At 63.0% G+C, this 461,373-nt stretch carries 444 protein-coding genes, 2 tRNA genes, 1 other RNA gene, 6 pseudogenes and 2 riboswitches (2 of these 455 only partly in view); of the genes and pseudogenes, 178 read left to right on the forward strand and 275 right to left on the reverse strand.

What is annotated here, in order from left to right; genetic code table 11:
- From mnmA to G4D79_RS22825, 6 genes are all read right to left on the reverse strand, one after another.
- On the reverse strand, positions 1 to 1,091 hold the 5' portion of the coding sequence (gene mnmA, locus G4D79_RS22800; protein ID WP_065455554.1) for a tRNA 2-thiouridine(34) synthase MnmA. The gene continues 22 nt to the left of window position 1, outside the view; 1,091 of the gene's 1,113 nt are visible here — the first part of the coding sequence; its start codon is at positions 1,089 to 1,091; its stop codon lies beyond the left edge, outside the window.
- Entirely contained in the window at positions 1,091 to 2,320 is a 1,230-nt protein-coding gene (locus tag G4D79_RS22805) for a cysteine desulfurase family protein (RefSeq protein ID WP_019747909.1), read from the reverse strand. The genes mnmA and G4D79_RS22805 overlap by 1 nt, the downstream gene beginning before the upstream one ends.
- A 52-nt stretch (positions 2,321 to 2,372) precedes the next feature.
- A complete protein-coding gene (locus G4D79_RS22810) occupies positions 2,373 to 3,272 on the reverse strand; it encodes a 1-acyl-sn-glycerol-3-phosphate acyltransferase (protein ID WP_007729400.1) in 900 nt (299 codons plus the stop codon).
- Positions 3,272 to 4,108 (reverse strand): GNAT family N-acetyltransferase, encoded by an 837-nt coding sequence (locus G4D79_RS22815; RefSeq protein WP_214514412.1) that lies wholly within the window; start codon positions 4,106 to 4,108, stop codon positions 3,272 to 3,274. Before G4D79_RS22815 ends, G4D79_RS22810 begins: the two co-directional genes overlap by 1 nt.
- A gap of 135 nt (positions 4,109 to 4,243) precedes the next feature.
- A complete protein-coding gene (locus G4D79_RS22820) occupies positions 4,244 to 5,200 on the reverse strand; it encodes an electron transfer flavoprotein subunit alpha/FixB family protein (protein ID WP_214514413.1) in 957 nt (318 codons plus the stop codon).
- Between the two features lie 48 nt (positions 5,201 to 5,248).
- On the reverse strand, positions 5,249 to 6,049 hold the full coding sequence (locus tag G4D79_RS22825; RefSeq protein WP_003944754.1) for an electron transfer flavoprotein subunit beta/FixA family protein: 801 nt from the start codon (positions 6,047 to 6,049) through the stop codon (positions 5,249 to 5,251).
- A gap of 271 nt (positions 6,050 to 6,320) precedes the next feature.
- Between G4D79_RS22825 and G4D79_RS22830 the strand changes: the two genes are divergently transcribed.
- From G4D79_RS22830 to G4D79_RS22840, 3 genes are read left to right on the forward strand one after another with little or no spacing between them, the layout of a single operon-like run.
- Positions 6,321 to 7,100, forward strand: a complete 780-nt coding sequence (locus tag G4D79_RS22830) for a bifunctional 2-polyprenyl-6-hydroxyphenol methylase/3-demethylubiquinol 3-O-methyltransferase UbiG (RefSeq protein WP_042451468.1) — start codon at positions 6,321 to 6,323, stop codon at positions 7,098 to 7,100.
- A 29-nt stretch (positions 7,101 to 7,129) separates the two neighbouring features.
- Entirely contained in the window at positions 7,130 to 8,656 is a 1,527-nt protein-coding gene (locus tag G4D79_RS22835) for a glycoside hydrolase family 57 protein (protein ID WP_058038836.1), read from the forward strand.
- Positions 8,653 to 9,897, forward strand: coding sequence for a glycosyltransferase family 4 protein (locus tag G4D79_RS22840; RefSeq protein WP_003944732.1), 1,245 nt, complete (start codon positions 8,653 to 8,655; stop codon positions 9,895 to 9,897). Before G4D79_RS22835 ends, G4D79_RS22840 begins: the two co-directional genes overlap by 4 nt.
- An 18-nt stretch (positions 9,898 to 9,915) precedes the next feature.
- Here the strand turns inward: G4D79_RS22840 and G4D79_RS22845 are convergent, their stop codons facing one another.
- Positions 9,916 to 10,551 carry a maleylpyruvate isomerase family mycothiol-dependent enzyme gene (locus G4D79_RS22845; protein ID WP_064112652.1) on the reverse strand — a complete coding sequence of 212 codons (636 nt, stop codon included), beginning with the start codon at positions 10,549 to 10,551 and terminating at the stop codon, positions 9,916 to 9,918.
- A gap of 97 nt (positions 10,552 to 10,648) precedes the next feature.
- A complete protein-coding gene (locus G4D79_RS22850; RefSeq protein ID WP_003944741.1) occupies positions 10,649 to 11,413 on the reverse strand; it encodes an acyltransferase in 765 nt (254 codons plus the stop codon).
- 137 nt (positions 11,414 to 11,550) lie between these two features.
- Here G4D79_RS22850 and G4D79_RS22855 point away from each other — a divergent pair, with 137 nt between their 5' ends.
- Positions 11,551 to 12,858 (forward strand): PQQ-binding-like beta-propeller repeat protein, encoded by a 1,308-nt coding sequence (locus G4D79_RS22855; RefSeq protein WP_214514414.1) that lies wholly within the window; start codon positions 11,551 to 11,553, stop codon positions 12,856 to 12,858.
- Position 12,859: 1 nt separating this feature from the next.
- Here G4D79_RS22855 and G4D79_RS22860 read toward each other — a convergent pair whose 3' ends face one another.
- The 5 genes from G4D79_RS22860 to G4D79_RS22880 are packed head-to-tail and all read right to left on the reverse strand — an operon-like array spanning position 12,860 to position 17,575.
- Positions 12,860 to 14,017, reverse strand: coding sequence for a hypothetical protein (locus tag G4D79_RS22860; protein ID WP_060938654.1), 1,158 nt, complete (start codon positions 14,015 to 14,017; stop codon positions 12,860 to 12,862).
- Between the two features lies 1 nt (position 14,018).
- Entirely contained in the window at positions 14,019 to 15,035 is a 1,017-nt protein-coding gene (locus G4D79_RS22865) for a class I SAM-dependent methyltransferase (protein ID WP_003944733.1), read from the reverse strand.
- A gap of 53 nt (positions 15,036 to 15,088) precedes the next feature.
- Positions 15,089 to 15,868, reverse strand: a complete 780-nt coding sequence (locus tag G4D79_RS22870; RefSeq protein WP_214514415.1) for an enoyl-CoA hydratase/isomerase family protein — start codon at positions 15,866 to 15,868, stop codon at positions 15,089 to 15,091.
- Between the two features lie 10 nt (positions 15,869 to 15,878).
- On the reverse strand, positions 15,879 to 16,697 hold the full coding sequence (locus G4D79_RS22875) for an NUDIX domain-containing protein (protein WP_214514416.1): 819 nt from the start codon (positions 16,695 to 16,697) through the stop codon (positions 15,879 to 15,881).
- A 56-nt stretch (positions 16,698 to 16,753) separates the two neighbouring features.
- On the reverse strand, positions 16,754 to 17,575 hold the full coding sequence (locus G4D79_RS22880; protein ID WP_003944728.1) for an ABC transporter ATP-binding protein: 822 nt from the start codon (positions 17,573 to 17,575) through the stop codon (positions 16,754 to 16,756).
- Between the two features lie 51 nt (positions 17,576 to 17,626).
- Between G4D79_RS22880 and glgX the strand changes: the two are divergent.
- Positions 17,627 to 19,669 (forward strand): annotated as a pseudogene (gene glgX / locus G4D79_RS22885) (glycogen debranching protein GlgX); the annotation flags it as partial.
- Here the strand turns inward: glgX and G4D79_RS34640 are convergent.
- From G4D79_RS34640 to ctaD, 4 genes are all read right to left on the reverse strand, one after another.
- A complete protein-coding gene (locus tag G4D79_RS34640; protein WP_250887960.1) occupies positions 19,582 to 20,283 on the reverse strand; it encodes a YitT family protein in 702 nt (233 codons plus the stop codon). The pseudogene glgX and the gene G4D79_RS34640 overlap by 88 nt on opposite strands.
- 130 nt (positions 20,284 to 20,413) lie before the next feature.
- On the reverse strand, positions 20,414 to 21,199 hold the full coding sequence (locus G4D79_RS22890) for a peptidyl-tRNA hydrolase (protein WP_063836273.1): 786 nt from the start codon (positions 21,197 to 21,199) through the stop codon (positions 20,414 to 20,416).
- Positions 21,196 to 22,416 carry a phosphoserine phosphatase SerB gene (serB, locus tag G4D79_RS22895; RefSeq protein ID WP_003944761.1) on the reverse strand — a complete coding sequence of 407 codons (1,221 nt, stop codon included), beginning with the start codon at positions 22,414 to 22,416 and terminating at the stop codon, positions 21,196 to 21,198. Before serB ends, G4D79_RS22890 begins: the two co-directional genes overlap by 4 nt.
- 116 nt (positions 22,417 to 22,532) lie before the next feature.
- A complete protein-coding gene (ctaD, locus tag G4D79_RS22900) occupies positions 22,533 to 24,323 on the reverse strand; it encodes a cytochrome c oxidase subunit I (protein ID WP_020907234.1) in 1,791 nt (596 codons plus the stop codon).
- 349 nt (positions 24,324 to 24,672) lie between these two features.
- Here ctaD and G4D79_RS22905 point away from each other — a divergent pair, with 349 nt between their 5' ends.
- From G4D79_RS22905 to G4D79_RS22915, 3 genes are all read left to right on the forward strand, one after another.
- Positions 24,673 to 25,668: an ABC transporter substrate-binding protein gene (locus tag G4D79_RS22905; RefSeq protein ID WP_214514418.1), complete on the forward strand. Its 996-nt coding sequence runs from the start codon at positions 24,673 to 24,675 to the stop codon at positions 25,666 to 25,668.
- 157 nt (positions 25,669 to 25,825) lie between these two features.
- Positions 25,826 to 26,830: an iron-siderophore ABC transporter substrate-binding protein gene (locus G4D79_RS22910; protein ID WP_231783550.1), complete on the forward strand. Its 1,005-nt coding sequence runs from the start codon at positions 25,826 to 25,828 to the stop codon at positions 26,828 to 26,830.
- Positions 26,831 to 26,896: 66 nt separating this feature from the next.
- Positions 26,897 to 27,370, forward strand: a complete 474-nt coding sequence (locus G4D79_RS22915; RefSeq protein WP_007736052.1) for an NUDIX domain-containing protein — start codon at positions 26,897 to 26,899, stop codon at positions 27,368 to 27,370.
- Between the two features lie 73 nt (positions 27,371 to 27,443).
- On the opposite strand, the gene nrdF is transcribed toward G4D79_RS22915, so the two are convergent.
- On the reverse strand, positions 27,444 to 28,409 hold the full coding sequence (gene nrdF, locus G4D79_RS22920; protein WP_214514420.1) for a class 1b ribonucleoside-diphosphate reductase subunit beta: 966 nt from the start codon (positions 28,407 to 28,409) through the stop codon (positions 27,444 to 27,446).
- Between the two features lie 170 nt (positions 28,410 to 28,579).
- On the opposite strand from nrdF, the gene G4D79_RS22925 reads away from it, so the two are divergent.
- Positions 28,580 to 29,497, forward strand: a complete 918-nt coding sequence (locus G4D79_RS22925) for an SPFH domain-containing protein (RefSeq protein ID WP_003944699.1) — start codon at positions 28,580 to 28,582, stop codon at positions 29,495 to 29,497.
- A 12-nt stretch (positions 29,498 to 29,509) separates the two neighbouring features.
- The gene (locus G4D79_RS22930) at positions 29,510 to 29,722 is read left to right on the forward strand and encodes a hypothetical protein (protein WP_003944723.1); all 213 of its coding nucleotides are present in this window, start codon (positions 29,510 to 29,512) and stop codon (positions 29,720 to 29,722) included.
- Positions 29,723 to 29,783: 61 nt separating this feature from the next.
- Here the strand turns inward: G4D79_RS22930 and nrdE are convergent, their stop codons facing one another.
- From nrdE to nrdH, 3 genes are all read right to left on the reverse strand, one after another.
- Entirely contained in the window at positions 29,784 to 31,967 is a 2,184-nt protein-coding gene (gene nrdE / locus G4D79_RS22935; RefSeq protein WP_003944756.1) for a class 1b ribonucleoside-diphosphate reductase subunit alpha, read from the reverse strand.
- The gene (gene nrdI, locus G4D79_RS22940; RefSeq protein WP_003944767.1) at positions 31,925 to 32,404 is read right to left on the reverse strand and encodes a class Ib ribonucleoside-diphosphate reductase assembly flavoprotein NrdI; all 480 of its coding nucleotides are present in this window, start codon (positions 32,402 to 32,404) and stop codon (positions 31,925 to 31,927) included. The genes nrdE and nrdI overlap by 43 nt, the downstream gene beginning before the upstream one ends.
- 82 nt (positions 32,405 to 32,486) lie before the next feature.
- Positions 32,487 to 32,717, reverse strand: coding sequence for a glutaredoxin-like protein NrdH (gene nrdH / locus G4D79_RS22945; RefSeq protein WP_003944717.1), 231 nt, complete (start codon positions 32,715 to 32,717; stop codon positions 32,487 to 32,489).
- 291 nt (positions 32,718 to 33,008) lie between these two features.
- Between nrdH and G4D79_RS22950 the strand changes: the two genes are divergently transcribed.
- Complete coding sequence (locus G4D79_RS22950; RefSeq protein ID WP_058226351.1) at positions 33,009 to 33,836, forward strand: siderophore-interacting protein; 828 nt, start codon at positions 33,009 to 33,011, stop codon at positions 33,834 to 33,836.
- A gap of 55 nt (positions 33,837 to 33,891) precedes the next feature.
- On the opposite strand, the gene G4D79_RS22955 is transcribed toward G4D79_RS22950, so the two are convergent.
- Positions 33,892 to 34,458 carry an NAD(P)H-dependent oxidoreductase gene (locus G4D79_RS22955; protein WP_030534957.1) on the reverse strand — a complete coding sequence of 189 codons (567 nt, stop codon included), beginning with the start codon at positions 34,456 to 34,458 and terminating at the stop codon, positions 33,892 to 33,894.
- Between the two features lie 106 nt (positions 34,459 to 34,564).
- On the opposite strand from G4D79_RS22955, the gene G4D79_RS22960 reads away from it, so the two are divergent.
- The gene (locus G4D79_RS22960; protein WP_003944690.1) at positions 34,565 to 35,164 is read left to right on the forward strand and encodes a TetR/AcrR family transcriptional regulator; all 600 of its coding nucleotides are present in this window, start codon (positions 34,565 to 34,567) and stop codon (positions 35,162 to 35,164) included.
- A 35-nt stretch (positions 35,165 to 35,199) separates the two neighbouring features.
- Positions 35,200 to 35,979 carry an META domain-containing protein gene (locus tag G4D79_RS22965; protein ID WP_054187783.1) on the forward strand — a complete coding sequence of 260 codons (780 nt, stop codon included), beginning with the start codon at positions 35,200 to 35,202 and terminating at the stop codon, positions 35,977 to 35,979.
- Between the two features lie 19 nt (positions 35,980 to 35,998).
- Here the strand turns inward: G4D79_RS22965 and G4D79_RS22970 are convergent, their stop codons facing one another.
- The gene (locus tag G4D79_RS22970) at positions 35,999 to 36,553 is read right to left on the reverse strand and encodes a nucleosidase (RefSeq protein WP_214514421.1); all 555 of its coding nucleotides are present in this window, start codon (positions 36,551 to 36,553) and stop codon (positions 35,999 to 36,001) included.
- A 68-nt stretch (positions 36,554 to 36,621) separates the two neighbouring features.
- Here G4D79_RS22970 and nadE point away from each other — a divergent pair, with 68 nt between their 5' ends.
- Positions 36,622 to 37,446, forward strand: a complete 825-nt coding sequence (gene nadE / locus G4D79_RS22975) for an ammonia-dependent NAD(+) synthetase (protein WP_003944695.1) — start codon at positions 36,622 to 36,624, stop codon at positions 37,444 to 37,446.
- A 25-nt stretch (positions 37,447 to 37,471) separates the two neighbouring features.
- Here the strand turns inward: nadE and G4D79_RS22980 are convergent, their stop codons facing one another.
- The 3 genes from G4D79_RS22980 to moaA form a co-directional block, all read right to left on the reverse strand.
- On the reverse strand, positions 37,472 to 38,227 hold the full coding sequence (locus tag G4D79_RS22980; RefSeq protein ID WP_003944763.1) for a hypothetical protein: 756 nt from the start codon (positions 38,225 to 38,227) through the stop codon (positions 37,472 to 37,474).
- Positions 38,228 to 38,541: 314 nt separating this feature from the next.
- Positions 38,542 to 38,799 carry a MoaD/ThiS family protein gene (locus G4D79_RS22985; protein ID WP_064444375.1) on the reverse strand — a complete coding sequence of 86 codons (258 nt, stop codon included), beginning with the start codon at positions 38,797 to 38,799 and terminating at the stop codon, positions 38,542 to 38,544.
- Entirely contained in the window at positions 38,792 to 39,850 is a 1,059-nt protein-coding gene (gene moaA, locus G4D79_RS22990; RefSeq protein ID WP_047271625.1) for a GTP 3',8-cyclase MoaA, read from the reverse strand. The genes G4D79_RS22985 and moaA overlap by 8 nt, the downstream gene beginning before the upstream one ends.
- A 111-nt stretch (positions 39,851 to 39,961) precedes the next feature.
- Between moaA and glp the strand changes: the two genes are divergently transcribed.
- The 4 genes from glp to G4D79_RS23010 all read left to right on the forward strand — a co-directional run bounded on the left by glp (position 39,962) and on the right by G4D79_RS23010 (position 44,253).
- Positions 39,962 to 41,164, forward strand: a complete 1,203-nt coding sequence (glp, locus tag G4D79_RS22995; RefSeq protein WP_003944714.1) for a gephyrin-like molybdotransferase Glp — start codon at positions 39,962 to 39,964, stop codon at positions 41,162 to 41,164.
- A gap of 28 nt (positions 41,165 to 41,192) precedes the next feature.
- Positions 41,193 to 42,179: a bifunctional molybdenum cofactor biosynthesis protein MoaC/MoaB gene (gene moaCB, locus G4D79_RS23000; RefSeq protein WP_165638280.1), complete on the forward strand. Its 987-nt coding sequence runs from the start codon at positions 41,193 to 41,195 to the stop codon at positions 42,177 to 42,179.
- Positions 42,172 to 42,585: a molybdenum cofactor biosynthesis protein MoaE gene (locus tag G4D79_RS23005; RefSeq protein ID WP_007731311.1), complete on the forward strand. Its 414-nt coding sequence runs from the start codon at positions 42,172 to 42,174 to the stop codon at positions 42,583 to 42,585. The genes moaCB and G4D79_RS23005 overlap by 8 nt, the downstream gene beginning before the upstream one ends.
- A gap of 228 nt (positions 42,586 to 42,813) precedes the next feature.
- Positions 42,814 to 44,253 carry a DEAD/DEAH box helicase gene (locus tag G4D79_RS23010; protein WP_042450056.1) on the forward strand — a complete coding sequence of 480 codons (1,440 nt, stop codon included), beginning with the start codon at positions 42,814 to 42,816 and terminating at the stop codon, positions 44,251 to 44,253.
- A 40-nt stretch (positions 44,254 to 44,293) separates the two neighbouring features.
- Here the strand turns inward: G4D79_RS23010 and bluB are convergent, their stop codons facing one another.
- From bluB to G4D79_RS23025, 3 genes are all read right to left on the reverse strand, one after another.
- Positions 44,294 to 44,923, reverse strand: a complete 630-nt coding sequence (gene bluB, locus G4D79_RS23015; protein ID WP_214514422.1) for a 5,6-dimethylbenzimidazole synthase — start codon at positions 44,921 to 44,923, stop codon at positions 44,294 to 44,296.
- Entirely contained in the window at positions 44,920 to 45,972 is a 1,053-nt protein-coding gene (locus G4D79_RS23020; RefSeq protein ID WP_214514423.1) for a GTP-binding protein, read from the reverse strand. The genes bluB and G4D79_RS23020 overlap by 4 nt, the downstream gene beginning before the upstream one ends.
- An 81-nt stretch (positions 45,973 to 46,053) precedes the next feature.
- Positions 46,054 to 46,656, reverse strand: a complete 603-nt coding sequence (locus G4D79_RS23025) for a lipocalin family protein (RefSeq protein ID WP_054187605.1) — start codon at positions 46,654 to 46,656, stop codon at positions 46,054 to 46,056.
- 178 nt (positions 46,657 to 46,834) lie between these two features.
- Here G4D79_RS23025 and G4D79_RS23030 point away from each other — a divergent pair, with 178 nt between their 5' ends.
- Positions 46,835 to 49,369, forward strand: a complete 2,535-nt coding sequence (locus G4D79_RS23030; RefSeq protein WP_058038589.1) for an alpha/beta fold hydrolase — start codon at positions 46,835 to 46,837, stop codon at positions 49,367 to 49,369.
- A 10-nt stretch (positions 49,370 to 49,379) separates the two neighbouring features.
- Here the strand turns inward: G4D79_RS23030 and G4D79_RS23035 are convergent, their stop codons facing one another.
- The 14 genes from G4D79_RS23035 to G4D79_RS23100 all read right to left on the reverse strand — a co-directional run bounded on the left by G4D79_RS23035 (position 49,380) and on the right by G4D79_RS23100 (position 62,055).
- Positions 49,380 to 50,495, reverse strand: coding sequence for an NAD(P)/FAD-dependent oxidoreductase (locus G4D79_RS23035; RefSeq protein WP_075832908.1), 1,116 nt, complete (start codon positions 50,493 to 50,495; stop codon positions 49,380 to 49,382).
- Between the two features lie 226 nt (positions 50,496 to 50,721).
- Positions 50,722 to 50,794, reverse strand: a tRNA-Ala gene (locus tag G4D79_RS23040).
- A 145-nt stretch (positions 50,795 to 50,939) separates the two neighbouring features.
- A complete protein-coding gene (locus tag G4D79_RS23045) occupies positions 50,940 to 51,683 on the reverse strand; it encodes a DsbA family protein (protein ID WP_214514424.1) in 744 nt (247 codons plus the stop codon).
- Positions 51,684 to 51,725: 42 nt separating this feature from the next.
- Positions 51,726 to 52,214 carry a MauE/DoxX family redox-associated membrane protein gene (locus G4D79_RS23050; protein ID WP_003942318.1) on the reverse strand — a complete coding sequence of 163 codons (489 nt, stop codon included), beginning with the start codon at positions 52,212 to 52,214 and terminating at the stop codon, positions 51,726 to 51,728.
- Positions 52,215 to 52,239: 25 nt separating this feature from the next.
- Positions 52,240 to 53,493 carry an MFS transporter gene (locus G4D79_RS23055; protein ID WP_003942326.1) on the reverse strand — a complete coding sequence of 418 codons (1,254 nt, stop codon included), beginning with the start codon at positions 53,491 to 53,493 and terminating at the stop codon, positions 52,240 to 52,242.
- Between the two features lie 42 nt (positions 53,494 to 53,535).
- Positions 53,536 to 55,173 (reverse strand): phosphoglucomutase (alpha-D-glucose-1,6-bisphosphate-dependent), encoded by a 1,638-nt coding sequence (pgm, locus tag G4D79_RS23060; protein WP_214514425.1) that lies wholly within the window; start codon positions 55,171 to 55,173, stop codon positions 53,536 to 53,538.
- A gap of 97 nt (positions 55,174 to 55,270) precedes the next feature.
- Positions 55,271 to 55,615 carry a fluoride efflux transporter CrcB gene (gene crcB / locus G4D79_RS23065; RefSeq protein ID WP_003942344.1) on the reverse strand — a complete coding sequence of 115 codons (345 nt, stop codon included), beginning with the start codon at positions 55,613 to 55,615 and terminating at the stop codon, positions 55,271 to 55,273.
- Complete coding sequence (locus G4D79_RS23070; RefSeq protein WP_007731302.1) at positions 55,612 to 55,989, reverse strand: CrcB family protein; 378 nt, start codon at positions 55,987 to 55,989, stop codon at positions 55,612 to 55,614. The genes crcB and G4D79_RS23070 overlap by 4 nt, the downstream gene beginning before the upstream one ends.
- A gap of 23 nt (positions 55,990 to 56,012) precedes the next feature.
- Positions 56,013 to 56,816, reverse strand: a complete 804-nt coding sequence (locus G4D79_RS23075; protein WP_037130102.1) for a DUF1295 domain-containing protein — start codon at positions 56,814 to 56,816, stop codon at positions 56,013 to 56,015.
- Positions 56,813 to 58,129: a cyclopropane-fatty-acyl-phospholipid synthase family protein gene (locus G4D79_RS23080; protein ID WP_051649691.1), complete on the reverse strand. Its 1,317-nt coding sequence runs from the start codon at positions 58,127 to 58,129 to the stop codon at positions 56,813 to 56,815. Before G4D79_RS23080 ends, G4D79_RS23075 begins: the two co-directional genes overlap by 4 nt.
- Complete coding sequence (locus G4D79_RS23085) at positions 58,126 to 59,415, reverse strand: cyclopropane-fatty-acyl-phospholipid synthase family protein (protein ID WP_003942339.1); 1,290 nt, start codon at positions 59,413 to 59,415, stop codon at positions 58,126 to 58,128. Before G4D79_RS23085 ends, G4D79_RS23080 begins: the two co-directional genes overlap by 4 nt.
- The gene (locus G4D79_RS23090; RefSeq protein ID WP_042450068.1) at positions 59,412 to 60,155 is read right to left on the reverse strand and encodes a DUF1365 domain-containing protein; all 744 of its coding nucleotides are present in this window, start codon (positions 60,153 to 60,155) and stop codon (positions 59,412 to 59,414) included. The genes G4D79_RS23085 and G4D79_RS23090 overlap by 4 nt, the downstream gene beginning before the upstream one ends.
- Entirely contained in the window at positions 60,146 to 61,426 is a 1,281-nt protein-coding gene (locus G4D79_RS23095) for an NAD(P)/FAD-dependent oxidoreductase (RefSeq protein WP_075832899.1), read from the reverse strand. Before G4D79_RS23095 ends, G4D79_RS23090 begins: the two co-directional genes overlap by 10 nt.
- A complete protein-coding gene (locus tag G4D79_RS23100; RefSeq protein ID WP_063316608.1) occupies positions 61,423 to 62,055 on the reverse strand; it encodes a dienelactone hydrolase family protein in 633 nt (210 codons plus the stop codon). Before G4D79_RS23100 ends, G4D79_RS23095 begins: the two co-directional genes overlap by 4 nt.
- A gap of 53 nt (positions 62,056 to 62,108) precedes the next feature.
- Between G4D79_RS23100 and G4D79_RS23105 the strand changes: the two genes are divergently transcribed.
- The 3 genes from G4D79_RS23105 to G4D79_RS23115 all read left to right on the forward strand — a co-directional run bounded on the left by G4D79_RS23105 (position 62,109) and on the right by G4D79_RS23115 (position 65,406).
- Positions 62,109 to 62,930 carry a GNAT family N-acetyltransferase gene (locus tag G4D79_RS23105; protein ID WP_214514426.1) on the forward strand — a complete coding sequence of 274 codons (822 nt, stop codon included), beginning with the start codon at positions 62,109 to 62,111 and terminating at the stop codon, positions 62,928 to 62,930.
- Between the two features lie 110 nt (positions 62,931 to 63,040).
- Positions 63,041 to 64,324 carry an HNH endonuclease signature motif containing protein gene (locus G4D79_RS23110; RefSeq protein ID WP_214514427.1) on the forward strand — a complete coding sequence of 428 codons (1,284 nt, stop codon included), beginning with the start codon at positions 63,041 to 63,043 and terminating at the stop codon, positions 64,322 to 64,324.
- Between the two features lie 92 nt (positions 64,325 to 64,416).
- Complete coding sequence (locus tag G4D79_RS23115) at positions 64,417 to 65,406, forward strand: alkaline phosphatase family protein (RefSeq protein WP_250887565.1); 990 nt, start codon at positions 64,417 to 64,419, stop codon at positions 65,404 to 65,406.
- Between the two features lie 115 nt (positions 65,407 to 65,521).
- Here the strand turns inward: G4D79_RS23115 and ssrA are convergent.
- From ssrA to G4D79_RS23130, 3 genes are all read right to left on the reverse strand, one after another.
- Positions 65,522 to 65,892: a transfer-messenger RNA gene (ssrA, locus tag G4D79_RS23120) on the reverse strand.
- A 66-nt stretch (positions 65,893 to 65,958) separates the two neighbouring features.
- Entirely contained in the window at positions 65,959 to 67,515 is a 1,557-nt protein-coding gene (locus tag G4D79_RS23125; RefSeq protein WP_214514429.1) for an SDR family oxidoreductase, read from the reverse strand.
- A gap of 20 nt (positions 67,516 to 67,535) precedes the next feature.
- Entirely contained in the window at positions 67,536 to 68,483 is a 948-nt protein-coding gene (locus G4D79_RS23130; protein WP_050655138.1) for an NAD(P)/FAD-dependent oxidoreductase, read from the reverse strand.
- Positions 68,484 to 68,548: 65 nt separating this feature from the next.
- On the opposite strand from G4D79_RS23130, the gene G4D79_RS23135 reads away from it, so the two are divergent.
- Complete coding sequence (locus tag G4D79_RS23135; protein ID WP_075832891.1) at positions 68,549 to 69,133, forward strand: helix-turn-helix domain-containing protein; 585 nt, start codon at positions 68,549 to 68,551, stop codon at positions 69,131 to 69,133.
- A 36-nt stretch (positions 69,134 to 69,169) separates the two neighbouring features.
- On the opposite strand, the gene G4D79_RS23140 is transcribed toward G4D79_RS23135, so the two are convergent.
- The 7 genes from G4D79_RS23140 to prfB form a co-directional block, all read right to left on the reverse strand.
- Positions 69,170 to 70,027 carry a DMT family transporter gene (locus G4D79_RS23140; RefSeq protein ID WP_075832889.1) on the reverse strand — a complete coding sequence of 286 codons (858 nt, stop codon included), beginning with the start codon at positions 70,025 to 70,027 and terminating at the stop codon, positions 69,170 to 69,172.
- 8 nt (positions 70,028 to 70,035) lie between these two features.
- A complete protein-coding gene (smpB, locus tag G4D79_RS23145; RefSeq protein WP_003942330.1) occupies positions 70,036 to 70,509 on the reverse strand; it encodes an SsrA-binding protein SmpB in 474 nt (157 codons plus the stop codon).
- Between the two features lie 76 nt (positions 70,510 to 70,585).
- Positions 70,586 to 71,491: a permease-like cell division protein FtsX gene (gene ftsX, locus G4D79_RS23150; RefSeq protein ID WP_003942367.1), complete on the reverse strand. Its 906-nt coding sequence runs from the start codon at positions 71,489 to 71,491 to the stop codon at positions 70,586 to 70,588.
- Between the two features lie 81 nt (positions 71,492 to 71,572).
- Complete coding sequence (gene ftsE / locus G4D79_RS23155) at positions 71,573 to 72,253, reverse strand: cell division ATP-binding protein FtsE (RefSeq protein ID WP_020969258.1); 681 nt, start codon at positions 72,251 to 72,253, stop codon at positions 71,573 to 71,575.
- A 71-nt stretch (positions 72,254 to 72,324) separates the two neighbouring features.
- The gene (locus G4D79_RS23160; RefSeq protein WP_007731286.1) at positions 72,325 to 72,810 is read right to left on the reverse strand and encodes a hypothetical protein; all 486 of its coding nucleotides are present in this window, start codon (positions 72,808 to 72,810) and stop codon (positions 72,325 to 72,327) included.
- On the reverse strand, positions 72,807 to 73,691 hold the full coding sequence (locus G4D79_RS23165; protein WP_003942304.1) for a mechanosensitive ion channel family protein: 885 nt from the start codon (positions 73,689 to 73,691) through the stop codon (positions 72,807 to 72,809). Before G4D79_RS23165 ends, G4D79_RS23160 begins: the two co-directional genes overlap by 4 nt.
- A 22-nt stretch (positions 73,692 to 73,713) precedes the next feature.
- On the reverse strand, positions 73,714 to 74,820 hold the full coding sequence (gene prfB, locus G4D79_RS23170) for a peptide chain release factor 2 (protein WP_003942364.1): 1,107 nt from the start codon (positions 74,818 to 74,820) through the stop codon (positions 73,714 to 73,716).
- Between the two features lie 109 nt (positions 74,821 to 74,929).
- Here prfB and G4D79_RS23175 point away from each other — a divergent pair, with 109 nt between their 5' ends.
- From G4D79_RS23175 to G4D79_RS23185, 3 genes are all read left to right on the forward strand, one after another.
- Positions 74,930 to 75,424 carry a carbonic anhydrase gene (locus G4D79_RS23175; RefSeq protein WP_007731285.1) on the forward strand — a complete coding sequence of 165 codons (495 nt, stop codon included), beginning with the start codon at positions 74,930 to 74,932 and terminating at the stop codon, positions 75,422 to 75,424.
- 19 nt (positions 75,425 to 75,443) lie between these two features.
- Positions 75,444 to 76,226 carry a histidinol-phosphatase gene (gene hisN / locus G4D79_RS23180; protein WP_007731284.1) on the forward strand — a complete coding sequence of 261 codons (783 nt, stop codon included), beginning with the start codon at positions 75,444 to 75,446 and terminating at the stop codon, positions 76,224 to 76,226.
- Between the two features lie 136 nt (positions 76,227 to 76,362).
- On the forward strand, positions 76,363 to 77,901 hold the full coding sequence (locus G4D79_RS23185; protein ID WP_214514430.1) for a multicopper oxidase family protein: 1,539 nt from the start codon (positions 76,363 to 76,365) through the stop codon (positions 77,899 to 77,901).
- On the opposite strand, the gene G4D79_RS23190 is transcribed toward G4D79_RS23185, so the two are convergent.
- Entirely contained in the window at positions 77,895 to 78,533 is a 639-nt protein-coding gene (locus G4D79_RS23190) for a response regulator transcription factor (RefSeq protein ID WP_047271656.1), read from the reverse strand. The genes G4D79_RS23185 and G4D79_RS23190 overlap by 7 nt on opposite strands.
- Positions 78,530 to 79,675: a sensor histidine kinase gene (locus G4D79_RS23195; RefSeq protein WP_270007978.1), complete on the reverse strand. Its 1,146-nt coding sequence runs from the start codon at positions 79,673 to 79,675 to the stop codon at positions 78,530 to 78,532. The genes G4D79_RS23190 and G4D79_RS23195 overlap by 4 nt, the downstream gene beginning before the upstream one ends.
- Before the next feature lie 103 nt (positions 79,676 to 79,778).
- Between G4D79_RS23195 and G4D79_RS23200 the strand changes: the two genes are divergently transcribed.
- The 3 genes from G4D79_RS23200 to G4D79_RS23210 all read left to right on the forward strand — a co-directional run bounded on the left by G4D79_RS23200 (position 79,779) and on the right by G4D79_RS23210 (position 84,251).
- Positions 79,779 to 81,227 (forward strand): acyl-CoA dehydrogenase family protein, encoded by a 1,449-nt coding sequence (locus tag G4D79_RS23200; protein ID WP_003942317.1) that lies wholly within the window; start codon positions 79,779 to 79,781, stop codon positions 81,225 to 81,227.
- Between the two features lie 27 nt (positions 81,228 to 81,254).
- On the forward strand, positions 81,255 to 82,460 hold the full coding sequence (locus tag G4D79_RS23205; RefSeq protein ID WP_003942363.1) for an acyl-CoA dehydrogenase family protein: 1,206 nt from the start codon (positions 81,255 to 81,257) through the stop codon (positions 82,458 to 82,460).
- A 156-nt stretch (positions 82,461 to 82,616) separates the two neighbouring features.
- Positions 82,617 to 84,251: an acyl-CoA synthetase gene (locus tag G4D79_RS23210; RefSeq protein ID WP_042450089.1), complete on the forward strand. Its 1,635-nt coding sequence runs from the start codon at positions 82,617 to 82,619 to the stop codon at positions 84,249 to 84,251.
- Positions 84,252 to 84,257: 6 nt separating this feature from the next.
- On the opposite strand, the gene G4D79_RS23215 is transcribed toward G4D79_RS23210, so the two are convergent.
- The 3 genes from G4D79_RS23215 to G4D79_RS23225 are packed head-to-tail and all read right to left on the reverse strand — an operon-like array spanning position 84,258 to position 87,810.
- A complete protein-coding gene (locus tag G4D79_RS23215; protein ID WP_073512803.1) occupies positions 84,258 to 85,586 on the reverse strand; it encodes an amidohydrolase family protein in 1,329 nt (442 codons plus the stop codon).
- A gap of 40 nt (positions 85,587 to 85,626) precedes the next feature.
- Positions 85,627 to 86,604, reverse strand: coding sequence for an isopenicillin N synthase family oxygenase (locus tag G4D79_RS23220; RefSeq protein WP_003942293.1), 978 nt, complete (start codon positions 86,602 to 86,604; stop codon positions 85,627 to 85,629).
- 15 nt (positions 86,605 to 86,619) lie between these two features.
- Positions 86,620 to 87,810 (reverse strand): hypothetical protein, encoded by a 1,191-nt coding sequence (locus G4D79_RS23225; RefSeq protein WP_007731279.1) that lies wholly within the window; start codon positions 87,808 to 87,810, stop codon positions 86,620 to 86,622.
- Between the two features lie 251 nt (positions 87,811 to 88,061).
- Between G4D79_RS23225 and G4D79_RS23230 the strand changes: the two genes are divergently transcribed.
- The 4 genes from G4D79_RS23230 to G4D79_RS23245 are packed head-to-tail and all read left to right on the forward strand — an operon-like array spanning position 88,062 to position 91,505.
- Positions 88,062 to 88,844: an ABC transporter ATP-binding protein gene (locus G4D79_RS23230; RefSeq protein ID WP_003942349.1), complete on the forward strand. Its 783-nt coding sequence runs from the start codon at positions 88,062 to 88,064 to the stop codon at positions 88,842 to 88,844.
- A complete protein-coding gene (locus G4D79_RS23235; protein ID WP_007731277.1) occupies positions 88,841 to 89,746 on the forward strand; it encodes an ABC transporter permease in 906 nt (301 codons plus the stop codon). The genes G4D79_RS23230 and G4D79_RS23235 overlap by 4 nt, the downstream gene beginning before the upstream one ends.
- Positions 89,743 to 90,813 carry an isopenicillin N synthase family oxygenase gene (locus tag G4D79_RS23240; protein ID WP_166502054.1) on the forward strand — a complete coding sequence of 357 codons (1,071 nt, stop codon included), beginning with the start codon at positions 89,743 to 89,745 and terminating at the stop codon, positions 90,811 to 90,813. Before G4D79_RS23235 ends, G4D79_RS23240 begins: the two co-directional genes overlap by 4 nt.
- Before the next feature lie 47 nt (positions 90,814 to 90,860).
- Positions 90,861 to 91,505, forward strand: a complete 645-nt coding sequence (locus tag G4D79_RS23245) for a GntR family transcriptional regulator (RefSeq protein WP_007731273.1) — start codon at positions 90,861 to 90,863, stop codon at positions 91,503 to 91,505.
- 4 nt (positions 91,506 to 91,509) lie between these two features.
- Here G4D79_RS23245 and G4D79_RS23250 read toward each other — a convergent pair whose 3' ends face one another.
- Entirely contained in the window at positions 91,510 to 92,286 is a 777-nt protein-coding gene (locus tag G4D79_RS23250) for a triacylglycerol lipase (RefSeq protein ID WP_214514431.1), read from the reverse strand.
- A 73-nt stretch (positions 92,287 to 92,359) separates the two neighbouring features.
- Positions 92,360 to 92,433, reverse strand: a tRNA-Met gene (locus G4D79_RS23255).
- 450 nt (positions 92,434 to 92,883) lie between these two features.
- Between G4D79_RS23255 and G4D79_RS23260 the strand changes: the two genes are divergently transcribed.
- Positions 92,884 to 93,438, forward strand: a complete 555-nt coding sequence (locus tag G4D79_RS23260; RefSeq protein WP_003942299.1) for a transglycosylase family protein — start codon at positions 92,884 to 92,886, stop codon at positions 93,436 to 93,438.
- A gap of 89 nt (positions 93,439 to 93,527) precedes the next feature.
- Here G4D79_RS23260 and G4D79_RS23265 read toward each other — a convergent pair whose 3' ends face one another.
- Positions 93,528 to 96,443, reverse strand: coding sequence for a UPF0182 family protein (locus G4D79_RS23265; protein ID WP_207623849.1), 2,916 nt, complete (start codon positions 96,441 to 96,443; stop codon positions 93,528 to 93,530).
- A 174-nt stretch (positions 96,444 to 96,617) separates the two neighbouring features.
- Between G4D79_RS23265 and G4D79_RS23270 the strand changes: the two genes are divergently transcribed.
- Positions 96,618 to 97,220, forward strand: a complete 603-nt coding sequence (locus G4D79_RS23270; protein ID WP_019747831.1) for a PPA1309 family protein — start codon at positions 96,618 to 96,620, stop codon at positions 97,218 to 97,220.
- 26 nt (positions 97,221 to 97,246) lie between these two features.
- Here the strand turns inward: G4D79_RS23270 and G4D79_RS23275 are convergent, their stop codons facing one another.
- A complete protein-coding gene (locus G4D79_RS23275; protein ID WP_058226487.1) occupies positions 97,247 to 98,269 on the reverse strand; it encodes a PDZ domain-containing protein in 1,023 nt (340 codons plus the stop codon).
- A 123-nt stretch (positions 98,270 to 98,392) separates the two neighbouring features.
- On the opposite strand from G4D79_RS23275, the gene G4D79_RS23280 reads away from it, so the two are divergent.
- From G4D79_RS23280 to G4D79_RS23290, 3 genes are all read left to right on the forward strand, one after another.
- Positions 98,393 to 99,793 (forward strand): zinc-dependent metalloprotease, encoded by a 1,401-nt coding sequence (locus G4D79_RS23280; protein WP_003942352.1) that lies wholly within the window; start codon positions 98,393 to 98,395, stop codon positions 99,791 to 99,793.
- Positions 99,794 to 99,891: 98 nt separating this feature from the next.
- Positions 99,892 to 100,806 (forward strand): hypothetical protein, encoded by a 915-nt coding sequence (locus G4D79_RS23285; protein WP_214514432.1) that lies wholly within the window; start codon positions 99,892 to 99,894, stop codon positions 100,804 to 100,806.
- Between the two features lie 4 nt (positions 100,807 to 100,810).
- Entirely contained in the window at positions 100,811 to 102,154 is a 1,344-nt protein-coding gene (locus tag G4D79_RS23290) for an AarF/ABC1/UbiB kinase family protein (RefSeq protein ID WP_007731259.1), read from the forward strand.
- Between the two features lie 47 nt (positions 102,155 to 102,201).
- Here G4D79_RS23290 and G4D79_RS23295 read toward each other — a convergent pair whose 3' ends face one another.
- Positions 102,202 to 102,525: a WhiB family transcriptional regulator gene (locus G4D79_RS23295; protein WP_003942321.1), complete on the reverse strand. Its 324-nt coding sequence runs from the start codon at positions 102,523 to 102,525 to the stop codon at positions 102,202 to 102,204.
- 513 nt (positions 102,526 to 103,038) lie between these two features.
- On the reverse strand, positions 103,039 to 105,177 hold the full coding sequence (locus tag G4D79_RS23300) for an ATP-dependent DNA helicase UvrD2 (RefSeq protein ID WP_214514433.1): 2,139 nt from the start codon (positions 105,175 to 105,177) through the stop codon (positions 103,039 to 103,041).
- A 103-nt stretch (positions 105,178 to 105,280) separates the two neighbouring features.
- Here G4D79_RS23300 and G4D79_RS23305 point away from each other — a divergent pair, with 103 nt between their 5' ends.
- Positions 105,281 to 105,538 carry a mycoredoxin gene (locus G4D79_RS23305; RefSeq protein WP_003942350.1) on the forward strand — a complete coding sequence of 86 codons (258 nt, stop codon included), beginning with the start codon at positions 105,281 to 105,283 and terminating at the stop codon, positions 105,536 to 105,538.
- Positions 105,539 to 105,552: 14 nt separating this feature from the next.
- On the opposite strand, the gene nudC is transcribed toward G4D79_RS23305, so the two are convergent.
- Both nudC and G4D79_RS23315 read right to left on the reverse strand, forming a co-directional pair.
- Positions 105,553 to 106,452 carry an NAD(+) diphosphatase gene (nudC, locus tag G4D79_RS23310; RefSeq protein ID WP_214514434.1) on the reverse strand — a complete coding sequence of 300 codons (900 nt, stop codon included), beginning with the start codon at positions 106,450 to 106,452 and terminating at the stop codon, positions 105,553 to 105,555.
- 38 nt (positions 106,453 to 106,490) lie between these two features.
- Positions 106,491 to 107,558 (reverse strand): TrkA family potassium uptake protein, encoded by a 1,068-nt coding sequence (locus G4D79_RS23315; RefSeq protein ID WP_003942296.1) that lies wholly within the window; start codon positions 107,556 to 107,558, stop codon positions 106,491 to 106,493.
- Between the two features lie 156 nt (positions 107,559 to 107,714).
- Between G4D79_RS23315 and G4D79_RS23320 the strand changes: the two genes are divergently transcribed.
- Positions 107,715 to 108,116, forward strand: a complete 402-nt coding sequence (locus G4D79_RS23320; RefSeq protein WP_003942341.1) for a hypothetical protein — start codon at positions 107,715 to 107,717, stop codon at positions 108,114 to 108,116.
- Here the strand turns inward: G4D79_RS23320 and G4D79_RS23325 are convergent.
- Both G4D79_RS23325 and G4D79_RS23330 read right to left on the reverse strand, forming a co-directional pair.
- The gene (locus tag G4D79_RS23325) at positions 108,113 to 111,505 is read right to left on the reverse strand and encodes an ATP-dependent DNA helicase (RefSeq protein ID WP_073512807.1); all 3,393 of its coding nucleotides are present in this window, start codon (positions 111,503 to 111,505) and stop codon (positions 108,113 to 108,115) included. The genes G4D79_RS23320 and G4D79_RS23325 overlap by 4 nt on opposite strands.
- Positions 111,506 to 114,868, reverse strand: a complete 3,363-nt coding sequence (locus tag G4D79_RS23330; RefSeq protein ID WP_214514435.1) for an ATP-dependent DNA helicase — start codon at positions 114,866 to 114,868, stop codon at positions 111,506 to 111,508. It lies immediately after the preceding gene.
- Between the two features lie 52 nt (positions 114,869 to 114,920).
- Between G4D79_RS23330 and G4D79_RS23335 the strand changes: the two genes are divergently transcribed.
- Genes G4D79_RS23335 through G4D79_RS23345 form a run of 3 tightly spaced genes read left to right on the forward strand, consistent with a single transcriptional unit; the run spans position 114,921 to position 117,812 of the window.
- Entirely contained in the window at positions 114,921 to 115,709 is a 789-nt protein-coding gene (locus G4D79_RS23335) for an alpha/beta hydrolase (protein WP_214514436.1), read from the forward strand.
- Positions 115,710 to 115,719: 10 nt separating this feature from the next.
- Entirely contained in the window at positions 115,720 to 116,016 is a 297-nt protein-coding gene (locus G4D79_RS23340; RefSeq protein ID WP_003942322.1) for an MGMT family protein, read from the forward strand.
- Between the two features lie 50 nt (positions 116,017 to 116,066).
- Positions 116,067 to 117,812, forward strand: a complete 1,746-nt coding sequence (locus tag G4D79_RS23345) for an NTP transferase domain-containing protein (protein WP_214514437.1) — start codon at positions 116,067 to 116,069, stop codon at positions 117,810 to 117,812.
- 5 nt (positions 117,813 to 117,817) lie between these two features.
- Here G4D79_RS23345 and G4D79_RS23350 read toward each other — a convergent pair whose 3' ends face one another.
- A complete protein-coding gene (locus G4D79_RS23350; protein WP_003942308.1) occupies positions 117,818 to 118,162 on the reverse strand; it encodes a hypothetical protein in 345 nt (114 codons plus the stop codon).
- Positions 118,159 to 118,737 carry a hypothetical protein gene (locus G4D79_RS23355; protein WP_042922177.1) on the reverse strand — a complete coding sequence of 193 codons (579 nt, stop codon included), beginning with the start codon at positions 118,735 to 118,737 and terminating at the stop codon, positions 118,159 to 118,161. Before G4D79_RS23355 ends, G4D79_RS23350 begins: the two co-directional genes overlap by 4 nt.
- A gap of 89 nt (positions 118,738 to 118,826) precedes the next feature.
- On the opposite strand from G4D79_RS23355, the gene G4D79_RS23360 reads away from it, so the two are divergent.
- Positions 118,827 to 119,594, forward strand: a complete 768-nt coding sequence (locus tag G4D79_RS23360) for a hypothetical protein (protein WP_003942311.1) — start codon at positions 118,827 to 118,829, stop codon at positions 119,592 to 119,594.
- A gap of 67 nt (positions 119,595 to 119,661) precedes the next feature.
- On the opposite strand, the gene G4D79_RS23365 is transcribed toward G4D79_RS23360, so the two are convergent.
- The 7 genes from G4D79_RS23365 to G4D79_RS23395 form a co-directional block, all read right to left on the reverse strand.
- Positions 119,662 to 120,309, reverse strand: coding sequence for a maleylpyruvate isomerase family mycothiol-dependent enzyme (locus G4D79_RS23365; protein WP_007731241.1), 648 nt, complete (start codon positions 120,307 to 120,309; stop codon positions 119,662 to 119,664).
- A complete protein-coding gene (locus G4D79_RS23370) occupies positions 120,254 to 121,003 on the reverse strand; it encodes a sirohydrochlorin chelatase (protein ID WP_166502929.1) in 750 nt (249 codons plus the stop codon). The genes G4D79_RS23365 and G4D79_RS23370 overlap by 56 nt, the downstream gene beginning before the upstream one ends.
- The gene (locus G4D79_RS23375; protein WP_003942336.1) at positions 120,990 to 122,150 is read right to left on the reverse strand and encodes a uroporphyrinogen-III synthase; all 1,161 of its coding nucleotides are present in this window, start codon (positions 122,148 to 122,150) and stop codon (positions 120,990 to 120,992) included. The genes G4D79_RS23370 and G4D79_RS23375 overlap by 14 nt, the downstream gene beginning before the upstream one ends.
- Positions 122,147 to 122,560 carry a nitrite reductase small subunit NirD gene (gene nirD, locus G4D79_RS23380; protein ID WP_214514438.1) on the reverse strand — a complete coding sequence of 138 codons (414 nt, stop codon included), beginning with the start codon at positions 122,558 to 122,560 and terminating at the stop codon, positions 122,147 to 122,149. Before nirD ends, G4D79_RS23375 begins: the two co-directional genes overlap by 4 nt.
- Before the next feature lie 90 nt (positions 122,561 to 122,650).
- Complete coding sequence (gene nirB, locus G4D79_RS23385) at positions 122,651 to 125,152, reverse strand: nitrite reductase large subunit NirB (protein WP_214514439.1); 2,502 nt, start codon at positions 125,150 to 125,152, stop codon at positions 122,651 to 122,653.
- Between the two features lie 49 nt (positions 125,153 to 125,201).
- Positions 125,202 to 126,602: a nitrate/nitrite transporter gene (locus G4D79_RS23390; protein ID WP_085998905.1), complete on the reverse strand. Its 1,401-nt coding sequence runs from the start codon at positions 126,600 to 126,602 to the stop codon at positions 125,202 to 125,204.
- Between the two features lie 113 nt (positions 126,603 to 126,715).
- Entirely contained in the window at positions 126,716 to 127,978 is a 1,263-nt protein-coding gene (locus tag G4D79_RS23395; protein ID WP_047271682.1) for an MFS transporter, read from the reverse strand.
- A gap of 94 nt (positions 127,979 to 128,072) precedes the next feature.
- On the opposite strand from G4D79_RS23395, the gene G4D79_RS23400 reads away from it, so the two are divergent.
- A complete protein-coding gene (locus G4D79_RS23400) occupies positions 128,073 to 128,753 on the forward strand; it encodes a FadR/GntR family transcriptional regulator (RefSeq protein WP_020907120.1) in 681 nt (226 codons plus the stop codon).
- Here G4D79_RS23400 and G4D79_RS23405 read toward each other — a convergent pair.
- From G4D79_RS23405 to G4D79_RS23415, 3 genes are read right to left on the reverse strand one after another with little or no spacing between them, the layout of a single operon-like run.
- Positions 128,750 to 129,604: a TIGR02569 family protein gene (locus G4D79_RS23405; protein ID WP_007731227.1), complete on the reverse strand. Its 855-nt coding sequence runs from the start codon at positions 129,602 to 129,604 to the stop codon at positions 128,750 to 128,752. The two genes, G4D79_RS23400 and G4D79_RS23405, sit on opposite strands and share 4 nt — an antisense overlap.
- Before the next feature lie 45 nt (positions 129,605 to 129,649).
- The gene (gene moeZ, locus G4D79_RS23410) at positions 129,650 to 130,837 is read right to left on the reverse strand and encodes an adenylyltransferase/sulfurtransferase MoeZ (protein WP_003942292.1); all 1,188 of its coding nucleotides are present in this window, start codon (positions 130,835 to 130,837) and stop codon (positions 129,650 to 129,652) included.
- Between the two features lie 47 nt (positions 130,838 to 130,884).
- On the reverse strand, positions 130,885 to 131,931 hold the full coding sequence (locus G4D79_RS23415) for a DUF3152 domain-containing protein (RefSeq protein WP_007731223.1): 1,047 nt from the start codon (positions 131,929 to 131,931) through the stop codon (positions 130,885 to 130,887).
- A 328-nt stretch (positions 131,932 to 132,259) separates the two neighbouring features.
- On the opposite strand from G4D79_RS23415, the gene G4D79_RS23420 reads away from it, so the two are divergent.
- Positions 132,260 to 132,931, forward strand: coding sequence for a TetR/AcrR family transcriptional regulator (locus tag G4D79_RS23420; protein ID WP_003942309.1), 672 nt, complete (start codon positions 132,260 to 132,262; stop codon positions 132,929 to 132,931).
- A gap of 69 nt (positions 132,932 to 133,000) precedes the next feature.
- Here the strand turns inward: G4D79_RS23420 and G4D79_RS23425 are convergent, their stop codons facing one another.
- Both G4D79_RS23425 and G4D79_RS23430 read right to left on the reverse strand, forming a co-directional pair.
- Positions 133,001 to 133,231 (reverse strand): DUF3107 domain-containing protein, encoded by a 231-nt coding sequence (locus G4D79_RS23425; protein WP_003942312.1) that lies wholly within the window; start codon positions 133,229 to 133,231, stop codon positions 133,001 to 133,003.
- Positions 133,232 to 133,338: 107 nt separating this feature from the next.
- Complete coding sequence (locus tag G4D79_RS23430) at positions 133,339 to 134,034, reverse strand: ferritin-like fold-containing protein (RefSeq protein ID WP_029255047.1); 696 nt, start codon at positions 134,032 to 134,034, stop codon at positions 133,339 to 133,341.
- Positions 134,035 to 134,411: 377 nt separating this feature from the next.
- Between G4D79_RS23430 and G4D79_RS23435 the strand changes: the two genes are divergently transcribed.
- The gene (locus tag G4D79_RS23435; RefSeq protein WP_030534998.1) at positions 134,412 to 136,016 is read left to right on the forward strand and encodes a DEAD/DEAH box helicase; all 1,605 of its coding nucleotides are present in this window, start codon (positions 134,412 to 134,414) and stop codon (positions 136,014 to 136,016) included.
- A gap of 9 nt (positions 136,017 to 136,025) precedes the next feature.
- The gene (locus G4D79_RS23440) at positions 136,026 to 137,228 is read left to right on the forward strand and encodes a PQQ-binding-like beta-propeller repeat protein (protein ID WP_047271684.1); all 1,203 of its coding nucleotides are present in this window, start codon (positions 136,026 to 136,028) and stop codon (positions 137,226 to 137,228) included.
- 15 nt (positions 137,229 to 137,243) lie between these two features.
- Here the strand turns inward: G4D79_RS23440 and G4D79_RS23445 are convergent, their stop codons facing one another.
- The gene (locus tag G4D79_RS23445) at positions 137,244 to 138,041 is read right to left on the reverse strand and encodes a ParA family protein (protein WP_003940948.1); all 798 of its coding nucleotides are present in this window, start codon (positions 138,039 to 138,041) and stop codon (positions 137,244 to 137,246) included.
- Positions 138,042 to 138,112: 71 nt separating this feature from the next.
- Here G4D79_RS23445 and G4D79_RS23450 point away from each other — a divergent pair, with 71 nt between their 5' ends.
- A complete protein-coding gene (locus G4D79_RS23450; RefSeq protein WP_080552758.1) occupies positions 138,113 to 138,736 on the forward strand; it encodes an acid phosphatase in 624 nt (207 codons plus the stop codon).
- 17 nt (positions 138,737 to 138,753) lie between these two features.
- Positions 138,754 to 139,233, forward strand: a complete 480-nt coding sequence (locus G4D79_RS23455; RefSeq protein WP_003940724.1) for a GNAT family N-acetyltransferase — start codon at positions 138,754 to 138,756, stop codon at positions 139,231 to 139,233.
- A 26-nt stretch (positions 139,234 to 139,259) separates the two neighbouring features.
- Here G4D79_RS23455 and G4D79_RS23460 read toward each other — a convergent pair whose 3' ends face one another.
- Complete coding sequence (locus G4D79_RS23460) at positions 139,260 to 139,730, reverse strand: hypothetical protein (protein ID WP_007731217.1); 471 nt, start codon at positions 139,728 to 139,730, stop codon at positions 139,260 to 139,262.
- Between the two features lie 41 nt (positions 139,731 to 139,771).
- Here G4D79_RS23460 and G4D79_RS23465 point away from each other — a divergent pair, with 41 nt between their 5' ends.
- Positions 139,772 to 140,728 carry a diacylglycerol kinase family protein gene (locus G4D79_RS23465; RefSeq protein WP_007731209.1) on the forward strand — a complete coding sequence of 319 codons (957 nt, stop codon included), beginning with the start codon at positions 139,772 to 139,774 and terminating at the stop codon, positions 140,726 to 140,728.
- 255 nt (positions 140,729 to 140,983) lie between these two features.
- Positions 140,984 to 141,238, forward strand: a complete 255-nt coding sequence (locus G4D79_RS23470) for a WhiB family transcriptional regulator (RefSeq protein ID WP_003940950.1) — start codon at positions 140,984 to 140,986, stop codon at positions 141,236 to 141,238.
- A gap of 119 nt (positions 141,239 to 141,357) precedes the next feature.
- Here the strand turns inward: G4D79_RS23470 and G4D79_RS23475 are convergent, their stop codons facing one another.
- Positions 141,358 to 142,860: a sensor histidine kinase gene (locus tag G4D79_RS23475; RefSeq protein ID WP_003940890.1), complete on the reverse strand. Its 1,503-nt coding sequence runs from the start codon at positions 142,858 to 142,860 to the stop codon at positions 141,358 to 141,360.
- A gap of 8 nt (positions 142,861 to 142,868) precedes the next feature.
- Positions 142,869 to 143,084 carry a biotin/lipoyl-binding carrier protein gene (locus G4D79_RS23480; RefSeq protein ID WP_007731208.1) on the reverse strand — a complete coding sequence of 72 codons (216 nt, stop codon included), beginning with the start codon at positions 143,082 to 143,084 and terminating at the stop codon, positions 142,869 to 142,871.
- Positions 143,085 to 143,220: 136 nt separating this feature from the next.
- Between G4D79_RS23480 and G4D79_RS35415 the strand changes: the two genes are divergently transcribed.
- Positions 143,221 to 143,295 (forward strand): 50S ribosomal protein bL37, encoded by a 75-nt coding sequence (locus G4D79_RS35415; protein ID WP_022597109.1) that lies wholly within the window; start codon positions 143,221 to 143,223, stop codon positions 143,293 to 143,295.
- Between the two features lie 102 nt (positions 143,296 to 143,397).
- Here G4D79_RS35415 and rsrA read toward each other — a convergent pair whose 3' ends face one another.
- Both rsrA and G4D79_RS23490 read right to left on the reverse strand, forming a co-directional pair.
- Positions 143,398 to 143,679 (reverse strand): mycothiol system anti-sigma-R factor, encoded by a 282-nt coding sequence (rsrA, locus tag G4D79_RS23485; RefSeq protein WP_003940722.1) that lies wholly within the window; start codon positions 143,677 to 143,679, stop codon positions 143,398 to 143,400.
- The gene (locus G4D79_RS23490) at positions 143,676 to 144,374 is read right to left on the reverse strand and encodes a sigma-70 family RNA polymerase sigma factor (protein WP_042922166.1); all 699 of its coding nucleotides are present in this window, start codon (positions 144,372 to 144,374) and stop codon (positions 143,676 to 143,678) included. The genes rsrA and G4D79_RS23490 overlap by 4 nt, the downstream gene beginning before the upstream one ends.
- 207 nt (positions 144,375 to 144,581) lie before the next feature.
- On the opposite strand from G4D79_RS23490, the gene ybaK reads away from it, so the two are divergent.
- Positions 144,582 to 145,076 carry a Cys-tRNA(Pro) deacylase gene (gene ybaK / locus G4D79_RS23495; protein WP_007731205.1) on the forward strand — a complete coding sequence of 165 codons (495 nt, stop codon included), beginning with the start codon at positions 144,582 to 144,584 and terminating at the stop codon, positions 145,074 to 145,076.
- 24 nt (positions 145,077 to 145,100) lie between these two features.
- Entirely contained in the window at positions 145,101 to 145,814 is a 714-nt protein-coding gene (locus G4D79_RS23500; protein WP_214514440.1) for an SIMPL domain-containing protein, read from the forward strand.
- Positions 145,815 to 145,817: 3 nt separating this feature from the next.
- Here the strand turns inward: G4D79_RS23500 and G4D79_RS23505 are convergent, their stop codons facing one another.
- Positions 145,818 to 146,570, reverse strand: a complete 753-nt coding sequence (locus tag G4D79_RS23505) for an SOS response-associated peptidase (protein WP_214514441.1) — start codon at positions 146,568 to 146,570, stop codon at positions 145,818 to 145,820.
- A 49-nt stretch (positions 146,571 to 146,619) separates the two neighbouring features.
- On the opposite strand from G4D79_RS23505, the gene aroA reads away from it, so the two are divergent.
- Both aroA and rsgA read left to right on the forward strand, forming a co-directional pair.
- On the forward strand, positions 146,620 to 147,933 hold the full coding sequence (gene aroA / locus G4D79_RS23510; RefSeq protein WP_214514442.1) for a 3-phosphoshikimate 1-carboxyvinyltransferase: 1,314 nt from the start codon (positions 146,620 to 146,622) through the stop codon (positions 147,931 to 147,933).
- Positions 147,882 to 148,919: a ribosome small subunit-dependent GTPase A gene (rsgA, locus tag G4D79_RS23515; protein WP_007731200.1), complete on the forward strand. Its 1,038-nt coding sequence runs from the start codon at positions 147,882 to 147,884 to the stop codon at positions 148,917 to 148,919. Before aroA ends, rsgA begins: the two co-directional genes overlap by 52 nt.
- A 98-nt stretch (positions 148,920 to 149,017) precedes the next feature.
- On the opposite strand, the gene G4D79_RS23520 is transcribed toward rsgA, so the two are convergent.
- The 6 genes from G4D79_RS23520 to G4D79_RS23545 form a co-directional block, all read right to left on the reverse strand.
- Entirely contained in the window at positions 149,018 to 150,259 is a 1,242-nt protein-coding gene (locus tag G4D79_RS23520; RefSeq protein ID WP_003940700.1) for a fatty acid desaturase, read from the reverse strand.
- Positions 150,260 to 150,397: 138 nt separating this feature from the next.
- Complete coding sequence (locus G4D79_RS23525; protein ID WP_214514443.1) at positions 150,398 to 151,660, reverse strand: acyl-CoA desaturase; 1,263 nt, start codon at positions 151,658 to 151,660, stop codon at positions 150,398 to 150,400.
- Positions 151,661 to 151,684: 24 nt separating this feature from the next.
- Complete coding sequence (locus G4D79_RS23530) at positions 151,685 to 152,803, reverse strand: ferredoxin reductase (protein ID WP_003940928.1); 1,119 nt, start codon at positions 152,801 to 152,803, stop codon at positions 151,685 to 151,687.
- A gap of 92 nt (positions 152,804 to 152,895) precedes the next feature.
- On the reverse strand, positions 152,896 to 153,396 hold the full coding sequence (locus G4D79_RS23535; protein ID WP_030535010.1) for a hypothetical protein: 501 nt from the start codon (positions 153,394 to 153,396) through the stop codon (positions 152,896 to 152,898).
- Between the two features lie 23 nt (positions 153,397 to 153,419).
- Entirely contained in the window at positions 153,420 to 154,829 is a 1,410-nt protein-coding gene (locus G4D79_RS23540; protein ID WP_007731194.1) for a wax ester/triacylglycerol synthase family O-acyltransferase, read from the reverse strand.
- The gene (locus G4D79_RS23545) at positions 154,823 to 155,248 is read right to left on the reverse strand and encodes an HAD-IA family hydrolase (protein ID WP_003940859.1); all 426 of its coding nucleotides are present in this window, start codon (positions 155,246 to 155,248) and stop codon (positions 154,823 to 154,825) included. The genes G4D79_RS23540 and G4D79_RS23545 overlap by 7 nt, the downstream gene beginning before the upstream one ends.
- 19 nt (positions 155,249 to 155,267) lie before the next feature.
- Between G4D79_RS23545 and G4D79_RS23550 the strand changes: the two genes are divergently transcribed.
- Positions 155,268 to 155,897, forward strand: coding sequence for an Rv3235 family protein (locus tag G4D79_RS23550; protein ID WP_007731192.1), 630 nt, complete (start codon positions 155,268 to 155,270; stop codon positions 155,895 to 155,897).
- 36 nt (positions 155,898 to 155,933) lie between these two features.
- Here the strand turns inward: G4D79_RS23550 and secA are convergent, their stop codons facing one another.
- The 18 genes from secA to G4D79_RS23640 all read right to left on the reverse strand — a co-directional run bounded on the left by secA (position 155,934) and on the right by G4D79_RS23640 (position 176,417).
- Entirely contained in the window at positions 155,934 to 158,777 is a 2,844-nt protein-coding gene (gene secA / locus G4D79_RS23555; protein WP_007731191.1) for a preprotein translocase subunit SecA, read from the reverse strand.
- Positions 158,778 to 158,908: 131 nt separating this feature from the next.
- Positions 158,909 to 159,589 (reverse strand): ribosome hibernation-promoting factor, HPF/YfiA family, encoded by a 681-nt coding sequence (gene hpf, locus G4D79_RS23560; protein WP_003940893.1) that lies wholly within the window; start codon positions 159,587 to 159,589, stop codon positions 158,909 to 158,911.
- A 175-nt stretch (positions 159,590 to 159,764) separates the two neighbouring features.
- The gene (locus G4D79_RS23565) at positions 159,765 to 160,496 is read right to left on the reverse strand and encodes a ComF family protein (protein WP_003940811.1); all 732 of its coding nucleotides are present in this window, start codon (positions 160,494 to 160,496) and stop codon (positions 159,765 to 159,767) included.
- 33 nt (positions 160,497 to 160,529) lie between these two features.
- Complete coding sequence (gene lpqB / locus G4D79_RS23570) at positions 160,530 to 162,308, reverse strand: MtrAB system accessory lipoprotein LpqB (protein ID WP_214514444.1); 1,779 nt, start codon at positions 162,306 to 162,308, stop codon at positions 160,530 to 160,532.
- Positions 162,305 to 164,044 carry an MtrAB system histidine kinase MtrB gene (gene mtrB, locus G4D79_RS23575; protein WP_019747781.1) on the reverse strand — a complete coding sequence of 580 codons (1,740 nt, stop codon included), beginning with the start codon at positions 164,042 to 164,044 and terminating at the stop codon, positions 162,305 to 162,307. The genes lpqB and mtrB overlap by 4 nt, the downstream gene beginning before the upstream one ends.
- Positions 164,041 to 164,718: an MtrAB system response regulator MtrA gene (gene mtrA / locus G4D79_RS23580; RefSeq protein WP_003941013.1), complete on the reverse strand. Its 678-nt coding sequence runs from the start codon at positions 164,716 to 164,718 to the stop codon at positions 164,041 to 164,043. Before mtrA ends, mtrB begins: the two co-directional genes overlap by 4 nt.
- Positions 164,719 to 164,834: 116 nt before the next feature.
- The gene (locus tag G4D79_RS23585; protein WP_007731190.1) at positions 164,835 to 165,476 is read right to left on the reverse strand and encodes a dTMP kinase; all 642 of its coding nucleotides are present in this window, start codon (positions 165,474 to 165,476) and stop codon (positions 164,835 to 164,837) included.
- A gap of 80 nt (positions 165,477 to 165,556) precedes the next feature.
- Positions 165,557 to 167,035: an adenosylhomocysteinase gene (gene ahcY, locus G4D79_RS23590; protein WP_003940766.1), complete on the reverse strand. Its 1,479-nt coding sequence runs from the start codon at positions 167,033 to 167,035 to the stop codon at positions 165,557 to 165,559.
- Positions 167,036 to 167,095: 60 nt separating this feature from the next.
- Complete coding sequence (locus G4D79_RS23595; RefSeq protein WP_003941024.1) at positions 167,096 to 167,737, reverse strand: TetR family transcriptional regulator; 642 nt, start codon at positions 167,735 to 167,737, stop codon at positions 167,096 to 167,098.
- A gap of 48 nt (positions 167,738 to 167,785) precedes the next feature.
- The gene (locus tag G4D79_RS23600) at positions 167,786 to 167,968 is read right to left on the reverse strand and encodes a rubredoxin (protein WP_003940894.1); all 183 of its coding nucleotides are present in this window, start codon (positions 167,966 to 167,968) and stop codon (positions 167,786 to 167,788) included.
- Positions 167,965 to 168,150 (reverse strand): rubredoxin, encoded by a 186-nt coding sequence (locus tag G4D79_RS23605; protein WP_003940827.1) that lies wholly within the window; start codon positions 168,148 to 168,150, stop codon positions 167,965 to 167,967. Before G4D79_RS23605 ends, G4D79_RS23600 begins: the two co-directional genes overlap by 4 nt.
- Positions 168,150 to 169,376, reverse strand: a complete 1,227-nt coding sequence (locus G4D79_RS23610) for an alkane 1-monooxygenase (protein ID WP_214514445.1) — start codon at positions 169,374 to 169,376, stop codon at positions 168,150 to 168,152. The genes G4D79_RS23605 and G4D79_RS23610 overlap by 1 nt, the downstream gene beginning before the upstream one ends.
- Before the next feature lie 111 nt (positions 169,377 to 169,487).
- Entirely contained in the window at positions 169,488 to 170,984 is a 1,497-nt protein-coding gene (locus G4D79_RS23615; protein ID WP_030535015.1) for an amino acid permease, read from the reverse strand.
- An 86-nt stretch (positions 170,985 to 171,070) separates the two neighbouring features.
- Entirely contained in the window at positions 171,071 to 172,030 is a 960-nt protein-coding gene (locus G4D79_RS23620; protein WP_214514446.1) for a cation diffusion facilitator family transporter, read from the reverse strand.
- Positions 172,031 to 172,038: 8 nt separating this feature from the next.
- Positions 172,039 to 173,271 (reverse strand): mannose-6-phosphate isomerase, class I, encoded by a 1,233-nt coding sequence (manA, locus tag G4D79_RS23625; RefSeq protein ID WP_042922158.1) that lies wholly within the window; start codon positions 173,269 to 173,271, stop codon positions 172,039 to 172,041.
- Positions 173,272 to 174,366 carry a tobH protein gene (locus G4D79_RS23630; RefSeq protein ID WP_214514447.1) on the reverse strand — a complete coding sequence of 365 codons (1,095 nt, stop codon included), beginning with the start codon at positions 174,364 to 174,366 and terminating at the stop codon, positions 173,272 to 173,274.
- Between the two features lie 163 nt (positions 174,367 to 174,529).
- A complete protein-coding gene (locus G4D79_RS23635) occupies positions 174,530 to 175,903 on the reverse strand; it encodes a phosphomannomutase/phosphoglucomutase (RefSeq protein ID WP_214514448.1) in 1,374 nt (457 codons plus the stop codon).
- A gap of 127 nt (positions 175,904 to 176,030) precedes the next feature.
- Entirely contained in the window at positions 176,031 to 176,417 is a 387-nt protein-coding gene (locus tag G4D79_RS23640; RefSeq protein WP_007731177.1) for a DUF3499 domain-containing protein, read from the reverse strand.
- 79 nt (positions 176,418 to 176,496) lie between these two features.
- Here G4D79_RS23640 and G4D79_RS23645 point away from each other — a divergent pair, with 79 nt between their 5' ends.
- Positions 176,497 to 176,985, forward strand: a complete 489-nt coding sequence (locus G4D79_RS23645; RefSeq protein WP_003940797.1) for a metallopeptidase family protein — start codon at positions 176,497 to 176,499, stop codon at positions 176,983 to 176,985.
- Positions 176,986 to 177,160: 175 nt separating this feature from the next.
- Here the strand turns inward: G4D79_RS23645 and G4D79_RS23650 are convergent, their stop codons facing one another.
- Complete coding sequence (locus tag G4D79_RS23650; RefSeq protein WP_020907098.1) at positions 177,161 to 177,439, reverse strand: WhiB family transcriptional regulator; 279 nt, start codon at positions 177,437 to 177,439, stop codon at positions 177,161 to 177,163.
- A 380-nt stretch (positions 177,440 to 177,819) separates the two neighbouring features.
- Here G4D79_RS23650 and cofD point away from each other — a divergent pair, with 380 nt between their 5' ends.
- The 3 genes from cofD to G4D79_RS23665 are packed head-to-tail and all read left to right on the forward strand — an operon-like array spanning position 177,820 to position 180,759.
- The gene (gene cofD, locus G4D79_RS23655) at positions 177,820 to 178,812 is read left to right on the forward strand and encodes a 2-phospho-L-lactate transferase (RefSeq protein ID WP_003940958.1); all 993 of its coding nucleotides are present in this window, start codon (positions 177,820 to 177,822) and stop codon (positions 178,810 to 178,812) included.
- Positions 178,809 to 180,194, forward strand: a complete 1,386-nt coding sequence (locus tag G4D79_RS23660; RefSeq protein WP_042450117.1) for a coenzyme F420-0:L-glutamate ligase — start codon at positions 178,809 to 178,811, stop codon at positions 180,192 to 180,194. The genes cofD and G4D79_RS23660 overlap by 4 nt, the downstream gene beginning before the upstream one ends.
- Before the next feature lie 4 nt (positions 180,195 to 180,198).
- A complete protein-coding gene (locus G4D79_RS23665; RefSeq protein WP_003940680.1) occupies positions 180,199 to 180,759 on the forward strand; it encodes an NUDIX hydrolase in 561 nt (186 codons plus the stop codon).
- On the opposite strand, the gene G4D79_RS23670 is transcribed toward G4D79_RS23665, so the two are convergent.
- From G4D79_RS23670 to rfbD, 4 genes are read right to left on the reverse strand one after another with little or no spacing between them, the layout of a single operon-like run.
- Positions 180,750 to 181,520: an SGNH/GDSL hydrolase family protein gene (locus G4D79_RS23670; protein ID WP_003940765.1), complete on the reverse strand. Its 771-nt coding sequence runs from the start codon at positions 181,518 to 181,520 to the stop codon at positions 180,750 to 180,752. The genes G4D79_RS23665 and G4D79_RS23670 overlap by 10 nt on opposite strands.
- A 32-nt stretch (positions 181,521 to 181,552) precedes the next feature.
- Positions 181,553 to 182,635, reverse strand: a complete 1,083-nt coding sequence (locus tag G4D79_RS23675; protein ID WP_037125580.1) for a sugar phosphate nucleotidyltransferase — start codon at positions 182,633 to 182,635, stop codon at positions 181,553 to 181,555.
- A complete protein-coding gene (locus G4D79_RS23680) occupies positions 182,632 to 183,546 on the reverse strand; it encodes a glycosyltransferase family 2 protein (protein ID WP_003940999.1) in 915 nt (304 codons plus the stop codon). The genes G4D79_RS23675 and G4D79_RS23680 overlap by 4 nt, the downstream gene beginning before the upstream one ends.
- A 43-nt stretch (positions 183,547 to 183,589) precedes the next feature.
- Entirely contained in the window at positions 183,590 to 184,429 is an 840-nt protein-coding gene (rfbD, locus tag G4D79_RS23685) for a dTDP-4-dehydrorhamnose reductase (protein WP_054802243.1), read from the reverse strand.
- A 114-nt stretch (positions 184,430 to 184,543) separates the two neighbouring features.
- Between rfbD and G4D79_RS23690 the strand changes: the two genes are divergently transcribed.
- The gene (locus G4D79_RS23690) at positions 184,544 to 186,028 is read left to right on the forward strand and encodes an LCP family protein (protein WP_214514637.1); all 1,485 of its coding nucleotides are present in this window, start codon (positions 184,544 to 184,546) and stop codon (positions 186,026 to 186,028) included.
- A 21-nt stretch (positions 186,029 to 186,049) separates the two neighbouring features.
- Positions 186,050 to 186,763, forward strand: coding sequence for a TIGR03089 family protein (locus G4D79_RS23695; RefSeq protein ID WP_054827248.1), 714 nt, complete (start codon positions 186,050 to 186,052; stop codon positions 186,761 to 186,763).
- 3 nt (positions 186,764 to 186,766) lie between these two features.
- On the opposite strand, the gene G4D79_RS23700 is transcribed toward G4D79_RS23695, so the two are convergent.
- The 7 genes from G4D79_RS23700 to G4D79_RS23730 all read right to left on the reverse strand — a co-directional run bounded on the left by G4D79_RS23700 (position 186,767) and on the right by G4D79_RS23730 (position 194,178).
- Positions 186,767 to 189,217 (reverse strand): ABC transporter permease, encoded by a 2,451-nt coding sequence (locus G4D79_RS23700; RefSeq protein ID WP_214514449.1) that lies wholly within the window; start codon positions 189,215 to 189,217, stop codon positions 186,767 to 186,769.
- A complete protein-coding gene (locus G4D79_RS23705) occupies positions 189,214 to 190,011 on the reverse strand; it encodes an ABC transporter ATP-binding protein (protein WP_042450120.1) in 798 nt (265 codons plus the stop codon). The genes G4D79_RS23700 and G4D79_RS23705 overlap by 4 nt, the downstream gene beginning before the upstream one ends.
- Positions 190,012 to 190,146: 135 nt before the next feature.
- Entirely contained in the window at positions 190,147 to 190,839 is a 693-nt protein-coding gene (locus G4D79_RS23710; protein ID WP_003940960.1) for a response regulator transcription factor, read from the reverse strand.
- Positions 190,840 to 190,874: 35 nt separating this feature from the next.
- Positions 190,875 to 192,062: a sensor histidine kinase gene (locus G4D79_RS23715; protein ID WP_030535022.1), complete on the reverse strand. Its 1,188-nt coding sequence runs from the start codon at positions 192,060 to 192,062 to the stop codon at positions 190,875 to 190,877.
- Between the two features lie 35 nt (positions 192,063 to 192,097).
- Positions 192,098 to 192,475 carry a hypothetical protein gene (locus G4D79_RS23720; protein ID WP_214514450.1) on the reverse strand — a complete coding sequence of 126 codons (378 nt, stop codon included), beginning with the start codon at positions 192,473 to 192,475 and terminating at the stop codon, positions 192,098 to 192,100.
- 7 nt (positions 192,476 to 192,482) lie between these two features.
- Positions 192,483 to 192,995 carry a 5-(carboxyamino)imidazole ribonucleotide mutase gene (purE, locus tag G4D79_RS23725; protein WP_030535024.1) on the reverse strand — a complete coding sequence of 171 codons (513 nt, stop codon included), beginning with the start codon at positions 192,993 to 192,995 and terminating at the stop codon, positions 192,483 to 192,485.
- A complete protein-coding gene (locus tag G4D79_RS23730) occupies positions 192,979 to 194,178 on the reverse strand; it encodes a 5-(carboxyamino)imidazole ribonucleotide synthase (RefSeq protein ID WP_250887978.1) in 1,200 nt (399 codons plus the stop codon). Before G4D79_RS23730 ends, purE begins: the two co-directional genes overlap by 17 nt.
- Before the next feature lie 191 nt (positions 194,179 to 194,369).
- Here G4D79_RS23730 and G4D79_RS23735 point away from each other — a divergent pair, with 191 nt between their 5' ends.
- On the forward strand, positions 194,370 to 194,969 hold the full coding sequence (locus G4D79_RS23735) for a GtrA family protein (protein ID WP_064688941.1): 600 nt from the start codon (positions 194,370 to 194,372) through the stop codon (positions 194,967 to 194,969).
- A gap of 26 nt (positions 194,970 to 194,995) precedes the next feature.
- Here the strand turns inward: G4D79_RS23735 and G4D79_RS23740 are convergent, their stop codons facing one another.
- The 5 genes from G4D79_RS23740 to G4D79_RS23760 form a co-directional block, all read right to left on the reverse strand.
- A complete protein-coding gene (locus G4D79_RS23740; protein WP_007731154.1) occupies positions 194,996 to 196,318 on the reverse strand; it encodes a HAMP domain-containing sensor histidine kinase in 1,323 nt (440 codons plus the stop codon).
- A gap of 26 nt (positions 196,319 to 196,344) precedes the next feature.
- On the reverse strand, positions 196,345 to 197,025 hold the full coding sequence (locus G4D79_RS23745; RefSeq protein ID WP_003940916.1) for a response regulator transcription factor: 681 nt from the start codon (positions 197,023 to 197,025) through the stop codon (positions 196,345 to 196,347).
- A 37-nt stretch (positions 197,026 to 197,062) separates the two neighbouring features.
- The gene (locus tag G4D79_RS23750) at positions 197,063 to 197,629 is read right to left on the reverse strand and encodes a PH domain-containing protein (RefSeq protein ID WP_003941034.1); all 567 of its coding nucleotides are present in this window, start codon (positions 197,627 to 197,629) and stop codon (positions 197,063 to 197,065) included.
- A 74-nt stretch (positions 197,630 to 197,703) separates the two neighbouring features.
- Positions 197,704 to 198,279, reverse strand: a complete 576-nt coding sequence (locus G4D79_RS23755; RefSeq protein WP_003941007.1) for an HdeD family acid-resistance protein — start codon at positions 198,277 to 198,279, stop codon at positions 197,704 to 197,706.
- Between the two features lie 118 nt (positions 198,280 to 198,397).
- Complete coding sequence (locus G4D79_RS23760) at positions 198,398 to 199,252, reverse strand: biotin--[acetyl-CoA-carboxylase] ligase (RefSeq protein WP_003940755.1); 855 nt, start codon at positions 199,250 to 199,252, stop codon at positions 198,398 to 198,400.
- A gap of 115 nt (positions 199,253 to 199,367) precedes the next feature.
- Between G4D79_RS23760 and G4D79_RS23765 the strand changes: the two genes are divergently transcribed.
- From G4D79_RS23765 to G4D79_RS23775, 3 genes are read left to right on the forward strand one after another with little or no spacing between them, the layout of a single operon-like run.
- Positions 199,368 to 201,008: an acyl-CoA carboxylase subunit beta gene (locus G4D79_RS23765; RefSeq protein ID WP_003940853.1), complete on the forward strand. Its 1,641-nt coding sequence runs from the start codon at positions 199,368 to 199,370 to the stop codon at positions 201,006 to 201,008.
- Entirely contained in the window at positions 201,005 to 201,346 is a 342-nt protein-coding gene (locus G4D79_RS23770) for an acyl-CoA carboxylase subunit epsilon (protein WP_007731147.1), read from the forward strand. The genes G4D79_RS23765 and G4D79_RS23770 overlap by 4 nt, the downstream gene beginning before the upstream one ends.
- A 16-nt stretch (positions 201,347 to 201,362) precedes the next feature.
- Positions 201,363 to 202,004 (forward strand): nucleoside triphosphate pyrophosphatase, encoded by a 642-nt coding sequence (locus tag G4D79_RS23775; protein ID WP_007731146.1) that lies wholly within the window; start codon positions 201,363 to 201,365, stop codon positions 202,002 to 202,004.
- A 109-nt stretch (positions 202,005 to 202,113) separates the two neighbouring features.
- Here G4D79_RS23775 and G4D79_RS23780 read toward each other — a convergent pair whose 3' ends face one another.
- Both G4D79_RS23780 and G4D79_RS23785 read right to left on the reverse strand, forming a co-directional pair.
- On the reverse strand, positions 202,114 to 203,412 hold the full coding sequence (locus tag G4D79_RS23780; RefSeq protein ID WP_214514452.1) for an HNH endonuclease signature motif containing protein: 1,299 nt from the start codon (positions 203,410 to 203,412) through the stop codon (positions 202,114 to 202,116).
- Positions 203,413 to 203,473: 61 nt separating this feature from the next.
- A complete protein-coding gene (locus G4D79_RS23785) occupies positions 203,474 to 205,171 on the reverse strand; it encodes an MFS transporter (protein WP_003940674.1) in 1,698 nt (565 codons plus the stop codon).
- Between the two features lie 150 nt (positions 205,172 to 205,321).
- Here G4D79_RS23785 and G4D79_RS23790 point away from each other — a divergent pair, with 150 nt between their 5' ends.
- The 9 genes from G4D79_RS23790 (at position 205,322) to G4D79_RS23830 (ending at position 214,266) form a co-directional block, all read left to right on the forward strand.
- Complete coding sequence (locus G4D79_RS23790) at positions 205,322 to 206,815, forward strand: condensation domain-containing protein (protein WP_064112572.1); 1,494 nt, start codon at positions 205,322 to 205,324, stop codon at positions 206,813 to 206,815.
- The gene (locus G4D79_RS23795) at positions 206,815 to 208,278 is read left to right on the forward strand and encodes a condensation domain-containing protein (RefSeq protein ID WP_042449587.1); all 1,464 of its coding nucleotides are present in this window, start codon (positions 206,815 to 206,817) and stop codon (positions 208,276 to 208,278) included. The genes G4D79_RS23790 and G4D79_RS23795 overlap by 1 nt, the downstream gene beginning before the upstream one ends.
- A gap of 118 nt (positions 208,279 to 208,396) precedes the next feature.
- The gene (locus G4D79_RS23800) at positions 208,397 to 209,302 is read left to right on the forward strand and encodes a sulfurtransferase (RefSeq protein ID WP_003940962.1); all 906 of its coding nucleotides are present in this window, start codon (positions 208,397 to 208,399) and stop codon (positions 209,300 to 209,302) included.
- A complete protein-coding gene (locus G4D79_RS23805; RefSeq protein WP_003940804.1) occupies positions 209,299 to 209,715 on the forward strand; it encodes a SufE family protein in 417 nt (138 codons plus the stop codon). The genes G4D79_RS23800 and G4D79_RS23805 overlap by 4 nt, the downstream gene beginning before the upstream one ends.
- A gap of 4 nt (positions 209,716 to 209,719) precedes the next feature.
- Positions 209,720 to 211,120, forward strand: coding sequence for a condensation domain-containing protein (locus G4D79_RS23810; protein WP_003940858.1), 1,401 nt, complete (start codon positions 209,720 to 209,722; stop codon positions 211,118 to 211,120).
- A gap of 138 nt (positions 211,121 to 211,258) precedes the next feature.
- Positions 211,259 to 213,055, forward strand: a complete 1,797-nt coding sequence (locus tag G4D79_RS23815; RefSeq protein WP_030535031.1) for an acetyl/propionyl/methylcrotonyl-CoA carboxylase subunit alpha — start codon at positions 211,259 to 211,261, stop codon at positions 213,053 to 213,055.
- 76 nt (positions 213,056 to 213,131) lie between these two features.
- Positions 213,132 to 213,557 (forward strand): DUF1707 domain-containing protein, encoded by a 426-nt coding sequence (locus tag G4D79_RS23820; RefSeq protein WP_003940708.1) that lies wholly within the window; start codon positions 213,132 to 213,134, stop codon positions 213,555 to 213,557.
- Positions 213,557 to 213,907, forward strand: coding sequence for a hypothetical protein (locus tag G4D79_RS23825; RefSeq protein ID WP_214514453.1), 351 nt, complete (start codon positions 213,557 to 213,559; stop codon positions 213,905 to 213,907). Before G4D79_RS23820 ends, G4D79_RS23825 begins: the two co-directional genes overlap by 1 nt.
- Positions 213,904 to 214,266 carry a VanZ family protein gene (locus G4D79_RS23830; RefSeq protein WP_042922147.1) on the forward strand — a complete coding sequence of 121 codons (363 nt, stop codon included), beginning with the start codon at positions 213,904 to 213,906 and terminating at the stop codon, positions 214,264 to 214,266. The genes G4D79_RS23825 and G4D79_RS23830 overlap by 4 nt, the downstream gene beginning before the upstream one ends.
- On the opposite strand, the gene G4D79_RS23835 is transcribed toward G4D79_RS23830, so the two are convergent.
- Positions 214,267 to 215,067 (reverse strand): tyrosine-protein phosphatase, encoded by an 801-nt coding sequence (locus G4D79_RS23835; RefSeq protein WP_007727222.1) that lies wholly within the window; start codon positions 215,065 to 215,067, stop codon positions 214,267 to 214,269.
- Between the two features lie 130 nt (positions 215,068 to 215,197).
- Between G4D79_RS23835 and uraD the strand changes: the two genes are divergently transcribed.
- The 6 genes from uraD to G4D79_RS23865 all read left to right on the forward strand — a co-directional run bounded on the left by uraD (position 215,198) and on the right by G4D79_RS23865 (position 221,898).
- Positions 215,198 to 215,716, forward strand: coding sequence for a 2-oxo-4-hydroxy-4-carboxy-5-ureidoimidazoline decarboxylase (gene uraD / locus G4D79_RS23840; protein ID WP_030535033.1), 519 nt, complete (start codon positions 215,198 to 215,200; stop codon positions 215,714 to 215,716).
- Complete coding sequence (uraH, locus tag G4D79_RS23845; protein WP_007727227.1) at positions 215,713 to 216,042, forward strand: hydroxyisourate hydrolase; 330 nt, start codon at positions 215,713 to 215,715, stop codon at positions 216,040 to 216,042. Before uraD ends, uraH begins: the two co-directional genes overlap by 4 nt.
- A gap of 64 nt (positions 216,043 to 216,106) precedes the next feature.
- Positions 216,107 to 217,009 carry a factor-independent urate hydroxylase gene (pucL, locus tag G4D79_RS23850; RefSeq protein ID WP_037129153.1) on the forward strand — a complete coding sequence of 301 codons (903 nt, stop codon included), beginning with the start codon at positions 216,107 to 216,109 and terminating at the stop codon, positions 217,007 to 217,009.
- Positions 217,010 to 217,062: 53 nt separating this feature from the next.
- On the forward strand, positions 217,063 to 218,376 hold the full coding sequence (locus G4D79_RS23855; protein ID WP_230359898.1) for an 8-oxoguanine deaminase: 1,314 nt from the start codon (positions 217,063 to 217,065) through the stop codon (positions 218,374 to 218,376).
- Between the two features lie 7 nt (positions 218,377 to 218,383).
- Positions 218,384 to 219,193, forward strand: coding sequence for an FAD binding domain-containing protein (locus tag G4D79_RS23860; RefSeq protein ID WP_030535037.1), 810 nt, complete (start codon positions 218,384 to 218,386; stop codon positions 219,191 to 219,193).
- A complete protein-coding gene (locus G4D79_RS23865; protein ID WP_214514454.1) occupies positions 219,190 to 221,898 on the forward strand; it encodes a molybdopterin cofactor-binding domain-containing protein in 2,709 nt (902 codons plus the stop codon). Before G4D79_RS23860 ends, G4D79_RS23865 begins: the two co-directional genes overlap by 4 nt.
- On the opposite strand, the gene lat is transcribed toward G4D79_RS23865, so the two are convergent.
- Together lat and G4D79_RS23875 are read right to left on the reverse strand one after the other, a co-directional pair.
- Positions 221,895 to 223,223, reverse strand: a complete 1,329-nt coding sequence (lat, locus tag G4D79_RS23870) for an L-lysine 6-transaminase (protein WP_214514455.1) — start codon at positions 223,221 to 223,223, stop codon at positions 221,895 to 221,897. The two genes, G4D79_RS23865 and lat, sit on opposite strands and share 4 nt — an antisense overlap.
- Positions 223,224 to 223,288: 65 nt before the next feature.
- Positions 223,289 to 223,753, reverse strand: coding sequence for an Lrp/AsnC family transcriptional regulator (locus tag G4D79_RS23875; protein WP_003940830.1), 465 nt, complete (start codon positions 223,751 to 223,753; stop codon positions 223,289 to 223,291).
- Between the two features lie 30 nt (positions 223,754 to 223,783).
- On the opposite strand from G4D79_RS23875, the gene G4D79_RS23880 reads away from it, so the two are divergent.
- Both G4D79_RS23880 and G4D79_RS23885 read left to right on the forward strand, forming a co-directional pair.
- Complete coding sequence (locus G4D79_RS23880) at positions 223,784 to 225,079, forward strand: VOC family protein (protein WP_214514456.1); 1,296 nt, start codon at positions 223,784 to 223,786, stop codon at positions 225,077 to 225,079.
- The gene (locus G4D79_RS23885) at positions 225,066 to 226,571 is read left to right on the forward strand and encodes an aldehyde dehydrogenase family protein (protein WP_003940993.1); all 1,506 of its coding nucleotides are present in this window, start codon (positions 225,066 to 225,068) and stop codon (positions 226,569 to 226,571) included. The genes G4D79_RS23880 and G4D79_RS23885 overlap by 14 nt, the downstream gene beginning before the upstream one ends.
- Here G4D79_RS23885 and G4D79_RS23890 read toward each other — a convergent pair.
- Genes G4D79_RS23890 through G4D79_RS23900 form a run of 3 tightly spaced genes read right to left on the reverse strand, consistent with a single transcriptional unit; the run spans position 226,522 to position 229,740 of the window.
- Positions 226,522 to 227,307: an alpha/beta fold hydrolase gene (locus G4D79_RS23890; RefSeq protein ID WP_058039073.1), complete on the reverse strand. Its 786-nt coding sequence runs from the start codon at positions 227,305 to 227,307 to the stop codon at positions 226,522 to 226,524. The genes G4D79_RS23885 and G4D79_RS23890 overlap by 50 nt on opposite strands.
- Positions 227,304 to 228,368 (reverse strand): isopenicillin N synthase family oxygenase, encoded by a 1,065-nt coding sequence (locus G4D79_RS23895; RefSeq protein ID WP_214514457.1) that lies wholly within the window; start codon positions 228,366 to 228,368, stop codon positions 227,304 to 227,306. The genes G4D79_RS23890 and G4D79_RS23895 overlap by 4 nt, the downstream gene beginning before the upstream one ends.
- The gene (locus tag G4D79_RS23900) at positions 228,349 to 229,740 is read right to left on the reverse strand and encodes a uracil-xanthine permease family protein (RefSeq protein WP_007727244.1); all 1,392 of its coding nucleotides are present in this window, start codon (positions 229,738 to 229,740) and stop codon (positions 228,349 to 228,351) included. Before G4D79_RS23900 ends, G4D79_RS23895 begins: the two co-directional genes overlap by 20 nt.
- A 134-nt stretch (positions 229,741 to 229,874) precedes the next feature.
- Between G4D79_RS23900 and G4D79_RS23905 the strand changes: the two genes are divergently transcribed.
- The 3 genes from G4D79_RS23905 to G4D79_RS23915 are packed head-to-tail and all read left to right on the forward strand — an operon-like array spanning position 229,875 to position 232,623.
- A complete protein-coding gene (locus G4D79_RS23905) occupies positions 229,875 to 230,438 on the forward strand; it encodes a helix-turn-helix domain-containing protein (RefSeq protein ID WP_007727247.1) in 564 nt (187 codons plus the stop codon).
- 54 nt (positions 230,439 to 230,492) lie between these two features.
- The gene (locus G4D79_RS23910) at positions 230,493 to 231,497 is read left to right on the forward strand and encodes an acyl-CoA dehydrogenase family protein (protein WP_214514458.1); all 1,005 of its coding nucleotides are present in this window, start codon (positions 230,493 to 230,495) and stop codon (positions 231,495 to 231,497) included.
- A gap of 34 nt (positions 231,498 to 231,531) precedes the next feature.
- Positions 231,532 to 232,623 carry an N-formylglutamate amidohydrolase gene (locus tag G4D79_RS23915; RefSeq protein WP_214514459.1) on the forward strand — a complete coding sequence of 364 codons (1,092 nt, stop codon included), beginning with the start codon at positions 231,532 to 231,534 and terminating at the stop codon, positions 232,621 to 232,623.
- Positions 232,624 to 232,661: 38 nt separating this feature from the next.
- Here the strand turns inward: G4D79_RS23915 and G4D79_RS23920 are convergent, their stop codons facing one another.
- Positions 232,662 to 233,993, reverse strand: a complete 1,332-nt coding sequence (locus tag G4D79_RS23920; protein ID WP_003940851.1) for an anaerobic C4-dicarboxylate transporter family protein — start codon at positions 233,991 to 233,993, stop codon at positions 232,662 to 232,664.
- A 106-nt stretch (positions 233,994 to 234,099) separates the two neighbouring features.
- Between G4D79_RS23920 and G4D79_RS23925 the strand changes: the two genes are divergently transcribed.
- Positions 234,100 to 238,647 (forward strand): ATP-dependent helicase, encoded by a 4,548-nt coding sequence (locus G4D79_RS23925; RefSeq protein WP_042449813.1) that lies wholly within the window; start codon positions 234,100 to 234,102, stop codon positions 238,645 to 238,647.
- A 63-nt stretch (positions 238,648 to 238,710) separates the two neighbouring features.
- The gene (locus tag G4D79_RS23930) at positions 238,711 to 239,502 is read left to right on the forward strand and encodes a DNA-formamidopyrimidine glycosylase family protein (RefSeq protein ID WP_030535047.1); all 792 of its coding nucleotides are present in this window, start codon (positions 238,711 to 238,713) and stop codon (positions 239,500 to 239,502) included.
- Here G4D79_RS23930 and G4D79_RS23935 read toward each other — a convergent pair.
- Positions 239,489 to 240,058, reverse strand: coding sequence for a TetR/AcrR family transcriptional regulator (locus G4D79_RS23935; protein WP_007727263.1), 570 nt, complete (start codon positions 240,056 to 240,058; stop codon positions 239,489 to 239,491). The two genes, G4D79_RS23930 and G4D79_RS23935, sit on opposite strands and share 14 nt — an antisense overlap.
- Before the next feature lie 87 nt (positions 240,059 to 240,145).
- Here G4D79_RS23935 and G4D79_RS23940 point away from each other — a divergent pair.
- The 3 genes and pseudogenes from G4D79_RS23940 to G4D79_RS23950 all read left to right on the forward strand — a co-directional run bounded on the left by G4D79_RS23940 (position 240,146) and on the right by G4D79_RS23950 (position 242,627).
- Positions 240,146 to 241,086: pseudogene (locus G4D79_RS23940) on the forward strand (oxygenase MpaB family protein).
- 17 nt (positions 241,087 to 241,103) lie between these two features.
- Positions 241,104 to 241,640 carry a hypothetical protein gene (locus G4D79_RS23945; RefSeq protein ID WP_003940745.1) on the forward strand — a complete coding sequence of 179 codons (537 nt, stop codon included), beginning with the start codon at positions 241,104 to 241,106 and terminating at the stop codon, positions 241,638 to 241,640.
- A gap of 102 nt (positions 241,641 to 241,742) precedes the next feature.
- Positions 241,743 to 242,627 (forward strand): aldo/keto reductase, encoded by an 885-nt coding sequence (locus G4D79_RS23950; RefSeq protein WP_214514460.1) that lies wholly within the window; start codon positions 241,743 to 241,745, stop codon positions 242,625 to 242,627.
- 36 nt (positions 242,628 to 242,663) lie between these two features.
- Here the strand turns inward: G4D79_RS23950 and G4D79_RS23955 are convergent, their stop codons facing one another.
- Positions 242,664 to 243,407 (reverse strand): 3-hydroxybutyrate dehydrogenase, encoded by a 744-nt coding sequence (locus tag G4D79_RS23955; protein ID WP_214514461.1) that lies wholly within the window; start codon positions 243,405 to 243,407, stop codon positions 242,664 to 242,666.
- A complete protein-coding gene (locus G4D79_RS23960) occupies positions 243,404 to 244,780 on the reverse strand; it encodes an MFS transporter (RefSeq protein WP_003940819.1) in 1,377 nt (458 codons plus the stop codon). Before G4D79_RS23960 ends, G4D79_RS23955 begins: the two co-directional genes overlap by 4 nt.
- A 153-nt stretch (positions 244,781 to 244,933) precedes the next feature.
- Here G4D79_RS23960 and G4D79_RS23965 point away from each other — a divergent pair, with 153 nt between their 5' ends.
- Entirely contained in the window at positions 244,934 to 245,881 is a 948-nt protein-coding gene (locus G4D79_RS23965) for a LysR family transcriptional regulator (protein WP_214514462.1), read from the forward strand.
- On the opposite strand, the gene G4D79_RS23970 is transcribed toward G4D79_RS23965, so the two are convergent.
- From G4D79_RS23970 to G4D79_RS23980, 3 genes are all read right to left on the reverse strand, one after another.
- Complete coding sequence (locus G4D79_RS23970; RefSeq protein WP_214514463.1) at positions 245,850 to 246,566, reverse strand: GAF and ANTAR domain-containing protein; 717 nt, start codon at positions 246,564 to 246,566, stop codon at positions 245,850 to 245,852. The genes G4D79_RS23965 and G4D79_RS23970 overlap by 32 nt on opposite strands.
- A 50-nt stretch (positions 246,567 to 246,616) precedes the next feature.
- A complete protein-coding gene (locus tag G4D79_RS23975; protein WP_228232568.1) occupies positions 246,617 to 247,084 on the reverse strand; it encodes a hypothetical protein in 468 nt (155 codons plus the stop codon).
- Positions 247,085 to 247,258: 174 nt separating this feature from the next.
- Positions 247,259 to 249,001 (reverse strand): glycerol-3-phosphate dehydrogenase/oxidase, encoded by a 1,743-nt coding sequence (locus tag G4D79_RS23980; RefSeq protein ID WP_064688926.1) that lies wholly within the window; start codon positions 248,999 to 249,001, stop codon positions 247,259 to 247,261.
- Positions 249,002 to 249,109: 108 nt separating this feature from the next.
- Here G4D79_RS23980 and glpK point away from each other — a divergent pair, with 108 nt between their 5' ends.
- Together glpK and G4D79_RS23990 are read left to right on the forward strand one after the other, a co-directional pair.
- Positions 249,110 to 250,600: a glycerol kinase GlpK gene (gene glpK, locus G4D79_RS23985; protein WP_214514464.1), complete on the forward strand. Its 1,491-nt coding sequence runs from the start codon at positions 249,110 to 249,112 to the stop codon at positions 250,598 to 250,600.
- 171 nt (positions 250,601 to 250,771) lie between these two features.
- A complete protein-coding gene (locus tag G4D79_RS23990) occupies positions 250,772 to 252,187 on the forward strand; it encodes an MFS transporter (protein ID WP_042449618.1) in 1,416 nt (471 codons plus the stop codon).
- Here the strand turns inward: G4D79_RS23990 and G4D79_RS23995 are convergent.
- A complete protein-coding gene (locus G4D79_RS23995; RefSeq protein ID WP_030535055.1) occupies positions 252,184 to 253,080 on the reverse strand; it encodes a LysR substrate-binding domain-containing protein in 897 nt (298 codons plus the stop codon). The genes G4D79_RS23990 and G4D79_RS23995 overlap by 4 nt on opposite strands.
- An 83-nt stretch (positions 253,081 to 253,163) precedes the next feature.
- On the opposite strand from G4D79_RS23995, the gene G4D79_RS24000 reads away from it, so the two are divergent.
- Positions 253,164 to 254,078 carry a CoA transferase subunit A gene (locus tag G4D79_RS24000; RefSeq protein ID WP_231915041.1) on the forward strand — a complete coding sequence of 305 codons (915 nt, stop codon included), beginning with the start codon at positions 253,164 to 253,166 and terminating at the stop codon, positions 254,076 to 254,078.
- The gene (locus G4D79_RS24005) at positions 254,075 to 254,860 is read left to right on the forward strand and encodes a 3-oxoadipate--succinyl-CoA transferase subunit B (RefSeq protein WP_003940707.1); all 786 of its coding nucleotides are present in this window, start codon (positions 254,075 to 254,077) and stop codon (positions 254,858 to 254,860) included. Before G4D79_RS24000 ends, G4D79_RS24005 begins: the two co-directional genes overlap by 4 nt.
- On the opposite strand, the gene G4D79_RS24010 is transcribed toward G4D79_RS24005, so the two are convergent.
- Together G4D79_RS24010 and G4D79_RS24015 are read right to left on the reverse strand one after the other, a co-directional pair.
- The gene (locus G4D79_RS24010; RefSeq protein ID WP_007727308.1) at positions 254,841 to 256,022 is read right to left on the reverse strand and encodes a PLP-dependent aminotransferase family protein; all 1,182 of its coding nucleotides are present in this window, start codon (positions 256,020 to 256,022) and stop codon (positions 254,841 to 254,843) included. The two genes, G4D79_RS24005 and G4D79_RS24010, sit on opposite strands and share 20 nt — an antisense overlap.
- Before the next feature lie 181 nt (positions 256,023 to 256,203).
- Positions 256,204 to 257,607, reverse strand: a complete 1,404-nt coding sequence (locus G4D79_RS24015; RefSeq protein ID WP_003940987.1) for an NAD(P)H-quinone dehydrogenase — start codon at positions 257,605 to 257,607, stop codon at positions 256,204 to 256,206.
- 154 nt (positions 257,608 to 257,761) lie between these two features.
- Between G4D79_RS24015 and G4D79_RS24020 the strand changes: the two genes are divergently transcribed.
- Positions 257,762 to 258,232 (forward strand): gamma-glutamylcyclotransferase, encoded by a 471-nt coding sequence (locus G4D79_RS24020; RefSeq protein ID WP_003940753.1) that lies wholly within the window; start codon positions 257,762 to 257,764, stop codon positions 258,230 to 258,232.
- A 13-nt stretch (positions 258,233 to 258,245) separates the two neighbouring features.
- Here the strand turns inward: G4D79_RS24020 and G4D79_RS24025 are convergent, their stop codons facing one another.
- Genes G4D79_RS24025 through G4D79_RS24040 form a run of 4 tightly spaced genes read right to left on the reverse strand, consistent with a single transcriptional unit; the run spans position 258,246 to position 262,393 of the window.
- Entirely contained in the window at positions 258,246 to 259,322 is a 1,077-nt protein-coding gene (locus G4D79_RS24025) for a hypothetical protein (protein ID WP_214514465.1), read from the reverse strand.
- Between the two features lie 54 nt (positions 259,323 to 259,376).
- The gene (locus tag G4D79_RS24030) at positions 259,377 to 260,525 is read right to left on the reverse strand and encodes a M20 family metallopeptidase (RefSeq protein ID WP_003940741.1); all 1,149 of its coding nucleotides are present in this window, start codon (positions 260,523 to 260,525) and stop codon (positions 259,377 to 259,379) included.
- Entirely contained in the window at positions 260,522 to 261,682 is a 1,161-nt protein-coding gene (locus G4D79_RS24035; protein ID WP_050654878.1) for a M20 family metallopeptidase, read from the reverse strand. The genes G4D79_RS24030 and G4D79_RS24035 overlap by 4 nt, the downstream gene beginning before the upstream one ends.
- A 12-nt stretch (positions 261,683 to 261,694) precedes the next feature.
- The gene (locus G4D79_RS24040; RefSeq protein WP_003940710.1) at positions 261,695 to 262,393 is read right to left on the reverse strand and encodes an enoyl-CoA hydratase-related protein; all 699 of its coding nucleotides are present in this window, start codon (positions 262,391 to 262,393) and stop codon (positions 261,695 to 261,697) included.
- A 67-nt stretch (positions 262,394 to 262,460) separates the two neighbouring features.
- Here G4D79_RS24040 and G4D79_RS24045 point away from each other — a divergent pair, with 67 nt between their 5' ends.
- Entirely contained in the window at positions 262,461 to 263,258 is a 798-nt protein-coding gene (locus G4D79_RS24045; RefSeq protein WP_007727315.1) for a purine-nucleoside phosphorylase, read from the forward strand.
- Positions 263,255 to 264,847, forward strand: a complete 1,593-nt coding sequence (locus G4D79_RS24050; protein WP_214514466.1) for a phospho-sugar mutase — start codon at positions 263,255 to 263,257, stop codon at positions 264,845 to 264,847. The genes G4D79_RS24045 and G4D79_RS24050 overlap by 4 nt, the downstream gene beginning before the upstream one ends.
- Here the strand turns inward: G4D79_RS24050 and upp are convergent.
- Complete coding sequence (gene upp, locus G4D79_RS24055) at positions 264,844 to 265,467, reverse strand: uracil phosphoribosyltransferase (RefSeq protein WP_007727319.1); 624 nt, start codon at positions 265,465 to 265,467, stop codon at positions 264,844 to 264,846. The two genes, G4D79_RS24050 and upp, sit on opposite strands and share 4 nt — an antisense overlap.
- Positions 265,468 to 265,548: 81 nt before the next feature.
- Here upp and G4D79_RS24060 point away from each other — a divergent pair, with 81 nt between their 5' ends.
- From G4D79_RS24060 to G4D79_RS24080, 5 genes are read left to right on the forward strand one after another with little or no spacing between them, the layout of a single operon-like run.
- Positions 265,549 to 265,863 carry a type VII secretion target gene (locus tag G4D79_RS24060; RefSeq protein ID WP_042449627.1) on the forward strand — a complete coding sequence of 105 codons (315 nt, stop codon included), beginning with the start codon at positions 265,549 to 265,551 and terminating at the stop codon, positions 265,861 to 265,863.
- Positions 265,860 to 266,870 (forward strand): C40 family peptidase, encoded by a 1,011-nt coding sequence (locus G4D79_RS24065; protein ID WP_065352209.1) that lies wholly within the window; start codon positions 265,860 to 265,862, stop codon positions 266,868 to 266,870. The genes G4D79_RS24060 and G4D79_RS24065 overlap by 4 nt, the downstream gene beginning before the upstream one ends.
- A gap of 9 nt (positions 266,871 to 266,879) precedes the next feature.
- Positions 266,880 to 267,221: a hypothetical protein gene (locus G4D79_RS24070; RefSeq protein ID WP_065352208.1), complete on the forward strand. Its 342-nt coding sequence runs from the start codon at positions 266,880 to 266,882 to the stop codon at positions 267,219 to 267,221.
- Positions 267,218 to 267,517, forward strand: a complete 300-nt coding sequence (locus tag G4D79_RS24075) for a YbaB/EbfC family nucleoid-associated protein (RefSeq protein WP_007727324.1) — start codon at positions 267,218 to 267,220, stop codon at positions 267,515 to 267,517. The genes G4D79_RS24070 and G4D79_RS24075 overlap by 4 nt, the downstream gene beginning before the upstream one ends.
- Before the next feature lie 47 nt (positions 267,518 to 267,564).
- Positions 267,565 to 268,803: a hypothetical protein gene (locus G4D79_RS24080; RefSeq protein WP_003940713.1), complete on the forward strand. Its 1,239-nt coding sequence runs from the start codon at positions 267,565 to 267,567 to the stop codon at positions 268,801 to 268,803.
- 15 nt (positions 268,804 to 268,818) lie between these two features.
- Here G4D79_RS24080 and G4D79_RS24085 read toward each other — a convergent pair whose 3' ends face one another.
- From G4D79_RS24085 to G4D79_RS24095, 3 genes are read right to left on the reverse strand one after another with little or no spacing between them, the layout of a single operon-like run.
- Positions 268,819 to 269,904, reverse strand: coding sequence for an adenosine deaminase (locus G4D79_RS24085; RefSeq protein ID WP_050654872.1), 1,086 nt, complete (start codon positions 269,902 to 269,904; stop codon positions 268,819 to 268,821).
- A gap of 9 nt (positions 269,905 to 269,913) precedes the next feature.
- Positions 269,914 to 271,209, reverse strand: a complete 1,296-nt coding sequence (locus G4D79_RS24090; RefSeq protein WP_214514467.1) for a thymidine phosphorylase — start codon at positions 271,207 to 271,209, stop codon at positions 269,914 to 269,916.
- On the reverse strand, positions 271,202 to 271,606 hold the full coding sequence (locus G4D79_RS24095; protein ID WP_019747693.1) for a cytidine deaminase: 405 nt from the start codon (positions 271,604 to 271,606) through the stop codon (positions 271,202 to 271,204). Before G4D79_RS24095 ends, G4D79_RS24090 begins: the two co-directional genes overlap by 8 nt.
- A gap of 253 nt (positions 271,607 to 271,859) precedes the next feature.
- Here G4D79_RS24095 and sdhC point away from each other — a divergent pair, with 253 nt between their 5' ends.
- The 4 genes from sdhC to G4D79_RS24115 are packed head-to-tail and all read left to right on the forward strand — an operon-like array spanning position 271,860 to position 275,255.
- Positions 271,860 to 272,264 (forward strand): succinate dehydrogenase, cytochrome b556 subunit, encoded by a 405-nt coding sequence (sdhC, locus tag G4D79_RS24100; RefSeq protein WP_020969155.1) that lies wholly within the window; start codon positions 271,860 to 271,862, stop codon positions 272,262 to 272,264.
- Between the two features lies 1 nt (position 272,265).
- A complete protein-coding gene (locus tag G4D79_RS24105) occupies positions 272,266 to 272,721 on the forward strand; it encodes a succinate dehydrogenase hydrophobic membrane anchor subunit (protein ID WP_003940699.1) in 456 nt (151 codons plus the stop codon).
- A gap of 15 nt (positions 272,722 to 272,736) precedes the next feature.
- On the forward strand, positions 272,737 to 274,488 hold the full coding sequence (gene sdhA / locus G4D79_RS24110; protein ID WP_003941011.1) for a succinate dehydrogenase flavoprotein subunit: 1,752 nt from the start codon (positions 272,737 to 272,739) through the stop codon (positions 274,486 to 274,488).
- A complete protein-coding gene (locus G4D79_RS24115; RefSeq protein WP_003940925.1) occupies positions 274,488 to 275,255 on the forward strand; it encodes a succinate dehydrogenase iron-sulfur subunit in 768 nt (255 codons plus the stop codon). Before sdhA ends, G4D79_RS24115 begins: the two co-directional genes overlap by 1 nt.
- Positions 275,256 to 275,313: 58 nt before the next feature.
- On the opposite strand, the gene G4D79_RS24120 is transcribed toward G4D79_RS24115, so the two are convergent.
- On the reverse strand, positions 275,314 to 276,336 hold the full coding sequence (locus G4D79_RS24120) for a LacI family DNA-binding transcriptional regulator (protein WP_064688920.1): 1,023 nt from the start codon (positions 276,334 to 276,336) through the stop codon (positions 275,314 to 275,316).
- Positions 276,337 to 276,411: 75 nt separating this feature from the next.
- Between G4D79_RS24120 and G4D79_RS24125 the strand changes: the two are divergent.
- The 4 genes and pseudogenes from G4D79_RS24125 to G4D79_RS24140 all read left to right on the forward strand — a co-directional run bounded on the left by G4D79_RS24125 (position 276,412) and on the right by G4D79_RS24140 (position 280,107).
- Positions 276,412 to 277,203, forward strand: a pseudogene (locus G4D79_RS24125) (SDR family oxidoreductase).
- Positions 277,203 to 278,243 carry a Gfo/Idh/MocA family oxidoreductase gene (locus tag G4D79_RS24130; protein ID WP_161120834.1) on the forward strand — a complete coding sequence of 347 codons (1,041 nt, stop codon included), beginning with the start codon at positions 277,203 to 277,205 and terminating at the stop codon, positions 278,241 to 278,243. The pseudogene G4D79_RS24125 and the gene G4D79_RS24130 overlap by 1 nt, the downstream one beginning before the upstream one ends.
- Positions 278,240 to 279,106 carry a TIM barrel protein gene (locus G4D79_RS24135; RefSeq protein WP_209920902.1) on the forward strand — a complete coding sequence of 289 codons (867 nt, stop codon included), beginning with the start codon at positions 278,240 to 278,242 and terminating at the stop codon, positions 279,104 to 279,106. The genes G4D79_RS24130 and G4D79_RS24135 overlap by 4 nt, the downstream gene beginning before the upstream one ends.
- A complete protein-coding gene (locus G4D79_RS24140; protein ID WP_214514468.1) occupies positions 279,103 to 280,107 on the forward strand; it encodes a Gfo/Idh/MocA family protein in 1,005 nt (334 codons plus the stop codon). Before G4D79_RS24135 ends, G4D79_RS24140 begins: the two co-directional genes overlap by 4 nt.
- A 58-nt stretch (positions 280,108 to 280,165) precedes the next feature.
- Here the strand turns inward: G4D79_RS24140 and G4D79_RS24145 are convergent, their stop codons facing one another.
- From G4D79_RS24145 to G4D79_RS24160, 4 genes are all read right to left on the reverse strand, one after another.
- Positions 280,166 to 280,978, reverse strand: coding sequence for an ATP-binding cassette domain-containing protein (locus G4D79_RS24145; protein WP_007727336.1), 813 nt, complete (start codon positions 280,976 to 280,978; stop codon positions 280,166 to 280,168).
- A gap of 3 nt (positions 280,979 to 280,981) precedes the next feature.
- A complete protein-coding gene (locus G4D79_RS24150) occupies positions 280,982 to 282,040 on the reverse strand; it encodes an ABC transporter permease (protein WP_003940759.1) in 1,059 nt (352 codons plus the stop codon).
- Between the two features lie 63 nt (positions 282,041 to 282,103).
- The gene (locus G4D79_RS24155; protein WP_003941029.1) at positions 282,104 to 283,105 is read right to left on the reverse strand and encodes a substrate-binding domain-containing protein; all 1,002 of its coding nucleotides are present in this window, start codon (positions 283,103 to 283,105) and stop codon (positions 282,104 to 282,106) included.
- A 160-nt stretch (positions 283,106 to 283,265) separates the two neighbouring features.
- Positions 283,266 to 284,267, reverse strand: coding sequence for a LacI family DNA-binding transcriptional regulator (locus tag G4D79_RS24160; RefSeq protein ID WP_065455153.1), 1,002 nt, complete (start codon positions 284,265 to 284,267; stop codon positions 283,266 to 283,268).
- Positions 284,268 to 284,419: 152 nt separating this feature from the next.
- Here G4D79_RS24160 and G4D79_RS24165 point away from each other — a divergent pair, with 152 nt between their 5' ends.
- The 4 genes from G4D79_RS24165 to G4D79_RS24180 all read left to right on the forward strand — a co-directional run bounded on the left by G4D79_RS24165 (position 284,420) and on the right by G4D79_RS24180 (position 287,955).
- Positions 284,420 to 285,445 (forward strand): Gfo/Idh/MocA family oxidoreductase, encoded by a 1,026-nt coding sequence (locus G4D79_RS24165; protein ID WP_214514469.1) that lies wholly within the window; start codon positions 284,420 to 284,422, stop codon positions 285,443 to 285,445.
- The gene (locus G4D79_RS24170; protein ID WP_214514470.1) at positions 285,442 to 286,218 is read left to right on the forward strand and encodes a TIM barrel protein; all 777 of its coding nucleotides are present in this window, start codon (positions 285,442 to 285,444) and stop codon (positions 286,216 to 286,218) included. Before G4D79_RS24165 ends, G4D79_RS24170 begins: the two co-directional genes overlap by 4 nt.
- Positions 286,219 to 286,391: 173 nt before the next feature.
- Positions 286,392 to 287,576 (forward strand): phytanoyl-CoA dioxygenase family protein, encoded by a 1,185-nt coding sequence (locus tag G4D79_RS24175; protein ID WP_214514471.1) that lies wholly within the window; start codon positions 286,392 to 286,394, stop codon positions 287,574 to 287,576.
- A gap of 61 nt (positions 287,577 to 287,637) precedes the next feature.
- The gene (locus G4D79_RS24180; RefSeq protein WP_250887568.1) at positions 287,638 to 287,955 is read left to right on the forward strand and encodes a hypothetical protein; all 318 of its coding nucleotides are present in this window, start codon (positions 287,638 to 287,640) and stop codon (positions 287,953 to 287,955) included.
- Positions 287,956 to 287,994: 39 nt separating this feature from the next.
- On the opposite strand, the gene G4D79_RS24185 is transcribed toward G4D79_RS24180, so the two are convergent.
- From G4D79_RS24185 to G4D79_RS24205, 5 genes and pseudogenes are all read right to left on the reverse strand, one after another.
- Positions 287,995 to 288,420, reverse strand: coding sequence for a hypothetical protein (locus G4D79_RS24185; protein WP_250887569.1), 426 nt, complete (start codon positions 288,418 to 288,420; stop codon positions 287,995 to 287,997).
- Between the two features lie 58 nt (positions 288,421 to 288,478).
- Complete coding sequence (gene iri, locus G4D79_RS24190) at positions 288,479 to 289,915, reverse strand: rifampin monooxygenase Iri (protein WP_214514473.1); 1,437 nt, start codon at positions 289,913 to 289,915, stop codon at positions 288,479 to 288,481.
- 121 nt (positions 289,916 to 290,036) lie between these two features.
- A pseudogene (locus G4D79_RS24195) lies at positions 290,037 to 291,422 on the reverse strand (MFS transporter).
- Positions 291,423 to 291,452: 30 nt separating this feature from the next.
- A complete protein-coding gene (locus G4D79_RS24200; RefSeq protein ID WP_021332507.1) occupies positions 291,453 to 292,601 on the reverse strand; it encodes a Gfo/Idh/MocA family protein in 1,149 nt (382 codons plus the stop codon).
- Between the two features lie 106 nt (positions 292,602 to 292,707).
- Positions 292,708 to 293,445, reverse strand: coding sequence for a GntR family transcriptional regulator (locus tag G4D79_RS24205; RefSeq protein ID WP_003941006.1), 738 nt, complete (start codon positions 293,443 to 293,445; stop codon positions 292,708 to 292,710).
- Between the two features lie 199 nt (positions 293,446 to 293,644).
- Here G4D79_RS24205 and iolC point away from each other — a divergent pair, with 199 nt between their 5' ends.
- The 8 genes from iolC to G4D79_RS24245 are packed head-to-tail and all read left to right on the forward strand — an operon-like array spanning position 293,645 to position 302,847.
- Positions 293,645 to 294,649, forward strand: coding sequence for a 5-dehydro-2-deoxygluconokinase (gene iolC / locus G4D79_RS24210; RefSeq protein ID WP_030535074.1), 1,005 nt, complete (start codon positions 293,645 to 293,647; stop codon positions 294,647 to 294,649).
- Positions 294,642 to 295,541 carry a hypothetical protein gene (locus tag G4D79_RS24215; protein WP_021332504.1) on the forward strand — a complete coding sequence of 300 codons (900 nt, stop codon included), beginning with the start codon at positions 294,642 to 294,644 and terminating at the stop codon, positions 295,539 to 295,541. The genes iolC and G4D79_RS24215 overlap by 8 nt, the downstream gene beginning before the upstream one ends.
- 21 nt (positions 295,542 to 295,562) lie before the next feature.
- A complete protein-coding gene (iolB, locus tag G4D79_RS24220; RefSeq protein ID WP_192712569.1) occupies positions 295,563 to 296,435 on the forward strand; it encodes a 5-deoxy-glucuronate isomerase in 873 nt (290 codons plus the stop codon).
- A gap of 14 nt (positions 296,436 to 296,449) precedes the next feature.
- A complete protein-coding gene (gene iolD / locus G4D79_RS24225) occupies positions 296,450 to 298,405 on the forward strand; it encodes a 3D-(3,5/4)-trihydroxycyclohexane-1,2-dione acylhydrolase (decyclizing) (RefSeq protein WP_030535076.1) in 1,956 nt (651 codons plus the stop codon).
- A gap of 52 nt (positions 298,406 to 298,457) precedes the next feature.
- Positions 298,458 to 299,363: a sugar phosphate isomerase/epimerase gene (locus G4D79_RS24230; protein WP_007727370.1), complete on the forward strand. Its 906-nt coding sequence runs from the start codon at positions 298,458 to 298,460 to the stop codon at positions 299,361 to 299,363.
- A 26-nt stretch (positions 299,364 to 299,389) separates the two neighbouring features.
- Entirely contained in the window at positions 299,390 to 300,430 is a 1,041-nt protein-coding gene (locus G4D79_RS24235) for a Gfo/Idh/MocA family protein (protein WP_007727372.1), read from the forward strand.
- A gap of 2 nt (positions 300,431 to 300,432) precedes the next feature.
- A complete protein-coding gene (locus tag G4D79_RS24240) occupies positions 300,433 to 301,317 on the forward strand; it encodes a sugar phosphate isomerase/epimerase family protein (protein WP_007727374.1) in 885 nt (294 codons plus the stop codon).
- A gap of 24 nt (positions 301,318 to 301,341) precedes the next feature.
- Positions 301,342 to 302,847 carry a CoA-acylating methylmalonate-semialdehyde dehydrogenase gene (locus G4D79_RS24245; RefSeq protein ID WP_214514474.1) on the forward strand — a complete coding sequence of 502 codons (1,506 nt, stop codon included), beginning with the start codon at positions 301,342 to 301,344 and terminating at the stop codon, positions 302,845 to 302,847.
- A 62-nt stretch (positions 302,848 to 302,909) separates the two neighbouring features.
- Here the strand turns inward: G4D79_RS24245 and G4D79_RS34645 are convergent, their stop codons facing one another.
- The gene (locus G4D79_RS34645; protein WP_250887570.1) at positions 302,910 to 303,218 is read right to left on the reverse strand and encodes a dihydrofolate reductase family protein; all 309 of its coding nucleotides are present in this window, start codon (positions 303,216 to 303,218) and stop codon (positions 302,910 to 302,912) included.
- Here G4D79_RS34645 and G4D79_RS34650 point away from each other — a divergent pair.
- Together G4D79_RS34650 and G4D79_RS24255 are read left to right on the forward strand one after the other, a co-directional pair.
- On the forward strand, positions 303,217 to 303,591 hold the full coding sequence (locus G4D79_RS34650) for a hypothetical protein (protein ID WP_250887571.1): 375 nt from the start codon (positions 303,217 to 303,219) through the stop codon (positions 303,589 to 303,591). The genes G4D79_RS34645 and G4D79_RS34650 overlap by 2 nt on opposite strands.
- 90 nt (positions 303,592 to 303,681) lie before the next feature.
- Positions 303,682 to 304,995, forward strand: a complete 1,314-nt coding sequence (locus G4D79_RS24255) for a D-alanyl-D-alanine carboxypeptidase family protein (protein WP_082920581.1) — start codon at positions 303,682 to 303,684, stop codon at positions 304,993 to 304,995.
- On the opposite strand, the gene yhjD is transcribed toward G4D79_RS24255, so the two are convergent.
- The 7 genes from yhjD to G4D79_RS24290 all read right to left on the reverse strand — a co-directional run bounded on the left by yhjD (position 304,992) and on the right by G4D79_RS24290 (position 311,622).
- On the reverse strand, positions 304,992 to 306,026 hold the full coding sequence (gene yhjD / locus G4D79_RS24260) for an inner membrane protein YhjD (protein ID WP_042449663.1): 1,035 nt from the start codon (positions 306,024 to 306,026) through the stop codon (positions 304,992 to 304,994). The two genes, G4D79_RS24255 and yhjD, sit on opposite strands and share 4 nt — an antisense overlap.
- Positions 306,027 to 306,077: 51 nt before the next feature.
- Complete coding sequence (trpS, locus tag G4D79_RS24265; RefSeq protein WP_003941025.1) at positions 306,078 to 307,112, reverse strand: tryptophan--tRNA ligase; 1,035 nt, start codon at positions 307,110 to 307,112, stop codon at positions 306,078 to 306,080.
- Between the two features lie 26 nt (positions 307,113 to 307,138).
- Positions 307,139 to 307,633, reverse strand: a complete 495-nt coding sequence (locus tag G4D79_RS24270; RefSeq protein ID WP_214514475.1) for a barstar family protein — start codon at positions 307,631 to 307,633, stop codon at positions 307,139 to 307,141.
- Positions 307,633 to 308,151 (reverse strand): ribonuclease domain-containing protein, encoded by a 519-nt coding sequence (locus tag G4D79_RS24275; RefSeq protein ID WP_058226543.1) that lies wholly within the window; start codon positions 308,149 to 308,151, stop codon positions 307,633 to 307,635. Before G4D79_RS24275 ends, G4D79_RS24270 begins: the two co-directional genes overlap by 1 nt.
- Positions 308,152 to 308,177: 26 nt before the next feature.
- A complete protein-coding gene (locus G4D79_RS24280) occupies positions 308,178 to 309,023 on the reverse strand; it encodes an exodeoxyribonuclease III (protein ID WP_020969128.1) in 846 nt (281 codons plus the stop codon).
- A gap of 36 nt (positions 309,024 to 309,059) precedes the next feature.
- The gene (locus G4D79_RS24285) at positions 309,060 to 310,268 is read right to left on the reverse strand and encodes an MFS transporter (RefSeq protein ID WP_373938154.1); all 1,209 of its coding nucleotides are present in this window, start codon (positions 310,266 to 310,268) and stop codon (positions 309,060 to 309,062) included.
- 130 nt (positions 310,269 to 310,398) lie between these two features.
- Positions 310,399 to 311,622: an NADP-dependent isocitrate dehydrogenase gene (locus G4D79_RS24290; RefSeq protein ID WP_003940772.1), complete on the reverse strand. Its 1,224-nt coding sequence runs from the start codon at positions 311,620 to 311,622 to the stop codon at positions 310,399 to 310,401.
- A gap of 305 nt (positions 311,623 to 311,927) precedes the next feature.
- A riboswitch (SAM riboswitch) is annotated at positions 311,928 to 312,068 on the forward strand.
- Between the two features lie 143 nt (positions 312,069 to 312,211).
- Between G4D79_RS24290 and G4D79_RS24295 the strand changes: the two genes are divergently transcribed.
- From G4D79_RS24295 to G4D79_RS24310, 4 genes are all read left to right on the forward strand, one after another.
- Positions 312,212 to 313,537 (forward strand): bifunctional o-acetylhomoserine/o-acetylserine sulfhydrylase, encoded by a 1,326-nt coding sequence (locus G4D79_RS24295; protein WP_064443387.1) that lies wholly within the window; start codon positions 312,212 to 312,214, stop codon positions 313,535 to 313,537.
- Positions 313,534 to 314,670 (forward strand): homoserine O-acetyltransferase, encoded by a 1,137-nt coding sequence (locus G4D79_RS24300; protein WP_042449669.1) that lies wholly within the window; start codon positions 313,534 to 313,536, stop codon positions 314,668 to 314,670. Before G4D79_RS24295 ends, G4D79_RS24300 begins: the two co-directional genes overlap by 4 nt.
- A 118-nt stretch (positions 314,671 to 314,788) precedes the next feature.
- Entirely contained in the window at positions 314,789 to 316,618 is a 1,830-nt protein-coding gene (locus tag G4D79_RS24305) for a DEAD/DEAH box helicase (RefSeq protein WP_308252606.1), read from the forward strand.
- Positions 316,618 to 317,193 carry a hypothetical protein gene (locus G4D79_RS24310; RefSeq protein ID WP_214514476.1) on the forward strand — a complete coding sequence of 192 codons (576 nt, stop codon included), beginning with the start codon at positions 316,618 to 316,620 and terminating at the stop codon, positions 317,191 to 317,193. Before G4D79_RS24305 ends, G4D79_RS24310 begins: the two co-directional genes overlap by 1 nt.
- Positions 317,194 to 317,198: 5 nt before the next feature.
- Here the strand turns inward: G4D79_RS24310 and G4D79_RS24315 are convergent, their stop codons facing one another.
- The gene (locus G4D79_RS24315) at positions 317,199 to 317,483 is read right to left on the reverse strand and encodes a DUF3017 domain-containing protein (RefSeq protein WP_003940740.1); all 285 of its coding nucleotides are present in this window, start codon (positions 317,481 to 317,483) and stop codon (positions 317,199 to 317,201) included.
- Between the two features lie 5 nt (positions 317,484 to 317,488).
- The gene (locus G4D79_RS24320; protein ID WP_007727401.1) at positions 317,489 to 318,346 is read right to left on the reverse strand and encodes a bifunctional methylenetetrahydrofolate dehydrogenase/methenyltetrahydrofolate cyclohydrolase; all 858 of its coding nucleotides are present in this window, start codon (positions 318,344 to 318,346) and stop codon (positions 317,489 to 317,491) included.
- 31 nt (positions 318,347 to 318,377) lie between these two features.
- Between G4D79_RS24320 and G4D79_RS24325 the strand changes: the two genes are divergently transcribed.
- Both G4D79_RS24325 and G4D79_RS24330 read left to right on the forward strand, forming a co-directional pair.
- Positions 318,378 to 318,890 carry a GNAT family N-acetyltransferase gene (locus G4D79_RS24325; protein WP_063892105.1) on the forward strand — a complete coding sequence of 171 codons (513 nt, stop codon included), beginning with the start codon at positions 318,378 to 318,380 and terminating at the stop codon, positions 318,888 to 318,890.
- A 32-nt stretch (positions 318,891 to 318,922) separates the two neighbouring features.
- Positions 318,923 to 319,198: a DUF1905 domain-containing protein gene (locus G4D79_RS24330; protein ID WP_007727403.1), complete on the forward strand. Its 276-nt coding sequence runs from the start codon at positions 318,923 to 318,925 to the stop codon at positions 319,196 to 319,198.
- Between the two features lie 6 nt (positions 319,199 to 319,204).
- Here the strand turns inward: G4D79_RS24330 and G4D79_RS24335 are convergent, their stop codons facing one another.
- Both G4D79_RS24335 and G4D79_RS24340 read right to left on the reverse strand, forming a co-directional pair.
- Positions 319,205 to 319,825: a pentapeptide repeat-containing protein gene (locus tag G4D79_RS24335; protein WP_003940770.1), complete on the reverse strand. Its 621-nt coding sequence runs from the start codon at positions 319,823 to 319,825 to the stop codon at positions 319,205 to 319,207.
- A gap of 33 nt (positions 319,826 to 319,858) precedes the next feature.
- Entirely contained in the window at positions 319,859 to 320,539 is a 681-nt protein-coding gene (locus G4D79_RS24340) for an excalibur calcium-binding domain-containing protein (RefSeq protein ID WP_064688905.1), read from the reverse strand.
- 137 nt (positions 320,540 to 320,676) lie between these two features.
- Between G4D79_RS24340 and G4D79_RS24345 the strand changes: the two genes are divergently transcribed.
- Positions 320,677 to 321,141, forward strand: a complete 465-nt coding sequence (locus tag G4D79_RS24345) for a tRNA (cytidine(34)-2'-O)-methyltransferase (RefSeq protein ID WP_007727408.1) — start codon at positions 320,677 to 320,679, stop codon at positions 321,139 to 321,141.
- Between the two features lie 6 nt (positions 321,142 to 321,147).
- Here G4D79_RS24345 and G4D79_RS24350 read toward each other — a convergent pair whose 3' ends face one another.
- The 3 genes from G4D79_RS24350 to G4D79_RS24360 all read right to left on the reverse strand — a co-directional run bounded on the left by G4D79_RS24350 (position 321,148) and on the right by G4D79_RS24360 (position 327,490).
- On the reverse strand, positions 321,148 to 325,332 hold the full coding sequence (locus tag G4D79_RS24350; RefSeq protein ID WP_166502025.1) for a bifunctional nitrate reductase/sulfite reductase flavoprotein subunit alpha: 4,185 nt from the start codon (positions 325,330 to 325,332) through the stop codon (positions 321,148 to 321,150).
- 180 nt (positions 325,333 to 325,512) lie between these two features.
- Positions 325,513 to 326,346 (reverse strand): DUF3626 domain-containing protein, encoded by an 834-nt coding sequence (locus G4D79_RS24355; RefSeq protein ID WP_214514477.1) that lies wholly within the window; start codon positions 326,344 to 326,346, stop codon positions 325,513 to 325,515.
- A gap of 7 nt (positions 326,347 to 326,353) precedes the next feature.
- Positions 326,354 to 327,490 (reverse strand): NAD(P)/FAD-dependent oxidoreductase, encoded by a 1,137-nt coding sequence (locus tag G4D79_RS24360; protein ID WP_214514478.1) that lies wholly within the window; start codon positions 327,488 to 327,490, stop codon positions 326,354 to 326,356.
- 73 nt (positions 327,491 to 327,563) lie between these two features.
- Here G4D79_RS24360 and G4D79_RS24365 point away from each other — a divergent pair, with 73 nt between their 5' ends.
- Positions 327,564 to 328,244 carry a TetR/AcrR family transcriptional regulator gene (locus tag G4D79_RS24365; protein WP_214514479.1) on the forward strand — a complete coding sequence of 227 codons (681 nt, stop codon included), beginning with the start codon at positions 327,564 to 327,566 and terminating at the stop codon, positions 328,242 to 328,244.
- A 12-nt stretch (positions 328,245 to 328,256) separates the two neighbouring features.
- On the opposite strand, the gene G4D79_RS24370 is transcribed toward G4D79_RS24365, so the two are convergent.
- Positions 328,257 to 329,168: a LysR family transcriptional regulator gene (locus G4D79_RS24370; protein WP_030535095.1), complete on the reverse strand. Its 912-nt coding sequence runs from the start codon at positions 329,166 to 329,168 to the stop codon at positions 328,257 to 328,259.
- A gap of 91 nt (positions 329,169 to 329,259) precedes the next feature.
- On the opposite strand from G4D79_RS24370, the gene G4D79_RS24375 reads away from it, so the two are divergent.
- Both G4D79_RS24375 and G4D79_RS24380 read left to right on the forward strand, forming a co-directional pair.
- Complete coding sequence (locus G4D79_RS24375) at positions 329,260 to 330,345, forward strand: TDT family transporter (protein ID WP_042449826.1); 1,086 nt, start codon at positions 329,260 to 329,262, stop codon at positions 330,343 to 330,345.
- A 74-nt stretch (positions 330,346 to 330,419) separates the two neighbouring features.
- Complete coding sequence (locus G4D79_RS24380; protein ID WP_003940771.1) at positions 330,420 to 331,061, forward strand: dihydrofolate reductase family protein; 642 nt, start codon at positions 330,420 to 330,422, stop codon at positions 331,059 to 331,061.
- A gap of 47 nt (positions 331,062 to 331,108) precedes the next feature.
- Here G4D79_RS24380 and G4D79_RS24385 read toward each other — a convergent pair whose 3' ends face one another.
- A complete protein-coding gene (locus G4D79_RS24385; protein ID WP_003940684.1) occupies positions 331,109 to 331,417 on the reverse strand; it encodes a rhodanese-like domain-containing protein in 309 nt (102 codons plus the stop codon).
- Positions 331,418 to 331,502: 85 nt separating this feature from the next.
- Between G4D79_RS24385 and G4D79_RS24390 the strand changes: the two genes are divergently transcribed.
- Positions 331,503 to 332,342 (forward strand): CPBP family intramembrane glutamic endopeptidase, encoded by an 840-nt coding sequence (locus tag G4D79_RS24390; protein WP_058226425.1) that lies wholly within the window; start codon positions 331,503 to 331,505, stop codon positions 332,340 to 332,342.
- Between the two features lie 33 nt (positions 332,343 to 332,375).
- Positions 332,376 to 333,263, forward strand: coding sequence for a dienelactone hydrolase family protein (locus G4D79_RS24395; RefSeq protein ID WP_214514480.1), 888 nt, complete (start codon positions 332,376 to 332,378; stop codon positions 333,261 to 333,263).
- Here G4D79_RS24395 and G4D79_RS24400 read toward each other — a convergent pair.
- The 4 genes from G4D79_RS24400 to G4D79_RS24415 form a co-directional block, all read right to left on the reverse strand.
- On the reverse strand, positions 333,253 to 334,260 hold the full coding sequence (locus G4D79_RS24400) for an NAD(P)-dependent alcohol dehydrogenase (protein ID WP_003940989.1): 1,008 nt from the start codon (positions 334,258 to 334,260) through the stop codon (positions 333,253 to 333,255). The genes G4D79_RS24395 and G4D79_RS24400 overlap by 11 nt on opposite strands.
- A 56-nt stretch (positions 334,261 to 334,316) precedes the next feature.
- Positions 334,317 to 335,087, reverse strand: a complete 771-nt coding sequence (locus G4D79_RS24405; RefSeq protein ID WP_214514481.1) for a glucose 1-dehydrogenase — start codon at positions 335,085 to 335,087, stop codon at positions 334,317 to 334,319.
- Positions 335,088 to 335,101: 14 nt separating this feature from the next.
- Positions 335,102 to 335,449: a hypothetical protein gene (locus G4D79_RS24410; protein ID WP_007727425.1), complete on the reverse strand. Its 348-nt coding sequence runs from the start codon at positions 335,447 to 335,449 to the stop codon at positions 335,102 to 335,104.
- Between the two features lie 234 nt (positions 335,450 to 335,683).
- Positions 335,684 to 338,971 (reverse strand): error-prone DNA polymerase, encoded by a 3,288-nt coding sequence (locus tag G4D79_RS24415; protein ID WP_214514482.1) that lies wholly within the window; start codon positions 338,969 to 338,971, stop codon positions 335,684 to 335,686.
- Positions 338,972 to 339,239: 268 nt separating this feature from the next.
- Here G4D79_RS24415 and phoA point away from each other — a divergent pair, with 268 nt between their 5' ends.
- Positions 339,240 to 340,772: an alkaline phosphatase gene (gene phoA, locus G4D79_RS24420; protein ID WP_003940796.1), complete on the forward strand. Its 1,533-nt coding sequence runs from the start codon at positions 339,240 to 339,242 to the stop codon at positions 340,770 to 340,772.
- A gap of 37 nt (positions 340,773 to 340,809) precedes the next feature.
- On the opposite strand, the gene G4D79_RS24425 is transcribed toward phoA, so the two are convergent.
- Genes G4D79_RS24425 through G4D79_RS24440 form a run of 4 tightly spaced genes read right to left on the reverse strand, consistent with a single transcriptional unit; the run spans position 340,810 to position 344,421 of the window.
- Positions 340,810 to 341,580 (reverse strand): (2Fe-2S)-binding protein, encoded by a 771-nt coding sequence (locus tag G4D79_RS24425; protein ID WP_214514483.1) that lies wholly within the window; start codon positions 341,578 to 341,580, stop codon positions 340,810 to 340,812.
- On the reverse strand, positions 341,577 to 342,392 hold the full coding sequence (locus G4D79_RS24430; RefSeq protein WP_372452363.1) for an ABC transporter ATP-binding protein: 816 nt from the start codon (positions 342,390 to 342,392) through the stop codon (positions 341,577 to 341,579). Before G4D79_RS24430 ends, G4D79_RS24425 begins: the two co-directional genes overlap by 4 nt.
- Positions 342,389 to 343,429 (reverse strand): iron ABC transporter permease, encoded by a 1,041-nt coding sequence (locus tag G4D79_RS24435; protein WP_116056951.1) that lies wholly within the window; start codon positions 343,427 to 343,429, stop codon positions 342,389 to 342,391. The genes G4D79_RS24430 and G4D79_RS24435 overlap by 4 nt, the downstream gene beginning before the upstream one ends.
- Positions 343,426 to 344,421 (reverse strand): ABC transporter substrate-binding protein, encoded by a 996-nt coding sequence (locus G4D79_RS24440; RefSeq protein ID WP_054188177.1) that lies wholly within the window; start codon positions 344,419 to 344,421, stop codon positions 343,426 to 343,428. The genes G4D79_RS24435 and G4D79_RS24440 overlap by 4 nt, the downstream gene beginning before the upstream one ends.
- Positions 344,422 to 344,536: 115 nt before the next feature.
- Positions 344,537 to 344,683, reverse strand: a riboswitch (cobalamin riboswitch).
- 71 nt (positions 344,684 to 344,754) lie between these two features.
- Here G4D79_RS24440 and G4D79_RS24445 point away from each other — a divergent pair.
- The 4 genes from G4D79_RS24445 (at position 344,755) to G4D79_RS24455 (ending at position 349,862) form a co-directional block, all read left to right on the forward strand.
- On the forward strand, positions 344,755 to 346,875 hold the full coding sequence (locus tag G4D79_RS24445) for an MMPL family transporter (RefSeq protein WP_007727439.1): 2,121 nt from the start codon (positions 344,755 to 344,757) through the stop codon (positions 346,873 to 346,875).
- A 67-nt stretch (positions 346,876 to 346,942) separates the two neighbouring features.
- Positions 346,943 to 347,410, forward strand: coding sequence for a hypothetical protein (locus tag G4D79_RS24450; protein WP_277376827.1), 468 nt, complete (start codon positions 346,943 to 346,945; stop codon positions 347,408 to 347,410).
- Between the two features lie 284 nt (positions 347,411 to 347,694).
- Positions 347,695 to 347,817 carry a hypothetical protein gene (locus G4D79_RS35040; protein ID WP_003940840.1) on the forward strand — a complete coding sequence of 41 codons (123 nt, stop codon included), beginning with the start codon at positions 347,695 to 347,697 and terminating at the stop codon, positions 347,815 to 347,817.
- Positions 347,818 to 347,867: 50 nt separating this feature from the next.
- Positions 347,868 to 349,862 (forward strand): SDR family oxidoreductase, encoded by a 1,995-nt coding sequence (locus G4D79_RS24455; protein ID WP_166502019.1) that lies wholly within the window; start codon positions 347,868 to 347,870, stop codon positions 349,860 to 349,862.
- A 96-nt stretch (positions 349,863 to 349,958) separates the two neighbouring features.
- On the opposite strand, the gene G4D79_RS24460 is transcribed toward G4D79_RS24455, so the two are convergent.
- Positions 349,959 to 350,687: a response regulator transcription factor gene (locus G4D79_RS24460; RefSeq protein ID WP_007727444.1), complete on the reverse strand. Its 729-nt coding sequence runs from the start codon at positions 350,685 to 350,687 to the stop codon at positions 349,959 to 349,961.
- The gene (locus G4D79_RS24465) at positions 350,684 to 351,925 is read right to left on the reverse strand and encodes a sensor histidine kinase (RefSeq protein ID WP_047271820.1); all 1,242 of its coding nucleotides are present in this window, start codon (positions 351,923 to 351,925) and stop codon (positions 350,684 to 350,686) included. The genes G4D79_RS24460 and G4D79_RS24465 overlap by 4 nt, the downstream gene beginning before the upstream one ends.
- A 229-nt stretch (positions 351,926 to 352,154) precedes the next feature.
- Here G4D79_RS24465 and G4D79_RS24470 point away from each other — a divergent pair, with 229 nt between their 5' ends.
- From G4D79_RS24470 to G4D79_RS24485, 4 genes are all read left to right on the forward strand, one after another.
- Entirely contained in the window at positions 352,155 to 353,240 is a 1,086-nt protein-coding gene (locus G4D79_RS24470; RefSeq protein WP_250887572.1) for a serine hydrolase, read from the forward strand.
- Between the two features lie 228 nt (positions 353,241 to 353,468).
- A complete protein-coding gene (locus G4D79_RS24475) occupies positions 353,469 to 354,653 on the forward strand; it encodes a serine hydrolase (protein WP_075832771.1) in 1,185 nt (394 codons plus the stop codon).
- 100 nt (positions 354,654 to 354,753) lie between these two features.
- A complete protein-coding gene (locus G4D79_RS24480) occupies positions 354,754 to 355,950 on the forward strand; it encodes a serine hydrolase (protein WP_250887573.1) in 1,197 nt (398 codons plus the stop codon).
- A 286-nt stretch (positions 355,951 to 356,236) separates the two neighbouring features.
- A complete protein-coding gene (locus G4D79_RS24485; protein WP_250887574.1) occupies positions 356,237 to 357,388 on the forward strand; it encodes an MFS transporter in 1,152 nt (383 codons plus the stop codon).
- Between the two features lie 93 nt (positions 357,389 to 357,481).
- Here G4D79_RS24485 and G4D79_RS35285 read toward each other — a convergent pair whose 3' ends face one another.
- Both G4D79_RS35285 and G4D79_RS24495 read right to left on the reverse strand, forming a co-directional pair.
- Complete coding sequence (locus G4D79_RS35285) at positions 357,482 to 358,834, reverse strand: amidohydrolase family protein (RefSeq protein ID WP_214514485.1); 1,353 nt, start codon at positions 358,832 to 358,834, stop codon at positions 357,482 to 357,484.
- 425 nt (positions 358,835 to 359,259) lie between these two features.
- Positions 359,260 to 360,249, reverse strand: coding sequence for a threonine/serine dehydratase (locus G4D79_RS24495; protein ID WP_075835211.1), 990 nt, complete (start codon positions 360,247 to 360,249; stop codon positions 359,260 to 359,262).
- An 81-nt stretch (positions 360,250 to 360,330) separates the two neighbouring features.
- On the opposite strand from G4D79_RS24495, the gene G4D79_RS24500 reads away from it, so the two are divergent.
- Positions 360,331 to 361,254: a LysR family transcriptional regulator gene (locus G4D79_RS24500; RefSeq protein WP_214514486.1), complete on the forward strand. Its 924-nt coding sequence runs from the start codon at positions 360,331 to 360,333 to the stop codon at positions 361,252 to 361,254.
- 2 nt (positions 361,255 to 361,256) lie between these two features.
- Here the strand turns inward: G4D79_RS24500 and G4D79_RS24505 are convergent, their stop codons facing one another.
- Positions 361,257 to 361,832: a TetR/AcrR family transcriptional regulator gene (locus G4D79_RS24505; RefSeq protein ID WP_007727466.1), complete on the reverse strand. Its 576-nt coding sequence runs from the start codon at positions 361,830 to 361,832 to the stop codon at positions 361,257 to 361,259.
- Positions 361,833 to 361,908: 76 nt separating this feature from the next.
- On the opposite strand from G4D79_RS24505, the gene G4D79_RS24510 reads away from it, so the two are divergent.
- Positions 361,909 to 362,523 (forward strand): NAD(P)H-dependent oxidoreductase, encoded by a 615-nt coding sequence (locus tag G4D79_RS24510; protein ID WP_050656865.1) that lies wholly within the window; start codon positions 361,909 to 361,911, stop codon positions 362,521 to 362,523.
- A 13-nt stretch (positions 362,524 to 362,536) separates the two neighbouring features.
- Here G4D79_RS24510 and G4D79_RS24515 read toward each other — a convergent pair whose 3' ends face one another.
- Positions 362,537 to 363,118 carry a GNAT family N-acetyltransferase gene (locus G4D79_RS24515; protein WP_050656866.1) on the reverse strand — a complete coding sequence of 194 codons (582 nt, stop codon included), beginning with the start codon at positions 363,116 to 363,118 and terminating at the stop codon, positions 362,537 to 362,539.
- A 76-nt stretch (positions 363,119 to 363,194) separates the two neighbouring features.
- On the opposite strand from G4D79_RS24515, the gene G4D79_RS24520 reads away from it, so the two are divergent.
- Positions 363,195 to 364,178 (forward strand): hypothetical protein, encoded by a 984-nt coding sequence (locus G4D79_RS24520; RefSeq protein ID WP_214514487.1) that lies wholly within the window; start codon positions 363,195 to 363,197, stop codon positions 364,176 to 364,178.
- A 54-nt stretch (positions 364,179 to 364,232) separates the two neighbouring features.
- Here the strand turns inward: G4D79_RS24520 and G4D79_RS24525 are convergent, their stop codons facing one another.
- The 3 genes from G4D79_RS24525 to G4D79_RS24535 are packed head-to-tail and all read right to left on the reverse strand — an operon-like array spanning position 364,233 to position 366,267.
- Positions 364,233 to 365,123, reverse strand: a complete 891-nt coding sequence (locus G4D79_RS24525; RefSeq protein WP_214514488.1) for a sucrase ferredoxin — start codon at positions 365,121 to 365,123, stop codon at positions 364,233 to 364,235.
- Positions 365,124 to 365,181: 58 nt separating this feature from the next.
- Positions 365,182 to 365,754: a YdeI family protein gene (locus G4D79_RS24530; RefSeq protein WP_042923448.1), complete on the reverse strand. Its 573-nt coding sequence runs from the start codon at positions 365,752 to 365,754 to the stop codon at positions 365,182 to 365,184.
- 9 nt (positions 365,755 to 365,763) lie between these two features.
- Positions 365,764 to 366,267: a hypothetical protein gene (locus G4D79_RS24535; protein WP_042449832.1), complete on the reverse strand. Its 504-nt coding sequence runs from the start codon at positions 366,265 to 366,267 to the stop codon at positions 365,764 to 365,766.
- A 128-nt stretch (positions 366,268 to 366,395) separates the two neighbouring features.
- Here G4D79_RS24535 and G4D79_RS24540 point away from each other — a divergent pair, with 128 nt between their 5' ends.
- Positions 366,396 to 367,241, forward strand: a complete 846-nt coding sequence (locus tag G4D79_RS24540; protein ID WP_003940761.1) for an alpha/beta hydrolase — start codon at positions 366,396 to 366,398, stop codon at positions 367,239 to 367,241.
- Here G4D79_RS24540 and G4D79_RS24545 read toward each other — a convergent pair.
- Positions 367,226 to 368,181 (reverse strand): annotated as a pseudogene (locus G4D79_RS24545) (GlxA family transcriptional regulator). The gene G4D79_RS24540 and the pseudogene G4D79_RS24545 overlap by 16 nt on opposite strands.
- 125 nt (positions 368,182 to 368,306) lie before the next feature.
- Between G4D79_RS24545 and G4D79_RS24550 the strand changes: the two are divergent.
- Positions 368,307 to 368,945: pseudogene (locus G4D79_RS24550) on the forward strand (HD domain-containing protein).
- Positions 368,946 to 368,954: 9 nt separating this feature from the next.
- On the opposite strand, the gene G4D79_RS24555 reads toward G4D79_RS24550, so the two are convergent.
- The 7 genes from G4D79_RS24555 to G4D79_RS24585 form a co-directional block, all read right to left on the reverse strand.
- A complete protein-coding gene (locus tag G4D79_RS24555) occupies positions 368,955 to 369,911 on the reverse strand; it encodes a R2-like ligand-binding oxidase (protein WP_003940790.1) in 957 nt (318 codons plus the stop codon).
- A gap of 87 nt (positions 369,912 to 369,998) precedes the next feature.
- Positions 369,999 to 371,636, reverse strand: a complete 1,638-nt coding sequence (locus G4D79_RS24560) for a sulfatase-like hydrolase/transferase (protein WP_214514489.1) — start codon at positions 371,634 to 371,636, stop codon at positions 369,999 to 370,001.
- A 45-nt stretch (positions 371,637 to 371,681) separates the two neighbouring features.
- Positions 371,682 to 372,023: a DUF6292 family protein gene (locus tag G4D79_RS24565; RefSeq protein WP_003940902.1), complete on the reverse strand. Its 342-nt coding sequence runs from the start codon at positions 372,021 to 372,023 to the stop codon at positions 371,682 to 371,684.
- A 67-nt stretch (positions 372,024 to 372,090) separates the two neighbouring features.
- The gene (locus tag G4D79_RS24570; RefSeq protein WP_054828056.1) at positions 372,091 to 372,846 is read right to left on the reverse strand and encodes an alpha/beta fold hydrolase; all 756 of its coding nucleotides are present in this window, start codon (positions 372,844 to 372,846) and stop codon (positions 372,091 to 372,093) included.
- Positions 372,833 to 373,678 carry an alpha/beta hydrolase gene (locus tag G4D79_RS24575; protein WP_054828055.1) on the reverse strand — a complete coding sequence of 282 codons (846 nt, stop codon included), beginning with the start codon at positions 373,676 to 373,678 and terminating at the stop codon, positions 372,833 to 372,835. Before G4D79_RS24575 ends, G4D79_RS24570 begins: the two co-directional genes overlap by 14 nt.
- Positions 373,679 to 373,843: 165 nt before the next feature.
- A complete protein-coding gene (locus G4D79_RS24580; RefSeq protein WP_003940966.1) occupies positions 373,844 to 375,397 on the reverse strand; it encodes a DNA polymerase Y family protein in 1,554 nt (517 codons plus the stop codon).
- Positions 375,394 to 376,284, reverse strand: a complete 891-nt coding sequence (locus G4D79_RS24585; RefSeq protein WP_081557619.1) for a hypothetical protein — start codon at positions 376,282 to 376,284, stop codon at positions 375,394 to 375,396. The genes G4D79_RS24580 and G4D79_RS24585 overlap by 4 nt, the downstream gene beginning before the upstream one ends.
- Before the next feature lie 227 nt (positions 376,285 to 376,511).
- Between G4D79_RS24585 and G4D79_RS24590 the strand changes: the two genes are divergently transcribed.
- Entirely contained in the window at positions 376,512 to 377,711 is a 1,200-nt protein-coding gene (locus G4D79_RS24590) for a serine/threonine-protein kinase (RefSeq protein ID WP_003940952.1), read from the forward strand.
- Between the two features lie 9 nt (positions 377,712 to 377,720).
- Here G4D79_RS24590 and G4D79_RS24595 read toward each other — a convergent pair whose 3' ends face one another.
- Together G4D79_RS24595 and G4D79_RS24600 are read right to left on the reverse strand one after the other, a co-directional pair.
- Complete coding sequence (locus G4D79_RS24595) at positions 377,721 to 379,112, reverse strand: FAD-binding oxidoreductase (protein WP_003940869.1); 1,392 nt, start codon at positions 379,110 to 379,112, stop codon at positions 377,721 to 377,723.
- Positions 379,109 to 379,945, reverse strand: a complete 837-nt coding sequence (locus G4D79_RS24600; protein WP_054827674.1) for a class I SAM-dependent methyltransferase — start codon at positions 379,943 to 379,945, stop codon at positions 379,109 to 379,111. Before G4D79_RS24600 ends, G4D79_RS24595 begins: the two co-directional genes overlap by 4 nt.
- A gap of 135 nt (positions 379,946 to 380,080) precedes the next feature.
- On the opposite strand from G4D79_RS24600, the gene G4D79_RS24605 reads away from it, so the two are divergent.
- The 6 genes from G4D79_RS24605 (at position 380,081) to G4D79_RS24630 (ending at position 385,659) form a co-directional block, all read left to right on the forward strand.
- Entirely contained in the window at positions 380,081 to 380,758 is a 678-nt protein-coding gene (locus G4D79_RS24605; protein ID WP_214514490.1) for a helix-turn-helix domain-containing protein, read from the forward strand.
- A gap of 110 nt (positions 380,759 to 380,868) precedes the next feature.
- A complete protein-coding gene (locus G4D79_RS24610; RefSeq protein ID WP_054827675.1) occupies positions 380,869 to 381,453 on the forward strand; it encodes a M15 family metallopeptidase in 585 nt (194 codons plus the stop codon).
- 2 nt (positions 381,454 to 381,455) lie between these two features.
- Complete coding sequence (locus G4D79_RS24615) at positions 381,456 to 382,097, forward strand: phosphatase PAP2 family protein (RefSeq protein ID WP_214514491.1); 642 nt, start codon at positions 381,456 to 381,458, stop codon at positions 382,095 to 382,097.
- 75 nt (positions 382,098 to 382,172) lie between these two features.
- Positions 382,173 to 382,871, forward strand: a complete 699-nt coding sequence (locus G4D79_RS24620) for a response regulator transcription factor (protein WP_063316689.1) — start codon at positions 382,173 to 382,175, stop codon at positions 382,869 to 382,871.
- A complete protein-coding gene (locus G4D79_RS24625; RefSeq protein WP_003940854.1) occupies positions 382,868 to 384,262 on the forward strand; it encodes a cell wall metabolism sensor histidine kinase WalK in 1,395 nt (464 codons plus the stop codon). The genes G4D79_RS24620 and G4D79_RS24625 overlap by 4 nt, the downstream gene beginning before the upstream one ends.
- A 188-nt stretch (positions 384,263 to 384,450) precedes the next feature.
- The gene (locus tag G4D79_RS24630; protein WP_030535124.1) at positions 384,451 to 385,659 is read left to right on the forward strand and encodes an MFS transporter; all 1,209 of its coding nucleotides are present in this window, start codon (positions 384,451 to 384,453) and stop codon (positions 385,657 to 385,659) included.
- Here the strand turns inward: G4D79_RS24630 and G4D79_RS24635 are convergent.
- The 3 genes from G4D79_RS24635 to G4D79_RS24645 are packed head-to-tail and all read right to left on the reverse strand — an operon-like array spanning position 385,656 to position 389,096.
- Positions 385,656 to 387,110 (reverse strand): MFS transporter, encoded by a 1,455-nt coding sequence (locus G4D79_RS24635; protein WP_047270229.1) that lies wholly within the window; start codon positions 387,108 to 387,110, stop codon positions 385,656 to 385,658. The two genes, G4D79_RS24630 and G4D79_RS24635, sit on opposite strands and share 4 nt — an antisense overlap.
- 49 nt (positions 387,111 to 387,159) lie before the next feature.
- The gene (locus G4D79_RS24640) at positions 387,160 to 387,819 is read right to left on the reverse strand and encodes a response regulator transcription factor (RefSeq protein WP_003940972.1); all 660 of its coding nucleotides are present in this window, start codon (positions 387,817 to 387,819) and stop codon (positions 387,160 to 387,162) included.
- Positions 387,816 to 389,096, reverse strand: a complete 1,281-nt coding sequence (locus G4D79_RS24645; RefSeq protein WP_037125680.1) for an ATP-binding protein — start codon at positions 389,094 to 389,096, stop codon at positions 387,816 to 387,818. Before G4D79_RS24645 ends, G4D79_RS24640 begins: the two co-directional genes overlap by 4 nt.
- A 236-nt stretch (positions 389,097 to 389,332) precedes the next feature.
- Here G4D79_RS24645 and G4D79_RS24650 point away from each other — a divergent pair, with 236 nt between their 5' ends.
- Entirely contained in the window at positions 389,333 to 390,685 is a 1,353-nt protein-coding gene (locus G4D79_RS24650; RefSeq protein WP_214514492.1) for a PspC domain-containing protein, read from the forward strand.
- A complete protein-coding gene (locus G4D79_RS24655) occupies positions 390,682 to 390,915 on the forward strand; it encodes a hypothetical protein (RefSeq protein WP_003940832.1) in 234 nt (77 codons plus the stop codon). The genes G4D79_RS24650 and G4D79_RS24655 overlap by 4 nt, the downstream gene beginning before the upstream one ends.
- A gap of 55 nt (positions 390,916 to 390,970) precedes the next feature.
- Here G4D79_RS24655 and guaA read toward each other — a convergent pair whose 3' ends face one another.
- Positions 390,971 to 392,542, reverse strand: a complete 1,572-nt coding sequence (gene guaA, locus G4D79_RS24660; RefSeq protein WP_007727510.1) for a glutamine-hydrolyzing GMP synthase — start codon at positions 392,540 to 392,542, stop codon at positions 390,971 to 390,973.
- A gap of 367 nt (positions 392,543 to 392,909) precedes the next feature.
- Here guaA and G4D79_RS24665 point away from each other — a divergent pair, with 367 nt between their 5' ends.
- Positions 392,910 to 394,679 (forward strand): Ig-like domain-containing protein, encoded by a 1,770-nt coding sequence (locus G4D79_RS24665; RefSeq protein WP_003940887.1) that lies wholly within the window; start codon positions 392,910 to 392,912, stop codon positions 394,677 to 394,679.
- A 51-nt stretch (positions 394,680 to 394,730) separates the two neighbouring features.
- On the forward strand, positions 394,731 to 396,488 hold the full coding sequence (locus G4D79_RS24670) for an Ig-like domain-containing protein (RefSeq protein ID WP_058039025.1): 1,758 nt from the start codon (positions 394,731 to 394,733) through the stop codon (positions 396,486 to 396,488).
- A 69-nt stretch (positions 396,489 to 396,557) separates the two neighbouring features.
- Here G4D79_RS24670 and G4D79_RS24675 read toward each other — a convergent pair whose 3' ends face one another.
- The 3 genes from G4D79_RS24675 to guaB form a co-directional block, all read right to left on the reverse strand.
- Positions 396,558 to 398,312, reverse strand: a complete 1,755-nt coding sequence (locus tag G4D79_RS24675; protein ID WP_003940689.1) for a GMC oxidoreductase — start codon at positions 398,310 to 398,312, stop codon at positions 396,558 to 396,560.
- Between the two features lie 173 nt (positions 398,313 to 398,485).
- Entirely contained in the window at positions 398,486 to 399,625 is a 1,140-nt protein-coding gene (locus G4D79_RS24680; protein WP_003940976.1) for a GuaB3 family IMP dehydrogenase-related protein, read from the reverse strand.
- 27 nt (positions 399,626 to 399,652) lie between these two features.
- Positions 399,653 to 401,176, reverse strand: coding sequence for an IMP dehydrogenase (gene guaB, locus G4D79_RS24685; protein WP_003940903.1), 1,524 nt, complete (start codon positions 401,174 to 401,176; stop codon positions 399,653 to 399,655).
- A 243-nt stretch (positions 401,177 to 401,419) separates the two neighbouring features.
- Here guaB and G4D79_RS24690 point away from each other — a divergent pair, with 243 nt between their 5' ends.
- Positions 401,420 to 401,824 carry a DUF5319 domain-containing protein gene (locus G4D79_RS24690; RefSeq protein WP_003940777.1) on the forward strand — a complete coding sequence of 135 codons (405 nt, stop codon included), beginning with the start codon at positions 401,420 to 401,422 and terminating at the stop codon, positions 401,822 to 401,824.
- An 89-nt stretch (positions 401,825 to 401,913) separates the two neighbouring features.
- Here the strand turns inward: G4D79_RS24690 and G4D79_RS24695 are convergent, their stop codons facing one another.
- From G4D79_RS24695 to G4D79_RS24705, 3 genes are all read right to left on the reverse strand, one after another.
- Positions 401,914 to 402,843, reverse strand: coding sequence for an anti-sigma-D factor RsdA (locus G4D79_RS24695; protein ID WP_063836274.1), 930 nt, complete (start codon positions 402,841 to 402,843; stop codon positions 401,914 to 401,916).
- Positions 402,836 to 403,414 (reverse strand): sigma-70 family RNA polymerase sigma factor, encoded by a 579-nt coding sequence (locus G4D79_RS24700; protein WP_003940953.1) that lies wholly within the window; start codon positions 403,412 to 403,414, stop codon positions 402,836 to 402,838. The genes G4D79_RS24695 and G4D79_RS24700 overlap by 8 nt, the downstream gene beginning before the upstream one ends.
- 175 nt (positions 403,415 to 403,589) lie before the next feature.
- A complete protein-coding gene (locus tag G4D79_RS24705) occupies positions 403,590 to 404,288 on the reverse strand; it encodes a hypothetical protein (protein WP_003940892.1) in 699 nt (232 codons plus the stop codon).
- Positions 404,289 to 405,056: 768 nt separating this feature from the next.
- Between G4D79_RS24705 and G4D79_RS24710 the strand changes: the two genes are divergently transcribed.
- The 4 genes from G4D79_RS24710 (at position 405,057) to G4D79_RS24725 (ending at position 407,707) form a co-directional block, all read left to right on the forward strand.
- Entirely contained in the window at positions 405,057 to 405,353 is a 297-nt protein-coding gene (locus G4D79_RS24710) for a WhiB family transcriptional regulator (RefSeq protein ID WP_003940939.1), read from the forward strand.
- Positions 405,354 to 405,545: 192 nt separating this feature from the next.
- Positions 405,546 to 406,211 (forward strand): fasciclin domain-containing protein, encoded by a 666-nt coding sequence (locus tag G4D79_RS24715; protein WP_007728616.1) that lies wholly within the window; start codon positions 405,546 to 405,548, stop codon positions 406,209 to 406,211.
- 88 nt (positions 406,212 to 406,299) lie between these two features.
- Positions 406,300 to 406,968, forward strand: coding sequence for a sigma-70 family RNA polymerase sigma factor (locus G4D79_RS24720; protein WP_007728615.1), 669 nt, complete (start codon positions 406,300 to 406,302; stop codon positions 406,966 to 406,968).
- 1 nt (position 406,969) lies between these two features.
- Positions 406,970 to 407,707, forward strand: a complete 738-nt coding sequence (locus G4D79_RS24725; RefSeq protein WP_058039023.1) for an anti-sigma factor domain-containing protein — start codon at positions 406,970 to 406,972, stop codon at positions 407,705 to 407,707.
- Positions 407,708 to 407,781: 74 nt separating this feature from the next.
- Here the strand turns inward: G4D79_RS24725 and groL are convergent, their stop codons facing one another.
- Complete coding sequence (groL, locus tag G4D79_RS24730) at positions 407,782 to 409,392, reverse strand: chaperonin GroEL (protein ID WP_003940715.1); 1,611 nt, start codon at positions 409,390 to 409,392, stop codon at positions 407,782 to 407,784.
- An 86-nt stretch (positions 409,393 to 409,478) separates the two neighbouring features.
- Positions 409,479 to 409,778 (reverse strand): co-chaperone GroES, encoded by a 300-nt coding sequence (gene groES / locus G4D79_RS24735; protein WP_003940763.1) that lies wholly within the window; start codon positions 409,776 to 409,778, stop codon positions 409,479 to 409,481.
- 233 nt (positions 409,779 to 410,011) lie between these two features.
- Between groES and G4D79_RS24740 the strand changes: the two genes are divergently transcribed.
- Complete coding sequence (locus G4D79_RS24740; RefSeq protein WP_050656359.1) at positions 410,012 to 411,727, forward strand: TIGR03767 family metallophosphoesterase; 1,716 nt, start codon at positions 410,012 to 410,014, stop codon at positions 411,725 to 411,727.
- Between the two features lie 19 nt (positions 411,728 to 411,746).
- Here the strand turns inward: G4D79_RS24740 and G4D79_RS24745 are convergent, their stop codons facing one another.
- Positions 411,747 to 412,307, reverse strand: coding sequence for a potassium channel family protein (locus G4D79_RS24745; RefSeq protein ID WP_054782245.1), 561 nt, complete (start codon positions 412,305 to 412,307; stop codon positions 411,747 to 411,749).
- 161 nt (positions 412,308 to 412,468) lie between these two features.
- On the opposite strand from G4D79_RS24745, the gene G4D79_RS24750 reads away from it, so the two are divergent.
- Positions 412,469 to 414,058, forward strand: coding sequence for an Hsp70 family protein (locus tag G4D79_RS24750; RefSeq protein ID WP_042449735.1), 1,590 nt, complete (start codon positions 412,469 to 412,471; stop codon positions 414,056 to 414,058).
- Between the two features lie 18 nt (positions 414,059 to 414,076).
- On the opposite strand, the gene tsaD is transcribed toward G4D79_RS24750, so the two are convergent.
- The 7 genes from tsaD to G4D79_RS24785 form a co-directional block, all read right to left on the reverse strand.
- Positions 414,077 to 415,114 (reverse strand): tRNA (adenosine(37)-N6)-threonylcarbamoyltransferase complex transferase subunit TsaD, encoded by a 1,038-nt coding sequence (tsaD, locus tag G4D79_RS24755; RefSeq protein WP_054827677.1) that lies wholly within the window; start codon positions 415,112 to 415,114, stop codon positions 414,077 to 414,079.
- Positions 415,111 to 415,605, reverse strand: coding sequence for a ribosomal protein S18-alanine N-acetyltransferase (gene rimI / locus G4D79_RS24760; RefSeq protein WP_003940971.1), 495 nt, complete (start codon positions 415,603 to 415,605; stop codon positions 415,111 to 415,113). Before rimI ends, tsaD begins: the two co-directional genes overlap by 4 nt.
- Before the next feature lie 10 nt (positions 415,606 to 415,615).
- Positions 415,616 to 416,299, reverse strand: coding sequence for a tRNA (adenosine(37)-N6)-threonylcarbamoyltransferase complex dimerization subunit type 1 TsaB (gene tsaB / locus G4D79_RS24765; RefSeq protein ID WP_214514493.1), 684 nt, complete (start codon positions 416,297 to 416,299; stop codon positions 415,616 to 415,618).
- A gap of 107 nt (positions 416,300 to 416,406) precedes the next feature.
- The gene (gene tsaE / locus G4D79_RS24770) at positions 416,407 to 416,898 is read right to left on the reverse strand and encodes a tRNA (adenosine(37)-N6)-threonylcarbamoyltransferase complex ATPase subunit type 1 TsaE (protein ID WP_003940673.1); all 492 of its coding nucleotides are present in this window, start codon (positions 416,896 to 416,898) and stop codon (positions 416,407 to 416,409) included.
- Positions 416,888 to 417,940, reverse strand: a complete 1,053-nt coding sequence (locus G4D79_RS24775; RefSeq protein WP_214514494.1) for an alpha/beta fold hydrolase — start codon at positions 417,938 to 417,940, stop codon at positions 416,888 to 416,890. The genes tsaE and G4D79_RS24775 overlap by 11 nt, the downstream gene beginning before the upstream one ends.
- On the reverse strand, positions 417,937 to 419,139 hold the full coding sequence (alr, locus tag G4D79_RS24780) for an alanine racemase (protein ID WP_007728606.1): 1,203 nt from the start codon (positions 419,137 to 419,139) through the stop codon (positions 417,937 to 417,939). Before alr ends, G4D79_RS24775 begins: the two co-directional genes overlap by 4 nt.
- A gap of 55 nt (positions 419,140 to 419,194) precedes the next feature.
- Entirely contained in the window at positions 419,195 to 420,628 is a 1,434-nt protein-coding gene (locus G4D79_RS24785) for an NAD(P)H-hydrate dehydratase (RefSeq protein WP_214514495.1), read from the reverse strand.
- Between the two features lie 38 nt (positions 420,629 to 420,666).
- Here G4D79_RS24785 and G4D79_RS24790 point away from each other — a divergent pair, with 38 nt between their 5' ends.
- Positions 420,667 to 421,038: a plastocyanin/azurin family copper-binding protein gene (locus tag G4D79_RS24790; protein WP_003940908.1), complete on the forward strand. Its 372-nt coding sequence runs from the start codon at positions 420,667 to 420,669 to the stop codon at positions 421,036 to 421,038.
- A 53-nt stretch (positions 421,039 to 421,091) separates the two neighbouring features.
- Here G4D79_RS24790 and glmS read toward each other — a convergent pair whose 3' ends face one another.
- Positions 421,092 to 422,954 carry a glutamine--fructose-6-phosphate transaminase (isomerizing) gene (gene glmS, locus G4D79_RS24795; RefSeq protein WP_003940837.1) on the reverse strand — a complete coding sequence of 621 codons (1,863 nt, stop codon included), beginning with the start codon at positions 422,952 to 422,954 and terminating at the stop codon, positions 421,092 to 421,094.
- 112 nt (positions 422,955 to 423,066) lie between these two features.
- Between glmS and G4D79_RS24800 the strand changes: the two genes are divergently transcribed.
- Positions 423,067 to 423,906: a dienelactone hydrolase family protein gene (locus G4D79_RS24800; RefSeq protein WP_003941000.1), complete on the forward strand. Its 840-nt coding sequence runs from the start codon at positions 423,067 to 423,069 to the stop codon at positions 423,904 to 423,906.
- Here G4D79_RS24800 and G4D79_RS24805 read toward each other — a convergent pair.
- The 10 genes from G4D79_RS24805 to eccCa all read right to left on the reverse strand — a co-directional run bounded on the left by G4D79_RS24805 (position 423,867) and on the right by eccCa (position 434,826).
- On the reverse strand, positions 423,867 to 424,151 hold the full coding sequence (locus tag G4D79_RS24805; protein ID WP_214514496.1) for a hypothetical protein: 285 nt from the start codon (positions 424,149 to 424,151) through the stop codon (positions 423,867 to 423,869). The genes G4D79_RS24800 and G4D79_RS24805 overlap by 40 nt on opposite strands.
- On the reverse strand, positions 424,148 to 425,293 hold the full coding sequence (locus tag G4D79_RS24810) for a hypothetical protein (RefSeq protein ID WP_214514497.1): 1,146 nt from the start codon (positions 425,291 to 425,293) through the stop codon (positions 424,148 to 424,150). The genes G4D79_RS24805 and G4D79_RS24810 overlap by 4 nt, the downstream gene beginning before the upstream one ends.
- On the reverse strand, positions 425,290 to 425,595 hold the full coding sequence (locus tag G4D79_RS24815; protein ID WP_214514498.1) for a hypothetical protein: 306 nt from the start codon (positions 425,593 to 425,595) through the stop codon (positions 425,290 to 425,292). The genes G4D79_RS24810 and G4D79_RS24815 overlap by 4 nt, the downstream gene beginning before the upstream one ends.
- A gap of 111 nt (positions 425,596 to 425,706) precedes the next feature.
- On the reverse strand, positions 425,707 to 427,044 hold the full coding sequence (gene glmM, locus G4D79_RS24820) for a phosphoglucosamine mutase (protein WP_214514499.1): 1,338 nt from the start codon (positions 427,042 to 427,044) through the stop codon (positions 425,707 to 425,709).
- A gap of 154 nt (positions 427,045 to 427,198) precedes the next feature.
- Positions 427,199 to 427,708: a 30S ribosomal protein S9 gene (gene rpsI, locus G4D79_RS24825; protein WP_007728596.1), complete on the reverse strand. Its 510-nt coding sequence runs from the start codon at positions 427,706 to 427,708 to the stop codon at positions 427,199 to 427,201.
- Positions 427,705 to 428,148, reverse strand: coding sequence for a 50S ribosomal protein L13 (gene rplM / locus G4D79_RS24830; RefSeq protein ID WP_003940842.1), 444 nt, complete (start codon positions 428,146 to 428,148; stop codon positions 427,705 to 427,707). Before rplM ends, rpsI begins: the two co-directional genes overlap by 4 nt.
- A gap of 290 nt (positions 428,149 to 428,438) precedes the next feature.
- Entirely contained in the window at positions 428,439 to 428,732 is a 294-nt protein-coding gene (locus G4D79_RS24835; RefSeq protein ID WP_003940975.1) for a WXG100 family type VII secretion target, read from the reverse strand.
- A 100-nt stretch (positions 428,733 to 428,832) separates the two neighbouring features.
- Positions 428,833 to 429,138, reverse strand: coding sequence for a WXG100 family type VII secretion target (locus G4D79_RS24840; protein WP_003940986.1), 306 nt, complete (start codon positions 429,136 to 429,138; stop codon positions 428,833 to 428,835).
- 184 nt (positions 429,139 to 429,322) lie between these two features.
- Complete coding sequence (locus tag G4D79_RS24845) at positions 429,323 to 430,825, reverse strand: type VII secretion-associated protein (RefSeq protein ID WP_214514500.1); 1,503 nt, start codon at positions 430,823 to 430,825, stop codon at positions 429,323 to 429,325.
- Complete coding sequence (gene eccCa, locus G4D79_RS24850) at positions 430,822 to 434,826, reverse strand: type VII secretion protein EccCa (protein WP_214514501.1); 4,005 nt, start codon at positions 434,824 to 434,826, stop codon at positions 430,822 to 430,824. Before eccCa ends, G4D79_RS24845 begins: the two co-directional genes overlap by 4 nt.
- A 236-nt stretch (positions 434,827 to 435,062) precedes the next feature.
- Between eccCa and eccD the strand changes: the two genes are divergently transcribed.
- Both eccD and mycP read left to right on the forward strand, forming a co-directional pair.
- The gene (gene eccD / locus G4D79_RS24855; protein ID WP_214514502.1) at positions 435,063 to 436,529 is read left to right on the forward strand and encodes a type VII secretion integral membrane protein EccD; all 1,467 of its coding nucleotides are present in this window, start codon (positions 435,063 to 435,065) and stop codon (positions 436,527 to 436,529) included.
- Positions 436,530 to 436,543: 14 nt separating this feature from the next.
- A complete protein-coding gene (gene mycP, locus G4D79_RS24860; protein ID WP_214514503.1) occupies positions 436,544 to 437,956 on the forward strand; it encodes a type VII secretion-associated serine protease mycosin in 1,413 nt (470 codons plus the stop codon).
- 14 nt (positions 437,957 to 437,970) lie between these two features.
- On the opposite strand, the gene eccB is transcribed toward mycP, so the two are convergent.
- Positions 437,971 to 439,434, reverse strand: a complete 1,464-nt coding sequence (eccB, locus tag G4D79_RS24865) for a type VII secretion protein EccB (RefSeq protein ID WP_054188170.1) — start codon at positions 439,432 to 439,434, stop codon at positions 437,971 to 437,973.
- Between the two features lie 100 nt (positions 439,435 to 439,534).
- Here eccB and eccE point away from each other — a divergent pair, with 100 nt between their 5' ends.
- On the forward strand, positions 439,535 to 441,175 hold the full coding sequence (gene eccE / locus G4D79_RS24870; protein WP_054188119.1) for a type VII secretion protein EccE: 1,641 nt from the start codon (positions 439,535 to 439,537) through the stop codon (positions 441,173 to 441,175).
- 16 nt (positions 441,176 to 441,191) lie between these two features.
- Here the strand turns inward: eccE and G4D79_RS24875 are convergent, their stop codons facing one another.
- On the reverse strand, positions 441,192 to 441,749 hold the full coding sequence (locus G4D79_RS24875; RefSeq protein WP_003940967.1) for an NADPH-dependent FMN reductase: 558 nt from the start codon (positions 441,747 to 441,749) through the stop codon (positions 441,192 to 441,194).
- A 22-nt stretch (positions 441,750 to 441,771) separates the two neighbouring features.
- Complete coding sequence (locus tag G4D79_RS24880; protein WP_003940885.1) at positions 441,772 to 442,350, reverse strand: TetR/AcrR family transcriptional regulator; 579 nt, start codon at positions 442,348 to 442,350, stop codon at positions 441,772 to 441,774.
- Positions 442,351 to 442,407: 57 nt separating this feature from the next.
- On the opposite strand from G4D79_RS24880, the gene G4D79_RS24885 reads away from it, so the two are divergent.
- Positions 442,408 to 443,550 (forward strand): acyl-CoA dehydrogenase family protein, encoded by a 1,143-nt coding sequence (locus G4D79_RS24885; RefSeq protein WP_050655857.1) that lies wholly within the window; start codon positions 442,408 to 442,410, stop codon positions 443,548 to 443,550.
- A gap of 58 nt (positions 443,551 to 443,608) precedes the next feature.
- Here the strand turns inward: G4D79_RS24885 and truA are convergent, their stop codons facing one another.
- The 31 genes from truA to rplC form a co-directional block, all read right to left on the reverse strand.
- Positions 443,609 to 444,493, reverse strand: coding sequence for a tRNA pseudouridine(38-40) synthase TruA (gene truA, locus G4D79_RS24890; RefSeq protein ID WP_050655858.1), 885 nt, complete (start codon positions 444,491 to 444,493; stop codon positions 443,609 to 443,611).
- Between the two features lie 6 nt (positions 444,494 to 444,499).
- On the reverse strand, positions 444,500 to 445,057 hold the full coding sequence (gene rplQ / locus G4D79_RS24895) for a 50S ribosomal protein L17 (RefSeq protein WP_007728580.1): 558 nt from the start codon (positions 445,055 to 445,057) through the stop codon (positions 444,500 to 444,502).
- A gap of 29 nt (positions 445,058 to 445,086) precedes the next feature.
- Positions 445,087 to 446,148: a DNA-directed RNA polymerase subunit alpha gene (locus G4D79_RS24900; protein WP_003941016.1), complete on the reverse strand. Its 1,062-nt coding sequence runs from the start codon at positions 446,146 to 446,148 to the stop codon at positions 445,087 to 445,089.
- A 120-nt stretch (positions 446,149 to 446,268) separates the two neighbouring features.
- Positions 446,269 to 446,874 (reverse strand): 30S ribosomal protein S4, encoded by a 606-nt coding sequence (gene rpsD / locus G4D79_RS24905; RefSeq protein ID WP_003940769.1) that lies wholly within the window; start codon positions 446,872 to 446,874, stop codon positions 446,269 to 446,271.
- A gap of 22 nt (positions 446,875 to 446,896) precedes the next feature.
- Positions 446,897 to 447,310 carry a 30S ribosomal protein S11 gene (gene rpsK, locus G4D79_RS24910; RefSeq protein ID WP_003940683.1) on the reverse strand — a complete coding sequence of 138 codons (414 nt, stop codon included), beginning with the start codon at positions 447,308 to 447,310 and terminating at the stop codon, positions 446,897 to 446,899.
- On the reverse strand, positions 447,310 to 447,684 hold the full coding sequence (gene rpsM, locus G4D79_RS24915; RefSeq protein ID WP_003940834.1) for a 30S ribosomal protein S13: 375 nt from the start codon (positions 447,682 to 447,684) through the stop codon (positions 447,310 to 447,312). The genes rpsK and rpsM overlap by 1 nt, the downstream gene beginning before the upstream one ends.
- A 250-nt stretch (positions 447,685 to 447,934) precedes the next feature.
- Complete coding sequence (gene rpmJ / locus G4D79_RS24920; RefSeq protein WP_003938068.1) at positions 447,935 to 448,048, reverse strand: 50S ribosomal protein L36; 114 nt, start codon at positions 448,046 to 448,048, stop codon at positions 447,935 to 447,937.
- Positions 448,049 to 448,138: 90 nt separating this feature from the next.
- Entirely contained in the window at positions 448,139 to 448,360 is a 222-nt protein-coding gene (infA, locus tag G4D79_RS24925) for a translation initiation factor IF-1 (protein ID WP_003418601.1), read from the reverse strand.
- A gap of 313 nt (positions 448,361 to 448,673) precedes the next feature.
- Complete coding sequence (gene map / locus G4D79_RS24930; protein ID WP_003940806.1) at positions 448,674 to 449,471, reverse strand: type I methionyl aminopeptidase; 798 nt, start codon at positions 449,469 to 449,471, stop codon at positions 448,674 to 448,676.
- Positions 449,471 to 450,016: an adenylate kinase gene (locus G4D79_RS24935; RefSeq protein WP_003940868.1), complete on the reverse strand. Its 546-nt coding sequence runs from the start codon at positions 450,014 to 450,016 to the stop codon at positions 449,471 to 449,473. The genes map and G4D79_RS24935 overlap by 1 nt, the downstream gene beginning before the upstream one ends.
- Complete coding sequence (secY, locus tag G4D79_RS24940) at positions 450,013 to 451,332, reverse strand: preprotein translocase subunit SecY (protein WP_003940773.1); 1,320 nt, start codon at positions 451,330 to 451,332, stop codon at positions 450,013 to 450,015. Before secY ends, G4D79_RS24935 begins: the two co-directional genes overlap by 4 nt.
- A 276-nt stretch (positions 451,333 to 451,608) precedes the next feature.
- Positions 451,609 to 452,052, reverse strand: coding sequence for a 50S ribosomal protein L15 (rplO, locus tag G4D79_RS24945; protein ID WP_003940829.1), 444 nt, complete (start codon positions 452,050 to 452,052; stop codon positions 451,609 to 451,611).
- A 2-nt stretch (positions 452,053 to 452,054) separates the two neighbouring features.
- Positions 452,055 to 452,234: a 50S ribosomal protein L30 gene (gene rpmD / locus G4D79_RS24950; protein WP_003940751.1), complete on the reverse strand. Its 180-nt coding sequence runs from the start codon at positions 452,232 to 452,234 to the stop codon at positions 452,055 to 452,057.
- Complete coding sequence (gene rpsE, locus G4D79_RS24955) at positions 452,234 to 452,905, reverse strand: 30S ribosomal protein S5 (protein ID WP_003940718.1); 672 nt, start codon at positions 452,903 to 452,905, stop codon at positions 452,234 to 452,236. Before rpsE ends, rpmD begins: the two co-directional genes overlap by 1 nt.
- 31 nt (positions 452,906 to 452,936) lie before the next feature.
- Positions 452,937 to 453,344, reverse strand: coding sequence for a 50S ribosomal protein L18 (rplR, locus tag G4D79_RS24960; protein ID WP_003940996.1), 408 nt, complete (start codon positions 453,342 to 453,344; stop codon positions 452,937 to 452,939).
- Position 453,345: 1 nt separating this feature from the next.
- A complete protein-coding gene (rplF, locus tag G4D79_RS24965) occupies positions 453,346 to 453,885 on the reverse strand; it encodes a 50S ribosomal protein L6 (protein WP_003940970.1) in 540 nt (179 codons plus the stop codon).
- 14 nt (positions 453,886 to 453,899) lie between these two features.
- Positions 453,900 to 454,298: a 30S ribosomal protein S8 gene (rpsH, locus tag G4D79_RS24970; protein ID WP_003940873.1), complete on the reverse strand. Its 399-nt coding sequence runs from the start codon at positions 454,296 to 454,298 to the stop codon at positions 453,900 to 453,902.
- Positions 454,299 to 454,749: 451 nt separating this feature from the next.
- Positions 454,750 to 454,935, reverse strand: coding sequence for a type Z 30S ribosomal protein S14 (locus G4D79_RS24975; RefSeq protein ID WP_003940698.1), 186 nt, complete (start codon positions 454,933 to 454,935; stop codon positions 454,750 to 454,752).
- A gap of 4 nt (positions 454,936 to 454,939) precedes the next feature.
- A complete protein-coding gene (gene rplE, locus G4D79_RS24980) occupies positions 454,940 to 455,506 on the reverse strand; it encodes a 50S ribosomal protein L5 (RefSeq protein ID WP_003940924.1) in 567 nt (188 codons plus the stop codon).
- A 1-nt stretch (position 455,507) separates the two neighbouring features.
- Positions 455,508 to 455,825 carry a 50S ribosomal protein L24 gene (rplX, locus tag G4D79_RS24985; protein ID WP_003941019.1) on the reverse strand — a complete coding sequence of 106 codons (318 nt, stop codon included), beginning with the start codon at positions 455,823 to 455,825 and terminating at the stop codon, positions 455,508 to 455,510.
- The gene (gene rplN, locus G4D79_RS24990) at positions 455,825 to 456,193 is read right to left on the reverse strand and encodes a 50S ribosomal protein L14 (protein ID WP_003940951.1); all 369 of its coding nucleotides are present in this window, start codon (positions 456,191 to 456,193) and stop codon (positions 455,825 to 455,827) included. Before rplN ends, rplX begins: the two co-directional genes overlap by 1 nt.
- 346 nt (positions 456,194 to 456,539) lie before the next feature.
- Positions 456,540 to 456,821, reverse strand: coding sequence for a 30S ribosomal protein S17 (rpsQ, locus tag G4D79_RS24995; RefSeq protein ID WP_003941020.1), 282 nt, complete (start codon positions 456,819 to 456,821; stop codon positions 456,540 to 456,542).
- Positions 456,818 to 457,054 (reverse strand): 50S ribosomal protein L29, encoded by a 237-nt coding sequence (gene rpmC / locus G4D79_RS25000; protein WP_003940734.1) that lies wholly within the window; start codon positions 457,052 to 457,054, stop codon positions 456,818 to 456,820. Before rpmC ends, rpsQ begins: the two co-directional genes overlap by 4 nt.
- On the reverse strand, positions 457,054 to 457,470 hold the full coding sequence (gene rplP, locus G4D79_RS25005; RefSeq protein WP_003940899.1) for a 50S ribosomal protein L16: 417 nt from the start codon (positions 457,468 to 457,470) through the stop codon (positions 457,054 to 457,056). Before rplP ends, rpmC begins: the two co-directional genes overlap by 1 nt.
- A gap of 3 nt (positions 457,471 to 457,473) precedes the next feature.
- Positions 457,474 to 458,280: a 30S ribosomal protein S3 gene (gene rpsC, locus G4D79_RS25010; RefSeq protein ID WP_003941003.1), complete on the reverse strand. Its 807-nt coding sequence runs from the start codon at positions 458,278 to 458,280 to the stop codon at positions 457,474 to 457,476.
- Complete coding sequence (rplV, locus tag G4D79_RS25015) at positions 458,280 to 458,684, reverse strand: 50S ribosomal protein L22 (protein ID WP_003940717.1); 405 nt, start codon at positions 458,682 to 458,684, stop codon at positions 458,280 to 458,282. The genes rpsC and rplV overlap by 1 nt, the downstream gene beginning before the upstream one ends.
- Positions 458,681 to 458,962 carry a 30S ribosomal protein S19 gene (rpsS, locus tag G4D79_RS25020; RefSeq protein WP_003940820.1) on the reverse strand — a complete coding sequence of 94 codons (282 nt, stop codon included), beginning with the start codon at positions 458,960 to 458,962 and terminating at the stop codon, positions 458,681 to 458,683. The genes rplV and rpsS overlap by 4 nt, the downstream gene beginning before the upstream one ends.
- Before the next feature lie 13 nt (positions 458,963 to 458,975).
- On the reverse strand, positions 458,976 to 459,812 hold the full coding sequence (gene rplB / locus G4D79_RS25025; RefSeq protein WP_003940895.1) for a 50S ribosomal protein L2: 837 nt from the start codon (positions 459,810 to 459,812) through the stop codon (positions 458,976 to 458,978).
- A 39-nt stretch (positions 459,813 to 459,851) separates the two neighbouring features.
- A complete protein-coding gene (gene rplW, locus G4D79_RS25030) occupies positions 459,852 to 460,157 on the reverse strand; it encodes a 50S ribosomal protein L23 (protein WP_003940990.1) in 306 nt (101 codons plus the stop codon).
- Positions 460,154 to 460,828 (reverse strand): 50S ribosomal protein L4, encoded by a 675-nt coding sequence (rplD, locus tag G4D79_RS25035; RefSeq protein ID WP_003940723.1) that lies wholly within the window; start codon positions 460,826 to 460,828, stop codon positions 460,154 to 460,156. The genes rplW and rplD overlap by 4 nt, the downstream gene beginning before the upstream one ends.
- A protein-coding gene (rplC, locus tag G4D79_RS25040; RefSeq protein WP_003940826.1) for a 50S ribosomal protein L3 crosses the window boundary here: on the reverse strand, positions 460,825 to 461,373 show its 3' portion. The gene runs 108 nt beyond the window's last position; the window shows 549 of its 657 coding nt (coding positions 109–657); its start codon lies off the right edge, out of view; its stop codon occupies positions 460,825 to 460,827. The genes rplD and rplC overlap by 4 nt, the downstream gene beginning before the upstream one ends.

Consider the following 461,373-nt stretch of genomic DNA (forward strand, 5'->3'; position numbering starts at 1 on the left):
TCGGTACCCGAGATGGTGCCACTGCCGAGGACCTGGTCACCCAGTTCGCGGTCGGGGCGATACAACACGACGGCCTGTCCCTTTGCGACGCCGGTCAGTGGTTCGCGCAACGAGATCGAGATACCGCCGCTTGAAGTACCGTCGTCGACGGCCTCCGCAACGGCCTGCGCCAGTCCACCGTGCGCACGAACCTGCACCATGCATTCGACGGGGCCCTCCGGCGCCTGGCCCGAGGTCCAGATCGCACGCTGCGCCGAGATGGCCCAGACCTCGAGATTCTTGGCCGAACCCACTCGGACCGTTCCGGTTTCGGGCTCGATCGCGGTCACGTACCGCGGACGGCCGTCACCCGCCGGACCTTCGACGCCGAGACCCTTGCGCTGTCCGATCGTGAAGCCGTGTACGCCGTCGTGTGCAGCGAGGACTTCACCCGAATCGGCGTCGACGACGCTTCCCGGACGAACGCCGATGCGCGCACCCAGGAATGCTCGTGTGTCGCCGGTCGGGATGAAGCAGATGTCGTGACTGTCAGGCTTGTTCGCCACAGCCAGACCGCGCTCGGCGGCTTCCTCGCGGATCTGTTCTTTCGGTGTGTCACCGATCGGGAACATCGCTCGCGAAAGCTGCTCAGCCGTCAGCACACCGAGGACATACGACTGGTCCTTGTCAGCGTCGACCGCCCGGCGCAGGACGCCGTCTTCGAGGCGCGCGTAGTGACCGGTCGCCACGGCGTCGAAGCCGAGAGCGACTGCACGGTCGGCGAGTGCGGTGAACTTGATCTTCTCGTTGCAGCGCAGGCACGGATTGGGGGTCTCACCCGCTGCGTACGACGCCACGAAGTCGTCGATCACGTCTTCCTTGAAGCGATCGGCGAAATCCCAGACGTAGAAGGGTATTCCGAGAACGTCGGCGGCGCGCCTGGCGTCGCCGGCATCTTCCTTCGAGCAGCATCCACGCGAACCCGTCCGCAATGCGCCCGGCGCCGTGGACAAAGCAAGATGAACGCCGACGACGTCGTGTCCGGCGGCGACAGCGCGGGCGGCGGCGACAGCGGAGTCGACACCTCCGCTCATGGCTGCGAGTACTCGCATCAGCGATCCCCTCCACGCGAACCGGCACCGGCAAGACCGGCGGCCCGAGCGCGCTCTACTACTTGTGGAAGCGCAGCGATGAGCGCGTCCACATCGGTGACACTCGACGTATGTCCGAGCGAAAATCTCAGTGAGCCACGCGCGACGGGCGATTCGACGCCCATCGCGATCAAGACATGGCTGGCTCTGGCCACACCGGCGGTGCAGGCCGAACCGGTGGAACATTCGATACCGGCGGCGTCGAGCAGCATCAGCAACGAATCGCCCTCGCAGCCGGGGAAGGTGAAGTGCGCGTTACCGGGAAGCCGATCGGATCCGGTCGGGCCGTTGAGCACCGACTCGGGAAGAATCTCCAGGACTCCGTCGATCAAACGGTCACGCAACTGCGCCAATTCCCTTGTGCTGGAATCGAAGTTCTCGACGTTTGCGCGCAGCGCCGCAGCCATCCCGACAACGCCCGCAGTATCCGGAGTGCCCGAACGCAGATCACGTTCGTGTCCGCCGCCGTGAAGGAGCGGCACACACGGAACCTGGCGTCCGAGCAGCAGTGCGCCGACGCCGTGCGGACCACCGAACTTGTGCGCCGCGATGCTCAGCGCGGACAATTTGCTCGCCGCGAAATCGACCGGCAATTGTGCAACTGCCTGAACCGCGTCGCTGTGCATCGGAATCTCGAACTCAGCCGAAATCTCCGCCAACTCCACGATCGGCATGATCGAGCCGACCTCGTTGTTGGCCCACATCACCGTCACGAGTGCTACCTCGTCGGCGTGGACGGAAAGCTCGTCACGCAAGGTCTGCGGATCGACGACACCGTTCTCGTCGACCGGCAACCACGTCACGCGCGCGCCCTCGTGCTGCTCGAGCCACTCGACGGCGTCGAGCACAGCATGATGCTCGACGGAGCTGGCCAGGATGCGAGTGCGTCGCGGGTCTGCGTCACGGCGAGCCCAGTAGATGCCCTTGACCGCGAGATTGTCGCTCTCGGTGCCTCCGGAGGTGAAGATGACCTCCGACGGCCGCGCACCCAAGCTGGCGGCGATCGATTCGCGCGATTCCTCGACGCGGCGCCGGGCCGCACGGCCGGAGCCGTGCAGCGAGGACGCGTTGCCCACGGTTTTGAAGGTATCGGTCATCGCCTCGATAGCGGCTGCCGACATCGGAGTCGTGGCGGCATGATCGAGGTACACCGGAAATCCGGCGTGGGCACTGTGTGCAGGCAGAGTCATGGCTTGACAAGGATAGCCCAGCACGAGAGTTCGACCAGCCTCGCTCAGCAGGCTAAGCGCTCATCGCCGGGGAAGGATCGATTTGTCCCACGGCTTGTGTCACGAGTTCCGGTGCGGGGTCGAAGATGTCGTGAGCTGCCAGATCGATGATGTCGACGCCGCGTACGGCTCTCTCGCATCGCTGCGCGAGATCGGCTCGACACTCCCCTGCCTCCTCGAGCGGAGCCAGCCTGACCTTCACCTCGACGTTCTTCTGACGCAGGATCCGACGGATGGACTGACCGATCGTTTCGGTGCCGACAAAGCAGGGTCCGGTGCACAGGGAACCGTCGGCGTTCTCGTAGCGGATCGCCATCGGCTGAACCGGGCATTCGGCGTCGACGGCTGCTTGGAACATCGCCGGACGAAAACCGCCGTACGCCCGCCCACACCAGGTCGTTCCCTCGGGGAACACCATCACCCGGACACCTCGCTGCAGGCGTTCGCGAACGACGTCGACGGTTCCGGGGAGTTCACGCAGGCGAGCGCGGTCGATGGGGACGACGCGCATCCGGCGCGCGAGACCGCCGAGCACTGCCCAGTCGAGCAGGTCGGCGCGGGCGACGAAGTTGGCCGGAGCAACGGCGCTCGCGACGAGGACGTCGGTCCAGGACACGTGACCGGCGACAACCATGACCCCGTCAGGTTCCGCGCGCCCCAACCGCTGGTCGTCGACCGTCAGCTTCATCCCCAGACAACGAAGCAACGCGCGCGAGTATCCGCGTTGCATCTCAGTACGCCAGGTGCGCGGGAGGAGCCAGCCGGCCGAAAGCACAGGCGCAGTCAACAGTGCGGCACCGACCATGACCCCGCGGGCCATCACGGTGATACTCGACACACCGGGTGCGTCCGCGGGTAGGCACCCGTCGCCGCAGGGGCTCGTCGGCACCCAGTACGGCACCGCCGCGGTCATCAGCCGATCCCCGACTCGTGTGCGGCGGCCGCCGATCGCAGCCGTTCGAGGTACCGCTTGTTGGCGGAGTGAAGGCCTTGCAGCGCAACAAAATCGGCCACACCGAACTCGGGATCGTGAGCAGGTTCCCCGCAGATCATCGCGCCCATCCGCAAGTAACCACGGAGCAACGGTGGCATCGTCACGCGTTCCGGTGCGGCGATCTCGTCGAGCGTCAGACCCCCGAGGACCACCGGGTTTCGTGGGATCACCCGCCGCGACCCCGGACTGGCGTGCTTGTTCATCACGAAGTCACGGACGCCGCGGACATCGGCGCCGGCAATTGAATCGGGGCTCGGCAAGACGGGCACGGAGACGCAGCCCATCACCCACTCGTATCCGGTCAATTCGAGATAGTGCAGGATGCCCGACCACATCAGGCTCAGGACGGATCCGGTGCGGTGAGCGGGATCGACGCACGCGCGACCCATTTCGACGATCCGGTTCACCACCGGATCGAGCGCGGAGATGTCGAATTCCGTTGCGGTGTAATACCCACCGGCCGCCGCAGCGGAATCCGGCGGCAGCATTCGGTAGCAGCCGACGTACTCCTCGGTGATGTTGTCACGAACGAGTAGATGATCACAGAATTCGTCGAAGGCGTCGGCGTCGAGTTCGAAGACCCCGGCCGAGGCCGGGAGGGAGAAGCCTGGCTCGGAGGCGAACACTCGGAATCGAAGGCGCTGCGCAGCGACACGATGCTCGCGGTCGGAGGAGACGATCAGGGAATATCTCGGCTGGGCGACCTCACGGCCGAGATTGTCACTCGCGGAGCGAAGGACTGACGTAATTGTCATGCGCAAGGTTTATCGAGCGCGAACGGCGTCTCGGTATCGACGAAGTGACATGCCGATGCAGGCCGGGTGAATAAAGCACTGTGCGCCTTTATCAACCGCGGGGGGTTGATAAAGGCGCACAGCAGTTTGTGCTTTTCAGCCCTTGTGGGACTTCACAGCTTCGGTGAGCTGCGGTGCGACGTTGAACAGGTCGCCCACGATGCCGAAGTCGGCGATCTCGAAGATGGGTGCCTCTTCGTCCTTGTTGACCGCGACGATGGTCTTGGACGTCTGCATGCCGGCACGGTGCTGGATGGCACCGGAAATGCCGAGCGCGATGTACAGCTGCGGGGAGACCGTCTTACCGGTCTGACCGACCTGGAACTGTCCGGGGTAGTAACCCGAGTCCACAGCGGCACGCGAAGCACCGACTGCAGCGCCGAGGGAGTCGGCCAGCTCTTCGACGACGGAGAACTTGTCCGCGCTGCCGACACCACGTCCACCGGAGACGACAACCGACGCCTCGGTGAGCTCCGGGCGGTCGCCGCCGACGATGGGCTCACGCGAGGTGACCTTGACGGCACTCTCGTCCTGGGCCGGAACCTTGACGGTGATCTGCTCGCCTGCGCCGGCCTGCAGAGCAGCCTCGACTGCGCCCGGACGAACCGAGTAGACCGGAACGTCGCCGTTGGCCTTGGCCTCGACGGTGAACGCGCCACCGAAGATGGAGTGGACGCCGGTGCCGTCAGCCTTGATCTCGATGACGTCGGTCAGCAATCCGGAGCCCAGACGTGCGGCCAGACGACCGGCAACCTCTTTGCCCTCGGTGCCGGCTGCGGTGATGACTGCTGCCGGGCTGGTGGACTCGACCAGAGCGGCGAGAACGTCGACCTTGGGGGTGACGAGGTAGCCGTCGATGTCGTCGGACTCGGCGACGTAGATCTTCTCGGCGCCGGCTGCTGCCAGAGCGTCGGCGAGCTTTGCTGCGGTGCCCGCGGGGCCGGCGACAACTGCCGACGGCTCACCGAGTGCGCGTGCAGCGGTGATGAGTTCGGTGCTGACCTTCTTCAGCGCACCCTCTGCGTGCTCTACGAGCACAAGTACTTCTGCCATGACTTAACTCTCCCTGAGTTCTTCTGCTGGATGTCTAGAAGGGCGCGATCAGATGACCTTGTTGCTGACGAGGTACGCGGCAATCTTGGTGCCACCGTCTCCCTCGTCGACGATGCGCTCACCAGCGGTACGGGGGGGCTTGGGGGTGGAGGACGTCACGGTGGTGCCAGCGTTGGCAACTCCGACGGTCTCCGGGTCGACTCCGAGGTCGGCCAGCGTGTAGACGAGAACTTCCTTCTTCTTCGCGGCCATGATGCCCTTGAAGGACGGGAAGCGCGGCTCGTTGATCTTCTCGGTGACCGAGACGATCGCGGGCAGCGAAGCCTCGAGGCCGAAGACGCCCTCGTCGGTCTCGCGCTCACCGGTGATCTTGCCGTCGGCGACGACGACCTTGCGCAGCTGCGTGAGCTGCGGGATGCCCAGGTACTCGGCGATGATGGCCGGAACAGCGCCGACGCGGCCGTCGGTGGCCTCGTTGCCGGCGATGATCAGGTCGGCAGGCTCGTCGTTCTCGAAGGTGATCTGGCCGAGAGCAGCAGCGAGCGTCCATGCGGTCTGGATCGCGTCGGAGCCGTGCAGTGCCGGGTCGTTGATGTGGACGGCCTTGTCGGCGCCCATCGAGAGAGCCTTGCGGATAGCGTCGGTGGCGCGGTCGGGACCTGCGGACAGCACCGTTACCTCACCGCCCTGAGCTTCCTTGATGAGGAGTGCTTCTTCGACGGAGCGCTCGTTGATCTCGTCGAGGACTGCGTCGGCGGCTTCACGGTCAAGCGTGTAGTCGCCGTCGGTCAGCTTGCGCTCGGACCATGTGTCGGGGACCTGCTTGATCAAAACAACGATATTCGTCATGGGTCTTCGTCGACCTCCTGTGTGTAATTCACCTGATAAATCGTCTGTGGTGCTCGCGCAGTCCGAGCGTCCGAAAAGAGAGTCCGACAGGTCTCCCTACGGGCGAATTTCTCGGTTCACGTCGGCTGTGCGTTAGATTACCCCACGTTAAGTTACCGGTGGGTAACTTAACGTGGAACCTCGTCCACCATAACGGCACGAACAGGAATTGACAGCAGTGATCTGGACCACGGCGAACACGTTCTACTCGGATGGCACTAATCTCGCACGGGTGAGTGAAACGAGTGTCAGCAACCACGAGGACGCACCCCTGCCCTTGACGGGCGAACGAACCGTGCCAGGAATCCCCGAGGAGAACTACTGGTTCCGACGCCACGAAGTGGTGTACCGCGCACTTCTGGAGCGCTGCACGGACCGCCGAGTCCTCGAGGCCGGTTCTGGAGAAGGCTACGGCGCCAACATGATTGCGGACGTCGCAACAAAGGTTACCGGCCTCGACTACGACATCTCCGCGGTCGAGCACGTCCGTGCCCGCTACCCCCGCGTCGAGATGCTCCACGGCAACCTCGCCGAGCTTCCACTGGCGGACAACTCGGTTGACGTCGTCGTCAATTTCCAGGTGATCGAGCACCTGTGGGATCAGGGTCAGTTCCTACGCGAATGCTTCCGAGTTCTCGCTCCCGGCGGTGAACTTCTCATCAGCACCCCCAACCGGATCACCTTCTCCCCCGGCCGCGACACGCCGCTCAACCCTTTCCACACTCGTGAGCTCAACGCCTCCGAAATGACCGAATTGCTCGAAGACGCCGGATTCCGCGTTCAGTTGATGACCGGCGTCCACCACGGTTCGCGCCTGAAGGAACTCGACGCCAAGCACGGCGGATCGTTCATCAACGCGCAGATCGACCGCGCGTTGGCCGGTGAGCCCTGGCCGGAAGATCTCACCCGCGACGTCGAAGGCATCACCGTCGACGACTTCAGCATCAGCGAACCCGACATCGACGACAGCCTCGACCTCGTCGCTATTGCCGTGAAGGAAACCGGCGAGTGAGTAACGCAACACCCGTCACCGAACCGGGGATGTTCGCCCTGGTTCTGCACTCCCATCTGCCGTGGCTCGCCAACCACGGCAGATGGCCAGTCGGCGAGGAATGGATCTACCAGTCCTGGGCTGCGTCGTACATTCCGCTCGCCGCCGCGCTACGACGCCTGGCCGACGAGGGCCGATCGCACCTGCTGACGCTGGGAATCACGCCCGTACTCGCGGCCCAGTTGGACGATCCCCACTGCCTCGCCGGGATGCATCACTGGCTCGGCAACTGGCAGATCCGCGCCCACGAGGCTGCCGGCATGCCGGACGCGGCGCACCGCGAACTCGGCGCGCGCGAGCACCGGGCGTCAGCTGCCGCTCTCGCAGATTTCGAGACTCACTGGCAGCACGGCGCCTCACCGGTGTTCCGCGACCTCATCGATCGCGAGGCCTTCGAGCTTCTCGGCGGGCCGCTGGCCCACCCGTTCCAACCGCTGCTCGATCCTCGCTTGCGGGCGTTCTCCCTCCGCGAAGGTCTCGCCGACGCGCATGCCCGGTGGAATCACACTCCGACCGGGATCTGGGGACCCGAGTGCGGGTACACCCCGGGCATGGAGCGCGGGTACGCCGAAGCGGGCGTCACCCACTTCATGGTCGACGGCCCCGCCTTGCGCGGCGACACATCCCTCGGCCGCCCGGTTCGAGAATCCGACGTGGTCGCATTCGGCCGCGACCTGCAGGTCAGCTACCGCGTCTGGTCCCCCAAGTCCGGATATCCGGGTCACGCCGCCTACCGCGACTTCCACACCTACGACCACGAGACGGGTCTCAAGCCGTCGCGGGTCACCGGACGGACCGTCGACTCCGCCGACAAGTTGCCGTACGACCCCGAACTCGCTGCGGCCGCCGTCGACAAGCATGTTGCCGACTTCGTCGAAACCGTTCGGGCGCGTCTGCGCAGTGAATCCACCCGCATCGGCCGCGACGCCCTCGTGGTCGCAGCTTTCGACACCGAACTGTTCGGGCACTGGTGGCACGAAGGTCCGCAGTGGCTCGAAAATCTCCTGCGCGCGCTTCCCGAGGCCGGAATTCGCGTCGGCACCCTCGCCGACGCCAAGGCATCGGGATACGTCGGCGAACCCGTTCAACTCGAGGATTCGTCCTGGGGATCGGGTAAGGACTGGCGTGTCTGGGCTGGCGATCAGGTGTCCGACCTGGTGCAACTGAACTCCGAAGTGGTGGAGACCGCGCTCGGCACCGTGGACAAGTCTCGCGGACGCGACAACGCACCCGGACGACCGGAACTGCGAAACCGGGTCAACGATCAGGTACTTCGCGAGACACTGATGACAGTTTCGAGCGATTGGGCATTCATGGTGAGCAAGGATTCGGCCGCGGGGTACGCCCGCGAACGCGCACACAAGCACGCCCACGCGACCAGGGAAATCTCCGAAGCGCTCGTTTCCGGCCGCGATGCCGTCGCCGAGCGACTCGCCGAAGGCTGGAATCGCGCCGACGGGTTGTTCCCGGGACTGGATGCTCGCCGTCTACCTGACACAGAACTGAGTCCGTCGTGAAAATTCTCATCGTCTCGTGGGAGTACCCACCGGTCGTCGTCGGCGGCCTCGGCCGACACGTCCACCATCTCGCCACCGAGTTGGCGGCTGCAGGCCACGAGGTCGTTGTTCTCTCGCGTCGCCCCTCCGGAACGGATGCGTCGACGCACCCGACGATCACGCACATTTCCGAGGGCGTCCTTGTCGTCGCAGTGGCCGAGGACCCCGCGCACTTCGTCTTCGGCGAGGACATGCTCGCGTGGACCCTCGCGATGGGTCACGCGATGGTCCGTGCCGGGATGGCGCTGCACAAGCCAGGAGTGGGCGAGGGCTGGCAGCCCGACGTCGTGCACGCGCACGACTGGCTGGTCGCACATCCGGCGATCGCCCTGGCCGAATTCTATGACGTCCCACTGGTTTCCACACTTCACGCCACCGAGGCGGGTCGCCACAGCGGCTGGATCTCCGGACGCATCAACCGCCAGGTCCACTCCGTCGAGTGGTGGCTGGCAAACGAATCCGACTCTCTCATAACTTGTTCGGCGTCCATGCAGGAAGAAGTGACCGAGCTCTACGGCCCGACGCTGCCGCCGATCACCGTCATCCGCAACGGAATCGACGTGACCACGTGGAACTTTCGCGAACGTGGACCGCGATCCGGACCACCGAAACTCCTCTTCGTCGGCCGCCTGGAATACGAGAAGGGCGTGCAGGACGCCATCGCAGCACTCCCCCGAATCCGTCGTAGCCACCCCGGCACGACCCTCGCGATCGCGGGCGAAGGCACCCAGTTCACCTGGCTCTACCAACAGGCACGCACGCATCGCGTCGCGCGGGCGGTGGACTTTCTCGGCAACCTCGATCACACGGAACTGCTCAGCTGGCTGCACGGAGCGGACGCCATCGTCCTGCCGTCGCGCTACGAGCCGTTCGGGATCATCGCCCTCGAAGCGGCGGCGGCCGGCACTCCGCTGATCACGTCCACCGCAGGCGGACTGGGCGAAGCCGTCGTCGACGGGGTGACGGGGATGTCCTTCCAACCGGGCGACATCGCCGGGCTCACCTCGGCTGTCCGCGAGGTACTCGACGATCCCGCCGGGGCACAGGAACGGGCAGTGGCCGCCCGCGCACGCCTGACATCGGACTTCGACTGGCATCAGGTCGCCGAGGAGACCGCTCACGTCTACGCGGGCGCGAAGCGTCGGGTGCGACAGCCGTTGGCCCGTCCGCAGATCCCCGAGCGTCCGCTGCCCGGTCGCTGAGCTCGCTTTGTGCTGATCTCAGGGGGTCGGGAGTGGCGCGGTGAAACGAGAACTCGCATCCCCGAGCAGATGGCCTGGTGGCAGCATCCGGCCGCACAGCACGAGCAGGAGATCCTGCGCCGCCCCGTGAACCTCGGCGCCGGCACCGTACGTCCAGTCTCGGTCGTCGGCGCGCAGCCGAGCGCCGTCGAGGTCAGTTCCGAAATACTTCAGGGTTTTGGGCGAGAGTCCGCTGAGCACACGAGTGAGCCGGTCTTCGGGCACCACGTAATCGTCGCCGAGTGCCACGCGAATGTCCTGACCGTGGATCACGTCGTGCGAGAGCGCACCCTCGAAGCCGCCGCCTGGTGGCTTCCACGGGTGTGCAACGTTGTCGCGAAGCGAGGCAAGCAGTTGTCGCTCACCGACTTCCGACGCATCGGCGAGCGCTCGCCGGTTCGACATCCTGTTGAAGTTTCCGCGTGACTTGACCATTTCCACGACGAATCGCGGCGCCGAGTATCGGTAGGGCATGGTGATGTGCGCGATCACTTCGCGGACCCGCCACCCCTCGCACAGGGTCGGCGCGTTCCACTGCTCCGTGCTCAGGCCTTCGAGAAATCCCACCAGTTCGCGGCGCTGCGCCACGACCCATTCGGGTGTCTGTTCGCTCATGTCGGCACTCCTTTCACCGGCGCAGACTTTCGGCGCCGATACCGATACAGACCGGTTGCGGCGCCGAAAGTAATCGCTGGTTCTGCCAAAAAGTGAGCTACGACGTCGACGACGCGTCGGCAGCGTCCGCAGCAGCCTTCTTGCGTGCGATGTCCTCGAGCGCCGCGATGTACTTTGCACGATCGGCAGCGCCGGCTTCCCAATCGGACTTGCGGTTCTTGACCGCCTTCGCGGGCGAGCCGACCGCGATGCTGTAGTCCGGGATGTCTCCCTTGACGACGGCGTGCGCACCGAGGACACAACCGCGTCCGACGCGGGTATTTCGCAGCACGGTGACCTTCGCTGCCACCCACGTGTCCGGGCCGATACGGACGGGGCCCTTGACGATGCCCTGGTCCTTGATCGGTGTGTTGATGTCGTCCATGCGGTGGTCGAAGTCGCAGATGTAGCACCAGTCGGCTACGAGCGTCGACGCACCGATTTCGATGTCGAGGTACGTGTTGACGACGTTGTCCTTGCCGAAGACGACCTTGTCGCCGATGCGCAGCGAGCCTTCGTGGCAGCGGATCGCGTTGCCGTCACCGATGTGCACCCAGCGCCCGATCTCGAGGCGGGACAGGTCGGGGGTGGAATGGATTTCGACGTTCTTGCCGAGGAACACCATGCCGCGCAGGATCACGTGCGGGTTGGCCATCTTGAACTTGGCGAGACGGTAGTACCGCACCAGATACCAGGGTGTGTACGCCTTGTTCGCCAGAACCCATTTGAGGGAATCGACCGTCAAGAACTTGGCCTGATCGCTGTCGCCTCGGCGTGATCCCCGCCATCGAGTGCGCAACGGTGCGCCCCACATGCTCGTCATGAGTGTTCAGCCTACGTGGGGCCGACTCACCGACCCTCGGGGTGTGCCCCGTCACGTTGCCCCGGTCGGGATAGTCTCTGGTCCGGGCTTGTGCAGTTACCGAGGGCTCTTGATCAAGTGAAGGCAGGGAGATTGTGATGCGGCGGGTCCTACGGTCGTCCGTGATGGTGTCGACGGCGATCGCTGCGGCCCTGATCGCCGGTTGCGGCAGCGACGACGGACGGGTGGACCGGTACGCGTCGGCGGGTTGGCCGGCCATGCATGCCGACGCCCGCAACAGCGACACGAGCCCGGTCACCGGATCACGCGATGTCGAGTTCGCATGGTCACGCCCTCTCGGCGGTCCGGTTGCCGCGTACGCCTCGGTGGCCGCGAACGGCCAGAGCTTCGTCACCGCCCGCACCGAGAACGGCTGCAATCTCTTCTCGTTCCAGATGGATTCGGGTCGCAAGAAGTGGTGCGCTCGACTCAACGACGGAGTAGTCGCCTCGACGCCCATCGTCGACACTGCCACCAATGTCTACGTCGGCGAGAGCGGCGCGATGATGTCCTTCACCGAGACTGGTCAATTGCGTTGGCGCACGCTCGTTGTGGGCACTCCTCTCTCGTCACAGTTCACCGGCGACGGAAACCTGTTGTTCATCACCCAATTGGGTCAGATCAACGTGCTCAACCCGCAGACCGGCGCAAAAGTGGTTCCGTCGTTCGACCTGATCCCGCCGCCGTCGATCGACCAGGGCGCGAATGCAGAACTCATTCCCGACAACAAGGGTTTGAGCGAGTGCTTCCTCGGCACGTCCGGCTGCCCGGTGGCCAATACCCCGGCAGTGGACCTGGGCACCGGCAAGTTCTACTTCACCTTCTACGGACCCAGTTCTCGGGCAGCCGATCTGGTCGCCATGAAGTACACGGGCGGCGACAATCCGTCCATCACCCGCGAGTGGTCCACCGACGCGCTTCCCGGTGGAACGGCGTCGAGCCCGGACCTGTCGAAGGACGGCAAGACCGTCTACGCCACCGACAACAACGGATCTCTCTGGGCAGTGAACGCCGAAACCGGTGACACCAGGTGGAGTTACGACATCGGCTTCAACTCGGCCGGTAGTGCCTCGACGTCCGACGACGGTTTGATCATTCCCGCCGGCGGCGACAAGGGGCATCTCCTTGCCGTGCGCGACGAGGGAGATCATGCCGAACTGGTCTGGGAGCGTAAGGACCTTCTGCAGCTGGGTGTTCCGGCGCAGACCGCCGGCAACACCGGATACACCGTCGTACGCGAGGGTGAGAACGGACTGAGCCTGATCACCTTCGACACCGAAACCGGTGAGACGGTGGATCAGGACACGTTGCCTGGCGCGGTCGGCTTCACCGTCGGCACCTCGATCGGCCCCAAGGGCGAAGTGTTGACGCCCAGCGCAATCGGTGAGCTGTTCGTCTTCAAGTGAGCTAGCGGGATGCCTCACAGATGAAGGCCGACGCCGATCGCCCGATCCGTACGATCACGACGCTCAGCGCAAGCGAGCCCTTGAGCTTGAGCCGTGGACGCAGCACTGCCGGGTCCACGTCGACTCCTCGCACCAGGATTTCGGCCACACCGCAGTCCCGCTTGGACAGTGTCTGTTTGAGCAGTTTCTCGGAGTACTTGATCTGCTCGAGGATCCGGAATCCGCGAACTCCCTCAGGGACGCTGTCACCGGTCAGATAAGCGATGCGTGGATCGAGCTGCCAGAGGCCGTGTCTGGCCGCGTAGTGGCGCACGAGGCCCGCGCGCACTACCGCTCCGTCCGGGTCGATGATCCACTCCCCCGGCGCTTGCTCCGGAATCACGTCGTCCTCGGCGTCGGTGATCGCCCACCCGCTCCCGTCGGAGCGAAGCACCGAAGCTCGGCGCGTGACGCCGGACTCGGCCAGCCCCGTCGACCACAGGCAGGCTTCCTTGACGCCGCCGTCGAGCGAGACGACCTCGACTTCCCCGTCCCAGCCCAGATTGTCGAAATCGAGTCCGGGAGCACACTTCACCGCGAGATCACGGCCGGAGTACGCCTCTATGAGGTCCGGTAGAGGTGGCATCAACGCTGCCGGATCGTGAGTGCGGCGACCGCCCGATCGCCGTGCGGGGTCTGCCAGTACGACGGTGTCGCGTGTCGTCGGGCGGAGCGCGTCGGCCCGCAGCAACGCTGCGCTCGGCACATTGCGCTGTGCCATCGCCAGGCGAACGGAATCGATGTCGCTGCCGATCACGCGATGCGCAACTCCGGTCAAGGCATGCAGTTCGGCGCCGATGGAGCACGTCACGTCGTGGACGTCGCGCCCGATCAGACGCTGCGCGCGGTGGGCCGCGACAACGCCGGGAGTGGCTTGTTGCATCGCGTCGTCCGTGAACAACCACTGATCACTGCCGGGCAGTTTCGTAGCGGCCTTTCGTCGAAGCAGGACGGTGTCCACGAGCGCAGGCATATGATCACCGAAACGCGTACGCGCCCGGCCGATGTCGGCCAGACGCGTACGCGTGGACAGTTCGAGCTGATCCACCTCGGCCAAGGCAGCTACGCCGGAATCACTTCCGAGATAGTCGACGTCGCCGAGGGTGAAGTCATAACCCAATTCAGTTGCCGGGCTTCACGCCGGTGATCATGACGTTGTAGAAGAATCCGCGAGGAACGACGTGGCGGAGCACCTTCTCGTCGACCCAGCTGAGCGTCTTCCAACCACCGAAAGCGAAACGCCCCCAGCCCCAACCGAGCTTCTCCGGCGGAACAGCCGCCTCGAAGGTACGGACCGGCCAGCCGAGCAGCGCCGCGGCGAATTCCTCGGTGGCAGCGTGGACCTGATCGGCGCCGGCGGACTTCGCCATGTTCTCGAGGTCCGTGGGGTCGAACGTGTGGATGTCGACGACAGCCTCGAGAGCTGCTGCACGAGAAGACTCGTCGAGTTCCTCTTGCGGGCGACGCCAGTCTGCGAGGAACGGCAGCTTGGTCACGCGCGTGGTTGCTTCCCACGTCGCGCGGCCGAGCCAGCGAGCGTAGAAGTTGCCGACAGTGGTGGGCTCACCGGCGAAGACGAAACGTCCGCCGGGCTTGAGGACACGAAGGACCTCACGCAGCGACTTCTCGACGTCCGGAATGTGGTGCAGCACGGCGTGGCCGACCACCAGGTCGAAGGTGTTGTCCTCGTACGGAATGGTCTCGGCATCGGCGACACGGCCGTCGACCGGAAGGCCGAGGCTTTCGGCATTGCGCAGTGCGACCTTGACCATGCCGGGCGAGAGGTCGGTGACCGAACCGGTCTTGGCGACTCCACCCTGCATCAGGTTCAGGAGGAAGAATCCGGTGCCGCAACCGAGTTCGAGCGCGCGCTCGTACGGGAGCGGCTGATCGCCCGCGACGGCGTCGAAACGACCACGTGCGTAGTCGATGCAGCGCTCGTCGTACGAGATGGACCACTTGTCGTCGTAGGTTTCGGCTTCCCAGTCGTGGTAGAGCACCTGGGCGAGCTTGGTGTCCTTACGAGCGGCCTCGACCTCTTCGGCCGTGGCGTGCGGCCGCGGCGCGGGGTCGACTACCGAGGTGTCGGTAGCGGCGGGCGGCGTGACGGTTGCGTCGTCATTCGGGCTGGCTGTCATGGCGGCTATCCTACTCGCTGGTAAGAGATGAACAAGTTCTAGTTTAGGGGAGCCTACTCGCCCGTGAACTCGGCCTTGCCCGGACCGTTGGCGATGAACGACTCCATGCCGATCGCCTGATCCTTGGTCGCGAACAATCCGGCGAACAGATGCTGCTCGATCTTGAGCCCGGATTCCAGGTCGGTGTTCAGACCCTCGTCGATGGCCGCCTTGGCAGCAGCCAACGCACGTGACGCTCCCCCGACGAACTGCGAGGCCCATGTCCGGGCCGCGGCGTACACGTCGTCGGGAGCGACGACCTCGTCGACCAAACCGATGGCCAACGCCTCGTCAGCCCCGACGAAACGGCCGGTGAAGACCAAATCCTTGGCCTTGGCCGGACCGATCAGGCGAGCCAGGCGCTGCGTTCCGCCGCCACCGGGAATGATTCCGAGCAGAATCTCCGGAACTCCGAGCTTGGCGTTATCTCCGACGATCCGGCGATCGGCCGAGAGTGCAACTTCGAGTCCACCACCGAGTGCGTATCCGGTGATCGCGGCAACGGTCGGCTTCGGGATGGACGCCACGGCGCCGAGTCCTGCCTGCATGCCGCCGATCGCGTCACGGATCTGGCCGTAGTCCATCTCGGCCATTTCCTTGACGTCGGCACCTGCTGCGAAGACTTTCTCGCCGCCGTAGACGATGACGGCCTTGACTGCCTTGTCGACGGTCGCAGCGTGTGCGGCAGCAGCCAACTCGTCCTGAACCTGACGGTTCAGAGCGTTCATGGGCGGACGCGCCAGACGGATGGTGCCGATGCCTTCGGAAACCTCGAGAGTCACAAATTCAGCCATGGTCGAGAGGTTACTTTGCCGCCTTGACCGACCACGGATGCGGCCCGGCGACGTAGTAACCATCCTGGTTCGGGAACTCGACGCGCAGCGTTTCCTCGTCGGTGATCAACGTAGGCAGGATGACGGGAATCTCCGGCTCGGCTGCGAGTATCTCCGCCACCGAACTGAACTTGGCCAATTCGGTCAGCTGACTCCACGTCGGCGGCAACAGGATGCTGCCACCCTCCCGCCAGTGCGCCAGCGCGTCTTGCGGGCTCTGCCAACGAACCTCGGCGGCCTCGGAGGTGACGCCGTCCGCGATCTGTCCGGTCGGTGACGCTGCGACGAAGAAGCGCGTGTCGTAGCGGCGGGTCTCGCCCACCGGCGTGATCCAGTTCGCCCACGGCCGCAGCAGATCCGTTCGCAGGACCAGGTTCTCCTTCTTCAGGAAATCGCTGAACGACAGCTCGTGCTTTTCGAGAGCTACTCGCTCCTGTGCGTAGCCGGCCGTGTCCGCGACGACGGTGTCCGCGGTCGGTCCGGCGAGTAGGACGCCGCACTCCTCGAAAGTTTCCCGCACCGCAGCCAAGACGAGAGCCTTCGCTCGAGCCACATCCGTGCTGAACCGCTCGGCCCACCATTCGACCGACGGTCCGGCCCACTCGACCTCGGCCGTCGCATCGGACTTGTCGACGCCGCCGCCGGGGAATACCGTCATGCCCCCGGCAAACGCCATCCCCTGTACTCGTTGAAGAAGGAAGATCTCGATCCCGGATTCGGCATCGCGCACCAAGATGACGGTCGACGCATCCTTGGGCTCGGGGACAGCGTTTGCATTCTCGTTAGCCATGCTTCGCGAACCTACGCGATCTGTGATCTGGGCCGCATTTCAGGTCCCACTGAAGCTCACGCGCGATGAGCTCCGGACGGCCTCGCACGGCGCGCGAAGTATCGGCCGTCCGCCTTGTCGAGGCTGATGGACTGGCTGAATGCCGCGCTCAGATTTTCGGCGGTGATGACGTCGTCCAGAAGGCCCTGAGAGACGACCTCCCCTTCCTTGAGAAGGAGTGCGTGGGTGAATCCCGGCGGGATTTCCTCGACGTGATGGGTGATCAGAACGGTAGCCGGGGCGTCCGGATCGGCAGCCAGTTCGGCGAGTCTAGCCACAAGTTCCTCACGTCCACCGAGATCGAGCCCGGCGGCGGGCTCGTCCAGGAGAAGAAGTTCGGGATCGGTCATCAAGGCTCGCGCGATGAGGACGCGCTTGCGCTCGCCTTCGGAAAGCGTCCCGTACGTCCGATCCGCCAGGTGCTCGGCGCCGAGGCTTTCGAGCATCTCCACAGCGCGCGAGGTGTCCATGGATTCGTACTCCTCGCGCCACCGACCGAGAACGGCATAGCCCGCCGACACGACGAGGTCGCTGACCTTCTCGTCGCCGGGCACGCGGTTCGCCAACGACGACGAGGACAAACCGATTCGCGGGCGCAACTCGTTGACGTCGACCTTGCCGAGAACTTCGCCAAGGAGGTGGGCAGAACCACTGGTCGGGAAAGTCTCACCGGCCGCGATACGCAGCAGCGAGGTCTTGCCGGCACCGTTGGGTCCGAGCACCACCCATCGCTCGTCCAGCTCCACTTTCCAGGTGACGGGCCCCACGAGAGTGGACCCTCCCCGACGGATGAGTACGTTGTCGAAATCGATGAGCAGATCTGGATCAGGTAGCGGCACCCGAACATCTTCCCGCACATTCTCCGGCCGTTCACGGCAGGATCATCTTGCGTGTCGCCTCTCATCGAAACTCACACCCCGACGCCCGGGTCTCCGTTCCCACTCGGCGCCAACATCGTGGACTCCGGAACCCAGTTCGCGGTCCACGCCCCGGCCGCGTCGAGCGTCCACATCTGCCTGATCGACCAGGACGGAAACGAAGATCGCGTCGAACTTCGGCAACACACGTACGGAATCTGGCATGGAATCATCTCCGGGATCGGTGCGGGGCAGCGTTACGGAATTCGGGCGTCCGGCCCGTGGAATCCGCGCGCCGGGCTGAGACTTAATCCACACAAGCTGCTCGTCGATCCGTGGGCGCGCCGCATCGAGGGGGATCTCGGTGATCACCGTGCCCTCCTGTCGTACGCCGACGATCCCTTCGGCGACCCGTCGACGGTCGACTCGCTCGGCCACGTGCCGCTGTCCGTGGTGACTCCCGGCCTCGCGCCCGCCGGAGCCCGCCTCGAGACGCCGTGGGAGGAAAGCGTCATCTACGAACTGCATGTGGGCGCGTACACCGCCAGTCATCCAGGAGTACCCGCCGCCCACCGCGGAACGTACCTCGGCCTGACGGCACCGGCCGTGATCGATCACCTCGTCTCACTCGGCGTCACTGCCGTGGAACTGCTTCCCGTACAGGCATTTCTGACCGAACACAGCGTCCGCGAGCGAGGGATGCGCAACCACTGGGGATACTCGACGGCGTCGTACTTCGCCCCGCATCCCGGATACGCGGCAACTCCGGGCGGCGAAGTCACCGAGTTCCGGATCATGGTCGACGCACTACACGCGGCAGGCATCGAGGTCGTCCTCGACGTCGTCTACAACCACACCTGCGAGCAGAGTGTCGACGGAATCAGTGTCAGCTGGCGAGGTTTGGACGGCCCCGGCTATTACCTTCTCGACGGCGACGGCCGCGACATCGACCTGACCGGGTGCGGCAACACGGTCGACGCCTGCTCCCCCATCGCCGTCCGCATGATCACCGACAGCCTCCGTTACTGGGCCACCGAAATGGGTGTCGACGGCTTCCGATTCGATCTTGCGAGCGCGTTGGGTAGGCCGCGCGGCGGAGGCTTCGACCAGCGGGCGTCCATCCTGTCCGCCATCTCCTCCGATCCGGTACTGACTCGGTGCAAGCTCATCGCCGAACCGTGGGATGCGACGGCCGACGGTTACCAGGTCGGAAACTTCGGACTCCAGTGGTCCGAATGGAACGACAAGTACCGCAGCACCATTCGCCAGTTCTGGAACGGCGGATCCAGCGTCCGGAAGGTCGCGTCGCGCGTCGCCGGTTCCGAGGACATCTTTGCCGGCAGCGGCCGTCGCCCCTGGGCGTCGATCAACTTCGTCACAGCGCACGACGGGTTCACCGCCGCCGATCTGGTCGCGTACAACCACAAGCACAACGAAGCCAACGGTGAAGGCAATCGTGACGGCGCCGATCACAACGATTCGTTCAACCACGGAATCGAAGGCCCGAGCACCGATCCCGAGATTCAGGACGCCAGGGCACGTCATGTACGGGCGCTACTGGCCACGCTCGTGCTGTCGACAGGCACACCGATGCTCACCGCCGGAGACGAGTTCGGCCACAGTCTCGGCGGAAACAACAACGCGTATTGTGTTCCCACACTCTCCTCCCCAGCCGATTCGTGGGCCCTGGACTGGACGGCGGCCGATCAGTCGTTGGTGCAGTTCGTCTCCCGAGCGTTCGGATTACGCCGAGCGGCACCGGCGTTGCGTCAGCCCGAATTCTTCGAAGGCAGAAGAAGACTGGAGCACCCGGACCTCGTCTGGTTCGACGCTGCCGGCGTCGAGTTCGACGACACCGCATGGTACGACGAGAGTCACCGAACGCTGCAGGCCTGGATCGACGGAGCCGACGTTCGGTCTCACACTCGAACCGGGCGCGCACTCGGTGACGACAGTTGGCTCCTGATCCTGCATTCCGGTGGACCGGTTCAGGTCACCGTCGGCACTCCGGAATGGTTCGACGGCACCTTGACTGCATCGTTCGATTCGGCTTCACCCACCGGAGAACCTGCCTCCACGGCCGAAGTTCCCGTCGGCACCGAGATTTCGCTGACCGGCCCCACGGTCTTGGCCTTACGTTCCGTGACACGTCCTCCGGTCACCGCTGCTGTCATGGAATCCGGCAGCACCTTGATGAGGAATTGAATGGTCGGTCCGATCCCGAAGGCGTACAACACTGTTCCGACGCCGACGGTTCCACCGAGGAGCCATCCGGTCGTGAGGACCGCGATCTCGATGCTGGTACGCACGAGCCTGACCGACAGACCTGTGCGAGCGACCAGTCCGGTCATCAATCCGTCGCGGGGGCCCGGCCCCATGCCCGCGCCGATGTAGAGAACGCTGGCCAGTCCGTTGAGGAGGATTCCCGCGACCATGATCACGGCTCGAACTGGCATGGAATCAAAGACGGGCAAGAAGGCCAGTGAGGTATCCACCGAGATGGCAATTACAACGACATTGGCGACCGTTCCGAATCCTGGCCGCTGGCGGATCGGAATCCAGAGCAGCAGTACCACCGCACCGGTAATCGCAGTGATCACGCCGAAACTGAGCGAAACGTGCTCGGCCACACCCTGATGAAACACGTCCCAGGGATCCAAACCAAGACCGGCCGTGATCATCATGGCCATCGAGAAGCCGTACAACCACAGACCGACGAACAGCGAGGCGAATCTCCGTATCAACACTCGACCATCTTGAAGGCCACTGGACTGTTCATCTATAGCCAAGTTACCGATACTGGACTGGTCGGTTACGTCTCTACGGAACCGCGATGACTGTCATGGAGCCTGGTGCCACTTCCGTGAAACCAGCGTCACGAACCGCGACGGCCTCCGACTTCTTCAGCCGAACTACTGCTTCGGCCCACTGTTCCGGGCTCGCGTCGCGCACTGAGCAGCGAAAGTCGTTCTGCGCCCAGGCCCAGCACTGTTTCTCGGACATGGCCGCCGCCAACAACATCGAGGCATGCCCGACCTGTGCCGACGCCTTGCCTACCGTCATCTCGAGCGCCGAGTCGATCCACAGCACCGGAAGACCAGGCTCCGGCGGGCCAGGCTCGTCGTGCTCGAGATCGGTCCCACCGATCTGCAACTTCTTGATTCGCGGGTCCAGTTCTCCGACCGGCCCGGGAACCAGAGCCCGCGCCTGCGCGCCATCCACATCGACGGTGATTCCCGGTACCTCCTGCGCGGCGAGCCACTGCGCTCCGCGCGCTCGACGAGACACCTTCCGAATCCGGGCACCCACCCACGCCGAATAGTCCTCGTGCCAGGGGCCGGGTTCCCCGTCTTCGGTGAACCCGACGCGTTCGTCCAGACAGAGCGCCACAGCCGCCGTTGCCGCAGCCTCGAGCAGTGCGGTGCGCTTGGGCGGGTCTGCCTTCGGAATGTGCAGAACGATCGGCATCGCCAACACCAGCGCCGGATCCGCGGGATCGTCTCGCCCTCCGTACCCAGCAGCCAGCACCGCGTGGCGCTCGCGCCAGCGCGAATCGGGGCCGGACATCACAGCTGGATCGGAACTGAATGCTGGATCGGAACTCATGGAATCGGTACGCGTCGCACGCCACCGTCGACGGCGTCCGCAGCCTCGACCTCGTCGCGGGTCACACCGAGAATGAACAGCACAGCATCGAGGAAGGGATGCGACAAAGCAGCGTCCGCGACCTCCCGCAACGCAGGCTTGGCGTTGAACGCCACGCCCAGGCCCGCGGCGTTGAGCATGTCGATGTCGTTGGCACCGTCACCGACGGCGACGGTCTGTTCCATCGGCACACCGACCTGATCGGCGAACTTGCGCAGCGCAACGGCCTTCGCGGCGCGGTCGACGATTTCACCGATCACACGTCCGGTCAGCTTGCCGTCGACGATTTCGAGGGTGTTGGCGTGCACGAAGTCCAGTTCGAGTTCGTGTGCGAGGCCTTCGATGACCTGCCGGAAGCCACCCGACACCACGCCGCAGTGGAATCCGAGACGGCGCAGGGTGCGAATCGTGGTTCGCGCACCCGGCGTCAGTTCGATGCTCTCTGCCACCTCGTCGATGACGGAGGCGTCGAGACCGGCGAGTGTCGCCACACGCTGGTGCAGTGATTCGGTGAAGTCGATCTCGCCGCGCATCGCAGCTTCGGTGACGGCGCGGACCTCGTCCTCGACGCCGGCCTTCGCGGCGAGCATCTCGATGACCTCGCCCTGGACGAGCGTCGAGTCCACGTCGAACACGATCAGACGCTTGGCCCGGCGAGCGAGACCTGCGCGCTCGACCGCGATGTCGACGTTTTCGAGAGCGGCGACCTCGGCGAGTCCGGTGCGCAGCTTCGCGTCGCCGTCCGCCGTATCGGCCGCGCTGACGCTGAGTTCGAGGCCGGTGACCGGATAGTCGGCGACACCACGGATGGAATCGATGTTTGCGCCCTGCTTCGCGAGTTCGCGTGCAACCGATCGCATTGCGCGAGCATTGACCGGGCTACCGAGAACAACGACCGCGTGGGTGGACACCGCGGGCCGTCCGGGATCGGCACCGATTTCGATGTCGACGTTCATTCCGACCGTCGCCATCGCCTGTTCGAGTTCTTCCTGAAGCGCTTCGGGATCGTTCGGGCAGGCAACCATGACACCGAGTGTCAGTCGACCTCGAATCACCACCTGCTCCACGTCGAGTAGACGCACATCGTGCCGCGACAGCGCCGCGAACAGTACCGAGGTGACGCCAGGGCGGTCCGGCCCGGTCACAGTCACCAGAACAGTGGTGTCAGAGGCACCCACCGAAAACTCCGATCGTTTCTTCGTTCGCGTCTTGATCGTCACTATTGTGCCAAGCGAAAGGCCCCACCCGTTACTCGGGCGGGGCCTTCGCTGATTACTTCAGTGTGTTACTTCGCTCAGGAGCGGCTGTCGGTTCCGGGGTCGCCTTCGTCCCCGACCGTGAGCGGCTCGTGACGAGCATCTTCGAGCACGGTGCTGGCGTTCTTCCCGCCGTGGCCGGGGCCGACGTGCGCTTCCGCGCGCATCCGCTCCACCATGTGCGGGTAGTGCAGCTCGAACGCCGGACGCTCGCTACGGATGCGCGGCAACTCGGTGAAGTTGTGACGCGGCGGCGGGCAGGTGGTTGCCCACTCCAGCGAGTTTCCGTAACCCCACGGATCGTCGACGGTGACCACCTCGCCATAGCGGTAGCTCTTGAAGACGTTCCAGATGAACGGAAGCGTCGAGGCACCGAGTACGAAGGCAAAGATCGTGGACACCGAGTTCAGAACCGTGAACCCGTCCGAGGGCAGGTAGTCGGCGTAACGACGCGGCATACCTTCGGCACCGAGCCAGTGCTGAACGAGGAACGTGCCGTGGAAACCGACGAACGTGGTCCAGAAGTGCCACTTGCCGAGGCGCTCGTCCATCATGCGACCGGTCATCTTCGGGAACCAGAAGTAGATACCGGCGTACGTGGCGAACACGACCGTACCGAAGACCACGTAGTGGAAGTGGGCGACGACGAAGTAGCTGTCCGTGACGTGGAAGTCGAGCGGCGGGCTCGCGAGGATGACACCCGACAGACCACCGAAGAGGAAGGTGATCAGGAAGCCGATCGAGAACAGCATCGGCGATTCGAAGGTCAACTGCCCCTTCCACATCGTGCCGATCCAGTTGAAGATCTTCACACCTGTCGGCACGGCGATCAGGAACGTCATGAACGAGAAGTACGGCAGGAGAACAGCGCCGGTTGCGTACATGTGGTGGGCCCACACTGCGATCGACAGAGCGGCGATGGCCAATGTTGCGTACACCAGGCCGCTGTAGCCGAAGATCGGCTTACGGCTGAAGACCGGGAAGATCTCCGAGACGATGCCGAAGAACGGCAGCGCGATGATGTACACCTCGGGGTGACCGAAGAACCAGAACAGGTGCTGCCACAGGAGCACACCGCCCGTTGCCGGGTCGAAGATGTGCCCACCGAGATGGCGGTCGACGAACAGGCCCATGAATGCAGCGGTCAGCAGCGGGAACGCCAGCAGGATCAGGATGCTGGTGATGAAGATGTTCCAGGTGAAGATCGGCATGCGGAACATGGTCATACCGGGTGCGCGCAGGCAAATCACGGTGGTGACCATGTTGACGCCACCGAGGATGGTGCCGAGGCCGGCGACAGCCAGACCCAAGACCCACAGGTCGGCGCCGACGCCGGGGCTGTGCAGCGCGCTGGTCAGCGGCGTGTATGCCGTCCAACCGAAGTCTGCTGCGCCACCGGGCGTGACGAATCCGGCCGTCGTGATGATCGCTCCGAACAGGTACAGCCAGTAGCTGAACGCGTTCAGACGCGGGAACGCGACGTCAGGTGCACCGATCTGGAGCGGAAGAATGTAGTTCGCGAAGCCGAAGACGATCGGGGTCGCGTACAGCAGCAGCATGATCGTGCCGTGCATGGTGAACAGCTGGTTGAACTGTTCGTTGGAAAGGAACTGCATGCCGGGTACAGCAAGTTCGGCACGCATCATCAGTGCCATGAGGCCACCGATGAGGAAGAAGGCGATGGAAGTCGCCAAGTACATGATTCCGAGCACCTTGGGATCGGTGGTCGTGATCATCTTGAAAATGAATGAGCCCTTGGGTCCCTGCCGCGGCGGGTAAGGCCTGGCCGGCGCTATCGTGGGGACTGGCTGGGGCGCTACGGCAGTCACTGATCCTCCTGAATGTGCCTTTGGTCGCTCCGCAGACTCCGTCAAAGAGCCCTTGGTTGCGCCCGCAGGGTCCGTCGCCCGGGCTGCGGACAACGGCTTCTGGCTTGCGCTCATCGAATCGTAGACCGTGACTCCGAGGCACCGCGACCCGGTCCTACTCTGCGTCGTACTCGAGCATCCGTTTTTGGGGGCACCAAACGAACGACCTGCGGTTTATGTTCCCTCGGGAGTCCGAACCCACATCCGAATCGGCGTGTCGTACCCGTCGAAGAATTCGGCCGGTGTCCGTTTTCGGCCATCTCCTCCACTGATAAGGTCACCCTCGCCTAACTCACCTCAGGAGTATTCAGTGAAATTCTTTCCCCGCCGCGCCGCGCTGGTAGCCGTCGCAGCCTCGATCGCCTTGGTCGTTCCAGCCTGCTCGAGTAACGACGAGCCCGCTGCAACCACCACCTCGACCGAGTCGGGCGCATTCCCCCGCACGATCGAACACTTCCGTGGAAGCACCGAAATCCCGGCAGCACCCCAGCGGATCGTCGCGCTCGACAACAGCTTCACCGACGCCGTCCTTCTCCTCGAATCCCCGCTCGTCGGCTACGTCGACTACCGCGAGCCCGGTCTGCCCGACTACCTCGGATCCTCGCGGGAGGAATTCGCCGCGGACGCCGTCTCGGTCGGCACGGTCAGCAGTGCAAGCCTCGAGAAGATCGCCGCACTGCAGCCGGACCTCATCATCTCCGCCGAGGTCCGCGACGGGAAGAACTACGAGCAGCTCTCCGCAATCGCGCCCACCGTCTTCACCCAGACGACCGGTCCGACGTGGAAGGACAACATCCGCGTAGACGGTGAAGCGCTGGGCAAGGAATCGCTGGCCGAGGCGAAAATCACCGAATACGAAACACGCGCGGCTGCCGTCGGCAAGGAAATCAACGAGAAGGCGAACAACCCGGTCATCTCGGTAGTCCGGTTCGCCGGTGAACCGACCGCGCGTCTCTACCGCACCACCTCGTTCAGCGGCATCGTTCTTCAGGACGCCGGATTGAAGCGCCCGGACAACCAGGGACCTGACCCCGCCGATGCCGGCAACATCATGATGAAGATAAGCCCCGAGCTGATCAACGAAGCCGACGCGGACGTCATCTTCATCAGCACCTGGCAGGACGCCGAGGGCAAGAGCGCCGAAGCTGCGAAGCCGTTCCTCGAGAGCCCGCTGTGGCAGACGCTTCGAGGACGCAAGGTCGACGTGGACGATTCACGGTGGATGTCGCCGGTCAGCATCCAGGGCGCCCACATGATCCTCGACGACCTCTCGGACACGTTCGAGGTGGACAAGCAGAACAGCTGAGTCGAACAGCTAACCTGAACGGCGCCCGCTCACACAGGAAGCCGTCGACTTGTCTGTTCTCTCACGCACGTCTGTTCTCTCACGCACGTCTGTTCTCTCACGCACGACCGCCCGCACGTCCGTTCGTCGTGTCTCGATCCTGGGGATCACCGCCACGATGCTCGTCCTCGGTGGTTGCTCGTCCGACTCGTCGGACGATCCGGCGAGCACCATCGTCCGGACCACTACGTCGATCGCCGGTGCCGGCGTGATGGGCATCGAACGCGACACCGCCACCGCGTGCCCGACGCCGACGCAAGCCGACCCGGGAGCGGGCCCCGGGGTGAAGCGTCGAGTCGTACACACTGCGGGTGAAACCGAGGTTCCTTCCGATCCCCAACGGATCGTGGTCCTCGACAGTGTCTCGATGGACGCCGTGTGCGCCCTCGGTCTGTGGGAGCGGGTAGTGGGCGCCGCAACCGGTGTCGACTCGCCTCAACCGTCGTACCTGGGTTTCGGCATCTCGGAGATTCCGAGTGTCGGCCCCGTGAGCGCACCTGACGTCAACGCCGTGAAGGCCGCCGCGCCGGACTTGATCCTCGGGTCCAGTCCGGCGTCCGACGGCTTGTACGGGCAACTCGACGCCATCGCCCCCACCGTGTTCGCCGGCTCGGATCCCGTGTACTGGAAAGCGCAGTTCGCCCTCGCCGGCCAGGCACTGGGCCGTTCGTCCGCGGCCGCGACGGAGCTCGACCGCTACCAGCAGGACGTCGTGCAGCTCGGCGACGCATTGAATGCATCGCAGACGCAGGCATCAGTGGTTCGGTTCGGTTCGAAGGACCTGCAGATCGAGGGCCCCGCATCCTTCGCCGGACAGATCCTCAGCGACGTCGGCGTCCGGCGCCCACCGGCGCAGCGATTGACCGATGCGACCACAGCACCGATTCCGGCCGACGATCTCAGCGCCGCCGAAGGGGACTTGATCTACGTCCTCTTCGACGGGCCGAACGGCCGTACCTACGGCACCGAGATCATGAAGAGCGACCAGTGGCAGGACCTCGCCGCCGCCACCGACCGGCGTGTGTTCGTAGCGGAAGACGACATCTGGAACGGAAACGGGATGACTGCCGCCCGTGCCGTATTGGCGGACTTGAAGGGAACCTTGAACGGATATGCGAGCTGACCGGAACGAACCACAACTCCCACATTCGAGGCGGCTCGCCCCAGCTGTGAAGTTCGGGTTCTGATCATGCCGATCCCCGAATTCATTGTCGCTTTGCGCGAGAAGGTCGGTCATGCGCCGCTCTGGCTGTCCGGAGTGAGCGTCGTGATCCGCGACGACGACGGCCGGGTCCTGCTCACCCGCCGCGCCGACAACGGTCAGTGGGCCGTCGTGTCCGGCGTTCTCGAGCCTGGGGAGGAACCGTCGGCGGCGGCGGTGCGCGAGGCGAAGGAAGAAACCGGCGTCGACGCCGAATTGGTTCGGATCACGAGTGTCGATGTCACAGAGCCCATTACGTACCCCAACGGCGACGTGACTCAGTACCTCGACGTGTGTTTCCTGGCCAGGTGGACCGGCGGAGATGCACACGTGGCGGACGACGAAAACCTCGAGGTCGCGTGGTTCGCGCCGAGCGCACTGCCTTCGGACATGACGGAAACCTCGCGTCTGCGCCTCGCAAAAGCGTTGCTGGACAAGCCGGAAGCGTGGTTTCAGCGCTAGCCCGCTCTCAATACACGGCCGAAGCCCGATTCCCGCGTGTGCAGGAGTCGGGCTTCGGCGTGTAGGTCGCTCTCTAGAAATCCCAGTCGTCGTCTTCGGTGTTGACGGCCTTGCCGATGACGTAGGAGCTACCCGAGCCGGAGAAAAAGTCGTGATTCTCGTCCGCATTCGGTGAAAGTGCCGACAGGATAGCCGGATTGACGTCCGTCTCATCCTTCGGGAAGAGGCCTTCGTAGCCGAGATTGTTGAGCGCCTTGTTGGCGTTGTAGCGCAGGAACTTCTTGACATCCTCGGTCAGACCGACGCCGTCGTAGAGGTCCTGGGTGTAGTCGACCTCGTTCTCGTAGAGCTCGAAGAGCAGCTCGAACGTGTAGTTCTTGAGCTCTTCACGCTCGGCCTCGGTGAGCTGTTCGAGACCCTTCTGGTACTTGTAGCCGATGTAGTACCCGTGCACGGCCTCGTCGCGGATGATGAGGCGGATGAGGTCTGCGGTGTTGGTGAGCTTGGCTCGCGAGGACCAGTACATCGGCAGGTAGAAGCCGGAGTAGAAGAGGAAGCTCTCGAGGAGCGTCGATGCGACCTTACGCTTGAGCGGCGACTCACCTTTGTAGTAGTCGAGAACGATCTGCGCCTTGCGCTGCAGGTTCGGGTTCTCCTCCGACCAGCGGAACGCGTCGTCGATGTCCGGGGTGGAGCACAGCGTCGAGAAGATAGAGCTGTAGCTCTTCGCGTGCACCGATTCCATGAAGGCGATGTTGGTGTACACCGCTTCTTCGTGGGGAGTGATCGCGTCCGGGATGAGGCTGACGGCGCCGACGGTTCCCTGGATGGTGTCGAGCAGCGTCAGGCCCGTGAAGACGCGCATGGTGAGCTGCTGCTCCTGCGCGGTCAGCGTTCCCCAGGACGGGATGTCGTTGGAGACCGGCACCTTTTCGGGCAGCCAGAAGTTGCTGACGAGGCGATCCCATACCTCGGCGTCCTTCTCGTCCTGGACGCGATTCCAGTTGATGGCGGAAACGCGACTGACCAGCTTGACCATAATTCCTACCTAGCGAGAGAGATACTGCCGAATGTTGGCTTGCCTGAACACTACCCGTTGTGTCGGGTCCGCGATGCCAACACAACAACATGTGTCGCACGCGCCCCTCCACGAGTACAAAAAATGTGATATCAATTAAATATCACTTACCGATGGAAAGCGAGTGTCGCATGACCAGCACACCCACCGTGGCCGAGAAACCGACCGGTGTCGCCACCACAACGATCGCCGAACGCCCAGGCTGGGACCTGTCCGGCAGCTGGATGCTCCTCGGCGGCGTCCTTCTCTTCCTGGCCGGAATCGCGCTGTCCGTCGTTGGCGGAGTTCTGGGACTCTTCGCCCTGATTCCGGTCGGAGTGGTGCTGTTCATCGCGTCACTCCCCCTCCTGATGGGCCTGACCTTGGTGCAACCGAATCAAGCCCGAGTTCTGCAACTTCTCGGAAGCTCGTACAGCGGCACCTTGCGCACGCCGGGACTGCGATGGACAAATCCGCTGACGGTCCGTCGATCGATCTCGACGCGCATCCGAAACCATGAGACCGGTCAGGCGAAAGTGAACGACGCCGACGGCAATCCCATCGAGATCTCGGCGGTGGTCGTCTGGCAGGTGGCCGACACAGCGCTCGCCTCGTTCCAGGTGGACGATTACGAGGAGTTCGTCTCCGTACAGACCGAGGCGGCCGTCCGCCATATCGCCGGTAGCTACCCGTACGACGCCGAAGGCCGAGTCTCGTTGCGCGAGAACGCCGATATCATCACCACCACCTTGTCGGAGGAGGTTCACGCCCGCGTGCGTGCGGCGGGTGTCGAAGTTATCGAGACACGCATCAACAGGCTCTCGTATGCACCGGAGATCGCCAGCGCGATGCTTCGGCGCCAGCAAGCGGGTGCTGTGATAGCCGCCCGCAAGCAAATCGTCGAAGGCGCGGTGTCCATGGTCGACATGGCACTCAAGCAGCTCGAGGAAAAGCACGTCGTCGAACTCGACGAGGAACGCAAGGCCACGATGATCAGTAACCTTCTGGTCGTGCTGTGCGGCGACCGCGACGCACAACCGGTGCTCAACACCGGTTCGCTCTACCAGTAAAGGAAAGGCCACATGGCCACGGATCCAGCTCCGCGATCCGAGCGTAAGAAGATCCTTCTTCGGTTGGACCCAGCGGTACACGACGCCCTCGCCCGCTGGGCCGCCGACGATCTCCGAAGTACCAACGCCCAGATCGAGTTTCTCCTTCGGCGCGCACTCACCGAGCACGGCCGAATGCCGAAGAATGCCGGCAAGATGCACGGTCCCGGCCGCCCGCCGGCCTGATACCCCTGTGCGCCTTTTTGGTAGTAACCACTACCGAAAAGGCGCACGGGGGCGGAGCCCTTTACAGCATGCAGGAAACGCAGCCCTCTACCTCGGTGCCTTCGAGTGCCATCTGACGCAGACGGATGTAGTACAGCGTCTTGATGCCCTTACGCCACGCGTAGATCTGCGCCTTGTTGATGTCGCGGGTGGTTGCGGTGTCCTTGAAGAACAGCGTCAGCGACAGGCCCTGGTCGACGTGTTGCGTTGCGGCAGCATAGGTGTCGACGATCTTCTCGTACCCGATTTCGTAGGCATCCTGGTAGTACTCCAGGTTGTCGTTGGTCAGGTAGGGCGCCGGGTAGTAGACGCGGCCGATCTTGCCTTCCTTGCGGATCTCGATCTTCGACGCCACCGGGTGGATGGAGCTGGTGGAGTAGTTGATGTACGAGATCGAGCCGGTCGGCGGGACGGCCTGAAGGTTCTGGTTGTAGATACCGTGCTTCTGAACCGAAGCCTTCAGCTCACGCCAGTCGTCCTGAGTGGGGATGTGCAGCTTCGCATCGGCGAAGAGTCCGCGAACCTTGTCGGTTGCCGGCTCCCAAGCCTGATCGGTGTACTTGTCGAAGAATTCACCCGAGGCGTACTTCGACTCCGGGAAACCCTTGAAGTACGAGCCGCGCTCGATGGCGATCTTGTTCGACGCACGCAGTGCGTGGAACAGCACGGTGTAGAAGTAGATGTTCGTGAAGTCGATGCCTTCTTCGCTGCCGTAGAAGATCCGCTCACGAGCGAGGTATCCGTGCAGGTTCATCTGACCGAGGCCGATGGCGTGAGAGTCGTTGTTGCCCTGCTCGATCGACGGCACCGAGTAGATGTGCGTCTGGTCGGACACTGCCGTCAATCCGCGGATCGACACTTCGATGGTCTTGGCGAAGTCGGGCGAGTCCATGGTCTTCGCGATGTTCAGCGAACCCAGGTTGCAGGAGATGTCCTTGCCGACCTTCGAGTAGGACAGGTCGTCGTTGAAGAGTGAAGGCGTCGAAACCTGCAGGATCTCCGAGCACAGGTTCGAGTGCGTGATCTTGCCTTCGATCGGGTTCGCCCGGTTCACCGTGTCCTCGAACATGATGTAGGGGTAGCCCGATTCGAACTGCAATTCGGCGACGGTCTGGAAGAACTCGCGAGCCTTGATCTTGGACTTGCGAATTCGCTTGTCGTCGACCATCTCGTAGTACTTCTCGGAGACGTTGATGTCGGAGAACGGAACTCCGTAGATGCGCTCGACGTCGTACGGCGAGAACAAGTACATGTCCTCGTTCTTCTTCGCCAGTTCGAACGTGATGTCCGGGATCACGACGCCGAGTGAGAGCGTCTTGATACGGATTTTCTCGTCGGCGTTCTCACGCTTGGTGTCGAGGAACCGGTAGATGTCGGGGTGGTGCGCATGCAGGTACACAGCACCGGCACCCTGACGCGCACCCAACTGGTTGGCGTAGGAGAACGAGTCCTCGAGAAGCTTCATGATCGGGATGACACCCGAACTCTGGTTCTCGATCTTCTTGATCGGGGCGCCGTGCTCACGAACGTTGGTGAGCAGCAAGGCAACTCCGCCACCGCGCTTGGACAGCTGCAGTGCCGAGTTGATGGAGCGACCGATGGACTCCATGTTGTCTTCGATACGAAGCAGGAAGCAGGACACGGGCTCACCGCGCTGCTTCTTGCCCGAGTTCAGGAACGTCGGGGTGGCGGGCTGGAAGCGTCCGGCGATGATCTCGTCGACGAGTTCGACGGCCAGGTCTTCGTTGCCTGCGGCCAGGGTGAGCGCAACCATGCAGACACGATCTTCGAAACGCTCGAGGTAGCGCTTACCGTCGAAGGTCTTGAGCGTGTAGGAGGTGTAGTACTTGAATGCACCCAGGAACGTCGGGAAGCGGAACTTCTTGGCGTACGCGTGATCGATCAGGAACTTCACGAAAGTACGTGAGTACTGATCGAGAACCTCGGGCTCGTAATAGTTTTCCTCAACGAGGTAGTCCAGCTTCTCGTCGAGGTTGTGGAAGAACACGGTGTTCTGGTTGACGTGCTGCAAGAAGTACTGACGGGCTGCAGCGACATCCATCTCGAACTGGATCTCACCGTTGGCGCCGTACAGGTTGAGCATGGCGTTGAGTGCGTGGTAGTCGAGACCGTTGGTGGAATCGCCGCCGCGCGCATCACGCTCTACGCTTCCTGCCGCGATCGTGTCAGTGATGGTTGGCGCCACTGCCCGTGCTCCTTCTCTGTTTCGAGATGATTCCAGAACTCCCCCAAGCCTTCTCGTACCCGGTCGACGTCCTCGGCAGTGCCCATGAGTTCGAACCGGTACAGAAAAGGAACGTGGCATTTCTGGGAAATGATGTTTCCTGCATAGCAAAAGGACTCACCGAAATTGGTGTTTCCCGCCGCGATCACTGCTCTGATCAACGACCTGTTGTGTGGATTGTTCAAAAAACGAATGACCGGCTTCGGTACATAACTGGTGTCGCGCCCTGTCACGGTGACCCCGCCACCATAGGTGGGCAGAATCAGCACATAGGGCTCGTCTACACGAAATGAGCCGTCACGGTCATGGATAGGTATACGTGTCGCAGGCAGGCCGAGACGTTGAACGAATCGGTGGGTGTTCTCCGACACGCTGGAAAAATAGACCAGCGAAGTCATCGGTTGTCACCATTTTCTTGTACGGTGCCCGGAACTACTCAGATGTGTCGGCGGAGGTGTCCACCGCCGACACTGCGGCGCTTCAAGCAGCGACGGTCAGGGTCTTGATGCGATCGGGACGGAAGCCCGACCAGTGATCTTCACCGGCAACCACGATGGGTGCCTGGAGGTACCCGAGAGCCATGACGTAGTCGCGGGCTTCGGCATCCTCGGTGATGTCGATGACGTTGTATTCGAGACCGGCCTTGTCCAGGGCGCGGTAGGTGGCATTGCACTGAACGCAAGCGGGCTTGGTGTAGACGGTGATGCTCATGAGAGTCCCTCTTTCGCTTAGCCAACAAAGGCCGATGTAGTGATGTTCAGCACCGATACGACCGATTGCCGGAGTCTCGCTCGAGGCGTTCCGCGTTGTGGTCTCTCAGTGCTCAAGACACTACACCTAGTGGCCGACAGAAACACATAACGCGAGATGTTGTGAGTCACATCGTTGGAATTCCCAGGTCGCCCCAGTTCAGCGCCTTCATTTCCCGGCGCGTCGGCGTGTCGCGCGTCACAGTTTCTTTTTGTGCTCGCCAGCCTCTCGGAGCCGCGCCACGGACCTACCATGAGCGTCGTGGAAACACCCCCGAAGGACGAGGCTCCACGCCACGAGGCAACCGTGACGAGAACACAGCAGGTGACACCGTTGATGCGCAGAATCACCTTCGGTGGGGAGGGCCTGAGCGACTTCGAGACGAGCGGGAGCCCCGACGAACGGGTGCTCGTCAGATTCCCCCTCGATCCCCCTCACGCCCGTAGTTACACGGTCCGGCGCTGGCAGCCGTCGAAGAACGAACTGGAGATCGACTTCGTTCTCCACGGCCACGGCGGCGCGGCACTCTGGGCCGCGACTGCGCAACCGGGCGAGACCGTTCACCTCTCGACGGCGAGCGGGTGGTTCACGCCGCCGGCAGGTTGCGACTGGCTGCTGATGGTCGCCGATCACGCCGCCCTGCCCGCGATCGGGCGAATTCTCGAAGAAGCACCCGACGGTCTACCGATCCACGTCATCGCGCAGGTACCCGCGCCGAGTGAACAGCAGACGTTCACGACGCGCGCCGACGCTCACTACCGATGGATCGAGGAATCGGACTCGCTGCTCGCCGAATTGGCCGGCGCTGCCCTGCCCCCCGGCGAGGGCTACATCTGGTGTGCAGTCGAGGCCGCGGCCGCCAGACGCATCCGCACCCACCTGCGTCGAACATGGGAAATCCCGGCAAACCGCATGCACGTGATGGGTTACTGGCGGGAGGACAAGGAGAACTGGGAGCGTCGGTACGCCGCCGTCGCCGACCGTATCGATGCTGCGATGGGCGAAGCGATGATGGCCGGCAAGGATTTCGAGTCGGTTCGCGACGCGGTCGACGACGCGATGGAACGCGAAGGGCTCTAGCGCGCATACGAGTGAGGACCACACCTTCCGGCATGGCCCTCATTCGTGAAACGGATTACGCGTTGACGAGCTGCTTGCCGGCGTCGACGAGGTCGGAGACGACCTTGGAGACCTGAGCGAGCACCTCTGCGTTCTCACGCGGGTGCAGCTCACCGAACAGTGCGCCGGTTCCACCGATGCTCAGTGCAGTGTCCTCGACGACCTTGCCGCCGGCGATACGGACTGCCTTGGTGGTGTCTTCGTGTGCCCACTTGGCGCCGTTGCCGCTGGGCGAAGCGCTGATGACTGCGACAGCCTTGTCCTTGACTGCACCGACACCGTACGGACGCGAGATCCAGTCGATGGCGTTCTTCAGAACTGCGGGAATGGTGCCGTTGTACTCGGGGGTGACGAGCAGGAACGCGTCCGCGTCGCTCGCAGCAGAGCGCAGTGCGTCGACAGCGGGGATGGAAGCACCCTCGACGTCGATGTCTTCGTTGTAGAAGGGGACGTCGGCGAGGCCTTCGAAGACCGTCAGCGTGGCACCCTCGGGTGCGGCGGACACAGCTGTCTCGGCAAGCTGGCGGTTGACGGATCCGGCGCGCAGGCTGCCGACGAGAACGAGAACATTGGTCTGTGACATAGCGAGTTTCCTTCGAGAGTGGTGCGGTTGGTGGCTCCGGTTGAAAGTTATATCAACTAAACGGACCGCGGTCCACTTACATTCCCCGGCCCTGTAACCTGATCCCGTGAGCGCAATCCCCCTCCCCCAGATCGGCGCCGCGCCGGTCGAGCGCGGTGACGCAGCACGTAACCGCGTACTTCTGCTCGACGCCGCAGCCCTCCTCGTTGCCGAGCGAGGTGTCGACGCGGTGACGATGGATGCTGTCGCGTGCCGGGCCGGTGTGGGCAAGGGCACAGTTTTTCGGCGCTTCGGCAATCGATCGGGACTGATGCAGGCATTGCTCGATCACACCGAGCGAGAACTGCAGCAGGCATTCATGTTCGGCCCCCCACCGTTGGGTCCGGGCGCGCCGCCGATCGAGCGCCTCATCGCGTTCGGACGAGCCCGGATTGCCATGGTGGAAGTACAGGGCGAAGTCCTCCGAGCAGCGGAAAACGCTCCTGAATACCGCTTCGGCGGTCCGGCCCGGGCGCTCGGCATCGCTCACGTCATCGGGCTTCTTCGAGGAGCCGGCGTCGAGGGCGACCTCGATCTGCTCGCTTCAGCACTGTTGGCACCACTCGAAGCGTCGCTCGTCCTTCATCAGGTGCGCGATCTCGGGATGACCACCGAGCGTCTGGCCGCCGGCTGGGAAGACCTTGCCCGGCGCGTTACTCGATGTTGACTCCCCCGATCCGTCCCACCACTTAATGTGAGCCCATGCGCATCGCAGCTGCCGTCATCGGCCTCCTGACCATCGCCGCGGTAAGCGGTTGCTCCGCTTCGTCCGACTCCCCCGAGGACAAGACGGATCCCTCCGGTCGTGTGTTCATCTCGACCTCCGTGGATGGAACACAAATTCCCGGCGGCGGCCCGCTGACTCTCGACTTCAGCCAGGCCGGTCGAGTGTCCGCGAGCGCCGGATGCAACACGGCAAACGGTTCGGTCGAGTTCACCGACGGCAAGCTGACCACCGGCACCATGGCGTCGACCATGATGGGCTGCCCTCCCGGCATCGCCGAATCCGACTCCTGGACAACAACATTGCTGACCGCCGCGCCGGCGTGGAGCCTCGACGGCGACACCCTCGTCCTGACATCGAAGGACGCCACAGTCACCCTGCAGGACAAGAAAATCGTCACGCCGGATCGACCGCTGCAGGGCACGACGTGGACTGTCACGTCCCTCATCAGTCCCGATGCGATCAGTACGAGCCTGGCTCTGGAGACGTCAGCTCCCGAACTGACGATTGCCGCAGACGGTTCGGTCAGCGGGAGCACCGGATGCAATCGCATGACCGGAAGCGCCCAGACGTCCGACACCACAGTCACGTTCACGCCGATGGCAACCACGCGTATGGCTTGCCCCGAGGAGAACATGGACATCGAGCGCCAGATCCTGGCGGTGCTCGACGGCGAAGTAAGCTACACCGTCGACGCCGACACGCTGACCCTGCGCAAGCCCGACGACACCGGATTGATACTGACTGCGCAGGCTTGACCAGACGCTGCAGGCTCGATCAGACGTTGTCAAGCAGCCAGCGCCCCAACTCGCGGGCGCTGGCATCGATCATCGCGGGCCAGTCCAAGGCCGAGTCGTCCGCGTGATCGCTGACGTGTTTGACGAGTCGGCAGGTAGCACCCGCAGCCTGCGCGGCGAATGCGATGGCAAACCCCTCCATGTCGACCAGATCGGCTCGCTGTGCAAGGGCGTCCCGGGTTGCAGCGTCGGCGATGAATGCGTCGCCGGTCGCCAACACCGTGTCGTCACCGCCGGCGAGCACCAAACGGTCCGCGACGTCGTGCCCCAGCGCTCGGATCGCGGTGCTGCTGATGTCGTGATTGATGACGACGCCGGGAACATAGAGGCCGCCGTGGTGCGCGTGCAGCGCACCGGCTGTCCCGATGTTGACGACCAGCGGCAGATCATCCCGCTCGTACCGCGCGAGAGCAGAGGCGACTGCTGTTGCAGCACTGACCTTTCCAATCCCCGTGATCAGCAGTTCGCATCCTTGCGGCACGTATGCCGCTTCCGACTTCGTCGCACTGACCACCAGAACGTTGTTCGCACTCATGTGCGCGACCGTACCGCCCCGGATACGGTGGCACTGCACGCGCCTGCTCACATCGCTAGAGTCCATTCATGGCCACACTGCGTGAAAGCATCATCGAAGAACTCGGCACAAAGCCGACAATCGACGCCGCAGCGGAGGTTCGCGCGCGAGTCCAGTTCCTGAAGGACTACGTGCGCTCGACCCCCGCCAAAGGGTTCGTTCTGGGAATCAGCGGCGGTCAGGACAGCACGCTCGCCGGAGCCCTCGCCCAACGCGCGGTCACGGAACTTCGCGAAGAAGGCCACGAGGCCGAGTTCGTCGCCGTTCGACTCCCCTATGGCGCTCAGGCCGACGAATCCGACGCTCAGATCGCGCTCGGCTTCATCAAGCCGGACCGCTCTCTCACGGTCAACGTCAAGCCTGGCGCCGACGCGACGGCCCGTGAGGCCTCCGAGGCGCTGGGAAACGGCGAACTACGCGACTTCGTCCGCGGCAACATCAAGGCGCGCGAACGAATGGTCATCCAGTATGCGATTGCCGGTCAGCTCGGCTACCTCGTGATCGGTACCGACCACGCCGCAGAAGCGATTACCGGCTTCTTCACGAAATTCGGTGACGGCGGTGTCGACATCACGCCGCTCACCGGCTTGAGCAAACGCCAGGGCGCTGCATTGCTGCAGGAATTGGGCGCACCCGAGAGCACGTGGCGCAAGGTGCCGACCGCCGACCTCGAGGACGACCGACCCGCGCTACCCGACGAAGTTGCCCTCGGCGTCACGTACTCACAGATAGACGACTACCTCGAAGGAAAGGACGTTTCCTCCGAGGTAGCCGAGAAGCTCGAGAAGATGTTCACCAACACTCGTCACAAGCGCACGGTGCCGGTCACACCCCTCGATGACTGGTGGAAGTAACTCCTACCAGAGCTCTTACCAGCGACTAGCTACCGAACAGGCTGCCGAAGACGTCGCCCAGCGAACCCGTTCCCGAAGCCGGATCCTTCTTCGCGAAGTTGGTGGTGCATCCGTTGAACTGCACTGCATCGACCAGCGTCGACGTGGCGGCGGAACCGGTGCCCACACTGACGCCGTAGTGGTCGACTACCGCGTTCGGGTTCGCGGCGACGATGTCAGCCAAAGGCACTGACACGCGGTCCTTGGCGCCGTCGATGTTCTGAGTGCTCCACCACACGCCCTTCTGGAGATCCGCGTGAACGCCGCCGTCAGCCGTCGGCGTGGCGTCGGGTCCCGGGACCCACACCAGGGTGGTGAATCCGTTCTCGAACTTTCCGCCGGTGGTTCCGGTGAGGCGGAGCTGGAATGCCGCAGTCGGCGTGGCGGCGCGCTCGGCAAAGCCGATCGCCTTGCCGACTGCGTCGGACAGCTTGATACCGCCGGCCGAATGGTAGGAAACCGAACGATCGCCGGTACCGTCGACGGCCAGCTTCAGTGAGCCGTCCTTGTCGAGAACGTTGTCGGCCGAGTACGACGCGGTCTGATCCTTCTCGTCGGTGAACGGGATGCCCCACCCGTTCGGCGTCGCTTCGGTGGACAGGGTCGAGCACGAGGCTTCCGGCGCAGAAGAGCCGAGAGAACCGGTGGACGGAAGCGCAGTAGCAATTGCCGGAGCGGTGAGTGCAGCTGCTCCGAGGAGCGCTACGACGACTCCGACACGGCGCGTGGAATTAATCGACATTGAAATACCTTTCACATATCCCGAGTGGAATTGCGCCAAAATTAACACATGTCGACAATTACCAACAGCGAAGGTATTTCTTTTGTCATCCAAACAGATGACAATTCACCTTGGCAATTCGAAGTGCATTCGCTCCCCCAAAAATAGGAGAAACTAAACAAAACGACCAATGCTGGACAATTGACCAACAATGGAGAAAACGGAGATAGATGCCACTTGAGCTGGAGTGATCAAGATATAAATATTTGGACCGGCAAACCGAAAAAGGACAATACGTCGGCAGCCCACAAATAGCTACGCCGGCAATTCTCGGACTAGCCTCCAGCGAAAGGCGGAAGAATATCGACAGCGCTACCGGAGGCTCGAGAGACGTCGCGGGTCAACTCGTCACCGACGAGGAAAGCCGAGACCGACAGCACTCGCTCCATCTCCGATCCGTATCGTCCGACCAAGACCGCCACCAACTCGGCAAGTGTGTTGTCGGGCGAAATGGCGACTACCTCGCTACGGCAACCGGATACATCCGCTGCAGCAGCAAAGTAACGAACCGAGATCGAATGCGGATCAGCCACCGATCGCTCCCATACTTCTTTCGGGCGGAACGAAGTCCGCGGCGTCGATGCCGTGCCCTGCCCATTTGTTCCACATCGCACCGCGCCACAAATCCGCTAGTTCGTCGTCACTTGCTCCGGCCCTGAGCGCGGCACGCAGATCAACTTCACGGTCACTGAACAGACATGACCGAATTGTTCCCTCTGCGGTCATTCGCGTCCGATCGCATTCACTGCAGAACGAGCGGGTCACGGAAGCGATGATCCCTACCGTCATCGTGGTCCCGTCGACACGCCATTCTTCGGCAGGAGCCGACGGATCTTCACGGCCGATTGCTTCCAATTCGAAACGGCTTCCCAAAACGGACAACAATTCAGCCGCGGTCACCATGTTCTCGCGTGCCCATGCATGGTCTGCGTCCAGAGGCATTTGCTCGATAAAGCGCAATTCGACGCCGGCTTCGAGGCACCACTGCAAAAGATCCGCCGCGCCGTGGAGCGTTTCACGCATCAGCACCGCATTGATCTTCAGTGGCGCGAGCCCGGCCGCAGCTGCCGCTCGAATTCCCGCGAGAACGGACGGCAACCTGTCTCGACGCGTCAATTCAGCGAAATGGGCGCGATCAACCGAATCCAGGGAAACATTCACGCGGGTCAAACCAGCTGCAGCCAGCTTTGCGGCACGATGTTCGAGCCCAACGGCGTTGGTAGTCATGGAAAGTGGAATTCCTGGCACGCGCGCGGCGCACCCCCCGATGATCTTTTCGAGGTCACTACGCATCAGCGGTTCGCCGCCGGTGAATCTCACCTCGCGAATACCGACTCGTTCGACGCCGATTCCGACTACTCGAATGATCTCGTCGGCACTCAGAAGATCTTCCGCAGCGATGGCCGGCAAGCCTTCCTCCGGCATGCAATACGTGCAACGAAGTGAACACTTCTCGGTGATCGAGACTCGCAGATCTCTGGCAACACGCCCGAACCTGTCGACCAGGAGATCCGTCTCGGGACGACCGGCGAGGGAGGCAGCGTCGAACCGCACGGTGGGAATTCCCATCGAGACCACTGTCATCACTTCACCAACTTCCGTATTGCTCCAGTATGACCGAAAGCCGTACTCCGTGTGTCGGACGGACCACACCGCCTAGGATCAAAACATGTCGAGGTTGTCGAGGTTACTGTCATGAGCGCGCGTTCGGTCGAGGAACACGCGTCGCACATCTCCGGATTGCTCACCGGCCTGCACACCCTCTCTCCGACGGCAGTTCCGACGGCAGAAGCGTTGGGGCGCATAACTTGCTCGGATATCGCATCGCCGGTAGACCTGCCACTCTTCCGCAACTCGCAGATGGACGGGTATGCCGTCGATGCTGCTTCTGTGGCCTCGGTTCCGACCACACTGACGGTTCGAGGCGTGATCGCCGCTGGAAGCGGAAAACCACCGAAACACCTTCCAGGATCGGCATTTCGCATCATGACCGGTGCTCCGCTCCCCGAGGGTGCCGACGCCGTTGTTCCGGTCGAGGACACAACGGGTGTCACCGAGCACGTCGTCACGATCGAACGGGGCAGGTCGGTAGGCGAATTCGTACGCGAACGTGGCAGCGACATCACCGCCGGAATGCTACTGGTCACGGCCGGAACGCACTTGGAACCTCGCCATATCGCCGCGCTGAGTGCTGTGGGCCTGGCCTCGCTCGACACCTACACGAAGCCACGGGTCGCGATAATTACGACGGGCGCCGAACTGAAAAGTGCCGGAACAACTCTCGAACCCGGTGAGATCTACGATTCCAACGGTCCAGCTTTGGCAACATTGGCCGAAGCCAACGGCGCCGATGTCGTATCCGTCGCCCGAAGCAGCGACGACCCCGCCGAGTTCCGCGAATTGCTCTCGTACGCAACCTCGGTCGCTGATCTGGTGTTCACCTCCGGCGGAGTGTCCATGGGCGACTTCGAGGTGGTGAAGGAAACTCTCACGCCTCTGGGAGCACACTTCGGCCACGTCGCAATGCAGCCGGGCGGTCCGCAAGGCACTGCAGTGGTGAACGAAGTGCCGGTACTGAGCTTCCCGGGCAACCCGGTGAGCACGATGGTCTCCTTCGAGGTCTTCGCACGGGGCGAACTGCGCCGGGCCGCGGGCCTGCCCGAGATCCCACGCGAGCGACTCCCGTTGACTGCACCGCTGCGTTCGGTGGACGGCAAGCGGCAGTTCCTGCGGGCACGCAGAACTGCGGACGGAATCGAACTCGTTGCCGGACCCGGATCGCACCTTGTTGCAGCCATGGCGTGGGCCGACGTCCTGATCGACATCCCCGCCGCCGTGACCGAGCTCGGCGCGGGCGATCTCGTCGACGTCGTCCCGCTCTCGACTTCCTCGATCTGATTCACTCGATCTGATTCAAAGGACACTGATGACCGAATTGACACACGTCGACAGCGAGGGCCGAGCGCGCATGGTCGACGTCAGCGCCAAGGCCGAGACGACGCGTATCGCCGTCGCTGCCGGCGAACTCGTCACGACCGCCGAGGTAGTTCGCCTCGTCCGCGCCGACGGCATGCCCAAGGCTGATGTCCTCACCACCGCGCGCATCGCCGGAATCGCCGGTGCGAAGAAGACCTCCGAACTGATCCCGCTGTGTCATCAACTCGCGCTCTCGTCGGTCAAGGTGGAATTCGGGTTCACCGAAACATCGATCACCGTCGAGGCGACGGCGAAGACTCGCGGACAGACCGGCGTCGAGATGGAAGCACTCACCGCCGTCGCGGTAGCCGGCCTGACCTTGCACGACATGGTCAAAGCGGTGGACCCCGGAGCTACCATGAACGGTGTTCGTCTGCTCACCAAAGACGGTGGTAAGCGCGGACATTGGACCCGCGACACTCAGAACGCACAGACAGCTCCGGCGCACACCTTCACCTCGGCACGGTCCGCGACCGTCCTCGTGGCTTCCACCGGCGGTGCGAACGGCACCAGACCCGACACCACCGGACCCACGATCGCGACCTGGCTACGCGAGCGGGACTTCGAGGTACGTGGACCGCTTGTGTACGCCGACGCAGACATCGCGGCGGGCATCGCTGACGCCAAGGAGGGCTCCCCGTCACTCGTCATCAGTACCGGCGGCACCGGGGCTTCCCCCACGGATGCCACCCCGGAAGCTACCCGGGCAGTCTTGACCCGTGAGTTGCCCGGCGTCGCAGAAGCGATCCGGACCAAGGGCCTCGAGAAGACACCACACGCGTCGCTGAGCCGTGGTGTGGCAGGTCTCACAGGTACGACGGTCGTCGTCAATCTTCCGGGTTCTCCCGGTGGAGTGAAGGACGGTCTCGCCGTCCTCGGACCCATCATCGATCACCTGCTCGCGCAGGTCGCAGGCGGAGGAGCGCACGATGAGTGAGCTATTGGCTCGGATCTCCGAGCAACCGATTCACGCAGACACCGTCGACGCCGCCGTTGCCGGTCCGAAGAACGGCGCTGTTGTGGTGTTCACGGGAACGGTGCGCAATCACGATGGAGGTCAAGCGGTTTCGGCGTTGGAGTACCAAGCGCATCCGGATGCCGAACGCTTCCTCCAGACGTGCTGCCAAGAGGTTGCGGCCTCGACCGGCCTGCCGGTTGCCGCGATCCATCGCGTCGGTCACCTCGAGATCGGCGACCTCGCACTGGTCGCCGCCGTCGCCGCGCCGCATCGAGCGGAGGCGTTTGCCGCGTGCGCCGAACTGGTGGAGCGCATCAAGCACGAGGTACCGATCTGGAAGCGGCAACACTTCGCGAACGGCGTCTCCGAATGGGTCGGGTTGTAGGTCGAACGCTCCGGGAAGGTAGAGTTGCGATCACTAGGTGCCTGAAATCGGGCATCCAGCGTCGTAGAACGCAAATTTTCTTGCTGAGTGCTCAATGCACCCGCTCTTCTTACGGCGAAGAAGCCTGCCGACCGGCAGCGCCGCCACCACTGTGCTTGATTGTTCGACCGGTTAATTCCCGTGTCGGCATCCGGGCACGAACACGTGCCCGAAAGGCTCTGAACACACTTGTCTGACATCTCTACGCCCGCTACCACCTTCGCAGCCCTCGGTGTGCGCGCACCGCTGGTGAAAGCTCTCGAAGACGGCGGAATCACTTCTCCGTTCCCGATCCAGATCGACACCCTCCCCGACACTCTCTCGGGGCGCGACGTACTGGGCCGCGGAAAGACCGGAAGCGGCAAGACCCTCGCGTTCTCCATCCCCATGGTCTCCCGCCTCGCCGGCGAACTGTCCGGAGGAAAGCGTCGTCCGGGTCGACCGCTCGGCCTGGTGCTCGCACCGACGCGTGAGCTCGCCACCCAGATCACCGCAACCCTCGAACCGTTGGCCGCCGCATACGACTTGCGCGTGACCACGATCTTCGGTGGTGTCTCGCAGCACCGCCAGGTTCAGGCTCTCAAGGCCGGAGTCGACATCGTCGTCGCCTGCCCCGGTCGCCTCGAAGACCTCATGAAGCAGAAGTTCGTCAGTCTCGACGCCGTCGAGATCACCGTGCTCGACGAGGCCGACCACATGGCCGACCTCGGCTTCCTGCCCGTCGTCACCCGCATCCTCTCGTCCACCCCGCAGGACGGGCAGCGTCTACTGTTCTCGGCAACGCTGGACAACGGCGTCGACAAGCTCGTCAAGCGTTTCCTCAAGAACGAGGTCATGCATTCGGTCGACGAGGCCAACTCCCCCGTCGCCGCAATGACGCACCACGTGTTCGACGTCGACGGCGTCGAAGCCAAGAAGGCTCTGGTCGAGAAGCTCGCTTCCGGTACCGGTCGTCGCATCCTGTTCATGCGCACCAAGCACCAGGCTCGCAAGTTGGCTCGCCAGCTCACCGAGTCGGGCATCCCGTCCGTTGACCTTCACGGCAACCTCTCGCAGGCTGCTCGCGACCGTAACCTGGCGGCATTCTCCGCCGGTGAAGCGCGCGTCCTCGTCGCCACCGACGTCGCAGCGCGTGGCGTCCACGTCGACGACGTCGAGTTGGTCGTCCACGTCGATCCGCCGGCCGAGCACAAGGCTTACCTGCACCGCAGTGGTCGCACCGCTCGCGCAGGCAGCGCCGGCGACGTGGTCACCGTGGTTCTGCCCGAGCAGCGTAAGGATCTTGCGATCCTCATGCGCAAGGCAGCCATCAAGGTGACCCCGGTCCGTTCGACTGCCAACTCCGAGCACGTCGTCAAGTTGGTCGGCGACATCGCACCGCACGTCACGCCGGCTCCGAAGGCTCCTGCCCAGCCCAACGGTGGACGCGGACAGCGTCCCGCCGGCCAGGGTGGACGCGGCGGCGCAGCACGTTCGGGTCAGGCTCGCTCCGGACAGGGCGGTCAGTCACGCGGTGCTCGCACCGGCGGAGCTGCCCGTCAGGAACATGCCGGTGGTGGCGCTCGCCGTCCCCGCACCGGCGGCGGCGCTCGCACCGCAGGCTCCACCGGTGGCCGTCCCGCACGCTAGGCCACACCGCCGCCCCGCGCGCAACGCCGCCCGGTACAACTCAATAGTTTTCGTAGTGGACAGCGTCGGCCAGTGGCCGGCGCTGTCGCCATCCGAAGCGTTCGAGATCCGGAACCTGTTGAAACTCGGTCACCTTCCCGACGCACAGCCACGCAATGGGGCGAACGGGTGACGGAATGCCCATGAGTTCGGTGAGGTACTTCTCGTCGTAGAACGAAACCCAGCCGATGCCGATCTCCTCGGCTACCGCGGCGAGCCACAAATTCTGAATTGCCAGTACCGCCGAGAACAGCCCGGTGTCGTCGACGGTATGACGGCCGAGGATGTTCGGGCCACCGCGCGACGGGTCGTAAGTGACGACGATGCCGGTACCACTCTCGGCGATTCCCTCGATCTTGATGGGGTCGAACGTCGAGCGGCGATCCTCGGGCAAGGACTGCGCGAATTTCACCCGGGCATCGGCGACGTGTGCCGCGAAGGTGTCGAGCGTCTCCGGATTACGAACGACGACAAAATCCCACGGTTGCGTGTTTCCCACGCTCGGCGCGCGATGGGCGGCGTCGAGAATGCGCATCAGAGTTTCGTCGGGGACGATCTCTCCCGAGAACTCGGCGCGAACGTCTCGCCGTCGCCGAATCGCTTCGTACACGGATACAGCTGATTCACTCACGCCCCGACGGTATAGCGGTGCAATCCCAGCATGGCGTCGGGGTGCGGTTCGACCGTTTCTTCGCGCACGCAGGCGCGGAGCGCGCTGCCGACCGCCCCCGAATCCATCCCGGTGCCGATCACGACCAGTTGCGTGGTTCGAGGTTCGCCCGACTTCCATCGCAGCGGCGTGATCCGGACATGATCACCCACCGATTGGATCTCGAATTTTCCTGTGTAGCCCGGAATCTCGAAGTTCACGAAGCCCTTGATGCGGTAAACACCCGACGGCTGATTCTCGAGAAAGTGCGTCAGAGCCCTGGCATCGAGAGGCGTCTCCGATGCGAAATCAACCGATTCGTAGCGGTGGTGCAGGTGATCGTGGTGACACGAGCCGTCCTCGTGATCGTCGTCGTGCCCGTCGCGCAGGAGCTCGTCGAGGCTCAGTTGATCGCCCGGAGCCGGAGGGGTCACCTCGCCGGTATCGAACAACAGAGCGGGGTCTATCCGCGAGTGCGAGGTTTCCACCATCGGCGCTCGCGGATTCAACTTACGAATTTCGGTCGTGAATCGCTCGCGTTCGGCGACCGGAACGCTGTCGATCTTGTTGACTACCACCAGGTCTGCCAGGCGGACATGTTGATCGAGCTCGGGATGTTCGCGGCGAACGGTGGAGAAATTGGCTCCGTCGACCAGGACTACCAGGCCGCCGTAGACGACCGACGGGTTCTCACTTCCGAGGACGAGTCGAATCATGTTCCGCGGCTCGGCAAGCCCGCTGGCCTCGATGACGATCACGTCGATCCCGGACTGCCGGTGCGCCAACTTGTTCAGCATCTCGTCCATGTCCGAGACGTCGACAGCGCAGCACAAACAGCCGTTGCTGAGAGAGACCATCGAATCGACCTGACCGGCGACCATCATCGAGTCGATGTTGACGGAGCCGAAGTCGTTGACGATCACGCCGATGCGTAGACCGTCGTTGTTACGCAGAAGATGGTTGAGCAGCGTCGTCTTGCCCGAACCGAGAAAGCCTGCGACGACTATTACGGGAATCTGCTTCTTCGCCACCACACAACCTTCCGAAACCACACGTACCGATAAGTGATCGTAGTGGAGTGTGGCTCCGGAAGGTTCACGCTGACAGCAGACTCACACCGTGCAGAGCGGACGGATGTCCGACGTGCCCTCGGTGGTCGGTGACGTCAGGATCGTGCATGCGTTGTATCCACGGGATTCGGCGACCCGGCGGATCTCACTCCATCCTGCCGCGTCGACGACCGCCGACCGTGAGAGCACGAACCCGGAAAGCCTGAGCGGATCGCCCACCAGTGCCCACGAATAGTCGTCGGCAATGTAGGTGACGATGTAGTTGGGTGGGCCGTCCAAGCTTTCCTGTGAGGGCACCCCGGGGAAGCTCACGTGCAACTGGGCACCCGTTGCTGGATCGGTAACTCGGGCATTCCCGACGATCTCGTTGGCTTGACCGGTCCACGTCGTACACGTGTTCTTCACGCTCACGTTCGACGAATCGACGATCCCGTAACTCGCCCGGGTGTCCTTCGCGCACGCGAGGTTGAAGGGCTGAGGAATCGCCGCCACCTGGTTCCATTCCCCTACGTAGCGCGCGACGTCCAGGTTCGCCACCGGCTGCAAGGGTTCCCAGAGTGGGCTCGCCTGCGCGGTTCCCGAAAACATCGTCACTGCGGCGCACACTCCCGCAATCGCAATCGCACTTCGCCCCGACCACTTCATGTCACTGCTCCTCGTCTGTACACCGCTCGATCGGCATTGGTTCCTCAAGGCATTCGGAGCTGACGGACTGGAGGATGGGGCGGTATGTAAAACTACTTTTGGTTTGTTATCGACCTACTTCACAAACCTTATGTAGTCTTTGCTAAAAGATAGCTGAAAGTCGGACGGAGCTACTGTGATGAAGGTTGTCGACTTAGGTCTAGAACGCACTCGCTATGCAGTCATCGACGAGACGATCGAGTCGAGGTGGCGCCGAGTCACCTCTATGCAGCACGACGCCGTTGCCGTCGTGACTCCGCGCGACCGGATCACTTTCGCCGAACTCGAACTCCGGACCGACGCATTGGTCCGCGAACTTCGCCTACGTGGGTCACACGGGGCACGCCCGGTTGCGGTCGATCTCGAACCAACGGCCGAGTCGGTGCCCGCCATCCTCGCCACTCTGATTTCCGGTCGGCCCTTGGTCATGATCGACCCACAACTCCCCGAGGCCCGCCGAGCGCACATCATGAGCACCTCGGGCGCCGTCGCGCTGCAGTCGATACTCGACGAGTCTGCTGCGACGGGCTTCAGATTCGACAGCGCGCTGGAACCATCGAGTTCCGACCCTGCCATGATCGCGTTCACGTCAGGCACCAGCGGGGCACCCAAGGGAGTCGTGTTGAGCCACTCCATGTGCCTGAACAAGGCCGACGAACTTGCCGCAGCAATCGACCTGCGACCCGATGATCACATCGGGAACCTGTTGCCCGTCAGTTTCGGAGCCGGAATCACGGCCCTGATCATGGGCCTGATGAACGGAGTCACGGTCTTCTGCTGGGATCCACGTATCGACGGCGTCTCGGGAATCGACGACTGGCTGATCGAGAATTCGATCACGACCACGCACTGTGCGCCGTCCTTTCTGCGGGCGTGGTCGGATCTCGATTGCGATGCAGCAAATGATGATTCGATCGGTTCCCTACGCGTCGTCGTAACGTACGGAGAAGCAGTTCACGGCGAGGACTACGCGCGCCATCGCAGTCACGGCTTCGCTCGCGTCACGTACGTCAACTGGCTGGCCACCACCGAGACCGGTGTCGTCGCGTACAACGCGTTCCCACCACATTCCGAACTACCCGTCGGAGTGGTACCGGCCGGACGTGCTCGCGACGGCAAGGACGTACAGATCGTCGATGTGAACGGCGTGCCTCTCCCCGACGGAGAGATCGGAGAGATTCAGGTTGTCTCCAGTGATCTTGCCGACGGATACCACGGCGACCCGGATCGAACTGCAACACGATTCACGCGACTGGGCGACGGAGTGAGCATCTACCGGACCGGTGACCGGGGCCGCATCGACGAACGCGGAGAACTGCAACTGCGGGGACGCGTCGACGACGCCGTCAAGATTCGGGGCTACCTGGTGGAGCCGATGGAAGTCGAGGCGCATATTCGTCGAATTCCAGGCGTCGCCGATGTTTTCGTGGCCGTCGTCCTCGAGAACGATCGACCGGAGATCGTCGCCTACGTGGTCCTGACCAAAGCCGTGATGGCACGGTCGGGCGCCGAGATGCGGCGCGAATTGGCAACATATCTGCCGGCCTGGATGCTCCCCCGACATTTTGTTCTGATGCCGGCGTTGCCCCGCAACGAAAGAGGAAAGGTCGATCGAACAGCGCTGCCCTCCGTCGAGGTGCGGTCCACTCCACCGACTCTCGCCGGGCCCGCCGAATTGTGGTTGTCCTCGATCTGGGAGTCGATTCTCGGTATCGACTCCATCGACCGTGAGGACGACTTCTTCGAACTCGGCGGCGATTCGCTTGCTTCAACCGAAGTGGTGGCAAAGATTCACGACATGTTCCGGATCCGGATCACGGCGGCGGAGTTCGCGGCCGCCAGTACCGTCAAAGACCTTGCAGCGCTGGTGGATCGGCGCAGAATCGATCCCGATGATCGCGTCTGTCACAACACGATGGTGCCACTGAAGCTCGAAGGCTCCGGGCGACCGCTGTTCATCATGAACGGAGCGGGGTGCCCATCGACGACGCTGTCCGCCTTGTCGAAAGCGCTTCACACCGATCGGCCGGTTTACGCACTTCAGCCACATGGCTTCGAATCTCGCGGACTACCCGACCGGTCGGTGAAAGCAAGCGCCCGCCGTTTCATTTTCGAAATCAAGAAGATTCAGCCCACCGGGCCATACCTCCTCGCCGGATACTCGTACGGCGGCTACGTGGCGCTGGAAATGGCGACACAGCTGTCCGAGTCAGGTGACACTGTCGAACACGTCACCGTTCTCGACACCAGAATCTCCACCGAGGCTGCCGCACGACTGGCTGGTCGAGCGGGCATCACTTTGGATCCGTCGATCGTCGACCTTGCACCACAACCATCCACCAATGCCCGCTGGAAGCCGACCAGACGCACCGTCGCGGCCATGTGGATCCGCACGCTGTTCGCCGGCCTTCTGCAGTACCCGCCGGCCACCCAGTGGACCGTGTTCCTCTACATAGGAGGCCAGGCGCTCCGGAAGCATCGGATACGAGCATGCGCCGCGCCCGTCACCGTGATCCGTGGGGCCACCAACAACCGTGGACGCGAGATCTGGTCACTCATTGCCACGGGCTCACTGGATTTCGACGACGTCGACGCGTGCCACGAAGACGTCGTCCGCCAACCGTACGTCCGCAAGACTGCGGCGATCATCGATCGAGTCTGTGATCGAGCGTGACCAGCGCTCCTCATGTCCAGCTGTAGAAGAAAGAGCGGCGCGGAGTGAGGGCCCAGTCGGTCGTCGACGAACACACTCGTTCCTTGACGAACGCACCCGCCCTGCCTGCGACGAACATGCCCGTTGCGTTGTCGACACGAGTGGTCCGCTGGAACACACCTCGCCGCCTTCCGAGACTGATGCACCGGCCTGCGAACTTCGGAGCCACCGGGCGCGGCGCGGAACCTTCGAGTCGATGCAGGATCGTCTCGGCCGCATGGACTCCCAAGGGAATCGCAGCCTGACAACTCATCCTCAGTAAAAGATCACCGACTGCGACCGCATCACCCGCACCGACGATGTTGGGGTGGGACGAGCATTCGAGTCGGTCGTCGACCTTCAGACGACCGAGACCGTCGACGGGAAGGCCACTTCGGCGCGCCAGATCGGGGACCCCGAATTCTGTCGCGAGAATCGTGCAATCTGCCTCCACCCGTGCGCCTCCCGCAAGCTCGCAGGACGAACCGTCGATCCGCGTCACCCGGGATTCGGTGACGATGTCGACCCCAAGATCGGTCAATGTTCTGAGAATTGCAGATCGCGCACGCTCTGACAGATCCGGGGCCACGATTCCTCCGGTCACCAAAGTGATTCGGCTGCTTCGCTGCTCAGCCAATTCTGCGGCAGTCTCGATTCCGGTGAGACCGCCGCCGACAACGCAGACCGTAGCCTTCCCGTCGAGTGTCGCCAGTCTGGATTCGAGGCGAACCGCGTCCTCGAATTCGGAGACGCTGAACCCGTGCTCCGCCGCCGCGGCAATAGTGCTGGGTAACTGCCTACTTCCGACTGCGTAGACCAAGTAGTCGTAGTCGAGCACGCTGCCGTCGTCGAGGGTGAGCCTGCCGAGCGCCGCCTCGATCGTCGTCACCTCTCCGAAGACTCGGTGTGCCGCACGCGGTAGCGCCCTGTCGAACGAGACCGTCGCGTCGTAGCCAGCCGCGATCATCTGATGGAGCCTGATTCTTTGCACGAAGTGTGGGCGCGGATTCACGACGGTCACCGTGATGTCCGACCGAGTTCTCAGCAGTCGCTTCGCTGCCATGACGCCCGCATATCCTGCCCCGATTATCACCACGTGTGCACTCATGGTTCTCCGTTCCGCCAACGGTCCCCATGCTGAGAATGCACGGGATGATCAGGCCTCATCGCGGACGTTATTGAACATTGACGCCCTGGCGTTATGGCGGTCGACACATCTAGGCAGAACTGTGCTGCATGCAATAGAGACTCGAAAAACACAGGGTCGACAACACAACACTGGCTCGAAAACAACAAATGCTCTGCACCGATTGGTGCAGAGCATTTGTATTGGGTGGAGCTAAGGGGACTCGAACCCCTGACCCCCACACTGCCAGTGTGGTGCGCTACCAGCTGCGCCATAGCCCCGTATTCAGTTCACTCTAACAGTCGAACTCGCAGCGGCTGTTCTGCTTTCCGCTTGCTGGAAGAAAGTTACACCACTTGACTCCTGGGCAACAAATCGCCTGGTCAGAGCGAAGCGGCCGCTCCTTGTCGAAGCGGCCGCTCCAGCTCAAGAGGAGAGCTTGGAAACCCAGTCGCTGCTGCCTGTGTCAACGATCTTGCCGTTCGCCACAACCGTGGGCGTCCCGTTCGACCCGACATCCTTGAGCGCCTGGCTGGCGGCCGTGGCATTGGCCGCGGCGGCTTCGACGTTGGTACCGGAAGAGATGCAGGTTGCCACGTCGTCGGATGCGCCCGCATCACGAGCGATCTGGGCGAGGTCGTCGTTGGTGTGGTCGCTGCTGCCGCCCTCGGCAGGCTGCGTGTCGGTCGCGAAAAGCTTGTTGTGGAATGCGGAGTACGCAATCGCGTCACCACCCTGAGCGACGCAGAGCAGAGCGGCGCCGGCCCGTGTGGAGTAGTCACCGCTGCCCGACGCCCGGTTGAGGAAGTTCAGCATGTGGTATCGCACGGCGACGTCACCGTTGTCGACAGCGGCCGCGAGAGCCTGGCCACTGAGGTGTTCGAGAGCAGCACAGGCCGGGCACAGCGGATCCTCGAAGAGATCAATGGTTGTCGCGGCGGAGGGCTTGCCGAGCAGCACCACTCCGTTGTCCTGCACCGTGACGGCAACTTCGGAACTCTGCACGGAGCCGTAACCGTCGTTCTGGGGCTTGTTCTTGCTGTTCGTCCACAAGACACCGCCGATGACGAGGGCCGCGATCACGAGCACCGCGAGGCCACCGATGATGTAGGTGGAGCGGCTCGAGACCGGTTCCGGAGAGTATTTGTTCTTGCTGCTCTTGGTGCTCACGCTGATGCAGTCCTTCGTGCGTCGAAACGATTTACCGATTGCTTACCTTGCCACTGAAGACTGAGTATCCACTGAGAACGCCGCGCGTGATCCGGGCCCCAACGCGAGTGGCGAACGCGGGAACACGAGCAGCCAGACGGCAAGTGCCAAGAAGCCCAGGTCGCGGAGAATCTCCTTCGAATAGTCCCAAGCGCCGACGTCGGCTGCACCTCCGCCGCCGAAACATCCGCAGTCGATGGACAATCCCCTGGCCCACACCGAAATGATCACCGCAATGAGAACCGTGAGGATGACCACCGAGACTGCAGCGGATGCTCGCACCGCCAACCCGACGAGGATCAGCAGGCCCAGGACTATTTCGACCAGGGGAAGAGCCGTCGCCACCGGACCCACCAGTGACTCGGGCAATAGTTGATAGGCGCGCACCGCGATCTTCGTCTGAACGGGATCAAAGAACTTGAGTCCCCCGGAAATCAGCCAGACGGCCGCCAAACCCAATCGGGCCACAAGACTCACGATGCGAATTGCCACCCGATCGAGAGTACAGAATGCCCGGTCAGTCCAGGTTTGTCCGCGCAGGAGTATCCGTTAGCACCGTCACATCAGTCAGATCTTCTACAACGGATTCGACAGGCTTCGTTCGCGACGGGACGAACAACCACCCCGTCGCCGACACGACTACTACGGCTCCCATCACCGCGAAGGCCGCCGAGTACGACACATGCTGGGCGATCAGTCCGGCACAAATCGGCGCCACTACCCCACCGATGTCGGACATCATCTGGAATACCGCCAGAACGGGTCCGCCTCGGGCCGTCGATCCGACAACATCGGCAACCGCGGCCTGCTGGGCCGGACTCATGAGGCCGGAGCCGACACCAGTCACTGCGGCAATGGCGAAGAACACCACGAGGTTGTCGGTGAATCCCATTGCGATGGTTCCCAGACCGCAGATGAGTAGGCCGCTCACGACAAAGGGCTTGCGTCCGAAGCGGTCCGAGAGTCGTCCGGAGACGATCAACACCAACGCATTGCCGACGGCGAAGATCGTCAGGGCGTAGGCCGCAATCGAGGGGTCTCGGCCGAGGAACTCGACGACGAACAGGGGAACCATGGCAACGCGAACTCCGAAGATCACGCCACCGAAGGCGAGGTTCGATCCGAGCGCTGCCCGGTACACCGGAGACTGGAGGCCTTCTGTGAGAGTCATCGACTTCACATCGACAGCCTTGTCCGGTGACGCCAAATGAGATCCACGCAGGCTCACGAAGACAACGAGCGCGGCGATCACCAACGCAATTGCGTAGATGATGAACGGCATCCGCAGACCGAACTGCAACAGCGCTCCGCCGACCAGCGGGCCGCCGATCGATCCCATGAGAAAGCTTGTCGCGTACAGACCCGACACGCGGCCGCGACTGTCCGACGGTGACATGCGAATGATCAGCCCGAGGGCCGACACCGTGAACATGGTCGACCCGATGCCGCCCAACGACCGGAACAGCAGAAGTTGCCAGTACTCCCCCGCGAAAGCGCACGCACCGGTCGAGACCGCGACGATGAGAAGGCCGACGATGTAGACCGGCCGCTCACCGAGTTTCTGTACCAAAGTGCCGCTCATCGGCGCGAACACCAACCGCATGAAAGCGAAAGACGAGATCACGATCGTGGCGGCGGTGACCGATACGTCGAAGCTGCGCGCGAACTGAGGTAGTGCCGGGGCGACCAACCCGAATCCGAGGGCGATGACGAAGCTGGCGGCGACCAGTACCCAAATTTCCTGTGGCAGCTTGGCTGCACGAGTTTTCATGTCGCCCGGAATTCTAGCCGGGCGACATGAGCGGTCCGCGGGCTAGTTCGCCTTCAAGACGCTGGACACCAAGTCCTTGGCCGCTGCCTGAACCTGAGCCAGATGATCGGCGCCCTTCATCGACTCGGCATAGATCTTGTACACGTCCTCCGTGCCGGACGGCCTCGCTGCAAACCACGCGTTCTCCGTCGTCACCTTGAGACCACCGATCGCCGCGCCGTTTCCGGGCGCGGCAGTCAGTGTCGCGGTGATCGGTTCACCCGCCAACTCGGTCGCACTCACCTGGTCGGGAGACAGTTTTGCCAAGACTGCCTTCTGTGCGCGCGTCGCGGGCGCATCGATACGTGCGTACGCCGGGCTCCCGAACTTCTCGGCCAACGCGGCGTAGTGCGCTGACGGAGACTTTCCCGTCACCGCGGTGATTTCCGACGCGAGCAACGCAAGGATGATGCCGTCCTTGTCCGTCGTCCAGACGGAACCGTCGTGTCGGAGGAAGGACGCGCCGGCGCTTTCCTCGCCGCCGAATCCCACAGACCCGTCGAGCAATCCGGGAACGAACCACTTGAACCCGACCGGAACCTCGAGCAAATCGCGGCCCAGGCTGCTCACGACACGGTCGATCATCGAGGAACTCACGAGGGTCTTGCCGACCCTGGTATCTGCGCCCCAACCTGGCCGGTTCGCGAACAGGTACTCGATGGCAACGGCCAGATAGTGATTCGGGTTCATCAAACCGCCGTCGGGAGTGACGATGCCGTGGCGGTCGGAGTCCGCATCGTTTCCGGTCGCGATGTCGTAGCGATCCCGAATCCCGATCAGCGACGCCATCGCGTCGGGCGACGAGCAGTCCATGCGGATCTTGCCGTCCGTATCGAGCGTCATGAACCGCCAGGTCGGATCGACGAGAGGATTCACCACTTCGAGGTCGAGTCGATGAGTTTCGGCAATCGCGCCCCAGTAGTCGACGCTTGCCCCGCCGAGGGGGTCTGCACCGATCGTGATTCCGGCATCGCGGATCGCGTCGAGGTTGAGGACACTGGGGAGGTCTTCGACGTAGTAGCGGAGGAAGTCGTAGCGTTCGACGCGGTCCAGCGCTTGTGCCGCCGTCACACGCCGTACCCCGGAAAGCCCCTTGCGCAGTAGCTCGTTCGCTCGATCGGCGATAACCGACGTCGCATCCGTGTCCGCGGGCCCGCCGTGCGGCGGGTTGTATTTGAAGCCACCGTCACGAGGCGGATTGTGTGACGGTGTCACGACGATGCCGTCGGCTTTGGCCTCCGGACCCGTCGAGTTGTATCGCAAGATCGCGTGACTGACAGCCGGGGTGGGAGTGTAGGCGTCGCGTGAATCGACGAGGACGACGACGTCGTTGGCGACGAGGACCTCCAAGGCCGACAGCCAGGCAGGCTCCGAGAGCGCATGTGTGTCCCGGCCGATGAACAGCGGGCCGTCGATTCCCTGCGAAGCGCGGTACTCGACGATCGCCTGGGTTGTCGCCAGGATATGAGCTTCGTTGAACGCCGAGTCGAGACTGGAACCGCGATGTCCTGAAGTGCCGAAAAGTACCTGCTGCATCGGGTTCTCGGGATCCGGAGTGCGCGTGTAATAGGCGGTGACCAGATGAGGAACATTGATCAGATCCTCTGGCAGAGCCACTTGTCCTGCTCGTTCGTGCGCCACGAATCCCCCTCGGCCCGGTGGTCGACCACTGTGTCGACGCGACTGTGGACAATTGTCTACCCTGGCCGCGTGGCGTGCACGCTCGGCGCCGGATCCGTCAATCCGTGATCTGGATTCCCAACCACGCAGCGGACAGTCCCACGATCAGACTGAGGACGATGTAGATCAGAGAAAGCGCCGTCTGGCGCCTCTCGATCATCCCGACGTTCTCGGTCGCGAAGGTCGAATAGGTGGACAAGCCGCCGCAGAAGCCGGTCGCCAGAAGTGCGGCCATCTCGGTGGAAAGAGCTGCCCCGGTGAACAATCCAAGGAGGAAGCAGCCGATCACGTTCGCGGCGAACGTCGCAGCCGGAAATCCCTTGTACGCGGGCACATACCGCGCCAACAGGTACCGGCCACTCGCACCAGCGCCGCCGCCGAGCGCCACCAGGAGAACTGTCATGCCGACGCTCCGTCCCGCGCGCGGATCCAGCGTTCACCGAGCCCTTTGCCCAGTGCTGCAGCGAGGATCGCGGGAATCAACGTCCCGAGAACATAGAGAATCGATCGCCACGGACTCTCCGTCACGGCGTGAACCGCGAAGGACGAGAAGGTGGTGAAGCCGCCGCAGAAGCCCGTGCCGAGAAAGAGGTACCCAACCTTGTTGTGCACGAGCAGGGCCGCGAGAACACCGAGAACGAACGAGCCGACGACGTTGATGACCAGAGTCGTCCAGATGTGGGGAAAGAGCTCCCCCAGACCGTAGCGGCTGAGCGCGCCCAACCCTCCGCCGACGGCAACCGCGCATACCGCAGCCGGCAGTTTCAGATCACCCATGCTCTGGCCTCACCCGAAAGAGCCTACGTCCCGGAGCGGGCTTTCGGCGGGCGAGGAATGAAGTAACTTGTCCGCTGCTGATACTCGCGATAGCCCGGACGCTGTTCCATGTGTCGCTCGAGCAACCGCGCTCCGGTGGCGAAGACCAGGAAGTAGGTCATGGCGATCGGTGAGAGGACGGTCAACACCCCCGGCCACACGGACGCCGAGACGAGGAAGATCCCCCACCAGACGCACGCGTCGCCGAAATAGTTGGGATGCCGCGTCCATGCCCACAAACCTTGATCCATGATGTGGCCACGGCTGCCCGGATCGGATTTGAACTCCTCCATCTGTCGGTCGCCGACCGTCTCGAACGTGACGCCGACAATCCACAGCGCGATTCCGAGTACGACAAGAAGTCCGAAGCTGCCGTTCGACACTGCTGCGACCTGGATCGGCAGGGAGACGAACCACAACGAAATCCCCTGCGTGAGATAGATCTTGCGGATCGCATACAGCGTTCGATTACCCGTCGCTCGTCCGAGCATTTCTTCGTACCGCGGGTCTTCACCTTTGCCACGCGATCGAATCGCCATGTGCGTCGCCAACCGCAGACCCCAGATCGCCACGAGCGCAAGCATCAGCAACCGGCGCCAGAGGTCGCCGGTTCCCACTATCGCGGACACGAGCGCGATCAGAACGAAGCCGGCGCCCCATGACACGTCGACAACGTTGTGGCGCCCGATCCGTACACCGATCGTGGCTGTCACCGCCATTCCGACGGCGATCGCCAGCAGACTCGTGAGTGTGACCACTCCGAACGCGCCCCAGTCGAATCCGTTCATCGCCGCGACACCCACTGCGGCCGTACCGGTTCCATACCCGATCGACCATCACCGTGCGGCCGGACCGACAGAATCTGATCGACGCCCATCCTACCGTCCCGAAATGCCATTCCTCCGCCGACGAGGTAGAGACGCCACACCCGAGCGACTTCGACACCTACGAGTTCCACGACGCGATCCCAGTTCGATTCGAAGGTCTCGATCCACGCGTCGACGGTCCGCACGTAGTGCTCACGCAGGGCGTGGACGTCCCGCACTTCGAGTCCACCTTCCTCGATCATCGCAACAGTGCGACCGACGGGCCGCATGTACATGTCCGGCGCGATGAACGACTCGATGAACGGACCTCCCCCGGGGTGCGGGCCAGTGCGGGACATCTGCTGAATCAGCACACGGCCACCGGCAATAACATTGTCGTGGAGCGCTTTCACGTAGGTCGGATAGTTGTCCTCACCGACATGCTCACCCATCTCGATGGAAGCGACCGCATCGAAGGGACCGTCTGGAATCTCTCGATAATCTTGGAGGCGAATCTCGACCCAGTCTTCCAAACCGAGCGCGCGGACCTTCGCGTCGACAAAAGCCTTCTGCTCTGCCGAGATCGTGATTCCGACAACCCTGGCGCCGTACTCCCGCGCTGCATGCAGGCTGAGCGAGCCCCAACCACAGCCGACATCGAGAAACCGCAAGCCTCGCGCTCGATCGAGACCGACCTTGCGGCACACCAGGTCCAGCTTGTCTGTCTGTGAGTCTTCGAGCGTGTAGTCCGGTGCATCGGAAGTCCAATAGCCCGAGGAGTACGCCATGTTCTCATCGAGGATCAATTGGTAGAAATCGTTCGACAAATCGTAGTGGTGCCCGATCGCCTCGCGGTCGCGGGCGAGGCTGTGCAGGCGCCCCTTCACCTGAGCCTGCGACGCCGGCGGAGCCAAAGGTCTCCCGAAAGCACCGAAGGATCGCGCAGCCTTGACCGCGGCCAAGACGAGCGACGGTGTCGGGGTAATCGACCCGAGCCCCCGCTCGGCAGACACCTTCCACACGTGTGTGAGTGCGTCGCCTAGATCGCCCTCGACGTCGAGTTCACCGAGAACATACGCCTGCGCAGCCCCCAACTCGCCGGGATTCCAGAGCAAGCGTCGCAAAACGTTCGGGCTGTAAAGCGTCACCTTCGGAGCATCTTCCGGACCTGCTGTGCTGCCGTCCCATGCAGTCAACCGCACCGGAAGTTCGCCGCCGACAAGTGGACTGAGGATGTCCGAGAGACGACCCGCAACGCCGGTACCTTGTGTCGTTCGATCCATTGTGGCAGTCATCGCTGGTTCCTCCGATCGAGAACAATTTGCTGGACGTCGAGATACCCCGACCGAAACCCCGCCTCGGAGTAGCAGAGATAGAAATGCCACATGCGCGCGAACACTGCGTCGAACCCGAGCGCGGACGCCTCGTCGGTGCGAGCGCTGAATCGCTCGTCCCACAGTCGCAACGTCTGCGCGTAGTGATCGCCCATCGACATCCGCTCACGCACCCGCAGGGTTGTCATGCGCTCGGTGACGTCCTCGATCGCCCGCACCGACGGGAGAAATCCGCCGGGGAAGATGTACTTGTGCACCCAGGTGTAGGTGTTGCGGGTCGCGAGCATTCGATCGTGCGGCATCGTGATGGCTTGGATCGCCGCGCGCCCACCCGGCGCCAGCAGGGCGTCGATCGTCTGGAAGTAGCTTCCCCAGTACTGGTGGCCGACGGCCTCGATCATCTCGACCGACACAACGGCGTCGTACTCCCCCTGTACTTGCCGATAGTCGAGAAGGTCGACCTGAACGCGATCTGCCAATCCCGCAGCGCTTATCCGCTTCGCTGCCAATTCCTGCTGTTCGACCGAAAGTGTCACCGAGCGCACCGTCGCTCCCCGTTGGGCAGCTCGGATCGCCAATTCTCCCCAGCCTGTGCCGATTTCGAGCACTCGCGAACCGGGTCCGACACCTGCGCCATCCAGCAGTCGATCGATCTTCCGATGCTGCGCCGCTGCGAGCACGTCCCACGACGGGGTCGCCCCTACCGACAGATCCTCGAAGAGAGCACTGGAATACGTCATGGTGTCGTCGAGGAACAGTTCGAACATCTCGTTCGAGAGGTCGTAGTGCCGGGAGATGTTCGAGCGCGTGTTCTGCGTCGAATTCCGTTCACTGCGAGGCTGCTTCGGAATGTAGAGGCCTCGTAGCCGCTGCAGGAAATCGGGAATGAGCGTCGCCACGCGGGAGGCGAAGACTTCCAGGACCGCAGTGAGGTCGGACGCTTCCCAATCGCCCGCCATGTACGACTCGCCGAATCCGATCAAACCACTGTCCCCCACACGAGCAGCGAAGTCGTCTGGGCGGTGAATGACCATCAACGGCGAATCGGGGCTACCGCCACCGGAGAACTCACCGTTGGGCATCTGGACACGCAGCGGCAAACGTGCGACCGCCTTGTGGAACAGGGCGCGGGCAACCGGTGATGCAACCCGCACTTTGAGCCCGCTCGGCACGGTGGCGACGCCCGGCCACCGCTCGGTTTCGATCGTGTGAGCGGAAGGTTCGGTGCCGAGAGTGGTTGTGGTCATTGCACTGCCTCCTGCGGGTGATGTTGCGGTCGGGGAACGATGGGTAAGCGCCTGGCCCACAGCCGGATTCCTTGAAATCTGATCTGCGCGGCGACTCGGAGCGGAGCCAGCGGGATGGCGAGCGCACTGCGCACGATCTCGCGCGTCGTCGCCGGCACACAACGACCGGACACCGTGGCCACGAAGGGCGCCTTGCCGTCACGGGCCAGAACTATCGAGAGCGCGAGCGCGGTGTCGGGTAGCGGAAGTCGCATCCGGTACTCGCCGTCCAGATCGTTGAACGGAGATACGTAGAACTCTTTGGACGTGCGAACCGCGCCACGTTCGTCGGTTTCGAGCAGGTAGCAGTGCCGCTCGCCGTAGGTGTTGTGAACCTCGGCAACGACGCACCGCTGACTGCCGTCGTCGTTCAGACACCAGAACACACTCAGCGGGTTGAACACATGGCCGAACACACGCGCGTTCGCAAGCATGAGGATGCGACCGCCGGCGAACTCCAATCCGTTGGTTGCCAGAAAAGTCTCGACGTTGGCACGAATCGATCGAGTGGGGTCGCCGAGGTGATCCCCGGCGTCGAACTTCGCCAAGGGCCGCAAAGCCTTCGGAAGCTCGGGCAAATCGTCGACGTCGACGAGCCAACTGTAGCTTCGGTACTCGAACTCGTTGTGCAACGGCTCCGTTCGAACGTGCCGAATGCTCGTATGAACGATGGACGGCGTGATGGGTGCGGTCACGGCCACCGACCTCCGACGCGTTCGGCGGCGCGCAGGCCAGAGAGTGCACCGTCCTCGTGGAAGCCCCATCCGTGGTACGCACCGGCAAACGCGAGCACGTCCGAGTCCAACTCGGGAAGCCGCGCTTGAGCGGCGACCGAGGTGGGTGTGTACTGCGGATGCTCGTAGGTCATCTGATCGATCACCGAGTCCGGGGACACCATTTCGCCTCCCCCCAAGGTCACCAGGTAGCGCCGGCCGGTCTCCGGGAGCCGCTGCAACCTCGTCATGTCGTAGCTGACCAGAACGTGATCCGGCTTCGCGTTGCATTCAGGGATGTAGTAGTTCCACGACGCGCGCGCATTGGTGTTGCCGGGCAGCACATTCTCGTCGGTGTGAAGCTGGGTGTGGTTGACGGAGTACGGCATTGCACCGAGGACCTGGGATTCGACAGGCGTCGGATCCGCCAAAATCTTCAGCGCTTGCTGCGGATGCGTTGCGACCACGGCTGCGTCGAAGGTCTGGATCTGGTCGTCGCCGTCACGAATGTCGACGCGATCGTCGAACCGGTGGACGGCGCGAACCGGCGTGTTCAGGCGGATATCCCCGATACTTTTGGCGACGAGACGAACGTATTCGCCCGATCCACCGGTGACTGTTCGCCAGGTGGGCGATCCAGTGACGCTCAGCATTCCGTGGTGATCGAGGAACGAGAACAGGTACCGCGCGGGATATTTCAGGGCCGAGCCGGGATCACACGACCAGACTGCCGACACGAGCGGAGTCATGAAGTGAGCGGTGAAGTAGTCGGAGAACCGGCCGCTGCGCAGAAACACTCCCAGCGTCTGGTCAGGTGCCGACGGATCCGTGTTGTCGAGCAATGCGCGGGCACGGCGATGGAAGCGCTTGACCTCCATCAGCATCGACAGAAAACTGCCGTTCACCAGCAGCCCCGGCGTCGGGAGAACGCCGCGCAAACCTTGGCCTCCCGAGTACTCGAGCCCGCACCCCCCACACCTGACCGACATGCTCATGTCGGATTCCTGCGTAGGCACATCGAGTTCTGCGAACAATCGCAACAATGTCGGATAGGTGCGATCGTTGTGGACGATGAACCCCGTGTCGATGGCGAGGCTTCGCCCTTCCGGGTCGGTGACCGAATGGGTGTCCGCGTGCCCGCCGAGCCGTGAATCCGCTTCGTAGAGGGTGACGTCACTGTCCTTACTGAGCACCCACGCCGCTGTCAGACCTGCGACACCACTACCGACGACGGCCACCTTGCGCTTGTCGGAACTCATCGTCGTTCTCCCATCTTTGTTGCGGCTACCCCGCGACTCATTCCTGCGATTGCATCCGCGACGAGGCGATGCCAAGTCGCCGCCCGACGGAGCATGAAGTGGCCTGCGCCGTCGATGCCGATCCATTCAGCGCTCTTACCCGACGCCTGCAGTTCGTCGACCTTTCGCCGCGACACCTCCGGATCGGTCCAGGAGTCAGCCGTGCCGTGAAGGACTGACAGTGGTGTGTCCGAACGCAGATTCACCGACGTTCCATCGGGCCACCACGGCGCCAGCGCGACCACACCGACCACCGCCGGATCGCCACACAGTTCGGCGGCGACCCGTCCGCCCATCGAGTGCCCCAGCAGGATCACCTGAGCTTGTGAATTACGTTTCGTTATCGCGTCGAGTGCGGCGCGGGCGTCGGCGACCGGACTGCGCTCGGCACCGTTCCAACCTCGAACTCGATAGCGAGCCTGCACCGCTTTCACACCGGAGAGGCGAAGCTGAGCGGTGAACGGGCACATCCGAAGGTTGGACAGATGCCAGGCGCGAGCCGGGCGATGGCTCGATACCTTTCCTCCAGGCAGCACTAGCACCACCAGGTGCTGGTCACCGTCCTGCTGTTGCCGTCGGTTGGGCGTCATACACGGCATTCGGAGCCGAAAACCATTTGGATGGGGTTCGTAGAATTTCTTTTGTGAATCGTGAAGCACTCGTCGGCGATGTCCTCGACGCCATGGACGCCAACTTGGCATCCCATGCCTGCCACCTGCATGAACACTTGCCGACGGGATCGGTCACGGTCTCTGCAGATGTTGTCGTCGCAGACAGCGGCCTCACCGACGACACTTTCAACATCATCGCTGGTGCGCGCTTCGCTGTACCTGCTGCTGAAGGCCCGGAAGAAGACCGACGACTACTCGACGTACTCGCGTGGCTTCGAGCAACCGGTCGTCCGTTCTCCTGGTGGACGGGTCCGCGCGACAAGCCCTCTGACCTCGGCGCTCGCTTGTCAGCCCTCGGCTGCGTGCGCTCCGAGGAAGAAAGAGCAATGACGGCAGACTTGGACGTCGTCCCACGCCCAACGCCTGTCGCAGAACTGTGCGTTCAGCGAGTGACGACTCGTTCGCAGCTCGCCGACTATGCCGCCGTGATGGCCGCCAATTGGTCGCCGCCCTCAACCGCAGTAGTAGGTTTCTTCGAAGACACCGCCGATGACATCCTCGATGAGCGCTCGCGGAGTTCGTTTGTCGTGGGATACGCGAACTCCCAGCCTGTCGCCGGAGCCGAGGTCCATTTTGCCGCCGACGTCGCCGGACTGTATGGGGTCGTCACACTCGAAACGGCGCGCCGACGCGGATTCGGCTCGGCGGTCACCCTTGCCGCACTCGACATCGCCCGCGAGCGAGGTGCCCGAACCGCTGTACTTCAGGCGTCCAGCGACGGCGCACAGCTCTATCGAAACGTCGGCTTCGAGGATGTCGGTACCTACGCCGAGTACTCGATCGGCAGCGGTTAGACGTCCCCGCGGGGACGCTTTCCGTCCTCATCCACGGATGCGTGTCGGTACTGGCATCTATTATCGAACGTACATTCGAAACATTGTCGGACACGCGCCGGGGGGCAACGATGAACGCAGAACTGACCGATACCGCGGCACTGATCAATGAAGAAACGCCGGATTCCACCCGAAGCGACGTAGAGCAACTCGGCTCCGAAATCTGCGCTCTCGCCGGCCAGATCGCCGCGGCCACGGCTCGATTCCTCACCCTCCTGTCGAAGTTCGACGAAGACCGTGGCTGGTCCGGCCCTGGACTGCATTCATGCGCCCACTGGCTGTCGTGGAAATGTGGAATGAGCCTGCACACCGGCAGGGAATATGTTCGCGTCGCCAAAGCGCTCCGACCTTTGCCCGAGATGCGGAAGGCCTTCGAGCAAGGCCGGCTGTCCTACTCGAAGGTTCGCGCACTCACCCGGGTCACCACGCCGTCAAACGAAAAGCAGATGGTTCGGTTCGGATGCGAGGCGCCCGCAGGCCAGATCGATCGTCTCGCCGCAGGTCTGCGTAAAGCAACCGACAATGAATCCGGCAAAAGCAAAGCGCCCGAACATCTTCAGGTCCGCTGGCATTGGGACTCGGATACGGGCGAGTTTGTCATCAAAGGACGCCTGCCCGCACAGGACGGCGCCCGAATCCTCGCAGCATTGGCGGCGGCGGAACGTGAACGCACCCGAACCGCTGCCATCCGCCCTGTCGACGAGAAGGCTACAAAGAACCCGGCCGGAAATATCGGACCAGGACTCGTCGCGATGGCAGAGCTCGCCACCGCCGCAGTCACAGACCGCACGTCCAAGGCCGCCGCGAACGAAGTTGTGTTCTTCCACGAAGCGAACACCGTCCGTGTACCGAGTGGACCCGCGCTCCCCCAAAGTGCCGCCGAGGAAGTGCTCTGCAACGCGAAACTTCGCCTGGGAACGACAAAGGAGGGATGCGTTTTGAATCTGGGCCGAAGGACCCGCGTCGTCAGCGCCAAACAAATGCTGGCATTGAATTACCGCGACGGATCTTGCCGCACACCGGGTTGCGGGCGGACTCGCTTCTTACACGCACATCACGTGAAATTCTGGGGACGCGGCGGAAATACGGACTTGGACAATCTGATCATGCTGTGCGGCACCTGCCACCGCGCGCTGCATGACGGCCAGTTCACGATCACTGCTCTCGGCGAGCAGAAGTTCGAGTTCCTTTACGCCAATGGTGACGTCATCGCCCCAGCACCACCGACCGAGGGATTCGCTGATGGCCTACTGCGCGGAGACATACCCGACGACGCGATCATCCCAAGATGGGACGGCGAGCCCCTTCACCTCGATCACGCGGTCAGCGTCATCCTCGACGGTTGGGCCGCCTGAGGAAACATTGGTCTAGTCCAATCTGAATCTGCCGTGAACAACAGGACAACCCTCACATCCAGGTAGTGCAATTGGTCTAGTCCTATCGCAAGATGCTTAGCGTGACCAAGAAAATCGCACGCACCTCAGCCGCCATCACACTCCTCCTCGCCGGCGCGGTAGCAGCCGGAACTGCAACCGCTGCAGCAATTCCCGGATCATCCGACCTCAATCCGTCGGCCGCCGAGAAGACAGTTGTCATCGGCCTCGACGGCACTATGCTCAGCCACATCAAGACCGCCGACGCTCCCCGTCTCCAGAAGCTGATCGCCGAAGGAACCAGCGGAGAATCTTCCATCCTCGGCCACACCACCATCTCCGGACCGTCGTGGTCGACCATCCTGACCGGAGTCTGGGATACCAAGCACGGAGTCAAGGACAACACCTACGCGGGCGCCCGCTTCGACCTCTACCCGAGCGTCTTCACCCGGCTGGAAACAGCAAAGCCCTCCCTCCTCACCGAATCGATCTCCACCTGGGGCGGCATCGACAACATCGCCTCCAGTGGGACACCGAAAGCCGACGTTGTCGTCACCACGGCCGATGCAGGTTCCGGAGCGGCCACCGACGCTGCGACGGCAGACGCCGTCGCCCGCGAGATCACAGACAAGGGACCTGACCTGATCTTCACCCAACTCGATCAGGTGGACGGCGCGGGACATAGCGGCGGCACCAACGGCGCTGCGTACGAAGAGTCCATCGCCTCGGTCGATGCTCAGGTGGGCAAGATTGTCGATGCCGTCGATCAGCGCGCAGCAAAGACCGGCGAGAAGTGGACTGTACTGGTCACTGCGGATCACGGGCACAAGCCCGCCGGTGGGCACGGCGGTCAGACACCCGCGGAAGCAACGACATTCGTCATAGCACGCGGCTCGGGATACGCGGCCGGTAAGAACACAGACTCGTACACGATCGCCGACATCACCCCGACAATCCTCCAGAGCCTGGGCGTTGCATTGCCTGCCGATCTGGACGGCAAGCCGCTGGCCAAGGAAGCTCCCGGCTTCGTCGGCTCGGTCGACCTGGGATTCTTCGGCTCCTGATCGCAAGAAGGCCCGGGCCACACGGCAGCGTGCCGCAGCAAGACAGCAGCAAAAAGGCAGCAAAAAGGCAGCAAAAAGGTCGGGCCGGAGAGCGTGTGCTCTCCGGCCCGACCTGTTGTGGAGCTGCCGGGAATTGAACCCGGGTCCTACGTTGAATCGCTAGGGCTTCTCCGTGTGCAGTTCGCTAAGTCTCTACTTGGATCTCCCGGTCTCGCGAACAAGCCAGGATGACGATCCCAGTCACTGTTTGATGTCCCATTCGACTCCGTGACCGAGCCGAACAGTAAAGCCCTCTAGCTGATGCCAGGAACCGGGTCGAGGGCAACCCCGGGCTGACAGACACGCTTCGCTACTTAGGCAGCGAGAGCGTAGTCGCGCTGATTGGAATCGGCGCTTATAGGTTTGCAGCGACGCTTACGGTGGTCTCTTGCCTGCACCGACACGCTTCCCCTAACTCAACACACGCAGTCGAAACCGTTCAGCCCCGTGTGTGCCCCGCGTCTTTCGTGGGGCTATTCACTATAACGCGCCGAAGTTCGGAAGTCATACCAATTAATCGGCGGCACTTTCCGTGTCCTTCGCCCCAGCTGATTCCTGCACCCCAGCCGTTTCCTGCACTGCAGCCATCTCACGCTCGGCGGCACCGGTGATGTTGGTGATCATCCCCTGGAAGACGACTCCGTGGAAAGGCAGGATCGCATACCAGTACGCCCGACCCGCGAGCCCGCGAGGGAAGAAGACCGCGCGTTGATCGAGGTGGGAACCCACCGGCCGTCCGTCGGCACCGGCTGGGCCTTCTGATACTCGCAACTCCAACCATGCTCCGCCCGGGACCTTCATCTCGGCGCGCAATCGGAGCAACTTGCCTCGATCGATTTCTTCGACCCTCCAAAAGTCCAGGGCTTCGCCCGTGTTGAGCCGGCGTGGATCCCGCCTGCCCCGGCGCAGTCCGACACCACCGACCGCGCGGTCCATCCACCCCCGAATGGCCCACGCCAAAGGGAATGAATACCAACCGTTCTCGCCGCCGATCGACTCGACCACCGACCAGAGGGTTTTCGGATCCGCCGCGCAGTCACGTTCGCGATGATCGACGTAGACCGCTTCGCCGGCCCAATCCGGGTCGGATGGAAGAGGATCGGATGGAGCGCCCGCAATCGTTGCACCGGACCACGCCGTCTCCACCTCACCGGTGTCGATCTTTCGAAGTGCCAGTCGCACCGCTTCTCGATACGGCGTGAGGCCCTCGGCGGGAGGCGGGATGAAGCTGTCGATGTCGTGATTGTGCATCACCGCGTCGTTCTGCAGGGATTCGATCAGGGGCATCGCCAAACCTCGTGGGATCGGCGTGACCAATCCCACCCAGTGACCTGCCAGACGCGGGGTGAGGACGGGCAGGACGAGGATGCGTCGGCGTACCAATCCAGCGACGTCGGCGTAGGTGTTCATCATTTCGCCGTACTGCATGACATCCGGCCCACCGATGTCGAAGGCGCGGTTGACCTCCGGCGTCGTCGCCGCGGCTGCAATCAAATAGTGGAGTACGTCACGCACCGCGATCGGCTGAATGTTGTTGTGCACCCACTTGGGTGTGGTCATCACCGGAAGCCGATTGGTCAAGTGGCGCACCATTTCGAAGGACGCCGAACCCGATCCGATCACCACTCCAGCTTGGAACACAACCGCCGGAACCTCGGAGTCGAGCAGGATCCGACCGACTTCGAGCCGGGACTGCAAGTGAGTCGACAACTCTCGGTCGGAGGGATGAAGCCCGCCCAGGTAGACGATCCGTCGCACCCCCGCATCGCGGGCAGCGGCGGCGACGTTCTCCGCGCTTCGCTTGTCGATATCCGAGAACGACCCTCCCCCACCCATGGCGTGAACGAGGTAGTAGACCACGTCGATATCGTCGAAAACACCTGAGAGGGTGGCACTGTCGGTCAGATCCCCGCGCTTGATCTCCACCGAATCGTGCCAGGGAACATCGCGTAGTTTCTCCGGGCTGCGCACCACCACTCGAACTCGATGACCCTCTTCGACCAGGCGAGGGGCAAGACGTCCGCCGATGTATCCGGTCGCACCCGTGATCAACACTCTCACTGCGTCCATCACCCCACGCTACGCACAATTCAACTGCGAAGCGCGAGTGCAACCTCGAGGTCGTCGTTGGTCAACATCATGTTGATCCCCGCTCCGGCCTTCGCCCCGGCGGCTGCGGCCATGATGACCTGGGCACCCGGGTCCACGACATTGCCCGCAGCGAACACGCCGGGCACGCTTGTGGCCCCCATCATGTCGACTGTGACGAAATCGCCCATCATCGTCTCGGCGCGCTGCGCACCGAATGCGCGCAAGATCGCATCGTTGGGGTCCATCGTGAGGGCGCCACCGACAAAGACCGCCGAACGCGCGACCACACTGCCGTCGGCCAACCGCACGCCCACCAACCGATCATCCTCGACGACGGGACCGGCAACCTCACCCTCGACGATCGAAATACCGCGAGCCGCAAGCTTTTCCCGATCTTCGGAACTCAGTTCGGTGATGCGATGAAGGAAGAGAACCACGTCATCGGACCACTGGCGAACCATGAGCGCCTGGTGCATCGCAAATTCCGCGCTCCTGGCGATCACGCCGAGCGGCTGATCACGCACGCCATACCCGTGGCAGTACGGGCAGTGCAACACATCGCGTCCCCAACGCTCGCCGAAGACTTCGAGTTCTACCGGTAGGCGGTCCGTCAGACCCGTCGAAACAAGCACCTTGCGCACCTGAATCTTGCTGCCGTCAGCCAGTTCTACCGAGAATTTCTCGCCGTCCCGTGTCACGGAGACAACGGTGCCGTCGTGGAACTCGCCGCCGAATTTGCGGACCTCACCTCGGCCGATGGTCAACAATTCTGCGGGGTTCATGCCGTCACGGGAGAGGAACCCGTTCATGTGGTCGGCGGCCGCGTTCCGTGGCGATCCGTTGTCGAAGACGATCACGGACCTGCGTGCCTGACCAAGGATGAGTGCGGCGTTCAGTCCTGCCGCACCGGCACCGATTACTGCTACGTCGAATGAGTTCTGCGTCATGAATCCAGAATGACAAGAGATCGCGTTCTTGACAAACACTGTTGCCACTTTGGCAAAATAGATCCATGACCGAATCATCGTTCGAAGCCGTTCTAGCCGGCATCGGCCCTCGCCTACGTGCGCTGCGCCAGCAGTCCGAGATGACCCTGGCCGACCTGTCGGAGACCACCGACATCAGCGTCAGCACACTGTCGAGACTCGAATCCGGTACTCGCCGAGCCAACTTGGAGTTGCTGCTGCCGATCGCCAAGGCACATGGCGTCCCGTTGGACGACCTGGTGAACAGCAAGATCAAAGACCCCCGCGTTCGAGAAGAACCTCGAACGGTCGGATGCATGACGGTCATTCCGTTGACCAGTCAACCCGGCAATCTGCAGGCCTACAAGATGATCATCTCCCCCACCGACGACGATCGCGAGCCGGGATCCCACGAGGGCTACGAGTGGGTCTACGTTCTGTCCGGGCGCATCCGACTCCAACTCGGCGACCGGGATTTCATCATGGGGGCAGGCGAGGCCGCCGAGTTCGACACGCACATCCCGCACCGCATCAGTGCTGCCGACGGACGGCCGGCCGAGGCGATCAGCCTCTTCGGAAAACAAGGCGAGCGGGTTCACCTACGCGCAGCGCCGGCCGACAGACGCGGCTGAAACGCTAGGACTGAAAACGCTGGAACTCGAAAAAATCTAGGCGCCCGCGACGGCAATCATGCCGACTGCCGCCAGCGCCAACAGCATTCCCGCTTGTTGCACGCGGCTGACCCGCTCGCCCAGCATCACCATGGCGAGCAGAACCGTCGCAGCCGGATACAGCGAACCGATCACGCTGACCAGTGAGAGCATTCCGCCTTGGAAGGCGTAGATCATCGTCCCGTTCGCGACGACGTCGAGGACGCTGACGTACACCGCGAGCTTGAGTGGCTCGCCTCGTGGGAGAACGAAGTGACCGGCCGCCAGCGCGACCAACCACACCACGACGGTCGCGGCGCCTCGAGAAACGGCCAACGCCCACAGCCCGCTGCCCTCGCCGATCTGGTGAAGTGCGATGAACGAGAGCGCAAATGCGCCACCGCTTCCGACGGTCAGAAGAGCCACTTGTCTGGTGAAGCGGAGGGTGATTCCGCCGGCAACCTCACCCGCGGTGTCGTCAGGCGACTCGCGGCTGACCAGGACGACGGCGACCAGCGCGACGGCAATACCCAGGTACGCGATCAACCCCGGCCGCTCACCGAAAGCGAAGCCGACGAGCACCGGAATGCCCGCCACCAGAACAGCTGTCAGCGGCGAGACCACCGACATGGGGCCGGTTGCCAGCGCGAGATAGAACCACCAGACCGCCAGACCACTCGTGACGCCCGCGATCGCGCCCCAGATCAAACCGTTCAGCGTCAGCGTCCCGGATACGAAAGGTGCTGCGATCAGAACGATGACGAGCGAGAGCGGATACGAGACGATCACCACACGCAGTGCGGCAACTCGTCGTGACGCAACTCCCCCGACGAAGTCGCTGACTCCGTAGGCAACTGCCGCCACGAGGGCAAGCAGGATGGAGGTCAGCGCATGCCCTTGATACGACGACCGAGCTCGCGGGTCACCTCGCGCTCGGCGGTCCGCTTGGCCATGTCCTGGCGCTTGTCGTAGTCCTGCTTACCCTTTGCCAGTGCGAGTTCGACCTTGACCTTGCCGTCGTTGAAGTACATCGACAGCGGGACCAGCGTCTGGTTTCCCTCGCGGGTCTTGCCGACGAGGTGCTCGATCTCACGCTTGTGCAGCAGGAGCTTTCGGGTACGACGTGGCGAATGGTTGTTCCACGTGCCTTGCGTGTACTCCGGAATGTGCAACGAGCGCAACCACACTTCGCCGTTGTCCACGGTGGCGAACGCATCAACGAGCGACGCCTTGCCTTCACGCAGACTCTTGACCTCGGTCCCGACGAGCGCGATACCGGCCTCGTAGGTGTCGATGATCGTGTAGTTGTGGCGTGCTTTGCGATTGGTCGCAATGACCTTGCGGCCCTTTTCCTTCACTGTCCGGGCCTCTCAGTCCGCTGTCTTGCTGTCGAATGGTTCTTGCTGTTCCAGCATAGAAGCTCGTGCAAACCGATTATTCGCGGACGTACAGACGCAGCGTCACGTACGCCGTCACCGCGGCCATTCCGACACCGGCAAGTACGAGGATCGGCGAGACGAACAGCACGTCACTGTTGGATATCCGCGCCACGATGTTTGCTTCGTAGACGTCGGACAGGACCCCGTCGATGAAGACGTTCTTCGCCGTGAACAGCCCGGCAATGGCGAGCACCGCACCGATCAAGGCCGCCACGACGGCTTCGAGGAGGAACGGAAGCTGGGTGTACCAACGCGTCGCGCCGACCAACCGCATGATGTTGACCTCGGTACGACGCGTGAACGCGGCGATCTGGACCATGTTGGCGATCAGCAGGATGGCCGCTATCGCCTGGACGATCGCGATCGCGAACGCTGCGTTGCGCACTCCACCGAGCACGCTGAACAGTCGGTCCACCAACTCGCGCTGATTGAGCACACTCTCGACGCCGGGCCTCGAACCGAAGGTGTCGTTGATGACGCCGAACCGCTCCGGGTCACTGAGCTTGACCTTGAACGACGCCGGGAAGCTGTCGGGGCTCACCAGCGCTGCCAGTTCGGGCTGGTCCTTGAACACGCGCTCGGTGGCGTCCTTCACGGCGTCTTCGCGGTTGAGGTACTGAACCGCGACGACGGACGGAGTCTGCTCGAGTTCCTTGCGCAACGAACTGCAGATCTCCTGCTCGCAACCGGGATCGGCCGAAGAGATGTCGTCGGTCAGGAAGATCTGCACCTCGACTCGTTCGAGGAAGATCTGCTGGGTCTTGCCTGCCATCTGCACGACCAGCAGACCACCGCCGAAGAGTCCGAGGGAGATCGCCGTCGTCAAGATCATGGCGATGGTCATCGTGATGTTGCGGCGTAGGCCGGTCAGGACTTCGCTGAAAATAAAGCTGGCGCGCATCGGGGAATCCGATTCCTTTTCGAGAGGCCGGTTGTTTCACGACAACCGGTGGGCGTACGGGACGTGTGGTCGTAGTCGGCGCTACCTGCCGACGCCGTACACACCCCGCGCTTCGTCTCTGGTCACCTTGCCGAGATCGAGTTCGATGACGCGTCGACGCATGGAGTCGACGATGTGGTGATCGTGGGTCGCCATCACGACGGTGGTGCCGGTGCGGTTGATCCGCTCGAGCAGCAGCATGATGTCCTGGCTCGTTTCGGGGTCCAGGTTGCCGGTGGGCTCGTCGGCGAGCAGCACGAGAGGGCGGTTCACGAATGCGCGGGCGATGGCGACGCGCTGCTGCTCACCGCCGGAAAGTTCGGTGGGCAGTCGATCGGCTTTGCCGGCCAGACCGACCATGTCGAGAACCTCGGGCACAGTGCGCGCGATGACGTTGCGGGGCTTGCCGATGACTTCCAACGCAAAGGCCACGTTCTCGGAGACCGTCTTCTGCTGAAGCAAGCGGAAGTCCTGGAACACACAGCCCATGCTCTGGCGAAGCTTCGGCACGCGGCGGGCCGCCAACTTGTTGACGTGGAAATCCGCGACCTCGATGTCGCCGGACGTGGGCGACTCCATCTTGAGCAGCAACCGCATGAACGTCGACTTGCCGGAGCCGGAGGGGCCGATGAGGAAGACGAACTCCCCCTTCTCCACCTCCACACTGACCTTGTCGAGCGCCGGCCTGGTGGAGGCCTTGTAGGACTTCGACACATTCTTCATGCTGATCACAACTAGCCAGTCTAGCCGTTATCTAACGGTGACCTTGGCGCCACGCGCGAGCACCCTCGTCCTTATCCGGTACCGGTGGTCGCGGGTGACTGCGGCACAGACGTCGGTGCCTGCATCGCCGCGCCAGGTTGGGGAACGGTCGTCGTCGCCGGAGTGGTCGGCACCGTGGTCGCGGACTGTTCGGCGTTGCCCGGCGCAGGCGCGGGACCCGAAGTCGGAGTCGGAGAACCTGAGCTGCCCGTGCTCGATTCCGGAGACTGGGTCTCGGACGTAGTCGTCGGCTCGGTCGAGGACGGCACGGGGGTCGTCGTCGACGGTTTGACCGAGGGCGCGACGTAAGGCTCGGTCTGCGACGTGTCCACGCTGGGCGGTGGTGTCACTGCGGTCGGGTCCTCAGGATTGAGATACGTATGCAACAGATACGTCAATATCCACGCCACGATGAGAATGAAGGTAGAGGTTCGCATCCGGCCGCCGAAAATCCGGGACGGGAGCCAGTCCAGGTGAAACAGTCGGTCGAGTCCGCGGCGCGGTTCCTGATCGGTCATTCGCTCGCCTCCTCGGTCCGTACGGTGTGCAGATCCGGTGACACCGTGATCCCCTGACGTCGCAGTGCTGCGGCGACGCGGACGCGAAGAGCGCGTCCGACCTGGAACTGTTTGCCAGGGAGTGTGCGCGCGACCATCCGCACGTTGACCTGATCGACTTCCAGGCTTTCGACGCCCATGACCGTGGGCTCGTCGAGCAGCAGTTTCTTGAGTCCGCGGTCGGCCATCGCGTCGACTCCGACCTGGCGAAGCACCTCGTTGACCCGGGTGAGATCGGCGGTCGCCGGAACCGGAACGTCGATGACGGCGCGTGCCCAATCCTTGGACAGGTTGGTCGCTTTCACGATCTGCCCGTTGGGAACGGTGATGACCTCGCCGTCGGAGTTCCGCATTCGCGTCACGCGCAGGGTCACGTCCTCGATGACACCCTCGGCGTCGTCGGAGGAGCCGGTGATCGCAAGCCGGACGGTGTCACCGAAGCCGTACTGACGTTCGGTGATGATGAAGAAACCGGCAAGAATGTCCTGCACGACGCGCTGTGCACCGAAACCGAGCGCCGCACCGAGAACGGTCGCCGGCGCGACGAGACTTCCGATCGGCAGGTTCAGTTGGTCGAGAACCTTCAGCGTCGCGATCACGTAGATGAACGTGATGACCACCCAGGTGATGACCTGCGCGACCGAGTGACGATGCTTGGTCGCCTCGGAACGAACCAGCGCATCGCCCAACTGATAGTTGGAGTCGATCTGGTCGGTGACCTTGTTGCCTCCCCAACTGACCAACCGGGCGAGAATCATCGCCCCGAGCACGGTCATGAGGACGGACAAACCGGTGGTTTGAAGCCAATCGAGCAGGTTCTGCCCAGGTCGAAGTAAAGTCATCGTGCCTTTCGGTATCCGAACGCTATGCGGACTGGTTCTCGCTCATGCGCCAGCGGATGCCGGCCTCGAGGAACCCGTCGATGTCGCCGTCGAGCACTGCCGACGGGTTGTTGACCTCGTACTCGGTACGCAGGTCCTTGACCATCTGGTACGGATGCAGAACATAGGAGCGCATCTGGTTGCCCCACGAGCTGCCGCTGTCGCCCTTGAGCGCATCCATCTCGGCGCGCTCTTCCTGACGCTTGACCGCGAGCAGCTTGGCCTGCAGGACGCGCATCGCCGACACCTTGTTCTGGAGCTGCGACTTCTCGTTCTGACAGGTGACGACGATTCCCGTCGGGATGTGCGTGAGTCGAACGGCGGAGTCCGTCGTGTTGACCGACTGGCCGCCGGGACCGGACGAGCGGTAGACGTCGACGCGGATGTCGTTCTCGTTGATCTCGATGTGGTCGGTCGTCTCGACGACCGGCAGTACCTCGACCTCGGCGAACGACGTCTGACGACGCCCCTGGTTGTCGAAGGGGCTGATGCGAACGAGCCGGTGGGTGCCCATCTCGACGGACAACGTGCCGTACGTGTACGGGCCTTTGATCGCGAACGTCGCGCTCTTGAGTCCGGCTTCTTCGGCGTACGACGTGTCGTAGACCTCGACGCCGTAGTCGTGCTTCTCCGCCCAGCGGATGTACATACGCATGAGCATCTCGGCCCAGTCTGCAGCGTCGATACCGCCGGCACCGGAGCGGATGTTGATGAGCGCGTCGCGCTCGTCGTACTCGCCCGAGAGCATGGTCTTGACTTCCATCGCCGCGATGTCGTCTCGCAGGCTCGCGCGCTCGGCGTCGGCGTCGGCCACCGCGTCGGGGCCTTCGTCTTCTGCCAGTTCGTAGAGGATCGGCATCTCGTCGAGTCGCTCGCGTAGTGCCACGATCCGGCGCAGCTCGGCCTGCGCGTGGGAGAGCTGGCTCGTGACCTGCTGGGCGTGTTCCTGGTCGTTCCACAGACCCGGGTCGGCTGCCTGGTGCTCGAGCTCGTCGATGCGTCGGCGCAGCTCCTCGACGTCCACAACCGATTCGCAGGTGCGAAGGGTGGTGTCGAGGGCGTTCAGGTCTGCAATTACGTCGGGATGCACGGTTCTCAAGGCTACCGGGTGCCGACCTCGGGCCTGCCGCCCGTCACGTATTGGGATCACCGGGACTGGAAGCCTTGCCAACGTCGCTCCGAGGGAACCTACTGGAACGATGACTGTCACCGACGAATACCTGCAGAACAACGCCGCCTACGCCGAGCAGTTCACCGGACCGCTCCCCCTCCCACCCAGCAAACACGTCGCCGTACTCGCCTGCATGGACGCCCGCATCGACGTCTATCGGGTGCTGGGAATCAAGGAAGGCGAATCGCACGTCATCCGCAATGCGGGTGGAGTCGTCACCGACGACGAGATCCGATCCCTGGCCATCAGCCAGCGTCTGCTGGGAACTACCGAGATCATCCTCATCCACCACACCGACTGCGGAATGCTGACGTTCACCGACGACGACTTCAAGCGATCCATCCAGGACGAGATCGGCATCAAACCAAATTGGGCTGCCGAATCGTTTCCCGACATCGACGAGGACGTCCGTCAGTCGTTGAAGCGCATCGAGAACAGTCCGTTCGTCACCGCGACGACCTCCCTACGCGGATTCGTCTTCGACGTCGCAACCGGAAAGCTGAACGAGGTCCTCCCCGATTGAGCCGGTAGGTTGTGTACCCGTGACCGATCGCGCATCCGACCTCGCACTCGCCCTCCGTATCGCCGACGAGGCTGACGCGATCACTCGCGCCCGCTTCGGCGCCCTCGACCTTCGAGTGGACGACAAGCCGGACCTCACCCCCGTCTCCGACGCCGATCTGGCTGTCGAGCGAGCAGTGCGCGCGACGCTCGGTGAGCATCGTCCTGCGGATTCCGTACTCGGCGAGGAATTCGGCGGCGACGCAGTCTTCGAGGGCAGACAGTGGGTGGTCGACCCCATCGACGGGACCAAGAACTTCGTCCGCAACGTACCGGTGTGGGCCACGCTGATCAGCTTGCTCGAGGACGGCGTCCCGGTCATCGGCGTCGTGAGCGCACCTGCACTGAATCGGCGATGGTGGGCTGCAACAGGTTTGGGTGCACATACGTCCTTCGGGGACAGTGATGCGCGGGCGATCCAGGTATCCGCCGTCGATCGCAGCGAGTCAGCGAGCCTGAGCTTCTCGAGCCTCTCGGGGTGGAAGGACCGCGGAATTCGCGATCAGTTCGTCGAACTCACCGACCACGTCTGGCGCGTGCGCGGTTACGGGGACTTCTTCTCCTACTGCCTCGTGGCCGAAGGCGCCGTCGACATTGCTGCCGAACCCGAGGTTTCCCTGTGGGATCTGGCAGCGCTCGACGTATTGGTCCGTGAGGCCGGCGGCGCGTTCACCGATCTGGACGGCGGCGCAGGTCCGCACGGCGGCAGCGCGGTCGCCACCAACGGACTGCTGCACGAAGACGTTCTGGCCCGCCTGCGGTAACACCCGAGTACCAGAACATCCCACCCGCCGCAAGGGTCCGAGGGAGGAGTTCCGACAGGCCCGTCGGCAGGATTCGGCACGACATCTCGGCCCGTTGACTGGAAGTAGTTGATCACGCACTACTTCCAGGAGAACGATGAACCGGATTTCCAGGCGCACGATTCTGTTCGGTCTGGCCGCAGCGCCCCTCGGGCTCGCGGTGGGCTGCGGCGCCGACCCGGCAGCGAAGAGCGCCACGTTGGCGGTGGCCGGAACTTCGCGTCCGCTACCGATTCCGCCGCTTGCCGAATCCACCGTCGACGACGCCGGTGTTCGCCACTTCACACTTCGTGCCGGTGCCGGGACCACCGAGATCGTCGCGGGAAAACTCACCGACACTTGGGGTTTCAACGGATCCATTCTGGGGCCGACCGTCCGCGCCGAACGCGGAGAATCTGTCGCATTCACGATCGACAACACACTGGCAGAGCCCACGACCGTCCATTGGCACGGCATGCATCTGCCCGCCCGATACGACGGCGGCCCGCACCAGACCATCGAAGCCGGCGGACGCTGGGAACCGGCGTGGACGATCGGCCAGTCGGCGTCGACGCTCTGGTATCACCCACACCCGCACGGATCCACCGAACGGCACGTGCAGCGCGGTCTCGCCGGACTGTTCCTGATCGACGACGCCGACACGCGGGCGTTGGACATCCCCAAAACCTATGGTGTCGACGATGTTCCGCTGATCATCCAGGATCGTCGATTCCTCGCCGACGGCAGCTTCGACGAATCGGATCCGACCGACATAGGCCTGCTCGGCGACACGATAGTCACCAACGGCATCTCCGACGCCTACCTCGACGTCACCACCGGGGTCGTCCGGTTACGCATTCTGAACGGCTCTTCCGGCCGTCTCTACAACCTGGGGTTCCCCGACGACCGCACGTTCGATCTGATTGCCACCGACGGCGGACTGCTCGAATCACCTATTGCGATCAAGCGGATTCAGCTCAGCCCCGGCGAACGAGCCGAGATCGTGGTTCGCGTCGACCCCGGTGCGACGACCACACTGGTGTCGTTCCCGATCGAGGACGGCGGTGGCGTGAGTTCCTCCGACGCCGAGAACTTCGGCATGAACGACCGCTTCGACATCCTCGATCTGCGGGGCGTTGCCAGCCGCGCGTCACGGTCGACTCTCCCGGCGCAGTTGGCCGTACTGCCGCGTCTGGATCCGTCGAAGGCAAGCGTTTCCCGAACCTTCGATCTGCAGTGGTACATGATCAACGGGCAACGAATGGACATGAACCGCATCGACTTCGAGGCCGAAGTCGGCGCGACCGAGGTGTGGACGATCACCAACAAGGACAACTGGCCACACAATTTCCATGTCCACGACGTACAGTTCCAGATCCTCGACGTCGACGGTCGCACTCCTCCGCCTCACTTACGAGGACTCAAGGACACTGTTTACACACCACCGGGCAGTAGGATTCGCGTCGCGCTGCAGTGGTCCGAGTACACCGATCCCACCTTCCCGTACATGTTCCACTGCCACCTGCAGATGCACGAGGACCAAGGGATGATGGGCCAATTCCTCGTCCTCGAACCGGGACAGAAGGCGGCTCCGATGCAGATGGACATGCCGATGGACATGCCGATGCCTTCGTCTGGTTCGCACTCCGGTCACTGAAAGTTCTGCAAGTGGTACACGGCGAGGCGAACCCGATTGTCGCAACCGGTCTTCGACATCAGGTTCGCCACGTGCGTCTTCACCGTGGTCACACCGAGATGCAGCGTGTCCGCGATCTCCTGATTGCTCTTCCCTTCTGCCACCAGCGCGAGGACCTGCGATTCGCGATCGGTCAACGGAACCTTCTCCGTCGCAGCAGTGTCTGCGATACCACCGATCACCGCTCGATCCACAACGCGGCGGAGAAGTTCCGGAGTGAACACCATCTCGCCCTCGGCGATCCGCCGAATGGCACCGAGCAACTCGGCGGGTTCGGTGTCCTTGACGAAGAATCCCGAAGCCCCCGCGGCGAGTGCGGGATACAGATGATCGTCGTCGTCGAAGGTGGTCAGCACGAGGATGCGCGCTCGACGACCGGCCTTGACGATCTGCTGCGTGGCGCCGATCCCGTCCAGCCCGGGCATTCTCAAGTCCATCAGAATCACGTCGGGATCCAATTCTGCAGCGAGCGCTACCGCCTCGACGCCGTTCGACGCCTCACCGGCCACGGTCATGTCCTCGGCTGCCGCGCACAGCATCCGCAAACCGGCGCGCACAAGTCGCTGGTCGTCGACGATCAGCACGCTGATCACGAGACACCGCCCGAGACAACGAGTGGAATACTCACGTGCACTTCCCATTTCCCGTCACTGTTGGTGCCGGCGGTCATCTCGCCGCCGACCAACTCCGCACGCTCCTGCATTCCCACCAGGCCATGACCTGCACTCCGAGGCGATCCCTCGACGTCGTTGACAACCCTGACATGCACCCGGTTGTCTTCGCGACCGACCGAGACCGATACCAGCCCCTTCTTGTCGCCGTGCTTCATGACGTTGGTCAGTGATTCCTGAATCACCCGCAACAACGTCAGCCTCCCGATCGCGTCGAGATCGGCTGCGCCTGACTCGACATTCTCCTGGGCATCGAAGACTGCCTGCACCTCGAAACCCGCCGCACGCACACGATCTATCGCCGCCTCGATTTCCGCCTCGACGGCATCCGGCTCGACCAGAGCGACCTCACCGAGCGAAGGATCACGAAGTGCGACCAGGAGGCGACGGATATCGGCCAGCGCATCGGACGCAGTCCCACGCACATCCGCGAGGACCTCACGCACGGCCTCGTCCTGGGGCGCCAAGACATGTTGAGCCACGCCGATTCTCAGGACGATCGATGCCATGTGGTGCGCAACCAGGTCGTGCAGTTCGCGGGCGAGCGCACTGCGCTCCGCAGCGCGGGTCTGCGCAAGATTGTTCGCGGCCAATTCACGCTGCGAGCGTAGATACAGCCCGAGCAGCAGTGGCAACCCCACGTACGCAAGCACTTTCACAGCCGTCGTGACAGACCAGAACGCTTCGTGAGATTCGAACCAGATACCCGCGAGCACCGAACCGCACCATCCTGCTGCCGATACGGCAACCATTTCTCTACGCTCGGCCCGCATCGTGACGTCGACGACGGCGACCGCCCCGAGATACGGAACAAGCTCGGACAGCCCCCAGGCGTCGGCGACGAACATCGGAACGGCGAGCGCCGAGATGACCAGGGACGCGAAGACCGGCCATCGACGGCCGACGGCGAAGGCGAGCGCCGACAGCATCGACAGAATCCAGTAGGTGAGGGGAACTCGATACTCCCCCGGATACGTGCTGGCGATCAACAGGCACGGGACCACCACCAACGGCGTGTAGCGCACGTACCGCTGTATCCGATCTGGCACCTCTGTCCGGTTCACCCCTCGAGCCTATGACGCGCATCATTTCGCGGTTTCTCGACAACAGACCTTACTGATGAGTAAGATAAGGATCGTCCAACGCCCCAACACCGAGAAACAGCTGGTGATCATGACCAAGCAAGACAGTGTTGCCCCCGACAAGAGCGCTCAGCGCAGCGAATCGGGCGCGCAGCGCGGCGGCGCCAAGGGTGCGCCCCGCGACACGTCCGCCGTCGGCCTGAACCCGATCAAACGCGACGCCATGGGCGCAGCCATGCGTGTGCTTACCAAGATCACCGGTTCGGAACTGGCCGAGAAGTTCAATCTGCGTCAGACCATCGATCGCGTGACCTACGAGGGCACCAAGACGGGCTTCAAAACCCTGGGTGCCGCCACTCGAGGATTCCAGAAGGTCTCGGGCAACGGCGCACCCAAGCGCCTGCCCGACAACCCGAGCAAGAACGCCGACTACTTCGATCTGACCCCCGACGACGACCAGAAGATGATCGTCGAGACCGTGCGCGAGTTCGCGGCCGAGATCCTGCGTCCCGCAGCGCACGACGCCGACGGCGCAGCGCAGGCACCCGCCGATCTCTCCAAGCGCGCAGCCGAACTCGGCATCACGCTGATCAATGTTCCCGAAGAACTCGACGGAGCAGCTGCCGATCGCGGCGCAGTCACCAATTCTCTTGTCGCCGAGGCACTTGCGCACGGAGACATGGGGCTTGCACTTCCGATCCTCGCACCCAGCGGCGTTGCAGTCGCACTGACGCAGTGGGGCACCGACGCGCAGCAGAAGACCTACCTTCCGGCCTTCACCGGCGAGCAGGTCCCCGGCGCAGCAGTGGTGGTCAACGAACCACGCGCACTGTTCGATCCGTTCGCCCTGCAGACCAAGGCAGTTCGCTCCCCCAGCGGCTACAAGCTCAACGGCGTCAAGAGCTTGGTGCCCGCCGCGGCTACGTCCGAGCTCTTCGTCATCGCCGCAGAACTCGACGGCAAGCCGTCCTTCTTCATCGTCGAATCCGACACCAAGGGACTCGTCGTCGAAGCAGATCCCAGCATGGGACTGCGCGCCGCCGGCCTGGGTCGCCTGATCCTCACCGATGTCGCTGTGTCGGAGTCCGCACTGCTCGGCGACGGTGACGCCGAGCAGCGCAAGGCCGAATACGCCGACGCGATTCGCCTGGCTCGCCTCGGTTGGGCGTCCATGGCCGTCGGAACCAGCCAGGCAGTTCTCGACTACGTGATTCCGTACGTCAACGAGCGCGAAGCGTTCGGCGAGCCGATCAGCCACCGCCAGGCGGTTGCCTTCATGGTCGCCAACATCGGCATCGAACTCGACGGACTGCGCCTGGTCACGCTTCGGGGCGCTTCACGCGCCGAGCAGGGCTTGTCCTTCGCTCGCGAATCCGCTCTGGCCCGGAAGCTGGCTTCCGAGAAGGGCATGCAGATCGGCCTCGACGGTGTGCAACTCCTCGGTGGACACGGGTTCACCAAGGAACACCCGGTCGAGCGCTGGTACCGCGACCTCCGTGCCATCGGCGTTGCCGAGGGCATCGTCCTCATCTGACGCCGCTGAACTTCCAGGAGAACCACGATGATCAACCTCGAACTTCCCAAGAAGCTCAAAGCATCAGCGAACCAGGCACATCAGGTCGCGGCGCAGATCTTCCGACCCATTTCACGTAAGTACGATCTCGCTGAGCACGAGTACCCGGTCGAGCTCGACACCATGGCCGCCATGGTCGAAGGCCTCTCCGATTCCGGTGGAGACATCGGCGGTGCCAGCGGCGGACGGTCCGACGCGAGCGCCAAGGGTGGCAACGCCAACGGCGGCAACATGTCTGCGCTCCTCAACTCGCTCGAAACGTCTTGGGGCGACGTCGGACTCATGCTCTCGATCCCCTACCAGGGGCTCGGCAACGCCGCGATCGCCGCAGTGTCAACCGACGAACAGCTCGAACGTTTCGGCAAAGTGTGGGCCTCGATGGCCATCACCGAACCGAGTTTCGGTTCCGACTCCGCCGCAGTGACCACCACCGCCGTTCTCGACGGCGACGAGTGGGTTCTCAACGGCGAGAAGATCTTCGTCACCGCCGGTGAGCGTTCGACGCACATCGTCGTGTGGGCGTCGGTCGACAAGTCGAAGGGCCGAGCGGCCATCAAGTCGTTCGTCGTTCCGCGTGACGCACCGGGCCTGAGCGTTGCTCGCCTCGAGCACAAGCTGGGCATCAAGGCCTCCGACACCGCAGTACTCCTGCTCCAGGATTGCCGCATTCCCGCGGACAACATCCTCGGCAGCCCGGAGGTCAACGTGGAGCAGGGCTTTGCCGGCGTCATGCAGACGTTCGACAACACCCGGCCCCTCGTTGCAGCCATGGCCGTCGGCGTCGGACGCGCAGCTCTCGAAGAACTGCGCGGCATCCTGACCGAAGCCGGTGTCGAGATCTCCTACGACACACCGGTCTACAACCAGCATGCAGCTGCAGCCGAGTTCATCCGTTTGGAAGCCGACTGGGAGGCCGCGTACCTGCTGTCTCTGCGCGCGGCGTGGATGGCCGACAACAAGAAGCCGAACTCGCTCGAAGCGTCCATGTCCAAGGCGAAGGCCGGCCGCACCGGCACCGACGTGACGCTCAAGGCAGTCGAGTTGGCCGGCACTTACGGCTACTCGCAGCGCCCGTTGCTCGAGAAGTGGGGCCGCGACTCGAAGATTCTCGACATCTTCGAGGGCACCCAGCAGATCCAGCAGCTGATCGTCGCACGCCGCCTGCTCGGAAAGTCGTCCGCCGAACTGAAGTGACGGTCGCACGGACCAGATCCCGAAACACTCCGCCCCGCCACCTTTCGAGGTGGCGGGGCGGAGTGCTCGGTCGCCATCGTGAAACTTCACCACCGAAACCTGATTGCGCATTAGTGTGTAATCAGTCCTACAACGACGCTCGGAAGAGGTTCACGTATGCCCGGATTGGTCACCAAGGTCACTGACACCATCGGCGCGGCGGGGGTCATGTTCCGAGCCGGACTCGTCCCGTTCCCTCGCCTCGATCGCGGGCTCAAATCCATTGCAGCCGTGGACAAGTACGGACCCTTTGCCGGGCCGGTCCATGCACACGCCGAGAACGGCTACGATGCGGTGGCGGTCATCGACGAGCGCGGACCCATCACCTATGCCGAGCTCGAGCGTCAGAGCAACGCGTTGGTCCGGGCGTGGCAGGCCGACGGCATCACCTCCGACTCCGTCATGGGTGCGATGTGCCGTAACCATCGAGGCTTGGTCCTGACCATGCTGGCGGCAGCAAAGAACGGAACGAAGCTCGTTCTCATGAACACGGGCTTCGCTCGGCCCCAACTCGTGGACGTCGCCGCGCGGGAGAAGGTGGTCGCCTTCGTCTACGACGACGAGTTCGCGGACATCGCCGATGCCTTGCCGGACGACGTCGTCGTCTATCGTTCCTGGCCAGAGGGCACGGCCGCTGACGGTTCCACGGCAGCCACTCTCGACGAGGCCATCGCCGGACGCACCACGTCGTCGGTGCCGGCACCCGAGAAGAACGGTGGCTTCGTCCTCCTCACCAGCGGCACAACGGGAACTCCCAAGGGTGCGCCGCGTGGCCACACCTCCCCTCTCGCGTCGGCGCAGTTCCTCGACCGCGTGCCGTTGCGCCGCGGACAGACCATGATGATGGCGGCCCCCGCCTTCCACGGAACCGGTGTCTCGCAGTTCGCTCTCGCGTTGGCGCTCGGCCAGACCGTCGTCATGCATCGAAAGTTCGATCCGGAGAACACGATCAAGCTTGTCGCCCAGTACAAGTGCGACAGTCTGGTCGTGGTCCCGACGATGCTCACTCGCATCATCGACCTCGGTCCCGACGTGCTGTCCAAGTACGACACGTCGAACCTGAAGATCATCTTCTCGGCAGGTTCGTCACTCTCACCCGACCTGTGCAAGCGAGTCACGGCCTCGTTCGGGTACGTCCTCTACAACCTGTACGGATCCACCGAGGTCGCAGTGGCCACGGTCGCGACTCCCGAGGATCTGACCATTGCGCCGGGAACCGCGGGCCGCGCTCCGGTGACCTGTCACGTCGAACTGTTCGACGAGAACAACAAGAAGATCACCACCCCACACACGATCGGCAGGATCTTCGTCGCCAGCGGGCTGAGCTTCGAGGGATACACCGACGGGCGCGACAAGGAACGTATCGACGGACTTCTCTCGACCGGCGACGTCGGACACTTCGACGCCAACGGCCTCCTCTTCGTCGACGGCCGCGACGACGACATGATCGTCTCCGGTGGCGAGAACGTCTACCCGCTCGAAGTCGAGAACCTGCTCGCCGATCGCGAGGACGTCTTGGAAGCGGCAGTCATCGGAGTCGAGGACGCCGACTTCGGGCACCGTCTGCGAGCGTTTGTCGTCGTGGCCCACGGCGCCGACCAGAACTCCGACGAGCTGAAGGATCACGTCCGGTCGAATCTCGCGCGCTACAAGGTTCCCCGCGAGATCGTCTTCATCGACGAACTTCCCCGCAACGCCACCGGAAAGCTGTTGCGCCGCGTCCTGATCGAGATGGAGATCAGCGAAGACTGAGCACAGTCACAAAGCGCTGAGCGTGCGGATCAATTCCGCCTCGTCGACGCGAGTGGAGTGCCCGTCGCGGAGCACGACCTCGCCCGCAACCAACACCGTGTCCACTATCTGACGACTGCCCGTCGTGAGAATGGACGCGCCCGGATCTCGCACCGGGAGGCAACCGAAGTCGCGTTCGAACCGAATCATGGTCAGGTCGGCGGGATCACCCACGGAGATCCCGCCGGACCTGGCCGGCAGACCGAGTGCTGCGTTTGCACCGCCGGATGCGATGTCGATCATGGCTTCGAAGCCGAGCAGGTCGGCGCGGCCGCGCGCGGCTCGCTGCACGTAGGCGCCGGTGCGCAGCGTCTCGAGCATGTCCTGAGTATCGTTGCTGGCTGCGCCGTCCACACCCAACCCCACCGCGATCCCCGCGTCGAGGAAACTCGGGACGGGCGCGATTCCGCTACCGAGGCGCATGTTGCTGACGGGGTTGTACGACACTCCGACGCCGCGCTCCGCCAGCACCTTCTGACCACGGTCGTCGAGTTCGACGCAGTGGACCGCCAGCACCCGGTCCCACAAGAACCCATGGGAATCCAGGTAGTCGACCGCGTTCATGCCCGCGTGTTCGGTACACATCGTGTTGTCGGTCTGCGTCTCGAGCAGGTGAATCGAGACCGTCAGGTCGCGAGCCTGCGCGAACTCACGCACTTCCGACATCCCATCCGGGGTCAGCGAACGTGGGTTCGGTACCGCGACTGCCACGTCGACGCGGGAACCTGCGACGTCGCGCATCATCTGATCCGTATGTGCGAGAACGTCTCCGAGTGGTTGCAAGAGCCGCGGATCGAAGCCCCACTTCCTCGTCTTGTCCGCCCGGTCTGCGGTTCCGCGTCCCAGTACGGCACGAATCCCGGTGTCGTGCAACGCCCGGATCACAGCGTCGTGAACCTCGCTGGACGGATGCGGCCACATGTGTTCGACCAGGGTGGTCGTACCGCTGCGCAATGCCTCCAGCGAGGCTGCGACAGTGGCCGTGTATGCGCGCTCCGGCGTGATCTGAACCGACTCTTCTGCGACCGCGAGCAGCCATTCGAGAAGCGGTGTCCCTTCGGCGATCCCACGCATCAGTGACTGCTGAAGGTGCGTATGGGTGTTGACGAAGCCAGGGATCAGATACGCCCCCGATCCGTCCACACTTCCAGGTGTGGCGGTGCCGGTCGACTTCTCGATCGATTCGACCACCCCTTTCGAGACGACGACGTCGTGGCCGGTCAGCCATTGCCCGCCGCTGTACAACGTCACGTCCCGGATGATCGCGTCGGTCATGTTCTTGGGCGCGGTAGTCATCGCCAGTTCTCCTGAAAGTGTGTGACGGAACGGATACGGATCAACGCGCGAAGTTCGCGCGTACTCGCTGGTCGATGTAGTCCTCGGCAGTGATCGGCGGGTACTTGCCCGCCGGCCCCTCGATGGTCACGTCGCGGTTCGCCTGAGCGAAGAACGCGAGGCTGTAGCGGGCTCCCCGATAGTCGGTGACTCCGGGACTCTTGACTCGATGAAAATTCGACGGCAGGACGTCATCACTCCATCTCATCAGCATGTCGCCGATGTTGCAGGTGATCGCTTCCTCAGCCGGCACCACCGACGTCCATTCCTGGGTGTCCATCTCCTTGCCCGGGCACAGTTGCAAGCCGCCCTGACCGTCACGCTGGAAAAGCAATGTCAGGCAATCGAAATCGGTGTGTGCTCCGGCACGCCACATCCCTTCGACATCTGCGTCGGCGGCAAGGGGGAAGTAGTGGAGTAGTCGCAGTGTGCTCTGGTAGGTGTCCACCGACGGGTCATGTGCCCTGGTGAAGAAGTCTCGTTCGAATCCCAGCTTCTCGGCGAAGCACGACAACAGGTCCATCGCAATGCCCCAGCACTTGGCTTCGAAGTCCAGGATCGTTTCGCGGAATCCGCCCAATTCGTCTGCAGTGGGCCACAGATCACCCATATGCGGGCGGGTCACCTGGTAGGACTCTTTCTGATCAGGTGTTCCGATGGACGGACGCACCTGCGTCATGCTCTCCCAGCCGGAGTTGAAACCCTTCTTGAGCGGATACTGCGCTTTGACCTCGGTGGGCAGTGCAAAGAATCGCTCGGCCGCCGCGAAGGCCTCGCGGACCTGGTCCAGATCGATCCCGTGATTGACGATTTGGAAGAATCCGATGTCGGTCGCTGCCGACCACAACTCCTCGGCGATCTCGCTGCGCCGGTTCTCGAAATCCGAGAGATCGATTCTTCGGACCTCGCGGTCGGTGGTCTCCGTGCCCAGGCCACCCATGCGGGTCTCGCGGTTGAGTTCTGTCATGTCGTAAGTCATTTGCTGTCAGCTCCTTCAGCGGATTCCGATGGACCGATCGGTGAACTTGTCGGTGTAGATCTCTTCTGCAGTCAATGACTGCGGTATCGCCGCACCCCCGGCGTTCAGGATGGGCTTCAGTTCTTCGACGGTGTGAGCGACTCGCGTCATGTCGAACGTGCCGACGGATCCGTCTGCCTCGTTCGCGATCAGGCCCTTCTCTTTCAAGAGTTGGGCACTGAACGCTGCTTCACCCTCGGTGTAGGGAGAGAACGACACGTCCTGCGAGACGACGTCGACAATGGCAGCATTCGCCGTATCCGGCGCAGTGATGTAGTCCGCGGTGGCCTGCTGAATGATCGGAACCAGCTTGCTCAAACACGGGGAGAGTGTCTCGACCTTGTCGGCACGAACGGAAACATTGGACGCGTAGATGTCGAAACCCGAATCTTTCAGCAGGTCATAGGAAACCGGCTTGTCCCACGCCGGCGTCTCCTTCTCGTACGTGTACGGTTCCGAATTCGCGAATCCTTGCTGAGCGATGGTCGGGTCACCGACAAATCGCGAGGGAGCTCCGTCGTAGCTCGTGTCGAGCTGAGACTGCTTCAGTAGGCCTTTAGCCACGAGCCACTGCGGAAACAGTTGCTCCTTGGAAACGACGACACTCGCGTCGGACTTGCCGATATCGGCAACACTCGCCCATTCCGGATGAGACTCTTTGTCCCACATGAGGATTGCCGGGCTGTACTTGAGCAATGGCGTGACGGCCACAACGGGCTGACTTGCCGCTGCCGCGATCACCTGATCGCCGTGCACCAAGCCGAGAGTGATCGAATCGTCGACGTACATCTGGGAGCTGACGGATTGGAACCCGATTGCCGGTCCCCCGGCCCGCAAGGTCAAGTCGACTCCGGTGTCCTTCCCTCCGGCGACAAGAGTCCCACTGACGGACTTGTCGTCGGTGTCGACCGAATAGCCGGGACCAAGCATCTCGAAGAGCGCCCCCATATCCGACTGTGGCTGCCATTGGAGTTGAACCACAACGTTTTCCGGACAGAGACCCGCTAGGTTCTGAGCCTCGGCAGCTGGTTCGAGAGATTCAGCCTTGGCCGTCTCAGCCTCACTGGAGCTGCACGCAGTCAATCCGATGGCTGCACACATGGCCAGTGCCGCGCCCGCCGCTCCCACACTTCTGCGATTGGAATGCACCTTGCGATTTGAATACACAGCGTCTCCTTCGTGAAAACAATTGGGATGTGGGCGAACCAGGAAGGGTGATCCGATGAGCACACTCTGCAGCACGTGGATTACATGCAATCGACTCGTTGTTTCCATCAGGTAACGTGCGCCAGGATTCTCGCTTCACCTGCAATGTCACGTCACATTTACATTCAGCAACCTAGGCGACATACATGCAATTCAAGATGGTTCATACATATTGAACAACTTTTGCATGCATTATCGAACCGGAGGCTCAGATGGAACTCGCGAACACGATGCAGGATGCCGACGCTCGCAAGCTCACCGCACCGATGCAGATGGTCTTTTCCGATGTCGTCAAGAAGTTCGATACCGGCACTGTCGCGCTGGACGGCATCGATCTGAACGTGGAGCGAGGAGACTTCGTCGCCGTGGTCGGACCCTCCGGCTGCGGCAAGTCGACTTTGTTGCGCATGGCGGCCGGCCTCGAGCGACCGACCAGCGGCGCGGTTGCCCTCGACACCGAATCAGTTGGCTTCATCTTCCAGGAGCCGACTCTCCTCCCCTGGCGAACCGTGCAGGCCAACGTCGAATTGTCCGCCGAACTCGGTGGCGGCGACAAAGCAGCCCGAAAGTTGCGCGCCGACGAGGCAATTCGCGCAGTGGGCCTGGCGGACTTTGCGAAACAACTGCCCAACGCGTTGTCGGGCGGAATGAAGATGCGCGTCTCGTTGGCACGTGCGCTCACCCTCGCACCTGCTGTGATGCTGCTCGACGAACCTTTCGGTGCTCTCGACGAGATGACACGACTGGAGATGCAGGTAGAGCTGCAAAGGCTCTACACCGACAAGGGGTTCACCTCGATGTTCATCACGCACTCGGTATCCGAGGCCGTGTACCTCGCAAACAAGGTGGTCGTCATGACCGCCCGGCCCGGACGAATCCATTCGGTCGTGGACATCGATTTCCCGTACCCGCGTAGCCCGGAACTGCGCTACGACGCCCGATACACCGAACACGTCGCCGAGATCTCGGCCAGTCTCCATGGGAGCTCACGATGACCGAAGTCCTTGCAGTGCAACAGGGCACCACCGCACGCAATTCCGCCGTTCGCACTGATTCTGCGACCGCTGCGCGAGCACAGTCACAGCCCGGACGGCCCTCTCGAATGAGAGCGCTCGGCACCTTCCTGCTCTATCCGCTGCTCTCACTTGCCGGCGCGGTCGCAGCGTGGTCGATCGTCAGCTACCTCGTTCTCTCCCCGGAACGTCGATTTCTCCTTCCGCCGCCGAGTCAAGTACTGACAAAGTCGCTACTCGACTGGAAGCACCTCTCGCCCATGCTCGAAGCCCTCGCAGTGACGGCACAGGTAGCACTGGTCGGCTTCGTGGTCGCGGTGGCAGTCGGCGTCGGAACCGGCGTGCTGATGAGCCAGGCCAAGTGGATCGAGCGGATCGTCTATCCCTATGCCGTTGTGCTGCAGGTCATTCCCATCCTCGCCATCGTCCCCCTCATCGGGCTCTGGTTCGGCTACGGTATGACCGCGCGTACCCTGGTGTGTGTTCTCATCGCAGCCTTCCCGATCATCACCAACACACACTTCGGATTGCAATCGGTCGATCGCGGACTGCACGAACTGTTCACCCTCGGCCGCGCGTCCCGTTGGGATCGATTGGTGAAACTCGAACTGCGAGCGGCAATGCCGGCTATTCTCACCGGCATCCGCACCGCCTCCGGCCTTGTTGTCGTCGGTGCCATCATCGGCGACATGTTCTTCGCCAAAGGACAACCCGGGATCGGAACGCTGCTCGACGTCTACCGAAGCCGCCTTCAGTCCGAGGATCTGATCGCCGCGATCGTGATCGCGTCGGTGTTCGGTGTCCTCGTCTTCTCTGCCTTTGGATTCCTCTCACGTGTGCTCGTCGGTAAGTGGCACACGTCCGGTCGCAAGGACTTTAAATGACCCACGAAACTCCTGTCTTCGAAATCCCTACGATCGATATCAGCCCGTACCTCCGCGGCGAGGCAGCGGTTGCAAACGCCACCAACAGCACTGCCTGTGCGGAAGTGGCAGCTCAACTCGATCGCGCGTGCCGGGAGGTCGGATTCATACAGATTGTCGGACACAGCATTCCACGATCGGCGACCGAAGGACTGGCCGACGCTCTCGACGAGTTCTTTGCTCTCCCACTGACGGTGAAGAACAACTATCGCCGTCCCTCGTCCGAGAACCGCGGCTACTCACCACCGAAATCGGAATCACTCAGCATGAGCCTGGGCGTCGCCGCTGCGAACCAGATGAACGATTTCTACGAAGCAATAGTCGTGGGCACAGAGGTGAGCGACTATCCGGGCGTCGACCTACCCGAGTCCAGCTACGCCGCCAACACCTGGCCCGTGGCCGCGCCCGGATTCCGACCGGCAATCGAAGAGTATTTCCGTCATGCCCAGGGCTTGGCACGAATCCTGATGTGCGCCTTTACCGACGCTCTCGGATTGCAGCCCGGGTACTTCGATTCGATGCTCGACCATTCGATCGACGCGATGAAGATGAACAACTACGCACTGCCCGAGGGCGAGATCCGCATCTCCGGCGACATGACGGGAATGGGCGCTCACACCGACTTCGGAATCTTGACCATCCTGTGGGCAGATCAAGTTCCGGGTCTTCAAGTTCTGAGTGCCGACGGCGTATGGCACGACGTCCAACCTGCCGACGGCGCACTCTTGATCAACCTCGGCGACGCGATGGCACGCTGGACGAACGACCGATGGCGCTCGACAGTGCACCGAGTCGACCCACCTATCGTCGATGGTCAGATCATCCGACGTCGCTCTGCCGCATTCTTTTTCGACGGGAACTACGACGCCGTCATCGAAGCACTGCCAGGGACTCTCACACCGGGCGAAGTGGGATACCCGCCGATCACGATCGCTGAGAACATCGCGGCCAAAGTGGCCGGACTGAAAGGCGCGACGGCGCCCGAGGTCGACAGTCGCAGCGCTGACCGGGTGCGCGCCGCTGGATAGCGCTCCCGGGTACCGTCGACATCGTGCAGGATCGAAGTGAGGACAAGATGACCACCACCGAACGAGCTTTGCTCACCGAGTCCGTGCACGAGACGCTTCGCGAACTGATCTTTTCGGGCGAGCTGGCGCCGGGGACACCACTGAGTGTTCCCGCGCTGGCGAGCAAGCTCAATGTCAGTCGAACGCCGGTCCGCGAGGCCGTGCAGCAGTTGATCTACGAGGGCATCGCCGTCCACACACGGAATGCGGGTGCAAAAGTCGATTCGCTGGACGCGGAGTCTCTGCGCGCGGTCTTCGAGGTGCGTGAGGTACTCGACGGTCTCGCGGCGTTCAACGCGACGGCCAATGCCACGCACGAAACCGTGTCACAGCTGAACAAGATGGTGCAGGTGCAACGCGAACTTCTCGAGAGCCCGCCGGATCAGCGTCGGGATTCGAAGCTCGACCTCGAGTTCCACACCTTGATTCGTGAGACTGCATGCAATCACCCGCTCAGCGAAGCCCTGCATCGTCTGGATGGACAGTCACATCTCTACCGTTCGGACATGTGGAGCCTCGAGCTCAATCGGCGGATCGCCGTCACTGAGCACGCACGTATAGTCGCGGCCATCGAATCGGGTGACGCCTTGGGGGCGAGAACTGCCGCGAGCGCACACGTAGCCGGGCTACTCGTCCGAACAACCCGGACCTGAAGCTTTACCGAAATGACGGAAACAGCGTGTCAGGCCAGGTGATGTCGCCGTCGTTCTCGTCCACGAACGTACCGACACAGTCGCGCCCCAAAGCGCTGATCGCTCCCGAGATGACCTCTGGATGCTCGAGCTCGGTGAGATGGTCTCCTCCGGTTCCGGCCCCGGGAACGCCATCGACGTACACCCGGCACTGGCCCCCGTCCAACCGACCGTCCGCCCACTCGCCCGAACTCTGCACCACCGAATAGTAGGCAGATCCAGGAGTGTCCTCACCGGCATTGAGCTTGGTGAGAACTTCGGAGAACATGCAGGTGTCGTAACCGTCGGCAGGGCCTTGTACGCAGCCACCGGGGCTACCGTACTGCGGCGCACCGATGGCGGCGAATGAATCCACTACTTCGGAGCCACCGAGGAACTTCGCGTAGTACCGGGAGCTCAGTCCACCCGCACTGTGCGCGATCACCCCGACGGAGTCAGCGCCGGCAGCGTAGGAGCGAATCGAATCGGCAATCAGCTCGGCGTCGGCCGCAATCATCTTGCCGGGTGCGTCGACGAAGTGTGTCTCGTAGCCCGCAGCGCTCAGTGCCTCGTCGAGGGCGCGGTAGGTCGCCTGGTGCATTTCTCCCGAGTTGTAGAGCTGCTGCCCCGGAACGATGAAGACCACGCGCTTCGCATCGGTGATCCGCCCACCGGCGGCAGCGCTTCCTGCGGAGAACGCCAGAGCGGTGGTCACCAGCGAAGTAGTCACCGCCATCGCCAAAAGAATCTTCGAGAGTCGCACGTCGCCACCCTACGACGGCTGCGCACAAAAAAGGACCGCCGCACTGGATTCCAGTGCGGCGGTCCTTTTCTAGTAGCGGGGACAGGATTTGAACCTGCGACCTCTGGGTTATGAGCCCAGCGAGCTACCGAGCTGCTCCACCCCGCGATGCATGGACAAAGTTACACGAGCAGGTGAACGGAACGCAAATCGCCTGCGCTGGAGCGAAATACACGCCTGAAAGTCGAAGAATCGGGTGACTGGGTTCACAAAATGCCCGTGAGCATCAACACATAACAAGCATGTAACGAACGTACGTCGAAACGGCATCGGAAAGGCTCTACCAGCACAAACGCTAAAATTTTGGGTCGAGAGCAGACCAGACAGTCCGGAAAATTGCGAATCGACCCTCGTTCGACGCTCCCGTACGGTCGGTCCCGGCCCGAATCAACCGGGCGAACGCCGACCCGCCGCTGCTCCACTCTGCCCCGCGGGATCGGAACCCCCGAAACCTTCGAGGGGCAGAGACACGGAGAGACAAGCGCCCGGGAAAGTCAGCATCATCGCCGACCCGCAGGCCCGCCGATGTCAGCAAGCGCGGAGAGGATTTACCCCGACATGACGTACACCAGCATCAGCAAGCGTGCATTCGGCACATTGGCAGTAGCCGGCGCACTTGTCGCAGTGCCCCTCACCATGAGCACCGGCACCGCTTCCGCAGCCACCCACAACTGGGACGGCGTCGCACAGTGCGAGAGCGGTGGCGACTGGAACATCAACACCGGAAACGGCTACTACGGCGGCCTGCAGTTCTCGCAGAGCACCTGGACCGCCAACGGTGGCACCGGCTCGCCCGCCAACGCTTCCAAGGAAGAGCAGATCCGCGTCGCCGAGAACACCCTGCAGAGCCAGGGCCCCGGCGCATGGCCCGTCTGCGGCCAGCGTCTGACCGTCGCGAGCGAGCCTGCAGTCGAAGAAGCTCCCGCCGCAGCGCCGGCTCCCGTCGCCGAGGCACCCGCAGTTGCTCCCGCCATCGAGATCCCGGCCGAGCTCAAGCCCGCCGCACAGCAGGCTTACGACACCGCTCGTGACCTCGCCGGCCAGTACGGCTTCGCCGCACAGTTCCAGCAGCTCTCCGATGCCAACGCACCGATCGTTGCAGCACTGCGCTGATTCAGCTCGTACAGCTTCACCTGAGCACACAAGAAGGCCCACCATCCGATCCGATGGTGGGCCTTCTGCTATTCATGAACTGACGCCGCTTACCTCGGCAGCGCCTGGTACGCGTCAACAGCCTTCTGCAGGCGGTCGAGCGCAGCACCGTAGCTGGTGAAGTCACCGCTCTGTTGCGCCGACTTCAATGCCGCCATTGCCGAATTGACCTCGGCCAGCGCCTTCGTGACGTCATCCGAAGAAGCCGGCGGGGCCGGTGCCGTCGGAGTTGTCGGCGTTTCCGGTTGCGCTCCGGTATCCGGATCGGGTGCCGGCTGGGTGACCGTCGCTGCCGAACCTGCGCCCGGCCAAATCTGGCTGATCGCCTCGGAGACGGTCGGTGCATAACCGATCCGAATGCCGTTGGTGTCGCTGAAGCTCACCAATACACGTGCCAACTGAGGGAACGCGTTCTGCGAGTTTCGCTGCGAGTACAAAGGCTCGACATAGAGGATTCCGCCCTCGGCAATCGGCAGAGTCAGCAAGTTTCCGTACTGAATCTTGTTCGACTGCTTGAGCAGTGACACTTCCGAAGCAACACGCGAATCCGACGTCATCGCAGACTGAGCCTGCTGTGGACCCTGAGTCTGCGTATCGGTCGGCAACTGCAGCACCGTGAACTTGCCGTAGTTCTCCTTGTCGTTCGCCACCGAGATGTAGGCCGACAGCAACTCACGACTGAACCCGACCATCGGACTGGTCAGACGGAAATCCGCCTTCGCGGTGTCCTTGTCGCCCACCAGCACGTAGTACGGCGGCTGGTTGGCCGACGTGTCGATCGTCGGATCGCTCGGAACCGACCAGAACGCGTTGTTGGTGAAGAACTCACTCGGATCGTCGACGTGGTACTTCGCCAGCATCTCTCGCTGAACCTTGAACATGTCTTCCGGGTAGCGGAAGTGTGCCTGCAAGTCGTCCGAGATTTCGCTCTTCGGCTTCACCGTGTTCGGGAAGACCCCCATCCACGCCTTCAGAACCGGATCCTGCTCGTCGACCTGGTACAGCGTGACAGTGCCGTCGTAGGCATCGACCGTGGCCTTCACTGAGTTACGGATGTACGAGAACTCCTGGCGCGGAATGAGGCGCCCGGTCGTCTGGTCGATACTGTCCTCGACCAACCCGTCGAGCGAACTGCGCTGCGCGTACGGGTAATCCTGGGCCGTGGTGTAGCCGTCGATGATCCACTGCATCTTGCCGTCGACCACTGCGGGGTAAGCAGCGCCGTCGGTCGTCAGCCAAGGCGCGACCTCCTCGACTCTTTCCTTCGGATCACGCTTGAAGATGATCTTGGAGTTCGAGCCGATTGCACTCGAGAACAGGATGTTGCGCTCGGTGTACTTCGCCGCGAATGCAAGACGGTTGAACCAGTTGCCGATCGAAACGCCACCCGAACCTGTGTAGGTGTACTTCGAGGTGTCGGTGTCGTACTCACGAGGTCCCTCGCCGTCGACAGAACCGACGATCGAGTAATCGGCGTCCGACTGACTGATCACCTCGCCGTAGTACGAACGAGGATTGTCCACCTTGAGATTCTCGTTCTCGGGCGTGGTCGTCAGGTCGCTCACCGAGTAGATCGGGTAGCCACCGGTGTTGTTCTGACTGTCGCCCTGCACGGCCGTGACTTCGTTGGCCTGGGCGGCGACGAAACCGTTGCCGTGCGTGTAGACCGTGTGCTTGTTGATCCAGTCCGTCTGGTTGCCGGAAAGGTTGTTCGGCGACAGCTCACGCGCGGCGACAACGAAGTCGCGCAACTGGCCGTCTTGTTCGTAACGATCGACGTTGAGCGTCTGCGGGAACCCGTAGAAGTTCTTGAGCTGACGCTGAGCGGTGAACGTCGGCGACAGAATGGTCGGATCCAACAGGCGTGTGTTCGCGATCGTGGTCCGGTCTGCCGGAACGTCCTGGGGCTGCTTGGTGCCAATTCCCGGATAGTCGACGTAGTCGACGTTTTCTTCCGTGATCCCGTACGCCTGACGGGTCGCTTCGATGTTTCGTTCGATGTACGTGCTCTCCTTCTGCGCCGCATTGGGCTTGACGGAGAACTGCTCGACGATCATCGGGTAGACGGCACCGACGAGGACCGACGAAAGAACCAGTAGAGCGACTGCCATGGCCGGTATCCGAAGATCCCGCGTGAAGATCGAGGCGAAGAACGCCAAGGCGCAGATGACCGCAATGGACAACAGAATGAGCTTCGCCGGCAGGACCGCATTGATGTCGGTGAAGCCCGGGCCGGTGAACGTCGGTTCCTTACGACTACTCGACATCAACGAGTACCGATCAAACCAGTACGCCACCGCCTTGAGAAGCACGAAGGTGCCGGCGATGACAGCCAGCTGAATACGAGCGGCCGTGGTGAACGTCCCATTGCGCCCGGCCAACTTGATCCCACCGAAAACGTAGTGGGTGACCAGGTTTGCCACGAAGGCAAGCAGAATCGAGACGAACAACCAATTCAGAACGAAACGGTAGAACGGCAGATCGAACGTGTAGAAGCCGACGTCCAAGTTGAACTGAGGATCGGTGATCCCGAAAGCCTGGCCGTTGAGGAACAACTGGATAGTGACCCAGTTGGCCTGTGCGATGAGACCGGACAGGATGCCGATCGCTACCGGAATGATCACGCCGAAAAGACGAAGACGCGACATGACGGTGGTGCGGTAGCGCGCGATCGGATCATTGGGTCCGGAGACCGGGACGAACACCGGGCGTGCGCGGTACGCGAGAAGCATCGCGAGCCACACGATGGCGCCGACGACAATTCCGACGACCAGGAAGAGCACGAATCGCGTCAGCAGAACCTTGGTGAAGACACCGCGGAAGCCGACTTCGCCGAACCACAACCAGTCCGTGTACATGCCGATCAGTCGCGGCCCCACGAGCAGCAAGGCCGCCACTACGACAGCCACCACCAACAAGATTCGACTGCGTCTGGACAGAGAGGGTAAACCTGCGGGGGGCCGCATGCCCACGTGCCACGCTCCAAGATTTGGCGACGCCGTGGCGTCGCAACCGATTGCATCGATCACTGCGGCCACGCCCGAGTGGACTTGGCCGTTTCCGACCACTCTACGTAACAACGGTCACGGGTTGACAACACGGAGAGCGGGGAGCCGGACAGAAGGTGGGAGGATGAACGTGTGAGTGAAGAGAATATGAGCAGATCACCGAGTGCCCTCGCCCGGTGCGTTCATGAAGTTGTCGACCACATCGACGCCGAAGGCTGGGATCAGCCGCCGAAGCTGTACGCGTTGGTACCCACCGAAATGCTCGCCGCGGCCGAACCCGGACTGCTCGACCAACTCGCCGAGGGCGCCGAATACACACCGATCGAACAGGAATCGCTTCCCGAGGACATCATCGGCGGTTCACGGGCACTCGACGAGTTCCTGGCGACGACGCATTGGCCCGAGTCCGTGCAGGGTTGCATCCTGGTGCAGGAGATCGTCGTCCTGCCGCCCGAGGCGGAATCGGATCTCGACCACGCCACGGCGCCGGTGTTGACCGATCAGCACGCGGCGGACGAGGTCGCGCGGCTGACGGCCAACGCGCATCCCGATCGACGCGAGGCTCGACTGTTCGTCGGCGTGCTCCGTGACGGTCCCTCGCTGTCGCTCCTACAGATGCGTCCCGACGAGGATGCGGATCCGTACGGTGACTTGGAACTGCTCACCTACGACGGTCTTGCACCTCACCTCGTGCACGCCCTGTACGCGACGCTCGACGAGGTCGAAGAAGACTGACAGAGTCGTCGGCGGCCAGGCAGCTTTCAGCAGCGGGGTGCGTCGCCACCCGTGTTGAGGCTCTCGAGTGAGTCCACTGCGCCGGGCAGGTTGTCGACCTTGACGAGTCGAAGCCCGTCCGGCGCATTCTGTTTCGCCTCGTCACAGTTCTGGGCCGGCACGAGGAAGGTCTCAGCACCGGCTTCGGACGCGGCGATCAACTTGTACCTGATGCCGCCGATCGGACCGACCTCGCCGTCGGAGTCGATGGTGCCCGTTCCGGCCACGAACTTTCCACCGTTGAGCTCCCCCGGAGTCAGCTTGTCGACCAAGGCCAGTGTGAACATCAGTCCGGCAGAAGGACCGCCGATGTCGGCGAGATTGAACTGCACGGTGAAGGGAACGTCCGGGACCTCGTTGGGTGTGACGCCGAGGTAACCCGATTCGGGCTTGTTGGGCCGCGCCCCGACGGTGACCGGCACCACGGTCTCCACACCCTCACGTAGGACGGTGACGTCGATCGCGGTGCCGGGCGCGATCGCACCTACCGTGTCCTGAACGCCGGTGATGGTGGTTACCGGAGTGTCGCCGATCTTGACCAGGACGTCGCCTTCTTGCAGGGCACCCGCAGCGGGACCGTCCGGGGTCACCTTCGAAACAGTCAGTGACACCGGCTTGCCGAGAAAGTGCAGTGCCGCCAACTCGGCACTGTCCTCGGACTGCTGGAAGTCGGCGGTGTTGGCCTGCTGAATCTCTTCCTTCGACTTCTCGGGTGGATAGATCTCCGAGCGAGGGACGAGTCCGTTGCTGCCACTCGCCCACAGTCCGAACGCTTCGAAGATGTTGAGGCCGTCGCGAACCGACACCGTTGTCATGTTGAGGTTGCCGTCGGTGGGATCGACCTCGGTCCCCTGGATGTCCACGACGGGCTTACCGTCGACGTCGCCGAGCGTGTTGAAGGTGGGGCCAGGACCGAGTGCGACATAAGGAACAGTGACCATTGTTCCGACGACTCCCAACACGACGATGGGTGCGAGTGCGGCCAAAAGCGTCACTATCCGTCGATTCACCTGATCCAGAGTAAAGCGCGAAGGCTCCGGAGCACCGATCGCACCGCCTGAGCGCCGTGCGTGTTCGCCGTCAGCGTGACTCGGAGGGCGACTCCGACCGCTCGAGCCTTGTACCGTTGAGGTATGAGCAATATGCCGTTCGGCTTCTCCAACTCCGACGACGATCCCGATCGCGACAAGAACGCGGCGGGTGGCAATCCGTTCGGGGGTGGTGACATGCCGTTCGGGTTCGGCGCGGGCGGTGAGGGATTCGATCCGGCTCAGCTCGGCCAGATGCTCACCCAGTTCGGGCAGATGCTGAGCGGAATGGGCTCGTCGATGGGCCAGGGCGGTACGTCCGGCCCGGTCAACTACGACATCGCCAAGAAGCTGGCACGCCAACAGATCGGATCGGTCACACCGATCACCGAGGGCAACGTCAAGGCGATCGCCGACGCCGCGCACCTGGCCGAGATGTGGCTGGACGCCGCGACGACGCTCCCTGCCGGAGCGAGCCGCACTCTTGCGTGGACTCCGAACGACTGGCTCGACAACACGATCGACACGTGGAAGCGACTCTGTGATCCGGTGGCCGAGAAGGTAGCGGGCATGTGGGTCCAGGGTCTTCCGGCCGAAGCACAGCAGATGGCTGGCCCGATGCTGGGCATGCTCGGCCAGATGGGCGGACTCGCGTTCGGCTCGCAATTGGGCCAGGCACTCGGCCAACTGTCCACCGAGGTGCTCTCCTCCACTGACATCGGCCTGCCCCTCGGCCCCGAAGGCACCGCGGCCCTTCTCCCGGCTGCGGTTCAGGCTTTCAGTGAGGGTCTCGAACAGCCGCATCAGGAAGTTCTGGTCTTCCTCGCCGCGCGGGAAGCCGCTCATCAGCGCCTTTACAGTCACGTTCCGTGGCTGCGCCAGCGTGTTCTCGCGACAGTGGAGGAATACGCCCGCGGAATCACCATGGACTTCTCGGCGATGGAAGAATTCGCCAAGGACCTCGATCCATCCGCTCTCACCGATCCGAGCAAGCTCGAAGCGCTGATGCAGCAGGGCACGTTCGAGCCGCAGAACACACCGGAGCAGAAAGCCGCTCTCGAACGTCTCGAGACTCTGCTTGCGCTGGTCGAGGGTTGGGTGGAGACGGTCGTCACCGCCGCACTCGGCGAGCGACTGCCTGGTGTTGCCGCGATGAGTGAGACGTTGCGGCGTCGCCGCGCTACCGGCGGCCCCGCCGAACAGACCTTTGCGACGCTGGTCGGACTCGAACTTCGTCCTCGCAAGGTCCGTGAAGCGGCCGGTTTGTGGCAGAAGCTCACTGCGGAAGCCGGTATGGACGTTCGCGACGGCGTCTGGTCGCATCCCGACCTGATGCCCGATTCGAGCGATCTCGACGCACCGGACGGATTTGTCGCCCGTGTCCTCGGCGCCGGCGAAGCCGGTAATTTCGACGACCCGATAGCCCAGCTCGAAGCCGTCGTGGCAAAAGAGCGTGCGGCCGAGGAAGCGATGGACAAGACCCGCGAGGACGACGAAGAGAAGTAATCCCTTCTCGACCGATTTTCGCAGATCAGCCGCGATGACCGCCTGTGGATAACTGCCGCTGACGGGGACTCGCCGAGGGCCCGTCGTGCCAGCATCGAATGATGACCGGTCACACACACGACGACACCAGACAAGACAGCACTTCACAGCGATCCGCGGGACCTCGATGGGACCCGCGGATCGCTGTTCTGTCGCGCCCGGACGGTCGACTGCAGCTGGGATGGACCCCCGGACGTGCCGTCCTGCTGACTCTGCCTGTCGGGGTCGACGATCGCGCGGTGAAGTCGATCCTGCGCAAAATGGACGGCTCGAGATCCCGCGCAAACATCCTCTGGGAAGCGTCGAGGCGCGGGATTCCCACGTCGGTGACGGAGGAGTTGCTCGAGCAACTCGCCGATTCCGGTTTCGTCCACACTGCCCGCAGAAGCACCGCGACGGTCCGGATTCACGGTGTCGGTCCGCTCTCTGACGCCATCGAGCGCGCACTGGTCACCGGCGGGGTCAGCACGCGTCGCTCGCGCGGGTATCGCAACACCGACGTCGTGCGCACGTGGAACGAACAACTGGTGGTCCTGAGCGACGACGTCGTAACTGATCCTCGTCTGGTCAGCGATCTCGTTCGCTGTGGACTCCCCCACCTTTCCGTCCGCATCCGCGACGGCAACGGTGTGGTCGGTCCTCTTGTCCTGCCTGGTCAGTCGAGTTGCCTGCGGTGCGCAGACATCCTCCGATCCGAACTCGACCCTCATTGGCTTCATCTGTCCGCGCAGCTACTCGGCAGCGCCGGCCACGCGGAATCGGCGATGATCCATGCAAGTGTCGCGCTGGCCCTGGCCGAGATCGACTCCGCATTATCGGAGACAGCGGCGACGCATGCGGCGAGCCTGTCGTCGACGCTCGAGATCGCGCTGCGTCCGTATCGGATCACAACCAGGCGCTGGCCTCGGCAAATATCCTGCAGTTGCCAATACCTGGCACCTGTTTCGGGCAAAGGACGCCCCAGTCAGACATGATGGTGTGGTGTCCGAGATCCCACGCAAGAGTTCTGCCCGTACTGCCAAACTCGCGAGCATCCCCCTGGGGATGGCCGGTCGCGCCGCCATGGGCTTCGGACGCAAGCTCGCCGGCGGTGACAAAGGCGAGATCGACGCACAGTTGAGCGCGAAGGCCGCCGAGCAATTGTTCGCGGTGCTGGGCGAACTCAAGGGTGGCGCGATGAAGCTGGGCCAAGCGCTCAGCGTCATGGAGGCGGCTATTCCGGAGGAATTCGCCGAACCGTACCGCGAGTCGCTGAACAAGCTTCAGGCCGCTGCCCCACCGCTGCCGACCAAGCAAGTCCACAAGATGCTCGACCAGCAACTCGGAACCAAGTGGCGCGACCGATTCCAGTCGTTCGACGATGAACCGACCGCGTCGGCAAGCATCGGGCAGGTTCATCGAGCCGTCTGGGCGGACGGCCGCGACGTAGCCGTGAAAGTTCAGTACCCCGGCGCCGACGAAGCTCTACGCGCCGATCTCAAGACCCTGGGCAGATTTGCCGGTCTCTTCGGTTCGGTCATGCCCGGTGTCGACGTGCGGCCCGTGATCGAGGAGTTCACCGCGCGCACGGAGGAAGAACTCGACTATCGGATCGAGGCGAACAATCAGCGAGCTTTTGCCAAAGAGTTCGACGGAGATCCCCAATTCGTGATCCCGCACGTCGTGGCGAGCGCGCCGAAAGTGGTCGTGACCGAATGGATGACGGCAACCCCGTTGACCAGAATCATCGAGAGTGGAACGCCGGAGCAGCGCAACGCGGCCGGTGCACTACTCGCCGAATTCCACTTCGCGTCTCCGGCCCGTGTCGGATTGCTCCACTGTGACCCGCACCCCGGCAATTTCATGCTTCTCGAGGACGGCCGACTCGGCGTCATCGACTTCGGTGCTGCTGCGCCGTTCCCGAACGGACTGCCACGGGTTCTCGGCACGATGGTGCGCTTGGCTGTCGAGGAACAATTCGACGAGTTGACGGAGTTGTTGCGCGCCAACGGTTTCGTGATCCCCGGACGCACGGTGACCGACAAGGAGATCGCGGATTACCTGCGACCCTTCACCGACCCGATCCAGACCGAGTCATTTCACTTCACTCGGGCATGGCTGCAAAAGGCCGCCGGAACCGCCACTGACTTCAACAGTGCGCAGTTCCGAACGGCCCGTGCACTCAACCTTCCGGCCGAGTATTTGATGATCTTCCGTGTTCTTCTCGGTTCGGTCGGCATATGCGCCCAGTTGGACGCATATGCCCCGTACATGGAAATCCTGACTCGTTGGTTGCCAGGGTTCGCGGAGCCGGTTCTGGATGACACCGGCTCCGCCGAATAAGACACCGGCTCCGCCGACTAAGACACCGGCTCCGCCGAATAGGGCTCTCACGCGCACACAAGTTGCTTGCGTGGGCGCCCTCTCGGTCTCTTGCGCGCTATGACGGCCCCCTGATCGAGGATCTCGCCGCCCCACACCCCCCACGGCTCGGCGCGGTCGAGAGCCGCACTGAGACAACGGGAACGGATGGGGCACTGCGCGCACAGTGCCTTCGCCTGCTCGAGTTCGGCCGGAGCTTCGGCGAACCAGAGATCGGGGTTGGATGCCCGGCACGGCAGGTCGCGGCGGGTGGACGCGACCTCGATGAACGTGACTGCAGCCGAAGTGACGTCGGTGGAAGTTACTGCAGTGGTGGAGTTTTCGGATTCCACGCGGATTGTCTGGGCAGACAACTCGGTCTCCTAGTGCTCGGATGCGAAACTGTGTCGCACGATATGGGTTCGATGGGTGCGAACCTGAGCCGAGTCGGAAACCAGATGAAGAGGGCTATCCAACACAAAGGCCACGGTCCGCAGGGGCTGCGGGTCCGTGGCCGTAAGTGAACGGATGTGTCCTACCGAGAAATACCTCGATGGCTTAAGAACACGGACTCGACAGCTGCTTTCTTGGCTGCTGCTTGAGGGCGCAGGCGGAGCGCATGCTGCGCCCATCCCGCTGCACGCGGCAGCATGGGGGCGGCAACAGCGAACTTTGCGCTTGCGCACGCTTCGTAAGAGATCAAGTTCGTCATTTTTTTGCCACCTCCATTTCGTGTCGGTCCGGATAGTTTCTGCGCACAGGTTGCCCCGTAACACTGAAAACCAGAGTAGAGAATCTGCCGAATCTGCACAACCTATTTTTGACCTGCGGTTATGTAACTCACCGTTGTCGATTCGGATGTGTTGTCAGATATCGAGTGTTGCCGCTCGCAGTTCACCACGAATGACAGCTAGTACGTCTTCCCCGAAGTTGTCGAGTTTCTTCGGCCCGATTCCAGGGATCGAAACCAGTCCACGATTGTCTTGTGGTCGTTGTTCGGCAATAGCCATCAATGTGTTGTCACTGAAGACGACATAGGCCGGAACTTTGAGTTCTCGGGACTTGTCCAGACGCCAGGCCTTGAGGTGCTCGAGCAATTCCAGGTCGACATTGGACGGGCATTTTTCGCAGCGCCCGAGCATTGTCGCCGACGTCCCGATCAACGGTTTGCCGCAGACGCGGCAGCGCGGACGCTTCTTGTTCCCCGACGACGGCGCGGCAACGCGCGAAGCCGGTGAGTCCTCGGGGATGAGCCCGTTGAGGAACCTCGACCGGCGACGGGACTTGCGTCCACCCTCATTGCGGGCCAATGCCCAAGACAGCTGCAGATGCTCGCGGGCGCGGGTAACACCCACGTACAGAAGCCGACGCTCCTCCTCCACCGCGACGTCGTCGGCGCCCGAATTGGCGTCGCCGAGAACGTGCTGGATCGGCAGGGTGCCGTCGTTGAGGCCGACCAGGAACACCGCATCCCATTCGAGTCCCTTGGCCGCGTGGAGGGAGGCCAGCGTCACACCTTGCACGGTCGGTGGGTGCCGCGCCTCGGCTCGGGCCGTGAGCTCCTGTAGAAGCCCGGTGAGCGTCAGTTCAGGTTCGTGGACAAGTTGTTCTTCGGTGAGCGCCACGAGAGCCGAGAGCGACGCCCAGCGCTCGCGTGCCTGAGTACCCGAAGGCTCTTCGTTGGTCAGGCCGAGCGGCGCGAGCACAGCGCGGACGAGTGAGACCAGCGCTTCGCCGTTGTCTGCACCTTCGGGGAGGTCGTCGCGTCCAGCTGCCTGACGCAGCGCTGCCACCGCCTGACGTACCTCGGTGCGAGTGAAGAAGCCCTCTCCACCGCGCACCTGGAACGGAATGCCCAGCTTCGTCAGGGCCTGCTCGTGCGCCTCCGACTGAGCATTGATCCGGTACAGAACAGCGATCTCGGCCGCAGGGGTGCCTGCCGCGATCAGCCGTTTGATCGCCCGCGCAACGCCGAGTGCTTCGGCCGGCTCGTCGTCGAACTCCATGAACTCCGGCTCAGGCCCCGGCGCGCGTTGCCCGATCAGCTGCAGACGCGTCCCGGCGATCCGCCCGCGCGCGGCACCGATCACGCGGTTCGCCAACGACACGACCTCAGGGGTGGAGCGGTAATCCCGTTCGAGCCGAACGACGGTCGCTTCGGGGAATTTCCGGGAGAAGTCCAACAGATAGTTGGGGGTGGCTCCGGTGAAGGAGTAGATGGTCTGATTCGCATCGCCCACCACGGTCAGATCGTCTCGGTCGCCCAGCCAGGCGTCGAGCACACGCTGCTGCAGTGGGGTGACGTCCTGATACTCGTCCACGACGAAGCAGCGATACCGCTCGCGGAACTCGTCGGCGACTGTCGAATGCTCTTCGAGAGCTGCCGCCGTGTGCAGTAGGAGATCGTCGAAATCAAGCAGCATGCCGTCCTGGCCGCGTGCTTTCAGCTCTTCGTATGCGGCATACACCTGGGCCACGTTGGTGGCATCGACCGGTGCCTCACGGCGAATCTTGGCGATCGCGCGTGGGTAATCCTCCGGCGCGATCAGCGACGCCTTCGACCACTCGATTTCACTGGCGAGGTCGCGGACGCTTTCCGTGCTGGTGGACAATCCCACCCGGGCTGCGGCACTGCTGACAACGGCGAACTTTCGGTCCAGCAGACGCCACGGCGTGTCGCCGACAACCTGCGGCCAGAAGTACTTCAGTTGACGGAGAGCAGCAGCGTGAAAAGTTCGAGCCTGCACCTGCGGCCCACTCCCGCCGACGCCCAGCTCACGGAGACGTCCACGCATTTCCCCGGCCGCACGAGCGGTGAACGTCACGGCAAGCACCTGACCGGCCGACACGTGACCGTCGGCAACCAGATGAGCGATCCGGCGCGTGATGGTGCGGGTTTTGCCTGTTCCAGCGCCCGCGAGGACACATACCGGGCCGCGTGGCGCGAGCACGGCGGCCGATTGTTCTGGATCCAGTCCAGTGTCCGCAGGCATGGGGACCATCATGGCAGGACGTTCCGACACTCCATTCGCCGCGCCCGACGGTATGTGGGCAAGAGAACACGGGCCGATACGGAACAACGCTCTCGGTCGTGGTGTTATATCGGCCGTGACTTCTACCGAAAATGCGCCTGCCCTGACCATCTACTCGACCACGTGGTGCGGCTACTGCCGTCGCCTCAAGACGCAGCTCAACGCGTCGGGGATCGAGTACACCGAGATCGACATCGAGAACGATCCGGCAGCAGCCGATTTCGTCGGCAGCGTCAACGGTGGCAATCACGTCGTTCCGACCGTGAAGTACGGCGACGGCAGCGTTGCGACCAACCCGTCGCTCAACCAGGTCAAGCAGGCTCTGGGTCTGTAGACCTTCTCCGGCTGCTACTTGACCCAGCTCTCGAGCATTCCGCGAGCGATGGAGATCGACCCGGGCAGCAGCAGTGGCGCGTCCGCTTCCGAACCCCAGTCGCCGAGTTCGAGAGCGGCGCGCACCTCGTCCTTCGTGAACCAGGTGCCCTCGGCGATCTCGCCGTCCGCGAACAGCAGCGGAGCGGCGGGGTCGCCGATTGCGGCGAAGCCCAACATCACCGAGCGAGGGAACGGCCAAGGCTGGCTCCCGAGGTATCGAACGCTGTGCACGTCGATACCGACTTCTTCCTTGATCTCGCGGGCAACACACGTTTCGAGTGACTCCCCGGCCTCGACGAATCCCGCGAGAATCGAGAAACGGCGCTGCGGCCAGGTCGGTTGACGCGCGAGTAGAACTCGATCGCCGCCGTCGTGCACCAGGCAGATGACCGCCGGATCCGTTCGGGGAAACTCCTCGTGGCCGGTGGACGTGGAAATGCGTGACCAGCCGGACATCGTGGGTTCACTCGGTGCGCCGTCGATAGCGCTGAATCCGGCACTGTCGTGCCAGTTGAGAATCGCGACGGCACCGGTCAACAAACCGGCGTCCGCGTCGTCGAGTGTTCCGCCGAGCATCCGCAATTCAGACAAAGTGCCCGCCAGCAGCGACACCCGCACCGCCCAGACGTGGCGATTCTCCCGAATTCCCAGGAAGACCGCGCCGCGCACCGGTTCGGGCCCCAACTCGGTTGCCTCGGCGAAGACCAATTGACCTTCCGGCGACACCTTGACCTGACCCCGTGAATTCACACGGAGGAGCAGTGCGTCCGCCCAACCCGTCGTCAGTGCAGCGGCGTCCGACCGCAATTCCTCGGCGCGGCCGACGCTCGAGCGTGAGAGCAGAGGTGTTTCGGTCAGCTGGAAGTCGTTCACGCTCACGACATTACTGCGCGCACGAAGCTCGGTAACACTCAGTTCGTGACGCGGCGAATGTAGAGCAGTCGATCGTTCTCCTCGACGGCGTCCACCTCGGGCGAACCGACGCGAACCAGACGGCCGTCGCGAACGACCCCGAGCACGATGTCGGAGAGATGACGCGGAGAGCCGCCGACCTCGTCGCGCTCGACGGCACGCTCGGCAATCGCGAATCCGGCCTCCGGAGTCAGCAGGTCTTCGATCATCTCCACGACGGTCGGCGTCGTGGTCGCGATGCCGAGGAGTCGACCCGCCGTCTCCGAGGACACGACGACGGAGTCTGCGCCGGACTGACGCAGAAGATGCGCGTTGTCGGCTTCACGGATGGCTGCGGCGATCTTGGCTTTCGGCGCGATTTCGCGGGCTGTCAGCGTCACGAGCACTGCGGTGTCGTCACGGTTGGTTGCCACGATGATCGACGACGCATTCTGCGCACCTGCCAACCGAAGTACGTCCGATTTCGTCGCCGAACCGAACACCGTCACCAGGCCCTTGCTCGCCGCCGAATCGAGGACGGTCTGATCGGTGTCCACGACCACGATCTCCGACGCCGGTACACCGTCACCGAGCATTGCTTCGATTGCCGTCCGCCCCTTGGTCCCGTATCCGACGACGACGGTGTGATTACGCACGTGCTGCCTCCAACGCTGAATTTTGAACGCCTGACGCGAGCTCTCGGTCAGAGCTGAAAGTGTGGTTCCGACCAACACGATCAAGAAGAAGATCCGAAGTGGCGTGATCAACAGGACGTTGACCAGGCGCGCCGACGGCGTGAACGGAGTGATATCTCCGTAGCCGGTGGTCGAGAGCGAAACCGTCGCATAGTAAATGCAGTCGAGCAGCGACAGCTCGTTGTCCTGTGCGTCCCGGTATCCCGCGCGATCGATGTACACGATCAACACGGCGGCGCCGAGAGCACCCAACGCGATGAGAACTCGCTTGTAGATGGCCCGCGCCGGACTTGTCTGTAGCTGGGGAATGCGCAGCACCCCGACAAGGGCGAAGTCAGGCTGATCGGTCAATGCTTCCGACCTGGTCAAACGCGCCCGGAGCTTACCGGCCATACATCGACTCTCTCACTCGAACTTACGAAATACCTACACGGACATCGGCAGGCAGCGTAACCCTCGAAGATCGACTTCGGAACTCGGGCGCCGAATAGCGCGCGGGTCGTGGCGCCGGTAGTGGCAAGAAGGTCCACCGTGAGGCAGGCTGGGCAAATGCCTTTCACCGGTTCGACGTCCACTCCCAGCCAAGCGGCCGCTCTTCGTTTGTCGGCCCTCCTTCTCGGCGCCGGCACCATGCATTTCGTGGCGCCTTCCTTCTTCGACAGCACCGTTCCCCGCCAGCTTCCCGGACAGGCCCGCACCTACACCCAGGTGTCCGGCGTCGCGGAACTGGCGATCGGCGCTGCCTTGGCCGTGCCGAAGACCCGCAAGCTCGGCGCGGGCCTTGCCGCCGCGCTCTTTGTCGCCGTGTTCCCCGCCAACATCCAGATGGCGATCGACTGGTGCCGAAGCCCGAAGACGTCCACACCGCAGAAGATCGGTTCGATCGCACGTCTTCCCCTGCAGGTTCCGCTGGTGACCGAAGCACTCAAGGCTCGTCGAAACGCAAGCTAATCTTGCGCGCCTGCCGTTCGGATGAGGCGAGCGAGAGCCTCACCGTCCGGCAGGTTCTCGGGTGCGATGGTGCGACCCGATCGAACGTAGTGAAACGCCGCCCGGACCTTGTCGGCCGGAAACTGTTCGTTGCGCCCCGCCGAACGGGCTCTGGCTGACATCAATTCGGCCCAGGCCACCCGATACGCGGCCAACTGCATCACAACAGCGTCCTCGTTGGCGGCCGACGGTTCGGCACCGGTCTTCCAGTCGATCACCGTCCATCCGCCGTCGGGATCGGCGAACACAGCGTCGATGCGACCCCGCAGAACCGTTCCGGCAATGGATGTTTCGAAAGGAACTTCCACTTCGATCGGGCTGCGATTGGCCCACGGGGACCGCAGGAACGCATCCTGAAGTTTCACCAGATCGGTCTCGGGACCCGCGCCGGTATCCGCGGCGCCGGGTAGTTCGTCGAGATCCAACAGTCGGGTCGCACCGAACCTTCGCTCGATCCAGGCGTGAAAAGCCGTGCCGCGCCGAGCGAGCGGGTTCGGTGGGTACGGCAGTGGTCTACGCAGCCGTGCCGCGAGTTCATCCGGATCTGCCTTGAGGTCGACGAGCTGAGTCACCGAAAGCTGCGCCGGGAGAATCACTTCGGCACGCGCGTTTGCCCGGGCTTCGCGCTCGGCCAGGAGAACGTCGACGTCCGAGGCCCAGTTCTCCGGATCGTCCTCCGGTTCTTCCGTCTCTTTGCTGTCTTGCGGCAGCGATGCAAGTGCGGACAGGACGCTCGCGGCTCCGGCCTCGACCGCGCCGCGACGCGCACCCAGCGGGTCGGGCGGCCACTGCGCCGTACGGGGTGTGGAGGCCAACGGGTTCTCGGTGTCGGGTTCCGGTGCAGGCGCCCATTCCTCCACGACGCCGATCGCACCGCGTGAGTCTTCTTCACCGGCATCGTTTTCGGCCGTGACCATCTGATGCAGCTCGTCCAGGAACTCCGAAGGCCCCTTCGGTTCCGAACCGGATTCCGCCCAGTGATGCGCCGAGATGAACAGCGCCCGTTCGGTTCTGGTCAGCGCGACGTAGAACAGTCGCCGGTCCTCGTCCAGTCGACGGTTGGACAAGGCCTTCTTGTGCGCCGTGATCGCGTTCTCGAGGTCCTTGCGGTTGTACAGCTCCTCGAGGTCGAGCACCGGAACTCCGTCGGCCGAATCCGCGTCGACCGCCCGGTCACCACGCAACGACGGTGGCAGTTCGGCGAGCGCCCCGAGCCACGATCCGGACGCGGTGGACGAGGGGAACACCCCGTCGCTGACATGCGGGATCGCCACTACTTCCCATTCGAGCCCCTTCGCCGAGTGCACGGTCAAGATCTGCACGCGATCCGGCGCCACCTCCACTTCGCCCGGAGTGAGGCCCTTTTCGATCTGTTCGGCGGCCGCGAAGAATGCGAGCATCCCGGGCAGATTGGCTGTTGGACGCGTCGCGTAATTGGCGACGACGTCGGCAAATGCGTCGAGATGCTCGCGGCCCGCGGTCCCGACGACACCGACTCGAGTTCGCGCGCCTGCCTCGATTCCGATACCGAGCACCCGCTCGACCTCCGCCACCAGTTCGGTGAGCGGCTGGCCGATACGTTCGCGCAACGACGCCAATTCTGCCGCTATCGCGTTGATGCGTGTGTACCCGAGAGCTGAATAGCGTTCTGCCGGGCCTGGATCGGAGATCGAATCGACCAATCCTGCTTGCTCGGCGTTCTCCCCCGGCAGCGCGTCCTGAACTGCCGAGGTGAGCGCCTCGGCGTCGGTGACCGCACCCGCTGTTCCGTATCCGGCGGAGATGGCAAGTTCGCGAGAGCGTTGCGAGAGTGCGGCGAGGTCCTTCGCGCCGATCTGCCATCTCGCTCCGGTGAGCAGCCGAACGGCGGCGCTACCCGCCAGCGGATCGGCGACCACTCGGAGCATGGCGATCACGTCCGCCACCTCGGGTGTGTGCAGGAGCCCACCGAGTCCGACCACTTCGACTGGCAGACCCTTGGACCGCAAAGCCTCGGCCAGCGGGGCAGCATCGGCGTTGCGGCGGATCAACACCGCTGCCGTGGGCGTCGGGCGGTCTTCGGCACGTGCCGCCTCGTACTCTTCGGCGATCTTCTCCGCAACCCACTGACGTTCCTGTTCGACGTCTCCCAGCAGCGCCAGTCGAACGTCTCCGGCGACGGCTCCCGGCCGCGCACGAAGTGTGCTGACGGCCACACCGCGTCGGCGCAACGGTGCGGACGACAGGTTTGCCAATTCGAGAGCCTCCGGCGGGTTACGCCAACTGGTGAGCAGTTCGAGTGTCGGAGCCGGCTTTCCGTTGGCAAGCGGGAAGTCGGTTGCAAACCGTGGCAGGTTGGCCGCCGACGCGCCTCGCCAACCGTAGATCGACTGCATCGGATCGCCGACGGCTGTCAGCGCCAACCGGCCGTCGGCTCCCCCACCGAACAACGAGGACAACAACACTCGCTGAGCGTGACCGGTGTCCTGGTACTCGTCGAGAAGAACTACCCGAAAGCGCTCACGCTCGGTTTGCCCGACCTCGGGATGTTCGGAGGCGACACGGGCCGACAGCGACATCTGGCTGCCGAAATCCAATGCGCCTTCACGCCGCAGCGTCTCACCCAGCCGGGCAACGAGGGGCAGTAGCTCGATGCGTTTGTGTTGCACATCAAGGTAATTCAACAGCTCTTTGCTCGGCCCACCCCGCTGTTTCGGACCGGCGGGCAGAGTATGAATCAGCTTGTCCAACTCGGTGTGAGCCTCGAGCAACTGCTCGGGGTCGACCAGGTGCTCCGCCAACTGACCGGCAAGGGCCAGAACGGTTTCGGTGATGGACCCCGGATTCTTGTCGGTGTCCAGATCACTGTCCCAGCCGCTCACGACGCGGTGCGCAACCTGCCACAGTTCGGTCTCGGACAACAGCGTCGCCGAGGGTTCGATCGGCAACAGCAGTCCGTGCTCGGACAGCAACCGTCCCGCGTAAGCATGGTAGGTACTGACTTCGGGTTCCCCGGCCAGAATCCGGGAACGCACTCCGCCGGTCGGGTCGAGTGCCCGCAAAACGTCCGAACCCGCCAGTCGCGCCAAGCGCTTGCGGATTCGCGACGTGAGCTGTTGTGCCGCTTTGCGCGTGAAGGTCAATCCGAGAACGGCCTCGGGATCGACGAAGCCGTTGGCCACCAGCCACACGACGCGAGCAGCCATCGTCTCGGTCTTACCGGCACCGGCACCGGCGACGACCAATGTCGGACCGAGCGGTGCGGCGATGACTGCCGCCTGTTCCGGCGTCGGCGGGTGTTGACCGAGCGCGACCGCCAGGTCGACAGGATCGATCTTCGGTCGGCGTGCCTTCTGCGTCGCGGCAGCCACTTAGTTACTCACCTGTCGTCCCTCGTCGTGTGCCGGGCAACTCGAGCGCACCGGGCAATGTCTACATCCGTCGTTGACCCTGGCCAGATACTGCGGCCCTTGGGTCGCTGCCGCTGCGTTATGGATGACGTCTCGCCACATCTCGACGGCTTCGGCCGTCAGCGGCGGCTGAACTCGCTGCGCCGCACCGTCTTTCTTGTTGGACTTGGCCACGAATACCAGGCGTGCACCGCCGGGTTGTGTGGCCGGTTCGCCGGCAATCGCACCTTCGGCCGCTGCGACCTGGTACGCCGCCAACTGCGCGTGAGATTGCGCGGCCTCGTTGCTGACAGGGTTTCGCGCAGTCTTGACGTCGACAACCACCGGACGGCCTTCGGTGTCGCGCTCGAGCCGGTCGATCCGGCCACGAAGCTTGACCGCAGGCGCTCCCTCCTCACGTGGTTCGAGGACCCCCTCGACCGCGACCTCGACGCCGACTTCGGTCAGTTCACCGCGAGTTGCGTTCATCCAGGCGGTGAACGTCGCCAGCATCTCCCGAGTTCGATTGAGTTCGCGGCGCGAGTACCACTGCGATCCCAGATCGATGGATTCCCAGGCATTTTCGAGTGCCTTCTCGACCTGATCCGGTGGAATCCGGCCGGCCAATGCCTGCACCAAGGTATGGACCAGCGTACCGGCGATCGCATGAGTGTTGTCTCCGTCGCTGCCGCCATGACGCTCGAACACCCATCGGAGAGGGCATGTTTCGAGAAGCTCGATGGTGGACGGCGATAGTGAAACCGGTCCGTCCTCGGGCTGCCACATGGGAGCAGCGGTACTCGGCTCGGCTGTGCCGTACCACTGATCCGGGTGCGCGCCGCGTACCCCGGCAGCAGCCAGACGTGCCAACTGGCGAGCGGCCCGGGAATGCTTCTCGGGGTCGAAATGCGCGATGTCGGGATCACACACGACGCTGCGAAGCTGTGCGACCAGTGCAGGCAGCGACAGAACCCGGGTATCCCCGGTCTCGGGTGCAACGACGTCGAGATCGGAGGACGGATCGTCCGAGTACGCGTCACCACGGATCAATTCGTCCACGAACCGCGAAGGCACCAAGTCGGTGTCCCCCGAAGCCGATTCGACTGCGGTGATCAGCAGACGGCGACGAGCACGGCTACAGGCAACCAGGAACAACCTGCGTTCTTCGGCCAGAAGCGGTGCGGTTCGCGAGAGTCGTTCGGCAGCCGAGTCACTGCCGTCGGAGACTCCGTTGACCAGGTCGATCAGCGCTTCGGTACGCAGTAGCGATCCGCGTGCCCGCAAACTCGGCCAGAGCCCCTCCTGCACACCCGCCACCGCCACGACCGCCCATTCGCGACCCGCCGCGGCGTGAGCGCTGACCACGGTGACGGCGTCGGGAGTGATGACCGACCGGCTCCGCGAGTCGGTCGGTATCTCCTGGCTGGTCAAGTAGTCGACGAAACCGGCGAGTTGCGAACGCGGCAACCGGTCGACGTAGTTGGCGGCCGCGTCGAAAAGTGCGACGACTGCGTCGAGGTCTCGATCGGCCTGTGAGCCGATAGGTCCGCCGCGCGCCGACGCAGCCGCCCAGCGTCGTTCCAGCCCCGTCGCCTGCCATGCTGCCCACAGAACTTCTTCGACCCCGAGACCTCGCTCGAGAGGCACTCGGGCCTTGCGAAGGACCGACAGCACGCGATTGAGTGCCGCAGCTTCGACGTCTGTCAACTTGCCCATGAGGCGCTTGGACTGCGCACGATCCTCGTCGATCAGAATGAGCCGCAACAACTCCGAGGAGTCCCGATCACTTCCCGATGCCAACTCGACCCGGCGCAGGCCACGACGCAACCGGCGCAGGGTGACCGGCTCGGCGCCGCCGATGGGACCGGCTATCAGGGTAAGCGCGTCGTCGCCGGTGAACTGATCGCCGCCGAGCGCCCGAAGGACCAGCAGCAGGCCGGACACTCCGTGTTGCCTGGCCAGCGGCAATTCGGTGGCAGCGGTCGTGACGGGTACCCCGGCCGCGAGCAGGGCTCGCCGGAGAGGGGCGAGAGTACGCGGCACCGACCGCACGATGACGGCCATCTCGGACCAAGCAATCCCGTCCAGCAGATGCGCCCGGCGCAAGGTATCTGCGACGACTGCCGCTTCTTTGGCCGTCGTACCGAGAACCCGCACCGACGCCCGCCCCGGGTCCTCATCGGTGAGATCGGATGGAACCGCGATGCGATGAGCAAGGTTGCCGGGCAGCCGCGCAGCGATCTTGGCCGCGATCGACGCGACGTCGGCGTTGTTGCGAAACGTGGTGGGCAGGACGATCTGGCGCTCGTCTCCGCGCTCGGCGAGTCCGAGTAGGAACGCCGAATCCGCACCGCGGAACCCGAAGACCGACTGATCGGGATCACCGGCGATGACCGTGCCCGCAGTTGCGGTTCCGATCAGCCGAACCAGCTGCGCCGCCTGCGGATCCAGATGTTGTGCGTCGTCGACGAGTAGGTGCCGGATCCGAGCGCGCTCGGAGCGAAGCAATTCGGGATCGGTGGCGAACGCGGTCAATGCCGCACCGATCAACTCGGCCGCGTCGAGTGCCGGCGCCGTCGCCTCCGGAGCCTCGACACCGACACTGCCGCGTAGCAGCACGCCTTGCTCGTAGGCCTCGGCGAACCGCCCGGCCGCCACCCACTCCGGACGGCCACGCTTCTTGCCGAGCTTGACCAGATCTTCGGGACCGAGTCCGCGCTCGTTCGCTCGCAGCATCAGATCTCGAAGTTCGACGGCAAAGCCGTTCAAACCCAATGCGGGTCGCAGGCGCTCCGGCCACCGGAGCGCACCGTCTTCTATGTCGCCGCGCAACATCTCTCGGAGCACCGAGTCCTGCTCGGCGCCGGTGATCAGGCGTGGCGGCGCGTTGCCGTGCGCTGCGGCTTGAAGCCGGAGTACGGCAAAGGCGTACGAGTGAACGGTGCGGACCAACGGCTCACGAGTTGCCTGCGGTCCGCGTTCTTGTTCGTACCCGAGCAACCCGGCCGTGATCTGCTCGCGGACCTGCGTCGCTGCCCGGCGCGACTCGGTGAGCACCAGGACCGATTCAGGATCTTCGCCACCGGAGATCTTCTGCACTGCCAGATCCACCAGAAGGGACGTCTTGCCGGTTCCGGGGCTGCCGAGTACCTGCCAGGGACTCCAGGCGGCCCCCGAGCCGAATGAAACAGGGCCGAACGCGAGTTGGAACGGATCCTCGGACGGCGGCGCGAACAGCCGGGCCGTCCCTTCGTCCCACGTTCGGGGTATCGGAGACGGCGCAGTTCGGTGCACCAACCGCGCCCGCGGGATGGTGACCTTGCTGCGTGTTGCCGTCTCACTCACCCAGGCATTCCACCAGAGCGCACCGACAACTCACACATCGCCTGCATCCGGCATGATTGACCTCGTGTCTGCACTCCATACGTATCTCTACGGACCCGTCGGGGCACCGGAGATCCTTTCGCTGCACGGTCTGACCGGTCACGGCCGACGTTGGCAGTCGATGGCCGAGAACCAACTGCCCCAAGCGCGCTGGATCTCGCCCGATCTGCGTGGTCACGGACGCTCGACCTGGGCTCCTCCGTGGAACATCGAATCCCACGTGGCGAGCCTGCTGGAGACGCTCGACGAACATGCCACCGGACCGGTGGTGATCGTCGCGCATTCTTTCGGCGGAATGCTGGCGCTGCACCTCGCGGCCACCGCACCGGAACGCGTTCGTGGGCTCGTCCTGCTCGACCCGGCGATCGGGTTGGATCCGACTTTCATGCAGGAAGTGGCCGAACTCACAATCGGCTCACCGGATCACACCGATGCGGCAGAGGCATACTCCGAGAAGATTCACGGCTCGTGGGGTGAGGTTCCCACCCAGGACCTCGACGTCGAGATGGCTGAACACCTGATCGAACTGGGCAACGGACGCGTCAACTGGCGCCTGTCCACGCCCGCGATCGTGACCGGGTGGGGCGAACTCGCTCGCCCGATCGTGCTGCCTCCGTCGTCGATGCCCACCGTGCTGGTTCAGGCGATGAAGGTCCAACCGCCGTACGTCACCGCCGAGCTCCGGGCAGCACTCACCGAGCACCTCGGTGAAAATCTGACCGGTGTCGAATTCGACTGTGACCACATGGTCCCGCACGTACGGGCCGACGAAGTCGCCGCCCTCGTTCGCAGCATGCTCTGAAGGAACAGACATGGCAGCCACCACCGAAGAGCAGATCGAAGAGGTACGGCGCCTCATCGCGTCGATTCCGGCCGGTTTCGTGGCGACGTACGGCGATATCGCTGATGCTGCAGGACTTTCCAGTGCTCGCACGGTCGGTTGGATCATGCGAACGGACTCTGCCGACCTGCCGTGGCATCGGGTTCTCGGCGCCTCCGGCAAACCGTCGGCGCACCTGGCTCATCGTCAGATCGCCAAGCTCGAACTCGAAGGCGTGCCGATCAAGGACGGTCGGATCGACCTGAAGAAAGCTCGGTATCACTTCTGATTCACGTGTCACCGGTCGTCGTGACGCGGGCGATGGGGCAGCATGGAGGTATGACCGTCACGCCGCCGACAGCCGCCCTCATTCTGGCGGGTGGTCGCGGGACCCGAATGGGTGGTGTCGACAAACCCGGCCTGCTCGTTCACGGCCGCAGGCTCCTCGACATCGCGCTTTCAGCGACGGCGCATCTGGACGCCGTCGTCGTGGTCGGTCCACATCGCCCTGAACTTGATCCTGGCATCACTCAAACTCAGGAAACTCCGGCCGGAGCCGGCCCTGTCGAGGCGATCTGGGCCGGATTGTCTGCGACCCGGTTACCCGACGACGCCGTGGTGGTGGTCCTGGCGTCCGATCTGCCGCACATCGAGGCCGTATCAGTCGACGCTTTGATAGCTGCCACGTCGACGGACAGTCCGGTGACGTGTGCCGTGGACGAGAACAACCGAACCCAATTCCTGCTCTCCGCGTGGACATTTCGCGAGCTCCGGCAACGCCTGTCCACATTGCGGGAGAGTTCGGGGTTGGAGAATCAACCTATGAAAGCGATTGTCACCGAACCGTTCTCGACGCTGCGTGTCACTGGTACCACTGACTGCGACACACCGGCGGACATCGACCGCGCGCGAAACCATCCGCGCCTGACGATCGAGCAAGCCCGCGCCGCCGTCAGGAACTCACTGACAGCATTGTCACCACACCGGGCCGCCCTCGCCGACAGTCTCGGAGCAACGCTCGCGCAGCCTCTCGTCGCCCTGGGTGATCTTCCTCGATCCGATGTCTCGGCGATGGACGGGTACGCCGTCTCCGGCGAGGGTCCCTGGCGAATCCGCACCGAGATCCGTATCGCGGGCGCCGACGGGCAACTCGAACTCGGTGAAGGCGAAGCGATTCGCATTGCCACGGGAGCACACCTGCCCCTCGGCGCCACCTCGGTGATTCGTGACGAGTATCTGTCCGTCGACGAGCCATCTCGGATGGTACGGAGACTGCCGGATGCGCCGCACCGCAACGACGCTCGACCACGAGGGGAAGATTGGACCACCGGATTCACGATCGCCCCGACTGGTACCGCGGTGACTCCGGCGGTGGTCTCCGCAGCTGCCAGCGGTGAAGTGTTCGACGCCCTCGTCCGTGGTCCGGTACGGGCACGCGTGATAGTCACCGGCGACGAGATCCGGCGGACCGGTCCACTGCGTGAAGGTCAGACCCGCGACTCCGTCGGTGGGATTCTCCCCTACCTACTGGAAAGCAACGGCGTACGGTGCGTGGCGGATTCGCACCTGAGGGACACGGCCGACAGTTTCGAGCGTGTACTGGCGGATGCGACTGAACAGGACCTGCTTGTTGTCATTGGTGCCACGGGCGGCGGCGCTGCCGACGAAATGCGCAGTGCGCTCGATCGACTCGGCGCTCGCACGATTGTCGGGCGAGTCGCCTCGCGCCCGGGCGGATCTCAGATAACGGCTGTCCTGCCCAGTGGTCGGGTGGTTCTCGGCCTCCCCGGCAACCCGTACGCCGCAGTGACCACCCTGTTGACGATGCTGCCCACCGTCGTGGCCGCCTTGACGGGAAGCGACACACCACCGCGACTGCTCGGCATCATCGAGAACGCCGCTGCGGTGACTTCCGATGCGGTACGCCTACTGCCGGTCACACAATCCGCCGACGGTCGCTGGCGCGCCGAACCGTCTGTACTTACCGCACACCTGGCGGGGTTGATCGGGCGCTCCGCGTTTGCACTCGTTCCGCCACACGCGGAAGACGATGCCGTCGCCGAAGTGGTTGTCCTCCCACGCTGATCGGGTCAGTCGTTTGGGCGCCTACGCCGGTTGACCCCGACCACGCCGACCACTGTCGCAAGCACCAGCGAATACACGCCCCACAGCACCAAGAACGGCAGCAGCCACCCGGCATCAACGGTCTGACCGCGCGGTCCGACGCAGTACAGCGTGAAATTGGTGGACGTACCGTCGCCGTCGGAAAAGGTATCCGAGACGACCATCGCGCTCGATGTGGGAGCTTCACAGAAAATCGGCGCCAAATGAGCGACCTGTCCTGGCCAGATCACCGAAGACAGTAGTGCAGCAAAGATTCCCACGACCACGATCACCACTACGGAGATCAGCAACGGAGCGATACGGCGGCTCACAGCGGGTGCACCAGGAAGGGAGTTCCGTCAGGCTCGAAGACCACCAGCGCCCGCGAGCGTGGAGATTCCACCATCACGGATGCGCGAATCGCCTCGGTGCGACTGACCGAGATCCCGGTGACTTCGCCGTCGTCGACACCGCTGTTCTCCAGCGCGTCGTCGACCAACTTCTCGAGGTTCGTCAATGCCGGCACTTGATCCAGCGTGAACGATCGTGCATCGAGATCGTCGGTGACACTGACTTGCACGGGGCTCGGCTCGCCGAGAATGACTCCGTCGAAAGAGAATCTGTCGAGCTGGGTCGGCTTCCCGGGGTCTCGAACGGTGACTCCGAGCGTCTCGATCGGGCTGATGTCGATGCTGGTCACCGATACCGCGTCGACGCCGTATCTATGTGCGAGGCTGTCGAACCCGCCTCGCACCAACTCCGACGTCATCCCACCGCCACGTTCGCGCATCTGATTGTCGAAATCCATCCGATCGACGGCACCGATACATCCGCTCAGACTCGTGGCCGCCAAAGCGATGGCTACCGTCCACAGCGCCGACCGCACCTGCGAGGACGCGAATTTCATGAGCGGAGCGTACCGCGAGTGTCCGGTTCCATCCCGGTGGACTGCGCGTCGCACGAATTACTGTCGGCGACTCGTGGGATCATCGCGCCATGAATCGTGTCGACGAAGGATTCGAACCGCCGGACGCATTGGTCGAGTGGTGCCGCTCCCGCACCTTTCCACTGCACGTCCTCGACGACGAAGCCACCGTCGACCTGGATTGGTGGAACGCCCACCTGAAGGACGCCGGCCACACCATCAGCCTGCGCGGGCGTGATCTCGACGGCAAAGTGATCACCGAAGGCCGAGCCATCGTTCAACGCAACGACCTTCGCCCGTCGAGCGATCTCGTTGTCGCCCAGCACGACGGCCTCGGACTACTGTTTCTCTGCGCGGCCTGGCAGGGCTCGCACGAGAGCCGACGGTTCACACGGCGGTTCCCCAACGTCTTCAATCCCCATCACCGCGAGGACGAGGATCCGCTGACCCAGATCACAGCCATTCTCGATCACTGCTCGAAAAACAAGTCGATGCCCGTCGTCCGGCGCGACACCTGGTCCGGGTGGCCACTCACCCCCGGTGTCGGGGTATCGCTGATGGCCGCTTTCATGTGGGCAGTGGGCGTACAGGACGAAGGCCGACGCGCTCAGATGATCGACCAGTACGGAGTCTCGACGCTCATCCACGAGGGCTGGCTCGAGGATCCTTCCGTCACCGGCTTCACGACGCGTCGCTACCGCCGGTACTGCGAACTTCTCGACAGCTGGGCCTATGCCGCCGGCACCCAACCCGAGATCGTCGAGATGTGGTTGGTGAAAAGGTGGAGTGCGCGATTGGCCCAAGCACGCAACGACGTGAGCGCCCCCACCCTGTTCTAACTCTCAGAACGGCTGCATCTCAGAACGGCTGCATCTCAGAACGGCTGCATCTCAGAACGGCTGCATCTCAGAACGGCCAGGCAGGGAGAGTCGGCAGCCCCACCCTCGTCGGCCTCCCGACCAACCAGGCCAAGGTCTCCGCGTCGGACAGCGACGGCACTCGTACACCCGGGACCGCCGTCTCGAGTGCGCCCAACTGACTGGCGAGAGTGAATTCCACGAACTCGGCAGGCCAGTCGTGGCAGGTGTAACCGATGTCGAGGTCCATCAGGTGAATCTCGATCTCGTTCCAGCGCAGGATCGGTAGATCGAATGCCGTCACAGGTTTGCGCCACGGCACCGGTGTGTCCAGTCGATCTGTCGGGATCTCGCACAACGCGTCGACCAGCCTCGTTCCCGAGAAGCGGTAGTCGAGGGCCAACAATTCAGCCGGGCGATCTGCGCCCTCTTCGATTGCAGCATTGCGCGCATCCGGCCCCCCTGGATACATCTCCCCCGATTCGCCGCCCTGCACGCCGGCAACAAATCTGCCTAGCGCGTCGGCGTTGCGCGACATGTGCGTCACGACGTGTCCCCGACTCCACCCGGGGAGCCCGGAGGGCTCCCGCGCCTGCTCTTCGGTCAGTGCACCGATGAGAGCCTGTGCCTTGACGTCGGATTCACGAACTGCTGCGACCAGGTCGGCATACGTCGGCGTTACGGAGTGAGACGTCATGCAGCGATACTAGTTCCCTTCGCGCACTCTCATACCGATTCACGACAAGGTCCACCACTCCCGGATCGACGCCGAGCGGTTCGGTCACACCATCGGCTCCTGCAGCGTGCAACCTTTCGTGGAACAGCCCGTGCGCGAGGAGGTACGAGGCGACAAAAACTCGCTTCGCGCCGCGAACGCGTGCTGCTGCAACAACATCGGCTACCTTCGGCTCCCCGGTCGCGATGTACCCGATGTCGACACGAGTCCCCGCCGCTTCGGCAAGCATCAGCGCAGCACGCTCGACGTCTCGCAGCGCCCGCGCATCGGACGACCCGGCGGCAGCAAGCACTGTCGCGTCACCCGGATTCCACCCCGCTTCGGTCAAGCGCCGAAGCAACACGCGTGCAAGCGCCGGATCGGGTCCGAGTGCGGGCGTCACACTCACAGCCGAGTGCTCACTGAGCGTCACTTCGCGTCGAACATCGGTGTGAACGTGGTAGCCGGACGCCAGGAACGCCGGTACGAGAATCGCTCGCCCCGGAGTGTCCCGGAGGACTTCCGAAGGTGACGGACCGAGCACATCGACAAAGGCAACGCGCGTGCGTCCGACGCGCGTGCCGACGGCGTCGGCCAGTGCGGCAACCATTTCCACGCCACGTGCACTACGCGTGCCATGAGCTACCAGGACGAGGACATCGTCATCGCGTTGCATAGTCACCTGGATTCTGTACGTAGTCGCCGGGGTCGAGGGCAAGTCGATAGCCCCGCTTGACCACCGTCTGAACGGCTTTGGGCGCGCCGAGGCACGCGCGCAATCGGGCGACGGCGGTCTCGACGGCGTGGGTGTCGCCGCCGCCACCGGGAAGAGAAGCCAGAAGTTCGTCGCGGGAGACGACTCGACCGGGACTCGCACCGAGAGTGCGGATCAACGACATCGCAGCCGGCGGCAATTGCTTCACTTCACCGTCCACGACTACGCAACCGCCGCGAATGCTGATTTCGTGTTCGCCGGCTTGAATCTTGTTGGCTCGCTGCGGGAGTTCGTCGACGATGTGTCGCGCGAGCGCGCCCAGACGTGCCCGCGCCGGGGCCGTGGTCGGTACATTCAACGCTTCGAGCGGCGCGGAGGTGACCGGGCCGACGCACATGGCCGCCACCGGACCCCGCATCGCGTCGAGAATGTCTCCGAGATCCCCGGTCTTGTCGGCTCGCATCAACATCGAGGCTACGGCCGGTGCACTGGTGAAACTGACGGCGTCGATTCCGGCTGACGCTATGGCGTCGATCATCCGGTCGAGCAGCGTCGGATCCTCCGGCGGTTCCCATCGATAGACGGGCACCGCGATGACCTCGGCGCCGGCCTCGCGCAACACCTGACAGAAGTCGGGAATCGGCTCCCACTCGGTGGTCGCACCATGCAGTTGAACGGCGATCCGCTTTCCCGAGACACCTTCTGCCAGAAGATGTTCGAGCACCTCGGCGGAAGACTCGGATGCCGGTGACCATTCCTCACGAAGGTCGGCCGCGCGGATTGCTCCCTTGGCCTTCGGTCCTCGCGCGAGCAGACGAGCCGAGCCCAACGCGGATCCGAGATTTTCCGCCTCACCCCACCCGTCGGCGGCTTCCAGCCAACCCCGGAATCCGATCCCGGTGGTGGCGACAACCACCTCGGGAGGATCCGAGATGATCTGCTGTGTCACCCTTTCGAGCTCACGGTCGTCGGCCAACGGAATGATTCGAATCGCCGGAGCGTGAACGACATCCGCTCCCCGACGAGTCAGCAAGGTCGCGAACTCCTCGGCGCGGCGCGAAGCAGTGATACCTACCGTGAATCCAGCCAACGGCATGTCGTCACTCACGAGACTGCATCGGCGACAGTCGAGCGAACACCCTGCATCTGCAAGCTGTGTACCTGAACGACTCCAGCCCACACGCGAACGCCGTACACCGGCAGCGCAACCGACAAGTCGTCCAGCGCCCGGCCGTCGACCAGCGAGAACGCCTGCTTGAGCAGTGGCGAGACCACGATCGGTTCACCGTCCCGGTCGCCGACGAGTCCGCGAGACATCACCGCGGCGCGGCCGTACGGATCGAAGTTGCTGACAGCCCGGAGTGTGCCGTCCTCGAGTAGGAACAGTGCCACCTGCTCGCCGCCGCGAAGAAGCACGGCAACTCCGCGCCCAGGGATCAGATGGCTCAGCGGGCAGGCCGACGTCCATTCGAGTCGATCCGAATCCAGCTTGGCGATCTGCGCATCGATGACACTCATCGAAGTCCTCCTGTCGATCCGGCGACAACGTCGCGCGGGTTCTTGTCTACGTTTCTACGGATCCCGTGTTTCCCACGGGTTACGCGACTATTACCGGCGCGTGGGGATGCTCGGCATGCCCATCAGGACCGGAACCTTGCGCACTCCGGTCTCGTCGAACACAACCGTCGGGTCGGCTTCTTCCGGTGCGTTGACGAACGAGACGAACCTCGACAATTTCTCCGGATCACCCAGCACACCGGCCCATTCGTCCTGGTAACCCTCGACGTGCTTGGCCATCAGTGCCTCGAGTTCTTCGCCGATACCCAGGCTGTCTTCACAAATCACGGCCTTGAGGTGATCAAGTCCGCCTTCGAGTGATTCGACCCACGGCGCCGTGCGCTGGAGGCGATCGGCAGTACGGATGTAGAACATGAGGTAGCGGTCGATGTACTTGACCAAGGTCGCGTCGTCGAGGCCTCCGGCAAGCAACTGAGCGTGTTTGGGCGACTGTCCGCCGTTACCGCCCACATACAGATTCCAACCGTTCTCCGTCGCGATGACGCCGACGTCCTTGCCTCGCGCTTCGGCACATTCACGGGCGCAACCCGAGACGCCGAACTTGATCTTGTGCGGCGAACGCAGACCGCGGTAGCGATTCTCGAGGTCGACGGCCATACCCACCGAATCCTGGACACCGTAGCGGCACCAACTCGAACCGACGCAACTCTTGACCGTCCGGAGGGACTTGCCGTACGCCTGACCCGATTCCATCCCGGCGTCGACGAGGCGCTTCCAGATCGCGGGCAACTGTTCGACGCGGGCACCGAACAAGTCGATGCGCTGACCGCCGGTCACCTTCGTGTACAAGCCGAAGTCTCGCGCCACTTCTCCGATGACGATGAGTTGCTCACCCGTGACCTCGCCGCCCGGCATCCGAGGTACCACGGAGTACGTACCGTTCTTCTGGATGTTTGCGAGGAAGTGATCGTTGGTGTCCTGCAACGACGCCTGCTGGCGGTGCAGGATGTGATCGGAGTCCGTCGATGCCAGAATCGAAGCGACTACGGGCTTGCAGATGTCGCAACCGGCGCCCTTGCCGTACTTGGCGATCAGCGCCGAGAAGGTTCTGGTCTGCGTCGACTGGACGATCTGGAACAACTCGGCCCGCGACTGCGCGAAATGTTCGCACAGTGCCTTCGACATCACGACGCCGGAATCGGCCAGCAGCTGCTTCACGGTGGGAAGGCAACCGCCACAAGTGGTTCCGGCGCTGGTGCACGCCTTCACCGAAGCGATGTCGCATGCGCCGGCTGCGATTGCACCGCAGATGGCTCCCTTCGTCACGGCGTTGCACGAGCACACCTCGGCGTCGTCGGGCAGCGAGCCTGCACCCGGCTTCTCCCCCGCAGGCGAGATCAATGTCGCCGGGTCACCGGGTAGTTCGCGACCGACCAGCGGGCGCAGCGACGCGTAGGCCGATGCGTCACCGACAAGAATGCCGCCGAGCAGGATCTTCGCGTCGTCGGAGACCACGAGCTTTGCGTACGTCCCCTTGGACGCGTCGCTGAGGACGACTTCGAGGGCGCCCGGTGAGGTCGCCATCGCGTCACCGAAACTGGCGACGTCGACGCCCATGAGCTTGAGCTTGGTGGACATGTCCGCGCCCGGGAAATCCGCGGCGCCGCCGAGCAGACGATCGGCCACGATCTCGGCCGTCGTGTAACCGGGAGCGACCAGACCGTAGCAACGGCCTTCCACCGCAGCACATTCGCCGACAGCGTAGACGTTCTCGTCCGAAGTCACGCAGCCGAGGTCGGTCAGGATGCCACCGCGCTCCCCCACTGCGATCCCGGCGTCGCGGGCCAGCTGATCACGCGGACGTACTCCGGCGGAGAAGACGAGCAGCGCGGCGTCGATGGTGGAGCCGTCGGAGAGTTCGACCACGATTCCGTTGTCGGCCTGCGAAATTCCCGCCGTCCCGACACCGGTGTGGACAGTGAGCCCGAGTTCGGTGACGAGGCGAGCGAGCAGTGCGCCGCCACCCTCGTCGACCTGCATCGGCATCAATCGCGCATTGTGCTCGACGACGTGTGCCGTCATCCCCATGAGCGAGAGAGCATTTGCGGCCTCGAGTCCAAGCAAACCTCCGCCCACCACGACGCCGACAGCGCCAGGACCAGCCTTCTCAGCGGCGGCCCGGATACCGTCGAGGTCGTCGAGGGTGCGGTAGACAAAACATCCGTCGCCGTCGTGCCCCGGTACGGGAGGCACGAACGGATACGAACCGGTCGCCATCACCAGAGCGTCGTAGGAGATCGTCTCGCCGGTTGTCGTCGTGACCGTGCGTGCATCTTTGTCGATCGCGAGCGCGCCCTCCCCCACACGGAGGTCGACCAGGCTGTCGCCGTCGTAATCGTTGCCGGCCAGAGCCAATTCCTTGGGGTCCCACGCTCCGACGTACGAGGACAGCCCGACTCGGTCGTACGCTGCGTACTGCTCGTCGCAGAGTACGGTCACCGACCAGTTGTTCGCTTCGTCGCGCGAACGCAGTGCCTCGACGAATCGGTGTCCGACCATTCCGTGTCCGATGACAACAACCGACTTGCTCATGACGCCTACTTCCTGAGGTACGAGATAGTTCTGAGATTCTGCGGACCGCTCACGCCGTGACTGCGACCTTCGCCTCGTCGACGTCTGTGGTCAGCGTCGACGGCTTGCGCAGGAAGACGAACCAGGTGACTGCGATGCAGGCGATGTAGAAGGCCAGGAACACCCAGAAGGCCATGGTCGCCGACTTCGCGGGGCTGCTGTACGACGCGCGCAGCACCAGGTTGATGCCGACGCCGCCCAAACCGCCTACCGCACCGGCAAATCCGATGAGAGCGCCGGAGATACTGCGCGACCACGTTGCCTTCTCGCTTCGATCCATGTGATCGAAGCTCTGAGCCTTCGCCTCGAAGATCGCCGGGATCATCTTGTAGACGGATCCGTTTCCGATGCCCGAGAGCAGGAACAGGGCGATGAAGCCGAGAACGAATGTCACCATGATCCCGGCGCTGGCGACGCCGGCGGTGTTGTCGTCCATCGTTCCGGCCGTCACGAGTATCGATGCCGCGAATGCCATGGCGACAAACGTCCACATGGTGATCTTGCCGCCGCCGATGCGGTCGGCCAGTTTGCCACCGAGCGGCCGGGCGATCGAACCGAGGAGTGGTCCGATGAAGGCGATCTGTGCTGCATGCAGCGCCGCCGCGGCCGGAGTGGCACCGCCGGCGAGGAAGTTGATCTGCAGAACCTGACCGAAGGCGAAGCTGAATCCGATGAAGGAACCGAACGTACCGATGTACAGGAAGCTGATCACCCACGACTCGGAGAACCTGAGTGCCTTGGCCATGGAGCGCAGGTCCGACTTCTGGTTGCCCAGGTTGTCCATGAACAGCGCGGCACCGACGGCGGCGGCCGCAATGAACACGAGATAGACGGCGCAGACGATCCACGGAGCGCGGTTACCGACGGTGGCGATCACCAGCAGACCGATCAGCTGAATCATCGGCACACCGATGTTGCCGCCGCCGGCATTGAGACCGAGCGCCCACCCCTTGAGGCGTTGCGGGTAGAAGGCATTGATGTTGGTCATCGACGACGCGAAGTTGCCGCCGCCGATACCTGCAGTGGCTGCTACCAACATGAACGTGGTGTACGACGCACCCGGGTTCATCATCAGGTAGAGCGTGAGAAGTGTTGGTACGAAGAGGAACAGCGCACTCATGACGGTCCAGTTACGACCGCCGAACCGTGCGGTGGCAACCGTGTAGGGAATGCGGAGGACCGACCCGACAAGTGTGGGCACTGCGACGAGGAAGAACTTTCCGGCCGCGTCGATGCCGTAGATATCCGTCGGCATGAACAACACCATCACGGACCAGATCGACCAGATCGAGAAGCCGACGTGTTCGGCTACCACTGACCAGATCAGGTTCCGCTTCGCGATGTCCTTGCCGCCGGATTCCCAGGCGTCGACGTCCTCTGCATCCCAATGCTCGATGTAATGACTCACCAGGGCCTCCTGAATATGTTGGAGACCCAAAGGTAGAAAACGGTTATTGCGCCGGTGCTGCGTGCGATGACCGCGAAGTCAATTGATCCTCACCCGGTAACAAGACCGGGTGTGAGCTAGTTTTTCGCAGGTGCGTGCCAGGAATCCTCGAGCATCCGAGGCTTGCATGCCTGGTAGGCGCCCAGGAGCACCACGATCACAGCGACGACGAGCAGGCCGAACGGCGCAGCGTATCCACCGGACACGTCGTGGAAAACGCCGAACAGGAGCGGACCGAGGCAGGCAACGGAGTAGCCGATGCCCTGGGTGAAGCCGGACAGTGCCGAGGAACCGATGTGCGAACGAGTACGCAGGTTGATCAGCGTGAGCGACATCGGGAACGTGCTCGGACCGAGGCCCAGGACGACAACCCACACGACCGGCGCCGCCATCGGGGCAAAGTACAGCCCGCCCATGCCGACCAGGTAGCAGACGGCACACGCGATCACGACAGGGAAGGGATTGGCCATGCGGGCGCACAGCGTCGGTGCACCGAAAGCTGCGACGAGCCCGATCACCGAGAACATTCCGACCATCGTTCCGCCGAAGGCGTCACTGGCTCCGGCGTCACGAAGGATCGAGGGAATCCACGTGAACATCGAATACGTGATCAGTGAGGTCATGCCGAACATGCCGGCCATCCCCCAGGCCACGGGAGAACGCCAGACCTGACCGCGTGGCTGTTCTGCCACTGCCGCAACCGAATCCGATGAATTCTCGACGGACCCGGCTTCGTTCGCGCGAGCCTTGCGCGAGCGAGCGAGGGTGATCAACCACGGCACTGCTGCGGCGAAGCCGAAGGCGGACCACCAGCCGATCGAGAACCGCCACCCGAAGGTGTCGGCAACGGGGACTGCGACGAACGCCGGAACGATGGTGCCGATCTGCACGGCCACGATGTAGACCGAACTCATGGTGGCGAGGCGATCCGAGAAGTACCGCTTGACCAACGGCGGGATCACGACATTGCCGATTCCCATGCCTGCCAGTGCCAGAGCCGAGAGGGCCAGCAACGACCATGTCTGAGACATCATGGCGCGCAACAGCATTCCGACGCCGGCCATGAGCATCGCGACGAGGGCCGTCCGCTCGAGCCCGATACGTTTCGCGATGGCGGGAGTGACGAGACCGAAGATGGCGAACATTGCGGTCGGAACCATGCCGAAGACACCGACGATCGAGGCGGAGAAGCCGATCTCATCGCGAATCTCGGCCGCCAAGGGCGAGAACGAGGTCACCGCAAGTCGAAGTACGAGCGCAGACATCGCAATCGCTGCGAAGACGAGCACACGGCCTTGTACCAACGAGCGGGTTTCGGTTCTCTCCAGTTGAGCAGTCACCGGGAAATCATAGGATGACCGGACGAACTCGCACAAGCGCGGGTAATCTAACGTCACATTCACACCACTTACCCGGACCCGAGGAAACAACCACGTGCAACCCGTTCGACGCGCAAGTCTCATCTCGCAGGTCACCGAACAACTCCGCAACGAGATCCGGAGCGGAACCTGGCCGATCGGTTCCAAAATCCCCACCGAACCGGAACTGTCGGAGCTGACCGGGACCGGTCGCAATACCGTGCGCGAGGCAGTCCAGGCGCTCGTTCACGCCGGAATGCTGGAACGTCGTCAGGGATCGGGCACCTACGTCGTTGCTGTCTCCGACCTCGGTGGCACTCTCGGCAACTACTTTGCCGGTGCCCACCAGCGGGATGTACTCGAACTTCGGCGCGCACTCGACATCACTGCAGCCACCCTCGCCGCCGCACGGCGAACCGAAGACGACATCGCCGAACTGACGCGACTACTCGAGCTTCGCACCGCGTCATGGGAGGGTCAGGACATCGACGCTGCCACCACCGCCGACGTCGCCCTGCACCGAGCAATCGTCGCGGCCAGCCACAACGAGGTCTACCTGGAGTTCTACGACTCCCTGCTCCCGGTCATCGAGACCACGATCCAACAACACATCGACGCGACCGGCGAGGGATTCCACTCGCAGCACGCGAACCTCGTCAACGCTGTCGTCGACGGGAACACCGTGGCCGCCTCGAACGCCGCACGCGAGCTGTTCGAGGGCCTGGTCTCGGACTTCGGTACCGGCGCCCCGATCTAGAGCAGCAAGCGCACGATGTCGGAGGTACGGGCCAACCCCGGGAACGCGTCCGCCGTCGAGCGAGGATGCAGAACATGAACTGCCAAGCGGAACATCACCGCACGTAGAAGCATCTGCGGCCACTCGGGGAGATCTTCCCACCGGCCGACCAGTGCCTCGTCGGCACCGCCCCACGAGATCGCGTCGACCACAGCGACGGCCGCGGCCCACGCAGCCGGCCGCCAATACGGCGTGATGTCGGTGATTCCGGGCGCCATACTGCCCGAGAACAGCACTGTCCCGAACAGATCGCCGTGCACGAGCTGGTCCGGGCTCTGCACCGGCTTACGCAAAGTAGCGAGCCCGGCGATCAGTTCCAGACTCTTGCGACCGTCAGGAGTGGGCGTCTCGAGTTGCTCGACGCCCTTCGCGATCCTCAGCGGAACCGTTTCCCAGGCCGCGCGATCAGCGGCGACGAATACGTCGACCTCGGCCCACGGCGGCACGGGCGGTTGCGCAAGGAAGCGCGGGCGCTCGAGCGAGGCCGTCGCCGCATGCAGTCGGCAGGACATCGAGACCACTTCGTCGTGACGTGGTTCCGGCGATCCGACGATGAAGGTGTCGGCACGCCAGCCCGAGACGACGTAACGACCGTCGGTCGAACGCACCGGTCGAGCCAGCCGAACGCCGTCGACTTCGAGGTTCTCTCGCACCTTCGCCGACCACGCTGCGCGGGCATGATCCGCGACTGCTGAAAGGACAACGTCTCCACACAGCCACCCGCCGTCCCAATCCGCACCGAGTGGGATGGGATCGACTTCACGGAGGCCGAAGGTGGAGCACACGTGCTGGGGAGGTTGGCCTGTGCTCACACCTCAACGCTACCGGTGCGCGGCGCCGCCTCCCGCGAGGCGCGCCTAGTAGACCGGCAGACTCGCATCCACCTGGTTCGCCCAGGCGATCGCGCCGCCTTGAACGTGGACCGCGTCGGAGAAACCGGCGTTCTTGAGAAATGCGAGTGCCTCGGCGGAACGAATGCCGGTTTTGCAGTACAGCACTATCTGCTTGTTCTGCGGCAACGTCGCCAGAGCTTCACCGGACAGGATGCGGTCCTTCGGGATCAGCACGGCCCCCGGCAGATGCATGATGTCCCATTCAACCGGTTCTCGTACGTCGACCAGCTCGATCGACCGTCCCTCGCCGATCATGGCCTCCAGTTCGGGCGCCGTGATCGTCGAACCGACAGCAGCGGCACTCGCCTCTTCGGACACGACACCGCAGAACGCGTCGTAGTCGATCAAGGCGGTGACCGGCACGCGGGTCGGATCACGCTGAAGGCGGATCGTCCGGAACGTCATCGCAAGTGCGTCGTAGATCATCAGGCGTCCGAGAAGCGGTTCGCCGATCCCCGTGATGAGCTTGACCGCCTCGGTCGCCATGATCGAACCGACGGTCGCAGGCAGGACTCCGAGCACACCACCCTCGGCGCACGAGGGGACCATGCCTGGCGGCGGCGCCTCCGGGTAAAGATCGCGATAGTTCAGTCCCGCGCCGTCCGGGGCGTCTTCCCAGAAGACCGAGACCTGCCCTTCGAAGCGGTAGATCGAGCCCCACACGTACGGCTTTCCCGCGATGACGGCAGCATCGTTGACGAGGTACCGCGTCGCGAAGTTGTCCGTACCGTCCAGGATCAGGTCGTACTCGGAGAACAGTTCGACCGCGTTGGAGTTGTCCAGGCGGAACTCGTGCAACCGGACGTCGACGTGCTCGTTGATTTCGAGAATCGACTCCTTCGCACTGAGCGCCTTCGGGCGTCCGACGTCGGAGCGTCCGTGAATCACCTGACGCTGCAGGTTCGACATGTCGACCTCGTCGAACTCGACGATCCCGATGGTGCCCACTCCTGCGGCCGCGAGGTAGAGCAGTGCCGGTGAACCCAATCCACCGGCGCCGATGAACAGGACTCGTGCATTCTTGAGCCGCTTCTGACCGGTCATGCCTACGTTCGGGATGATCAGGTGCCGGCTGTATCGGGCAACTTCCTCCCGGCTCAACTCGGCTGCCGGCTCCACCAGTGGTGGCAATACGACGGGTGTTGCAGACACCGCGAAACACTCCTAGTTCAAGACGAGATCAGGGATTCTCGATCCGGTCACGCTCGGGGGTACGGCCACGGATTGAAGCGGCACGTGAGTCCGTTCATCGGAACGACGCCCTCGGGATCAAGCCTAGCGATGTCGTTGTTCGCGGTTCCGAAGGTCTGCTGCATCATGATCGGTGCGAGTCCGCCTTCGGTCTCGCACGGCTGATGAGCGGCGTATCCGATGGCATGGCCGACCTCGTGATTGATCTGATACTGCCGATACGAGCCGATGTCGCCCTGGAACGAAATGGCGCCTCGCACCCATCGCGGTTCGTTGAGCAGAACTCGGTCCATGCTCGGGTTGTAGCAGGATCCTTCGAGTTCGATTTCGTATCCACAGCCTTCGCGGATCGTCATCTGTGAGGTCAAGGAGATCCGGAAGTCCGGCTCGCCGGCGTCGACGCGCCGGAACGCGACCTTGGGATCGTTGGTCCAACTCTTCGGATTGGCCAGTGTCTGGTCGACCATGCGTCCGTACGATTCGTCTCCGCCGAAGCCGGTCGTGTCGACGCCGTCCTCGATCTCGACCGTGTACGTGAACTCGCGTTCGGTTCCCTGTCCGACCTTGCCCGTCGTACCTGGTACGACGTGCCACGTTCCACCCCCCGCGACGGTGAACGGACCACCGTCGGGAAGGGCACCGGACGGTATCGACGAGGCAAAAGTTCCGTCTCCGGCCGGTGGGGCACCGATGACATCGGTTCCGTCGGTGCTGTGCGCGAGGTCGGCGGTGGCCGACGTCTTGCTCGCGGAGTCTGTGGCGTCCGGCCGTACCGCATCGACGATCACAAGAATGGTGAGCACCACGAGAACCGGAATCGCGTAGGCCCGCCAACCGTAGGTCGAGACGAAGCGCCCGAGCTTGCTCTGCTTTCGCGCTGCCCGGTCCGGTCGCGGATTACGCGGGGTTCGGCCCACTTCTCGTTTGGTCGGATCCCATTGGGCGCGCAAAGGCTGATGGGAGGAAATGCCGCGGTAGTCGCGTTCGCCGTAGGCACGATCATCCGGCACCTCCGGCCGACGTTCGTCGCGAGGCGCTCCAGTTCCGCTACGCATTCGACGTTCCTCACGTTCAGGGTTCTGCGTAGTTCGTCCACGCATGCGCGGTCCCCCTGGGTCAGTCACGTCGTCCAGAATCTCACACACGGCAAGTCGCTCGCCCGGGCTGACCGAAACTTGCTGGTCCTGGCGTGTCATGGCAGCCCGTCCTGTAACGAGAAAGACCGCTGGTCTCGCTCACCGAGGCACGCGCGACTCGCCCGGGCGACACACGGTATCGTTCATTCGGCTACGACCGGTGTGACGGAGGATACTGGCGGGTACGCACACGCGACTCGCGGATCCGCGCGCCGACCGAATTACTTTTGCTCAGATTGGAAGCGACATGACAGAACTCGCGGATCGGACTGACTCCGATCGCGGTACAACGGCTGGCAAGCCTGCCGGAACACGTCGCAGCACCCGCCTCCCCCGCGATGCGCGCCGCCTCCAGCTCCTCGCAGCTGCAAGTGAGGTATTCGTTGCGAACGGGTACCACTCGGCCGGCATGGACGAGATCGCCGAATGTGCCGGTGTCAGCAAGCCAGTTCTGTACCAACATTTCCCAGGCAAACTCGAACTGTACGTCGCAGTCCTGCAGAGTTACGTCGACAGCCTCATCTCGGGTGTACGCCAGGCCCTGCGATCGACGACGGACAACAAACAGCGTGTCCGCGCCGCAGTCCAGGCGTTCTTCGACTTCGTCGACAACGACTCCCAGGGCTTCCGCCTGGTGTTCGAGTCCGACATCATGGGCGAACCTCAGGTCCAGACACGCGTCGAACAAGCCACCGAAGCCTGCGTCGACGCCGTGTTCGACCTGGTGAGTCAGGATTCCGGACTCGATCCGTACCGTGCGCGCATCCTTGCGGTCGGTCTTGTCGGTGCCAGCCAGTTCACTGCGCGGTACTGGCTCGAGGCCGCGCGGCCGATCCCGAAGGAAGAAGCCGTGGAAATCACCGTGACCCTCGCGTGGGGCGGTCTCTCACACGTGCCGCTGCAAGCCGAAACGAAGTAACCGGAACCCGAACGAGAATGGGCGGGCAGTCTCACGACTGCCCGCCCATTCTGCTGTTACAGCTACGCGTCAGACGGTAGGCGCGAATCCGACCTTGCGGATATCGGACGGACCGATCTCCACGTACGCCACACGAGAAGCCTGCACCAGGAACTTGCGGCCCTTGTCGTCGACGAGAGCCAGAACCGGCTCGCGGCCACCGAGGACAGCCGCGACCAGTGTCTCGACCTCGTCAGGGGTCTGTTCGCTGTTGACGATGAGCTCACGCGGGCTGTCGATTACACCGATCTTGACCTCCACGGTCAACCTCCGAACTGTTCGTGAATTACATCCGTTGTCGACGCAAGGCTAATGCAGCAACGACCGCCCACGCTCCTCTGCACGCTGTGCCCAGAGCGAACAGGCACCTAGACGAGTCCGAGAATCGCCATCCGCTCGGCATGCTTCGCCTGCATGCCGTCGAACAACGCGACAACTCCGTTGAGGTCGCCGGAGGCGGAGATCACCAGATCGGTGAGATCTTCACGCTGCGCCAGCACGAACTGTGCCTGCGTGATTGCTTCGCCCAGAAGACGGCGTCCCCACAGCATCAACCGGTCCTTGGCGCGAGTACTGGCCTCCACTGCTGCCTTCACCTCGAGCACCACGAACTCCGAGTGGCCCGTCTGGGACAGCACGTCCTCGACGATTTCCGCGACATCCGCCGGGAGGGAGTGCCCGATCTCGCGATAGAAGTCGGCAGCGATTCCGTCGCCGACGTACGCCTTCACGAGCGATTCCAGCCACGTCGACGGTGTCGTCGACGCGTGGTAGTTGTCGAGAGCTCGAACGAACGGGTCCATGACGGCGAAGATCTCGTGGCCACGTTCCGTCAACGCCGTTTCCAGAGTCTCGAAGTGGTCCATCTCGGCGGCGGCCATGCTGGCGAACGCCACCTTGCCTCGCAGGTCCGGTGCCATTTGTGCGTCCTCCGCCAAACGGTAGAACGCCGAAATCTCGCCATACGCGAGAACGGCAAACAAATCGATCACGCCAGGGTGATCGGAAGCGACTCGGCCTCCGGTTCCAGCGTCCGTCGAAGCATCAAGATCGTGTGCGCCCATGACTACGAACTGTAGTGCTTCGACGGCCGACGCGACCGGCAAGGACCGCATGTCCGATTCGGTGATCTTCGACATGTCATCGCGAGGGACGGACAACGTGCAGCTACAATGGTCTTGGGAGTTCGCCAGTTCCCCCGGGCCAATTGGTTAGCCGGGACGGCTGTATTCACACGAACCCCACCGATAATGTGCGCGCACCTGCATCGACGGTTGTCGCCCGCTTCGCCGAGATCTCCGGACGGTTCGAATTCGTCCGAGGGGAATTCAGTGCTGAGGCGTAGGCATGACCGAAGAAAAAGAGGGCATCGACATCGGCCGACTTACGGCCTGGCCCCTTACCTTGTGCGTGCGTACCGCCACGAGGAAAGGCTAGTCCCCTGAGCAAGATCACTGTCGACCACGAAGACGAAGCAACCGAGAACACCGTTTCCGTCCAGCTCGACGACACCCATGTACCCCCGAGCTTCGCCGAACTCGGTGTCCGCGACGAAATCGTCCGCGCACTGAACGAGATCGGCATCGAGCGCACCTTCGCCATCCAGGAACTCACCCTTCCGTTGGCTCTCGCCGGTGACGACCTCATCGGTCAGGCCCGCACCGGAATGGGCAAGACCTTCGGTTTCGGCGTCCCGCTCCTGCATCGCATCGTCACCGCCGAGAACGGCACGGCTGTTCTCGACGGCACGCCCCGCGCTCTGATCATCGTTCCCACCCGCGAGCTGTGCATCCAGGTCGCCCGCGACCTCGAGAACGCCAGCAAGTACCTCCGCGTCGGCGATCGTGGTCTCCAGGTTCTGCCCATCTACGGCGGCCGTCCGTACGAGGCGCAGATCTCGGCACTCCAGAAGGGCGTCGACGTTGTCGTCGGCACCCCGGGTCGCCTGCTCGACCTCGCCAACCAGTCGCACCTGATCCTGGGCAAGGTGGGCGTTCTCGTCCTCGACGAGGCCGACGAAATGCTCGACCTGGGATTCCTCCCCGACATCGAACGCCTCATGGGCATGGTCCCCGACAAGCGTCAGACGATGCTCTTCTCCGCGACGATGCCCGGCCCGATCATCACCCTGGCTCGCACCTTCCTGACACAGCCGACGCACATCCGCGCCGAAGAGGCCGAATCCTCCGCGGTGCACGATCGCACCAGCCAGCACATCTACCGTGCACACGCGCTCGACAAGGCCGAGATGGTCGCCCGCGTCCTGCAGGCCGAAGGCCGCGGCGCGACGATGATCTTCACCCGCACCAAGCGCACAGCCCAGAAGGTGGCCGACGATCTCGCGGAACGCGGCTTCTCCGTTGGTGCCGTCCACGGTGACCTCGGCCAGATCGCCCGTGAAAAGGCGCTGAAGGGCTTCCGTAACGGCAAGGTCGACGTTCTGGTCGCCACCGACGTCGCTGCCCGCGGTATCGACATCGACGACGTCACCCACGTCATCAACTACCAGTGCCCCGAGGACGAGAAGACCTACGTCCACCGCATCGGTCGTACCGGCCGCGCCGGACGCACCGGCATCGCCGTCACGCTGGTCGACTGGGACGACATCCCTCGCTGGCAGCTCATCGACAAGGCACTGAGCCTCGGAATCCCCGACCCGGTCGAGACCTACTCCAGCTCGCCGCACCTCTACGAAGAGTTGTCCATTCCGGCCGATGCCAAGGGCACTGTTCGCAAGGCAAAGGCCGCCCCTGAGAAGGCAGCAACGGACAAAGCAGCAACGGACAAAGCAGACGCGCCGAAGTCGACCGACTCGGACGGCAACGAAGAGAAGGCCGCTCCCCGCCGCAACCGGACCCGTCGCCGCACCCGCGCCGGCGCTTCGACCGACGCCGCGACGTCCACCACCGCCGGCGCCACCACAGCTCCCCCTTCGGCACCCGCGGCAACCGCTGCCGAGAACTCGGACGAAGACGGAGCGGCCAAGCCGCGTCGCCGTCGGCGTCGTCGCCCCGCGGCTTCCGCGACGGCAGGCGCCGCAGAGTAAGCTGCCGATGTGCTGGCTCCCGAAAGGCGTACTCGCTCAGATGTGATCGGTGCGCTGGCAATCGCGCTGGCCGTAATCGTGGCGGTGACCGTTGTGTGGTTGCGCAGTGATGCGCGCGGAACCACCTCGGTCACCGCCGAATCTCCACTCCCGCCTCTGTCGACGTCGGTGTTGTTACCCGACATCCTGAAGCAGACGTGGGAATCTCCCAGTGCCGACTCGACGGCACCGATCACCGTCGGAAATGCCGTCGTCACCGCCGACGGCTCCGAGGTGATCGGCCGCGATCCGGCAACGGGCGAAGAAGTGTGGCGATACGCGCGCAACATTCCGCTGTGCGGCGCGATCGGTTCGTGGGATCGCGTCGTCAGCGTCTATCAGGACGATCGCGGTTGCTCTCAGGTCACGTCACTGGTCGCCGACACCGGCGCCCGAAAGGACCAGCGCAACAGCGACGCCGATTCCGCGGTCAGCCTTTCAGCGGACGGCACCTACCTGATTTCGCGCGGCAGTGAGCGAATGGAACTGTGGCGCTCGGACCTCGTCCGAACCCTCGAGTACGGCCGGGTCGACGCGAAGGTCAACCCCAACAAGCAACCCCGCACCGGATGCACGCTGCTCGACGCTGCGTCGAGCGCCAACCGAGTCTCGGTACTCGAACGCTGCCCCGGTGAAGCCTCCAACAGGTTGACGGTGATGAATCCCGCACCCAAGGACGCCCAGGAACCCGAAGAGTACGGATCCGCGATTCTCCTCGACTCCGAGGGCGCCCGCCTGCTGGCCGTGGCCGGCGAAAAGACGGCGGTCTATCTCCCCGCAGCCAACGGAACCGTTTCTCGCATCACCATTTTCGACGGAACCGGCAATCCGATCGTCGACTATCCGATCGAGGGAACGGTGACCGAAGGCGCCCGCACCCACGCCGACAAGGCTTCGATCACGTGGTGGACCGGCTCGCAGACCGTCAACCTGCGCCTGAGCGATCTGGCTCCGACGTGGATCGTCAACGGAACGTCCGGACCCGGAAGCATGGTTGCCGGTCAGATGCTCATCCCGGTTCCGGGCGGCATTGCAGCCGTCAGTCCGTCGGACGGAGCGGTCCAGCGCATGATCGCAGTCGACCGCGGTGAGACGACGACGCCGATCGTGCTCGCCAGTGCGGGCGAGACGATTCTGGAACAGCGCGGCGACACCTTGTTCGCGCTGCGCTAGAAGCTCTCGCCTTCCTCAGAGCGCCAGTTCCGGCGCGAAAGTCACGACTTCATTTCCAGCCCAATGCTTTACGAGATTGTCGGCGAGTTCCCGATAGGCATCCGCGCCCTTGTTCTTTCGTCCGGCGAGGACCGTCGCACCCGACGCGGACGCCTCGGCGAACTTGACGGTGCGTGGGATCGGAGGCGCCAGAACGGCCAGAGAGTAGCGGTCGCTGACGTCGGCGAGCACGTCGCGACTGTGCGTGGTTCGAGCGTCGTACAGAGTCGGAAGTGCGCCGAGCAGAACAAGATCCGGGTTGGTGATGGCTTGGACTTCACGAACCGTACGCAGCAGCTGTCCGACGCCGCGGTGTGCGAGGGTTTCGCATTGCAGTGGAACCAGAACCGACTGCGCCGCAGTCAATCCGTTGAGTGTGAGCACACCCAACGACGGTGGGCAGTCGATGATGATGACGTCGTAAGAGCCCAGGAGCGGAGACAGCGCCCGCTTGAGCGCGAACTCTCGACCGGGTCGCATCAGGAGCAGCGCTTCGGCGCCCGCGAGATCGATCGTGGCCGGCAGGAGATCCATACCGTCGTCCGTCTTCAGCACGGCGTCGACCGCGTCGAGATCACCCGCCAGGACCTCGTTGACTGAACGCTCGAGGCGATCCGGGTTATGTCCGAGCGAGAACGTCAGGCAGCCCTGCGGGTCGAGATCCACCACCAGAACTCGTTGTCCGAGCGCGGACAAAGCCGCACCGAGAGAAGCGACGGTGGTGGTTTTAGCCACGCCGCCCTTTTGATTCGCCACTGCGAGAACCGTCGTCACACGTAGATCCTTGCGCACTTCGCGCCAGGAGGCGAGCTACACACGCGAGGCAGCCTGCAATGATGGTCGACATGACGTCCCAGTCCGCCCCCTCGTCGATCCCCCTCGGTGCTCGCGTCGTACTCATGCGACACGGTGAAACCGAGTGGGCACGCACCGGGAAACACACGGGCCGGACCGAGGTTCCGCTGACTCCGCTCGGCGAGATGCAGGCAACCGCGACCGGAAATCGCTTGCGAACCCTCGACCTCCGGAACCCCATGATTCTGACGAGTCCGCGGCTGCGCGCACAGTTGACGGGCGATCTCGCCGGCCTGCCGGAAGAGCGAACCTGGGATGCACTGTCCGAATGGGACTACGGCGATTACGAAGGCCTCACGACGCCCGAGATCCGCGCAACGGTGCCCGATTGGACCGTCTGGACGCACCCGTGCCCCGGCGGCGAGCAGGCCGATCAGATCCACGCCCGCACCGACATGGTGCTGTCGATGGTGCGTTCGCAACTACCCGAACGCGACGTGATCCTGATCGGGCACGGCCACTTCTCACGCGCACTCATCGCCCGCTGGCTCGAGCTCCCGGTGACGGAAGGAAAGCGTTTCGCCTTGTCCCCCGGCGCATACTCGGTTCTCGGTTACGAGCACGGCGCCACCCACCTCGTCCATCACAACGTGCCGCCGCTCGTCGAGGCTTGAGGCCTAAGATTCTCCTTATGATCCGACGCGCCACGCCCGCAGACGTCCAGCCGATCACCGACATGATCTACGAGTTGGCCGACTACCAGAAGGCCCTCGACGAGTGCACCGTGAAGGCGGAACAGATCGGCGAGGCGTTGTTCGGGCCGGCCGCGACGGCCTTCGCGCACGTCGCTGTGAATTCGGCCGACGACGTCGTCGGCATGGCATTGTGGTTTCGCAATTTCTCGACGTGGGACGGCGCTCACGGCATCTACCTCGAAGACCTGTACGTCAAGCCCAGTCAGCGCGGATCAGGCCACGGGAAGGCTCTTCTGGCCGCACTCGCCAAGGAGTGCACCGACAACGACTACACCCGGCTGTCCTGGTCGGTGCTCAACTGGAACACCCCCTCGATCAAGTTCTACGAGTCACTCGGTGCCGACGCGAAGACGGAGTGGACCACGTATCGCCTGACCGGCACCCACCTCGGAGCTCTCGCCGCCGAAGCTGAGTAGGACCGAAGCAGGGTAGGCGTTCCGTCCTACTTGTCCCGCGGCTCGTCGGTCTCGTCCGGGCGTCCCTCTTCCGGCGACACCTCGTCTGCGTACGCTCCGTACTCCGCTGCCATCCATCGAGACGTCGGAGCCGAGAACAGGCAGCCCAGAGCGCCGAGAACGACGACACCCAGAACGATGCCGAGCGGCACCTGATGCGAATCGGTCAGGAGCGACCAGGCGACCGGCAGGAGCAGCAACTGCGCGACGACGGCGATTGCCCGGCCCCACCGGCGGCCCGTCAGCAAAGCGATCCCGGCAGCCAACACCGCGCCGCCGAGGATCGCGACCCAGGCGGCAAATCCGTATCCGTTGGTGACGCTCTGATCGTGGCCGGTTGCACCGCGAATCACTGCGACGATCGCGAACCCGGCGGCAACCAGCCCTTGAAGCGTCACGAGGGCACCTGCCCATGTGACTGTCTTGGGCAGGGCGTTCGGACTGGCGGTATTCGGCACGAGGCCAGCCTAGAACACGACACCGGATAGGCTCATGCCCCGTGCGCGCACTGCTGATCGTCAACCCCAATGCCACCTCCACCACCGCTGCCGGTCGTGACCTGTTGGCACACGCCCTCGAGAGTCGGGTGCGACTTACTGTGGCGCACACCACACATCGGGGTCATGCCGCCGAACTGGCGCGCGAAGCCCACGAAGACGGCTTCGGCTCGGTGATCGTCCACGGCGGCGACGGAACGGTCAACGAAGTGGTCAACGGACTGCTCGGGTCACCGCATCCCGCGTCGATGAAATCGGTTCCGGTCGGTCCGATCCCGACGATCGCTGTCGTCCCGGGAGGCTCGGCAAACGTTTTCGCGCGCTCACTCGGTATTGCCGCCGACCCGATCGACGCCACGAACCAACTCGTCGACCTCCTCTCCGAACGGACCAGGCGCCGAATCGGGCTCGCACACTGCGACAACCGTTGGTTCACGTTCAACGCCGGAATGGGCCTCGACGCCGATGTGTGCGAGGCCGTCGACGCCAGCCGTAAGAACGGTGACGCCGCCACACCCGCCCGGTATGTCCGAACCGCGATCGCGGCGTTCTTCCGTGCCAAGCGAGCCGAACCAGCGCTGACCGTCCACCTTCCCGATCAGGATCCCGTCTCCGGAGTCCACTACGCATTCGTCTCGAACTCGAGCCCGTGGACATATCTGGAAGAGCGTCCCGTCCACACCAATCCGGGAACGACCTTCGACAGTGGACTCGGCATCTTCGCCATGACGAGCACCAAAGTTCTGCCGTCCCTGCGGGTTGTGCGGCAACTACTCGCACGCGGCGCGGAGCCGAAATCGAAGGTCCTCTTACGCACCGACGACGTCCCGACAATCACCATCGAATCGTCGCGACCGATCGGACTGCAGATGGACGGCGACTACATCGGACTTCGTGAAAAGGTCGAATTCACCTCGGTCCCGGATGCACTGGAAGTGTTCGCACCGATTACGACGTGAGTCAGGCAACACGTTTGACCTGCAAAAACTCTGGTGCCAAAAGGTCGAAATCGGGTAAAATGCCGGTGACGCCCAGGTGGCCGTCAGGTGTGTCACAAATTAGTGAGTTGGCCCACGAACCCGTTCAAACCTATTGACATACCGCGAGTTCGTGAAAGCATTCACAAGTAACAGTGCGGAAACATTGATGACGCACACACAAACTCATTGGTACCAAATGGTGTGAATACACACCCAATTAAGGAGCGAAAAAAGATGGACTGGCGCCACAACGCAATCTGTCGCGACGAGGATCCCGAACTGTTCTTCCCCGTGGGAAACAGCGGACCGGCCCTCGCTCAGATCGCTGATGCCAAGGTTGTCTGCAACCGCTGCCCCGTCACCGCCGAGTGCCTGTCGTGGGCTCTCGAGTCCGGCCAGGATGCAGGCGTCTGGGGCGGAATGAGCGAAGACGAGCGTCGCGCACTCAAGCGTCGTAACGCACGTACCCGTGCACGCACTTCCGTCTAGGTAGAACCGAGACGTTCGACTCGCGGCGGAGAACAGCCCCTCTGCACAGTCGAAGACGACAGCCCGGCACCACATGGTGCCGGGCTTTTTGTCTGCTCGAATCGCTAACGCTGCTCGAATCAGTAACGCGCAGAACGTCTACCGAGCGGCACACGCAGAACCGCGTCGGTACCGCCTCCGCTTCCCGGGTGCAGTCCGAGCGAGCCACCGAGCTCGGCTCCCAGCAGAGTCCGCACGATCTGGAGTCCGAGGCGATCGGATTTCTCGAGGTCGAAGTTCTCCGGCAGGCCGCGCCCGTTGTCGTGGATGATCACGTCCAACCAGCGTGCAGAACGCTCGGCACTGAGTGTGACCGTGCCGGTCACACCCGGATCGAAAGCGTGCTCGATCGCGTTCTGCACCAACTCCGTCAGCACCATGACCAGCGGGGTGGCGCGCTCGGCGGAGAACACTCCGAAACTGCCCTCACGCCGAATCGTCACCGGCACACCTACTCCCGCGACATCGGAGAGCATGGGAACCAACCGGTCGATCACCTCGTCGAGATCCACCTCTTCGTCCACCGACATCGACAAGGTGTCGTGAACGAGGGCGATGGACGTCACGCGCCTCACCGACTCTGTCAACGCTTGTCGCGCTTCGTCGTTGCCGGTTCGCCTGGCCTGTAGACGCAGAAGCGCCGCGACGGTTTGCAGATTGTTCTTCACTCGATGGTGAATCTCGCGGATGGTTGCGTCCTTGCTCAGGAGAGCGCGATCACGACGCTTGACCTCGGTGACGTCGCGGACGACGACCGCAGCACCGACATGCCGGCCGCCAGGCTTGAGAACCAGGGCCCGCAGCAGAACGGTCGCCCCGCGCGCCTCGATCTCCATACGGCGACCGGGCTTGTCCGCCAACGTATCTCGGATGTATCCCGCAGCTTCCTGAGACTCGAACGGGTCGGTGACCAACGAACGGGTCAGCGCTGCGAGGTCTTGGCCCACCAGATCCGAACTCAGACCCATCCGGTGATAGGCCGAGAGCGCGTTCGGGCTGGCATAGACGACTGTGCCTTCGGTATCGAGACGGATGAAGCCGTCGCCCGCACGTGGGCTCGAGTTCGTGTCGGAGCGCGATTCTCGGATCGGGAAGGTTCCGTCGCTGATCATCTGACACAGGTCTTCGGCGCAATCGAGATACGCGAGTTCGAGCGGACTCTGCGCTCGCTGGTGCGACAGGTTGGTGTCGCGGCTCAGAACAGCGATGACTCGCCCGTCCAGACGCACCGGAACGGCTTCCCGACGCGGCGGCATTCCTTCACGCCACGTCTCGTCTTCCCCGCGCACGACGCGGCCCTCCACGAGAGCGCGAAGAACCTGCGGGTGCTCGGACTCGGAAACGACCGTTCCGACCGCGTCCTCCGGAAAAGCCGTCGATGCCGTTGTCGGCCGGCAATGCGCTACGCAGATGACCGTCCCCTCGGATCGGTTCTTCTCCGATTCGGTGCCCACCCACAAGAGAACGTCGGCAAAGGAGAGGTCGGCGAGCAGTTGCCACTCCCCCACGACGCGCTGGAGATGGTCGACCGCCGCACCGGGAAGGTCGGTGTGTTCGGCGAGGAGGTCGCTGAGAGTGGACATCGTCCGGCTTAGGAGATCACGGCGATCAGATCGCCTTGCTGAATCACGTCGCCGACCTTGACGCCCACCGTCGTCACCGTTCCCGGAACCTCGGCCAGGACGGGAATCTCCATCTTCATGGATTCGAGGATGACCAGGGTGTCGCCGTCCGCAACGACGTCTCCCTCGCTCACGACGACCTGGTAGACCGTCGAAACCATCTCGGCGCGCACGTCTTCTGCCATCGTGAACCTCACTTCTGTCGGAACTGCACTCTGACCACGAAAATACGTCGACGGATCACTCGATCGACCTGCCAATGGAACCACACCGGCATCGGCGTGAAACAATGACGCGAAAGAAACAGAAGGGAGACCAATCATGGGTAAGCGTGGTCGTAAGAAGCGCAGCCGTAAGGGCAACGCCGCTAACCATGGCAAGCGTCCAAACGCCTGACATGTAGCGCAACAAAACGTCCGAGGGGCGGGGAAGCATTGCTTCCCCGCCCCTCGGCGTTACTGCCTTCCGACTGCTGCCGCTCAGATCTTCGCTGACGGGCTAGCTGTCGGTTTCGGTAGTCGTTATGACGATGGTCCGACGCAACTCGACGGTGAGCCTCTGACGCAGGCTTTCCGGCGCATGGTCTCCGCCGCACTTACGGTTGATCAGGCTCTTGACCTTCTCTTCGATCCCGTAGGCCTCGAGGCACGATCCACAATCGTCGATATGACGCTGCAGGCGAGCACGACTTGAATCGTCGCATTCACCGTCGAGCATCAACCAGACGTCGGCGATGACTGCCGAGCAGTCGAGCCTTTCGAATTCGTCCTGCTCACTCATCGTGTGACACCTTCCGTCTCGGTGGCTGCGACTGTGGCTGTGTCGACCGCGCCGTCCCGATTGAATCCCCGGTCTTTTGCGACATCGGCCAAAAGACCACGCAATTGCTTGCGACCACGGTGCAGTCGCGACATCACCGTTCCGATGGGTGTGCCCATGATCTCCGCGATCTCCTTGTACGGGAATCCTTCGACATCGGCGTAGTACACGGCCATACGGAATTCCTCGGGAAGCGACTGCAGCGCCGCCTTGATGTCGTCGTCAGGCAACGCGTCGAGCGCCTCCACCTCGGCCGATCGCAGCCCCGTCGAAGTGTGCTCGGCGGTGGCGGCCAACTGCCAGTCGGTGATCTCGTCCGTCGGATACTGCGCGGGTTGGCGCTGCTTCTTGCGGTACGAGTTGATGTAGGTGTTCGTGAGAATCCGGTACAGCCAGGCTTTCAGGTTGGTACCGGCACGGAACGAACGGAAAGCGGTGTACGCCTTGACGTACGTCTCCTGCACGAGATCCTCGGCATCAGCGGGATTCCGCGTCATGCGCAGGGCAGCGCCGTACAACTGGTCGAGCAGCGGGAGCGCGTCGCGCTCGAACCGGGCAATCAACTCATCCGCAGTTTCGGGCGTTTCGGACACTGCGCCGTCGATAGGTTCAGCTACCCCTGACGGTTCGTCCTTGGGCCGGTCGTGTTCCAGCACTCTGATCCCTTCACTAGCCGTAGGGATCAAGGTTACCGCCAACTGAAGATCCGACCCACGGGCCGGTGGTGGCTCACACACAGCCAGCACGGTCGCTCCTTCGCTTCTCGGGACAAGTTTCATCAACTGGTACCAACACGGGAGTCAGCGACTCTGTTCCCGGCCTGGTCGAATGCACCTGTCGGCGATCCGCATAGGGTGTTCCACATGGCCGGAACAGCGACCCCTGCGACCGTACTTCTCGACAAGTCGAAGACACCGCACCGCGTCCACAGCTACGACCACGATCCTCGCGCCGAATCTTTCGGCGACGAGGCGGTCACTGCACTGGCAGAGTCGACAGGCGTCGAGGCCGCCCAGATCTTCAAGACCTTGGTCGTCAAACTCGACACCGGCAAGCTCGCCGTCGCGGTCCTGCCGGTCCCGGACAAGCTCTCCCTCAAGGCAGCAGCCGCTGCCCTCGGTGCGAGCAAAGCCGTCATGGCCGATCGCGCCGAAGCCGAGCGCTCGAGCGGCTACGTCTTCGGCGGTATCTCACCGCTCGGCCAGCGCAAGAAACTGCCGACAGTGATCGATGCGTCGGCGCTCGACTGGGACCGCATTCTCTGCAGCGCCGGCCGACGCGGGCTCGAAATCGAGCTGGCTCCGACGGACCTCGCGCAGCTCAGTGGCGCGGTCACGGCGCAAATCACGGCGGGCTGAGTATCCGGTCGCTACGGTCTCACCATGCGACCACACCTGAAAACTCTTGCACTGACCGCTGCGACGGCAGCCCTCACCGTCTCGCTGACGGCCTGCGGGAGTTCGGACAATGCCGCCAAGGAAGTCACGGTAGTCGGATCAGGGCAGGTCCGCGGAGCGCCGGACATCCTCAATGCCGACATCGGCATCGAGGTGGTTGCCCCGGACGTATCGGGGGCGGTCTCCGAGGCGAATGACAAGGCCCGTCAGATGATCGACGCGATAGTCGCCGCCGGGGTGGCCCCCGAGGACGTACAGACAAGCGATCTGTCCGTCCAGCCGCAGTACGACGCCAGTGGTGGACCGTTCGTCGGCGGCAACGTGACCGGCTACCGGGCGACCAACTCGGTACGAATCGTCGTCCGCGATCTCGACAAAGCCTCTTCTGTCCTGGACGCCGGCATCGCGGCGGGCGGAAACGCGGCACGGCTCGGCAACGTCGCCTTCGCCATTGACGACGACTCTCAGCTTCTGGCCGACGCTCGCACCCGGGCCTTCGAGGACGCGAAGAACCGTGCCGAGCAGTACGCGGATCTGTCCGGTACGTCGCTCGAGAACGTCGTGACCATCACCGAGGCACACGACACGAGTGGCGGTCAGACCATGCGCGCTCCCGACGCCTCGATGTCCGACATAATTCTCGCCCCGGGAACCCAGCAGGTCTCGTTCGAGGTGACCGTTACCTGGGCTCTCGGCTGACCACTAGAGCAGGCTGATCTGCTCGCCGGCACGGTCGACGTCCGGCTCGATCAACTCGTGCCCGTTGTTCTTGACACTGTTGACCAGCGGCCGGACTCGATCGACGTCGATCCGCTCGAAGAGGTCCGGTACCGGTTCGAGCAGAGCCGAATCGACGGTGTTGTCGGGATCGAGCCACGCCTCCCAGCGGTCACGAGGCAGGGCGAGGGGCATGCGGTCGTGAACCTGCTCGAGGTGACCGAGAGAGTCGACCGTGACGATCGAGCAGCTCAGGACGGGGCTCGCGTTCTCGACCCTCGGGTCCCGCCAAGCAGACCACACGCCCGCCATGAACAGCCGTGATCCGTCGTCGGGGTGCATGTAGTAAGGAATCTTCGCTGCCTTTTTCCCGCCGGTGGCCTCGGTCTGCCACTCGTACCACCCGTCCATGGGGACCAGGCAACGCTTGAACTTGAAGGCGGTCCGAAACGCCGGCTTCTCCGCCAGCGAGTCGGCGCGGGCGTTGAACAGGACCGGGCCTTTGCCCAGTTCCTTGGTCCACGACGGCACCAATCCCCACCGCATCCGCCGAATCCTCTTGGCCGGATCGCTGTCGGGGTTCTCCCGATCGTGGCGTTCGACGACGGTCAACACCTCGCTCGTGGGGGCCACGTTGTAATCGGCTTCGACGGGCGCCGAGTGGTCGGTCTCGTCGAGCGCGTCGAGTTCCACCGCCAGGGTGGCCGGGTCCGCTGTGGTCGCATACCTTCCGCACATGACACCCAGGGTGGCACGGTTTCGACCATTCCCCCACCGATGAGAGAAGATGGACCATGTGAGTCTGAGTCTGTGGAGCGCCCCGAGGGCCCAAGCACCCGTCGATGCAGTGGTGACGCTGCCCGGATCCAAGTCCATCACCAATCGAGCTCTGATTCTGGCCGCACTTGCGGATGGCCCGTCCACGATCACCGGTGCACTCCGCAGCCGTGACGCCGACCTGATGATCGCAGCTCTGCGTGACCTCGGCATCGGCGTCGAGGAAGCCGGTGATGCGACCACGCTTCGCATCACCCCTGGACCCCTGCGCGGCGGCGAGGTCGACTGCGGCCTGGCCGGCACCGTGATGCGCTTCCTGCCGCCACTCGCCGCGATGGCCGACGGCATCGTCCACTTCGACGGCGACGAGCAAGCACGCACACGACCGCTCGGCACCATCTTGGAAGCACTGCGCGGTCTCGGCGCTCGGATCGAGGGTGACGCACTCCCGTTCACCGTCACCGGAACCGGATCCCTACGCGGCGGGACGGTCACCATCGACGCATCCGGTTCGTCGCAGTTCGTCTCCGGTCTCCTGCTCTCGGCTGCTGCGTTCGAAGAGGGTGTCACCGTTCACCACGACGGCAAGCCCGTCCCGTCCATGCCACACATCGACATGACCGTCGAGATGCTCCGCGAGGCCGGAATTTCCGTGACGACGCCAGCCACGGGCGGTGACGCGGACACCTGGCGTGTGGCACCGGGGCCGGTGCGCGCCGTGGACTGGGCGATCGAACCCGATCTCTCCAACGCCACACCGTTCCTGGCCGCTGCCGCAGTGACCGGCGGAACCGTCAGCGTCCCGATGTGGCCGTCGTCGACGACGCAACCCGGCGACGCGATCCGCGGGATCCTCGCCTCGATGGGGGCCGACGTCACTCTCGCCGATGGTGTCCTGACCGTCCGCGGCCCGGAGAAACTGCGCGGCATCGACATCGACCTCCACGACGTGGGAGAGCTGACCCCCACCGTGGCGGCCCTGGCCGCTCTCGCCGAGGGCACCTCGCATCTACGAGGAATCGCGCACCTGCGCGGGCACGAGACAGACCGTCTCGCCGCCCTCGCCGACGAGATCAACAAACTCGGCGGCTCCGTCACCGAAACCGATGACGGCCTGACGATCGTTCCCGCGGAACTCCATGGCGGACAATGGCTCTCGTATGCCGACCACCGCATGGCAACAGCCGGCGCCATCATCGGCCTGGTCGTCGACGGTGTCGAGGTCGACGATGTCGGAACCACGGCCAAGACACTGCCGGGCTTCGAGAACATGTGGATCGACATGCTCGAGAGTTCGCCGGCGACACCGAAGGCAAGCTTCTGAGTCCGCGGCAGTACGACGAGTCCGACGTCCGGGTACGCCCCGGGCGCGGATCCCGCCCCCGTACGAAGACTCGGCCTGAACATCTCTCGGCCGAATCGGGGATGGTGGTGTCGAAGGATCGTGGCCGTTGGGGTTGCGTCCTCGGCGGCGATCCCGACCGGCTGATCGTCACGATGCGCGCCCGCGAACTTGGCCGAACCCCCATCGTCGTCGGCGATCAGGTGGACATAGTCGGCGATCTGTCGGGCAAAACCGACACCCTGGCGCGCATCGTCCGGGTCTCCGAGCGTTCGACGGTTCTGCGACGGACCGCCGACGACACCGATCCCTTCGAACGTATCGTCGTCGCGAACGCGGAGCAGCTTCTCATCGTCGTGGCACTCGCCGATCCCCCACCGCGCACCGGCTTCGTCGAGCGCGCACTGGTCGCCGCCTACGTGGGTGGCCTGACGCCGATCGTCTGCCTGACCAAGAGCGACCTCGAACCGCCGGAGGAATTCGCGAGCACGTTCGCCGACCTCGACATCCAAGTGGTCGTCGCCGGTCGCGACGATCCCCTGGACGAACTGACGCAGATCCTCGAGCACAAGTTGACCGCCCTGATCGGACATTCCGGCGTCGGAAAGTCGACACTGGTCAATCGCCTTGTCCCCGATGCCAATCGAGCGGTCGGCATCGTATCCGGCGTCGGCAAGGGCCGGCACACGTCGACGCAATCGGTGGCACTCCCGCTCGCCGGTGGCGGCTGGGTGATCGACACCCCGGGCATCCGTTCGTTCGGTCTGGCGCACATCTCGCCCGAGAACGTGGTGGCGGCGTTCTCGGATCTCGCTGCGGCGATCGAGGATTGCCCGCGCGGATGCACGCACCTCGGCCCGCCGGCAGATCCCGAATGCAAGCTCGACCTGCTGGAGGGCAAATCAGCTCGACGCGTCGTCGCTGTGCGACAACTGCTGGAAGCGATCAAGTCCAACGATCAGTACTGAGCGCCCCCGAGCGACGTTCCGGGCGAGAACAGCAAAGCGGCCCGACACCATCGAATGGTGTCGGGCCGCTTGCTGTCTACGGTCAGCGCAGTCGACGATCAGCGCAGGCCGAGGAGGCTGCGCAGCTTTCCGCTCTTGCGCTTACGTGCGATGGCGCTCTTGAGGCCACTGCGACGCCCGGTCACGGGATCGACAGTCGAGGTCAGTTCGCCGTCGAACATCCGCTCCGACGCCGTCTCGGGCGCATTGTCGACGGTGTCCTTGAGGTACTTGTTGGGCAGCGACAGCTTGGCGATGGTTCGCCAGGACTTGGCGTACTGCACGGCAAGCGGGCCCGTCGTGTACGGCAAGTCGTACTTGTCCGCGAGCTGACGCACCGTGACCGCGATGTCCTTGTAGCGGTTGCTGGGCAGATCGGGGAACAGGTGGTGCTCGATCTGGTAGCTCAGGTTGCCCGTCATGAAGTCCATGAGCGCGCTGCCCTCGATGTTGGCGCTGCCGAGCATCTGACGCAGGTACCACTGAGCCTGCGTTTCCTTGTCGATGTCTTCCTTGGTGAACTTCTCGGCACCGTCCGGGAAGTGGCCGCAGAAGATGACCGCGTTGGTCCACACGTTCCGCAGAGTGTTGGCGGTGAAGTTGGCCGACAACGTGCTCTTCCACGCCGGGCCGGTGATGGCCGGGTAGATGACGTAGTCGCGCAGGACCTGCTTGCCGATCTTCTCGCCGACCTCACGGAGCTTGCGCTGCGTCTCTTCCTTGTCGGCGCGGCCCTTGGCCACCTTGCCGAGCTCGAGGTGCTGTGCGGCGATGCCGTACTCGAAGAACAGCGCGAGCAGCGTGTTGTAGACCAGGTTGCCGGCGTTGAAGGGCTTCCAGCGCTGATCGCGGGTGACGCGGAGGAGTCCGTATCCGACGTCGTCGTCCATTCCGAGGACGTTGGTGTACTTGTGATGCAGGTAGTTGTGGGTCTGCTTCCAGTGCGCAGACGGGCCGGTGACGTCCCACTCCCACGAGGTGGAGTGGATCTCCGGGTCGTTCATCCAGTCCCACTGCCCGTGCATCACGTTGTGCCCGAGTTCCATGTTCTCGATGATCTTCGAGAGCGTCAGCAGGCCAACTCCGGCGAGCCACGCCGGACGACGACGGCTGGCGAAAAGCACTGCGCGGCCGCCGATTTCGAGCGAACGCTGCAGACGAATGACGTTGCGCACGTATCGCGCATCCTTCTCGCCGCGCGACTCCTCGATGTCGCGACGAATCGCGTCGAGTTCGCGGCCGAGCGCTTCGATGTCGGCGTCCGTGAGATGTGCGTATTCCTTGACATCTGCAATCGCCATGGAAAGCCTCCTAGCAGTGAGTTAGGCGCAAAGTAGTAAGTGCAGAACGATCATCGATTCGAATCGTTCAGATCAACTGCACCTACTGTAGCGTAACTTACGGCACCGTAGGTTAGGTTTTTCCCGATGTAACCTATATCACTTCCGGCGCTTCGGCATGCGGGAACGGGCCTGCGACTTGAGTGCGGTCAACAAACCGAGACGCTTACCGGTGATCGGATCGGTACGAAGGTCCTCGACCATCGCCATGGCTGCGTCCCGGAATCCCGAGTCGCGGAACCGCAGTTCCGAAGACGTTTCCGGAGCATTGTCCGAGGTTGCGGTCAGCCACTTGTCCGGCAAAGCCAACTTGTGGATGGTGCGCAGAGCCAGAAGATACTGCTTGAAGAGCGAACCGGTGGTGTACGGGAGATCGAACTTCTCGCACAATGCACGCATCTTCACAGCGATTTCGGGATAGCGGTTGCTCGGTAGATCAGGAAACACGTGGTGCTCGATCTGGTAGCTCAGATTGCCGCTCATGAGTCCCATGAGCTTGCCGGAATTGAAGTTCGCACTACCGAGCATCTGGCGCAGGTACCACTCGTGACGAGTCTCCTGCTCGAATTCGGCAACCGTGAACTTCTCGGCACCGTCCGGGAAGTGGCCACAGAAGATGACGACGTATGCCCACAGGTTGCGCACGAGGTTCGCGGTCGCATTGGCCGACATGGTCGACTTCCACGCCGGCCCCGTCAGCGCCGGGAACAAGATGAAGTCCTTGCCCACCTGACGAAAGATCTTGCGCGCGAAGGCTTTGTTCGCCTGCGAGTTCAGCTGCCCCTTTTCCGCGCCCTCCAACTCGGCTGCCGCCGTGAGGTCGTGCAGCGCGATGCCCCACTCGAACGTGGCCGCCAAGATCACGTTGGCGATCGGCTGGAAGAGGTTGATCGGCTTCCACGGCTCGTCACGAGTCATACGCAGAATCCCGAAACCGAGATCCTCGTCCATACCGACGACGTTGGTGTACGTGTGGTGCTGGTAGTTGTGGGCGCGCTTCCAATGCTCGGAAGGACCGGTTTGATCCCACTCCCACGAGACGGAGTGAATCTCGGGATCGTTCATCCAGTCCCATTGCCCGTGCATGACGTTATGCCCGAGCTCCATGTTCTCGATGATCTTCGACAGGCTCAGCAGGGTCGTGCCGACCAACCATGCCGGTCGGTACCGACTGCCGAACAGTGCGATACGCCCGCCGAGCTCCAACGCCCGCTGGACGCGAATGACGCGACGAATGTAGCGGGCGTCCCGGATCCCACGAGAGTCTTCGATGTCGAGTCGAATCTGATCGAGTTCACGTCCGAGAGCTTCGACATCGGCCTCGGTGAGGTGCGAAAACTCTTTGATATCGGTGATGGCCACCGTGGTCCTCCGTGTGCCTAGAAGCTATGCGTCCAGCGTACAGTCGCCGGCGGCGGCGGAGATGCACGTCTGGATGCGCTCGCCCTCCGCGTGCTGTTTTCCCGAGCGTAGGTCGATCGCGTGGCCGGCGACGAGAGGTACGACACACGTCTGGCAGATGCCCATGCGGCAACCGAACGGCATCAAGGCACCGGACTGCTCGCCTGCCTCCAGAAGCGTCGTCGCACCGTCGACGGTGATCGTCTTACCCGACTTCTCGAACGTGACCGTGCCACCGTCGGCCGAAGCATCGATGCGCGATACGGCGAACCGCTCCATGTGGAGTCGATCCTCGATGCCTTCCGCCTTCCAGACGTCTTCGAGCTCGTCGAGCAACGGGAGGGGTCCGCACGCCCAGGTGTGGCGCTCGCGCCAGTCGGGGCAGACCGTGTCGAGAGAACTGAGTTTGAACTTTCCGTCACGTCGCGTGAGTTGCACGTGGCTCACGAAGTCCTCGTGCTCGGCGTGCAGTGCTGTGAGTTCGTCGGCGAACATCACGTCGGATTCCGTCGGAGCCGAGTGGATGTGCATGACGTCGGGCAATTGACCGCGCCGGTTCATCGTCCGCAACATGCCCATGACCGGAGTGATGCCACTGCCGGCGGTGATGAACAGAATCTTCTCCGGCGGCGGATCCGGCAACGCGAAGTTGCCCGAAGGCGTGGCCAGTCGAACGATGGTTCCCGACGGCACGGCCCCGCTGACGAGGTGGCTCGAGAGAAAGCCCTCGGGCATGGCCTTGACCGCGATGGAAATGCGCTTGTTCTCCCAGTTGGGAGGCGAGGTAAGTGAGTACGACCGCCAATGCCAACGGCCGTCGATATGCAGACCGATGCCGATGTACTGCCCCGGCTGGTAGTTGAAGTCGAATCCCCAACCCGGCTTGATGACGATGGTCGCCGAGTCCGTGGTCTCGGGCCGGACTTCGACGATCTGGCCGCGCAGCTCGCGCGCGGACCACAACGGATTCGCGAGGTGCAGATAGTCGTCGGGAAGCAATGGTGTGGTCAGCCGAGCCGCCGCACCGCGAAGCAGATTGAGCTTCGACCGCGCTGCCGGAACTACCGACGCTGCCGGTGCCTCGATCCAGTCCTTCAGACCCATCAGACCTCCACCTCTCACCTTCCGAACCCACTGCCTACGGTACCGTAGGTTATCAGGTTACGGTACCGTAGGTTACTTCAGGGTAAGCACATTCACAGCAGGTCGAGCAAGAACGGCAACTCCTGCGCGGCGTACCACGCCAACTCGTGGTCCTCCGCGTCACCGAGCGTGAACTCGGCATCGGCGTCACCGAGATCCGCCGCGTCGACTATGCCAGCAGCGCGCTCGATGTCCGATTCTGCCTGTTCGAGGTCGACATGCACAGATGCAACCTGAGCCATCGTGACAGGACCCGCCAATCGGACTACCGAATCGTCGAGATCGGGCCGTAACTTCACATCGGCATCGTCGACGTCGGCGGCAACGACAGCACGCCGGAAGGTGACGTCACCCTCGGTTCCGGCGATCAGCCGCAGCGACGCACGCGCAGCCTCACCCATGGCGACCTCGGCCAACTCGTCGTCGTCCCCCGCCGCGTACGACTCACGCAGAGTCGGGGTGACCGCAAAAGCCGTCCGGCTCATAGGGTCGAACTCCTGATCTGCGACCAACTGCTGCAAAATCTCGACCGTCGCCGGTACGTACACCCTCATGAGACCACCTTCATGCTCGTTCGTCACCGACTCGCATCCGTCAATTCCTCGAGTGACTCGAAGATCAGCGAACGAACGACGTCGACGTCCGACATCGCGTCACGGTCGGCATTCAAACCGTAGTAGACATTTCCGTCGTACGACGTCAGGGCGATGCTGAGTGTCTGATTCTTGAGCAGTGGCGACACGGGATACATCTCGAGCATCCGAGCACCACCGAGGTAAAGCGGAAATTGCGGCCCTGGCGCATTGGTGATCATCAAGTTGAACATTCGCTGCGACAGACTACTGGCCGCGCGGGAGCTCATCGCATGCAGCGTCGCCGGCGCAAACCCGGACATTCGCACCATCGTCTGCGCGGTGACCCGCCGACCCTGACGCGCGAATGCCTCCGTCGCATGGGCCACGTGCGAGAGCCGAACCACCGCGTTGGGTTCACCGACAGGCAGGTCGATGAGGAACGAGGAAACATGTCCGGGCGCTTGCGGATCGTCGACGTCAGGACTCTCCGGGCCGTCGGTGTAGACCGACATGGGCACCATCGCTCGCACGATGGTCGCCTCGGTCACCGGTTCACCGCGCGAGAGCAACCAGTTCCGCATCGCACCTGCGATGACGGTCAGAATCACGTCGTTGATCTCGCACCCGTACCGCGCACGAATGCGTCGATAGTCCTCCAGAGACGTCTTGGCCACCGCAAGGCGTCGATTGCGCGAAATGGTGGCGTTGAGCGGGCTCGACGGGGCTACCTGCGTCGCCGTTCGAACCACTTCCGCGAGTTTCCCGAGTGCACTCACAGCCTCGGTGACGGACGTGGTCACGTCGTTGAACGCTGCACGCGCCCGTGCGATCCCCTCCCCCGGGCTCGTCACGAGATCCGCCAGTGCACTGACCAACAAGCTGGTATCGCTCGGCGGCCTGGCGGGCATCCACAATTCTTCGGGGCCTGGCGCTCGATTCTTCTCCGGATCGAAGATCACCTGACTGATCTCTGGAGCCGCCTCGCCGTCCACCAACGACGAATGAGACTTCGTGAAGATGGCAAATCTGTTTCTGGTCAGCCCCTCGACCAGGTACATCTCCCACAACGGCCTCGTGCTGTCGAGTGGTCTCGACGTCAGCCGCGCGATCAGATCCATCAGCTGTTCGTCGGAACCCGGTTTGGGCAGAGCAGATCGGCGAACGTGATAAGTGATGTCGAAATCCGAGTCGTCCACCCATACCGGGCGGGCCAGACCGAACGCCACCTCGCGAACTCTCTGTCGGTATCGCGGAACCGATCCGAGCCGCTCTTCGACAAGTCGAAGCAACTCCTCGTGATCGATCCCGTTTCGCAGTTGCCTGAAGATCCCCAACGAGCCGACATGCATCGGCGTCGTCCCGGCTTCGAGGAAGTAGAAAGCGGCATCCTGAGTCGTCAGTCTGTTCACCATGGCTTCGTGTCCCCTCCTTCGCCGAGATCGAACAGAATCGACAACTCCTCGATGGTCGATTCCGAGCCGACGTGATGGACCCCGACCATCCCGACGGCCACCGCCGCCCGGACGTTGATTTCGAGATCATCCACGAAAACGAAATCCTCCGGCTCGACGCCCAAACGACTCGCTGCCAACAGATAGATCTCGGCGTCGGGCTTTGCCATCTCGACATCACCGGACAAGATCACGTCGTCGACCAAGACCCCGTCGCCGAGATCCCGCAACCACTGAGCACTGGCGCCGCCGGGATCGTTGCTGACGATTCCCGTCACGATTCCGCGGGCCTTCACCGCGCGCACGACCGCGCTCAAGCCGTCGAGATCCGATCCCGGACCGAACAGCACGCCACCGACATCCAACAGAAGTCCCCGCACGCCATCACCCTAAGTCGCGATGGTGATCACGGCGACATCTCGAGCGATTCGTGTCATGCTTCTCACCATCGCTCGGGGGAGCGAAGTCCGAGACAGCTGTCTCGGACGCAGGATCATCCGGGGGGATGTCATGGAGCAGGACTGCAAGATCGTTCTCGAGCCGGCGCCGCAATTCGAGCCTCACCCGCATACCGTCGTGCTGTCGCGGCCACAGTGCCGGCCAGACCGAACGCAGTGCCGAACAGACCGGATGCTGCGTCGCCCGCGAAAGACGCCACACAACGGAACGTCGCCCAGTACCGGGTTCACTCACGCTCCGGAACCGCGGCTGGTAGGTGCCGACATCTTCTGGAACCGATCACTACGTCTGGTTCTCGAAACCGTCGACCGACGACGAAATCCACGGCAACTCAAGGGCGTGTTGACGCCGTCCGTCCTGGAAGTTGTTGCGAGACTTTACACTTCGGATTTCTCGGCCCGGAAGCTGGGCGGCGCGGCCGTTCACCGCACCCACGTTCAAGCAGTGTCGGAGAGTACCGCCGAAGTCTGTGCGACGTACACACGAGGCACGCAGACTTTTGCCGTCGCAGGCCGGATCGACCACACAGACGAAACAGGCTGGACGGTCACCGCACTACACGTGGTGTGACCGTCCAGCCTGCCGAGTACTGACTGCGCTAATACCTCAGCGCTTGCGCTTGGACTTCGGAGCTCGATTGCTCTTCGACTGCGTCCGTGCGGCTTCACGACGTTCGCGACGAGAGGCGGCACCGTCGCCGGTGTCGGCAGCCGAGTCACGTGTTGCCTTTGCCTTGCCGTCCTCGTCCGGGCCGGTGTACGTCAGACGCGACGGACCTTCGTCGTCAAGTCCCTTGGCGCGCAACGCCGTCGGGGCGGCAGTTCCGGCTGTCCTGGCCGCAGCCTCCTGCGTGGGGAGCGGCTTGGGCGCCGTGGCGGACGCCGCGGCGGCAGAGCCCGCGGTGACGGAAATTCCACTTGCGGGCTGCGCCGGAGCTGCCTCGACCTGCAGGTTGAAGAGGAATCCGACGGACTCTTCCTTCAATCCGTCGAGCATGCCGATGAACATGTCGTAACCCTCGCGCTGGTACTCGACCAGCGGATCGCGCTGGGCCATCGCACGCAGACCGATTCCCTCCTTGAGGTAATCCATCTCGTAGAGATGCTCACGCCACTTACGGTCCAGGACCGAGAGGAAGACACGACGCTCGAGTTCACGCATACCGTTTTCGCCGGCGATCGCATCGATCTCGGCTTCGCGCTTCTTGTACGCCGCGTGGGCGTCTTCGAGCAAAGCGGTTCGCAGGTCGTCACGGCTCAGGTCACTGTTGATGCCTGCGCCGTCCTCCCCTGCCAACGTCTTGTGATCGATGCCGACCGGGTACAGCGTCTTCAGCGCCGTCCACAGCTGCTCGAGATCCCAGTCCTCGACGTATCCCTCAGCGGTGGCACCGTCGACGTAGGCGGTGACCACGTCAGTGATCATCTGCTCGACCTGGCCTTCCATGTCCTCACCCTCGAGGATCTGGCGGCGCTCCTTGTAGATGACCGTTCGCTGCTGGTTCATGACCTCGTCGTACTTGAGGACATTCTTGCGAATTTCGAAGTTCTGCTGCTCCACCTGGGTCTGAGCGCTCTTGATGGCCTTCGAGACCATTTTGGCTTCGATCGGGACGTCGTCGGGCAGGTTCAGGCGCGTCATGATCGACTCGAGTGCCGAACCGTTGAAGCGGCGCATGAGCTCGTCCCCGAGCGAAAGGTAGAACCGCGATTCGCCGGGATCACCCTGACGTCCGGAACGACCACGCAACTGGTTGTCGATTCGGCGCGATTCGTGACGCTCGGTGCCCAGGACGTACAGGCCGCCGGCATCGCGGACCTTCTCGGCGTCTGCCTTGACCTCAGCCTTGACCTCGTCCAGGACTGCGTCCCAGGCCGCCTCGTACTCGTCCGGCGTCGTGACCGGGTCGAGGCCCTTCTTGCGCAGCGCGATGTCCGCGATGATGTCCGGGTTACCACCGAGCACGACGTCGGTACCGCGGCCGGCCATGTTGGTCGCGACGGTGACCGCGCCGGAGCGACCGGCCTCGGCGATGATGGTCGCTTCCTTCTCGTGGAACTTGGCGTTGAGGACGTTGTGGGCAACGCCGCGCTTGGTGAACTGCTTGGACAAGTACTCCGAGCGCTCGACGCTGGTGGTACCGATCAGGACGGGCTGGCCGTTCTCGTGGCGCTCGACGACGTCGTCGACCACCGCGTCGAACTTGGCTTCCTCGGTCTTGTAGATGAGGTCGCCGTTGTCGACTCGGACCATCGGACGGTTGGTCGGGATCGGGATCACACCGAGCGTGTAAGTCTGGTGAAGCTCGGCAGCTTCCGTCTCGGCGGTACCCGTCATGCCCGACAACTTGTCGTACAGACGGAAGTAGTTCTGCAGGGTGATGGTGGCAAGGGTCTGGTTCTCCGCCTTGATCTCCACCTTCTCCTTGGCCTCGATCGCCTGGTGCATGCCCTCGTTGTAGCGGCGGCCGACCAGCACGCGGCCGGTGAACTCGTCGACGATGATGACCTCACCGTCGCGGACGATGTAGTCCTTGTCCTTGGTGTAGAGCTCCTTGGCCTTGATCGCGTTGTTCAAGTAGCTCACCAGCGGCGAATTCGCGGCTTCGTACAGGTTGTCGATACCGAGCTGGTCCTCGACCAGTTCGACGCCCGCCTCGTGCACACCGATGGTGCGCTTGCGGATGTCGACCTCGTAGTGAACGTCCTTCTTCAGCAGCGGCGCGATGCGCGCGAACTCGCTGTACCACTTGCTGGAGCCGTCGGCCGGGCCCGAGATGATGAGCGGGGTTCGGGCTTCGTCGATGAGGATCGAGTCGACCTCGTCCACGATGGCAAACGCATGGCCACGCTGGACCAGGTCGTCCAGCGAGTGCGTCATGTTGTCGCGCAGGTAGTCGAAGCCGAACTCGTTGTTGGTGCCGTACGTGATGTCGGCTGCGTAGGCGACGCGGCGCTCGGCCGGCGTCATGCCCGAGAGAATCACACTGGTCTCGAGGCCGAGGGCGCGGTGAACGCGGCCCATCCACTCGGAGTCACGCTTGGCGAGGTAGTCGTTGACCGTCACCACGTGGACGCCGTCACCCGCGATCGCGTTCAGGTATGCCGGAAGAACACAGGTCAGGGTCTTGCCCTCACCGGTCTTCATCTCGGCGACGTTGCCGAAGTGCAGGGCCGCGCCGCCCATGATCTGCACGTGGAAGTGCTTCTGGTCGATCACGCGCCACGACGCCTCGCGGGCAACCGAGAATGCCTCGGGCAGCAACTCGTCGAGAGTTTCCCCGGCGGCATAGCGCTCACGGAACTCGGTGGTCTTGGCTTTGAGTTGCTCGTCTGTCAGGCCTTCGACATCGGGCGACAGAGATTCCACATGCTCGGCGATGTGCTTGAGCCGCTTGACCATGCGACCTTCACCAACACGGAGCAGCTTCGATAGCGACAGCGACGGCACAGTCTTCTTCGTCCTCAATCTTCGGCGACAGGGGGTCACACACTGAAAATCCGGCCGGGGTCCGAAAACTCCGGCCGGATTCCATGGTAGGCGCTACCGGCGGCGAGCGAGCAAACCCACCACCGATTGGGTCATGTCAGGCGGATCAATCCGTAGTCGAAAGCGTGACGACGGTAGACGACGGACGGCTTGTCCGACTCCTTGTCATGGAAGAGAAAGAAGTCGTGTCCGACCAGTTCCATCTCGTAGAGAGCGTCGTCGATGGTCATCGGCTCGGCCGGGTGATCCTTCGTGCGGACCACGCGTCCCGGGCCGTCGTACTCGTCCGGCTCTTGACCGTTCAGCGAAATGTCCGGTGTGACTCCGAGTGAGTCTGCGTCGACGAGGGAGGCGGTTGCCTCCGCGACGGACACCGGTCGCTTGTCGCCGTAATGGACCTTCTTGCGGTCCTTGGTTCGACGGAGGCGACTCTCGAGCTTGTCGATCACCGATTCGAAGGCGGCGTAGAAGCTGTCTGCGGACGCTTCGGCTCGGGCCACCGGGCCTTTACCTCGAGCGGTGATCTCGACGCGCTGGCAACTCTTGGCCTGTCGTCGGTTGCGTTCATGTTGCAGTTCCACGTCGAAGTGGAATATGGAGGGGTCGAAGTGTTCGAGTCGCGCCAGCTTTTCCGAAACGTAGATTCGGAAGTGATCGGGGATCTCGACATTTCGTCCCTTGACTACGACGTCGGATCTCGGAGCTGCGGCATTCTCGGAACGCTCGATGGTGGCGTCCTCGATGAAAAACGAGGCTTGCGAAGGGGTCGTCACTCGTACCTCCCAATTACGGCCCCGCCCCACGGTGGGCGGCGGCAAATTCTGCAAGTACCGAGAGGGGATCCGCCCGGCACCAGTATCGAAGTACCACCTCCTACCAGTATTTTCGGGTGTGCCGCCGACGCTAGTACGTAACGCGCGCGAGTGCCACTGTTCCAACGAAATTCATCTAAGCCCCTGCAAGGACAAGCACGAGAGTTGTCCGAATCCCACTGAGCGAGAGGGCCCGAACCGACTCTGCCGCAGTCGCTCCCGTGGTGAGGACGTCGTCGAGCAGGACGATGTCACTGTCCCCGGCGATCGAAGAGATCGCAGTGGTGTCGAGAGACACATGACCGTTCACGTTGGTCACCCGGTCGGCCGCGGACAGTCCCACCGAGTCACGTACACCTCGCGTCATCCGGAGAATCGGACAGACACGTACCGGACGACCCGCGACAGAACCAATTTCCCGCTTTCCGCGCATACTTTCGGCTATCCGGCGAACCGGATCACCCCCGCGAGATCGCGCCGCTCGGGCGCGCGTGGGAGCCGGCACCAGCACGATCGGCGGACGACCCCCGCTGCCGAGCTCGCCCCACCGTTCCAGAGTGGCCAACGCGTCGGCCACAGCGATCCCCAGAGGCATCGCGAGGTCCCGACGACCCCGTTCCTTCATCTCGATCACACTGCGTCGCCTGGGGCCGTCGTAGCGGCCGAGTGCCCAGACGGGCACGCCCGGATCCACGCGCGGACTCAGTTGAAGCGGATGATCGCGCAGCAGTTCCGCGCACTCACCGCACCACAGAGTCCCCGAGCGGCCACACCCACCACACTCGCGTGGCAACAGCAGGTCGAGCAGACCGGCACCGAATTTCTTGTCCCCCATGGCCGAATCATGAACCTGAGCACCGACATGCATCAGAGCGCAGACATTCACCAGAGCGCAGAGGCGTCAGCCAGGCAGAACCGGAATCGCCCTCTGTCCGGTCAGCACGGTCACCTCACGCCAGCGGCGATCCCCGGCGGGGTCGTTGTTGTTCAGTTGGAACACCGCACGCGCGTCGGCGACGTACTCGGTGGTCGGCGATGCATCCACGGAGGTGACGGGAGCGGTCAGGTTTCCACTCGGCAGCGCGTCCATTCGTGAGCCGTCGATCGCGACCTGGACGACCGGTATGTCGGCTCCACTGCGCGCGATCACGATGGTGTCGCTGTTGCTCCAGTCGAGTGAGAGCGCGGTACTGCCCAAGCCGGACGCCACTGCGCGTGGACTCGTCAGGGCGTAGACCCCGCTGGCGGTGCGCACGACCACAGCCAGGTAGACCTTGCCGTCGATGATCATCGCCGCTCGCACGCCGTCCCGCGACAGACGCAGTTCCGAGATCGTGGAACCGACCGACGTCAGGGCCCCGACGTCGACGTTGGTGACCGACACCCGGCCGGTGCCTGGTTCACGGACGACCCGAACGACGGTATTGCCGTTCACAGCCGTCCAGACCGCGTTGTTGTCCAGCTCCCACGAGGGTCTGGTGATGGCGCTGCCTTCGAGTACCGGAACGGACCCTTCGCCGTATGTCCCGAGCGACAAGTCGAATCTTGTGCCGGGATCCGGCCGAGCGGTGTCCGCGACGGCTGCCACCAACTTGCCGTCCCGTGAGAGAGCAGCCGCCGTGAGGTTGCCCGCATTGCCCGCGAAACCGGGCACCGGAGTCGCCTCTTGCTCGGTGACACTCACCAGTGAACCGTTGCGCAGTGCATGCAGTCCGACGGTTGCACTCGTGGTGGCCAGTGGGTTGGTGGATGCGACGTCGGCGGTGGTCCAGCCGTCGGCATGAGCCGCGTCCAGCGGTTCGCCGTCGATCTCCAGAACGTACGGCCCTGCCACATCGGCGTTGGCGAGCGTCCAAATGACCTGTGCTGCAAACAAACCGCGAGTAGCAGCATCCATCGGGTTGTCAAGGCGGAAGTTGATGCGCACACCACCGAGACCGACTCCGACCTGTCCCGGCTTACCGTCGGCCTTGGTGATCGGACCGATCACCGACACGCCATTGCCCAGTTCGTTTCGCACAGCCGGCGCCAGCGCTGCCTTCGGTCCGTCGATCATCAGACCGATCAGCTGAGCCGCCACCTGGTCCTGCCCGCCGGAGATCCAGCGAAGATCGGGGACGACCGTCTGGCTGGTGGGGTCGAGGAAGAACAACGACTTCCGCTGGTAAGCGCCGAGGAACTGCGGACGCTCCATGATCACGCCGGGAGGCAGATCACTGATCCGCCATTCGCCGTCGGTCAACGCCAGGGTCATCCTCGCTTCGAAACTGCCCTCTTCGGGAACGTACAGTCCTCCCGGGTCGAGGCGACCGACCTTGTTCACACGAATCGTGTAGACGGCTTCGGTGCTGGTTCGAGAAACCGAGAGCACATCGACCTTGTCGACGATGACAGCACTTGCCGCGTCGTCCCAACGCGCCGAAGCGTCCTTGGTCAGGTACTGACGGGCTGCGGCGTGCCGGTTGGACGGATCGGTACTCGCCTTGACGAAGTCACGTACCAGCAGGTCCGGCTCTCGCCCCGATGCCGGTGATTCGACGGAGGTTCCGGGCACGGCTGTCGCCAGAGTTCCGATTGCTTGTGGCGACGAGGACTCCGGCAAACTCGCGCATGCACCGGTCAGCAACAGAACGCTGAGCGTTGTTGCGAGAAGTGCCAGACGGCGGCGGGTTCCGATCATGATCGATCCCCACCGTTGGACTCGTTCCGCGAGTCCGATTCGCGCGGAGTCGGCAAGGACGATGTGACCTCGCCGACGGTGTCGGCGACGATGTCGGCTTCGCTCGGCGTGCGGACGAATTTGGTGGTCGTCGGCTTGAGTGGCAGCGGACTCGACACGACTTTCTTGCCACGGGTGCGCGAGAGCGTCAGCCGGAAGCAGGCTCCGACTCCCGGTTCGCCCCAGGCCTCGAGCTTGCCGTCGTGCAGATTCGCGTCCTCGACACTGATTGCGAGGCCGAGTCCGGTGCCACCACTGCGGCGCACACGGGACGGGTCCGATCGCCAGAACCGGTTGAAGACCAACTTCTCCTCGCCCGGACGCAACCCGACGCCACTGTCGCGGACGATGAAGGCGAGGGCATTGTCGTCGGCGCGAAGGCGAAGCAGAATCGGCTTCCCCTCACCGTGGTCGATGGCGTTGGCAAGGAGATTTCGCAGGATGCGTTCGACGCGGCGCGGATCGACATCTGCCATGACCGGCTCGTCAGGCATGTCCACGATCAGCTCGGTGCCGGATTCGCGGGCGAGATGGCGAACCGTGGAAACGGCCGCTCGCGCACACATACGGACGTCGAGTTGTTCGGACGCGAGTTCCGCGACACCGGCGTCGTGGCGGGAGATCTCGAGGAGGTCCGCCAGTAGCCCTTCGAACCTGTCCAGTTCGGCGACAAGCAGTTCCGACGACCGACGCAGCATGGGGTCGAGGTTCTCGCTGCCGTCGTAGATCAGGTCGGCGGCCATCCGGACCGTGGTCAGTGGTGTGCGCAGTTCATGGCTGACATCGGAGGTGAAGCGCTTCTGGAGGCTGCCGAACTCCTCCAGCTGGGTGATCTGTTTGGACAGACTCTCGGCCATCTCGTTGAAGGACATGGCCAGGCGCGCCATGTCGTCCTCGCCGCGGACCGGCATTCGTTCCTTGAGTCGGCCGTCTGCGAAACGCACCGCGATTCGCGAGGCCGATCGGATGGGAAGCACGACCTGTCTGGCAACCAACAGCGAAATCGCCGCCAAGAGCACCAGCAACACGGCTCCACCGATCAGCAGGGTGCTTCGAACAAGAGACAGACTTCGGTCTTCGCTGGCGAGCGGGAAGATCAGATACAGCTCGAGTCCCGATATCGACGACGCGGTGGGGCTACCGATGATCAGCGCGGGTCCGGAATAACCGTTCGGGTTGGACACCGTCGCGAATTGGTAACTGATCTGGCCGCGTTTGACGAACTCGCGAAGGTTGTCGGGGATCTGATCGACCGGTCCCGAACTCGTCGGCTGGCGCGGCCCGTCCCCTGGCACGATGAGCACCGGGTCGAAGGTGCCGGCCGACCCGGAGGCCTGGCCCGAGGTCTGGTTTCGACGGCTCGTCAGTCCGGATGCAGCGCTTTCCAATTGAACGTTGAGCGCCGTCGAATCGTCGACGCCCGCGAGTTGGTCTTCGACGATGCCGCGGGCTCGGTCCATTTCCTCTGTCGCCGCGGTGATCTTCGTTTCCAACAGCCGATCGGTGATCTGGCTGGTCAGCACGACACCGAGAATGACGATGACGATCAAGGACAACGTCAAAGTCGAGACGACCACTCGCAATTGGAGCGAGCGTCGCCACGTGTGCGCGAGGGTGTTGCTCATCGAGTGACACCACCGCAGAAATGGCGTCAGCCGTCGGTTGAGACGACGACGCCACCTGGAAACTCCGCTCACGGCGGTCCGGCCTTGTAGCCGACCCCCCTGACCGTCAGAACCACTTCGGGATTCTCGGGATCAGTTTCGACCTTGGCGCGCAAACGCTGAACGTGCACGTTCACCAGGCGGGTGTCGGCGGCGTGGCGGTATCCCCACACCTGCTCGAGGAGGACTTCACGGGTGAACACCTGGCGCGGCTTGCGCGCCAATGCGACCAGCAGGTCGAATTCGAGTGGTGTGAGCGAGATCTGCTCGCTGCCGCGGCTGACCTTGTGTGCCGGAACGTCGATCACGATGTCGGCGATGCTCAGCAGCTCGGCCGGCTCCTCTTCCGTGCGGCGCAGGCGAGCACGCACCCGCGCCACCAGCTCCTTCGGCTTGAACGGCTTCATGATGTAGTCGTCCGCACCGGATTCGAGGCCGAGTACGACGTCGACGGTGTCGGTCTTGGCCGTCAACATCACGATGGGCACGCCGGAATCCGCACGCAGAACTCGGCATACGTCGATCCCGTTCATTCCGGGAAGCATGAGATCGAGCAGGACGAGGTCGGGCCGGGTCTCACGCACTGCCGCGAGCGCCAGGGTTCCGTCGCCTACCACGTAGGGATCGAAACCCTCACCACGCAGCACGATCGTGAGCATCTCGGCGAGTGCCGTGTCGTCGTCGACAACCAGAATCCTTGGTTTCATATCCCTATCGTTGCATCTCGGAGCGATGAATCAGACCGTTACGAGGCCGTGCGGCGTGCCGCGTCTTTCCCTCTACTGTGCCGGAAAGTTCGAATCCCGGCCGCAAGGGTGACCGATCACGCGAAATCCGCGAGCCTGCGCGCCAGTTCGCCCGGGTCCGTCTCCGGCCCCACGATCCACCAGGGCGAGACCCAGTCCGTCGCTGCCAACTGCTTGTAGAGCTCACCGGTTCTGGCCTGCAGGCCGCCGTCGCGCTCGTAGGCGTCGAGCTGACGCGACGCGTCCTCGGCCTCACGCGAGCGGGCACGCTGCTCGGCCAGAGCTACCGGTACGTCGAGGTACAACTGCAGATCGGGAGCGGGAAGAGCGAGTCGACCCAACTCCAATTCACGGACCCAGGCGACCATCTCGCCGTCCACGCCCTGATGCGCGCGCGCCGCGTTGTAGGCGGCGTTGGACGCCACGTAGCGATCGAGGAGAACAATGTCGTTGGCGGACAACAGGTCCGAGATCCGATCCGCCGCACCCGCGCGGTCCAGGGCGAACAGGACTGCCATCGCGTTCACGGATTCAGCCAGGTCTCCGTGCGATCCTTTGAGTGCCTCGGCAGCAAGATCCGCGTGGATCGACTTCCCGTACCGCGGAAAATCCAGAGTCGCGATCGACGTGCCGCCGCGGCGGAGTTCGCTCTCCACTTTGCCGATCAACGTTCGCTTTCCAGCGCCGTCGAGGCCTTCCAATGCCACCAGTGTTCCCACGGCGGACAAGCCTATCCCCCGGCCTGCTTGCGCAGACCGGGGGACGGCGGCCACTACATCCTCAGCGACGAATCACCGGGTCAGTAGCGGTAGTGCTCGGGCTTGTACGGGCCTTCGACGTCGACGCCGATGTACTCTGCCTGATCCTTCGTGAGCTTGGTCAGCGTGCCACCGAGTGCCTCGACGTGGATCTTGGCGACCTTCTCGTCGAGGTGCTTCGGGAGGCGGTAGACCTCGTTGTCGTACTCGTCCGGCTTCGTCCACAGTTCGATCTGCGCGATGACCTGGTTGGAGAAGCTGTTGCTCATCACGAACGACGGGTGGCCCGTCGCGTTGCCGAGGTTGAGCAGGCGGCCTTCGGACAGCACGATGATCGAGTGGCCGTCGGCGAACGTGAACTCGTCGACCTGCGGCTTGATGTTGATCCGCGTGACGTCGCCGGACTTCTCGAGGCCGGCCATGTCGATCTCGTTGTCGAAGTGACCGATGTTGCCCAGGATGGCCTGATGCTTCATGGCCTTCATGTGCTCGAACGTGATGATGTCCTTGTTACCGGTGGACGTGATCACGATGTCGGCCCAGCCGATGGCCTGCTCGACTGTCTTGACCTCGAAGCCGTCCATCAGCGCCTGCAGGGCGTTGATGGGGTCGACCTCGGTGACCGCGACGCGAGCGCCCTGGCCGCGAAGTGCCTCGGCACAACCCTTGCCGACGTCTCCGTAACCGCAGACCAGCGCAGCCTTGCCGCCGATCAGAACGTCGGTGCCGCGGTTGATGCCGTCGAGCAGCGAGTGGCGCGTGCCGTACTTGTTGTCGAACTTGCTCTTGGTGACCGAGTCGTTGACGTTGATAGCGGGGAACGTGAGTTCACCGGCAGCGGCAACCTGGTACAGGCGCAGAACGCCCGTGGTGGTCTCCTCGGTGACGCCCTGGACGGACTCGGCGATTGCCGTCCACTTGCCCTTGTCGGACTCGAGGGACTGACGCAGAAGTGCAAGGAAGACCTTGTACTCGTCGGAATCCTGGTCGTCGTCCGTCGGCGGGACGACGCCGGCCTTCTCGAACTGTGCGCCCTTGAGCACCAGCATGGTGGCGTCGCCGCCATCGTCGAGAATCATGTTGGCAGGCTCACCCGGCCAGGTCAGCATCTGCTCGGCTGCCCACCAGTACTCTTCGAGGGTTTCACCCTTCCAGGCGAAAACCGGAACGCCCTTGGGCTCTTCCGGGGTGCCGTGCGGACCGACGACGATGGCGGCGGCAGCGTGATCCTGCGTGGAGAAGATGTTGCATGAAGCCCAGCGGACCTCGGCGCCGAGCGCGGTCAGCGTCTCGATCAGCACCGCGGTCTGAATGGTCATGTGCAGCGAGCCGGAAACGCGAGCGCCCTTGAGCGGCAACACCTCTGCGTATTCGCGACGAAGCGCCATGAGGCCGGGCATCTCGTGCTCTGCCAGACGGATTTCCTTGCGACCGAACTCCGCGAGCGAAAGATCTGCAACTTTGAAGTCGATGCCGTTACGGCTCTCGGCCACGGGCGTTGTTGAAACTGAGGTCGTCATCTGCCTCTCCTGGTTGACGTGCATACTCTGCACAAGCCTATCGGTGTACCAGGCTATCGGTTAGACGCCCTCTCCCGCCCGCCCCTCTACTGCGCGGCCCTCGCGCGCCACGTCGATGAACGGCCCGAGCAGTATGCCCAGATCCTCCGCCACCGAAGCCTCGGACTCCGGCGGCATCGAAATGTAGCTCAGCCCGAGACGCGCAATCGCCCTGGCCAGAATTCCGGCGTCGGCGGGTGACGCCTGAATCCACCCTCGCTGGAAACTCTCCGCAAGCCGCGACGACGCGCGCTCGATGATGACCGCACTGTCGGTGGTGATCAGGCGAAGCAGGTCCGGCTTGGCCTCACCGGTGAGCAGAGAGATCACCAACGGGTCGGTTGCACTGGAGGCGAAAAACGATCCGAAACCCGCCGTCAACGCCTCGACTGCACGTCCGTCGTTCGCCACCATGGCCTCGTCCACCGCGTCGACGAAGCCGTCAGCAAGGCGAAGCGCGTACGCCTCGGCAAGCCCTTGCCTCGAGCCGAACTCGTTGTAGAGCGTCTGACGACTCACACCGGCATGCTTGGCCAGAACCGTCAGCGTCACCTCGGACCAGTCGCGCTCGGTCAACAACTCACGCATCGAATCGAGCACCGACGTACGCAGCAGCAGGCGCGACGCTTCTTTCTGCGGCAGACGAGTGGGCGTCGAAGTCATGGTGACGACACTACCGCCGCACCTAGGTCCGTTCGACGCCGACGCATCTCACCGTCGTTCGACCTCAACCATGAAGAAGTCGCTCTTCGCCGCCCCGCAGTCCGGGCAACTCCAGTCTTCGGGAATGTCGTCCCAGCGAGTGCCCGGTTCGATACCGTCCTCCGGCCAGCCGACTGCCTCGTCGTACTCGAAGCCGCATTGCGCGCACTGATACAGCTTGTAGTCGTTCATGATTCACTCCCCGCCGTTGCCGGCATCGGCTCGAAGTCCAGCTTTTCCCTCACGCCGCAGTCCGGACAGCACCAGTCGTCCGGCACGGCATCCCACGGCGTGCCCGCCGGAAACCCTTCTCGTGGTGCACCCTTCGATTCGTCGTAGACGTATTCACAGACCGGGCATCGATAGCTGCTCATCACGCTGCTCCGTACCGAGCAAGGATGCGATCACGCTTGGACGGCTGAACGTTGACGCGGGTGATGTCGCCGCCGTAGTGCGCAAGGACTTTGGGATCCATCACTTTTCGCCACAGCGGTGGAACGTAGGCGAGGATGATCATGCTCGCGTACCCACTGGGCAGGTTGGGCGCACCGTCCATGCTTCGAAGCGTCTGATAACGACGCGTCGGGTTCGCGTGATGATCGCTGTGACGCTGGAGGTGATACAGGAAGATGTTGGTGCAGATGTGATCACTGTTCCAACTGTGCTCCGGTGCTGCACGCTCGTACCGCCCGCTGTCCAGACGACGACGCTTCAGTCCGTAATGTTCGAGGTAGTTGACGGTTTCGAGTAGGCAGAATCCGAACACGGCCTGCAGCACCAGGAACGGCAGTACCGAGAGGCCGAAGACGGCGACGAGGACACCGAACAGTACGACGGACATCAACCACGAATGCAGGACGTCGTTGCGAATTGTCCACGGCTTCTTACCCAGTCGATCGAGTCTGGCCTTTTCCAGGGACCACGACGAGCGCAGAGATCCCCACACACTGCGCGGCAGGAAGGTCCAGAAGCTCTCACCGAAGCGAGACGACGCCGGATCCTCGGGCGTGGCGACGCGCACGTGGTGTCCACGATTGTGCTCGATGTAGAAGTGGCCGTAAAACGACTGCGCCAGAGTGATCTTCGACAACCAGCGTTCGAGATCGTCCTTCTTGTGACCGAGCTCGTGTGCGGTGTTGATCCCGATTCCTGCGACACAACCGATACTGATCGCCAGACCGATCTTGGAGATCAGCCCAAGTCCCCCGTCGATTCCGAGCCAGGACAGATCGGTCGCCGACCAGAGGTAGCAGGCCAGGACCAGGCTGACCAACTGGAACGGTATGTAGATGTAGGTGCAATACCGGTAGTACTTGTCGTTCTCGAGGCGCTCCATCATTTCGTCCGGCGGATTCTCGCCGTCCGGGCCGAAGAAGATGTCGAGGATCGGGAGCAGGATGTAGACGAGAAGCGGCCCGATCCACCACCACACCGGCGAGACCGCATTCCATCCGAGACTGTTGAACAACGCGACCAATCCGACGGCGATGAAGACCGCCGTCGGCGGCACGAGGCCGAGCAGCCAGAGGTATCTCTTCTTGTCACGCCACTGCTCGGGCGGGAGCGTCTGGCCGGATTGCGAGTCCACGTGCGTCGACACGGTCTACCTCCTCGATTCGGACCGACCCGAAAACTGTGAGTCAGTTCACTATGAGGTAGACAGTACTACTGATTTTGTACAAGTGATAGACAAATCATAAACTTTGTACATCTACTCGATTTCGCCGCGTTCACGCTTCCCGATCATCGAATGCTGCCTGCTGTAGGCAAAATAGATGACAACGCCGAGGGCCATCCAGACCACGAACCTCATCCAGGTCTCCACCGACAGGTTGAACATCAGCCACAGACACGCGAGGACGGCCAGAATCGGGACCAGCGGGACCAGCGGCACCCTGAATCCGCGAGGTAGGTCGGGACGCGTCCGACGGAGCACGAGAACCCCGATCGAGACGAGAACAAAAGCGAACAGTGTGCCGATGTTGACCATTTCCTCGAGGGTGCCGATCGGAAAAACGCCGGCGAGCACCGCGACCACGACGCCGACCAAGATCGTGATCCGCACAGGGGTTCCGTGCTTGCCGGTCGGTGCCAGGCGTCGTGGCATCAGACCGTCGCGTGCCATCGCGAAGAGCACCCTGGTCTGCCCGAGCATCAGCACCATCACCACTGTCGTGAGACCGGCCAAAGCGCCGAACGAGATGACGTTTTTCGCCCACGTGATGTCGTGGAAAGCGAATGCCGTTGCCAGGTTGGAGGTATCGCCCTCGAGCTCGGTGTATTTCACCATCCCCGTCAGCACCAGTGTCACCGCCACGTACAGAACCGTGACGATCAGGAGAGAACCCAGGATGCCGCGTGGCAGCGCCTTCTGCGGCTCCTTCGCCTCCTCCGCCGTCGTGGCGACGACGTCGAAGCCGATGAACGCGAAGAACACCAGACTGGCTGCCGCGAGCAATCCGTACCACCCGAACGTGCTGCCACCGGCCCCGGTCACGTACGAGAACAACGACTGGTGGATGCCCTCTCCCGTCGAGCCCGGCTCCGACGGCGGAATGTACGGCGAGTAGTTGTCGGTGTCGATGTAGAACAGACCGACGATGATCACCAGCAACACCACCGCGACCTTGATCGCCGTGATCACCAGTGACACCCTCGACGAGAGTTTTGTGCCGGTCGCGAGCAGGATCGTGATGACAGCGATCACCAGCACCGCACCCCAGTCGAAGGATATCGGCCCCAACTCGACGATCGGGCTGCGTGAGCCCATCACTTCGCCGAGGTACAGCGACCAGCCTTTGGCGACCACCGAAGACGCCAAGGCGAATTCGAGGATGAGATCCCAGCCGATGATCCAGGCGACGAATTCGCCGAACGTCGCGTACGAGAACGTGTACGCGCTACCGGCAACCGGGACCGTCGACGCGAATTCGGCGTAACACAGCGCTGCCAGTCCGCAGGCGATGGCGGCAATGACGAACGCGAGCGAGACCGACGGCCCGGCGACATTTCCCGCCGTCCGAGCCGTGAGTGTGAAGATGCCCGCACCGATGACGACTGCGACACCGAACACCGTGAGATCCCACGAGTTCAGTTCTTTCCGGAGTTTGGTTTCCGGCTCGTCGGTGTCCTTGATGGACTGCTCGATCGATTTGGTTCGAAACAGCTTCGACCGTCCAGATCCGGCCTGCTCGTCCTTGACAGCCATTGCCGCCTCCTTGCTGGGGACCAGCAGGTCCCACCATGGGCAAGTAGAGAGATGGCATCAGCCTAAGCCCGCAGGCGCAGCTTTGTTCAGGGTTTGTCGGGAGCCTGTAGATCTGTTTCAGGGCGATCTCCTGCGCTGAGACGATCCAGGTCCGGCTCGAGGTAGATCACCCGCGCCGCAGGCACTGCAGCGCGCACGCGAGACTCGGCCTCGTCGATCGCCGTCGCCACGTCCGAGATCGTCGATCCGATCGGCACCGCAACCTTGGCAGCAACAAGGATCTCCTCGGGACCGAGGTACTGCGTCTTGCAATGAATGACGCGTTCGATACGAGTTCCGTCGACCAGGGCGTTGAGGATCAGTTCGGTCTCCACCGCCGTTGCGCCCTCACCGATCAGCAGCGACTGCATTTCGATGATCAGAATGATCGCGATGATGCCGAGCAGGACACCGATGTACAGAGTTCCGATGCCGTCGAAGACCGGATTTCCGGTCACCATCGTGAGGCCGACGCCGCCGAGTGCAAGGACGAGACCGATCAATGCGCCGGTGTCCTCGAGCAGCACAACCGGGAGTTCCGGGCTACGAGAGGTTCGGATGAAGTTCCACCACGACGCATTTCCCTTGAGCGGTCGTGATTCCTTCGCTGCGGTCCGGAAGCTGTAGCCCTCCAGACAAATCGCTATGACAAGAATCGCGATTGCCACGAAAGCCGAATTGAGTTCTTCCGGATGTTGAATCTTGTGAATACCCTCGTAAATCGCGAACAGCGAACCGAGGGTGAAGAGCACCAGTGCAACGACGAACGAATAGAAGTATCGGTTGCGCCCGTAGCCGAACGGGTGCAGTTGATCCGCGTCACGTTCTGCCTTCTTCTGCCCCAGGAGCAGCAAACCCTGATTGGACGTGTCGGCCACCGAGTGCACCGATTCGGCGAGCATCGACGACGATCCGGTGATCAAGAATCCGGCGAACTTGGCTACGGCAATTCCGGCATTGGCTCCGAGGGCCGCCAGAATTGCCTTCTTGCCACCATGAGCCGACACAATGTCTCCTAGTTTCCGACTACAGCACTGAAAACCTGCGCAGTCGGGGTCCGTGTGCTCAGGTGTATCGCGGGCTCGTCGGCAGCGATCCACGCCGCTCGGCCTCGATCGAGGTCGAGAGTGTCAGTGCCGCACGTCGCAGTGACCGCGCCGTCGGTGCAGATCAGAATCCGCGGGCCTGAAGCGTCGACGACGATGTCCGTGGAATTCGCGTCGAACTCCAGACGCGTCAAACGAAATTCGGGCGCCGGCGTGACGTACTCGTATCTACCCGATCCTGACTGACCTGATCCTGATGACGGGGCCGGATCGAGCACTTCGATATCGGCCCCGACGAAGTCCAGAACCCTCAGCAATTCGGGCACGTCGACGTGCTTCGGTGTCAGCCCACCACGCAGAACGTTGTCGGAGTTGGCCATGATCTCGACCGCGAGTCCATGAAGATACGCGTGGAGATTTCCCGCAGCGAGAAACAGTCCTTGGCCGGGCTCGAGGGTGACGCGGTTGAGCAGCAGTGCCGCCAGAACACCGGCGTCGCCGGGGTACGCCTCGCTCAATTCCAGCGCGGTGCGGATCTCGGTCACGAATTCGGCGTCGTGGTGCGCGACGTAGGTGATGCACCCGGCAAGTACGGCAGGGAGCAAGGTCCCGAGCACCGTGGACGGCAGCGTGATCCATGTCGTGAACAACGCCCGCAGTCCGTCGGAATCGGGTTGGCCTTCGAGCAGACCAATGTACGGCTCCAACTCGTCGACGGCCAGAGCGCGCAGCAGTTTGACAGTCCGCGTCGGCTCGCGGAATCCGGCAAGCGCTTCGAATCTGCTGAGCGCGACAACGAGTTCGGGCTTGTGGCTGCCGTCCTTGTAGTTGCGAATCGGCGATTCCATGGGAACGCCGAGTGCGTTCTCACGACGAAAACCCTCGTCGGCTTGAACGGCGCTGGGGTGCGCTTGAAGCGACAGCGGTTCTTCCGCCGCAAGCAGCTTGAGCAGGAATGGGAGTCGCTCACCGAATGCCTCGAGGTTCTCACGGCCGAGTTCGCGTTCGGGTTCGCGGTGCAGGACCTCGAGCAACGACTCGCTTCCGGATTCGGTGATCACGCGCGCCGGGTCACCCGGGTGCGCGCCCAACCACAATTCCGCTTCGGGATGATTCGACGGAGTCGAAAGACCGCGTAGTTCGGCAATTGCCGTTCGCGAGCCCCACGCGTAAGAACGAAGTGCACCTTCGAGTTCACGCACTTACTTCGCACCGCCTGTCAACTGCACGTACGCCGCGGCCATGTCTACTCGAGACGCCAACACGAATACCTGCTCCATCTCCGATATGACCACGTTGGTCTGGTCTTCGTCTGCCGCAACCACCAGGTCGGCGTCAGCCAGTGCGTCCATCCGGCGCCTCGCCTCCCCGCGCGTGGATTCGGTCGCGAAGACGAACGCCCGCGCCGGCGGGGTCGGCAGCGCGCCGTCGAGTTGCGGATCGTGAAAGAAGGGGTCGTGAAACACCGAATCACGTGAAGCTGCGTCCGGCGCGAACAGTGCTCGCGCCGAACGAATCACCTCGGACATCTCGGCGGCAGCGGCGTTCACGCCGGAGCTCATCAGCGCAACGCTCGAGAACTCTGCGAGTGCTGTTGTCACGGAACCACTTCCACACAGAACGACTCGCCGGCCGCTCATCCTGGTGGCCAACGACTTGGCCGGGTTGTGGAATACCTCGTTGGCCGGTCCGTCCCGCAGCGCCTCCGCATCAACTGCGTCGGCGATTCGACCGAGCACCGTCGAACGGTCCTCGATCGATCCCTTGCCCTCGATTTCGGCGGCAACCGCGAGGAAGACGGCGAGGAACCGCGTCATCGTGTGCCGGGGCGAGGCGTAGAGCCGCGGCGGCAAGGGCATGGTGCGCCCGGCCGCCACGGCTCGCATGGGCCCCTCGTCGGGAACGGCGACAACAACCTCGGCGCCGCGGCGTACGGCACTGTCAACGGATTCGACGAGGCGTGGATCACCGGCATCGTCACCGGCGACGACGATCACGTCCAACGGCCCGGCCCACGACGGCGTCCGGTCGAGTACGAGGAGCGGGCAACCGACCGAATCTCCGACGAGAGCAAGCGCGATCCTGGCTCCGTGCCGGGCGCCACCCGCGCCGGCGATCAGTACGACGCTGCGCGGACGCAGACCGGCCAATCGGGAGATCACACCCTCGCCGACGGCCGATGCGGTCGCCCGAATCTGTGCGCCGCCCATGGCTACAGACCGCAGTAGCCCTTCCGAATCGGCAGCTGACAAACCCTCGCTGTCGTCGAGGTCGAGAAGCGGCATCGGCGCTGTCATCTCACCGCACCCCCTTCTCCGTTAGCAGTTCCCGCACCATCCAGCATTCCAGCTCCACGCGGTCCGTGGTGGCAAAGCCCTCGTTCCCGAGGCCGTGGTTCCTGAGATAGTCCCCCAACTATCCCAGGGCTTCGGCTCACCGACAAACCGATCAGACTCGGATTCAAGCCCGGACGATCGCCAGAATTTCGTTCACCAATGCGTCGACATCGGCGGACGTGGGTGCTTCGACGTTGAGTCGCAGCAGCGGTTCGGTGTTGGACGCGCGCAAGTTGAACCAGGCATTTCCCTCGAGACTGACCGTGACACCGTCGAGGCGATCCACCGACTCGGTGCGGTCGGCAAATGCCGCCAGTACAGCGGCCGTACGATCTGCCGCGTCAGCCACGGTGGAGTTGATCTCGCCCGAGGCCGCGTAGCGGGTGTACTCCGCCATCAACTCGGAGAGCGGACGATCCTGCTCGCCCAGTGCCGCGAGTACGTGCAGCGCCGCGAGCATGCCGGAGTCGGCGCCCCAGAAGTCGCGGAAGTAGTAGTGAGCGGAGTGCTCGCCGCCGAACACCGCACCGGTCTCGGCCATCTCCTGCTTGATGAACGAGTGGCCGACTCGGGTACGAATAGCGACGCCGCCGAGTTCTTCGACCAGTTCGGGCACTGCCCGTGACGTGATCAGGTTGTGGATGATCGACGCGCCCGGTTCCTTCGCGAGTTCGCGCTTGGCGACAAGTGCCGTCACCGCGGACGGCGAGACCGGGTCGCCCTTCTCGTCTACGACGAAGCAACGGTCCGCGTCACCGTCGAACGCCAAGCCGATGTCCGCTCCGGTTTCGCGCACGTCGGCCTGCAGGTCGACGAGGTTGGCCGGATCGAGCGGATTGGCTTCGTGGTTGGGGAACGTGCCGTCGAGCTCGAAGTAGAGCGGCAGGACGTCGAGGGGCATCGGCCCGAATACGGCCGGCGCGGTATGGCCGCCCATACCGTTGCCTGCATCGACTGCGACCTTCAGCGGGCGCAACGCAGCCAGGTCGACCAATCCGCGGAGGTAGCTCGCGTATTCCTCGAGGACGTCCTTGGTGCTGGCGGTGCCTGCCGGTCCGTCGTACGCGGGAACACCCGAGACGACCTCGGCAGAGATGACTGCGAGGCCGGTGTCCTGACCGACCGGCTTGGCGCCGGCCCGACACATCTTGATGCCGTTGTACTTGGCGGGATTGTGGCTCGCCGTGAACATCGCGCCCGGGCAGTTCAGCAAACCGGATGCAAAGTAGAGCTCGTCGGTCGACGCCAATCCGATGTAAACGACGTCGAGCCCTTGAGCAAGCACGCCGTCACCGAAAGCCGAAGACAGTGTGGGCGACGATGCGCGCATGTCGTAGCCGATCACAACCGTCGTGGCGGCGCCGGCCTCGTCGCGGACCAGGCGGGCGAACGACGCACCGACGTCGCGGACAAAATCTTCGTCGATCTGCTCACCGACCACACCGCGTACGTCGTACGCCTTGATGATTGCAGCAACCGACTCGGCTGTTCGCCCCACTGAAAACTCTCCTTGTGCATGCACCCTCACAGACGGGAACGTCCGGGCGCATGGCGTCCGGAGATTCGCAGTACTCGGGTGTGGAAGTACTCGGTCGAGCCTAGCGTCTACGGCGACGAATCTCGCGTCAGTTGGACGGGTCGGGCAGAACGCGTAGGTGTCCACGACGCCCTGTACGGGCAGTACTCGGAGCTGCGGGACGTATGTCCTCATCTGCATCGACGTTGGACTTGCTGCGATCTCCGAGACCGGCCTCACGTACAGCTTCAGCCAAAGCGGTCAGATCGTCTTCGTCGGGAGTACTCGACGCGAATCCGCCTTCGTGGCGGACGAGTTCCCACCCCTTGGGGGCGGTGATTCGAGAGCCGTGAGTGTCACACAAATCCCATGAATGGGGCTCGGCGACGGTTGCCAGCGGCCCGACAACCGCAGTGGAGTCCGAGTAGACATAAGTAAGCGTCGCGACGGCGGGGTTCTTGCACCCGGGGCGGCAGCAGCGACGCAGAGATCTCACAGGTACGGAGCCTAGCCCTCCCCACGTCCGGAACCTACTCGGACACACCGAGCAGTTTCTCCTGTCGTAATCTGGCGCCATGCCACAAGCCCGCCGCCGACGCTCGGTCACTACTCGTTCCATCGAGCGACACGGCCGTGGCCTGCGCGGACCGCTACTTCCCCCGGAGGTGCCCGCCAGGCGTACCCGCGCGGAGAAGTTCGATCTCCTGGTGCTCGACGCCTTCTCTCCCGTCGACCTCGCATGGCACGACCGGCTGACGAAACTCGACATCGCAGTGGACGAAGTTCCGAAGATTCACGCGCACGATCCGGAGTCCGTCACATGGCCGCCGGAGGTCATCGCAGACGGCCCGGTTCCACTGTCACGACTGATTCCGGCCGGAATCGACCGTCACGGAAATACGACTCGCGCAAGAATTGTGCTGTTTCGCCGCCCATTGGAGCAGCGAGCGAAGGATCCGGAAGAACTCACGGATCTGGTGCACGACGTGTTGGTCCATCAAGTCGGCACGTATCTGGGCGTCGACCCACAGGTCATCGACCCCACGCTGCCCGACGAGGACTGATACTGCCCGACGAGGACTGACGCACTGTCAGACGAAAAAACTGATGTCACACGAAGAAGTAAATCCACACGAAGAACAAAACAGTCGTTGCTTGACCTGCAATTCCCCGTTGCAGGTCAGACTTTCGAAGACCGCCCGTCAGCCCCGACGCTGACAGAACCGATTCAGCAGCAGATCAGATGATCCCCCGCTTGAGTCGCCGACGCTCGCGCTCGGACAACCCTCCCCAGATTCCGAACCGTTCGTCGTTCGCGAGCGCGTACTCGAGGCACTCGTCACGAACTTCACAACCGAGGCAGATCCGTTTTGCTTCCCTCGTCGATCCTCCCTTTTCAGGAAAGAAGGCTTCGGGATCGGTCTGCGCGCAGAGAGCACGCTCCTGCCACTGATCCTCGATGGTGTCGAACAATTCTTCGAAGCCGGTGACGAGACTCAGCACTGGCCGAGTACTCATACCGTCGAACTCACTGCTGCAGGCACCTTCTGCTGCGCCTGCTCGGGAATCGGTCTGCGGTTCGTCGCTTACTGTCATTGCGAGAGAACTGATCTCGACATTTTCATTGGGCATCGTTCCGCCTCCTCACCTGTAATAGCGCAGAATTTTCACTCCATCTTCAACCCCACCCCGTCGACCGTTCGAAACTGTGTTCGAAACCGGCCCCGCTGCAAGTGAACTCACAAGTAGCGGTTGGAATGACACATTTGAGATTACACACGTCCAGCGTGTCGCGGTCAAGCTAAACGAGATGAATCCATTAGTATTCCGGCCCTCAATTGACGGGACCTTCTGCCCGCCAGACACGACGACGCGCCGACCGCCTAGGCTCTGTTGTCGTGAACGTGACTGTATTGGTTGGCGGCGTCGGCGGGGCCCGTTTCCTTCAAGGTGTTCAAAACGCGCTCGGAATCGCCGGTGGTGAATCCCTCGAGAAATACGAAGGCCCACATCGCATCACGGCCGTCGTCAACGTCGGGGACGACGTGTGGATGCACGGTCTGCGCATCTGCCCCGATCTGGACACTTGTATGTACACACTCGGCGGCGGCATCGACACCGAACGCGGGTGGGGGCACGCCGGCGAAACCTGGAATGCGAAAGAAGAACTCGCCGCGTACGGCGCGAAGCCGGACTGGTTCGGCCTCGGAGATCGCGATATCGCAACGCATTTGATTCGCAGCCAGATGCTCCGCACGGGATATCCGTTGTCCGCGATCACCGAAGCGTTGTGCAATCGCTGGAATCCCGGTGTCGCACTGCTTCCCGTGAGCGACGACCGCAGCGAAACACACGTCGTGATCACCGATCCGGAAGACGGTGAGCAGAAGGCGATTCATTTCCAGGAGTGGTGGGTACGCCATCGGGCACAGGTGGAAACGCACAGCTTCGCTCACGTCGGCGCCGAGCAGGCCAAGCCTGCGCCAGGGGTAGTCGAGGCGATCGACGGTGCCGACATCGTGCTGATCGCACCGTCCAATCCCGTCGTGAGCGTCGGCGCGATCCTCGCGGTGCCCGGCATTCGCGGTGCCCTGCGAACAACCGCGGCCAAGGTTGTCGGCCTCTCCCCCGTCATCGGCGGAAAACCGTTGCGCGGCATGGCTGACGAGTGCCTCGAGGTGATCGGGGTCGAGACGACTTCGGAGGCGATCGGTCGCCACTACGGAGCTCGTTCGATCAACGGTATTCTCGACGGCTGGCTCGTCGACGAAGGTGACACGGCCGACATCGACGGGGTGGACGTGCGAAGCATCCCACTTTTGATGACGTCCCCCGAAGAGACCGCCAAAATGGTTCGCACGGCTTTCGAGATCGCCGGAGTCGAACTGTGACCGAGCCCGGAACCGAAGCAAGCCGCGACAGAAATCACTCTCCCGGTGATCACTCCCCCGGCGCCGCAATCGAAGTCATTCCCGTGCTCGGGCTTCCCGAGTTCCGGCCCGGAGACGACTTGGCCACAGCTGTCGTCGACGCGACGCCGTGGCTCGAAAGCGGCGACGTCGTTGTCGTCACGAGCAAGGTGTTCTCCAAAGTCGAGGGTCGCGTCGTTTCCTCACCGACCGATCCGGAAGAGCGCGACGCGGCACGACGCCTCCTGGTGGATCAGGAAGCCGTCCGCGTCGTGGCACGCAAGGGCCGCACTCTGATCACCGAGAACAAACTCGGAATCGTGCAGGCCGCATCGGGCATCGACGGCTCCAACGTCGACGGTGCCGAATTGGCGCTACTCCCCGTGGATCCGGATGCGAGCGCTGCGGGTCTGCGCGCCCGAATTCTCGAGAGCACGGGCAAGTCCGTCGCCGTCGTCGTCACCGACACGATGGGTCGTGCGTGGCGCAACGGGCAGACCGACGCCGCAATCGGTTCCTCCGGCATTCCGGTCCTGCACGGCTACCTCGGAGCACAGGACAGTCAGGGCAACGATCTGATCGTCACCGAGATCGCGATCGCGGACGAAATCGCCGCTGCGGGCGACTTGGTCAAGGGCAAGCTGGGCGGCGTTCCCGTCGCCGTCGTTCGTGGGCTTCGGTTCGAGGACGACGGTTCGAGTGGCCAGGATCTGATTCGCCGCGGCCCGGACGATCTGTTCTGGCTGGGCACCGAGGAAGCTACGGCGATGGGCCGTGGCCAGGCGCTGCTGTTGCGTCGATCGGTCCGACAGTTCGCAAGTGATCCCGTCGACGCGGAGATCATTCGCAGCTCGATCGCCGAGGCACTCACCGCTCCCGCACCGCACCACACGAGACCGGTTCGATTCGTGTGGCTACGCACGGAGTCGGTCCGCACGGCTCTTCTCGAGCAGATGCGCGAGAAGTGGGCCGCCGATCTTCGCGCCGACGGTCGCAGTGACGAATCCGTCGAGGCCCGGGTTGCCCGCGGAAACATCCTGTTCGACGCCCCCGAGGTCGTCATTCCCTTCTGCGTGCCCGATGGCGCACACAGTTATCCGGATGCCGGACGAACCGCGGCGGAGTCGACGATGTTCACGGTCGCCGCCGGCGCGGCAGTGCAGGGACTGCTGGTCTCGTTGGCTACGCGCGGCGTGGGAAGCTGCTGGATCGGATCGACGATCTTCGCCGCCGATCTCGTACGCGAACAACTCGATCTCCCGGCGGATTGGCAGCCACTCGGTGCCATCGCAATCGGGCACCCCCTCGAACCACTGACTCCGCGCTCTGTCTCCGCCCCCGGGGACGCGTTGGTGGAGCTGTAGGTCCATGTCAGCCGAATCGCTGCACGCCTCCGCCAAGGGCGTCCTGGAGGGCTGGGAGACGTCCTCCGAAGCGGACGAATCATTGCGGCACACGATGCTCGCGTTCCTCGATTCGGCTCCGGACGGCTGCCTTCGTCGCCACGCACCGGGACACATCACCGCGTCGTCTCTCGTTCTCGACGAGAGTGGCTGCCACGTCTTGCTGACCCTGCATCCCAAGGTGGGCAGGTGGATTCAGCTCGGCGGCCACTGCGAGCCCGACGACGAGACGGTGGTAGATGCGGCATTGCGGGAAGCTCGCGAGGAGTCCGGAATTCACGACGTTCGGATAGACGCGGACCTACTCTCCGCCCACACGCATCCGATCACGTGCTCACTCGGAGTACCGACTCGCCATCTCGATCTACGGTTTCTTGTTGTGGCGCCGGACAATTCACATATCGTCCGCAGCGCAGAGTCCACCGACCTCAGATGGTGGCCGGTGGACGCGCTCCCACCTACAGCGGAACGCGAGACCATCGACCACCTGGTCGCGCTCGCCCGTCAGCGCAAGAATCAGGACTGAATCGGAGAAAGCTGGGGCTGCTTGGCGCTCACTCCGTCGCCCGACGATGTTCCCTTCACGCGCCGAGCTACCCACGGCACCAAGAACTCTCGCGCCCATTGACGATCCTCGCGACGAGTTTCGGCTTTCGTGAGGACCGGCGCAGGCCCGAGATCGGGCGGGGTCAATCCGTGTTCGACGCCGAGCACGTCGAGCACACGCGTCGCCATGTTCTCGTGCCCGGAGGGCGACATGTGGAGGCGATCCCAGTCCCACATCCGAAGGTCCTGATATTCGGAGAATCGCCAGAAGTCGACGAGGGTCGCGTCGTGGCGGTCCGCCACCTCGCGAACAAGCTCGTTGTAGATCGCCAGACGTCCGCGGAGCTTGCCGAAGAAGGCGGACCATCCGGTGTCGTACGCGGTGAACATCAGAACCCGAGCGCCGGATGCAGTGAGCTGACCGATTGCCGAATCGTAGCGGGCGACCATCGCATCGATGTCGAGCTTCGGACGCATCATGTCGTTTCCGCCGGCGTAGATGGTCACCAGATCGGGCTTCAACGCCAGAGCGGGTTCCAACTGCTCGTCGATGATCGGTCCGAGTAGGCGACCACGAATCGCCAGGTTGGCGTAGCGGAAGTCGGGATTGTTCACCGCCAGCTGCTCGGCCACTCGGTCTGCCCACCCGCGCAGACCGTTGGGGAATCGTTCGTCGGCGTCGCCGACGCCCTCGGTGAACGAGTCACCGAGGGCAACGTAACGGCTCGGAAGAGAAGTCATACCCGCCAGTATTCCAGTAGGTCAGCTAACGATCACACATCTGTGCTGAAGCGCACGCCACCGTCCGGCAGCGTCACCCCCGGCCACACGCGTGCGCCGCGCAACAATTCGCACCGCGCACCGATGTCCGCGCCGTCGCCGATGACAGCGTCGCGGACCAGCGCTCGGGGTCCGATACGGACGCCGAATCCGAGGATCGATCGTTCGACCACCGCGCCGGCTTCCACAACGGCGCCGTCGAAGAGAATTGCACCGTCGAGGCGAGCGCCTGCGCCGACTTCTGCGCCCCGACCGACAACCGTGCCGCCGATCAGGACAGCGCCCGGCGCGATTCCGGCTCCGGGGTGAACCAGCGACTCGCCGCGCGGACCTTCGAGAGCCGGCGAAGGTGCGATACCTCGCACCAGGTCGGCGGAACCGCGAACGAAGTCCTCGGGGGTTCCCATGTCACGCCAGTACGACGAGTCGACGTGGCCGAACACCCGCTTGCCCTCGGCCAGGAGATTCGGGAACACCTCGCGCTCGACCGATACCGGTCGTCCTTCGGGGATCTGTTCGATGATCTCGCGCTTGAAGACGTAGCAGCCGGCGTTGATCTGATCCGTCGGCGGATCCTGGGTCTTCTCCAGGAATGCCGAGACTCGTCCGTCCTCGTCGGTCGGAACACAACCGAATGCTCGCGGGTCTCCCACACGAACCAGATGCAGGGTCACGTCGGCGTCCGTCTTCTCGTGGGTCTCGAGAATGCCGTTCAGATCGGTGCCACCGAGCACGTCGCCGTTGAACACCATGACGTTGTCACCGCGCAACTTCGGCAGAACGTTGCGGATTCCGCCACCGGTGCCCAGCGGTTCGGTCTCGAAGACGTAGTCGATCTCGAGGCCCATCTTGGAGCCGTCGCCGAAGTAGTCCTCGAATACCTCTGCCTTGAAGGACGTTCCGAGCACGACGTGCTTGATTCCGGCTGCCTCGATGCGGGCGAGCAGGTGCGTCAGGAACGGCAGGCCGGCGGTCGGAAGCATCGGCTTGGGTGCCGACAGCGTCAGCGGACGCAGCCGAGTGCCTTTGCCGCCTACCAGGATTACGGCGTCGGTCGGATTCGGATCGGACATCATTTTCCCCCGTGGTTCGAAACTGATGGGTTGTCGGTCGAGTTGTCGGTGCGAGCGCGCTCGCGAACTGCAGAAGCTACGGCGATCTTGGATCGCACCGCGAGGCCACCGCGCAAGGCAAGTCGTAGCGGAGCCTGCCACCAGTGCGGATGGCGATCAGCCTGGAACTGGTACGCACTGCGATGATGGGCAGGCAACATCAGTTCCGGATGACGTCCTGCCGCATGGCCTTTGGCATGGGTGACGACGGCCGAGGGGACGAATACGTTGAGCCACCCGGCTTTTCCGAGGCGGTCACCGAAGTCCACGTCCTCCATGTACATGAAGTAACGAGAGTCGAAACCTGAGATGGTGTCGAAGGCGTCGCGTCGCACCAGCAGGCACGACCCGGAAAGCCACCCCACTGCACGCTCGGTGACGGCCTCGTTCTCCTGACGGTAACGAGCAGTCCACGGGTTCTTCGGCCATACGGTACCGAGCAACGCGTGCCCGACGCCCGAGGTGATGTCGGGCACCGTTCGCGCCGACGGATAGACACTGCCGTCCGGTTCGAGGACCTTCGGCCCCAGTGCACCGGCCCTTGGCCACCGATTTGCCGCAGCCACCAATTCGTCGAGTGAACCGGGTGCCCATTGGACGTCCGGGTTGGAAATCACGACGAATTCGATCGACGAATCGATCTCCGCTACAGCCCGATTTATCGCTCCCCCGTACCCGATGTTTCCGCCGGTTCGAAGCAGACGGACATGCTCGTACTTGGCATCGGCGGCCTCGGGGGCACCATCGGTCGACCCATTGTCGGCCATGATGACCTGGGGTTTTTCTGTCGTCGCCACAGCGAGCGTGCTCAAGAAATTCTCGAGATGCTCGCCTGGCGAGTAGGTCACCGTTACCACGGCCAGCTTGGGACTCACGCCGGTCAGCCTAGCCGTCCGCGGCCACTGTCCCGAACAATGCTCACGCCAGAGCGGCGTGCAGAGCCTCTCGCCACGGACGCAGCGGCGTCATTCCCGCGGTAACCCACGCGCGCTCGGACAAGACCGAATATGCCGGGCGCGGGGCAGGGCGTACGAACTCCGCACTACTGCACGGGCGCACCCGAGCAGGGTCTGCTCCGATCTCCTCGAAAACAGCTCGCGCCAACTCGTACCAACTTGCTTGCCCGCCGTTCGTCACGTGGAATGTCGACGCACCCGTGAAGTCCAGCAGCGCGAGTTCGACGATGCCGCCGGCCAGATCGACGCTGTACGTGGGTGACCCGATCTGGTCGTCCACGACGTTCACGAATTCGCGTTCGGCTTCGAGCCTTCTCATCGTGGCGACAAAATCCGTGCCGACACCGGAATACACCCACGCGGTGCGGACAACGGCCGCGTCAGCCCCCGACTCTCGAACAGCGATCTCGCCGTCCAGTTTGGTTCGGCCGTAGACCGTCGCGGGACCGGTCGGTGCATCGACGTCGTATGGCGAGCTTGCATCGCCCGGAAAGACGTAGTCCGTCGAAACGTGGATCAACCGCGAACCCGCCCGCGCACAGGCTTGCGCGAGATTCCGCGGTCCGATCTCGTTGACCGCCCTCGCCGCCTCCTGGTCGGTCTCGGCAGCATCGACGGCCGTGTACGCAGCGCAGTTGATCAGCACCGAATCAGGCGAGACGAAGTCGTCGACCGCGCGGCTGTCGGTGATGTCGAGCTCGCGGGAACCGACGGCCGTCACAGTGTGACCCGCCGACGTTGCGAGAGCATCGATACGTGTTCCGAGCTGCCCTCGGGCGCCGGTGAGCAGGATATTCGTCACACGGTTGAGTCTGGCACGCCGCGTCGAGGTACCCGCGGCCGAGCATCGGACCAGTAACCTGAAGGGGTGTCCCACCAGCAACCGCAGCGCCGCGCGCGTCCACGACCTGCGCCGATTCGGACCAAGACGAGCCCGGCTCGCATAGCGGTCGCGGTGCTGTCCGTGCTCGTACTGCTGGTCACCGGGTTCGCGTGGCGGGGTGTGGACTCGTTGAGAAACAGCCTTGCCACTGCCAGCGGACTCGGCCTCGGTGGCGGCAAGGACGGCGCCATCGACATTCTGATGGTGGGAACGGACAGTCGAACGGACGCGCACGGCAACCCGCTCTCACAAAGCGAGCTCGACTCGTTGCGCGCAGGTGAGGAAGTTGCGTCCAATACCGACACCATCATCTTGATCCGCGTCCCCAACGACGGGAGTTCCGCGACCGCGATCTCGATTCCCCGCGACGCGTACGTCAACGTCCCGGGTATCGGTATGTCGAAGATCAACGCCGCGTTCGGTGCCACCAAGGAAACCGAACGGCTGAAGTTGGTCAACAACGGGTCGTCCGACAGCGACGCAGACAAGAAGTCGACGGAAGCCGGCCGGACCGCGCTCATCGGAGCGGTGGCGAATCTGACCGGCATCACCGTCGATCACTACGCCGAAGTCGGACTACTCGGATTCGTCCTGCTGACCAACGCAGTGGGCGGAGTCGACGTGTGCCTCAACGCGCCGGTAGACGAACCGATGTCCGGAGCCAATTTCGCGGCCGGGAAACAGACACTCGACGGTGCCGACGCGCTGAGCTTCGTGCGACAACGACACGATCTTCCTCGCGGCGACCTGGACCGGATCGTTCGCCAGCAGGTGTTCATGGCTTCTCTCGTCAGCAAGGTACTCAGCGCAAAAACCCTCAGTGACCCCGGCAAGCTCAGCCAGCTGACCTCGGCTGTCCAGCGTTCCGTCGTGATCGACGACGACTGGGACATCATCGAATTCGCCAAGCAGTTGCAGAATCTGGCCGGCGGCAAGGTGCAATTCGAGACCATTCCCGTTCTCGACATCAACGGCATGACCGATTCCGGCGAGTCCATCGTCAAGGTCGATCCCAAGGCCGTCAAGAAGTACATCGCCGGATTGGTCGGCGCCGACAGCGAGGACTCGGAGGAGACCTCCGAAGCACCGACCACGGTGAATGCGTCCTCGATCACGGTCGACGTCGCAAACGCCAGTGACGTCGCAGGGTTGGCCAGCGGTGTTTCCGAAGCGTTGAGTGCCCTCGGGTACAAGCAGGGTCAGGTCGGCAACAACACCGGCTCGGACGTCACCGAATCGACGGTGTTCGCAAAGTCCGCGGACGACGACGCAGCACTCGCGGTGGCCGAGGCACTCGGCGGTCTGACGGTCAAGGAGGATTCGTCATTGTCCTCGGGCAAGGTTCGGGTTGTCATTGCCGAGGACTACAGCGGCCCGCAGTCCGCGGACGCGGTATCCCCGTCCGAAGGAGCGACAAGCACGACTGAATCGTCGAGCACCACCGAGACCAGCCCCACTCCCGCCCCTCCCGGTCCGCCGATCGACGCGGCCTCCAACGGCCCGCGCTGTGTCAACTGAACCGCTGCGTAAGCTGATTAGGTGCCTTCGCCTGTAGACAACCTGACCGACGCCCTCCTCGGACCGATCCTGGCTGCCGACCCGGCCGGCCCTCGCGTGACCTACTACGACGACGCCACCGGCGAGCGCATCGAATTGTCTGCGAGCACTCTGGCCAATTGGGCGGCAAAGACAGCGAACATGGTTCGCGACGAGTTCGCTCTCGAGCCCGGCAGCAAAGTTGCCGTGCTGCTTCCCGCGCACTGGCAGAGCGTCGCCGTCTTGCTGGGTGTGTGGTGGGCAGGCGGTGAGGTGGTCCTCTCCCCCGACGCCGACGCCGAACTGGCTTTCGTCACTGCCGACCGACTGGACGATGTTGCGGACGTACCGGAAGTAGCCGCACTCTCCCTCGACGCGTTCGGCAAAGGTTTGAGCGATCTTCCGCTCGGCGTCGCCGACTACGCAACCTCCATCCGTGTGCACGGCGACCAGTTCCGTAGCGCCGGGGCCGGTTCGGCGCTGGAAGGCCGGTCCGTAGCGGACACGATCGACGCGGCACGGGCATCGGCGAAGAACGTCGAATTGGTGTCGACGGATCGTGTCCTCTCCAATCGCACGTGGGACACGGCAGACGAAATGATCGACGGGCTTCTGGCAGTTCTCGCCGCGGGCGCCTCACTCGTGCAGGTGGCCCACCCGGACGCGGAAGCTACCGCGCGCCGAGTGGGCACCGAGAAGGTCACGAAACAGTTCTGAACGCTAGCTCGCGAGAGCTGTCACCGGTGACACCAGCCCCGCCCGCCTAGCGGGGAGCAGTGACGCGATCACACCGCAGATTCCGCCGATCAACACGATGGCTACCAACTGCACCCACGGCACTGCGCTGAGGGCGACGTCCTCGATCCCGAAAACCGATGCGGTACCGGCTACACCGAACACCATCCCGAACAGCACTCCGATCACCGATGCGACTCCTGCCACCAGCAGTGCTTCCCAGATCAACATGGCTCGAATTCCCTTCTTGGTCAGTCCGAGTGCGCGAAGCAGTCCGGATTCGCGGCGCCGTTCGAGAACGGACAGTGCCATGGTGTTTCCGACGCCGATCAAAGCGATCAACACCGCTACCGACAGCAATCCGGCAACCACCATGAGCATGGTGTCGAGGATCGAATCGAGAGCTGAACGCATCTCGGTCATGCCCTGAACATCGCTGCCCGGCGCTTCCTGGCGTGCCAGTTCCGTGATGCGGTCGGTGGCGGCCAAAGCCTGTTCGTCAGTATCCGTCCCCAGCCTTACCCAGTACGAATCGGTGGTCGGCGCGGTGGCCGCTGCACCGAGATCGCCTCGATCCAGTAGTGCTGGTTGACCTTTCACGCCCTCGACCACGCTGACGTTCACGACGCCGCGATCCCCACGCACCGTCGCCGTATCGCCCGCCGAAAGCTTGTATTCGGTCAGGTCAGCGGGCGAGAGCACCAACTGACCGGCCGCAGGTACCGAGATCTCGGTACGCAGAACATCTTTCACCCGAGCAGCGTCGACGCCGAATCCGGCCAACGAACCGCGCCCGTCGATCGTCAGTTCGGCCTTGTCCAGACCGCTCACCGCGCCGACACCGTTGACCGCGGCGATGTCTGTGCCCAACCCTGCGGGAAGCGGTGCCGAACCTGAACTGCTCACCATAACGTCGACGGGGAATTGACTGTCCATCGCCGCGGGTGCGGCTTCCTTGACCGTCGCGATTCCCACGACGAGCGTGCTCGTCAAGGCAACACCGATCAACAATGCGGTGGCCGTCGCCGAGGTGCGGCGTGGGTTCCGACCGGCGTTGCCTGCTGCCAGGCTTCCCACCGGACCGATCAGTCTCGCCAACACTCCGCCGGCCGCATTGATCAATGCAGGCACGATTCGACCGGACAGTGCCGCGATCCCCAGGAACGAGAACAGTCCACCGGCGGTTGCCGCCGGCACCTGCTGATTCGTCACTCCCAGGACGGTCATCGCGATGCCCGCGAGCAGGGTCACGACGCCGAGAACCCGGCGCACCACCGATACCTGAACGCTCTCAGGCTTGGACTCCATCGGCTGCAGTGCTGCCAGCGGGGAGAGCCTCGTTGCCGCCCGCCCGGGCGCAGATGCAGCGAGCATCGTCATCACGATGCCGACGGCAAGACCGACGAGCACGGTCACCGGGGTGACGCTCAGTGACGAAAGAGGAACCGGCACATCTGCGGCCGTTGCTACGCGACCGATTGCCCAGGCAAGTCCGACACCGAGTCCGACGCCGATCACCGAGGCGATCACGCCGACCGCCGCGGCTTCACTGCGAATGCTCCGGCGAACCTGTTTGGCCGTGGCGCCGACGCATCGCAGCAACGCAAGTTCCTGAGTGCGCGCCGCGAGCAGCACGGCAAATGTATTGGCGATCACCAGCGCGGCAACAACAACGGCGATGGCGCCGAAGGCGAGCAACACCGTGCTGAGGATCTTGGTGCCGCCCATGTATTCGGCTGCGGCGTTGTCTGTGGCTTCTTCGCCGGTCAGCACGGTGGAGTCCGCGGGCAACGCGCTCGCGATCGAATCCACGAGTTGTTGCTGAGAGCGTGAACCGTCACCGGCGACACGGAACTCACGTTCGGCACTGTCACCGGCCCACGCGCTCACCTGCTCGGCGGTGGTGAATATCTTGATCCCGCCCAGTCGTTGCGCCGAACCGGAGAGGTCGACCAGTCCGACTACCTCCGCGGTGGGTGCGGCGGCACCGACCGTCGAATCCCGTGCCGTGACTGTGATTCGGGCACCGATCGGTATCCCGGAGTCCGCGCTCACCAACACCTGCCCCAGACCGGCCGGAATCGATCCCTCCGACATCTTCTCCCAACGCAATTCGGGATTGTCGGCAATCGAGAGCGCATCCCCGTAGGACGCGCCCTTTGCCTCGGAGTCGACACGAACATACGTCGACACGTCGTCGGCCACCGCCGAGACGCCCGGCACCGCGCTCAGCAGAGCTTCCGTCACGCCTGGACCGGACGCGACGACATCTGTGGTTTCGTATTGCGTCGCAAGTGATTTGCTCACACTCGCGTCGACCGTCGAGCTCAAGGTCAAAGTCGCGACGATGTATCCGACGGCGATCACCACCGCGAGTATCGACGCCACATAGCGCCCGGCATGTGCCCGCGCCTGCGCAAAAGCCAGACCTCTCATCGCAGTGCACCCGAAACTGCAGGAACATCGGCCAGGTCGTCGGCACCGAGAGCTCGCATGGCACCGATCACCGAGTCGACGGTGGGATGGTCGATCTCTCCGGCAATACGCCCGTCCGCGATCAACACGACTCGATCCGCGTACGACGCCGCCACCGGATCGTGCGTCACCATGACGACGGTCTGACCGGTCTCCCGGACACTGGTCCGCAAGAGCCCCAGAACCTCTGTCCCGGAACGGGAATCCAGGTTGCCGGTGGGCTCGTCGGCAAAGATCACGTCGGGCTGCGGCAGTAGTGCGCGGGCGACGGCTACGCGTTGCTGCTGACCGCCCGACAATTCGTGCGGCAGGTGATCGAGACGCTGCGACAGGCCCAGCTTGCCGATCACCTCGTCCATCCACTCGGGCGAGGGTTCACTACCTGCCAGCTTCATCGGCAGCAGCATGTTCTCCCGAGCAGTGAGCACCGGTAGCAGGTTGAACGCTTGGAAGACGAATCCGATTCGCTCGCGTCGCAGTTCGGTGAGCTCCGTGTCGCCGAGTTTCGTGACTTCGGTGTCGCCCAGGAAAACCTGCCCACCCGAGACCGTGTCGAGTCCGGCCAGGCAGTGCATGAGCGTCGACTTTCCGGAGCCGGACGGGCCCATGATCGCGGTGAACCGCTCGCGACCGAAGTCCACGTCGACTCCGCCGAGCGCGTGAACCGTGGTCTCACCGGTGCCGTACACCTTGGTGACACCGCGGGCAGTGATCGCCGGCACTGCGGCTGGTTCCGTCGTGGTGTGCGCATGCATTCTTTTGCCCTCCGTAAAGCTTCTCGCTATGACGGAATCGACGTTATTGCAGCGCAAGTGGTCTCCGCGTCGGAGCGCGGGGCGATCTTGGAAAGCCCGGTGTCATCCCGGGGTAGGACTGAACAGAGCTGCTCGTCAGCCCTCGGTACCGAGGAGATCCGCGCGCCGGACAAGTCCGATCTGGAAAGCGAAGACGACTGCCTGCACACGATCACGAGAATGCGTCTTTGAAAGAACCCGTCCGACATGGGTTTTCACTGTCGTCTCGGAGACGTGGAATTTCGCAGCGATCTCCGAATTCGACAGCCCGTACGCCATGGCTTCGAGCACCTCGACCTCGCGCGGCGTCAACTCTTCGGGCAACTGCGCTTCGGGCGCCGAGCCTTCCAGGAGTGGCCCGACGTGCTGAAGCAGTCGCCGAGTGGCCCGGGCTTCGATCACCGCGTCCCCGCGGTGCACGGTGCGGATGGCGTCGAGCAACTGCTCCGGTGGCACGTCCTTGAGCAGGAAACCACTGGCGCCCGCCCGGATAGCCGACATCACGTACTCGTCGTTGTCGAAGGTGGTGAGCACCACGACCTTCGGCGCATCGGGGTCGGCCAGGAGCCGACGAGTCGCCTCGATGCCGTCCATCTTCGGCATCTGGACATCCATCAGAACGACGTCGACATGACGGGCGGCCAACTCGGTCAACGCCTGCTGACCGTCCGAAGCCTCGACAACCACCGACAGATCCGGCTGTGAGTCGATGACCATTCGAAAACCTGCGCGGACCAGCTGCTGATCGTCGATCAGTGCCACTGCGATCGGAGCCACGTGTTCGTCCATGCCACTCACCTTAAGACCTTCGGGCGTTTCTAGACCTACCCAGACGTTCGTTCGTACGGCAAGACGGCCCGGACGCTGTATCCGCCGCCTGATTTCGGTCCGGCGGTCACTTTGCCTCCGTGCAGCTTGGCTCGCTCGGCCATTCCGATCAGTCCCTGTCCGCCTGGTGACGATTCGACCAGCGCGGCGCTGCCGCCTCGTCCGTCGTCGGTGATACCGAGAACGAGTTCGGTTTCAGCCCACGTCATCTCGACGCTCGCCTGTGCTCCAGGCCCCGCATGTTTGAGAACGTTCGTCAGCGATTCCTGCACGATGCGATACGCCGTCAACCCCGCACCCGCAGAGAGTTCGCGTGGTTCCCCGGTCACGCTGACGGCGATGTCGAGTCCGCTGCTGCGTAACTCGTGGAAGAGACTGTCGATGTCGCCGGCGCCCGGGATCACCGAGAAATCACGGGGCGTGTCCTCACGCAGGACGGACAGCAGCGATCGCATGTCGGTCAACGCCTGGCGGCCGGTGGAGGCAATTGTTTCGAGTGCCTGAATTGCAGCCTGAGGATCCTTGGCCGCGCTGTAGCGTCCGCCGTCGGCCTGAGCGATGACAACGGTCAACGAATGAGCAACGATGTCGTGCATCTCGCGCGCAATCCTCGAGCGTTCGCTGATCGTCGCGATTTCCGCTTCCTGCGCACGCTCGAGTTCGAGCAACCGTGCGCGCTCGGTCAGGCCTTCCAATTGTTTGGTGCGGACTCGACGCAGGTCACCGAACGCCCAGACCGCGAGCATGAAGATCATGACGGCCACGGACTGCATGACCTGGGAGGACACCGGGATTCCGTCGTAGCCGAAGTATCGAACAGTTCCGGCAATCGAGCCGAGCAACGCGAGCACCAGCCCGGTGAGTGAACTCCACCGAGCGCCGTAAGCGGCCAGCGCGTACAGGGAGATGGGTACGACAACGGCCGATGCGAGCAGTGTGTTGCCGATGAAGATCACGTGTAGAACTGCGAACCCTGCGATCACCATGCCGGAGAGTTCGGGGCGCGAGCGTCGCCACGCCAACGGAACGGTCATACCCAGCGAGATGAACACCGCCAGCGGACTCGCCTCGACCGCAACGACAACGCTGAACAGTGCGGCAACCGTCGCAATGCAGATGTCCACACCGCGAGCATGTTCCGCGCTCCAGCGGACGAAGCGTTCACTAGTCGGAAAACGAGCCATGCCGCCAAGAGTAGCTTTTACTGACGAGCTCTCACTCAGGTGCGGTAACCGCCGTCTTCGAGACCGGCCTCGATTTCGAAGCGGTTCCGCGGCCCGCGATGACGCAGTTCCTCACGCAGGTACAGCAACCCGAATATGATTCCGTACCTGGCCCATTGGTCCGCGTGGACTGCCTCGTGGCGAAGGACGGGTCGCGTCGCGTTTCGCCGCGTGAGATATACACCACCGAGAGTTGTTCCGCCTCTGGCGAACCCGCAGCGCAGTCCGGAGGCGACAAAGATTCCGGACTCGTCGTCGAAGCGGATGTCCGCGCCGAGAATCCTGGCGTACAGCAGGGCGACGCGGGTGACGAACGCGGACTGCGCGCTGCCCCGACTCGCTCGGATCAGCGGCAGCCCGCGTCGTGCACACACGAGAAGATCAGCCCAGCAGTTTTTCGCGGAGCGCCTTGTCCTTGTCGAGCACCATCGACTCGAGGCTCTCCTGGAACGCCACCATCCGCTGCTGCAGTGCGGGATCCGAAGCACCGAGAATCCGAGCAGCCAGCAGACCGGCGTTGCGAGCGCCACCGATCGACACTGTCGCCACCGGGACGCCGGCCGGCATCTGGACGATCGAAAGCAGCGAATCCATACCGTCGAGGTACTTGAGCGGCACCGGAACACCGATGACCGGCAACGGCGTGGCCGAGGCAACCATGCCCGGAAGGTGCGCGGCGCCACCGGCACCGGCGATGACGACCTTGATTCCGCGGCCCGCGGCTTCCCTGGCGTAGTCGAGCATCCGCTGAGGCGTGCGGTGCGCCGAGACGACACCGACCTCGAAGCGGATACCGAACTCGGCCAAAGCTTCGGCGGCAGCTTCCATGGTCGGCCAATCCGAATCGCTGCCCATGATCAGGCCGACCTGCGCGCTCTCACTCACCGTGTACATCCCATCCGTCGGTCCAAACTGCATACGAAAGCCAATGTGCTGCGCGCTCGGCGCGTTCCCGAACTGCGGCAACGTAATTCGGATCGTCGATGGATCCGGCGCCGCCCACGATGTTGACGTGACCGATCTTGCGATCCTTGCGCTCATCCTTGCCGTACAGGTGGATCTTCGCGTCAGGCATCCGCGCGAACAGGTGATGGACGCGCTCGTCCATCGTCATCTCGGGAGCTTCCGGCGCACCGAGAACGTTGGCCATCACGGTGACCGGCGCGATCGGCGACGTATCTCCGAGCGGGTAGTCGAGAACCGCGCGCAGGTGCTGCTCGAACTGAGAGGTGCGGGCGCCGTCCATCGTCCAGTGACCGGAGTTGTGCGGGCGCATCGCCAACTCGTTGACCACGAGAGTGCCGTCGGTCGTCTCGAACAGTTCGACGGCCATGGAGCCGACCACACCGAGCTCCGACGCGATGCGCAGCGCCAACTGTTCAGCTTCCTCGGCAACGGCACTCGAAAGCTCGGGGGCAGGTGCGATCACGACGGCACACTGGCCGTTGCGCTGAACCGTTTCCACGACCGGCCACGTAGCGCCCTGTCCGAACGGCGACCGCGCCACCATGGCGGACAGCTCCCGACGCATCGAGACCATTTCCTCGACGATCAGCGGAACACCCTTGTTCAGCTGCTCGGTGACGATGGCTTCTGCTTCGTCCTGATCGTCGGTGATCCAGACGCCGCGGCCGTCGTAGCCTCCGCGTGTTGCCTTGATGACAAGCGGCCAACCGTGTTGGGCACCGAAACGCACGACGTCTTCTGCCCACGTCACTTCGGCGTACGCAGGTACGGGCGCGCCCAGTTCGGCAAGTTTGCGACGCATCAGAAGTTTGTCCTGAGCGAAGATCAGAGCCTGCGGCGGCGGCTGAACGTTCACGCCTTCGGCAACAAGAACCTCGAGATGCTCCGTGGGCACGTGCTCGTGGTCGAACGTCAACGCGTTGGAACCGACCGCTGCGCGTCGAAGAGCGTCGAGGTCGGTGTGGCTGCCGAGCACGACGTCGGGGCTGACCTGAGCTGCCGGCTCGTCCGAAGTCCCGGAGAGCACTCGGAGCGTCTGGCCCAGGGCCACCGCCGCCTGGTGAGTCATCCTGGCCAACTGTCCGCCACCGATCATGGTGACGACGGGCATGGATGCTTTTGCCGGTCGAGGGGTGGTCGGGCGGGCGGGGATCTGCGCGGGATCGTTGTTGCCGGTCACGGCTCTCTATGTTGTCATGTGCCGCGTTCGCCCGTTCATTCAGCGTTCCCAATCTGTGATTCTGCTGATGAATCCGCGGCAAATTGGTGGTAACGCGGTTTCGTTTCGTAAACTCATCTGTTGTGCCATTTGTCGACGGGGTCATTGCCCGCATACCCCAACCGTTTCGTGACATCGCTCTGCGTCACAGCGAGCTGATCAAATTCGCGATCGTCGGCGGAACGACCTTCCTCATCGACTCGGGCATCTTCTACACACTCAAGCTGTCGATCCTCGAATCCAAGCCGATCACGGCCAAGATCATCGCCGGCGTCGTCGCGGTGATCGCGTCGTACATTCTCAACCGCGAGTGGTCGTTCAAGAACCGTGGTGGCCGTGAACCAGCGCACGAAGCTGCGCTGTTCTTCATCATCAGCGCCATCGGTGTCGTCATCAGCTTCATCCCGCTGTACATCTCCAGTTACGTCTTCAACCTGCGCGTACCCGAAGTCAGCTTGGCGACGGAGAACATCGCCGACTTCATCAGTGCATATGTCATCGGCAACCTGCTGCAGATGGCGTTCCGATTCTGGGCCTTCCGCAAGTTCGTGTTTCCCGACGAGAATCCGGAACCGCTCGAGCTGTCCGACACCACAGGATTGTCCGAAACCACAGCGTTATCCGAAACCACAGCGCCTGAGCCGGTAATTCCTGATGCCGAAGAGGAGCTCGGGCACTCCTGAGTTTTCCGTCTGCGCCGGCCTTTCGGTCAGCGCGGTTCGCGGTGCGGAACGACGTCCGCGGTCGGCGCCGTGTTGGCCACCGGCAGGAAGACGGCGAACAAGGCAGGCTTACGCCTCTGCAGTTCCAGGCGGCCCCCGTCGGCTTCGATCAGTGCACGTGCGAGCGCCAACCCGACGCCGGTGGACCCCGCCCCCGAAAATCCTCTGTCGAAGATGTGCGGCGCCAGATCGTTCTCCACACCGGAGCCTTCGTCGGTGACCTCGACGCACACCATCGAGTCACGGCGAGACGAACTGCGACCCGTACCGTCGATCAATCGCACCGACACCGTGCACGTGCCTTCACCGTGTTCGAACGAATTGTCGACCAGAACGGAAACAGCTTCACGCAGACGCGAACCTGTGGTCGCAGCCATCACCGTGCGATCGCCGCGTAGGCGCAGCCTGCGTCCCTCTCCGTCGAACTGAGCCTGCCAGTCGCGAGTCACCTGTTCCAGCTCGCCGACTACCGACACCAGACTCGCCGATGACCCACTGGTGCGCGACGAGCGAATCAGGTCGTCGATTCCGTCGGTGAGCCTGTCCACTTGCGCCATGGCTTCCTCGGCCTCGTTCACGACGTCAGGATCTTCGTGAACGGACAACTCGTCCAGGCGCAGCCGCACTGCAGTCAGTCGACTGCGCAGTTGATGCGAGACGTCCGCAACCAGCGCGCGCTCTCGTTGCAGCCGCACCGAAATCTCCACGGTTGCCGCATCGAGGACGTCGGACACGCGGTCGAGTTCGGGGATGTCGTGCCGACGAGGATCCGGCCGGAAGTCGCCTTCGGCGAGGCGCGCCGCCCGGTCGGCCACATCCTGCAGCGGATCGGCAAGCCGACGCGCAGTGACCACAGCAACCACGGTGCCTGCCGTGATGGACAGAAGCACGAGCACGCCGACAGCCATCACCGCCTGTTTCTGCTGGGTGCGCAGGTTCTCCGACGGCACCTCGAGACGCAACGAGCCGGACGTTCCCATCGCGAGCGATTCGACGAGTGCGTTCTTGACCGTCGCCTCACCGACGTCGACGCGTGCGGCGCCGTCGACGACGGTCGGATACACGACGACGAGGCGCCCGTCGTTCGGGGTGAGAACCTTGAGCGAATCGGTGTTCAACGCACCTTCGACGAGTCCATTCGTCCCCTCTTGCGCGATGACCTCAGCGGCCATCCGGTCGAGGCGCACCCGGAGATCACTTCGCGTCACGTCCTCCACCCAGAGCCACGCCGTGTAGATCAGCGGAACCCCCAGCAGCAACGCCGTCATGATCACGACAGCGAGAATCGACTGCAATATGCGACGCCGCATGCCGGCAGTTCCTGATTCTCGAGAAGTTAGTCGGTGTTGATTCGGAAACCGACACCGCGGACGGTGGCAATCCTGCGTTCCACGGCGGGGCCCTCGTCGCCGATCTTGCGGCGCAGCCACGACATGTGCATGTCGAGCGTCTTCGATCCACGAAGCTCGACGTCGCCCCACACCTCACGAAGGATCGTATCGCGCGAGACAACTTCCCCGGCATGCTCGAGGAGGACCCGCAGAAGCTCGTATTCCTTGTTGGCCAAGGCGATTTCGGAGCCGTTGACGAGCACGCGTCGTGCCGCGGGCTCGAGCCTGATGCCACCGACCTCGACAATCGTGTCCTCGCGGCCACCGTGGCGACGCAGGAGTGCTCGCACACGTGCCATCAACTCGGCGAGACGAAACGGCTTGCTGACGTAGTCGTCGGCGCCCGCGTCCAACCCGACCACGAAGTCGACTTCGTCGGTCCTGGCGGTCAACATCAGCACGGCGAGCGAGGTGCGATGCGCACGAATCTGTCGGCAGACCTCGAGGCCGTCCATGCCCGGAAGGCCGAGATCGAGAATCAACAGGTCGAAATCACCTTCGAGCGCCTGCTGCAACGCAGCGGGTCCGGTCGGTTCGACCGTCACCGAATACCCTTCACGCCCCAAGGCGCGGGAAAGGGGTGCAGCAATGGCCTCGTCGTCTTCGGCTAGCAATACGGCAGTCACACGAACAGACTACGGACAACACGCCTTTGCACGTTGATTACCAGCCATTTCGATCGTTCGGGTCGTCGTTTTCACCTGACGGCCACTGCGGTGCCTGCGATGGTGGCTGCTGCATGGAATCGAAAACCTGGTGATACAGCAGGGCGTGAACGTGCTCGACGTCAGGAATGTCGTCGAACTCGAGCGGATCGTCACTGGCAGATGCGATGACCAGAGTTCCGGTCTTGAGCATTCGATCGATCAGGCCGTGACGAAACTGAACATTGCTGATCCGTCCCATGGGAATGTCGATACCCGTGTGCGTGAGCACTCCGTGGCGGATGAGCACTCGCCGATCGGTGACGATGAAATGCGTGAACTTCCAGACCGTGAACGGCGCAACCGATCGCCAGGCCACGACACCGAGCCAGATGATTCCGACGGCAATGGACGACACGGTGCGAGCCGTGCCGTCCAATCTCGTCTGTGCGAGGCCCAACAAGAACCCGGCGACGGCCGTCGCAAGCACGAACGTCAGCGCCGGAAGCACCAACATCTTCCAATGAGGATGGCGATGCAGTATCAGTTCCTCGTCCTGAGCGAGGGCGTCTTCGGGATATCCCATGACGGGAAGTCTGCCACCCCGCACCGACTTTCAGACACACCGACTTTCAGGCACACCCGTCTTCAGGGCAACGCTCAGGGCTGCGCGATCTTTCGCAGCACCAACGGGGTCACGACGATGATGATGCCGTACAGCACCATCCACACGCCGACCACGATGCGGAAGACGTCGAGCGAGAGTTCGGGCTGCAGAAGGACGATTGCACCCGCGACGATGCTGATGACTCCGAGCACGATCGACAGACCGCGATCGACGGTGTGCCCGGACGCCGCGTCGACCAGATCGAGAACGCCACGGAATACCCACCAGGCACCGATCACCAACGCGATCAGAACCACCGTCTGCAAAGGGCTACGGAGAACCAAGAATCCGAGGAGCACTGCCAACGCGCCGGAGATCGCGACGAGCGTGCGAGTTCCACCCGAAGCCGTCACGTCCGCGAACGAACGGATGATCTGAACGATTCCGAATCCGAACAGCTGGATCGCAATGACAACCGCGACCACGAACAGGGTGGCATCCGGCCACGCGAGTACCGCGATACCCAGGCCCAATGTGAGGACACCGAGCAGCACCGTCACGCCGGTGAGTACGCGGCGAGCGCTCTCGGCCGTCTCGGCTTCGGTCGGAACAACGATCGGTGTGGTCATGACGCCCCTAGGCAGCTCGGTAAATCCCGCAGTTGAGTGAAATGAAGGACGGACGGTTGGTTCGAAAACCGGTCCGGGCCAAAAATTAGCACTTTGGTGCCAGAAAATCCGGCAACGTTCACGATTCGGTGACCGGGGCGGCGCGAAGGTGCGTGATATCACCTGCTGCGACCGCAAAGGTCTCCCCATCTGTTCCCTCGATTTCGATGACGACGCGTCCGGAAGTGTCGACGTCGGTCGCGATACCGAACACCTCCTTGTCGCCCGGCAAAACCGCGCGGACTCGTTTGCCCAGCGTCCCGCAGCGCTGCCGGTATTCGGCAGCCAACACAGATGTATCCCATTTCGACGATTCCCAAGCACGGAATTGCGTCGCCAATTCACGGGCGATTGCGCGAACGAGAGTGTCGCGGTCGACAGTCGATGCTTCTTCGATCAGCAGTGACGTAGCGGTCGGGACGGGCAGCTCCTCGACGCCGAGGCTCACGTTCAGCCCGATCCCCACCACCACCGCGGGATCGGGCGCCGTCCTCGCCACCTCGGCCAGAATGCCGGCGACCTTCTTGTCACCGATGAGAACGTCGTTCGGCCACTTGAGTTCTGCGGGTACTTCGGCCACGTTGCGCAGCGCGTCGACGACCGCGATTCCCGACAGTAGCGGGAGCCAACCCATGTCCGCGAGATTCATTCCGGGCATCGACAGCAGAACCGACATCGAGATCTGCGCTTGCGGCGGACTCACCCACGTGCGCGAATGACGGCCACGGGCACTCGCCTGATATTCGGCGATCAGAACGTGACGGTCGGCATCCGGATCTGCCGCTCGCGCAAGGAGATCCGCGTTCGTCGAACCGGTCTCCTCGACAACGTCGAGGCGGTTCCAGAAAACGCGCGCGTCGTCGTTGTCACTGCGCACCAGTGCGCGTCGTAGGGCATTGCCGTCGAGGGGCGGTCGGTTCAAGTCGGTCCACATAGCCCCAGCCTATGACGACAGCGAGAATGTACTGGTCAGTAGCTTGAGCCTGCAAGACAGCGACAATCGGACCTGCCTTCGAAGCCCCCCACGCACTCTCGTTAAGCTCACGTCCATGACCACTGTCCAAGAGCCGAACGCGCCGGAGGCGGCGGCCGCACCCGATATCCACACGACCGCGGGAAAGCTCGCGGACCTGCGGAATCGCCAAGCCCAGGCGCAGGCACCGAGCGGCGAAGCCGCCATCGACAAGGTGCACGCCAAAGGCAAGCTGACCGCCCGCGAGCGCATCACCGCCCTCCTCGACGAGGGCTCCTTCGTCGAACTCGACGCACTGGCACGGCACCGAAGCGTGAACTTCGGTCTCGCTGACAACCGCCCGGTCGGCGACGGCGTCGTCACCGGTTACGGCACCATCGACGGCCGCGACGTCTGTGTCTTCTCACAGGACGCCACCGTTTTCGGCGGATCGCTCGGCGAAATCTACGGTGAGAAGATCGTCAAGGTCATGGACCTCGCGATCCGCACCGGACGGCCCCTCGTCGGCATCAACGAAGGTGCAGGCGCGCGCATTCAGGAAGGCGTCGTCTCGCTCGGCCTCTACGGCGAGATCTTCCACCGCAACGTCCAGGCCTCGGGTGTCATCCCCCAGATCTCACTGATCATGGGACCCGCCGCCGGCGGCCACGTGTACTCCCCCGCACTGACCGACTTCGTCGTGATGGTCGACGAGACCTCCCAGATGTTCGTCACCGGCCCCGACGTCATCAAGACGGTCACCGGTGAAGACGTCACGATGGAAGACCTCGGCGGCGCTCGCACCCACATGGTCAAGTCCGGCGTCGCCCACTACGTCGCTTCCGGCGAGCAGGACGCCCTCGACTACGTCAAGGACCTGCTCAGCTACCTGCCGTCCAACAACCAGGCAGCGGCTCCCCGCGGCGAGATCACCGACCCCATCGTCGGTTCGATCGAAGACAGCCTGACCGCCGAGGACATCGAACTCGACACCCTCATCCCGGACTCGGCCAACCAGCCGTACGACATGCACGAGGTCATCCGTCGCATCCTCGACGACGACGAGTTCCTCGAGGTCCAGGCCGAGCGCGCGATGAACATCATCGTCGGTTTCGGTCGCGTCGACGGACGCTCGGTCGGCATCGTCGCCAACCAGCCCACCCAGTTCGCGGGCTGCCTCGACATCGACGCCTCGGAGAAGGCCGCTCGCTTCGTGCGTACCTGCGACGCGTTCAACGTCCCGATCATCACGCTCGTCGACGTTCCCGGCTTCCTCCCCGGAACCGAGCAGGAATACAACGGCATCATCCGCCGCGGCGCGAAGCTCCTCTACGCATACGGAGAAGCAACGGTCGGCAAGATCACGGTCATCACCCGCAAGGCTTACGGCGGAGCGTACGACGTCATGGGCTCCAAGCACATGGGCGCCGACGTGAACCTGGCATGGCCGACCGCTCAGATCGCCGTCATGGGTGCATCCGGAGCAGTCGGATTCGTCTACCGCAAGCAGCTTCTCGAAGCCGCGAAGAACGGCGAAGACGTCGATGCATTGCGCCTCAAGCTGCAGAACGAGTACGAGGACACACTCGTCAACCCGTACGTCGCCGCTGAGCGCGGATACGTCGACGCTGTCATTCCTCCGTCGCACACCCGCGGACAAATCGTTTCCGCATTGCGACTGCTAGAGCGCAAGGCCGTTTCCCTTCCGCCCAAGAAGCATGGGAACATTCCCCTATGACCGCAACCACCGAGGACATTCTCAGCGAAGATGTCGCACTGGCGGAGACTGCACCGACCAACGGTGCGGTCGTCGAGGGAACCGCGACGGATGCTTCGCTCACGGAGCTGACCGAGACGTCGACCTCCGACGCGTCGGTCATCAAGATCGTCAAGGGTTCGCCCACGGACGTCGAGATCGCGGCACTGGTCAGCGTGCTTGCTGCGGCTGCCGGCAGCGGTCAAGCTCCCGAGTCGAACGTTCCCGCGGAGACCTGGGGCGATCCGACTCAGTTCCACCGCACGCGTGCGCCGTTCTCGCCGTACGCGTACCTGAACCCCGCGATCCGTCGCAGCTGACGATCACTCTGCTGACGTGACTCAACTGGTTCTAGCTTCAGCGTCCCCGGCTCGCCTCGCAGTTCTGCGGGCGGCCGGGGTTTCGCCGCTTGTGCGTGTCTCCGGCGTCGACGAGGACAAGATCGCCGACAATCTCGGACCCGACGCCGCCCCCGAAAAAGTCGTGACGGTACTGGCGGAGGCCAAGGCCGCCGAGATCGTTCCCGGTCTTGCCGCCGACAATCTCACCGACGTAGTCGTTGTCGGGTGCGATTCGATGCTCCTGATCGACGGGCAACTTCAAGGCAAGCCGGGCAGCGTCGATATCGCCCGAAAGCGATGGGCCGCAATGGCCGGACGCAGCGCCACTCTCTTGACCGGGCACTGTGTCCTACGCGTCGCCGACGGCCGCATCGTCCGCATGGCCTCGGATCACAGCGCAACAGTGGTTCATTTCGCGCAACCGTCCACCGAGGATCTCGAGGCATACCTGGCAACGGGCGAGCCGCTCCAAGTCGCCGGAGCATTCACGCTCGACAGTCTCGGCGGCTGGTTCGTGGAGAGGATCGAGGGTGATCCCTCGAGTGTCATCGGTATCGGATTACCTTTGGTACGAACACTTCTCGAGCGTGTCGGGGTTTCCGTCTCGGATCTCTGGCGCACGCAGAGCATCTTCTGACGCGTTTTCTCCAAGCACGTTTTCTCCAAGCACCAGTGACCAGCCCCGCATCGGGTCCATGCCGATGCGAAGCTGGTCGTTTTTGTTGTCACCGAAAAGGTTTGACCCTTCAGGTTTTGAAGGTGGTGTTCGCCGGCCTCGGTTGCTGTCCGGGGTCGATCGAGGGCGGCGGGACGAACCAGGGTTTGTTGTCGACTCCTATTCGGATTTCCCATTTCCCGACGAACCCGGATTTGAGGTGCATCAACCGATGGTGTGAACGGCACAGCAGGACCAGGTTGTTCATCACCGTCGGGCCACCGTTGGCCCAGTGCCGGATATGGTGCGCATCCGTCCACGCGGGCACGCATGTGCAGCCCGGGAAGGCGCAGCCTTTGTCTCGGGCGATGAGGGCGACGCGTTGTTCGGCGGTGACCAGCCTCTTTCCTGGTTTCGCATCCAAGGGCGCGCCGTGATCGTCGAGCAGGACGGTCGAGAGGAAACAATCACACCCGAGGAGCCTGGTCTGCGACACGGACAGCGGCCCCAGCCAGGGCATGTGCCCGACATCGAGATCCGACAGAGACTCTTCACCATCGGCGGGCGAGGCGGCGCAGTCCCGATGCTCAGCGAGATCACGCGCGTTGATGTGCACGTTCACGTGCGGTCGTTGACCACCATCTGTGCCAGTGTTGGCGCAGTCCAGGTAACGCCGGATCAGTTCGGTGAACCCGTCGGCAGTCCGCTTCGCTGCCGACCGAGCATCCGGCGTCCCGTCCGGTGCCTGGGTGGGCATCGTCAGATTCGACAGGGCCGAGAGCAGCATTTCTCCGGTGAGGGCGTCGAAATCCCCACGCACCACCACCCGACCATTGAGCGTCGACGCGATCCGCAACTCATTGAGATCGACATCTTCAGCGGGCGGAATCTCATCCGATTCGAACAACCGCTCCAACGTCGCGATCACGTTCCGCACCTTCGTCGTCGTCGCCTCCACACCCGACGCAGCAGCCAACAACAAATCGATACAGCGAGGGAGCGCCTCCTCCGGCATCCCCTTCGGCGGTGATTCACAGAACGCCACGATCAACACCGCGTGCTCGAACGAGCAATCCCCGCCATCGAACCGAGCCGCCACCGCCGGAAACGGCCGCAAAGCTGCACCCAGCGCGGCGATCTTCTTCCCGTCCCGAACCTGCAGCATCGTGGTGGCCGCCAACCACGCACCCACTCCGCGGCTGGCAATCACCTGATCATCCGGGCGCAACGACAACTCGTCCACCACCGCCACACGCACAGCTTCCAGGCGCAGAATCTCCGCACTCGCCTCGACAGCAGCAGCACGCAACTCAGAAGCAGACAACCGCCACAACCGTCCGCGCAACCCCACCGCAGAACCAGACACCACATCCGACAACAAGACACTCATTGAATCCCCCGATCCCCTGCACACAGGGTACTCGAACACCCGTTCGAGTCAAGGGCAATTTTCAGACCGGCGAATTGACCCGCGGCAGAGCAGTCGACGCCAATCCGATACCGAGCGCAATTGCTGCGATGATCGCGAGCACACGGCGCTGCGCTTGGAGAAATGCTTCGCCGGCCGCCGCGCGAGTCGATGCGTACGCGGCATCAACTGCCACCTGAACGGATTGACCCCCGGCACCGGCGGAGCCGTCCCGGCGACATTCCGGCGCCACCTCCATCGGTGTTCCGGATGCCAATTGGCTTGTTGCGCAATCGACAAAGGCCTTTTCGGCGATGTCGATCAGGCCGGGACCAACGCCGGCAGCTTCAAGGTTCGCAACGTACTCGGGCCGCTCCCCCTGCACTGCTTGCGGAGCTTGCCCCGCGACGAGCGAGAAGAACACCACTCCGATCAAGGCCAGTCCGATGGAGCTGCCAACCTGCTGAACGGTAGGAAGCAGTCCCGACACCGAACCCGCGTGCGCGGGTTCGACCGTCGCAAGGATCGCGGTTTGCAGTGGTGCCACGAACAGTCCGAGACCTGCGCCACCGAGAAGCAGCGGACCGGCGAGCGCGAGCCAGCGTGGATCGGTTCCTTCGCGTTCGAGGATGATCGACAGCGCGATCAGCGAGCCGGCAAAGACGACCATCCCCAGGATCAGAACACGGTTTCCGAGCATCCGGTACACCGCCGATGAGAGAACCGCCGCCACGCCCATTCCGACGGCCCACGGCAGCGTCATGACGCCCGCTCGCAATGCGGAGAACCCGAAGCCGAACTGAAGGGTGAGACTGATGGTGAAGATCAAGGAAGTCAGGGTTCCGAAGAAAACGAACGCAAGAACCGCGCCGATTGTGAAGGCTCGGTCGCGGAAAAGCTCGAGACGAAGGACCGGATCGCCGCCTCGTTTCGCCAAACGCGATTCGTAGAGCACAAACGCCACTGCCACCGGCGCCGACATCGCGAGCATTACGACAAGACCTGTGGGCCATCCGCGCGCCCTTCCCTCGGCCAGGGGAAGGATCAGCAGGAACAGCGCCAGTGATGACAGTGCGGCGCCGATGAGGTCCAGTGAGCGCACATGCTCAGCGCGAGCATCGACGAGATGGAAATATCCGAGAATCAAGGCGGCGATGCCGATCGGGATGTTGACGAAGAAGATCAGGCGCCAGCCCCAGTCGAACAGATTCCACTCGATCAGCAGCCCACCGATCAGAGGCCCACTGACTGTTGCGAGCCCGATGGTCGCACCGTAGATCCCGAAGACTCGCGGATGCCTGGCCTTCGGAAACAGACCCGAGATGATGGCAAACGTCTGGGCTGACATCGAACCGGCCGCCAATCCTTGCAGACCCCGGAAGACGATCAACATCGTCGCGCTCTGCGCGAGCCCGCACAGCAACGAGGCAACGACGAATACGGACAGGGCGGTCAGAAAAACAACCCTACGGCCGAACAGGTCCCCCAGCCGCGCTGCAGTGATCAACGAACACGCGAAAGCCAGGATGTACACGCTGACCATGAGCAACTGCGCCGATACGCCTGCTTGAAGATCGACGGCGATACTCGGAAGCGCGACGTTGACGATTGTCGCGTCGAGCAATTGCATGAATGCCGCCGCCAGACTCGTCGCCAACCCGAGCCAGGGCGTCAGAGAACCAGCTCGCCGCCCGCCCTTGTGGTCGGCGCCGACAGCGTCACCTAAAGGGTCCGGAAGCACCGAATGATCCTAATCGAATACAACGCTTCTAGAACCTGTTCTTGTTTAGATTGTAGTATTTCGGACAATTCAGTCCCCCAGATGGGATAGTTCGTCGTCTGCCCATTTTCAGAGCAGGCTTCTCGACGACACACGCAGGAGTTCTACTCGATGGATCTGAACTTGATCACCCATTGGCACCCGCTTCCTGGGCGGGTAATCGAATGGGGCGTCACGCATGCTTCCGCTCAACGAGCCGCCGAAGCCGAGATCGACCGAGAACTACCCCCGACCACGATGCAGGATCGCCACCTGCGACGCGCCCGCGTCACCGCAGAGAAGGGCGATCCGCAGTCTCCGTGGATCGGTATCGCCTTCGATTTCGCAGGAACACTGGACCGCGACGCCATGACGCGAGCACTTCAGCGCTACATCCGTCGCCACGACACGCTGCACAGCTGGTTCTCGTTCGACGAAGCAACCACCGACGCTGCGGACACCTCGTTCGAGGTCCGTCGACACGTGGTGCCGGTCGAAAGCATCGAACTCGAGTACCGCGTCGGCGACGACGTCTCCGAATCCGAGGCGATCCGCGCACTCGTCGCGACCAAGTTCGCCACCGAAACCAGCGCGCTGCAGTGGCCGGCCTTCGTTTTCGGCGCCGTCGAGCACCACCATGCCGACCTCGAAGCCGATCCGAGCTTCACCCTGTTCCATGCAGTCGACCACGCCCATTCGGACATGAACTCGATGGTGTTGATGTACGCGGAATTGCGTCAGCTCTACGCCGCGGAAACGACCGGATCACATCCCGAACTGGGCCCCGCGGGAAGTTACGCGCAGTTCGGTCGCGTCGAGCGCGCACGGACAACCGAGCTGACGATGCAGTCACCCGAAGTGCACCAGTGGCTCGGTTACCTCATGCGCAGCGGCGGCTCGTTCCCCGGATTTCCGCTCCCGCTCGGGGCCGAAGACGCGCCCAAACCGGCTATCGGTTCACGCTTCGACCTGGCCGACGACATCGAGTGCGAGAAGTTCGGTGCGGTTTGTAAAGCCAACGGCGCCAACTTCATCGGCGGAATGTTCACCGCGCTCGCGATTGCGGAATTCGAACTCGCCGGACGCGACAAGTACATCGCCCTCTCGCCGGTCAGCACACGAACCGAGGCCGACTCGTTTGCGCAGGGCTGGTACATCAACCTGATCCCGGTCGGCATCGACGTCGACGACAAGCGACGCTTCACCGAGTTGGCAAAGCTCGGGCAGCAGGGGTACCACGACGGCAAGGCACTCCTCGATGTCTCTGTGCAGCAGGTCATCGATCTGGTTCTGTCGAGCTTGGCCGAGTCGGATTCCGCACCCGGCGGACTGTCGAAGACGCTCACCCCGCCGCCGATCGTCTCATACATCGACGGCCGACGCATGCCGGATCCATACAGTTACGCCGAGACGAAGGCAACGGGAATCGTCGGCGGCAAAGAGACTCAGATCGCGTCGATGTGGATCAACCGGATGCACACCGGAACCTGGATCGCCGTGTCTCACCCCGACACCCCCATTGCCCACGAATCGGCCACCCGCTTCGCCGAGCATGTCTCGAAGATCATCAAAACTGTTGCAGCTCAAGGCGACTACTCGTTCGTGGCACCAGAGGGAGTGGCCTGATGCATGTCACCTCGATCGATCGATACGGACTCGACCCCGGAATCGTCACCGAATGGTCGCTTCAGCCCGCGGACGGCGCCGTCACCGAGTCGGAAGTACCACCGTCGTACAACCAGCATTTTCACCTCGAGACTGCGCGAACACACGGCATGGGCCGGAGTGTGTGGATGGCAGCCGCATTCGACCTTCCCGGAGAACTGAATCGGCCTGCACTCGACCTCGCGCTGCGCCTGTTCATCAGTCGCCATGACACTCTGCACACAGGATTCGAGGTGGGCGAGTTCACCACCACCCGAATGGGACTCGATCCAGACGGCACACACATCGAGACTTCGGAACCTCTGAAATTCGATTCGACCGAAGACCTCCGAGCGCATCTCAAGAAGCGATTCACGACGGTATGCGATCCACTGACCTTCCCTGCATACACGTTTGCCACGGTCGAACGCGAAGAGCATTACACGGTCCTGAGCGCGTTCGATCACACACTCGTCGACGGCTACTCGTTGGTCATCGCTCTCGGGGAACTGCGACAGATCTACGAGGGACTGATCGCCCTACCCGACCTGACCGACCACGAGGCCGTCGACGCAGTGATGAGCCGACTGGGTGACCCGGGAAGTTTCGTGCGGTACTGCGAACTGGAGGCAGACGCTCTGCTTCCCGTCGACAACGACCCTCGAATCCGAGAGTGGGCAAGGTTCTACGAGATCTGCGGTGGCACATCACCGAGTTTCCCCTTGGATCTCGGCGTCGAGGGCGGAAAGCCCGCGCCGCAGGGCGCCGATGTGCGCGTGCTGCTCGACGAGGAATTGACTGCGACGTTCGACGAGATCTGCCTATCCGCCGGCGGTAGCGTGTTCACCGGAATCCTCACTGCGATGGGACTTTCCGTCCACTCGTACACCGGCCAGTCGACGCTTCCGCTGCAATTTCCGCTTCACATTCGCAAAGATCCGCGGTGGGCCGACGCGATCGGCTGGCTCACCACCAGCGCGCCGATCACGGTCCAGATCACTCCCGACGCGGATTTCGGTGCATCCCTTGCACATACGCACGCGTCGTTCCGAGTTGCGTTGACGCTCGAGGGCGTCACCATGGCCCAGGTTCGAGATGCTTTGGGCGACAAGATTCGACGCACGCGCACCGACGTCTTCATGGTGTCGTACATCGATTACCGCAAACTACCCGGCACAGACGATCATGATCTCCTCAACGCCCATCACATCAGCAATGTGACGGTCGCCGACGATGCCCAGTTCTGGATTTCGCGAACGAACCGTGGTCTCTCGCTGCGTTCACGCTTTCCCGATACCGAGACGGCAAACGAAACCATGGTGAATTTCCTCACCGAACTCGACCGGATTCTGAGAGAAGTCTGCGCCCGGGGCGTGACGCCGATCGGAAGTGTCACCGAACAATTGAGAGATTCGAGCGTCGGAGCAGGAACACCGAGGATTTAGGGTCGGCAACGGGCACGAGCAGGCAGAACCTGCTTCCGGGCGTCTCACCTTGCGCACAGCGCATAGAATCGATCAAGTCCGTGTTCGAACCGAACGATTCGTCTTCAGGAGTACGCCCGTGCCCGTTGCCCCCGATCCCTCAACCGCGTTTGCCGAGTTCGCGCATCCCGACCGGTTGGTCTCGACGGAATGGCTCTCGGCGAATCTCGGTGCGCCGGGCCTCAAGGTTGTCGAATCCGACGAAGACGTGTTGTTGTACGACGTCGGCCACATCCCCGGAGCCGTGAAGATCGACTGGCATCTCGACCTCAACGATCCGGTCACCCGCGACTACATCGACGGTGCGAAGTTCGCAGAGTTGATGAACCGCAAGGGCATCGGCCGCGACGACACCGTGGTCATCTACGGCGACAAGAGCAACTGGTGGGCGGCCTACGCACTGTGGGTCTTCACTCTTTTCGGCCACGAGGACGTCCGTCTTCTCGACGGTGGCCGCGATGCGTGGATCGCCGAGAACCGCGACACCGCTTTCGACGTTCCCGACATCACGTCAACGGATTACCCGGTCGTCGAGCGCAACGACGCTCCCATTCGCGCATTCAAGGACGACGTTCTCGCGCACTTGGGCGACGGGCCGCTCATCGACGTGCGATCTCCGCAGGAGTACACCGGCGAACGCACCCACATGCCCGACTACCCCGAAGAGGGTGCGTTGCGTGGTGGACACATTCCCAGCGCGCTCAGCATCCCGTGGGCGAAGGCAGCGGCACCGGACAGCCGCTTCCGCACCCGTACCGAACTCGGCGAGATCTACGGCGACCTGTCGGCCGACGACAACATCGTCGCGTACTGCCGCATCGGTGAGCGTTCCAGTCACACCTGGTTCGTGTTGACTCATCTTCTCGGCTACCCGAACGTTCGTAACTACGACGGTTCGTGGACCGAGTGGGGCAATGCCGTGCGCGTCCCGATCGTCCAGGGCGAAGAGCCCGGCGCCGTTCCGTCCTCTGTATCGGCGTCATGAGCGCTCTTCCTTCGGCTCTGGCCGAGATCGTCGACGACTTCGCGGCCGTCGGCGCCTCGGACAAGCTCACCCTTCTTCTCGAGTTCAGCCGAGAGCTGCCGCCGTTGCCGGCGGAGCTCGAGCAGAGCGCGATGGAGCCGGTCCCCGAATGTCAGTCGCCGCTCTTCCTCTCGGTCGACGATTCGGATCGCGACAACGTCCGTCTGTACTTCAGCGCTCCCCCCGAGGCTCCCACGACGCGTGGTTTCGCGTCGATCCTCGCGCAGGGGCTCGACGGCCACAGCGCCGACGAGATCCTCGGTGTACCCGACGACTTCTATTCGGCGCTCGGTCTCGCAGAAGCCGTGAGCCCGCTCCGTCTGCGCGGAATGTCGGCCATGCTCGCGCGCATCAAGCGGCACTTGCGGGGCTGAAAACATGGAGTTCACCGAACTGGCCGACTATGCGATTCCGGCCGGCGCACTCGTCGAATGGTTGCCGTGCGCAACCGGGCCCTGGGTTCCGGATCCGCGGCCCGTCTCCTACATTCACGAGGCACATCTCAACCGTTCCGCTGCAGGCGCAGGCGACAAGTCTTGGCTGGGAACAGCTTTCGAGATTTCCGGCCCGCTCGACGTCGATGCGTTCCGAGTCGCTCTCGGCCGGTGGATCGACCGTCACGAAGTTCTGCGCTCGCATACCGTCCTCGAACCCTCGAGCGGCGAGATCACCCGGCACACGGTCCCGCTCGGCGGAATCGACATCGGGGTCGTCAGCCACGGCTACGACGCGTCCAGCCAGGACAACTTCGACCACCTTCACCGCCTGTTCGACGATTACGCGTCCCCGCACAGTTGGCCGTCGTACGTCTTCGCGACGTTGACGCCCCGCGGTGGCGACGGTCCGTTCACCGTGTTCTTCGCGGCGGACCACTCGATCATCGACGGGTTCTCGATCGTGCTGGTCGCTCACGAGATCGCAGCTCTGTACCGCGAGGCCTCGACCGGTAGTGCTGCAAATCTGTTTCCGGTGGGCAGCTACGTCGATTTCGGTGCCGTCGAACGCGAGCAGATGGCCGACATGGAAGCCGAGAAGGCTGCGGTCGAGATCTGGCGAAAGGCTCTCGGCACGGACGGTCTACCCCAGTTCCCGCTACCGATCGGTGACCGTGGAACCGATTCTCAGAACGGCCTGTCGACCTGGCTGCTCGACGCCGACCAGTCCAAGGCCTTCAGTTCGACGTGTGCAGCCACCGGCGTGGGGTACTTCGCCGGACTTCTCGGCGGACTTGCCGCTGTAGGTCGCGAAGTCGCGGGATCCGATCGATTCGAGGTCGTGACGCCAGTTCACACCCGCAGCGCTCAGGAGTGGGCGGGTGCGCTCGGCTGGTTCGTCGGACTGTGCCCGGTCGAGTTCGCCGTTGGATCGGACTGTTCGTTCGGCGACCTCGCGACACGCGCCGCCGAATCCATCGCTTCGGTCAAGCCTGCCGCAGCTGTCCCGTTCGATCGGATCGGTGAGCACCTCGAAACCCCGATCCGACCGCGATTCGTCGTGTCCTACATGGACGTTCGCTTCGTGCCCGAAGCCGCACAGTGGCCCGAATGGAACGCCAGAGCACTTCGAAGCAAGGCATATACGCACGACGTCTACATCTGGATCAACCGCACACCCCAGGGACTCAACCTCGCGGTCAGGTACCCAGGCAACGAGACGGCGAACGCCGCGGTTCACGCCTACGTGGCCGCACTGCGCCGGACCATCGAAGAAATCGTCACCGAACCGGACGCCGCCACCTCCGACAGCTACTCATCGGTAGTTTTCGAAACCGTTTCCTAAGCCGGAGTGGGCTTTAGCGATCCGGTTACAACCAGCGCCGAAGCGATGCATACACTCCGAAGTGATGCCAATCCCCCGATGGTGAAATCCCAGAGGAATACACCGCGGAGACAGACTATGCGAACCACAGGAGGCTCAGTGCCCAGTCATGCCAGCGCGCACATTACGAAGGTGCTTGTCGCGAACCGCGGTGAAATCGCGGTACGGGTCATCCGGGCGGCCAAGGATGCCGGCTACGGCAGCGTTGCCGTTTACGCCGAGCCCGATGCAGACGCGCAGTTCGTGAAGCTCGCAGACGAGGCATTTGCCCTCGGTGGACAGACGTCCGCCGAGTCCTACCTCGTGTTCGACAAGATCCTCGACGCAGCCAAGAAGTCCGGCGCCGACGCCATCCACCCCGGCTACGGTTTCCTCTCCGAGAACGCCGACTTCGCCCAGGCCGTCATCGACGCGAACCTCATCTGGATCGGTCCGTCACCGCAGTCCATCCGCGACCTCGGCGACAAGGTCACGGCACGCCATATCGCAGAACGCGCGAAGGCACCGATGGCAGCAGGCACCAAGGATCCCGTCAAGGGCGCCGACGAGGTCGTCGCATTCGCCAAGGAATACGGCGTCCCGGTTGCGATCAAGGCTGCCTTCGGCGGCGGTGGACGCGGCATGAAGGTCGCCCAGACCATCGAGGAAATCCCGGAACTGTTCGAGTCGGCCACCCGTGAGGCCATCGCAGCCTTCGGTCGCGGCGAGTGCTTCGTCGAGCAGTACCTGGACAAGGCCCGCCACGTCGAGGCTCAGGTCATCGCCGACCAGCACGGCAACGTCGTCGTCGCCGGTACCCGCGACTGCTCGCTGCAGCGTCGCTTCCAGAAGCTCGTCGAAGAGGCGCCCGCTCCCTTCCTGACGGACGACCAGCGCGCACGCATCCACGCATCCGCCAAGGCCATCTGCAAGGAAGCCGGCTACTACGGCGCCGGAACGGTCGAGTACCTGGTTCAGGGCGACACCATCTCCTTCCTCGAGGTCAACACCCGCCTGCAGGTCGAGCACCCCGTCACGGAAGAGACCGCGGGCATCGACCTCGTGCGTCAGCAGTTCCTCATCGCCAACGGCGAAGAACTCTCCATCAAGGAAGATCCCACCCCGCGTGGACACTCCTTCGAGTTCCGCATCAACGGCGAAGACGCCGGCCGCGGCTTCATGCCTGCCCCCGGCCCGGTCTCCGTCTACCGTGAGCCCACGGGCCCCGGCGTTCGCGTCGATTCCGGTGTCGTTGCCGGCGACGTCATCGGCGGACAGTTCGACTCCATGCTCGCCAAGCTCATCGTCACCGGCGCCACCCGCGAAGAAGCCCTCCAGCGGGCATCGCGCGCTCTGGCCGAGTTCGAGATCGACGGCCTCGCGACCGTTCTCCCGTTCCACCGCCACATCGTCGAGAACCCGGCGTTCATCGGTGACGGCGAGAAGTTCGACATCTACACCAAGTGGATCGAAACCGACTGGGTCAACCCCATCGAGCCGTACGCAGGCGCCGGTGCTCCCGTAGACGACGAGGACGAGGCTCTGCCGCGTCAGAACGTCGTCGTCGAGGTCGGTGGACGTCGCGTCGAGGTTTCCCTCCCGGGCCAGTTCTCGCTCGGCAACGGCGGCGGCGCTGCCTCCGGTGCGATCCGCAAGAAGCCGAAGGCGCGCAAGCGCGGCGGCGCCGGCGGAGGTGCAGCATCGGGTGACGCTGTCACGGCTCCGATGCAGGGCACCGTCGTCAAGGTTGCAGTGACCGAAGGCCAGGAAGTCGCAGAAGGCGATCTGATCGCCGTTCTCGAAGCCATGAAGATGGAAAACCCCGTCAACGCGCACAAGGCCGGTGTCGTCACCGGACTCTCCGTCGAGCCGGGTGCAGCAATCACGCAGGGAACGGTTCTCGCAGAACTGAAGTAGGGCCTCCGGCCCCGTGCGCCTTTCCGGTAGTCCCCACTACCGGAAAGGCGCACAGTCGTTTGAGTAGGCTGTAACGATGGCTGACGTCCCCGACATTCGCATCGGCACTGCAGAACGCGAGCAGGCACTCGATCTCCTGAGCGAGCACTTCGCCGCAGGCCGCCTCACCGTCACCGAGTTCGACGAGAGAAGCGGAATCGTCAGTGCCGCAACAACTCGCAGTGAACTCGTTCCGGTGTTCGCCGATCTTCCGGGCAACTACCAAGCGCCCGGCACCGCTCCCCTGTCGATGGTGACGCCTCCCGACGCACCGGCGGAGCGAGGCTTCAACCCCGACTGGTCCGGTCGCGTCATGGCCGTCGTCCCGATTCTCGCGGTGATCCTGTTCTTCGTCACCGGTACCTGGTTGTGGTTCCTCGCGATTCCCCTGGCCGGTGCGCTGCTGTTCGGTACCGACCGGGAACGCAAAGCCAAGCGCCGCCGCGAGCGGGACTCCGACTGATGGAGCCGATCGAGATCAACGCAGGCGGCTGGTATCTACGCGCACTGCGCGCAGACGAGCGTGTGGACGACCGCCCCGCCCTTGCCGATGGTGGTATCACCGACCCCGATTACGTGAGTCAGCGAAGCGCTCAGTGGCACGAAAACAGCGTCTACTCCTGGGCAGTGTGCCAACCCAACACCGGTGAGCTTCTCGCCGAGGTCGTTCTGACGCCTCTCGACTCCACCGCCCTGCTCACCGGCTGGGCCCGCGGCGGGCACACCGAGGCGCTCACGACGGCCGCCGACGCCGTCACCAGATTCGCCGAAGGTGCACTCGGACTCGTCGTCGTCGAGGGGCAGACGAATTGAAGAACAACCGATACTGGCCGTTGGCGATCGCCGTGGTCATTGCCCTGATCATGCTCTTCTCCCCGGGTTCCACCGTGCCCTCGAGCCCGGAGAACACCGACAAGATCACTCACACGCTGATGTTCGCGGTATTGGCGATCACCTCGTTGCACGCGCGGATCCCGGTGTGGCTCACGGCTGTGTGGTTGTTGATCTTTGCCGCGACGTCCGAGGTTCTTCAAGCAGCGCTGCCCATTTCGCGTTCCGGTTCGATCTGGGACGGCAGCGCCGACCTGCTCGGCATCGCCATCGGGATCGGTATCGTCAGCCTCGTGACGAGGCGACGAACTTCCCGCCGAGACGAGCCGAGCAGGTCCTGATCAGCTGAGCAGGTTGCTCCGCAATTGGTCCTGGGTCGACGCGTCGATCTTCAGGCCGTCGGTGAAGTAGGCCTCGATGGATCCGTGTACCTGCGCGAGCTCTGCCATCGACGCCTCCAGGTACTCGCGCCTGACACCGAGGACACCCTCGAGCAGGGTCGGGTCGATCCCCTTGGCCTCGAATCGCTCGAGGAGCGGCGCGAACATCGGCAACAAAATCTTGTTGGTTTCGAGGTAGTCCGCGAAGACCGCGTCCTCGGAGGCACCCAGGAACAGCAGTAACGCGGCCGCTGCCCAACCCGTGCGATCCTTGCCCGTGGTGCAGTGAATGAGTGCCGGCGAGCTGGGCGGCTGCGCCAAGTCGACGAACAGTTGCCGGTACGACGCGACCGCACTCGGCAAGGTCACGAAATCGCGGTAACTTCCCTGAAAGTACTCGAGCGCCTGGCCGCTGCCCAACGCTTCGGCAGCAAACGCCGGGTCGGCGATCATCTGCTGCATCTGAGCCGGAATGGCGCGATACTGCTTGTCCGCCAATACGTCCAGGCCGATTTCTCGGATACCGTCCGGCGTCAGATCCGGTGCCGTCTCGCGTTCGGATTCGGTGCGCAGATCGTAGATCGTGACGATGCCCAGATCGGCGAGGGTCTGTGCGCCGTCCGCACTGAGCGATGCCAGATCGGTGGAACGAAACACGCTCCCGGTGCGGACGGTGCCACCGAAGCTCGATTCGGGGCCACCGATGTCTCGGAGGTTCGCCAGGGACGGTACGACGGAAGACAGCTTCGGAGTATCGGTCATACCTGAGAATGTATCGGTCGCCGAGAAACCGTGATCGGGGAAGAGCAGCCGGAGAAATAAGATCGAGACACATCATCTCCCGTAATTGCTGCGCTACAGATCCGTAACATGCTCAAGTAATCCTGTGGACATGCCTACAACGAATTCCAGTGGTCTCGGAGCCTTCGATGCGCTCGGTGACCACCAGGCAGTCGCGGCGCTGCTCGAGTGTTGCCATTCCGCCGTGTGGGCACAGGAAATCGCCTCGTCTCGCCCGTTCGCCGATCTGGAAGCTCTGTTCGACAAAGCAGATGCGGTGCTGGCCGAGCTTCCCGAGTCCGAGATCGACGACGCTCTCTCCGGCCACCCACGAATCGGTGAGCGAAGCGAGAGCGCGGCCTCTACCCGTGAACAGTCGGGAGTCTCGTCGGCGACAGAAGACGTACTCGCGGAACTTCGACGGAAGAACGCCGAGTACGAAGAGACATTCGGCCATGTTTACCTGGTCTGCGCGTCGGGGAAATCTGGAACGGAGCTCCTCGACATCCTTCGAGGTCGTCTCCGAAACGACCCGGCGACCGAGCGTTCCGTGCTTCGAACCGAATTGGCCGCCATCAATCGGATCAGACTCGCCCGTCTGATCGATGCACTCGCCGGAGGCACAGCATGAGCAAGACCCTCAGCACGCACGTTCTCGACGCGACGACGGGCAACCCCGCGGCGGGGATTCGCGTCGAACTTCGTGATCGAGACGGCGCCTCCGTCACCACTGCGGAGACCGACTCCGACGGCCGCATCCCCGAACTTGCTCCCGGTGGCCTGACCGCCGGTCACTACACCCTGACTTTCGACACCGGAACGTATTTCGAGACCAACGGACAAGAAAACTTCTACCCGGAAGTGACAGTGACCTTCCGGGTGGACGACACGGCACGGGGCTATCACGTCCCACTGTTGCTGTCTCCCTTTGCTTATTCCACCTATCGCGGGAGCTGAACACGTGACTACCGAAAACATCACGACCGGCAACATCACAACCGGCAGTACGAACACCGAACGGTTGAGCGGATCGATCGAACTATCGGGTCACCAGTACGGCAAAGCGGAAAATCGAGTAGTCCGAATCTATCGAGACACCCCCCGTCACGAAATTCACGACATCAACGTCTCCACCTGCCTGCGTGGAGATTTCGCCGACGCATACCTCACCGGTGATCAATCGAAGGTTCTGCCGACCGACACGCAGAAACAAACGGCCTACTCCTACGCCAAGGAAAAGGGTCTGATCTCGATCGAGACGTACGGACTCGAACTCGCCCGTCATTTCGTCGACGACATCGAACCGGTCAGTGGCGCGCGGATCGAGATCGAGGAATACGCCTGGGAGCGTGCGATTGTCGACGGCAGCGAACACGACTACACCTGGATTCGGAAGGGTCAGGAAGTTCGGACGGCGTCGATCACCATCTCCGATACCGGGACATGGGTGATCGGCGGCTTGAAGGACCTGGTGATCCTCAAATCGACAGGTAGTGAGTTCTCGGGTTTTCTCGAAGATCCGTACACCGTTCTCGAGCCGACCGACGACCGCGTCATGGCGACGACGTTGGTCGCCCAGTGGCGATTCGTCACCACCGACGTCGACTGGGAATCGGTCTACGCGGGAATCAAGGCACAGATCGTCAAGCAGTTCGCACAGGTACATTCACTTGCCCTGCAGCAGACGCTCTTCCACATCGGCAAGGCAATCCTCGAGGAATTCCCGATCATCGCGGAGGTTCGACTGTCGGCACCCAACAAGCATCATTTCGAATATGCACTCGGCCGCTTCGGAGTGGAGAACGACAACGAGGTGTTCCACGCTGCGGATCGTCCGTACGGCCTGATCCAAGCTGCGGTCAGCCGATCCGACGCACCAGACGCGGGACCGTCGTGGACCACCTACGCCGGTTGGTTGTCGTGACCGAATCAGCTCTCGGGGCAACACTCGTCGTGGCGGGCGCTCATGTGGTCACGATGGACGGCGACCGCTCCGAGTACTCCGACGGCTATGTGGTGATCTCGGGCAACAAGATCGTCGACGTCGGCGCCGGAACGCCACCCGAATACCCGGGTGCGCAAGTGATCGACGGGAGTGGTTGCCTGATCACGCCGGGTCTGGTCAACACACATCATCATCTCTACCAATGGATCACCCGAGGCCTGGCCGCGGACTCGACGCTTTTCGAGTGGCTGACCACCCTGTACCCCGTCTGGGCAGGTATCGACGCCGACGCCGTCCACGTGGCGGCCACCGGCGGCCTCACGTGGTTGGCGAAAACCGGATGTACGACCACCACCGACCACCACTACGTCGTTCCCCGCGACGCCGGCGACGTTTTCGAGGCCGAGATCACCGCTGCTGCGCAGGTCGGCCTTCGATTCCACCCGTGTCGTGGGTCGATGGATCTCGGCCAGAGTTCCGGCGGCCTGCCACCGGATCACGTCGTGGAAAAACTCGATGACATCCTGACCGGCACGCAGTCGGTGATCGACCGTTGGCACGACCCGAATCCCGGATCGATGCTGCAGATCGCGGTAGCTCCCTGCTCACCCTTCTCGGTGACGGAGGCATTGCTCCGCGAGTCCGCGACGCTGGCCCGCGAAAACGGCGTGCGTATGCACACGCATCTGGCCGAGACACTGGACGAGGAGAGATTCTGCCGCGAGCATTTCGGTTGCACGCCGGTCGAATACATGGAACGAGTCGGCTGGGTGGGCCCGGACGTCTGGTACGCCCACGCAGTCCATCTCGACGACGCCGGTATCGAGACGATGGCGCGAACCGGAACTGCGGCGGCGCACTGCCCGACCTCCAACGCGCGCCTGGGAGCCGGTATCGCCCGTGCCGCCGATTTGGTGAACGGCGGGGTCACCGTGGGGCTCGGCGTGGACGGCGCGGCGAGCAATGAAGCTTGCAGCCTGATCGAGGAGTCTCGTCATGCACTTCTGTTTGCTCGCGCGAAGGGCGGACCGCAGACGATGACGGTGCGAAAAGCCTTGGAATTGGGAACGATCGGCGGCGCACGAGTTCTGGGCCGCGAGGGCGAAATCGGATCGATCGAGGTCGGAAAACTTGCCGACCTGGCGGTGTGGAAACTCGACACCGTCGCGCATGCCGGCATCACCGATCCGGTGGCGGCGCTCGTACTCGGCTCGACTCCCCCGCTGAAGTTACTGCTCGTCAACGGACGAATCGTAGTTGCCGACGGACGAGTCACCACCGTCGACGAGGACGTCGTGGCCTCGGATGTCGCACGCGCACACCGCGATCTACTCGGAAAGGCTTGAGGTCGCGATGGACCTGCACAGCGTCGACGAAGTTCTGGTGCCGCGGACCCGCGCCGAACTCCCCTGTGCGTCACCCGGCATCGGGTTCATCGGTGGCGGCACCTGGCTGTACTCGGAACCGCAGCCGCACCTGACCACCCTTGTCGACCTTGCGGGCTTCGACTGGGAAGCTGTGGCGGTCGGCGATCTCGGTCTCGAGATCGCGGCCACCTGCACCATCGAGGAACTGTGCCGCGCCGAACTTCCCGCATCCTGGCGCGCCGCAGCGCTGTTCCAACACTGCGCTGACGCACTGCTCGCATCGTGGAAGGTGTTGCGATACGCGACAGTCGGCGGCAACATCGCGCTCTCCTTCCCGGCCGGAGCGATGACGACTCTGTGTACCGCTCTCGATGCCGAACTGACGATCTGGCGTCCGGACGGTACCGAATACTCGTTCCCCGTAGTCGATTTCGTTATCGACGATTCTCGAAACGTACTCAGGTCCGGCGAGATCATCCGCAGTATTCGGATTCCCGTGCATGCATTGACTGCACGTACCGCGATGCGAAAGCTGGCTCAGACGTCACTCGGGCGATCGGCCGTAGCCGTGGCCGGACGCTGCGGCGCCGACGGTTTCACGCTGGCGATCACCGCCGCGACCCGCCGTCCGTACGCTCTGAAATTCGACGAACTCCCCGACGCCACAGCACTTGCGGATGCGTTGCGCAGCAGGATTCCGGAAGACGCCTACTTCACCGATGTCCATGGAACTGCGCCGTGGCGGAAGGCGATGACCGAGCTTCTTGCCGAAGAAATCCGAGGTGAACTGGAATGAAGTACTCGGTGGACGGAGTTCCGCGCGACGACCAGCCCCGCCCAGGACAGTGCCTGCGAACCTTCCTCCGCGAGCACGGAGCGAACTCCGTCAAGAAGGGGTGCGATGCCGGAGACTGCGGCGCCTGCTCGGTGCTGGTCGACGGACACCCCACCCATTCGTGCATATTTCCCGCCCATCGCATCGACGGCCGCGACGTCGTCACCGCCTCCGGTCTCGGAACACCGGAGAAACTTCACCCCATTCAACAGGCATTCGTGGACGCGGGCGGATTCCAATGTGGTTTCTGTACAGCGGGAATGGTAGTCACCGCATCAGCGTTGTCGGTCGAGCAAAAATCCGATCTCGCGTGCTCGATGAAAGGTAACCTGTGCCGCTGCACCGGTTATCGGTCCATTCGTGACGCTCTCGCCGGTACATCCAATACGGAGACCGCCAAAATAGGCGGGGCTCAGGGGCGTTCGATCGCAGCCCCGGCGTCCGCACGCATCGTCACGGGAACCGAGCAGTACACCATGGACTTCTCCCCGGGTGAGAAGCCGGTCGACCTGCTTCACGTCGCAGTACTCGGCAGTCCGCACGCACACGCACACATAACGCGGATAGACACGGCAGCAGCCGAAGCGGCGCCGGGCGTCGCTGCGGTCCTCACTTTTCATGACAGTCCGGACGTGCTGTTCTCGACCGCCCGGCACGAGGACCGCAACGACGATCCGGACGACACGCGCGTGTTCGACAGCACCCTCCGTTTCCGCGGCCAGCGCGTAGCCGCGGTCATCGCCGAAACCCCGACGCTGGCGGAACGTGCACTCTCGCTGATCGAAGTCGACTACGAGGTACGCGACGCGGTATTCGAACCAGATCTGGCGCGTTCCCCCGGCGCTCCACTCCTGCACGGCGACAAGGACGAGAGCTCGCGGATCACCGAGGCCCCTCGCAACGTGGTTGCCGCGCTTCACGATGGCGTCGGCGATCTGGACCGTGCGCTCGCGGATGCGACTGCAGTCGTCGAAGGTACGTGGAAAACTGCGCGAGTCCAGCACGTGGCCTTGGAAACTCACGGCGCTGTGGGGTGGCTCGACGAGGAGGGCCGTCTCGTCATCAGAAGCAGCACACAGGTGCCGTTTCTGGTTCGGGACGAATTGGCCCACATCTTCGATCTCGATCGCAGCCGAATCCGGGTGTTCGCAAAACGAGTAGGCGGGGGTTTCGGCGGGAAGCAGGAACTACTCACCGAGGATCTGGTCGCACTGGCCGTCTTGAAGACCGGCAAGCCCGTAGCCTACGAGTTCAGCCGAAGCGATCAGTTCACCATCGCACCGTCACGGCATCCGATGCGAGTATCGGTGCGTGCGGGCGCCGACGCCGACGGAACTCTCACTGCGCTCTCTATCGACGTCCTTTCCGACGCGGGGGCGTACGGGAACCATTCGATCGGAGTCATGTTCCATGGGTGCGCCGAATCCATGGCGGTCTATCGCGCTGCGACCAAACGCGTCGACGCCGAAGCGGTCTACACGAACAACGTTCCCTCCGGGGCCTTTCGTGGTTACGGGCTCGGCCAGATCATCTTCGCCGTCGAGTCGGCCATGGATCAGCTCGCGGATCGTCTCGGCATGGACCCCTTCGAGTTTCGGCGGCGCAACGTCGTCGTTCCCGGAGACGATTTTGTCGACTGGCACGTCGAAGACGGTGATCTCGAATTCGGCAGCTACGGACTGGACCAGTGCATCGACCTCGTCGACAGTGCACTGTCGAGCGGACGCGGAGAGGCTGCACCGGCTGGGTCGCGTTGGCAGATCGGTCGGGGCATGGCAATTGCCATGATCGCGACGATCCCGCCGCGTGGTCACTTCTCCGACACCACCGTCGCACTCGAGGCCGACGGTCGGTACGTCGTGAACATCGGCACCGCTGAGTTCGGCAACGGAACCACTACGATTCACCAGCAGATCGCGGCCACCGAATTGCGGACGACAGTCGATCGCATCACGATTGTTCAATCCGACACCGATGCCGGCGGATACGACACCGGAGCATTCGGGTCGACAGGAACGGTGGTCGCCGGAAAGGCGCTCCTGATCGCCTGCGAGCGCCTTCGCGAGCGGATACTGACCCGTGCGGTGCGATCGAGCGGTCGCGGCGCGCAGATCGACGACCTTTCGCCGGACGGTGTCGAAACGTCCCACGGTTGCCTCGATTTCGCGACGCTACTCGAAGGTGGCCCGCTCGCCGCTGACGGTCGCCACGACGGGACACCGCGCTCGGTCTCGTTCAACGTTCACGGTTTTCGCGTTGCCGTCGACACGAACACCGGCCGGGTGAAGATCCTGCAGTCGGTTCAGGCCGCCGATGCCGGCACTGTCATGAACCCGGCACAACTGCGAGGGCAGGTGGAAGGCGGTGTGGGACAAGCGCTCGGCGCTGCGCTGTCGGAGGAGATCGTCATCGAAGAAGGTCGGGTGATCAATCCGCAGTTGCGCAATTATCACGTTCCCCAGATCGGGGATCTGCCGATCACCGAAGTACTGTTTGCCGACACGTACGACAAGCTCGGGCCTTTCGGCGCGAAATCGATGAGTGAGGCCCCCTTCAATCCTGTAGCACCGGCGTTGGCAAACGCGATTGCCAACGCGTGTGGAGTGCGTATGTACTCCACACCGATGACACCGGATCGAGTGTGGGAACAGCTACAGAGGCCCTAGGTCTCGCGTGCGAGCACGCGCTCGACCGCGTCGACCGCGTCGTCCAGCTCACTGGTGGTCACCGTCAGCGCGGGCCGGAATCTGATTCCCCTCTTCCCGGTAGGCAGTATCATCACGTGCTCGTCTTCACGCAGTCGCTGTACGACGCGATCGCGAAGGTCACTGTCTTCCAGAGTGATCGCGCACATGAGGCCACGACCGCGCGGCTCGGTTGCCGCCGCGTACCGCCCGCAGACTTCGGTCAACCGGGCAAGGAGATGCGCACCCGTGAATCGCACGCGGTCGATCAGTCGGTCCTGCTCGACGACTTCGAGTATCCGCCGGGCACGAACCATGTCGGTGAGGTTGCCACCCCACGTCGAATTGATCCGAGAACTGACGTGAAACACGTTGTCATGCACTTCATCCACGCGCCCGCCGGCCATGATTCCGCACACCTGCGTTTTCTTGCCGAACGCCACCACATCCGGACTCAGACCCAATTGTTGGTAGGCCCAGGCAGTTCCGGTGATTCCGCAACCGGTCTGTACTTCGTCGAGAATGAAGAGGGCGTCGTTTTCGTGGCACAACTCCTGCATCGCCTGCAGAAATTCCGGCCTGAGGTGATGGTCGCCGCCCTCGCCCTGGATCGGCTCGGCGATGAAACAGGCAATGTCGTCGGGGTTGTTGGCGAAAGCTCGGCGCGCTTGATCGAGAGCTTCCCTCTCCGCAGCTTCGACATCGCGGCCGTCTGCCAGGTACGGCGAGTCGATACGTGGCCAGTCGAACTTGGGGAATCGCGCGACCTTGCCCGGTTCGGTGTTGGTGAGCGACATCGTGTAGCCACTGCGGCCGTGAAAAGCCTCGGTCAGGTGCAGGACCTTTGTCCCCAGATCTGCTGACAACCCACGGCTTTCGTTCCACCGACTCTTCCAGTCGAAGGCAACCTTGAGTGCATTTTCCACCGCCAGGGCTCCGCCGTCGACGAAGAACAAGTGTGGGAGTGCCGAATCCCCCAGTACCCGAGCGAAAGCCGCAACGAAGCGCGCCATGGGTTCGGTGTAGATGTCGGAGTTACTCGGCTTGTTGGAGGCCACGACAGCCAACTCCTGTTGAAACTCCTCGTCGCCTGTGATCGCAGGGTGATTCATACCCAGGGCCGAAGAGCCGAAGAAACCGAACATGTCCAGATACTCGGTTCCGTCTCGCAGGTCACGGAGATAGGAACCCCGCGACCCTTCGACGTCGAGAATCAGATCGAATCCGTCGACGAGGATGCTGGCCTTCAACACGTCGTAGACCGGAAAGAGCGCACTGTCACCGAAGTCTCGCATCGCAGTACTCATACGCGAAGGTTATGTCAATTTTCCGGGAGTGTCGATAGAGGACCGTAAAAGTTATTGAACAGGCGTCATTCGTCGTAAAAAGTTTGTAGGATGATGGTGCTTCGTGTGTTGACGTTGGCTGCCGTACGGATCTCCTGCAGCAATCGCTCCAACGCCCGAGGTGACGCCACCCGGACCAGGAGGACGTAGCTTTCGCTCCCGGCTACCGAGTGACACGAGACGACCGCCGGCAGATGACGCAAGCGGGCAGGCGCATCGTCGGGCTGCGAGGGATCGAGAGGAGTGATGGCGACAAATGCGGACAGATTGTGACCGAGTGCCTCCGGATCGATCTTCGCGGAGTACCCACGGATCACCTTGCGAGATTCCAAACGACGCACTCGCGACTGGACTGCGGAGATCGAGAGTCCAGCCTTCTCAGCAAGACTCGCGAGAGTGGCACGGCCGTCCAAGACCAATTCACGCATCAAGAGTCGATCGGTTTCGTCGACCGGAACACCGGCAACGTCACTGGTTTCTGTTTCTCGCACCTGCGCAGGCTAACGCAATCGGACATTCGTATGGTTGAAACCTGGGAGCTACGTGCACGGTTCGCAGCGGCCCTCGCCAAGATGTATGGCGACGAGGTCCCCGCTTACAACACCTTGGTAGATGTAACCATGCAGGTGAACCGTAATTTTGCCGCCGAACATCCGGATTCTGCGGAGCGCCTGGGCAGCCTGGCGAGAGTCAGCGCCGAGCGTCACGGCGCCATCAGACTGGGGACTCTCGACGAACTACGTGACGTAGCCACCGTCTTCGGCGGATTCGGTATGTTTCCGGTCGGCTATTACGACCTCCGGCTCACCGCCTCCCCCATTCCCGCTGTCTCGACGGCATTTCGCCCCACCGATCCCGCCGAACTCGCCCGGAACCCGTTCCGCGTTTTCACCTCGGTGCTGACCAGTTCCGATTCCAGGTTCTTCGACACCGACCTCGAGCGTCGGATCACCGGGTTTCTGCGTCGCCGGACCCTGTTCTCTCCCGAACTTCTGCAGTGGGCACGTCAATCGAGTCGCGAGGGCGGCCTGACGGAGCCCGAGGCGACACAGTTCGTCGATGCAGCGACCTCGGCGTTTCGGCTCGGCACCGATCCCATCGACGCGGGCTGGTACCGCGAACTCGCCGCAATCTCGCCTGTCGCTGCAGACATTGCGGGGCAGGGCTCGACCCACGTCAATCACCTCACCCCGCGAGTGCTCGACATCGACGAGTTGTACCGCCGCATGACCGAGCGCGGTATCACCATGATCGACCGCATCCAAGGCCCGCCGAGATGGAGCGGACCACCACTACTTCTGCGGCAGACGTCGTTTCGTGCATTGGCCGAAGACAGACTCTTCCGTCAGCACGACGGATCGGTCACCACTGAGCCCGTCCGCGTCAGATTCGGCGAGGTGGAGGCACGCGGAATCGCGTTGACCCGCAGCGGGCGAGCGATCTACGACCGACTGATCGCCACGCCCGAGGACGCCGACTGGGACAGCGAATTTCCGCACTCCGAAAGCGAACTCGATGCCGCGGGGTTGGCGTACTTCACGTACCGAAACGAAGGAACTGTTGTCGTCCTCGACCCGATCGTCTACGAGGACTTCCTACCTGCCTCCGCGGCCGGGATCTTCGCATCCAATCTCGATTCCGTGACCGGATTCGTTTCCGATGCGCCCGGCGCCGAATACGGGCAGGATCGATTGGAGGGCGCCATCGACCGCACCATCGAAGATCCGTTCGAGCTGTACCGCGCACAACAAGAGGCGTCACGTGCCGTGCTGCCTCCCGCCCACAACGACAGAGGACTCCCCAGTGAACCTGCCTGATTCTTCGAGCCTCGCCGATCGCGCCGAAAGCGCCCTTGCCGCGTGCGGTGTCGAGTGGCCCGCCGGCGACCTGAGCGCACGAACCCCCATCACCGGTACGCAACTGCGTACCGTTCGGCAGCACTCCGGCCGAGAGGTCGACGACGCCGTCGAGGCGGCTCATCGTGCGTTCCTCACCTGGCGAACCGTTCCCGCTCCGGCGCGCGGCGCGGTCGTACGCCGGCTGGGCAGCTTACTGACCGAGCACAAGGATGACCTCGCGGAAATCGTGACGTTGGAGGCCGGGAAGGTCACCTCGGAGGCTCTCGGCGAGGTACAGGAGATGATCGACATCTGCGAGTTCGCCGTCGGTCTCTCCCGGCAGCTCTACGGACGCACCATGCCGTCCGAGCGTCCCGGACACCGGTTGACGGAAACGTGGCACCCTCTCGGCGTTGTCGGAGTCATCTCCGCGTTCAACTTTCCCGTCGCGGTGTGGTCGTGGAATACCGCCATTGCTCTCGTGTGCGGCGACGCCGTCGTCTGGAAGCCTTCGGAGACCACGCCGCTGACTGCACTGGCATGTGACGCCCTCCTCCGACGCGCACTCGCCGACTGTCAAGCACCGATCGACGTTCACCAGTTGGTCGTCGGCGGACGTGACGTCGGTGAGGCTCTCGTGGACAACCCACTCGTGGCCTTGGTCAGCGCCACCGGTTCCGTGAGGATGGGCCGCGCCGTGGCTCCGCGGGTCGCCGAGCGCTTCGGACGAAGTCTCCTGGAGCTGGGTGGAAACAACGCCGCAGTCGTCACGCCGTCGGCGGATCTCGAGCTTGCCGTGCGCGGAATTGTCTTCTCCGCCGCTGGAACTGCCGGGCAGCGCTGCACCTCACTGCGCCGGCTCATCGTTCACGAGTCGATCGCCGACAACGTCGTCGACCGCGTTGCGTCCGCGTACGCGCAACTCCAGGTCGGTAGTCCCTTCGATTCCGGTGTTCTGGTCGGGCCGCTGATCAACGAAGCCGCGTTCGAGACGATGCAGAAATCGCTCTCGGCCGCACGCGCGGACGGCGGAACTGTGGTGTGTGGCGGGGACCGCGTCGGCGATTCCGGGTTCTACGTGACGCCCGCTCTCGTTCGTATGCCAGCACAGACCGAGGTGGTACGGGCGGAGACTTTTGCACCCATCCTCTATGTCTTGACCTACACCGATTTCGACGACGCCATTGCGCTGCACAACGGCGTACCTCAAGGACTTTCGTCCTCGATCTTTACACTCGACCAGCGAGAAGCAGAGCGCTTCCTCGCCGCCGACGGCTCCGATTGCGGCATCGCGAACGTGAACATCGGAACGTCCGGTGCGGAGATCGGCGGCGCATTCGGCGGGGAGAAGGAGACTGGCGGCGGACGCGAGTCGGGTTCGGATTCGTGGAAGGCATACATGCGCCGAGCCACCAATACCGTCAATTACTCGGACCAGCTTCCGCTGGCTCAAGGGGTCGAGTTCGGCTGAACACCTGCCGGGCGAAATCGGTGATCGCGTCGATCAACTCCGGGAGCGCCGACAACTGCGGTGCATGGTCGGTGCCCAGGCTGACCACCTGGGCACCGGGGACAAGTCTCTGCATGGCGCGTTGAGCCTCGATCGGCACGGTTCGATCCAGCGTGCATTCGACATACAACCTCGGCACGGTTCCGAATCGCTCTTCCGTCCAGACCGGTGCCATCAGGCGGGCTGACTCCAGTTGTGGAACGAGCATGCGCGCGGCGAAGATCGCATCAGCCACCGGCGCTTCGTGGAAGAACACAGCGGCACCGGCTTCGGGCGGAACAGCCGTCGCATCCCCGTCGTCGGCGGGGACCAACCAACGTGAGATCCCGACCGGACTTTCCAGACCGAGTTCGATGCAGAGCATACCGAAGTCCGTCTGCGATGGAAGCATCATCCCTGCGACGTACACAAGACCCGTTACCCGCGAAGGCAGCAACTCAGCCACCTGTGAGGCCACGATGCCACCGCCGGAGTGACCGACGAGGGCGCACTGTCCGTCCAAGGACTCGACAACTGCCACAACATGTTCGGCAACGACATCGAGATCGATCACGTCGTCTGGGTTCCAACTTCCCGAGCCGGGAAGCTCCACCACAACGGGATTGAAGCCGGCCGATTTCAGTGGGCCACACACACGATCCCAGACCCACCCGCCGGCCCACGCTCCGTGGATCAGGACGATGTTCCGTGCACTCACTGCTTGACCTCGAGCTCTGCAGCCGAAAGTACCCGAGCCGCCTCACGACCTGCGGCGACGTTGGACTTCCCCTGCCTCGACCCGGCCAATTTGGCCTTGATGTGATCGCGAACGGTAATGGGTTCGTACTCCAAGCCGGAGTCGTCCTGAAAACTCGGCAAGGTCGCAATCACCGCGTCGACGTTTCCGTCATGGAAGAAGGCCGCCGATCGCCGGCGCTTGATGGTGCCGTTCACCACCGGAGGCGCAACTCGGTGCAGCGTGGACATCCACCTGTCGTTGGTCAGTCGCGCGGTGAGATCCCCGAGGTTGACCAGTAGCGCGCCGTCGTGCGGCCAGACATCGTGCCAGCGTCGGTCGCTCCCGAGTACTTGCAAACCTTCGACCTGATCCGCCCACAGCACGGTGACCAGCCCGAAATCGGTATGTTCGCCCATCCCCTTCAACTCACCGTCCAACGTCACCGTCCCTTCGGGTAACGCGTAGTTGTTCATCCGCAGTACGTCGATGGAGTGGTCGGTGATCGACTCGAAGAATCCTGGGGTCAGCCCGAGCGCGTCTTCGAAAATGGTGGTCAGTGTGCGTGCCACCCGCTCGCCATGGGCGTAGTAATTCTCCACCCGCGCCGTGAAACCAGACACTGCGGGCCACAGGTTGATTCCGTAATCGTCCTCCGACAGTTCGAGTTCGGTGAATGATCGGGCTTCGGTTCCGACGTTGAAGGCCTCGAAAAAGTCGTTCATTCTGGTCGCGGATTCGACGCCGAGGCTCAGGCTCAGCGACTCACTCTTGGGCGGGCTGTACCCACGATTCGCGCCCTCGATTCGGTAGCCCGACTTCGTCTCCATCGGCAGCCCGAAGAAGTCGTCCATCGCTTCGGCGAGGCCGGAAGAAACAGCGGCCGGAACACCGTGGCCCCGAATCTGCATGAAACCTACAGTCCGACAAGCATGGTCGACTTCGGCAGCCACTCGCGCCTTGTCCTGGTCGGCACCACCGAGCACGTAAGGCGAGATGTCGACGACGGGCACTTCGAAGGGATCAGACTGGGACTGTGACACTGGCGTCTCCTGCAGAGCTGGTGGCGGGTTCAGATTTTGCAGTGGCATGGAGGCTCTCTCGCGATCGCCTCGCGAGTTCACCGAGTCGGGTGTGATTGAACAGCAGATTGAGCGAAAAGGCCGAGGCCGCAGCCAAGGTGATGCCGCTACCGAGGAGGATCTGAGCCGAGGAGGGGAATCGCTCGAACATCCCTTCCGCAAATTCCGGAAGAATACCGATCCCCACCGATACAGCGGCGATCGTGGTGTTGATCGGGTCGCTGAGATCGACCTTGCGCAGCGTGTTGATTCCGACCACGGCGACAGTGGAGAACAAGATGATTCCGACGCCGCCGACCACCGGATCAGGCAGGGCTGCAACCACTTCACCCATTCGCGGGATGAGGCCGAGGACGATCAGAATGGCACCGCTGGTAGCGGTCACGTACCGGCTGTACACCCGGGTCGTGGCAACGGCGCCGACATTCTGCGAGAAAACGGTGTCGACAAAGGCATTGAAGATTCCGCCCAGAACTCCCGACATCCCGTCGGCCACCAGCCCTCGTGCGAGATCTGCTTTCTTCAAAGGCTTTCCGGTGATCTCGCTGACCGCCAGCATGCTCGCCGTCGATTCTGCGAAGACGACTGCCATGACGATACTCATCGCCACCACGGCGGTGACGGGAAACTCCGGAGCGCCGAAGTGGAACGGCATCGGGAAGCCCACCCAGGCCGAGCCGCCGACGCCACTCAGATCGATCAGGCCCATCGGGATGGCGATCACGGTGCCGATCACCAGCGCCATCAGTACACCGAGCTGCGTCCACATCCCGCGGCCGAGGCAGATGAAGGCCACCGCGACCACAACGACTGCGGCAGCCAGCGCCAGATTCTTCGGGTCGGCGAACGACGGGGAGGTGGGGTCGTTTCCGACGATCAGTCCTCCTGCGACACCGATCAACGAGATGCCGATGACTGTGAGGACGACGCCGGTAACCAGGGGTGGGAAGTATCGGACGATCTTGGCGAACGGCACGGCCAAGGCAATGCCGACTACGCCACCGACCAGCATGGACCCGTACACCGCCTGCAGGCCGTACTCCTTGGCGATCAGAATCATCGGCGTCAGCCCGGCGAAGGTCGCCCCGCAGACGATCGGCAGCCGGACACCGGCGACCTTCCCGACGCCCAGGCTCTGAATGATCGTGATGATGCCTGCAACGAGCAAGTCCGCGCTGATCAGCATCGCGACTGTGCTGCGGTCCAGCCCTACGGCGGCACCGAAAACCAGCGGGACCGTGATGCAGCCGGTGTACATGATGAGGACGTGCTGAAGAGCAAAAGCAGACTGGCGGGCAAATGGGAGCCGCTGGTCGACAGGATGGATGGCCATGCGCCGATCTCCGTCCGAAGCTGGAAGTGTTTCGTGTACGGGACTATTCAGCACGTCGATAATTTCTTACCGTGGTCGAATTTGTTTCGTCTGTGTAATCAAAACTTTCACCAGAGCACTGCTATCTTCGGCACATGGACGACGACCAGAAGGCGATAGCGACCGCAATCGGGGCTGCCGTGCGGACGGCGCGAAAAGAAGCCGGACTGACGTTGCGCGAGGTTGCCGTGAAGTCGGGCTTGTCGCAGCCCTTCCTGAGCCAGACCGAAAACGGCCACGCAGTACCCAGTGTCATGAACCTTCATCGCCTCGCGCAATCGCTCGGCACCACGGCGCACGCACTCTTGGCGCAGGGTGAGCGAACTCCGTCCAGCCTCGTCCGCGCCGGCGAGGGGCGAACCTTCGAACTGGCACACGATTCGGTGATTCGATTCTGCTCCACCGGCTCACGGACCATGGAACCCAACGAGATCACGGCAGCACCTCATTCCGAGGCAGGTGAGCACACCGAGCACGCCGGCGAAGAGTTCATTCATGTTCTCGAAGGATCTGTCGAGGTCGAGGTGGGACTGGACGAGCATCACGTTCTTCACGTAGGCGACACCCTCCTCTACACCTCGACCATCCCACACCGGTGGTTCAATCGCACCGACGCGGTGGCGAGATTCCTCATCGTGAGTTCGCCGCCCTCGTTCTAGATGCTCGGTTTCGGTTCCACACCACAACCCCCGCTCACGGCTTACCCTGACAGCGTGACCAAGTGGCCGGAACTTGCGCGTGAGATCGCCGATACCGTTCTGTTTCCCGTCGCCGACAGCGTCGACGCCGACGGAGAAATCCCCAGCAGCCATTTCGACGCGCTCGCCGCCGACGGCTTCTACGGCATCGCTGCCCTCGGTGAGGGTGGCCCCAGCAGCGAAGAACTGGTCGAGGTCCTCGAAACCTTGTGCGGCGGTTGCCTCGCGACGACGTTCACCTGGATGCAGCATCACGGCGTCGTCGGAGCCCTGGCGGCGAGTCCCAATGCACCTCTGCGCGAACAATACTGGGACGGTCTGGTTTCCGGCACGATTCGCGGTGGGGTTGCCTATGCCGGCGCCATCCCCCGCCCACCGCTCCTGTGGGCGAAGCGGGTGAACGACGGCTACGTCCTCGACGGGATCGCACCCTTCGTCACCGGTTGGGGCATCGTCGATGTTCTCTTGGTGTCGGCGCGCGACGAGTTCGACAATTCCATCGTTCATTCCGTCGTACCGGTGGGCGAGGCCCCGGGTCTGACGATCGAGGAGCTTCCACTGATCGCGGCGCGCGGGAGCAACACCGTCCGAATCGTGTTCGACGCTTTCGAAATTCCCGATACCGACGTCTGTGCTGTCGTCAGCGACGAACAATTCCAGAGCACCCAGCTCCCCGGCTTGTGGCTCAACGGCGCGATGGCCATGGGCATCACCCGCCGTGCTGTCACCGAACTCGCGGATCTGGGAGTCGACACCGACGCGTTCGAGGAACAAGCCACCCGGGCGCGCGCCGATCTCGATGCAGCACTGCGCGACGGCGGCGACATGTCGGCCGCCCGCGCCCGAGCGTCGGAACTTGCGATACGCGCATCGGCCGCACTCGTGACTGCGACCGGAAGCCGCGCTCTGGTCGGCAGCAACACCCCCGAGCGGCTCATGCGTGAAGCCACCTTCACTCTTGTCGCGGCTGGTCGCCCGGAGATCAAAACAGCTCTCGTGGAACGACTCAGCGGATACTGAGTACGCACGGTTGTACTCGATTACGCTGGGGCTCATGACCAGTGGAGAACCAGTACTCATCCCGGCCGGAACCGTGTTCACGGCGGAGGACCTGACGTTCTATGCCGATCGTGACTCCCGCAGTCTCGACGACGCCATCGCCGACGCCGACCTTCTTGTCAGTTGCCCACACTCGGGTTCCGCGATTCCAGCAGAACTCTCACGCTTTCTCGCACCCGAGTTCACACAGCGGCTGCAGTTCGACTTCACCGACATGTCCACCAGTCCCATCGTGCGCCGTTGGGCCGAAATCGATTCGCGCATCGTATACGTCGAGAATCCGCACCCTCGCATGATTCGCGATCCCAACCGTGCGAAGCCCGAAAACCTGGAAGCGTCACTGCGCGAGGCCTTCGCCCGCGTCCACGAGGCCGGTGCCGGCAACAAAGCGGACCTCGCCGGTGTCGACGCAGTTCGCCCTGTCACCTTCTCGTTCTACCCCCTGCTGCTCGAGCCGACCGACGACGCGGGTTGGAAGGACCTCGCCGAGACCTTCACCGAGACAGCTGAACACGGTTTGGGCGTCTACGAGAGAACTCGCGACGCACTGATCGAAGCCATGGTGGCGAAGAGCTTCGAACTCGGTCGATCGTTCACGACCTTGTCGTTCCACGACACGATGAACCACACCACCCGGCAGGACGGCGCCGTCAATGTCGAACGGCCGGAAGCAGATCGGCTCCCCGACGTCGTCGCGCTCTCCAATCGTGGCGACCACGACGGCAATCGACGCGGCGACAATCCCGTGACGATGGATCCGGAGCTCATACGCACACTTGCGGTCTCACATCGCAAGGGATTTCAGGTCGACGATCCGGATGCCGTCGCTCTCAATCAGCCGTACCTCGGCAGTTTCGAAATCATTCGAGCCGGAGCCAGATTCGCCGAATTGAGCGCCCGCGCCGCCGAAGCCGGGATCACGTTGAGCGCGGTTCAGGCCGAATTCAAACGAGAATTCCTACTGGGAGACGAACTGGCCGCCTACATCATGGAACCCGGCGTCGACTGGCCGACACCCGACGCCGAACGGGTGGACCAGCTCGCCCACGCGTGCAAGGCGAGCTGGGACCACTACCGCAACAGCTGACTCAGCGCTGTCACTCAGGGCTGACTCAGCCGCAATACTCAACCGAGCACCACTCCGAACAACGCGCCGGCCGCAATCGTCGTGACGGCCAAGATGATGGTCGGCAGGAAGAACGAGTGGTCGACGAGCTTGGAACCGAGCTTCGTGCTGCCCGAGAGGTCGAAGTTCGCAGCCGCGATCTGCGAACCGTTTGTCGGCAACAGATAGACGCCGGCAAACGCTCCGGCCCACATTCCGCTCACCAGACCGGGTGCAATCCCGGCAGCGAGACCGATCGGCACGATGGTCCTCGTAGCGGTCGACTGACTGGTCGTCAGTACACAGACCAGGAAGACACCGAGCGCGAAGATCCACGGCGCGGCGTTGACCCAGTCGCCGACGGTGCTCGTGATCAGCTCGGAATGGGCGCTGATGAACGTGTCCGTCAGCCATGCCAGACCGAACAGCGCGATGGCCGAGACCATACCGGCACGGAACACCGTCGACGACGGCACGTCGGCGACATTCGGGCGGCACACCAGCAGGATCAACGTACCCACGACGAACATCAGCATTTCGATGATCGGTGTCATCCCCATCGGAGTACCGTCGGCAGCTTCGGGACGAATCCCCTTGAACAGGCCGAAGATCACGATAGCCAGGACGCCGGCCAGGAAGATCAGTGCCGCGTTTCGTCCGGTCTTCGTCGAGACGAGTTCGGTCTTGGAAGCTGCACCAGGTCCGGCCAATTCGCCCGACTTCATCTTCGCCTGTATCTCCGGGTCGTCGTCGAGATCTTTGCCGAGTCGGTTGACCGCGATGGAGGAAAGGACGATGCCGACAACAGCAGCCGGGAAGGTGATCTTGATGATGTCGATGAGTTCGAAATCGTAGGGCGGCACGTCGGTCAGCGTGACCATTGCCGCCATTGCCGCGGACACCGGACTACACGCCAGCGCCACACCGGTCGAGACAACTGACAGCGACAGCGGTCGTGACGGCCGCACACCGTTCTTGTACGAGACGTCGTAGATGACGGGGAGCAGTGGGTAGAGGATGTTGGACGTGCCGGCACCGACCGAGAACAGGAATGACACCAACGGCGCGATCAGCGTGATCTGTTTCGGGCGAGATTCGATCAACTTGGCCGCGATGGTGACCATCCAGTCGATACCACCGGCCGCCTGCATCATCGACGACGCGAGGACGACGGACAGGACGATGAGGAGAGCGTCGACCGGCGGACTGCCGACGTCCTCTCCGAAGACGAACACGAGGACGGCAACACCTGCGCCGCCCCACAGACCGAGAGCGACACCGCTCGATCTGGTACCCATGACAATCGCCCCGAGCACTACCGCCAGCTCGAGGACAATCTTGACTGCTTCCATCAGGCACTCGCCTTCTCGATAACGAGAGAATCGCTATAACAGGGCAAATAGTATGCTCTGCACTTCGGCTGCAGGCACGAACACGCTGTCGGTGGGAAGGGGCAATATGGTGGTCGTGACCAACGTCCTCGGTAGGTTCTCGCCCGCCACACGCGAGTGGTTCGGCGGGGCTTTCAGCGCGCCGACTGCTGCGCAGCTCGGTGCCTGGGAATCCATCGCGAGTGGCTCTCACACTCTTGTCGTCGCACCCACCGGCTCCGGCAAGACATTGTCGGCGTTCCTGTGGGCGCTCGACCAACTCGCCGCCAAGGACGAAGGCGAACGCGCCACCAAAGTCCTCTACATTTCGCCGCTCAAAGCGCTGGGTGTGGACGTCGAGCGGAACCTTCGCGCGCCGCTGGTCGGCATCACGCAGACGGCGAAGCGTCTGGGCCTCACCCCGCCCGAGATCACCGTCGGTGTCCGTTCCGGCGATACGTCCCAGGCCGATCGACGCTCGTTGATCAAACGTCCTCCGGACATCCTGATCACCACGCCTGAGTCGTTGTTCCTGATGCTCACCTCCGCTGCCCGGGAAACACTGGTCGGTGTCGACACCGTGATCGTCGACGAGGTTCACGCGGTGGCGGGTACCAAGCGTGGCTCGCACCTTGCGCTCTCACTGGAACGCCTGGACGGCTTGCTCGAGCGTCCGGCGCAACGCATCGGATTGTCGGCCACTGTCCGTCCGCACGAGGAGATCGGGCGGTTCCTCGCCGGTTCGGCACCGATCCGAATCGTGGCACCGCCTGCCGCCAAGACATTCGACCTCACGGTCCGTGTTCCCGTCGAGGACATGACCGAACTGGGGATCGCGACGCCGGACGACGGTTCCGAATCTCCCACCCCGCAAGCCGGTTCGATCTGGCCCCACGTCGAGGAACAGATCGTCGACCTCGTTCTCGACCACCGATCGTCCATCGTGTTCGCCAACTCTCGCCGCCTCGCCGAACGATTGACAGCCAGGCTCAACGAGATTCATGCAGAACGCATCGGTCTGGCCGTCGAGAAAACATCTCGCCCGCCCGCGCAGATCGGGGCTCCCACCGAGGTCAACTACGGCGCAGAACCCCTCCTTGCTCGCGCCCACCACGGATCGGTCAGCAAAGACCAGCGAGCCCTCATCGAAGACGACCTCAAATCGGGTCGATTGCGATGCGTCGTCGCCACCAGCAGCCTCGAACTCGGAATCGACATGGGCGCCGTCGACTTGGTCATCCAGGTGGAGGCACCGCCTTCGGTTGCCAGCGGCCTGCAACGTGTCGGCCGCGCCGGCCACCAGGTCGGCGAGATATCGCGAGGCGTCGTCTTCCCCAAGCATCGCACCGACCTGATTCATTGCGCGGTGACCGTCGAGCGCATGGTCGAAGGCAAGATCGAAGCGATGGCCGTTCCGGCCAATCCCCTCGACATCCTCGCTCAGCAAACTGTTGCGGCCACCGCTCTCGAACCGATCGACGTCGACGACTGGTTCGAGACGGTTCGCCGAAGCGGTTCCTTTGCAACGCTTCCCCGTTCGGCGTACGAATCGACTCTGGACTTGCTGGCGGGGCGGTACCCCTCGGACGAGTTCGCCGAATTACGTCCTCGCCTTGTCTGGGATCGTGAGTCCAACACGCTCACGGGCCGCCCGGGTTCGCAGCGTTTGGCCGTCACTTCCGGCGGCGCAATCCCCGACCGCGGCCTCTTCACCGTCTACATGGTTGGCGAGAAAGCGTCCCGCGTCGGCGAACTCGACGAGGAAATGGTCTACGAATCCCGGGTCGGCGACGTCTTTGCGCTCGGCGCCACCAGTTGGCGGATCGAGGAGATCACCTTCGATCGGGTTCTGGTCAGCCCCGCCTACGGCATGCCGGGTCGTTTGCCCTTCTGGCACGGCGACGGACTCGGTCGCCCCGCCGAACTCGGACAGGCGTTGGGGCAGTTCGTGCGCGAAACGGCTCTCGGCAACGAAGCCGACGTCGTCGAGCGTTGCCGCGTGGGCGGGCTCGATCACAACGCGACTACCAACCTGATCCAACTCGTCGGTGAGCAGAAGAATGCCACCGGGCAGGTGCCGTCGGATCGAACCCTGGTGGTCGAACGCTTCCGCGACGAACTCGGTGACTGGCGTCTGGTGCTGCATTCCCCGTACGGCCAACGGGTTCACGCACCATGGGCCCTCGCCATCGGGGCGCGCCTGCAGGAACGATACGGCGTCGATTCCAGCCCGACGGCCTCCGACGACGGCATCATCATCCGTCTCCCCGACACCGAGAACGAACCTCCCGGCGCCGAACTGTTCACCTTCGACGTCGAGGACATCGAAGATCTGGTCACCCAGGAGGTGGGCGGCTCCGCGCTCTTCGCTTCCCGATTCCGCGAATGTGCCGCCCGCGCACTGCTTCTCCCCCGCCGCAATCCCGGAAAACGTGCACCACTGTGGCAGCAGCGTCAGCGGTCGGCGCAACTGCTGGACGTCGCCCGCAAGTTCCCGACCTTCCCGATCCTGCTCGAGACCGTACGCGAGTGCTTGCAGGACGTTTACGACCTGCCTGCACTGAAGGAATTGTTCGGCAAGATCGAGAAAAGGCAGATTCGAATCGTCGAGGTGGAGACGGCCTCTCCGTCTCCGTTCGCCAGTGCGCTCCTGTTCAACTACGTGGGTGCGTTCATGTACGAGGGCGACAGCCCCCTCGCCGAGCGACGCGCCGCCGCTTTGTCCTTGGACTCCACGCTGTTGGCCGAACTCCTCGGCCGCGTCGAACTGCGCGAGCTCCTCGACGCCGGAGTGATCGAGCAGGCCGAACGTGAACTGCAACGGCTCGTCCCTGACCGAAAGGCCAAGGACCTCGAGGGTGTTGCCGACCTCCTCCGCATGCTCGGCCCGCTGACCACCGAAGAAGTCACCGAACGCTGTCTCGAGGACCCGGTCTCATGGCTCGAGAAGTTGGTTACGGACAAACGTGCCCTCCACGTCTCGTATGCGGGCGAGAGCTGGTGGACCGTCGTCGAAGATGCAGCGCGGCTTCGCGATGGACTCGGCGTTCCCCTACCCATCGGCGTTCCGGCCGCGTTCATCGAGCCGGTCGATCAACCACTCGACGACCTCCTGAGCCGGTACGCCCGCACCCACGGTCCCTTCACTCTCGCCGACGCGGCTGCACGCTTCGGTCTCGGAGTATCAGTCGCGCGTGACGTTCTCGGTCGGCTCGCGCTCGAAAAGCGGGTCCTGGAAGGTGAATTCCGCCCGTCTGCAACCGGGAGCGAATGGTGCGACGCCGAGGTCCTGCGTCGCTTGCGGCGTCGCTCGCTCGCCGCGGCACGGCAGGAGGTCGAGCCGGTCAGCACCGCGACCCTCGGGCGATTCCTTCCCAGTTGGCAGCACGTGGGCGGCACGCTGCGAGGAATCGACGGTGTTGCAACGGTGGTCGATCAACTTGCCGGCGTTCCGATTCCGGCGTCCGCTCTCGAATCGTTGATCCTGCCGAGCCGAGTTGCCGACTACTCTCCCGCGATGTTGGACGAACTCACGTCGACGGGTGAAGTCTTGTGGTCCGGATCGGGAGCTATCTCGGGCAAAGACGGGTGGGTAGTGCTGCACCCCGCCGACCTGGCACCGATCACGCTCAATTCGCCCGCCGACACCGACGTCTCGGAATTGCAGAAGCGCATCCTCGACCTGCTGTCCGGCGGCGGTGCCTACTTCTTCCGCCAGTTGGTCGACGCGTTGCGAACTACGGAGTCGGCTGCGGACACGGTCGACAGTGCGGTGACAACGGCACTGTGGGAGTTGGTGTGGCTCGGACACATCGGTAACGACACCGTTGCGCCGCTGCGCGCACTTCTCTCCGACACCACCAGAACAACAACCAGTCACCGATCACCTCGCCGTGTTCCGCGGGCCCGTCCGTACCGCGGAATGGCCCGCGCTTCCACGCCCGCGCGCACGGGACCGGCAACCGCCTCCGGTCGGTGGTTCCAGCTGCCAGGTATCGAACCTGACCCCACTATCCGGGCGCACGCCACGGCTGATCTGCTGCTCGAACGATACGGCGTCGTCACCCGCGGTTCGGTGATGAGCGAGAACGTGCCGGGCGGTTTCGCGTTGATCTACAAGGTACTGAGCACGTTCGAGGACAACGGGCGCGCTCGACGCGGATACTTCGTGGACACCCTGGGCGGCGCTCAATTCTCGACGCCTCCCGTGGTGGACCGCTTGCGGACGTTCGGTGATTCCATCGAGGGGCGCCACACCTCCTCGGCTGCAGTCACTCTCGCGGCGTGCGATCCGGCAAACCCGTACGGCGCGGCGCTGCCGTGGCCGGCGTCGGGGGGCGAAGAGTCACCAGGACACCGACCCGGGCGAAAAGCCGGCGCATTGGTAGTTCTGGTGGAGGGTGAGTTGGTTCTGTTCGTCGAGCGCGGCGGTCGCACGATCCTGACATTCACCGACGACGGCGGAACGTTGCGCCTGGCAGCACTGTCACTTGCTCAGAAGGTGACGTCTCGCGCCATCGACAAGTTGGTAGTGGAGAAGGTCGACGGAGAGACCATCCACGGCAACGATTTTGCTCCGGTCCTGGTCGAAGCCGGCTTCGCGGCCACCCCTCGCGGATTCCGGTTGCGGTCATGAGGATTGGGGTCATGATGATTGAGATCGTGGAAGTTGAGATCCTGAAGTGTGGGTGCGGCGACCATGCCTGAGGGCGATACCGTGTGGCGGGCCGCCAATGAACTGCGCGCTGCCCTGGCCGAGAAGGTACTCACCACCTGCGACGTCCGCGTTCCTCGTTACGCCACGGTTGATCTCTCGGGCCACCGCGTGGATTCCGTCGCCAGCCGCGGAAAACATCTCCTGATCCGAGTGGGCGAAGCGTCCATTCACACGCATCTGAAGATGGAAGGTCAGTGGCAGATTTATCGCCCCGGCGAGCGCTGGCGCCGACCCGCCCATCAAGCGCGCATCATCTTGGCCACCGAAGACTCTGTAGCAGTTGGCTTTTCACTGGGAATCACCGAGATCCTCGAACTCGGGCAGGAACAGGAGGCCGTCGGACATCTCGGACCGGATCTGCTCGGGACCGATTGGGACAGTTCCGTGGCCGCCCGAAATCTACGGGCCGCCGACTCCGTACCGATCGGAATCGCGCTCCTGGATCAGCGGGTGATGGCCGGACTGGGCAACGTGTACCGAAACGAGATCTGCTTCCTACGAGGTATTCACCCGAAAACGCCGACACATCTCGCGGGGAATCTCGACGCGATAGTGGATCTGTCTTTTCGCACCATCAACGTCAACAAGTCACGTCGCATCCGGGTCACCACCGGCGACACCCGCCCCGGTAGGCAGACATGGGTGTACGGCAGACGCGGAAAACCATGCCGCCGTTGCGGGACTCGCATCAGAGAAGACACCCTCGGACCGGATCAGCTCACCGAGCGAAATATCTTCTTCTGCCCGGCCTGCCAGCCCTTCACGCCTGGTTAGCGTTGATCAGCAGCCTGACGCAGTGGCGGACAAATCGATCACGGTCCACGACGATCGTGCCGTCCAGATAACCGATGAACAGTGTGAACAACGCCCCGACCAGTCCGACTGCCACCAGTTGCTTGTCCACGGGATCAGCGATCTCGGACAACTGGTCGTACACCAGGTCGACGAACGCCGGCATCGATTCGATACCGCGGCCGCTCAGGACGGGTTCCGACAGCGGGGCGATCAGGAGCACTCTCCCCATCGCCGGATCGTCGACCATGAGCTTGACGAAAGCGTCGACCGCAGCGGTGGCGACGGCCTCGGATGTCGTCTCCGACTCCACTGCCGACGCAAGCGCCGACTGCGCGCGCTCGGCGACAAACGTGTGGACCGCGACAACGTACTGATCGCGATCGGTGAAGCTTTCGTAGAAGTACCGCTCGGTCAGACCGGCAGCCTTGCAGACCGCACGCACGTTGACGGCCGGACCGTCGACCGCACCGAGCAGTGTCACTCCGACGTCGAACAACGTCGCCTTTCGAGTGGCCCTGCGTTCTTCGATGCTCACAACTTCCCCACTTCGCCGACACTTGATCTTCAATGCACCCGGCATTCGATCCTTGACTACCGCTGTTGTCGATCCTAATCTGACAACATGCGTAGTCAACTTGACGACAGCAGCACCCCGGTTCCCCTCGGTCCGGATTCCCTGACGTGGAAGTATTTCGGCGACTGGCGCGGGATGCTGCAAGGCGTCTGGGCCGGTTCGATGCAGAACATGCACCCCGGCCTCGGCGCCGGAGTCGAGGAGCATTCGCAATTCTTCGACGAGCGGTGGGAACGGCTGTACCGCTCGCTGTATCCCATTGCAGGCGTGGTCTTCGACGGCGATCGCGCGCAGCAGACAGCCGAAGAAGTCCGCGGCTATCACACACGAATCAAGGGCGTCGACAAGTTGGGGCGTCGGTATCACGCACTTGATCCCGACACTTTCTACTGGGCGCACGCAACATTCTTCATGGGCACCATCGTCACTGCCGAGAACTTCTCCGGTGGCTTGACCGAGGCCCAGAAACGTCAGCTCTTCACCGAGCACATTCAGTGGTACCGCCTGTAGGGATGAGCATGCGCCCTGTTCCCGAGACCTGGGAAGCATTTCAGGAGTACTGGGACCACATGTGCCGCAACGTACTCGAAGACAACAAGGCGACCCGCGACGTCCTCGACCTGTCGGGACTCGGCAAGCCCCCGTACATGACGTGGCTACCCGATCCGTTGTGGCGGCTCGCCCGAATCCCCCTCGCCCGCGGATTCGTGTGGCTGACGGTCGGAATGTACGACCAACCGGTTCGAGACCTACTCGGCTACTCGTGGACCAGTCGCGATCAGAAAATTCACAACGCTGTCGGCCGCACCGTCAACGCCGTCTTCCGTCTGGTGCCGTGGCGATACCGGTATCAGCCACGTGCTCGCGCGGGATGGGATCGAGCTGACGGCCGAATCCCCGCCGATGCACCACTGGTCCACACACCGGCGCGCAACCTGCCCCCGCTCGAGCAGCGAGATAACCCGATGCACTACAGCCCCAGGGTCTGATCTGCCATGCTCTGAACATGGAGTGGGACCTGCGAACCCTGCTGAACCGTCCGATCACGTCTCACGGTGCGCCGCTGGGACAAGAACGTGTGGCGGCGAGGACCACCGCGTACATCTACGGCAACATTCTTGTCCTCGCCGCACTCATACCGGTGACGAAATCTCAGGAATCGCTCGGCGCCGCGATTGTGGTCGGCACGGCATTGTCGACATACATCGCCCACACATTTGCCGAGGGCGTCGGCGAGAGCATTCGCAACGATCGCCGACTGACGACCGCGGAGAGAATCGACTCGCTTCGCGATTCCGTCCCGATCCTCACCTCTGCGGTTGTTCCTGTCGTCATTCTCGCGACGGCGTGGTTCAACTTCCTGGAGCCACGGACGGCGCAGTTGATCGCGGAAATCGTCTTGATCCTGCGGATCGGTTCCACCAGTTACGTGATCAGCCGACTGCACGGCGAGAAAGTCAGTACGAACACACATCTGGCAGCCTTCGGCCTCGCTGCCGTCGCCACCCTCATAGTCGGGTTGAAGATAGTGCTCACTCATTGACGAATCCCCCGATCGCGAATCCCCAGGCCTGAAGGGGTACTGCCGTTACCCGGCTGAGCAGTCACTCCCGCCGAACCCCCGGCCGCCGCTACCGTGGACGACATGAGCATCCCGAGTCTGAAACTGAACAACGGCGTCGACATCCCCGCGCTTGGCTTCGGCGTGTACCAGACGCCGCCGGACGAAACACTCGCCGCCGTCGAGTCCGCGCTATCGACGGGTTATCGCCATATCGACACTGCCGCGGCCTACGGCAACGAGAAGGGCGTCGGTGAGGCGATCCGGCGATCCGGACTCGATCGCGCGGACATCTTCGTCGAGTCGAAGGTCTGGATCACCGACTACGGATACGACGAGACTCTGCATGCCTTCGACAAGAGCGCAGGCAAACTCGGTGTCGAACAACTCGACCTTCTGATCCTCCATCAGGCGTTGCCGAGCGAGTTCGAGCGCACGATCGACGCGTACAGGGCGTTGGAAACGCTTCTGGCCGACGGCAAGGTCCGCGCCATCGGAGTCAGTAACTTCATGCCGGATCACCTCACCCGACTCCTGGACGCAACGTCCGTGGTGCCGGCGGTCAACCAGATCGAGGTTCATCCGTACTTCAGGCAGTCGACTTTGCTCGAGGCCGACGCCGATCGCGGGATTCTGTCTCAGGCATGGTCACCGATCGGCGGAATCACGTTCTACCGCGACGGCTCCCACGGCTCGACCCTCGAGGACGCCACCATCGGCGCCATCGCGACCGCTCACGGCAAGTCGCCTGCACAGGTGATGCTGCGCTGGCACCTCCAGCAGGGCCGCCAGGTGATCCCCAAGTCGGTGACTCCCTCGCGGATCGCGGAGAACTTCGACGTGTTCGACTTCGAACTCACCGCCGAAGAACTCTCCGCAATCGACGCACTCGACACCGGAGTTCGCGGCGGTCCCGAACCCGAGGTCATCACCCGCGAGAAGTTCGGAATCGAGATTCCCGAAGCCTGAACCCGGCAGCTTGAACAACACAGCAGCCCCAGTGATCTAGCTGGCGCTCCACCCGCCGTCGATGGTGTACGAAGCCCCCGTCACCATCGACGCCTCGGTCGATGCCAGCCACCCCACCAGCGATGCCACTTCTGCGGGCTCGACCATCCGTTTGATCGCGCTCTCAGTGAGCATCACCTTCTCGACAACCTCGGATTCACTGATTCCGTGAACCTTTGCCTGGTCGGAGATCTGGGATCGCACGAGTGGTGTCAGGACGTAGCCCGGATTGACACAGTTACTGGTGACATCGTGTGGGGCACCCTCGAGCGCAACAACTTTCGACAGGCCTTCGAGTCCGTGCTTTGCCGTGACGTACGCACTCTTGAATGCCGAAGCGCGGAGCCCGTGGACCGAGGAAATGTTGACGATGCGCCCGAATTCTTTGCGGTACATGTACGGCAGGGCCGCTCTGACCAGGAGGAACGGCGCTTCGACCATGAGGCGTTGAATCTTCCGGAAGTCCTCGACGTCGAAATCCTCGATGGGACTGACCCGTTGAATGCCGGCGTTGTTGACAAGTATGTCCGTCTCGAGTGCCAGATCCACGAGTTGGTCGGTGTCGAGGAGATCGACGGCCCACGCAGTGCCGTCGATCTCGTCGGCCAGCGCCTTCGCGGCGACGTCGTCGAGATCAGCGACGGTGACGTGGGCGCCGCGGGCGGCAAGGAGTCGAGCACACGCCTCGCCGATACCGCTGGCACCACCGGTGACCAGTGCCGTTTTGCCGGAGAGCGTCATGCGGAAACACCGGCCCGCTCGTCGGCGAGCACTCGTGCGTCGGCAGCATCGACGGACTCGAGCGAGATTCCCTTGGTCTCCCGCGCGAAAACGACTGCGACGATGGTGACCAGGGATGCCAACAGGAGATAGATCGCGATAGGAACCGAGGAGTCGAACTTGCTCAGCAGTCCGGTCGCGATGATCGGAGCCAGTGAACCTGCCACGATCGACGTGACCTGATATCCCAGGGAGACACCGGAATAGCGCATCCGGGTCGGGAACATCTCGGCCATGATCGCGGGTTGGCCGGCGTACATGAACGCGTGGAACACAAGCCCGATGATGATTGCCGACAAGATGACTGCATTGTGCCCGCTGTTCATCATCGGAAAGGCGAAGAATCCCCATGTTCCAGCGGTGACGGCGCCGATCATGTACACCGGGCGTCGACCGATCGTGTCGGACAGTTTGCCTACCAACGGAATCACTGCGAAGTGCACGGCATGTGCCATCAGCATCCACCAGAGGATGTGCGCCGTGTCCGCATGAACGACGACCTTGAGGTAGGTGATCGAGAATGTCACCACGAGGTAGTACATGACGTTTTCGGCGAAACGCAGGCCCATCGCGGTCAACACTCCGCGCGGGTAACGCTTGACCACCTCGAAAACGCTGTACGAGGTTGCCTTGACCAGTTCTGCTTCCTTCTGCGCCGCAATGAAAATGGGAGCGTCGGTGACCTTGGTCCGAACGTAGTACCCGACCAGAACGATCACCGCGGAGAGCCAGAAGGCAACGCGCCAGCCCCAACTCATGAAGGATTCGTCCGAGAGCGTCGACGTCAGGATCAACAGCACGACAGTGGCCACCAGGTTGCCCATCGGCACGCCGGCCTGAGGCCAGGACGACCAGAACCCGCGAGATCGATTCGGGCTGTGCTCGGCGACAAGGAGTACCGCCCCACCCCATTCGCCGCCGACAGCAAATCCTTGGATGAAGCGCAGCGTGACCAGCAGTGCCGGCGCCCAGTAGCCGATCTGACCGTAGGTCGGTAGGCAGCCCATCAGGAAGGTCGCGGCACCGACCAGCAGCAAACTGAACTGCAACAACTGCTTCCGGCCGAACTTGTCTCCGAAATATCCGAAGACGATTCCGCCGAGTGGCCGGGCGGCGAATCCGACGGCGTAGGTGATGAAAGCCGCGATGATCGCATCCAGCTCGTTGCCGCCGCCAGGAAAGAAGACTTTGCTGAAGACCAGCGTGGCCGCCGTGCCGTACAGAAAGAACTCGTACCACTCGACCACGGTGCCCGCCATCGAGGCGCCGACCACCTTCTTCAGCCCCGATGGTGGGGCTTGGCTCTCGGGTTTCGGCATGTTGTCGACGCTCATCGTGGACTCCCTCGTCTTCAGTTCGCGATTCGCCTGCTCTTCACGATCAGGAATGTGACCGCTCGCACATTTTTTGTGACTCGATGAGTATCGGTGCAGATTCTTGGCACGACAATGACAAATCTCGCACCATACAGGTGCAAAAATGCAGATATGACACTCGGACTGAGCCCGGACGACCTACTGGTGCTTCTCGCGGTCGGTCGCACCGGCCGCTTCAACACCGCCGCCGACGACCTGGGCCTCAACCACACCACCATTTCGCGCCGCATCGCCTCGCTCGAGAAGAGCCTCGGCGGCCGTGTACTGGCCCGCTCGTCCGGCGGCTGGGAGTTGACCGACCTGGGCAGACAAGCCCTCAGCGCGGCCGAGCGCATCGAGGCCGCGGTGAACGAACTGGCACTCGACTCCACCGGTCAGCAGCAACTCGACGGCGTCGTGCGGGTCTCGGCCACCGACGGCTTCAGCGCATACATCGCGGCCCCCGCCGGCGCAGCGGTTCGCAGACGCCATCCTCGCGTGAGCGTGGAGATAGTCGTCGCGACCAGAAAGGCGTCGCAGATACGCTCGGGGCTCGACATCGAGGTTGTTGTCGGCAAACCTCAAGTTCACCGCGCCGAGGCCGTCCATCTGGCCGACTACGCGTTGGGTTTGTACGCCTCCCGAGAGTATCTACGTCAGAATGCTGTTCCCGAAAGTGCCGAAGAGCTGGCCGAACACTCGCTCGTGTATTTCATCGACTCGATGCTGCAGGTCGACGAACTCGATCTGGCTCGCAAGCTCACGGTTTCCATGCGCGAGGCCGTCACGTCCACCAACGTGTTCGTCCACATCGAGGCAACGCGCGCGGGTGCCGGCATCGGCTTGCTCCCCTGCTTCATGGCCGAGCAGCACGACGATCTGATTCGCGTGCTGCCGGCTCACATCGAAGTCAGACTTTCGTACTGGTTGGTGGCTCGTTCTGAATCCTTGCGCCGACCGGAAGTCGCAGCGGTGGTGACGGCACTTCGAGAGACGGTGGATCGCAAGCGATCTCAACTCCTCGGCTCGCCCGGGGCGAACGAAGCGCTCAGTCCAGAGTCGAACGATGCTGGACGATGAGCTTGCGCGCCAACTCGGCGATCTTGACGTTCATGTTCTGCGAGGTTCGCACCAGAATGTCGAAGGCCTCGTCGTCGGACACCCGATGCAAAGCCATCAGCAGACCGACGGCCTGACCGATTTCGCGACTGCTCGCCAGGCCGCGCCGCAGCGAGTCGGCATCCTCTCCTCGGTTCAGCGCGGTGACGGCCACGGATGCAAACGATGCCAACATGATCGCGTGGTCGGCAACAGTTTCCGTGAACGCACCCGGAGTGTCGGAGAAGAGGTTGAGGGCACCGAACTTCTGACGATCGACCATCAGTCGGAACCCCATCGAGCCACGAATGGGTGTCTCTGCCACGACTTTCCGAGCGAACTCGGGCCACTGATTCGGAGTGCGAAGATCTGACTCGAGCTGCGGCGCCTCCGTGTCGAGGGCGTCGATGCACGGCCCCTCGCCAGTCGCACGTTCGAGATCGTCTGCATACTCGGCGATCTCGTCGCTTGCCGCTACCGTGACGTTGGTGTTTCCCCGTCGCAGCATCAGGCTTGCGTGATCGCAACCGGGAATCAACTCGACAGCCGCCGAACAGATCGCGGAGTACACCTCGGCGCTGTCTGCTGCGGAGTAGAGGATCTCCGCCAACGCCGCGAACACTGCCGTGGGTTCTGTCAGTGCTTGGTCGCGCTCAGCCATCTCCATACACCTCGGGGTCTACCGTTCATCGAATTCTTCACCGAACGGTACAAACCTTACTTACTCGAGCGGATGGGGTCGCCGCCGCTCGCCGATTCCCGCCCGTCCGTCCCCTGAAAAGCTTCCGTGGCCGCGCGGTGATGCAGAGCCGTGACGGTGGTGATCTGCTTGGACACCAGGTCGTTGAGCTCGCGGTACTGCTCCTCCGTCTCCCCGGCCGGAATGTCTCTCAGGACCTCCCACATCGCACTCTTGCCGCACAGAGCGGTCCGCATGATCTCGAGAGTTGCCAGCTTCACGAGACGGTTGCGCCAGATGGCGTCGACATGGACGAGGCGCCTGATCCGATTGACCGTCGCGTCGATCTTGGAGTACCGCGGCAGAGATATGCCCTGGGTGTCCTCGATCAGTTGCAGCAGCTGCTCGATCTCGTACTCGAGCTCACCCGGCAACGAGTCCAGCTCACCGTCAGCCCACGCGCCGTACGAGTCCGAGAGTGACCGCGAGAGTTGCAGCCCTACCATCGCTCCGCACAGGTGAGTGACCAGATAAGCAGTGGCTATGTGTTCCTCAGCAGATCTCGACCGACTACCGAACATTGGGATCCTCCTGGGCGACGCTCGACCGGTCTGTGCTGACACGGGTGGTGATTCGACATCCGCCTACCCGCGACAGACCGAGAACAAACGACGGGCGACTCAGACCCGATCCGGCACCACGACGACGGGTTCGAGGATCTCGGTCCGAGACTCCGGCGCTGCGGCGCGCAAGGCGTCGGCCGACTCGTCGTCCGGCTGGGTCTGCGACTCGATCTCCGCTTCGACGCGCGCTCGGTACGTGTCGACCTCGCGCTCGACGGTGGCGGCATCCCAACCGAGAATCGGGGCAACCAATCCGGCAACCTGTTGCGCACAGTTGACACCACGATGCGGGTACTCGATTGCGATGCGCATGCGGCGAGCCAGGATGTCGTCGAGGTGCAATGCACCCTCGGCCGCGGCGGCGTACACAGCCTCGACCTGAAGGTAATCGGGGGCATCTGTGATGGGCTGCAACAACTCCGGCGTCTGTCGGCCGAGTTCGAGGACCTCCGTGATGAGTGAACCGTAGCGGTCGAGCAAGTGCTTGACGCGATACGGATGCAAGCCGTACTGCTCGCCCAGTTGCACAGTCTGATTGATCAACGCGAAGTATCCGTCGGCGCCGACGAGCGGCACCTTCTCCGTGATCGACGATGCCACTCGCGCCGGAATGTCTTCTGCTGCGACGTCGACGGCGTCTTCCGCCATGACCCGATACGTCGTGTACTTTCCACCGGCGATGGCGACCAGGCCTGGAGCCACACGGGCAACGGCGTGCTCGCGCGAGAGCTTCGACGTCTCGTCGCTCTCACCGGCAAGCAGCGGACGCAGGCCTGCGTAGACACCGTCGATGTCGGCGTGCGTCAGCGGCGTGACCAGAACGGAGTTCACGTGGCCGAGGATGTAGTCGATATCTGCTTTGGTTGCCGCTGGGTGAGCGAGATCCAAGTTCCAGTCGGTGTCCGTGGTGCCGATGATCCAGTGACTGCCCCACGGAATGACGAACAGCACCGATTTCTCGGTACGCAGGATGATGGCGGCTTCACTGACGATGCGATCGCGCGGGACGACGATGTGTACGCCCTTCGACGCTCGCACCCGGAACCGTCCGCGCTGACGTGAGAGGGCCTGGATTTCGTCCGTCCAGACACCGGTTGCATTGATGACGACGTGACCCTTGACCTCCGCGGTACGGCCGTCTTCGCAGTCGCGAACACGAACTCCCGAGACCCGGTCCGCTTCACGCAGAAATCCCACGACCTGCGTCGACGTTCGGACAACCGCGCCGTAGTGGGCGGCGGTCCGTGCAACGGTCATGGTGTGCCGAGCGTCGTCGACGACGGTGTCGTAGTACTGGATGCCACCGGTCAGTGAACTGCGCTTGAGGCTCGGCGACATGCGCAGTGCGCCCGCCCGGGTCAAGTGCTTCTGGGAGGGGACCGATTTGGCGCCGCCCATCCGGTCGTAGAGGAAGATTCCCGCGGCCATGTACGGGCGTTCCCACACTCGGTGAGCCAAGGGGAACAGAAACTTCAGCGGCTTGACCAGGTGCGGAGCGAGCGTGGTCAGCGAGAGTTCGCGCTCACGCAACGCCTCACGAACGAGGCCGAATTCTAGTTGCTCGAGATAGCGGAGACCGCCGTGGAACATCTTCGACGAGCGACTGGACGTACCGGATGCGTAGTCACGGGCCTCGACCAACGCAACCTTCAGCCCGCGGGTGGCCGCATCGAGGGCCGCTCCGACACCGACGACACCACCGCCCACCACGACGACGTCGAATTGCTCGGTCTGAAGTTGTTCCCAAGCAGCTTCGCGCTGCTGCGGGCCGAGAAACTGCGCACCTTGCTGCTTACTCAACCCGGTCTCCTGTAAGTCGACGACGAATCCGTTTACAGGCTAGTAGCTTGATCCACATACTGCGACAGCGCACGGATTACTGCGAACACGCCCGAACCTAGGAGCACAGTGAATCAATACATCGCCGCCATCGACCAAGGCACGACGTCGAGCCGCTGCATGATCTTCGATCACGACGGCGCCGTGGTGAGCGTTGCGCAGAAAGAACACGAGCAGATTTTCCCGCGAGCAGGTTGGGTCGAGCACGATCCGGTGGCGCTGTGGATCAACACTCGGGAGGTGGTGGCCGGCGCTCTCGCGAAGGTCGATCTCACGCGGGCCGACATCGCTGCCGTCGGAATCACGAATCAGCGTGAGACAACCGTCGTTTGGGAACGTTCGACGGGTAAGCCGATCTACAACGCGATCGTGTGGCAGGACACGCGCACGGATCAACTGTGTGTCGAACTGGGCGGCGACGAGGGTCCGGACAAGTATCGAGACAAGACCGGACTACCACTCTCGACCTACTTCGCCGGGCCGAAGATCCGCTGGATTCTCGACAACGTCGACGGTGCGAAAGCAAAAGCGGAGGCCGGCGAATTGTGCTTCGGCACTGTCGACACGTGGATCGTGTGGAACCTGACCGAGGGCGTCCACGTGACAGATGTCACCAATGCGTCACGCACGATGCTGATGGATCTCGAGACCCTCCAGTGGGACGAATCGATCTGTGCGGACTTCGGAATCCCGATGTCGATGCTCCCGGAAATCCGTAGTTCCTCAGAGGTCTACGGCACAGGACGTCCACGCGGCAATCTCGCCGATGTGCCGGTCGCCGGAATCCTCGGTGACCAGCAGGCAGCCACATTCGGCCAGGCCTGCCTCTCCGAGGGTGAAGCCAAGAACACCTACGGCACCGGCAATTTCATGCTTCTCAATACTGGCACGAAGCCGGTGCACAGCAAGCACGGACTACTGACGACCGTCTGCTACAAACTCGGCGAAGCCCCTGCCGTGTACGCACTCGAAGGTTCCGTCGCCGTGACGGGTTCCTTGGTCCAGTGGCTTCGAGACAATCTCGGAATCATTCAGAACGCCAAGGACATCGAGCCGCTCGCCGCAAGTGTCGACGACAACGGCGGCGCCTACTTCGTGCCCGCGTTCTCCGGGCTGTTCGCACCTCGGTGGCGACCGGATGCCCGGGGTGTCATCGTCGGTCTGACGCGCTTCGTCAACAAGGGACACCTGGCCCGCGCAGCGCTCGAGGCGACGGCATACCAGACCCGCGAGGTCATCGACGCCATGCGAGCGGATTCGGGAGTCGAACTGTCCGCACTGAAGGTCGACGGCGGCATGGTGGTCAACGAAACCCTGATGCAGTTCCAGTCGGACATCCTCGGAGTTCCCGTCATCCGCCCGGTGGTCAACGAAACGACAGCTCTCGGTGCTGCATACGCAGCGGGCCTCGCCATCGGTTATTGGGCCGACACCGAAGACATCCGCAACAACTGGGCCGTCGGCCAAACCTGGGAACCGGCGATGGACGAGTCCGAAAGGTCACGGCTGTACGCGGAGTGGAACAAGGCCGTCGAGCGGACGTACAACTGGTCCGAGTAATCACCCCGATCCTTCCATACCGGAAGAGCTGATCATGGTCGCCTATTGATACTCCTGAGGTATCAATAGGCGACCAAGTTGGTATTGGACGTGACCTACACCACTCTGCGAATCTCATTCAGGCACGCCACGTTTCGGCGCCGCGAATGTTGCAGAGAAAGGTCGCCACGCATGAGTTCACCCACTCGCAGTTCCGAGGAGATCAACGCCAAGGCGCGAAGAGCCGGTATCGCTTCGTTCATCGGAACCACTATCGAGTGGTACGACTTCTACATCTACGGCACTGCCGCTGCCCTGGTATTCGGCGACATCTTCTTCTCCGACACTCTCCCGAACGGAGTCGGAACTCTCCTCGCCTTCATCACGCTCTGGGCAGGCTTCCTCGCCAGGCCGATCGGCGGGATCATCTTCGGACACCTCGGCGACCGGATCGGACGCAAGAACACTCTCGTCATCACCTTGATGATGATGGGTGTCGCCACGGTCGGCATCGGACTCCTCCCCACCTACGCACAGGTCGGGATCTGGGCGCCGATCGGTCTGGTCACCCTTCGCGTCATCCAAGGAGTCGCGGTCGGTGGCGAGTGGGGCGGCGCAGTGCTCATTGCCAGCGAGAATGCCCCGAAGGGCAAGAGCATCCTCTACTCCGCGTTCGCCCAACAGGGCTCACCCGCCGGAAATCTGTTGGCCACCATCGCGTTCTTCCTTCTGTCCTCGATGCCGACGCCGTCGTTCCTCCTGTACGGATGGCGCATCCCGTTCATCATCTCGGCGGTGCTGGTCATTCTCGGGATGATCATTCGCCTCAAACTCGAAGAGTCGGACGAGATGAAGGCCGTTCTCGCACGCAAGAAGGTCGTCAAGCTTCCGCTCGCCGAAGTCTTGCGCAAGCACTGGGTACTGGTTCTCCTCGGCGCCGGCGCACTCCCCCTCGCCCAGGTCACCTATTTCAAGAACACCTTCGCATTGTCCTGGGCTACAAAAGAACTCGGATACGATCGAGGAACCTTCCTGGCCGCCATCGCGATCGCGCTCGTCGTGCAGTTCATCGTCCAACCTTTCGGTGCCGTCCTGGTCTCCAAGATCGACATGCGAAAAGCCATGTGCCTGATGGTGATACCGGAGTTCGTCCTCATGCCCGCCATGTTCTTCGCGATCCGAACCGGGAACTTCACCATTGCAGTCGTCGCAATGTGTCTGGCCACGATCCCGCACTCGATGTTCTACGGCGCCATCGCCGGCGTTCTCGCTCGGGCCTTCCCCGCCAACATCCGTTACACCGGTCTGTCGACGGCGTACCAATTGTGTTCCCTTGTCGTCGGCGGCGGAACTCCCGTACTGGCGCAGTGGATGCTCAACACGTCAGGCAATATCGTCGGGGTCGCGATCGTATCCGGGCTGTACGCCCTTGTCTCACTGATCTGCACCCTGCTCCTGCTCCGACGTACCGGCTACAACGCGGGCGAACTCTCGACGGCCGAACAAGCGGACTACGACGAACTCGAACTCGAAAACACTCTTGTCGATATTGCGAACTCGCCGAAGTCCGAAGCGGGTGAGATTCCTACCGGTCGGGCAACCGTCTAGGCCAGGGACGGCAGCGCCTGCTCGGACAATTTCAACACTTCGAGAAGAGCAGGTCTGTCGTCTCCCTCTCGCCAGGCGATACGCAGTTGGAGAGGAGGAGGTGGGTCCATGACCGGAACAAAGACAACATCAGGATTCACGATGCTCTGGGCCACCGAGGAGATGGTCAACGAGCATCCGATTTCCGCGGACACCAGCGCGATCAACGACATCGAATCCGGTGCCGTCTGCACGATTCGAGCCAGGAACCCTGCGTTCTTCGAGGCAGTGAGCAGAGACTCCCGCAGAATCGAACCTGGCTCCGCCGGAAGCGTCACCCAATTCTCGGACTCCAATTCGATCAACCGAACCGAGTCCCTCGACGCCAACGGGTGGTCTTTGGACATGGCCACCAGAAAGTTCTCCTCGGCGATCAATCTCGACGTGATCCCGAGCGGCGGTACGGTCCACCGCACCATCCCGATGTCGAGTCGTCGATCGAGCAGCATCAACAACGCCTCGTTCGCGAAAGCAGAACTGTCGAGCACGAATTCGATACCGGGATTGGTCTTTCTCACCAATTTCGCCCACCGCCCGACGAGCAGATGCGAAGAAGTCCCCGCGAAACCCAGGCGAACGCGACCTGTCGTTCCCTTGCCTGCCGCAGAGACCGCGATCTCGGCCATCCGGCACGCGTCCAGAATCTCGCGCGCCGGAAGCAGCAGCGCTTCACCGGCAGCAGTGAGCCGCACAGTTCGAGTGCTCCGATCGAACAACGGCGAACCGAGCTGTTTCTCGAATTGCCTGATCGTTCGACTCAGCGGCGGTTGCGCAATCCGAAGCCGCTGCGCCGCACGGCCGAAATGTAGCTCCTCAGCCACCGCGAGAAAAGCGTTGATCTGATGAATTTCCACCCGACATTGTTGCGCCACACCGGCCGAACATGTCAAGTTCCGAAACCGACCGAGTGCGCGAAAGAACAAGAAGAGGTACACACGTGGACAAGACCCTCTCGATGAAAGAGGCCGTCGGCCGATACGTCGAAGACGGGATGACCGTTGCGCTGGAGGGATTTTCGCATCTCATTCCTTTTGCCGCGGCACACGAGATCATCCGGCAGGGCAGAAGGGACCTCACCCTCTGCCGGATGACGCCGGACATCGTTTCCGATCAACTCGTCGCCGCCGGCTGCGTCCGAAAGCTGGTTGCCTCGTTCTTCGCCAGCGGCTCCGCAGGTTCTCTGTACGAGTTACGCAGACGCATCGAGAACCAGGACCCGCTCCCCCTCGAAGTCGAGGAATACAGCCATTACGGCATGGTGTGCCGGTATCAGGCGGGAGCGGCCAGACTTCCCTTCTTCCCGCTGCGGTCGTACGCAGGTAGTGATCTACCCGCACTCAACCCACAACTGAGACTCGTCGAGGATCCGTACGGAGGCGGGAGCGTCTACGTTGTGCCGCCGTTGAATCCGGATGTGACGATCATCGGCGCACAGCGAGCGGACACGTCCGGGAACGCACAGATCTGGGGCATCGCCGGGGTGCAGCAAGAGGCCGTGTACGCCGCGAAGAAGGCGATCGTCGTTGTGGAAGAGCTTGTCGACGACGAGGTCATCAGGTCAGATCCGAGCCGAACTCTGATTCCCTCGCACGCCGTCGACGCGGTTGTCGTCTGCCCGCGCGGCGCGCACCCGTCGTACGCACAGGGATACTACGACCGCGATTGCGGCTTCTACCGACGCTGGACCGAGATTTCCAAAGACCCTTCGTTGCTGAGAAATTGGCTCGACGAGTGGGTGTACACACTCGGCGATCACGACGAATATCTCGCCAAGCTCGGAGCTGACTACTGGTCGGATCTCGAGGTCGGATCAAAACTCTCCACACCTGTCGACTACGGGAGCAGACTGTGACCACCACGATTGTCAGCGGTAACACCACCTCCACCGAAACGATCGTCGCCGTCGCGGCACGCGAGTTGGCGGGTAAGCGCCGGGTCTTCGCCGGAGTCGGGCTCCCCACGCTCGCAGTCGATCTCGCGCGCCACACGTCGAATCCGGACGTAGAACTGATCTACGAATCCGGAGTGTGCGGCGCGCATCCGTCGGCGATGGCCGAAGGTATCGCCGACTCCGTCGTGGTCTCCGGCGCCGAATCCGTGCTCAGTATGGCCGCACTCTTCGGTTATGTCCTGCAAGGTGGCAACGTCGACGTCGGTTTTCTCGGGGCCGCTCAAATCGATCGAACGGGAAGCCTGAACACAAGTTTCATCGGTGACTGGAAGAACCCGACGGTCAGACTGCCCGGAGCAGGCGGGGCCGTCGAGATCATCGCGAACGCGGCCGAGATCTTCGTCGTGATGCGTCGCCACGACCTCAGTTCCTTTCCGGCCGCGCTCGACTTCTGCACCTCACCCAGCCCCGCCCGCGCCCACGCCAGCGGAAAGGGCATCATGCCGGCAGGTGCAGGAGTGACAAAGGTGTTCACCAACCTCGGTGTCCTGACACACCAGGGCCCCGGCGGCGAGTTGGAGCTGACCAGTGTCCACGAAGGCATCTCGGTCGATCAGGTGCGAGAGGCGACGGGATGGGATCTGGCCGTCGCCGACCACGTCACCGTCACCACCCCGCCGTCCGGTACGGAGATCGATCTGCTCCGCAACACTATCGACAAAGTCAGGCTGTACCTGCGGTGACACTGTCCCGGAGCCTGCCGACGGCGTCGACCAGCACCGCTTCGGGATACGTCGCGAAACACAGTCGAGCGCTTCGACCAAGGTCCGCTTCGACCGCGAAGGCCGAACCTGGGACAAATGCCACGCCATGCGCGAGCGCGGCACCCAGGAGTTCGGTGGTGTCGACGTCGTCGAGGAAATCCATCCAACAGAACATCCCGCCGCGGACCTCGGAAAAGCGTGCACGCCCACTCAATTCCGTCTCGGCGGCCGTGACCAACGCCTTCGCCCTCGCGCCGTACCCCGCTCGAAGCACGTCGAGATGCGCGTCGAACCATTCGACATCGGAGAAGAGGTCTGCGGCGATCTGCTGTGTGAGCGAAGACCCGCACAGGTCAGCGCCTTGCTTGATCAGTTCGACCGCCTCGCAGACCTTTCGGTCGCCGTGCAGCCAGCCGACGCGCAGCGCCGGTGCCAACACTTTGGAAGCACTGGACAGCCGAATCACCCTGTCCGACAACGCCGCCAGCGGTGCGGGCGGTTTCTCGCCGAAGTACAGTTCGCCGTACGGGTCGTCCTCGAGAACCCAGAACCCGTATCGGTCCGCCAGTGCCGCCAAGTGCGCTCGCCGCTGCGCCGAAAGCACCGCGCCGCGCGGGTTGTGGAAATTGCTCACGGTGTGAACAACTTTGGGCCGAAGACCGGCGTCGAGTTTCGCTTCGAGCGCGTCGGTGTCCATTCCGTCCTCGTCGAGCTGGACGGGAACGAGACGGGCCTGCGCCGTTCGAAAGACCTGCAGCGCACCGGTATATGCCGGTTCCTCCACGACCACGACGTCACCGGCGTCGAGGAGGACCTGCGCGAGCAAGCTCAAACCTTGCTGAGAACCGTGGGTGATCACGACTTCGGACACGTCGAGTGTCCGCCCGATCTTGGATGATTCGCGCTCGGCGATCACCTCACGGAGGCGCAGCAGGCCGGAGGTCTCGCCGTACTGAACGGACGAGGGGTCACCGAGTGCGTCGTGGGCTGCCTTCGAGATTCGCTCCCGCGGAATGAAATCGGGATCGGGCAGTCCGCCGGCCAAGCTGATGACGTCGGGCCGGGCAGTCAGGGTGAGCAGATCGCGAATTGCAGAACTACGGAGTCCGTCCATGCGAGCGGACAGCGCGGCGTGTGTCATATGAAGCTCCCAGGCACGCAGAATGAAGGTCAGAGGAAAAACACCCTGAGCCGTCCTGGGTCAACGGGGCGGGAGAGCGCCGAGATACCGACCCTTGATTCGGTCGGTATCTCGACTATCCCACCAATACTTCAGTATGTGAAACAGAGTTCCCACATTGTAAGAAGACTCTGGTCGGTTGTCAGTCCAGGTCGTCGTGACGCATGAGCTGACGAGCAGCCTCGGTGATCGATCCGGTCAGCGACGGGTACACCGAGAACGTCTGCGCCAGGTCGTTGACCGTCAGGTTGTTCTGTACGGCGATCGCGATCGGCAGGATCAGTTCCGAAGCAGTGGGTGCGACCACAACGCCGCCGATGACCACGCCGGTAGCCGGGCGGCAGAAAATCTTCACGAATCCGCGACGCAAACCGGACATCTTGGCGCGCGGGTTGGTGTTGAGCGGCAACATGACGGTGCGCGCAGGCACCTCTCCGTTGTCGATCGCTGCCTGCGAAACACCCACCGTTGCAATTTCGGGGCGTGTGAAGACGGCCGACGCGACGGTCTTCAACTTGATCGGGCTGACGCCTTCACCCAGTGCGTGGTACATCGCGATACGTCCCTGCATCGCAGCCACCGACGCGAGCGGGAGCAGTCCGGTGCAGTCACCGGCAGCGTAGATACCGGAAACCGTGGTGCGCGAGACCCGGTCGACACGCAGGTATCCACCCTTGTCCAACTCGATGCCGACCCGCTCCAGGCCGAGACCGTTGGTGTTGGGGACGGAACCGACGGTCATCAGAGCGTGGCTTCCTTCGACCGTGCGGCCGTCGGAGAGCTTGACGACGATGCCCTTCTCGGTGCGCTCGACGGCGTCCGCGCGGGCGTGCTTGACGAGGGTGACACCTCGCTCGGCGAGGGCGTCCTCGAGCACGAGCGCCGCATCGGCATCCTCGCCGGGCAGAACACGGTCGCGACTGGACACGAGCGTGACCTTGACGCCCATCTCGGTGTACGCGGAGACGAACTCGGCACCGGTGACACCGGAACCGACCACGACCAGGTGCTCGGGAAGCTCGTCCAAGTCGTAGAGCTGGCGCCACGTCATGATTCGCTCACCGTCGGGCTCGGCTCCCGGGATGATGCGGGGGCTGGCGCCGGTGGCGATCAACACGACGTCTGCGTCGATGGTCTTCTGCTCGCCGCTTCCGAGCGTCGCGCGAACCTGGTGTGCTGCCATGCCGAGGAGTGGATCGGTCAGTTCGGCGGTGCCGGAGAGAACCTCGACGCCTACCGTCTGCAACCGTGCGCGAATGTCCGAGGACTGGGACAACGCGAGACTCTTGACTCGGGAGTGGATCTTCGGCAGTGACACCGAAGCCTGCTCCGGATCCAGAGTGATGCCGAGGTCGGATGCACGACGCATGTCGGTGCGGATTCCGGTGGACGCGATGAACGTCTTCGACGGGACACAGTCGAACAGCACACACGCACCGCCGACGCCGTCCGAATCGACCAGGGTGACCGTGGCCCCGTGCTGCGCGGCTACCAGTGCCGCCTCGTAGCCGGCGGGTCCGCCACCGATGATCACGATCCGGGTCATGTGTCCTCCAAGTCCTCGCGTGGCCGGCAGGGGTCTCCCGTCGACCAGTGTCACGCTATTCGAGCACCACGTGTCGCGCAGTGCTTGTACCAGATTACTTGCGTCCGGTGGTCCGCTTCGCCACACCCTCGGACCACGGTTTAGGCTTGCGCCCGTGTCGATTTATGCCGCCTACGGTTCCAACATGCATCCCGAGCAGATGTTGTTGCGCTGCCCACACTCCCCCATGTCCGGGACAGGGTGGCTGCGAGGCTGGCGCCTGACCTTCAGCGGCGAGGACCTCGGCTGGGAGGGTGCCCTCGCCACCGTGGTCGAAGATCCCGATTCCAGTGTTTTCGTGGTGCTCTACGACGTCCCGGAAGAGGACGAAGTGAGTCTGGACCGCTGGGAAGGTGCCGAACTGGGTCTGCACCGCAAGATCCGCGTGCGGGTCGACACCGCCGGCGACGCGGTACTTGCGTGGCTCTACGTCATGGATGCGTACGAAGGCGGACTGCCGTCTGCCCGCTACATCGGCGTGATGGCCGACGCCGCCGAGATTGCCGGAGCGCCGGCCGAGTACGTACGAGAGTTGCGGACGAGAAACAGCCGCAATGTCGGTCCGGGTAACGGTGTTACCGATTAGATAGCTGTCCTGCTCAAAGCAGCAGGAAATACGCGAGCACTGCCAGTGCTGCGAGCACCACCACAACCGTCACGCCGATGAGCACACGCTTGGAACCGCGCGACTCCGATTCGCCTGCGACAACTGCAGTTTCCGGCTCGGCGGTCGCCACCCCGGCAGCGGTTTCTGCCGCCACCTTCTCGCGTCCCAGGGTGTCGAACACCTCGGTCACGTCGTGTGAAGGCGGCAATCCGATCGGCACGATAGTGTGCGACGTCGAGGTGAATCCGGCAGCCAGAATTGCGGCTCCCAGCGCAGCCGACTGCTCAGGTCCGGGACCGAGTTCACATCTGACACCGAGCTTTTCGGCAATCCCGGCCGCTATGGACATCATGGCCGCTTTGTCTGTCGCCGGTTCGCCGTCACCGGTGACGACTACGGCGTCCAGGTTCTCCGGCATCCAACCGAACGCACCCAGAGCCGTCGCGAGGCGTGAACTCGGCGAACTCCCGTCGCCGGCAAAGCCGAATGCACGGCCGGCCGCGACACCAGAACGCACGAGGGTGACCGCTGCCCCGGTGTCGTCCACGTGATAGATGCCGATGAGCGTGCCGGCGAGTGCCGCGATTTCCGACTCGAACCACGCCGACACGGCCTCGGCATCCGAGACGAGTGTGACTCGTTCGAGGCCCGCGTAGACCAGCGAATCCTGCATGAGGGCCGCTGTCGACGAGTCCCAGCGTGACGGGTAGGTCGCGACGATGTCGGGCGCTCCCCCGCTTCGACCACCACGATCGGACAGCGGCTCGCATTCCTGCAACAGACAGCGAATCGAGGTCGCCACCAAATCCTCGGCGCGGTAACGAGTATCGGCAGTTCCCGCGACGCCACTCGGGTCCCCGACGCGACCGACAAAGCCCGACCAGCTCTCGGCGAACTCACGGCCGGCACCCAGTTGCTCGGTGCCACCGAGCACCGTCGTGCCGTCCTTGCGTTGATTGAGGATCGTGTCCCTGACCAATACCACCGGATCAGCCGAACCTGGATCGTTCGACGCAACGACAGCCGTCGACACCAATGTGCCGATTCGCACTCCCACACCTATGGACATGCCCGTACCTTCACTCGAACGAACGAAAAACGGTACCCCCGACGGGAACCGGAACTATCCCAGAACCAGGCTCGTGAGAACCTTCACACCGACGCCGAGTGCTCGCTCGTCGAGATCGAAAGTGGGTTGGTGGATGTCGAGCTGATCGCCCTCACCCGACCACACGCCGAGCCGCGCCATGGCACCCGGCACGGTTTCGAGGTACCACGAAAAGTCTTCGCCACCACCGGATTGCGGGGTGTCCGCCAAAGCATCTTGTCCGACGGTCGCGATGGCGTCCTCGAACATCCGAGTGGACACCTCGTCGTTGACGACCGGTGGCACTCCGCGACGATAGTTGAGTTGGTAGCGAACTCCGGTGGGTGCGAGCAGTCCGTGGACGATTTCTTCCACGAGCGGTTCGAGCAACTCCCAGGTGTCGTGATCTCCGGTACGTACCGTGCCCGTCATCATGCCGGTCTGCGGAATCGCGTTGGGCGCCTGACCTGCGCTGACCGCGCCCCACACCATGACGGTTCCGGTACGCGGATCGATACGACGGCTGAGCATTCCCGGCAGCCCGGTCACGACGGTGCCGAGTGCGTAGATCAGATCCGTGGTCAGGTGCGGCCGCGACGTGTGCCCACCCGGAGAGTCGAGGACGACCTCGATCGTGTCGGCAGCTGAGGTGATCGCGCCCAGGCGCATTCCCACCTGGCCTGCCTCGAGTCGCGGATCGCAGTGCAGAGCAAAGATTCTGGACACACCGTCGAGCGCGCCGGCCGCGATGACGTCGAGTGCTCCGCCGGGCATGACTTCCTCGGCGGGCTGGAATATCAGCCGAACCCCGACGGGAAGTTCGGGCAGCGTGGCCAGAGCCAGTCCGGCGCCGAGCAGGATGGTGGTGTGGGCGTCGTGCCCGCATGCATGGGACACACCGGGGACCGTGGACGAGTACGTCGCCCCGGTCGCTTCCTGCATCGGCAAAGCGTCCATGTCGGCGCGCAGTGCGATTCGTGGACCCTCCGGTCCGATATCGCACGTGAGACCGGTGCCACCGGGAAGGATCTTCGGCGACAATCCAGCGGCAGTGAGGCGGGTGGCGACGAATTCGGTGGTCGCGTATTCGCGGCGAGCCAACTCCGGGTTGGCATGGATGTGTCGACGCCACGCGACGAGGTCGTCGGTGTGCGCGTGAATCCACGTGTCGATTGCCGCGTTCACCGGCGATCTACCCCTTCCAACAGACGGGCGCGTTGTTCTGGATCGGACGCTACCCGGACAGCAGTGCGGGCCAACGCAATTGCACCGTCGACTACCGCTCGATCTGCGGAGGTGGTGATACACGCAGCCGCGAACTCCGGCTGATGTGTCACTGCCCCCGATGAATCCAAGCCTATGACCGGGTGAATTCCCGGAATCACATTGGTCACATTACCCATATCCGTACTACCCAGTGGACGGGAGCGCTCCCATTCCGCTGCCAGTGGCACCCGCCCGAGATCGACGATCTGTTCACGGTACGCCGCCGCCAGCCACGGATCGGGGGTCAGCTCGGTGTAAGTAGGCGATACCGTGCGGATTTCGTGGGTGCACCCGGTGCCGAGTGCACCCGAGGCGAAGCACGCGTCGGCACGCTCGGACAGATTGGCCAACGACGCGGCCGTTTCGGCACGCAGGTAGTAGAGCAATTCGGACCGAGCCGGAACGATGTTGGGAGCCGTGCCGCCGTCACTGACGATTCCGTGAATCTGCTGACCTGGCTGCAGGTGCTGACGCAACAGTCCGACCGCCACCTGAGCGAGCGTCGCTGCGTCGGCGGCGTTACGACCGAACTCCGGCGCAGCAGACGCATGCGCCTCGCGACCGTGATAACTCACGGCGATGTCCGCCAAGGCCAGCGAGGTCGCACCGATGATGTCGATCGGCCCTGGATGAACCATCATGGCCGCGCCGACGCCGTCGAATGCACCACGCTCGAGCATCAGGACTTTGCCGCCACCGGTTTCCTCCGCGGGAGTACCGATCACTCGGACGGTGATCCCCAGTTCGTCGGCCACGGTAGCCAACGCGATGCCGGCCCCGACCGCGGCGGCGGCAATGATGTTGTGCCCACAGGCATGACCGATCTCGGGCAGCGCGTCGTACTCGGCGCAGATCGCGATGACCAACTCTCCGCTGCCGTAGGTGGCATCGAAAGCTGTCGGCAGATCGACGATCCCGCGAGTGACCGCGAAACCGTGCTGCGCCAGCAGGTCCGACACTTTGGCAGCGCTGCGGAACTCCTCGAAGGCGAGTTCCGGGTCGCTGTGAATCGAATGCGACAGCGCGATCAGATCGGCCTCTACGGACCTGACTGCGCTGTCGACATTCTGGTTCACGCGATCATTCTCTCACCCGAAGGAGAAGTTGCTCTTGTCAGTCACCTGAGCGAGGTCTGCAAGAGCATCGCGGTGGATGCCTGCCTTGATTCCCGCCAAGTTCTTGCCGTGAGTCGACGTCAGTGCCGACGCCTTGGCCACAGCAGCGGCGAGTACTCCGTCGCCGTCGACCGTTTCCTGCACGATGCCGGCAGCGAGTGCGTCGGCGCCGCCGAAGCGACGCCCCGTCGTCATGGCATCGACTGCCGTCTGCTTGGGCAGACGACTGTTCAGCAGTGCAGACATCCCGACAGTGAACGGCATGTTCAGTCCCACCTCGGGCAGGCAGTAGAAGCCGCGGTCCGCGCGCATGATCTGGAAATCGTGCGAGGACGCGAGCATGGCGCCGGCGCCGAACGCGTGCCCCTGCACGGCCGCGACCGTGGCCATCGGGAAGGTCAGCAAACGGCTGTAGATGGTGTGGACCTTGTCCAGGTAGCCGGGGAGACCGTCGAGATTGCCGAAGATCCACGTCGTGTCCAGGCCGTTCGTGTAGAACTTGCCCGTCGCCGTCGTCACCAGGGCTGCGGGCCCCTCGTGCGCTTCGACCTCGTCCAACTTGCTGTGAACAGCGTCGATCCACTCAGGGCCGAAGCGGTTCTCGTTGTCCGTTTCGCCCTCGTTGCCGAGGTACAGGATGAATACGTCGCCGTCGCGTTCGAGATAAGGCATGGATGGGAGAGTAACGCCCGCCAACTCACCCGGCGAACCGACCCGACTCCTCAGTAGGGTTGCTCACATGGGAACGATCGCCGAGGCCGCCGCCGCTGCTCTGTCCGCCATGACTGGCTCTTCGTCACCGTCAGTCGCCATCGTGCTCGGGTCGGGGTGGACCGATGCCGCAGACGTGTTCGGCGACGCCGGTGCGGACGTGACAGCCGAAGTCTCGATGGCGGATCTTCCTGGCTTCGCCCCACCGTCCGCCCTCGGCCATGCGGGCACCATTCGTTCGGTGCGCGTCGGAAACACCGAAGTCCTGCTGCTGCTCGGGCGCGCGCACGCATACGAGGGCCACGATCTCGGTACCGTCGTCCACCCGGTCCGGACAGCCATTGCTGCCGGCGCCGACACCGTCATCCTCACCAATGCGGCCGGCGGTATCCGCGAGGACTACGCAGTGGGACAACCAGTGCTGATCAGTGACCACCTGAACCTGACGGCCCGCTCTCCCCTCGTCGGCGCAGAGTTCGTCGACCTGGTCGACGCCTACTCGCCGGAACTGCGGGCGCTGGCTCGCTCGATCGACCCGGACCTTGCCGAGGGTGTTTACGCCGGGCTTCCCGGTCCGCATTACGAGACTCCGGCCGAGATTCGAATGCTTCGTACACTCGGCGCCGATCTGGTCGGCATGTCGACGGTTCACGAGACCATCGCGGCCCGCGCGCTCGGCGCCCGCGTTCTCGGCATCTCCATGGTCACCAATCTGGCCGCCGGAATCACGGGCGCCCCACTGGACCATCAGGAGGTGCTGGCGGCAGGCAAAGCTTCGGCGGCCCGGATGGGAGTGCTGCTGCGCCAACTGGTCGAGCAGCTGTGACACCGCTGAACGTCACCGAGTGGATCGACGCCGATCCGGACCCAGTTACCCGCGCAGAATTAGCCGCCCTTTCCGAACATGAACTGGCCGAACGCTTTTCCTCACCGCTGACGTTCGGCACTGCTGGGCTTCGCGGGCCGGTACGCGGCGGACCCAACGGCATGAACCTCGCGGTCGTCATCCGGACCACGGCCGGTCTGGCGGCCTGGCTGACAGCTCGCTGCCAGGGCGGGTCCCGCGTTGTGGTCGGCCGCGACGCCCGGCTCGGTTCAGAGGCATTTGCTCTCGCCGCCGCCGAGGTCATGGCAGCGGCTGGGTTCGAGGTGACCCTGCTCCCCCGCCCACTGCCGACACCGCTGGTGGCGTTCGCGGTGCGCAGGCTCGGGGCAGCGGCAGGTATCCAGATCACCGCCTCCCACAATCCTGCCGCCGACAACGGTTACAAGGTGTATCTCTCGGGCGGAGCGCAACTCGTCTCCCCCGCCGATCGTGAAATCGAGAGCGAGATCGCCCGCATCGGTGGTGCCGCCGACGTCGCGCGGGCATCGGTGATTCCGGCCGACAACTCTCTGGTCGAGGAGTACATCGCCCGCATCGCGACCCTCCCGCACGGCGACGCACGCTCGATCCGGATTGCGCTCACGGCAATGCACGGCGTCGGCGGCGAGACTGCGGCCGCGACTCTGCGAGCAGCAGGATTCGAGGACCTGCACGTCGTGGCGGAGCAGTTCGATCCCGACCCCACGTTTCCGACCGTCGAGTTCCCCAATCCCGAAGAGCCCGGCGCCGCAGACCGCCTACTCGCCCTTGCCCGAAGTGTCGACGCGGATCTGGCGATCGCACTCGACCCGGATGCCGACCGCTGCGCCGTCGGAATTCGCGACGGTGATCAGTGGCGCATGTTGCGCGGCGACGAAACCGGGGTGCTCCTGGCCGACCACGTACTGAGCACGGCGCCCGAAGATTCGTTGGTGGCGACGACGATCGTCTCCTCGACCCTGCTCTCGAAGTTGGCGAAAGCCCGCGGAGCCAGGTTTGCGCAGACACTCACCGGATTCAAGTGGCTCACGCGCGCCGGCGACGGACTCGTCTACGCCTACGAGGAAGCGATCGGGCACTGCGTCGATCCGGATGTGGTGCTGGACAAGGACGGAATCTCGGCTGCCGTTCTGGTGGCCGACTTGGCTGCCACCCTCGCGGGCAGCAACAGAACCCTGTTGGACGTTCTAGGCGACTATGCCGTCGAATTCGGACTGCATTGCGGGGACCAAGTATCCCGCCGCGTCGAGGACTCGAGTGACATCGCGGAAATGATGAAACGGCTACGCGCCGATCCGCCAAGCCAACTCGCGGGCGAGCCGGTCACGACCGAGGACTTGTCCCTGGTTCGCGGTGGTATGCGCACCGACGCAGTGATATTCGACGGGCCGTCGATCCGCCTGGTGGTGCGACCGTCCGGAACCGAGCCCAAGCTCAAGTGCTATCTCGAAGTTGTCGTCCCGGTGGCGAACCGCGACGATCTCGCGAACGCAGTAGAGCAGGCGAAGGCCCGGCTGGCCGAACTCCGAACCTTCGCCCTTTCGCTCTAGCGGGGTCCGAACTGCCGATCGCCGGCGTCACCGAGACCGGGGACGATGAAAGCGTTCTCGTCGAGTCCGTCGTCGATGCTCGCGATGACCAGACGAACCGGGTGGCCGGACGCTGCCAGCGCGTCGACGCCGGCCGGAGCGGCCACGACGCACACTGCCGTGACATCCGTCGCGCCACGCGCAACCAGCAAGTCGATGGTGTGCACCATCGAACCACCGGTGGCGAGCATCGGATCGAGCACGAACACCGGGATCCCGGACAGATCCGCCGGCAGGGATTCGAGGTACGGAACCGGCTGATGAGTCTCTTCGTCACGTGCCATTCCGACAAAGCCGACGCCGGCCGACGGAATCAGCGCACTCGCCTGTTCGACCATGCCCAGACCGGCCCGCAGCACGGGTACCAACAACGGCGGCTTCGCGAGCCGGATGCCCGTCGTCGCTGCCACCGGGGTGTCGACCGGGAACTCCTCGACCTCCGCGTCACGCATGGCCTCGTAGACCAGCATGTGCGTGAGCCTGCGAAGTGCGGAACGAAAAGTCGCGTTCTCACTGCGTGCATCACGCATTGTCGTCAAGAGGGCCGCCGCGAGCGGATGGTCGACTACGTGCGTTTGCATGACCATCAGAATAGTTCCTCGGGAACCGGAGCACCCCGCGCGGCGTCCAAGAAGGAGTAAGCGCAACGGGGGGAAGACAAGTTGACAAATCTGGATCTGGACACTGAAAGCATCGCGGAGTTCGCCACGCGGTTGGGCACTGTTGCCGACAACGTCGCGCAAGCTCGACAGGACGCAGCGGGTGGCGATCACATGGCTCTGTCCGCTGTGCTCGGGCTGATCGGCGGCGACTTCGTCGGCGTCGCGGGCCGGGCACAACAAGCGCACATCGACGACATCGATCGACTGTCCACTGTAATTTCCAGTGTCCGGTCGGCCGCCCTCGACGCTCATGCCGTCTATCTCGACTCCGAGGAATCGGTACGAAGGGCTCTCACCGAAGCCGCACGCTCATGATCGACGTCGACGCACTCGCACGACCGATCATCGATCTGGTCGACACTGTCGGGACTGGTGCCCCCAGCGCAAGTGGACCCGACGTCGGCATCCGAATCGCCACGGACGCCCTCGAGATCGCATACCAATTGGGAAGCGCTGCTCTGAGCGAACTGGCGTCCTCTCAGAGCTCGTCCACGGCACTCACCGCTGCGGTGACCAAAACCGAGCAGACGCAGACGTCGACGCGAAACCTCGCCGATCGTGGGACCGACATCGCCGGCGTCGTGGACGAAGCGACAACGTCCGTGTACGCGGGAATGACCGAACTCGGTGAGATTCTCCAGTCCTTTCTGACACTCGCGATCAAGGCCGGGCCGACGCTGATGACACCGACGGGCCAATTGATGTTGTTGTCGGCCGCGTTGGAGCACCTCGGACGCGCGGTATCGGTTATCGAGCGGGTACGCGGTGAGTTGGCCGGGTCGACCGACAAGATGTCCGCACTCGTCCCGTCCGTCCCGATACCCGATCCCGCACCTGGGGTCTCCGAGTCGGCGGGTGGTTCCGGTTCCGCAAGTGGTTCCGGTTCCGCAAGTGGTTCCGGTTCCGCAAGTGGTTCCGGTTCCGTCGGTGGCGTTGAGGTCGAACTTCCCGACGGCTCGATTGCCACCGCACCGAACGCCGAGGCCGCTGCTGCCGTACGCAACGCGCTCACTCAACAGGGTGTCCCGTACGCCTGGGGAGGCACGACGCCGGGAGTCGGTCTGGACTGCAGCGGGCTGACTCAATGGGCGTACGGCCAGGCCGGAGTCGATATTCCGAGGTTGGCTCAGGAACAGGGAATCGGGAACCAGGTCGATCAGAACAATCTGATGCCGGGCGACCTCGCGGTCTGGGACGGACACGTCGCCATGGTGATCGGCAACGGTCAGATGGTCGAAGCCGGCGATCCTGTCGAGATCAGCGCCATCCGAACCACGAACAGCGGCATGGGCTTTCACGGCTTCTACCGTCCGACGGAATGACAGGGAATCATGCCCGAGAACAAGCGCGAATCACCGCCGATCATCACAGCCGTAGCCGTCAACCGCGCCAGAACCATCGCGGTCCGCGCCACGGAGCACGCCGTGCCCGTGGACCTGCGGATCAGCCAGGACGAACTGCGGTACGGCGGGCAGCGGTTGGCGCAGCAGATACTCACGCTGTGCTCACATGCAGCAATCGAAGCCGGCGCCCGCCATCGTGTGGAGCTCGAGGAGACCGGAGTCCCGGCAGCGATCCTCGATCGGCTCGGTCTACCGACCCGAGACGAACTGGCCGATGTCGACGCCGCCGAGGGCCAGAACCTTCCGTCGAGCTGGATGCGTTCGATATGAGCGAGATTGATCGAATCATGGAGCTGGCGAAACACCGGACGGGACTCTTGCAGGACGCCGTCGACGGGGTCGGCGCTCTTCGGGTAGTCGTCTCGAGCGAGGGTGGGATAGTCACGGCGACTGTCGACGGGCTGGGCGCTCTGGTCGACCTACGGATCACCGACGCAATCACCGCGATGAATTCTCAGACGGTGGCCGCATTGACGGTGGCCACGATTCACCAGGCAGTTCAACAGTCCAACGACGAACGCGAGCGACTGGTCAGTGAGCTCCGAGTAGCCCTGAAACAAACGTGACGAACCCCCGCTATGCCTTTCGCGCTGCGGTGGATAGGCTTCCGCCCATGGCTGGAGACATCGTCCCTATCGAAATCGGACTCACCGACGGAGACCTCGTCACTTTGTGGGCACCTCGCTGGCGCGAGGGCGACGACGAGTGGGAAGCGTTTCTCGGCCATGAGGAAGACCTCTACGGGTTCTCCTCCGTCGCGGAACTCGCGGCCTTCATCCGAACGGACTCCGACAACGACCTGGTCGAGCATCCGGCGTGGGCCGTCGTCTCCGGACTGTCGGCAGCCGAGTTGGAACCGGAAGAGAACTTCACGTTCGACTTCGTCGGCGTGCCGGAACTGGCCGCAGGTGACCCTGAGGCATTGGTGGTCTCGGAACTCGAGGACACCCTGAACATGGCTCGCAACATCGGTGAGGTGTGCGAACTCGACGCGGTCATCCGCTTCTTCAGCGGCCATCCGGTACTCGGCGCGCTTGCCACCGGCGCCGGCACCTTCGAAGGCCGCGAAGGCCTGGAGCTGTGGGACCAGGTCGGCGCTGCGATCGTCAAGGACTGGGACGCCGTTCTCGACGCCATCGACAAGGTGGTCACCTCCCCGAAGGTCGATGCAGCTGCTGTGGCGGTCGCCGAAGCTGAACTGCTCGCTGCCGCCGAGAACACCGTCGACGCCGACGATGTCGCCGAGGAGGGCGAGGACGAGGAATTCGACGAAGACGACCTCGAAGAGGACGAAGACGAAGTCGAGACCTTCTGGGGTGAGGTCGGTGTCGACCCGATCCGCATCATCACCTCGGCCGAGACGTTCTACACTCTGCGCTGCTACATGGGAGATCAGGCGATCTTCCTCGGCAAGGACGGACTGATCACCGTCTTCCGTAGCGAGCGCGCACTCGCTCGCTACCTCGCCGACAACCACGAACACGATCTCTCGCAGGTCAGTACGTACGGCGAAATTCAGAATGCGGCCGTCGACGGTTCACTCGAAATCGAGGTCACGGACGAGAACGTCTACGTTCTGCCCGGTATCGCCGACGACCTCGCCCAGGGCCCGGACGTCGTAGATGCCGAGCAGCTGGAACTCGCAGTCGAATTGTTCACCGATGCAGCAGATTTCGCCGACGACGACTCCACCGAGGAGGCTCTGTCCGCGTCGAACGAGCTGGGTTGGTACGTCTCGTACCTCCTCAACCCCGATCCGTCGCGGATGGCTCCGAGTGCGCCGTTCACCAAGGAATCCGAGGCCTGGCGCGAACTCGAGCGCGAGTTCGAGGCCCGGCTTCGATCTGAGTAGTCGGGCGCACGTCATCTAGCCGATGAGCACGGCGTAGCCCGGCTTGATGACGTCGTCGATCAACGCGAGGCGCTCGTCGAACGGGATGAAGGCCGACTTCATCGCGTTGATGGTGAAGCGTTCGAGATCGGTCCATCCGTAACCGAAGGTCTCGACCAACGCGGCCATTTCCCGGCTCATGGTGGTGTCGCTCATCAGCCTGTTGTCGGTGTTGACGGTCACTCGGAAGCGCAAGTCCGCCAAGAGTCCGAACGGATGGTCCGCCAGGGCGGCTACGGCTCCGGTCTGCACGTTCGAACTCGGGCACAGTTCCAGGGGAATGCGCATGTCACGGACGTAGTTCGCGAGCCGACCCAACTCTGCCCCACCTTGCACGCCTACGTCGATGTCGTCCACGATCCGCACGCCGTGGCCCAACCGATCCGCTCCGCAGAAGGCGATGGCTTCGTGGATCGACGGCAACCCGAAAGCCTCACCCGCGTGAATCGTGAAGTGGGCGTTCGCGTCACGCATGTACTCGAACGCGTCGAGGTGCCGGCTCGGTGGGTTTCCGGCCTCGGCGCCGGCGATGTCGAACCCGACCACTCCGCGGTCCCGGAATCGCACCGCGAGTTCGGCGATCTCCCGCGACCGGGCGGCATGCCTCATCGCCGTCAGGAGACAGCCGATGCGGATCTCCCGTCCCGCGACCCTGGCAGCGGATTCGCCGGCCCGGAAACCTTCGAGAACGTGCTCGACGACCTCGTCCAAACTCAGGCCTTGTTCCAGGTGCTGCTCGGGCGCAAAACGGACCTCGGCATAGACGACGTTGTCGTCGGCCAGATCCTCGGCACACTCACGTGCCACCCGTGCAAGCCCTTCGGGGGTCTGCATCACGGCGACTGTGTGCGCGAACGTTTCGAGGTAGAGCTCGAGCGATCCACTGTCAGCGGCAGTTCGGAACCATTGCGCCAGTTCGGAAGCCGTATTCGCCGGCAGCTCGTCGTAGCCACATTGCTCGGCCAGTTCGAGAACGGTCTCGGGTCGGAGTCCTCCGTCGAGATGATCGTGGAGAAGAACTTTGGGTGCGCTGCGGATCGTGGTCAACTCCGGTGCGTTCATTCGCCAACGCTAACGCGAATCACCCACAATTCGCTCGATGAGCAACGGTCGCGAAACGGTGTCGGAATCGGTCCCGATCGACCATCCACCGCCGAGGCTTCGTCGCGCTGCATCAAATCTCTCGGGAGTGTCGGTGTGCAGTGTCATCAGCTTCTGTCCGGCGCGGACCACGTCGCCGGGCTTCGCGTGCATCTCGATGCCGGCACCGGCCTGAACGGCTTCGCCCTGCCGTTCGCGTCCGGCTCCCAGTTTCCAGGCTGCGATGCCGACCGCCATGGCGTCGAGTCGGGTCAGTACGCCGTCTCGGTCCGCGGTGACGACGTCGCTGTGCCGGGCCACCGGCAGTGCTGCGTGCGGGTCCCCACCTTGGGCGGCGATCATCGCGCGCCACCGGTCCATGGCTGTGCCGTCGGACAGTTTGTCTGCGGGGTCGATACCGTCGATCCCAGCCGCGGACAGCATCTCCCGAGCCAGGACCAGGGTCAGCTCGACGACGTCCGACGGCCCGCCTCCTGCCAGCACCTCGACGGATTCACGCACCTCGAGAGCGTTGCCAGCCGTCAATCCCAGCGGGGTGTCCATCCCGGTGATGAGAGCACTTGTACGCACGCCGGCGTCGTTGCCCAACTCGACCATCGTGCGTGCCAACTTTCGCGCGTCGCCGAGGTCCTTCATGAACGCTCCGGAACCGACTTTGACGTCGAGTACCAGGGCGCCGGTTCCCTCGGCAATCTTCTTGCTCATGATCGAACTTGCGATCAGCGGAATGGATTCCACCGTTCCGGTCACGTCGCGCAGCGCGTAGAGCTTCTTGTCCGCGGGGGCCAGATTCGCTCCGGCAGCGCAGATCACCGCGCCGATTTTCGGATCCGAGAGAATGTCGACCATCTCCGTCGCCGTGAGCTCGGCTCGCCAACCTGGAATGGCCTCGAGCTTGTCGAGAGTTCCACCGGTGTGGCCGAGTCCGCGGCCCGACAACTGCGGGACTGCAAGACCACAGGCAGCGACGAGGGGTGCAAGCGGAAGGGTGATCTTGTCCCCCACTCCACCGGTCGAATGCTTGTCGACGGTGGGCAGCGGCAAGTCCGAAAAGTCCATCCTCCCGCCGGATTCGATCATCGCCTCGGTCCATCGGCCGGTCTCTGCTCGTGACATTCCTCGGAAATAGATCGCCATCGCGAGCGCCGACATCTGCTCGTCGCCGACGATCCCCTGTGTGAACGCCTGAACTATCCAGTCGATCTCGGTTCCCGACAACTCGCGGCCGTCACGCTTGGCGCCGATGATGGAAACTGCGTCAAACATGGCGGAGCCCCTCTGCTTGTTCCGGCCCGAAAGCATCAGGCAACAGCTCGCTCAGCGGCTTGAACCCACTGCTCGTGTCGACAAGCATCTCACCCCCGCCGTGCTCGAGAAGAAGCTGTCTGCACCTGCCGCATGGCATCAGAATCGAGCCCTTCGCGTCGCAGCACGTGAAGGCAACCAGCCGCCCGCCCCCGGTGGCGGCTAAGTTACCGACGAGTCCGCATTCGGCACACAGGCTCAAACCGTATGAGACATTTTCCACATTGCATCCTGAGACGATCCGACCATCGTCTACCAGGGCAGCTGCACCCACTGCATAGCCCGAGTACGGTGCATAAGCCTGCCGCATGACCACTTGCGCGTTGTGCCGCAACAACTTCCAGTCGATGTCACCCATGGTTCGTTATCCAATCACGCCGACTGAATGGATGCAGAAACCACGCCGAAACCGGCTAGGTGAGATTGGAAAGGCAAACCTTACAAAGAGTTTGGTACGCGTACGAATCCCGCATCTGATTAGTTCCCGGTTTCACATAGGTTTAGAGTCTGAGTCAAGTCGGTTCAGGATCCCGTCGAGCCCGGGCTGAGGTACATCGAAGCTCTCTGCAGGCTCGACGCGTCCACCAATGACGTTGGAGGCACAGCACTCGATGAGTACTACGACTGAAGCCGCTCCTCAGAAGGAGCGCACGAGGTCGCTTTACCGGGGCGACCCCGGAATGTGGTCCTGGGTTCTACACCGGATCACAGGCGTCGCTACTTTCTTCTTCCTATTCGTACACGTTCTCGATACGGCACTCGTTCGGGTCAATCCCGATACGTACGACGCCGTCATCGACACGTACAAGAACCCCCTCGTCGGCCTCATGGAGATCGGCCTCGTCGGCGTAGTCCTCTACCACGCCCTCAACGGCGTGCGCGTGATGTTGGTGGACTTCTGGTCGAAGGGCCCGAAGTACCAGCGCGTCATGCTCTGGACCATTCTGACGATCTGGTTCCTGGTGATGATCCCAGGCGCCGGACGCATCCTCATCAACATGTTTGCGGAGCACTGACATGGCGACTACTCACGGACCCGAAGCCAAGAGCCTGGGCACCTCATACGACCGTCCCGCAAGCCTGGACAACCCGCGGTCCCCGCGCGCGAAGGCTCGGAACAACTTCGAGTTGTACGCATGGCTCTTCATGCGCTTCTCCGGCGTCGCCCTGATCGTTCTGGTCCTGGGCCACATGTTCATCATGCTGATGCTCGACGGTGGCGTTCACCGTTTGAACTTCGCGTTCGTCGCAGGTCGCTGGTCCAGCCCGTTCTGGCAGTTCTGGGATCTGACGATGTTGTGGCTGGCACAGCTGCACGGCGGTAACGGTCTGCGCACGGTCATCGCGGACTACTCCCGCAAGGACTCCACGCGCTTCTGGCTGACCACGATCCTCGTTCTCTCGATGATCCTGATCATGGGCCTGGGCACGTACGTCATCTTCACCTTCGACCCCAATATCTCGGCGAGCTAGGGGAGCACAGACTTCATGCAGGAACATCGTTATGACGTGGTCATCGTCGGCGCCGGTGGCGCAGGCATGCGTGCGGCAATCGAAGCTGGCCCCCGTGCCCGCACGGCCGTACTGACCAAGCTCTACCCCACCCGCAGCCACACCGGCGCGGCCCAGGGCGGCATGTGTGCCGCACTGGCGAACGTGGAGGAAGACAACTGGGAGTGGCACACCTTCGACACCGTCAAGGGCGGCGACTACCTCGCCGACCAGGACGCCGTCGAGATCATGGCCAAGGAGGCCATCGATGCGGTGCTCGACCTCGAGAAGATGGGTCTGCCGTTCAACCGCACGCCCGAAGGCAAGATCGACCAGCGTCGATTCGGTGGCCACACACGCGACCACGGCAAGGCACCCGTCCGCCGTGCGTGTTACGCCGCCGACCGCACCGGTCACATGATCCTGCAGACGCTCTACCAGAACTGCGTCAAGCACGACGTCGAGTTCTTCAACGAGTTCTACGCGCTCGACATCGCCATCACCGAGACCGAGGACGGCCCGGTTGCCACCGGTGTCATCTGCTACGAGCTCTCGACCGGCGAGCTGCACATCTTCCACGCCAAGTCGATCGTCTTCGCGACCGGCGGCTCGGGACGCATGTACAAGACGACGTCCAACGCGCACACCCTCACCGGTGACGGCATGGGCATCATCTTCCGCAAGGGCCTGCCCCTCGAGGACATGGAGTTCCACCAGTTCCACCCGACAGGACTCGCCGGTCTCGGCATCCTGATCTCGGAAGCCGTCCGCGGTGAAGGTGGCATTCTCCGTAATGCCGACGGTGAACGCTTCATGGAGCGTTACGCACCCACCATCAAGGACCTCGCTCCTCGTGACATCGTGGCGCGTTCGATGGTCCTCGAGGTTCTCGAAGGCCGCGGCGCCGGCCCGAACAAGGACTACGTCTACATCGACGTGACGCACATCCCCGAGGAAGTTCTCGACGAGAAGCTCCCCGACATCATGGAGTTCTCGCGCACCTACCTCGGCGTGGACCCCGTCAAGGAGCCCGTGCCCGTCTACCCGACGTGCCACTACGTCATGGGCGGTATCCCCACCAAGATCAACGGTGAGGTGCTGCGCAACAACGACGAGATCGTGAAGGGTCTGTACGCGGCCGGCGAATGCGCCTGTGTCTCCGTACACGGTGCAAACCGTCTCGGTACCAACTCGCTCCTCGACATCAACGTGTTCGGCCGTCGCGCCGGCATCGCTGCCGCCGAGTACGCGAACTCCACCGAGTTCGTCGACATGCCGGAAACCCCGGCCGCGATGGTCGAAGACTGGGTCGGCGTCATCCTGTCCGATCACGGCCACGAGCGCGTTGCGGACATCCGCACCGAGCTGCAGCAGTCGATGGACAACAACGCCTCCGTCTTCCGCACCGAAGAGCGCCTCACCCAGGCTCTCAAGGATGTGCGTGCTCTCAAGGAGCGCTACAACCACATCACGGTCCAGGACAAGGGCAAGCGCTACAACAGCGACCTGCTCGAGGCCATCGAGCTGGGCTTCCTCCTCGAAATGGCAGAGGTCACCGTCGTCGGCGCCCTCAACCGCAAGGAATCGCGCGGCGGCCACGCTCGCGAGGACTTCCCGGATCGCAACGACGCCGAGTACATGAAGCACACGATGGCGTACAAGGAGGGTGACGGCCTGCTCTCCGACATCCGTCTGGACTACAAGCCGGTGATCCAGACCCGCTACGAGCCGATGGAGCGTAAGTACTGATGTCTGCGCCTGCTGTAGATGCACCCAAACTCCCCGCTGTTCCCGAGGGGGCCGTCATGGTCACTCTCAAGATCGCGCGGATGAATCCCGAATCGGGCGAGGGCCAGCACTGGGACAGTTTCCAGGTCCCGGCACTGCCCACCGACCGTCTGCTCAACCTGCTGCTGTACGTAAAGGGTTACCTCGACGGCACCCTCACGTTCCGTCGCAGCTGCGCACACGGTGTCTGTGGATCGGACGCCATGCGGATCAACGGTGTGAACCGTCTGGCCTGCAAGCTGCTGATGAAGGACATGCTGCCCAAGGACGGCAAGCCGGTCACCATCACGGTCGAGCCCATCAAGGGCCTGCCCGTCGAGAAGGACCTGGTTGTCGACATGGAGCCCTTCTTCGACGCATTCCGCGCCGTGAAGCCGTTCCTCATCACCAGTGGCAACGAGCCCACTCGTGAGCGCATCCAGAGCCAGCACGACCGTGCTCGTTTCGACGACACCACCAAGTGCATCCTCTGCGCATGCTGCACCACGTCGTGCCCCGTGTACTGGAGCGACGGCAGCTACTTCGGTCCCGCTGCCATCGTGAACGCACACCGGTTCATCTTCGACAGCCGTGACGAGGCCGCTTCCGAGCGTCTCGACATCCTGAACGACAAGGACGGCGTGTGGCGTTGCCGCACCACGTTCAACTGCACCGACGCGTGCCCCCGCGGCATCCAGGTGACAAAGGCTATTCAGGAAGTCAAGCGAGCACTGCTCTTCGCTCGATAGTCAGGCCTTCGGCCCTGTGCGCGGTTAGGGAGTCTCCGGACTCCTTAACCGCGCACAGCTATGTCGGGGGCATGTTGAGCGGTGTCACGACTTGAACCGGTGACGTCGTAAAGCCGAAGTGAGCGCCCATGGCGCCGTGTTCCTTCATGACCACCTGACAGGCAGTGCGAACATCCGCACGCAGATCGTGGTGGAGCACCGCTGATATTCGCCTCTCCCCCAGCAACTTTCGATTGTCACCGTCGAGATCGTGGGCGATGAAGACACTGCATTCCCGGTTCAGTTCGTCGAACGCGTCGACCGTGGCCAGGTTGCCACCACCGATCGAATACACGGCACGGATCTGCGGATCGGATTCGAGTGCCGCTCGCACCAGTTTCCTACTCGTCTGATCCAGACCGTCACTGTTCGGAATGTCGATCAACCGTCGATGCGGAGCTGAGACTCGCATGGCGGAGCGAAATCCCATCTCCCGTTCTTCCTCCCCGCGGAAGAACCCGCTGCTCATGCTGACCAGCACGTTGCCTTCCCGATCCCCCAGCCACTGATCTATCAAGTACGCGGCGGTGGCCCCGGCGGCTCGGTTGTCGATGCCGATGTAGGCGGCTCGCCTGCTGCCGGCAACGTCGGTCACCAACGTGACGACCGGAATCCTTGCCGCCACCAACCGGTCGATCGCCGACACGACTTCCGGAGTGTCGGGAGCCTTGACGATGACTCCGTGGGAGCCGCGCCGGCGAATCTTGTCGAGCGTCGACGTCATCGCTTCTACCGAACCGGTTTCACGAAAGTGAAACCTGGAACGAACAACAGCGGGTGCAAGGGTGGGCAGTTCGGCCTCGAGCGCGTCACGGACGGCGTCGGAAAACCTTGCAGGAGTTTGCAACACGACGTCGACGATGAACGTGCGACCGACCAGTTTCAGTTGCGAGCGTTGACGTTCCAGGTCCGTGATCGCCTGGCGAACCTCCGATCGTGTGCCGTCGCGAACTCCAGGACGGTCGTTGAGCACCCGGTCGACGGTGGCCTCACTCAGGCCCGACTGCTGAGCGATCTCCCGTACTTTGAATCGATGCGCCACAACTACCTCACGATGATGGATATTTGATGGTTTTTTGCTGTTGCTCGAGGTCTTCGTCACAGCCAGACTAAACCCATGACTTCTACGCCGGGCGTAACCAGGCCCGCACTCCTGGCCGACACCGTCTTACTGGTCAGTGGCGGCTCGCAAGGCGTCGGCGCCGGAATCGTACGCGCCGCAGTCCGTGAGGGCGCTCAGGTGGCTTTCACCGGCCGACGCCCGGACGTCGGAAAGGCTCTCGAGACAGAACTTCCGGGAACTCACTTCATCGAAGCCGATGTGGCACAAACGGATTCCGCGCTCGACAGCGTGGCCGAGACGATCTCTCACTTCGGCCGCGTGGATGCTCTGGTCAATTCCGCCGGGCTCACTTCACGCGGAACGCTGCTCGACACCACCGAAGAACTCTTCGACCAGCACATCGCGGTGAACCTTCGCGGTCCGTTCTTCACGATGCAGGCAGCAGTCAAAGACATGCGCGAGCGTGCGGTCCCCGGGTCCATCGTCAACATCATCTCCACGTCCGAACTCGGCGGGCAGCCGTATCTCGCGCCGTACGTGGCAGCGAAGGCCGGGCTGGCGGGGCTGACCCGCAACGCCGCCCATGCGCATCGCTGGGATCGTATCCGGATCAACGGTCTCGACATCGGGTGGACACAGACCGAGGGAGAAGACCTCACGCAGAGAGCTTTTCACGACGCCGGTGACGACTAGCAGGAACGTGCGGGCAGCACCCTCCCCATGGGCAAGCTCGGACAGGTCGACGAAATCGCCGACTTCGTCGTCTTCCTGCTCTCCGATCGCAGCGGAGTCGTGACAGGTTCGATTATCGACTGGGACCAGAACGTCTTCGGAGGGCTGGACTGATGGGCGCTCGCATCGGAGTCATCGGGCTCGGACGAATCGGCAGCTACCACGCCCGAAACCTGCTGACGATGGACGGCGTCGACGCACTGATTGTCACCGACGTCGACGCACGTCGAACCTCGGACGTGGCAAGCGAACTCGACGTGGAGTCCGCTGCCGATCCCGACGCGCTTTTAGCGTCAGGCATCGACGGCGTTCTGATCGCCGCGTCGTCGAGTTCGCACGCCGACCTGATCGAAGCCGCTGTCCGCCGAGACATCCCGACGTTCTGCGAAAAGCCGGTAGCCGACTCGATCGAATCCTCGGTTCGTGTCCTCGCGACTGCCGAGCAGACGTCGGTACCAGTCCAGATCGGATTTCAGCGCCGATTCGACCCGTCATTTGTGGCGGCGTACGACGCGGTTCGATCCGGAGAACTCGGTTGGATCCACACTCTCCGATCGACCACCCTCGACCCCGCTCCCCCGCCGATCTCGTACATCGCACACTCCGGCGGCATCTTCCGCGACTGCTCGATCCACGATTTCGACATCGTCAGGTGGGTCAGCGGCCGCGAAGTCACCACGGTTTTTGCCACCGGCTCGAATCAGGGTGATCGCGGGATCGCCGATGCCGGTGACGTCGACACCGCCGCAACGGTTCTCACTTTCGAAGGCGGAACCATCGCGGTCGTGTCGAATACCCGCTACAACGGCCGCGGCTACGACTGCCGACTCGAGGTACTCGGCTCGGCGGACTCCGTCGTTGCCGGGCTGGACGACCGCTTGCCACTCCGCTCTCTCGACCCCGAAACATCGTTCCCCTCGAAGGAGCCGTACACGTTCTTCATGGACCGCTTCACGTCCGCCTACCGTGCGGAACTCGAAGCATTCCTCGGCGTTGTCGCCGGGCGTCGGGAATCACCGTGCACGCCCACAGATGCGGTCGAGTCGGCGTGGATCTCCGAAGCTGCAACGCACTCTCTGCGCGAGGGTCGGCCCGTCACGATCACCGAAGTCAAAGATCTGTTCCTTCACGACAAGAATGAGGCACACACATGAGCACTCCTCGCATCGCCGGCGCACCGATCTCCTGGGGCGTGTGCGAAGTCCCGGGCTGGGGCTACCAACTCGACCCTGCGCAAGTCCTCCGGGAAATGCGCGAAGTCGGTCTGGCGGCAACGGAAATCGGACCGGAGGGCTTTCTGCCGACAGCACCCGCCGAAATGGCCAAGGTGCTCGCGGATCACGACCTGAGCGCAGTCGGCGGGTTTGCACCAGTACTGCTGCATGATGACGATCATGATCCGGTACCCGGCATCTCCCCCATCCTCGACGGTTTTGTCGCCTCGGGTGCCGAGGTTTTGGTTCTGGCCGCCGCGACGGGTTCCGACGGCTACGATTCACGCCCAGAACTGGACGAGCAGAGTTGGAAAACCCTGCTGCACAATCTCGATCGCCTCACCGACGCCGCGGCCGAGCGCGGAATCAGGGCAGTTGTCCACCCTCACGTCGGAACGATGATCGAGCAGCGCGACGAGGTCCTGCGAGTGCTCGACGGCTCGGCCATCCCCCTGTGCCTGGACACCGGCCACCTGTTGATCGGCGGCACCGATCCGGTCGACCTGGCGCGTCAAGCTCCCGAGCGCATCACCCACGTGCATCTCAAGGACGTCGACGATGCCCTCGCATCACGCGTTCGCAGAGGTGAGCTCACCTACACCGACGGCGTGAAGGCGGGAATGTACCGTCCACTCGGTGGCGGCGACGTCGACATCGCCGGTGTCACAGCCATATTGCAGCGCCACGGTTTCGACGGGTGGTACGTGCTCGAGCAGGACACCATTCTGGCCGAAGCGCCGTCGGACGAGGGACCGGTGCGCGATGTGCGAGCGAGCGTCGAGTATCTGCGGTCGGTTCTGTGACACCTCCTACCCCGCTGCGGATAGGCATTCTGGGAGCCTCACGCATCGCCGAGAACGCGATGATCAAACCTGCAACGGCCACCGGGCACCGCCTGGTGGCCGTTGCCGCACGCGACCCCGAGCGGGCCAGAGCCTATGCGGCCCAGCATGGGATCGAACGGGTGGTCGGTTCGTACGCCGAGCTGATCTCGGATCCGGAGGTGGATGTCGTCTACAACGCGCTGCCCAACAGCCTGCACGGACCGTGGAATCTCGCCGCCGTTCAGGCCGGCAAGCACGTGCTGACGGAGAAACCGTTTTCGAGCAACGCGGTGGAAGCGCGTGCTGTAGCCGAGGCAGCACGCGTGAGCGGCGTGACGCTGCTCGAGGGGTTCCACTACCTCTTTCATCCGGTGAACCGGCGCCTGCTGGATCTGGTTCGAAGCGGCGCCGTCGGCGCGGTCACTCGGGTGGAAACCGTACTGCGGATGCCCACACCATCCGAGAACGACCCGCGGTGGGAGCTCGCCTTGGCAGGCGGGTCACTGATGGACCTGGGCTGCTACGGGTTACATGCTTCCCGGACGCTGAGTGACGTCTGTGGTGGTGCGCCAGTGGTGACCGGGACCCGCCACGAGGAATATGCTCCGAGGGTTGATTCGTGGTTCGACATCGAACTCGAATACCCCAGCGGCGCCACGGCATCCGTGGTGACCACGATGTTGGACGAGCGGTATCACTTCACCTTCCGAGTATTCGGCACTGAAGGAGACGTCCTGGTACACAACTTCCTGCAGCCGGACATCGACGACCGTGTCTCCGTCACGGCCGGTGGGCGCACGAGCGTCGAGCATCTGGGCACGAAGTCGTCGTACACCTATCAACTCGAAGCGTTCGCCGATCATCTGTCCGGGGTCTCGGCGCTGCCGATCGGGCCGGGCGACGCGGTAGCCAACATGACGATGATCGACGAGGCGTACATGCATTCCGGCCTCGGGGTTCGGCCGACGACCATCCTCTGACGAAACGACTACAGCCTCGGTTCGATTCGAACCGAGGCTGTAGTCGCGAGGTTTTGATCTAGCGGCGAAGCTCGTGGGTCAGCGTCTCGAGCTCGTCACCGCCCGCCATCTCCTTGGTCAGTTCTTCGAGTGAGATGTCGTCGTACTTGGCGTCGAGCTTCTGCCTGCCTCGGTTGAGGAGCACGAAGTGATCGCCGACCATGTACGCGTGGTGCGGATTGTGCGTGATGAAGATGACGCCGAATCCCTGTTCCTTGGCAGCGGTGATGTAGCGCAACACCATTCCCGACTGCTTGACGCCGAGCGCTGCTGTCGGCTCGTCGAGAATCAGCACGCGCGCGCCGAAGAAGATGGCGCGGGCGATGGCAACACACTGACGCTGACCGCCCGAGAGACTACCGATCGGTGCGTCGACGTCAGGTAGTTCGATGCCCATCTTCGACAGTTCCGAAAGAGTCGTCGCGCGCATGGCGTTGGCGTCGAGCGACTTGATCAGACCACCCTTGCGCAGTTCCTGCCCGAGGAAGAAGTTGCGCCACACCGGCATCAACGCAACGACGGCGAGGTCCTGATAGACCGTCGCGATGCCTTTGCCGAGAGCTTCTTTCGGCGAGTGGAACGTTGTCGGTTCACCGTCGACGAGTAGTTCACCTTCGCTCTGTTGGTGCAGACCGGCGATGATCTTGATCAGCGTGGACTTGCCTGCGCCGTTGTCACCGAGCACGCCCGTTACTTCACCCGCACCGACGCGCAGGTTGATTCCCTTAAGCGCGATGATGTTTCCGTATTGCTTACCGACGTCCTTGAGCTCGATCAGTGGCACGTTGCCGCCCGAGTTCGAGAGAGCGGGAACTTCAGCTGTGGTACTCATGTGTCACCTTTTCGCAGCGTAGTTGCGGAATGCGTTGTTGGCGATGACCGCGAACAGCAGCATGGCGCCGAGGAAGAACTTGAACCAGTCCGGGTTCCAGCCTGCGTAGACGATGCCCTGGTTGGTCATACCGAAGATGAATGCGCCGATCGCAGCACCGATCGCGGTTCCGTAACCACCGGTGAGCAGGCAACCGCCGATGACTGCGGCGATGATGTACAGGAACTCGTTACCGACACCCTGACCGGACTGAACGGTATTGAACGAGAACAGCAGATGCATGCCCACGAACCAGGCAGCAAAGCCGACGGTCATGAACAAACCGATCTTGACTGCGGTCACCGGCACACCGATCGCGCGGGCGCTGTCCTGATTGCCGCCGACCGCGAAGATCCAGTTGCCGATCTTGGTCTTGAACAAAACAAATGTTGCAATCGCGGTGAACAGCAGCCACCACACGACCGTGATCTTGACGGACACCCCGAAGACCGAGAACGACGACGCGAATACCTTTTTCGCGGAATCGAATCCGGCCATGTCGGAGACGCTGGGTGTGGCAACCTGACCACTCACGAGCTTGGTGACGGCCAGGTTGATTCCGGTCAACATCAGGAACGAGCTCAGGGTGATGAGGAAGCTGGGAATCTTCGTCTTCATGACGAGGTAGCCGTTGAAGAATCCGACTGCGAGCGAAACGACGAGCGCCAGAATCGCACCCACCCACAGATTGAGGTGCAGGTTGTAGGCGATCATCGACGCGGCGAGCGAGGACGTGGTGACTGCGACGCCGGCGGAGAGGTCGAACTCGCCGCCGATCATGAGCAGGGCGACCGCGCAAGCCATGATGCCGATCGTGGAGCTGGAGTAGAGCACTGTCGCAAGCGCTTCCGGCGTACGGAACGGTGCCGCGACGATACAGAAGAAGATGAAGATGGCGATGGCGCCGACAAGTGAACCCATCTCCGGGCGGAGCAGTAGGCGCTGAATGCGCTTTTGCTCCTTCACCCGTTCATCGGTCACGACTTTGTGGGCGGCAAGGTCGAGATCTGCCTGAGTGGACATGATTTCCCTTCCGTGCTGGACAGGCGCACGGAGGGCGGACTCTCAGCCCTCCGTGCGCCCGGATCAGCGAGTTCCGTTCTTGGCGTACTCGGCGACCGAGTCGATGTTGGTGTTGTCGATGAACGCGGGTCCGGTCAGGGTGGGCAAGCCACCACCGATCACGTTGCCGTTGTTGAGGTAAAGCCACAGCGAATCGATGGCGAGGTAGCCCTGCAGGAAGGGTTGCTGGTCCACTGCCCACTGCACGTCACCGGATTTGATGGCGTCGACGAGCGCCGCGTTGGTGTCGAAGGTGACCACCTTCGCCTTGCTGCCTGCGTTGCCGACCGACGTCACGGACGTCAATGCAAACGGCGCACCGAGAGCGAGGACTCGATCGATGGCCGGGTCCTGCTGAAGCTTCGCGGTGATGGTCGACTCCACCGACGGCATGTCCTTGCCGTTGACGTTGAGAATCTCCGTCGCTCCCTTGAACGACTTCTTCACACCGGCACAACGTGATTCGAGGCTCACGTTGCCCTGCTCCTGAATGACGCACAACACCTTGGTCGCTCCTTCGGTGTTGAGTCGCTCGCCGGCAGCTTCACCGGCAATCGACTCGTCCTGACCGAAGTACTCCTTGACGCCCATGTCCTTCCAGGTTTCGAGGCCCGAGTTGAGGGCGACCACCGGAATGCCCGCGGCGGTGGCACTTTGGACCGCGGCAACCATGGCGTCGGGCTTCGCGAGCGTGACGGCGATCCCGTCGACCTTGCTGTCGATCGCACTCTGAACCAAGTTGGCCTGGTTCGGTGCCTCGGGATCGGCGGAGTACCGAAGTTCGATGTTGTCCTTGGCCGCTGCGGTTTCGGCGCCCTTGCGCACCAGATCCCAGAACGTGTCACCGGGAACTTCATGGGTGATCATCGCAATGGTGGCGCGGGGCGTGTCCGCCGTACCCGCGCCCATTCCGGATCCGGAAGAATCCGGCTTACCGCCGGTGCTGGAACAGGCGGCCAGACCCAAGACCACGACTGAGGCTCCGGCCAGTACGGCAACGCTCTTGCGTCCCGTGAGAAACGACATGTGAACTCCCTCTCGACATCAACCAACGGCCCGCGAACGGATGGTGCTCGGTTGTATGTGAAAGATGTAATACCCGTCACAGTCGAATGTCAATAGTTTGTTCTGACATTAGGACTGCTTATCAAAGACCGGACAACCTAGTTTAGGTCGAAACGCCAGGTCAACGCCCTACGAGCCCAGTTGAACCTCGAACTACAAGTTGTGGTTGCGCGACTATGTCCCTGCCCAAGAGTCCACTTCCGGCGTCGAGACGTTCGGAGATTCGCTCCACCGCGGCGCCACCCAGAAACGCCGTGTCCTGCCCGACACTGGTCAGATCGATGTGCGCCAAACCTGCCAATGCACTGTTGTCGAATCCGATCACGGAGACGTCGCCGGGCACCGAGACTCCCGCACGCAAGAAGACGTCCAGGACTCCTAGCGCGCAACGATCGTTGAAAGCGAAGACCGCACCGGGAATCCCTTGTTCGACCATCGACCGCGCGGCGTCCGCGCCGAACTCCTCCGTGAGGCCGCCGGGAAGTATCCGCGATTCCAGTCCGGCCGCCCGCATGGCCTTCCGGTAGCCCTGACGCCTCTCCTGGGCGCCCGGACCGCGTCCGCCGTCGACATGGACAATCGAGCGGTGCCCGAGTCCGACGAGATGATTCACGGCCATCACGGCGCCCGCCTCGTCGTCCGTGCGGACAACGTCCACATGTGCTGAAGGCATCTTCCGGGCGAGCACGACGACGGGAACCTTGGCCGCCAGGTCGACGATCTCCGATTCCGGCGCCTGCGAACCCAACAGCAAGATCGCCTCGCATCGGTCGTCGAGCAGGGTGCGCACGGCGCGCGAGCCAGGCCTGCGGTCCGAGACGGCACTGAGAACGACGTCGTAGCGCAAGCGTTCGGCTGCGTCGTAGATCTCGTCGAGCAGTTCCGCGTGAAAGGTTTGCGCGGCAACATAACTGACACCGATCAGGCGGCTGCGATGCTGGCGCAGCAGTCGCGCCGCGTTGTCGGGTCGATAGCCGAGTTCGTCCGCGGCCGCCTTGACCCGTACCCGCGTCGCATCGCTGGCACCCGGGACATCGCGAATGACGATGGACACCAGTGCGCGTGACACACCGGCCAGGTCTGCTACGTCTTGCAAGGTGGGGCGTCGACTGTTCACCTCCACAGACTAGATCGTTCCAGCGAATACACGCCGAAACGTTGACGCACGAGGCAACCAGCGCTTTACTGGCATGGACTAGAACGATCTAGTTCCTCATCCTCATCCTCATCCTCATCCTCATCCTCATCCTCATCCTCACTCCGAACGGAGCCCCCATGTCTGCCTCTGTTGCAGTCGGTCTGATCGGCGCTGGATGGATCGGCCGTTTCCACGGCGAGTCCGTCGCGCTGCGTATCCCCGGCACCCGTCTCGTCGCCGTCGCCGATCCTGCGCCCGGCGCTGCGGCGTCGTTGATCGAACGTGTCAGTTCCGACGCCCGCGCGTACACCGACGCCCTTGAGCTGATTGCCGATCCGACCGTCGAAGCGGTGCTCATCAGTACGCCCGCATCAACTCACACCGATCTCGTAGTAGCAGCAGCGGAGGCCGGCAAGCATGTCTTCTGCGAAAAGCCGATGGCTTTGACACTCGAGGACGCCGATCGCGCAATCGGCGCATGCGCCGCGAACAATGTTGCGCTGCAGGTCGGTTTCAACCGGCGCTTCGCCGCCGACTTCGCCGCGGCACACGACGTGATCACCTCCGGTGGGATCGGGACACCGCAGCTACTTCGCTCTCTGACTCGCGATCCGGGAATCACCGCCGACGTCGCCTCCCGAGTCAAGCCGTGGACCATCTTCAACGAGACACTGATTCACGACTTCGACGCCCTGCTCTGGCTCAACCCTGGGGCACGCGTCGTCGAGGTGTTCGCGCAGGCCGATGCTCTCGTCCATCCGCAGTACAAGGAGCAGGGGTACCTCGATACGTCGATGGTTCAGTTGCGGTTCGACAACGGCGCCCTCGCGTCGGCCGAGGCCAACTTCCAGGCCACCTACGGTTACGACGTTCGCGGCGAGGTTTTCGGTTCCGGTGGAATGGTGAGTGCAGGCGAGGTCACGCGGACCGCGATGCGTCATTACAGCTCACCGGGCGTTCTGGCCGACACACCTCGGGTGAACATCGAACTGTTTCACGACGCCTATGTTGCCCAGCTGGCGCACTTCGCAGACTGCATCCGCTCCGGCAGCGCGCCGTCGGTCGACGGTCTCGATGCTCGCAACGCCCTGGAAATCGCACTGGCTGCAAAAGAATCCGTGGAAACCGGACTGCCCGTATCGCTGCTGTCGGTGCCGCAGTGAGCCCCTTCGATTTAGCGGTCTCTGCCGAGATGACGTTCACCGAACTCCCTGTCGTCGAACGCATTCGGCGGATCTCGGAGGCGGGGTTCGCAGCCGAGATCTGGAGTTGGCAAGACAAGGACCTCGATGCTCTGGTCGCCACCGGGGCTCGGTTCTCCTCGATGACCGGCTATCTTCACGGCGATTTGTTCGACGAAGCGGGCAGCGCCGAACTCGTACGTACAGCGGCGCTATGCCTCACGCCGGCAGCGAAACTCGGCGTTCCTCGGCTGAACTTCCATACCGGCGAGCTGATCGACGGACAGGCCGCGCGCCCGCAGTATCGAACTACGGGAGCGATGTGGCTGACGGCCCAACGCGCTCTCGAGAAGATCGCGCGACTGGGTGAAGACGCCGGAGTCGTCTTCTGCCTCGAGAATCTCAATACGATCGTCGATCACCCTGGCGTACCGATGGCCCGAGCCAAAGACACTCTGGCACTGGTGGAATCCGTCTCACACCCCAACCTCAAGATGATGCTCGACCTCTACCACGCACAGATCGGCGAAGGAAACCTCATCGAACTCGTGCGGCGTTGTGGTGACAACATCGGCGAGATTCAGGTGGCCGACGTACCCGGCCGATGCGAACCCGGAACCGGCGAGATCAACTACCCAGCCATCGCACGCGTTCTCGCCGAGCAGGGTTACACCGGCACGGTCGGATTGGAGGGCTGGGCATCCGGAGACAGTGACACCGCACTCACTGCTTTCCGGAACGCCTTCACTCTCTAACTCTCACCCAGGAACGTGATCCCGTCGTAGCGCGCAGATCTTCCGTCACCGGTCGAGTCCACGGGGAGCGCTTCCTGAGGTCTTTTTGATGGATTTCAGGGGTAGTTTCGATGGCTTTTCCTTGGCAGTCTTTGAGTCACAGCACATCGTGAACTCCGCAGGAAGGCCCCCGAATGACTCCAGCACTGACCGACCACACCGTGCCGTTCGCGGGTAGGTTGCACCGAGAAGATTGCAACATCGAAGACTTCGCCGCTCTGGTCGCACACGAGACAGACCCCGCCGATTACCCGTACGCCCATTCGGTGGTCGACGGCGTTCTTCTCTACCGCTCGGATGCTCTGGTCGACAAATTGTCGAGTCCTGAAATCCGGGCGGAGATTCAGGACGAGATCGCCCGCGCGTTACTCACCGGTCCAGGCATCACGGTCTTCCAAGGCGCGTTCGACGCGGAGGTATTGGATCGCGCCAGTGCGGTCTTCCGTGAACTCATTGCGCGCCAACACGAATCCGGCGCGACGTCCGGGGATCACTTCGCCAAACCCGGAGCCAATGACCGGATCTGGGGAGCACAACTGAAGTTGGCGCTCGAAGATCCCAAGGCTTACGTCGACTACTACGCAAACAGCATTGTCGCTTTAGCTTCGGAAGCCTGGCTCGGCCCCATGTATCAGGTGACGTCGGACGTCAACGTCGTCAATCCCGGTGGCGCCGCACAGAATCCACATCGCGACTACCACCTCGGTTTCATGTCGAGCGACGTCGCTGCGAAGTTCCGAGCGCACGTTCATCGCTTGACCCCCGCTCTCACCTTGCAAGGTGCAGTCGCCCATGTGGACATGCCGGTCGAGACTGGCCCGACGAAATATCTGCCGTACTCCCAACAATTCGAATCCGGATACCTCGCGTTCGAGCGTCCCGAGTTCAAGGAGTTCTTCGAGGCCAATTACGTCCAATTACCTTTGGAGAAGGGAGATGCCGTCTTCTTCAACCCTGCACTGTTCCACGCCGCCGGGCACAACAAATCCGCCGACGTCCTGCGCATGGCAAATCTTCTTCAGGTGTCGTCAGCCTTCGGTCGCGCCCTCGGAACCATTGACCGGGAGGCGCTCGTCAACGCGATCTATCCGGCACTGCTCGCCCTCAGCGAAGCAGGTTCCGACGAGTCCGTTCGCTGTGCCGTCGCCGCTTCCGCTGAGGGCTACGCCTTCCCGACCAATCTGGACCGAGACCAACCGATCGACGGCCTCGCGCCTCAGACGCAGGCCGAACTAGTGATGGAGGCGGTTCGCGAGCGGATCTCGCCTGACCATCTGGCCGAGTTGCTGAAGGCACAGTCCGAGAGACGAATGGCCTGAGGGACGGCACCGCTGACGAGACTTGGACCGCCCAATGCCGGTCAGTCGGTACGCTCATGGCATGGGGTGGGACTTGTTAGTGCTGTTCGCCATGATCGGCCCGTTGGCGGTGTTCGGGTGGGCGGCTGTTCGGGCAAGGCGCCGCGGGCTTGGGGGGTCGTTCGTCGGGCCGTTTCAGGAGATGTTCGATCCCGGTGCGGCGCGAGCACAGACTGTCATCGAACAGATCGCGGAACTTCCGGATCCTGCGGACTCCGGCGGCCCGGACAACGACGACGATGTGCCGTACACAGTCGCCTACGAGGGTGTTCGGCTCCACATCAACCCCGGTAAGGCTCGACAGCGCGGAGGCGACGGGACCACCAAGCGAGCTCAGTGAAAGTCGGACCGGATACAACGCGAGGGAGAACTGGTTCAGTCAGGGCCGGCGAAGTTGATAGGTGACACCGTTCTCCAACTCATCTGAGCTGAAGGACTCCGGAGAGAAGTGGCCCAAGCTCACCTCATAGTTTCTCTGGTTTGCGGGGACGGCATCAAAATGTGCGGTGTAGGAGCAGGTGCTCATTCCGTCGGGAAGTTGATCGATTGCCTCGACCTCGAGTGTCGACCTTGTGGATGCAGCGCCGCTGCCCCCGAAAATCTGAATCTGGTCGTTCGGAGCAACACGAATCATGTCGATCACGCACTCTCCAGAGACCGTCTCGGCCTGCTCTGCCTGACCGGTCACCGTTATCGTGGCGGCAAAGGTTTTCGGCACATCGACATTGGTCGTGCAGCTTGTCAGCATCAGCGCTCCCACAGAGCCCGCTGCCGCAGCCGCAACCTGTGCTGACCTTCGCCTCATAGTCGTCAACGGTAGTGCGTCCGAGTCGCCACGGTGCTCGGTTGCCGAATCCGAAGAGTCACACGGGGCCCGTCGCCGGCCGGCCGAACCACGTGGACAGCTGAGTATCCAACTCCGCCTGTGTATCCCCGACCCATGCCACATGACCGTCCGGCCGAAGCAGGACAGCCGGAGCGTCCAATTCAGTGCTTGTGTCAACGATGTGGTCGGCGCGATCGCTCCAACCATCGACGGACAGTTGGCCACCCTGGTCGAGAAGAAGTCCGCGGCCGGATCGCATCAGGTCGTACAGGTTGCCGCGCGTCAACGCGATGTTTCGCAGCCTCCGACCGAGTAGGTCGTCGCCTTCGCCGAAATCGTAGCGAATCGAGATCGCAGTGATCTTCTCGGTCAGATAACGCTTGACGTCTTCGAAGTCCATCAACTCGGAGATCAAGCGTCGCACAGCTTGTGGACCGGCTGCGGTGGAGATCAGCTCCGCCTGCGCGCGCGTGTTGTCGAGAACGTCGGCAGCCACCGGACGCCGTTCCGATTCGTAAGTGTCGAGCAGGCCGTCCGGTGCCCAGCCGTTGATCTCGGCGGCGAGCTTCCAGCCGAGGTTGAAGGCATCTTGGACACCGAGATTGAGGCCTTGTCCGCCCATCGGTGGGTGGATGTGTGCGGCATCGCCGGCGAGGAACACCCGGTCGCGCCGGTAGTGCTCCGCCAGACGGGTGGCGTCGCCGAAGCGCGAGAGCCACCGCGGTGAGTGCACACCGAAGTCGGTGCCCGCAATGGCCAGTAGCTGTTGCTTGATCTCGTCGAGGGTGGTAGGAACCGCGCGACCGTCGGCAACTTCGGCCGCGGGTACCACGACGCGAAATGCACCATTGCCGGCGGGACCGACTCCGAATCGTTTGTGCGTTTCCCGGATTTCGGCGACAACGGCGGCCAGTTCATCAGCCGGCATGGTCACGTCCATTTCGCCGATCAACGTGTCGGCGCTCGACGGCTCGCCGGGAAACCCGACGTCGATCAGCTTCCGAACAGTGCTGCGGCCGCCGTCGCAGCCCACGAGATAACGCGCGTGAAGTGTTGTGCCGTCGGACAATTCCGCTGTGACGCTATCGGTATCTTGACGGATCGCGACGACGCGCTTCCCTCGCTGAATGTCCGCACCGACTTCGGTGGCATGTTCGGCAAGAATCCTGTCGATCTCGGGCTGAGGAATGCCCAGTACGTACCCGTGCGCAGTATCGAGGTGCGCCGGTGCCGGTTTGCTGATCCCCGCGAAGAATCCACCGAGCGGATATTTGCGGCCGTGCGCGAGGAACTTGTCCAGCAACCCGCGCTGCTCCATGATTTCGATGCTGCGCACATGGATACCGAGGGCACGGACGAACTGAGTCGGCTCCTCGTCCTTGTCCACGACGACGACATCGACGCCCTGCAGCCGGAGCTCACCTGCCAGCATCAATCCAGTTGGTCCAGCACCGACAATGATGACATCACTCATGCGATCCCCTCCTTCGGGCAAGGCTTTTGCTTGCTCGCAGCAGACGAGTGTGCACCATCACCGGGGCCTTGCCGCAAGCCCCGGGTCCCGCGTTATGATGAAGGTGGCGGAAGACGCTTCATCATCGGCGCACCAACACCACAGCACCTGTATCGCGTGGGAGCCGCCAACTCTCGATCACCGTCGGCACCAGCATGGCCCCGAGAACACCCAGCGTCAGAGAAAACGGCACTCCGCCGCTCAGATCCCCCGACTCCGCCAACGGTGTGCAGAGCGTGATCACCAACGCGGACAGTGCAATACCTAGACCGGACGCCAACTCTTGCAGCGTTGCATGCAGAGTATTGGCATCGGTCAGCTCACCCGAGTCGACGTCGGCGAACGCCAAGCTGTTGTACGCGGTGAACCCGATGGATCGCAACGCGCCACTGACAAACAGTGCGACAGCGATTACGACGTCCGGTGTCGTCGACGAGATCAGTACCAGCGCACCGAAGCACACCACCGACAGAACTCCGTTTCCCACCAGAACTCGTCTGATCCCGAATCTGCGCATGAGCGGAGTGGTGAGCGGTTTGATCGCGATATTCCCCGCGAACAGAGCCATCACCAGCAGACCGGCCTTGAACGCCGACATTTCGAATCCCACTTGGAACAACAACGGCAGCACAAACGGCACGCCCATGATCACGAGCCGGTACAGCGAGCCGCTCGACGCGACGAGCCGAAACGATCGAAGTCAGAGGACGCCGAGCGCGATGAGCGGATGATCCGACCGGACGAGGTGAATGACGGCCAAGCTCAACAAGATCAGAGCCGCAACGATCCCGAGGCCCACTCTTAGCCAGTCGGTTCCGGCACTGTGCACGCTCTCGAGCGCCACGACAAGCACTGCGACGCCTGCTCCGATCACCACCAATCCCAGCCAGTCAAGGCTCCGTTTCTGCGTTTGCCGAATGTCGGGCACCATGCGCAATGCCAGCAGAAACCCGACGATCCCGATCGGAACGTTGATCAGAAAGATCCACCGCCACGAAGCGATCGACACGATGGCTCCACCCACAGCGGGCGCAAGAACCGGCGCTGTGAGCGCCGGCCACGTCAAGTAAGCGATAGCCCGTACGAGTTCCGCCTTCGACGTCACCCGCAATACTGCGAGCCGCCCTACCGGCACCATCATGGCGCCGCCTACCCCTTGTAAAGCACGCATTCCCACCAGCATCGGGAGGGAGGTGCTCAGTGCACATCCCACCGACGCCACCGTGAAAACGGCTATGGCAGAGATGAAGACACGTCGCGTTCCGAATCTGTTGGCCATCCATCCGCTCGCCGGGATCAGGACGGCCAACACCAGGAGGTACGAAGAAACGGCGACATTGACGTCGACGGCGTCAACTCCGAAAGATTGGGCGATCGACGGCAGTGCCGTTGCGAGAATCGTCGCGTCCAGCATCTCCATGAACAGCGCTGCTGCCACGAGCAGCGCCAGTCCGCGGGGAAATGTCACTGCACCAGAGCCTTTCGGAGGAGCTGTCGATCAGCCGAGAGAAATCCAGCTGCCGGAGGTCACCGAGGCGACCATCGCGTCCAGAGCCTGTGCGGACGCGACTGCATCAGCGATGGTCGCGCCCTGCGGCGCTCCGTCCACGATCGAGGCGATGAAATTGCGAGCCTCGATCACTTTCAGGTCGTCGTAGCCCATCGCGTTGGCCGCGCCAGGCTGGAAGCGGCCGAACTCACCCGACTCTGGGCCGACCAGAACCGTCGTGACGGATTGGTCCTGGTACTTCGAGCCGAGGCTGGTGCCCAGTTCACCCATCCGGCGGTAGTCCCAGAACACGGCACCTTTCGTGCCGTGAATCTCGAATCCGTAATTGTTCTGCTCTCCCACGGCGACGCGGCATGCTTCGAGGGTGCACCGGCCACCCGACCCGAGGCGCAGCAGTGCGCTGACGAAGTCTTCGTTCTCGACAGCCCCCATCTCCCCACCGCTGGCCCGCGCATGTCCACTGGTAGCGGCGGACGGACGCGCACGCTCCGGGATGAAGATCGCAGTATCCGCAACGAGAGCGTCGACGTCACCGAGAAGATGACGAATCAGATCGATGCCGTGCGAGGCCAAGTCGCCCAGGACGCCGGCGCCGCCGCGCTCACGCTCGTATCGCCAACTCAAAGCACCTTCAGGGTGGGCCGCATAGTCGCTGAGGAAACGAAAACGCGAGTGCGTGATCGTGCCCAACTCCCCTGAGTCGATCAGGCTTTTTGCCAGGGCCACAGCCGGCGCGTTTCGGTAGTTGAAGCCGACGGTCGACTGCACACCGGCCTTCGAGACTGCTACGGCAACAGCTTTGGCGTCTTCCGTGGACAAGCCGACGGGCTTCTCGATCCAGATGTGTTTGCCGGCTTCTGCCATTGCGACGCCGATTTCACGGTGCAAGAAGTTCGGGGCCGTGATGCTCACCGCGTCGATGGCCGGATCGGCTGCGATATCGCGCCAATCCTGGGTGAAAGCTTCGAAACCGAATTGGTCCGCTGCTTCCTCCCCTCTGCCAGGCACCTCGTCGGCGACGGCAGCCAGGCGGATCACGGGAAGCTGCGGATAGTGTTGCCGCAGACGCAGATACGCCTGCGTGTGGACGCGGCCCATCCATCCGAATCCGGCAACTGCTACTGAAATGCCTGTCATGAGGCTCCGTTCGGGTCAAATGATCGAAGGATCGCAGAAATGCTGGGATCACAAATCACCCCCACTGACTCGGTCAGGCGGGTACTCGTGTCACCGGGATCGAGATCTAGCGGTCGACCACGGTGGTGTCGAAGTAGTAACGCGACGCTCGGTAGCAGTGGCTGCCGTACTCGACGGCGCTACCTGAATCGTCAAATGCAGTGCGGCTCATGGTCAAGAGGGCAGCACCCACTTTCTCGTCGAGCAATCCTGCTTCTTCGCGAGTCGCCGCCCGAGCGCCGATTCGCTGCCGCGCGACACGGATGTGAACGCCGCGAGTTCGCAAGGTTTGGTACAGCCCCTGCGTCTCCAACTCCTCGGGATCGGGTGCGATGTCCACCGGAATGTAGTTGGTCATCACGGCAAGCGGTTCGCCGTTGGTGCTTCGCAGACGCCTGATGGTGGCCACTTCGGCGTCAGGTTCGAGGTTGAGTTCCGCGGCAACGTCCTCGGCGGGAACTCCCACCGTGAACTCGAGCAGCTTGGTCGTCGGCGCCTGGCCGGCCCTCGCAAGGTCGTCGAACAGGCTGGTGAGCTCGACCGGGCGGTGCACCGGACTTTGCACCACCTGAGTTCCGACTCCCCGCTTACGAACAAGTAGTCCCTTGTCCACCAGTTCCTGGATCGCGCGTCGAGTGGTCGGACGTGAGAGATTGAGCCGTTTGGCCAACGCCAGTTCGTTCTCGAAGCGATCACCTGGGGCAAGTTCGCCACCGAGAATAGCGCCCTCGATTGCCTGTGCCAGCTGAAAATACAGCGGCACCGGGCTCGAGCGGTCCAACTCGACGGCGAGTGCTGCGACCACGGCCAACTCCGATCTGTCTTGGGAAGGCGCCGTATCGACGCTACTTCTCTCGGCAGTGTATGCGAACACTAACATTCACTTGACCGCAAGTCATAATGTCCAGACAAACTATTGACAATCGCTGTGTCGCGGCGCACAGTTTCAGTCATACATCGGTGCCCTGCGTGGGCAACCCACCACGAACTCTCGGGAGTCAGTTTTGACAAGCATCAACACTCACCAGAGCGGGTCACACATCCCTGACGCACCCTTCGACGTGCTTGCCATCGGCAGATCGGGGGTGGACATCTACCCACTTCAGACCGGTGTCGGACTCGAGGACGTCGAGACGTTCGGCAAGTTCCTCGGCGGCAGCGCAGCCAATGTCTCGGTGGCGGCCGCGCGCCTCGGCCGGCGAGCAGCACTGATCTCCGGCGTAGGCAGCGATCCTTTCGGGAAGTTCGTCACACGCGAGTTGGCACGTCTGGGCGTCGACAACAGGTTTGTCGTCACCAATTCCGAGTACCCGACACCGGTGACGTTCTGCGAGATCTTCCCTCCTGACGACTTTCCGCTGTACTTCTACCGCAAGCCGCATGCGCCCGATCTTCGGATCACCCCGGAAGACATCGACCTCGACGCCGTTCGAGCATCGTCCCTCTACTGGTCGACTGTGACAGGGCTGTCCGAAGAACCGAGTCGCAGTGCACACTTCGCTGCCTGGGAAGCCCGCGAACGACGCCCGCTGACGGTCCTCGATCTGGACTACCGCCCGATGTTCTGGTCGACGCCCCAAGAAGCAACCAATCAGGTGCAGCGCGCTCTGGCGCACGTGACAGTAGCCGTCGGAAACCGCGAAGAGTGCGAGATCGCGGTCGGTGAGACCAATCCGAACAAGGCCGCCGACGCGCTTCTCGACCTCGGCGTCGAACTGGCCATCGTGAAGCAGGGCCCGAAGGGCGTACTCGGCAAAACGCGAAAGCAGTCGATCACCGTGCCGCCCAACGCCGTCGACGTGGTCAACGGGCTGGGAGCAGGCGACAGCTTCGGCGGATCACTGTGCCACGGACTGTTGGCCGGGTGGCCGCTGGAGAAGGTACTGCGGTACGCCAACGCGGCCGGCGCGATAGTCGCATCTCGGCTCGAATGCTCCACTGCGATGCCGACCGCCGAAGAAGTCCACGATCTCGCCGAAGCCACAGCCACGGAGGCAGTCAATGTCTGACAAGCTCGCCGCCCGCCCCCTCGCCACCACCTACGCCGAAGTGACGGAACTGCGTGCGAGCGATCCGCAGATCATCGAAAAGGCGTGGGCAGCGCGAACTCCTCGCGCCACTGTTCGAGGCAATGGTCGACTGATGATCGTCGCTGCCGATCACCCGGCCCGTGGGGCACTGTCTGTCGGTGGCAAGCCGACAGCGATGAACAGTCGTACAGATCTGCTCGACAGATTACGCACTGCGCTCGACAATCCCGGAGTCGACGGCGTTCTCGGCACCGCGGACATTCTCGACGATCTGCTCCTCCTCGGCGCCCTCGACGACAAGGTCGTCTTCTCGTCGATGAACCGCGGCGGCCTGGCAGGCGCCAGCTTCGAACTCGACGACCGCATGACGGGTTACACCGCGGCCGGTACCGCGAAGTTCGGAATGAACGGCGGAAAGATGCTGCTACGCATCGCACTCGACGACGCGGGCACACTGCCCACCATGACGGCATGTGCCGAAGCCGTGGACGAACTGGCCGCGGCCGGACTGATCGCGATGCTCGAGCCGTTCCTCTCCAGCCGCGTGAACGGCAAGGTCGTCAACGATCTCAGCCCCGACGCCGTCATCAAATCCATCCACATCTCCCAAGGTCTCGGCTCCACCTCGGCGTACACGTGGATGAAACTGCCGGTCGTCGACGAGATGGAACGCGTCATGGATGCGACCACCCTCCCGACGCTCCTCCTGGGGGGAGATCCGCAGATCGCGCCGGAAGAAACGTACGCAAAGTGGGACGCTGCACTTCAGCTGCCGTCCGTGCGCGGACTGATCGTCGGACGCGCGCTGCTCTACCCACCCGACGGCGACGTCACCGCGGCCGTCGACACCGCAGTCAAGCTCGTCCACTAGAACCGACCTGGCAGGAGCAAGATGTTCAGCAAGTACTACGTCCCCGCCGGATCGTCCGCCGACGGTGATTTCACGACAGTGGTCACGCCGGAGTCCGCCGGGTGGACCGAATCCAGCTTGTGGACACTCGAACTCGCCCCTGGCGCTGACGTCCACCTGCAGTCCGGCGAGAACGAGATCATCGTCGTTCCACTGGCGGGTTCGGCCGTGGTTGTTGCCGAGGGGACGGAGATTCCCCTGACCGGCCGCGCATCGGTTTTCGACGGTCCGAGCGATTTCGCGTACGTCGGTCGCGACGCCGACTACTCGGTCAGCAGCGCTGACGGGGGCCGCTTCGCCCTGTGCGGAGCGCGCGCCGGCGCCAAGCTCCCCCATCGCTACGGTCCGGCTTCAGGAGTTGCGGTCGAGCTCCGCGGCGCCGGGAACTGCAGCCGACAGGTTCACAACTTCGCCACTGCAGACACTTTCGAGGCCGACTCCATCATCGCGTGTGAGGTCATCACCCCCGGCGGGAACTGGTCGTCGTATCCCAGCCACAAACACGACGAGAACAGCGACGTCGAATCGGCCCTGGAAGAGATCTACTACTTCGAGATCGACAGAAGCCCCACCGGGACCGAAGGTTTCGGCTACCACCGCGTGTACGGAACCGCCGAGAGACCTATCGAAGTGCTCGAGGAAGTCCGCTCGGGCGACGTCGTTCTCGTGCCGCACGGCTATCACGGCCCGTCCATCGCAGCGCCGGGCCACCACATGTACTACCTCAATGTCATGGCAGGTTCGGGCGAGATCCGGGCGTGGAACATCTGTGACGATCCGCAACACACCTGGCTACGTGGAAGCTGGGATCACCAGGACATCGACCCTCGACTGCCGTTGCAGTCCCACAACTGACGGAAGTGAAAGCTGTGGCACCCACCAACAACGCAACCGGCAATCGTCCACCTCGCGACGAGCCGACCGTATACCTCACTGTTTCTCAAGCTGTCGTCCGCTTCCTCGCCAACCAGTACACCGAACGCGACGGCCAGCGCACCAAGCTGTTTGCCGGCTGCTTCGGAATCTTCGGGCACGGCAACGTCGCCGGACTGGGGCAGGCACTCTTGCAGGCCGAGATCCAGGATCTCGACGCCGGCCGTGAGCCGACACTCCCCTACGTGCTCGGCCGCAATGAACAGGCGATGGTGCACTCGGCTGTCGCGCACGCCCGCATGAAGGACCGCCTGCAGACGTGGGCGGTCTCGTCCAGCGTCGGCCCCGGTGCCACCAATATGATCACCGGCGCGGCACTGGCCACCATCAATCGTCTACCTGTATTACTCCTTCCCGCAGACACTTTCGCGACCCGCGCCAGCGCCCCCGTCTTACAGGAACTCGAACTCCCGTCGAGCGGCGACGTCACAGTCAACGACGCTTTCAAACCCGTCTCACGATACTTCGATCGGGTATGGCGCCCGGAGCAGTTGCCGAGCGCTCTGCTCGCCGGGATGCGCGTTCTCACTGATCCCGTCGAGACCGGCGCGGTCACCATCGCCATCCCGCAGGACGTGCAGGCCGAGGCTTTCGACTGGCCCGAGTCCTTCTTCGCCGAACGGGTGTGGCACGTGGCCCGCCCGCTCCCCGAACGATCGGTGATCGAACGCGCCGCCGCGATCATCCGCTCGGCTCGCAAGCCACTGATCGTCGCCGGCGGCGGCGTGATCTACAGCCAGGCCACCGACTCTCTGGCAGCGTTCTGCGCGCAGACCGGAATCCCCGTGGGGCAGAGCCAGGCCGGCAAGGGTTCATTGGTCTACGACCATCCACAATCCGTCGGGGCGGTGGGGTCCACCGGCACTACGGCTGCAAACGCACTGGCCACCGAGGCTGACGTCGTCATCGGAATCGGTACGCGGTACAGCGATTTCACGAGCGCGTCCCGCACCGCGTTCACCAATCCCGACGTTCGCTTCGTCAACATCAACGTCGCATCACTGGACTCCGTGAAGCAGGGCGGAGTCAGCGTTGTCGCCGACGCACGTGAGGCACTCGACGCGCTGGCACTTGCACTGAACGACTACCGGGTGGACGACGAATATGCGTCCAGGATCGGTGACCTCGCTCGCGATTGGGATGCGATCGTCGAATCCGTCTACAACCCAGCCGAACCCGCTGCCGACGGGTCACTGAATCAGAATCAGGTGATCGGCCTGGTCAACACACTGTCCGATCCACGTGACGTCGTGGTGTGCGCTGCCGGGTCAATGCCAGGTGACCTCCACAAGCTGTGGCGAACCCGTGATTCCAAGGGGTATCACGTCGAATACGGGTACTCGTGCATGGGATACGAAGTTGCCGGCGGTCTAGGCGTCCGCATGGCGTGCCCCGATCGCGACGTGTTCGTGATGGTCGGAGACGGTTCCTATCTGATGATGGCCACCGAATTGGTCACCGCCGTACAGGAACGCCTCAAGGTCATCGTCGTCCTGGTGCAGAATCACGGATTTGCCTCCATCGGTTCACTGTCCGAGTCGCTGGGTTCCCAGCGCTTCGGCACGCAGTACCGCTACCGCTCGAATGACGGACGTCTCGACGGAGGGGTTCTCCCGGTCGATCTGGCCGCGAACGCTGCCAGCCTCGGTGTCGACGTCATCCGCGCCAACACCGCTGCCGAGTTCGCCGACGCGATCAAGGTTGCCAAAGCAAGCGACACCAGCACCGTCATCCACGTCGAAACCGATCCGCTGATCGGCGCCCCGGACAGCGAATCCTGGTGGGATGTACCGGTATCGGCCACCTCCGAACTGGAGTCCACCAAGAAGGCACGGACAACTTACGAGTCCTGGAAGAAGATCCAGCGACCGTACCTCCGTCCATCCGAATGAAAATTCCGCACAACCACACCCCATAAAGCTTGCCCGCGAAAGGAATCTAGACATGAGCGCGATTCGCGTCGGATCAGCCCCCGACTCCTGGGGCGTGTGGTTTCCGGACGATCCACAGCAGACCCCTTACACACGATTCCTCGACGAGGTATCCGCGTCGGGATACGAATGGATCGAACTCGGCCCGTTCGGATACCTTCCGACCGATCCAGCCAAGTTGACGGACGAACTCGGCGCCCGCGGCCTGAAGCTTTCGGCCGGTACCGTTTTCGAACACCTGCACCAGGACGATTCCTGGGATGCCGTCTGGAATCAGATCAAGGACGTCGCCAAGTTGACCGCAGCCGTCGGCGGCAAGCACGTGGTGGTCATCCCTGAGATGTGGCGCGACCCTTCCACCGGAGCGGTACTCGAAGACCGCAATCTGACGCCCGAGCAGTGGCGTAAGAAAACCGACGGCATGAACGCTCTCGGGAAGGCAATGCTCGAGGAGTACGGCGTCATGGCGCAGTACCATCCTCATGCCGACAGTCACGTCGACATCGAAGACAACGTCTACAAGTTCCTCGAAGGGACCGACGAGCGTTTCGTGAATCTGTGTCTCGACACCGGCCACATCAGCTACTGCGGCGGCGACAATCTCGCAATTATCAACAAACATCCGGAGCGCATCGGGTACCTACACCTCAAACAGGTGGATCCGGCGATAGTCGCCAAGGTTGAGGCGGAGGACCTGCCGTTCGGTGAGGCCGTCAAACTCGGTGCCATGATCGAACCGCCGCGCGGAATCCCCGACATGCCGCCGCTTCTGGAGGCCATCGAGAAGCTCGGCATCGACGTGTTCGCGATCGTCGAGCAGGACATGTATCCCTGCCATCCCGACACACCGCTGCCCATCGCAGCGCGCACTCAGAAATACCTGTCCACCTGTGGCGTCCCCGCCGTCCGTTTCAACTGAGCAACACAATCGAGGAGTACCACCGCATGTCTGACAACCAGGATCTCCGGATCGCAGTGCTCGGCGTCGGCATCATGGGGGCCGATCACGTCGACCGCATCACCAACAAAATCGGCGGTGCCCGCGTCACCGTCGTCAACGACTACTCTCTCGCCCGCGCCGAGGAAATCGCAGCACTGACGCCAGGGGCGCGCGTCGTCGTCGATCCGTTCGATGCCATCGCAGCCGAGGACGTCGACGCCGTTGTTCTCGCAACCCCGGGCCCGACCCATGAGAAGCAGGTTCTTGCCTGCCTCGAAGCGGGCAAGCCTGTTCTCTGCGAAAAGCCGCTGACCACCGACGCGGACAGTTCGCTCACGATCGTCAAAGCCGAAGCAGCGCTGGGAAAAAGACTGATCCAGGTTGGTTTCATGCGCCGGTTCGACCACGAATACACCCAGCTCAAGGATTTGATCGACAGCGGCGATCTCGGTCGCCCTCTCGTTGTGCACTGCGCTCACCGCAATCCTGCGGTTCCGAACGGCTTCGACAGCGCGATGATCGTCAAGGACTCACTCGTCCACGAGGTCGACGTGACACGATTCCTGCTCGACGAAGAGATCACCTCAGTGCAGATCATCCGACCGGCCGCGAATTCGCTTGCTCCCGAGGGCATTCAAGACCCACAGATCGCGATATTCGAGACCGAGTCCGGCAGACACGTCGACGCCGAGGTGTTTGTCACCACCGGAGTTGCCTACGAGGTGCGCACCGAAGTTGTCGGCGAACTCGGAAGCGCGATGATCGGACTCGACGTGGGACTGATCCGAAAGACCAAGCCCGGCAACTGGGGTGGGCAGATCACCCCAGGATTCCGCGAACGCTTCGGGCAGGCCTACGACACCGAGTTCGCCCGGTGGATCAAGGCAGTGAAGACGGGCGCCGGCACCGGCAACTACATCGACGGACCAGGTGCTTGGGACGGGTACGCCGCGGCCGCTGTCTGCGCCGCCGGTGTGAAGTCTCTGGAGACGGGTCAGCGCGTCGTCGTGGACATGGTTGCGCGCGACTCTGTGGCCGGAGCTTAGCGATGAAGGTCGCACTCGACCCCACACCTTTCCATCACGATTACTCACTACTCGAGCTTCCTCAGGTTGTTGCCGATCTCGGGTACGAGTACCTGCAGCTCACACCGCACGTCGACATGATCCCGTTCTTCAATCACCCGAAAGCCGACGACGCGCTCGTCACCGAGTTCCGGAAGGCCTGCGCGAGTGCGGGAGTCGGCATCGCGTCGGTGCTCCCGGTCCTTCGGTGGTCCGGCCCGGACGAGGACGCTCGCGAAGCAGCCGTGCGTTACTGGAAGCGGGCCATCCAGATCACGGTCGATCTCGGTGTCAATGTCATGAACACCGAATTCTCCGGCCGCCCCGAGAAGGCCGAAGAGTCCGAGCGTGCGTTCTATCGTTCGATGGAGGAACTGGTTCCGATCATCGAACGCGAGGGAATCGACGTCCTGATCGACCCCCACCCGGACGATTTTGTCGAAGACGGACTAGCCGCGATCCGCACGATCCGTGGTGTGAACTCCAAGAACCTCGGCATGGTGATCGTGGCGTGCCACCAATTCCACATGGGTGGGGACCTTCCCGCCATCATGGAGGCCGCCGGCGACATGGTCCGACTCGTTCACGTGGCGGACACCATGGATCATCACCGTTCCCACGGACTGCGCTACATCACCAACCCGCCAGGCAATGCCGTTCGAGTGCATCAGCATCTCAAAATCGGTGACGGAGACGTTAACTGGGACGAATTCTTCGGCGGTCTCGGCAAACTCGGCTTCTACGAACGTGAGAACGCCGTGATGGTGTCGAGCGTCTTCGCCGAGAACGAAAACGCGCACGAGGTTTCCCGGTACCAGCGCGAGACGATGAACGACTACGTCGCCAAGTACACCTCCCCGAACTCCTGAGTCACCAGACCACTAGGAAATACCATGACCAGCACTGATACTCGTGTCATCGCGCACTGGCTGAACGGCAAGCCGTTCGCCGGAACGTCCGAGGACACCGCTCCCGTCACCAACCCCGCCACCGGACAGATCACCGGCCGACTGGCCCTGGCGAACCTCGAGGACGCCCGCGCTGTCATCGACGCGGCTGCGGCGGCCTTCCCCGCCTGGCGTGACACCTCACTGGCCCGGCGCACACAGGTACTGTTCAGCTTCCGCGAACTCCTCAATGCTCGCAAAGGTGAACTCGCCGAGATCATCACAGCCGAGCACGGCAAGGTTCTCTCCGACGCCCTCGGCGAAATCAGCCGCGGGCAGGAAGTTGTCGAATTCGCTTGCGGAATACCGCATCTCCTCATGGGCGGATACACCGAGAATGCATCGACCAAGGTCGACGTCTACTCCATCCGCCAACCCCTCGGCCCCGTCGGCATCATCTCGCCCTTCAACTTTCCCGCGATGGTCCCCATGTGGTTCTTCCCGGTCGCCATTGCCGCCGGGAACACCGTGATTCTCAAGCCCTCGGAGAAGGACCCCACCGCGGCGATCTGGCTCGCCGAACTCTGGGCCGAAGCCGGTCTGCCCCCCGGCGTCTTCAACGTCCTCCAAGGTGACAAGCTCGCCGTCGACGAACTTCTGGAAAACAAAGCAGTCAAAGCGATTTCGTTTGTCGGATCCACCCCCATCGCCCAGTACGTCTATGCCACCGGCACCGCCAACGGCAAACGCGTGCAAGCACTCGGCGGCGCCAAGAACCACGCCATCGTTCTGCCGGACGCCGACCTCGACCTCGCCGCCGACGCAATGGTCAACGCGGGATTCGGCTCCGCGGGCGAACGATGCATGGCGATCTCCGCCCTGGTTGCAGTCGGCGACATCGCCGACGAACTGGTTGCCAAGATCGTCGAACGCACCACTCCCCTCGTCACCGGTGACGGCACCAAGAACTCCGACATGGGTCCGCTCGTCACCAAGGCCCATCGCGACAAGGTCGCGTCCTATGTCGATGCCGGCGAGAAGGACGGTGCCACGATCGTGGTCGACGGACGCACAGTTCAGGCCGATGGTGGACCGGACGGCTTCTGGCTCGGGCCCACCCTCATCGACCACGTCACCACCGACATGTCGATCTACACCGACGAAATCTTCGGACCTGTCCTCTCCGTCGTGCGCGTCGATACCTACGACCAAGCCCTCGAACTGATCAACAACAACCCGTACGGAAACGGCACCGCCATCTTCACCAACGACGGCGGCGCTGCCCGACGCTTCCAGAACGAGGTGGAGGTCGGCATGATCGGCATCAACGTCCCCATCCCGGTTCCCATGGCCTACTACAGCTTCGGCGGCTGGAAGAACAGCCTCTTCGGTGACACCCACGCTCACGGGACAGAAGGTGTTCATTTCTTCACGCGAGGTAAAGCCGTCACCAGTCGCTGGCTCGACCCCAGCCACGGCGGAATCAACCTCGGATTCCCCGAGAACAGTTAGCCGGCAAGACATCTGTGGCCGAGACTTTCGAAGAGTCTCGGCCACAGATGTTTTCGAGAGGTCTACGTGACCGTGGGGTGGTACGTCAGTACTTGAACTCCGGATTCGTACCGACGATCGTCCTTCAACTCGAGGACGATCTTGTCGGCCGATTCGGGGAACACTCTCCCGCCGGACCCGAGAATGACCGGGAAGACCATCAGACGAAGCTCGTCGACCAGACCGGCCAGCAACAACGCGTGGACGAGCGTCCGACTTCCCGCGACCAGGATCTCGCCGTCGATCTGCTCCTTGAGCTTCGGGACAGATTCCTCGATGGGACCGTCGAGCGCCGTCGAGTTGTTCCATTCGAGCGGTTCGGTCGAACTCATGACGACGTACTTGGGCATCTCGTTCATCTTGTCCGCAAAAGCCTTGGTCGTCCTCGCGCTCGGGCCAGGCACCGGCGAAGCTCTCGTAGGTCCGCCGCCCGAGCAGAAGGACGTCCGCGGCGAGGGTTTCGTCGAGTTTGAACTTCATCTGATCGCCCTCCTGGTACGGAAAGACCCATCCAGTGTGCGCATAACCCGGTTCGCCACCGGGAGCTTCCATCACCATGTCCAAGGACACGAATTCTGTCACCACGATCTTGCCCATACCGATCCCCTGTCGTCAGTGCGTGTGCGCCATTCGAGTAGCCGACTACCCCACTGTTACAGACTCTGCGTGGTGGTGGAACTCATCGGCGGCGATCGTCCACTATGACCGATGTACAAACCGAATCGCCTGTTTTCGATCCCTCTGCTTGCGTGGCGATTCGGACGTTCCCTCACGTTCGCATACCCTCGTATATCGATGATGTGGCGTCGAAAGTGTGCAGTGGCAGTTGCCGGAACCGTGCTCTCAGGGAGCATTGCGTTTACCGGTGTCGTAGGGACCTCGGGAGTGGCCGGCGCCCAACCGGCCCCGCCGCCGCCCACCACCACCACCGAAGCGCCGTTCACAACACCCAACACCGACAGCTGCCCGTTCACGAGTAGCCCGGCACCGGCGATCGATCTCTCCGAAGCACCCGCGCCCGGATCCACGGCCCCGACTGCTGTCCCGATTCCGGAAAGCCCCGTCGGTGGAGACAAGCTCGGCGAGTGCGGTGTTGTGCTCCCTGACGGCGCTCCCCCGCTCCCGGCCGACATCGCGGCATCAGGATGGGTACTCGCGGACGCCGAAACCGGCGAGGTCCTCGCCGCCAAAGATCCGCACGGTCGCTACCGCCCGGCCAGCACCATCAAGATGCTCTTGGCTCTTGTCGCGCTCGACGAACTCGATCTCGACACCGAAATCACCGCAACGGCCGAAGACGCGGACGCTGAAGGTAGCGCTGTCGGCATCGGCAAGGGCGGCAAGTACACCAACCGGCAACTGATGCAGGGTCTGGTCATGGCGTCGGGAAACGATGCCGCGCATGCTCTTGCCCGCCAACTCGGCGGTGACGCTGCAGCCGTGTCGAAAATGAACGCGCTCGCGGCCGAACTCGGCGCCCTCGACACTCGCACGGCAACTCCATCCGGACTCGACGGCCCGGGGATGAGCAGCTCGCCGTACGACCTGGCCGTGATTTTCCATACCGCCCTGCAGAATCCGACGTTTGCCGGTCTGATCCATACCGAGACCGTCGAATTTCCCGGCTTCCCCAAGGATCCGACGATTCCCGACGATCAGGACCGCCCCGGATTCACTCTCGCCAACGACAATCAGCTGCTCTACAACTACGACGGCGCATTGGGCGGCAAGACCGGCTTCACCGACGACGCCCGCCACACGTATGTGGGTGGCGCGGAGCGTAACGGCCGGAAACTACTGGTGACATTGATGGGCGGCGAAGCCAAGCCGATCCGTCCGTGGGAGCAGGCTGCCCGTCTACTCGACTACGGATATGCACTCCCCGCGAGCACAACCGTCGGCTCGTTGACGGACCGATCCACCGACGATTCCAGTCCCGATGTCACTCGCACACCGTCTGCCGCTGCACCAGGCTCGATCTCGGCAGCACCCACCGCTACCGACGCCGAATCCGACACCACTGACCGCATCCTCATCGGTGCTGTCGGTGGAGTAGTGGTGATCGCGCTGGTGGCGGGAGCCGTTGCCCTCAACCGTCGGAGGCGCTAGCGCGGCCGACGACGCATGAAGCCCGAAAGACCCAGGCCGGCAACCGCACCCGTGGCGATCAGCGCAGCCACGCGAGACGGTGAAGCACCGTCACTGACAACGATTCGCGGCGAGATCACTGCGGGATCCGGCGGCGGAACGAACGCCAGGGCCATACTTTCCTTGGTCGTCGCCGCCCACGCCGTGCAGAACAGCAGCATCCGTGACGCCGTGAACACGAACACGAGCAAACCGATGATCGGACCGAATGCCACGCCCGCTGGTCCGTTGGTGACGGCAGCGAGGTAGATCGCACCCACCTGCTTGAAGATCTCGAACACAATCGCGGCGATAACCGCTGCCTGCGCAGCGCTACGCAGCGTGACAGGCTCGCGCGGCAGTCGGGCGATCACCCACAGGAACACCGCCCACGTCGCCAGGAGTGAGAGCAACAGTGAAGCAACTCTGAGCCCCACGCCGACACCGGTGATGTTCTCGAGGTTGAGCCATTTCACGATCTGAGTCGCAACCGGCCCACTGCTCAGCGCCGACATTCCCAGTGAGACGACCATGGCGAGAGCCAGACCGACGAGGGCCCCTGCGTCACCAAGTTTGGTACGTACGAAACCCTTCGGCTCGCGCTTGCTCTCCCACATCGCCGTCAGCGCGTCTCGAACGTTTGCCATCCAACCGAGACCCGCGTACGCAGCACCCAGGAGGCCGAAGATTCCGACGCTCGCGCGCGAGTCGATGGCCGAATCGATCAGCGTGTTGATGGTGTCACCCAAGCTGCCCGGAATGCTCTTGGTGATCTGCTCCTGAATCGACTCCAGGTACTCGGGATGCCCGGCCAATACGAAACCGGCCACTGCAAACGCGACCATCATGATCGGAATCAACGCGAGAACGCTGAAGTACGTGATACCAGCAGCGTAATAGTCGCCTTTTTGCTCTTGAAACCGTCCGGCCGCGCGAACCAGATGATCGAGCCAGGGTCGCGCTGCCCTTTGCTTCTCGAGGAAGCTCGGTGCGTCGTCGTCCGTGTCAGCCATTGCCGTCCCCCTCATGTTCGGTCAGGCGTCGTGAGTCCGAATTCGCGTAAGTCAGCCCTTCGGTGCCAGGAATCCGACCTTGTCATAGACAGCGGCGAGAGTGCGTGAAGACACCTCACGGGCGCGGTGCGCTCCAGCCGCGATGATGCGATCCAGCTCTGCCTCGTCGGCAAGGTAACCGTCGACCTTCGCCTTGAGTGGGGTGACGAACTCGGTCAGCACGTCAGCGGTATCGGTCTTGAGGTCGCCGTACCCCTTGCCCTCGTAACCGGCCACCAGAGTCTCGATCGGTACTCCCGAGAGAGCCGACTGAATGGTGAGCAGGTTGCTGACGCCCGGCTTGGCCTGCGGGTCGAAACGAATCTCGCGCTCGTTGTCGGTGACGGCCGACTTGATCTTTTTTGCCGACACCTTCGGATCGTCGAGCAGATTGATCAGTCCGGCCGCACTGGCGGCGGACTTGCTCATCTTGGCGGTCGGATCCTGCAGGTCGTAGATCTTTGCCGTGCCCTTGATGATCTGCGGCTCGGGAACGACGAACGCCTTGCCGTAGCGGGTGTTGAACCGGCCGGCCAGATCGCGTGCGAGTTCGAGGTGCTGACGCTGATCCTCACCCACGGGGACGCGCTGCGGGCGGTACAGAAGGATGTCCGCGGCCATCAGAACCGGATACGTGAACAAACCGACACTGGCGTTGTCGCTGCCTTGCTTGGCGGACTTGTCCTTGAACTGCGTCATACGGCTGGCTTCACCGAAACCGGTGATGCAGTTCAGGACCCACGCCAACTGTGCGTGCTCGGGAACCTGACTCTGTACGAACAGCGTCGCCCGATCCGGATCGATCCCCACCGCAAGGAGCTGAGCCACCGCAACCTTGGTGCGACGACGCAATTCCTTCGGGTCCTGCGTCACCGTGATGGCGTGAAGATCCGGAATGAAGTAGAAAGCGTCGAAATCGTCCTGCAACGGAACCCACTGCTGCAGCGCACCCAGGTAGTTGCCGAGGTGGAAAGAATCCGACGTCGGCTGGATTCCGGAAAGCACGCGAGGCTTTGCGGTGGGCTTCTGTTCTGCAGGGGTCGACATGGTTCCGATCTTTTCACGAGTGGAAATCAGTGCAGTGGCGTGGTGCCCGGGTAGTCGAGTTCGACGAGGTCTTCACCGTGGGCGGTGAGGTCCTCCGCACCGAACTGGTAGACGGTCCGGAAAACGACGGGTTCCCATTCTTCGGCGTAGAAGTCCATCGTTTCGCGGAACCACTCCAACTGATCCTGTTGCTCGGACAGTAGAGAACCCGCACCTCGGACCACAACTACATATCCAGCGCCGAGTCCGAGGACGTCGTCGAGATCGCGCATGACATCGTCGAAAGCGTCTTTGTTTCGCCCGAAGTGGGACGGAAACTGGAAGGCTGCCGCAAACTCGTCGACGACCTGCGCCGTTGTCCGCATGTTCTCTCCGCGAACCACCCGAACGATAAAATTCTCGGCACGGAGTTGACGTGCAAGATCATCTGCAACGGCCGGGTCGCTCTGCAGCGCCACCGAAACCACATCCGAAGACGGATCCAGCCACTGCGCCACGCTGACCGTAGACGAATCGGACATCAGCGAATCCTCACAAACGTGTCGTAGTGATCGAGGGTGTACCACGCCGAACCGTCGTTGCCGGTGACGATTCGCTCGGCGTCGCGTCCTTGGCCGTTCTTCTTCGCGTTGACGTCCCATTCCTGATAGACGACACGTCCGCCACCGGCACCGACAGCGGGCAGACGGCCTTCGCTGTTGCGGAAGGTGATGCCGCCCTTGGTGCCCGGCGCATTGGCGGAATCCGGCCACCGCCCGGCGTCGATCTCCACCAGCGTGGCGAGAACCCGCGCCGGCACATCGCTGTTCGTCTGCTGCGTTGTCTTGACAGCGGAGCTCGAGGGCACGGAACTCGACGGCGCAGCCTTGGTGGTAGCACCCGGCTTGGCTTGAACAGTCGAGGACTGGGCACTCGAGGACTTCGTCACCGACGACGCCGAACTGTCGGAGTCACGCGAAGAAAGGGTGACCGCCAGTACGAGCGCAACCACCGCCACCACGACGGTGATGATGGCGTTGCGCGTCTTTGCGCTCGGCATTTTCAGACCTTCAGACATACGCGTCTCTATCGGTACGAGACGGTGACAGGCGCATGATCCGACCAACGGAGGTCGTAGGACTCAGCGCGTTCCACGAGCGCGACCTTGGCCCGCTCGGCGTATCCGCGAGTGGCAACCTGGTAATCGATACGCCAACCCGAATCGTTGTCGAATGCCTTTCCGCGGTACGACCACCACGAATACGGGCCGTCGACACCCGGATGGAGGGTGCGGAAGACGTCCACCCACGCGGAATCTTCGGCGAACAGCAGATCCATCCAGGCGCGCTCCTCGGGGAGGAATCCCGAGGACTTCTTGTTGGTCTTCCAGTTCTTGAGGTCGAGTTCGGTGTGCGCGATGTTCCAATCACCGCTGACCACCACGTGACGATCGGCAGCCTCGGCCGCTGCAGCGGTGGAGGCGAGGTGAACTGCGAAGGATGCCATGAACCGCTCCTTCTCCTCCTGCTTCGGCGTGAGCGCCTCACCGGAGGGCAGGTACAGGCTCGCGACGGTCAGATCGGCGAAGTCGGCTTCGATGTATCGACCGGCGTCGAGAAACTCGTCGTCCCCGTGACCGATCCGCACCGCGTCAGGTTCCGTGCGTGAGAGCACCGCGACTCCGTTGCGTCCCTTCGCGGACGGCTCGGCGGAGACCAGGAACCATCCGTTGCCGAGTGCCGGCTCGAGGGTCTCGCGAAGCTGGTCGTCCGACGCACGCGTTTCCTGAAGGCAGATGAAATCCGCCGACGTCTTCTCCAGCCAGTCGAGCATGCCCTTGCGGGCAGCTGCTCGAACGCCGTTGACGTTCACGGACGTGATGGTGTGGGGCGCAAGAATGTGGGAGTCAGCAGTTTGTGGCACGGCAAGCACCGTAGCCGATTCCACCGACGCGGATGGGCGCCCAGGTCAGCGCGCGGCCCTACGCTGCAGAATCACCGCCACCGCCAGCACGACGAGACCCGCGACGGCCAGCAACGACCCCACCGCTGCCGGCGCGGTGTACCCGTAACCGGCTGCGATGACGACGCCGCCGATCCACGCTCCGAAGGCGTTGGCGATGTTGAGTGCGGCGTGATTGAGAGACGCGGCCAAGGTCTGAGCATCCTCGGCGACATCCATCAACCGTGTCTGGAGGCCAGGCACCATCGACGACCCGGCGAGCCCGATGAGGAAGACGAAGACGAGCGCCGTGTACGGATTGCGCACGGCGATAACGAAGATCGCGAGGATCACAACGAGGGATCCCATCGACAGGAACAAGCCCTTCATCAGTGCGCGATCCGCGAGGTATCCACCGACGAAGTTGCCGGCCACCATGCCCAGTCCGTACAGCATGAGTGCGAGGGGAATGAACGAAGCGCCAAGCCCGGACACGTCGGTGAGAGTCGTACTGATGTAGGTGTAGACGGCAAACATCCCGCCGAATCCGACCATGCCCACGATCAGGGTCATCCACACCTGAACGCGGCCCAGTGCCCCGAGTTCGGTGATCGGATTCGTCACCGGCATGCCGTCCAACCGCGGAATCCAGACGAACAGCGAAGCAACCGTTGCCACTCCGATCACCGCAACCAAGGCAAAGGCGCTGCGCCAGCCGAGTGCCTGGCCGATCCAGGCCGCGACCGGTACCCCGATCACGTTGGCCACGGAAAGACCCATCATCACCATGGCGACGGCCTTCGCGCGTTTTCCCGGTTCGGCCAGGTGAGCTGCGACCAGTGCGGCGACTCCGAAATACGCGCCGTGCGGCAATCCGGCGACGAAGCGGGCCATCATCAGCGTCGTGTACGAGGGCGCGAAAACCGAGGCGGCATTGCCGACGGTGAACGCGACCATGAGTGCGATCAACAGGGTGCGGCGCGGTACTCGTGCGGTGAGTGCAGCGATCAGCGGAGCGCCGACGACAACCCCGAGCGCGTACGCCGAGATCACGTGACCCGCGACGGGTTCCGAGACGCCGAGTCCGGATGCCATTTCCGGGAGCAACCCCATGGCGACGAACTCCGTGGTGCCGATACCGAAACCGCCGAGAGCGAGAGCGAGCATCGCCGGACCTCTGGCGGAACGAACCCCGGGTGTCGAGGTGTCAGAACGGGAGAGGGTAGACGAAGTCACTGATCAATTGTGGTCTCACACCTGGTTGAACTTCCAAGTGAGAGCGGGTGAGTTCACTCACGTGAGACCGCGAACACAAATGGGACGCCCGGTTTCCCAGACGTCCCATTTGACAGGTGAAGCGGTGAATCTACTTCGCGGCCATGGCCTTCTGCAGGTTCACGTCGAGCGCGCCGAGGAACTCCTCGGTGGTCAGGTAGCCCTGATCGCCGCCGACCAGCATCGAGAGGTCCTTGGTCATCTGGCCGCTTTCGACGGTCTTGATGACAACGTCTTCGAGCGCCTGCGCGAAGCCGATGACCTCAGGGGTGCTGTCGAGCTTGCCACGGTGCTCGAGTCCGCGGGTCCACGCGAAGATGGACGCGATCGGGTTGGTCGAGGTGGGCTTGCCCTGCTGGTGCTGACGGTAGTGACGCGTCACGGTGCCGTGAGCAGCCTCTGCCTCACAGGTCTTTCCGTCCGGTGTCAGCAGAACCGACGTCATGAGGCCGAGCGAGCCGAAGCCCTGGGCCACGGTGTCGGACTGGACGTCGCCGTCGTAGTTCTTGCATGCCCAGACGTATCCGCCCTCCCACTTGAGAGCGGAAGCGACCATGTCGTCGATGAGGCGGTGCTCGTAGGTCAGACCTGCAGCATCGAACTCAGCCTTGAACTCGGTCTCGTAGACGTGCTGGAAGATGTCCTTGAAGGCACCGTCGTACGCCTTGAGAATGGTGTTCTTGGTGGACAGGTACACCGGGTAGTTCTGCTGCAGTCCGTAGGTGAGCGACGCGCGAGCGAAGTCACGGATGGACGTGGTGAAGTTGTACTGCCCCTGGACGACGCCGCCCTCTTCGGGGAAGTTGACCAGTTCGTGCTCGATCGGTGCGCTGCCGTCCTCAGGCGTGTAGGTGATCATCACCTTGCCGGGGCCGGGGACCTTGAAGTCTGTGGCGCGGTACTGGTCGCCGAATGCGTGACGGCCGATGATGATCGGCTTGGTCCAGCCCGGAACGAGTCGCGGAACGTTGGAGATGATGATCGGTGCGCGGAAGATCGTGCCGCCGAGAATGTTGCGGATCGTTCCGTTCGGGGAACGCCACATCTTCTTGAGACCGAATTCCTCGACACGTGCCTCGTCCGGCGTGATCGTGGCGCATTTGACGCCGACGCCGTGCTTCTGGATCGCGTGCGCTGCGTCGATGGTGACCTGGTCGTCGGTCTCGTCGCGGTACTCGATACCGAGGTCGTAGTACTCGAGGTTCACATCGAGATACGGATGGATCAACTTGTCTTTGATGAACTGCCAGATAATGCGCGTCATCTCATCGCCGTCGAGTTCGACGACGGTGCCCTCAACCTTGATTTTGGACATGGGTGCTTCGCGTCCTCCTAGGAAGTTTCCCTGGTTACACGGTTGCGGTCACACTTTGTGAGTGGGTCCGCGAACGGTTCGATTATCAAACCTAGACGGTGTGGACTGATCTCGGGAGATGAGTCCCAAACAAGACAAGCGTACTGCTAACCCGTGAGGCCGCAACCGGCAGGTCCACTCATCGGTCTCTACTCGCGAGTAACTTTTGCCTGCTAGTGGGCTGCGTCGCTCTGCCTCGCGTGCGGTTGCGGCTCACATTTCGCCCCGTGTCAGGACTGCGCTCACTTCCCGGTAGAATCCGACTTGGTCATGAGTGCCAGCGTCAAGCCCCGGCTCGCTGGACGGCAACCCTCCAACCGCGGTGGGGTGCCCCGGGTGATGACCAGGTTTCCCGACGTGGATCTGCTCGCGCAGTTCCACCGCAATTCGGGTGACAAGCGCGGGTCCGACAGGGACGGACCCCAGACCGGGCCGAGCCCCACGGAGGTATTTCAGTATGTGTCGCACTTGTAGATAGACCCCAGCACGGGGCGGCGATCATTCGCCCCCGTCCGACATCTATCCGTCAGACCACTGGAGTGAACAAATCATGACCGACAACACAGCCGACGCCGCAGCAACTTCGGATCCGACCGCGAACTGGTCGTTCGAGACCAAGCAGGTGCACGCCGGACAAACAGCGGACACCGCCACCAACGCGCGCGCTCTGCCGATCTACCAGACCACCAGCTACGTCTTCGACAGCACCGATCACGCTGCGGCACTGTTCGGCCTCGCCGAGCCGGGCAACATCTACACGCGGATCATGAATCCCACACAGGACGCCGTCGAGCAGCGCATCGCTGCCCTCGAAGGCGGAGTCGCCGCACTCCTCCTCTCCTCGGGTCAGGCCGCCGAGACCATCGCGATCCTCAACATCGCCGAGGCCGGCGACCACATCGTCTCCAGCCCGTACCTGTACGGCGGCACGTACAACCTCCTGCATTACACCCTTCGCAAGCTGGGTATCGAAGTCACGTTCGTCGAGGATCCCGACAATCTCGAGCAGTGGCGCGAAGCCATTCGCCCGAATACGAAGGCGTTCTACGGCGAAACGATCGCCAATCCGAAGAACCACATCCTCGACCTACCCGGTATCTCGTCACTGGCCCACGAGAACGGTCTTCCGTTGATCGTGGACAACACAGTCGCGACGCCGTACCTGCTTCGCCCACTCGAACACGGCGCCGACATCGTCGTTCACTCCGCCACCAAATACCTTGGTGGACACGGCACCGCGATCGCCGGCGTCATCGTCGACGGTGGCACTTTCGACTGGACGCAGGGTCGCCACACGAACTTCACGACGCCTGATCCCAGCTACCACGGCGTCACCTTCGCGGACCTCGGCGCGCCGGCGTTCGCACTCAAGGCCCGCGTCCAACTGCTGCGCGATCTCGGTTCCGCCGTGGCGCCGTTCAACGCGTTCCTCATCGCGCAGGGTATCGAAACCTTGAGCCTGCGCATCGAGCGCCACGTATCCAATGCACAGAAGGTCGCCGAATTCCTCGACGGCCACGGTGAGGTGGCCTCCGTTTCCTACGCGGGACTTCCCTCCTCGCCATGGTTCGAACGTGGAAAGCAGCTGACGCCCAAGGGAACCGGCGCCATCGTCACCTTCGAGCTGCCTGGCGGTATCGATGCGGGCAAGACGTTCGTCAACGCCCTGACGCTGCACAGCCACGTCGCCAACATCGGTGACGTTCGCTCACTCGTGATCCACCCCGCCTCGACGACACACTCGCAGCTCACCCCCGAAGAGCAGCTCGCCTCCGGTGTCACACCCGGGCTCGTTCGCCTCGCGGTCGGCATCGAAGGAATCGACGACATCCTCGCCGATCTCACCGTCGGCCTGGCAGCGGTGGCAAACTCGTGACCGTGAACGAATTGGAGCCCAGGATCGACCTCCTGCCCCCACCCGACGGCCAGGTGGGGTTCGTCGACATCGGTGCCTTGGAACTCGAAAGCGGCGCGGTGCTCCCATCGGTTTCGCTCGCCGTTCAGCGGTGGGGTGAGCTTTCCCCGAACCGCGACAACGTCGTACTCGTCGAGCACGCACTGACCGGAGACTCACACGTCACCGGACCGATCTCCGCGAATCAGCCCTCCCCCGGCTGGTGGAACGGGATGGTCGGCCCCGGCGAACCGATCGACACCGGCGAATGGTGCGTCATCGCAACCAATGTCCTCGGTGGTTGTCGCGGCACGACCGGTCCCAGTTCGCCGGCCGACGACGGCAAGCCGTGGGGCAGCAGGTTCCCGGAGATCTCCATCCGGGATCAGATCGCGGCGGAGAAGAAGCTCGTCGATCTCCTCGGGATCGACCAGTTGGCCTCGGTAGTCGGCGGATCCATGGGGGGCATGCGCACCCTCGAATGGGCAGTTACCTACCCGGACAGCATTCGCTCCGCGTTGGTTCTCGCAACCGGTTCACGGGCCACTGCAGATCAGATCGGCACCCAGACGACGCAGATCGCTGCCATCGTCTCCGATCCGGATTGGCAGGGCGGTGACTACCACGGAACGGGGCGGGCACCTCGCACCGGACTCGGCATCGCCCGTCGCATCGCGCACCTGACGTACCGCACCGAGTCCGAACTGGACGCGCGCTTCGAGAACTCCGCTCAGAACGACGAAAATCCTTGGAACGGTGGACGATACGCCGTACAGAGTTACCTGGAACATCAGGCAGACAAGCTGGTCGACCGCTTCGACCCGAGCACGTACGTCCTCCTGACCGAGGCCATGAACCGGCACGACATCGGTCGTGGACGCGGCGGTGTTGCGGCGGCGTTGGCATCGATCACGGCACCGGTCGTGGTGGGCGGCGTCGACTCGGATCGGCTGTATCCCCTTCGCTTGCAGGAGGAGATCGCCGACGGAATTTCCACGTGCAGCGGCCTCGAGATTCTCAAGTCCAAGGACGGCCACGACGGCTTCCTGACGGAGGCGGACGCCGTCGCCGGACTGCTTCGCCGAACGATGGAGTTCGCGCGTACGGCTCGCTGATTCGGCACAGAGCCACGTTTTCAGGATTCGTCAATGTCGGGAAAACCACAGCTGATCTGCGGGTTTTCCCGACATTCTCATTGGCGAACGTGAGCCGGCGCGTCTAGCATCGGCGAACGTGAATCAGCCATGCTCGACGCGCCTGCAGGCTACGTACATTCCCGAGCACATGTCCTTCGCGTTCTGGGGTGACGCAGACCCGGCAGCGCGGCTGTCGGCACTGGGGATGCCGACCGGGTCGCCGGGCGTGTGCAGGCTTGCGATCCCGGTCGACGAGTCGATCACAGCAACCGACGTCGGAGCGCAACTGCTCGACCTCACCACCGCGATCGACGCGTTCCACAACCTCGATGCTGGTCGCGGCGACCCCGGATCGTCGCTGCTCGCGTGGAAGCGCGTCATCGACACCGGCGCACATGACATTCCGACCGCAGCGCATGCCGCTATCGAGCGCGACGACACGAAGATCCGAAGCGCCGCGTCCACGGTGCGGTTGTTCACGGAAGCGCGCGCGGCCATCGAGAGTCTTCGCCGAGCAAAGATTCAGGCGACTCTGCGCCCGTATCAAATGCAGGGAGTTGCCTGGCTGACGGCTCTGTCGGGTTCGGGTGGTGGGATCTTGGCCGACGAGATGGGTTTGGGTAAGACACTGCAAGCGATTTCGATGATCGCGATCCGCGCCGACGACGGTCCGCATCTGGTTGTGTGTCCCACCTCGGTGATAGGAAACTGGCGCCGCGAGATCGAGCGATTCGCTCCGCATCTGCCACTGCACGTTCATCACGGGGCCGCCCGTGCACTTCCCACTCGTATCCCCGCCGGCACTACGGTTCTGACCAGCTACAGCGTCTTGCGTTCCGACGCAGCCCAATTGGCCCCGGTTCATTGGAGTTCAGTGGTCTTCGACGAGGCGCAACAGATCAAGAACCCCGCTTCCCTCGCCGCGAAAGCAGCAATGCAGTTGTCGGCGGACGTCAAGGTAGCGATGACCGGCACGCCGGTGGAGAACCGCCTCGAAGAATTGTGGTCACTCTTTCGCGTCGCCAACCCCGACGTCCTCGGAACTCGCGCACGGTTTCGTCAACGCTTTGCCGTCCCGATCGAATCCGGTCGATCGGCCACCGCGGCGACCAGACTTGCCGCGGTGATCGATCCTTTCATTCTGCGCAGAACCAAAGACATAGTGGCCAAGGATCTTCCGCCCAAACAGTTCTCCACGGTCTCGTGCACTCTGACGTCGGAACAGGCGCGCATCTACCGGTCGGCAGTTGCCGATGCGTTCGACTCCGGATTGGGCACGGGAATTGCCCGGCGTGGCAACATCCTTGCGCTTCTGACCACTCTCAAGCAGGTATGCAATCACCCGGCGCAGGTCACCGGCGATACGGACGACCTCTACGGAAGATCCGGAAAGCTCGACCGCGCAACGGAAATGATCGCCGAGATCGTCGACGACGGCGATCGCGCGCTGATATTCACGCAGTACCGGACGATGGGCGAGATGCTCTCGCGACACCTGGGAGCCGAACTGGGAATCGGCGCCGTGCCTTTCCTCCACGGCGGCCTGAACACCGACAAACGAGACGCGATGGTCGACGCGTTCCAGAACGAGACGGATTCACCACCGGTTCTGATTCTGAGCTTGCGCGCCGCCGGCTTCGGCCTCAACCTCACGCGCGCAAGTCATGTCGTGCACTACGACCGGTGGTGGAACCCAGCCGTCGAGGATCAAGCAACCGACCGGGCACACCGCATCGGCCAGAAACGCACCGTCAACGTCCACACCTTGGTGACGGGCGGTACCGTGGAGGATCACATAGCAGCGATGCACGAGTCCAAACGAGTTGTGGCCGATGCTGTCTCCGGGAACGTCGAGGCCGCGCTGGCCGATCTCCCCGACACCGAACTGCGTGAACTTCTCGAACTCGACGGCGCGGTGATCATCTGATGGCCAACGAATTCGGCGTCACCGCTTGGGGTCGAGCGTGGCTGCGCACGGTGGAGCGGACCGCGGCGTCCGGTCCGAACCCGTCCCTGCCGACGGCTCGCACCCTGGCACGCAACGGTTCCGTGGAGTTCACCGTCGTCTCGTCGGGGACCGTCGTCGCCGAGGTGAGCACCAAGGCAAAAACTTCGTCAGTGACGATTGGTGTCCCGCTCTGGACCAAATCCGAGATCGCTGCAGTGAAGAGCCTTCTCCGTTCGGCTGGAAAGGCGAACAGATCCGTCTCCACCGGCGAACTGCCGGACAGCATCGTCACCGAACTGCAGGCTCGAAATATCGCAGCAGCCGTTGATCTTTCGGAGTGCACTGCCAGCTGCGACTGCTCAGGTAGACGCTCGCCGTGCGTTCACCATCTCGCCGCGATCTACGCCCTCGCCGGGCGAATCGACGAGGAACCTGCACTTGCGGTGACGTTACGGAGTGCACCGGTCAAGGCTGGAAAGAAGTCGACATCCGCACATTCACCGGAGTGGATCCCTTTGAGTGATATCGATATTCGCTCGTTCTACGGGGGCTGATCTTCTCAGTCGGTACCGAGCGGATCGATGGTCAGGGCGAGCGTCGCGATCAGCACACCCATAACGCCCATCGCCGCGGTGTCGAAGACCCTTCCACGCACCGCGAGCAACCCCACACGGTTCTCGGGAACGAACCACCGAGCGGCAGCTCCGATGATGACGGCAACACCGAAGACGAGGGCGCCGCGGCGCCACCGGTCGGCCAGCACGAGAACCACGGCCGCCGCAATCACGGCGAGGACCGCGAGCATGGGCAGATTCTTCTTCGCGAGGCCGACCAGTGAGGACATCGGACTCAGACTCCGGCCAGAACCCGCTCGGCGCGCTCGACCACGTTGGTGATCAGGAACGCGCGGGTCAGCGGTCCGACACCACCGGGATTGGGTGAGACGAAGCCGGCGACCTCGTTGACGTCGGCTGCGACGTCGCCGCGCAGGCCGTCGTCGGTGCGACTGACGCCGACGTCGAGGACCGCTGCCCCGGGCTTGACCATGTCTGCGGTGATGAGGCCGGGAACGCCTGCGGCAGCGACGATGATGTCGGCGCGGCGAACCTCGGCCGCGAGATCGCGGGTACCGGTGTGGCAGAGCGTGACCGTCGCGTTCTCGCTACGACGCGTCAGCAGCAATCCGATCGGGCGACCGACTGTGACGCCTCGTCCGACTACCACCACGTGTGCGCCTGCAATAGGGACCTCGTAGCGGCGCAGGAGATGCAGGATTCCACGCGGGGTGCACGGCAGCGGGGCTTCCTTGCCCAACACCAGTCGACCGAGGTTGACCGGGTGCAAGCCGTCGGCGTCCTTGTCGGGGTCGATGCGCTCGAGGGCTGCGTTCTCGTCAAGGTGCTTGGGAAGCGGCAACTGCACGATGTAGCCGGTGCACTCGGGATTGGCATTGAGCTCGTCGATCGTCGCGTTGAGCTGCTCCTGCGTGATGTCGGCAGGCAGGTCGCGTCGCAAAGAATTGATACCGACCTTGGCGCAGTCGTTGTGCTTGCCGCGCACGTAAGCCGCGGATCCGGGGTCGTCGCCCACCAGGATGGTGCCCAAGCCGGGTGTGATGCCCTCTGCCTTCAGAGCGCTCACCCGCACCTTCAGGTCTTCGAAGATTTCGTCGCGGGTAGCTTTGCCGTCGAGGATCGTTGCAGTCACGGCGACCATTGTTCCAGGTTAGGGTCGATGAGTGACAACGGCTCCGGAACTACGCGGCCCGAGGGTGCTCCTCTCCCCCGTCGCGCCCGATCATCACGCCCGTCTGCGGGCAATTCACCTGCACCCGGACGTCGTGCAGTGGTGGCAAAATCCCGACGACGACTGGCCTGCGGCGCCAGAAGCCGGCACCACGCACTACAGCATCTTCCACGGCGACCAACTGATCGGCTTCATCCAGTGGTACGAAGCGGAAGACAACCCCGACTTCCGCCACGCCGGGCTCGACTTGTTCCTCGATCCCGACTTCCACGGCCGAGGGTTCGGTCGCGAATCGATACGGGTGCTGTGTGCCCACCTGATCGACGACCTCGCATTCCACCGTCTGGTCATCGACCCGGAAGTCGACAACTCCGTCGCCATCGCGTGCTACCGATCGGTGGGCTTCAAGGACGTCGGGGTGATGCGCGAGTATTCGCGAGATCGCCACGGTGCGTGGAAGGACGGACTGTTGATGGATCTGCTCGCACGGGAATTCATCCGCTGATCGACTGGGACGAGTTCGAAAGGACCGACATCATGTTGCTGGACAAGGAATTCACGGCCACCCTGCAGAAGAGCGACGCCAAGGGCGGGTGGACTTATGTGATCTGGCCGGAGTCCGCCGAGTTCTTCGGCACCCGCGGCCTGGTCAAGGTACGCGGGACGATCGACGGACATCCGTTCCAGAGTTCGTTCATGGCGCTGGGAGACGGCAACCACAAGCTGCCGGTCAAAGCCGATCTTCGCAAAGCCATCGGCAAGGAGACCGGCGAGCTGGTGACGGTGCGCCTCGAGGAGCGCTTGGAGAGCTAGGCGCTGCTACTTCATGTCGACGACAAGACCATGCGCCGACGCGTACGCCACCGCCTGCATCAACTCGATCTGCGCGTTTCCGACGGACGCGGACGTCCACAGGCTCGGATCGATCCGTGCACCGCGCAGGTCTGCACCTTCGAGTTTGAGTCCACCCGTACGAGCACCGGACAGATCCGCCGACGCCAGCACCGCGCCCCGCATGTCGGCCCGAACCAGGTTCGCTTCACGGAAGCGGCATGAGGTGAAGTCGATCTTTCTCAGGTCCGCCCCGCCGAGTGAGGTCAACGAGAAGTCGACTTCGTCGAGCGTCAACGGCCGGATGCGGCAACCGTCGAACGTCGACCCGAGCAGACTGCAGTTTCGGAACGTGCTGTGCCACAGGCTGGTCCGGGCAAAATTGCACGAGCGGAACGCAGTTCCCGTGTGCACGGACTCCCCCAGATCGGTGCCGGTGAAATCACAATCCGTGAACACCACCGACTCCGTCGTGAGTCCGGTGAGGTCGGCGTCTCGGAAATTGCAGTTGGTGAAAGTGCGCTGACGCCACTTCTGCCCGGCCAGCCGCGCGTCTGAATAGTCTTCGCCGACGACATCGTCGGATTCTTCGGGGAGCATGCCGTCCATACTGCCCCGCCGCACCGACACCGGTTCGATCGCCTAGGTCTCGCAGGCCACGCCGTCACCGTCACGATCAAGCTTGGACGAATAGCCGGGATCGCCGCGGTAGATCGGGGCAGCACCGGCCGCTCGCACGGCTGCACAGTTGGCGTAATACACCCCCGCGTCGGGCACCTTGGCCGGCGGCGGAACGTACGCCGGTTCCGTTGTCTTCGGCGGTGTGTACGCCGGAGCGGGCGGAACATACGGCGTAGTCGTGGTCTCCGGGACCTGCGGAACCAGCGGCACTATTGCCACGGTGGTTGTCGTCGGTGGCGGCACGATCGTTGTCGTCGTCGGCAAGAGGGACGAAGTCGTGGTCTTCGTCGTCGACGGGACCGTGCTTTTGGTTGTCGTCGCTGCAGCTGTCGTCGAAGAGGTCGCAGCAGGCGTCGTCGATTCTTCCGACTTGCCCGCTCCCGTCGCCGCGGCGATGGCAACCAGCCCCACGACTGCCGCGCCGGCGATCCACGGCCACTTACGCCGCGTCTTGCCTTCCTCGGCGCTAGTGACCGGCACCGCCGATCCGGGTGCGCCGAAGACCTGCGTGGGAGTGCCGAAAGCCTGAGTGGGTGCGTCGACGCCCTTGGGCCGTGTCTGCGCGGTCCACTGCTGACCGTCCCAGTAACGGTCGATCGTGGGGTCGAAGGGGTCGGGGTTCCAACCGGCGGGAGGGTTCATCAAAATGTCCGTTCTGCGAAGAGTGCCGGAAATAGATTCGCACGGACTGGCCGGTTTGTTACCAATTCGCCCACACTTCCCGACCGGGTCTTCTCACGGACGTGGGCACCGATACGTCGCCCGGTACAGTTCCTCGAGTGTTCCGAGTGATGTTCCACGAGCCCCGCATCCCACCCAACACCGGAAACGCGATCCGCATGGTCGCGGGCACCGGTTGCGAACTCCACCTGGTCGGCCCTCTCGGGTTCGACTTGTCGGAGCCGAAGCTCAAGCGCGCAGGCTTGGACTACCACGACCTGGCGACTGTCACGGTCCACGAAAACCTGACCGCTGCCTGGGAAGCCGTCACCCCCGCTCGCGTGTTCGCCTTCACCGCGCACGCGACCACGTCGTATGCCGATATCGCCTACCAACCCGGCGACGTCCTGCTGTTCGGGCCCGAACCCACCGGACTGTCCGAAGAAGTATTGGCGGACGAACACGTCACCGAGCGCCTGCGTATCCCGATGCTGCCCGGACGCCGGTCCCTCAACCTGTCCAACGCTGCCGCCCTCGTGACGTACGAGGCCTGGCGTCAGCACGGGTTCAAGGGCGCTGTCTGATCGACGTCAGTAGACGTCCCGGACATAGCGCTTCTCCGCCGAAAGAGCCTTCACGTACGCCTCGGCACTGCGAGGTGCCAGTTTTCCGTGCTGAGCGACCACCCCGTTGAGGGCACTGTCGACGTCCTTGGCCATCCGGTTGGCATCGCCGCAGACGTAGAAGTGCGCTCCCTTCTGCAACCACTCCCACAGCAGTGCACCCCGCTCACGCATCCGGTCCTGCACGTAGACCTTGTCGGCTTGATCCCGGGAAAACGCGAGGTCGAGTTCGGTGAGGAAGCCGTCTTTCCGCAATTCTTCGATTTCTTCGCGGTAGTAGAAGTCGGTCGCGGCGTGCTGTTCTCCGAAGAACAGCCAGTTCGGGCCCGTGTGCCCCAATGCCCGCCGCTCATGCAGGAAGGCACGGAACGGTGCAATGCCGGTCCCCGGACCGACCATGATCATCGGGGTCTCGGGATCGGAAGGTGGCCGGAAGTGGGTCGACTTCTGCACGTAGATACCGATGTCGTCATCGTGAGCGTGGTCGGCGAGGTAAGTCGAGCACACTCCACGCCGTGGGACACCCGCAACGTTGTATCGCACCGCGGACACCGTCAACTGCACTTCGCGTGGGTTCTCCTTCGGACTGGAAGATATCGAATACAGCCGCGGCTGAATCGGTTTGAGCAGCGAGAGCCATTCGTCTGTCGAGGCACGAACGGGCGACTGCGCGAGAATGTCGACGGACTGTCGTCCCCACGACCAGTCTTTGAACGTGGAGACATTCTCCGGCTTCAACAACTCGGCCAGGTCCGAATCGCGGGTTCGTTGATGCACGAATCGAATCATGTCGGTCGAGATTCGAGTGATCTCCAGGCGCTCGGTGAGCGCGGTACGCAGCGTCATTTCCCCGTACTGCCCCAGTTCGACGGTCTCGTCACCGTCGAGGCCAGTAAGGGTGAGCCACTCGTCGACAAACGGAGAGCTGTTTCGGGGCCAGACTCCGAGAGCGTCGCCGGCTTCGTAACTGACCGTGTCACCTGGAAGGTGAAAGCCCAACTGCCGCACGTCTTTGGAAGAACCCGGACGGTTGAGCACGACATTGCGCGTCAAGGCTGTGGTCAGTGGCGCCTTCTTGTTGTATCGCAGCGGCGGCGACATCGCCGGTGAAATCGGCTCGGCTGCAACGGTTGTCCCAGAATTCTTCTTTGCAACGAGAACGTCGGTCGTCTCGCCGGCCACCGAGCTCCGAAGCTCAGCCGTGACCGCCTCCAGCCATCCAGCAGCGGTGTCCTCGAAATCGGGCTCGCAGTCGGCGCGATCGACGATACGACTGGCTCCCAGTTCGGCAAGGCGGGCGTCGAGCTTTCGTCCGTGTCCACAGAAGTCGGCATAGTTCGAGTCGCCGAAAGCGATTACTGCATAACGTGTCTCGGACATGCGGGGCGCCGTGTCAGCAGACAACGCATCCCAGAAACCGCTGCCGTTGTCCGGAGATTCGCCGTCACCGGAGGTACTGGTGATCAGCAGGACCTCTCTGGTAGCTGCCAGGTCGGCGGCGGGAAACTCGTCCATCGCGTGCATCACCACGGGCAAGCCGATTCCCCCGAGACGAGTGGCGCACTCAGCAGCGAATTCTTCCGCGTTTCCGGTCTGGGATGCCCAGAGCACCACGATCGGCGCGCGCTCGGATCCAATACTCGGACTCGATGACAACGCAGGCCCGTCGGTGTCAGGAAGTGAGATCCGCGAGTACAGGCCGGCCAGAACACCGTCGACCCACATCCGCTTTTCGGCATCGAAGGGTGCCGTCGACGGCAAGGTAGGTACCCCGGCAGTGCGATCGGCGTCCGCACGCAACGCAGCGAGAAGGCCGGCCAGGTAGCTCTGCTGGAGCGCATCGAATACCACTGCAGGTGTTCCTGTTTGACCGAGGACATCTGCGAGGACATCGGTTCGCGACAAAGCCCGATCAGCTGGCGCGGGAGCCACCAGCGCCGCCTCGGCGAGCACTGTTTCAGGTGTGTTCACGGCGACCTTCGTCATAGTGACAGCGCAGGCTTTGAACTCCGGTTGCTGCGAGGCAGGGTCGATGGCGTCGTTGGTGACGGCGTTGATGGACAGATATTCACCGAAGGCGTCGTTCCAGTGAAATGGGGCAAAGCAGTTCCCCGGACGCACTCGGTCGGTGACAACAGCCGGAAGCACAGCGCGACCGCGGCGTGAGGCAACCTCGATCGCATCCTGGTCGACGATGCCGAGCCTGGCGGCGTCGTCGGGATGGATCTCGACGAAGGGACCTGGGTTGAGCTTGTTCAACTTGGCCACCTTGCCGGTCTTGGTCATGGTGTGCCACTGGTGCGCGAGACGACCGGTGTTGAGCAGGAAGGGGTAGTCGTCGTCGGGCATTTCGGCGGGAAGCATGTGCGGCCGTGCGAAGAACATCGCACGGCCAGTGGCGGTGGGAAATGCGAGCCTCGGAGTGCTGCCGTCCTCGCGGATCAGGAGCCCTTGACTGACACCGTCATTGACGTATCGGATGGGATGACGGTCCTGATCACTGTCTGGCGGGCATGGCCACTGGATCGATGTCTTGCGGAGGCGCTCGTAGGTGACGCCGCGTAAGTCGTAGCCGGTCTTCGGATTCCAGAACTGCTTGATCTCTTCGAACACCTCTTCGGCACAGGTGTAGGTGAACGCTTCGGCGTACCCCATCTCGCAGGCGATCCGGGCGATGATCTGCCAATCAGGCAGCGCCTGCCCGACCGGATCCAGTGCCTGCTGAAAGAGCGTCAGGTTGCGTTCGGAATTGATCATCACTCCGTCGGACTCTGTCCACAGCGAAGCAGGCAGCAGAACATCGGCGTATTCGTTGGTCTCGGTGCCCAGGAAGGCATCCTGGGTGATGACGAGGTCGGCCTTCTCCAAGCCGTCGATGACGGTCTTGCGGTTGGCTACCGTCGCAACGGGATTGGTGCAGATGATCCAGCACGCTTTGATGTCGCCCGCCGCCATTCGGGAGAACATGTCGATGGTGCCACCGCCGATGTCGGTGCGCAGCGAGCCCTGCGGGATCCCCCATCGCTCCTCGACGAAGTCGCGATCGGCGTCGACCATCACGGCGCGCTGGCCGGGCAAACCTGGCCCCATGTAGCCCATTTCACGCCCACCCATGGCGTTCGGCTGACCGGTCAACGAGAACGGACCGCTGCCGGGCTTGCAGATCGCACCGGTCGCAAGGTGAAGGTTGCAGATGGCGTTGGTGTTCCACGTGCCGTGGGTGCTCTGGTTCAAACCCATTGTCCAACAGCTCATCCAGTTTGCAGCCTCACCGATCCACTGCGCTGCAGTGCGGATGTCGGCCTCGGGGATACCGGTGATCTCGCTGACCTTCGCAGGCGTGTACTCCGCGAGGAAACTGGGCATCACCTCCCAGCCTTCGGTGAAGTCGGCGATGAAGTCCGGATCGGTGTGGCCGTTTACGACGAGCAGGTGGAGTAGTCCGTTGAGTAGCGCGAGATCGGTGCCGGGAGCGATCTGCAGGAACAAGTTCGCCTTGTCGGCGGTGGCGGTGCGTCGAGGATCGACGACGATCAACTTCGCGCCTGCCTTGATCCGCTCCTGCATCCGCAGAAAGAGGATCGGATGGCAGTCCGCCATGTTCGCGCCGGTCACGAAGAACACGTCGGCGTGTTCGAAGTCCTGATAGGAACCGGGCGGTCCGTCGGCCCCGAGTGACTGCTTGTAGCCGGTGCCGGCACTCGCCATGCACAAACGGGAATTCGATTCGATCTGATTGGTCCCGATGAAGCCCTTGGCCAGTTTGTTCGACAGGTACTGAGCTTCGAGTGACATCTGCCCGGACACGTACAACGCAAACGCGTCGGGACCGTGCTCGTCGATTATTGCCCGCAGGCGCTGGGCGGTGTCAGTGATGACTGCGGCCATGTCCGCCGCTTCGATCGCATCACCTCGGCGCGGACGGCGATATGCAGATTCCATGCGCCCCGGGCCGGCGAGCATGTCTGCGGTCGTGGTGCCTTTGGTGCACAGACGCCCGAAGTTGGTGGGATGTGTCTTCAGACCGGAAGACTTCGCAGCCTTCCGACGCCCCGTCTCGGGATCGGTGATGATGTCGAGGACAAGACCACAGCCCACCCCGCAGTATGCGCAGAGTGTGTCGACACTGGTGGTGGTGAGTTGAGCGCCCATCGATTCATGCATCCCTTCGACCGAGGATCAAGGTCGACTTCTATCTTCGGATGCAGTTGTTTCGGGAGTTCATGCCCGATGTTGCGTATCAATCACTCTTTCCTCACCGCGACCTTCGGACCGATGTGCGGTCCCGGGACCAGCGGTCGTCGACGTGCAGCTGTACGCGAATGCCCAGTTCTACACTCTGCCGCCGAATCGAGCGATGTAGTGCCAAACCTTCTTGACGTCCTGCGGATCGAAGGATGCACCCCGTGCGAGCCCCAGGACGGCAGGCGTCAGCCGCCTGCCGTGCGCAATTTCTCGGGCAAGGTCGATCACGGCCGCACCCCGGTATTCGGGATGTTCGGCTATCTCGTCGACATCGACCGCGTATCCCTCGTGCCACAGCACCGGGCACGTGAGCGAGTGGGCGATCTCTTCGATCCGTGTGCCCCGGTAACTCGGATCCAGAACGAGCGCCTCGACGTCCGTCCCGATGTCGACGACGCCGTGGACGTGCGCCTCGATGTAGTGGTCGAGCGGATCGTCGAGCTCGGCAGCCCGTGCGGCGTCGACCAAGCTCATCGCTTCGGCCGTTCCGAAGAGATCAGGCTCGAAGACGCTTTCGGGAAAGCAGAAGGTGGTGCGGTCGAGTGTGTGCTCGGCAAGCCGGAAGTAGGACGAGCCGAACCGAGGGGATGCCCCGTAGGGATCGGCGGAGAAGTTCAACGATCCGTACTTCGGCCGTTCCGAGGGCTCCCGCTCGTCGTAAGCTCCGCCGAATATCCGACTCTCCCAACGCCAACGATCGCCGCCGTGATGCGCCGTCAGTCCGCCGTTGCTCGTTCGAGTCTCGAACTGGGTCACATAGGTGCCTTGACGTGCGATCGAGGCCAGTGTCAGACCACGTTCAGACGGGAGGTCCGGATGAAAGTGCAACGTCACCCGGTGATTTCGATCCAACGGGCCGCCCTTCGAGAGACCGCTCACGTGCGCAATCGCGGCAGACCAAGGAGTGGAATCAACAGGCATTCGCCCATTATCCGGATATGGAAGCAGCGCCGGTGAAGAAATCGACCAGTGAATACGGTGTGCCTTCACCGAGGCAGAGATCAAGGATAACGTGCGAGTCCGCGGCCTCGGATGCGCTGCGCACGAACATCGCTTCTTCGTACTCGGCGAGTGCCCCTTCGATGTCGTCGGGGTGCGTGGCGATCGCCTTTCCCAGTTCGGCGCCGTCGAACATCGCCAAGTTCGCACCCTCACCGGACGGGGACATCAGGTGCGCCGCGTCACCGAGGAGCGTCACCCCCGGCACGCGATCCCATCGGTGCTCGTCGGGAAGTGCATGGATCGCGCGCGGAATCGGAGCGGTTTCGCCATCGGTGATCAGCGCCGTGAGTTCCGGTGCCCAACCGTCGAACTCGGCCGCGACCCGCGCTGTCGCAGCGGCGGCGTCGGTGAAATCGATACCGGCAAACCACTCCGCCGGACGGTTCAGCTGAACGTAGGTGTGCACGATGTCTCCCGCCTCTCGATGCGCGGCGATCGCTTTTCCTGGTGCGGGCGCGTACATCGCCCCGTCCCCGACGGCTTCGGCTGCAGCCGAATGCTTCTCGTCGACGTCGTAGAGGTAGGTCTCGACGAACGTGGTGCCGACGTATTCCGGCTTCGCATCGGAGAGCAGCGGCCGGATCTTCGACCAGGCACCGTCTGCACCGACGAGAAGGTCGGTGGTCACTGTCGAACCGTCGACGAAGGTCAACTCGTGGCGATCATCTCCGAGCGAGCGCACAGTGTCGACTTTGCGTCCCCATTCGATCGTGTAGTCCGGAAGGGAATCAATCAGGATTCGACGGAGGTCGCCGCGCAGCACCTCGGGACGTGTTCCCGTGCCGTCGTCGGGTTCGTCGAGGAGCACGGCGGCGTGTTGATCGAGTACGCGCGACGCGGCGCCGCCCGCGTGGATGATCGCGCGGAACTCGTCGGTAAGGCCGGCGGCGTCGAGCGCGGCCTGACCGTTGTGTTCGTGGATGTCGAGTTGGCCGCCCTGCGTGCGAGCTTCTGCCGACAGTTCCGCCTCGTAGATCTTCGACGGAATTCCATGAACGTGGAGGACACGCGCGAGCGTCAGACCGCCGAGGCCCGCCCCGATGATCGTTATCGAGTTGCTCATGTTGTTTCCTTTCAGGCTTCGATTGGAACGTCGTTCCAATGACATCTTGGAACGGCGTTCCAGATATGTCAAGATGGTTCGCATGGCGACCAGGAATCAGCGGACCGAACGACGTACGGATGCGCTCTCGAAGGAGCGAATCGTCGAGGCTGCGATCGAGATCCTCGACGACGAGGGCGAAGCCGCGCTGACATTTCGCGCGCTCTCCGCACGCCTGGCAACAGGTAGCGGGGCGATTTACTGGCACGTTGCCAACAAGAGCGAACTGCTCGCCGCGGCGACCGACGACGTCATCGCCCGCGTGACAACCGGTGCAACCGAAGGCGCAGCCCCACAGGAGGCGATCCGGACCATCACCCTCGGCGTGTTCGACGCGATCGACGCCCACCCCTGGGTCGGTACCCAACTCTCACGTGAACCGTGGCAATCAGCGGTGATGCAGATCTTCGAAAGTCTCGGCGAGCAACTCCAGGCGCTCGGCGTTCCCGAATCGGCACAGTTCGACTGCGCGTCCGCGCTCCTGAACTACGTGCTCGGTCTCGCCGGACAGTACGCCGCGGGCGCCCGTCTGCTCCCCCGTGAGACAGATCGGTCCGCTTTCCTCGCGGGCGTCGCCACGCGGTGGGAAGAACTCGACTCTGCGAAGTACCCGTTCCTCAATCAGGTGACGGCGCAGTTGCGCGACCACGACGACCGAGAACAGTTTCTGGCAGGCATCGAGCTCATCCTCGCGGGGATCGACACCGTCCGATAGCGGCCGTAGCCGTCAGCGTGAATGAACAGCGGTGTTGGATCCGAGCGCTATGTCGAGGAAATCTCTTGCCGCACCGCGCAATCCGCGATCGGGATCCCAGACGGCTTGGAGTCGACGCGGCATCCGCAAGCCGTCGACGTTGACCGCGACCAGTCGGCCGTCCGTCAGGTCGGCGGCAACTGCCAGCGACGACAGAACAGCCGGGGCGTTGCCTGCCACCACCGCAGCCTTGACGGCGGTGCACGAGGTGAGCTCGAGCAGCGGCGGCACACAATCGGGAACAGCATTCTCGAGCGTCAGGCGCGTGCCGGACCCTGATTCTCGCTGAATCAGCGGTGTGCGTGCGAGTTCCTCGACCGGAACGGGCACACCATTCGCCCAGTCGTGTCCCGGCGGCACAACCACGACGAGGTGATCACGCGCTACTTCGCACGACGCAAGCGCCGACGGCACATCCGGCCCTTCGACAAATCCGATATCGGCCTGGCCGGCCTGAACTTGAGCAGAGACGTCCGAGGAATTGTGCAAGCTCACCGACGCCACGACGTTGGGGAACTTGTGCCGCATCGCGACCGTCCATCCGGGAACCAGATACTCGGCGATGGTCATGCTGGCGGCAACCGTGACGGCAGCATCACGTTCACCGCGAAGTGCGGCAACTCCCGATGCCATTTCCTCGGCACTGACGAGGATGTGACTTGCCCACTCGAGAATCAGACCGCCCTCGGCGGTGGGACGAACACCGGTCGCCGCTCGATCGAACACCTTGATTCCGAGTTGGCGTTCGACCGAACGCACCCGGGCGCTGACCGCCTGCTGACTGAGTCCGTGCTCCCGGCCGGCAGCACCCATGCTGCCCAGACGCCCTACGGAAAGGAGGACGTCGAGGGCACTGAGTTCCGGCACCCGAGGAGACAACGACATAGTCCCAAGATTAGACCCACAAGGCGAGTTTGTGGGCATTCAAGAACAACCGGTCTACCGGTACGGACCGGATGAGACGACAGTGAAATACATGACCACCACAACGAGTTCCACCTTCGCCCACATCACTCCGAACTGGTTCGCGGCAGCGATGGGAACGGGAATCGTGTCGGTGGCCGCCGCTTCGCTCGAACCGGAGATCGAGGGCTTGAAACTGGTCTCCGAGATCTTCTGGGTTCTGGCGGTTCTCGTACTGTGCGCCTTGATCGGAGCATTTGCCACCCATTGGTCACAACATCGATGTCAGGCCCTCGCCTACCTGCACAGCCCCGCGATGTTCCCCTTCTACGGCGCCGTCGCAATGGCACTGCTGACCGTGGGATCCGCAACCGGCATCACCGGCCCGGACTTCCTCGGCCACGACGTGGCGATCACCGTGTCGCTGACACTGTGGACACTCGGCACGGCACTCGGCCTGGTCACCTACGTCGTGATGATGATTCGACTCGTTCGAGATGCCGGGATGGCGACGGCAATGCCGTTCTGGCTCATGCCCGTCGTACCTCCGATGGTCTCGGCCACCACCGGCGCAGCGGTCAGCACCCACATGCCCGAAGGCGCTCCACGCATCGCGGTACTGGTTTTCTGCTACATCCTGTTCGCTCTGGCGCTGACCGCCGCCATCGGCATTCTGGTAGCCGTCGCCAGGCAGTTCGCACGCAACCGTTCGGCCGGCGTCGACGTGATCCCGTTCAATGCCATTCCCTCACTGTGGATTCCGTTGGGCGTGATCGGACAGTCGATCGCGGCATCCAACCTGTTGGCCGCCGCCTCACGGCATGCACTCAGCCCCGAGCATGCCGACACCCTGCACGAATTCGGGATCGCCTACGGAACCGTCGTCGGAATCATCGGCGTGATCGCGTTTGTCACCGTCACCGTCGTCACCATCCACGCACTGCGCCGCGGCTTGGACTTCTCGCTCGGCTGGTGGAGCTTCACCTTCCCCATCGGAGCATGTGCCGTCGGAGCGAATGCCTTCGGAGTCGCCACCGGTTCCACCCTGATCCTGGGAATCGCACTTGCCCTGCTGACCGTACTGATCCCCATCTGGGCAACCGTCGCGGTCAGGACCGTCCGGTCGATCCGCAGTGGAGTTCTACCGGCGGCTGCATGAATTCGCACCGATGAGTTTTGGCTCGCCGTACGGTCTGTACTCACGTAGACCATTGTCGAGAGCAGGAGTACACGGTGAGTCAGTTATTGCGAGTGCAGAATTTCGGCGTTTCGAGTGACGGAATAGCCTGCGGTCCGGATCAGAGCTTCGAGAGCCCGTTCGGCCTGGACCACGGTGAAATGTTTGCGTGGGCAGGAGCTACGGCCAGCTGGCCCAATCGCACCGATCCCGGCGGCAGCCGAGGCCTCGACGACTATTTCACGCGGGACTTCTCCAACAACATCGGCGCCGAAATCATGGGCCGCAACAAATTCTCACCCTACCGCGGCCCTTGGGAGAATCTCGAGTGGCAGGGCTGGTGGGGCGACGAGCCACCGTTCCACACCCCGGTTTTTGTCTTGACCCACCACGTGCGGCCGTCGTTCACGCTATCGGACACGACATTCCACTTCGTCGACGCCGACCCCGCGACGGCCCTCGCGCAGGCACGTGAGGCAGCGCAGGGCAAGGACGTTCGACTCGGCGGCGGAGTCAGCACTATCCGTGAATTCCTCGACGCCGATCTGGTCGACACGATGCACATCGCTGTCTCCCCGATCGAATTCGGATCCGGTCTACGACTGTGGGAGACACCTGACGAGTTACTCGACCGCTTCAACCTCGACGTTGTGCCGAGCCCGAGCGGCGTGACGCACCACCTGTTCTGGCGGAAGTGACGTGTTGGGGCAGCTCCGTAAACGGGAGCTGCCCCAACAGTTACGCACTATTCGCCGGTCTCGACCTGGCGCCCCGACTGGTACCACGCCATCGTTCCACCTGCCACCGAAACGGCATTGATGCCGCGAGCCTGCAGATACTCAGCGGCTTGCAAGCTCCGACCACCGACGGCGCAGATGATGTACACCGTTTCCGCGTCCGGAATTTCACCCACGCGAGAGACGAATTCGCTGAGCGGAATGAGCGTCGCACCGGGAACTCGGACCTGAGCGAACTCGTCGGCCTCACGGACGTCGATCAACGGCTCACCCGCTGCCAAAGCCGTGTCCAGTGCATTCAAATCGACTTCCAACATTTCTTCTGCGCCTGCCTTCGTGTTCGCTGCTGTCCGAATAGACGGTACCCGGGCGTTTTCGTGCAGCTCCCTTTACGATCTGACAATGACCAATACGGTTCCCGAAAAGTCCGGTTTTTGGAGTCGCCCCACCGTGTGGAAAGTGCTCCTGCTGATCGTCGTCTACCTGGCGTTCTATCTTGCTGTCGGGCAGGTTACCTCCAGGGTTTTTGCAGACCAGATCGACACGGACAATGTCGTGGCAAGCGCCTCCAGCATCCTCCTCGGCGTCGCATTGCCCATCGCGATCGGCGGGATCGCCCTGCTGGTTTTCACGACAAAGGTCGGCTGGCTGCGCGGCGTCTTCGGCCCACAACCCATTCGTGGGCGGGGTTGGATGTGGATCGGTCCGATCATCGTGGTCGCCGCCATTGTTGCGCATCTGGCGGGAACCGATTGGAGCGCCTGGACCACCGGCGAGGTAATCGCCCTGCTGGTGCTCGGTGCGTGCGTCGGCCTGACCGAGGAATTGGCCACCCGTGGCCTGGCAGTGAAGATGTTGCGCGACGCCGGCCACCGGGAACGCTTTGTCGCCGTCGTGTCTTCACTGGTGTTTGCACTCATGCACACCGTCAACCTCATCGCCGGGATGAAGGCGTCAACCGTTCTGGTCACCGTGGTCTACACCTTCGGTTTCGGTATGTGCATGTACCTGACAATGCGTGTGACGGGCACGATCTGGGCCGCAATCGTGTTACACGGCCTCACCGACCCCACCACAATTCTCTCGACCGGCGGGCTGGACACTTCGGTGACCACGGAAGTGAGCGGCGCCGCCGCCATCACCTCTCTACTGACGGTCCTCTTGGTCGTCTTCGGGGTGATCGCCGTCTTCCTCATTCGAGATCGAATCGGCGAAGAACGGCACACACCCGTCTCGGCCTGACCGACCGCGACCGTACAAGACATACTTGTGCCCATGCCTTCTCGAACCACGTACTCGTTCGCCGTCGTGACTGCATCGTGTCTGCTGGCACTCTCCGGTGCCGTCACTCATGCCACCGCGGGGGTTCCGACAACTCCCGAAGTCGCGACCACCGAATCCATCGCGTCGGAATCGATCAGCGATCTGTATGCAGCCAAGGGTGCGCATGAAGTGGCTGCCGATTCAGTTCCCGGGTACCAACTGTTCTACCCAGCCGGCTTGTCGTCTGATGGCAATCGGCATCCCGTCGTCACCTTCGGCAACGGCAGCTATGCGACTTACGAAGAGTACGAAGCGCTCCTGCAGCATCTCGCTTCTTGGGGTTTTGTCGTTGTGGTGGCCGACAGCAGCGTCACCGGCGACGGGACGGAGATCTTGGGGGCTGCCCAGTACGTCGTCGATCAGAACACCAACGCTGAGAGCATTTTTCACCAGCGGATCGACACCGACAACATTGCCTCGGTCGGACACTCCCAGGGCGCCGGTGGCGCGATCAACGCGGCAACCCAGTCCGCGAATCTGATCACCGCCACGGCGGTACTCGATTTGCCTGACCCGTGGTGGGCCTCGCGACCTGTCGACGTGATCGACGTGGCCCAGTTGACCGGACCGACGTTCTTCATGACCGGCGCCGACGACCCGGTCTCCACCGCCGATCCGCAAGCTGAGTACTTCGACAAAACCGCCGGACCGGCGGTCCGCGGCAGACTGCTTGGCGTCGGCCACAATTGGGCCGCAGATGGCGAAGGATTCCGGGGCTACCTCACCGCGTGGCTGAGATTCACCCTGAGCGGCGACCAGACTGCCGCACGTGCATTTGTCGGCGACTCGGCGGAAATCCTCACCGATCCCCGTTGGGACCGGCAAGCGATCAAGGGTTAGTGATGACGATCTTGCCGTAGGCCTGCCCGGATTTCTGCTGCTCGAAAGCGTCAGCGAGGTGGTCGAGGCTGTAGGAAGAATCTATGACGGGACGAAGCGCCAGGCTCTCCAGCCCGGCGACCATCTCCTCCTGATGTGCACGACTGCCCACCAGAACACCTTCGATGGTGACCTGTTTGGTCAGTAGCGAAGTCAGGTCGATCGACGACGACGGGCCGTTCATGATTCCCAGCGCACAGATCCGCCCGCCGGGTCGGACTGCCGCGAGAGATTGACCGAGCGTGGAAGGCCCGCCGACGTCGAGGACGAGATCGATTCCGCCGCTGAGCCGCATCGCCTCCGATCCCCAGTCCGGGCGCTCGCGGTAGTTGACCACGTGATCGGCACCGAGTTCGGTCAATCGAGCCATCTTGTCGGGGGCCGACGAGGTTGCGATCACCTGGGCTCCAACAGCTTTGGCCAGCTGGACGGCAAACAATGCTACCGTGCTGGTCCCAGGGATCAACACCGACGACCCTGGGATGATCGGGACTCCGGCAAATAGTGCGCGCCACGCTGACAAACCTGCGGTGGGCAAGGTAGCGGCTTCCTCGTAGGTGTAGTTTCGCGGCATCACTGTCACAGCAGATACCGGCACGGTGACGGTGTCGCGGGCGAACCCGTCGACACCGTCACCCGGCGAATTTCCGAATCCGTCGAAATCCGGTGTGCCGCTCCGCCAATGCGGCAAATAGGTGCTCATCACGCGATCTCCGACGCTGAACTGCGTTACGCCGTCTCCGACCGCAACGACCTCCCCGGCAGCATCGGACAACAGGATCCGCGGACCGTCGGTTGCTATCTCTCCGGTCGCCACGAGGTAGTCATGGTGGTTGAGCGAATTCGCGTGGATCGCGATCGTCACCTCACCCGCACCCGGACCCGGGGTCTCGATCGTCCTCGATTCGAGGTTGTTCAATCCTCCAGGCGGGAGTACGTACACGGCGCGGTTGGTCATGGTGTGGATCCTCGCACGAATGGTGGTCGGGTGACGTTCGGAAAGGGTTCTGCTGCTCAGAGGAGAGAAGCGGTGAACCCTCCGTCGAGAACCAGGCTGCTGCCGTTGCACCACGACGACTGGTCGCTCGCAAAGAACACTGCGGCGGCGGCAACTTCCTCGGTCCGGCCGTAGCGCGTCTGCTTCGTGACCATCAAGTCGTCGAATCCCCCGGACTCGAGGCCGAGGGCATCTTCGAAATCCTGCTGGTGACTCTTGACCAGGTCTGTGTCGATGAATCCGGGTAGCAGGGCGTTGGCTCGGATTCCGTGGAAGCGAAGTTCGGCTGACAGGGTTTCGGTGAGATTGCGAACTGCTGCTTTGGCTGCGGCATAGCTGCCGATCAAAGGCGAGCCGGTGGTCGACGAGATCGACGAGATGTTCACGATCGAACCGCCACCGGATGCGACGAGAGCGGGCAGCGAATGACGCACTGTCAAGAACACTCCATCGAGGTTGACCGACATCACTTTCCGCCAGTCCTCGAACGAGGTCTCGATCAGCGGGGTCGTGGTGGCGATACCGGCGTTGGGTACTACGACGTTCAGTCCGCCGAACTCTTCGACCGCTCTGGCGACGAGATCCTTGACCTGCTGTTCGTCGGTGACATCAGTGGTGACAGCGATAGCTCCGTCGATCGAGTCCGCCACTGCCTGTGCTCCGCCACCGTTGATGTCGGAGACCACGACCCTCGCGCCCTCCGCCCCGAACGCCCGGGCAATGGCGGCGCCGATTCCGGCACCTGCGCCGGTGACAATTGCAACTTTGTTCGCGAGAAGATCGGACATGTCAGCGTTCCCCTTCAATTCTCGGTCGGGACGTAGAAAAGCAATTCGGGTCCGGTGTCGCCGGTGGTCGCGATGGCCTCGGACATGTCGAGAGTTCCGTCGCCCAAAGCACTTCCCAACGCTTGCGCGGTGCCCGCGAGATCTTCCGTGTCGAGTTGATAGATGCTCAGGTAGCGGCGCGCGGGCAATGCATCCTCGGGCAGCAACTGCACATCCGCCAGGAAGAATCTGGAGGCGGAGACAACTCCGGGCACTCGTTCGACGACCTGCGGAATATGCACGTCGTCGTACCAACGGTTGAACGCATCCTCCGAAGACGGATCGGCGGGGTGTACGTGTGCGACGAGAATCGCTGTGCTCATGAAGTTCCTCTTCGACTCGAAGTGCTTTTGGTTCAGCGCGTTTGGAAGGCGACGATATTCACGCGCAAGGCAACTGACCGCGGCTGCGTGTGGTGAATCGATCGCGCTCAAGCGACAACCCTAGGGAGCAAATGTGACCCGCACCATATGCTCGGAGGTCAGAGTTGAGCTCCACATTTGTCCTCTCGGCACAAAACTGTCTCTCGGCACTAACACGGTGGCCAGAATCAGGCGTTAACGGAAGTCTCGCGATTTGGCCGTGACTCGCAGATCCATCAGCTGCATCCGGTCTGCCACGACGGTGACAGCGCCTTCTGCATTCTGCACCTTCCCTCGAATAAGCAACGCCGGCGCCGTATTTGCCAATTTTCGGTACTTTGCCCACAACCCCACCGAACACACGACGTTGACCATGCCGGTTTCGTCCTCGAGGTTGATGAACGTGACGCCCGCAGCTGTGGCCGGACGCTGCCGGTGTGTGACTGCTCCCCCCACCAGCACACGGTCACCGTCCGGGATGTCGAGAAGTCTCGACGCCGGCACCACGCCGAGCGCGTCGAGCTGTGGGCGGAGGAATTGTGTCGGGTACGTGTCGGGAGATACTCCTGTCGCCCAGACATCCGCCGCCGCCAATTCGACGTCGCTCATGCCGGGCAAGGTGGGAGCTGTGACCGACGCACCGATACCGGGCAAGCGGTCGGGGCGCTCCCCCGCCGCAGCGCCCGCTGCCCACAGCGCTTCTCTACGCGAGATACCGAAGCTGGCTAGCGCACCGGCGGTCGCCAGCGATTCAGCTTGTGCGGTAGTCAGTTCCACCCGCCCGGTCAGATCGAGAAACGACGTGAACGGTCCACCGAGGTCGCGCTGTTCGACAATTTTCTCGGCGAGTGCATCGCCGATGGTGCGCACTTCCCCCAGCCCCAGCCGAACCTCGAATCCACCTGCCTCGACGGTGGCATGCGCGAGGCTGACATTGGTGTCTGCACCGTGTACCTGCACTCCGTGCCGGCGCGCATCGGCAACCAAGGACTGCGGCGAGTAGAAACCCATGGGCTGCGCGCGCAGAAGTCCGGCGCAGAACGCAGCGGGATGATGAAGTTTGAACCACGAGGAGTAGAAGACCAGCGCGGCAAAACTCTGTGAATGGCTTTCCGGGAAACCGAAATTAGCGAATGCATACAGCTTTTCGTAGATCCGGTCGGCAACCTCGTCACCGATGCCGTGTAGGTCTCGCATGCCCTGATAGAACCTCGCGCGCAGTTGTTCCATCTTCTCGGTGGAGCGTTTCGATCCCATTGCCCGACGCAATTGATCGGCCTCGGACGGCGTGAAGCCCGCAACGTCGACGGCCATCTGCATCAACTGTTCCTGGAACAGCGGAACCCCCAACGTGCGTTCGAGTGCCTTCTCGAGCGACGGATGGTCGTAGGACACAGGTTCGAGTTTGTTGCGCCGACGAATGTACGGATGCACTGATCCGCCTTGAATCGGCCCCGGACGGATGAGCGCGACCTCGACTACCAGGTCGTAGAAGTTTCGAGGCTTCAGACGCGGCAGTGTCGCCATCTGCGCACGTGATTCCACTTGGAACACCCCCACCGAATCTGCCCGCTGCAGCATCTCGTACACCGCCGTTTCCGACAGATCGAGTTGCGCCAGATCGACTGTGATGCCTTTGTGTTCGGCCACCAGATCCATCATGTAGTGCAAAGCAGAAAGCATGCCGAGACCGAGCAGATCGAATTTGACCAGCCCAGCGGCAGCACAGTCGTCCTTGTCCCACTGCAGGACACTACGATTGGCCATCCGCGCCCACTCCACCGGGCAGACGTCGGCGATGGGACGATCACAGATGACCATGCCGCCTGAGTGGATGCCCAGGTGCCGCGGATAGCCTTCGATCTGCGCCGCCAGTTCGAGTACCGGACGCGGAATATCGGTATCCGCGTTCTTGTCGATACCACCCCACCGGCCGACCTGCTTACTCCACGCATCTTGCTGGCCCTGCGAAAAGCCCAGCGCCCGAGCCATGTCCCGCACTGATGATTTTCCTCGATAGGTGATGACATTGGCGACCTGCGCGGCATACGTACGCCCGTACTTCGCGTACACGTGCTGGATCGCCTCTTCCCGGCGGTCGGACTCGATGTCCACGTCTATGTCGGGCGGGCCGTCACGTTCGGGCGCAAGAAACCTCTCGAACAACAATTTGTTGCGAACCGGATCGACATTGGTGATGCCGATCGCGTAACACACCGCCGAGTTCGCAGCGGAACCTCTTCCCTGACAGAGGATGTCGTTGTTCTTGCAGAACGACACGATGTCATGCACCACCAGGAAATATCCGGGAAAGTTCAATCCCTCGATGATGGCAAGTTCATGTTCGAGCTGTTTGTATGCCTTCGGTGCACCTTCCGGCGGTCCGTAGCGTTCCAGCGCCCCCACCATGGTGAGCTCACGCAACCACGACGCCTCGGTATGCCCGGCTGGCACGTCGAAAGGTGGCAATTTGGGCGCGATGAGCTTGAGATCGAAAGCGCACTCACGACCAAGATCGGCGGCACCACTGACAGCCTCGGGATAGAGCGAGAACAGTGCCGCCATCTCCGCGCCGGACCGCAGGTGCGCTCCGCCGGTAGGGGCCAACCATCCTGCTGCCTCGTCCAAGCTTTGACGCGACCGCACAGCCGCCATTGCCATGGCGAGGCGTCGACGCGGAGGAGCGGCGAAGTGCGCGGCGGTGGTCGCCACCGTACGTAGTCCATGCTCTCTCGCCAATTCGGCCAGAACGGCATTGCGCTCGTCGTCCTCCGCCAACCCATGATGAGTAAGTTCCACCGACACTCGCTCCGCCCCGAAACGCTCGACCAGATCCTGCAAAGCCTCCGTCGCCGCGTCGCGACCACCCGACGTCAAGGCTTGCCGCACATGACCTTTCCGGCACCCGGTCAGGATCTGCCAGTGGCCACCGGCCGCTTCGGTCAATACGTCGTAGTCGTACTGCAGTTTGCCCTTCTCGCCGCCCGCCAGATGCGCGGCGGCGATCTCCCGCGAGAGCCGGCGATACCCTTCCTGCCCACGGGCAAGTACCAGGAGGTGCGTTCCACCGGGATCTGCCGTGCCGGTTCTGGGTACCGAATCCAGAGACAACTCGGCCCCGAACACGGTGCGCATTCCCCATTCACGTGCGGCTTCCGCAAACCTCACCACGCCGTAGAAGCCGTCGTGATCGGTGACGGCGATAGCTTCGAGCCCGAGACGCACTGCTTCCTCGACCAGCTCTTCCGGCGGTGATGCACCGTCGAGGAAACTGAAGGCCGAGTGAGCGTGCAGTTCTGCGTAAGGAACTACACCGGCACCACGGGTGAGCTCGCCCGCGTGGTACTCGCCGCGCTTTCTTGACCAGGCGGGGCTGTCGCTTCCATCGCCCGGAAACAAATCCTCGTGTTCCACACGGCCGGGTCGTCCGGAAAGCACCCGTTCCATCTCGGACCACGTCGGCGGCCCATTTCCCCAACCCACACTGACCTCGCACCTGATCGAGTCGGCCGTCAGGGACGACCGACTGCTCGAGGATGCCGAAAGGGAAGACGCACCACATGCATCGAACTGATGTTCGATGCAGATTCAGTCTGACAGGTCACTCACCCACAGTCAACAGAGCGAATCTCAACCCTCACCGTCTCGTCACATTCAGATGTACGCATGTCTGCACTCCGTTCACTTTCGCCCCAGATCATTAGCGGCGTTCATAATCTCCATCCATACTGTTTCCAGGAGTACTACTCGTATGTCGTTCTCGCGCAACACACGTAGGTTGACGGCCGTCGCCGGCGCCGTCGCCGTTCTGGCCGCTGCCGGCTGCAGCAGCAGCGCCGACGAGGCCACCGGCTCGAACGGCGCGACCGTCGATCGCGCCGCGACCGGCGAACTGTCCTCGAACGGTGGCGCTCGTCGCATCGACGGTGATCAGTCGGCCGCAGTGCGCGACGCCGTCAATGCCTCCGGCGCGAAGAACGTCATCCTCCTGATCGGGGACGGCATGGGCGACTCGGAGATCACCGCCGCACGCAACTACGCCGAAGGCGCTGCGGGCAGCTTCCCCGGCCTCGACGCCCTGCCGATCACCGGCCAGTACACGCACTACGCACTGACCAAGGACGGCAAGCCCGACTACGTCACCGACTCCGCAGCCAGCGGATCGGCATGGTCCACCGGCACCAAGACCTACAACGGCGCGATTTCGGTCGACATCAAGGGGCAGGCCCAGTCGACCGTCCTCGAGATCGCCAAGGCGAACGGCAAGGCCACCGGCAACGTCTCCACCGCCGAGGTGCAGGACGCCACCCCCGCAGTGCAGGTCGCGCACGTCAGTGGCCGCAAGTGCTACGGACCGGAGGCGACGTCCAAGTCCTGCCCGGAGAACGCCCTCGAGAACGGCGGCAAGGGATCGATCAGCGAACAGCTCCTCGACACCCGCGCCGACGTCACCTTTGCCGGCGGCGCCAAGTCCTTCGCCGAGACTGCGAAAGCCGGTGACTGGCAGGGCAAGACACTCAATGAGCAGGCCGCCGCCCGTGGCTACCAGCTGGTGAAGAACGCCGCCGAGATGAACGAGGTCGGCAAGGCCGATCAGGATGCACCCGTGCTCGGCTTGTTCGCCGACGGCAACATGCCCGTCCGCTGGGAAGGCTCTGTCGCCACCCGTGACGGTTACCTGCAACCCGCCGAAACCTGCGTCGACAACCCCAAGCGAACCTCCGACGTGCCCAAGCTCGCGGACATGACTCAGAAGGCCATCGACCTACTGAAGGTCAACGACAACGGATTCTTCCTCCAGGTCGAAGGTGCCTCGATCGACAAGCAGGATCACGCAGCCAACGCATGCGGTCAGATCGGTGAAACCGTCGACCTCGACGAAGCTGTGCAGAAGGCACTCGAATTCGCGAAGACCGACGGAGAAACCCTGGTCATCGTCACAGCCGACCACGCTCACACCAGCCAGATCGTCACCAATGTCAGCGCCGACGACATCGCCACCATCGCCAAGGACCAGAACATCCCGGTCGAGCGCGCCCAGGAAATCGTCTACCCCGGCCTGACCCGCAAGCTGACCACCAAGGACGGCTCGGAGATGACGATCAGCTACGGAACGTCCGAGGATCCGGCCGTCGAGTCCGAAGGACACACCGGAACTCAGTTGCGCGTAGCAGCTTTCGGCCCGCATGCGGCCAACGTCAGCGGTCTCACGGACCAGACCGATCTGTTCTTCACGATGACCGACGCGCTGGGACTCGACCGTTCCAAGGTCGCAGCTCACTGACCTGACAACACCCGACCCGGTAAAAGCCTGGGTCCAGTCACACCAGAGCAGCCAAGGCGCGCACCCGATCTTCGGGTGCGCGCTTCGGGCAACTGGTGCACTTACCTTCACCGGGCACCTCGTAAATCAGGCAGCACGACGCGCGCTGCGTGAATCTGCGTCGCCCGGATGCCACCGGTGTCAACGGATTAGAAACGCGCACAACACTTTCATTGCGGCCGACATCGACGAAACGCGGAACCGGAATGCCCGGGTTCTCACCGCGGAGAACATCGATCAGGCCGGCAGCAAATGCACTTCCGCGTTCCCTCGCGCTACCGGCGGCGTCGAGGCTGCGATTGGCGATGGAGTCCGTCGCGATCGCCCACAGCGCCTGCTGCCGAACGCCGGACACCTCGGCGAGTACCTCGATCACGGGACTGAGTGAGCGGAACATCGCGTGGCCCAACTCCGCCACACTCCGCGAGATCGGAATGACCGATCCGGCAGCAAACCCGCCCAGATAGCCGTTGTCACGCAAGAAGATCCGCCCACCGTCCAACGATGGATCGGCCGCGAACCCGGTGACCATCCCGGTTCCGATCGGAATGCCGGTCAGCGTCGAGCTGGCCGAGTACCACCACAACGTGCCGTTCACTCGACTGTCCGCACTCCCCCATCGCTCTGCCGTATCGGCGACACGTGCTGCCAACCACTGGGGGTCGGTCATCAACGCCGCGGGCACCGTATCCGGATACGCGCTCAGGTTGTCGAAGAACGGCACAGCTACTGCCATACGGGCGTAGATCCCGGCCACCGATTCCGTCATGCCAGCCCCAATATCTCCATCCGCGGACGTACTCCGCGTTCGACTCGCGCCCTGATGCCGAAAACCTCGGCCAACAACGGCTCGTCCAACACCTCGACCGTAGACCCACACGCGCGGAGTTCACCTTCGGTGAGCACGGCAAGGTTGTCGCAGTACTCGACTGCCAACCGTAGATCGTGCATCGTGACCACAACTGCGAGCCCCGCCGACGCAAGTTCGGTAAGCAGTTCCATCACGATCAACTGGTGACGAAGATCGAGATGATTGGTCGGCTCGTCCAACAACAGAACCTTGGGCTCCTGAGCCAATGCGCGAGCTATCGAGACACGTTGCCGCTCACCACCCGACAGGGTCGATACGTCTCGTCCGGCAAGCTCGACCAAACCGACCTGCTCGATGCACCGGTCCACGATGGTGGTATCGCGCTCCGTGCTTCGGTCCAACCAGCTGCGGTGCGGAGTTCGTCCGAGCGCGATCGATTCACGAACCGAAAGTCCTGCCGAGACAGTGGGTTCCTGAACACTTGCCGAGACAGTTCGGGCGATGTCCTTACGCGAGAGCGTCGTCGAGTCGACTTGATCGATCAGAACTGCGCCACCTGTCGGCGTCAAAGCGTTGTAGCAGCAGCGCAGCGCCGTCGTCTTGCCACTGCCGTTCGGCCCGACCAAGCCCAATATTTCACCGGACTTGACTGCGAAAGTGATGCCGCGCAACACTTCGCGATTTCCGAGCCGCGCCCGGGTCTCGACGAGTTCGAGCAGGGGCGCAGTTTCGGAGTCTTTCGGGAGTGTCACTGTTCTGGCCTGTGTCACTGTTCGAGCCTCCGATACTGCCGGTAGAGCATCCAGACGAAGATCGGTGCACCCACGAGGGCCGTGATCACTCCGACCGGAACTTCAGTGGATTGTGCCACCGAGCGCGCAGCGGTATCTGCGGCAACCATCGCGACGGCGCCCAGCAGGGCTGCAGCAGGGAGCAGTCGAATTGCTCTGGTGCCGACGATGAAGCCGGCCAGATGCGGGATCAGCAGACCGATGAAACCGATTCCACCGGCAACGCTGACTGCTGCGCCCGCCAGTACGGAGACCGCGAGCAAGGACAACACACGGAACCGTCGGACGTTCATACCGAGTGCAGCAGCCCCGTCGTCACCGGTCTGCAAAACGTCCATCCATCGCGAACTGAACAGAAGGGCTGTGCCGACGACGGCCAGTGTGATCGTCGGGAAGATCAGCGTCGACCATCGTGCATCACCGAATCCGCCGGCAATCCAGTGCATCACCGACGTCACGTGCCGATCATCGGCCAATACCAGGATGCAAAAGGTGATGAGCGCCGAGAATATCTGGGCGAGCGCGACACCCACCAAAATGATCGCGGTCGGCTGCGGATACCGGCCGCCGATCAGCAGTGCGAGAAACAACGGGATCATCGCCCCGACGAATGCTGCGACCGGAATCGTGAAAACCCCGAGGAGGCCGGCGCCGAAACCCAGCACCGACACGAGCACCACCATGAATCCCGCGCCCGACGAGACTCCGAGCAGATACGGATCGGCAAGCGGATTACGGGTGACAGCTTGAGCAACTGCACCTGCCATGGCCAACGAAGCACCCACTACCGCGGCAGTGAGTGCACGTGGCAGGCGGGAGTCGATCACGATCGACTCCCGCGCCGCGGTCCACCACGTCTCGAAAGTCCCTGGCGCCAAACGGGCTCCGACTATCGCCCAGACGTCACCGACGGGAATGCGAACCGATCCCAAGGAGACGGCCAACCCCAGGACGATCGCCAAGGCGACCGCCAAGCCGACAAGCAGGGCGCCGTACCCGTAACGCGTGCGGGTCACTTCGCCGCGTCAGCGCCTGGATGGAAGGCTGTTGCGATGGTCTGTGCCGAACGCACCAACCGTGAACTCTCGAACAGGTCAGCGAGAGGAACCACGACGAACCGGTTCTGCTGCACAGCAGGGGTGGTCGCCATCAACGGCTGGGCACGGAGGAAGTCGATCTTCTGCTCGGCTGTCTTGTCGCCGTAGTCGATGACCACGATTGCCTGGGGTGCACGCTCGGCAACAGCTTCCCACGATGCGTCGATGTAGGGCTTTGTCCCTTCGGCGAAGATGTTCGAGACGCCGGAGTATTCCGCGACCAATTGACCGACGCCGACTCCGCCGATGGTCGTCGGAACCTGGTCACCGCTGTCGTAGAAGAAGGTCGGTACCGGCGCCGCGTCTCCGACCGAAGCGCGGACGGAATCGAGACCATCGCTGATCTGCTCTGCGACCTCGCGGGCGGAATCTTCGACGCCCAGGACTCGACCGAGTTGCGTGTAGTCGTTCTCGAGCAATCCGATGTCGGGGAAACCGGTGCCACAGTATTCCGAGAAGAGGAAGGTGTTGATTCCGCGCTCGCCGAAAGCGTCTCGGGAACGGCCTTGCTTCTCGTTGAAGGCACTGGTCATTCCTCCGACCACGAAGTCCGGATCGACGTCGAGGACCTGCTCCATGCTGGGGAACGTATCGGAAAGGCTGGGAATCTTGTTGAATACATCGGCGGTCTCGGCAGTTGGCGGGTTGTCGCTGTACGCCCGCCCGACAATCCGATCACCCGCGCCGATCTCGATGAGGGCTTCGGTGACGTGTCCGTTCAAAGACACGATGCGCTGCGGCGGCGAATCGAAGGTCATCTCGCGATCGCAGTTGGTCACGGATACCGGCTGTGCGAAGGATTCCGCAGCAGACGCCGACTCTGATTCCTGACCTTTGGAACAACCTGCCGAAACCAAGGCGACCGCGATGAGAACAGCGGCGGCGCGGGACGGGGAGAACTGAAGTGACACGGGGACCTCGTAAGGGCTCTGAGCCACGAATGAGAATCCGACAGACAACTCCGCCCGCACGCTGATCCTCGGCCAGAGCTCCTGCTGGACTTCCTTTTCGTAGACCACGACGAATGGATGTCGCACACCGCGCGGCGGGTAATCGGGCTTGCCGACACTCGGTGACTACCGAGAATCGACCTACCGTTGCGGGTCAGCGCCGGATTCGGACCGGCTTCCCCCACACGCGTGGCTTGCAAGTGCTTCGAGCAGTATGCATGACGTTTCCGATTCAAGACCAAACGCCCACTACAGTCGATCTGGCCAGACGCCCCCACACACCGGAGTTGATACATGACACGCTGGGCCCAAACCGTCGTCGCGCGGAAATGGTGGGTACTGAGCCTCGCGGTTCTGATAGTTCTCATCAGTGGGGTGTGGGGACTCGGAGTGTTCGGCAAGCTCAGCCAGGGCGGCTTCATCGATCCGGGCAGCGACTCCGCGAAGGTCGCCGACATCATCGAAGACAATCTCGGACCGCAGACCCCGGACATCATCGCGATCTACTCGCCCACGGACGGCAAGACTCTGGACGACATCGGGCCGGCAGTGACAGCCGCCGTCGACCAATTCAAAACCGAAGTGCCGACCGCTTCGGTGAAATCGTATTGGGGAACAGACGCCGCAGCGAAGGCCAGCCTGCTCTCGAACGACGGATCCATGGCGGCCGTTGCGATCACGTTGGCACCGGACTCGGGCGTCACGCCCGCCACTTTCGCCGATCTCCTGCCGAAGCTCGAAGTCGAAGGTGCCGAGGCACAATTCGCGGGTAACACCGTCGTCGGCGTCGCATTCAACACCAAGCTCGAGAAGGACCTGGTGGTCGCCGAAGCCATCGCCATTCCGATCACTCTGGTGCTGTTGGTCTTTATCTTCGGCGGCATCGTCGCCGCTGCCGTGCCCGTGTTCGTGGGTGTACTCAGTGTCCTGAGCGCTTTGGCCGTTCTGCGAATCCTCACGCTGATCACCGATGTGTCCTCGTTCTCGATCAACGTCGCTTCTCTTCTCGGGTTGGGACTTGCCATCGACTACGGACTGTTCGTGGTCGGTCGGTTCCGTGAAGAACTGAATTCGGGCTCGGACCCGGGAGCGGCTGCTCAGCGGACAGTTCTGACGGCGGGTCGCACCGTCATGTTCTCGGGTCTACTGCTGATCTGTGCGTTCAGCGGCATGCTCGTATTCCCCCAGGCCGTCATCCGGTCTCTGGGCTTCGGCGCGATCGCCGCAGTATTGAGCGCGGCCGTCCTGTCGCTGACCGCTGTGCCTGCGCTGCTTGCCATTCTGGGGCATCGCATCAACGCCCTGACGTGGCGCAAGGATGCGGCGCAACGCGGCGAGGAACGCTCGCGCAAGTTCTGGGGCCGCGTCGTCACGTGGGTGATGAAGCGTCCGGTCGCAGTCTCGGTGACGATCGTGGCTGTGCTGCTCGTGATGGCCTCGCCGCTGCTCGGCGCCCGGCTGGGAGAACTCTCGTACACCGCACTACCGGACAACGACCCCGCTCGCGTCGCAATGGACACGTTGGTCAACGACTTCCCGCAAACCGGAAACGGCGCAACGATGATCCTTCAGGCCGAGGACGGGAACACTCTCACCCCGGCCGAAGGTGCAGCGATCGCCGAGTCCGCCGGTCGAGTCGAGGGCATCGGTCAGGCGACCGTCGTCGCGAGCACCAATCAACTCGTCGCGGTTCAGGCTCTCTACAGCGAGGGCTCTACACCCCAATCACAGAGCGCCGCAGTGACAGATCTGCGTGCGATCTCCGCTCCCGACGGAACGGTGCTGCTTGTCGGCGGCGGTCAAGCCATGGTCGACGACGGCAACAACGCCGTCCTGCACTGGCTACCGGTGATGATCCTCATCATGGTCGGATCCACCCTGATCCTGTTGTTCCTCGCGTTCGGTTCGGTGGTGCTGCCGATCAAGGCGGTGCTGATGGCAGCCCTGAGTCTCGCGACCACCTTCGGTGTCCTCACCTTCGTCTTCCAGGACGGACACGGCGTCGAACTCCTCGGGGTCAGTCAAACTCCGCTGGAGGCGACGTTTGTCGTGCTCATCCTGGCGGTGGTGTTCGGATTGTCCACGGACTACGAGGTTTTCCTGATGTCACGGATGGTCGAGGCCAAGAACGCGGGAGCGACGACAGAGGAAGCGGTCAAGTTCGGAACCGAGCGCACCGGCCGCATCGTGACGGCTGCCGCCTTACTCCTGATAGTGGTGACGGGGGCCTTCGCAATGTCAGGGCTGTCAGTGATGAAGTTCCTGGGCGTCGGCATGATCGTCGCGCTGATCGTCGACGCGACCATCATCCGCATGTTGCTCGTGCCCTCGCTCGTGAAGTTGATGGGCGAAGCGAACTGGTGGGCTCCTGTGTGGATGAAAAAGGTTCACGCGAAGGTCGGCATCGGCCACTGATCGCGACTGGATCATGTCGCTGAAGAGTCCCTGGGATCCTGCGGAGAGCCGTGTTTGACTAGGGGTCGTGGATGACTTACCTGAGAGTGTTGTGGTCGGCTCAGCAGTGTTTTCGCGTGTCGACTCGGACGATTCGTTGGCGTGCTGGACATCGAGCATCGATGTCCAGGGGGTCGGTGACTCCAGGCCGGTGAGTCTGGTTATCGAGCCGGCCACCGTGCCGGAGTCTGCGGTGTGTGAGCTCGCTGCGACCGTGATGGCCCGGTTCGGTGAGTTTGCCGAAGTCGCCGCCGATTACCTGCGTCAACAGCTGCGTGGGCCACAGTTCGGCCTCCGCCACTCCGAACTCGTGGAGTTGGACGCCACGGAGTCACTGTTCGGCGAACCTGAGGCGGTGATCTGGGCTGACGGAACCTGGCTGCTGCGGTTCGCTGAGTCAAAGCTCGAGATGGCCGATCCTTTCGGGATCGGTGTTCTGTTCGAAGGAACGACTCCGTATGCGGTCGAGGACTTGTCGGGCGCTGAACCGGCCTAGGGTTTGCCGGCCTGTCCACGCCATCGCCTCGACGATGGTGCGCCGGTCTACTGGCGGACGGCGCATGGCCTTCACACCCTCGGAACAACGGCCGCCCACATCTCATCCGAAATCACGTCACGCGACGCAAGGACGAGCGCGCACCCCACTGCGCCCGAAACTCTTCAGCAACAGACCTAGTGGATTTCCCTGATCGGGCAGTCGTCCTCGAGGATGACTGCCCGATCGTCTAAATCGCTCCGCAGGGCGATGTTCTCCGAAGCTGATTTCGTCAGACTTGGAGCATGACAATTTTCGAATGGATCCTTGCAATCCCCGCTCTTGCGCTTGCCGTCGCGTTCTTGTTCTCCGGAATCATCTCCGCGGGCATCGACTTCGACGCCGAGGACGGTGTCATGACGCACTGATGTTCGTTTCCCTCTAGCCGCTGATCTTACTTTGGAGTAAGTTACCGACTATGGCCACTTACATCGTCACTGGCGGTACCGGATTCCTCGGACGAGCTGCACTGCCACTCCTGCTCGAGCGTGATCAAACTGCTCAGATCCATGTGCTGGTCAGAGCCGGTTCTGTAGCCAAACTCGAAGAACAGGTGTCGGCAATTCCCGGCGGCGATCGCGTGCATCCACTCATTGGAGATCTGACCGAGCCGGGACTGGGCATCGACTCTCCCCCGCCTGCCGACCACGTCCTTCACCTCGGCGCGATCTACGACATCACCGCCGGAGACGAGCAGGCTTCGACGAATGTCGAGGGCACACGCTCCGTGGCCGACCTTGCCGCACAGCTGGGAGCCACCCTTCATCACGTGTCATCAGTCGCAGTTGCGGGCGACTACCCGGGAACCTTCAGCGAAACCGATTTCGATTGCGGTCAAGGCTTTCCCACTCCGTACCACCGAACCAAGTTCGAGGCGGAGAAAATCGTTCGAGAACGAGAAGGCCTCACCTGGCGTGTTTATCGGCCGTCTGCCGTGGTCGGTAACTCCGTCACCGGCGAGATGGACAAGATCGACGGTCCGTACTACTTGTTCCCAGGACTGGCGCTACTCGCGAAATTACCTGCAGCACTCCCCGTCCCGATCCCCAACCTCGGCGCAACCAACGTGGTGCCCGTCGATTATGTGGCCGCCGCCCTCGTCGAATTGATGCACGCGCCCGGCCATGACGGCGAAGCATTCCATCTCGTGAATCCGAAACCTCAACCGGTACGCGAAATCTATGCCGGACTCGCCAAGGCCGCCGGAGCGCCCCGGCCCGCACTCAGCCTGCCGGGCGTGATCGCAAAACCCTTTGTCTCACCCTTGCCGATGGACTCGGCAGAATCGGCACGGAAGGTCTTCCTCGATCGCATCGGCATGCCTGCAGCATTACTCGACAACATGACGATGGCGCCGACCTTCACCTCGGAGAGAACCGTTGCCGCCCTGGCCGGATCGGGACTGGCGGTCCCCGAGTTCGGGTCGTACTCCACTGTGTTGTGGAAGTACTGGCGCGCAAACCTCGATCCCAATCGCGCACGACGTAACAGTCCCGAAGGACCACTCGTGGGTCGGATCGTTCTGATCACCGGAGGCTCTTCCGGAATCGGCAAGGCATCGGCCATTGCCGCCGCTCAGAAGGGCGCCACCGTTCTCCTGATCGCACGCCGCACCGACGAACTCGATGCCGCAGTACAGGAGATTCGATCAGCCGGAGGCAAGGCGTTCGGTTACCCCTGCGACATCACCGACGACGAGTCGGTCCAGCACACGATCAAAAGCATTCTGACAGAACACGATCACGTAGACATGTTGGTAAACAACGCCGGCCGATCCATCCGGCGCGGCATTTACCACTCCACTGATCGTTTCCACGACTACGAACGAACGATGGCCGTGAACTACTTCGGCGCTGTGCGATTGGTGCTCGCCTTGTTACCGACCATGCGTTCTCGCCGCTTCGGCCACATCGTGAACATCAGCAGTGCGGGAGTCCAGGCGGCAACGCCTAGATTCTCGGCCTACGTGGCGAGCAAGGCCGCCCTCGACGGTTTCTCGGACGTAGCCGCCTCTGAAACCCTGGCGGACGGAATCACTTTCACGACCATCCACATGCCGCTGGTCGAAACACCGATGATCGCTCCGACCGGCGAATACAACAACGGCCCGATCACCAGCCCGGAAAAGGCTGCGGCAATGGTGATCCGCGCGCTGATCGACCGCCCCAAACGCATCGACGTACCACTGGGAACCCTGGGTGATCTGGGAACCCTGTTCGCACCGCACACCAAGGACCGAATTCTCAACCAGATGTACCAGGCCTTCCCCGATTCTCCGGCGGCAAAGGGTCAGGTAGACAAGGAAACTCCGGCAGACGCTCCGGCAACACCGACGCGACAGCACCACTCGCGCTCGCGCATCCGCAAACTCGGCCGTCGTGCCGCCCGACTCGTGCCCGGTACGCACTGGTGACCGGTGGTGTGACTTCGTCTCGGAGCGTTTCGGCAAGAGGAACGGATCTGTAGGTTCAGTCGGCGAATCCTCACCGGGTCACGCTGACAAAATCAATCAACCGCCAGTTGCACAGGGTTCCGTATCGGTGCCTGACCCCGGGACCACCAGACCAGACTCGTAGGCGATGACGACAGCGTGCGTCCGATTCTGAGCACCGAGCTTTGCCAGCACGTTCCCGACATGCGTTTTCACTGTCTCCAGGCTCACAACCAGAACCTGAGCAATATCCGAGTTGCACAGCCCGGTGGCCATCAACCGCAATACCTCTTCCTCCTTTGCTGTCAGCGCTGCATTCGGGAACGCCTCAGCGGAGACCAACGGGCGGGGCGTAACCATCCGGCGTAGCGCGGCAGGGAACAGGATCACTTCGCCCGCCGCCACCACACGTACTGCCGCTGCGATCTGCGGGACTGGGAGCCGCTTCAGCACGAAGCCACTCGCGCCCGCACTGAGTGCGGCCGTGACGTAGCCATCGTTTTCGAAAGTGGTGATTACCAAGACTTTCGGCGGTTCGGTGCACTCGGCCTGGAGGTGCCGAGTTGCCTCTATTCCGTTGCGCAGCGGCATCCGCACGTCCATCAGCACCACATCCGGACGAAGTTGCCGCGAAAGCTCCACTGCTTCGATACCGTCGGAAGCCTCGCCGACGACCACAATCCCGGGCTGAGCTGCGAGCAGCATACGCAGGCCGCTGCGGGTAACGTCGTCGTCATCCGCAATCAGCAGGGTGACTGGCATGCTTGCAGGTTTGGCGGCGTCCTCACTCCAATTGGCTTCGGTCATCGTGCCACCCGGACCGGCAACTGAACACTCAATCGCCAGCCCTGGGCTCCGTCCGGTCCAGCCTTGAACTCACCGTTCAAGAGTCGCACGCGCTCGGCCAAACCTGCCAGGCCGCGCCCTGATCTTCGAACTACGTCTGCCTTTCCCCCGGTCACTGCCCCGATGCTGTTGACCACTCTGAGCTCGACGCTCTCCGAGCCGACTGCCACCGTGATTTCGATCGGCCCGCTGTCCCCGTGCCGCAGAGCATTGGTCGTCCCCTCTTGCAGGATCCGGTACGCCGCGCGAGAGAGTGTCCCCTGGATCTGTGAAAGGTCACCCGACAGGTTCACCTCCACAACCGCCCCCGCATGCCGCAACCGATCAATTAGCGCAGGCAAGTCCGACAGCGTCCGAGAAGGTACAGCCCCAGGCCTCTCCTCGCGAAGTACACCCAGTACGTAGTCCAGGTCCTCGAGCGCTGCCCGTGTCGACTCCTCGATGCTACGCATGGCGGCCCTCGCTGCGGCAGGATCGGAGGCAAGCACCTCGCCGGCCACCGCCGCCTGGATCGTGGCGGCGGTGAGCGTGTGTCCGATCGAGTCGTGCAACTCGTGAGCGACCCGATTACGTTCGGCCAGTTGCAGTTCACGTTCTTCCGCCAGCGCGAGCCGTTCAGCCGTGGACGGCCCCAACAGTCGTGGCGCCAGCCATCTCAGCAGTGTTGCCACCAGGACACAAATTCCTACCGCAAGCAGGAGGCAGCCGGCCGCCACGACCCAGGTCCATCCACCCGTCACGTCAACCGACGTATCGAACAGACTGATTCGCGCCGTGCCGCCGAGCCAGTTCCCCGGGAGCGAAATCCCCATGATGAAAAGGACGCTGGTCGCGAGCGCCGCCAGCCAACCCACCATGACATGCAGGACAATCCAGAGCGGGGCCCGCCAGCGATCAATGTCCGAGAGGTTAGGAGTACGGTGTCCGAGCGCTGGACTCGGCAGCGACACCTGCAGCAGTCGGCGGGCAGAAACGATGAGCGCGCGTCGCACAGGATGCACCAGGCCGAGTGCTCCTACCAAAGTCACCCATATGAGCAGGACCGAAAGCACCCGGACGAACTCGGGTGCGGATTGCCACGCGAGAGCAGGCAACATCGCAACCACCAGAAGTGGCAGGCTTGCCAACACACCACAAAAGGCGAAAAGTACAGCTGAGTATGTAGAGCCCCGCATCAGCGGTCGTAGTCCGGTGATCATGATTCGACAAGTATGACTGGGCCGCTCGGCGATGGCCTCCCCCGATCGAGGGAGATGGTTTTCCCGCGTCGGAGCGATGCGCGACCAATCCTCCAGCAGACAGGATCGTGTCCAGACCGATCAATCTCTCCAAGGAGTTCTACTGATGCGCCGCCACAGTCGACAGGGCCAGCCTCCCTCACCCCAAAGACAAAGCCGGAAACGGCACCGCGCCCTCTGTTCCGTCGCAATGACTCTCAGCGTGGTCACCCTCGGTGCGTGCTCGTCGTCCGCCGATACCGTCGCTGCGCGGCACGATGCGGTTCAACGCTCCCTCGACGCGCTGGTGAGCGAGGACGGACTACCCGCCGCCCTCGCAAGCATCCAAGACCGAAACGGCAACTCCCACAACTACACCGCAGGAGTCGGTGACCTGACCACCGGATCAGAGGTACCCCCCAACGGCCAGATACGAATCGGCAGCAACACCAAAACCTTCACCGCAGTAGTGGTCCTGCAACTGGTCGCCGAAGGAAAGATCGAACTCGACACCCCCATCGAGACCTACCTACCCGGACTCGTCCGCGGAGACGGGATCGACGGCTACAACATCACCATCCGCCAACTCCTCCAACACACCAGCGGACTCCCCAACTACAGCAACTACCTGGAAGACGAAGTCCGATATTACGACCCACGCGAACTTCTCGACATCGCGCTCGAACATCCTGCCGACTTCGCCCCCGGAACGAGTTGGAAGTACAGCAACACCAACTACGTCCTCGCCGGCCTACTCGTACAGAAGATCACTGAAAAACCCCTCGCCGAGGAGATGAACCGGCGAATCTTCGCGCCGATCGATCTGCAGCACACATACTTTCCTGAACCATACGACGAGAAGATCTCGGAACTTCACCCCCGCGGCTACTACCGGGAGTCATCGGACGCGCCTCCCGTCGACATCACAGAGATAGACCCCTCGTGGGGATGGGCCGCAGGGCAATTGATCTCCACCACCTCGGACCTCAACCAGTTTCTCCACGCACTCCTCGACGGACGACTACTCCCCGCAGCCCAACTCGACCAGATGCGCACTACCGTCCCCGCGGAGGAAACCTTCGGACCCGATGCCCGCTACGGACTTGGATTGGTCAGCCGCCCGCTACCGTGTGGCGGCCTGTCCTGGAGCCACGGCGGCAGTTTCCCTGGATACGAGACACGCGGGGGCGCTACCGACGACGGACGCGAAGCGAACATCGCGGTCAGCATGCAAGTAGTCGACGACGCCACCCGGAGAAAACTCGAACACGCGGTGGATATCGCCCTTTGTCGCTGAGGCCTCCTGTCAATCACCAAAGGCCGCCTACTCCGAAATAGCTCGTCAAACCGACAGTATCGGCCGCGAGACGCCGGACTCCGAGGTGCAGCCAGCTACACCCCGTACGCTCCGGCACGCACCACCGAGAGACTGCACTTCGCACCATGGAGGACGCGTACGCACGTCAATACTGTTCTCTGCATGTGGAACTCACCACGAGATTCGACGAACAGGAGACCACAACCAATGACCACCCTTCGACGTCGCCCCCTGCTCACCGTGCTTCCGGCAGTCACCGCTGCAGCCCTCATATTGGGCGTGAGCGGATGTGGTGACACCACTGACTCCACTGATTCCACTCGGCAAAGCGACGCTGCCGTGCAACAGGCGCTCGACGGCGTCATCGAGCAGGGGATCCCCGGCGCACAACTCGTGATCTCCGACCCGTCGCGGGGCACTCGCATCATTCGTGCAGGAATGGGAAACACCGCCACCGGCGAGCCTATCCCCGATGATGCGCGGGTCCGAATCGGCAGCAACACAAAGGCCTTCGTCTCGACCGTCGTCATGCAACTCGTCGACGACGGACTGCTCGACCTCGATATGAGCATCGAGCACTACCTGCCCGGAACGGTCGTAGGCAACGGGAACGACGGCAACCGAGTCACCATTCGAGATCTCTTGCAGCACACCAGTGGACTGACGGACTACCTCGCCGCCGGCGGAGCACGGCCGGAAGACATCAAGCCCGGCCAGCTGCTGGTGGGGACAAGCGCACAACCACCGGAGCACTTCTCCCCCACTGAACTGGTCGATATCGCGATGTCTCTTCCACCCGGCCCGGCAGCCAAAGACAAGGCTGTCTATTCGAACACGAACTACATTCTGCTCGGGATGCTCATCGAGAAGGTCACAGGACGCCCTGCCGCGCAGGAGATCACCACCCGCATAATCGATCCGCTCGGACTGATGGACACCTATTTTCCCGCCTCCCGCGAGACACAGATCCGCGGTTCTCATGCACAGGGCTATCACCCGATTGACGGCATTCAGGTCGATGTCACCGATGGCGACGTGTCGTGGGCCGACACCGCAGGTGCGATGGTCGCAACGGGCGCCGACCTCAACACTTTCTTCACGGCTTTGCTACGCGGCGATCTCGTCTCGAATGACAGGCTCGCCGAGATGAAACACACCGTGCCGTTCGACAGGAGCCCGCAGGACAGCTACGGACTCGGACTAGTCCGCGTGAACAGCTCCTGCGGGAAGGAGATCTGGGGTCACGGCGGCGGAATTCCCGGCTTCGGCACCTCGGGCGGAGTCGATACCACAGGACGCGCTGTGACTCTCACCCTCAATCGCATCCCGATGAGCGAGGACGCCTTCGTAGCAGCACAGCGAGTTGTCGACGCAGCGATGTGCGAGAAGTGAAGGAAACATGTTCGTGCACGACTTCGCACGCAACATCGAACAACAATTCTTCCCGAGCGAACGATGTCCCGAACCCTACCAATCCTCAGGAGTTCTACTGATGCGTAACAATATTCGAAAGGGCTTCCCTTCCTCAGATCGCCGGCAGGACCGCAAACGGCACCGGACCTTTTCGGTCGTTGCCGCGGCGGCCCTCGGTGCCATGACGCTGGCGTCCTGCTCGCCGTCATCCGCCCTCAGTCCCGATACCGTCGGTTCTTCCTCCACCGAGTCCGACGCGGTTCAACGCTCCCTCGACGCGCTGGTGAGCGAGGACGGACTACCCGCCGCCCTCGCAAGCATCCAAGACCGAAACGGCAACTCCCACAACTACACCGCAGGAGTCGGTGACCTGACCACCGGATCAGAGGTACCCCCCAACGGCCAGATACGAATCGGCAGCAACACCAAAACCTTCACCGCAGTAGTGGTCCTGCAACTGGTCGCCGAAGGAAAGATCGAACTCGACACCCCCATCGAGACCTACCTACCCGGACTCGTCCGCGGAGACGGGATCGACGGCCACAACATCACCATCCGCCAACTCCTCCAACACACCAGCGGACTCCCCGATTACGGAATACACGTCAATGACGAAGAGATCAGATACCGCTACGCCGACCCCCACGATTTGCTCGACGTCGCGTTCCAACACCCCGCCGACGCACCGCCCGGAACGAGTTGGGGGTACAGCAACACCAACTACATTCTGGCCGGCCTACTCGTACAGAAGGTTACCGGCCGCCCCCTCGCCGAGGAGATGAATCGACGTATCTTCGCGCCGATCGGCCTGCGCGACACCTACTTCCCACCCCCGGGAGACATGACCATCCGGGGTCCCCATCCCAAGGGATACCACCGCACCGCACCAGACAGCCCACTGAGTGACGTCACAGAGATGGACCCGTCGTGGGGATGGGCCGCAGGGCAGCTGATCTCCACCACCTCGGACCTCAACCAGTTCCTCTACGCGCTACTCGACGGACGACTGCTCCCCGCAGCCGAACTCGACCAGATGCGTACCACCGTCCACGTCGGCGGGCCCACCGGACTCGAGTACGGCCTCGGCCTCACCAGCAGGACTCTCTCGTGCGGCGGGGTCTACTGGGGCCATGGCGGCGACATAGTCGGTTACGAGACCCGCGGCGGCATCACCGACAACGGGCGCGCCGTAAACCTTGCGGTGACTGCTCTTCCCACGACTGCGTCCGCCACGCAACACGTCGTAGACACCGTGGACAGAGCTTTGTGCAGTTAAAGCTCTGGTGACAGCGTCACCCGGAATCTCACCCGAGTGACGCTGTACCGCCCGACGAAACATTCGGTCGGTTATTGGCCGAACGGACCAATGCGGCCTACGTGTCCGCTGCCACACTTCATCAGTCCATGCGGCACAACGCAATTCAGGAGGCATGATGAAGTCGGAACGCGCCACAGTTGAGGAACCCTCGCATAGCGGCGGCAAGTCGATACAAAACATATTGGACAACAAGTCAATTCGTCGAACAACGACTATGACTGTTGGGCTGCTCAGTACGATCTGGATGATCGACATGATAGATCGCGTGATGATCGGGCTTGCACTGCCGATGATCGGAGACGAATTCTCCCTCAGTAATACGCAATTGGGCGGAGTCGTGTCGATCTTCGCCATCTTTTACATGCTCGGGCAGATCCCCGGCGGCATGCTGGCCGACCGATTCGGACCCCGGCCACTGTTGATCGTTGCGTTGATCCTGTGGTCGGTGTTCACCGCACTGACAGGATTCGCCTGGGGACTCGTCTCGCTGATGGTCATGCGTGCGATGTTCGGTCTCAGCCAGGGTCTCTTCCCAGCAGCGTCGTTCAAAGCTCTGGCTGAGCGAACCCGTCCGAAAACTCGCGCCACGGCCATGGGCTTCATGATCGGTGCAAACAACCTGGGCCCCGGCATCGCACCATTGATCATCGCCCCAGTTCTCATGGCCGTCGGTTGGCGGGACGCATTTTGGCTGGTGGCCATAGTCGGCGCCGTGATCGGCACAGTCGTCTGGTTGGTGCTCCCGGCGCCGTTGGACACAGAGATCACGGAAGATCCGGAGGCCGCACTGCAACCGCTCGCCAGTGAACACTCACGCGCCGCGGTATTCAAGTCCGTTTCGGTCTGGAAGTTCGCACTTCTGTTCTGCCTGGCCAACATGGCCGGATATGGGCTGTTGACCTGGGTGCCGAGCTACCTCCTCAACGAAAAGGGGCTCTCGCTGATCGATACGGGAATCTTCGCGGCGATCCCGTTCATCGTCACGGCATTGGCCATCGTCGTCGGTGGACGTCTGGTGGACAAGTACTTTCACGACAGCGCGCGCATTCTGCTCGTTCCGTGCATGGCCACCTCCGCCATTCTGCTGTTCTTGATGACTACCACCGATACCGTCGCGATGTTCACGTTCTATCAAACCCTCGCGATGGGCGTCAGCGGACTGTGCTCGATGTCGATCTTCGCCCTCCCGTTGCGGGCATTGCCTGCCGAATTCCTCGGTTCCGGAATGGGTTTGATCAACGGTTGTGGACAGCTCGCCGGTTTCATCACCCCCCTCGTGATGGGATGGATGGTGGACCAGTTCTCGTACATGGCCGCGTTCGGAGTCCTGGTCGGCGCGACGGCTGCGGCGGCTTTGGTGGCCATGATCGTTCCGCAAACCCCGGCGAAATTCTGAGGGCTCTCACGTGGTCCGGCGAAGTGGCCGCTGAAGGGTCGTTCCCGGCAGTGGCCGCTTCGCCGATCCGGAGCTGACCCCGGTGCCAGCTCGTCACCTCACTGCATCGAACCCGTTGCGCGAGCGCCGAAGTGCGCGCCCTGCAAGCATCCCCGTCGGCACCCCGTCCGACAGTGCCGGTTGCCCATTGACCACAACGTGCCGCATTCCGGTCGCATACACTCTTGGGTTGTCGTATGTCGCGAGATCCTCTACCTGCGAGGGGTCAAAGATCGCCAGATCGGCGTATCCCCCTGGCGCAATGTAGCCCCGCTTCGCCAAACCGAAGTTTTCAGCAGGAAGGCTGGTCATTCGGCGAACGCATTCCTCGACTGATTGCCCGCCAATGCCGCGGGTGTAGCGGCTCAGAATACGGGCGAAAGTTCCGAATGAACGGGGGTGGACGGGTTGCCCCGCGAAAAGGGTCTCCGTGCTTTGAGCATCGGCATCGGAACCAACCGAAACCCAGGGACGCTCGAAGGCAGTTCGCGTGTTGTCCTCCGACGCAATGAAATAGGCAGCCTCGGCTGTGGGGAGAGCGTCGAGAACAGCCAGTATGGTGTCTACCGGGTCGTGATGCCCCATCCTCCGAGCAATAGATCCCAGAGCTTCCCCCGCTCGGATCCCGAGTGCCGGTACCTCGGACAAGATCGTCACCCCATCGGCGCCTCCGGACGCAGCGTAGAGATTCTCCCAGTCCTCGTCCTCACGATGGATCCTCTCGCGGATCTGCTCTCGGACACCGGTCGAGTTCAGGTGCGTGCGCCCGGCCGTCGTGTCACGACACCGAAACTCCGGTGGCAACGCGGCACTGAGCAGCGTGTTCCCCGCCTCGTACGGATATACGTCCGCGGTGATTCGCACACCGTCCTCGCGAGCCGACTCAACCAATTGCAAGGCCTCGGACATTTTGTGCCAGTGCGACTTACCAGCAACCTTGAGGTGGTAGATCTCCCCGCGCGCTCCTGTCGTTCGAGCGATATCGACCAGTTCCTCGATGCTTTCGAGAAACCTCTGCCCTTCGCTTCGGAGATGGCAGATATGGACGGCATCGTGTCTGGCGAGCACCTGCGAAAATGCTCGCAACTCGCCGGAATCCGCATAGCTTCCGGGTGGATAGATCAGAGCCGAACCCACTCCGAGAGCTCCATTTTCAAGCTCCTCGTCGAGCAGGGCACACGCTTCGGCCAGCTCTTGTTCACTCAACAGGCGATTGTCCACACCCGCAACCACCATGCGCAGATTCGCCGCGCCGACGAAGCTCGCCACGTTGAAACCGACGCCGTTCGTCTCCAAGGATTCGAGAAAATCATGCAACCTCGGCCAATGTGATTGCACCCCAGTTGGAATCGCGCCCAATCCGAGCATCGCCGGAGTCATCGAACCCGTGACCGGTCCGAGAGACACGCCTTCACCGAAGACCTGGGTTGTGACCCCCTGATCAAGTCCGACAATCCTCGTGGGTCTTGCTGCAGCGTGAGGTAACTATGGCTGAGCACATTCACAAAACCGGGAGCCACCATGCAACCGCGAGCATCGATGTCGATCGCCCCCGGCACAGCACCGATCGTTCCGACTTCCACGATCGTGTCACCGGAGATCGCAACATCCGCTTTCCTGGGCGGGCTCCCTCTACCATCGAGCACAGTCCCGTCCCGAACGACGATTGTCGGCAGCATCACGTCTCCTCCACGGTGGCCTTGCTGTCGCGAGATGCGACCCTGTTCACTTTGCTGAATCGTGGAAGCGAAATCTTGTTCCAGACACACATACGCGATGCAAAATTGGTGCCGCCCTACCAAACTGGCCCATGGTTCCGATCATGCCATCGGTCAGCCGACGACCCTGCGGATCTCATTCTCGGAGGCATTGGCGCCCGTGCAGACAACAGCAACGCGCTTGCCAGCGAAGGTGTTCGGATGCGAATAGACCGCAGCAAGTGCGGCCGCACCAGCACCTTCGCTCAAAGTGTGAGCGTCGTAGAGCAACGCCCGCTGCGCGAGGGTGATGTCGTCATCCGTGACGAGCAGGAAGCCTCCTAGCCGTTCACGCAAAACACGTTGTGTCAGTGCGAACCCGGCACCGGTCGCAAGCCCCTCGACACGGGTGGTGTTCGGGCGCTCGACGCACGTGCCGGAACTCCACGAGTCATGTGCGGCTCGTGCGGCCTCAGACTGCACTGCGAACACCTCGAGGTGCGGTGCAAGCGCACTGGCGACGAGACACGCCGCCGCCGCACCGCTGCCGCCACCGACTGGGACCACCACCGCGTCCAGATCAGGTTGTTGTTCGAGGAGTTCGACGTAGGCCGTTGCAACACCGGCGAGGATTGCCGGCTCATTGGCGGCGCTCACGAGACGCAGGCCGTCACGTTCGCTGATGAAATCGGCGTGAGCACGTGCTTCGTCGAAGTTCACACCGTGCTCGATGAGCTCGGCTCCGAGCATGCGGACAGCGTGAGCCTTGACTGGATTCGCCCCAACCGGCATGACGATCACACACCGCACGCCCGCACCCGCTGCGGCATACGCCAAGGACTGAGCATGGTTTCCGGTCGAGTAGCCGACAATCCCCCGCGCCCGCGTCGCCTCATCCAGTCCTGCCACCAGGTTCAGTCCGCCGCGAACCTTGAACGCACCCGTGGGGTGCACGTTCTCGTGTTTGACGAACAATTGGCTGCACGAGCCCGCACCCAAGGTCGGGTGCGATATCAGGGCCGTGACCGGTAGATGCCGTCGGACGACCTGACTGGCACGCTCGATGTCTGCCCATACGGGTGGATGTAGCTGGTTTGATGCCGTGAGATCAGATGCCGGTGCCATGTGATTCACCCTGCCAAACACCGATTCATAGATCCAATACGTGTTTTCGTCCAAAGCATCGAAATCTTCTATGATTTTGGCATGCTCGATCTAATTCGGCTGAGGGTCCTGGTAGCTGTTGTACAGGAAGGATCGGTGACAGCCGCCGCCGATTCTCTCGGTTACGCGCAGCCCTCCATCAGTCACCACCTTCGACAGCTCGAATCAGAAGTCGGGGTTCCACTGTTCCAGCGAGCGGGTCGTGGACTGCGCCTGACGGACGCCGGCGCAGTGCTGGTTCGGCGAGCCACCGAGATCCTCGGCCACGTCGACGCAGCGGTAGCCGAAGTCCAGACGTACGCAGGACTGAGGGCCGGGCGGGTACGACTGGCCGCATTCCCGTCAGCCCTGGCGAGTTTGATTCCGCAGGCGATGGCAGCGTTCACGTCCCAGTACCCCGATGTGTCCATCAGCCTCGTTGATGCAGAACCACCCAAAGCACTTGCACTGCTTCGTAACAACGATGTCGACGTAGCTGTTGTCTTCGCGCACGAGGACACCCCTGAAGTCGGGCTCAAGCAGGTCGCGCAGACGACTTTGCTGGAAGATCCGTTGTACCTGATCACATCTACGCGGAATGCAGATGCCGCCAACGAGATCACGGACTACGCCGGTGAGACCTGGATTGCCGGTTGCCCGAGCTGCCGAGCCCACCTCCTCACCGCTTGCAATCGAGCTGGATTCATTCCGCGGATCGAGTTCGAGACCGACGACTACGTCGCCGTCCAAGCCCTGGTCGCCTCCGGAAGCGGGGTAAGCACCCTTCCGGCCCTCGCCCTCCAGGCACATCAGAACCCGAGTATCCGCGCACACCGCATTCCCGGCGAGCGACGCACTGTCTCCGTCGCAACCTACGGCAAACCTCCACTTGCTCCCGCGATCGACGCGTTCGTCAGAACTCTGACAGCGATATCCGAATCCATGCGTGAGCGCGTCGAATTGGATGGGCACCAAGATAACCGGTGACCTCAGGTCCGGCCGACCACCGCGACTATCAGTGCGGCAAGTTCGCTTCGAGCATCGTCGGGCGAGAGCGCTCCCGCTACCGCCGCATGCGAGAGTGCCTCTGCAGCACCGAATATTGCGGTCATCGAAGGTTGCGCAAGTCCTCCGCCCGCACCAAAGGGAGTCAGCACCTCCCGACATCGTTCGGAATAGGCGTGTTCCGATTCACGCTTGACCCGCTCCAGCTCGGGCGAACCCTCCAGCGCTGCAAGCACACCCGTCAGTTCACGCCCCTGCGCCAGCGAACATCCGACGTAGGAGTCGGCGATGGCATTCGCGCGTCCGTTCAGAGACTCATCCGCGGCATCGAGATACTCCTCGAGCATCACCGTCTGACGATCGTCGAATTCCTTGAAGAGCGCTGCCAACAACGCGGCGCGAGAGGCGAAATGGCTGTATACAACTGGCTTTGCAACGACGGCACGTTCAGCCAACCGACCAAGGGTCAGCGCGTCCGCACCCTCCTCTCGCACCAATGCCCACGACACCTCCACGAGTTGTTCGTACCTGCCGGCTCGCGACAGTCTCGTACGTGCCATCGGACACCTCCTTGCGCTATATACCAATAGTAACCTACTCTTAGTACATAAGCGCACCATCTACCGAAGGACGCTCATGACCACACTCGTCGTAGTCTCCCACCCCGATCCCCAGTCACTTACCCAGCATGTCGCCCGTTCTACTGCCGACGCGATCCGCGACCTGGGCGGCGACGTCGACTTCGCGGACCTATATGCCGAGAATTTCGATCCCCGATTCGCCGAAGCCGATGTGAACCTGTTCCGCGGCAAAGGGACTCCCCCGGCCGACGTTGTAGCCGAGCAGGACCGAATCGATCGTGCAGACGATCTGATTCTCGTGTTTCCGATGTACTGGTGGTCGATGCCCGCACTACTCAAAGGTTGGATCGATCGAGTCTTCGTCAGCGGATGGGCGTACGAATTCACCCCGGGAAGCGAATTCGTGAAGAAACTGGACCGACTCACCGTCCACCTGATTCCAGTCGCAGGTGACGACGCCGAGAGTTTCGACCGACACGGCGTGTACGAGGCCTTTCGGACACAGATCGAACGCGGAATCATCGAATATTGCGGTGCCACACTGGGATCGACAACCTTCGTTCACGAGTCGGACACGAAGAGCCGAGACGTCCTCGCCGCAGAAATCCACGACCTCAGCGAAAGCATCGCGTCCCGTGTCGCCTACCCTGCGACCGCGACTTCCCGTTGACGGTCAAAAACGGTCAACTGGCGCTTGACCGGCCCGTGGCCGCCCAGTAGCGAAGCGTGTCTCCCGAATGGCCGAGGTTGCGCGACAACTGATCAGCTGGGCGCACGCTATCGAGAAGTCCCCCACACCCTTCGATAACATTACGCGAACCCGCGTTCGTTTCGTCGCAGGTAATCAGGACGCGACTGAGCCCTACCGGGTCGCCGGCATACGTGAGCACTTCCCCCAGAGCAGCCGACGCTATCCCTTTCCGGCGTTCCGACGGCCTGACCCCATAGCCGATATGACCACCGACATCGGCCAAGAACTCATTCAAGCTGTGCCGCAACTGGATAGCACCGAGATACCTGCCGTCTCGAACGATCCACCAGTTGGTTGCCGGGACAATGTCGGGCCCCGGCAACGCCTCGGGCTGCGCCAACAACTCCTGCACCCAGTGCCCGAACCCATCGCGGGATGCAAGGTCCAGATCCAGACGTTGCGCAACTCCCAACGCCGAACCGGGCTGATCCGCCTGCGGTCCACCCCACTCGTCACGCGACTCCAACCAGGACACCCACAAGGCCTCGTCAGGCGCAACCAAATCGACTGTCATAGCAGCGATGCTACGTCGCACCCGCAATGGTCGAGACTTCGCCTCAATCCATCGCAAAAGCACATAGTGTCGATGTATGAGTGGACGATTCACAGCTGGGGTCTTTATCGTCGTCGTCAGTGTCGTCGCCGTTGCGTTGGTTTGGACCGGCGTTCGAGACTATGAATCTTTCACTCCACCGGTCGCGACGGCGGTCGATTGGGCAGACTGCCTCGCCCCTGATATCACCGCCGCGCTCGTAGCCCCCGAGGCACGCGACAGCAGCATCGCACTTCGCCCCGAGGGAAGTGGTTACCCGCCTCCTGATTTCAGCCCCGTTGCCGTTGTTCGATGCGAACGCGGAGAAACGTCCGACGGTGGGTTGACCATCGACTCCGTACGCCTCGAGGAGGACATCCACGCGGTGGACGATGCATTCCGCGAACAGTCTCGTCGATTTCCTGCCAACGTCCGGGCCGACTGCGCGTACCGTCTCGTCCCGCCAGCCGGTTTGTGGCTGGTAGACGAAGCAGGAGCAGCCATACGCCCTACCTGGCCGACCGCGCCCTGCGGACTGCAAGAGAAACCACACGCAGCCCTGAGCCAACTACATGAGATCAGCCGCGCGCAGCATCCGGTCGACGGCATCTCCTCCGATGACGCCGGAACCTGCGCGGAGTCGATCGGACAACCGTTCGCGACGACCACTGAAGCTGACATGAGTCGCATGGCAGAACACGAAGACACTCACGCGCGCCCACTGACGGAAACAGCTTTGGCTACACCGATTTCCGACGTCGGCAGACTACTGGTGTGCCGCTATTCCACCGAACCGCCGCTGCCCGAGTCCCGAATCCGCTTGTCACGCCAGCAGAGTACTGATCTGATGGAGGTTGCATCCACCGCGCCACCTGCAGGCCCATGCGATCTCGTCGCCCATCACATCGCTTCGATCGACGTACTTCGTCCCGACGGATCGGGCGGCACGCGGATGGCAGTCGAACTCGACGGATGCCAACGCGTAAACCTCCTCGGACAACGTCAATTACCGCCCGCAGTCATTGCGCTCCTGTTGCAGTAGCGATGACCCACACCCGAGTTCATCGAGACTGATCGTAGAAAACCGACGATGAAATCACAGGTCTCGAATCGACGTGACCACAACTGGCCTGACCGGCTTGGGCGCCGCGCCGCAACTCGGTGGACGTGGCGCGAGTTCGGAGAGTGCCGTCTCCACCGCCCATCGCCGGCCGTCCACATGTGCGACGACGCATGTCCCGTCACTCGCCTGCTCGATGACAGCCAAGTCGTCGATTCCGCAGGTTATTTGCTGTCGCACAGCAATTTCCGAAGCCTGCCCCGCAGGAGACCAGCAACTCCGTCCACGCAGGCCTGGCAAATGGACCTGATCTCGGGAAGCCACCTCCACGGCCGTGACACTCTCACTTGCGGACAGACGGCCGTACGTATTGCCGCTCGGCAACAGGATCATCGACGGCGCAAATCGGTGCCCGCCGGTATGCGAACACTCCCACACCTGGGGTCCGAAGGACGACATCAGCGCTGCGGCGATCGGCCTGCCGAATACAGCGCAGCACTGGTCGCGCTTGCCGTGCGCGCAGACCAATACGACTGGCTCGGTCACTTGCTCGCCCAGTCCTGGTGGCGGCCCATCCAACAGGGAGAAATCGACGTCGAGTAAGTCCATCGGCGAATCGATGTGCAACCTTTCACACCATGAGTCGCTCGGATCGGAGCGCGCAAGCAGGACGGTGTGTCCATCAGTCATCGGATCGGTACGCCCGGGTCGCCGAACGAACATGATTCGTACGTTCGCTGCATCGGCTCGGCGGCTCAGCTCGGCGGCAAGCTCCTCCCCCAAGGCCGTACCGTCCAACACGTCACGACCCCACGCGGCATTGAATTCGAGGCATACCCAGCCCTGCACGACGGCAGCGCTGCCTGCCAGCGGCTCATCGACAGCAGACAGTGCGGAACAGGTTTCGGCTTCGATCACGAGGCCCATTGTGTCAGCCTCGCTGGGTGTCGATTCGCAAGTCCCTGTGGCCCAGTGACGCGGCAGCTCAATAGAACTTCTTGCCCTCCGCAAGCTGGTTCACGAACTTCTCGATCCGCCTGGCTCGCGTCTCCGGACGCTTTGCCTCCTGCAGTCGGTACGCGATGGTGAATCGGTTGGTGGAATTGAGCGTCGCGTAGAACTCACGAGCCTTCGGGTTTTCCGCGAGCGCATCGAGAAAGTCTTTCGGTACCTCGGCCTTGGCTGATCCCTCGTACGCGCGATCCCATCGACCGTCGGCCTTGGCCTTCTCGATCTCGGCGATGCCGGAAGGCTCGAGAAGTCCCGCAGCGTCGAGGCGGGCGACTATCTCGACGTTGCGTTTGGACCACGGACTCCGCGCGGTGCGTCGCGAAAACTTCTGTACGAAGAAATCGTCGTCGATTCGCCGTGCGAGGCTGTCGATCCAGCCGAAGCACAGGGCAACGTCCAACGCTTGGTCGTAGTCGATCGAACTGTGCGACGAGGTCTTCTTGGCCATTTTCAGCCAAAGGCCGGGGACCAACTCGTGGTTCTCGGACAGCCATCGACGGAACTCTTCTCCGTCAGCGAAGTATTCGGTGCCGAGTTCGACTGCCATCAGTGCTCCTCATTTTCGCGATACCCATACTCTGACAAAACCCTGCGACAAATATCCGAGAGTTCCGAGTGCGAGCACCCATTTGGCAATACTGACGGTCGAAGCGGCGCGAACCCTCGAGTCGGTGATCCTGTCGCGATGATCGAGGAAATGGAGTCCGACCACGTTCTCGACGTAGTCGCCGGCCGCCGACAGTACCGGCACTACGGCAAGGGCGCGCCGAGTTGCCGGGGAAAGGGGAACCCGCTCCCCGAGCCTCGTGCCCGCTGACCGCAAAGCCATCGCGTAGATCGCGGGATGTACGAAGTCGGGGTAGTAGTGACTACGAAATCGTGCCGTGGCCTCGTCGTCCATGGAGTCCAAGATCTCGACGTACCGGCGAGCGGAGAACGCCGTCTGCACTTCCAATACTTTGGGAGCCACCGGCCCGAGTAGGCGAGCAATATTCGCTTGTGAGACAACAAAAGCGGTGGTCCACAGTGCCATCGCCTTCGCAGATCCAGTTGGTGCCATGCCACGATCGTGCCATCTTCGCACAACAGAACGGAACGGCCCGACGGAAGAGCTCGCCGAAAATGTGAATGAGGTTGTAAAAAGCGGGCATTCCGTATCGATCATCGGTCCGATAGCGGGGAGCGCGCATGTCGCCCAAGTCCAACCCGACTGTTCTGTTCATCCACGGACTTTGGATGCACCCGACCACGTGGGACCCCTGGGCGCAGGTTTTCAGCGCGCAGGGGTACTCCACAATGGCGCCGGGATGGCCAGGGGACGCGTCGACCGTGGGTGAGACGCGTGAACACCCGGAAGACATCGCGGGACACGGCATCGAGGACGTGACGGATCACTACGCCAAGGTGATAGCCGATCTCGACGAACCACCGATCGTGGTGGGGCATTCGTTCGGAGGTTTGATCGCGCAGAAACTTCTGGGCCAGAAGCTGGCGACCGCGGCAATTGCCATCGACCCGGCTCAGCCCAAAGGGGTGTTGAAACTTCCCCTCGTTCAACTGGGCAGTGTTTTCCCGGTCCTGTCCAACCCCGGGAACTACCGGAAGGCGTACTCACACAACAGAGAGTCGTTCCACAAGTCCTTCGCCAGTGCCGTGTCCAAGGACGAGTCCGACGCATTGTTCGAGCAGTATGCGATTCCCGCCCCTGGTCGGCCGTTGTTCGAGGCAGCACTCGCCAACTTCGCGCCCCACAGCCCCGCTGCAGTAGATTTCAACGCCCGCCGCGGGCCACTCCTGATGATCGGCGGCGGCAAGGATCGCACAGTCCCGAAAGCCAGTTCGGACAGCTCGTTCAAGAAGTACGCCAAGGCCCCGACGATCAACGAATACAAGGTCTTCGGCGATCGAGGTCACTCGCTGACCATCGACCACGGCTGGCGTGAGATCGCGGACTACAGCCTTGCCTGGCTCGACAAGCAGGGCATGAGCCCGCCGCAAGGCAAGCACGAAAGTCAGTCTCAGCCGAAAGCTTGAAAACGACGGCGGTACACCTGCGGCAGATTCCGAGATGCGTCGAAAATGCTCGTCGTAGGGATTCCGAACTGCCGAATCCCGCCAATTGCGCGGCTTCGGTCACCGAGTGGCCGGCATCGAGGAGCGCTTTCGCGGAGTCGAAACGGATCAACTCGACGTATTTGGCCGGCGTCGTACCGAGTTCTTCCCGAAAGAGCCTCGTCAGATGCCGTGGGCTCAGGTGCGCCAGGGCAGCCAGTTCGTCGACCGAGTACTCCCCCGCCGGATCGGCGGCCACCGCCTCGACCACTGCGCGAAGCGCGGGCACCCGGGGCCGCGGCCCGCTCAACGACGGCGAGAACTGTGACTGCCCACCTGGACGTTGGAGAAATACCACCAGAAGCTGTGCGACACGTCGGGCCATTTCTGCACCATGATCTCGCTCGAGCAATGCGAGCGCGAGGTCGATCCCGGCGGTCACACCCGCAGACGAGAACACCGTGCCGTCCTGGATGAAAATGGCGTCGGGAACTACCGTGATCTGCGGATAGGCGCGCGCCAGCGTTGCCGTGTGTTGCCAATGCGTCGTTGCGCGGCGTCCATCGAGCAGTCCACTCGCCGCCAGGATGAATGTCCCGGTACAGATCGAGGCAACCCGACCCGAACGTCTCGCCAGATCGCTCGCTGCCTCACGCAGTTCCGGACTCACCGGCATCGACGGGAACACGTCGCCACCCATGACCAGCAACGTGTCGAAGGAACCGGAATCTGCGACGTCACAGTCGACCGGAATGCGCATGCCGGTCGACGAGTCGACATCGTGTCCACCCACCGAGCAGATCACCAACTCGTAGTTCGCTCCGCCGCGATTGGCCTCTGCGAACACCTCGCTCGGACCTGCGACGTCGAGCAGTTTGACGCCGTCGAATACCAGGACGGCAACTCGATGCACTGCGGTCACGATCGCTCCCCTTCGTCCTGATCTGTGGACAGTATGGCCGAGATCAGGGTGCGCCCGCGTGCGTGTTCGACCGACACTGGGACAGACCGAGAAATTCGCAGCAGCGACGAGCAGAGCAGGTACCGATGAACACGATCATTGCCGGTGTGAAAATCCCCGATTCGAAGATGGCTGCCGACGCCACCGAACTCGTCCGAGATACGGCGTCCGAGTTACTGTTTCACCACTCGCGACGCGTCTTCCTCTTCGGATCGCTGCAAGGCGCGCGTTTGGGACTGCACGCCGACCCTGAATTGCTATACGTCGGCGCCATGTTTCACGACCTGGGGCTCACCTAGAAATTCCGGGACAGTACGGCGCGATTCGAATTGGACAGCGCGGACGAAGCGCGGCGATTCCTCACCGGCTACGAAGTCGACGAAACCGACATCCGCAAAGTGTGGGAAGGCATCGCTCTACATACGACGCCCGCGGTCCCCTCGCGGCTGGAGCCCGAAATCGCCTTGGTGACAGCGGGTGTGGAGACCGATGTACTGGGAATCGGATACAGCGAACTCGACCAGGCCGACATCGACGCCGTCACCGCGGCCCACCCCCGTCCGGATTTCAAGAATCAGATCTTGAAGGCCTTCACCGACGGCTTCAAGCACCGTCCCGAAAGTACGTTCGGGACGGTGAACGCTGACGTACTCGAACATTTTGTGCCGGGATTTCGGCACATCGATTTTGTCGAGGTCATCCAGAACTCGGCTTGGCCCCAATAGAATTCGCAGTCATTTGGCCGCCTCACTCATCGCAGCGGCATCTTCTGCCCCGAACTTTTCCTCGAGGGTCTCCGGCGAATAGTCGAGGTCGATCTCGGCGACGTCGCGCCCGCGTGCAGACTCGATCGCCGAAAGTCGGCGCTGTGCACGGTCTGCGGCATACTCGAGGAACTCCTGATTGTCCAAACCGAACGGCTGCACCTCGAATTGATCGTTGACCCAGTTGATCATTCCGAGGGCCATGGGCATGAGTTCACCCATCCGCTGCTGGACGACGTCCCAGTTGTGATCGTCGGCGGCGACGTGCCTTCGGCAGGTGAACGTCCCCCAAGCCATGTGCCGTCGTTCGTCGTCACCGATCTTTCGCACCAATTGCTGCATGCCAGGGAGGATTCCGCGCGTCGCACAAACTTTCTGCCAGGCGTAGTAACCCGTCAGCGCCAGACTGCCCTCGATGACGTGGTTGTACGTGACGCTGGCACGCACCTGGTTGACCGGGCTGGGGTCTGTCTCGAGAATGCGTAGCGACGACGGCAGCTCCTCGTAGAACAGTTGCCGGTAGTACGGATTGTCAGCGACGTAGGAATGCAGGTCACTGGTCAATCCCACTTCGTCCATCCACAGCCGAAACACCTGGGTGTGCTTGGCTTCCTCGAAACAGAACTGCGTCAAGTACATCTCGTCGCCGAATCGTCCCTCGGTCGACATTGCTTTCATGAACGGTTGAATGTCTTCGGTGACGGCTTCTTCACCGGCGATGAACTGCGCACACAGGAAGGTGGCGCTGCGCTGTTGTTCGCTGGTCAGCTCCTGCCAGTCACGGGCATCCTGCGAAAAATCGAGGTCGGTTGGGTTCCAGAATTTGGCGTTTCCCTTGGTGAACAATCGGAGTGGGAACGAATCCCAGTTCAACCCTCCCGACCGAAGAGAACTGAAACCTTCTCGCCCCGGCGAGGTGACAGTCATGACATTCCTTCTTCCCGAACCGAAGACAGATGCCCCACCAGCATGCCCGCAGAACTGAAACGTGAATCAGTTTTGACGAAATTCGATCTATTCCTTCAGGGAAACCCCCTTGGTCTCCATCACTGCGAAGAGCTTGGCGTTCATCTGAGCTGCCAGATCCGGCCGATACGCGCCGATGTTGAGCGGATTGGCGAGATTGTTCAGTTCCAAGGGGTCGGCTTGTAAGTCGTACAGTTCGTATTGCGGCGCAGCAACTCCCGCAGGATCGAAGTACATCGTGTACTTCCAGCGACTCTCGCGTATGCACCGAATGTGGTTGGGCTGCGTGACGATGTTCTGACCGTCGGGCGTCGCACAGTTCTGATCGTCGTAGGTGAACAGAATCGTGTCCTGAACCTGCGCGCTGGGACTTTGCGGATACGCCGCAGCGTCGACGATGACCGGTGTCAGATCGGTACCCAGGAAGTTCCACGATTGACGCGCAGGCGCTTGGGCGAGCGTGGCGAGAGTGGGCATCACGTCGATCAACGACGCCAGGGCGTCGGTGCGAACGGGTTCGGGAAACAGCAAGGGGTTGCTGATGACCAGCGGAACGCGCAGTGTTTCCTCGTAGGCGTTGAACACTTTCTGCCGCAAACCTCCGTGGCTCATCCCCATCTCCCCGTGATCGGACATCCGAACGATCACCGTGTCGTCGAGCATCTGTGGAGTGGCTTCGATCGCGTCGAGCACGCTGCCGATGTGTTCGTCGACCACCTTGTGCATATAGGCGTAGAAGTTGATGTAGTTGCGCGCCTGATCGGGTCCGAGCAGCGGCCCGAGCCCGGCTGCCAACAGCAGTTCCGACTGAACCTGGGCTGTCGGTTTGTGATTGAGCGCCAGGATCTCGTCGAAGGTGGGCGGCAAGTCGATACCCTGCTCGAAGGCGCCTGGCGCGTCCGATCCGTAGTTGTCGCACGTGCCGTTCATCGCGTTCCACGTCTGGGGGTACGCGAGGACATCGTGCGGGTTCACGAACGAGACGATCAGCGCCCAAGGCTGTCCGGATGCGACTGCGGGTCCGGAGAGAAACTCGACAGCTTCCTCGGCGACACGGCGATCATGGTCTGCGCACCCGCCACCGAAATGATCCGGATTGGTGTCCTGGCCCGCGTCCGGCGGAATCCACCCCTCGAAGCCGAATCCTGCCACGTCCTCGCTTGTCGGATCACCACCCTCGACGCCTTTGCTCAGATGCCATTTCCCCCGGTACTGGACGTTGTAGCCGGCCGACGCCAGCAGCTTTGCCATGTTCTGTTCGGAGACCTGCAACTGTGGCTCGGTGGGTGAGACAGTGCCACCTTCGGTGAGCGTTCTGGTGACCCCGTGCTGCGCGGGGTAGAGGCCGGTGAAGAACGTACTGCGACTGGGCGAGCACATCGCGGTGTTGCACACTGCCTGGTCGAAACTCAGCCCGTGATCGGCAATCCTCTTGCGGTTGGGCAGATTCTGTTCAGCCCAGCCTTGGGGCCAGTACATCGGCCGGCGTTCCTGATCGGTGATGATGACAACGATGTTGGGTTTCTGCGGAAACCGATCGGCGGGTGCTGCTTGTACCGGCACCGCGCTCACCGCGCCGGCCGCGACGTCTGCCACTCCCACGAGGACAAGGGCACCGACGCCACCGAGGAACGTCCGGCGCGGCAATGAATGACAATGCGGGGCTGGAACGTTCTCTGGGTTCACGGGCGTCGTCCTCTCGGAGGCGTTGTCGCCCCAGAGTTGACCGAATCACTCTTCGCTACACATGCGCGAGCAAACTGCCCGTGCGCTGATCAGTTCGATAACCCGATCCGCACAGCGCAGCGGATCCGGTGTCCGGCCGATACCGAGGGTGTCGACTATCGAAATCGTCCTTCGCACATCAGCCTCCTCGACACCCCACGACCAACCGAAGTCGTGATTCCAGAGCAGAACTGCGTTCTTCCCCGGATGGTGCCTGGCATGAACGGGAAGGACGATCACCGCATCCATGCTCGGCCCCTGCGGCCATCGGACGGTCTCACCGTGAACGGACCGTGCTACCGCGTCGATGTATTCGTGTGCGGACCAGTCGTTGCCGTTGGTATGCATGGAAGTACATTCGGTGCCACACACGTTTCGGATGGGTTCGTGGCATCACCGATCGAGTATTGCGCTTTCAGGAAATGAACGGCAACACAACGGATTCGAATTGGCGATGACCGTCGCGGTGGACACTGTGGCCGGTACGGAAAGAGACCAATTCGCAGCGTGCGACGGTGGCTGCAACAGCGTCGAGGCGAACAGGATCCACCATCCCGCCCAGACCTCCACGCAGGAACAACATGTCAGCCTCGATGAGCGGCAACCGATCCCACCACTGCGGATCCGGTCGGCGGAACTGCTCGAGCGCGGACCGCGTCATCGAGCGATCGAACGTCAACGCGGCTCGCGGATGCCGCACCAAACTTGTTGTGGCGTGCCACAGTTCTGGGACACTCGGCAATTTCCTCGCGAACACCTGTTCCGGGTCACCCGCACGTAGTGGTAACGGCGCTTCCTCGATGACCAACTTCCGCACCGCAGTGGGACGTTTCTGCGCGATCAACGACGCCGCGTGCCCGCCGAGCGAGTGGCCGACCAGGTCCACCTGCTCGAGTTCGAGATGATCACACACGTCCATGACGTCGTCCGCGAACTCCTCGAACAGATACGACGACGCACGAGCGCTCCGGCCGTGGCCGCGAAGGTCGACCGAGACAACTCGCCGGCTGCGTGATCGCAAGGTCCGCGCGAACTTGTCCCAGGTACCGCTGTCGCCGCCCATCCCGTGCACGAGGACTACCGGAGGCAGATCGGCCACACTGGGATGCGAGCCGGAATCGCGGTAGCTGATCTGGACCCCGCCGGCACTTCGTACGTTAGCGACACTCACGAGTTCCCAGGATAGACCCGTCCTCGCGGATTGCTGACGCGGTCAGCCGAGGCTGCAACTCCCCTGGTCGCGTGACCTCGTCGTAGCGACCGAGTCCGATCCTCGCGATGTTTCGCAGCGACTCGCTTGCATCGGCGAAGTAGCCGCAATGCCCTCGAACGGCTCCGGTACCGAAAACAATGGCTCCGTGCTGCGCCCGAACTGGAGACGGGCCGTGGCCTATGCGGCCGATCTTGACGCGTGGGAAATAGCGGATCCAGTCCGACGGACCAAGCGCAGCCCAGAGATTTCCGGCAAAGCACAGGTCTTCGCGCGAACTGGTCCCCATCCCCGGACTACCCAGCACCACGCAATCGTCCACTCGCGCCGACGGGAGAGCGAGTCCGCACACCACGGCCCCGTAGCTGTGTCCGACGAGCGTCACATGCGCCGATCGCGGCAGGATACGAGTCAACCGCGCCAGATCTATCGCACCAAGTTCTGCAAGTGTCCGGGAGAACGACTCGAGAAATCCCCACGGCGTCCGATAACCGACCCACACGATCACCGCGACGCGGTCGTTCGGCCCGAGCGTTCGGAGCATCCTTCCCAGTGTCCATCCGCTCGCGCGTGGTCCTGTCGGACGGTTCTCGTCGAAGTAGTTTCCCAGTCCGTTGTCGTTGCCCGGCACGAAGATCATGATGTGCTCGGCTGTGGCGACATCGCCGAACACCTCCACGATCCGGCCTTCGCCGGTCTCGTCGTACGCCAGAAGTTGTGCGTCGCGTAGCTCCATCGACTCGTAGTGAAGTCGATCGGTTCCGGAAACGTCAGCTCGACCCGCCGTTTTCATGACACTCCTCGCGAAGAGTTGCAACGACGAGAATCATTGCAACAGTGAGTTTTTGAATGTCATCAACGCTAGGCGCCCGATGGCGTCAGTGCGATGGCGCCAGCGCCCCTACTGTTCGTACAGTCGACTCGACCATGTCCGGTACAGCTGGCTGTACCTACGAGCTCATTCGTACACGCCCTCCACCGACCATCCACCGCCTTCACAGATCATCAGCAACGCCCGCGATTCCTCCAACAGCACCTGAGCCCGCGCGGCCGTGCGCGCCGAGGCTGCGTCCCACCATCGCTCGTCCACCGGCCAGGGCCCGGCCCATCCCTGCACTGCCCATTCCTTGCTCCCCCACTTCAGCCTTCCCGGCTGCGAGCTGAAGACACCGCGCTCAGTGACGTACACGGCGTTGCCGGCTACATCCTCCAGCCATACCTTGGGATTGTCGACGAAGATCGACCCCGGAGACGGCTGCGGCAGACGACCAGGCCACGGGGCTGTCGGATCATGAGCAGCTACCCGCTCGTCACCCAAGGGCAACAGGGTAATTCGCTCCGAGGGCCCTCGACCACCGCTCAGGACACCGACCTGAACCGATTCGCCGCCCAGAAGACCTTGCACGCGCACCAATGCTCGCCTGGCCCGCTCCTCCTCGTCGCCGACACCGCCCCACAGCCCCAACTGCAAAGCGCCGGCACTGACCACCTCCACCGGTTCCAGACGCAACACCGCTATGCCTGCGGTCGGCCGGGTCTCACTGCGCCCGGTGAGCCAGCCGTCCAGTTGCCATCGCACTCGATCGGCCGTTCCCTCCGGTGTCAGAGGTTCGGCGCAACGCCAAGTCCGAGAAAGATTTTCACCGTTGCCCGTGCTGGCCGAAATCGACAGGCGGGTACACGCCACTGCGGCAGCCGACAATTTGTCGTGCAGGAGACTCGCCAAGGCGCGCCCGGCAAACGCTGCGGCATCCACCCGCTCGATCGACGGATCGTAATGCTGCTCCACTTCCAGATCCGGCGGAAGCGTCCGCGCCGACGGTGGCCGCTCGGGTTCACCGCGCGCCGCACGATGCGCGAGCACCGCATCGGCCCCGAAACGCGAAGCGACGTCCACTGCCGGTAAATCCGCGAAAGCACCGATGGTTCTGATCCCGAGCCTGCGCAGCAGATCCACCAACTCCCCGCGATGCGGCGCAGACAGACTGGGCTCGGCCGCCAACTCCGGCATGGGTAGCGGCGCCAGAAACCGTGCCCCCTCCCCCGGCGGCACCAGCGCTGCCCGGCGCGCGGCAATGACCGCTGTGGACAGTTGATCCGCCACACCCACCTGACTCTCGACGCCCGCAGCAGATGCCTGATCCACCAATCGTTCCGCCGCGGCTTCCTCCGAACCGAAGTACCGACTGACACCTCGCGCACTGAGCACCAACAAACCAGGACGAAGTACCTCGACGCCCGGTGCCACCGCATCGATGGCCGCGGCCACCGGCTCGAACAATCTGGCGTCGCGTTCCGGATCTGCCATCGCCACATACAGTTCCGGGCAGCGGGCCTGCGACTCGCGTCGGCGCAGGCCTCGTCGCACTCCCTCCGCGCGGGCCGTCGCCGAACATGCGATCACCCGATTACCCGAGGTGACCGCGACAGGATGCGTGGCAGGAAGATCGGCAAGCGCTGCCGCTGCCACCGCCGGCCAGTCCGGGCACCACAACGCCAGAACTCTGCTCACAGTGACACCACCCGCGACGACACCACCCGCGACGACACCACCTGCTCCGACACCACCTGCTCCGACACGGCCTCGACCGGCCGGGAAGGTACCCACTCGACCCGCCCGGCTGCACTACAGATGTCCAGACGCGTGGTCCGGGGCTGGAACGAGCGCCCCCGAGCACGAACCGCGAGGCTCAGGGAACTGAGCCGACCACGCCCCAACTCACGGCCCTGACCGAACCCACCGTAACCATGAACCCGAGCGTCCAACCGAACTTCGGCCCCGTCCCAGTGACCTTCGGTGACAACAAGAGTCGAGCCCTTGCTCCGGGCGCGCGCCACCACCGCTCGCGCACGCGACGGGGATACCGACGCACCCGCCAATCCCAGAATCACCAGATCCATACCGTCGAGCAGCACAGCAGCGATCTCGACCGGATCCGGCCCAGGCGCCGGAATGAGCGCCAGACGTTCCAGTTGCGCACCCATCTCGTACGCCGCCAGCAATCCCAGTCGAGGTTGCCCGATGACTGCCACATGCCCCCCGGACGCCGTCACGGACGCGACCAATCCCAAGAGCAAGGAAGCAGCGCCCTCGACGGACACCACGGTTCCGCGCACCAAACCGCCCTGCGGTAGCAATGCCCCGATACCTTCCGGCACTGGGAGAACACCAGCCTTGTGCGCGCGGTTCACGACCGGTATGTCCCGGTCGGCAACACTCTCGAAGGCTGCTGCACTTGTCCCGGAAACACCAGCCACGGAAACACTCGGTCCCGAAAACGACGTATCGCCGCGAGAGGGAATGGACGCGATCTGTCGGCGGAGCTGTGCCAGCCGATCCTGACGGGACAACCCCGCCGCATCTGCCGACAGCTCCACCAACTCGGTCACCTCGGTCATCCCCATCCTCCGGAACACCGGAAAAACTCACTCGGCAGCAATCCATAACCAGCCGGCAAACCGCGGGGAAGTCGGGTCTGACATGCATCCAACGAACAGCAATTTCGAACATATTTTCGAACTGTTTTCAGTAAACCGTGTCACCCCCGACACGTCAAGCAGAGCAAAAAACCCAGTTCACAGGAGCCTCGAGCGTCACAGTGGCATCAATCCATTAACCTTGAGATGTGACAGCTCAGGAGCAGACCGGGAGGGGCATCGGGCCCGAATACCTGCTGGCGGGGCGGTACCGACTCCGCTCCAAGATCGGCGACGGAGGCATGGGCGCCGTCTGGCTGGCCCGCGACACCCTCCTCAGCCGTGACGTCGCGGTGAAACAGGTCACAAGCACGGAAGGCCTCGACACCGAAACGGCCGAAGAGGTCCGTGAACGTACATTGCGCGAAGGCAGGAACGCCGCAAAGCTCACCCACCCCCACTCCATCGCCATGTACGACGTCGCGATCGAGTCCGGTGAACCGTGGTTGGTCATGGAGTACTTCCCCGCCCGCAGCCTCGCCCAGGCGATGAACCTGGCCGACACGTTGCCACCGCTGGAGGTCGCGCAGATCGGCGCGCAGATCGCTGCGGCACTCACCGAGGCGCACGCCGCCGGCATCGTCCACCGCGACATCAAGCCCGGCAACATCCTGATCGCCGACCGAGGCAAGTCTCTCGGCACCGTCAAGATCAGTGACTTCGGCATCGCCCGCGCAAAGAGCGACGTATCCGACACCCAGGACGAGGTCATCACCGGCACTCCCGCGTACTTTGCACCCGAAGTTGCCCGCGGCGACGATCCCACCGAGGCCAGTGACGTCTTCTCACTCGGGTCGACGCTCTACACGGTGATCGAGGGTCAACCGCCCTTCGGCATCGACTCGGACGCCATCGCTCTACTGCATCGTGTCGCCAAGGCCGAGATCTACCGACCCACCAAGTCCGGACCGCTCACCGACGTTCTCCTTCAGCTCCTCGAGCCGGACCCCACCCGTCGGCCGACGATGGCTCAGGCACGCGACGCGCTCGCTGCAGCCGCGACGGGCGGTGGCACGATCGAGCAGTTGATCGACGCTCCCGTCTACTCGTCCGAAGGCGCCGTGCCGGCGTGGGCTCACCGCACCACACAACTCGCCGACCCACACCGCCGCAATCGCCTGACCGGCTCCACGATCACCGGACTGCCTGCAGTGCAACAGAACACGCCACTGCGGAACGTTCCCAGCCCCATGGACATGTTCTCCTGGCCGCCGCGGATACCGACCGGCCCCGCCGATGCCAGCACCCGCGACAAGGTAGTGGCTTGGGCTCCCCTCGCCATGACAGGCATGGTTGCCGTCATCATCTTGGCCGCACTGATCGTCGTCATCCTGGTGTTCACGGCCTGACCGGACGCTCTACGCGGGCAGAATGTTTGCGTTGAGGTGAAACACGTTGTCCGGGTCGTACTTCGCCTTGACGGCGGACAATCGCGCGTACTTCGCCGCACCGTAGGACGCTCGCACTCGGTCCTCGTCGACATCGGTCATGAAGTTGACGTACCCGCCTTGATTGGACGAGAACGGACGCAAGGCTTCCCAGGTCTCACGCACCCACGATCGATCCAATTCCAGTGTCCCGGCATCGGTGGCCGTAGCCGTCATGTTGCACACGTAATGTGGTGTGCGAGAACCACCGAACGCAGTGTCGTCCTCGCCGACGGAGGTGAAAGCTCCCTGCAGCGGAAAGATCGGCATGAAGGACATCGGCGACGATTTCTTGCCCGCTTGCTCGGTCAGAACATCGATCACGTCGTCGGAGAAATCCACCAGGTCCAAGGCCTTCTCATAGGCGTATGCACCCCATGGTTCCGATTCGTCGAGCATCGACTGTAAACCGATGTACGGGAGCGGGGTGACGAACTCGAACAGCGTCGGCACGCCCTCTCGAATCGGCGCAATCGCGTTCGAGTGTTCCTCTTCCGATCCGAAACCGGCTACCAGCAACGCGTATCCGGGCAGCAGGTGAAACTGATCCGGAACAAACGGTGCCGGAGGCGCGGACAAACCGACGGCAACCATCGCTCCTGCATTTCTCGGCAGGGCAGGCACCACTTCGCGGCACAGACGAAGCGCTGCGGGTCCGTCCTCCATCCCCCAGAAGAACAGTCCCAGATGCACTTCCGGACCGATCTCGCTCAGACGGTACTCGAACTCGGTGACCACTCCGAAGTTTCCGCCGCCGCCGCGCAGCGCCCAGAACAAGTCGCTGTGATCGTTCTCGGAGGCCCGCACGATCGAACCGTCGGCGAGCACCACCTCTGCCGACACCAGATTGTCGATCGCCAGGCCGAGCGTGCGCGTCAACCACCCCATGCCGCCGCCGAGGGTCAGGCCACCGACGCCGGTATCACTGATCACTCCACCGGTCACTGCCAATCCGTGTTCCTGCGTCGCGGCGTCGAGGTCGGCAATCGTCGCACCACCACCGACCCTGGCTCGCTTCGCGGACGGGGCGACACTGACTACGTTGATCGCACTGAGATCGATCATCACACCGCCTTCACACACCGAGGTACCTCGGTAGGAATGCCCACCGCCTCTGACCGAAACCTCCAACGAATGGGCTCTGGCAAATGCAAGTGCCACAGACACATCCGACGCCGACCGGCACCTGGCGATCACCGCCGGACGATGATCGATCTGCCCGTTCCAGATCGACCTGGCGTCGTCGTACTCCGGATCTCGGGGGCTGAACACAGAACCCGTGATCGCCGATTTCAGTGGCGCGAACTCGACCGTCGTCATCATGCACCGCCCTCATCGGGTGTCGCGGTGAGAAGCAGGTACTCCCACTCCATCACGAACGGCTCGCTTCCGCTGCCGTACTTCTTTGCCAACTCGAGCAGATCGCGATCGAGCGCCTGCGTGCGGTCAGGATCGTCGGCGATGTTCCGGTACACCGCGATGGTCGGGCCGTAATTCTTCTTGAAGAAATCGCGGAAATCTTCCGGCCCGCTGAATGTGTCCACACGAAGTACGTCTTTCCTTGCGGCAACATCGCCGAGCAGATCACGAACATGGTTCTCGTCGCCCCACAAAGGCGCCGGCTGCGAACCAGGAGGCGGGGGCGGTGCATACGGCTTCATCGTTTTGAACATCTCGCCGATGAACCCCGTCGGAGTCCAACTCAGCACTCCGATCTTTCCGCCGGGTCGGCATACTCGCAAAAGTTCGTCCGCGGCGCGCTGATGATGCGGGGCAAACATCACACCGACGCACGAGAGCACTACGTCGAACTCGTTGTCGCCGAACGGAAGAGCCTCGGCATCGGCCTCCTGCCAATCGAGTTCGACACCCGCGAGCGCCGCGGCCTCCCGTCCTGCCACGAACAGTTCGGGAGCCAGGTCGGTGGCGATCACCTGCGCACCCAGCGCAGCCGCCGGAATGGCGGCGTTGCCGGACCCCGCCGCGACGTCGAGCACCCGATCTCCTTTCTGCACGCCGCATTCACGCACCAATACAGGTCCGAGTTCCGCGATGACCTGCGTCGCCACCGCCGGATAGTTACCAAGCCCCCACATTGCCCGGTGCTTGGCCTTCAGCTCCCGGTCCAACCCGAGAGTCCCCGTTGATTCACTCATTACCGTTCTCCTTCAATAATTTTCGTACTCGGAGCCCGACAGCGTTCATGCCGTTACTCCGACGCTACGACGACGGTTCGCTCCTCTCCAGTACGAAATCTGTACCGGAGCACCCCGGAGGCCTACGATCGAGAGATGGGGTCCTCGTACCACCAGTTCTGCCCCGTCGCCAAGGCGATGGAGCTACTCGACGAGCGGTGGACACTGCTTCTCCTCCGCGAACTGATCATGGGAAGCGAACATTTCAACGATCTCCGCCGCGGGCTCCCGCGAATGTCACCGACTCTGCTCTCGACCCGGCTTCACCAACTCGCGGTCGCCGGCATCGTGGAGCGAGAAGAAACCGACTGTGTCGTCAGCTATCGTCTGACCGACGCCGGCCGCGAACTGCGCCCTGTGGTCGAAGCTCTCGGCATCTGGGGTACCAGGTGGATCGGTGAACTGGGCGACGAAGATCTGGATCCGAAGCTGCTGCTGTGGGACATGCATCGCCGCGTGGATCATTCCGTGGTGCCTGAAGGCAAGACCGTGGTGCACTTCGCATTCTCCGGAGTACGTGGACATTCGCGGAACTGGTGGCTCGTCATCAATTCCGGTGAGGTGGACATGTGCGATATCGATCCGGGTTTCGACGTTGCAGTGTCGGTCTCTGCGGGCTTGCGACAGATGACCGAGATCTGGCGAGGTAACCTGACCTGGTCGGACGCCATACGGTCCGGTGACGTCACCATTTCTGGGCCTACTGCGTTGCGTCGTAGCTTGCCTACGTGGTTCGAGCTGTCGACTTTCGCGTCGATCCCGCGCCCCGCGTAGCGCGCGCTCACCAGCCCCGTTCCGTCCTGTTACAGAGCTGTTGCAGACCGTGACACCGTCGACGAACGGTGACCACCTGCCGGTGACACTGACCGAGAAGTCTCTGTTGTATGCCCAGCCACCGCAGAATCATCCGCTTCGTCGCACTCGGTGCAGTCGTGCTCGGTACGGTCGCGCTCAGCTCCTGCTCGTACACAGAAGAAGCACAACCGAAGAGCGGTAACTACCTTGCCACTCAGCCTGATTCAGGACCTTCAGGCGGCGAGATCGAGGACGGCATCAGCGTGCAGGACACTCATGTGCCCGCGCTTGCCCGTCTCGATTCCGCACTGCTCGCGGCGCTCCAGTCGGCAGCGGCCGACGCACAGGCATCCGGCGTGGACATGCACGTCACGTCGGGTTGGCGGTCCGCGGCATACCAACAGCGACTGTTCGACGAAGCCGTCGTCAAGTACGGCAGCGTGGACGAAGCGTCCAAGTGGGTGCACTCGCCGAGCCTGTCCAAGCATGTCAGTGGACAGGCCGTCGACATCGGACCGACCGACGCCGACGACTGGCTCATTCAGCACGGCAGCGATTACGGCCTCTGCCAGACCTACGCCAACGAGATGTGGCATTTCGAATTGGCAACCACTCCTGGCGGGGAATGCCCGCCACAACTGAGCAACCCCTCGGACGAGAGAGCGGAAGGCTGATCATGACACGAGTCAAGCCAGCGAGACTGATTGCCGCACTGGCAGTCTTGATCCTCGGAGTCGTCGAATTCGAATTGGCGGTCAACACGACCGGTGGTCAGATCGTCGACCAACAACTCATGGTGGGCGCGGCCACCTCCGAACGCCTCAGCGTGTTCTCCGCCGAGTTCATCGGCCTCGTCACCCCGATACTGATAGTGGGAGGAGTGCTCGTGGCGCTCATGATCACATTGCGCAACAACCCGATTGCGCTAGCCTTACGCGTCGTCGTCATGACCCTCGGCCCCATCACGACAGCCTGGGTTCTCAAACAATCGCTGAATCGACCGGACCTGAACGGTCTGGTGATGCACAATTCCTTCCCCAGCGGCACTTTGACGGCCATAGCTGCTCTGGTCTGCGCGATCGTGATCGTCACGCCCTCGAGGTGGCGGGCGGTCGTTGCGGTCAACGGTGCGCTGATCACCATCGGAACCGCGATCTCGGTAGTCGTGCTGCAATGGCACCGCCCGAGCGACGTGATCGGTGCACTACTGCTCGTCGGCTGCTACACCCTCGCTGTGTCGGCATTTCCCTTGAACACCAGCGTCGCCCGGCATGCGGTGCTGGCAGACTCAGGCAACGAGCGACTCTCGCGAGTGTGACCCCTGTAGCCTTGGCTGACCGAGATTTCTCCGACCGCAGAAGGCCCCTGATCATGGCGAGTCCAAGGTGAGCTCATGGTGAGCATTCTTTTCATAGAAGACGATCCAGCCGTGGCCGAGGCAATCACGTTGGGACTGAACCGACTCGGGCACGACGTCAGCCATCGCCCCGACGGTAACGGTGATTTCGACGACGTCCTCGGCTCCACCGACCTCGTCCTACTCGACCTCGGGCTGCCGGGTGCCGACGGTTACGAGATCTGCCGACGTATCCGCACCCGAAGTTCGATCCCGATCATCATTCTGACCGCTCGATCCGACGACATCGACACCGTCGCCGGCCTGGAAGCCGGTGCCGACGACTACGTCGTCAAACCGGCCAGTCCGCGCGTCCTCGACGCTCGTATCAAAGCCGTCGTGCGGCGCTCGGCACCCGCAACGACGCGCCCGGATGCGACGCCGGGTGCAGAGACGTTCGGCGACCTGGAATTGGATCGGTCGTCGCTGCAGGTCCGCAAGGCCGGGATGCTGCTGACCCTCACCCCGACCGAACTCCGACTGATCCTGGCGCTGACCGAGAACCCCGGACAGGTCCTGAGCCGCCGACAGTTGTTGTCCGCAGCCTGGGACCAGGAGTATCTGGGTGATTCCAGAATCGTCGATGCAGCAGTGCAGCGGCTGCGCGGAAAGATCGAGGACGACCCGGCCGCACCGACCGTCATCGAAACGGTGCGCGGGTTCGGGTATCGCTTCAACACCAGCCCAGCCCGATGAGACCGACCTGGCTTCAGGTCGACGGTCTGCGAACCAGGCTCGTGCTCGTGTTCATCGCAATCGTCGTGATCATCGCCGGGGCAACCGCGGGTGTCGTCTCGTTCATGGCGCGGTCGTGGATCTATTCCAACGCTCAGGATGTCGCGACCGCACAATTTCGCGACGAACTGCAATACGTCAACGGAACACCGGTAGACGAGTTGACGCCTGCCAACCTCCAACAGATCTTCCAGTCCGACATGACGCTGATCGTCGACGGCGAAGTCATCCGTCAAGGATCCGTGGATGCGGCGACCATTCCGCCCAGCTTCGACGAAGGTTTGGACAGTCCGAAGCTGATCCGTTTCGAGAGGCTCGACTCCCAGCGCATCATGTTGGGAATGTCCGTCAATGTCGTGGACATGAGCGCGGACGACAGCTACGACAACGAGACATTGGTCAAAGCCGTCACCATCCGGCCGCTGGTAGGAGTGCAGGACAAGTTCGACGACCTGCTTCGAGCTGTCGGCCTCACCCTCGCCGCCGGTGTGTTGGTGAGCGGACTACTCGGGCTGTGGATCGCGTCGACGCTTGTCCGTCCGCTCAAACGCCTGGACAAGGCGGCCGCCCGCGCTGCCGACGGCGACCTCAGCGTCCGACTCCCCGAAGACGGAGTAGCCGAACTCGCCCAGGTCACAACAACGTTCAACAACATGGTCGCTCGCAACGAAGCGGTCATCCGAGGTCTGGAAGAATCGGAAGAGCAGTCGAGAAGGTTTGTCGCCGACGTCTCCCACGAGCTCCGGACGCCGCTCGCAGCACTGGTGCCGGTCAGTGAGATCCTCCGTGAAGAGATCCCCAATCTTCCGCCCGACGCCGCCGCTGCCGCGCGCATCGTGAGCAGTGAGATCGGCAAGCTCACTCGACTTGTCGAAGACCTCATCGAAATGTCTCGCCACGACTCTCAGCAAGCGCACCTCGTCCTCGACGACGTCGACCTCGTCGAATTGACCGAGCGCACACTCGAGAGCCGCGGATGGACAGATACCGTCGAACTGCGCGCACCCGAAAGTGTCAGCGCCAGAGTCGATTCGCGTCGGATCGACATTGTCGTCGCCAACCTCGTCGGCAATGCACTGCGCCACGGAGCGCCCCCGGTTCGCGTCGAGTTGAGCGTCGAATCCGGTTTCTCCGTCATCACCGTCGTCGACCACGGCCCCGGCATCTCACCCGAAGACCGGCAGGCGATCTTTCGGCGGTTCTACAAGGTCGACACCGCGCGCGGACGCAGCGAGGGCAGCGGACTCGGACTCTCGCTCGCCGTCGAGAACGTGCACCTGCACGGCGGCACCATCGGCGTCGACCAGGTGGATGGTCGCACGGTCTTCACGGTTCGTCTGCCCCGTCGCTGACCCCTTCCCGAGCGAACGTACCTTTCGGCGCACCCAAGGCGATCGTCGTACCGTTCGCTCGAAAAGGGGTGGGCACTTCGCACCCTGAACCGTCCGCGTTTGACCAAATAATGGGATTCTGGTTTCAACATGTGAAACCACGGGAGTAGCGTCGGCATCGTCGAACAGCGTAGAGATCGGAGGGCACCATGACGCAGGCGTCGCGGCTGGAAAAGACGGCCGTCTCCCCGAAGGCGTGGACGATGCTCGGAATCGGCGTCGCAGCCCAGGCCGCAGGCACCGTCTTCGTCAGCACCCCCGCCTTTTTGATCCCGCTGCTGCATTCCGAGCACGGCCTCTCGTTGACGCAGGCCGGAACTCTGGCCGCTGCACCCACTTTCGGCATGGTTCTCACGCTGGTGGCGTGGGGAGCGATGGCTGACAGATTCGGCGAGAAATGGGTCATCTCAATCGGGCTCGGCCTGACGGCGATCGCCGCGCTGGCCGCGACCACCACCGACAACTACACCCTCCTCGGGATCGCATTTCTGCTGGGCGGAATGGCTGCGGCGAGCACCAACGCTGCCAGTGGACGTGTTGTGGTCGGCTGGTTTCCCAAGGATCGGCGCGGCCTCGCGATGGGAATCCGGCAGATGTCACAGCCCCTGGGCGTGACCATCGCGTCGCTGACCATCCCGACTCTCGCTGCGAACGTAGGAATCGGTTCGGCTGTCGGACTGTCGGTAGCTCTCAACGGCGTTCTCGCCCTGATCTGCGCCGTCGCATTGATCAATCCCCCGCGGCCGGCGGCGCGGCCCACAGACATCCCGGTCGAAACGGTAAATCCTTATCGCTCGAACTGGTTCCTGTGGCGCATTCACGTCGTCTCGGCACTGCTGGTGTTTCCGCAGTTCACCCTCTCGACATTCGGTCTGGTCTGGCTGATCAGCGAGCAAGGATGGGACGCTGCGCCCGCTGGGCTCCTGATCGGGATCTCCCAGTTCGTGGGTGCACTCGGACGCATCGTTGTCGGCATCTGGAGTGATCGCGCCGGAAGCAGAGTAGGCCCGCTGCGGTTGGTTGCCGTCTCCGCGTCTGCGGTCATGTTGGCAATGGCGGCAGCCGGCGCAGCGCCTTGGGGCGTTCCCGCCTTGATCCTGCTGCTGGCAACCACTATCAGCGTCGCCGACAACGGTTTGGCATTCACTTCCGTGGCCGAAGCTGCCGGGCCGAAATGGCAAGGAAAAGCATTGGGCGCACAGAACACCGGGCAGTTCATTGCCGCGTCAGCAGTGGGCCCGGTGGTCGGTGCGCTGATCGGCGCGGTCGGCTACCCGCTCGCCTTCGCGATAGTCGCGGCATTTCCCGCCGCAGCAATTCCCTTGGTGCCCAGCCGCGATCGCGACATCAGCGTCTAGTCCCTCATCGGATTCGGTTGCACTGCAGGTCCCGTCAGATCACAATGCGGCTTGCAGGCAACCGAATCCGCTTCCTGAACAGGCTCTACTGTCGGAGTTCGGATCAGCGTCGCGGCGATCGCTGCACCGACCAACAGCAGTGCCACACAGATGTACATCGCGTACCGGAACCCGTCGGAGAAACTCGTCGGATCGACCAGACTTTCGGCGTCGATACCCACGAGGGCAGGCAAGGCCGCGACGGCAAGAAGTTGGCTCGTGCGAGCAACGGCATTGTTCACACCGGATGCGATTCCGGACTGCTCCACCGGTACCGAACCAAGCACCGCGGCGGTCAACGGCGCGACCATCACCGCCAGGCCGAGCCCGAACACCAGAACTCCCGGCAGCACGACGGTCAGGTACGACGCATCCGGGCCGATCCGCGTCATCAACACCAACCCCACCGCGGCAACGGCGGGCCCGACCGTCATCGGCAATCGCGGTCCATGCGTCTGCGCGTAACTGCCCGCGCGCGAAGACAACAGCAGCAATGCCACGGTGATCGGTACCGTTGCGACGCCGGCAGCCACCGGCGAGTACCCGGCAACCAATTGCAGTTGCAGCACGAGCAGGAAGAACACACCGCCCAGCGCCGCATAGACCGCAAGGGTCACCAGATTGGCCGCGACGAACATCCGCGAACGGAACAGGGACGGCGGCACAAGGGCACTCGGTGAGCGTCGTTCCACCACAACGAACAGGCAGAGCGCGATCACTCCGATCAGCCCGACTATCGGGTTGACCTCGATCAGCCCGTACGTCAGTGCGCCGAGACCGACTACTGCGCAGGCAGATCCGACCACGTCCAGGTGCTCGGGCGGATGCGGGTCGCGGCTCTCCGGTACATGGCGCACCGCTGCCCACACCACGACGATCGCCAGCGGGATATTGAGCAGGAATACCGATCGCCATCCCGCCACTTCCACCAGCCAACCACCGAAAAGCGGTCCGATGGCGCCGGCAACACCACCTAAACCCGACCACAATCCGATTGCCGCGCCGCGGTCCTCCTCACGAAGTGACGCGGAGATGATGGCAAGGCTGCCAGGTGTCAAGAGCGCAGCTCCCACTCCCTGCAGGATTCGTGCAATCACCAGAAACGTGATGTCCGGTGCAATTCCGCAGAGCAACGACGCGACCGCGAACCAGACCGTCCCCCACACGAATACCCGTCGCCGACCCCAACGATCACCGAGCGCTCCCCCGAGCAGAATCAGCGACGCCAAGGCCAAGGTGTAACCGCTGAGCGTCCACTGCAGTCCGGCGACACCGGAACCCAGTTCTTCACCGATGTGAGGAAGAGCAATGTTGACGACAGTGCCGTCGAGGAGAGCCATGCTCGAGCCGAGAACGGTGGCGGCGACAACCCAACGCCCACGCTTCGACGCGAGCGCCAGTGGTTCCGTCATCGGTCCATGGTGCGCCTTCGCACGCAATCGCGAAAGAGCGCGCGGGAATTCAGTCGATCTGGCGGCGATGTGCCCAACGCGTCAACGCATTGCGATTGGACTGCTGAGTCTTTCGCAGGACGTTCGATGCGTGAGTCTCGACCGTCTTCACGGAAATCACCAGGTCCTCGGCGATTTCACGGTAGGTGTACCCACGTGCCAGCAATCTGAGCACTTCGAGTTCTCGCGGAGTCAGCGAGTCGAGTTCCGGATCGAGTTGCGGCTCGGGTGCGTTGGAACGCCCGGTGAAGGAGTCCAGTACGAAGCCTGCCAGGCGAGGCCCGAACACTGCGTCACCACCGGCAACGCGTCGTACACCCTCGGCCAGTTCGGATCCCGAGATCGTCTTGGTCACGTACCCGCGCGCACCGCCGCGGATCACCGCGATCACGTCCTCGGCCGCATCGGAAACGCTGAGCGCCAAGCACACCGGGCCGGAATCGATTCCGCGCAGAACTGCCACTCCACCACCGTCAGGCATGTGGACATCGAGCAGAACGACATGCGGTTTCGTCGAGTTGATACCCGCGATCGCCTCAGCGACGCCACCGGCTTCACCGACTACGTCCATGTCTGCCTCGCGCGAGAGTTCCGCCCTCACCCCGGAGCGGAACACTGCATGATCGTCGACAAGAAATACGCGGTACGGGGGCGGCGCAAGCGAAGTCACTGGGGCTGTTCCTCGGGGTTGTCGACACGGTCAGCAGTCTGGTCCCACTTTAGAGCAGAGTCACCGAGCGGCATGTGCACGCGGATCTCGGTGCCCTTTCCGATGTCGGATCGAACCACGACGCGGCCACCCCGTCGCTCGATGCGACCACGAATCGACTTGGCCAAACCCTGACGGTCCTCCGGCACCGCATTGACGTCGAATCCGACTCCGCGATCACGAACGAACACACTGACCTGGTCGCCCTCGACCTCGGCGAAAAGATTGATTTCCTTCTCCCCCGAGTGCTTTGCCGAGTTCACGAGAGCTTCACGCGTCGCACCGAGGAGCGCGGTGAACGCTTCCTTGGGCAGACCGTTCTCGACGCCTTCGCCTTCGAGTTGTACGTCGCCGACCGTGACGGGGCGGACCGTGACGCCATGCTGGTCCTCCACTTCACCGGCGATGATCTTCAGACCTTCGGTCAGGCTCGTGTGGTCGATATCCCCGCCGCTGAACAACCACTTGCGCAGCTCGCGTTCCTGACCACGGGCCAGGCGCGCCACCTCTTGCGGATTGTCGGACTGCTTCTGAATCAGCGCCAACGTCTGAAGTACGGAGTCGTGCAGATGCGAGGCGATCTCTTCACGTTCGTCGTTGCGAATTCGGGCCGCACGCTCGGCGCCGAGAGCCCGCCACATCCGCAGCCACAGCGGCACCGTCAACAATCCGACACCGATCAGCGTCACCACCACGGCCAGCAGGGACGAGCGCAGTGCTTCGAGGTCGACCTGAGCGAGGACGACGACGCCGAGACCCAAGATGATCAAGGTCGCTCCCCCGACCACCCGCGCCCACGTGAGAACGGTAGGCCGCTGCGGCAAGCCGATGACGGTCCGGGGACCGTCGGAGTCGAACTCGCGCCACACCAAAGCGGCACCGATCGCGACGACGAAGAACGGTGCGAGCACCGAACCCGCCGTGCCGCTGAACAGCCAGGACAACGCGGCTGCGCCGCCCAATCCGAGTGCGATCAAGCCGTACGCCCGCTGCCGCTCGGCCGCGGACGGCTTCTGGGTGTCCGTGCCGGCGGAGGTGAAGATCCAGAGGGCGCCGTAAATCACGATGCCGGATCCGGCCATCGCCGCCAGAATCGCGAAGGCGACTCGAACCTTCAGAACGTCGATCCCGAGATGATCGGCGATACCGCCTGCAACACCGGCGACGATGCGACCGCCGGAGCGCCGCTCCAGCTTTCGCAATGGAACACCGCCCGGAATGGGCACACCCTTCTTCATGGGTACGGCATGCACCGGTACCCCGTTGACGGGCGGGCCTCCCGTGAACCCGGGAGCGGGACCGCTCACGAACGGCGGATCTGACAGATATTGCACATAGTCGATACTGGCACGAACCACTCGCAGTCACATCAGGGTCCAACCCTGAATCAGGGCGGCGCCCCTGGCCCCGATCGTCACAAAGATCAGGGTTGGCCCTGATGCGCGGAGGCCGCCCCGGAAGCCAGGATTGATTCATGAACAATCCGACTTTCCAAGAACAGATCCAGGATCTGTGGCGGACCCGCCCCGTGCGTCTGCCGGCACAAGGTCACGTGGCCGGGGTATGCGCCGGAATCGGATACCGGTACGGCATCGACCCCATTCTGGTACGTGTCGCGTTTGTGGCCTCCACTATTTTCGGCGGTTCAGGCATCCTTCTCTACCTCGCCGGGTGGTTGGTGCTCGCCCGCGCCGGTGACGGATCGTCCCCCGCACAGTCGTTGATGGGCCGCGGACACAGCTCCGATTCCAGTACCAAGACCATCGTCTTGTTGGTGGCTCTCGCCATCGCGGCTACGACCGTCGGGCCTGTCGGCGTCGGCCTGGGTGGTTCCGGTCTGATCGGGCTGATTCTGATGGTCGGAGGCCTGTGGCTGCTCTACCAACGAGCGCCGGTCCCGCCTGCACTGCCACAGAGCACGTCACCGTACGTCGGCGCGGGTACCGCGTATCCAGGCACGGGATTCACGCCCGGGCCGTTCACTCCCGGATACTTCGCACCCAATCAGCCGCCCGTGTACACGCCGTACACAAAACTCCCCGACAGCTACGTGCCCGAGGAACGGCCGGCCGAACAGTCACCGCAATCTCAGGCCGATCATCCGACGATCAACCTGTCGAAGGACCCGAGCGCTTCAGCCGCCGCCAATCCGACCGAGGTGATCGGCGAGGCCGCCATCACACCGCCCTCCTGGGATCCGCTCGGCGTCGCTCCGTTCGCCTGGGATCTCCCTTTGCCACCACGTAAGCGTCGCTCGCGATGGACGCTGACAGTGCTCGGACTCGCGATCATCGTCGCCGCCGTCACCGGGGCAGCGGGCGCGGCAACCGGCAACGAGTGGTTCACTCCCGGCCGAGTCGGTGCTGTCGGACTCGCCGTCATCGCGCTCGGCCTGATCCTCGGGGCATTCTTCCGCAAGGGGTACGGCCTGCTGGTCGTCACCGGACCGCTCGTGGGTTTCGTGCTTCTCGCCTCGTTGGTCTACCCGATCGATTTCGACGCCTCAGGAGAGCAAAGATGGACTCCGGCAACCGCTTCCGAGTTGGAGCCGTCGTACTCGGGAGCCTTCGGAAGCTTCACTCTCGACCTCAACGGGGTCAAGTTCACCGAGGACAAGACCATCGACGTCGCGGCGTCGTTCGGTGAGTTCGTCGTCATGGTGCCACCAACCGTCAACGTCAAGAACAGCTGCACCGTCGTCATGGGTGACGGATCCGGTTGCCTCGACGGCGGAATACACCCGGGCCGTGATGTGACACCGGATTCGCCCACACTGACCATCAACGCCAAAGCAACGTTCGGCAGTCTGAAGGTGACGCAATCATGAGCGAATACGACGAGACCACAGAGCACGACGAGACCCGAGAATCCAAGCGCCCCTCGGCACTTCTGCTGATCGCCGGACTGGCCGCACTTCTGGTCAGTGTGTGGGCGTTGGTCGGGCCGTTCTCCCTGGCGCCGGCAGCGAACATTCAATTCCGTTGGCTGTTCGTCGGTGCCGCCGTCGTGGCAGGACTACTGCTGGTGATTCTGCCGAATCGGCGCAACCGGAAGTAAAACTGCTGTGCGCCTTTATTAACCGCGGGGGGTTAATAAAGGCGCACAGTTGTTTTTACTCCCACTCGATAGTTCCCGGCGGCTTGCTCGTCACGTCGAGGACTACGCGGTTCACGTCCGCAACCTCGTTGGTGATTCGAGTCGAGATGCGCTCGAGGGTCTCGTACGGCAGACGCGTCCAGTCCGCGGTCATCGCATCTTCACTCGAGACCGGACGCAGCACGATCGGATGACCGTACGTCCGGCCGTCACCCTGCACGCCCACGCTTCGGACGTCGGCAAGGAGAACGACCGGGCACTGCCAGATGGTTCCGTCCAAGCCTGCAGACGTAAGCTCTTCGCGCGCAATGGAATCTGCCTGACGCAAGATCTCGAGGCGATCGCGGGTGACCTCACCGATGATGCGGATACCGAGTCCGGGACCGGGGAACGGCTGGCGTCCGACGATCTCTTCGGGCAGGCCGAGTTCGCGGCCCACTGCACGGACCTCGTCCTTGAACAGCAGACGCAACGGTTCGACCAACTTGAACTGCAGGTCTTCCGGCAGCCCGCCGACATTGTGGTGGCTCTTGATGTTTGCAGTTCCCGTGCCGCCGCCCGACTCCACGACATCCGGGTAGAGCGTGCCCTGGACGAGGAAGTCGACGGTCGCACCATGAGATGCGTTCTCGCCCAGAACATCACTGACTGCGCCTTCGAAGCTGCGGATGAACTCGCGGCCGATGATCTTGCGCTTGGTCTCGGGATCGGTGACGCCTGCCAACTCACCGATGAAGGTGTCCGCGGCATCCACGGTGATCAGACGAGCGCCGGTTGCCGCGACAAAATCCTGCTCGACCTGCGTGCGCTCACCGGCTCGCATCAAACCGTGATCGACGAAGACGCATGTCAACCGGTCGCCGATTGCGCGCTGAACCAAAGCCGCAGCGACAGCGGAGTCGACGCCACCGGACAGACCGCAGATGGCGTGTCCGTCTCCGACCTGCTCGCGAACCTGCTCGATCAGCGCATCGGCGATGTTCGACGCCGTCCACGCTGCCGGAATACCGGCAATCTCGTGCAGGAAGCGGCTCAGGACCTGCTGACCGTGCGGGGAATGCAGAACCTCAGGGTGGTACTGCACACCGGCGAGCTTGCGGGCGCGGTCCTCGAACGCCGCGACGGGAGCACCGTCGCTGGTCGCGGTCACCTCGAAGCCGGAAGGCGCTTCGGTGACGGCGTCACCGTGGCTCATCCATACCGGCTGCGTCGAGGGAAGACCGTCGTGGAGCAATCCGCCGGATACCGCGATGTCGGTACGGCCGTATTCGCGGGTACCGGTCTCGGCGACGGTGCCGCCCAGGGCGCCTGCCATTGCCTGGAATCCGTAGCAGATTCCGAAAACCGGAATGTCGTGATCGAACAGTGCGGGATCAAGCTTGGGAGCACCGTCTGCGTAGACACTCGAGGGCCCACCCGAGAGCACAACAGCCAAGGGGTTCTTGGCCACGATCTCCTCGACGGTCGTGGTGTGCGGAATCACCTCCGAGTAGACCTTGGCTTCGCGAACTCGCCGTGCGATCAACTGCGCGTACTGCGCCCCGAAGTCGACGACAAGAACTGGTCTCTGCTGCTCGATATCTGCCACAGGTGCAGTCTAATCGCCGCAGCCAGCGCTTCTGCGCATGCATGGACTCAGCCCGCTACTCGGCCGAGCGAGCGCGAGGTACGTCACTACAAAGGCCGCCCCTCAGAACTGCGCGGCGACCTCGCGCGGATCTAGACCACCGTCCAGGTCAACGGCGCCCCAATCACCCGCACCTTAGCTTCGGCAATCAATTCGGCAGCATCATCGCAGGCCAGAGCCCGAAATGGACGAAGGGTGAATTTTCTGGACGTTTGACCGATTCGCCTGAACCAAACGTCCAGTAAAGGTAATCTCGCCCGTCAAGTGATCAGGATCACGATCGCAAACGGCCGGCGCCGCCGAACGGCGCTCACCTCGAGGAGGACCTGTGCGTCGATTCATACGACGACTCGCCATACCTGTCGCAGCTGTGACGGCTGCCGCCGGACTTCTAGTCCTCGGCACGCCGGCCACTGCTGACGAAGCCCCGCCGACCACTTTCACCGGCACGACCGACAACCTGATCTTCACGAAGAGTGTCATCGGGAACGCGGCAGTTCACCCAGGCGACACCGTCACGTACAAGACCGAGATCAAGCACAACGAAAGCGGCATCGAACGGTCGATCGCAAAGATCCGTGACATCCCGCCCGCAGGATTCGTCCTCGTGCCGGGCAGCGCCAAGGCCACCTACCTGGGTGTGACCAACCGGGCCACGATCAGCAACGAATCAGACGGCGGAGTCTCCGCGAAGTGCTCGAGCGGCTGCACCTTCCTGGTCGGTGGATTCGTCGTCAAGAAGAACCAACCCGTCACACTGGAAGCGACCTACACGGTCCCCGTCGGCACAGCATTCGGGACGTACGACAGCGGCATGCTCTTCGACGTCAACGCCTTCAGCACACAGCAGGGCCTCAACCCGATCAACGTCAACGTCCAGGTAGTCGACCCGTCTGTCGCCACCGGAACCACACTGGTTGCACCGGCAACGGCGAAGGTCGGCACGCCGGTCGACCTGACCGCGACAGTTGCGCCGTCCGACGCGAGCGGCACCGTCCAGTTCAAGGACGGCGGCAACGACATCGGCTCACCGGTCCCGGTTTCGGGCGGTAGCGCCACCCTCTCCCACACTTTCGACAGCGTCGGCGCCCACGACATCACCGCCGCGTACAACGCCGGTCCGGGATTCCACAGCTCGACCTCCGGAGTCCAGACCGTCGACGTCTCCGCGGACACCACCACCACGATCTCGGCCCCGAACGCCGCGCTGGTAGGTGACAGCATCACCGTGAGCGCTGTCGTCACACCGGCAAACGCCGTGGGCACGGTGCAGTTCAAAGACGGCGAGACCAACCTCGGCGCACCGGTGGCTGTAGTCAACGGGACGGCTTCCCTGACCCGCAGCTACGACGCTTCGGGCACCCACAGCTTCACCGCAGTGTTCACCGGCGAGGCCGGTTACGGCGATTCCGTCTCCACCGCAACCCAACTCGACGTCAGCGATCCCGACTGGGGAACCACGACCACCGTTGTCGAACCACTCACCGCTGTTGTCGGTGAACCGACCAACCTCTCGGCCACCGTCTCCCCCATCCCGAGCAGCGGAACCGTGACGTTCAAGGTCGACGGCGCCGAGGTCGGTACCGCACCGGTCGGCACGGGTGACGGCGTCGCGATCCTCCCGCACACCTTCGCATCAGCGGGCGCTGCAGCCGTGACGGCAGAGTTCTCCGGCGGAACCGGATTCATCGGCTCCACGTCCACGTCGTTCACGGTGAACGTCACCGATCCCGAACCCGCCCGCGCCGACACCACGACGTCTCTGACCGTCAGCGGCTCGGCTCAGGTCGGAAAGGCATTGCAGCTCAAGGCCACCGTCGCACCCGGAACAGCAAACGGAATGATCCAGTTCAAGTCGGGCACGACGCCCATCGGCGCACCCGTTGCCGTCGTCAACGGCGTCGCGACACTCACGCACACCTTCGACGACGAGGGAACGTTCGGCCTCACTGCCAACTTCGTCGGCGACGCCGGTTGGAAGAACTCCGTCTCCGGCCCGACGGTCGTGCAGGTCGGCACCGCACCGACAGACGGCGGCGGCACCGGAAGCGTGGATACCGGTTCGCTCAGCGGCCTCATCCCGCTCTTCGGAAGCTAGTCCCCCACATCAGCTTTGGACACCACTCCCGTACCCAGCTCAGGAGAATCCATGTTCGTGTACTCCAGACGTCGCATCGCGGCGCCGATCGCCGCCACGGCACTCGCCAGTGGCGTCATCCTCGCGGGAATCCCCGCATCAGCGGCCCCCGTGACAACAACCTTCGGCACGAGTTGCCTGGCAACCCCGTCCGCTGTCGCCGGTCCGACCACGCAGTCACAGTCCGGCTCGGTCATCGTCGACGCACCGGAATCCATCGGCGCCGGTGAGACCTTCGAGGTCACCATCCAACCCGGCCCCATCGCCTTTCCCGGCTCCGCTTCCGGGGCGACCGTCCAGAACGTCTCCCGCATCAAGGTCGACGTCGACGTTCCTGCGAACGCCACCCTGGTGGAAGCCACCATCGTCCCCGGCACCTCGGCGGGGCTCAGCGGTGTCGCGCCGAACATCCTGCGCGTCAACGAGAACGGCAACGTCGATCCCAACGGAACGATTCTGCGCCTCTCCGGAAACAACCAGGTCATCGGAAACAGCCCCAGCTCGAGCATCAACTCCGAGGGCGGCATCGTCGTCAAGGCGACCGGCAAGAACGTCGACGGTTCCAACAATGCCGACGGCTACACGCAGTTCCAGCTCCCCCAGGTCAAGGCAGTTCTCAAGGCCGGCGATTCAGGGGACGTCGCGATGAAGGTACGCACCGGCGGCAGCGCGGGAGCGTGGAACAACGATCGCAACTTCCTCACGTTCCTCCCCAAGGCCACCCTGGTCATCACCGCCTGGGCACCCACGCGATGCACCCCGCGTGACGCCGAGAACGGTCCGCTCAACAGCGGCGCAGGCCCCCTCGCCACGACGCGGATCATCGAGGCGGACAAGGCAACCACCACCACAGTCGTCGGACCGGCCAACGCCAAGAACGGAACTCCCGTCACCCTGTCAGCCAACGTGAGCGGCGGCGCAAACGGTGGAACCGTCCAGTTCTTCGACGGCGACAACCCACTCGAGGACGCCGTGCCGGTAACCGGAGGGTCGGCCAGCATCTCCCCGACCTTCACCGAGGACGGACCGCACTCCATCACCGCGAGCTACAGCGGAGCCCCCGGGTTCCTGGCGTCGACGTCGGCGTCGGCCAAGATCGTGACCGTCACGACCGATGCACCGCCGGACGCCGTGACCACTACCGCCACGGTGTCGCCGTCGACCGCGAAGGTCGGACAAGACGTCAACCTGACTGCCAAGGTCGATCCGCAGGGTACCGGCGGCACCGTCGATTTCATCGTCGACGGCACCGAAACGGTCAGTGCTCCGGTCGGAACCGACGGAGTTGCCGTCGCTCCGTACACCTTCACCTCGACCGGAACGCACAAGGTTGTCGCGAAGTTCACGGGCTCACCAGGATTCGCGCCGTCCGCTGCCCCGGCATTCCCGGTCAGTGTGACGACGCCGGCTCCGGCCGACGTCGAGACGACCACGATTCTCGACGCCGTCGGAACTGTTCAGAAGAACACCCCGGTGACGCTCAAGGCAACGGTCGATCCGTCCGGCGCCACGGGCAAGGTCCAGTTCAAGGTCGGTGACACCCTCATCGGTGGACCGGTCGACGTGGTCAACGGTGTCGCAACGGTACCGGCGACGTTCTACAACTCCGGGACCTACAGTGTCACCGCCGAATTCGTGGGCGCTTCGGGCTACACGGCCTCCGCATCCGCGCCGCAGACCCTGACCGTCCCCGGCGATACGGACGGCGGGCCCGGAGGCGGGACCGGCAGCCTCGACCTCGGCACTCTGTTCGGGTCGCTAGGAGGCTGACACTCTGAAACAGAGATGGGGCGTGTCGTCGAATCCTCGACGACACGCCCCATCTTCGTTCGCGGCGAACTATCCGGCTGCCGGCTCCGCCGGAACAGCGGTAGCTGTCTTGCCGCCGGTGATCTTCACGATCGGCAGGACCAGCGCGGCCGGAGCCGACGCCGGCACCACAGGCGACTTGGGTGCAATCGGAGCCAAACGCTCGTAGCCGCTGCCCTGGGCGGGACGCAGGTCGGTCTCCCCCTTGTTCGGCCACAGCGAGGCCGAGCGCTCGGCCTGAGCGGCAATGGTCAGCGACGGATTCACACCGAGGTTGGCCGAGACCGCTGCGCCGTCGACGACGCTGAGCGTCGGGTAGCCGTACACGCGGTGGTACGGATCGATGACGCCGTGATCGGAATCCGACGCGATAGCGCAACCGCCGAGGAAGTGCGCCGTCAGTGGAACGTTGAAGATCTCGCCCCACGTGCCGCCCGCGACGCCGTCGATCTTCTCGGCAACTCGACGCGTCGCCTCGTTGCCCTCCGGGATCCACGTCGGGTTCGGCTGACCGTGGCCCTGCTTGCTGGTGACCTTGCGTCGACCGAACAGGCCCTTCTTCGTGTACGTGGTGATGGAGTTGTCGAGGTTCTGCATGACCAACGCGATGATCGTGCGCTCACTCCAGTCCTTGACCGTCAACATGCGCAACATCTGGTACGGATTCTTCGCAACCACACCGAGGAACTTGATCCATCGGGGCGTCTTGCCGCCGCCGTCCGTCATCAAGGTCTGCAACAGGCCCATCGCGTTCGATCCCTTGCCGTAGCGGACCGGCTCGATGTGGGTGTCGCTGCTCGGGTGGAACGACGACGTGATCGCCACTCCGCGGGTCAGATCGAGTGCGGGATCGACCTTGTACTTGCCTGCACCGACAATGGATTCGGAGTTCGTTCGAGTCAGCTCGCCGAGCTTGTCGGAGAGCTTGGGCAGCGCTCCGGTGTCCTTCATGTCGAACAGCAGATGCTGAGTGCCCCACGTTCCGGCCGCGAGAATGACGTTCGCAGCCGTGTAGGTGCGGCGGTTCTTTCGTCCGAATGCACCGGTTCGCTCGGTGAACACGTCCCACGAACCGTCGCGAGCCTCACGAAGCCCGGACACGGTGGTCATCGGAATGATCTCGGCGCCGGCTGTCTCGGCAAGGCCCAGATAGTTCTTGAGGAGCGTGTTCTTCGCTCCGTGACGGCAGCCCGTCATGCACTCGCCACACTCGATGCAACCGGTGCGCTCGGGTCCGACGCCGCCGAAGTACGGGTCCTTCGCCTTCTTGCCCGGCTCACCGAAGTAGACGCCGACGGGCGTCTGGATGAACGTGTCGCCGACACCCATGTCATCTGCGACGGACTTCATGATCTCGTCGGCGGGCGTCATGTGCGGATTCTGGACGACGCCGAGCATCTTCTGAGCCTGCTCGTAGTACGGGGTGAGCTCGCTTCGCCAGTCAGTGATGTGCGCCCACTGCTTGTCCTGGAAGAACGGCTCCGGCGGCTGGTACAGCGTGTTGGCGTAGTTCAACGACCCGCCGCCGACGCCTGCGCCCGCGAGAATGAGGCAGTCGCGCAACAGGTGCACGCGCTGAATGCCGAAGCACCCCAGCTTCGGAGCCCAGAGGAACTTCTTGAGATCCCAACTGGTCTTCGCGAAATCTTCGTCGGCATACCGTCGGCCGGCTTCGATGACGCCGACCTTGTAGCCCTTCTCCACGAGACGAAGCGCGCTCACGCTTCCGCCGAACCCGGATCCGACGATCAGTACGTCGTAGTCCGTTGCCCGTTGCTTGCCCATCAGGACACCTCCACCGTGAACCGTAGTTACCCGCCAGTATGCACCTATCCCTTGTGACTACCACCACAAGGGGCCCCATAAGCGTAACCGCAAGTATCAGGAACGGAAGAAAGTCCTGCACAACGAACTGTGGCCCCGGTTCACGAAGAACCGGGGCCACAGAAAGGTACAAACTACGCGCGGACTGTCAGCCCGACCTTCTGGAACTCCTTGAGATCGGAGTATCCGGCCTTCGCCATCGACCGACGGAGACCACCGACGAAGTTCAGCGAACCGTACGGATCGTCCGAAGGGCCGCTCAGAACCTGGTCCAGACTCGGACGCTCACCATAGGAAACCGGAAGAAGTGCTCCACGCGGAACCGAAGGATGAGCCGCCGCGGACGGCCAGTACCAGCCACCACCCGGCGCCTCGGCGGACACGGCCAGCGGCGTGCCCAGAACGGCAGCGTCGGCACCGCAGGCGATGGCCTTCGCCAGATCACCCGAAGTTGCGATGTCACCGTCGGCGATGACGTGGACGTAGCGTCCACCCGTCTCGTCGAGGTAGTCGCGCCTGGCTGCTGCAGCATCGGCAATGGCCGTGGCCATCGGAACGCCGATGCCCAGGACCTCACCGGTGGTGGTTGCACCCTCGGTAGACCCGTACCCGACGATGACACCGGCAGCGCCGGTACGCATCAGGTGCAGCGCGGTGCGGTGGTCACTGACCCCACCCGCGACAACCGGAACGTCGAGTTCCGAGATGAACGTCTTGAGGTTGAGCGGTTCCTGCTCGGTGTGCACGACGTGCTCGGCCGAGATGATCGTGCCGTGGACGACCAGGAGGTCGATTCCCGCCTTGATCAGCTCCGGCGTCAGTGCGCGCGCATTCTGTGGGCTGACGCGAACGGCAGTGGTGACCCCCGAATCACGGACCTGCGCCACCGCAGCTGCCAGAAGACCGGCCTGCAGCGGTGCCGCGTGCAGCTCCTGCAAGTAGCGGATGGCCGCGTCGACGCCACCGTCCTTCTCGGCGATCTCGACGAGACGCCGGAGCTTCTCCTCGACATCGGGGTGACGGCCCCACAGGCCTTCACCGTTGATGACACCGAGGCCGCCGCGCTTACCCAACTCGATCGCGAAAGTCGGCGAGACCAACGCGTCGGTGGGATGTGCGAGGACAGGAATGTCGAACCTGTAAGCGTCGAGCTGCCAAGCAGTCGACACCTCCTTCGACGAACGAGTTCGCCGGGAGGGAACGATGTTCACATCGTCCAACTCGTAGGTACGTCGGGCCGTTCGACCCATGCCGATCTCAACGAGGTCGCGCACGCGCGCCCCTTTCTCGTGTACTGGTTGCTAACGAGCGGTGTAGTTGGGTGCTTCGACAGTCATCGTGATGTCGTGCGGATGGCTTTCCTTCAAACCGGCCGCCGTGATCTGGACGAACTGAGCGTTCTGCAGGTGCTCGATCGTCGCCGACCCCGTGTATCCCATGGCAGCGCGCAGACCACCGGTGAGCTGGTGCGTCACCTGCGAGAGCGGGCCACGGAACGGAACACGTCCTTCGATGCCTTCCGGAACCAACTTGTCCTCGGAAAGTACGTCGTCCTGGAAGTACCGGTCCTTGGAGTACGACTTGGCCTCGCCACGCGACTGCATCGCGCCGAGCGAACCCATTCCGCGGTAGCTCTTGAACTGCTTGCCGCCGACCAGAATCAGTTCGCCGGGCGATTCAGCGGTACCGGCCAGGAGTGAACCCAGCATGGCCGTCGACGCACCTGCGGCAAGAGCCTTCGCGATGTCACCGGAGAACTGGAGTCCACCGTCAGCGATGACGGGCACACCGAGAGGCTTGCACGCGGCAACCGCTTCCAGGATGGCCGTGACCTGAGGGGCACCGACACCGGCGATGACGCGGGTGGTGCAGATGGAACCAGGGCCGACTCCGACCTTGACGGCATCGACGCCGGCTTCGACCAGTGCCAGAGCACCCGCGCGCGTAGCGACGTTGCCACCGATGATCTGAACCCGCTCGCCCAGTTCACGCTTGAGCTTGGCGATCATGTCGAGAACGTTGGACGAATGCCCGTGCGCACTGTCCACCACGAGTACGTCCACACCGGCATCGGTGAGCGCCATCGCGCGCTGGAAGGCGTCATCGCCGGCACCGACTGCAGCGCCGACGAGCAGTCGACCGTCACGGTCCTTGGTGGCGTCGGGATGCTGCTCGGTCTTGACGAAGTCCTTGACCGTGATCAGACCGGTGAGCTTGCCGTTGCCGTCGACGATCGGCAGCTTCTCGATCTTGTGCCGACGAAGAAGGCCCAGTGCCACGTCAGCGGTGACGCCTTCCTGAGCGGTGATCAGGGGCATCTTGGTCATGATCTCCGCGACCGGGCGGTTCTGGTCGACCTCGAAACGCATGTCCCGGTTGGTGACGATGCCAACCAGCTGGCCGGCGTCGTCGGTGACCGGCAGACCCGAGATGCGAAAACGAGCGCACTTCGCATCGACCTCACCCATCGTGTCGGTCGGCTTACACGTGACGGGATCGGTCACCATGCCGGCCTCGGAACGCTTGACCGTCTCGACCTGTCCTGCCTGGACCTCAACCGACGAGTTGCGGTGCAGAACACCCATGCCGCCGGCGCGTGCCATCGCAATTGCCATGCGCGACTCGGTGACGGTGTCCATCGCAGAACTGACCAACGGAATCCGCAGACGGATGTCGCGGGTCAGTTGACTGGACGTGTCGACCTGGCTCGGGATGACGTCGGACGCAGCCGGCAACAGCAGCACGTCGTCGTATGTCAGTCCCAGCATCGCGACCTTGTTGGGGTCGTCTCCTCCGGTGTGTACATGTCCTGCAGAACTACTCATGCGGTCAGGACCCTCCATGGACCTAGATTCGCCCAGGGCGACCGCTGTAGCAGCCGCCTCGAAACGGATTACGAAAGCTGGATATCGGATAGAAGGCGCCTGCACGGAAAGAAATTCCTGGCACCTTTTCCCGGCGTTGCACACCATGGTATCGGCTCACTCAAAGGTCCGAACCATCCCACCCACGCTGCGTGTACGCGTAACAAGTGGCGCTGACCCCCCTGACCTGCGTACCGTGGTGCTGTGCGTGATCAACTGCCCCCCGGTCTGCCGCCAGATCCCTTCGCCGGCGACCCAGCTGACCCCTCCGCGGCTCTCGATGCCATCGAGCCGGGCCAACCACTCGACCCCCACGAACGCCAAGCGGTCGAGGAGGATCTCGCTGACCTCGCTGTATACGAGGCACTCCTCGCTCACCGCGGTATCCGCGGTCTCGTAGTCTGCTGCGAGGACTGCCAACAGGATCACTACCACGACTGGGACATGCTGCGCGCAAACCTGCTGCAGCTGCTCGTGGACGGAACCGTCCGCCCTCACGAGCCTGCCTACGACCCGATGCCTGAGGCATATGTCACGTGGGACTACTGCCGTGGATACGCCGACGCGTCGATGAACGAGGCGATGCACGGCGACGGTTTCGACAGCTGAGCGAAACCTCACCCAAGCTCATACGAAAGTGGCCGACAAGCAATTGCTTGTCGGCCACTTTCGTATGAATTCAGATCGGAACGATGCGATCAGGGCGGGGGTGAAGAAGAATCACCCGACGGAGACGAGGCCGGCGCCAGAGGCGTCGTTGTCGTGGTTGTCGTCGTTGTTGTCGTGGTCGTTGCCGTGGGCGACGATGACGGTGTCGACGACGCCGCGCTTGGACCAGGCGCCTGCATGATTCCAGGATTGGGCGTTGTCGTCGTGGTCACACCCCCAGGCAGCTGAGGGTTCGCCGGATTGACGGAGATCCCCGGAATCGCCGTGGGAGAGGTGGCAATCGAGGACTGCTGGTCGGTCGTCGACGGCGGCACTGCGGGTGACGTGGTCTCCTGGACCTGCGTCATCAACTTGCCCCAACGCTCGACGAGGTCGGTCTTGTCCTGCGAGTCCTTGACCGCATCGGCACGGTGAGCTGCGTTGTCCAGCACCATCTTTGCCGCAGGAATGTCTCCGGCAGCCAACAGCCGCTCGGCCTTTTCCAGCTCGGAAGTCGTGTCGATCTTCGCAACTGTCGAGTTGGCCTCGTCGGCGAAGACGACCTGCTTGACGCCCCACAGGGCATCGCCGGGCTGGGCGTCGTACGCCATCGCCGTGGCGCCACCGAAGACCACTGCTGCAACTGCTGCAGCGGCGGCGATCGGACGAACCACACGCAATCGAGAACGGGAACGTGAACGCTGACGATCGGAGAAGCCGGACGGCGTCGCTGTGATTGCAGCGATGACATCGTCCAATAACGGACCCTCGGGCATCGGAGTCGCAACGACATCGTCACGCCATTGCGAGAGGATCAACGCAAGTTCGTACTGTTCGGTGCTATCGGTTGCTACCGGCCCACCATTCGAAATGGATTCGATCAGCGCATCGTCACGCCGAACCGCAGCCAAATCCACTGGCGTACCGTCGTCGGCGAGATCACCGAGATTCGAAGCGTCATGCCCCTCGTCTCTAGCCAAAGCTCTCACCTGCTTTCGTCACTTCTTTTTTCAGTTTCGCGATCGCTCTGTGCTGAGCGACTCGTACAGCTCCGGCGGTACTACCGACGGCGACGGCCGTTTCCTCGGCCGACATCCCGACCACCAGGCGAAGTATCAAGATTTCTCGATGCTTCTCCGGAAGTGTGCCGAGAAGTTCGTGCATCTGTCTGCTGGACTCCGAATCGAGAGCTCGCTGTTCGGGACCATCATCCAGTGCTATTACATCCGGTACTTCGGAAACGGGCTCCGACTTGTTACGGGCGGAGCTTCGATGTGCGTCCGCAACCTTGTGCGCGGCAATTCCGTACACAAAGGCCATGAACGGGCGTCCCTGGTCCTGATAACGCGGCAGCGCGGTCATCACGGCCAGACAGACTTCCTGTGCGACGTCGTCAGCGGACAGGTGTCCTCTCTCGGCCGCACCCACTCGACCGCGGCAGTAGCGCACCACCATCGGTCGGATGTTCTCCAGAACCAAAGCTAGAGCTGTACGGTCGCCCTGCGCAGCAGCGGCGACCGCGGTGTCCAACTCATCGCTCGTATTTGTCATCGTCAGCGAAAATCCTGGCGTTACAGTGGCACCTCCCGAGCGGGTGTGCTCCCGCTCTCAGCGGAACCCTCTAAGAGTAACCATCCGGACCGACTGGTCTCCGCATACCTGCCCAGCAGTCGCGATATCGATACAGCTCCTTCTGGAATGTTCTCCGGAGACTTCGGTGGAGTGGTTACGACAAAGGTAGGAGTGATCCACCACGCATCGCAATCAGATCGCCGATCTCCCGGGCACTCGGTGAGGTTCTCTCACCGCTGACACCTTCGATCAACAGAGACGACGCCCAGGCCAGGGGCAGCAGGCCGTATTGCCGGCACCGCGCGAACACATCTGCTGCCATCTTCACGGCTGCGCTCGCGTCTGTTCCGGTCAGCGCGGCGCTACGCAGCAGATCCGACTTCACGCGGTGCCGCACAGACTCCGATTCCGCTGACAATTCGACGGCGCGTTCTGCGTGTCTGCGGGCACGAGCGAAGTCGCCTCCCGCCAACGCCAATTCTGCGGAGACCCATTCGATCCGAATTTCCTGCCGCCACAGCCCGCCCTCGGCATCCAGACGCGCCCGACATTGCGCCAGCAGGCGCCAGCCGAGCGGGAGCCTGCCACAGCCGAGGGCGTCTGCGGCCAGACCGGTCAGAGCGTCACAGGCAGCCTCTGGATCACCTGGCAGGCCGCCGACGATCGCCAGTGCGCGCCCGTCCCACGTGGACGCGAGTGCATGGCGTCCGCTCTGGCGAAGAAACGACGCTCTCGTGCTGGCAGACAGAGAGGCAAGAACTCGATCCGAGTGCGTCGAGAACCCGGCCGTGAGCCGATCGAGGACATCCAATGCAGCCCGCGCTCTTGCGTAGTGGCCCTGACCACCCAGCACTACTGCCGTTGTCCACCAATCTCGGGTAGAGCAAGGCGCCGGGAGGCGGACGAGATCCGGATCCGCACCGAACGCGGCAGACTCGAGGGACCCTGGAAGTGCAGTTGTTTCGTTGGGCACAGGTGATTGAGGGCGCGCAGGTGTCGACACAGGTTGATCATCGCAGCAGCACGAGCAGACATTCGCACGACCGGCGTCACACCAACGATGCCAAAAGTCGCACGAAACACGAAAAGGCAAGTTTGTCGGAGTTAATCAGATATTCAACTGAGATTTGCCAAATGTACTCGTAATGATATTTAACGGGCATATATCCGTGACGTTAACTGCGCATTACTTATTGGACGGATGTCCTAGTTGAAACTTGGGCACTAAGTCCCGAAATGGAGTGCAACCCCGCCCACGCAATATCGGACAAATGACGCAAACCGAGCCGAATGACCGAGTGATTTCGCCGGGCGATCAGCCTCGAACATATCCCTGATCTGTGGGTTTCGCATCTCGAGCTGCCAGGCTTGCCGGCCGCCACCTCGATCGACCCAATTTCGACATTGGCGCAGAACAACGCACGAGGGGCCCGAAATGTAAATATATACTTCGTTAACTCTCGCATTTCGATATATGCCGATCGCCACTGAACGAGCCTATTGACGCGATTTACTCAGCACCCTTACGGTTAGCAAGCGTGAACGATTCAGAAGGCCCGGATAACCTCCGGGCAACTTGGTCCGCTCGTTGATCAACGCGAGCTTGCAGTAAGGAGTCAACATGCCTGCACCGAATCACCTTCCAGGCCCCAACGCAGACATCTGGGACTGGCAGATGCACGGTCTGTGCCGCGGAGTCGACTCCTCCATGTTCTTCCATCCCGATGGCGAACGCGGTAGAGCACGTGCCCAGCGCGAAACCCGCGCAAAAGAGATGTGCCGTCAGTGCCCGGTCCTGATGCAGTGCCGCAGCCACGCGCTGACCGTCGCCGAGCCGTACGGCATCTGGGGAGGAATGTCGGAAACCGAACGTGAACTACACGCGCGCCACCGTCGCACCACCCGCATAGCTTCCTGATACACGTAGGTAGAGCGCACTAGGCCCCCGAGAGTTTTCGGGGGCTTTTGCGTGTGGACGGGACACCGTCGAAAATGCGTGTGGACGGGACACCGTCGAAAAGAATTTCCGACACGACCCATCCGACCGACGCCCGCCTCCGAATGCCTTCTGACAGTGCACCTCAGCACATCCCTTCAGGAAGGCAGACCCATGAACACCTCTACTCGAGTTCTGGCAGTCACCGCAGCAGCCTCTTTCGCCGTCTTCGGCGTGGTCGGTTGCTCCTCGGACGACAACGATTCGTCGACCGACACGTCCAGCGCCGCCATGACGTCTTCTGCCATGGGATCGAGCATGTCTCCCAGCAGCGCGATGGCGGAGCCTGCTTCCGATCTGGTCGGTGCCGGTTGTGCCGACTATGCAGCCGCAGTGCCGAGCGGCGCCGGATCGGTCAGCGGAATGGCCCAGGATCCGGTTGCCACAGCGGCGTCCAACAATCCGTTGCTCACCACCTTGACCGCGGCGGTCTCCGGCCAGCTCAACCCGGACGTCAACCTGGTCGACACTCTCAACGGTGGCGAGTTCACCGTCTTCGCACCGATCGACTCGGCATTCGCCAAGATCGACCCCGCCACGATCGACAGCCTCAAGACGGACAGCGCCACGCTGACCAAGATCCTCACCTACCACGTGGTTCCCGGCCAGATCGCCCCTGACGCGATCGACGGAACTCACCCCACCGCCGAGGGCGGAACGGTTACCGTCACCGGATCCGGTGACAACATCAAGGTCAACGACGCAACTGTCGTCTGCGGTGGAGTCAAGACCGCAAACGCCACCGTCTACCTCATCGATTCGGTGCTGATGCCGCAGTAGTCCCCACCTGCTGTGCGCCTTTATCAACCCCCCGCGGTTAATAAAGGCGCACAGCGGCCAACGGCGGGCCAAGAGAAAAGAACCGGACATGCACGCTACGGTTGTACGCGATGAAGCGAGACAACTCTTCGTGAGCGAGCCAGACCATGCGTCGGATGCGGCCGACGCATGCCCGACGGACAATTCTGCGGCCCGCACCGCGCGAATCGCGGAATCACGCGAGCTGGCAGTGATACTCGCGAACGTCGCCGGTGGCGACCAGAGCGCCTTCGCCGAGTTCTACGACCGAACCAGCTCCCGTGTGTACGGCATGGTTCTTCGCGTACTCCGTGATCCAGGTTTCTCCGAGGAAGCGGTCCAAGAGGTCTACCTCCAGGCCTGGAAATCAGCCGACAGCTTCGACCCTGCCAAGGGGTCCGCGCTTTCCTGGCTCCTGACACTTGCACACCGGCGCGCAGTGGATCGCGTGCGCTCCGAACAGTCGAGTTCGGATCGACAGGCTCTCTACGACACCACCAATGCCACTCCCGAATTCGACGTCGTCAGCGACGAAGTGACACGAAGAGACGAGCATCGTGCTGTCACCGACTGTCTCGAAACGCTGACGGACACTCAACGCCAATCGGTGACTCTCGCCTATTACGGCGGCCGAACGTACCGCGAGGTGGCCGAAGATCTCGGCGTGGCGATTCCCACGATCAAGTCGCGAATTCGCGACGGACTACTGCGCCTACGTGGATGTTTGGGGGTGATGTGAGATGGACGAAGAGCTGATCGACTATGCGTACGCCTACGCGATCGATGCGTTGGACCTAGACGAGCGCCGTGAGGTCGACAGGCGACTCGCCGCTTCGGACTCCGCGACCCGCGCCGAATTCGACGCCCAGGTCCGGCTCACCGCCGAAACCATGGCTGCGATGACCGTCGTCGACGCCGTCGAGCCCCCGCCGTCGCTGCGCAGCAGCGTCCTCGCCTCGATCGCAGAGCAGGCCGCTGCTCCCAATGCCCCCGTTTCGCTGGCCGAGCGCCGTAACCGTCGACGCCCGTGGACCGTGGCTCTTGCGGCGGCCGCCGCAGTCGCAATCCTGGTCGGCGGCATCGGAATCGGGCGCACGCTGTCCGACAACACGCCGCCGCAGAACCCCGCGTCCGAAATCATGGCAGCACCCGACGTTCATGCCACGACGCGTGAAATCCCGGGCGGCGGTAGTGCCACGACGCTGTTCTCGCCCTCCGAAGACGCCGCAGTCCTCGTGATGAACGATGTAACTCCCCCGAGTCCGGATACCGTCTACCAGATGTGGCTGGTGCCGGGCGACACCGACGACACCACGATGATCCCGATGGGGACGATGGCTCCGGGCGACGTCAAACCCACTACCCAGGTGGTGCTCGACGGCATCGGTCCGAATACGAAGTTGGCGTTCACTGTCGAACCGCCCGGCGGATCGCAGCAGCCGACGAGCGAGCCGTTCGCAACGATCCCGCTCATCTGATCGCCAGACGAAAAAAGATCCCCCACCGGAATCCGGTGGGGGATCTCTTCTTTGTGGAAACTACGAGCAGCGAGTCAGTGGCTGTGACCGTGTCCGGTGTCGGCAACTTCCTCGGTCGGCTTCTCGACGACGGCGCTCTCGGTCGTGAGGATCATGCGCGCGACGGAAGCGGCGTTGACCACTGCCGAGCGAGTGACCTTGACCGGGTCGACGACGCCGTCGGCAAGCAGGTTGCCGTAGGTGAGGGTGGCAGCGTTGAAGCCTTCGCCCTTGGTCATCTCGGCGACCTTGCTGACAACGACGGAACCGTCGATGCCTGCGTTGCTGGAGATCCAGAACAACGGGGCGTTGAGGGCTTCGCGGACCACGGCAACGCCGGTGGCCTCGTCACCCGTCAAGCCCAGGTTCCCGATCAGAGCCGTACCGGCTTGAACGAGAGCCGATCCGCCACCGGGGACGATGCCCTCGGAAACTGCTGCCTTGGCTGCGTTGACCGCATCCTCGACGCGGAACTTGCGTTCCTTCAGATCGGTTTCGGTGGCTGCGCCGACCTTGATGACGGCCACGCCGCCGGACAGCTTCGCCAGACGCTCTTCGAGCTTCTCGCGGTCCCAATCCGAATCGGTGTTCTCGATCTCGCGACGCAGCTGCGCAACGCGGGTCGCGATGTCGTCAGCGGTGCCTGCACCGTCGACGATGACCGTCTCGTCCTTGGTGACGACAACGCGGCGAGCGCTGCCGAGCAGCTCGAGGCCGGCTTCCTTGAGCGAGAGGCCGACGTCGGTGTTGATGACGGTGCCTGCCGTGACGACTGCGAGGTCGTCGAGGAATGCCTTGCGACGATCACCGAAGAACGGCGCCTTGACGGCGACGGCCTTGATGGTCTTGCGGATGGAGTTGACCACGAGGGTGGAGAGAACTTCACCCTCGACGTCCTCGGCGATGATCAAGAGCGGCTTGCCGGATTCGGCAACCTTCTCGAGCAGCGGAAGGAAGTCGGGAAGTGAGCTGATCTTCTCGCGGAAGAGCAGGATCAGCGCGTCTTCGTAGACGGCCTTCTGCGCATCGATGTCGGTGACGAAGTAGGGCGAGAGGTAGCCCTTGTCGAACTGAACACCTTCGGTGACAACGAGTTCGGTTGCAACGGTGGAGGATTCCTCGACCGTCACGACGCCGTCGGTTCCGACACGGGTGAGTGCCTCGCCGACGAGCTTGCCGATCTCTTCGTCACGCGAGGAGACGGTGGCGACCTGAGCGATCGACTTCTCGCCCTCGACGGGGGTGGCTGCGGCGAGCAGTTCCTCGACGACCTTGTCGGCTGCGGCGTTGATGCCGACGCCGAGAGCCATCGGGTTCGCGCCCGCTGCGATGTTCTTGAGTCCGCCGCGGACGATGGCCTGGGCCAGAACGGTCGCGGTGGTGGTGCCGTCGCCGGCAACATCGTTGGTCTTGGTGGCGACGCTCTTGACGAGCTGTGCGCCGAGGTTCTCGAAGGGATCTTCGAGCTCGATCTCACGGGCGATGCTCACACCGTCGTTGGTGACGGTGGGGCCGCCGAATGCCTTGGCGAGCACGACGTGGCGTCCACGCGGGCCCAAGGTCACCTTGACGGCGTCGGCAAGCTTGTCGACTCCGGCTTCGAGAGCGCGGCGTGCGGTCTCGTTGAACGCAATTTGCTTGGACATCTGTTCTGTCAGCTCCTGAATCTTCGGGGCGTGAACGCATTCCGCCCCGGGATCCTGGGTGGACTCCGGGGCGGATCACGTGTGTCTTACTTGGAGACGACAGCCAGCACGTCGCGTGCCGACAGGATCAGGTATTCCTGGCCGGCGTACTTGATCTCGGTTCCGCCGTACTTGGAGTAGATGACCGTGTCACCCTCCTTGACGTCGACCGGGATGCGGTTGCCCTGCTCGTTGACGCGGCCTTCGCCGACTGCAACGACGGTGCCCTCCTGGGGCTTTTCCTTGGCTGTGTCAGGAATGACCAGGCCGGAAGCCGTCGTCGTTTCAGCCTCGTTGGCCTGGACGAGGATCTTGTCCTCGAGCGGCTTGATGTTGACGCTCGCCACGATGAGCCCTCCACTTTGGGGTATGTGCGTCCGAGGCGATCCTCGGACAGCTGTTTGGGTATGCCGTTTACGGCGCGTCACTGCAGTCCCGTCGTCGCGGGTGCCGGAACTCGATCAGCGCCAATTGGCACTCTATACGTGAGAGTGCCAACCCTCAAGGACTGGGCGCATTTTTCTCTTCGTCCAGAGCGAAACAGGACAGCCGTCCACCACGTTCACCTATTGTTCACTTCGTGACGAACATCAATCGCCGTAGTTTTCTGACCTTCGCCGGACTCGGCGCCGTCGGCGCGGTCAGCCTTGGCAAGCCGTGGGGCCTGCAATATGCAGGCGCGTCGACCATTCCGACGTCAGGTCCTGGCACCACTCTCGAGTCCGTGTCCACCCCCGTCAGCAGCAGCGGCTACACCAAGCTCACCGCCGGACCCGGTTGGGCGAACATCGTGCGCAGCGAGTTGGCCGAGCCGAAGTCGGGACGCGAGGACCGACGCACCGCACTCGCCTCACTCGTGCAGCTGACCGACGTCCACATCGTCGACGCCCAGTCCCCCATGCGATTCGAGTACGTCCACCAGATCACCGGCTCGGCGTTCCGCCCCCAGGAGACCCTGACGGCGCACGGGCTGATTTCACTTGTCCGCCGGGTCAATTCGATCGGCAGTGGCCCGCACACGTCGCGACCCTTCGATGCCGTCGTCACCACCGGCGACAACACGGACAACAAGGAATTCGCCGAACTCGACTGGTTCCTCACCTCACTCAACGGCGGAACCGTCGTCGCCAATACCGGTGCCAAGGACCGCTACGAGGGTGTACAGAACTCGGGTGCCGATCTCTACTGGAACCCCGAGTCACCGATGCTCGACATGTACAAGAAGGCCGGATTCCCGGAGATCCCCGATTTCTTCGGTGCCGCTTTCACGCCCGTGTCGAGCCCCGGCCTGAACACCCCTTGGTACTGCGTGTTCGGCAACCACGACGATTCGGTGTCCGGCACGGTGCCCAGCGGCATCCCGCCGCTCGAAGCGATGTACACGGGATCTCTCAAATTCGAGGTGCCTGGTTCACCGGAGCAGGCCAAGCAGATCGACGTCGCCACCAAGTTCGATCCCAGTGCGATACCCGGAATCCTGTCCGCCTTCACGACGCCGCCGCGCCAGGTCACCCCCGACCCGTCGCGCGCGCCGTTCACACCGCGACAGTTCATCGCCGCACATCTTGATCCCGCGCACACCGGTCCCGGCCCCGTCGGACACGGTTTCGCCCCCGACGCCGGCGACACCGGTATCGGCTACTACTCGTTCGAGATCGCACCGGGCGTCGTCGGCATCAGCATGGACTCCACCAACCGCGCGGGCCTCGTCGACGGTTCGCTGGGCGCCGCTCAGTTCCAGTGGATCGAGAACACCCTGCGCGCCGGCAGCAGCACCTACTACGACGCCGCGGGCTCTCGCGTCACCGAGTCGCGAGGTGACACGTATTTCGTGCTGTTCAGTCACCACACGAGCGACACGATGGACAATCTCATTCCCGACCCCGAGAACGTCCTCGAGCCACGCCTGCGCGGTTCACAGCTTCTCGACTTGCTGCATCGTTTCCCGAACGTACTTGCCTGGGTCAACGGACACACCCACGAGAACAAGATCACCCCGTGGCCCGGCGCGACCCCCGAGCAGGGCTTCTGGGAGATCAACACCGCCTCTCACATCGACTACCCGCAACTCGGACGCATCATCGAGATCGCGGACAACCATGACGGAACGGTGTCGTTGCTTGCGACGCTCTTCGAGGCGGAGAGTCCCAATTCCGTCGACTACAGCGACAAGTCGGCAGCCGGGCTCGCCTCGCTGTACCGCGAACTGTCGTTCAACGACATCCACCGCGACCCGAAGCTGACGGGTACCGGCGTCGACCAGAACGTCGAATTGTTGGTCCACACCGGACGATGACTCCGATTGCCGCAGTGTCCTAGGTGATTTCAGGTCCGCTCGAAGGCGAGCGGTGCGATTTCGCCCACGACACTGCGGCAACGACGAATCGAACGCCGAATCCGATCAACACCAGATTGCAGACGATCTGAAGGCTCACGAGCCCCCGGGCAAGGTCCGTCTGCGCGGCGATGTCACCGAATCCGACTGTCGAGAAGACGGACAACGAAAAGTACAGCGCCGCCATACGCGACAGCGGTTCGGTGAAACTGCCAGGGCTTGCATGCTCGACCGAAAAATAGGTGATGGACACCAACAACAAGTACGTCGGCATCACCACCGCCACAGCTTCGACCGCCTGCAGAGATGGCACATCGGAACGCAGAATTCGCCACACCTGCCAGGTGGTCACGGCAAGTACCGCGGCGCCTCCACCGATCAAGAGGAAGATTGCACTGGCGGTATGTACATCGATCCACGGCAGAAAGAAATACGCGCATCCGAAGGCGATCACCGTCAGTGTGGGCCGAAGCACTGCACCACGGATCAGCGCGCGTCGTCGTTCCCGGTCGATGTGGGGAGAATCGCCTTTTTTCCGCATGAATCAATGATCGACAATTTCGCAGGTAAAACCACCCTTTCGGTCCGAAAAGGACGTCACGGAGACGAAAAGCACTGAGCAATCCTCACGAACCTTCTGTAACGTTCATATAACGGCGGTCGATTGAACATTGACCGGTATTGACTGTGAGGAGGTGTGCGATGAGTTGTTCACTGGGAATTTCCACTGGATCTTCCGGTGTCTATTCAGCACTCGTCGACACCGATACCAGCACAAACGCGCCAGGCGCCGTGCCTGCCGAGACTCGCTTCGTCTCGGCGGATCAGGCCAATTCCAACGTCGGTGACCTTGTCAGAGCATCCATCAAGCTGATGACGACGCAGGTAACGGACGGATCTGAAGCGCCGCGCTCGATCGGTGTCAGCTATCGCACGGACGATCAACTCGCGAGCATCAGGTCATCTCTTTCGCGCTCGCCGAAGCAGGTCCGTGCAATCCCCGAACCTGCCGCCGTACACGCGTATCTCGCCGAGACAGGGAAAACCGAGCGGTACGACACGACAGCTCAGGTGGACGTCGGCGATCAAGGTCTGACGGTGTCCGTCGTCGACCACACCGGTGAAGTTCTGCACTCCGACCGTATAGACGCCCTCGCAGGGGCCGGAATCGACCGGGCATTGGTCGACTTCGTGACGGAGAAGGCGCCAGGGCACTTGCGCCGGTACACCGACGCGGAACTTCTTGCCGCCCGGTGCCATGTCGCCAAAGAGCAACTGTCCACGTCCACCAAGGTGACCGTCGACCTTCCGATCGACGCGATGGCGATCACGCGCGACGAGTTCGAGGCCATCATCGCCCCGGATATCGAGCGCGCCGTCACCTTCATCCGTGAAGTCGTGAAGGGCTCACCGCGGCCCGTCGGTGCCGTTGTACTCATCGGAGGTGGCGCACATATTCCGGCCGTGCGGTCCGCCGTCGCCGCTGCCGTCGACGTCCCCATGGTCGAGATCGTCGAGCCCGAGACTGCGGCAACCAAAGGTGCTGCACTCCTGGCAGATTCGATCACCGCAATTCGTTTCCCGCTGCTGGGCTCCGGAAGTGACCAGCGCTCGGGATCCACCGCCAAGGTATCGGGAGCGTTGATCGGTGCGCTCGTGGTCGGCGGACTGGTACTCGGTTACGGCGCAAAGGAATTGGTGCCGACCGACGACACCGCGGTCTCGCCCGTCGGAACCGGGTCGACCACGACGACGGTGAGCCCCGAAGCGACACCGAGCACCGGATCGACGATCATTCCGTCTCATGATCCTCTGCCTTCGGTAGCCGGCAGCACGTATCCTCGGTACGGGTATCCCACCACCCCGTTCGACTCGCAGCCTTACGACACGCACTCGTACACAACGCATCAGTACACACTTCCGCCTGCGCCGATCCCGGACACCTCGACGACAACCACGCCGCCGACCACGACAACGACCACTCCGAATTGGCCGACCATTCCCGGAATCACGCTGCCCGATCCACCGGCGTGGTGGCCGACGCTACCGGACACCGAGGCGACGCCCCCGGTCGATCCGACCGAGGCAAACCCCGGCGGCGGTCTCGGCCCGGGTGAGAGCGGCGGCGAGAACCCGACGACGCCGGAGACTCCTGGATCCGGTTCCACCGAAACCGAAATCACTACCCCTGGTGGTGGTGATCCGACGACGAAGCCCGGTGAACCGAATACCTCGATGCCCGAAAACGGTCCCGCGACCACACCGGATCGGGAACCGGCCCCGGTCGGCTGATTCTCAGTCGGCCGATTTTCAGTGCATCAACTGGCTGACGGAGACCGACAGCCCCGGGTCCGTCGCAACACTCAATTCCGAAGGGCCTGCGCCGTTTCCGATCAGGTGAGCGGCCAACGATGCGATCATCACGCCGTTGTCCGTGCACAGTCGAGGTTTCGGAATGCGCAACGTGATGCCCGCTTCGGCGCAGCGCTGCTCGGCGAGTGAGCGGATACGCGAATTGGCCGTGGCGCCGCCGCCGAGAACCAACGTGTCGACCCCGACGTCCTTGGCTGCACGCACTGCCTTCATCGTCAGGACGTCTGCAACCGCTTCCTGGAACGAGGCAGCGATGTCCGGGATCGAAAAGGTCTCGCCTGCGCGCTCTTTCGATTCGACATAGCGCGCGACGGACGTCTTGAGTCCCGAGAACGAGAAGTCGTGCCGCGAATCGCGCGGCCCCGTCATGCCGCGAGGGAAGGCGATTGCGTTCGGATCTCCCTCTTGCGCAGCAGCATCGAGTGCCGGTCCACCGGGAAAGCCGAGTCCGAGCAGTCTGGCCACCTTGTCGAAGGCCTCACCGGCGGCGTCGTCGACAGTCGTGCCCAGTTCGACAATGGGCTTGCCCAGATCTTCGACGTGAAGCAGGTGTGTGTGACCGCCGGAGACCAACAATGCGACGCACGAGGGCAACGGACCGTGCTCGAGAGTGTCCACCGAGACGTGACCGCCGAGATGATTGACCGCATAGAACGGGATGTTCCATGCTGCCGCATAGGCTTTCGCTGCGGCTACACCGACCAGCAGCGCGCCGGCCAGGCCGGGTCCGATGGTGACGGCCAGCGCGTCGGGCTTCTCGATACCGGCGGCAGCAAGGGCACGGCGCATCGTCGGCACGATCGCCTCGAGGTGAGCCCGCGAGGCCACTTCGGGAACCACTCCCCCGTACCTGGCGTGCTGATCCACGCTCGATGCCACCTCGTCGGCCAACAGCTCGCAGGTTCCGTCACCGTTCCAGCGGACGATACCGACACCTGTTTCGTCGCAAGAACTTTCGACACCCATGACGATCATGCTTGCTGCTCCTCAATTTCGCGGACACCGAGCACGGCAGGCCGTCTCATCGTGTACGCATCTGCCCCACTGGGCTGGTAGTACTTCTTTCGTGTTCCGACGATCTCGAATCCTTCGCGCCGGTACAGCGCGATGGCAGGTTCGTTGTCGGTGCGCACTTCCAAGAACACCGGGCACTGCCGTGAATCCGCCAGAGTCAGAAGCGCATCGAGCAACGCGCCGCCGATTCCGAGTCGCTGAGCCGAGGGATCTGTACCGATGGTGTGAACCTCGGCCTCCATGTTCGGCGACGCCCCCAACAATGCGACTCCGGCGTAGCCGAGGACGTGACCGTCAGGCTCCCGGGCAACGAAGTAATGATTATGTGCGCCTGCAAGTTCCGAGACGAACGCTTGTGCGCTCCAGGGTCCGTCGCCTGCGAACAACGCGCGCTCCAACTCCGCGCACCGTTCGGCGTCATCGACGTTCATCGGCTCGATGCTGTACTTCATCTGCTCTGTCTCACTTGCCACGTTCTGCAAGGGTCTTCGCGTCCGGGCGTCGGAGGTACAGCGGCTCCAGCGGGGCCGGAACCGAACCGGCCAGGATCTCGCGAGCAGCGACTGTCACCAACCCGGCCGGTGAAGGTGTCTCCGCCGGGTCGACGGGTAGATCGAAGAAGTCCACGTGCGAAGCGGATCCGGCAATCAGCGTCGAAGGCGAAGGATCGACGTCGCCGGCGGAATTCACAGCCGGTCCTTCGACGCGCACTCCGCCGTCATAGCGCGCCCAGTAGATCTCGCGACGCCTCGCGTCAGTCACGACGAGCAGGCTCTGTGTGGTCGGTACCGCAGCCGCGATCGCATCGAGGCTGCACACGCCGTACACGGGAACACCGAGTGCGTCACCGAAGGCAGCGCCCGTCGCCATGCCGACACGCAGTCCGGTGTACGGCCCTGGCCCGACACCCACGACGACGGCGTTCAAGTCGGCCGGTGTGAGTCCTGCCTCGGCGAGGCATTCGAGGACGTGAGGGGTCAAGACCTCGGCGTGCGCACGAGGATTGACCGTGACACGCACGGCAAGCGTCTCCACTGTGTCCGGTGACACTGCGTCCGGTGACACTGGGTCCGGTGACGAAGCCGACAGGGAGACGACTCCGGCAGTGACTGCCGGAGTGGAGGTGTCAATTGCGAGAACAAGCACGATTTCTCAGGGTACCCGCACGTGAAGAACTACTTCCGGCCCGGGAGGGTCACGACGTCTGTGACACGAAACGCCGTTTCACGACGTCTGTGACACCAAACTCCCTTTCACGACGTCCAGGACCAACTCGCAGTCCGCACATCCGATTCGGGTTCCCGATGAAGCTGCACTCGCAGGTGCCGTTCGACGAGCCTTTCCACGACGTCACCACCCCATTCGACCACCACCACTGCATCGGTGAGGTCGGTGTCGAGGTCGAGGGCATCGAGTTCGTCGAGCGCATGCGGTCCGCTGTCTCCCAGCCGGTATGCGTCGACGTGGATCATGCCGACGGGAACTCCGCCGCCAGGGCGGGTGCCCGGACGATGCTCACGAGCGATGACGAACGTCGGGGACGTCACCCGGCCCTGCACCCCGAGCCCGGCGCCGATTCCGCGCGTCAACGCGGTCTTGCCTGCCCCGAGTGGACCGTCCAGCACCACCAGGTCGCCGGCAACAAGTCCCGCCGCCAAGCGTCGGCCGAAAGCCTCGGTATCCTCGGCCGTTTCCAACGTGATCTGTCCGGACACGGGAAGTCCCGTGGAGTTCTCAGCCGACATCGGACCGCTCTTCTACCTGCGCTCGCTGCACCAACTTGTCGATTGCGTCCGTCACGATCGCCGGGAACTCGAGCTGCACCAGATGGCCGGCCCCGTGAACTCGCACGAGTTCGGATTCGGGGAGATCGGCGGCGAGACGCTTGGAGCTGATGAACGGAATCATCATGTCTTGATCGCCGCAGATCACGACTGCCGGTGTGTGCGCGAGGACCGCGAGAGAAGCGGACTCGTCGTGCAGTTCCAACGTCCGCAGGAAATTGACGATGGTCACAACCGAGGTCCGGTCGAGCATGCCGTCCGAGAGTTCATGCAGCCGTGGGCTGACATCGGTGCCGTACGAGGCCGCACGCAGGATCGGCGTGATCAATACTCGCGCAGCGCCCCGGGCATGCTGAACTACTCCTGGTGAGGTGCGCACTGCCAACCGGAATCCGTCGATGATCGGATTCTGCAGATTGCGGGTCAGGCCGGTCTCCGCCAGGCCTGCCGCCGTCGTCGCGACCAGCCCCACGCCGATGACTCGGCCCTCGAACCATTCGGGTCGCTGACCGGCGAGCGCGAGTACCGTCATGCCGCCCATCGAGTGACCGACCAGAACTATCGGTCCCTTGGGTACCTTGGCCTCGACGACGGTCGCGAGGTCGCGGCCGAGCTGAGAAACCGTACAACTCTTCGAACGCGGCATGCCCGAGTCTCCGTGTCCGCGCTGGTCGTAGAACACCATGCGAACCTTGTTGCCCCATCGCTCTTCGAGCTGGCGGCGCTGGAAATGCCAGGACAGCGCACTCAGGCAGTATCCGTGCACGAAAACGACTGTCAGCGGAGCGTCGTCCGGTCCCACTTCGCGAACTGCCAGCTCGACACCGTCCTCGGTGCGCACCGTGCTCTTGCGGTCGCGCGTCATGAGGTCGAAGTCCTCGTCCGCGTAGATTTCCCGGCCCGGACGCGTCGCGGTCTTGAATGCGTTCACGCCGGCCATCGAGCCGAGCGCCACGGCGCTGAGCAGGCCACCGAGAATGCTCATCTTTCCTGCAGTCTTCATGACGTCTCTCCCCCGATGTACGTACGCACAGTGCGTCCACGTATCCCGGTCACGACCTCGTAGTGAATGGTGTCGAGTACGTCGGCCCAGGCCTGCGCGTTGGGTTCGCCGTGATCGCCGTTGCCGAAGAAGATCGCGGTGTCGCCTTCGCGAACTCCGTCACCGTCCGGACCCAGGTCCACCAATACCTGGTCCATGCAGATTCGCCCGACAGCCTGGCGACGCTTACCGCCCAACTGCACTTCGAACTTGCCACTCAGTGAGCGAGACAAACCGTCGGCGTAGCCGACGGGAAGCAGCGCAAGAGTGGTGTCGTGCGGTGCGACCCACTGATGCCCGTAGGAGACGCCCTCTCCGGCGGCTACCTTCTTCACCAGAATCACCTTCGCTCGCAGCGTCATCGCCGGTCGTAAACCGAAATCTCCGAGTTCGGGCACCGGAGACAATCCATATATCGCGATTCCCGGCCGAACCATGTCAAACCGCAGGTCAGGACGGGTGACTGTAGCAGCGGAGTTGGAAAGATGAACGACTTCGGGGTCGAATCCGCGAGCGCGGACGTCGGCAACCGCGTCGATCAAACGCTGCTTCTGCATGTCGATGACGTCGTGATGCGGTTCGTCCGAGTGCGCGAGGTGAGAGAACACTCCGCGCAGCCTGATCGTGCCCTCGTCCCGCGCAGTGGCGAGGTCGTCGAGCATCTGCGGCCACTCGGTTCTCGATACGCCGTTGCGATTGAGACCGGTGTCCACCTTGAGCGTCACCATCGCCTTTTGTCCCAGAACCCGTGCCGCGTCGACGACAGCGGCCAGGTGTCGCGGGGAGGACACGCCGATCTCGACGTCCGATCGGATCGCCGAGGCGAAATCGGCGTCGACGCCGTGCAGCCAGGCAAGAACGGGAGCGGTGATGCCTGCCTCGCGAAGGACCAGTGCCTCCGCGATGGTGGTGACGCCGAGTTCCCGGGCTCCCGCCGAGAGCGCCGTCCGCGCCACCGCAACTGCGCCGTGGTTGTATCCGTCCGCCTTGATGACCGCCATCAACGCTGCATCCCCGGCAAATTCACGCAGAACACGCACGTTGTGCGCGATCGCGTCCAGATCGACGACTGCCTCCGTCTGCGGCCCTACTGCGTCGTCGAGTCGGCTCGCCTTCCCCTCCGCAGGCTCCTTCGGTGCTCTTCCCTGGGCAAGCGTCATGGCGACAATCCTGCCACCCACGCAGAATCGGACACGTGTTCGGGTTTGAACACCCTCAATCGAGGGCAAAAGAGCGAAGCACACGCACTGATTCCCGCAGACCTCCCAGCAGGGGTGAAGCCGAAATCGGTGCTCCGGCGACATCGCTCTGACCGCCGGCAGCGGCGATGTTCGCAGCCAAGGCGTGAGCCCGCGCCCCGACGGCCCCGGCTTCGAGAGGGCTCAGACCCGCCGCCAGCAACGCACCGATCACACCGGAGAGGATGTCACCCGAACCTGCCGTCGATGCCCAGGAGCCGCCGGCGTCGTTGACCAGCACCTCACCGCCGGGATCCGAGATCACCGTCGTATGGCCCTTCAGCAGGACCGTGACTCCGAGGCGTGCGGCAAGAGCACGCGTGGCCGCGATCCTGTCGTCGCCAAGAGTTGTGAATCGAGCGAACTCGCCGGCGTGGGGCGTCAACAGTGTCGGCGCGGTCCGGGCTGCGACAAGTTCGGGACGCTGAGCGAGGAGGGTAAGTCCGTCCGCATCGACAACAACGGGTACATCAGTAGCCAGCACCGACGCCAGAAGTCGCGCGGCGTCGTCGTCGGTACCCATACCGGGGCCGACCACCCACGCCTGAACTCGCCCGGCGGCTTGGAAGGTCTCACTCGCAATCACCTCCGGGAACCGGGCGAGCACCTCGGTGGCGCCGTGCCCGGCGTAGCGGACCAGGCCGGCGGTCGCGGTCACCGCGGCACCGGTACAGAGCACGCCCGCGCCGGGATACTGCTCACTTCCCGCAACGATGCCCACCACACCCTGCGAATACTTGTCGTCCTCCGGACCGGGCACCGGCCACAGCGCACCGACCTCCGCCGGATCGAGTGAACCGAAGTCGGGTTCGCCGACGCTCAATCCGATGTCCACGAGTTCGACACGACCACACAGCGGAGCCGCGAGTACGTGTACCGGCTTCAGCGCACCGAATGTGACCGTCACATCAGCGGTCACCGACGGGCCGCCCACAGCGCCGGTGTTCGCGTCGACGCCGCTCGGAAGATCGACCGCCACGATCGGTGCATCCACCTGGCCGACGAGATCGGCCGCGTCAGGCCGTAGACCGCCGTGCCCGGAAATCCCGACGATGCCGTCGATCACCAGATCCGGCGACCCGACTTCGGCGGCGACTCGGCCGCCGGCCGTCAAGAGAGCATCGAGGCCCGCCCGATGAGCGCGCGCCGGATCGAGCAACACGGCCCGCACGCTCACACCTCGTTTGCGGAGCAACGCACCGGCCCACAGGGCATCACCGCCGTTGTCGCCCGTACCGACCAGCAGCGTCACCGACCGATGCGCGACCGACCCTGTACGGGAACGCAATTCGTCCGCGACTACTCGCGCAAGACCGTACGCCGCTCGACGCATCAGCACCCCGTCGGGCAGCTTGTCGAGCAGCGGCGCCTCAGCTGCTCGCACCTGATCGGCTGTGTAGTACCCACGCATGTCGGAACCCTTCAGTTGCCGTCGCTACCCTCGAAACCATGAAATCACGTCTTCGCCCGGCAATCGCGGGTCTCGTGCTCGCTCTCGGTCTGGTCGGGTGCAGTTCCGGCACCGACTCCACACCACCGGCTCCGGAAACGACGGCCAGCGGACCCGTGGTGACCATCTCCGGGATGGCGTACTCCCCCGCGTCCATCACCGTGAATGTCGGCGAGACGGTCACGTGGGTGTTCGACGACAACGGAATGGCCCACGACGTCAACGGCCTCGGGGACGCCAAGGGCAAACTCCGCAGTCCGCTCAAGAAATCGGGAACCTACACCTACACGTTCACCGAACCCGGAACCTACGACTACACCTGCACACCGCATCCCGAGATGCGCGGAACCGTCGTCGTCGAGACGCCGTAACGCGCTCGGGCCCCACAGTCTTGCGACTGCGGGGCCCGATTTTCTAGCGAAAGCTACTCGACCGTAACCGATTTCGCCAGGTTACGCGGCTTGTCGACGTCGTAGCCACGCGCCGCGGCAACCTCGGCCGCAAAGATCTGCAACGGAACCGTGGACAGCAACGGCTGCAGCAGAGTCGGTGACGCCGGAATCTCGATCAGGTGATCCGCGTGCGCCGCGGCGACGGTGTCGCCTTCCTCAGCGATGACGATAGTCGTCGCCCCGCGCGCCTTGATCTCCTGAATGTTGGACACCAACTTCGAGTGCAGGACAGCGCGGCCCTGCGGCGACGGCATGACGATGATGACCGGAAGGTCCTCCTCGATCAAGGCGATCGGGCCGTGCTTGAGCTCACCGGCGGCAAAGCCCTCGGCGTGCATGTACGCGAGCTCCTTGAGCTTGAGCGCACCCTCGAGCGCCACCGGGTAGCCGACGTGACGCCCCAGGAACAGCACGGTCGACGCGTGCGCGAACTGGCGCGCCAACGCGCGCACCGGTTCTGCCGTCTCGAGTACCTTGCTGACCAATGCGGGCATCGCTTCGAGGTCGGCGTACTCGCGGGCGACCTCGTCCGGATACTTGGTTCCGCGAGCCTGCGCCAAAGCCAAACCGACGAGGTAGTTCGCGGTCACCTGCGCCAGGAACGCCTTGGTGGACGCGACCGCGATTTCCGGTCCTGCCCGGGTGTAGAGGACTGCGTCGGCTTCACGCGGGATCTGTGCACCGTTGGTGTTGCAGATCGCCAGGACGCGTGCCTTCTGGTCCTTGGCGTGCTTGACAGCCTCGAGCGTATCGGCCGTTTCCCCCGACTGCGAGATTGCGACAACAAGCGTCGAGCGATCGAGAACCGGGTCGCGGTAACGGAATTCGCTGGCGAGTTCGACCTCGACAGGTAGACGCGTCCAATGCTCGATCGCGTACTTCGCCAACAGACCGGAGTGGTAAGCGCTACCGCAAGCGACAACGAACACCTTGTCGACGTCGCGCAGTTCCTGATCGGACAACCGCTGCTCGTCGAGGACGATCTTCCCGTTCTCGAAGTGGCCGAGGAGCGTGTCGGCGACAGCGGTCGGCTGCTCTTCGATCTCCTTGAGCATGAAGTAATCGTGACCACCCTTTTCGGCGGCCGCGAGATCCCAGTCGATGCGGAACGGGCGTCCTTCTGCCTCGTTACCCGCGAAGTCGGAGATCCGGTAGCTGTCGGCAGTGATCACCACTGCCTGATCCTGTCCGAGTTCAACCGCATCGCGTGTGTGCTCGATGAATGCAGCGACGTCGGAGCCGAGGAACATCTCGCCCTCACCGACACCGACTACGAGCGGTGTCGAGCGGCGCGCGGCGACAATCGTGTCCGCATGATCAGCGTGCGTGAAGACGAGCGTGAACGCACCTTCCAACCGACGAACCACCGACAGCGCACTCTCGATGAAATCACCTGCCGTCGGCCCCTGGGCGTACGCCCGGGCGACGAGGTGAACCGCGACCTCGGAATCCGTGTCGCTCTGCAGTTCGACGCCTGCAGCCTCGAGCTCCGCACGCAGCGGGGCAAAATTCTCGATGATTCCGTTGTGAACGACAGCCAGCTTGCCCGAGGCATCACGATGCGGGTGCGCATTGCGGTCCGTCGGACGCCCATGCGTCGCCCAACGGGTATGGCCCATACCGGACGTACCGACGAAGTGATCCGCACCGTACTCGCCGAGCTCCGCCTCGAGGTTGGCCAACTTACCGGCCTTACGCTCGATCTCGACCCCACCGGTTCCGTCGAGAATCGCGATTCCCGACGAGTCGTACCCGCGATACTCCATTCGTCGCAAAGCCTCCACCACAACGCCCAGAGCTGGGCGGTGGCCGACGTATCCCACGATTCCGCACATGGTGACTCAGGGTACTTGGACATCGGCGGTGGGCGCATTTTGCGGTTCCCGCACCTGGTTGCAGCGTCCGCTCCGCATACACGAGGCGGCTCATCGGATAACGTCTTCAACCGTGGCACCGAAACTGAAGACACTGACCCGTGAGCTGTCCAAGCGCGGCCCGCACCGAGTTCTCCGCGGCAACCTCGCCCTGGCCGGACAGCCGGGTGTCGTGTACACGCCGGAAACCGGTTTCAATCTCCCCGCCGTTGCCTTCGCGCACGGGTGGATGGTCGGGTCCCACAAGTACGAGCAGACACTCCAGCACCTCGCTTCCTGGGGAATTGTCGCAGCGGCGCCCGACAGCGAACGCGGTCCGGTCCCGTCACATCTCGGATTGGCTGCAGATCTTCGAGCGACGCTCGACATCTGCGTCGGCGTGCGACTCGGCCCCGGCCAGATCAGCGTCCAACCCGATCGGGTCGCCTTTGCCGGTCACGGCATGGGCGCGGGCGCGGCGGTACTGGCCGCAGCGCAGCGCGGGGATGTCGGTGCGGTAGCCGCACTGTTCCCGGCCCCGACAGCACCCAAGGCGGAGAACTACGCGTCGAAGATCACAGCGCCCGGATTGATCCTCGCCGGCGAAGACGACGTCGATTCCTTGACCAGCAATGCCCGGCCGCTGAGCGTGGAGTGGGGCGGTCCTGTCATCGCACGTACCGTGAACGACGCCCAAGACGCCGGACTGATCGAAGGCCGCCGACTCCTCGGCGCCCTGGGCCTCGGTGGATCCGAGCGCAAGACACAGGCCGCCACACGGTGCCTGCTCACGGGCTTCCTGTTGTTCCATCTGACCGGCGACAAGAAGTACAAGGATTTTGCTGATCCTGACGTCGAGATTCCGCACACGGCGCCGTTGCTGCCGGTCGAACCTCACTCCGACGCGCGGGCCAGCCAGCTGTTGCGTAAGTAGGAGTCCGTACTCGCCACCGACTCCGGCGGCGAGCACGGCGGCGTCGGCGTCGGCTCTGACGCGGATCGCAGATACGGGCCGGACCTGACCGGCCCATCCGTGTCATTCTCGGCGGATGTCGTTTCGGACGGCGGCTCATGGTGCGATTCCGCGCTCGCTGCGGCCACTCTGCGCTCACGGAAGTCGTCGAGTTGAGAATCGAGGGTTCGACGGATCGCTTCGAACGGCGCGTGAACGGACTTCACAGCGGACCAGCTCCGGCCAACTCAGCGCCCGTCTCTCCGGGGACCACGATCGACCCGTCAGGGACTGTGACAGGCGGCTCCGGGTCCGGCACGGGCGAGACTTCGGCGGTGGTTTCGACCGGCACCTCGTGCTCGCGAATCTCAGGGTCGGGAGTTTCGGGCTGGAGTGTCGCAGGCTGGGACGCTTCTTGCGGGCGCGCCTCGTGCAGCGACATCTCCGGATCGGCATCGAGCACTATTCTCGGCCAACCATTTTCGCTCAACTCCAGGGTGGCCGACACAGAGTTCCCGTCAGCACCTGCAACATCCAGATTCACCCCACGACCGTCGGACGCAATCGAGAAGCCCCAAGTGTTGCCGCCGATCGAGAAAGAGACAGGAGCGGCGGCGACACCTGATGCACTCGGCTCGGCGATCGGAAAGGTTGACGTGAACGCGTCTGTCACCCACTGGGTCGCGGCGTCAAAAGCATGACCAACCGCGCTCGCGCACTCCGCACACGCCCTGTCGAATTCATCGCGAGTATCGAGATACGCCGAAGGAAAAACCGTGTCCAGCCATGGCGCCGCACCACGACCGGTGGAAGCGACGTGAGTCAGCTGGTCGATCTCCCCCGCACCCAGACCGCCGATTGTCGCCCGGTCGAGGCTTGCCACCTTGAAAGCCTTGTCTGCCAAAGCCGTTCGAACCGTCCGCGCGAACTCGTCGGCCAGCGTGATCAACAGTGGCGCCGAATCCGCATCGGACCGAGCTTCACGCCGCGCCGCGAAGGCCTGATCTACGACCGCACCCACGCCGGAAACATTCCACACTGAAGGAAGATTCTCCGCCAGGGTCGTCAGCATCGCGATCTCGGCGACCGAACCGTCCACCGCTGCGGCCATGTCCGACGCATCTCGCATTAGTGCCTCGAAATCGATACCGGCCTCTGCGCGATACGCATCCTCGTAGGACGAAAGCATCCGTTCTTCGAAGCCCAACCGAGAGGCCAGGTCGTGAAATCGATCGAAGAACTGTAGTCCCCTCGCACCAGCATCCAGGATTTCGTCGGGACGCACGCGTGAATCACGCAGTGCAAGAATATCTTCGACGCAATAGTAGCTGTTTGGTACTGCCTGTGCGGTACCGCTCGTCGGTCTCATGAGACCGACCCGCTGGAGTCTCGCAATCGCTGCGCACTCTGACCGTCCACCTCAGCGATCACCTCAGCCGAAGAGGAAAGCCGACGCGCCAACGCATCGAGAAGATCCGCACGGCCAGTCAAGCGAGAATTCAGGACCGCCAATGCCGACGCCAACGCGGCTCCATGCTCGGCGTAATCACGGCCCGAAACGGCACCGCTGAATCGCAAACGCCTGATCGGCTCGGCAGAATCGCGCAGAGCCTGGGCCACCGACACCGCATGGCGCGCCAATTCATCTGTTCCAGCGCGGTCGACATCCACGAGCGCTCCCAAGTTTCAACGGAACCACTCGAACGTCGAGCGGCCTTTGACTCCTTGGACGCAGCAGGGCGCAATTACGTTCCCTCAAAACGCGAATGCCGTAATGAGGGGCTAAACCGAACCGACGATCTCGGCCAACTCGTCGGCCAGCTTCTGCGCGAGCGGAAGTTCGGTGGCCTCGACCATGACGCGGACCAGTTGCTCTGTCCCGGACGGGCGCAGGAGCACGCGACCACCGTCACCGAGGACGCGCTCTGCGTCCGCGACTGCTGCGAGTACCGACGGCGATGCTGCGACTGTCGTCTTGTCCCCGACCTTCACGTTGATCAGAACCTGCGGGAGGGTTGTCATCGTTGCGGCCAGTGCGGATGCCGACTTACCCGTGCGAGCCATGCGTCCGAGCAGCCGGAGGCCGGTGAGAATCCCATCGCCCGTGGTGCCGAACGCCGGCAACACGACATGGCCTGACTGCTCGCCGCCGAGGCTGTATCCGCCCGCGCGCAGTTCCTCCAAAACGTAGCGGTCACCTACGGCAGCAGTCACGATGTTGATACCGGCCTCGCGCATCGCGATGTGCAAACCGAGATTGCTCATGACAGTCGCGACGAGAGTGTTCTCGACCAACTCGCCGGCGTCGTTCATCGCGATCGCCAGAACTGCCATGATCGCGTCACCGTCGACCACCGCTCCGGTCTCGTCGACGGCCAGGCAACGGTCGGCGTCGCCGTCGTGCGCGAGGCCTAGGTCCGCCCCGTGATCGACTACGGCTTTCTGAAGATTCTCCAGGTGCGTCGATCCGCAGCCGTCGTTGATGTTGAGGCCGTCGGGATCGGCGCTGATCGCGATGACGCGAGCGCCAGCTGCCGCGTAGGCAACCGGTGCGAGCGCGGAAGCAGCGCCGTTGGCGCAGTCGACCACAACGGTGAGTCCAGCGAGTGGCTCGCTCGCCGCGCTCGCCAGATGCGCAAGGTACAGCTGAGCGGCGTCGTCGACCGTACGGACGCGGCCGATCCCGGCACCTGTCGGTAGGACGGGCGGTGCAGTGCCGTCGAGTGCATCCTCGATCGCCACCTCGACAGCATCATCGAGCTTGTGTCCACCGGCTGCGAAAATCTTGATTCCGTTGTCCGGCATGGGATTATGCGATGCAGAGATCATGACACCGAGACTGGCGTCGAGCTTTGCCGTCAAGTATGCAACTGCCGGAGTCGGAAGAATACCCACGTCGAGCACGTCGACACCCGCGGAACTCAATCCTGCGGTCACCGCGGCTTGAAGCATCTCACCGCTGGCGCGAGGATCGCGGCCGATCACGGCGGTCGGACGTGCGTCCGAGGTGTCGGCTGTCAGTACGCTCGCCGCGGCAACTGCCAATCTCAATGCAAGATCTGCAGTCAGATCCGAATTGGCAAGTCCACGAACACCGTCAGTACCGAACAACCGACCCATAGAACGACTCCTGAATCCTGTGAACCTCGAGAAGGGAACTCGAGAAGGGAATTTCTCCGAGAAACACAAGAGCGAGCGTCCGGTAACGATGGACGCCCGCTCTTGTGGTGAACAGGTGCCGAAGCAGACCCGTCGGGTCAACCTCGGCAAAGCATCAGCGCTTGGAGTACTGCGATGCCTTACGGGCCTTCTTCAGGCCGTACTTCTTACGCTCGACCGCGCGGGCGTCACGCGTCAGGAAGCCTGCACGCTTGAGGGCCGGACGATCATCAGGGGTTACCTCGATGAGTGCGCGCGCGATAGCCAGACGCAGTGCGCCTGCCTGACCGGACGGGCCGCCACCGTGCAGCAGTGCAATGATGTCGAAAGACTCGGGACGCTCGACGAGCACCAGCGGAGCCTTGATCAGCTGCTGGTGAACCTTGTTGGGGAAGTAGTCCTCCAACGTACGACCGTTGAGCTTGAACTGACCGGTACCGGGAGCCATCCGGACGCGAACGACAGCCTCCTTGCGGCGACCGACGGTCTGGACCGGGCGATCGAGGACGATCGGTGCGAGCGTAGCTGCAGCAACCTCTTCGACGACCTCGACTGCGTCAGAGACAAGCTCTTCCACTGCTTCGATGTTCTCTTCGGACACGTTCTGCTCTTCCGGCGATGTCACTGTGCGACCTGCTTGATCTCGAACGGCACCGGCTGCTGCGCGGTGTGGGGGTGATTCGGGCCCGCGTAAACCTTGAGCTTGCTGCTCATTGCGCGGCCGAGCTTCGTCTTGGGGAGCATGCCGACGATGGCCTTCTCGACGAGACGATCGGGAGTCCTGTCGAGGACCTCACCGACAGTGCGGGACTTCAGGCCACCCGGGAATCCGGAGTGGTGGTAAACGTTCTTGCCCTGCAGCTTGTTGCCGCTGATGGCAACCTTCTCTGCGTTGATGATGACAACGAAGTCACCACCGTCGATGTGCGGCGCGTAGGTGGGCTTGTGCTTGCCACGCAGCAAGTTCGCTGCCTGAACGGCAAGACGGCCGAGCACCACGTCAGTGGCGTCGATGACGTGCCACGTGTGGGTCACATCTCCGGCCTTCGGGGTGTACGTAGACACAGATCTTCCTCGTCTTAATTCATTCCACTGCTGACCATGTGCGTATCGCGTAAACGATCCTCGGCGGCCAGTTGAGACCCGAGAACCGCCGGTCTCCACGCATTTCTGCCGGAGCCCTACGGCACGCCACCGATAGACGATACCGGTCTACCCGCTGCCAGGTCAAAGCGCAGCCATTCCTGCCAACAGCATCATCGTCCAGCACAGCGATGCGAGCGATCGACATGCGCCTGCCCCGGCAACCTGACGGTACCGGGGCAGGCGGGGTGTCATCACGGCATGGGATGTTGTCAGCGACCGAACCCGTTTGCGGCGATCCGATCAGCTTCCTGCATCTTCTCCGAGCCGCTCGCCGTCGCTCCGGCGATCTGCGCGAGAACCATGTTCAGTTCTTCGGAAGCCTGGGCCCAGCGACGCTGTGCGTCGTTCCACGCTTCGGAACCTGCCCCTTCCCAGCCTGCTTGCAGCTTGTCCACGACAACCTTGATGTCGCCCTGTTTGTCGTTGATCGCTTTGGCCTGCTGTTTCATCTGATCGGACAGCATTGCGAGGCCGCCGAAGTCGTACTTGATCCTGTCGGACATAACTGCTCCCGGTTCGGTGTGACTGGAGAGAACTTGTGAGAACTAACTTGTGAGAACTACTGGCTGAGGATTGCTTGATCGGACGATGAAGAGCTGGCGGTCAGGACATGTTCACCGTCGCGCCGCGAAGCGAGCTGACGTTGTCGTCTTCGGTCGAGTCGAAGGTTCCCGCGGCCTGTTTGATCTGCTCGCAGATGTCGGTCAGAGCTGTGTCCAACTTCAGGGCCGCGCTGTTGTATCGCTCCATGATTCCTGCGTATTCGACCTGCGCCGCACCGTTCCACGAATTGTGCGAAGCGTCGGCCTCCGACCGAACAGCGTTGACCAGCCCCCTGATGTCACCGAGATGTCCGTCGATGGTCCCCGCCGAATCGATCAATTCAGCGGTAGTTGCGGTAAAGCCCATGTCGTCCCCCTGGATTCGGTGAGTACCGTTCGGTATCGGCGATCACACACAACGGGCTTTGTCCGTCGGATGTGCACCGGGGTCGAGCGGAACTCCCTGATGTGCGCTACACATACTTTGACGCGACCTTCGTACCAACGGTTCCGGCCCGACCGAAGAATATTTTCAGAACCGACCGATCCGGTCACGGTGTGAATTCGACCGACTGCCACATCCGCAGGCAGTCCGCTTCGAGACTGCCCCACTCACCGACCAGATACTGGCAGCCGATACTCACTTGCCGTCCGTTGTCGACGTACACGCGCCAACGCACCTCGGAGAAATCGTCCGGAAACTCGACGTACACCACTGCCCGTTTTCCTGCGGCATCGTCGAGCACAGCAAACTCTGCGAACCGCAAGGGGTCCTCGAACGTCGAAAACTGCTGACGCAAAACAGCTTCGACGGAATCGAATCCCACACCTTCCGCAAGACGTTTCTCGATGACCACGATCTTGCGATCCGCACCCGAACCGGGTACCAAATCGGTACGCCCGCTCGAGGTCCCTCGCGACAGAAGCTTCCAATCGGAAGGCAATTCTGCCGCAACGCTTCCCACGTCCACACGAGTAAGTTCCGGCGTGGCCCCGGACTCGATCGACGAGATCGAAGTCTTCGGTGCAGGCGTTTCCTGCTCTTTCGACGCCTCCACGATCTCGACTTCGACTTCCGCCGTGGCTGCGACCGACCCCGCCAACCGAGAATCGCCTCGATCGCGAGTGGACACCACGACCGTTGCTGCGACCGCACCGGCGACGGCGACCACCGCAAGCGCCGCCGCGAACCATCGACGGCCTCTTCGCCGCCCGCCGACGCGACGCGGCGAAGAGGCATTCGAGTCCGCGCCAGAAATCGACTTCGCGCCATCCGTATCGCCTACCCACCCGGCGCCGAAAGCCGAATTGTCGACGATTCGTCCCGAACTGTCCCGCGCGGTTGTCTGGCGAACGAGCGTCTGAGGATCCACCAGAGACGCAGCCACCCGGCTCTCGTCCAGAATTCGGATGCTCGCGTGGCCGTGAACATTCGTCGACCCCCGTTCGAGCGAAGCCGCAACAGCATGAGAGCTCGGCCCGACCAACACCACGGCGTCCCGAACCGATAGATCCCCGATTGCGGAAAACAACCCCGCAACGTCTGCGATCTCCGAACTTTGTGTTCCGTCGATTCGGAGTTCACCGTCGACCTCAGCGACAACAGAAGCGACCACCGTTCCGCCTCGCAGTTCGAGGACGACACACCGCGATCGCCAAGCCGTATGAGCCGACCTCGCCGCCGCGATCGACGTCGGAACGAGTACGACGTCGTGCGCCACTCGACGTGCGGCATCGAGCAATCGCCGCCTGCGTGGGGCACCCCAATCCGAGGGATGACTGAGATGAAGAATGTCTGCGTCGACGATTCCGCACCCGTCCATCGCACTGGAGATCAGCCTGGCCACCTCCAAGACTGTCGGGACAACCCGACCATCCACGTCGACATAATCGTCGTCGATGTAATCGATCGCATTCTTACCGGCCGCACCGGGGCCCGACGTCGGTTCGCGTCTGAGGTCTGCACTGCAACAGAATTCGCGTTGACCCGATACGACCCAGATATTCGATGCACCCCAATGTAACGAGACCGACACTGCGGACGGAGCGGTCACAGCGGTGGCATCCACGGAACTTGGACAAGTTGGGTTTGCGAGCGGGAAACGTAAACCCCACGGCCTTCCGGCATCGCCGACGCGCGGACAGTGCCGACGAGATTTCCCTCGTCACGACTTCCGCTCATGATCAATCCGGCCGGCGCCATGTCGCGAATTCTCGCAATGACCGGCTCGTACAGTGCTCTGGCCGCACCACCGGAACGGCGGGCAATAACCAGGTGCAAACCGATGTCCTTGGAGTGCGGAATGTATTCGAGCAACGGCGCCACCGGATTTCCACTCGGTGTGGCCACAAGGTCGTAGTCGTCGATCAGTACGTAAATCTCCGGCCCACTCCACCACGACCGTTCCCGCAATTGCTGCTGCGTTGTTCCGGCGTTCGGCATTCTGGCAGCGACGATCCGAGCCAAGTCGACCATCAACTCACCGAAGGTCGTCGACGACGCCGAGTACCCGCCGAGGTGATTCCCTTCGACCACGCCCAGCAGGGAATGCCGATAGTCACCGATGATCAGCTTGGCCTGGGCCGGTGTGTTCGACGCGATGATCCCTTCGGCTATTCCACGCACGAGAGATGTCTTCCCACACGCGGTGTCGCCGAATATCAACAGGTGCGGGTGTTCCCGGAAGTCCATGTACACCGGGGCGAGGTCGGTCTCACCGAGCCCGATCGGCACGGTGAGGCACCGACCGTCGGCCGCACTCGGTGAGGGCCACCGGGTCCCGACAGCTTCGAGAAGTTCTGCCCGCGAGTAGGAATCCGGGAGCATCCGCACGGTGGGTGCCGGACGCGAATTCGACATGGCTGCAATACGTTCGACCGTCGCCACCACAGCCGTACTCGAGTTCTCACTACCCGGTAGGCCGTCGATTCGAGGTAGTCCGGTGAGAAGGTGGAGTCCGTCGCGAGTGATGCCACGACCCGGTCGACCTTCCGGCACCAGGCCGGCTTTCCGGCGACCCGCATCCGAATCTCCCGGATCACCCAAACGAAGTTCGATGCGAGTACCCAGTTGATCCTTGAGTGCCGGCCGGATCTCGGCCCACCTCGACGTCGTGACGATCACGTGTACACCGAAGGACAAACCTTGACCGGCGAGCATGTTGATCTGGGGCTCGAGTGATTCGAAATCCGAACGAACGCTTGGCCAACCGTCGACGACGAGGAAGACGTCACCGTACGGGTCCTCTCGGAGTCCCGCAGCCTCACCTTCCCCGGTGGGATCAGCTGTTCGCAATCTACGGAAATCGGCCATCGATTCGATGCCGAGGTCACGAAACAGTCGCTCCCGTTTAGCGACCACACCGAGTACCTCGGCAACTGTGCGCCGGACGCGGTCGGAATCCAAGCGGTTTGCCACCGATCCGACGTGCGGCAGATCTTTCAATCCGAGGAGCGTTCCACCGCCGAAGTCGAGGCAGTAGAACTGAATCTGTTCCGGCGTGTGCGTCATGCTCAGAGACAAGATCAACGTGCGCAACGCCGTCGACTTTCCCGACTGCGGGCCGCCGACAATCGCGAGGTTGCCAGTCGATCCGTTGAGATCGGCGACGAGTAGATCGCGGCGCTGATCGAACGGCCTGTCGACTATGCCGAAGGGTGCGCTCAGATTTCCGCGAGGTTGATCACCGGTCGCCCACCGCGGCAACAACTGGTCAATCGTCGGAGATGACTCGAGCGGCGGGAGCCACACTTCATGCGCACGTGGACCGTGACCGCGCATGCGGTCTACGAGGACTCCCATGAGAGTACGTGCATCGTCACCGATTTCACCCATGTCGACGACGTCGGGCTCGACGGGAACGACAACGGCCTCTGGTCCGATCACGGGCTTCGCGGTAAACGGCAGCGGCGCCAGTTCGACGGGGGAATCGACCGAGAATCGAGTGGGCACGATCCGCTCGCCCTCGTACGGGCCTGACACGTACGCACCTTGGAAGCGAACGATCTCAGCAGAATCGGACTTCAGGTATCCCGCACCGGGTGTGCCCGGAAGGTGATAAGCATCGGGAACGCCGAGGACGGAACGAGACTCATTCGCCGAGAACGTTTTCAACCCGACGCGATACGAAAGATGGCTGTCGAGACCCCGAAGCTTTCCTTCGTCGAGTCGCTGACTGGCCAGCAGCAGGTGAATGTGAAGTGACCTGCCCAATCGCCCGATGGCCACGAACAATTCGGCAAATTCCGGCTGCTGACTGAGCAGTTCGGAAAACTCGTCGACAACCACGAAGAGTGCCGGCAAGGGATCTAGTGCAGCGCCGGCCAGCCTCGCCTTCTCGTAATCGGACACGTTTGCGAAGTTTCCTGCCGCACGCAACAGTTCTTGTCGACGATTCATTTCGCCGGCGAGCGCGTCCTTCATACGATCGACCATCGCCAATTCCTCGGCAAGGTTGGTGATGATCGCAGCAACGTGCGGCGCCTCCTCGAGGCCGAGAAAGGTTGCACCGCCTTTGAAGTCGATCAGGACGAGGTTCAGTGCGTCGGGAGAGTGGGTCGCGATCAGGCCGAGCACCAAGGTTCGCAGGAACTCCGACTTGCCAGAACCGGTGGCTCCGATACACAGCCCGTGCGGACCCATACCGTTCTCGGCCGACTCCTTCAGATCCAGTTCGACGGGGTTTCCGTCTTGTCCGACACCGATCGGCACACGGAGTCGGTCGCGCCCCTGACGTGGAAGCCAGCCATGCTCAGGATTGAACCTCGCAACGTTTCCTATCCCCAACATCTGGCTCCACGTCCGAAGGGATCGGTCGTCGTCAGCTGCGTCGACGGCATTCTGCGATGCCGCACGGAACGGTGCGATGCGACGGCCGAACGCCTGCGCCAGGCTCGTCGTCGCAGCGTCAGGCCTCGCAAAGTTCTCAACTCCTGCGCTGCTCACCGCGCCGATCTGATCGCTACCGACGACCAGTCGCAACCCACGCGTCGCCACCAGCCGCGGGCAGAACCCGCAGAGGTCGAGGACTGTCACCGAGTCGAGCCCGGATTCGGACAACAGGCCGGTGTCACCTTCGAGTAAGCCACCGTCCACGACCAGCACGAGATGCGGAACGCCCGCACTGGCTGGAGTGTTGCGAGCGAATCGAGCACGCATCGAAAGCGGTTCCCCGAGGGAACTTTCGAATTCGAGATACGAACCGAACACCATGCGTGCAGTGCCGGTGCCGTCCTGAGACTGCGGGTGTTGCACGTGTGGGAGCCACTTGACCCACTCCCACTCGGATTCGGTATCGGGACCGCACACCACCGCAACTTGGAGCGTGTCCGGACCGTGGAATGTGCACAGCTGCATCAACATCGAGCGGACAAGCGCACGAGCGGAATCTCTCTGCCCCTCGATGGACATCGCAGCAAATCCGCGAAGCGAGACGGCGGTCGGCAGGTCCTGCACAACCGAATGTGCACGGACGAATCGCCGAAGTGAGACAGCAGCGACGGGTTCGAGATCCTCGACCGGCCCGGTCTCCGGAGACACGAGTCTGGTGGCCAATCGCTGTGTACCCAGACCGACCCGAACGTGGCAGTAGTCCGAGTCGGTGATCTGACGCTCCCACATCCGTACAGTCCCGGCCAGTGTCCAGAGCAGCGACGGCTCGGGATTGCTCCACTCGAGAGCAGCACGCTGCGCACCAGACGTCGCAGCAACATCACTACGCATCTGATCCAGGTACCGGAGGTAGTCCTTGCGGTCCTCGTTCGCTTCGGACGCTCTTGCTCCACCGCTACGACCGCCCCCGGCGAGCATTCCGAGCATCGACACCATCATCATGACCGGAAACAGCAGGGACATCGGATTGCGCGCCATGCCGGAAGAGAACATCAGCGCCACCATGCCGATCATGGCAACCACCATGATCACCGGAAGTAGTTTGGTCAGTAGGTTTCCCGGCGTGACGCGAGGTATCTCCGGTGGGGGCTGAAGCGTCACCTCGCCGCCCGGTGTGCGCGGCGATTCACGGCGTGCTCGACGCGCAAATCTGACAGTGCTCAATTCACCCACCCCCATCGGTGCTGCAGCTGTTGCCGCCAGGCGCCTCGTCCGACTACCGCCGGCCCCCCCAAGGCGTACTCGCGCAATTGCAAGAGAGTAGATCACAACACCGACACTCGGGTCGGTGCCACCTGTTGTCGGCGCTGTCTCCGATACAGGCGCGCAGTTCATGTCGTATTGTTCGGGTGAACTGGGGTGACGCGAAGGGGGAATCGCGTCATGGGAGGGGACAGATCTTGACCAGCACCACTACAACCAGCGCTGCGAACACCGGAAACGGACGAGGCGCGAGTCATTCTGCCGAACTGTGCAGGTTGACGGTACTTTCAGCCCATTCGCAGGTGGATCTTGCGGTGCCGCTTCGTGTTCCACTCACCGTGGTCATTCCGGGCATTGTGGACACAATTGTCAACCACAGCAATTTCAACGAGTTCGACCACACCACCGAACAATTCGAGCCCGTCGACTGGACTCTGTCGAAAGTCGGCAGGGCGCCGCTGGCACCGACGCTGTCGCTGCACGAGCACGGAATCCGCGATGGAGAATTGCTCGTACTCGAGGCCTCGGTCACCGCTGCCCCGCCCCCACTCTTCGACGACATCATGTACACCGTCGCGGCCACGGATGCGGACGTCTACCGACGCTGGACTCCGGTCACCGCGCGCATTGTCGGCTCGACCGCCGCCCTCGTCGCTGCGCTCGTCGCGGCCCTCGCCCTGGTCCTCGGCGACACGGGACTGATCGGCGCCGTCTGCGGCGGAGTGACGTCTTTGGTGCTCACAGTCGCCGCCGTCGTGGCGGCGCGGGTGTACGGAGACTCTGCAAGTTCCGTCACGCTCGGATGCGCTTCGGTGCCACTGGCGTTCATCTCCGGCGCACTCTGCGTGCCCGGCACTGTTCTTTCGGCTCATCTGCTTCTCGGTTCGGCATTTGCCGCTGCGGTAACTCTGATCTGCTTCCGCTTGTGCGGCGCCGGATTAGCTGTCTTCACCGCACTTCTCGTCGTCCTTCTCGCGGCGGTGGGCACCTTTGCCGTCACTACCACGCTTCCCGGGGCGCGCACCGCGACCGTCAGCGGCGCGGTGATTGCCGCCGCATTTATCGTTCTCACGTTCACCGCTCGACTGTCGATGTTGTTCGCGCGACTACCGCTTCCCCCTGTTCCGACGCCGAGTAATCCCCTCGACGACGACCGCGACGAACTGCCCGAACCCGAACTACCCGGGCTGACCGAGTTGGCCGAAAGGGCAGGGCGGGCGCGTAACTATCTGACCGGGCTGATCGTAGCCACGTCAGTGGTCGCGCTCGTCGCTGCCGTCGCACTCGCGTGGTCCTGGCCTGGTCAGGGGATCGTCTGGCCGAATCTTGCTCTCGCATTCGCGACGGCCGTCGTGCTGATGTTTCGCGGGCGCACCTACGCGGGCGCACAGCAGGCTGTGCCACTCATCGCGGCAGGCATCTCGGTGATTCTCGTTCTCCTGGGCGACATGGCATGGACCCATCGCGACCATGCATTGGTCGTCTTCGCCATCACGATGACCGTTCTCCTCCTGGCACTGATTCTGGGAATCCTCGCCCCCCAGAACACATTCAGCCCCGTTATGCGACGCGCTGCCGAGCTGTTGGACCTCGCTGCGATTGCAGCAATCGTTCCGCTGATCTGCTGGGTCAGTGGCCTCTTCGCGCTCATGCGTAGCCTCTGAGCGATCGGTGATCGATGGTGATTCGACGTGCAACAAACATCTGCGCCAGTCTCGTGATCGTCGCCTTCAGCGTTCTCGCCGGGGCAGGTGGCGCATCGAGCGCGGTTCCCTCCCCCATCGATCCTGTAATGCTGCCGGAGGACGGTCCGCCCGCACCTCCACAACCCACCGAACAACGAACCCTGTGCGTCCCAGCCGTGGCAGGTGGTGACGATGCGGACATTCCACGTTCTCAACGAGATCTGGGATTCGATTCTGTGTGGCCGATCACCAGAGGGGCAGGACAGCGAATTGCCGTCATCGACACCGGTGTCAGCAGACATCCCCGGCTGCCATCGCTCGACGGCGGCGGTGATTACGTCGGTACCTCCGACGGCACCGACGATTGTGACGCACATGGAACAGTCGTGGCCGGTCTCATCGCCGCCCAGCAAGTCGAGGGTTCCGGATTCTCCGGAGCTGCGCCTGACGCACAGATAATTTCGATCAGGCAGTCCAGTGCCGCCTTCTCGGTGGCCGGCCAACGCGAAGACCCTGCTGCAGCCGAGAACTCATCCGGGTACGGAAACGTCGACACCATGGCATCGGCCGTCCGTCACGCTGCGGACATGGGTGCAAGCGTCATCAACATCTCCGAAGTCGCCTGCAAGCCTGCCGGGGACGGGATCAACGACCAACGACTCGGCGCTGCAATCGAATACGCCACGATCGCGAAGAACGTCGTAGTCGTCGCAGCTGCAGGTAACGTCGGATCCGGAGGTTGCAAGAACCAGAATCCGCCGCCGGATCCCGTCGACCCCTTAGCCGATCCATGGAACTCGGTTGCGACGATTGCCAGTCCGGCTTGGTACGACGACTATGTCCTCACGGTCGGGTCGGTAGACCCCAATGGCGCCGCCAGTTCCTTCAGCCTCGGCGGTCCGTGGGTCGACGTGGCGGCGCCCGGCACCGGAATCACCTCACTTCACCCGACGTCGCCCGGTCTGACCAACGGGGTGTACGGCTCCGACGGCGCCGTACAGTCGTTCAACGGGACCAGTTTCGCTGCGCCCTTTGTCGCGGCGACCGCCGCACTGGTCCGGTCGGTTCACCCGGAACTGACGGCGCTTCAGGTCATGCAACGTATCGAAGCCACCGCCCACGCTCCGGCGCAGGGTTGGAATCCCTACGTCGGTCACGGCGTCATCGATCCACTTGCGGCAGTGACGGGCGAATTGGCCCCAGGAGAACGCGTCAAGGTCAACCATCAGTCGGTGTCGATCGATCCCCTACCCACGCCGCCGACCCCCGACAACCGATCTCGCGACACGGCACTCGTCGGAGCCGGAACGGTCGGCACCCTCGCCCTACTGACGCTGTTGGCATCGATGCCTCTTCGTCGAGTAATTCGTCGGCATCTTCCCGAACGCCAGAAAATCGATCCCTGAACCGTCAGCAGTGTTCAGTTCACCGGAGCGGCCGGCGCTGTATCGGGGGCGATTCCGTCGTGAGCTATCAGTGCATTGCTCTTCTCGAGCGCGGGGCCTGATGCAAGTAGGTCGAGCATCTGCCAAGGCGCGCGATCAGGCGTTCGCGTCAATCCGAGCGCGCGAGCGGAGGTTTCGTCCGGTACGCCGTACTTCACACCGGTATCGGCTACGTAGAACACTCCGTCGTGCCTGGTGCTGTTCGTCTCGATTCCGGTCGCTTGAACAAATCCGCCGAATCCCTGTTCGACATGGACGTTGTCGAGATTGTCACCCGATCCGTCCGCCTGCGCCAAGGACACCAACTTGCCACCCTCCGGGATCGGAACCTGCAATCCAGCGACAAGTTTCAGCGTTGCAGAACTACTTTCGCCGCCCTCGACTGCAGGTGCGGGAGCCCATTCCAGACAGCCGACAGGTGCGCCGTGATCATCGACGATCTCCGGAACCACCCGCGGCAACAAGTCGACGGCCAGCTCACTCACCGAGGGAATACGACTGATGGCATCAGGGGTGACGCTCGCGATCCCGGTGGCGCCCTGCGAATCCGAAAAGTAGATCAGTTGGGCGAGCGCCGCACCGATCTTCTGGATCCCGTTCTCGAGTACCACGTAGTACTGCGGGTCCGCACCCACCGAAACCTGGACGACGGAGCCGACAGTCTTGTTCTGCAGAGGAAACCGGGGCGCCGATCCCAGTTGGCGGATTCGCGGAGCCTCGATGCGCGGAACTTCGGGAATCGAATTGAGGAATCCGATACTGATCGGTCGCGCCTGTGCTCCTTCCAGGCCCAAAGCCCGCATGATCGCCGGATCGTCCACATCGATTTCCGCTCGCTTCCCGTCGTACACGAGAAAGTGATCGGAACCCGACTTCACCAGGAATGCACGGTCATTCGTCAGATATGTCGTGTTTTCGCCGACATTGGACGAGCCGACCAGGACCGAAGTCGTCAACGATTTTCTCCCGTCGGATCCGACGGAATCGCACACCGTCCACGCGGCGTTGGTAGGGTCGGCCGATTCCGGCAGCGCGGACGGTGCGCCGGGAATGCCGACGAGCGCGCCCCGGGGTTTCGCCTCGACCTCGGATGCCTTGACTATTGCCGGTTTTCCTGGCGAACCCAGAATCAGTCGTGCGGAGGCCAAGTTCAGCACAGGGCGAAACGTACCCTCCATGGCGACGAACATCGCGCCCGATTCCTTTGCAACGACGATCTCTGCATCGCCGATTCTGTCCTGTGGCCGAAACAGAGCGAGTACAGCGCAACCCGCCAATCCCAGTGCAGCGAGGACTATTCCGACGGTGAACGCGCGCGACTGTGATCGCATCGGATCGTGAAGCATCCGCACGTCTCGTCTGACCAGCGCATGTTCCATCCGCCTGACCAAGAATCGGTACCCGTTGACCTGCCAGCGCGTGGTAGGTGTCGCAGCCATCGTTCCCCCCGTGCCTTACATCCCCTTGCGAAGACACAGTACAGTTCCGCTGGGGCGGAAATTTTCGGGTAGTTCGCAGGTCAGGTATCGGGGAGGAACCGTGGACCGATCGCGGTTGAAGCATTGGCCGTCGTCACACAGGATTTCGACGCGCGAGTTCGTGCCGGCACAGATTTTCGGAATCGGTGCGGGCGGAATCGCGATGGCCAGTGGGCTCGATTGGTTCTGGGCGCTGGCAATCGGTTGTGTGGTTGCCGGATCAATGCTGCTTCATGTGGGCGGTTGGTCGGTAATGTCCTGGATTGTCAGGTACTTTCGCTATCTGCACCGCAAGGACGTCGACCGCAGCACGATCGTCAGTTTTCACACTCCCTCCGAGCAGTCCATCGGGCTCCGAGTGGACGGATCTTCGCTCGTCGCTGTCGTCGAGATCGCTCCCCCACGCGACTACCTGACCAGGATCGGCCGTCATTCGTTCGACGCTTCCCACCTTCTGCCCACGGCAGCCCTCGCCAATTGTCTCTATCAGCACGACATCTCACTCACCGGCATCGACATCGTCAGTCACGGATACCGCGCCGCGTCGGGAACGCCTGCCACCGAAGTCTACGAACGTCTCATCGGACCACTACCAGCCACCGCCACCAGAAGTGTTTGGCTTGCACTACGTTTCGACGCGCTGGAGGGTGGTGCAGCAGTCGAACGCCGGGGCGGGGGCGAACAGGGCGCCGGCCGCGCGATAGCTGTTGCCGCCAATCGTGTCATCCGGGTGCTCGATTCAGCGGGGTGCAAGGCGCGGATCCTGACCGCACCGGAGATCGCGTCGTCCACTGCCCAGGTGACAAGAGGAGTGGCCGGCCACGAGGTCACCGAAACGTGGCGAAGTACCCCCTTGCCTGGCGTGTCCAACGTCGGATTTGGGATCGAACCCCGTTTCATCACCACTGCGACCCTGACCCGAGTGTGGGCAGTGGCAACGGTCGGGACGTCCGTGACAATTCGGTTACGACCCACCGGACAACGCGGAGAGGCGAAGGTCAGTGCGACATGTCGCTTCACCACGCGCAATCCACCAGAGAACGCACCGCTGGCCGGTTTGGTCTCGCTACGCGGGCGCCAGCGCGACGGATTGCTGACCAACTTGCCAACCGCATTGGCCGCGCTGGACGGCATCACGCCGGGCGTTCGCATGGACGGGGGCACACTCGACTCACTCGCTCTACCCCTTGCCGGGTGCGGCCAACTCATCGGCTCGGACCGAAACGGGCACGGTGTCGCGGCCAGAATTTCGGGGCCGGGCGTCAACACCGTTCTTGTCGCCGGCGAACTCTATCTGGCTCAGCAGTTGATCTTTCGAGCCATCGCGACCGGCGCACTGGTACTCGTCCACACCGATCGACCGCAAGCGTGGACCGCGCTCACCGACTCGATGGGAGTGCCTGACCGACTCCGCGTGTCCGGGCAGGGCGGTGGGCCTGAGGGCGCCTTCAACACTGTCGTGTTCGACGGCGTCGAGGGGTTGTCTCCGCGTGCCGGCGTGACCGCAATCTATGTGTACGGACATCCACGCCAATGGCCTCGGGTCGACCCTGAAATCTCGATAGTCCAGCCATTCGCACTCGGTGACAAGATCACGGTCGAAACCGGCCGTACACGCGTCGACCTGACTCTGGTGACCATCGCTTCCGAGACATCGTTCATCGGCCGTCCTCGAGCCGGCGACGCTCACCAGATGGCGTGATCGCGTATGTCCAAGATCAGCCGGGATAGGGATCACTTGCACGTTGCATCCGCAATCCGCTTCCCCACCAATCCAATTCACGAATCATCTTCTCGCTTGCATCGATCGCAATCGAATCGACGCCGTACGGCTCGTGTCCGAATTGCTTACGCACCCGGTGAATGGTCACGCTTTGACGCACCGAGACCATGTGCAACTCCGCCACCACTTGCCTCAGTTGCTCGACGGCCCGAACACCACCTGAAATCCCGCCGTAGGACACGAATCCGATCGGCTTGGCACGCCACTCGTGTTTCACCGAATCGAATGCGGTCTTGAGGGCAGCCGGATACCCGTGGTTGTATTCGGAGGTCACGGCGACAACAGCGTCGGCGCGCCCGATTCGCCGGCGGAAAACCTCCGTGGCAGGTGAATCCGAGAAATCCTGGGGCAACGACAGCTCTCTGAGGTCGATCACCGATACGTTCCACGACGGGTTCGCGGTTGCGCGCTCGACAAACCAGTCCGCCACTGCTCGTCCCATTCGCCCTTCGCGGACCGAACCTACGATGACTTCGACGTTCAAAGGTGCCATGAACGTCGATGCTAGCGACTGATCACGCAGTGATCCCGTCCGTGATGAGTGCTGCCAGTTCCCGATAAGCGCTGGCATCGTCCAGACCAGTTGCCCGGTAGACCGCGCGTTGCTGGATCCGAACCATCGTCGCCGCAGCGGCATCGGCGACAAATGATGCGTGTACCTGCCGGAATGCGCCCGAATCGACTCCCTCGACGATGAGCGATCGCACACGATCAGCAGCGATCGACGTGTTCTTCTCGTAGACCTGGCTCGCCGACACCGATTCGGCCAGGTCTTCCATGAACTGACTGGACGCCGCGGACAGCCGATCACCCACTGCTTCGAGATACACCGCGACTCGACGAGTCGGGGCCGTTTCGGCGGCGACTGCACTCTCCACTGCATCGGTCGCCGCCCGGAAGAAGTGCACTGTCACCGCCCGCACCAGATCCTCTTTGCCGGCCGCCACGGTGTACAAGGTGCTCTTGGAGCAGTGCAGACGAGCTGAGATCTCGTCGAGCGTGAGGTGGGCGAAACCCTCGCTCAAGAACAGTTCGACCAATTGATCGAACAACTCTGCCCTGCGCGCAGTCGTCTTGTGAACCAGCCTTGCCATACCCACGACAGTACTGCAGTATCGTTCTCAGTACTATTACCTAGCTAGGAGCCGACCGTGCCCGTCGAACGCCTGATGCCCAGCCAAGAAGCTCGCGATCTCATCGAACTGACGCGTGATGTCGCGGACAAGGTACTCGCGCCCAAGGTCAACGAATACGAGAAGGCCGAGAAGTATCCAGACGGAGTGTTCCCCGCACTCGGACAGGCGGGTCTGCTGAGCCTTCCGTATCCCGAGGAGTTCGGCGGCGGCGATCAGCCGTACGAGGTGTATCTCCAAGTGCTCGAAGAGATCGCCTCACGCTGGGCAGCGGTTGCAGTGGCGGTGAGCGTGCACAGCCTGTCGTGCTTCCCGCTGTTCACCTTCGGCACCGACGAACAGAAGAACCGCTGGCTACCGGACATGCTGGGCGGCAACACCATCGGCGCGTACAGCCTTTCCGAAGCGCAGGCCGGATCCGACGCCGCCGCGTTGTCGTGCAAGGCGACGCCCACCGACGGTGGCTACCGCGTCAACGGTTCGAAAGCCTGGATCACCAACGGCGGCAAGGCGGACTTCTACAACCTCTTCGCACGCACCAGTGACGACGGTTCACGCGGCGTCTCCTGCCTCCTGGTGGACAAGGACGCCGAAGGCCTCAGCTTCGGAAAACCCGAAGAGAAGATGGGGCTACGCGCGGTTCCCACTGCCTCCGCGAACTACGACGACGCCTTCATTCCTGAGGAGCGATTGATCGGTCAGCGCGGCCAGGGGCTGCCGATTGCCTTCAGCGCTCTCGACTCCGGCCGACTCGGAATCGCTGCCGTTGCCGTCGGAATCGCTCAAGGCGCGCTCGACGACGCGGTCGCTTACGCGAAGGAGCGCAAGGCATTCGGCAAGCGGATCATCGATCACCAGGGACTCGGTTTCGTGCTCGCGGACATGGCTGCCGCAGTCGACTCCGCGCGAGCCACCTACCTCGATGCAGCCCGCCGCCGCGACGCCGGAGTTCCGTATTCACGCAACGCGAGCGTCGCCAAGCTCGTGGCCACCGACGCGGCAATGAAGGTCACCACCGACGCCGTTCAGGTATTCGGCGGGTACGGATACACCCAGGACTTCCCCGTCGAGCGCTACATGCGCGAGGCCAAGATCACGCAGATCTTCGAGGGCACCAACCAGATTCAGCGATTGGTCATCGCGCGCCAACTGGCGGGATAGCCCCCCCGATACGAATGCCCTCCCACACAGAGTGGGAGGGCATTTTGCATGGTGATGTTCAGTCGCCGCAGCATCCACCCGAAGACGGAATCTCGCGGGTCTCACGGGTAATCGCGTTGCGGGCAGCCAGTTCCGAGTAGTCGGGGTAGTCCACGCGGACCAACGAAAGTCCGTGCGCCGGAGCAACGAGGATGGAACTGGATCGCGACGTTTCGTCGAGCAACCCTGCCACCCAGTCGGCGGTGCGCCGTCCCTCACCGACGGAGAGGACTGCGCCGACGAGACTGCGAACCATCGACCAGCAGAATGCGTCAGCATTCACGTAGGCCGTGAACACCGTGCCCACTTGGGTCCAGTCGAAACGCTGCAGCTCCCGCACCGTCGTAGCGCCTTCTCGACGCTTGCAGAATGCCGCGAAGTTGTGCAGACCCAGCAGCCGATTCGACGCATCCTGCATCGCTCCGAGATCGAGTGGTTTGGGATACGAGACGGTGTCGCGTGCGCGTAGTGGTTCCACTCCGAACGCCGCGTTGGTCACCCGGTACTCGTAATAACGTCGCATCGCGGAGAAGCGCGCATCGAAGTCACCCGGAACCACCGATATCTGTTTGACCCGAACGTCCTTGGGCAGAAATCGTGCAAGTCTGCGCACGAGTCGAGACGGATCGTCCGGGAGCAACTCTCCCGGAACGTCGACGTGCGCTACCTGACCGGTGGCGTGGACACCGGCGTCGGTTCGACCGGCAACGGTCAACTGAACCGGGCGTCGAAGCACCGTTCCCAACTTGTCTTCGATCTCACCGCACACGGTGCGCAGATCTGTCTGGCGGGCCCAACCCGAGAAGTCGGTGCCGTCGTAGGAGATGTCGAGCCGCAATCGAACGAGCCCGCCGTCCCCGATGGGGGCGGCGGGCTCGTTCGATTCAGCGTGTGCCGAAACCAAGGGAGACTAGTCCTTCTTGGCCTCTTCGGCCTCGGGAGCGTCGGCCGCAGTTGCGGTCTCGTCCTCGATGGCCTCGACGACTGCGTCAGCGTTCTCGACCTCAGCGTCGGTCGCGTCGGCCTCTACGGCCTCGACGACGTTCTCTGCGGCGGGAGCTTCCTGCGAGGACTTGACGCGACGAGCGCGATCGGCCTCGGAGGTGACGGTCTTTTCCTTGACGAGCTCGATGATTGCCATCGGAGCGTTGTCGCCCTTGCGGGGGATCGTCTTGATGATGCGGGTGTATCCACCGTTACGGTCCGCGTAGAACGGGCCGATCTCGGCGAACAGGGTGTGAACGACATCCTTGTTACGGATGACCTTCAGCACCTCACGACGGTGAGCCAGCGTGCCGGCCTTCGCGTGCGTGACGAGCTTCTCGGCGTAGGGGCGCAGTGCCTTGGCCTTGGACTCGGTGGTGGTGATGCGACCGTGCTCGAAGAGCGCGGTAGCCAGATTGGCGAAAATCGCCTTCTGGTGGGAAGCCGACCCGCCGAAGCGGGCACCCTTCTTGGGCTTGGGCATGATGATCTCCTAGTAAAGGACCTGAGCTGCTACAGCTGTTCGGTCTCGGCGTAGTCCTCGGTACCTTCGGCATCGCCGAAGGAACCGGCATCAGTGTCACTCCACGTTCCGGTGGCGGCGTCGTAGCCGGCAACGGTGGTGGGATCGAAGGATGCGGGGCTGTCCTTGAGGGACAGGCCGAGCGAATGCAGCTTGACCTTGACCTCGTCGATGGACTTCTGTCCGAAGTTGCGGATGTCGAGCAGATCGGACTCGGTACGGCCGACAAGCTCACCGACGGTGTGAACACCTTCGCGCTTGAGGCAGTTGTAGGAGCGGACCGTGAGGTCCAGATCCTCGATGGGGAGTCCGAAGGAAGCGATGTGATCGGCCTCGGCAGGCGAGGGTCCGATCTCGATTCCTTCTGCTTCGACGTTCAGCTCACGGGCCAGGCCGAAGAGCTCAACCAGGGTCTTGCCCGCCGAAGCGAGCGCGTCCCGTGCGGTGATGGAGTTCTTCGTTTCCACGTCGAGAACGAGCCGATCGAAGTCGGTGCGCTGTTCGACGCGAGTGGCCTCCACCTTGTAGGTGACCTTGAGCACCGGCGAGTAGATCGAGTCGACCGGGATACGGCCGATCTCTGCGCCGGACGCCTTGTTCTGAACGGCGGGGACATAGCCGCGACCGCGCTCGACTACGAGCTCGATCTCCAGCTTTCCCTTGTCGTTCAGGGTGGCGATGTGCAGATCAGGGTTGTTCACGGTGACGCCTGCCGGGGGCACGATGTCGCCTGCAGTAACAGCGCCGGGGCCCTGCTTGCGGACGTACATGGTGACCGGCTCGTCCTCTTCGGAGTTCACGACGAGGCCCTTGAGGTTCAGGATGATGTCGGTGACATCTTCCTTCACGCCCGGGACGGTGGTGAACTCGTGGAGAACGCCGTCGATACGGATGCTGGTGACAGCAGCGCCGGGGATCGACGAGAGCAGCGTGCGGCGCAGCGAATTGCCGAGCGTGTACCCGAAACCTGGCTCCAGGGGCTCGATGACGAACTTCGAGCGGTTATCAGCGATGACCTCTTCGGTCAGCGTGGGTCGCTGAGAAATGAGCATTGGTATTTCCTCCTGTACGGACGTCCACTATTTGACGCCCACGATGGGAAAGGGCCTGCGGCCCTGTGAGTGGTTGAGGAGTCCGGAGACTCCTCAACCACTCACGGGGTGCGAAGCGCCTTACTTCGAGTAGTACTCGACGATGAGCTGTTCCTGCAGAGCGATGTCGATCTGCGCGCGCTCGGGAAGCTGGTGAACCAGGATCCGCAGACGCGAGCCGACAACCTGCAGCCACCCGGGAACCGGGCGATCGCCGACGGTCTCACGCGCAACCTGGAACGGAAGCGTGGAGAGCGACTTCTCCTTGACATCGATGATGTCGTACTGCGAGACGCGGTAGCTCGGGATGTCGACCTTCTTGTTGTTCACGAGAAGGTGACCGTGCGTGACCAGCTGACGTGCCTGACGGCGCGTGCGAGCGAGGCCTGCGCGGTACACGACGTTGTCGAGACGCGACTCGAGGATGCGAAGCAGGTTCTCGCCGGTCTTGCCGGGGCGGTTGTTCGCCTCCTTGTAGTACAGGCGGAACTGCTTCTCCATGACGCCGTAGGTGAAGCGAGCCTTCTGCTTCTCCTGCAGCTGGAGCAGGTACTCGCTCTCCTTGATACGCGCGCGGCCGTGCTGTCCGGGCGGGTACGGGCGACGCTCGAATGCCTGGTCGCCTCCAACGAGGTCGACGCGCAGACGACGCGACTTGCGGGTGATGGGTCCGGTATAACGTGCCATTTTCTTCTACCTATCCTTCCCGCTATACCCGACGCCGCTTGGGCGGACGGCAGCCGTTGTGCGGCTGGGGGGTTACATCGGAAATGGTGCCGACCTCGAGGCCAGCGGCCTGGAGGGAACGGATTGCGGTCTCGCGACCGGATCCCGGTCCCTTGACGAACACGTCAACCTTCTTGACACCGTGCTCCTGCGCCTTACGGGCAGCGCTCTCAGCAGCAAGCTGAGCGGCGAAGGGAGTCGACTTACGCGAACCCTTGAAGCCGACGTGTCCCGAAGACGCCCAGGAAATGACATTTCCGGCGGGGTCCGTGATGGACACGATGGTGTTGTTGAAGGTGCTCTTGATGTGAGCGGCGCCGTGCGGGATGTTCTTCTTATCCCTGCGACGCGTCTTCTGGGTCTTCTTCGGACCGGTGCTACGTGACTTCGGGGGCATTACTTCGCCTTCTTCTTGCCGGCAATGGTGCGCTTCGGACCCTTACGGGTACGGGCGTTGGTCTTGGTGCGCTGACCACGCACGGGCAGACCACGACGGTGGCGCAGGCCCTGGTAGCAGCCGATCTCGATCTTGCGACGGATGTCGGCCTGAACCTCGCGGCGAAGGTCACCCTCGACCTTGAGCGACTCCTCGATGTACTCGCGGAGCTTTGCCAGGTCCTCGTCCGAGAGGTCCTTGCTCCGGAGATCCGGGCTGACGCCGGTGGCGTCAAGGATTTCCTTGGAGCGGGTACGGCCGATGCCGTAGATGTATGTCAGTGCGATCTCCATGCGCTTTTCGCGAGGAAGATCAACACCAGAGAGACGTGCCATGGTGGCATTTCCTTATCGGTGTGCGGAGGTCTGCTCCCAGCCCTTCCCCTGTGCCTCTTGCCGAGTACCGACGCCCGAAGGCGCAGATGATCTCATCAACTAACTCAGTGGGGCCCCGGCCTCCGTGCCGGGGGTGAACCATTGTCCGACCTTGGCGATCGGTGAACGATCGCGTGGGGTCTCGTCAACAATGGCTGGTACTGGGAGGTCTTCTTTGCTTGTTGCCAAGCAGATCTTCGAAAAGCTAGATCTAGCCCTGACGCTGCTTGTGACGCAGGTTCTCGCAGATCACCATGACTCGACCGTTACGGCGAATCACTTTGCACTTCTCGCAGATCTTCTTGACGCTCGGCTGAACCTTCACGTCTTCTGATCTCCTGTTTTGTCGCAGCCCGCCGCGATGAACCGCGGCAGACATACTTCTCCCTGACCCAGGTCAGGTCCGGGAAGTTCGTTACTTGTAGCGGTAAACGATGCGTCCGCGCGACAAATCGTAGGGCGAGAGCTCTACGACAACGCGATCTTCCGGGAGGATGCGAATGTAGTGCTGACGCATCTTTCCGCTGATGTGGGCGAGGACCTTGTGGCCATTCTCGAGCTCAATGCGGAACATCGCATTGGGCAGCGGCTCGACTACTCGTCCTTCGACCTCGATGGCCCCGTCTTTCTTAGCCATATCCTCCGCGATCCGTTTGGTTTGGCATGCTTCGTGCATCGGCTTCCGTTACATTGGCACGCAATGGAAAGATCGCCGGCAGTTCGAAAGCCCGATCCCGGAGCGATCCGGGCGTAGGCACACGAACTATCGACGCGCATAGCGCACCGCCTAGCCATGTTACGCGATGTAAACGACCAGGCCAAATGCGCCTCCGGTCAGGGTGACGACGCACACCGCTCCCCCATCGAAAAAGTCCCAGCCTCGAAATGAGGCTGGGACTTCTCGAACATGAATCATGCTCGCTGCCAACACTTGTCAGCGACTGTGTCGACTACTCCGGCCGGAGTGTCAGAATCCGCGGACCGTCTTCGGTCACTGCGACAGTGTGTTCCCAGTGCGCCGCACGGGACCCGTCGGTCGTCACAACGGTCCAGTCGTCGTCGAGAATCACCGTGTCGGTGGTGCCGAGCGTGAGCATCGGCTCAATCGCCAGGCAAGATCCGACAACCAGTTCAGGACCCTTACCCGGGGCACCTTCATTGGCGAGGAACGGATCCATGTGCATTTCCCGGCCGATTCCGTGTCCGCCGTATCCGTCGACGATGCCGTAGGAACGACCGTGCAACTTCTCGGCGGCATGAGTACCGACCTCGATCGCGTGCGAAACATCCGTCAGACGGTTGCCGGCGATCATTGCCGCGATCCCGGCTTCCATAGAAAGCCGAGTGGCTTCGCTGAGCTCCTGATCGGCGACGCTGATCTCACCGACACCGAACGTCCAAGCGGAGTCACCGTGCCATCCGTCGAGGATCGCGCCACAGTCGATGGAAACCAGGTCGCCTTCAGCCAGGATGTCCTGAGCTGAAGGGATTCCGTGAACGACGCGATCGTTGACCGAAGAGCAGATCGAGCCGGTGAAGCCGTGGTACCCGAGGAACGAGGGCACGGCGCCGGCGTCACGAATGACGGATTCAGCGACCGCGTTCAATTCCAAAGTGCTGACACCGGGCTTCGCCGCAGCGCGAACCGCCACCAGAGCCGAACCCACGATGGCGCCGGCAGCAGCCATCGCGTCGAGTTCGCCCGCGGAGCGGAACGGAACAACCTTGCGTTTGCGCCCGAAGACCATTACTTACCCAACGCTGCCAGTGCGCGAGCGTTGACCTCTTCGACCTCGCCGATCGCGTCGACGGAGACGATGCTGTCCTTGTAGTAATCGAACAGCGGTGACGTCTCGTCGCGGTAGACCCGGAGTCGGTTGCGAATGACGTCCTCGGTGTCGTCTGCACGACCGCGGGCGAGCATACGCTCGACCACGATGTCCTCGTCGACGACGAAGGAGAGGACACCGTCGAGCTTGGTGTCGAGATCCTTCAAGATTCCCTCGAGTGCCTGAGCCTGTTCGACCGAGCGCGGAAATCCGTCGAGAAGGAAACCGTTTGCTGCGTCCGGTTCTGCGACGCGAGCCTTCACCATGTCGTTGGTGATCGAGCTCGGTACGAGTTCGCCGGCGTCGATGTACTTCTTTGCTTCCACACCGAGAGCGGTGGCCTGACCGATGTTCGCGCGGAAGAGATCACCCGTGGAGATATGGGGAACGCCGAACTTCTCGGACAAGATAGCGGCCTGGGTGCCCTTGCCGGCACCGGGAGGACCAAGGAGGACAAGTCTCACTTGAGGAACCCTTCATAGTTACGCTGCATTAGCTGACTCTCGATCTGCTTCACGGTGTCCAGGCCGACGCTGACCATGATCAGCACCGCGGTGCCACCGAACGGCAGGTTCTGCGCGCCGCCGCCATTCCCGATGTCGAGGAACAGGTTGGGCAGAACAGCAATGGTGCCGAGGTAAATCGCACCCGGAAGGGTGATGCGACTCAGCACGTAGTTGAGGTAGTCCGCGGTCGGCTGACCGGGTCGGATACCGGGGATGAAGCCGCCGAACTTCTTCATCTCGTCGGCGCGCTCTTCGGGATTGAAGGTGATGGCGACGTAGAAGTACGTGAAGAAGACGATCAGGCCGAAGTAGATCGCGATGTACACCGGGTTGGCCGGATTCACCAGGTAGGTGTTGATGAGGCGCTGCCACCAACTGGGGTCGACCGCTGTACTGGCCGAAGTCAGCTGTGCAATCAAGTTCGGGAGGTACAGCAGTGAAGACGCGAAGATCACCGGGATGACGCCGGCCTGGTTCACCTTCAGAGGCAGGTACGTCGAGGATCCGCCGTACATCTTGCGTCCGACCATCCGCTTCGCGTACTGCACCGGGATACGACGCTGACCCTGCTCGACGAAGACGACACCGGCGATGATCAGCAGCGCTGCGAGGCAGACGAAGGCGAAGACCAGCGGACCACGGCTGTCGAGGATTGCCTTGCCCTCGCTCGGGATACGCGATGCGATACCGGCGAAGATGAGGAGGGACATGCCGTTGCCGACGCCACGTTCGGTGATGACCTCGCCGAACCACATGACCATGGCAGCACCGGCAGTCATGACCAGCACGATGATGACAAGACCGAAGATCGACTTGTCGGCGATGATGTCGTCACAGCCCTGGAGCAACTGTCCGCGTGCCGCAAGAGCGACGATGCCGGTCGACTGCAGGATTGCCAGAGCAATGGACAGGTAACGCGTGTACTGCGTCATCTTGGCCTGGCCGGACTGGCCTTCTTTCCGAAGTTCCTCGAACTTCGGAATCACCACGGTCAGGAGCTGCACGATGATGCTCGCCGTGATGTACGGCATGATGCCGATCGCAAAGATCGACATCTGCAGCAGAGCGCCGCCGGAGAACAGGTTGATCAGCGAGTAGATACCTGCTGAGTCACCGGAGTTGGCGATATCGATGCACTGACGCACACGGCCGTAGTCGACACCTGGGGACGGGATGAGAGCGCCGACCCGATACAGAGCCACCAAGCCGAGGGTGAAGAGGATCTTCCGCCTCAGGTCTGGGGTCCTGAGGGCCGAGACGAAGGCGGAAAGCAAAGATCCTCCTGGCACGACGGTAGGGAGACAGATCGTTTTGACCTGTCGAACTTTTGAACTCTAACAGTGAGCATTTGGGAACTAGGCGGGCAGACCACGAAAACCGGGTAAGCCGAAGATACATTTGCCACTCGGTGACCAGAATACTGGCCCGTCCGAGCATGCACGACCAATCTGTGACACGACCTCGTACCTGTGACACGACCTCGTAGACGCCGATGGCCGCACCGCAGCAAACGCTGCGCTGCGGCCATCGGACTAGCTACGCGTGATCACTCACAGCTCGGTGGCGGAACCACCGGCAGCAGCAATCTTTTCCTTGGCGGAACCGGTGAACTTGTCGACGGTCACCTGAACGGCAACTGTCAGTTCGCCGTCGCCCAGAACCTTGACGAGCTGGTTCTTGCGGACTGCGCCCTTGGCGACGAGATCCTCGACCGTGATTGCTCCACCTTCGGGGAACAGACGGGCGATGTCGCCGACATTGACGACCTGGTACTCGACGCGGAACGGGTTCGTGAAGCCCTTGAGCTTGGGCAGACGCATGTGAAGCGGCATCTGTCCACCCTCGAAGCCCACGCGCACGGTGTTACGTGCCTTGGTGCCCTTGGTACCGCGACCTGCGGTCTTACCACGCTTGCCGCCCTCACCGCGTCCAACACGAATCTTGTTGGACTTGGATCCCGGAGCGGGGCGCAGGTGGTGCAGTTTGATGGTCATGGTTAGACCTCCTCAACTGTTACGAGGTGGCGCACCACGTTGATCAGACCGCGGTTCTGTGCGTTGTCCTCACGAACAACGGTCTGACGGATGCCCTTGAGACCCAGCGTGCGCAGAGAATCCTTCTGGTTCTGCTTGGTCCCGATGATGCTCTTGATCTGAGTGACCTTGAGATCTGCCATTACTTCACACTCCCAGCAGCCTGTGCGCGAGCGCGAAGCATGCCGGCGGGTGCAACCTCTTCGAGGGTGAGGCCGCGGCGAGCCGCAACTTCCTCGGGACGCTGCAGACCCTTGAGCGCAGCAACGGTCGCATGCACGACGTTGATGGCGTTGTCGCTACCGAGCGACTTCGACAGGATGTCCGCGATACCAGCGCACTCCAGCACGGCGCGCACAGCGCCACCGGCGATAACACCGGTACCGGGGCTTGCCGGGCGAAGCATGACGATGCCGGCAGCAGCCTCACCCTGAACGGGGTGAGTGATGGTGTTGGCGATCATCGGGACGCGGAAGAAGCTCTTGCGAGCCTCCTCGACACCCTTCTGGATGGCCGCGGGAACTTCCTTGGCCTTTCCGTAGCCGACGCCGACCAGTCCGTTGCCGTCTCCGACGATCACCAGAGCGGTGAAGCTGAAGCGACGACCACCCTTGACGACCTTGGAAACGCGGTTGATCGTGACAACGCGCTCGATGAACTGTGACTTCTCCGCAGCGTTTCCGCCACGGCCACCGTCGCGACGGTCACGGCCGCCACCACGGTTGTCCCCACGAGCGTTGCTGTTGTCACCGCTGTTGGGGCCATTCTGTCCGGCGGGTCCGCTTCCGCCGTCACGCCTTTGACGTCCCGGCATCAGGCTGTCCTTCCGTTGAAAATGTTGGTCATCAGAACTTCAACCCGCCTTCGCGAGCCGCGTCTGCCAGGGCCGCGATGCGACCGTGGTAGCCGTGTCCGCCGTGGTCGAAGACAACTGCTTCCACGCCGGCAGCCTTGGCGCGCTCGGCGATCAGCTGACCGACCTTCGCGCTCGCAGCCTTCTTGTCGCCTTCTGCCACGCGCACGTCTGCTTCGATGGTCGACGCGGAGGCCAGGGTGTGGCCGGCCAGGTCGTCCACGAGCTGGACGTGGATGTGGCGCGAGGACCGGTTGACGACCAAGCGGGGACGCTCGGGCGTGCCGGAGACCTTCTTGCGGAGACGGAAGTGACGACGCGTCTTCGAGAGACGACGCTTGGTGGACGCATCCTTGCCCAGCGGAATCCGCTTGGCTTTCTGGTTTGCAGTCTGGCTCATATCACTTACCCGTCTTTCCGACCTTGCGGCGGATCTGCTCACCCTCGTAACGCACGCCCTTACCCTTGTACGGGTCCGGACGACGGAGACGACGGATGTTGGCCGAGATCTGCCCGACCTTCTGCTTGTCGATGCCGGACACCGAGAACCGGGTGGGCGACTCGACGACGAAGGTGATGCCTTCAGGAGCCTCGATCGGCACCGGGTGGCTGAAGCCGAGCGCGAACTCGAGGTCCTTGCCCTTCAGTGCCACACGGTAACCAACACCGTGGATCTCCATCTTCTTCGTGTAACCCTCGGTGACACCGGTGATGATGTTCGCAACCAGGGTCCGCGACAGACCGTGCAGCGCGCGGCTACGACGCTCGTCGTCGGGGCGCGTGACGCTCAGCGAGCCGTCCTCTGCCTTTTCGATTGCGATGGGCTCGGAGATGGTCAGCGCGAGGGTGCCCTTGGGACCCTTGACGGTGACATCCTGGCCGCTGATCGTGACGTCAACGCCCGCGGGGACGGTGACCGGAATCTTTCCAATACGCGACATTGTGGTGGCCTCCCTTACCAGACGTAGGCGAGGACTTCCCCGCCTACTCCTTGATTGGCCGCCTGGCGATCGGTGAGCAGACCGGACGACGTGGAGATGATGGCCACGCCGAGGCCTCCGAGGACCTTGGGCAGGTTGGTGGACTTCGCGTAAACCCGGAGACCGGGCTTGGAAACGCGACGCACGCCGGCGAGGCTACGCTCGCGGCTGGGACCGTACTTCAGATCGACGATGAGGGTCTTGCCGACCTCTGCGTCTTCGGTACGGAAATCGGAGATGTAGCCCTCGCGCTTGAGGATCTCGGCGATGTTCGCCTTGATCTTCGAGTGGGGAAGCTTCACCTCATCGTGGTACGCCGTGTTGGCGTTGCGCAGACGCGTCAAGAAGTCTGCGATGGGGTCAGTCATGGTCATAGGTCGACCTCGACACCTTTCTCGCTGTGGTTCCCATGCAACACCGGACGAATCCGATCGTGGGCCTCCAGCAATTCGGCTGGGCCGTCCGACTTGTGTCAGACGGCGTAAGTTACCGCACCGAGCTGAACGCATGCGTCAGCCACGGCAACCGCTCTAGTGTAGGGAACTTTGGCGCAGGTGTCCACCGGGATCCCATGTCGCCTCCCCCACTGCCGCCCGAAGGATGCGATCGGGAAGCTATCGACGCACCCCGAAATCTGAACTGCTCGTTCGGCACCGAAGAACGACACCGACGAACGATGATCGCTTTCAACCAGAGTCGCAGCGGGGCAGTTCTTTTCAGGATCGGCACGATTCACATCTCGATGAAAACCACGAATGGGCGTGGGTTCCAAAGGAACCCACGCCCATTCTTATGCGTGGTGTGACGAAGCCCGAGGGCCTCAGATCACCAAGAGCTCTTGCGAACTCCGGGAAGCTCGCCGGCGTGAGCCATCTCGCGAACGCAGATACGGCACAAGCCGAACTTGCGGAACACCGAGTGCGGGCGACCGCACCGCTGGCAGCGGGTGTAGGCGCGAACCGCGAACTTGGGCTTCTTGTTGGCCTTGTTGACCAATGCCTTCTTAGCCATGCGCTCAGTTCTCCTTGAACGGGAAGCCGAGGTGCTTGAGCAGTGCACGGCCTTCTTCGTTGTTGGTTGCGGTGGTCACGACGGTGATGTCCATGCCGCGGGGGCGATCGATCTTGTCCACGTCGATCTCGTGGAACATCGACTGCTCGTTGAGGCCGAACGTGTAGTTGCCGTTGCCGTCGAACTGGTTGCCCGAGAGACCGCGGAAGTCGCGGATACGGGGCAGAGCGACAGACACGAGGCGGTCCAGGAACTCCCACATGCGGTCACCACGGAGGGTGACGCGTGCACCGATGGGCATACCTTCGCGGAGCTTGAACTGCGCGATGGACTTACGTGCCTTGCGGATCTCGGGCTTCTGGCCCGTGATCAGCGACAGGTCATGGACAGCGCCGTTGATCAGCTTGGCGTCACGGGCGGCGTCGCCGACGCCCATGTTGACGACAACCTTGACGACGCCGGGGATCTGCATGACGTTCGAGTAGTCGAACTCGCTGTTGAGCGCGTCCTTGATCTCAGCGCGGTAGCGTGCCTTGAGGCGCGGCTGGACCTTGTTTTCGGTGGAGGTCATGTCAGATGTCCTTCCCGTTCTTCCGGGAAATCCGAACGCGCTTGCCGGACTCTTCGTCGGTGCGGTAGCCCACGCGGGTGGGGTTTCCGTCCGAGTCGACGACTGCAACGTTGGAAACGTGGATCGGGGCTTCCTGCGTGACGATGCCGCCGGAGGATGCTCCGCGCTCGTTCGCGGAAACCGCGGTGTGCTTCTTGATTCGGTTCACGCCTTCGACGAGGACCTTGTCGGTCGCGGGGTAGGCCTGAATGACCTTGCCCTTCGCGCCCTTGTCCTTGCCGGCGATGACCAGAACGGTGTCACCCTTGTGCACCTTCATCACAGCACCTCCGGGGCAAGCGAAACGATCTTCATGAACTTCTTCTCGCGCAGCTCACGGCCGACGGGTCCGAAGATGCGGGTTCCACGGGGATCACTGTCAGCCTTGATGAGCACTGCAGCGTTCTCGTCGAATTTGATGTAGGAACCGTCCGGACGACGGCGCTCCTTGGTCGTGCGAACGATGACGGCCTTGACGACCTCACCCTTCTTGATGTTTCCACCGGGGATTGCGTCCTTGACGGTGGCGACGATGACGTCACCGATCCCGGCGTAGCGACGTGACGAACCGCCGAGAACGCGGATGCAAAGGATTTCCTTGGCACCCGTGTTATCAGCGACGCGAACTCGCGACTCCTGCTGAATCACTTGATCTCCCTAGACCTGGAATTTCGTGCGCAACGGATTACCGACCCGGTGCGCGCGGTCATTGTTGCCACCTGCGTCGTGTCTGAGCTGCAGTCCCACCGACTGACGTCGGGAGACGATCACTGCAAGCACCGTTCGAGCTGCGCACGTGAAGACACACCTCTGCCACAGGCAACCGTTCTATTGTAGGGAAGGGTTCACCGAATACCAAATCAGCCGTACTCGACGCAACTCGAACCCTTCGCCCGGAAAGCCCCGAAAGCCCCCGGAAAGCCGAATGGCCCACTCCCCCAAGGGGAAGCGGGCCATTCGGTGATACTCGATCAGCTCGAGGATTCGATCAGGCTTACTTGGCCTTTTCGAGGACCTCGACCAGACGCCAGTGCTTCGTCGCGGACAGCGGACGGGTTTCCATCAGCTGAACGCGGTCGCCGACGCCGGCAACGCCGTTCTCGTCGTGCGCCTTCACCTTGGTCGTACGGCGGATGATCTTGCCGTAGAGCTTGTGCTTGACGCGGTCTTCGAGCTCGACCACGATCGTCTTTTCCATCTTGTCGGACACGACGTATCCGACACGGACCTTACGGCTCGCGCGCTCTTCTGTGCTCACTGCTTTTTCCTCACTCATGCCGCGTCACCTGCATCCGGACCCACAGCGAGTCCGAGCTCACGCTCACGCAGGACGGTGTAGATGCGCGCGATCTCGTGACGAACGGTGCGCAGTCGTCGGTTGTTGTCCATCTGGCCGGTAGCCATCTGGAAACGAAGGTTGAAAAGCTCTTCCTTCGACTCACGGAGCCGGGTGACCAGCTCGTCTTCACTGAGCTCGCGGAGCTCTGCTGCTGGGGTTCCAGTAGCCATCAGAACTGCTCCTCTCTGGTCACGATCCGGCACTTGCACGGGAGCTTGTGCATCGCGCGGCGCAGGGCCTCGCGAGCAATCTCCTCGTTGGGGTATGTCATCTCGAACAGAACGCGTCCGGGCTTGACGTTGGCAATCCACCACTCGGGCGAACCCTTACCGGAACCCATTCGGGTTTCGGCCGGCTTCTTCGTGAGGGGGCGATCCGGGAAGATGTTGATCCAGATCTTGCCGCCACGCTTGATGTGCCGAGTCATGGCGATACGAGCGGACTCGATCTGCCGGTTGGTGATGTAGGCAGGCTCGAGAGCCTGGATGCCGTAGTCACCGAAGGTCACCTGGGTACCGCCCTTGGCGGCACCCGAACGGCTCGGGTGGTGCTGCTTGCGGTGCTTGACCCGCCGTGGGATCAACATGCGTCAGCCCTCCTGATTCTGTTCAGTTGCGGGAGCATCGGCGGTTGCGGTCGCTGCGCGGCCGGCCTCGGTGCTGGTCGCAGTGGTACCGGTGGCACCGGAACGACGCGGACGGCTCGGACGCTCACGACGCGGGCGATCCCCGGCCGGTGCGGCCGTGTTGGCGGCGAGCTCACGCTTGCCACCGACGATGTCGCCCTTGTAGATCCAGACCTTGACGCCGATGCGACCGAAGGTGGTCTTGGCCTCGTAGAGGCCGTAGTCGATGTCCGCACGAAGCGTGTGCAGCGGCACACGGCCTTCGCGGTAGAACTCCGACCGGGACATCTCGGCGCCGCCGAGACGACCGGAGCACTGAACGCGGATTCCCTTGACGTTGGGCTGACGCATGGCCGACTGGATGGCCTTGCGCATTGCACGACGGAAGGCAACGCGGTTCGAGAGCTGCTCGGCCACACCCTGTGCGACGAGCTGTGCTTCAGCTTCTGCGTTCTTGACCTCGAGGATGTTCAGCTGAACCTGCTTGCCGGTCAGCTTCTCGAGCTCGGAGCGGATGCGATCGGCTTCGGCGCCGCGGCGGCCGATGACGATGCCCGGACGTGCAGTGTGGATGTCCACGCGAACACGGTCACGGGTGCGCTCGATTTCGACCTTCGCGATTCCTGCGCGCTCCATGCCGGTGGCGAGGAGCTTACGGATCGCGACGTCTTCCTTGACGTACTCCGCGTACTGCTTGTCTGCGTACCAGCGAGACTTCCAGTCGGTGGTGATGCCGAGACGGAAGCCGTGCGGGTTGATTTTCTGGCCCACTACTGAGCACTTCCCTTCCGGCGATTACGGGTCGATGTTCCGGTCTTCGGCAGGCTCTCCACGATCACGGTGATGTGACTGGTGCGCTTGCGAATACGGAACGCACGTCCCTGTGCACGCGGCTGGAACCGCTTGAGGGTCGCGCCCTCGTCCACGAACGCCGTAGCAACGACAAGCGTGCTGGGGTCGAGGTCGAGGTTGTTCTCGGCGTTGGCTGCTGCGGAGGCGATCACCTTGGCGACCGGCTCGCTCGCTGCCTGCGGCGCGAACTTCAGGATGTTCAGGGCGTCTTCAACCGAGCGCCCGCGGACCAGGTCCACAACTCGACGTGCCTTCATCGGCGTAACGCGAACGTGCTTCGCTACAGCCTTGGCAGTCGGGTTGGCGGTTTCGGTGTTGCTCATCGCCTCTTCGCCTTCCGATCATCCTTGATGTGACCCTTGAACGTGCGGGTCGGTGCAAACTCTCCGAGCTTGTGTCCGACCATGGAGTCGGAAACGAACACGGGGACGTGCTTGCGGCCGTCGTGAACTGCAAACGTGTGGCCGATGAAGTCCGGGATGATTGTCGAACGACGGGACCAGGTCTTGATGACCTGCTTGGTTCCCTTTTCGTTCTGTACATCCACCTTCGCGAGGAGGTGGTCATCGACGAACGGGCCCTTCTTAAGGCTGCGTGGCATCCTTCACTCCCTCCTAGCGCTTGTTCTTGCCGGTGCGGCGGCGACGGACGATCATCTTGTCGCTTGCCTTGTTCTTGCGGGTACGGCCTTCAGGCTTACCCCACGGGCTGACCGGGTGGCGTCCACCTGAGGTCTTGCCCTCGCCGCCACCGTGCGGGTGGTCGACCGGGTTCATCACGACACCACGAACGGTCGGGCGCTTGCCCTTCCAACGCATACGGCCGGCCTTGCCCCAGTTGATGTTCGACTGCTCGGCGTTGCCGACCTCGCCGACGGATGCGCGGCAGCGCACGTCGACGCGACGGATTTCACCGGAAGGCATACGCAGCGTGGCGTAGCTGCCTTCCTTACCGAGGAGCTGGATGCTGGCGCCTGCGGAACGAGCCATCTTGGCTCCGCCGCCGGGACGCAGTTCCACACCGTGGATGGTGGTACCAGTCGGGATGTTGCGCAGCGGCAGGTTGTTGCCCGGCTTGATGTCGGCGCCTGCACCGGACTCGACCGGTGAACCCTGCACCAGGCCCTTGGGGGCGATGATGTAGCGCTTCTCACCGTCTGCGTAATGCAGGAGTGCGATGTTTGCTGTGCGGTTGGGGTCGTACTCGATGTGAGCGACCTTTGCCGGGATGCCGTCCTTGTCGTTGCGACGGAAATCGATCAGTCGGTATGCACGCTTGTGTCCGCCACCCTTGTGACGGGTGGTGATACGACCGTGTGCGTTACGTCCACCGCGACCGTGCAGCGGGCGAACCAGCGACTTCTCGGGGGTCGACCGAGTGATCTCGGCGAAGTCCGAGACGCTCGAGCCACGACGGCCCGGTGTTGTCGGCTTGTACTTACGGATTGCCATGAGTCTTCTCGTCCTCTATGTCTCGTCAAGTCCCGGCGCTTACGCGACCGGTCCTCCGAAGATCTCGATGGGCTTGCTGTCAGCGGACAGGGTCACGAGCGCGCGCTTGGTGTCCTTGCGCTTGCCGTAACCGAATCGGGTCCGCTTACGCTTGCCCTGACGGTTGGCGGTGTTGACGCTGGTCACCTTGACGCCGAAGACCTTCTCGACGGCAATCTTGATCTGCGTCTTGTTCGAGTCCGGGTGCACCAGGAAGGTGTAGGTGCCTTCCTCGATCAGTCCGTAGGACTTCTCGGAGATGACCGGAGCGAGCAGGATGTCGCGGGGGTCAGCGATGGTGCTCACTTGGCGTCCTCCTTGTTCTGAGCGCTCTCTGCGGGCCCGTGGATGAACGCGTTGAGTGCCTCGACGCTGAACACGACATCGTCTGCATTGAGCACGTCGTAGGTGTTGAGCTGGTCGGGTGCAATGGGATGCACGCCTTCCAGGTTCTGCACGCTCTTCCAAGCGGCTACATCCTGGCGACCCACGACGAGCAGCAGCTTCTTGCGATCCGAAATCTCGCCGAGGAACGCGATTGCGCCCTTGGTCGAAGGCGTCTGCCCTGCAACCAGTTCGGTGATGACGTGGATGCGCTCGTTGCGTGCGCGGTCAGAGAGGGCTCCGCGAAGAGCGGCTGCCTTCATCTTCTTGGGGGTGCGCTGGCTGTAGTCACGCGGCTGCGGGCCGTGAACGGTTCCGCCGCCGACGAACTGCGGTGCGCGAGTCGAGCCCTGGCGTGCGCGGCCGGTGCCCTTCTGGCGGTACGGCTTCTTGCCACCGCCGCGGACGTCGCCGCGGGTCTTGGTGGAGTGGGTTCCCTGACGAGCAGCTGCGAGCTGCGCGACGACAACCTGATGGAGAAGCGCGATGTTGGCCGGAGCGTCGAAGATCTCAGCGGGGAGATCGACGGTGCCGTTGGTCTTGCCGCCGGCGACCTTGACGTCCAGGGTCAACTTGGTCTCGGTGCTGGTCATGCCCGTGCACCACCCTTCACTGCACTCTTGACGATCACGAGGCCGCCCTTGCGGCCGGGGATCGCACCCTTGATCAGCAGCAGGCCGTTCTCTGCATCCACCTTGTGGACCGAGAGGTTCTGCGTCGTGATGCGGTCGCTACCCATGCGTCCGGACATGCGCATGCCCTTGAACACGCGGCCGGGAGTTGCACAGCCACCGATGGAGCCCGGGCGGCGGTGAACAGCCTGGGTACCGTGCGACGCGCCCTGTCCCTTGAAGCCGTGACGCTTCATGGTTCCGGCGAAGCCCTTGCCCTTGCTGGTTCCGGTGACGTCGACGTATGCGCCGTCCTCGAAGACCTCGGCGGTGAGCTCCTGGCCGACCTCGTAGTCGGAGGTGTCCGCAACGCGGAGCTCCACTACGTGGCGACGCGGGGTCACACCAGCCTTGGTGAACTGGCCGGAAGTCGGCTTGTTCACCTTGCGCGGGTCGATGGCGCCGAACGCGAGCTGAACGGCGCTGTAGCCGTCACGCTCTTCGGTACGGATCTGGGTTACGACGTT

Origin of the sequence: Rhodococcus sp. WY5, from assembly GCF_018588185.1 — a bacterium.
GTDB classification, from domain to species: domain Bacteria; phylum Actinomycetota; class Actinomycetes; order Mycobacteriales; family Mycobacteriaceae; genus Rhodococcus_F; species Rhodococcus_F qingshengii.

Coding starts and splice junctions, on each gene's coding strand:
- G4D79_RS22805 (WP_019747909.1), bottom strand. CDS start 2,320: ATGACTCTGCCTGCACACAGTGCCCACGCCGGATTTCCGGTGTACCTC.
- G4D79_RS22810 (WP_007729400.1), bottom strand. CDS start 3,272: ATGACCGCGGCGGTGCCGTACTGGGTGCCGACGAGCCCCTGCGGCGAC.
- G4D79_RS22815 (WP_214514412.1), bottom strand. CDS start 4,108: ATGACAATTACGTCAGTCCTTCGCTCCGCGAGTGACAATCTCGGCCGT.
- G4D79_RS22820 (WP_214514413.1), bottom strand. CDS start 5,200: ATGGCAGAAGTACTTGTGCTCGTAGAGCACGCAGAGGGTGCGCTGAAG.
- G4D79_RS22825 (WP_003944754.1), bottom strand. CDS start 6,049: ATGACGAATATCGTTGTTTTGATCAAGCAGGTCCCCGACACATGGTCC.
- G4D79_RS22835 (WP_058038836.1), top strand. CDS start 7,130: ATGTTCGCCCTGGTTCTGCACTCCCATCTGCCGTGGCTCGCCAACCAC.
- G4D79_RS22845 (WP_064112652.1), bottom strand. CDS start 10,551: ATGAGCGAACAGACACCCGAATGGGTCGTGGCGCAGCGCCGCGAACTG.
- G4D79_RS22850 (WP_003944741.1), bottom strand. CDS start 11,413: ATGACGAGCATGTGGGGCGCACCGTTGCGCACTCGATGGCGGGGATCA.
- G4D79_RS22855 (WP_214514414.1), top strand. CDS start 11,551: ATGCGGCGGGTCCTACGGTCGTCCGTGATGGTGTCGACGGCGATCGCT.
- G4D79_RS22865 (WP_003944733.1), bottom strand. CDS start 15,035: ATGACAGCCAGCCCGAATGACGACGCAACCGTCACGCCGCCCGCCGCT.
- G4D79_RS22870 (WP_214514415.1), bottom strand. CDS start 15,868: ATGGCTGAATTTGTGACTCTCGAGGTTTCCGAAGGCATCGGCACCATC.
- G4D79_RS22875 (WP_214514416.1), bottom strand. CDS start 16,697: ATGGCTAACGAGAATGCAAACGCTGTCCCCGAGCCCAAGGATGCGTCG.
- G4D79_RS34640 (WP_250887960.1), bottom strand. CDS start 20,283: ATGGCCATGATGATCACGGCCGGTCTTGGTTTGGATCCCTGGGACGTG.
- G4D79_RS22890 (WP_063836273.1), bottom strand. CDS start 21,199: ATGAGTTCCGATCCAGCATTCAGTTCCGATCCAGCTGTGATGTCCGGC.
- G4D79_RS22910 (WP_231783550.1), top strand. CDS start 25,826: ATGCTCGTCCTCGGTGGTTGCTCGTCCGACTCGTCGGACGATCCGGCG.
- G4D79_RS22915 (WP_007736052.1), top strand. CDS start 26,897: ATGCCGATCCCCGAATTCATTGTCGCTTTGCGCGAGAAGGTCGGTCAT.
- nrdF (WP_214514420.1), bottom strand. CDS start 28,409: ATGGTCAAGCTGGTCAGTCGCGTTTCCGCCATCAACTGGAATCGCGTC.
- G4D79_RS22925 (WP_003944699.1), top strand. CDS start 28,580: ATGACCAGCACACCCACCGTGGCCGAGAAACCGACCGGTGTCGCCACC.
- G4D79_RS22930 (WP_003944723.1), top strand. CDS start 29,510: ATGGCCACGGATCCAGCTCCGCGATCCGAGCGTAAGAAGATCCTTCTT.
- nrdI (WP_003944767.1), bottom strand. CDS start 32,404: ATGACTTCGCTGGTCTATTTTTCCAGCGTGTCGGAGAACACCCACCGA.
- nrdH (WP_003944717.1), bottom strand. CDS start 32,717: ATGAGCATCACCGTCTACACCAAGCCCGCTTGCGTTCAGTGCAATGCC.
- G4D79_RS22950 (WP_058226351.1), top strand. CDS start 33,009: ATGAGCGTCGTGGAAACACCCCCGAAGGACGAGGCTCCACGCCACGAG.
- G4D79_RS22955 (WP_030534957.1), bottom strand. CDS start 34,458: ATGTCACAGACCAATGTTCTCGTTCTCGTCGGCAGCCTGCGCGCCGGA.
- G4D79_RS22965 (WP_054187783.1), top strand. CDS start 35,200: ATGCGCATCGCAGCTGCCGTCATCGGCCTCCTGACCATCGCCGCGGTA.
- G4D79_RS22970 (WP_214514421.1), bottom strand. CDS start 36,553: ATGAGTGCGAACAACGTTCTGGTGGTCAGTGCGACGAAGTCGGAAGCG.
- nadE (WP_003944695.1), top strand. CDS start 36,622: ATGGCCACACTGCGTGAAAGCATCATCGAAGAACTCGGCACAAAGCCG.
- G4D79_RS22980 (WP_003944763.1), bottom strand. CDS start 38,227: ATGTCGATTAATTCCACGCGCCGTGTCGGAGTCGTCGTAGCGCTCCTC.
- moaA (WP_047271625.1), bottom strand. CDS start 39,850: ATGACAGTGGTCTCGATGGGAATTCCCACCGTGCGGTTCGACGCTGCC.
- glp (WP_003944714.1), top strand. CDS start 39,962: ATGAGCGCGCGTTCGGTCGAGGAACACGCGTCGCACATCTCCGGATTG.
- moaCB (WP_165638280.1), top strand. CDS start 41,193: ATGACCGAATTGACACACGTCGACAGCGAGGGCCGAGCGCGCATGGTC.
- G4D79_RS23005 (WP_007731311.1), top strand. CDS start 42,172: ATGAGTGAGCTATTGGCTCGGATCTCCGAGCAACCGATTCACGCAGAC.
- G4D79_RS23025 (WP_054187605.1), bottom strand. CDS start 46,656: ATGAAGTGGTCGGGGCGAAGTGCGATTGCGATTGCGGGAGTGTGCGCC.
- G4D79_RS23030 (WP_058038589.1), top strand. CDS start 46,835: ATGAAGGTTGTCGACTTAGGTCTAGAACGCACTCGCTATGCAGTCATC.
- G4D79_RS23035 (WP_075832908.1), bottom strand. CDS start 50,495: ATGAGTGCACACGTGGTGATAATCGGGGCAGGATATGCGGGCGTCATG.
- G4D79_RS23055 (WP_003942326.1), bottom strand. CDS start 53,493: ATGAAAACTCGTGCAGCCAAGCTGCCACAGGAAATTTGGGTACTGGTC.
- crcB (WP_003942344.1), bottom strand. CDS start 55,615: ATGACAGTTCTCCTGGTGGCGCTCGGCGGCGGCGCTGGTGCGAGTGGC.
- G4D79_RS23070 (WP_007731302.1), bottom strand. CDS start 55,989: ATGGGTGATCTGAAACTGCCGGCTGCGGTATGCGCGGTTGCCGTCGGC.
- G4D79_RS23075 (WP_037130102.1), bottom strand. CDS start 56,816: ATGAACGGATTCGACTGGGGCGCGTTCGGAGTGGTCACACTCACGAGT.
- G4D79_RS23080 (WP_051649691.1), bottom strand. CDS start 58,129: ATGACTGCCACAATGGATCGAACGACACAAGGTACCGGCGTTGCGGGT.
- G4D79_RS23085 (WP_003942339.1), bottom strand. CDS start 59,415: ATGACCACAACCACTCTCGGCACCGAACCTTCCGCTCACACGATCGAA.
- G4D79_RS23095 (WP_075832899.1), bottom strand. CDS start 61,426: ATGAGTTCCGACAAGCGCAAGGTGGCCGTCGTCGGTAGTGGTGTCGCA.
- G4D79_RS23100 (WP_063316608.1), bottom strand. CDS start 62,055: ATGACGCCCAACCGACGGCAACAGCAGGACGGTGACCAGCACCTGGTG.
- G4D79_RS23110 (WP_214514427.1), top strand. CDS start 63,041: ATGAACGCAGAACTGACCGATACCGCGGCACTGATCAATGAAGAAACG.
- G4D79_RS23115 (WP_250887565.1), top strand. CDS start 64,417: ATGCTTAGCGTGACCAAGAAAATCGCACGCACCTCAGCCGCCATCACA.
- G4D79_RS23125 (WP_214514429.1), bottom strand. CDS start 67,515: ATGGACGCAGTGAGAGTGTTGATCACGGGTGCGACCGGATACATCGGC.
- G4D79_RS23130 (WP_050655138.1), bottom strand. CDS start 68,483: ATGACGCAGAACTCATTCGACGTAGCAGTAATCGGTGCCGGTGCGGCA.
- G4D79_RS23135 (WP_075832891.1), top strand. CDS start 68,549: ATGACCGAATCATCGTTCGAAGCCGTTCTAGCCGGCATCGGCCCTCGC.
- ftsX (WP_003942367.1), bottom strand. CDS start 71,491: ATGCGCGCCAGCTTTATTTTCAGCGAAGTCCTGACCGGCCTACGCCGC.
- ftsE (WP_020969258.1), bottom strand. CDS start 72,253: ATGAAGAATGTGTCGAAGTCCTACAAGGCCTCCACCAGGCCGGCGCTC.
- G4D79_RS23160 (WP_007731286.1), bottom strand. CDS start 72,810: ATGACCGATCAGGAACCGCGCCGCGGACTCGACCGACTGTTTCACCTG.
- G4D79_RS23165 (WP_003942304.1), bottom strand. CDS start 73,691: ATGACTTTACTTCGACCTGGGCAGAACCTGCTCGATTGGCTTCAAACC.
- G4D79_RS23175 (WP_007731285.1), top strand. CDS start 74,930: ATGACTGTCACCGACGAATACCTGCAGAACAACGCCGCCTACGCCGAG.
- G4D79_RS23185 (WP_214514430.1), top strand. CDS start 76,363: ATGAACCGGATTTCCAGGCGCACGATTCTGTTCGGTCTGGCCGCAGCG.
- G4D79_RS23205 (WP_003942363.1), top strand. CDS start 81,255: ATGATCAACCTCGAACTTCCCAAGAAGCTCAAAGCATCAGCGAACCAG.
- G4D79_RS23210 (WP_042450089.1), top strand. CDS start 82,617: ATGCCCGGATTGGTCACCAAGGTCACTGACACCATCGGCGCGGCGGGG.
- G4D79_RS23215 (WP_073512803.1), bottom strand. CDS start 85,586: ATGACTACCGCGCCCAAGAACATGACCGACGCGATCATCCGGGACGTG.
- G4D79_RS23220 (WP_003942293.1), bottom strand. CDS start 86,604: ATGACTTACGACATGACAGAACTCAACCGCGAGACCCGCATGGGTGGC.
- G4D79_RS23230 (WP_003942349.1), top strand. CDS start 88,062: ATGGAACTCGCGAACACGATGCAGGATGCCGACGCTCGCAAGCTCACC.
- G4D79_RS23235 (WP_007731277.1), top strand. CDS start 88,841: ATGACCGAAGTCCTTGCAGTGCAACAGGGCACCACCGCACGCAATTCC.
- G4D79_RS23240 (WP_166502054.1), top strand. CDS start 89,743: ATGACCCACGAAACTCCTGTCTTCGAAATCCCTACGATCGATATCAGC.
- G4D79_RS23245 (WP_007731273.1), top strand. CDS start 90,861: ATGACCACCACCGAACGAGCTTTGCTCACCGAGTCCGTGCACGAGACG.
- G4D79_RS23260 (WP_003942299.1), top strand. CDS start 92,884: ATGACGTACACCAGCATCAGCAAGCGTGCATTCGGCACATTGGCAGTA.
- G4D79_RS23265 (WP_207623849.1), bottom strand. CDS start 96,443: ATGCGGCCCCCCGCAGGTTTACCCTCTCTGTCCAGACGCAGTCGAATC.
- G4D79_RS23280 (WP_003942352.1), top strand. CDS start 98,393: ATGAGCAATATGCCGTTCGGCTTCTCCAACTCCGACGACGATCCCGAT.
- G4D79_RS23285 (WP_214514432.1), top strand. CDS start 99,892: ATGATGACCGGTCACACACACGACGACACCAGACAAGACAGCACTTCA.
- G4D79_RS23300 (WP_214514433.1), bottom strand. CDS start 105,177: ATGATGGTCCCCATGCCTGCGGACACTGGACTGGATCCAGAACAATCG.
- G4D79_RS23315 (WP_003942296.1), bottom strand. CDS start 107,558: ATGGCCGGTAAGCTCCGGGCGCGTTTGACCAGGTCGGAAGCATTGACC.
- G4D79_RS23320 (WP_003942341.1), top strand. CDS start 107,715: ATGCCTTTCACCGGTTCGACGTCCACTCCCAGCCAAGCGGCCGCTCTT.
- G4D79_RS23335 (WP_214514436.1), top strand. CDS start 114,921: ATGATTGACCTCGTGTCTGCACTCCATACGTATCTCTACGGACCCGTC.
- G4D79_RS23340 (WP_003942322.1), top strand. CDS start 115,720: ATGGCAGCCACCACCGAAGAGCAGATCGAAGAGGTACGGCGCCTCATC.
- G4D79_RS23345 (WP_214514437.1), top strand. CDS start 116,067: ATGACCGTCACGCCGCCGACAGCCGCCCTCATTCTGGCGGGTGGTCGC.
- G4D79_RS23355 (WP_042922177.1), bottom strand. CDS start 118,737: ATGAAATTCGCGTCCTCGCAGGTGCGGTCGGCGCTGTGGACGGTAGCC.
- G4D79_RS23360 (WP_003942311.1), top strand. CDS start 118,827: ATGAATCGTGTCGACGAAGGATTCGAACCGCCGGACGCATTGGTCGAG.
- G4D79_RS23365 (WP_007731241.1), bottom strand. CDS start 120,309: ATGACGTCTCACTCCGTAACGCCGACGTATGCCGACCTGGTCGCAGCA.
- G4D79_RS23370 (WP_166502929.1), bottom strand. CDS start 121,003: ATGCAACGCGATGACGATGTCCTCGTCCTGGTAGCTCATGGCACGCGT.
- nirD (WP_214514438.1), bottom strand. CDS start 122,560: ATGAGTGTCATCGATGCGCAGATCGCCAAGCTGGATTCGGATCGACTC.
- nirB (WP_214514439.1), bottom strand. CDS start 125,152: ATGAGCAAGTCGGTTGTTGTCATCGGACACGGAATGGTCGGACACCGA.
- G4D79_RS23415 (WP_007731223.1), bottom strand. CDS start 131,931: ATGCGTAGCGGAACTGGAGCGCCTCGCGACGAACGTCGGCCGGAGGTG.
- G4D79_RS23420 (WP_003942309.1), top strand. CDS start 132,260: ATGACAGAACTCGCGGATCGGACTGACTCCGATCGCGGTACAACGGCT.
- G4D79_RS23430 (WP_029255047.1), bottom strand. CDS start 134,034: ATGGGCGCACACGATCTTGATGCTTCGACGGACGCTGGAACCGGAGGC.
- G4D79_RS23450 (WP_080552758.1), top strand. CDS start 138,113: ATGACGTCCCAGTCCGCCCCCTCGTCGATCCCCCTCGGTGCTCGCGTC.
- G4D79_RS23455 (WP_003940724.1), top strand. CDS start 138,754: ATGATCCGACGCGCCACGCCCGCAGACGTCCAGCCGATCACCGACATG.
- G4D79_RS23470 (WP_003940950.1), top strand. CDS start 140,984: ATGGACTGGCGCCACAACGCAATCTGTCGCGACGAGGATCCCGAACTG.
- G4D79_RS23475 (WP_003940890.1), bottom strand. CDS start 142,860: ATGTCCACTCTCAGCGACCTCCTCGCCGAACACACCGACCTTCCCGGT.
- G4D79_RS23480 (WP_007731208.1), bottom strand. CDS start 143,084: ATGGCAGAAGACGTGCGCGCCGAGATGGTTTCGACGGTCTACCAGGTC.
- rsrA (WP_003940722.1), bottom strand. CDS start 143,679: ATGAGTGAGCAGGACGAATTCGAAAGGCTCGACTGCTCGGCAGTCATC.
- ybaK (WP_007731205.1), top strand. CDS start 144,582: ATGGCCGGAACAGCGACCCCTGCGACCGTACTTCTCGACAAGTCGAAG.
- G4D79_RS23500 (WP_214514440.1), top strand. CDS start 145,101: ATGCGACCACACCTGAAAACTCTTGCACTGACCGCTGCGACGGCAGCC.
- G4D79_RS23505 (WP_214514441.1), bottom strand. CDS start 146,570: ATGTGCGGAAGGTATGCGACCACAGCGGACCCGGCCACCCTGGCGGTG.
- aroA (WP_214514442.1), top strand. CDS start 146,620: ATGGACCATGTGAGTCTGAGTCTGTGGAGCGCCCCGAGGGCCCAAGCA.
- G4D79_RS23520 (WP_003940700.1), bottom strand. CDS start 150,259: ATGGCGATTGCAGATGTCAAGGAATACGCACATCTCACGGACGCCGAC.
- G4D79_RS23530 (WP_003940928.1), bottom strand. CDS start 152,803: ATGGGTCTGAAGGACTGGATCGAGGCACCGGCAGCGTCGGTAGTTCCG.
- G4D79_RS23535 (WP_030535010.1), bottom strand. CDS start 153,396: ATGAGGGTGTACGTACCGGCGACGGTCGAGATTTTGCAGCAGTTGGTC.
- G4D79_RS23540 (WP_007731194.1), bottom strand. CDS start 154,829: ATGGTGAACAGACTGACGACTCAGGATGCCGCTTTCTACTTCCTCGAA.
- G4D79_RS23550 (WP_007731192.1), top strand. CDS start 155,268: ATGGTGATCACGGCGACATCTCGAGCGATTCGTGTCATGCTTCTCACC.
- G4D79_RS23565 (WP_003940811.1), bottom strand. CDS start 160,496: ATGCATGTCGGTGCTCAGGTTCATGATTCGGCCATGGGGGACAAGAAA.
- lpqB (WP_214514444.1), bottom strand. CDS start 162,308: ATGATCGGAACCCGCCGCCGTCTGGCACTTCTCGCAACAACGCTCAGC.
- mtrA (WP_003941013.1), bottom strand. CDS start 164,718: ATGAAACCAAGGATTCTGGTTGTCGACGACGACACGGCACTCGCCGAG.
- ahcY (WP_003940766.1), bottom strand. CDS start 167,035: ATGACGACCTCAGTTTCAACAACGCCCGTGGCCGAGAGCCGTAACGGC.
- G4D79_RS23595 (WP_003941024.1), bottom strand. CDS start 167,737: ATGACTTCGACGCCCACTCGTCTGCCGCAGAAAGAAGCGTCGCGCCTG.
- G4D79_RS23600 (WP_003940894.1), bottom strand. CDS start 167,968: ATGAACGACTACAAGCTGTATCAGTGCGCGCAATGCGGCTTCGAGTAC.
- G4D79_RS23605 (WP_003940827.1), bottom strand. CDS start 168,150: ATGAGCAGCTATCGATGCCCGGTCTGTGAATACGTCTACGACGAATCG.
- G4D79_RS23615 (WP_030535015.1), bottom strand. CDS start 170,984: ATGGCTGTCAAGGACGAGCAGGCCGGATCTGGACGGTCGAAGCTGTTT.
- G4D79_RS23630 (WP_214514447.1), bottom strand. CDS start 174,366: ATGACAGCGCCGATGCCGCTTCTCGACCTCGACGACAGCGAGGGTTTG.
- G4D79_RS23645 (WP_003940797.1), top strand. CDS start 176,497: ATGCCACAAGCCCGCCGCCGACGCTCGGTCACTACTCGTTCCATCGAG.
- G4D79_RS23650 (WP_020907098.1), bottom strand. CDS start 177,439: ATGAGTACTCGGCCAGTGCTGAGTCTCGTCACCGGCTTCGAAGAATTG.
- G4D79_RS23665 (WP_003940680.1), top strand. CDS start 180,199: ATGTCAGCCGAATCGCTGCACGCCTCCGCCAAGGGCGTCCTGGAGGGC.
- G4D79_RS23670 (WP_003940765.1), bottom strand. CDS start 181,520: ATGACTTCTCTTCCGAGCCGTTACGTTGCCCTCGGTGACTCGTTCACC.
- G4D79_RS23675 (WP_037125580.1), bottom strand. CDS start 182,635: ATGATGTCCGATCCGAATCCGACCGACGCCGTAATCCTGGTAGGCGGC.
- G4D79_RS23700 (WP_214514449.1), bottom strand. CDS start 189,217: ATGAGAGGTCTGGCTTTTGCGCAGGCGCGGGCACATGCCGGGCGCTAT.
- G4D79_RS23705 (WP_042450120.1), bottom strand. CDS start 190,011: ATGCATGCGCACACCACGACGGAACCAGCCGCAGTGCCGGCGATCACT.
- G4D79_RS23710 (WP_003940960.1), bottom strand. CDS start 190,839: ATGGACGAACACGTGGCTCCGATCGCAGTGGCACTGATCGACGATCAG.
- G4D79_RS23715 (WP_030535022.1), bottom strand. CDS start 192,062: ATGGCTCGTTTTCCGACTAGTGAACGCTTCGTCCGCTGGAGCGCGGAA.
- purE (WP_030535024.1), bottom strand. CDS start 192,995: ATGTACACGGTGAGTGAGAGCGCGCAGGTCGGCCTGATCATGGGCAGC.
- G4D79_RS23730 (WP_250887978.1), bottom strand. CDS start 194,178: ATGCCCGTCGTCACCATGATCGGTGGCGGACAGTTGGCCAGGATGACT.
- G4D79_RS23740 (WP_007731154.1), bottom strand. CDS start 196,318: ATGCGGCGTCGCATATTGCAGTCGATTCTCGCTGTCGTGATCATGACG.
- G4D79_RS23750 (WP_003941034.1), bottom strand. CDS start 197,629: ATGGGATATCCCGAAGACGCCCTCGCTCAGGACGAGGAACTGATACTG.
- G4D79_RS23755 (WP_003941007.1), bottom strand. CDS start 198,279: ATGACCACACCGATCGTTGTTCCGACCGAAGCCGAGACGGCCGAGAGC.
- G4D79_RS23760 (WP_003940755.1), bottom strand. CDS start 199,252: ATGTGGACCGACTTGAACCGACCGCCCCTCGACGGCAATGCCCTACGA.
- G4D79_RS23765 (WP_003940853.1), top strand. CDS start 199,368: ATGACCACTGTCCAAGAGCCGAACGCGCCGGAGGCGGCGGCCGCACCC.
- G4D79_RS23770 (WP_007731147.1), top strand. CDS start 201,005: ATGACCGCAACCACCGAGGACATTCTCAGCGAAGATGTCGCACTGGCG.
- G4D79_RS23780 (WP_214514452.1), bottom strand. CDS start 203,412: ATGAGTGTCTTGTTGTCGGATGTGGTGTCTGGTTCTGCGGTGGGGTTG.
- G4D79_RS23790 (WP_064112572.1), top strand. CDS start 205,322: ATGGATCTGAACTTGATCACCCATTGGCACCCGCTTCCTGGGCGGGTA.
- G4D79_RS23795 (WP_042449587.1), top strand. CDS start 206,815: ATGCATGTCACCTCGATCGATCGATACGGACTCGACCCCGGAATCGTC.
- G4D79_RS23805 (WP_003940804.1), top strand. CDS start 209,299: ATGAGCGCTCTTCCTTCGGCTCTGGCCGAGATCGTCGACGACTTCGCG.
- G4D79_RS23810 (WP_003940858.1), top strand. CDS start 209,720: ATGGAGTTCACCGAACTGGCCGACTATGCGATTCCGGCCGGCGCACTC.
- G4D79_RS23820 (WP_003940708.1), top strand. CDS start 213,132: ATGGCTGACGTCCCCGACATTCGCATCGGCACTGCAGAACGCGAGCAG.
- G4D79_RS23825 (WP_214514453.1), top strand. CDS start 213,557: ATGGAGCCGATCGAGATCAACGCAGGCGGCTGGTATCTACGCGCACTG.
- G4D79_RS23835 (WP_007727222.1), bottom strand. CDS start 215,067: ATGACCGATACTCCGAAGCTGTCTTCCGTCGTACCGTCCCTGGCGAAC.
- uraD (WP_030535033.1), top strand. CDS start 215,198: ATGCCTACAACGAATTCCAGTGGTCTCGGAGCCTTCGATGCGCTCGGT.
- uraH (WP_007727227.1), top strand. CDS start 215,713: ATGAGCAAGACCCTCAGCACGCACGTTCTCGACGCGACGACGGGCAAC.
- G4D79_RS23855 (WP_230359898.1), top strand. CDS start 217,063: ATGGACGGCGACCGCTCCGAGTACTCCGACGGCTATGTGGTGATCTCG.
- G4D79_RS23860 (WP_030535037.1), top strand. CDS start 218,384: ATGGACCTGCACAGCGTCGACGAAGTTCTGGTGCCGCGGACCCGCGCC.
- G4D79_RS23865 (WP_214514454.1), top strand. CDS start 219,190: ATGAAGTACTCGGTGGACGGAGTTCCGCGCGACGACCAGCCCCGCCCA.
- lat (WP_214514455.1), bottom strand. CDS start 223,223: ATGAGTACTGCGATGCGAGACTTCGGTGACAGTGCGCTCTTTCCGGTC.
- G4D79_RS23880 (WP_214514456.1), top strand. CDS start 223,784: ATGGTTGAAACCTGGGAGCTACGTGCACGGTTCGCAGCGGCCCTCGCC.
- G4D79_RS23900 (WP_007727244.1), bottom strand. CDS start 229,740: ATGGCCATCCATCCTGTCGACCAGCGGCTCCCATTTGCCCGCCAGTCT.
- G4D79_RS23905 (WP_007727247.1), top strand. CDS start 229,875: ATGGACGACGACCAGAAGGCGATAGCGACCGCAATCGGGGCTGCCGTG.
- G4D79_RS23915 (WP_214514459.1), top strand. CDS start 231,532: ATGACCAGTGGAGAACCAGTACTCATCCCGGCCGGAACCGTGTTCACG.
- G4D79_RS23920 (WP_003940851.1), bottom strand. CDS start 233,993: ATGGAAGCAGTCAAGATTGTCCTCGAGCTGGCGGTAGTGCTCGGGGCG.
- G4D79_RS23925 (WP_042449813.1), top strand. CDS start 234,100: ATGGTGGTCGTGACCAACGTCCTCGGTAGGTTCTCGCCCGCCACACGC.
- G4D79_RS23930 (WP_030535047.1), top strand. CDS start 238,711: ATGCCTGAGGGCGATACCGTGTGGCGGGCCGCCAATGAACTGCGCGCT.
- G4D79_RS23945 (WP_003940745.1), top strand. CDS start 241,104: ATGGAGTGGGACCTGCGAACCCTGCTGAACCGTCCGATCACGTCTCAC.
- G4D79_RS23950 (WP_214514460.1), top strand. CDS start 241,743: ATGAGCATCCCGAGTCTGAAACTGAACAACGGCGTCGACATCCCCGCG.
- G4D79_RS23955 (WP_214514461.1), bottom strand. CDS start 243,407: ATGACGCTCTCCGGCAAAACGGCACTGGTCACCGGTGGTGCCAGCGGT.
- G4D79_RS23960 (WP_003940819.1), bottom strand. CDS start 244,780: ATGAGCGTCGACAACATGCCGAAACCCGAGAGCCAAGCCCCACCATCG.
- G4D79_RS23965 (WP_214514462.1), top strand. CDS start 244,934: ATGACACTCGGACTGAGCCCGGACGACCTACTGGTGCTTCTCGCGGTC.
- G4D79_RS23970 (WP_214514463.1), bottom strand. CDS start 246,566: ATGGAGATGGCTGAGCGCGACCAAGCACTGACAGAACCCACGGCAGTG.
- G4D79_RS23975 (WP_228232568.1), bottom strand. CDS start 247,084: ATGGTAGGGCTGCAACTCTCGCGGTCACTCTCGGACTCGTACGGCGCG.
- G4D79_RS23990 (WP_042449618.1), top strand. CDS start 250,772: ATGAGTTCACCCACTCGCAGTTCCGAGGAGATCAACGCCAAGGCGCGA.
- G4D79_RS24010 (WP_007727308.1), bottom strand. CDS start 256,022: ATGACACACGCCGCGCTGTCCGCTCGCATGGACGGACTCCGTAGTTCT.
- G4D79_RS24015 (WP_003940987.1), bottom strand. CDS start 257,607: ATGACCCGGATCGTGATCATCGGTGGCGGACCCGCCGGCTACGAGGCG.
- G4D79_RS24025 (WP_214514465.1), bottom strand. CDS start 259,322: ATGTCCATAGGTGTGGGAGTGCGAATCGGCACATTGGTGTCGACGGCT.
- G4D79_RS24040 (WP_003940710.1), bottom strand. CDS start 262,393: ATGCCTTATCTCGAACGCGACGGCGACGTATTCATCCTGTACCTCGGC.
- G4D79_RS24045 (WP_007727315.1), top strand. CDS start 262,461: ATGGGAACGATCGCCGAGGCCGCCGCCGCTGCTCTGTCCGCCATGACT.
- upp (WP_007727319.1), bottom strand. CDS start 265,467: ATGCAAACGCACGTAGTCGACCATCCGCTCGCGGCGGCCCTCTTGACG.
- G4D79_RS24065 (WP_065352209.1), top strand. CDS start 265,860: ATGATCGACGTCGACGCACTCGCACGACCGATCATCGATCTGGTCGAC.
- G4D79_RS24070 (WP_065352208.1), top strand. CDS start 266,880: ATGCCCGAGAACAAGCGCGAATCACCGCCGATCATCACAGCCGTAGCC.
- G4D79_RS24075 (WP_007727324.1), top strand. CDS start 267,218: ATGAGCGAGATTGATCGAATCATGGAGCTGGCGAAACACCGGACGGGA.
- G4D79_RS24080 (WP_003940713.1), top strand. CDS start 267,565: ATGGCTGGAGACATCGTCCCTATCGAAATCGGACTCACCGACGGAGAC.
- G4D79_RS24085 (WP_050654872.1), bottom strand. CDS start 269,904: ATGAACGCACCGGAGTTGACCACGATCCGCAGCGCACCCAAAGTTCTT.
- G4D79_RS24090 (WP_214514467.1), bottom strand. CDS start 271,209: ATGTTTGACGCAGTTTCCATCATCGGCGCCAAGCGTGACGGCCGCGAG.
- G4D79_RS24095 (WP_019747693.1), bottom strand. CDS start 271,606: ATGGGTGACATCGACTGGAAGTTGTTGCGGCACAACGCGCAAGTGGTC.
- sdhC (WP_020969155.1), top strand. CDS start 271,860: ATGAGTACTACGACTGAAGCCGCTCCTCAGAAGGAGCGCACGAGGTCG.
- G4D79_RS24105 (WP_003940699.1), top strand. CDS start 272,266: ATGGCGACTACTCACGGACCCGAAGCCAAGAGCCTGGGCACCTCATAC.
- sdhA (WP_003941011.1), top strand. CDS start 272,737: ATGCAGGAACATCGTTATGACGTGGTCATCGTCGGCGCCGGTGGCGCA.
- G4D79_RS24115 (WP_003940925.1), top strand. CDS start 274,488: ATGTCTGCGCCTGCTGTAGATGCACCCAAACTCCCCGCTGTTCCCGAG.
- G4D79_RS24130 (WP_161120834.1), top strand. CDS start 277,203: ATGGGCGCTCGCATCGGAGTCATCGGGCTCGGACGAATCGGCAGCTAC.
- G4D79_RS24135 (WP_209920902.1), top strand. CDS start 278,240: ATGAGCACTCCTCGCATCGCCGGCGCACCGATCTCCTGGGGCGTGTGC.
- G4D79_RS24145 (WP_007727336.1), bottom strand. CDS start 280,978: ATGAGTACCACAGCTGAAGTTCCCGCTCTCTCGAACTCGGGCGGCAAC.
- G4D79_RS24150 (WP_003940759.1), bottom strand. CDS start 282,040: ATGTCCACTCAGGCAGATCTCGACCTTGCCGCCCACAAAGTCGTGACC.
- G4D79_RS24155 (WP_003941029.1), bottom strand. CDS start 283,105: ATGTCGTTTCTCACGGGACGCAAGAGCGTTGCCGTACTGGCCGGAGCC.
- G4D79_RS24165 (WP_214514469.1), top strand. CDS start 284,420: ATGTCTGCCTCTGTTGCAGTCGGTCTGATCGGCGCTGGATGGATCGGC.
- G4D79_RS24175 (WP_214514471.1), top strand. CDS start 286,392: ATGACTCCAGCACTGACCGACCACACCGTGCCGTTCGCGGGTAGGTTG.
- G4D79_RS24180 (WP_250887568.1), top strand. CDS start 287,638: ATGGGGTGGGACTTGTTAGTGCTGTTCGCCATGATCGGCCCGTTGGCG.
- G4D79_RS24185 (WP_250887569.1), bottom strand. CDS start 288,420: ATGAGGCGAAGGTCAGCACAGGTTGCGGCTGCGGCAGCGGGCTCTGTG.
- iri (WP_214514473.1), bottom strand. CDS start 289,915: ATGAGTGATGTCATCATTGTCGGTGCTGGACCAACTGGATTGATGCTG.
- G4D79_RS24200 (WP_021332507.1), bottom strand. CDS start 292,601: ATGACAGGCATTTCAGTAGCAGTTGCCGGATTCGGATGGATGGGCCGC.
- G4D79_RS24215 (WP_021332504.1), top strand. CDS start 294,642: ATGTCTGACAAGCTCGCCGCCCGCCCCCTCGCCACCACCTACGCCGAA.
- iolB (WP_192712569.1), top strand. CDS start 295,563: ATGTTCAGCAAGTACTACGTCCCCGCCGGATCGTCCGCCGACGGTGAT.
- G4D79_RS24230 (WP_007727370.1), top strand. CDS start 298,458: ATGAGCGCGATTCGCGTCGGATCAGCCCCCGACTCCTGGGGCGTGTGG.
- G4D79_RS24235 (WP_007727372.1), top strand. CDS start 299,390: ATGTCTGACAACCAGGATCTCCGGATCGCAGTGCTCGGCGTCGGCATC.
- G4D79_RS24240 (WP_007727374.1), top strand. CDS start 300,433: ATGAAGGTCGCACTCGACCCCACACCTTTCCATCACGATTACTCACTA.
- G4D79_RS24245 (WP_214514474.1), top strand. CDS start 301,342: ATGACCAGCACTGATACTCGTGTCATCGCGCACTGGCTGAACGGCAAG.
- G4D79_RS34650 (WP_250887571.1), top strand. CDS start 303,217: ATGACGACGTACTTGGGCATCTCGTTCATCTTGTCCGCAAAAGCCTTG.
- G4D79_RS34645 (WP_250887570.1), bottom strand. CDS start 303,218: ATGAGTTCGACCGAACCGCTCGAATGGAACAACTCGACGGCGCTCGAC.
- G4D79_RS24255 (WP_082920581.1), top strand. CDS start 303,682: ATGATGTGGCGTCGAAAGTGTGCAGTGGCAGTTGCCGGAACCGTGCTC.
- yhjD (WP_042449663.1), bottom strand. CDS start 306,026: ATGGCTGACACGGACGACGACGCACCGAGCTTCCTCGAGAAGCAAAGG.
- trpS (WP_003941025.1), bottom strand. CDS start 307,112: ATGTCGACCCCTGCAGAACAGAAGCCCACCGCAAAGCCTCGCGTGCTT.
- G4D79_RS24270 (WP_214514475.1), bottom strand. CDS start 307,633: ATGTCCGATTCGTCTACGGTCAGCGTGGCGCAGTGGCTGGATCCGTCT.
- G4D79_RS24275 (WP_058226543.1), bottom strand. CDS start 308,151: ATGCCGAGCGCAAAGACGCGCAACGCCATCATCACCGTCGTGGTGGCG.
- G4D79_RS24290 (WP_003940772.1), bottom strand. CDS start 311,622: ATGTCCAAAATCAAGGTTGAGGGCACCGTCGTCGAACTCGACGGCGAT.
- G4D79_RS24295 (WP_064443387.1), top strand. CDS start 312,212: ATGACCGACAACACAGCCGACGCCGCAGCAACTTCGGATCCGACCGCG.
- G4D79_RS24310 (WP_214514476.1), top strand. CDS start 316,618: ATGGCCAACGAATTCGGCGTCACCGCTTGGGGTCGAGCGTGGCTGCGC.
- G4D79_RS24315 (WP_003940740.1), bottom strand. CDS start 317,483: ATGTCCTCACTGGTCGGCCTCGCGAAGAAGAATCTGCCCATGCTCGCG.
- G4D79_RS24330 (WP_007727403.1), top strand. CDS start 318,923: ATGTTGCTGGACAAGGAATTCACGGCCACCCTGCAGAAGAGCGACGCC.
- G4D79_RS24335 (WP_003940770.1), bottom strand. CDS start 319,825: ATGGACGGCATGCTCCCCGAAGAATCCGACGATGTCGTCGGCGAAGAC.
- G4D79_RS24340 (WP_064688905.1), bottom strand. CDS start 320,539: ATGAACCCTCCCGCCGGTTGGAACCCCGACCCCTTCGACCCCACGATC.
- G4D79_RS24350 (WP_166502025.1), bottom strand. CDS start 325,332: ATGGGCGCTCAACTCACCACCACCAGTGTCGACACACTCTGCGCATAC.
- G4D79_RS24355 (WP_214514477.1), bottom strand. CDS start 326,346: ATGCCTGTTGATTCCACTCCTTGGTCTGCCGCGATTGCGCACGTGAGC.
- G4D79_RS24360 (WP_214514478.1), bottom strand. CDS start 327,490: ATGAGCAACTCGATAACGATCATCGGGGCGGGCCTCGGCGGTCTGACG.
- G4D79_RS24365 (WP_214514479.1), top strand. CDS start 327,564: ATGGTTCGCATGGCGACCAGGAATCAGCGGACCGAACGACGTACGGAT.
- G4D79_RS24370 (WP_030535095.1), bottom strand. CDS start 329,168: ATGTCGTTGTCTCCTCGGGTGCCGGAACTCAGTGCCCTCGACGTCCTC.
- G4D79_RS24375 (WP_042449826.1), top strand. CDS start 329,260: ATGACCACCACAACGAGTTCCACCTTCGCCCACATCACTCCGAACTGG.
- G4D79_RS24385 (WP_003940684.1), bottom strand. CDS start 331,417: ATGTTGGAAGTCGATTTGAATGCACTGGACACGGCTTTGGCAGCGGGT.
- G4D79_RS24390 (WP_058226425.1), top strand. CDS start 331,503: ATGACCAATACGGTTCCCGAAAAGTCCGGTTTTTGGAGTCGCCCCACC.
- G4D79_RS24395 (WP_214514480.1), top strand. CDS start 332,376: ATGCCTTCTCGAACCACGTACTCGTTCGCCGTCGTGACTGCATCGTGT.
- G4D79_RS24400 (WP_003940989.1), bottom strand. CDS start 334,260: ATGACCAACCGCGCCGTGTACGTACTCCCGCCTGGAGGATTGAACAAC.
- G4D79_RS24405 (WP_214514481.1), bottom strand. CDS start 335,087: ATGTCCGATCTTCTCGCGAACAAAGTTGCAATTGTCACCGGCGCAGGT.
- G4D79_RS24410 (WP_007727425.1), bottom strand. CDS start 335,449: ATGAGCACAGCGATTCTCGTCGCACACGTACACCCCGCCGATCCGTCT.
- phoA (WP_003940796.1), top strand. CDS start 339,240: ATGTCGTTCTCGCGCAACACACGTAGGTTGACGGCCGTCGCCGGCGCC.
- G4D79_RS24425 (WP_214514483.1), bottom strand. CDS start 341,580: ATGACGGAATCGGTGGCCGGGATCTACGCCCGTATGGCAGTAGCTGTG.
- G4D79_RS24445 (WP_007727439.1), top strand. CDS start 344,755: ATGACACGCTGGGCCCAAACCGTCGTCGCGCGGAAATGGTGGGTACTG.
- G4D79_RS35040 (WP_003940840.1), top strand. CDS start 347,695: ATGACAATTTTCGAATGGATCCTTGCAATCCCCGCTCTTGCGCTTGCC.
- G4D79_RS24455 (WP_166502019.1), top strand. CDS start 347,868: ATGGCCACTTACATCGTCACTGGCGGTACCGGATTCCTCGGACGAGCT.
- G4D79_RS24460 (WP_007727444.1), bottom strand. CDS start 350,687: ATGACCGAAGCCAATTGGAGTGAGGACGCCGCCAAACCTGCAAGCATG.
- G4D79_RS24465 (WP_047271820.1), bottom strand. CDS start 351,925: ATGATCACCGGACTACGACCGCTGATGCGGGGCTCTACATACTCAGCT.
- G4D79_RS24470 (WP_250887572.1), top strand. CDS start 352,155: ATGACTCTCAGCGTGGTCACCCTCGGTGCGTGCTCGTCGTCCGCCGAT.
- G4D79_RS24475 (WP_075832771.1), top strand. CDS start 353,469: ATGACCACCCTTCGACGTCGCCCCCTGCTCACCGTGCTTCCGGCAGTC.
- G4D79_RS24480 (WP_250887573.1), top strand. CDS start 354,754: ATGCGTAACAATATTCGAAAGGGCTTCCCTTCCTCAGATCGCCGGCAG.
- G4D79_RS24485 (WP_250887574.1), top strand. CDS start 356,237: ATGATCGACATGATAGATCGCGTGATGATCGGGCTTGCACTGCCGATG.
- G4D79_RS24495 (WP_075835211.1), bottom strand. CDS start 360,249: ATGGCACCGGCATCTGATCTCACGGCATCAAACCAGCTACATCCACCC.
- G4D79_RS24500 (WP_214514486.1), top strand. CDS start 360,331: ATGCTCGATCTAATTCGGCTGAGGGTCCTGGTAGCTGTTGTACAGGAA.
- G4D79_RS24505 (WP_007727466.1), bottom strand. CDS start 361,832: ATGGCACGTACGAGACTGTCGCGAGCCGGCAGGTACGAACAACTCGTG.
- G4D79_RS24510 (WP_050656865.1), top strand. CDS start 361,909: ATGACCACACTCGTCGTAGTCTCCCACCCCGATCCCCAGTCACTTACC.
- G4D79_RS24515 (WP_050656866.1), bottom strand. CDS start 363,118: ATGACAGTCGATTTGGTTGCGCCTGACGAGGCCTTGTGGGTGTCCTGG.
- G4D79_RS24520 (WP_214514487.1), top strand. CDS start 363,195: ATGAGTGGACGATTCACAGCTGGGGTCTTTATCGTCGTCGTCAGTGTC.
- G4D79_RS24525 (WP_214514488.1), bottom strand. CDS start 365,123: ATGGGCCTCGTGATCGAAGCCGAAACCTGTTCCGCACTGTCTGCTGTC.
- G4D79_RS24530 (WP_042923448.1), bottom strand. CDS start 365,754: ATGGCAGTCGAACTCGGCACCGAATACTTCGCTGACGGAGAAGAGTTC.
- G4D79_RS24535 (WP_042449832.1), bottom strand. CDS start 366,267: ATGGCACCAACTGGATCTGCGAAGGCGATGGCACTGTGGACCACCGCT.
- G4D79_RS24540 (WP_003940761.1), top strand. CDS start 366,396: ATGTCGCCCAAGTCCAACCCGACTGTTCTGTTCATCCACGGACTTTGG.
- G4D79_RS24555 (WP_003940790.1), bottom strand. CDS start 369,911: ATGACTGTCACCTCGCCGGGGCGAGAAGGTTTCAGTTCTCTTCGGTCG.
- G4D79_RS24565 (WP_003940902.1), bottom strand. CDS start 372,023: ATGCATACCAACGGCAACGACTGGTCCGCACACGAATACATCGACGCG.
- G4D79_RS24575 (WP_054828055.1), bottom strand. CDS start 373,678: ATGAAAACGGCGGGTCGAGCTGACGTTTCCGGAACCGATCGACTTCAC.
- G4D79_RS24585 (WP_081557619.1), bottom strand. CDS start 376,284: ATGACCGAGGTGACCGAGTTGGTGGAGCTGTCGGCAGATGCGGCGGGG.
- G4D79_RS24595 (WP_003940869.1), bottom strand. CDS start 379,112: ATGATGACGACGGTCGAGTTCGCGCCACTGAAATCGGCGATCACGGGT.
- G4D79_RS24600 (WP_054827674.1), bottom strand. CDS start 379,945: ATGAGTGAATCAACGGGGACTCTCGGGTTGGACCGGGAGCTGAAGGCC.
- G4D79_RS24605 (WP_214514490.1), top strand. CDS start 380,081: ATGGGGTCCTCGTACCACCAGTTCTGCCCCGTCGCCAAGGCGATGGAG.
- G4D79_RS24610 (WP_054827675.1), top strand. CDS start 380,869: ATGCCCAGCCACCGCAGAATCATCCGCTTCGTCGCACTCGGTGCAGTC.
- G4D79_RS24615 (WP_214514491.1), top strand. CDS start 381,456: ATGACACGAGTCAAGCCAGCGAGACTGATTGCCGCACTGGCAGTCTTG.
- G4D79_RS24620 (WP_063316689.1), top strand. CDS start 382,173: ATGGTGAGCATTCTTTTCATAGAAGACGATCCAGCCGTGGCCGAGGCA.
- G4D79_RS24625 (WP_003940854.1), top strand. CDS start 382,868: ATGAGACCGACCTGGCTTCAGGTCGACGGTCTGCGAACCAGGCTCGTG.
- G4D79_RS24630 (WP_030535124.1), top strand. CDS start 384,451: ATGACGCAGGCGTCGCGGCTGGAAAAGACGGCCGTCTCCCCGAAGGCG.
- G4D79_RS24635 (WP_047270229.1), bottom strand. CDS start 387,110: ATGACGGAACCACTGGCGCTCGCGTCGAAGCGTGGGCGTTGGGTTGTC.
- G4D79_RS24645 (WP_037125680.1), bottom strand. CDS start 389,096: ATGAAGAAGGGTGTGCCCATTCCGGGCGGTGTTCCATTGCGAAAGCTG.
- G4D79_RS24650 (WP_214514492.1), top strand. CDS start 389,333: ATGAACAATCCGACTTTCCAAGAACAGATCCAGGATCTGTGGCGGACC.
- G4D79_RS24655 (WP_003940832.1), top strand. CDS start 390,682: ATGAGCGAATACGACGAGACCACAGAGCACGACGAGACCCGAGAATCC.
- G4D79_RS24670 (WP_058039025.1), top strand. CDS start 394,731: ATGTTCGTGTACTCCAGACGTCGCATCGCGGCGCCGATCGCCGCCACG.
- G4D79_RS24675 (WP_003940689.1), bottom strand. CDS start 398,312: ATGGGCAAGCAACGGGCAACGGACTACGACGTACTGATCGTCGGATCC.
- guaB (WP_003940903.1), bottom strand. CDS start 401,176: ATGAGTAGTTCTGCAGGACATGTACACACCGGAGGAGACGACCCCAAC.
- G4D79_RS24700 (WP_003940953.1), bottom strand. CDS start 403,414: ATGACAAATACGAGCGATGAGTTGGACACCGCGGTCGCCGCTGCTGCG.
- G4D79_RS24710 (WP_003940939.1), top strand. CDS start 405,057: ATGCCTGCACCGAATCACCTTCCAGGCCCCAACGCAGACATCTGGGAC.
- G4D79_RS24715 (WP_007728616.1), top strand. CDS start 405,546: ATGAACACCTCTACTCGAGTTCTGGCAGTCACCGCAGCAGCCTCTTTC.
- G4D79_RS24720 (WP_007728615.1), top strand. CDS start 406,300: ATGCACGCTACGGTTGTACGCGATGAAGCGAGACAACTCTTCGTGAGC.
- G4D79_RS24725 (WP_058039023.1), top strand. CDS start 406,970: ATGGACGAAGAGCTGATCGACTATGCGTACGCCTACGCGATCGATGCG.
- groL (WP_003940715.1), bottom strand. CDS start 409,392: ATGTCCAAGCAAATTGCGTTCAACGAGACCGCACGCCGCGCTCTCGAA.
- G4D79_RS24745 (WP_054782245.1), bottom strand. CDS start 412,307: ATGCGGAAAAAAGGCGATTCTCCCCACATCGACCGGGAACGACGACGC.
- G4D79_RS24750 (WP_042449735.1), top strand. CDS start 412,469: ATGAGTTGTTCACTGGGAATTTCCACTGGATCTTCCGGTGTCTATTCA.
- tsaD (WP_054827677.1), bottom strand. CDS start 415,114: ATGATCGTCATGGGTGTCGAAAGTTCTTGCGACGAAACAGGTGTCGGT.
- rimI (WP_003940971.1), bottom strand. CDS start 415,605: ATGAAGTACAGCATCGAGCCGATGAACGTCGATGACGCCGAACGGTGC.
- tsaE (WP_003940673.1), bottom strand. CDS start 416,898: ATGTCGGCTGAGAACTCCACGGGACTTCCCGTGTCCGGACAGATCACG.
- G4D79_RS24775 (WP_214514494.1), bottom strand. CDS start 417,940: ATGAAGACTGCAGGAAAGATGAGCATTCTCGGTGGCCTGCTCAGCGCC.
- alr (WP_007728606.1), bottom strand. CDS start 419,139: ATGACGCTTGCCCAGGGAAGAGCACCGAAGGAGCCTGCGGAGGGGAAG.
- G4D79_RS24785 (WP_214514495.1), bottom strand. CDS start 420,628: ATGCGTGGGTACTACACAGCCGATCAGGTGCGAGCAGCTGAGGCGCCG.
- G4D79_RS24790 (WP_003940908.1), top strand. CDS start 420,667: ATGAAATCACGTCTTCGCCCGGCAATCGCGGGTCTCGTGCTCGCTCTC.
- glmS (WP_003940837.1), bottom strand. CDS start 422,954: ATGTGCGGAATCGTGGGATACGTCGGCCACCGCCCAGCTCTGGGCGTT.
- G4D79_RS24810 (WP_214514497.1), bottom strand. CDS start 425,293: ATGAGACCGACGAGCGGTACCGCACAGGCAGTACCAAACAGCTACTAT.
- glmM (WP_214514499.1), bottom strand. CDS start 427,044: ATGGGTCGGTTGTTCGGTACTGACGGTGTTCGTGGACTTGCCAATTCG.
- G4D79_RS24835 (WP_003940975.1), bottom strand. CDS start 428,732: ATGTCCGACAGGATCAAGTACGACTTCGGCGGCCTCGCAATGCTGTCC.
- G4D79_RS24840 (WP_003940986.1), bottom strand. CDS start 429,138: ATGGGCTTTACCGCAACTACCGCTGAATTGATCGATTCGGCGGGGACC.
- mycP (WP_214514503.1), top strand. CDS start 436,544: ATGGTGATTCGACGTGCAACAAACATCTGCGCCAGTCTCGTGATCGTC.
- eccB (WP_054188170.1), bottom strand. CDS start 439,434: ATGGCTGCGACACCTACCACGCGCTGGCAGGTCAACGGGTACCGATTC.
- G4D79_RS24875 (WP_003940967.1), bottom strand. CDS start 441,749: ATGGCACCTTTGAACGTCGAAGTCATCGTAGGTTCGGTCCGCGAAGGG.
- G4D79_RS24880 (WP_003940885.1), bottom strand. CDS start 442,350: ATGGCAAGGCTGGTTCACAAGACGACTGCGCGCAGGGCAGAGTTGTTC.
- rplQ (WP_007728580.1), bottom strand. CDS start 445,057: ATGCCCAAGCCCAAGAAGGGTGCCCGCTTCGGCGGGTCGGCTTCCCAC.
- G4D79_RS24900 (WP_003941016.1), bottom strand. CDS start 446,148: ATGCTCATTTCTCAGCGACCCACGCTGACCGAAGAGGTCATCGCTGAT.
- rpsD (WP_003940769.1), bottom strand. CDS start 446,874: ATGGCACGTTATACCGGACCCATCACCCGCAAGTCGCGTCGTCTGCGC.
- rpsK (WP_003940683.1), bottom strand. CDS start 447,310: ATGCCCCCGAAGTCACGTAGCACCGGTCCGAAGAAGACCCAGAAGACG.
- rpsM (WP_003940834.1), bottom strand. CDS start 447,684: ATGGCACGTCTCTCTGGTGTTGATCTTCCTCGCGAAAAGCGCATGGAG.
- infA (WP_003418601.1), bottom strand. CDS start 448,360: ATGGCTAAGAAAGACGGGGCCATCGAGGTCGAAGGACGAGTAGTCGAG.
- map (WP_003940806.1), bottom strand. CDS start 449,471: ATGGTCTTCGGGCGCAAACGCAAGGTTGTTCCGTTCCGCTCCGCGGGC.
- rplO (WP_003940829.1), bottom strand. CDS start 452,052: ATGACCATCAAACTGCACCACCTGCGCCCCGCTCCGGGATCCAAGTCC.
- rpmD (WP_003940751.1), bottom strand. CDS start 452,234: ATGGCAGATCTCAAGGTCACTCAGATCAAGAGCATCATCGGGACCAAG.
- rpsE (WP_003940718.1), bottom strand. CDS start 452,905: ATGCCGGGACGTCAAAGGCGTGACGGCGGAAGCGGACCCGCCGGACAG.
- rplR (WP_003940996.1), bottom strand. CDS start 453,344: ATGAGCCAGACTGCAAACCAGAAAGCCAAGCGGATTCCGCTGGGCAAG.
- rplF (WP_003940970.1), bottom strand. CDS start 453,885: ATGTCGCGTATTGGAAAGATTCCGGTCACCGTCCCCGCGGGCGTTGAC.
- rpsH (WP_003940873.1), bottom strand. CDS start 454,298: ATGACCATGACTGACCCCATCGCAGACTTCTTGACGCGTCTGCGCAAC.
- G4D79_RS24975 (WP_003940698.1), bottom strand. CDS start 454,935: ATGGCTAAGAAGGCATTGGTCAACAAGGCCAACAAGAAGCCCAAGTTC.
- rplE (WP_003940924.1), bottom strand. CDS start 455,506: ATGACCTCCACCGAAAACAAGGTCCAGCCGCGCCTCAAGGCACGCTAC.
- rplX (WP_003941019.1), bottom strand. CDS start 455,825: ATGAAGGTGCACAAGGGTGACACCGTTCTGGTCATCGCCGGCAAGGAC.
- rpsQ (WP_003941020.1), bottom strand. CDS start 456,821: ATGAGTGAGGAAAAAGCAGTGAGCACAGAAGAGCGCGCGAGCCGTAAG.
- rpmC (WP_003940734.1), bottom strand. CDS start 457,054: ATGGCTACTGGAACCCCAGCAGCAGAGCTCCGCGAGCTCAGTGAAGAC.
- rplP (WP_003940899.1), bottom strand. CDS start 457,470: ATGTTGATCCCACGGCGGGTCAAGCACCGCAAGCAGCACCACCCGAGC.
- rplV (WP_003940717.1), bottom strand. CDS start 458,684: ATGAGCAACACCGAAACCGCCAACCCGACTGCCAAGGCTGTAGCGAAG.
- rpsS (WP_003940820.1), bottom strand. CDS start 458,962: ATGCCACGCAGCCTTAAGAAGGGCCCGTTCGTCGATGACCACCTCCTC.
- rplB (WP_003940895.1), bottom strand. CDS start 459,812: ATGGCAATCCGTAAGTACAAGCCGACAACACCGGGCCGTCGTGGCTCG.
- rplD (WP_003940723.1), bottom strand. CDS start 460,828: ATGACCAGCACCGAGACCAAGTTGACCCTGGACGTCAAGGTCGCCGGC.